At 34.6% G+C, this 461,373-nt stretch carries 372 protein-coding genes, 7 tRNA genes, 3 rRNA genes and 2 pseudogenes (2 of these 384 cut by a window edge); 177 read left to right on the top strand and 207 right to left on the bottom strand.

Annotated elements, in window-relative coordinates; translation table 11 throughout:
* Positions 1-1,270, top strand: the 3' portion of a protein-coding gene (hemN, locus tag XJ32_RS11240) for an oxygen-independent coproporphyrinogen III oxidase (RefSeq protein WP_077389850.1). It extends 110 nt beyond the left edge of the window; only the last 1,270 of its 1,380 coding nucleotides appear in the window; its start codon lies off the left edge, out of view; it ends in the stop codon at positions 1,268-1,270.
* A 7-nt stretch (positions 1,271-1,277) separates the two neighbouring features.
* On the opposite strand, the gene yaaA is transcribed toward hemN, so the two are convergent.
* The 4 genes from yaaA to XJ32_RS11220 all read right to left on the bottom strand — a co-directional run bounded on the left by yaaA (position 1,278) and on the right by XJ32_RS11220 (position 4,443).
* Entirely contained in the window at positions 1,278-2,123 is an 846-nt protein-coding gene (gene yaaA, locus XJ32_RS11235; protein WP_077389847.1) for a peroxide stress protein YaaA, read from the bottom strand.
* 120 nt (positions 2,124-2,243) lie between these two features.
* On the bottom strand, positions 2,244-2,474 hold the full coding sequence (locus XJ32_RS11230) for an HP1242/YdcH family protein (protein ID WP_077389845.1): 231 nt from the start codon (positions 2,472-2,474) through the stop codon (positions 2,244-2,246).
* Between the two features lie 66 nt (positions 2,475-2,540).
* Positions 2,541-3,038, bottom strand: a complete 498-nt coding sequence (locus XJ32_RS11225) for a DUF4149 domain-containing protein (protein ID WP_077389842.1) — start codon at positions 3,036-3,038, stop codon at positions 2,541-2,543.
* Positions 3,039-3,300: 262 nt separating this feature from the next.
* Positions 3,301-4,443, bottom strand: coding sequence for a toxic anion resistance protein (locus tag XJ32_RS11220; protein ID WP_077389839.1), 1,143 nt, complete (start codon positions 4,441-4,443; stop codon positions 3,301-3,303).
* Positions 4,444-4,594: 151 nt separating this feature from the next.
* Here XJ32_RS11220 and XJ32_RS11215 point away from each other — a divergent pair, with 151 nt between their 5' ends.
* Positions 4,595-5,305 carry a tetratricopeptide repeat protein gene (locus tag XJ32_RS11215; RefSeq protein WP_077389836.1) on the top strand — a complete coding sequence of 237 codons (711 nt, stop codon included), beginning with the start codon at positions 4,595-4,597 and terminating at the stop codon, positions 5,303-5,305.
* Between the two features lie 157 nt (positions 5,306-5,462).
* On the opposite strand, the gene XJ32_RS11210 is transcribed toward XJ32_RS11215, so the two are convergent.
* The 4 genes from XJ32_RS11210 to XJ32_RS11200 all read right to left on the bottom strand — a co-directional run bounded on the left by XJ32_RS11210 (position 5,463) and on the right by XJ32_RS11200 (position 8,845).
* On the bottom strand, positions 5,463-5,906 hold the full coding sequence (locus tag XJ32_RS11210) for a recombinase RecT (RefSeq protein ID WP_077389833.1): 444 nt from the start codon (positions 5,904-5,906) through the stop codon (positions 5,463-5,465).
* Positions 5,899-6,045 carry a hypothetical protein gene (locus XJ32_RS12110; protein ID WP_155761525.1) on the bottom strand — a complete coding sequence of 49 codons (147 nt, stop codon included), beginning with the start codon at positions 6,043-6,045 and terminating at the stop codon, positions 5,899-5,901. The genes XJ32_RS11210 and XJ32_RS12110 overlap by 8 nt, the downstream gene beginning before the upstream one ends.
* Before the next feature lie 373 nt (positions 6,046-6,418).
* Positions 6,419-7,213 (bottom strand): carbon-nitrogen hydrolase family protein, encoded by a 795-nt coding sequence (locus XJ32_RS11205; protein ID WP_077389830.1) that lies wholly within the window; start codon positions 7,211-7,213, stop codon positions 6,419-6,421.
* 99 nt (positions 7,214-7,312) lie between these two features.
* A complete protein-coding gene (locus XJ32_RS11200; protein WP_077389827.1) occupies positions 7,313-8,845 on the bottom strand; it encodes a YifB family Mg chelatase-like AAA ATPase in 1,533 nt (510 codons plus the stop codon).
* Positions 8,846-9,170: 325 nt separating this feature from the next.
* Here XJ32_RS11200 and XJ32_RS11195 point away from each other — a divergent pair.
* The 8 genes from XJ32_RS11195 (at position 9,171) to XJ32_RS11165 (ending at position 11,203) form a co-directional block, all read left to right on the top strand.
* Positions 9,171-9,255, top strand: a tRNA-Leu gene (locus XJ32_RS11195).
* Positions 9,256-9,316: 61 nt separating this feature from the next.
* Positions 9,317-9,391, top strand: a tRNA-Gly gene (locus XJ32_RS11190).
* 31 nt (positions 9,392-9,422) lie between these two features.
* Entirely contained in the window at positions 9,423-9,593 is a 171-nt protein-coding gene (locus XJ32_RS13475) for a hypothetical protein (protein ID WP_437339614.1), read from the top strand.
* A 5-nt stretch (positions 9,594-9,598) separates the two neighbouring features.
* The gene (locus tag XJ32_RS13470; RefSeq protein ID WP_437339613.1) at positions 9,599-9,733 is read left to right on the top strand and encodes a TRL domain-containing protein; all 135 of its coding nucleotides are present in this window, start codon (positions 9,599-9,601) and stop codon (positions 9,731-9,733) included.
* A gap of 69 nt (positions 9,734-9,802) precedes the next feature.
* Positions 9,803-9,888: transfer RNA gene (locus XJ32_RS11180), tRNA-Leu, on the top strand.
* Between the two features lie 22 nt (positions 9,889-9,910).
* A tRNA-Cys gene (locus tag XJ32_RS11175) sits at positions 9,911-9,985 on the top strand.
* Between the two features lie 30 nt (positions 9,986-10,015).
* A tRNA-Ser gene (locus XJ32_RS11170) sits at positions 10,016-10,103 on the top strand.
* A 236-nt stretch (positions 10,104-10,339) separates the two neighbouring features.
* Positions 10,340-11,203, top strand: coding sequence for a fumarylacetoacetate hydrolase family protein (locus XJ32_RS11165; protein WP_005219923.1), 864 nt, complete (start codon positions 10,340-10,342; stop codon positions 11,201-11,203).
* A 236-nt stretch (positions 11,204-11,439) separates the two neighbouring features.
* Here the strand turns inward: XJ32_RS11165 and leuD are convergent, their stop codons facing one another.
* Positions 11,440-11,931 (bottom strand): 3-isopropylmalate dehydratase small subunit, encoded by a 492-nt coding sequence (leuD, locus tag XJ32_RS11160; protein WP_077389824.1) that lies wholly within the window; start codon positions 11,929-11,931, stop codon positions 11,440-11,442.
* Positions 11,932-12,162: 231 nt separating this feature from the next.
* Between leuD and XJ32_RS11155 the strand changes: the two genes are divergently transcribed.
* From XJ32_RS11155 to XJ32_RS11145, 3 genes are all read left to right on the top strand, one after another.
* Positions 12,163-12,486 (top strand): ATP-dependent Clp protease adaptor ClpS, encoded by a 324-nt coding sequence (locus XJ32_RS11155; protein WP_004087200.1) that lies wholly within the window; start codon positions 12,163-12,165, stop codon positions 12,484-12,486.
* A gap of 8 nt (positions 12,487-12,494) precedes the next feature.
* On the top strand, positions 12,495-14,786 hold the full coding sequence (locus XJ32_RS11150; RefSeq protein WP_077389821.1) for an AAA family ATPase: 2,292 nt from the start codon (positions 12,495-12,497) through the stop codon (positions 14,784-14,786).
* Positions 14,787-14,901: 115 nt separating this feature from the next.
* Positions 14,902-16,338 (top strand): BspA family leucine-rich repeat surface protein, encoded by a 1,437-nt coding sequence (locus tag XJ32_RS11145; RefSeq protein WP_077389817.1) that lies wholly within the window; start codon positions 14,902-14,904, stop codon positions 16,336-16,338.
* A gap of 140 nt (positions 16,339-16,478) precedes the next feature.
* On the opposite strand, the gene XJ32_RS13290 is transcribed toward XJ32_RS11145, so the two are convergent.
* From XJ32_RS13290 to XJ32_RS11085, 15 genes are all read right to left on the bottom strand, one after another.
* The gene (locus XJ32_RS13290) at positions 16,479-16,610 is read right to left on the bottom strand and encodes a hypothetical protein (RefSeq protein ID WP_302475938.1); all 132 of its coding nucleotides are present in this window, start codon (positions 16,608-16,610) and stop codon (positions 16,479-16,481) included.
* Positions 16,597-16,776, bottom strand: a complete 180-nt coding sequence (locus XJ32_RS11140) for a hypothetical protein (RefSeq protein ID WP_077389814.1) — start codon at positions 16,774-16,776, stop codon at positions 16,597-16,599. The genes XJ32_RS13290 and XJ32_RS11140 overlap by 14 nt, the downstream gene beginning before the upstream one ends.
* Before the next feature lie 21 nt (positions 16,777-16,797).
* Complete coding sequence (locus tag XJ32_RS11135; protein ID WP_077389811.1) at positions 16,798-17,253, bottom strand: helix-turn-helix domain-containing protein; 456 nt, start codon at positions 17,251-17,253, stop codon at positions 16,798-16,800.
* 103 nt (positions 17,254-17,356) lie between these two features.
* Positions 17,357-19,324: a hypothetical protein gene (locus tag XJ32_RS11130; protein WP_077389808.1), complete on the bottom strand. Its 1,968-nt coding sequence runs from the start codon at positions 19,322-19,324 to the stop codon at positions 17,357-17,359.
* Positions 19,325-19,359: 35 nt separating this feature from the next.
* Complete coding sequence (locus XJ32_RS11125; protein ID WP_005219380.1) at positions 19,360-20,157, bottom strand: enoyl-ACP reductase; 798 nt, start codon at positions 20,155-20,157, stop codon at positions 19,360-19,362.
* Positions 20,154-21,050, bottom strand: coding sequence for a 4-hydroxy-tetrahydrodipicolinate synthase (gene dapA / locus XJ32_RS11120; protein ID WP_077389805.1), 897 nt, complete (start codon positions 21,048-21,050; stop codon positions 20,154-20,156). The genes XJ32_RS11125 and dapA overlap by 4 nt, the downstream gene beginning before the upstream one ends.
* Before the next feature lie 296 nt (positions 21,051-21,346).
* Positions 21,347-23,158: a Na/Pi cotransporter family protein gene (locus XJ32_RS11115; RefSeq protein WP_077389802.1), complete on the bottom strand. Its 1,812-nt coding sequence runs from the start codon at positions 23,156-23,158 to the stop codon at positions 21,347-21,349.
* 141 nt (positions 23,159-23,299) lie between these two features.
* Entirely contained in the window at positions 23,300-24,928 is a 1,629-nt protein-coding gene (locus tag XJ32_RS11110; RefSeq protein WP_077389799.1) for an McrC family protein, read from the bottom strand.
* 9 nt (positions 24,929-24,937) lie between these two features.
* Positions 24,938-27,073 carry an McrB family protein gene (locus XJ32_RS13085; RefSeq protein ID WP_254422386.1) on the bottom strand — a complete coding sequence of 712 codons (2,136 nt, stop codon included), beginning with the start codon at positions 27,071-27,073 and terminating at the stop codon, positions 24,938-24,940.
* A gap of 256 nt (positions 27,074-27,329) precedes the next feature.
* On the bottom strand, positions 27,330-27,458 hold the full coding sequence (locus tag XJ32_RS13285; protein ID WP_281650394.1) for a hypothetical protein: 129 nt from the start codon (positions 27,456-27,458) through the stop codon (positions 27,330-27,332).
* Between the two features lie 40 nt (positions 27,459-27,498).
* Entirely contained in the window at positions 27,499-27,576 is a 78-nt protein-coding gene (locus tag XJ32_RS13465; RefSeq protein WP_437339624.1) for a hypothetical protein, read from the bottom strand.
* 52 nt (positions 27,577-27,628) lie between these two features.
* The gene (locus XJ32_RS11100; RefSeq protein WP_077389796.1) at positions 27,629-30,175 is read right to left on the bottom strand and encodes a DEAD/DEAH box helicase family protein; all 2,547 of its coding nucleotides are present in this window, start codon (positions 30,173-30,175) and stop codon (positions 27,629-27,631) included.
* Positions 30,168-32,072, bottom strand: coding sequence for a site-specific DNA-methyltransferase (locus XJ32_RS11095; RefSeq protein WP_077389793.1), 1,905 nt, complete (start codon positions 32,070-32,072; stop codon positions 30,168-30,170). Before XJ32_RS11095 ends, XJ32_RS11100 begins: the two co-directional genes overlap by 8 nt.
* A gap of 539 nt (positions 32,073-32,611) precedes the next feature.
* Entirely contained in the window at positions 32,612-33,235 is a 624-nt protein-coding gene (gene serB / locus XJ32_RS11090) for a phosphoserine phosphatase SerB (RefSeq protein ID WP_077389790.1), read from the bottom strand.
* An 11-nt stretch (positions 33,236-33,246) separates the two neighbouring features.
* The gene (locus XJ32_RS11085) at positions 33,247-35,220 is read right to left on the bottom strand and encodes a M3 family oligoendopeptidase (RefSeq protein ID WP_155761524.1); all 1,974 of its coding nucleotides are present in this window, start codon (positions 35,218-35,220) and stop codon (positions 33,247-33,249) included.
* 81 nt (positions 35,221-35,301) lie between these two features.
* Between XJ32_RS11085 and XJ32_RS11080 the strand changes: the two genes are divergently transcribed.
* The 15 genes from XJ32_RS11080 to XJ32_RS11020 all read left to right on the top strand — a co-directional run bounded on the left by XJ32_RS11080 (position 35,302) and on the right by XJ32_RS11020 (position 44,811).
* Positions 35,302-36,882 carry a sensor histidine kinase gene (locus tag XJ32_RS11080; RefSeq protein WP_077389787.1) on the top strand — a complete coding sequence of 527 codons (1,581 nt, stop codon included), beginning with the start codon at positions 35,302-35,304 and terminating at the stop codon, positions 36,880-36,882.
* Positions 36,857-37,567 carry a response regulator gene (locus XJ32_RS11075; protein WP_004088607.1) on the top strand — a complete coding sequence of 237 codons (711 nt, stop codon included), beginning with the start codon at positions 36,857-36,859 and terminating at the stop codon, positions 37,565-37,567. Before XJ32_RS11080 ends, XJ32_RS11075 begins: the two co-directional genes overlap by 26 nt.
* A complete protein-coding gene (locus XJ32_RS11070) occupies positions 37,564-38,337 on the top strand; it encodes a hypothetical protein (protein WP_077389784.1) in 774 nt (257 codons plus the stop codon). Before XJ32_RS11075 ends, XJ32_RS11070 begins: the two co-directional genes overlap by 4 nt.
* Entirely contained in the window at positions 38,291-38,506 is a 216-nt protein-coding gene (locus XJ32_RS11065; RefSeq protein WP_077389781.1) for a hypothetical protein, read from the top strand. The genes XJ32_RS11070 and XJ32_RS11065 overlap by 47 nt, the downstream gene beginning before the upstream one ends.
* A gap of 612 nt (positions 38,507-39,118) precedes the next feature.
* Positions 39,119-39,274: a hypothetical protein gene (locus tag XJ32_RS12105; protein WP_155761523.1), complete on the top strand. Its 156-nt coding sequence runs from the start codon at positions 39,119-39,121 to the stop codon at positions 39,272-39,274.
* A 267-nt stretch (positions 39,275-39,541) separates the two neighbouring features.
* A complete protein-coding gene (locus tag XJ32_RS11060) occupies positions 39,542-39,964 on the top strand; it encodes a hypothetical protein (RefSeq protein ID WP_005219601.1) in 423 nt (140 codons plus the stop codon).
* 9 nt (positions 39,965-39,973) lie between these two features.
* Entirely contained in the window at positions 39,974-40,270 is a 297-nt protein-coding gene (locus tag XJ32_RS11055; RefSeq protein WP_077389778.1) for a YkgJ family cysteine cluster protein, read from the top strand.
* Positions 40,271-40,882: 612 nt separating this feature from the next.
* The gene (locus tag XJ32_RS12100) at positions 40,883-41,023 is read left to right on the top strand and encodes a hypothetical protein (protein ID WP_020996004.1); all 141 of its coding nucleotides are present in this window, start codon (positions 40,883-40,885) and stop codon (positions 41,021-41,023) included.
* 269 nt (positions 41,024-41,292) lie between these two features.
* Complete coding sequence (locus tag XJ32_RS11050) at positions 41,293-41,715, top strand: hypothetical protein (RefSeq protein WP_077389775.1); 423 nt, start codon at positions 41,293-41,295, stop codon at positions 41,713-41,715.
* Positions 41,705-41,995, top strand: a complete 291-nt coding sequence (locus XJ32_RS11045; protein WP_077389772.1) for a YkgJ family cysteine cluster protein — start codon at positions 41,705-41,707, stop codon at positions 41,993-41,995. The genes XJ32_RS11050 and XJ32_RS11045 overlap by 11 nt, the downstream gene beginning before the upstream one ends.
* Positions 41,996-42,055: 60 nt before the next feature.
* The gene (locus tag XJ32_RS11040; RefSeq protein ID WP_020996002.1) at positions 42,056-42,373 is read left to right on the top strand and encodes a hypothetical protein; all 318 of its coding nucleotides are present in this window, start codon (positions 42,056-42,058) and stop codon (positions 42,371-42,373) included.
* An 8-nt stretch (positions 42,374-42,381) separates the two neighbouring features.
* Positions 42,382-43,695 (top strand): ATP-binding protein, encoded by a 1,314-nt coding sequence (locus tag XJ32_RS11035; RefSeq protein ID WP_167620001.1) that lies wholly within the window; start codon positions 42,382-42,384, stop codon positions 43,693-43,695.
* On the top strand, positions 43,685-44,065 hold the full coding sequence (locus XJ32_RS11030; RefSeq protein ID WP_077389769.1) for a hypothetical protein: 381 nt from the start codon (positions 43,685-43,687) through the stop codon (positions 44,063-44,065). Before XJ32_RS11035 ends, XJ32_RS11030 begins: the two co-directional genes overlap by 11 nt.
* Before the next feature lie 10 nt (positions 44,066-44,075).
* Positions 44,076-44,429 (top strand): hypothetical protein, encoded by a 354-nt coding sequence (locus XJ32_RS11025; protein WP_254422385.1) that lies wholly within the window; start codon positions 44,076-44,078, stop codon positions 44,427-44,429.
* Positions 44,430-44,442: 13 nt separating this feature from the next.
* Positions 44,443-44,811 carry a hypothetical protein gene (locus XJ32_RS11020; RefSeq protein WP_077389767.1) on the top strand — a complete coding sequence of 123 codons (369 nt, stop codon included), beginning with the start codon at positions 44,443-44,445 and terminating at the stop codon, positions 44,809-44,811.
* Between the two features lie 180 nt (positions 44,812-44,991).
* Here the strand turns inward: XJ32_RS11020 and ruvC are convergent, their stop codons facing one another.
* From ruvC to fabG, 4 genes are all read right to left on the bottom strand, one after another.
* A complete protein-coding gene (gene ruvC, locus XJ32_RS11015) occupies positions 44,992-45,468 on the bottom strand; it encodes a crossover junction endodeoxyribonuclease RuvC (RefSeq protein ID WP_005219626.1) in 477 nt (158 codons plus the stop codon).
* Entirely contained in the window at positions 45,465-47,555 is a 2,091-nt protein-coding gene (locus tag XJ32_RS11010; RefSeq protein ID WP_254422384.1) for a hypothetical protein, read from the bottom strand. The genes ruvC and XJ32_RS11010 overlap by 4 nt, the downstream gene beginning before the upstream one ends.
* A gap of 24 nt (positions 47,556-47,579) precedes the next feature.
* Positions 47,580-48,458 carry a class 1 fructose-bisphosphatase gene (locus XJ32_RS11005; RefSeq protein WP_174566041.1) on the bottom strand — a complete coding sequence of 293 codons (879 nt, stop codon included), beginning with the start codon at positions 48,456-48,458 and terminating at the stop codon, positions 47,580-47,582.
* 142 nt (positions 48,459-48,600) lie between these two features.
* On the bottom strand, positions 48,601-49,344 hold the full coding sequence (gene fabG / locus XJ32_RS11000) for a 3-oxoacyl-ACP reductase FabG (protein ID WP_005219629.1): 744 nt from the start codon (positions 49,342-49,344) through the stop codon (positions 48,601-48,603).
* 183 nt (positions 49,345-49,527) lie between these two features.
* Here fabG and XJ32_RS10995 point away from each other — a divergent pair, with 183 nt between their 5' ends.
* A complete protein-coding gene (locus XJ32_RS10995; RefSeq protein WP_077389763.1) occupies positions 49,528-51,936 on the top strand; it encodes a tetratricopeptide repeat protein in 2,409 nt (802 codons plus the stop codon).
* A 309-nt stretch (positions 51,937-52,245) separates the two neighbouring features.
* On the opposite strand, the gene rsmG is transcribed toward XJ32_RS10995, so the two are convergent.
* The 13 genes from rsmG to XJ32_RS10935 form a co-directional block, all read right to left on the bottom strand.
* Positions 52,246-52,827, bottom strand: coding sequence for a 16S rRNA (guanine(527)-N(7))-methyltransferase RsmG (rsmG, locus tag XJ32_RS10990; protein ID WP_077389761.1), 582 nt, complete (start codon positions 52,825-52,827; stop codon positions 52,246-52,248).
* 20 nt (positions 52,828-52,847) lie between these two features.
* Entirely contained in the window at positions 52,848-54,047 is a 1,200-nt protein-coding gene (locus XJ32_RS10985; RefSeq protein WP_077389759.1) for a GDSL-type esterase/lipase family protein, read from the bottom strand.
* A gap of 1,938 nt (positions 54,048-55,985) precedes the next feature.
* Complete coding sequence (locus XJ32_RS10975; RefSeq protein ID WP_077389755.1) at positions 55,986-56,717, bottom strand: hypothetical protein; 732 nt, start codon at positions 56,715-56,717, stop codon at positions 55,986-55,988.
* A 653-nt stretch (positions 56,718-57,370) separates the two neighbouring features.
* The gene (locus tag XJ32_RS13080) at positions 57,371-57,787 is read right to left on the bottom strand and encodes a hypothetical protein (protein ID WP_254422383.1); all 417 of its coding nucleotides are present in this window, start codon (positions 57,785-57,787) and stop codon (positions 57,371-57,373) included.
* Between the two features lie 438 nt (positions 57,788-58,225).
* The gene (locus XJ32_RS13460) at positions 58,226-58,486 is read right to left on the bottom strand and encodes a bacteriophage T4 gp5 trimerization domain-containing protein (RefSeq protein WP_437339623.1); all 261 of its coding nucleotides are present in this window, start codon (positions 58,484-58,486) and stop codon (positions 58,226-58,228) included.
* Between the two features lie 117 nt (positions 58,487-58,603).
* Positions 58,604-58,936: a phage baseplate assembly protein V gene (locus tag XJ32_RS12095; RefSeq protein ID WP_155761522.1), complete on the bottom strand. Its 333-nt coding sequence runs from the start codon at positions 58,934-58,936 to the stop codon at positions 58,604-58,606.
* Between the two features lie 370 nt (positions 58,937-59,306).
* On the bottom strand, positions 59,307-59,453 hold the full coding sequence (locus XJ32_RS13075; RefSeq protein ID WP_254422382.1) for a hypothetical protein: 147 nt from the start codon (positions 59,451-59,453) through the stop codon (positions 59,307-59,309).
* A gap of 102 nt (positions 59,454-59,555) precedes the next feature.
* Positions 59,556-60,098 carry a T6SS effector amidase Tae4 family protein gene (locus XJ32_RS10955; protein WP_254422381.1) on the bottom strand — a complete coding sequence of 181 codons (543 nt, stop codon included), beginning with the start codon at positions 60,096-60,098 and terminating at the stop codon, positions 59,556-59,558.
* 43 nt (positions 60,099-60,141) lie between these two features.
* A complete protein-coding gene (locus XJ32_RS13070) occupies positions 60,142-60,867 on the bottom strand; it encodes a hypothetical protein (RefSeq protein WP_254422380.1) in 726 nt (241 codons plus the stop codon).
* Between the two features lie 169 nt (positions 60,868-61,036).
* Complete coding sequence (locus XJ32_RS10945) at positions 61,037-61,552, bottom strand: Hcp family type VI secretion system effector (protein ID WP_077389751.1); 516 nt, start codon at positions 61,550-61,552, stop codon at positions 61,037-61,039.
* Between the two features lie 603 nt (positions 61,553-62,155).
* Positions 62,156-62,383, bottom strand: coding sequence for a hypothetical protein (locus tag XJ32_RS13065; protein ID WP_254422540.1), 228 nt, complete (start codon positions 62,381-62,383; stop codon positions 62,156-62,158).
* Positions 62,353-62,514 (bottom strand): hypothetical protein, encoded by a 162-nt coding sequence (locus XJ32_RS13060; protein WP_254422379.1) that lies wholly within the window; start codon positions 62,512-62,514, stop codon positions 62,353-62,355. The genes XJ32_RS13065 and XJ32_RS13060 overlap by 31 nt, the downstream gene beginning before the upstream one ends.
* 519 nt (positions 62,515-63,033) lie before the next feature.
* Positions 63,034-64,503, bottom strand: a complete 1,470-nt coding sequence (locus XJ32_RS10935) for a hypothetical protein (RefSeq protein ID WP_004088111.1) — start codon at positions 64,501-64,503, stop codon at positions 63,034-63,036.
* A gap of 135 nt (positions 64,504-64,638) precedes the next feature.
* On the opposite strand from XJ32_RS10935, the gene XJ32_RS13370 reads away from it, so the two are divergent.
* The gene (locus XJ32_RS13370) at positions 64,639-69,270 is read left to right on the top strand and encodes a DNA translocase FtsK (protein WP_155761521.1); all 4,632 of its coding nucleotides are present in this window, start codon (positions 64,639-64,641) and stop codon (positions 69,268-69,270) included.
* 314 nt (positions 69,271-69,584) lie between these two features.
* Here XJ32_RS13370 and XJ32_RS13280 read toward each other — a convergent pair whose 3' ends face one another.
* The 3 genes from XJ32_RS13280 to XJ32_RS10920 form a co-directional block, all read right to left on the bottom strand.
* Positions 69,585-69,719, bottom strand: coding sequence for a hypothetical protein (locus tag XJ32_RS13280; protein ID WP_302475937.1), 135 nt, complete (start codon positions 69,717-69,719; stop codon positions 69,585-69,587).
* A 57-nt stretch (positions 69,720-69,776) separates the two neighbouring features.
* Complete coding sequence (locus tag XJ32_RS10925) at positions 69,777-71,069, bottom strand: M16 family metallopeptidase (RefSeq protein WP_077389747.1); 1,293 nt, start codon at positions 71,067-71,069, stop codon at positions 69,777-69,779.
* A 253-nt stretch (positions 71,070-71,322) separates the two neighbouring features.
* On the bottom strand, positions 71,323-71,859 hold the full coding sequence (locus XJ32_RS10920; RefSeq protein WP_005218284.1) for a 50S ribosomal protein L25/general stress protein Ctc: 537 nt from the start codon (positions 71,857-71,859) through the stop codon (positions 71,323-71,325).
* 221 nt (positions 71,860-72,080) lie between these two features.
* Here XJ32_RS10920 and XJ32_RS10915 point away from each other — a divergent pair, with 221 nt between their 5' ends.
* From XJ32_RS10915 to XJ32_RS10890, 6 genes are all read left to right on the top strand, one after another.
* The gene (locus XJ32_RS10915; RefSeq protein WP_004088916.1) at positions 72,081-72,833 is read left to right on the top strand and encodes a HugZ family heme oxygenase; all 753 of its coding nucleotides are present in this window, start codon (positions 72,081-72,083) and stop codon (positions 72,831-72,833) included.
* 77 nt (positions 72,834-72,910) lie between these two features.
* Complete coding sequence (locus XJ32_RS10910) at positions 72,911-73,579, top strand: acylneuraminate cytidylyltransferase family protein (RefSeq protein WP_077389745.1); 669 nt, start codon at positions 72,911-72,913, stop codon at positions 73,577-73,579.
* Positions 73,580-73,591: 12 nt separating this feature from the next.
* A complete protein-coding gene (locus tag XJ32_RS10905) occupies positions 73,592-75,436 on the top strand; it encodes a Rieske 2Fe-2S domain-containing protein (RefSeq protein WP_077389742.1) in 1,845 nt (614 codons plus the stop codon).
* A gap of 387 nt (positions 75,437-75,823) precedes the next feature.
* Complete coding sequence (locus XJ32_RS10900; RefSeq protein WP_005218282.1) at positions 75,824-76,165, top strand: DUF485 domain-containing protein; 342 nt, start codon at positions 75,824-75,826, stop codon at positions 76,163-76,165.
* Between the two features lie 457 nt (positions 76,166-76,622).
* Entirely contained in the window at positions 76,623-78,233 is a 1,611-nt protein-coding gene (locus XJ32_RS10895; protein WP_077390361.1) for a cation acetate symporter, read from the top strand.
* 179 nt (positions 78,234-78,412) lie between these two features.
* Positions 78,413-78,964: a flavin reductase family protein gene (locus XJ32_RS10890; protein ID WP_077389739.1), complete on the top strand. Its 552-nt coding sequence runs from the start codon at positions 78,413-78,415 to the stop codon at positions 78,962-78,964.
* Between the two features lie 271 nt (positions 78,965-79,235).
* Here the strand turns inward: XJ32_RS10890 and XJ32_RS10885 are convergent, their stop codons facing one another.
* Together XJ32_RS10885 and XJ32_RS10880 are read right to left on the bottom strand one after the other, a co-directional pair.
* Entirely contained in the window at positions 79,236-79,658 is a 423-nt protein-coding gene (locus XJ32_RS10885; protein ID WP_254422378.1) for a laccase domain-containing protein, read from the bottom strand.
* Positions 79,659-79,676: 18 nt separating this feature from the next.
* Entirely contained in the window at positions 79,677-80,522 is an 846-nt protein-coding gene (locus tag XJ32_RS10880) for a DUF815 domain-containing protein (RefSeq protein ID WP_077389737.1), read from the bottom strand.
* 399 nt (positions 80,523-80,921) lie between these two features.
* Here XJ32_RS10880 and XJ32_RS10875 point away from each other — a divergent pair, with 399 nt between their 5' ends.
* Together XJ32_RS10875 and XJ32_RS10870 are read left to right on the top strand one after the other, a co-directional pair.
* On the top strand, positions 80,922-86,876 hold the full coding sequence (locus XJ32_RS10875) for a S6 family peptidase (RefSeq protein ID WP_077389735.1): 5,955 nt from the start codon (positions 80,922-80,924) through the stop codon (positions 86,874-86,876).
* A gap of 191 nt (positions 86,877-87,067) precedes the next feature.
* Positions 87,068-87,589 carry a purine nucleoside phosphorylase YfiH/LACC1 family protein gene (locus XJ32_RS10870; RefSeq protein WP_254422377.1) on the top strand — a complete coding sequence of 174 codons (522 nt, stop codon included), beginning with the start codon at positions 87,068-87,070 and terminating at the stop codon, positions 87,587-87,589.
* Between the two features lie 135 nt (positions 87,590-87,724).
* Here the strand turns inward: XJ32_RS10870 and XJ32_RS10865 are convergent, their stop codons facing one another.
* From XJ32_RS10865 to XJ32_RS10855, 4 genes are all read right to left on the bottom strand, one after another.
* The gene (locus XJ32_RS10865; RefSeq protein ID WP_155761520.1) at positions 87,725-88,465 is read right to left on the bottom strand and encodes a class I SAM-dependent methyltransferase; all 741 of its coding nucleotides are present in this window, start codon (positions 88,463-88,465) and stop codon (positions 87,725-87,727) included.
* Entirely contained in the window at positions 88,423-88,557 is a 135-nt protein-coding gene (locus tag XJ32_RS13275; protein WP_267892852.1) for a hypothetical protein, read from the bottom strand. Before XJ32_RS13275 ends, XJ32_RS10865 begins: the two co-directional genes overlap by 43 nt.
* Entirely contained in the window at positions 88,550-90,247 is a 1,698-nt protein-coding gene (locus tag XJ32_RS10860) for an HAD hydrolase-like protein (protein ID WP_077389731.1), read from the bottom strand. The genes XJ32_RS13275 and XJ32_RS10860 overlap by 8 nt, the downstream gene beginning before the upstream one ends.
* 109 nt (positions 90,248-90,356) lie before the next feature.
* Positions 90,357-90,587 carry a hypothetical protein gene (locus tag XJ32_RS10855; protein WP_034580112.1) on the bottom strand — a complete coding sequence of 77 codons (231 nt, stop codon included), beginning with the start codon at positions 90,585-90,587 and terminating at the stop codon, positions 90,357-90,359.
* 334 nt (positions 90,588-90,921) lie between these two features.
* Between XJ32_RS10855 and XJ32_RS10850 the strand changes: the two genes are divergently transcribed.
* Both XJ32_RS10850 and XJ32_RS10845 read left to right on the top strand, forming a co-directional pair.
* Positions 90,922-92,133: an ABC transporter permease gene (locus XJ32_RS10850; RefSeq protein ID WP_077389729.1), complete on the top strand. Its 1,212-nt coding sequence runs from the start codon at positions 90,922-90,924 to the stop codon at positions 92,131-92,133.
* 67 nt (positions 92,134-92,200) lie between these two features.
* On the top strand, positions 92,201-92,908 hold the full coding sequence (locus tag XJ32_RS10845; protein WP_004084579.1) for an NlpC/P60 family protein: 708 nt from the start codon (positions 92,201-92,203) through the stop codon (positions 92,906-92,908).
* Positions 92,909-93,176: 268 nt separating this feature from the next.
* Here the strand turns inward: XJ32_RS10845 and XJ32_RS10840 are convergent, their stop codons facing one another.
* Together XJ32_RS10840 and ppsA are read right to left on the bottom strand one after the other, a co-directional pair.
* Positions 93,177-93,809 (bottom strand): UPF0323 family lipoprotein, encoded by a 633-nt coding sequence (locus tag XJ32_RS10840; protein ID WP_077389727.1) that lies wholly within the window; start codon positions 93,807-93,809, stop codon positions 93,177-93,179.
* 11 nt (positions 93,810-93,820) lie between these two features.
* Positions 93,821-96,238 (bottom strand): pyruvate, water dikinase, encoded by a 2,418-nt coding sequence (gene ppsA / locus XJ32_RS10835; protein WP_004084268.1) that lies wholly within the window; start codon positions 96,236-96,238, stop codon positions 93,821-93,823.
* 186 nt (positions 96,239-96,424) lie between these two features.
* On the opposite strand from ppsA, the gene purL reads away from it, so the two are divergent.
* From purL to XJ32_RS13270, 4 genes are all read left to right on the top strand, one after another.
* Positions 96,425-98,821, top strand: coding sequence for a phosphoribosylformylglycinamidine synthase subunit PurL (purL, locus tag XJ32_RS10830; RefSeq protein ID WP_077389725.1), 2,397 nt, complete (start codon positions 96,425-96,427; stop codon positions 98,819-98,821).
* Between the two features lie 159 nt (positions 98,822-98,980).
* Positions 98,981-99,649, top strand: a complete 669-nt coding sequence (locus tag XJ32_RS10825) for an amino acid ABC transporter permease (RefSeq protein ID WP_077389723.1) — start codon at positions 98,981-98,983, stop codon at positions 99,647-99,649.
* Between the two features lie 144 nt (positions 99,650-99,793).
* Entirely contained in the window at positions 99,794-100,276 is a 483-nt protein-coding gene (locus XJ32_RS12500) for a hypothetical protein (RefSeq protein ID WP_217332052.1), read from the top strand.
* On the top strand, positions 100,207-101,799 hold the full coding sequence (locus XJ32_RS13270; protein WP_302475936.1) for a methyl-accepting chemotaxis protein: 1,593 nt from the start codon (positions 100,207-100,209) through the stop codon (positions 101,797-101,799). Before XJ32_RS12500 ends, XJ32_RS13270 begins: the two co-directional genes overlap by 70 nt.
* Before the next feature lie 189 nt (positions 101,800-101,988).
* Here XJ32_RS13270 and XJ32_RS10815 read toward each other — a convergent pair whose 3' ends face one another.
* Positions 101,989-102,804 carry a putative sugar O-methyltransferase gene (locus XJ32_RS10815; RefSeq protein WP_233708427.1) on the bottom strand — a complete coding sequence of 272 codons (816 nt, stop codon included), beginning with the start codon at positions 102,802-102,804 and terminating at the stop codon, positions 101,989-101,991.
* 243 nt (positions 102,805-103,047) lie between these two features.
* On the opposite strand from XJ32_RS10815, the gene XJ32_RS10810 reads away from it, so the two are divergent.
* From XJ32_RS10810 to XJ32_RS10775, 9 genes are all read left to right on the top strand, one after another.
* Entirely contained in the window at positions 103,048-103,959 is a 912-nt protein-coding gene (locus XJ32_RS10810) for a pyrroline-5-carboxylate reductase dimerization domain-containing protein (RefSeq protein WP_077389721.1), read from the top strand.
* A 529-nt stretch (positions 103,960-104,488) separates the two neighbouring features.
* On the top strand, positions 104,489-104,929 hold the full coding sequence (locus XJ32_RS10805; RefSeq protein WP_077389719.1) for a globin domain-containing protein: 441 nt from the start codon (positions 104,489-104,491) through the stop codon (positions 104,927-104,929).
* A gap of 224 nt (positions 104,930-105,153) precedes the next feature.
* Positions 105,154-105,834: a hypothetical protein gene (locus XJ32_RS10800; RefSeq protein WP_077389717.1), complete on the top strand. Its 681-nt coding sequence runs from the start codon at positions 105,154-105,156 to the stop codon at positions 105,832-105,834.
* A gap of 17 nt (positions 105,835-105,851) precedes the next feature.
* Complete coding sequence (locus XJ32_RS10795) at positions 105,852-107,123, top strand: hypothetical protein (protein WP_034563946.1); 1,272 nt, start codon at positions 105,852-105,854, stop codon at positions 107,121-107,123.
* A 36-nt stretch (positions 107,124-107,159) separates the two neighbouring features.
* Entirely contained in the window at positions 107,160-107,435 is a 276-nt protein-coding gene (locus XJ32_RS13040) for a hypothetical protein (RefSeq protein WP_254422376.1), read from the top strand.
* Positions 107,411-109,054 carry a hypothetical protein gene (locus XJ32_RS10790; protein ID WP_254422375.1) on the top strand — a complete coding sequence of 548 codons (1,644 nt, stop codon included), beginning with the start codon at positions 107,411-107,413 and terminating at the stop codon, positions 109,052-109,054. Before XJ32_RS13040 ends, XJ32_RS10790 begins: the two co-directional genes overlap by 25 nt.
* Before the next feature lie 211 nt (positions 109,055-109,265).
* Complete coding sequence (locus tag XJ32_RS10785; RefSeq protein WP_077389714.1) at positions 109,266-109,706, top strand: globin domain-containing protein; 441 nt, start codon at positions 109,266-109,268, stop codon at positions 109,704-109,706.
* A gap of 148 nt (positions 109,707-109,854) precedes the next feature.
* A complete protein-coding gene (locus tag XJ32_RS10780; RefSeq protein WP_077389711.1) occupies positions 109,855-110,499 on the top strand; it encodes a pimeloyl-ACP methyl esterase BioG family protein in 645 nt (214 codons plus the stop codon).
* Positions 110,484-111,197 carry a methyltransferase domain-containing protein gene (locus XJ32_RS10775; protein WP_077389708.1) on the top strand — a complete coding sequence of 238 codons (714 nt, stop codon included), beginning with the start codon at positions 110,484-110,486 and terminating at the stop codon, positions 111,195-111,197. The genes XJ32_RS10780 and XJ32_RS10775 overlap by 16 nt, the downstream gene beginning before the upstream one ends.
* Here the strand turns inward: XJ32_RS10775 and XJ32_RS10770 are convergent.
* Entirely contained in the window at positions 111,194-112,072 is an 879-nt protein-coding gene (locus XJ32_RS10770) for a DMT family transporter (RefSeq protein ID WP_040462931.1), read from the bottom strand. The genes XJ32_RS10775 and XJ32_RS10770 overlap by 4 nt on opposite strands.
* Before the next feature lie 403 nt (positions 112,073-112,475).
* On the opposite strand from XJ32_RS10770, the gene XJ32_RS10765 reads away from it, so the two are divergent.
* The 7 genes from XJ32_RS10765 (at position 112,476) to XJ32_RS10735 (ending at position 121,207) form a co-directional block, all read left to right on the top strand.
* The gene (locus XJ32_RS10765) at positions 112,476-113,687 is read left to right on the top strand and encodes a succinyldiaminopimelate transaminase (RefSeq protein WP_077389705.1); all 1,212 of its coding nucleotides are present in this window, start codon (positions 112,476-112,478) and stop codon (positions 113,685-113,687) included.
* A gap of 2 nt (positions 113,688-113,689) precedes the next feature.
* Positions 113,690-114,322 (top strand): cyclic pyranopterin monophosphate synthase MoaC, encoded by a 633-nt coding sequence (locus XJ32_RS10760; RefSeq protein ID WP_077389702.1) that lies wholly within the window; start codon positions 113,690-113,692, stop codon positions 114,320-114,322.
* Between the two features lie 433 nt (positions 114,323-114,755).
* Complete coding sequence (gene glaH, locus XJ32_RS10755; protein WP_005219400.1) at positions 114,756-115,721, top strand: glutarate dioxygenase GlaH; 966 nt, start codon at positions 114,756-114,758, stop codon at positions 115,719-115,721.
* Positions 115,722-116,144: 423 nt separating this feature from the next.
* On the top strand, positions 116,145-117,344 hold the full coding sequence (lhgO, locus tag XJ32_RS10750; RefSeq protein ID WP_004084061.1) for an L-2-hydroxyglutarate oxidase: 1,200 nt from the start codon (positions 116,145-116,147) through the stop codon (positions 117,342-117,344).
* A gap of 292 nt (positions 117,345-117,636) precedes the next feature.
* Positions 117,637-118,884, top strand: coding sequence for a tyrosine--tRNA ligase (tyrS, locus tag XJ32_RS10745; RefSeq protein ID WP_077389699.1), 1,248 nt, complete (start codon positions 117,637-117,639; stop codon positions 118,882-118,884).
* Between the two features lie 9 nt (positions 118,885-118,893).
* Positions 118,894-119,985 carry a nitronate monooxygenase gene (locus XJ32_RS10740; protein ID WP_005218295.1) on the top strand — a complete coding sequence of 364 codons (1,092 nt, stop codon included), beginning with the start codon at positions 118,894-118,896 and terminating at the stop codon, positions 119,983-119,985.
* 10 nt (positions 119,986-119,995) lie between these two features.
* Entirely contained in the window at positions 119,996-121,207 is a 1,212-nt protein-coding gene (locus XJ32_RS10735) for an N-acetylmuramoyl-L-alanine amidase family protein (RefSeq protein ID WP_077389696.1), read from the top strand.
* 484 nt (positions 121,208-121,691) lie between these two features.
* On the opposite strand, the gene XJ32_RS10730 is transcribed toward XJ32_RS10735, so the two are convergent.
* Together XJ32_RS10730 and XJ32_RS10725 are read right to left on the bottom strand one after the other, a co-directional pair.
* The gene (locus XJ32_RS10730; protein ID WP_077389693.1) at positions 121,692-123,032 is read right to left on the bottom strand and encodes a hypothetical protein; all 1,341 of its coding nucleotides are present in this window, start codon (positions 123,030-123,032) and stop codon (positions 121,692-121,694) included.
* Between the two features lie 29 nt (positions 123,033-123,061).
* Complete coding sequence (locus XJ32_RS10725; RefSeq protein WP_077389690.1) at positions 123,062-123,559, bottom strand: hypothetical protein; 498 nt, start codon at positions 123,557-123,559, stop codon at positions 123,062-123,064.
* A gap of 336 nt (positions 123,560-123,895) precedes the next feature.
* Here XJ32_RS10725 and XJ32_RS10720 point away from each other — a divergent pair, with 336 nt between their 5' ends.
* Positions 123,896-125,047 carry a trans-sulfuration enzyme family protein gene (locus XJ32_RS10720; RefSeq protein WP_077389687.1) on the top strand — a complete coding sequence of 384 codons (1,152 nt, stop codon included), beginning with the start codon at positions 123,896-123,898 and terminating at the stop codon, positions 125,045-125,047.
* A 48-nt stretch (positions 125,048-125,095) separates the two neighbouring features.
* Here XJ32_RS10720 and XJ32_RS12085 read toward each other — a convergent pair whose 3' ends face one another.
* Positions 125,096-125,242 (bottom strand): hypothetical protein, encoded by a 147-nt coding sequence (locus XJ32_RS12085; protein WP_155761519.1) that lies wholly within the window; start codon positions 125,240-125,242, stop codon positions 125,096-125,098.
* 832 nt (positions 125,243-126,074) lie between these two features.
* Here XJ32_RS12085 and XJ32_RS10715 point away from each other — a divergent pair.
* On the top strand, positions 126,075-126,497 hold the full coding sequence (locus XJ32_RS10715) for a hypothetical protein (RefSeq protein WP_077389684.1): 423 nt from the start codon (positions 126,075-126,077) through the stop codon (positions 126,495-126,497).
* A gap of 9 nt (positions 126,498-126,506) precedes the next feature.
* Positions 126,507-126,632: pseudogene (locus XJ32_RS10710) on the top strand (YkgJ family cysteine cluster protein); the annotation flags it as partial.
* 82 nt (positions 126,633-126,714) lie between these two features.
* Here XJ32_RS10710 and lpoB read toward each other — a convergent pair.
* Both lpoB and XJ32_RS10700 read right to left on the bottom strand, forming a co-directional pair.
* A complete protein-coding gene (gene lpoB, locus XJ32_RS10705) occupies positions 126,715-127,323 on the bottom strand; it encodes a penicillin-binding protein activator LpoB (RefSeq protein ID WP_004087103.1) in 609 nt (202 codons plus the stop codon).
* Positions 127,324-128,808 (bottom strand): COG3014 family protein, encoded by a 1,485-nt coding sequence (locus XJ32_RS10700; RefSeq protein ID WP_077389681.1) that lies wholly within the window; start codon positions 128,806-128,808, stop codon positions 127,324-127,326. It lies immediately after the preceding gene.
* A gap of 89 nt (positions 128,809-128,897) precedes the next feature.
* On the opposite strand from XJ32_RS10700, the gene XJ32_RS10695 reads away from it, so the two are divergent.
* The 9 genes from XJ32_RS10695 (at position 128,898) to XJ32_RS10655 (ending at position 142,004) form a co-directional block, all read left to right on the top strand.
* Complete coding sequence (locus XJ32_RS10695) at positions 128,898-129,857, top strand: tetratricopeptide repeat protein (protein WP_077389678.1); 960 nt, start codon at positions 128,898-128,900, stop codon at positions 129,855-129,857.
* Positions 129,858-129,971: 114 nt separating this feature from the next.
* Positions 129,972-130,577 (top strand): MBL fold metallo-hydrolase, encoded by a 606-nt coding sequence (locus XJ32_RS10690; RefSeq protein WP_077389675.1) that lies wholly within the window; start codon positions 129,972-129,974, stop codon positions 130,575-130,577.
* 18 nt (positions 130,578-130,595) lie between these two features.
* A complete protein-coding gene (locus XJ32_RS10685; RefSeq protein ID WP_005218542.1) occupies positions 130,596-131,378 on the top strand; it encodes a HesA/MoeB/ThiF family protein in 783 nt (260 codons plus the stop codon).
* 90 nt (positions 131,379-131,468) lie between these two features.
* Positions 131,469-132,239, top strand: coding sequence for a flagellar motor stator protein MotA (motA, locus tag XJ32_RS10680; RefSeq protein WP_004087095.1), 771 nt, complete (start codon positions 131,469-131,471; stop codon positions 132,237-132,239).
* Between the two features lie 146 nt (positions 132,240-132,385).
* The gene (gene motB / locus XJ32_RS10675) at positions 132,386-133,153 is read left to right on the top strand and encodes a flagellar motor protein MotB (protein WP_005218539.1); all 768 of its coding nucleotides are present in this window, start codon (positions 132,386-132,388) and stop codon (positions 133,151-133,153) included.
* Positions 133,154-133,166: 13 nt separating this feature from the next.
* On the top strand, positions 133,167-133,913 hold the full coding sequence (gene tatB / locus XJ32_RS10670; RefSeq protein ID WP_077389672.1) for a Sec-independent protein translocase protein TatB: 747 nt from the start codon (positions 133,167-133,169) through the stop codon (positions 133,911-133,913).
* A gap of 95 nt (positions 133,914-134,008) precedes the next feature.
* Positions 134,009-134,809 (top strand): twin-arginine translocase subunit TatC, encoded by an 801-nt coding sequence (gene tatC, locus XJ32_RS10665; RefSeq protein WP_077389669.1) that lies wholly within the window; start codon positions 134,009-134,011, stop codon positions 134,807-134,809.
* A gap of 566 nt (positions 134,810-135,375) precedes the next feature.
* Entirely contained in the window at positions 135,376-139,440 is a 4,065-nt protein-coding gene (locus XJ32_RS10660; RefSeq protein WP_254422374.1) for an autotransporter outer membrane beta-barrel domain-containing protein, read from the top strand.
* Between the two features lie 389 nt (positions 139,441-139,829).
* Positions 139,830-142,004, top strand: a complete 2,175-nt coding sequence (locus XJ32_RS10655; RefSeq protein ID WP_254422373.1) for a TonB-dependent receptor domain-containing protein — start codon at positions 139,830-139,832, stop codon at positions 142,002-142,004.
* A 549-nt stretch (positions 142,005-142,553) separates the two neighbouring features.
* Here the strand turns inward: XJ32_RS10655 and XJ32_RS13035 are convergent.
* The 16 genes from XJ32_RS13035 to XJ32_RS10575 all read right to left on the bottom strand — a co-directional run bounded on the left by XJ32_RS13035 (position 142,554) and on the right by XJ32_RS10575 (position 158,450).
* Positions 142,554-142,703: an IceA2 protein gene (locus XJ32_RS13035; protein WP_254422372.1), complete on the bottom strand. Its 150-nt coding sequence runs from the start codon at positions 142,701-142,703 to the stop codon at positions 142,554-142,556.
* Between the two features lie 41 nt (positions 142,704-142,744).
* On the bottom strand, positions 142,745-144,157 hold the full coding sequence (locus XJ32_RS10645) for an acetyl-CoA carboxylase biotin carboxylase subunit (protein WP_034565353.1): 1,413 nt from the start codon (positions 144,155-144,157) through the stop codon (positions 142,745-142,747).
* Between the two features lie 9 nt (positions 144,158-144,166).
* Complete coding sequence (accB, locus tag XJ32_RS10640; RefSeq protein ID WP_077389663.1) at positions 144,167-144,637, bottom strand: acetyl-CoA carboxylase biotin carboxyl carrier protein; 471 nt, start codon at positions 144,635-144,637, stop codon at positions 144,167-144,169.
* Positions 144,638-144,713: 76 nt separating this feature from the next.
* Entirely contained in the window at positions 144,714-145,745 is a 1,032-nt protein-coding gene (locus XJ32_RS10635; protein ID WP_077389661.1) for an ABC transporter permease, read from the bottom strand.
* Positions 145,746-147,020: 1,275 nt separating this feature from the next.
* Positions 147,021-147,326: a LysE/ArgO family amino acid transporter gene (locus tag XJ32_RS10630; protein ID WP_254422371.1), complete on the bottom strand. Its 306-nt coding sequence runs from the start codon at positions 147,324-147,326 to the stop codon at positions 147,021-147,023.
* A gap of 134 nt (positions 147,327-147,460) precedes the next feature.
* A 5S ribosomal RNA gene (gene rrf / locus XJ32_RS10625) occupies positions 147,461-147,576 on the bottom strand.
* Between the two features lie 588 nt (positions 147,577-148,164).
* Positions 148,165-151,047, bottom strand: a 23S ribosomal RNA gene (locus tag XJ32_RS10620).
* Between the two features lie 179 nt (positions 151,048-151,226).
* Positions 151,227-151,841 (bottom strand): LysE/ArgO family amino acid transporter, encoded by a 615-nt coding sequence (locus XJ32_RS10615; protein ID WP_077389658.1) that lies wholly within the window; start codon positions 151,839-151,841, stop codon positions 151,227-151,229.
* Between the two features lie 3 nt (positions 151,842-151,844).
* On the bottom strand, positions 151,845-152,180 hold the full coding sequence (locus tag XJ32_RS10610) for an ACT domain-containing protein (protein ID WP_077389655.1): 336 nt from the start codon (positions 152,178-152,180) through the stop codon (positions 151,845-151,847).
* Entirely contained in the window at positions 152,177-152,998 is an 822-nt protein-coding gene (locus XJ32_RS10605) for a 2OG-Fe dioxygenase family protein (RefSeq protein WP_077389652.1), read from the bottom strand. The genes XJ32_RS10610 and XJ32_RS10605 overlap by 4 nt, the downstream gene beginning before the upstream one ends.
* 73 nt (positions 152,999-153,071) lie before the next feature.
* A tRNA-Ala gene (locus XJ32_RS10600) sits at positions 153,072-153,147 on the bottom strand.
* 90 nt (positions 153,148-153,237) lie between these two features.
* A tRNA-Ile gene (locus XJ32_RS10595) sits at positions 153,238-153,314 on the bottom strand.
* A gap of 244 nt (positions 153,315-153,558) precedes the next feature.
* Positions 153,559-155,236: ribosomal RNA gene (locus XJ32_RS10590) — 16S ribosomal RNA — on the bottom strand.
* A 1,271-nt stretch (positions 155,237-156,507) separates the two neighbouring features.
* Positions 156,508-156,693 (bottom strand): hypothetical protein, encoded by a 186-nt coding sequence (locus tag XJ32_RS10585; RefSeq protein WP_004088541.1) that lies wholly within the window; start codon positions 156,691-156,693, stop codon positions 156,508-156,510.
* A gap of 21 nt (positions 156,694-156,714) precedes the next feature.
* Positions 156,715-157,692, bottom strand: coding sequence for a tryptophan--tRNA ligase (gene trpS / locus XJ32_RS10580; protein WP_077389650.1), 978 nt, complete (start codon positions 157,690-157,692; stop codon positions 156,715-156,717).
* Between the two features lie 8 nt (positions 157,693-157,700).
* On the bottom strand, positions 157,701-158,450 hold the full coding sequence (locus tag XJ32_RS10575) for a hypothetical protein (RefSeq protein ID WP_077389647.1): 750 nt from the start codon (positions 158,448-158,450) through the stop codon (positions 157,701-157,703).
* Between the two features lie 184 nt (positions 158,451-158,634).
* Between XJ32_RS10575 and XJ32_RS10570 the strand changes: the two genes are divergently transcribed.
* The 9 genes from XJ32_RS10570 (at position 158,635) to XJ32_RS13450 (ending at position 166,942) form a co-directional block, all read left to right on the top strand.
* The gene (locus XJ32_RS10570) at positions 158,635-158,874 is read left to right on the top strand and encodes a hypothetical protein (protein WP_004088548.1); all 240 of its coding nucleotides are present in this window, start codon (positions 158,635-158,637) and stop codon (positions 158,872-158,874) included.
* Between the two features lie 344 nt (positions 158,875-159,218).
* Positions 159,219-159,926, top strand: a complete 708-nt coding sequence (locus tag XJ32_RS10565) for a TrmH family RNA methyltransferase (RefSeq protein WP_077389644.1) — start codon at positions 159,219-159,221, stop codon at positions 159,924-159,926.
* Complete coding sequence (locus tag XJ32_RS10560) at positions 159,919-161,034, top strand: helix-turn-helix domain-containing protein (RefSeq protein ID WP_077389642.1); 1,116 nt, start codon at positions 159,919-159,921, stop codon at positions 161,032-161,034. Before XJ32_RS10565 ends, XJ32_RS10560 begins: the two co-directional genes overlap by 8 nt.
* Positions 161,034-161,882, top strand: a complete 849-nt coding sequence (locus XJ32_RS10555) for a hypothetical protein (protein WP_020995530.1) — start codon at positions 161,034-161,036, stop codon at positions 161,880-161,882. The genes XJ32_RS10560 and XJ32_RS10555 overlap by 1 nt, the downstream gene beginning before the upstream one ends.
* A gap of 53 nt (positions 161,883-161,935) precedes the next feature.
* The gene (locus XJ32_RS10550) at positions 161,936-163,723 is read left to right on the top strand and encodes an ATP-binding cassette domain-containing protein (RefSeq protein ID WP_155761518.1); all 1,788 of its coding nucleotides are present in this window, start codon (positions 161,936-161,938) and stop codon (positions 163,721-163,723) included.
* 20 nt (positions 163,724-163,743) lie between these two features.
* Positions 163,744-164,361 carry an NYN domain-containing protein gene (locus XJ32_RS10545; RefSeq protein ID WP_077389639.1) on the top strand — a complete coding sequence of 206 codons (618 nt, stop codon included), beginning with the start codon at positions 163,744-163,746 and terminating at the stop codon, positions 164,359-164,361.
* Positions 164,362-164,485: 124 nt separating this feature from the next.
* Positions 164,486-165,046 (top strand): L,D-transpeptidase family protein, encoded by a 561-nt coding sequence (locus XJ32_RS10540; RefSeq protein WP_020995528.1) that lies wholly within the window; start codon positions 164,486-164,488, stop codon positions 165,044-165,046.
* A gap of 140 nt (positions 165,047-165,186) precedes the next feature.
* Positions 165,187-166,092 (top strand): cache domain-containing protein, encoded by a 906-nt coding sequence (locus tag XJ32_RS13455; RefSeq protein ID WP_254422370.1) that lies wholly within the window; start codon positions 165,187-165,189, stop codon positions 166,090-166,092.
* Between the two features lie 409 nt (positions 166,093-166,501).
* Positions 166,502-166,942, top strand: coding sequence for a methyl-accepting chemotaxis protein (locus tag XJ32_RS13450; RefSeq protein WP_411701578.1), 441 nt, complete (start codon positions 166,502-166,504; stop codon positions 166,940-166,942).
* On the opposite strand, the gene XJ32_RS10530 is transcribed toward XJ32_RS13450, so the two are convergent.
* The 4 genes from XJ32_RS10530 to XJ32_RS10515 all read right to left on the bottom strand — a co-directional run bounded on the left by XJ32_RS10530 (position 166,913) and on the right by XJ32_RS10515 (position 175,091).
* On the bottom strand, positions 166,913-167,413 hold the full coding sequence (locus XJ32_RS10530; protein WP_077389637.1) for a hypothetical protein: 501 nt from the start codon (positions 167,411-167,413) through the stop codon (positions 166,913-166,915). The genes XJ32_RS13450 and XJ32_RS10530 overlap by 30 nt on opposite strands.
* Positions 167,414-167,824: 411 nt before the next feature.
* Positions 167,825-172,747 carry a putative barnase/colicin E5 family endoribonuclease gene (locus tag XJ32_RS10525; protein ID WP_077389634.1) on the bottom strand — a complete coding sequence of 1,641 codons (4,923 nt, stop codon included), beginning with the start codon at positions 172,745-172,747 and terminating at the stop codon, positions 167,825-167,827.
* Positions 172,748-173,022: 275 nt separating this feature from the next.
* Positions 173,023-173,868 carry a phosphate ABC transporter permease subunit PstC gene (pstC, locus tag XJ32_RS10520; RefSeq protein ID WP_027338363.1) on the bottom strand — a complete coding sequence of 282 codons (846 nt, stop codon included), beginning with the start codon at positions 173,866-173,868 and terminating at the stop codon, positions 173,023-173,025.
* 395 nt (positions 173,869-174,263) lie between these two features.
* Positions 174,264-175,091 (bottom strand): substrate-binding domain-containing protein, encoded by an 828-nt coding sequence (locus XJ32_RS10515; RefSeq protein ID WP_040463431.1) that lies wholly within the window; start codon positions 175,089-175,091, stop codon positions 174,264-174,266.
* A gap of 475 nt (positions 175,092-175,566) precedes the next feature.
* Between XJ32_RS10515 and XJ32_RS10510 the strand changes: the two genes are divergently transcribed.
* The 4 genes from XJ32_RS10510 (at position 175,567) to XJ32_RS10495 (ending at position 181,670) form a co-directional block, all read left to right on the top strand.
* Positions 175,567-176,046 (top strand): hypothetical protein, encoded by a 480-nt coding sequence (locus XJ32_RS10510; protein ID WP_077389631.1) that lies wholly within the window; start codon positions 175,567-175,569, stop codon positions 176,044-176,046.
* Between the two features lie 190 nt (positions 176,047-176,236).
* Complete coding sequence (gene pyrG, locus XJ32_RS10505; RefSeq protein ID WP_077389628.1) at positions 176,237-177,847, top strand: glutamine hydrolyzing CTP synthase; 1,611 nt, start codon at positions 176,237-176,239, stop codon at positions 177,845-177,847.
* Positions 177,848-177,855: 8 nt separating this feature from the next.
* Positions 177,856-179,607, top strand: a complete 1,752-nt coding sequence (locus XJ32_RS10500; RefSeq protein ID WP_077389625.1) for a single-stranded-DNA-specific exonuclease RecJ — start codon at positions 177,856-177,858, stop codon at positions 179,605-179,607.
* A 47-nt stretch (positions 179,608-179,654) separates the two neighbouring features.
* On the top strand, positions 179,655-181,670 hold the full coding sequence (locus XJ32_RS10495; RefSeq protein ID WP_077389622.1) for a pseudouridine synthase: 2,016 nt from the start codon (positions 179,655-179,657) through the stop codon (positions 181,668-181,670).
* 42 nt (positions 181,671-181,712) lie between these two features.
* Here the strand turns inward: XJ32_RS10495 and XJ32_RS10490 are convergent, their stop codons facing one another.
* The 7 genes from XJ32_RS10490 to XJ32_RS10460 form a co-directional block, all read right to left on the bottom strand.
* Positions 181,713-182,321: a threonine/serine exporter family protein gene (locus XJ32_RS10490; protein WP_005219275.1), complete on the bottom strand. Its 609-nt coding sequence runs from the start codon at positions 182,319-182,321 to the stop codon at positions 181,713-181,715.
* On the bottom strand, positions 182,314-183,099 hold the full coding sequence (locus XJ32_RS10485; protein ID WP_077389620.1) for a threonine/serine exporter family protein: 786 nt from the start codon (positions 183,097-183,099) through the stop codon (positions 182,314-182,316). The genes XJ32_RS10490 and XJ32_RS10485 overlap by 8 nt, the downstream gene beginning before the upstream one ends.
* A 16-nt stretch (positions 183,100-183,115) precedes the next feature.
* Complete coding sequence (locus XJ32_RS10480) at positions 183,116-184,360, bottom strand: type 1 periplasmic-binding domain-containing protein (protein WP_254422369.1); 1,245 nt, start codon at positions 184,358-184,360, stop codon at positions 183,116-183,118.
* A gap of 34 nt (positions 184,361-184,394) precedes the next feature.
* A complete protein-coding gene (locus XJ32_RS10475; protein WP_077389617.1) occupies positions 184,395-185,306 on the bottom strand; it encodes a hypothetical protein in 912 nt (303 codons plus the stop codon).
* Between the two features lie 314 nt (positions 185,307-185,620).
* A complete protein-coding gene (locus XJ32_RS10470) occupies positions 185,621-186,307 on the bottom strand; it encodes an ABC transporter ATP-binding protein (RefSeq protein WP_077389614.1) in 687 nt (228 codons plus the stop codon).
* A gap of 83 nt (positions 186,308-186,390) precedes the next feature.
* Positions 186,391-187,989, bottom strand: a complete 1,599-nt coding sequence (locus XJ32_RS10465; protein WP_077389611.1) for a phospholipase D family protein — start codon at positions 187,987-187,989, stop codon at positions 186,391-186,393.
* 16 nt (positions 187,990-188,005) lie between these two features.
* Positions 188,006-189,529 (bottom strand): zinc-binding metallopeptidase family protein, encoded by a 1,524-nt coding sequence (locus XJ32_RS10460; RefSeq protein ID WP_077389605.1) that lies wholly within the window; start codon positions 189,527-189,529, stop codon positions 188,006-188,008.
* 145 nt (positions 189,530-189,674) lie between these two features.
* Between XJ32_RS10460 and aroQ (XJ32_RS10455) the strand changes: the two genes are divergently transcribed.
* Positions 189,675-190,175, top strand: coding sequence for a type II 3-dehydroquinate dehydratase (gene aroQ / locus XJ32_RS10455; protein ID WP_004088046.1), 501 nt, complete (start codon positions 189,675-189,677; stop codon positions 190,173-190,175).
* A 247-nt stretch (positions 190,176-190,422) separates the two neighbouring features.
* Here aroQ (XJ32_RS10455) and XJ32_RS10450 read toward each other — a convergent pair whose 3' ends face one another.
* The 3 genes from XJ32_RS10450 to XJ32_RS10440 all read right to left on the bottom strand — a co-directional run bounded on the left by XJ32_RS10450 (position 190,423) and on the right by XJ32_RS10440 (position 195,607).
* Positions 190,423-190,896 (bottom strand): peroxiredoxin, encoded by a 474-nt coding sequence (locus tag XJ32_RS10450; RefSeq protein ID WP_077390346.1) that lies wholly within the window; start codon positions 190,894-190,896, stop codon positions 190,423-190,425.
* Positions 190,897-190,930: 34 nt separating this feature from the next.
* Complete coding sequence (locus XJ32_RS10445; RefSeq protein WP_254422539.1) at positions 190,931-194,461, bottom strand: bifunctional proline dehydrogenase/L-glutamate gamma-semialdehyde dehydrogenase; 3,531 nt, start codon at positions 194,459-194,461, stop codon at positions 190,931-190,933.
* A 222-nt stretch (positions 194,462-194,683) separates the two neighbouring features.
* A complete protein-coding gene (locus XJ32_RS10440) occupies positions 194,684-195,607 on the bottom strand; it encodes a catalase family peroxidase (RefSeq protein WP_167620021.1) in 924 nt (307 codons plus the stop codon).
* A 286-nt stretch (positions 195,608-195,893) separates the two neighbouring features.
* On the opposite strand from XJ32_RS10440, the gene XJ32_RS10435 reads away from it, so the two are divergent.
* Positions 195,894-198,125, top strand: coding sequence for a TonB-dependent receptor domain-containing protein (locus XJ32_RS10435; RefSeq protein ID WP_077389599.1), 2,232 nt, complete (start codon positions 195,894-195,896; stop codon positions 198,123-198,125).
* Positions 198,126-198,256: 131 nt separating this feature from the next.
* On the opposite strand, the gene XJ32_RS10430 is transcribed toward XJ32_RS10435, so the two are convergent.
* The gene (locus XJ32_RS10430; RefSeq protein ID WP_077389596.1) at positions 198,257-200,443 is read right to left on the bottom strand and encodes an autotransporter outer membrane beta-barrel domain-containing protein; all 2,187 of its coding nucleotides are present in this window, start codon (positions 200,441-200,443) and stop codon (positions 198,257-198,259) included.
* Between the two features lie 1,456 nt (positions 200,444-201,899).
* Between XJ32_RS10430 and XJ32_RS10425 the strand changes: the two genes are divergently transcribed.
* The 7 genes from XJ32_RS10425 (at position 201,900) to XJ32_RS10405 (ending at position 209,206) form a co-directional block, all read left to right on the top strand.
* A complete protein-coding gene (locus XJ32_RS10425) occupies positions 201,900-203,405 on the top strand; it encodes an LPD3 domain-containing protein (protein ID WP_077389593.1) in 1,506 nt (501 codons plus the stop codon).
* Complete coding sequence (locus tag XJ32_RS10420) at positions 203,368-204,351, top strand: putative barnase/colicin E5 family endoribonuclease (protein WP_077389590.1); 984 nt, start codon at positions 203,368-203,370, stop codon at positions 204,349-204,351. Before XJ32_RS10425 ends, XJ32_RS10420 begins: the two co-directional genes overlap by 38 nt.
* Positions 204,326-206,665 (top strand): putative barnase/colicin E5 family endoribonuclease, encoded by a 2,340-nt coding sequence (locus tag XJ32_RS13020; RefSeq protein WP_077389587.1) that lies wholly within the window; start codon positions 204,326-204,328, stop codon positions 206,663-206,665. Before XJ32_RS10420 ends, XJ32_RS13020 begins: the two co-directional genes overlap by 26 nt.
* A 5-nt stretch (positions 206,666-206,670) precedes the next feature.
* Positions 206,671-207,099: a hypothetical protein gene (locus XJ32_RS10410; RefSeq protein WP_077387943.1), complete on the top strand. Its 429-nt coding sequence runs from the start codon at positions 206,671-206,673 to the stop codon at positions 207,097-207,099.
* 128 nt (positions 207,100-207,227) lie between these two features.
* Positions 207,228-207,404, top strand: coding sequence for a hypothetical protein (locus XJ32_RS12080; RefSeq protein ID WP_155761516.1), 177 nt, complete (start codon positions 207,228-207,230; stop codon positions 207,402-207,404).
* A gap of 137 nt (positions 207,405-207,541) precedes the next feature.
* On the top strand, positions 207,542-207,670 hold the full coding sequence (locus XJ32_RS13260; protein ID WP_302475935.1) for a hypothetical protein: 129 nt from the start codon (positions 207,542-207,544) through the stop codon (positions 207,668-207,670).
* A gap of 441 nt (positions 207,671-208,111) precedes the next feature.
* The gene (locus tag XJ32_RS10405) at positions 208,112-209,206 is read left to right on the top strand and encodes a tetratricopeptide repeat protein (protein WP_077389608.1); all 1,095 of its coding nucleotides are present in this window, start codon (positions 208,112-208,114) and stop codon (positions 209,204-209,206) included.
* Here the strand turns inward: XJ32_RS10405 and XJ32_RS10400 are convergent.
* Complete coding sequence (locus XJ32_RS10400; RefSeq protein ID WP_005217741.1) at positions 209,181-209,702, bottom strand: DUF1440 domain-containing protein; 522 nt, start codon at positions 209,700-209,702, stop codon at positions 209,181-209,183. The genes XJ32_RS10405 and XJ32_RS10400 overlap by 26 nt on opposite strands.
* Before the next feature lie 118 nt (positions 209,703-209,820).
* On the opposite strand from XJ32_RS10400, the gene sppA (XJ32_RS10395) reads away from it, so the two are divergent.
* Positions 209,821-210,705, top strand: a complete 885-nt coding sequence (gene sppA, locus XJ32_RS10395) for a signal peptide peptidase SppA (RefSeq protein WP_077389581.1) — start codon at positions 209,821-209,823, stop codon at positions 210,703-210,705.
* Between the two features lie 206 nt (positions 210,706-210,911).
* Positions 210,912-211,538 (top strand): dethiobiotin synthase, encoded by a 627-nt coding sequence (bioD, locus tag XJ32_RS10390; RefSeq protein WP_077389578.1) that lies wholly within the window; start codon positions 210,912-210,914, stop codon positions 211,536-211,538.
* A 36-nt stretch (positions 211,539-211,574) separates the two neighbouring features.
* Here bioD (XJ32_RS10390) and XJ32_RS10385 read toward each other — a convergent pair whose 3' ends face one another.
* Positions 211,575-213,098, bottom strand: coding sequence for a zinc-binding metallopeptidase family protein (locus XJ32_RS10385; protein WP_077389605.1), 1,524 nt, complete (start codon positions 213,096-213,098; stop codon positions 211,575-211,577).
* A gap of 145 nt (positions 213,099-213,243) precedes the next feature.
* On the opposite strand from XJ32_RS10385, the gene aroQ (XJ32_RS10380) reads away from it, so the two are divergent.
* Positions 213,244-213,744 carry a type II 3-dehydroquinate dehydratase gene (gene aroQ / locus XJ32_RS10380; RefSeq protein ID WP_004088046.1) on the top strand — a complete coding sequence of 167 codons (501 nt, stop codon included), beginning with the start codon at positions 213,244-213,246 and terminating at the stop codon, positions 213,742-213,744.
* 247 nt (positions 213,745-213,991) lie between these two features.
* Here the strand turns inward: aroQ (XJ32_RS10380) and XJ32_RS10375 are convergent, their stop codons facing one another.
* The 3 genes from XJ32_RS10375 to XJ32_RS10365 form a co-directional block, all read right to left on the bottom strand.
* Positions 213,992-214,465 (bottom strand): peroxiredoxin, encoded by a 474-nt coding sequence (locus tag XJ32_RS10375; protein ID WP_077390346.1) that lies wholly within the window; start codon positions 214,463-214,465, stop codon positions 213,992-213,994.
* A 34-nt stretch (positions 214,466-214,499) separates the two neighbouring features.
* Positions 214,500-218,030, bottom strand: coding sequence for a bifunctional proline dehydrogenase/L-glutamate gamma-semialdehyde dehydrogenase (locus XJ32_RS10370; RefSeq protein ID WP_254422539.1), 3,531 nt, complete (start codon positions 218,028-218,030; stop codon positions 214,500-214,502).
* A 222-nt stretch (positions 218,031-218,252) separates the two neighbouring features.
* Entirely contained in the window at positions 218,253-219,176 is a 924-nt protein-coding gene (locus XJ32_RS10365; RefSeq protein ID WP_167620021.1) for a catalase family peroxidase, read from the bottom strand.
* A gap of 286 nt (positions 219,177-219,462) precedes the next feature.
* On the opposite strand from XJ32_RS10365, the gene XJ32_RS10360 reads away from it, so the two are divergent.
* The gene (locus tag XJ32_RS10360) at positions 219,463-221,694 is read left to right on the top strand and encodes a TonB-dependent receptor domain-containing protein (protein WP_077389599.1); all 2,232 of its coding nucleotides are present in this window, start codon (positions 219,463-219,465) and stop codon (positions 221,692-221,694) included.
* Positions 221,695-221,825: 131 nt separating this feature from the next.
* On the opposite strand, the gene XJ32_RS10355 is transcribed toward XJ32_RS10360, so the two are convergent.
* On the bottom strand, positions 221,826-224,012 hold the full coding sequence (locus XJ32_RS10355) for an autotransporter outer membrane beta-barrel domain-containing protein (RefSeq protein ID WP_077389596.1): 2,187 nt from the start codon (positions 224,010-224,012) through the stop codon (positions 221,826-221,828).
* Positions 224,013-225,468: 1,456 nt separating this feature from the next.
* Here XJ32_RS10355 and XJ32_RS10350 point away from each other — a divergent pair.
* The 7 genes from XJ32_RS10350 to XJ32_RS10330 all read left to right on the top strand — a co-directional run bounded on the left by XJ32_RS10350 (position 225,469) and on the right by XJ32_RS10330 (position 232,745).
* Complete coding sequence (locus tag XJ32_RS10350) at positions 225,469-226,974, top strand: LPD3 domain-containing protein (protein ID WP_077389593.1); 1,506 nt, start codon at positions 225,469-225,471, stop codon at positions 226,972-226,974.
* Complete coding sequence (locus tag XJ32_RS10345) at positions 226,937-227,920, top strand: putative barnase/colicin E5 family endoribonuclease (protein WP_077389590.1); 984 nt, start codon at positions 226,937-226,939, stop codon at positions 227,918-227,920. Before XJ32_RS10350 ends, XJ32_RS10345 begins: the two co-directional genes overlap by 38 nt.
* Positions 227,895-230,234 (top strand): putative barnase/colicin E5 family endoribonuclease, encoded by a 2,340-nt coding sequence (locus XJ32_RS13015; protein WP_077389587.1) that lies wholly within the window; start codon positions 227,895-227,897, stop codon positions 230,232-230,234. The genes XJ32_RS10345 and XJ32_RS13015 overlap by 26 nt, the downstream gene beginning before the upstream one ends.
* A 5-nt stretch (positions 230,235-230,239) precedes the next feature.
* A complete protein-coding gene (locus XJ32_RS10335; protein WP_077387943.1) occupies positions 230,240-230,668 on the top strand; it encodes a hypothetical protein in 429 nt (142 codons plus the stop codon).
* A 128-nt stretch (positions 230,669-230,796) separates the two neighbouring features.
* A complete protein-coding gene (locus tag XJ32_RS12075) occupies positions 230,797-230,973 on the top strand; it encodes a hypothetical protein (RefSeq protein WP_155761516.1) in 177 nt (58 codons plus the stop codon).
* 137 nt (positions 230,974-231,110) lie between these two features.
* A complete protein-coding gene (locus tag XJ32_RS13255; protein WP_302475935.1) occupies positions 231,111-231,239 on the top strand; it encodes a hypothetical protein in 129 nt (42 codons plus the stop codon).
* Between the two features lie 441 nt (positions 231,240-231,680).
* Positions 231,681-232,745 (top strand): tetratricopeptide repeat protein, encoded by a 1,065-nt coding sequence (locus XJ32_RS10330; RefSeq protein ID WP_077389584.1) that lies wholly within the window; start codon positions 231,681-231,683, stop codon positions 232,743-232,745.
* Positions 232,746-232,748: 3 nt separating this feature from the next.
* On the opposite strand, the gene XJ32_RS10325 is transcribed toward XJ32_RS10330, so the two are convergent.
* Positions 232,749-233,270, bottom strand: a complete 522-nt coding sequence (locus tag XJ32_RS10325) for a DUF1440 domain-containing protein (RefSeq protein WP_005217741.1) — start codon at positions 233,268-233,270, stop codon at positions 232,749-232,751.
* 118 nt (positions 233,271-233,388) lie between these two features.
* Between XJ32_RS10325 and sppA (XJ32_RS10320) the strand changes: the two genes are divergently transcribed.
* The 4 genes from sppA (XJ32_RS10320) to XJ32_RS10305 all read left to right on the top strand — a co-directional run bounded on the left by sppA (XJ32_RS10320) (position 233,389) and on the right by XJ32_RS10305 (position 236,503).
* On the top strand, positions 233,389-234,273 hold the full coding sequence (sppA, locus tag XJ32_RS10320) for a signal peptide peptidase SppA (protein WP_077389581.1): 885 nt from the start codon (positions 233,389-233,391) through the stop codon (positions 234,271-234,273).
* A 206-nt stretch (positions 234,274-234,479) separates the two neighbouring features.
* Positions 234,480-235,106 carry a dethiobiotin synthase gene (bioD, locus tag XJ32_RS10315; RefSeq protein ID WP_077389578.1) on the top strand — a complete coding sequence of 209 codons (627 nt, stop codon included), beginning with the start codon at positions 234,480-234,482 and terminating at the stop codon, positions 235,104-235,106.
* A 104-nt stretch (positions 235,107-235,210) separates the two neighbouring features.
* Positions 235,211-235,921: a uroporphyrinogen-III synthase gene (locus XJ32_RS10310; protein ID WP_077389575.1), complete on the top strand. Its 711-nt coding sequence runs from the start codon at positions 235,211-235,213 to the stop codon at positions 235,919-235,921.
* Positions 235,922-235,936: 15 nt separating this feature from the next.
* Positions 235,937-236,503: an RDD family protein gene (locus XJ32_RS10305; RefSeq protein WP_077389572.1), complete on the top strand. Its 567-nt coding sequence runs from the start codon at positions 235,937-235,939 to the stop codon at positions 236,501-236,503.
* 276 nt (positions 236,504-236,779) lie between these two features.
* Here the strand turns inward: XJ32_RS10305 and XJ32_RS10300 are convergent, their stop codons facing one another.
* Positions 236,780-238,240, bottom strand: a complete 1,461-nt coding sequence (locus XJ32_RS10300) for a hypothetical protein (RefSeq protein ID WP_077389568.1) — start codon at positions 238,238-238,240, stop codon at positions 236,780-236,782.
* A 332-nt stretch (positions 238,241-238,572) separates the two neighbouring features.
* On the opposite strand from XJ32_RS10300, the gene XJ32_RS10295 reads away from it, so the two are divergent.
* Both XJ32_RS10295 and XJ32_RS10290 read left to right on the top strand, forming a co-directional pair.
* Complete coding sequence (locus XJ32_RS10295; protein WP_254422368.1) at positions 238,573-240,282, top strand: ATP-binding protein; 1,710 nt, start codon at positions 238,573-238,575, stop codon at positions 240,280-240,282.
* A gap of 11 nt (positions 240,283-240,293) precedes the next feature.
* A complete protein-coding gene (locus XJ32_RS10290) occupies positions 240,294-240,923 on the top strand; it encodes an META domain-containing protein (RefSeq protein WP_077389562.1) in 630 nt (209 codons plus the stop codon).
* Between the two features lie 623 nt (positions 240,924-241,546).
* Here the strand turns inward: XJ32_RS10290 and XJ32_RS10285 are convergent.
* From XJ32_RS10285 to mltG, 7 genes are all read right to left on the bottom strand, one after another.
* Complete coding sequence (locus XJ32_RS10285; protein WP_077389559.1) at positions 241,547-242,101, bottom strand: 2-oxoglutarate:acceptor oxidoreductase subunit OorC; 555 nt, start codon at positions 242,099-242,101, stop codon at positions 241,547-241,549.
* Positions 242,101-242,931, bottom strand: coding sequence for a 2-oxoglutarate ferredoxin oxidoreductase subunit beta (locus tag XJ32_RS10280; protein ID WP_077389556.1), 831 nt, complete (start codon positions 242,929-242,931; stop codon positions 242,101-242,103). The genes XJ32_RS10285 and XJ32_RS10280 overlap by 1 nt, the downstream gene beginning before the upstream one ends.
* Before the next feature lie 21 nt (positions 242,932-242,952).
* Positions 242,953-244,083 (bottom strand): 2-oxoglutarate synthase subunit alpha, encoded by a 1,131-nt coding sequence (locus tag XJ32_RS10275; RefSeq protein ID WP_077389553.1) that lies wholly within the window; start codon positions 244,081-244,083, stop codon positions 242,953-242,955.
* A complete protein-coding gene (locus XJ32_RS10270; protein ID WP_004087013.1) occupies positions 244,076-244,408 on the bottom strand; it encodes a 4Fe-4S dicluster domain-containing protein in 333 nt (110 codons plus the stop codon). Before XJ32_RS10270 ends, XJ32_RS10275 begins: the two co-directional genes overlap by 8 nt.
* A gap of 187 nt (positions 244,409-244,595) precedes the next feature.
* Positions 244,596-245,486, bottom strand: a complete 891-nt coding sequence (gene sucD / locus XJ32_RS10265) for a succinate--CoA ligase subunit alpha (RefSeq protein ID WP_004087015.1) — start codon at positions 245,484-245,486, stop codon at positions 244,596-244,598.
* 31 nt (positions 245,487-245,517) lie between these two features.
* Positions 245,518-246,681: an ADP-forming succinate--CoA ligase subunit beta gene (gene sucC, locus XJ32_RS10260; protein ID WP_005218453.1), complete on the bottom strand. Its 1,164-nt coding sequence runs from the start codon at positions 246,679-246,681 to the stop codon at positions 245,518-245,520.
* A gap of 173 nt (positions 246,682-246,854) precedes the next feature.
* The gene (gene mltG, locus XJ32_RS10255) at positions 246,855-247,649 is read right to left on the bottom strand and encodes an endolytic transglycosylase MltG (RefSeq protein ID WP_254422367.1); all 795 of its coding nucleotides are present in this window, start codon (positions 247,647-247,649) and stop codon (positions 246,855-246,857) included.
* Positions 247,650-247,776: 127 nt separating this feature from the next.
* Here mltG and XJ32_RS10250 point away from each other — a divergent pair, with 127 nt between their 5' ends.
* Positions 247,777-252,192 (top strand): YhdP family protein, encoded by a 4,416-nt coding sequence (locus XJ32_RS10250; protein ID WP_077389550.1) that lies wholly within the window; start codon positions 247,777-247,779, stop codon positions 252,190-252,192.
* A 171-nt stretch (positions 252,193-252,363) separates the two neighbouring features.
* On the opposite strand, the gene XJ32_RS10245 is transcribed toward XJ32_RS10250, so the two are convergent.
* The 5 genes from XJ32_RS10245 to XJ32_RS10225 all read right to left on the bottom strand — a co-directional run bounded on the left by XJ32_RS10245 (position 252,364) and on the right by XJ32_RS10225 (position 258,419).
* Complete coding sequence (locus XJ32_RS10245; RefSeq protein WP_077389546.1) at positions 252,364-253,176, bottom strand: spermine/spermidine synthase domain-containing protein; 813 nt, start codon at positions 253,174-253,176, stop codon at positions 252,364-252,366.
* A 120-nt stretch (positions 253,177-253,296) separates the two neighbouring features.
* Complete coding sequence (locus tag XJ32_RS10240) at positions 253,297-254,169, bottom strand: isochorismatase family protein (RefSeq protein WP_005218460.1); 873 nt, start codon at positions 254,167-254,169, stop codon at positions 253,297-253,299.
* Between the two features lie 156 nt (positions 254,170-254,325).
* A complete protein-coding gene (locus XJ32_RS10235; RefSeq protein WP_077389544.1) occupies positions 254,326-256,218 on the bottom strand; it encodes a mechanosensitive ion channel family protein in 1,893 nt (630 codons plus the stop codon).
* Between the two features lie 22 nt (positions 256,219-256,240).
* Entirely contained in the window at positions 256,241-257,230 is a 990-nt protein-coding gene (gene prmC, locus XJ32_RS10230) for a peptide chain release factor N(5)-glutamine methyltransferase (RefSeq protein ID WP_230455633.1), read from the bottom strand.
* A complete protein-coding gene (locus tag XJ32_RS10225) occupies positions 257,217-258,419 on the bottom strand; it encodes a M48 family metallopeptidase (protein ID WP_254422538.1) in 1,203 nt (400 codons plus the stop codon). The genes prmC and XJ32_RS10225 overlap by 14 nt, the downstream gene beginning before the upstream one ends.
* A gap of 316 nt (positions 258,420-258,735) precedes the next feature.
* On the opposite strand from XJ32_RS10225, the gene ileS reads away from it, so the two are divergent.
* The 4 genes from ileS (at position 258,736) to XJ32_RS10205 (ending at position 265,214) form a co-directional block, all read left to right on the top strand.
* Complete coding sequence (ileS, locus tag XJ32_RS10220) at positions 258,736-261,669, top strand: isoleucine--tRNA ligase (protein WP_077389538.1); 2,934 nt, start codon at positions 258,736-258,738, stop codon at positions 261,667-261,669.
* Positions 261,670-261,835: 166 nt separating this feature from the next.
* Positions 261,836-262,537, top strand: a complete 702-nt coding sequence (locus XJ32_RS10215) for a DedA family protein (RefSeq protein ID WP_004088026.1) — start codon at positions 261,836-261,838, stop codon at positions 262,535-262,537.
* Entirely contained in the window at positions 262,537-263,979 is a 1,443-nt protein-coding gene (locus XJ32_RS10210; RefSeq protein WP_077389535.1) for a leucyl aminopeptidase, read from the top strand. Before XJ32_RS10215 ends, XJ32_RS10210 begins: the two co-directional genes overlap by 1 nt.
* A 17-nt stretch (positions 263,980-263,996) precedes the next feature.
* Positions 263,997-265,214, top strand: a complete 1,218-nt coding sequence (locus XJ32_RS10205) for a hypothetical protein (protein WP_077389533.1) — start codon at positions 263,997-263,999, stop codon at positions 265,212-265,214.
* A gap of 42 nt (positions 265,215-265,256) precedes the next feature.
* Here the strand turns inward: XJ32_RS10205 and XJ32_RS10200 are convergent, their stop codons facing one another.
* From XJ32_RS10200 to XJ32_RS10190, 3 genes are all read right to left on the bottom strand, one after another.
* Positions 265,257-265,508 (bottom strand): S4 domain-containing protein, encoded by a 252-nt coding sequence (locus XJ32_RS10200; protein WP_005218393.1) that lies wholly within the window; start codon positions 265,506-265,508, stop codon positions 265,257-265,259.
* Positions 265,509-265,675: 167 nt separating this feature from the next.
* Positions 265,676-266,572 carry a hypothetical protein gene (locus XJ32_RS10195; protein WP_254422366.1) on the bottom strand — a complete coding sequence of 299 codons (897 nt, stop codon included), beginning with the start codon at positions 266,570-266,572 and terminating at the stop codon, positions 265,676-265,678.
* Between the two features lie 11 nt (positions 266,573-266,583).
* Positions 266,584-268,479 carry an extracellular solute-binding protein gene (locus XJ32_RS10190; RefSeq protein ID WP_254422365.1) on the bottom strand — a complete coding sequence of 632 codons (1,896 nt, stop codon included), beginning with the start codon at positions 268,477-268,479 and terminating at the stop codon, positions 266,584-266,586.
* Between the two features lie 206 nt (positions 268,480-268,685).
* Here XJ32_RS10190 and XJ32_RS10185 point away from each other — a divergent pair, with 206 nt between their 5' ends.
* Both XJ32_RS10185 and argJ read left to right on the top strand, forming a co-directional pair.
* Entirely contained in the window at positions 268,686-269,759 is a 1,074-nt protein-coding gene (locus tag XJ32_RS10185; protein ID WP_077389529.1) for a glycosyl transferase family 90, read from the top strand.
* Positions 269,760-269,892: 133 nt separating this feature from the next.
* On the top strand, positions 269,893-271,329 hold the full coding sequence (gene argJ, locus XJ32_RS10180; RefSeq protein WP_077389527.1) for a bifunctional ornithine acetyltransferase/N-acetylglutamate synthase: 1,437 nt from the start codon (positions 269,893-269,895) through the stop codon (positions 271,327-271,329).
* A 121-nt stretch (positions 271,330-271,450) separates the two neighbouring features.
* Here the strand turns inward: argJ and purU are convergent, their stop codons facing one another.
* Complete coding sequence (gene purU / locus XJ32_RS10175) at positions 271,451-272,284, bottom strand: formyltetrahydrofolate deformylase (RefSeq protein WP_077389525.1); 834 nt, start codon at positions 272,282-272,284, stop codon at positions 271,451-271,453.
* Between the two features lie 99 nt (positions 272,285-272,383).
* Here purU and XJ32_RS10170 point away from each other — a divergent pair, with 99 nt between their 5' ends.
* Together XJ32_RS10170 and XJ32_RS12345 are read left to right on the top strand one after the other, a co-directional pair.
* Positions 272,384-272,932 (top strand): LPP20 family lipoprotein, encoded by a 549-nt coding sequence (locus XJ32_RS10170; protein WP_005218510.1) that lies wholly within the window; start codon positions 272,384-272,386, stop codon positions 272,930-272,932.
* A 204-nt stretch (positions 272,933-273,136) separates the two neighbouring features.
* Positions 273,137-273,307: a hypothetical protein gene (locus XJ32_RS12345; RefSeq protein ID WP_167620000.1), complete on the top strand. Its 171-nt coding sequence runs from the start codon at positions 273,137-273,139 to the stop codon at positions 273,305-273,307.
* Between the two features lie 442 nt (positions 273,308-273,749).
* Here XJ32_RS12345 and XJ32_RS10165 read toward each other — a convergent pair whose 3' ends face one another.
* Entirely contained in the window at positions 273,750-274,436 is a 687-nt protein-coding gene (locus XJ32_RS10165; protein ID WP_077389523.1) for a hypothetical protein, read from the bottom strand.
* Between the two features lie 21 nt (positions 274,437-274,457).
* Entirely contained in the window at positions 274,458-275,240 is a 783-nt protein-coding gene (gene dapF / locus XJ32_RS10160) for a diaminopimelate epimerase (RefSeq protein WP_020995706.1), read from the bottom strand.
* A gap of 150 nt (positions 275,241-275,390) precedes the next feature.
* Between dapF and XJ32_RS10155 the strand changes: the two genes are divergently transcribed.
* From XJ32_RS10155 to tsaE, 3 genes are all read left to right on the top strand, one after another.
* The gene (locus XJ32_RS10155) at positions 275,391-278,300 is read left to right on the top strand and encodes a DNA polymerase III subunit gamma/tau (protein WP_254422364.1); all 2,910 of its coding nucleotides are present in this window, start codon (positions 275,391-275,393) and stop codon (positions 278,298-278,300) included.
* 75 nt (positions 278,301-278,375) lie between these two features.
* Complete coding sequence (locus XJ32_RS12065; protein WP_155761514.1) at positions 278,376-278,531, top strand: hypothetical protein; 156 nt, start codon at positions 278,376-278,378, stop codon at positions 278,529-278,531.
* 395 nt (positions 278,532-278,926) lie between these two features.
* On the top strand, positions 278,927-279,364 hold the full coding sequence (gene tsaE / locus XJ32_RS10145; RefSeq protein ID WP_077389519.1) for a tRNA (adenosine(37)-N6)-threonylcarbamoyltransferase complex ATPase subunit type 1 TsaE: 438 nt from the start codon (positions 278,927-278,929) through the stop codon (positions 279,362-279,364).
* A gap of 101 nt (positions 279,365-279,465) precedes the next feature.
* Here the strand turns inward: tsaE and XJ32_RS10140 are convergent, their stop codons facing one another.
* Positions 279,466-280,059: a phospholipase D-like domain-containing protein gene (locus tag XJ32_RS10140; protein ID WP_254422363.1), complete on the bottom strand. Its 594-nt coding sequence runs from the start codon at positions 280,057-280,059 to the stop codon at positions 279,466-279,468.
* 97 nt (positions 280,060-280,156) lie between these two features.
* On the opposite strand from XJ32_RS10140, the gene XJ32_RS10135 reads away from it, so the two are divergent.
* A complete protein-coding gene (locus XJ32_RS10135) occupies positions 280,157-283,960 on the top strand; it encodes a midas domain-containing protein (RefSeq protein ID WP_174566023.1) in 3,804 nt (1,267 codons plus the stop codon).
* Between the two features lie 101 nt (positions 283,961-284,061).
* The gene (locus XJ32_RS10130) at positions 284,062-285,480 is read left to right on the top strand and encodes a mannose-1-phosphate guanylyltransferase/mannose-6-phosphate isomerase (protein WP_077389517.1); all 1,419 of its coding nucleotides are present in this window, start codon (positions 284,062-284,064) and stop codon (positions 285,478-285,480) included.
* A 267-nt stretch (positions 285,481-285,747) separates the two neighbouring features.
* Here XJ32_RS10130 and XJ32_RS10125 read toward each other — a convergent pair whose 3' ends face one another.
* Complete coding sequence (locus tag XJ32_RS10125) at positions 285,748-287,013, bottom strand: hypothetical protein (protein ID WP_077389514.1); 1,266 nt, start codon at positions 287,011-287,013, stop codon at positions 285,748-285,750.
* A gap of 528 nt (positions 287,014-287,541) precedes the next feature.
* On the opposite strand from XJ32_RS10125, the gene XJ32_RS13010 reads away from it, so the two are divergent.
* The gene (locus XJ32_RS13010; RefSeq protein ID WP_254422362.1) at positions 287,542-287,685 is read left to right on the top strand and encodes a hypothetical protein; all 144 of its coding nucleotides are present in this window, start codon (positions 287,542-287,544) and stop codon (positions 287,683-287,685) included.
* A 137-nt stretch (positions 287,686-287,822) separates the two neighbouring features.
* The gene (locus tag XJ32_RS10120; protein WP_496349855.1) at positions 287,823-289,514 is read left to right on the top strand and encodes a methyl-accepting chemotaxis protein; all 1,692 of its coding nucleotides are present in this window, start codon (positions 287,823-287,825) and stop codon (positions 289,512-289,514) included.
* Positions 289,515-289,804: 290 nt separating this feature from the next.
* Here the strand turns inward: XJ32_RS10120 and XJ32_RS10115 are convergent, their stop codons facing one another.
* From XJ32_RS10115 to XJ32_RS10100, 4 genes are all read right to left on the bottom strand, one after another.
* Entirely contained in the window at positions 289,805-290,404 is a 600-nt protein-coding gene (locus XJ32_RS10115; RefSeq protein ID WP_077389511.1) for a hypothetical protein, read from the bottom strand.
* 485 nt (positions 290,405-290,889) lie between these two features.
* A complete protein-coding gene (gene groL, locus XJ32_RS10110; protein ID WP_077389507.1) occupies positions 290,890-292,533 on the bottom strand; it encodes a chaperonin GroEL in 1,644 nt (547 codons plus the stop codon).
* Positions 292,534-292,551: 18 nt separating this feature from the next.
* The gene (gene groES, locus XJ32_RS10105; protein WP_004086675.1) at positions 292,552-292,821 is read right to left on the bottom strand and encodes a co-chaperone GroES; all 270 of its coding nucleotides are present in this window, start codon (positions 292,819-292,821) and stop codon (positions 292,552-292,554) included.
* 139 nt (positions 292,822-292,960) lie between these two features.
* The gene (locus tag XJ32_RS10100; RefSeq protein WP_077389503.1) at positions 292,961-294,064 is read right to left on the bottom strand and encodes an MraY family glycosyltransferase; all 1,104 of its coding nucleotides are present in this window, start codon (positions 294,062-294,064) and stop codon (positions 292,961-292,963) included.
* Between the two features lie 554 nt (positions 294,065-294,618).
* Here XJ32_RS10100 and XJ32_RS10095 point away from each other — a divergent pair.
* Positions 294,619-296,571, top strand: coding sequence for a methyl-accepting chemotaxis protein (locus tag XJ32_RS10095; RefSeq protein ID WP_437339612.1), 1,953 nt, complete (start codon positions 294,619-294,621; stop codon positions 296,569-296,571).
* Positions 296,572-296,758: 187 nt separating this feature from the next.
* On the opposite strand, the gene XJ32_RS13250 is transcribed toward XJ32_RS10095, so the two are convergent.
* Positions 296,759-296,881: a hypothetical protein gene (locus XJ32_RS13250; RefSeq protein WP_302475934.1), complete on the bottom strand. Its 123-nt coding sequence runs from the start codon at positions 296,879-296,881 to the stop codon at positions 296,759-296,761.
* A gap of 268 nt (positions 296,882-297,149) precedes the next feature.
* Between XJ32_RS13250 and XJ32_RS10090 the strand changes: the two genes are divergently transcribed.
* On the top strand, positions 297,150-297,332 hold the full coding sequence (locus tag XJ32_RS10090; RefSeq protein ID WP_077389499.1) for a hypothetical protein: 183 nt from the start codon (positions 297,150-297,152) through the stop codon (positions 297,330-297,332).
* Positions 297,333-297,524: 192 nt separating this feature from the next.
* On the opposite strand, the gene fliI is transcribed toward XJ32_RS10090, so the two are convergent.
* Positions 297,525-298,892: a flagellar protein export ATPase FliI gene (fliI, locus tag XJ32_RS10085; protein WP_005219287.1), complete on the bottom strand. Its 1,368-nt coding sequence runs from the start codon at positions 298,890-298,892 to the stop codon at positions 297,525-297,527.
* 80 nt (positions 298,893-298,972) lie between these two features.
* Here fliI and tig point away from each other — a divergent pair, with 80 nt between their 5' ends.
* The 4 genes from tig (at position 298,973) to XJ32_RS10065 (ending at position 304,330) form a co-directional block, all read left to right on the top strand.
* A complete protein-coding gene (gene tig, locus XJ32_RS10080) occupies positions 298,973-300,265 on the top strand; it encodes a trigger factor (RefSeq protein ID WP_077389495.1) in 1,293 nt (430 codons plus the stop codon).
* A 438-nt stretch (positions 300,266-300,703) separates the two neighbouring features.
* Positions 300,704-302,821, top strand: a complete 2,118-nt coding sequence (locus XJ32_RS10075; protein ID WP_254422361.1) for a polyribonucleotide nucleotidyltransferase — start codon at positions 300,704-300,706, stop codon at positions 302,819-302,821.
* A 1-nt stretch (position 302,822) separates the two neighbouring features.
* On the top strand, positions 302,823-303,839 hold the full coding sequence (locus tag XJ32_RS10070; protein WP_077389490.1) for a 3'(2'),5'-bisphosphate nucleotidase CysQ family protein: 1,017 nt from the start codon (positions 302,823-302,825) through the stop codon (positions 303,837-303,839).
* Between the two features lie 20 nt (positions 303,840-303,859).
* Positions 303,860-304,330 carry a GNAT family N-acetyltransferase gene (locus XJ32_RS10065; protein WP_077389488.1) on the top strand — a complete coding sequence of 157 codons (471 nt, stop codon included), beginning with the start codon at positions 303,860-303,862 and terminating at the stop codon, positions 304,328-304,330.
* A gap of 134 nt (positions 304,331-304,464) precedes the next feature.
* Here XJ32_RS10065 and XJ32_RS10060 read toward each other — a convergent pair whose 3' ends face one another.
* From XJ32_RS10060 to purF, 21 genes and pseudogenes are all read right to left on the bottom strand, one after another.
* Complete coding sequence (locus tag XJ32_RS10060) at positions 304,465-304,893, bottom strand: toxin-antitoxin system YwqK family antitoxin (protein WP_077389486.1); 429 nt, start codon at positions 304,891-304,893, stop codon at positions 304,465-304,467.
* A gap of 313 nt (positions 304,894-305,206) precedes the next feature.
* Positions 305,207-305,821 (bottom strand): annotated as a pseudogene (locus XJ32_RS10055) (trimeric intracellular cation channel family protein); the annotation flags it as partial.
* An 18-nt stretch (positions 305,822-305,839) separates the two neighbouring features.
* Complete coding sequence (locus tag XJ32_RS10050; RefSeq protein WP_020995532.1) at positions 305,840-307,426, bottom strand: methyl-accepting chemotaxis protein; 1,587 nt, start codon at positions 307,424-307,426, stop codon at positions 305,840-305,842.
* Positions 307,427-307,447: 21 nt separating this feature from the next.
* Positions 307,448-307,921: a lipopolysaccharide transport periplasmic protein LptA gene (gene lptA / locus XJ32_RS10045; protein ID WP_005219230.1), complete on the bottom strand. Its 474-nt coding sequence runs from the start codon at positions 307,919-307,921 to the stop codon at positions 307,448-307,450.
* Positions 307,922-307,930: 9 nt separating this feature from the next.
* Positions 307,931-308,530 carry a hypothetical protein gene (locus XJ32_RS10040; RefSeq protein WP_077389482.1) on the bottom strand — a complete coding sequence of 200 codons (600 nt, stop codon included), beginning with the start codon at positions 308,528-308,530 and terminating at the stop codon, positions 307,931-307,933.
* A 53-nt stretch (positions 308,531-308,583) separates the two neighbouring features.
* Entirely contained in the window at positions 308,584-309,966 is a 1,383-nt protein-coding gene (locus tag XJ32_RS10035; RefSeq protein WP_077389480.1) for an S-adenosylmethionine:tRNA ribosyltransferase-isomerase, read from the bottom strand.
* A gap of 302 nt (positions 309,967-310,268) precedes the next feature.
* Positions 310,269-310,766: an adenylyl-sulfate kinase gene (locus tag XJ32_RS10030; protein WP_077389478.1), complete on the bottom strand. Its 498-nt coding sequence runs from the start codon at positions 310,764-310,766 to the stop codon at positions 310,269-310,271.
* Position 310,767: 1 nt separating this feature from the next.
* The gene (locus XJ32_RS10025; RefSeq protein ID WP_077389477.1) at positions 310,768-311,538 is read right to left on the bottom strand and encodes a phosphocholine cytidylyltransferase family protein; all 771 of its coding nucleotides are present in this window, start codon (positions 311,536-311,538) and stop codon (positions 310,768-310,770) included.
* Positions 311,535-312,356 (bottom strand): gamma-glutamyl-gamma-aminobutyrate hydrolase family protein, encoded by an 822-nt coding sequence (locus tag XJ32_RS10020; RefSeq protein WP_005217918.1) that lies wholly within the window; start codon positions 312,354-312,356, stop codon positions 311,535-311,537. Before XJ32_RS10020 ends, XJ32_RS10025 begins: the two co-directional genes overlap by 4 nt.
* A 26-nt stretch (positions 312,357-312,382) precedes the next feature.
* On the bottom strand, positions 312,383-315,406 hold the full coding sequence (locus tag XJ32_RS10015) for a PEP-utilizing enzyme (protein ID WP_077389475.1): 3,024 nt from the start codon (positions 315,404-315,406) through the stop codon (positions 312,383-312,385).
* A 27-nt stretch (positions 315,407-315,433) separates the two neighbouring features.
* A complete protein-coding gene (locus XJ32_RS10010) occupies positions 315,434-316,201 on the bottom strand; it encodes a class I SAM-dependent methyltransferase (protein ID WP_077389473.1) in 768 nt (255 codons plus the stop codon).
* Positions 316,202-316,258: 57 nt separating this feature from the next.
* Positions 316,259-317,113, bottom strand: a complete 855-nt coding sequence (locus tag XJ32_RS10005) for a class I SAM-dependent methyltransferase (protein WP_077389471.1) — start codon at positions 317,111-317,113, stop codon at positions 316,259-316,261.
* A 303-nt stretch (positions 317,114-317,416) separates the two neighbouring features.
* Positions 317,417-319,072, bottom strand: a complete 1,656-nt coding sequence (locus tag XJ32_RS10000; RefSeq protein WP_167619999.1) for a DUF2972 domain-containing protein — start codon at positions 319,070-319,072, stop codon at positions 317,417-317,419.
* Between the two features lie 231 nt (positions 319,073-319,303).
* Positions 319,304-320,980 (bottom strand): DUF2972 domain-containing protein, encoded by a 1,677-nt coding sequence (locus tag XJ32_RS09995; RefSeq protein ID WP_077389467.1) that lies wholly within the window; start codon positions 320,978-320,980, stop codon positions 319,304-319,306.
* A gap of 94 nt (positions 320,981-321,074) precedes the next feature.
* Positions 321,075-321,917 (bottom strand): NHL repeat-containing protein, encoded by an 843-nt coding sequence (locus XJ32_RS09990; RefSeq protein WP_077389465.1) that lies wholly within the window; start codon positions 321,915-321,917, stop codon positions 321,075-321,077.
* A gap of 86 nt (positions 321,918-322,003) precedes the next feature.
* Positions 322,004-323,863: a lytic transglycosylase domain-containing protein gene (locus XJ32_RS09985; RefSeq protein ID WP_077389463.1), complete on the bottom strand. Its 1,860-nt coding sequence runs from the start codon at positions 323,861-323,863 to the stop codon at positions 322,004-322,006.
* A 26-nt stretch (positions 323,864-323,889) separates the two neighbouring features.
* Positions 323,890-324,168 carry a YggT family protein gene (locus XJ32_RS09980; RefSeq protein WP_005218428.1) on the bottom strand — a complete coding sequence of 93 codons (279 nt, stop codon included), beginning with the start codon at positions 324,166-324,168 and terminating at the stop codon, positions 323,890-323,892.
* A gap of 1 nt (position 324,169) precedes the next feature.
* Positions 324,170-325,504: a glutamate--tRNA ligase gene (gene gltX, locus XJ32_RS09975; RefSeq protein WP_077389461.1), complete on the bottom strand. Its 1,335-nt coding sequence runs from the start codon at positions 325,502-325,504 to the stop codon at positions 324,170-324,172.
* 50 nt (positions 325,505-325,554) lie between these two features.
* On the bottom strand, positions 325,555-325,776 hold the full coding sequence (locus XJ32_RS09970) for a hypothetical protein (protein ID WP_174566022.1): 222 nt from the start codon (positions 325,774-325,776) through the stop codon (positions 325,555-325,557).
* A 347-nt stretch (positions 325,777-326,123) separates the two neighbouring features.
* Entirely contained in the window at positions 326,124-327,137 is a 1,014-nt protein-coding gene (gene mnmL, locus XJ32_RS09965; RefSeq protein WP_174566021.1) for a tRNA modification radical SAM protein MnmL/YtqA, read from the bottom strand.
* A 19-nt stretch (positions 327,138-327,156) separates the two neighbouring features.
* Positions 327,157-328,551: an amidophosphoribosyltransferase gene (gene purF / locus XJ32_RS09960; RefSeq protein ID WP_077389457.1), complete on the bottom strand. Its 1,395-nt coding sequence runs from the start codon at positions 328,549-328,551 to the stop codon at positions 327,157-327,159.
* A gap of 85 nt (positions 328,552-328,636) precedes the next feature.
* On the opposite strand from purF, the gene XJ32_RS09955 reads away from it, so the two are divergent.
* The 6 genes from XJ32_RS09955 to XJ32_RS09930 all read left to right on the top strand — a co-directional run bounded on the left by XJ32_RS09955 (position 328,637) and on the right by XJ32_RS09930 (position 335,115).
* The gene (locus XJ32_RS09955; RefSeq protein WP_254422360.1) at positions 328,637-329,152 is read left to right on the top strand and encodes a hypothetical protein; all 516 of its coding nucleotides are present in this window, start codon (positions 328,637-328,639) and stop codon (positions 329,150-329,152) included.
* Between the two features lie 200 nt (positions 329,153-329,352).
* Entirely contained in the window at positions 329,353-331,185 is a 1,833-nt protein-coding gene (locus XJ32_RS09950; RefSeq protein WP_077389453.1) for a tetratricopeptide repeat protein, read from the top strand.
* A 2-nt stretch (positions 331,186-331,187) separates the two neighbouring features.
* The gene (locus XJ32_RS09945; protein ID WP_077389451.1) at positions 331,188-331,958 is read left to right on the top strand and encodes a biotin--[acetyl-CoA-carboxylase] ligase; all 771 of its coding nucleotides are present in this window, start codon (positions 331,188-331,190) and stop codon (positions 331,956-331,958) included.
* A gap of 25 nt (positions 331,959-331,983) precedes the next feature.
* Complete coding sequence (locus tag XJ32_RS09940) at positions 331,984-332,775, top strand: ParA family protein (RefSeq protein ID WP_004088939.1); 792 nt, start codon at positions 331,984-331,986, stop codon at positions 332,773-332,775.
* A gap of 1 nt (position 332,776) precedes the next feature.
* Positions 332,777-333,634 (top strand): ParB/RepB/Spo0J family partition protein, encoded by an 858-nt coding sequence (locus XJ32_RS09935; RefSeq protein ID WP_077389449.1) that lies wholly within the window; start codon positions 332,777-332,779, stop codon positions 333,632-333,634.
* Positions 333,635-333,945: 311 nt separating this feature from the next.
* Positions 333,946-335,115 (top strand): pyridoxal phosphate-dependent aminotransferase, encoded by a 1,170-nt coding sequence (locus XJ32_RS09930; RefSeq protein ID WP_077389447.1) that lies wholly within the window; start codon positions 333,946-333,948, stop codon positions 335,113-335,115.
* Between the two features lie 471 nt (positions 335,116-335,586).
* Here XJ32_RS09930 and corA read toward each other — a convergent pair whose 3' ends face one another.
* From corA to topA, 19 genes are all read right to left on the bottom strand, one after another.
* Positions 335,587-336,558 carry a magnesium/cobalt transporter CorA gene (gene corA, locus XJ32_RS09925; RefSeq protein WP_077389445.1) on the bottom strand — a complete coding sequence of 324 codons (972 nt, stop codon included), beginning with the start codon at positions 336,556-336,558 and terminating at the stop codon, positions 335,587-335,589.
* Between the two features lie 437 nt (positions 336,559-336,995).
* Positions 336,996-338,666, bottom strand: a complete 1,671-nt coding sequence (locus XJ32_RS09920; RefSeq protein WP_077389443.1) for a hypothetical protein — start codon at positions 338,664-338,666, stop codon at positions 336,996-336,998.
* A 208-nt stretch (positions 338,667-338,874) separates the two neighbouring features.
* Positions 338,875-339,597, bottom strand: a complete 723-nt coding sequence (locus tag XJ32_RS09915; protein ID WP_077389441.1) for a carbonic anhydrase — start codon at positions 339,595-339,597, stop codon at positions 338,875-338,877.
* 86 nt (positions 339,598-339,683) lie between these two features.
* Positions 339,684-340,265, bottom strand: a complete 582-nt coding sequence (locus XJ32_RS09910) for a 4Fe-4S single cluster domain-containing protein (protein ID WP_005217955.1) — start codon at positions 340,263-340,265, stop codon at positions 339,684-339,686.
* Positions 340,266-340,276: 11 nt separating this feature from the next.
* Positions 340,277-341,173 (bottom strand): hypothetical protein, encoded by an 897-nt coding sequence (locus XJ32_RS09905; protein WP_077389439.1) that lies wholly within the window; start codon positions 341,171-341,173, stop codon positions 340,277-340,279.
* Between the two features lie 240 nt (positions 341,174-341,413).
* Positions 341,414-342,067 carry a hypothetical protein gene (locus XJ32_RS09900; protein WP_077389437.1) on the bottom strand — a complete coding sequence of 218 codons (654 nt, stop codon included), beginning with the start codon at positions 342,065-342,067 and terminating at the stop codon, positions 341,414-341,416.
* Positions 342,064-342,426 (bottom strand): hypothetical protein, encoded by a 363-nt coding sequence (locus XJ32_RS09895; protein WP_077389435.1) that lies wholly within the window; start codon positions 342,424-342,426, stop codon positions 342,064-342,066. Before XJ32_RS09895 ends, XJ32_RS09900 begins: the two co-directional genes overlap by 4 nt.
* Positions 342,427-342,436: 10 nt before the next feature.
* Positions 342,437-342,859, bottom strand: a complete 423-nt coding sequence (locus XJ32_RS09890) for a hypothetical protein (RefSeq protein ID WP_077389433.1) — start codon at positions 342,857-342,859, stop codon at positions 342,437-342,439.
* Complete coding sequence (locus XJ32_RS09885; RefSeq protein ID WP_005217976.1) at positions 342,856-343,059, bottom strand: DUF2997 domain-containing protein; 204 nt, start codon at positions 343,057-343,059, stop codon at positions 342,856-342,858. Before XJ32_RS09885 ends, XJ32_RS09890 begins: the two co-directional genes overlap by 4 nt.
* Before the next feature lie 11 nt (positions 343,060-343,070).
* On the bottom strand, positions 343,071-343,766 hold the full coding sequence (locus XJ32_RS09880) for a coiled-coil domain-containing protein (protein WP_077389431.1): 696 nt from the start codon (positions 343,764-343,766) through the stop codon (positions 343,071-343,073).
* Between the two features lie 2 nt (positions 343,767-343,768).
* Positions 343,769-345,760, bottom strand: coding sequence for a coiled-coil domain-containing protein (locus XJ32_RS09875; RefSeq protein ID WP_077389429.1), 1,992 nt, complete (start codon positions 345,758-345,760; stop codon positions 343,769-343,771).
* On the bottom strand, positions 345,757-347,331 hold the full coding sequence (locus XJ32_RS09870; protein WP_077389427.1) for a hypothetical protein: 1,575 nt from the start codon (positions 347,329-347,331) through the stop codon (positions 345,757-345,759). Before XJ32_RS09870 ends, XJ32_RS09875 begins: the two co-directional genes overlap by 4 nt.
* On the bottom strand, positions 347,328-351,164 hold the full coding sequence (locus tag XJ32_RS09865) for an AAA domain-containing protein (protein ID WP_077389425.1): 3,837 nt from the start codon (positions 351,162-351,164) through the stop codon (positions 347,328-347,330). The genes XJ32_RS09870 and XJ32_RS09865 overlap by 4 nt, the downstream gene beginning before the upstream one ends.
* Before the next feature lie 24 nt (positions 351,165-351,188).
* Positions 351,189-352,754, bottom strand: coding sequence for an AAA family ATPase (locus XJ32_RS09860; protein WP_077389423.1), 1,566 nt, complete (start codon positions 352,752-352,754; stop codon positions 351,189-351,191).
* 251 nt (positions 352,755-353,005) lie between these two features.
* Positions 353,006-354,133: a sensor histidine kinase gene (locus tag XJ32_RS09855; RefSeq protein WP_077389421.1), complete on the bottom strand. Its 1,128-nt coding sequence runs from the start codon at positions 354,131-354,133 to the stop codon at positions 353,006-353,008.
* A 21-nt stretch (positions 354,134-354,154) separates the two neighbouring features.
* Entirely contained in the window at positions 354,155-355,831 is a 1,677-nt protein-coding gene (locus XJ32_RS09850; RefSeq protein WP_254422359.1) for a DUF7488 domain-containing protein, read from the bottom strand.
* 10 nt (positions 355,832-355,841) lie between these two features.
* Positions 355,842-356,144, bottom strand: a complete 303-nt coding sequence (locus XJ32_RS09845; protein ID WP_004086704.1) for a YbaB/EbfC family nucleoid-associated protein — start codon at positions 356,142-356,144, stop codon at positions 355,842-355,844.
* Complete coding sequence (gene panD / locus XJ32_RS09840; protein ID WP_077390325.1) at positions 356,144-356,488, bottom strand: aspartate 1-decarboxylase; 345 nt, start codon at positions 356,486-356,488, stop codon at positions 356,144-356,146. Before panD ends, XJ32_RS09845 begins: the two co-directional genes overlap by 1 nt.
* A gap of 158 nt (positions 356,489-356,646) precedes the next feature.
* Positions 356,647-358,944 carry a type I DNA topoisomerase gene (gene topA, locus XJ32_RS09835; protein WP_254422358.1) on the bottom strand — a complete coding sequence of 766 codons (2,298 nt, stop codon included), beginning with the start codon at positions 358,942-358,944 and terminating at the stop codon, positions 356,647-356,649.
* A gap of 106 nt (positions 358,945-359,050) precedes the next feature.
* On the opposite strand from topA, the gene XJ32_RS09830 reads away from it, so the two are divergent.
* The 5 genes from XJ32_RS09830 to XJ32_RS09810 all read left to right on the top strand — a co-directional run bounded on the left by XJ32_RS09830 (position 359,051) and on the right by XJ32_RS09810 (position 364,972).
* Positions 359,051-360,190 carry an FtsW/RodA/SpoVE family cell cycle protein gene (locus tag XJ32_RS09830; protein WP_077389419.1) on the top strand — a complete coding sequence of 380 codons (1,140 nt, stop codon included), beginning with the start codon at positions 359,051-359,053 and terminating at the stop codon, positions 360,188-360,190.
* 350 nt (positions 360,191-360,540) lie between these two features.
* Positions 360,541-361,698, top strand: a complete 1,158-nt coding sequence (locus XJ32_RS09825) for an FtsW/RodA/SpoVE family cell cycle protein (RefSeq protein WP_077389417.1) — start codon at positions 360,541-360,543, stop codon at positions 361,696-361,698.
* A gap of 18 nt (positions 361,699-361,716) precedes the next feature.
* Positions 361,717-363,162 (top strand): exodeoxyribonuclease VII large subunit, encoded by a 1,446-nt coding sequence (xseA, locus tag XJ32_RS09820; protein ID WP_077389415.1) that lies wholly within the window; start codon positions 361,717-361,719, stop codon positions 363,160-363,162.
* Positions 363,163-363,350: 188 nt separating this feature from the next.
* Positions 363,351-364,232, top strand: a complete 882-nt coding sequence (locus XJ32_RS09815; protein WP_004087522.1) for a polyprenyl synthetase family protein — start codon at positions 363,351-363,353, stop codon at positions 364,230-364,232.
* Positions 364,233-364,258: 26 nt separating this feature from the next.
* Complete coding sequence (locus XJ32_RS09810) at positions 364,259-364,972, top strand: hypothetical protein (protein ID WP_077389413.1); 714 nt, start codon at positions 364,259-364,261, stop codon at positions 364,970-364,972.
* A 76-nt stretch (positions 364,973-365,048) separates the two neighbouring features.
* On the opposite strand, the gene XJ32_RS09805 is transcribed toward XJ32_RS09810, so the two are convergent.
* Positions 365,049-365,867, bottom strand: coding sequence for a TatD family hydrolase (locus tag XJ32_RS09805; protein ID WP_005218795.1), 819 nt, complete (start codon positions 365,865-365,867; stop codon positions 365,049-365,051).
* 130 nt (positions 365,868-365,997) lie between these two features.
* Here XJ32_RS09805 and def point away from each other — a divergent pair, with 130 nt between their 5' ends.
* From def to cysE, 5 genes are all read left to right on the top strand, one after another.
* Complete coding sequence (gene def, locus XJ32_RS09800) at positions 365,998-366,513, top strand: peptide deformylase (RefSeq protein WP_005218796.1); 516 nt, start codon at positions 365,998-366,000, stop codon at positions 366,511-366,513.
* 66 nt (positions 366,514-366,579) lie between these two features.
* Entirely contained in the window at positions 366,580-366,771 is a 192-nt protein-coding gene (gene rpmB, locus XJ32_RS09795; protein ID WP_004087777.1) for a 50S ribosomal protein L28, read from the top strand.
* A gap of 480 nt (positions 366,772-367,251) precedes the next feature.
* Positions 367,252-369,213, top strand: coding sequence for a penicillin-binding protein 1A (locus XJ32_RS09790; RefSeq protein WP_437339622.1), 1,962 nt, complete (start codon positions 367,252-367,254; stop codon positions 369,211-369,213).
* 456 nt (positions 369,214-369,669) lie between these two features.
* Positions 369,670-371,769 (top strand): hypothetical protein, encoded by a 2,100-nt coding sequence (locus tag XJ32_RS09785; protein WP_077389409.1) that lies wholly within the window; start codon positions 369,670-369,672, stop codon positions 371,767-371,769.
* Positions 371,770-371,807: 38 nt separating this feature from the next.
* Positions 371,808-372,638, top strand: coding sequence for a serine O-acetyltransferase (cysE, locus tag XJ32_RS09780; protein ID WP_077389407.1), 831 nt, complete (start codon positions 371,808-371,810; stop codon positions 372,636-372,638).
* Positions 372,639-372,796: 158 nt separating this feature from the next.
* Here the strand turns inward: cysE and XJ32_RS09775 are convergent, their stop codons facing one another.
* Entirely contained in the window at positions 372,797-373,390 is a 594-nt protein-coding gene (locus tag XJ32_RS09775) for a hypothetical protein (RefSeq protein WP_077389405.1), read from the bottom strand.
* 241 nt (positions 373,391-373,631) lie between these two features.
* Between XJ32_RS09775 and flgD the strand changes: the two genes are divergently transcribed.
* Both flgD and XJ32_RS12440 read left to right on the top strand, forming a co-directional pair.
* Entirely contained in the window at positions 373,632-375,155 is a 1,524-nt protein-coding gene (flgD, locus tag XJ32_RS13365) for a flagellar hook assembly protein FlgD (RefSeq protein ID WP_077389403.1), read from the top strand.
* A 309-nt stretch (positions 375,156-375,464) separates the two neighbouring features.
* Positions 375,465-380,702 carry a PBECR3 domain-containing polyvalent protein gene (locus tag XJ32_RS12440; RefSeq protein WP_155761513.1) on the top strand — a complete coding sequence of 1,746 codons (5,238 nt, stop codon included), beginning with the start codon at positions 375,465-375,467 and terminating at the stop codon, positions 380,700-380,702.
* 625 nt (positions 380,703-381,327) lie between these two features.
* On the opposite strand, the gene XJ32_RS09760 is transcribed toward XJ32_RS12440, so the two are convergent.
* On the bottom strand, positions 381,328-382,806 hold the full coding sequence (locus tag XJ32_RS09760) for a major outer membrane protein (protein ID WP_077389400.1): 1,479 nt from the start codon (positions 382,804-382,806) through the stop codon (positions 381,328-381,330).
* A gap of 183 nt (positions 382,807-382,989) precedes the next feature.
* Here XJ32_RS09760 and XJ32_RS09755 point away from each other — a divergent pair, with 183 nt between their 5' ends.
* Positions 382,990-383,826, top strand: a complete 837-nt coding sequence (locus XJ32_RS09755) for a hypothetical protein (protein WP_005219351.1) — start codon at positions 382,990-382,992, stop codon at positions 383,824-383,826.
* A gap of 258 nt (positions 383,827-384,084) precedes the next feature.
* On the opposite strand, the gene XJ32_RS09750 is transcribed toward XJ32_RS09755, so the two are convergent.
* Entirely contained in the window at positions 384,085-385,923 is a 1,839-nt protein-coding gene (locus XJ32_RS09750; RefSeq protein WP_077389398.1) for a hypothetical protein, read from the bottom strand.
* Between the two features lie 92 nt (positions 385,924-386,015).
* Between XJ32_RS09750 and murJ the strand changes: the two genes are divergently transcribed.
* The 3 genes from murJ to XJ32_RS09735 all read left to right on the top strand — a co-directional run bounded on the left by murJ (position 386,016) and on the right by XJ32_RS09735 (position 390,276).
* Positions 386,016-387,896: a murein biosynthesis integral membrane protein MurJ gene (gene murJ / locus XJ32_RS09745; RefSeq protein ID WP_077389395.1), complete on the top strand. Its 1,881-nt coding sequence runs from the start codon at positions 386,016-386,018 to the stop codon at positions 387,894-387,896.
* 14 nt (positions 387,897-387,910) lie between these two features.
* Positions 387,911-389,419 (top strand): cysteine--tRNA ligase, encoded by a 1,509-nt coding sequence (gene cysS / locus XJ32_RS09740; protein ID WP_077389393.1) that lies wholly within the window; start codon positions 387,911-387,913, stop codon positions 389,417-389,419.
* A gap of 143 nt (positions 389,420-389,562) precedes the next feature.
* Complete coding sequence (locus XJ32_RS09735) at positions 389,563-390,276, top strand: lysozyme inhibitor LprI family protein (protein WP_077389391.1); 714 nt, start codon at positions 389,563-389,565, stop codon at positions 390,274-390,276.
* Between the two features lie 414 nt (positions 390,277-390,690).
* Here the strand turns inward: XJ32_RS09735 and XJ32_RS09730 are convergent, their stop codons facing one another.
* Both XJ32_RS09730 and XJ32_RS09725 read right to left on the bottom strand, forming a co-directional pair.
* On the bottom strand, positions 390,691-392,637 hold the full coding sequence (locus XJ32_RS09730; protein ID WP_077389389.1) for a methyl-accepting chemotaxis protein: 1,947 nt from the start codon (positions 392,635-392,637) through the stop codon (positions 390,691-390,693).
* Positions 392,638-392,913: 276 nt separating this feature from the next.
* A complete protein-coding gene (locus tag XJ32_RS09725; RefSeq protein WP_254422357.1) occupies positions 392,914-393,540 on the bottom strand; it encodes an outer membrane beta-barrel protein in 627 nt (208 codons plus the stop codon).
* 219 nt (positions 393,541-393,759) lie between these two features.
* Here XJ32_RS09725 and XJ32_RS09720 point away from each other — a divergent pair, with 219 nt between their 5' ends.
* The 4 genes from XJ32_RS09720 to XJ32_RS09705 all read left to right on the top strand — a co-directional run bounded on the left by XJ32_RS09720 (position 393,760) and on the right by XJ32_RS09705 (position 398,344).
* Positions 393,760-394,137 (top strand): dihydroneopterin aldolase, encoded by a 378-nt coding sequence (locus XJ32_RS09720; RefSeq protein ID WP_004084979.1) that lies wholly within the window; start codon positions 393,760-393,762, stop codon positions 394,135-394,137.
* Positions 394,138-394,193: 56 nt separating this feature from the next.
* A complete protein-coding gene (locus tag XJ32_RS09715) occupies positions 394,194-395,294 on the top strand; it encodes an ABC transporter permease (RefSeq protein ID WP_077389387.1) in 1,101 nt (366 codons plus the stop codon).
* Between the two features lie 126 nt (positions 395,295-395,420).
* Positions 395,421-395,834, top strand: coding sequence for a hypothetical protein (locus XJ32_RS09710; RefSeq protein WP_077389385.1), 414 nt, complete (start codon positions 395,421-395,423; stop codon positions 395,832-395,834).
* Between the two features lie 11 nt (positions 395,835-395,845).
* Complete coding sequence (locus XJ32_RS09705) at positions 395,846-398,344, top strand: endonuclease MutS2 (RefSeq protein ID WP_077389383.1); 2,499 nt, start codon at positions 395,846-395,848, stop codon at positions 398,342-398,344.
* 232 nt (positions 398,345-398,576) lie between these two features.
* Here XJ32_RS09705 and XJ32_RS09700 read toward each other — a convergent pair whose 3' ends face one another.
* The 4 genes from XJ32_RS09700 to XJ32_RS09685 form a co-directional block, all read right to left on the bottom strand.
* Positions 398,577-399,059, bottom strand: a complete 483-nt coding sequence (locus XJ32_RS09700) for a KdsC family phosphatase (RefSeq protein WP_004085868.1) — start codon at positions 399,057-399,059, stop codon at positions 398,577-398,579.
* Positions 399,056-399,670: an imidazoleglycerol-phosphate dehydratase HisB gene (gene hisB, locus XJ32_RS09695; protein WP_077389381.1), complete on the bottom strand. Its 615-nt coding sequence runs from the start codon at positions 399,668-399,670 to the stop codon at positions 399,056-399,058. The genes XJ32_RS09700 and hisB overlap by 4 nt, the downstream gene beginning before the upstream one ends.
* A gap of 326 nt (positions 399,671-399,996) precedes the next feature.
* Positions 399,997-400,881 carry a menaquinone biosynthesis family protein gene (locus tag XJ32_RS09690; protein ID WP_077389379.1) on the bottom strand — a complete coding sequence of 295 codons (885 nt, stop codon included), beginning with the start codon at positions 400,879-400,881 and terminating at the stop codon, positions 399,997-399,999.
* 256 nt (positions 400,882-401,137) lie between these two features.
* Positions 401,138-402,538 (bottom strand): cation:dicarboxylate symporter family transporter, encoded by a 1,401-nt coding sequence (locus XJ32_RS09685; protein WP_077389377.1) that lies wholly within the window; start codon positions 402,536-402,538, stop codon positions 401,138-401,140.
* Between the two features lie 273 nt (positions 402,539-402,811).
* Here XJ32_RS09685 and XJ32_RS09680 point away from each other — a divergent pair, with 273 nt between their 5' ends.
* Complete coding sequence (locus XJ32_RS09680; RefSeq protein ID WP_081398672.1) at positions 402,812-404,269, top strand: tetraacyldisaccharide 4'-kinase; 1,458 nt, start codon at positions 402,812-402,814, stop codon at positions 404,267-404,269.
* Between the two features lie 122 nt (positions 404,270-404,391).
* Positions 404,392-404,664, top strand: a complete 273-nt coding sequence (locus tag XJ32_RS09675) for a hypothetical protein (RefSeq protein WP_077389375.1) — start codon at positions 404,392-404,394, stop codon at positions 404,662-404,664.
* Positions 404,665-404,978: 314 nt separating this feature from the next.
* Here the strand turns inward: XJ32_RS09675 and XJ32_RS09670 are convergent, their stop codons facing one another.
* From XJ32_RS09670 to XJ32_RS09660, 3 genes are all read right to left on the bottom strand, one after another.
* Entirely contained in the window at positions 404,979-405,647 is a 669-nt protein-coding gene (locus XJ32_RS09670) for a hypothetical protein (RefSeq protein WP_077389373.1), read from the bottom strand.
* A 54-nt stretch (positions 405,648-405,701) separates the two neighbouring features.
* Entirely contained in the window at positions 405,702-405,941 is a 240-nt protein-coding gene (locus XJ32_RS09665) for a DUF2443 family protein (protein ID WP_005217906.1), read from the bottom strand.
* A gap of 911 nt (positions 405,942-406,852) precedes the next feature.
* Positions 406,853-407,722: a DUF268 domain-containing protein gene (locus tag XJ32_RS09660; RefSeq protein ID WP_254422356.1), complete on the bottom strand. Its 870-nt coding sequence runs from the start codon at positions 407,720-407,722 to the stop codon at positions 406,853-406,855.
* A 205-nt stretch (positions 407,723-407,927) separates the two neighbouring features.
* Between XJ32_RS09660 and XJ32_RS09655 the strand changes: the two genes are divergently transcribed.
* Entirely contained in the window at positions 407,928-408,203 is a 276-nt protein-coding gene (locus XJ32_RS09655) for a hypothetical protein (RefSeq protein WP_077389370.1), read from the top strand.
* 553 nt (positions 408,204-408,756) lie between these two features.
* On the opposite strand, the gene XJ32_RS09650 is transcribed toward XJ32_RS09655, so the two are convergent.
* The 7 genes from XJ32_RS09650 to XJ32_RS09620 all read right to left on the bottom strand — a co-directional run bounded on the left by XJ32_RS09650 (position 408,757) and on the right by XJ32_RS09620 (position 415,203).
* A complete protein-coding gene (locus XJ32_RS09650; protein ID WP_005218586.1) occupies positions 408,757-409,296 on the bottom strand; it encodes a HyaD/HybD family hydrogenase maturation endopeptidase in 540 nt (179 codons plus the stop codon).
* Between the two features lie 15 nt (positions 409,297-409,311).
* The gene (gene cybH / locus XJ32_RS09645; protein ID WP_077389368.1) at positions 409,312-410,019 is read right to left on the bottom strand and encodes a Ni/Fe-hydrogenase, b-type cytochrome subunit; all 708 of its coding nucleotides are present in this window, start codon (positions 410,017-410,019) and stop codon (positions 409,312-409,314) included.
* A gap of 27 nt (positions 410,020-410,046) precedes the next feature.
* Positions 410,047-411,810: a nickel-dependent hydrogenase large subunit gene (locus tag XJ32_RS09640; protein ID WP_077389366.1), complete on the bottom strand. Its 1,764-nt coding sequence runs from the start codon at positions 411,808-411,810 to the stop codon at positions 410,047-410,049.
* Between the two features lie 49 nt (positions 411,811-411,859).
* Positions 411,860-413,137: a hydrogenase small subunit gene (locus XJ32_RS09635; protein ID WP_077389364.1), complete on the bottom strand. Its 1,278-nt coding sequence runs from the start codon at positions 413,135-413,137 to the stop codon at positions 411,860-411,862.
* Between the two features lie 181 nt (positions 413,138-413,318).
* Positions 413,319-414,089, bottom strand: a complete 771-nt coding sequence (locus tag XJ32_RS09630; RefSeq protein ID WP_077389362.1) for a tetratricopeptide repeat protein — start codon at positions 414,087-414,089, stop codon at positions 413,319-413,321.
* A complete protein-coding gene (locus tag XJ32_RS09625; RefSeq protein ID WP_004087134.1) occupies positions 414,052-414,249 on the bottom strand; it encodes a hypothetical protein in 198 nt (65 codons plus the stop codon). Before XJ32_RS09625 ends, XJ32_RS09630 begins: the two co-directional genes overlap by 38 nt.
* 18 nt (positions 414,250-414,267) lie before the next feature.
* Positions 414,268-415,203, bottom strand: a complete 936-nt coding sequence (locus XJ32_RS09620; RefSeq protein ID WP_020995700.1) for a hypothetical protein — start codon at positions 415,201-415,203, stop codon at positions 414,268-414,270.
* Positions 415,204-415,314: 111 nt separating this feature from the next.
* Between XJ32_RS09620 and XJ32_RS09615 the strand changes: the two genes are divergently transcribed.
* A complete protein-coding gene (locus XJ32_RS09615) occupies positions 415,315-415,815 on the top strand; it encodes a peptidylprolyl isomerase (RefSeq protein ID WP_005218572.1) in 501 nt (166 codons plus the stop codon).
* A 72-nt stretch (positions 415,816-415,887) separates the two neighbouring features.
* Here XJ32_RS09615 and XJ32_RS09610 read toward each other — a convergent pair whose 3' ends face one another.
* The 4 genes from XJ32_RS09610 to serS form a co-directional block, all read right to left on the bottom strand.
* A complete protein-coding gene (locus XJ32_RS09610; RefSeq protein WP_077389360.1) occupies positions 415,888-416,703 on the bottom strand; it encodes a beta/alpha barrel domain-containing protein in 816 nt (271 codons plus the stop codon).
* 260 nt (positions 416,704-416,963) lie between these two features.
* A complete protein-coding gene (locus XJ32_RS09605; protein ID WP_077389358.1) occupies positions 416,964-417,329 on the bottom strand; it encodes a methionine-R-sulfoxide reductase in 366 nt (121 codons plus the stop codon).
* A gap of 10 nt (positions 417,330-417,339) precedes the next feature.
* A complete protein-coding gene (locus XJ32_RS09600; RefSeq protein ID WP_254422355.1) occupies positions 417,340-419,895 on the bottom strand; it encodes a tetratricopeptide repeat protein in 2,556 nt (851 codons plus the stop codon).
* Between the two features lie 28 nt (positions 419,896-419,923).
* On the bottom strand, positions 419,924-421,219 hold the full coding sequence (gene serS / locus XJ32_RS09595) for a serine--tRNA ligase (RefSeq protein WP_077389356.1): 1,296 nt from the start codon (positions 421,217-421,219) through the stop codon (positions 419,924-419,926).
* A 138-nt stretch (positions 421,220-421,357) separates the two neighbouring features.
* Between serS and XJ32_RS09590 the strand changes: the two genes are divergently transcribed.
* Complete coding sequence (locus XJ32_RS09590) at positions 421,358-422,311, top strand: chemotaxis protein (RefSeq protein ID WP_005218562.1); 954 nt, start codon at positions 421,358-421,360, stop codon at positions 422,309-422,311.
* A 299-nt stretch (positions 422,312-422,610) separates the two neighbouring features.
* Positions 422,611-423,390 carry a MotE family protein gene (locus XJ32_RS09585; protein WP_034563875.1) on the top strand — a complete coding sequence of 260 codons (780 nt, stop codon included), beginning with the start codon at positions 422,611-422,613 and terminating at the stop codon, positions 423,388-423,390.
* Here the strand turns inward: XJ32_RS09585 and XJ32_RS09580 are convergent.
* From XJ32_RS09580 to pgp3, 4 genes are all read right to left on the bottom strand, one after another.
* On the bottom strand, positions 423,387-424,472 hold the full coding sequence (locus tag XJ32_RS09580; RefSeq protein ID WP_077389354.1) for a DegT/DnrJ/EryC1/StrS family aminotransferase: 1,086 nt from the start codon (positions 424,470-424,472) through the stop codon (positions 423,387-423,389). The two genes, XJ32_RS09585 and XJ32_RS09580, sit on opposite strands and share 4 nt — an antisense overlap.
* A gap of 12 nt (positions 424,473-424,484) precedes the next feature.
* A complete protein-coding gene (locus tag XJ32_RS09575; RefSeq protein WP_077389352.1) occupies positions 424,485-425,453 on the bottom strand; it encodes an alpha-1,2-fucosyltransferase in 969 nt (322 codons plus the stop codon).
* A 10-nt stretch (positions 425,454-425,463) separates the two neighbouring features.
* Positions 425,464-426,531: a glycosyltransferase family 2 protein gene (locus XJ32_RS09570; RefSeq protein ID WP_077389350.1), complete on the bottom strand. Its 1,068-nt coding sequence runs from the start codon at positions 426,529-426,531 to the stop codon at positions 425,464-425,466.
* A 173-nt stretch (positions 426,532-426,704) separates the two neighbouring features.
* Positions 426,705-427,856: a peptidoglycan metallopeptidase Pgp3 gene (gene pgp3, locus XJ32_RS13000; protein WP_254422354.1), complete on the bottom strand. Its 1,152-nt coding sequence runs from the start codon at positions 427,854-427,856 to the stop codon at positions 426,705-426,707.
* A 361-nt stretch (positions 427,857-428,217) separates the two neighbouring features.
* Between pgp3 and XJ32_RS09560 the strand changes: the two genes are divergently transcribed.
* The 3 genes from XJ32_RS09560 to XJ32_RS09550 all read left to right on the top strand — a co-directional run bounded on the left by XJ32_RS09560 (position 428,218) and on the right by XJ32_RS09550 (position 432,455).
* Complete coding sequence (locus XJ32_RS09560) at positions 428,218-429,927, top strand: cation:proton antiporter (RefSeq protein ID WP_077389348.1); 1,710 nt, start codon at positions 428,218-428,220, stop codon at positions 429,925-429,927.
* A 656-nt stretch (positions 429,928-430,583) separates the two neighbouring features.
* Positions 430,584-431,102, top strand: a complete 519-nt coding sequence (locus XJ32_RS09555) for a shikimate kinase (protein ID WP_077389346.1) — start codon at positions 430,584-430,586, stop codon at positions 431,100-431,102.
* Between the two features lie 12 nt (positions 431,103-431,114).
* Positions 431,115-432,455 carry a glycosyltransferase family 9 protein gene (locus XJ32_RS09550; protein WP_077389344.1) on the top strand — a complete coding sequence of 447 codons (1,341 nt, stop codon included), beginning with the start codon at positions 431,115-431,117 and terminating at the stop codon, positions 432,453-432,455.
* A gap of 37 nt (positions 432,456-432,492) precedes the next feature.
* Here XJ32_RS09550 and XJ32_RS09545 read toward each other — a convergent pair whose 3' ends face one another.
* From XJ32_RS09545 to XJ32_RS09535, 3 genes are all read right to left on the bottom strand, one after another.
* Positions 432,493-433,515 carry an SAM-dependent methyltransferase gene (locus tag XJ32_RS09545; protein ID WP_077389342.1) on the bottom strand — a complete coding sequence of 341 codons (1,023 nt, stop codon included), beginning with the start codon at positions 433,513-433,515 and terminating at the stop codon, positions 432,493-432,495.
* Between the two features lie 9 nt (positions 433,516-433,524).
* Positions 433,525-434,112 (bottom strand): HAD family hydrolase, encoded by a 588-nt coding sequence (locus XJ32_RS09540; RefSeq protein WP_077389340.1) that lies wholly within the window; start codon positions 434,110-434,112, stop codon positions 433,525-433,527.
* A 134-nt stretch (positions 434,113-434,246) separates the two neighbouring features.
* Positions 434,247-435,074 (bottom strand): prephenate dehydrogenase, encoded by an 828-nt coding sequence (locus tag XJ32_RS09535; protein ID WP_077389337.1) that lies wholly within the window; start codon positions 435,072-435,074, stop codon positions 434,247-434,249.
* A 154-nt stretch (positions 435,075-435,228) separates the two neighbouring features.
* Here XJ32_RS09535 and XJ32_RS09530 point away from each other — a divergent pair, with 154 nt between their 5' ends.
* Positions 435,229-436,623: an OmpP1/FadL family transporter gene (locus XJ32_RS09530; RefSeq protein ID WP_254422353.1), complete on the top strand. Its 1,395-nt coding sequence runs from the start codon at positions 435,229-435,231 to the stop codon at positions 436,621-436,623.
* Between the two features lie 8 nt (positions 436,624-436,631).
* Here the strand turns inward: XJ32_RS09530 and XJ32_RS09525 are convergent, their stop codons facing one another.
* From XJ32_RS09525 to XJ32_RS09510, 4 genes are all read right to left on the bottom strand, one after another.
* Positions 436,632-437,075, bottom strand: a complete 444-nt coding sequence (locus XJ32_RS09525; RefSeq protein ID WP_005218473.1) for a YqaA family protein — start codon at positions 437,073-437,075, stop codon at positions 436,632-436,634.
* 127 nt (positions 437,076-437,202) lie between these two features.
* Positions 437,203-437,721, bottom strand: a complete 519-nt coding sequence (locus XJ32_RS12995) for a hypothetical protein (protein WP_254422352.1) — start codon at positions 437,719-437,721, stop codon at positions 437,203-437,205.
* A gap of 131 nt (positions 437,722-437,852) precedes the next feature.
* Positions 437,853-438,302, bottom strand: coding sequence for a GNAT family N-acetyltransferase (locus tag XJ32_RS09515; RefSeq protein WP_077389335.1), 450 nt, complete (start codon positions 438,300-438,302; stop codon positions 437,853-437,855).
* Positions 438,303-438,352: 50 nt separating this feature from the next.
* A complete protein-coding gene (locus tag XJ32_RS09510; RefSeq protein ID WP_077389333.1) occupies positions 438,353-439,192 on the bottom strand; it encodes a radical SAM/SPASM domain-containing protein in 840 nt (279 codons plus the stop codon).
* Positions 439,193-440,508: 1,316 nt separating this feature from the next.
* On the opposite strand from XJ32_RS09510, the gene XJ32_RS12055 reads away from it, so the two are divergent.
* Complete coding sequence (locus XJ32_RS12055; protein ID WP_155243505.1) at positions 440,509-440,658, top strand: hypothetical protein; 150 nt, start codon at positions 440,509-440,511, stop codon at positions 440,656-440,658.
* Positions 440,659-440,747: 89 nt separating this feature from the next.
* On the opposite strand, the gene XJ32_RS12990 is transcribed toward XJ32_RS12055, so the two are convergent.
* From XJ32_RS12990 to XJ32_RS09485, 4 genes are all read right to left on the bottom strand, one after another.
* Positions 440,748-441,581 carry a hypothetical protein gene (locus XJ32_RS12990; protein WP_254422350.1) on the bottom strand — a complete coding sequence of 278 codons (834 nt, stop codon included), beginning with the start codon at positions 441,579-441,581 and terminating at the stop codon, positions 440,748-440,750.
* Positions 441,582-441,713: 132 nt separating this feature from the next.
* A complete protein-coding gene (locus tag XJ32_RS09495; protein ID WP_077389331.1) occupies positions 441,714-445,154 on the bottom strand; it encodes an LPD3 domain-containing protein in 3,441 nt (1,146 codons plus the stop codon).
* A gap of 79 nt (positions 445,155-445,233) precedes the next feature.
* Complete coding sequence (locus XJ32_RS09490; RefSeq protein WP_077389329.1) at positions 445,234-449,100, bottom strand: PBECR3 domain-containing polyvalent protein; 3,867 nt, start codon at positions 449,098-449,100, stop codon at positions 445,234-445,236.
* A 154-nt stretch (positions 449,101-449,254) separates the two neighbouring features.
* Positions 449,255-450,040, bottom strand: a complete 786-nt coding sequence (locus XJ32_RS09485; RefSeq protein WP_077389327.1) for a hypothetical protein — start codon at positions 450,038-450,040, stop codon at positions 449,255-449,257.
* A 13-nt stretch (positions 450,041-450,053) separates the two neighbouring features.
* Between XJ32_RS09485 and XJ32_RS09480 the strand changes: the two genes are divergently transcribed.
* Complete coding sequence (locus XJ32_RS09480; protein WP_077389325.1) at positions 450,054-451,283, top strand: DNA-methyltransferase; 1,230 nt, start codon at positions 450,054-450,056, stop codon at positions 451,281-451,283.
* A complete protein-coding gene (locus tag XJ32_RS09475; RefSeq protein WP_077389323.1) occupies positions 451,280-451,909 on the top strand; it encodes a hypothetical protein in 630 nt (209 codons plus the stop codon). The genes XJ32_RS09480 and XJ32_RS09475 overlap by 4 nt, the downstream gene beginning before the upstream one ends.
* Here XJ32_RS09475 and XJ32_RS09470 read toward each other — a convergent pair.
* Positions 451,832-453,034 carry a hypothetical protein gene (locus XJ32_RS09470; RefSeq protein ID WP_077389321.1) on the bottom strand — a complete coding sequence of 401 codons (1,203 nt, stop codon included), beginning with the start codon at positions 453,032-453,034 and terminating at the stop codon, positions 451,832-451,834. The two genes, XJ32_RS09475 and XJ32_RS09470, sit on opposite strands and share 78 nt — an antisense overlap.
* A 348-nt stretch (positions 453,035-453,382) precedes the next feature.
* Positions 453,383-453,511: a hypothetical protein gene (locus XJ32_RS13245; protein ID WP_302475933.1), complete on the bottom strand. Its 129-nt coding sequence runs from the start codon at positions 453,509-453,511 to the stop codon at positions 453,383-453,385.
* A gap of 763 nt (positions 453,512-454,274) precedes the next feature.
* On the opposite strand from XJ32_RS13245, the gene XJ32_RS09465 reads away from it, so the two are divergent.
* The 5 genes from XJ32_RS09465 to XJ32_RS09450 all read left to right on the top strand — a co-directional run bounded on the left by XJ32_RS09465 (position 454,275) and on the right by XJ32_RS09450 (position 460,121).
* On the top strand, positions 454,275-456,242 hold the full coding sequence (locus XJ32_RS09465; RefSeq protein WP_077389319.1) for a methyl-accepting chemotaxis protein: 1,968 nt from the start codon (positions 454,275-454,277) through the stop codon (positions 456,240-456,242).
* A 213-nt stretch (positions 456,243-456,455) separates the two neighbouring features.
* Positions 456,456-458,108 carry a DNA primase gene (gene dnaG, locus XJ32_RS09460; protein WP_077389317.1) on the top strand — a complete coding sequence of 551 codons (1,653 nt, stop codon included), beginning with the start codon at positions 456,456-456,458 and terminating at the stop codon, positions 458,106-458,108.
* 176 nt (positions 458,109-458,284) lie between these two features.
* A complete protein-coding gene (locus XJ32_RS09455) occupies positions 458,285-458,791 on the top strand; it encodes a hypothetical protein (RefSeq protein WP_077389315.1) in 507 nt (168 codons plus the stop codon).
* Between the two features lie 31 nt (positions 458,792-458,822).
* The gene (locus XJ32_RS12050; protein WP_155761512.1) at positions 458,823-458,993 is read left to right on the top strand and encodes a hypothetical protein; all 171 of its coding nucleotides are present in this window, start codon (positions 458,823-458,825) and stop codon (positions 458,991-458,993) included.
* Positions 458,994-459,086: 93 nt separating this feature from the next.
* Complete coding sequence (locus XJ32_RS09450; protein ID WP_077389313.1) at positions 459,087-460,121, top strand: radical SAM/SPASM domain-containing protein; 1,035 nt, start codon at positions 459,087-459,089, stop codon at positions 460,119-460,121.
* 153 nt (positions 460,122-460,274) lie between these two features.
* Here the strand turns inward: XJ32_RS09450 and XJ32_RS09445 are convergent, their stop codons facing one another.
* Positions 460,275-460,937 carry a GyrI-like domain-containing protein gene (locus tag XJ32_RS09445; RefSeq protein ID WP_077389311.1) on the bottom strand — a complete coding sequence of 221 codons (663 nt, stop codon included), beginning with the start codon at positions 460,935-460,937 and terminating at the stop codon, positions 460,275-460,277.
* A 173-nt stretch (positions 460,938-461,110) separates the two neighbouring features.
* A protein-coding gene (locus tag XJ32_RS09440; RefSeq protein ID WP_077389309.1) for a vWA domain-containing protein crosses the window boundary here: on the bottom strand, positions 461,111-461,373 show its 3' portion. It continues 139 nt past the right edge of the window; only the last 263 of its 402 coding nucleotides appear in the window; its start codon lies beyond the right edge, outside the window — the gene reads right to left on this strand; the stop codon is at positions 461,111-461,113.

Genomic DNA, 461,373 nt, shown 5'->3' with positions numbered 1-461,373 from the left:
TCTTTTAGAATCTTTTAATCGAGCAGATTCTAAATATAGAGACAAGGATTTATCACTTTATACGCATTTGCCATTTTGTAAAAGCGCGTGTTATTTTTGTGGTTGTAATGTGATATATACGAGCAAAGAGGATAAAAAAGAGCGTTATATAAAATACTTAGAAAAAGAGCTAGCTTTGCTTAAAGATTCTATGGATACAAAGAGAAAGGTGGCACAATTTCATTTTGGTGGTGGCACGCCGACATTTTTTGATGCAAAGCAGTTACAAACTATTACGCAAATGATAAGACATACTTTCCCAAATTTTAGTGAATCTTGTGAAATAAGCTGTGAGATAGACCCTCGCCATTTTAGTGAAGACCAAATGCGTGTGCTAAAGGATTGTGGCTTTAATCGCATAAGCTTTGGTGTGCAAGACTTTGATGACAAAGTGCAGCAGCATATTAATAGAATCCAGCCCTTTAGCCTTGTAGAAAGTAGCGTGGCGTTGGCTAGAAAATATGGTATAGATTCTATTAACTTTGACCTTATCTATGGTTTGCCCTATCAAAGTGAAAAAAGCTTTGCAAATACTTTAGAATCTGTTATAAAACTTAGCCCAGAAAGACTTGCAATATTTAACTACGCACATGTCCCATGGGTGAAAAAAACTATGCGTAAAATCGATGAGACAACTCTGCCAAGCCCAGAAGAGAAGCTAAAGATTCTGCAAAATACCATTGAATTTTTACATGCTAATGACTATGAAATGATAGGTATGGATCACTTTGCAAAAAAGAGTGATAGCCTATCTATCGCAAAAAATAAGGGGGAATTGCGTAGGAATTTTCAAGGTTACACAACAAAGGGCTTTTCACAGACTATTGGGATTGGGCTGACTTCTATTGGCGAAGGGGTGGATTACTATACGCAAAATTACAAAGACATGATGAGTTATGAAAATAGCCTTGATAACAACACTTTGCCTGTCGCACAAGGCATTCTTTTAAGCCCTGAAGATATATTGCGTAAAGAAGTGATTATGAGTTTAATGAATAATGCAAAGCTTGATTTTAAAGCGATTAATGAGAGTTTTGGTATCGATTGTATCACGCATTTTTCAAGTGAATTTGAATCTTTAAAACCTATGTGTGAGCTTGGGTTGCTTACAATAGATTCTAATAGCATTCAAGTGAGTGCAACGGGAAAAATGCTGATTAGAAATATTGCAATGGTTTTTGATACTTATCTTGTGAAAAATATCACAAAGCAGTTTAGTAAGACTATATAATCTCTCTTTAAGATAGAATCTCATAACACAGAGTAAAACAATTAGCCTTTTGCGTATAACTATGGAATCTAAAGTCTGTGTTATGTAGAGAGCAAAGATATTCAAAGTACTTTTCAAAAGATTCTAATGCAGATTGATTGCGCACAGCTTGTGCGATTGAGTGCAATATTTTTCCGCGATATAGCTTTGCATAATGACTTATGGTTTTTCCATTTTTTTGAAACTCAAAAAAGAAATGGGGTAACTTTGGCTTAAAAAGTTTCGTATAGATTCCAGCACGCAAATCAATCACATATTCTTTTGTTTGCATTGCTTTTTCTAAATGTAGGATAAATGGGGTATAAATGTCTTTTAATGTGAGAGACTTTGTCTTTGTGCCTTGCTTTAGTTTATAATAGGGGATCAAATCACTAGCCCTTATCACACCAAATAGATTGCTAAAAATAAGCACATTTTCTAAGATAAAATCTTTTTCATTCTGTGTTAATGTGCTAAAAGATAATCCTTGAAATGCTACGCCACTATAAAGCTCTATCGCCTTTAATAGTTTTTTAGAATGCAAGGCAGCATATAAATCAAAAATATTTTTATCATTAAATCCTTTTGCACCATACATAGATTCTAGCAAAGCCTTATCTCTATGTTCTAAAATCTTACATAAGTTTTCATAGTAGCATTGCATAATATTTGTTCTATGAGTATTTAATATCTCATTTTCCCATAAAGATTCTAAAAAAGCGGGTGGCATTATCTCTGGCATAGATACTTCTTTGAGAAAATCATCATTGTTTAGAATCTTATCTTTTTCTAGAATCTTATCTTCACTGGGACTAAATAAAATGATAAAGTTCATGTCTTTCCTTAGTGTTGTGTGAAAACTGATATTATATAAAAGCTTCAAAATTGCATGAGAGTTTGGAGTAAATCGGGGCGATAGCAGATTTTGCTATCTTATGGTTGTGTGTTGCGTATGCTAGGCTTTTGGATGGGCTTTTCTATGCTCAAGTATCATTGCATAAGCTTGGTCTTTCAAATGCAATTTTTGCTTTTTTAGCACTTCGACTTCTTGATTGCTTAGATGTTCTATACCATTTTCCGCATTTTGTATCTTTTGGTCTAAGTCATTATGCTCATTAAAAATCTTTTCAAAATGTGCGTTGTGCTGTTTGAGATATGTGATCTCTTCTCTGTATTCATGAAACATGACTTCTCCTTAAATTTAAATTCACATATTGTAGAATAAAATAATTAATAAGCTACAACATTAAAACTACTTTTTAGGGCTTTGTGGAACATAGTGTAGAAGATAAGCCCTCCATATAAGCAATACGCTTAAGCCAAACATTAAAGCTTTAAAAACCCATACGCTTTGTTCGTGCATACTCGCAAAATTTTCACTCAAAAGATTCTGTGTGTCTAAAATAAAAGGCGTATAATAATACACAAACAATGCGATAAGCACAATATTAAACACACCCAAAATAAGCCAAAAATTTGAATACAAAATATCAAGTTTTAGAATCTTAGCAAAGAAACTAAAGCCCTCATATAACGCCATAATAATCGCTAAAAACATCAAATACGCATTCAAACGCACAAATATTTTCCCCATAACAAGCCCACTATCCATCTCTGAAAATGTAGGGATAAACTTATTGATATTAAAAATAATCGGTGCAGCAAACGCCCCACAGGCAATAATACCGCCAACTCCAACACCAAGCAATAATAAATAAAAAGAATCAAATATCCGCATGTATCTTGTCATAGCATATCCTTAGAATAATAATGAGATTAATTATAGCATATTTATTGTTAGCCCGACTAAAATAGAATGGAAACTCTACCGGAAAGGCGACATGAGATATTATAGGACTTAAATACAAATAGCTTTAATCCTAGTCTTGATTCGGTAAAAACTACATATAAAGTATATAACTTTTATATTCCACACTCACACTTATGTAACCAAAACATAGCAAAATCGGATTTCCAAACGCCTATTTTCGCACGATTAATATAGAGCTAAACTACCCCATCACCTTTTTCTTTTTTTCGCTCATTTCATCAATGTATTGATTGTAGAGTTGAATGTTTTCTTGCATTTTTGGCAAGGCGTTGATTCTAAAGTTTTGTGTATCCTCCATTGCACTTAGCACATCATCAAATGCTTTTTTGAGTTTTTCCATATCAAGCATTGCATTTGCAGCACCCTGCTGTATAGCTACGCCTTGTTGTTTGAGATTTGCGGCATTTTGTGCGAGTAAATCACTTGTTGTTGCGTTAATATCATTGACTGCTTTTAGCACTCTTTGCTGCTGGTCTAGCCCTTGTGCGGTAATAATTGCGACATTTAGGGCATTAAGCGTTACGCTTTTTGTCCTATCTACGCTATTTGCAAGCTCTTTATTATTATTAATAAGTGTTTTAATGGCGATTTCACCTTGCGTATGGACTAGGATTTGTTGCTGAAAGTCTGTGATTTTTTGCTTCAATGGAAAAAGGATTTGATTTTGTATTTCTAGGCGTTTTTCTGGGCTAATCTCTTGTGAGGTAACCACCGCATAAATATCCTGCATAGAATCTTGTGTGCTTGTCTGCGTGATGGCTGTGCTAGATTCTGTATTTTGTGGAATTAGATTCTGTGCGAGTAGTTGTGTGTTTTGTGTAGCTATGTTTTGATTATTTGCCCCTTCAGCCAGTAAAGATTCTATATAGTTATTAGCTTCTAGGGCGAGTTGTAGTTGTGCTTTTATTTTTTCTGCAAGTTCTGCGTTTTTTGTTGCTTCAATCTCTAGGGCAACATTATCTCTTAAAAGGATTTGCTTACCTTCTTCAAGTTTTTTTATCAGCTCATCAAGCAGGGCTTGATTCTCTTGAAATTTATCAAAATATTTTTGCATAAAATTATTTTTACCAAATAATTTATCAAAAAATGAAAGTTTGAAATTACTTGGATTAATCTCATTTACCGCATTTTTCAACGCACTAAGTGCGTTATAGACAGGCTTATCTGTTGCTTCAAAATTCGCTAGATTTCCACGCACCATTTGACTTATTTGTATGCTTTCATTCTTTTCTTGTTCTGCGAATCTATCAACCATATCACGATTTATTGTATTGCCTTTGATTGCTGATTGTAAATCACTTAGAAGTGTATTTGTCTGTGCCATTATAGCCCCCTTTATCCTTTAAATAAAAAAATTATAGCAGAATTCAACCTATTTTCTATAACATGTGTGTTAAGGTTGTATTTTTAATAATTGCGATAGAATTTAAGCTATAATTGCATTCTTATATTCTACGATGGTGAAAGGGGAAAACATGCTATTTACATTAAAGACATTGCTACTTTCTAGTGCGATTTTAACACAAGATGACATGGCTTTACAAGCTAGGGTAAATACATTATTATCGCAAAATAGAGTGCAAACCTTACATGATGAAAAGCGTGATAAGGCAGCAAAACTTGTATCGCAAAGCTCGTATGCAAGTGTGATAGAACATAATGAAGATCTTGGATTGGAGTTATTGCGGGAAGCTTGTAATCTTGAATATGGTCGTGCATGCTGGTATTATGCCTATGAGACGCTGGAAGAGGCCGATATTTCACACGCACAAGCAGTGCTACAAAAGTCTTGTTTTAGCCCATCAGCAAATAAATATAATGGGGAATCTTGTACTTATCTTGGCATTATGGTATCGAATAATAAGGCGGATATAGTGGAGAGTGAGCAAGAGCTTTATAATCGTGCGTGTAATCTTGGCGATGGCTGGGGCTGTTATCGTTTAGCAAGGGATTTTGTCATTGATGAAGATATAGAAAAAGCAAAAGAGATTGAAGAAAAGGCTTTAAGCATTCTTTTGCAAGATTGCAGTAAGAGTGAAGCGACAAGTTGCTACTTTGCTGGTAGTATGTATGCAGAGAAAGGGAGCGAAGATGACATAGTTAAGGCGCATGAGTTTTATAAGAAGGGCTGTAATCTTGGCGATGGTGTTTCGTGTTATGAATTACAAATGAATAAACATGAATAAAGCTAGCATGTTTGCATATTCTGCTTGTTGGTGTAAAGGTAATTTCTTGGCGTTATACAAGCGTTTTCTATACTCTTTGCTTGGAGTGTGGTTAAAACTGCTAAATTTGTTGTCAAGGTTTTAATACGCTAATACGGCTTAGAAAATCATGTTTCATCTAAGCATATTTAGGGATTAATGTCATATTCTCATCAACACCTACTACATTATAGCTAAACTCATCGCAATCAAATACGCTATGTGCCTTTACGCTCAACTTGCTACGCTTTGCTAACTCTAACCAGCCTTTATAACCAATATCAATTCTAGCTTCTGTTACATAACCATTGCCTTGCCTTACACTGCGTGGCACAATATAAGCTTTACCTAAATTCTTATTTAGATTTAGCTTCAATCCTGCTATATCTAAACTCGCTTTTACTATGCTTTGCATACTACAAGCAGATAAATTAGAATCTAATGCAATATTTAATAAACTTGCTTTAAATTTATCCTTACTTGCTTCATTGCCACATAAAGCACATAAACGCTCCTGTATCTCTTTATTCTCAAGCAAAACCATAACTTCGTTTTTGCGTTGTTGTATCATGTTATTACTCATTGTTTTTTCCTTTCTCTAGCTTGTCTTTGAGTTCTTTAATCTCGTTACCTAACTTTTTAATTTCATATTTATTAAAAAAATATAAAACATTTTGCACCACCATAAAAACAAATATAAGTATTACGACACTATGTTCCATATTATCCCTTTTTATGATAAAATTGCATTGCCCCTCTCCTAAGGGGCTTTTTCTTTAGTATCCTAATAATACTTTTAAGCCTGTTAGTATAGTAGTTATTAGAGATACAACTTCAAAACACAAAACCAATAGCTTAAGATTTTTCTTAAGCTTCTTTCGTTTTTTCCGCTTCACATTTTTAATCCTTTTTAAGAACCCATAACAAGCTATCTCTAACTTGTTACAATGTAAATAAAGGATTATCAACTTCCCTCATCATGCCGTCTATTGCTTGCCTCCTTTTCAAGTTTTTCTAACCACAACAATTTTAAGCTAAAAGTATAATCTACAACAATATAAAAATATTTTGTTAAACCCAAACTATCACAATGGATTAACTTCTAAAACCCCATTCTTTTTTAAGTGCTTCTAAGGCAGCTTTGTCAATCTCTACACAAAGCATACCTTCTTCATTTAATAGAGAATCCATAATATCTTGCCCTAAACTCACAAAGCTATGTCCGTAAAAATCCCATGTTTGCCCATCGCTTGCATGATGTGTGCCTATGCGATTTGCCCTAAACACATAGCAGGAATTTGTAAAAGCATGTGTTGTGAGTAGATTCTGCCAACGCTTTTGTGAAGTAAAGGTGCTTGCACTTGCGACCAACACAACATCAACAGAATCTTTCTTAAACTCCATCCAAAACTCATCAAAATGCGCCTCAAAGCCAAATAAAACACCAAACTTTATACCATTTGCCATGAAAGTCATGGGTAACTTTGGCAGCTTTTTTGTATCATTAGAAAAAAAGTTTGCTTCATTCCAATGTGGATATTGTATCAGTCGCTGTTGTGTGTAGGTGGCAAAGCCATCTTGCGTGATTATTGCCATTTGCTTATAATAGCCCTTGTTTTTATGCTGTATAAAAGGCACGATGAATGTATGCCCATATTCTTTTGAAAATTGTATAAATATATCAAGTTTATTTTTATCTTTAAGGCAAGATTCTGGCTTCATTCCCCAATCTTGTGAAAAAAAGTTATCGACAACATATTCTCCAATAAGCACAATGCTGTGTTTTGGTATGCTTTTTATATATGTTGCTATCCGCTCTTTATTCTGTAAATCACCGAGTTGCAATATCGCAACAGATCCGCTAAAATCCTGTATATTTACATCTTTCATGTTTTACCCTTAGCTGACATTTCAAAAAATTTATACAAAAGGGTTAGTGTAACACAAAGCTAAGGATAATAGGCAAATATCACATATCACTAGAATCACTCACACCTTACGATAGCTTAGGGCTTCTAAAATATGCTCTTTTTGTATGTTATTAGAATCTTGCATATCAGCAAGGGTTCTAGCGACTTTTCTTATTTTTTGTTCGCCTCGATAGCTTAGATTAAACCTTGCTTTTGCTTGGTCTAAAAGATTCTTGCACTCTAGGCTAAGCGGGCAGTATTGCTCCACTTGCAAAGGCGATAGCTTACCATTAAAGATAATATTTCCTTTTGTATCCATTTGCCCTCGCTCAACTTGGCGTTTAAATACGCTAAAGACAATTTTTTGCATATCTTTAGATTCTATAACGCCAGTTTGTTTTGGTGTATCTATATGCTCTTGCATTTGTATATAAAGGTCTATTCTGTCTAAAAATGGCTCACTTAGATTATTTCGATAACTTCTAATTTCAGAATCCTTGCATCGACACTCTTTTGTGGGTGAGAGTAGATTCCCACACGGGCAGGGGTTCATCGCACCGATAAAGAGAAATGAAGTATCATATATCACCTTTGAATGCACCCTTGAGATAGCCAACTGATTATTCTCAAGTGGCTCTCGCAAAGATTCTAAAATATCCCTTTTGAAATAGGGCAATTCATCAAAAAATATAATGCCATTATGTGCTAGGGCGATCTCGCCCGGATTTACTTTAAGATGTGTTGCACTGCCTAGAATACTAGCTTTTGATGCGCTTTGATGGGGCGATCGAAAATTCCTTATAGGCTTATAACATAGTGTTTGCTCATTATATGCTTGTAGTTTTACACTCTCTATCATCTCTTTTAGACTAAGTGGTGGAAGAATGTATTGCATACGCTTTGCGATCATGCTTTTACCACAGCCCGGACTCCCCTCAAACAAGATATTATGGAATCCACACGCAGCAATCAATGCCGCTTTGACCGCTCTTTCCTGACTTTTCACATCAGCAAAATCTAGCTCAAAAGAAGTGTTATAATAAAATGGCATATCATTAATCTTAAAGGATTTAAACTCAAAATCACTACTTGTGTCTGCTTGTGCTATATTCCCCCTTAGAATCTCAAGTGCCTCTAATATATCACTAGCAAAATACATAGATAGATTTGGAATCTTGCTATAAAGCACCCTTGCCTCACTTGGTAGAATCACCTTTGCGTTTGGCTTTTGCAGGGAAATATCAAGTAGCATAGGATAGATTAAAGGCACATTTTTTATCACACCAGATAGCCCTAACTCACCAAAGGCAAACCATGAATCAAGCACAATACTCTCTTTACTCGCAGCTATCAAAAGTGCGATGGGTAAGTCAAAATGGCTGCCATTTTTTGGTAAATCTGAAGGTGAGAGATTGATGGTTAGCTTTAGCGGTGGAAAATCTATGGAGAGATTAGCAAGTGCGCTTGTAACGCGGTGTTGAGATTCCTTAATAGAGCTTGAAGCAAGCCCTGTGATATTAAAGGTAGGTAATCCACGCGTAAAAGTCGCCTCAACTTCAATGATTTTAGAATTTAGTCCATCTTGTGTCGCACAATATATTCTATTTACCATGTTTTTCTTACCACTATTTTTGAAACAATGTTTGGATTATAGCATAAGTCCTATGAAAAGAGAGATGATTTGTAACGCAAAGTCGTCTCAATAGTCTTTTATGTAAGACCGACACAGCTTATCAGCCCAATATGACTTTATGCTTAATCTTTCATATTATTTTCAGAGTCAAACATAAATTCGTGTTTTCTACGCATGATATATTTAAAAAATTTATACTCACACAAAAAGAAGTGTTAATCTTATTCCGCATTAAAATCAAATAATTACTAGAAATTTTATTTTATTTTAAGTTTATTGCGGTATAATCTCACTTTGTTTTTATGCGGAAGTGGCGAAATTGGCAGACGCACTAGACTTAGGATCTAGCGCCGCAAGGCATGGAGGTTCGATTCCTCTCTTCCGCACCATTTTACATTTTTTTGTAAAATATCGTTTTTTATGTTATAATTCTTCACTCTCATTTGTTTTGCGGGAATAGCTCAGTGGTAGAGCACAACCTTGCCAAGGTTGGGGCCGCGGGTTCGATCCCCGTTTCCCGCTCCATTTTTGTTGATTTTTTTGTAAGGATAAGATGATGAAAAAAGGGTTGTTAGTTGCTTCTTTATTAGCTGGTTCGTTGTTGATTAGTGGTTGTGCTGCACCATATCCTATGGGTTCTTTATATACAGGCGTAAAACAAGGTGTTGGTGGTGATAGTGCTAAGTATTCTAAAGAGGGCGCACAGCTACATGCACAAGCATTTTAAGTCTTGTGGCTTTGGGTGATTGTTCGGTAGAGGCTGCCGCTAAAGCTGGTGGTATCACTGATATCAAGCTTATAGATCAAGAGGCTAAAAATTATCTTGGTCTGTATGGTCAATACACCACTATCGTAAAGGGTAACTAATATACCCCATTATTATTTGAAAATATGACTAAAGAGTCTATGATGGTTTTTATCATCATAGACTTGTTTGCCCAGGTGGTGGAAATGGTAGACACAAGGGACTTAAAATCCCTCGGACCTAGTCCGTACCGGTTCAAGTCCGGTCTTGGGCACCACTTTTGTATGTATGAGATAATCGGCGACATAGCCAAGTGGTAAGGCATGAGCCTGCAAAGCTTTGATTCCTCGGTTCGAATCCGAGTGTCGCCTCCATAAAAAGTGTTTGCTAGGTTTTAGAATATGCGGGAGATGGCTGAGTGGTCGAAAGCGGCGGTCTTGAAAACCGTTGAGGGTCACACCTCCGGGGGTTCGAATCCCTCTCTCCCGGCCATTTTTTGTTAGATCTTAATAAAATCATTATAACTGCGATACTTTATGATTCTAGCTATCCTCTCTCCATTTTTTTCATGATTTAGCAGTTTTCTTGTAAATAATTAATAACAAATATTTGAATATATTGTGTCTGCATTCGCACACAAGAAATTCCAAAAAGACTTGACTATACAATAATACTACTCACTTATATGCTATCATTAAAAGTATGCAATGATCATAAAAGGATAAAGAATGGAATTACATGGTAAGCTTGTAAGATTCTTAGATAAAGGCATTGAATTTTTGGGAATCTTATGTGAGAATGATACAATGGTTATGCCACTTGATATAAGCAATAATATGAACGATTTTATCGTGCATTATGACAGCTTCAAGCAATATCTAAATAAGCCAAATCCACTCATACCACTTAGCGATATAACGCTACTCGCACCTATTAAAACGCCAATGCAAGATGTTATCTGTCTTGGCATTAATTACATGGAACACGCAGTAGAATCTATGCGTTTTAAGAATGAAGCATTCGATGGCAAACGCGAAGAGGCAGTCTATTTTAGCAAACGCATTAATGAATGCAACGCACCAAATGGTGATTTTTTCATCACAAATAATACAAGTCAGCTAGATTATGAAGTAGAACTTGTGGTAATCATCGGCAAGGATTGTCGCCATGCAACAAGAGAAAATGCACTCGATTTTGTATTTGGATACACGATAGGCAATGATATTTCCGCAAGGGATTTGCAACAAAAGCATAAGCAGTGGTATGCGGGTAAAAGTTTAGAGGGTGCATTTCCTATGGGTCCATGTATTGTTTTGCGTGATGATTTGGATATTACAAACCTTGATATTAAAAGTTATGTGAATGGTGAGTTGCGGCAAAATAGCAATACTTCTAAGCTAATTTTTGATGTACCACATGTCATTGCTGAATTATCCTCATATTTTACACTAAAGGCGGGTAGTATCATATCTATGGGGACTCCAAGTGGCGTTGGCATGGGATTTACACCACCTAAGTTTTTAAAAGCAGGCGATGAAGTCGTATGTGAAATACAAGGTATTGGGACTTTGAAAACAAATATTAAGAAATAGAGTTAAGATTTCATAAAAGCACCAAGAGAAAACGCTGTCTATACCACATGAATCTCAAATAAAATCATGTGATGTTTATTCTTGATGCTTGTTTTAACATGTTTCACAAATGATGGAAACAAATTAAAAGCATCAAATACCCAATCTCTTTTCAAAATTTTTCTAAGAAATTTTCTAAAGACGCTTCGTTTTGTGAGTCGTGAGGTTTTTATGCTTAGTAAAAATAAATACACAACCTACCTCTTATTTTTCGCTATCCAGTTCAAATACCCATTTGCATTGATAATCTCTTGTATAAAAGGCGGAAAGGGCGTTGTGCTAAAGCTTTTTTGGCTTTTAGATTCTATAATCTCACCTTTATCAAAGTCAATGCTTACCTTATCGCCATCTTGCAGGAAGTCTGCTATCTCTTCAGATTCAATAATCGCTAAGCCGATATTAATGGCATTGCGATAAAAGATTCTAGCAAAGCTTTTTGCGATAATGCAGCTTATCCCACTTGCCTTAATCGCAATAGGTGCGTGTTCCCTGCTACTCCCGCAGCCAAAGTTCCACCCACCAACCATAATATCGCCATTCTTTACCTTTTTCACAAAATCCTTATCAATATCTTCCATACAATGACTTGCAAGCTCCCTATGGTCTGCGGTGTTGAGATACCTTGCAGGAATAATCACATCAGTATCTACATTATCGCCATATTTATGGATAAATCCTTGTGCTTTCATCGCTTTTCCTTTTAATGTGCGTATGTTTCATGTTTTATATTCTTTACATTTCTAACATTTTATCCTAAAAATTCAAAAAAACATAAATTTATGTTTTATAATGTTATATAACTTGCATTTAATATCGCAATTTACGCTCAATATAATCATTTAAAATATAAAAATAATTGCAAAAACTAAGTGAATTTTTGATAAAATAAAGCTTCGTTGAATCAACAAGTGGAGTTTATAATGCCAGATAATAAATATGAATATTCAGATTCTGCTAATTTTGAAACATTGCATGAGGTAGAGATAGCCCAGCCTAGAATGCAAGAGATTATCCTGCTTAATGATGATTATACAAGCGTTGATTTTGTTATTACCTTGCTTATGCGTGTGTTTAATAAAAGTATGCTTGATGCACAGACTATTACGCAGTTTGTGCATAACACAGGCGAGGGAAGTTGTGGCGTATATCCCTATGATATTGCGGAGCTAAAGTTTAGCATGGCGACAAATTTTATACGAGATAGCGGTATGCCATTGCGACTTGTTTTGCGTGATGTTATGTAGGGGTTAAAATGGGTGAGCTAAATTCGACTTTATCAAACATTTTTCAAAAAACACTTCATTTTGTAGAAGATATGCGACACGATGTCTTAACGATTGAGCATGCTTTTTATGTCATGCTTGATAATCCTTTAGGTAGAGAACTCGTTGAGGCAACTGGGGCAAATACAAAGATTTTAATGGATTCTCTTAATGCGTATTTAGAAAAGCATATACCAAAGGGAAGAGCCCTAAAAGAATTAGAAGCACCACACCAAACACCAGCCTTTATGCGTGTATTTGATCACATGATTTCACATGCAAAAAACGCACAAAAGGCTAGTGTTGGAATTGGTGATTTTTTTGTGGCTCTTATGCAAGAAGAGGATTGCTATTGTGCGAGATTATTAAAAGCACAAGGCATTCAAATAGAAGATGTAATGCGTATTGTGGTAGATTTTGATGAGCATGTCTCTAGGGAAAAGGCAAAAGATTCTCAAAGTCAGCTTGAAAAATACGCAAAAAATCTTAATCAATTAGCCATTGAAGGCAAGATTGACCCGCTTATAGGCAGAGATTTAGAGATCAATCAAATCGCACAAGTGCTATGCCGTCGCAAGAAAAATAACCCTATGTTAATAGGTGAGGCTGGAGTTGGCAAAAGTGCCATTGTAGAGGGCTTAGCATTGCGTATCGTAGAGAGAAGTGTGCCTGCAAAATTGCTTAACAATGTAATCTATGCGGTTGATGTAAGCTCTGTTGTGGCAGGGACAAAGTATCGTGGCGAGTTTGAAACGCGTATTAAAAAGATTCTAGCTGAAGTGGAGAAAGATAAGAATATCATTATTTTCTTTGATGAGATTCACATGATTGTTGGTGCTGGGCAGTCAAATAGTGGTGGCATGGATTTTTCAAATCTTTTAAAGCCTATGCTTGCTAGTGGGAGACTGCGTTGTATTGGTGCGACTACAAGTCATGATTATAAAAACTCATTTGATAAAGATAAGGCATTAGCACGCCGCTTTACACAGATAAAAGTCGAAGAGCCAAGTGAAGATGAATGCCTATTAATCCTTGAGAAAATCGCACCGCTTTATGAAAAGTTTCATAATGTAACTTATGAAAATGAAGCGATAAAAGCCTGTGTGAGCCTATCAAGCAAGTATATCACAGAGAGACATTTGCCCGATAAAGCCATAGATTTAATGGATGAGGCTGGAGCAAAGGCACAATTAAATGAATTTTTACACAATAATGAGAGAAAAAGTGAGACTTTAGAGAAGCTAACAAAAACAAAGAAAACAAAAAAAGATTCCAAAACACAGCATAAGATCATCACCAAAGAACATATTGAATCTCTTATGGCTTCAATCACAAACATTCCAAAATCAACGATTAATGCCGATGAAAGTATGCTATTAAAGAATCTAGAATCAAAACTTAAAAAACGCATTTTTTCTCAAGATAAAGCGATTGAAAAAATTGTAGAAAAAATAAAGATTAATAAGGCTGGTTTGGGTGAATTGCACCGCCCAATTGCAAGCTTTCTCTTCACTGGTCCTTCTGGTGTTGGCAAGACTGAGTTAAGCAAGGAATTAGCAAAAATACTTGGCATTAAATTTGAGCGAATCGATATGAGTGAATACGCAGAATCTCATAGCATTAGTAAGCTAATTGGCTCGCCTGCAGGATATGTGGGCTATGAAGAAGGCGGGCTTTTAATCAATAAGATTCGCATAAATCCACATTGTGTATTATTGCTTGATGAGATTGAAAAGGCACATAGCGATGTGTATAATATTTTGTTGCAAATCATGGATTCTGCGACATTAACGGATAATCAAAACAATAAAGCTGACTTTAAAAATGTAATTTTGATTATGACAAGTAATGCAGGGAGTAAAGAGGGCAACTCTGTGGGCTTCCTTGATACAAGTGAGCATAGAGTTAGCATGGCGATTAAGGATACTTTTAGCCCAGAGTTTCGCAGTAGGCTTGATGCGATTATCCCCTTTATGCCACTTGGTGTGAATGAACTGCAAAAAATCGCACAAAAATATATCACTGATTTAAACGAAACACTGAAAGAAAAGCATATTACGCTAAAGCTTAGCACAAAAGCCGCACAATTTATAGCACAACAATCTATTGATAAGGCACTTGGGGCAAGGGAGATTAAAAAAACTATAGATTCTGCTATTAAGCTTCCTTTAAGCAATGCTATGCTATTTGGAGAACTGCGTAAAGGCGGAGTAGCCCATATTAATGTAAAAAATAATACCCTTGTGTTTGATATACAAAAACAAAGGCAAGAGATTATCTAAAAAAGATTCTTATACATGTAGTAAGTGGCGTGTATTAGGGAATCTAACCTATGGTTGTATAAGGCTGGAGAGTGGGTTGGTATGATTTTAGAATCTATGGTGTAAAGGAAATCTTATGCGTTCTATTTTGATTGCGACATTATTGTGTTACTATATTGCTATTTTAGGTTGTGTGAAAACTGCAACAACAGACATTAAAGAAGCCGATAGTAAAGCCACCCTAAATACAAAACAAGATTCCAAAACTCATTCAAAGTCAAACTCAAATGAAATGGATTCTAAAAATAGTATAAATAAAAATGACAAGAATACACAAAGCAATACAGAATCTAACGCAACACAAGACACAAGCACAAAATCTAAGCTAAAAGATACACGAGAAAAGCTAGATGCTAAATCAGATTCTAAACCAAAAACTACAAAAAATCTTTACTCACCACAAACAAAAAACGAGCTAAAAGCCCTTGTGGATAATAATACCATAAAGCTAGGCGACATTGATACAAGTGCGATTACAGACATGAGTGCGTTGTTTAAAAACTCGATGCGGAGAGATTTTAGCGGTATAGAATCTTGGAATGTCAAAAATGTTACCAATATGTATGCAATGTTTGATCATGCAAAGTATTTCAACCATGATATTTCTAAATGGAATGTAGAAAATGTTACAAATATGGACTTTATGTTTGCTGATGCCATGCGGTTTAATCAGGATATTTCACGATGGAATGTAGCTAAAGTTGAAAGTATGAATAATATGTTTGCAAGAGCTAAAGCTTTTAATCAGCCTTTAGAATCTTGGAATGTAGCAAATGTGCGTTATATGAATGCCATGTTTTTTGAAGCAGAAAGTTTTAACCAAAGTCTAAATAAATGGGATACAAGAAATGTTGAAAGTATGCGTGAGATGTTTTATGGTGCAAAGTCTTTTAATGGTGCTTTAGAATCTCTTAATGTGGCAAATGTCATCAATATGAATGCCATGTTTGCTTTTGCTACTTCTTTTAATCAAAATATTAACGCTTGGAATGTAAGCAAAGTAAAATATATGGAAAATATGTTTGAAAATGCGATAAGCTTTAATCAACCCCTAAATTCTTGGAATGTAGGTAGAGTGGAAAGTATGTTTGCTATGTTTAAAAATGCAAAAGAGTTTAATCAGCCCCTAGAATCATGGAGTGTATCAAAAGTGCGTGAAATGCGATCTATGTTTGAAGGGGCATTGAAATTTAATCAAAGCTTAAATACATGGAATGTAAGCCATGTAACAAGCATGAGTGCTATGTTTAAAAATGCAAAAGAGTTTAATCAGCCCTTAAATAAATGGAATCTTGCTGATGTGTGGAATACTAGCGAAATGTTTAGAAATGCAACTTCTTTTAATCAAGAGTTAAGATTCTGGAGTATGCACAATGTAAGATATATGGATAGAATGTTTGAGAGTGCTACAAGCTTTAATCAAGACTTAGATTACTGGGAGATGAATGCTAAAAGCAAAATAGATATGTTTAAAGATTCTGGTATGGAAAAGCTCCCTAAGTGGTATAAGTGATAACAGCAAATTTTGCATATAAAAAACATACACAAGTAAGCTAAAATTGACTTGAAGCACCATTTTATTGCTATTGTTATAGAAAGGGTGAATTTATAGATTTGAGATTAAACTCCGCCTAAGTTACAACTATAAAAAGTCTATATCCAGTCTAAAAGGATATTATTTGCACCAGCCTCTGTGATTAACTCTCTTAGTTTGGCAAGTCTTTCTTCCCCATCTTCAAAAAATCTAGCATGTGTTTCACAGGCGATATAGTCAATTTTTTTCAATAGTGATAGTTACCAATCCACCATGATGATCGCCCATATAGCTTGTATTTAGGACTAATTTCTCTAGCTTATCGCTTAAGTTATAATTAGAATTCATTTGACTAACGCCGATATTTTTAAAGTTTTTGATTACCAAAACTCTTTGCTGTGTTTCTTTCTTTGCCATAATATGCTCCTTATAATAAAATTAAAGTTTTAAACCAAGACTTTCATAAAGCTTTAAAAGTGGTTGTAAAAACGCCCTGCTTTCATCGCTCAATGTGTCTTTCTCTAAAAGTTCATAACATGAAATAAAATAGCCAAGTAAGTCATCAAAGCGATTAGATTCTAAAAGCAGGGTAATGAAGGCATCTTTTTGTGCGTTGCCTGTGATTGCTACCTTGTTCTGAAAATCTTTCTCTTTAAGTCTTAAGATATTTTGCGTGATATAGATAAACACATTTTTCGCGTTGATAAACTCATTTTGCGTAATATAGTTAAACAATGCGATATAACTAGAATCTAGATTTTCTAACGCATTTGTCTCATAAGATTCTATATGCTTATAGAGTGTAGGGCGTGATATATCTAGCATGTTTGCTAAATCTACAATCTTTATGCCTAACTCCCGCAGGCGATCTCTTAATGTGCTATTTTTATCCATATTATGTCCTTTATGTTTGAAATCTTAGCACGCTTTACATATATTGTCAATATAAATGTAAAATATTTTTACAAAAATAGTAAAAACTTTACATTATTAGCTATCAAGGTTTATTACAATCTGTTTGTATCCATGTAGATTCTATCTCGTTATAGTCTTGTTGTAGGCAAAAATTTAGGCTTTGCTTATCCAAGAGATTTTTGAAAAGTCGTTCATACATGAGTGGATATTGCTGCTTTTTGTGATAGAGAGAATCTATTTGCGTGCTATGTGTAAGGGCTTCATGCCTTAGATATTGAAAATACTCATATTTATGATAAAAAAGTGCTAAAAAATAGAATATAAATATACATAAAGTTGCAAATAAAAGCATTTTTAGGAATGAACGCATACTATAAAATGCCCTTGCATAAAAGTGAATATAAGCTGGTTTTGTGCGGATATACTCTAGTGCGAGTAGCCGCAAACATTCTTTCAAAGGCATGTCAAATAGGGTCGCAATGTCCTTAAAATCTAGCAATAAATCCGCCTTACCGCTAAAATCACAATAAAAAATCTCACCAAAATCCTCAATCAATGAGTAATAATTCTGCAAGGCTTCTGTGCGGTCTAGCACAATGCTTATGGTTAAAAAGCCCTGTGCGTAATGGCATAAGGCATGTTTGCTAGAATCTTGAAAAATGATGGTGTAGCGTTTTAAATGCGGGTAGAGTGTGAAAAGCGATGAAAACATTTCAAGTGGGTTTAAGCATAGAATCTTGCCTGAATACTTTAGGGCATAAGATTCTAGAACTTCGCTCTTTATCGCAAAAAGCTGAAAGTTAAAATGTGTTTTGTTTTGATTCTGTAAGAAATATTTGCATTCATGATTGTAGGGTATTAATCCATTGCTTTTTGCTTTTAGTGGCACGATGGAATCTAGCACATTTGGGCTTTTTAACTCGCTTTTTTCAATGTCAATATTGCTTGCTTCTAATGAGTTTAGCGGCAGGATTGTATAATACATTCGCATACTTTTCTTGCGGTGAAATGTATTTGCTAATGTGTGTGGCTTTGTGTGATTGCTATTTAATTGATCTAATGTGATATAGGGCTTTTTTAGGGCGTGGAGTAAGGGGGTTAGATTTGCTTGAGTTAGATTCTGTGTGGAATGGATTGTATCTTTTGTGTTGGGATTTTTATTTGTTGTTTGTGTGGAGTATAAATTTCGTGTTAAATCTGCTTGGGGCTGGGAGTTTAGGGCATGATTTTTGGAATCTAGGTTTTGTGCTACTTGTGCGGATACTGGACTTTGTGGCATAGATTTTATAGAATCTAGATTTTGTTTATTGTCATTTTGAGCGTTAAGCAAAAAATCTGTTTTAGATTCTATATTAGATGTTTCGCTACGCTCAACATAACAAGGTGGTTTAGAATCTAGATTCTGTGCTGAATTTGGGTGGGCTGCGGGGTTTAGGGCGTAATTTTTAGAATCTAGATTCCGTTGTAGCTCTATGCTAGATACTTCCCTTTCGCTTTGCTCAAGGTCAATATGACAAGCTGTCGTATTGAAATCTAGATTCTGTGTTGATTTACTTATGGAATCTTGCGATTTGCTGACACTAAGGCTAGGTTTTAGATTTTCCCTATTTTGCACCACTACACCCCGCACCCAACCATTTGGATTAAACTCTAAATTCTCTGTTGTTTGCGTGATAGTTGTATTCTGTAATGTGGAATGTATAGAATCTAAACTTTCATTATTATTTAAATTAGCACTAAATCTTAAGTCGTAATTGCTAGATTCTAACTTCTCATTATTATCCTTAGAATCACTTAAGCCTTCTAAACTCATGCTAGATTCTAGACCTGTTTCATTTTGTGCTACATAAGGCTGGATAGATTCTATAGTGTCTCTCTCCTTATTGTAGGCAGTATTACATGCAGATTTTTTATTTGGTGTAGAATTATTAGCATCTAAAGAAGTCTTTAAATGCGGATATAAGTCAATGTAAGTATAAGTAGCAATATGCGTATGCCAAAAATCCTTAAATGCCCTATACTTGCGTATAATTGCATTCAATACCTGCATTATGCACCCAAAATACACACTTTAAAACTTCAATCTTACACGAAAGTTGTGCCACCATCAATGACGATTGTCTGCCCTGTTAGCCAAGAGCTTTGCGTATTATCACAAAGGAAGAATGCAGCCCCCGCTAAGTCATTTGGCGTTCCCATTCTTTTTAATGGACTTTGTTCTTCAACCTTTGCTTTTACCTCATCATAGTCCGGAAAAGCTTTTAGTGCGTCTGTGTCAATAGGTCCGCCACTCACTGCATTTACGCGGATATTAAACTCGCCTAAATCTTGTGCGGCGTATTTTACCATTGTTTCTACTGCATTTTTAGAGTTGCCATGCCCTGCATAGTTTGGCATATAGACAAGATTCCCTGTGGAGCTAAGTGTTACAATATTTCCACCGCCTACTTTTTGCATACGCTTAACCGCCTCCTGTGCGCCAACGACAAAGGCTAACACGGTTGCTGTGTAAATATTATTTAACCCCTTAGGCTTTAAACGCATAAATGGTGCAAACCCACCAACAACACTTCGTCCATAAATAATAGCATTTGATATAAAGAAATCCACTCTATCAAAATCTTTATCAATCTGCTCAAATAGCCCTACATACTGCTCTGGCTCTAATACATTTAGCGGATAATATCTTGCTTTGATTTGATACTTAGATTCTAAATCTTGTGCGATTTTTTGCGCTTCCTCTTCATTCTTATTATAAGTAAAAGCTACATTTACACCTTCTCGTGCAAAGCGATAAAGAATAGCCTTGCCGATACCCCGAGTAGCACCACTTATAACTAGAGTCTTGCCTTTCATGTATTCACTTGTCAGTTGTTCTTTCATTTTTGCACCTCATAATGTTGTAAAGTTTTCTCAAGCAACGCTTTGCATTCCTTGCTTGGCTCACACAATGGCAGTCGATATTCTAAAGTAGGGATAAGCCCCTGCAAAAACATCGCCGCTTTGATAGGGATAGGATTGCTCTCAAAAAACAAAGCTTTATTTATACCATAAAGTTTATTAGAAATAGCTAAACTCTCATCATTTTTTTGCTCTATTGCAAAATGACAAAGGTTAGCAATATCTTGTGGGAAAATATTGCCCGTTACTGATACAACGCCACTTCCACCACTGCATAAAATCCCATAATTAAGTGCATCATCACCACTTAAAACATGGAATCTCTTCTGTGAATCAGCCTCTTGCATATTCATAAGCGAATACACTTTATCAAGCATACCGCTTGCTTCCTTAATTGCATATATATTTTTCACTGATTTAAAAAGCCTTATCGCTGTTTCTACCTCGATATTACAGCCTGTGCGTGATGGGACATTATAAAGCATAATAGGTATATTTACAGAATCTGCTATTGCCTTATAGTGCCTGTAAATGCCCTCTTGCGTGGGCTTATTGTAATATGGGGCAACTGATAATATAGCATCTGCCCCGCATTTCTCTGCAAATTGCGCTAACTCAATGGCTTCAGTCGTATTATTGCTCCCAGCCCCTGCTAATACCTTTATGCCTGTGCCTCTACATGTTTGCACGGCAATTTCTATACACTCTTTATGTTCGCTATGACTCATAGTCGCACTCTCGCCTGTCGTGCCTGCTGGCACACATGCGTCCATACCATATTTGATTTGTCGCTTGATAAGATACTCGTAAGTCTGCGTGTCTATTTTTCCATTCTTAAATGGGGTGATTAATGCACTCATCGCACCTAATGGCATATATTCCTCACTTTTCATAGGCAAATAGTCGTTATGATACCTAAAAAATGTTAGAGTTTTGTATATTTTTACTTTTTCTTTATTTTGTATTAGCTTGTGTAAAAGTGGAATTAAAAAAAATCGAATCCACATTGCTTTAAATGTGAGTTTAGAAGTAAATATATGAAATTTTATGAACAATAAAGCAAAATTGCAAAAAGATAGCAAAACATGGAATTAAGTGTAAGAAACCATAGTGATAAATCAAACTAGAGAATCTGCAAAAAATAAGCGTCTAAAGCAACACTTATTAGCCCCTAATCCTGCATGTTTGCTTTGCCAACTGCCTTGATATTTGACATGCCATAGATATGATTTGCCGCACTAATGAGTTCTTTTGCTATATTGTGAATAAATGATAAATCATTCAAAAGCGAAGTGCCATTAGCTGCGTTAATCGCATTTTCTTGTATCAGTTTTTCTACGACATTAAAGGCATCTTTATCCTGTTGTTTAAAAAACTTCTTTTGTTTTTTAAGGTCATCTTTTAGGGCTTCCAGACTTTCTTTTGGTGCGTGTTTAATCTCTTCAATCATACGCAAAAGCTGTCCTAACTCCAAACGCATATCATCATATTCTTTTTGCAATGCGGGGTTATTGCCTGTTGCATGTTTTTTCATGTTTGCTTGTAATAAACCGATATTTTTGGTTGCTTCTGCGATTTTCCTTGAGGCAATCTGTAATGCTACAATGCGTTCAACATATTGCGTTTCATTTGCAAAAGTTTGTAACTTTGTGGAAAAGTCCATAATCGCATTAAACAATACTTTAATTTGCGTATTATAAAGCTCAGTAACATTAAAGGTTTGTTTAAACCAATCTTTATTGTTCTTTATCTCATCAAACTCTTTTGTAGAGCGAATGTCTGCCCTAGAGAATCCTATCGTATGAGAAATAATCGCAAAAGCATTATCATAGAGATGCTTGACTTCATTATCAAGTGCTTCAAGCGCAGTATCTTTATATGGCAATATGCTATCATTAATAAATAAAGGCACACTTTCACCTGTATTGTGTCCTTTTAAAGTTTTAGTGAGAAAATTAGCAATCTTTGGTATAAATGCGATAAGCAATATCACACCAAAAAGGTTAAAAAGTGTATGAAATACAGCGAGTCTAAGAATAGAATCTTGCCCCAAACCAATAGCATCAGAAATCGCATTATTTATCATCACAAAGTAGTTAAAAAACACTGCGACAATAAACACGGTCGTAAAGTTAAAAATACAATTTGCAACCGCTAATCTTCTCCCCTCAATATTTGTGCTAAGTGAAGCTACAAGGGCAGTTACCACCCCACCAACACTTGTGCCAAGCACCGCAGCTAAAGCCTGCTCATAACCTATCTGCTGCTCAAAATATGCGGTAATAATGATCGCAAGTGTAGCATGTGAGCTTTGGATAATAGAAGTAATCAATGCGCCGATAAAAAGGAAGCCAAGCACTGCCTTATAGCCTTCAAGCTCATATTGAGATAAGTCCATAACATCTTTAAAGCCCTCAAAACCAGCCTTAATATAAAACACGCCCAAGAAAAAGAAGCCAAGCCCCGCTAGAATCTTGCCTACACCTTTATAAAGTAAATTCCCCTGAAAACTAAAAAGCAAACCACCAACAATAAGCGGCAGGGCAAGTGATGAAATGCTGATCGAAGATGCCCCAGCGATAAGCCATGAACCAGTCGTATTGCCAAGATTTGCCCCAAACATCACGCCAATACCCTGTATCAAAGTGATTAAAGAGGCACTCACAAATGAGATAGATAAAACTGACACAAGGCTTGATGACTGCATAAGCGTGGTAACAATCGTGCCAAATATTACGCTGCGAAGTGATGTCTTTGTGGAATTTGTAAGCGTCTTTTCCAAAAATCCACCAGAAAATGCCTTAAACCCATCGCCTAGAAAAAGCATACCAAAAAGCAAAATAGCAACCCCGGCACACAATTTCCCAAGCTGCTCATTCACTGACAACGCATAGATTACAATAATCACCATTATAGTTATAGAATATTGTCGTATTAAAGATTGAAACCTAGCCAACATAGCCACACCACCATAGTTTAACATTACACATAGTCATAAAGTTGTCATTATATCGAATTTTTTGTAATTATTGCTTGAATTTTTTATGAGTTTGCATTGTGTTTAGAATTTAAAGTTCGTTTTTTGTGATTGTTTGTTTATCTTGTGGAAATTATCGTTATCCCATCACAGCAACGGAGCAAAAGCAAGGGATATAGAAATGCTAGATTCTGGCATAGCATCTTTATTTTGATTAGAATCTAGCTTTATAAAATCTTTACTGGATTCTGCATTAGTTTCTAAACTTGCTTTAAAAATCCATTTTTTATCTTTCCATAACTTTTCTATGTCTTTTGTTTTATCACATTGTGGATATATAAGCACTACGCTAACTTTTTTAGATTCTAAGCGATACTTACTCGCATACGCCCACATTTGATAGAGATCGCTTTGTGAGATTCCATACTTTTTCTCATCAAGGCTAGAATCTGGGATTTTCCACTTGGTATCCACAATGATAATTCTATCCTTACCACGCATTACAATATCAGGCTTTAAGCAAAATATATTATTTTTATTCTCATCTTGTAGTAGATATTTTCTACTCTCTTGTGTTTTTACTTTAAAGTCTTTCGCACATTTTTTGAGCCAAAAACTCACAAAAGTTTCAAAAAGCTTCTCCATAGGAAATAAAAATGCGATCGCCTTATCACTTCCAACATAAGGGCTAAAAGCTTTTTGTCCCAAAAATACCTTGCACCATAATAAAATCACTTCATATTCTTTAGCCCTATTCATATTATTACATTGTATAAAATCAGATTCTACATTCTCGCTTGGGTTAATATCAGCAAAGATAAACCGCATAAAATCTAGCTTTGTTTGTGTGCTAGGGCTAAGATTTAGGCACGCTAGAATCTCAAGGCTTGATTTTATCAAGCGGTTTGGGGCTATATCTTGTGTGTATTCATCGCTACTTGTGAAAAATCTCTCTTTATGGATAAGGTTTTGCGTGATGTGTCCTTTAAACTCTAGCTTTCCTTTAAGGAATGCCCTATTTTGTGCTATACAAAGATAATCGCTTTTTAACCCGGCTTTTATGAGTCGCTCACATTCATCTAAAAACATACGCACAAAAATTTCTACAAGTGGGAGTTTAAGCGTATGAAGATTGGCAAAACTATTTTGCTTAAAAGGTGTGTCTTTAAGTGTAGCAAGGCAATTTAATAGAATCATTTTAGCTTCACAAACATTACAAAGCTTTTTACTTTCTTTGTTGTTAGGGGGATTTTCATTAGATTCTATCTTACTAGATTCCATATTGTTTGATTGTGAGTTATTTTGTGCAGATTCTCTATGAGTAATATTCTCACTCAAATACTCAAAAGCTTTTTTAATCCTTTCTTTTTCAAAGCGGATTTTACATTCGCATTTTTTAGAATCTTGTATTTTTTCACCATTAAAAGTCTTAGGCAAAATCTCTATACAAAAGCCACTTTTAGTTTGTATTGTGCCGACATAGTTTTTAGCTTTGAGTGCGTGCTTTGTTTTATAGGCTAGAAAGTCGCTGTGCTTTTCATCACTAGCAAAGTCTTTTAGCTCATTAAAAATCTTTTGTGCTTTTTGCTTGGAATCTTCTATCTTACAAGTTTCTAAAGTCTTGTTATATTGAGTGCGTAAGTGCGAAATATCTCTTTTAGATTCCATATTAGATATTTCGCTACGCTCAATATGACAACTTGTTGTAGAATCTAAAATCTTTTGTATATCTTCTACTCCAAAGCTTTGATATTCAGCGATATAAAGTGTAGGCACAGATTCGCCTTAGCTAGATTCTGTGTTATCTGGGCTTGGATTTTTCTTAGCATTATTATCATAGATTTTTTGGAAGTTCCACCACTTCCACTGACTAGAATCTGTGATTTTCCATACTCTTTTATCAATATCCACAAAATCATCACTTAAAGAAATTTCCATATCACGCATTGTTTTAGATTCTAGCATTCCATTATCATTTAGCACCGCATTTATCTTGGCATAATCATCATAAAAATACTCTTGTAAAAGCGGTAGAATCTTGTTTTTAAACACAGCTTTTAAATCATTAAGATTTTTTACATCTATAAAAAATGCGTGTCCTATTGTTCGCTCTCTATCAAGCAAAAATTCTATGCGGTTATTCATTGCTTTTAAAAGCTCTTTTAAGTCTATTTCTCCATCATCACAAGAGATTTTTTCTAGCTCACTAGGATTTGGCATCATCTCTATAAACTCAAACCGCCTACGCAGTGCGGTATCAAGCAATGCGATACTTCTATCAGCAGTATTCATCGTGCCGATAATGTAGAGATTATTTGGCACACTAAAAGGCTCTTGGCTATAGGGCAGCGTAACTTCAAGGGCTTCTTTTTTGCCTTTGCGTTTGCTAGGCTCAAGCAAGGTAATAAGCTCTCCTAAAATCTTAGAAATATTCCCACGATTGATTTCATCAATGATTAGGACATAAGGTTTTTTAATGCGTTCTAAGATCTGTATTGGTTTAATGCGTGTGAGTTCATAGGTGGTTTGCTGTGTAAGTGCTGTATTTCCATTTAAGGCATAAATGTCAATCCTATCATCTAAAGTATTAAGCCACCTTACTTTTCTAAAGCGTTTAAAATGATCTGTGCTGCGATTGCTTAATTTCACTCCTTCATCTCCTTTTACCTCACCCGATATGACACCAACTAAGCTAATTGTTTTATTATCATACAATACACACACTATGTCATTAACATTCATCGCAAAAAAATTCGGCACACTTGTTTTATCATCTATATTATCAAAACCTATTCGTATTACTCCGCTATCAAAACAATGTTTTTGTAGTTCCTCTGCTTCGCCCCTACTCTTTTCCCCAAGAGACATTTTCCACACTTTTGTTTTGTAGGTTATTTTTACCCCCTTAATTTGTGCTTCTTTGCACATACTCTTAAAGATTCCATCTCTAATCTCATATTCCATTTTTTCGCTTATTTGACTCTCATCATTTTCGCCACTAAGTCGCGGTCTAATCCCCTCTACAAAATCCTCATATCCATAGCTTTGATGAAAGGTTACAAAGCCAATTTGTCCTTGCTCCATAAACTTATCAAACAATGCCTTTTTCTTGTCTCGCTCACTCATTGTGCCTATATCAAATGGTAAGTCCTTAAGCTTCTCTAAAACTTTCTCATTAAGCTCAAACTTTTTCTCACTTTCATTCCATTCTACATAACCTAAAATCTCCAATGCCTTATCAATGGTATGATAAGTTTTCCCCGTCCCCGGCGGTCCATAAAGGATTTGATTGAGTGGGATAGATTCTGTTTGTTGGGCTTGTGGTTGCGATATATCATTACCACTTATTTGTGGATTGATAGCGATAAAATCATTTAGACTAAATGTGTTAAAATAATTCATTGCTTCTAAAAAATCATTTATAATTCTTTCCCAATCTAATGAATCAGCAGGATAAACATAAGAATATCTCTCCAATGCTCCACTTTGCTCCATATCATTCACCGCCCTACATCTTGCTACTTCAATCCCGCCATCATCTGGAAAGCCAAACTTCAAAACAAAATGTGGATCGTTCTCAAAGTATCCCTGATAGGCAATAAAAAGATAAACACCATTTCGCACTGAAAATTTTTCAGTATTAATAAAACCAGCCCTTACAATATCCTTACGCACAAATGCTATCCAGCTATGCGGATTTAAAAAACCTCCCATACTACCAATACCAACAGAATATGTGTAGCTTCCATTTAAAAAATCCAATAAATTTTTAATGTTTTGCGATGTTGTCCCCTTACTGCTAATTTTATCAAATCGTATCTTTATATCGCGTGTAAGGCACTCATCGACCTGCTTTTTTAGCTCTCTTAAAGCATTTTGAAACAATTCTCGCTCTTCTTTACTCCACTCAATTTTATCCACTTCACACCTCGATTTGTTAAACATAACTTAAATATTCTTACCCCTTAAAAGATATCACCATTATACTCAACATATTATAACTTTATATTTAAATTTTTAAACTCTTATATAGGCTTGCTTAGTTAAGTCTTCTATGTATTGCGTTTGCTTTTCCGTTGAAATGCTTTTTGTATCTTCACTTAGCCATAAAAGAGATTTTATTTTGTTATGAAGTGCAAGCTGCAACGCTATTTGAATGCTTAAGAAAGATTTGCTTTTACCACCCCATTACCACTAAAATCATTCCATTTTCACAAAGTGGCACAACATATTGGCATAAAAAGCTTTGCTCTTGAATTGCAACCTTACTCATTGGCTCTATTGAGTGTTGAATGTATTTAAACATGGAATCCTATCTACTTGCAATTTTATATTTTAATCAATCATTAATTAAATAATTTTATGCGAAAATATTCTGCCATTGTTAAATGTCCTTCACTTGCAAGTTTCTCTAATTCATTAATCTCATCTTGCGTGCAATAGAATGTATAGGTTTTATCGCGTTTATTGGCAATCTTATTTCTGCTTATTTAAAAACCCATCAAATTCATCAATAAATGTTTGATTTTTGCTTATATCTTTATTTATAAAAAATGGTAAAGATTCTAATGTCAATATTTGATTTGTATCTGTGTCAAGCTTTTTGCCCTTTAGCATTGCTAGAAAATCCTCTTTCCAACCATCTTTAGGGGCTAAATGCTCTCCCTTTGTCTCCATAAAACATTGAATACTTAAAAACTTATCATTCCTTTCACTCAATTTTTTGCCAAAGAAAATAAAATCAGGCTCAAAGCCCATTCCATAAGTTACTTCATTTACGCGATTATCATAAATTTTAAATTCTTTAAATCCCTCATTTCTTATAATAAACCATTGAGAAAACATCTTATCAATATCATCTTTTCTGCTCTCTATAAATTCCAAAAATTCTCTTTCTAGCTTACTATCATAGCAAAATGTCTTATGATATAGCCAAGTGAATCTAGAATCTTCAAAATTATCATCATTTTTAAAGATTATTCTATCGCCTATATTAAATTTATGAGACTGAAACTCACTTACTTCATATTCGTGCTTGATACTTTGCTTTAAGGATTTAAAATTTTCCAAAATATACTTTGCTATTTCAATATTATTTTCCATATTAAATGTTTGTTTCTTTGAAAAGCATACATATATTTTTTTTAAATAATTTTCTATAAAATCCCTTTTGCTTTTAAAGTCAAGATTCTTATTAATTTCTTTAAAACTAAGCCCTAACATATTCATTGCTTTAAGAAAATATTTAGTATCTATAATAGTTTCAAGTGTTGAAGAGTTTTGTAAATCATATTCTTCTTTCACAATCTCAAATTTCTCTTCACTTTCTTTTATAGAGTTTGAAAAAAGTGGAATTTGCAGTCCTTTTATTTTCTGCTCTATCTCAGCTCTTGTCATAGAGAAAAGTTGTAAATCCCCTCTTCTAATCCTTTTATTATTGGCATAATAAATTTTGTTATCATCAATAATAGGCTTTATCTTTTCATTGACAATTAAATCTACACGCCTTTTTTCTTCTTCAAATAACAAGCCTTGCTTATTCATACTTTCATTAAGGTTCTTAATAAATGCGACATCATTAATGGTATGATAGCTTAGTCTCTCTAATGCGTTTAGCTCATTATCTAAGTCGTTATCATATTTTCTTATATAAACAGAATCACTATCAAACTCAAATGAGTGGTCTTTAAAAGGATAATATCTAGCACCTCTTCCTATGAGTTGCACTTCCTTAGTCGTAATAGCCTTACTAGCTTTATTACTACCAAGTCTAACTATATCAAAAAGGTTTAGCACATCCCAACCCTCATTGAGTTTATCTACTGAAAAAATCACTCTTATTTCATTGCTTGTATCCTCCAAAGTATTTAATAATACTTGATTTTTTTCAAGCTCTTTTTCATCATTTGTATTTAATATATACAATGATTTAAAATTATTCTTTAAAAAGTTGATAATGCTATTTGCATACGACAAACCATATTCTTTTTTAAAAAATTCTAAGCTTTTATGTAAAAGCTCACTCTCTTTATCAATATTTTCATAAAAGCTACTTATTTGAGAAGCTTCTAAATTTTCTAAAAAATTTATAAAAAACTTTTGATTTTGCTTTGATTCATTTATAGATTCACTTTTATACATTATTACAGGTTTTAGTATGATATTATGCTTTTGTGCGAGTAGCTCTCTATAAAGACTTGTTAGCATACTGCCTAAGATTCTATACTCTAAAGTTTCATTGTTATATTTTGTTAGAAATATCCGTTTAGAATAGCCGTCTTTGCAAAACTCTTTTAAAGCATATTCATAAATTATTTTATTTGTATATTTTTCTAAAACATTAGCCTCTTGTGGTATTGTAGCACTAAATTCAAATAATAAATTTTCTTTATTGCTTTCATAAGCCTTTGTTATGATTGTCTCCCAACCCTCTTTATTTTCTTTTTCACTTTTACTTTTAGTATCGCTATTTAAATGATGTGCTTCATCAGCTAATAACACAATCTTTTTATCCACTAAATCACTAAAGCTTAAAGAATTTTCCCTTTCTGTTTTAAATAAAGAGAATAGAGCCTGTATGGTCGTAAAATGTATATTGATACATTCATTTTTACTTTCACTTAGATTATTAATAATATTAATCTCTACATTTTCAGAATCTATATTGATACTCTCTTTAAAAAGGTATTTACTTGAATATTTATCAGCAAAATTCGCCTTAGTTTTTTCCAATATAGAATTAGAATTTACAAAGAAAATAAAATCTCTATATCCCCTTTTATAGCAATCAAGTATTAAAGCAGCCATTATCAGCGTTTTCCCACTGCCTGTTGCCATATTAAACATTAAATGATTTTGTTTTATAGAATCTACATTAGCATAATAATATTTCAGTGCTTTTTCTTGGTAGATTCTTAGCTCTTTAGATAAATTTTCTTTGATATACAAAGGTATCTCTATATCTTCCAGCCCTCTTTTTCCAAACTCTTCTAGTAAGGTCTCATATAACTTTTTATTAAACATTATCATCACCATAAAATATTTTATTAAGTTCTATAACTTCGCTAGATATTGCATAATCCTTATCTTCTATATCCCCATATAGCACATAGTCCATATTAGAATCTAAAATGTCTAGCAAAACTTCTTTTTTCTCTTGTAAATCTAATTCTTTAAACTCTTTATCTTTTAAAATACTATCTAAATCTATACGATAATCCAAAAAAGCTTTAGATTCTAAATCTTTGTAAATAGAATCTAGCGTTTTTTCATCATTTATATTTTTTATTCTCTCTTTATATATTGCATTTAAAGGCATAAGCTCTGCATAAATAAAGCTCCCACCTCCTTGCCAATCTACCGCCTTACTAATTCCCCCTTGCTCTCCATTTATCACCTTTTTAAGCCGCTCTTTTGTGATAGATTCTATATACTCCATTTGCTCTATCCCTATAAATCGCCTTTTCATCTTATGGGCTACCGCTAAAGTCGTCCCGCTTCCAGCAAAAAAGTCCATTACTAAGTCGTTTTCTTGTGTGGATATTTCTATAATGCGTTTTAAAAACTTTTCACTTTTTGGATAGTTAAAAACTTTATCATTAAAAATTTCTTTAATTTCAAGTGAGCCTATTTCAGTTCTTGCAATATCACTTGTTATAACAGAATAAGGTAATTTGCCTTTATCATCTTGTCTATAATTTTTTTTATGCAAAACATATTCGTTATTAACCTTTCTAATAATAAGCTTATGTTTCTCGTTTAACATTTTTTCTTTACTCCAAGTCCAACGCCCTAAGACCCCTTTTGTTTGATATGGAATAATTTTAATTAAATTTTTAACATTTTTTGCTTCGCTATCAATGTAAATTTTATCTTTTATCTCATCATAATAAACAGGAAAATGTAGCGATGGCACATCTTCTTTTTTGCCACCTTGCCCACGCTTCCATAATCGTTCGCTATAATAAAATCCATATTTATCTTTTTCTTTATATTTTTCTTTTAATTCTTGCTCGGTATTTGCAATGTTAAATAAAGTTAAATTGCTTTTATTTTTGGCATATGCTAAACAATAGTTGTGTTGTTGTGCTACAAAAACGGAACTTTGTGTTCCTGCTGGTGCTACTATACAAGCAAAATTACAAACAAAATTCTCCCTCCCAAATATCTCATCACATAGCACTTTTAAATATGCCTGTTCGTTGTCATCGCATTGTATAAATATCACGCCATCATCTCTTAGAAAATCTCTTGCAATTTCAAGGCGATTTTTCATAAAGGTAAGCCAAGTGGAGTGATTGAAGTTGTCATTATAGTTAAAGCTATCGCTGGTTGTATTATAGGGCGGGTCAATGTATATGAGCTTTACTTTATTTGCAAACTTCTTTTTTAAAGAGTGTAGAGCTAAAAGGTTATTGCCTTTGATTAAGAGATTAGCATTGTTAAGATTTTCTTTTAAATCCCCTTGCCCTATAAACTCAAAATTTTGCAAAGCTTTTCTAGCAAACAACACATCTATTTCATCTTTTGCTAGAATCTCATTGAAAAATATCTCATTCTTTTTATCCTCATCTTTACTTTGTCCGCCTTTTATCACGCCATCTTTGTAAGCAAAGTTTAGCACGACTTCATTATTTGTTTTTAAAAAGCTTTTTGTTTTAAATCCTAGTCCTATTTTATTTGTATAACTTGTGAAGCTACCGCTTAAATTTCTAAGGTCTAAAAAGGTCAAAAAGTCATTAAGCTTAAAAATATAAGTGTTATTTCGCACAATAAAAAATCTATTCTTAAACTCATCTTTATATGTGCTTTGCTCTAAAAGATAACAAAACAATTTTTCATCATAGCTTTGTGCTAAATTTCTAATATGCTTTAAAGTTTCAAAGCGATTTTCTAAATCTTGTAATAATTCATTTTTCATAACTTCTCCTGCTTGTAGTGTTATTTATAGAATCTTGCTATCTATGTGTTTAGCCATATTTATATTTTAATAAAAGCATAAGTATAGCTAATATATCTTTAAACTATCTTTTATAGTCTTTTGTTTTGTGAATAGTATTTTAAATTATAGTGAAGTGTTTTAGCGTAAATAGTGATAAACAATGCTATAAGTAATCTAAAAAAATAGCTTAAAGGATAGGCAAAAAGAAATGGAAATTATGGAATATACATGGAATCAAATAATAGTGTGGATTAATGCTCTTGCTAATAGGTTTCACACTTCTTTTATAAACAATACAAAATCTTAAAAGAAGATGAAGAAAAAGAAAGCAGACGAAAATAAAAGCAAGTATAATCGCCTTTTTGGTTGCCATTCTTTACCATAGGTGAGTTTTATCCATGTCTTTTAAATGTGTGAATAACTTCACTAGGTGTTATGCTTCTTATGGTTTTTTGTAAGATTCTAAAAATTACAATTATGTAAAGATCGAGAATAACTAGATTGTAAAGTAGAATCATCTAGTCTATAATCTCTAGCACTTCTTTTAAATCTTTTGTGTCAATGCAATGTGTAGCACTCTTTTTTAATATATCTTTTGCACAGAATGCAATCTTTGTATCAGCATAGGCAAACATAGATAAGTCATTTGCACCATCACCGATAACCACGCAATCTTTAGAAGTTAAGCCTAAAACACCTTGCAAGTTCTGCAACATATTGCCCTTAGAATCTGCAAACATCATATCCCCGCCAACTCTTCCTGTAAGCTTAGAATCTTTATGGTGCAAGATATTGCTAAAAGTAGCATTTAGTCCCAAAATCGGCTTGAAATATTCTGTAACAATGCGAAATCCACCACTAAAGCAAACAACAATATGCCCCCTTTTTCTTAGCTCTTTTACGCATTCAATAGCCCCGCACATGAGATGAAAATCCTTTTCTACACTCTCTTGCACCAAACTTAAAGGCATATTCTCTAAAAGTGCCACTCGTTTTAACAGACTTTCAAAAAAGTCAAGTCTGCCCTCCATAGCCTCTCTAGTGATATAGGCAACAGCAGATTCTACCTTATATCGTTTCGCAAAAATGTCAATACTCTCGCCATCCATAAGCGTTGAATCAAAATCAAAAACAACAAGCATAATACTCCCTTTTATAATCTCGTGTTATTAAGTAAGTCTTCAAACTCACTTAAAAGATTCTTTACTTCATTCATACCGATTTCCCAAAATGCACTCTCATTGACATCAAATCCAAAGGTAAGGATTAAATCTCTTGGGCTTTTACTCCCACCTGCACTTAAGAAATCTATATAGGTTTGTATAAACTTTTCTTTATCTTCACTTCTTTTATAAAGTCCAAAAAGCGCTAAAACCAAAAGCTGTCCGTAAGAATAGGCATAGCAATAAAAGGGTGAGTGGATAAAATGCGGGATATAGCTCCACCATTTTGCGTATTTTTTTGTCAAATGCACGCTATCCCCAAACATTTTTTTATTTTCATCAAGCCAGATTCTATCAAAATCTTCACTTTTTAGCTCTCCCTCTCTTTCATGGATTGCCCTTTCAAAATTTGTCATTACAATTTGTCTAAAAAGAGTTGAAAAAATATCTTCTATCTTACCTGCATATATATCAAGCAAGTCTCTGCCTTTTAAGGTCTTTTTCATGCTATCAAATAAAAGCATTTCAGCAAATACTGAAGCAGTCTCTGCGGTTGTAAGCGGTGTGTCGTGATTGAGTGTGCCTTGAATCTTGCTTAGTTCCTGATGGATTGCATGTCCTAATTCATGTGCGATTGTGAAAGCATCGCGTCTATTGCCTGTGAAGTTTAGCATAACATAGGGGTGGGCGCTTGGCACACTTCCATGACTAAACGCCCCGCCTCTTTTTGCGGGTTTTGGGTGAGAATCTATCCAGCCATTAAAGATAGCTTCTTTTGCAATCTCATAGAATCTTGGGCTAAATTTATAAAAAGATTCTAATGTATCATACAAGGCGTCTTGAAACTCGACTTCCGCTTTTTTAGAGTTTTCCTTAGTAAGTCCTAATGGTGCATAGCGATCATAGTCTTTAAGCTTATGTCCTAAGAGTTGGGATTTTACACGATAGTATCCATGCACGAGATTCATATTCGCATTGACACAATCAATCATGCTATCAACGCTTTCTTGTGTCGTTTGATTGCTAATATGGCGGAAAGATTCTGGCTTTTCATAGCCTCTTAGATTCTGTGTTATAGCGACATCTTTACGCACCATATTTAAAATGTAAGTTAATAAATGCGAGTTTTTGCGCAAACCTTTTGTAAAGTTTTTTTGCGCGAGTTTTCTTAGCTTTCTATTCCTTACATGTAAGAATCCTAGTATCTCTTCTTCGCCTATCTCTTCATCATTTAATACACCTTTAAAACGCATATTTGCAAAACTCTCATCAAATAATCTTGAGAAAGCATCAACGCCAACAGGCGATACATTCAGCAATATTTGCTCTTCTTTTAAGCTTAGCTTATACTTTTTATTTGCTTCAATGGTTTGTAAGAAGAAGGCGTATTTTTCATTTGCTTTTATAAATTCATTCATTTTAGTAGAATCTAAGTCAGCAAACTCAAGCTCAAAAAACATAACCTTTGCATACATAGCATTGCATTTCATTTCATAATCAGCATATAATGCCCCGTATTTCTTACTATCTATGGCAAATTTTAAAAAGACATAGGTCATAATAGAGCCTAAGCCTTCACTAAGTGAATCATAAGTTTGCAATGCTTTAGAAAACTCTTCAGTCTTTAGTGTAGATAGCTTACCTGCATAGTTATCATTAAAATTTTGCAATTTTTTATCAAGCTCTTTTGCGAAAGATTCTAAAGATTCTTCATCTTTAAAAAGCGCATTTAAATCAAAATCAAGTGTTTTTGGTAAAGCCTTTTTTTCAACAATTTTTGCCTTTTTATCACTGATTTTAGAATCTTTAGGCTTAGAATCTTGCTTTTTATCTTTTGGGGATTTTAAGTCTTTTTTATCTCTACCTAACTCATTTGGTGCTACTTTTTCTTTTTTTAGAATCTCTTTTGTGCCTTTGTCCTTAGTTTCTATGCTTTCCTTATTATTCATGGAATCTTTTGCCATATCCATACCCTTTTAGTAAAATCTCATAATCTACATTATAATATGTTATAGTTTTGTTTTAGCTTAAAATAGGGTTGCAATATGCAAAGTCATAATCAATTTGGTATAGCAAATAATATGGGTAATAGCCGTTTGGGTTTTACCTTTTATGCGAAGTTTCTGCCTTTTGTTTTTTCTATCGGGCTTTTTACATTATTTCTTGTCGCATATTTATCGATTAAGGGGTTAAAAGATGATTTTGATGGGAGTGTGCCAGAGCCATTGAGTGAATTAAGCCTATTAAATGACTTTCAAAGTCAATATATGCTTGAAACAATTGATATACTACAAGATAATCCAAAAGGGACTAAAACCTATGCTACAAGCTTTTATCAATGGAGTCTTTATAAAAATCTCTCACAATCTTTAAATGAGCAAAGAGGTGTATTTAGCTTTTTAAGACATATTTATAAAACTACTTTTTTAACAAAACAAAATGAAATGATTCTAGCATATCAAAAGAAAAAGCAACAATTGGTGGAAGAAGTAGAAAAAACCATTACCCTTGAGGCAGCAAATATCCTAAAAGCAGATAGAGATCTCTTATACGAACATGCAAAAAAGGTAAATAGCATTAGTGCAAATATCATTAATACACAAGTTGCCCTGCATACACTTGAAAAAGAAATAACAGATCATTTTCACAATGCAACAATAGGGCTATTATGTATGATAACACTGCTTGTATTTATTATTGTTGTATGTATTGATATTGTTGTGATTGGTTTTATCCGCCGATTAAATCAGTATTTAGAAGAGCAGTTTAATAATGCAACGGCAGATTTACGCAAATTAAACGCACATTTGCAAAATGAAATCGCAAAAAAAGTAGAAGATATACGCAAAAAAGATATAGCCATATACGCACAATCAAAACTTGCAGCAATGGGAGAAATGGTGCAAAATATCGCACATCAATGGAGAAATCCGCTAAACTCGCTAGGCTTAGTCATGCAGGATATACAACAAAAATTTAATAGAAACTCTCTTACAAAAGAGATATTAAATAAGCATATAACAACCTCTCTAGCACTCGCAGATAATATGAGTAATACCATTGATATTTTTCACAATTTCTTCCGCTTAGATAATAGTTTTGAGCACTTTGATATAAAAGACGCAATTCATGAAGTAGTCGTTATTTATGAGCCATTATTACAAGCCTTAAACATACAGATACATATCGAATATGATACACAAGAAGAATATAGAATCTTTGGCAATAAACATGCGTTTATGCAGATTGTGCTTGTGCTACTTGGCAATATAAAAGATGTGTTTGCTGAAAGAAAGATAAAAAATCCATATTGCTTTATCACACTTGGAAAAAAAGATTCTATCCTGCGTTTAGATATATATGATAATGCGGGTGGGATTAATCCACATATTATTGATAGAATCTTTGATATTTATGTTACAACAAAAAAGATGGGAACAGGCATAGGACTCTATATGGCAAAAGAAATGCTAACAAAATATTTACAAGGCAATATCCATGCTAAAAACATCACCTTTAATTATAATGGCGAGTATTGTAAAGGGGCATTATTTGTGCTAGAATTGCAGCTTAATGACACGATGGAGGGAGAAGTCGACAATGAACGAGAGATTAAAAGAGATTGAGATTCTAAAACAGCTCACAATCCTTTATGCAGAAGATGACTATACAGCAAGGCAGACACTTGCTTCAATATTGGAGGATTATTTTGGCAATGTTATGGTTGCAAAAGATGGGTTAGAAGCATGGGAGATATTTCAGGCAAATCATATTGATATTGTTTTGACAGATATTGTCATGCCACGCTTTGATGGCATAAAGCTTATGCGTCAAATCCGATATAATGCGAAGAAAGATATACCTATCGTGCTTATTAGTGCTTTGACAGAGACGCATTACTTTCTTGAGGCAATTAAGCTTGGTTGCAATGGCTATTTATTAAAACCTATAAAAATAGACGAGCTGACAGATACGCTACATAATGCGGTATTGCCCTTTGCACAAAATAAAATTATTGAAATGCAAAATCAATTACTTCTAGCCCTAAATACACTTTTTGGTGGTAAAAAGGTAGAAATCGTGCAGTATCTCTTCACACATTGTGATAATGAACAAATCTTTTATGGCACACATGATGAGATTGCCGAACATTTAAATACGACACGACAAACTGTGGCACAATGCTTTAAAGATTTAACTCAAAAAGGCTTGCTACAAAAGATTCGAAACAAAGCCTATAAACTAGGACATATAGAAGATTTTACACATACAACCATATTAGAATCTAATTACGATGAGGAGCAAATATGAAGCTATCATATTTCTTTACACAATCTTTTAATCATCTAAGATTCTATAAAAGCTATTGCTTTCAGTTAAATGCTTTTTCAAATGCTTTTTATAGAGTCTTGAATAAAATCTCTCAAATACTTGCCCTACTCTTCATATTACTCTTAAGCACTTTTTCATCTATATATGCAAAGGATACTGAAAAAGGGCTTAAAAATTCACAAGAAAAAATTACAGAGGCAAATGGCTTAATAGGCATACCAGAAGATGATAGGAAAATAGAAGTATTTAATCACGATCTTTATATATTGCCCTATTTTCATGCACAAGTTGGCATGGGTGCGGCTAATACAGAAAAAATAGCACAAAAAAATAGCACAATTACAGAATCTACTATCCCGACATTTATGATTGGCGTAGGCTTTCAACAGCAATATTATATGTTAGGTGTAAATATAGGCTATAAAATACAGCTATCCTATGAAGTTGGCGTAAAATCTCTTGGTGAAAATACGATGGCATTTCGCAGTGGCGGGGCATTTTTCCAAATCCATGCGGGATACAAATATGTCTTACCGCATATAAATATTGGCTATGAAATGCTCTCTGTTGGCAATGATTTTCTCCCAAGCTCAAAGGAAGAAGTTATCTATGCGGATAAAGGCATGGCATTTGGTTATGGAGTAACATTCCTACTAAACCGCTATAATGCACTCGAACTTGGTATAAGACACTCAAAAATATATGGCAACAAACCCCGACTTCTCTTTAACTATGAGTTTAGATTCTAATAATATGTGCAGTATTTATGATTCTCGTCCTAGTATTTGCAGGGTGGATATAATGTTTGAAAAAGTGTATTTCAAGCATTATAGTAAGGAAGAGTTTTATAGGTTAAACATAGAAGCTTGTAAAACTTTGCAGGAAAAAGAGTCGGTAAAAGATGAGTTAAGATTGTAGAAATTTTGATTTATTTTTTACTAAGTTGTGTTTAAGAAAGGATAAATTATGGCATTACCATTATTAGCTGCTGCGGCTGCTACAACGATAAAGATTGGAATTGACATAATGATAAAAAAAGGTCGATAGATTTATCTTTTAACATAAAAAGGAGATGTTATGGCGTTACCAGTAATAGTTGCAGGAATAATTGCAAGTAAAGTGGCACAGATTGGCGTTGAAGCATTATTGAAAAAATAATGTTTCTTAGTGAAAATTGTTTATGTTTGAATATGAAAGGATAGACTATGGCATTACCAATGTTGGCTGCAGCAGCCATTTCAATGGTTGTAGGTAAAGCAGCAGAATCTGCAATAGATTCTATTTTGAATTAGGCAATAAGTTTATTAATAGTGATATAAGGAGAAAACATGGCATTACCATTGTTAGTAGCGGCACTTCCTATGGTAGCTGGTGCTGTGGCAGGAGCGGCTGCTCGAAGTGTTACTAAAAAAGTGCTTAAATAAAAGTATCTTTTATATAGCAAAGCTAAAGGTTTAGGGTTTTAGGTATGCAAATGATATTAAATAATATTGTTTGCATTATGATTGGTTTTTGATAAAGGAGAGTATTATGTTTGGAACAATTAAAGATGCGGTATGTGGTTTTACAAGTACTGGAAATGGAACCATAACGACAGACAATCCATTAGTAGAAGGTGCAATAGCTGGTGCTATAATACTTGGTGCTGCTGGGCTTTGCTGGAGAACTATCACGGGTGGAAAATAATCCCCCCCCCCCCCCATTTATATGTGAAATAAAGCTGGAATGCTAGATATTTCACTTGCTACAATTTCATAGCATTTATAAGGTTAATTTCACATTTTTAAACACTAATATAAACAATGCGGTTTTATTAGCCATATTTGTTATGCAGAAATTGTAAATATGGTTAAGCTATTTGGGCTTCTTATTTACCCTTGACTTGTTTTTTTTTTTTTGTAGAATGCAATCCCACAAGACTTGTTCTTGATAGATTATTTTAGGAGTTTTTGTATGTTTTTGAATCTACTTGAAAAAGATGAAAAAGTGGCGTTTTTAGAGATAGCACACCATCTTGCATGGAGTAATAATGACTTTTCTGATACGCAAAAAGCAGTAATTGCGACTTATTGCTTAGAAATGCAGATTGATGATATTAGCTATGATAAGAATTGTGAAGATAGCTTTAGTCTTGCAAAAACACTTGCAAAAGTAACAAAACCGCAAAGCCAACGCATTATGTTGCTAGAAGCTATGGCATTGGTATTTGCAGAGCATGTTGTGCATGTGGATAATATCCACCCAGAAGAAAAAAGAGTGATTGATGAGATGATAAAAGCCTTTAATCTTACAAAAAATCACGCATTAATCTATAGTGAATGGACTAAGGCTGTGTTGTCTCTCACTACGCAAGGCAGGGCGTTAATCGCTCTATAAGGTTATACTATGAAAGAGATTCATAATACAGGTTTTCCATGCACTAGTTGTGGTGCGTGTTGTAAAAATATAGCTGGTATCAAGGAGTTAGAATCTTATGATTTAGGCAATGGTGTATGCAGGTTTTTAGATTCTAATAATATGTGCAGTATTTATGATTCTCGTCCTAGTATTTGCAGGGTGGATATAATGTTTGAAAAAGTGTATTTCAAGCATTATAGTAAGGAAGAGTTTTACAGGCTAAATGTAGAAGCTTGTAAAACTTTGCAGGAAAAAGAGTCGGTAAAAGATGAGTTAAGATTGTAGAAATTTTGATTTATTTTTTACTAAGTTGTGTTTAAGAAAGGATAAATTATGGCATTACCATTATTAGCTGCTGCGGCTGCTACAACGATAAAGATTGGAATTGACATAATGATAAAAAAAGGTCGATAGATTTATCTTTTAACATAAAAAGGAGATGTTATGGCGTTACCAGTAATAGTTGCAGGAATAATTGCAAGTAAAGTGGCACAGATTGGCGTTGAAGCATTATTGAAAAAATAATGTTTCTTAGTGAAAATTGTTTATGTTTGAATATGAAAGGATAGACTATGGCATTACCAATGTTGGCTGCAGCAGCCATTTCAATGGTTGTAGGTAAAGCAGCAGAATCTGCAATAGATTCTATTTTGAATTAGGCAATAAGTTTATTAATAGTGATATAAGGAGAAAACATGGCATTACCATTGTTAGTAGCGGCACTTCCTATGGTAGCTGGTGCTGTGGCAGGAGCGGCTGCTCGAAGTGTTACTAAAAAAGTGCTTAAATAAAAGTATCTTTTATATAGCAAAGCTAAAGGTTTAGGATTTTAGGTATGCAAATGATATTAAATAATATTGTTTGCATTATGATTGGTTTTTAAGTAAGGAGAATGTTATGGTGGTTGGTTTGACAAAAGGAGAGGGTCCTTGGGGACCATTTGAAACAGATAATCCATTAGTAGAAGGTGCAATAGCTGGTGCTATAATAATTGGTGCTGCTGGGCTTTGCTGGAGAACTATCACGGGTGGAAAATAATCCCCCCCCCCCCCCCATTTATATGTGAAATAAAGCTGGAATGCTAGATATTTCACTTGCTACAATTTCATAGCATTTATAAGGTTAATTTCACATTTTTAAACACTAATATAAACAATGCGGTTTTATTAGCCATATTTGTTATGCAGAAATTGTAAATATGGTTAAGCTATTTGGGCTTCTTATTTACCCTTGACTTGTTTTTTTTTTTTTTGTAGAATGCAATCCCACAAGACTTGTTCTTGATAGATTATTTTAGGAGTTTTTGTATGTTTTTAAATCTACTTGAAAAAGATGAAAAAGTGGCATTTTTAGAGATAGCACACCATCTTGCATGGAGCAATAATGACTTTTCTGATACGCAAAAAGCAGTGATTGCGACTTATTGCTTAGAAATGCAGATTGATGATATTAGCTATGATAAGAATTGTGAAGATAGCTTTAGTCTTGCAAAAACACTTGCAAAAGTAACAAAACCGCAAAGCCAACGCATTATGTTGCTAGAGGCTATGGCATTGGTATTTGCAGAGCATGTTGTGCATGTGGATAATATCCACCCAGAAGAAAAAAGAGTGATTGATGAGATGATAAAAGCTTTCAATCTTACAAAAAATCACGCATTAATCTATAGCGAATGGACTAAAGCTGTGTTATCTCTCACTACGCAAGGCAGGGCGTTAATTGACTTGTAATTTTCCTTGCACGCAATGTGGGATATGTTGCAAAAATATCTCACACATCATGGAGTTACAAGCATTTGATTTAGGCAATGGGGTGTGTAAATACTTGGATTTAGATTCTAATATGTGTAAGATTTATGACAATAGACCAGAGATTTGCAATATAGAATCTATGTATGAAAAGCATTTCTATAGATTCTATACAAAAGAAGAATTTATACGACTAAATATAGAATCTTGTAATGCCATGCAAGAGCGTTTTGGGATAGAGGATAGGTTTAGGATTAAATAGTTCGCTATAGCTATACTTTAGGTTATAGCTTGTTTGTGAAATATTATTGAAAGGATGAATATGCCATTACCATTTTTAGCAGCTATACCAGCACTTATTGCCGCAGCTTCTACTACTACGCTTGTAGTAGGAGGTGCTGTTGCGGCAGTAGCTGTTGTGGCAACCATTGGTGCGTTTCTCAATGCAGTTAAAAAACTCATAAGAAAGTATGGTGGGAAAAAAGCTGTTGTTAATAAGATAAAGCGAAACCTAAACAACAAAGCCTACAACGATGTGGATATTGGTATTTATGATGATTATGACAACTATCTTGGAATAGCAGAGATTCAAGTTTCACGAGATGTAGATGTAAGACGCGGTGAAGTAATTTATTCTTAGGCTGATATATGAAGTGTGAAGTTATAATTATAGAAAATGACTTTTCTGGGCAAGTCGATAAAGTGCAGTTAGATAGCTTTTCTGCGGATATTAAGGCAGTGCTATTAAGAGAAGATTACGATTTTGTTGGGATTAAAGAGTTAGGCTTCTTTGTGCTATTTGATAGTAATGCAGATAATAAACTACATATCGACAGGCAAGGCTATAAGGCAAGTAAGGAAGAAGATGTTAGCATATCCCTTATGAAAAGTAGGCTAAATAATGTAATCAATAAATACATAGTAGATTCTAAATTTTTAGGCATAAATGCTAGATTCTATCTAGGTATAAACTGCACGCAGACTTTACACGATAGATTAAATGGCATAGATACAAAATCTAATCTAGCCACCATGAAGCAGCAGCAAGGTGAAGATAAAGCTAGTATAAATCTAAAGCTAGAAACTCCACGCTATAAAATGGGACAAATAGAGTTGGATAAAAAGACTAGAAAAAGCATTGAAGAAACCATTTTGCTTGTGCGAAAGCAGGGTTTAATCTATGATGAATGGGGCTTTAAAGAAGTAGATGGTATCGCAAAAACCATTATCAATTTTCATGGGAAGCCTGGGACTGGTAAAACAATGAGTGCGCATATTATCGCAGATGCACTGGATAAAAAGATTATAAATAGCAATTATGCAGATATAGAATCTAAATATGTAGGCGATGCACCTAAGAATCTAGTAGCAGCCTTTGACTTAGCACAAAAGCATGATGCCGTGCTATTTTTTGATGAAGCAGATAGCTTTTTAGGGAAGCGAATCTCAAATGTAACTCAAGGCTCAGAACAAGCTATGAATGCCCTAAGAAGCGAGCTTTTAAAACTTTTAGAAGATCGACCTGTGATAGTTATATTTGCGACAAACTTGCTTGATAACTACGATAAAGCATTTCATAGCAGGATTTTGCAGTCAGTTGAGTTTAAATTGCCAAATAAAAAGCAAAGGATAGCCATTATTAAAAAGCATATCCCTGCTAAACTTTATGAGAAAGGAGCAAAAGAGCTAGATGAAGATGAGTTAGAAAAATTGAGTGAAATTGCAGATGGATTTTCTGGGCGTGAGATTAAAAACTCTGTGTTAAATGGGCTTATTAAAGCGGCAAAAGAGGATACACTTCCTACTTTTTTACATTTTAAAAAGGCGTTTAAGAAGTATAAAGAAGAGTTTGATAAATCTCATGAGTCTGAAAACAAACGGAAAGAGTTAGGAAATCAAGTAAGAAAAAACCTAAAAAAAGGTAATTACAAAATGGTTAAGGAGAAAAAATATGGTAAATAATGCGATGATGGAGAAATTGTTGAAGTTTATCAAGGAAAATGACATTGACTTGTCGGCTTTAAATGAAATGCTTAATGCAGATACTTTTTTAATGGCTTACTATCATGAAGACAAAGAGCAAGAAAGCTACTCATTTATGGAAGCGATAAGTTGGATAAAGAAGTATTTTGATCCCAAATTACATACTTCTGCAAGTATTACAAAGGAGGTTAGGCAGGATGGAACTATAATTCTAAATTGTTGTTTGATAAACAAAGATGGCGAGGCATTGACAAGACCTAAAGATCGATTCTTAAGGGTAACAACAAGGAATATTTGCCAAGATTTAAAAGATAATTTTGGTGATAAAGATATGATTATCATTCAATAAGGAGACGACTATGTTTGATAGTATGATTAGTAATGTTGTTGAGTTTTTTAGGGCGGTGTGGGAGTTTGTCAAAAAGAAAACTGTAGAGATTGTAAATTTTGTTAAAAATATTGTTTCGTGGTTTAGAGACCCAAGCATATACAAAAAGTTACAAGAAAATAAAAAACTAATCGCAACCTCCATTAAACAGAATTTAGAAAATGGGCAATTCAATGTTATTAATTGTCTTTATGATACTGAGAAAGAGGATATTGTGGGTGATTATGATGTTAGCAATCAGTATGCAGATGGTATTGAGAGTAAAGGCTTAGATTCTGAAACTAAGAATAGTTTTGGCGATAAAGATATGATTATTCTTAAATAGTAAAGAGGTATGTATGGATAGTGTTGTATTAATAAGTGTCGTATTAGTTGTTGTAGTTGTCATAGTTGCTTTTATGTTTTTTAAGAATAGGAAAGATTGTCCTTTTGAAACTATAGAGCAAGATACTCTTACGATGAAAGAAGTTATAGAATTTTTTAAACAAGATGAGGTTTTAAAGATATTAAAGGAAAATAGAAAGTTGTTGGCTGTTGCTATACGAAAAAACTTACCTGACAATAAAATGCGACTTATTTTAACACTTTTTGACACAACCAAAGAGGATGTGATTGAATTTCCAAGCGCAAAAGCTTATATTGTAAAAACGCTAGATTCTGACTTAGAGCAAAATTTTGGTGATAAAGAAATGATTATATTAAAGTAGTCAATATAAAAATTATTGCAAGATGAAATTGCAATAATTATCGCTTTAAATCTAAAGAGATAAACACTCTTTTTAGATACACTAAGATTTGCAAGATTAAGATTCACAAAAATTCACATTTTATAAGCTAGATTATTTTCATATATTTTTAATTTTTGCTTTTAGTAAAAGTATTGAGTTTTATCTCCCATATCGTAATGCTTGTGCGTGAGTTAGGGCTACGGCTAGGGCATCGCTTATATCTAGTGGTTTAATATCGCATTGCAGTCGTAACAAAACTTTTACCATATAGGCGACTTGCTTTTTATCGGCTTTGCCATTACCTGTTAGAGACTTTTTAACTTGAAGTGGCGTGTATTCTGCAAAGTTACCTAAATCTTGCAGGATTTTTAGACTGATTGCCCCGCGAAATTGTGCGAGTTTAATCACGCTTTTTGGATTATACGCATAGAAAATATCCTCCATTGCTACCTCATCGATTTCATAATTCTTTAAGATAAGATCAATGCCCTCGATAAATTCTACAATCTGGCTTTGAAGCTCCCTTGTCTCAATCTTAATAATACCCGCATCAAGCAGACTAGCCTTGCCAGATTCTACACTAATCACACCATAGCCGCAATTCCTGCTGCCCGGATCAATCCCTAAAATAATCATAAGTCTAAATAATCCGTGCCGCCAATTTTAGCAAAGCTTACTTCCATATTCTTTGGGATAGCCTTTATAATCTTATCAAGGAAGCACTGCTTAAGCAGTAAATCCCCGCAAATAAAGACTTCTTGTATCCCATAATTTAGCATCATATCGCCCGCTAATGTGCCGATAAACTCCGCTAAAGAATCTATAACCCCATAGCATAATAGCTCATTTTCCACTCCAGCAAGCTGAAAGCTCATCACACTACGCAAGATTCTCGCATAATCTAGCACGATAGAATCGCCCATTCTAATAAGCTTATAATCAATGCGTGGTCCCCTATCTCTTACACAGCGATTCGCATACTCTAGCACACTCGATTCTATCCCTAGAATCTGTTCGATAAGGGTTGAAATATCAAGTAGGTTATTTGTTATTACGCTTTCTCTAGTCGCATTTGAAGGTATGATAAGATCAATTATGCCAAGCTTTTCTAGCTCGCTTTGTGCTAGATTCCATTGTGATACAATGTCTTTGTTTGCCTTTGTGAAGTTAGCAATCAATTTATCACCATTTTTATAGCTATGCAAAGTCTCTAAATGCGTGTATAAATCAGTGGAAAAAGAAATATCTAGAATCCGTTGCAGACTAGATTCTGTATCTTGTAGTTTCTCAATCAAAAATTCACTCTTATGTGTAGTAGATAAAAAGGGGATAAATCTAGCAGATTTTGCCTTATTGCTTTTTAATAGGGAAGAGAGATTTTTATGCGTTTGTAAATGACTTAAATAAATATGTTCTGCTACGCTATAAGTAGATTCTAACATTTTAGTTTTATCTGTATAGCTGTATGGATAGGCATCTTTGTAGCACAAAAGGGCTTTAGATTCTAAAGGATTTTTGTTTGAGTTTTGTTGATTAGAATCTTGTGTTATAGAATCTGATTCTATAAAATCTACTTGGGGCGTATAAAATAGATAGGATATTTCATGATTTTTTTGTAGATATGAAAGCAGTAAAAGCACTATAATATCACAAGATAATCCTGCAAATATCGTATTTGAGCCAAACTCTTTTGTGAAAACTTCTTTACATTGTATGCTTATAAATGGCTTTTCAAAACTTGCTAACATGCTTTTTTGTGCTTCACTCATACGCAAGTAGCTTTGAGCAGAATCTAATGTGCTAAAAAGAATGAATGGAATCTCTTTTTTGCTTTGTGCTGTATTTTTTAGCGAGAGTGTGAAAGAGATAGAGTTTCGCTGTAATGTAATCGCTGTATTATCTAAAAGTGTCTTAGCAAGTGATTCTATAAGTTCGTATTTTATGAAATGCTGTATTTCTGCGTTGCTTAATGTGTTTAATGTGCTTGTATTTATTATGTTTAGATTAAGTGATTCTAAATGTAAAAAGTCTGTAAGTTGTAGCGTATTTTTAGTGGTGCAATTTGGTGATTCTAGATTCCTAGATGTTTCGCTTTGCTCAACATGACAAGCATTAGAATCTAGATTTGTATTATTTTGTGTTCTAAAATCCGCACTCAACCCATAAGGAATAGATTCTAAATTCTCATAAATCAATGCGTGCATTTCATCTACATTTGGTATCAAAAGAGATGGGGTTTGTTTAGATTCTAAAGATTTGCAATCCTTAGTATGCGTTTTTGTAGTATGAGATTCTAAGTCATTTTTACTTGTTTGTATCATTATGCAATCTTTAGAATACAAGCCATTAAATTCATCTATACCAAGCTGTGTAATGTCTTTAAAAGTAAAGTCAAGCCCTAGTGGTAATTTGGAGCTAAGAGTGTCTGCTAGATTTAATATAGTATTAGAATCTGCTTGTATATAAATGTGAAATTTGCCTTTTTCATTATCGCTATAAAATAATTCTCTAATATTTTCACTCTTAAATTCACATAATAAGCGGATAAGAATGCCCTTTAATGCCTTGCTATATAAGCTATCTTGACGCACAAAGGTAAAGACGCATTGCAGTATTTGCGTATTGTCTAATGAATTTTGTGTGTCATATTTATGGATTTGGATCTGTTGTGATGGATCGCCGATAAATAGAATCTCTTCATTTTCTTCTTTTGTTTGCTGCATTACTTCCTCTAAAGATTATAAAAGTTATGATTTATAGACTTTTTGCACGATTTGCATTTCACTATTACTACCAAAAAAGCAAGGCGTGCTATCATGTATAGAATCTGTGTGTATATCAAGCAGCCTTTTACTACCATTACTCGCCATGCCACCAGCACACTCAAAGATATAAGCAAAAGGAAAGACTTCAAAAAGATTCCTAAGCTTTCCTTGTTTAGAATCTGTTGTAGCAGGATAGCTAAAAATGCCCCCGCCCTTACATAGAATCTGATGCAAGTCTGCTACCATGCCACCACTATATCGCAGTCTATACCCTTTGAGAAAAAAGCTTTCTACTAACTCTTTATGCTTTGGATACCAATGTTTTTGTGTGCCACCGGGCGAGTTTAGTTTGCCCTCATCTCTTAGCTTTAGATTCTGTATAAACTCCCATGTATGCTTTGTGTAGTCATACAAATAGTGCATACTTTTAGAATCTTTTGCTACAACCATTTCTAAACGCGGACCATAGAGAAAATAGAGTGAAGCTACAAGATTTTTCCCTTGAAATTCATTTGCATAGATTCCAAAAATACTGCCAATAGTGAGATTGCTATCCATAAGCGATGAGCCATCAAGCGGGTCGTAAGCGACAAGAAGCGATTGTGATTTATTCAGCGTATCATTATCATAGCCGTATTGATTCTGTTTTAAAAGGGTAGCTTCATCTCTCTCTTCACTAGCAAAGCCTTTAATATTTAGCTCCCCTAAAATATCGCCAAAAAGTTTGTCTGCAAGGATATCAACTTTTAGCTGATTATCACCGCTTGTATTCTCCGTATCGCTGTATTCGACATTTCTTTTTTGTAGTAGATTTGCAACTTGGACTGCACCTATTTGCAATGCTGCTATAATCTCATCGATCGCATAACTCATTGTATTCCTTTCACTAGCTTTTAAATCTGTAATATTAGCATGTTTATGTGTGTTTCATGTTTTTAGTTATGACTTAAAAATGCTAGATTTACAACGCTAGATTAGTAGGGAACGCTTACAAGATTCTAGACTACATATACAACCCACCATTTACTTTCAACACTTCGCCTGTGATATATGTGGCATAATCACTTAACAAAAACGCAACTGCATTTGCGATCTCTTCTGGTTTGCCAAGCCTTGAAAGCGGTATATTTTTTGCATATTCAGCTCTTACTTCTTCGCTTAGTCCAGCAGTCATATCTGTCTCAATAAAACCGGGTGTAACGACATTAAAGCGGACATTTCTAGAGCCAGATTCAAGTGCAAAGCTTTTAGTCATGGCTATCATACCGCCTTTACTTGCTGCATAGTTTGTCTGCCCGGGATTTCCTTTTTCTCCAACGATTGAAGCGATATTTACGACACTTCCATGTCTTTGCCTACTCATAATTTTTAATGCTTCTCTACAACCAATAAAGCAAGACTTCAAATTCGCATCAATCACACTTGAAAAGTCATCTATACTCATACGCAAAGCAAGTTTATCATTTGTAATACCCGCATTATTCACAAGATATGAAAGCTCCCCATCACTCTCTTTAATGAGATTTAAAGCCTTAATGAAAGCCTCTTCATCTGTCGCATCAAAGGCGATTACTGCTGCCTTTCCGCCTTTAGATTCTATCTCGTCTTTGAGTGCGTTTGCAATCTCTGGCTTACTACGATAGTTAATCCACACTTTCAAACCAAAACCCGCTAAAGTCCGTGCGATTTCTGCACCAATACCCTTACTTGCACCTGTGATTAAAACATTCTTACCGCTAAACTGCATTATATCTTTCCTTTAAAACAAAATATCTTTTTGCAAATTTTTACAAAAAAAGGATTATAGCATAGCAAAAAAAATAAAATACCCTTTATAAAATGCAAGAAAAAATAGTAGAAAACATAATGTTTTATCGTATAATTGCATACATTAAACCACATAAAAAGCGTAGAAATAAAGGATACTTACTTGCGACTCACACATTCTATTATTCTATTATTATGCTGTTTTATGCCGCTTTTTGGCTTAGATATGAAACTGAATTATGGCAAAGAAGATAAAGAGACTTTTGCGGTTTTAAACCTGCGTAATGAGCATCCATTCAGCTGTGAATCTAAGCTAAAAATAAATGGTGATGTAGAAAAGATTCTATGTAGAATAGTAGGTATCCCACAAAGTGGATTTAACCCCACAAAAAGCCCAATGCTAAGCTTTAGCTACACTATGGAAGCAAAAAAAGAAGATGATGAAAAAAGGGCTATGATTATAGAGATTACCCCAGCAAAAGGGGTAAAATTACAATTATTCTCTGTCTTTAGCGATTTAAAAACAGAGAATCCAATCCCTGTAACAAGGCAGACAGATTCTAAAAGCTATCAAATAGTAGCCTATTATAAAAAACTCCCATTTTTACGACCTGATGAGAATCTTGAAAAAAGAGATTCCATTAACTTCCCTGTATCTATACCAAAGACTGCAACGCCTACTATTAGTGAGCTTGATATAAATCGCAAACCGCTTGATTATATCGCAGGTAAAGACCTTGATGCGTTTTTAGAAATACGAGAACTTATGAATGCTAGAAAGTATCCAGAAGCCCTTGAGAAAATCGCAAAAGCATTGAAAATGTATCCAAATAGCCTTTTTGCAAAAGACATGGTGTATTATACAATCATTGCCCTAAGTCATTCTAAAAGTAAAGAATCTCAATCTTACTTAGCAGAAGCCGCAATCCCATGGATAAAAGCCTATGCAAGTGATGATAAGATTCCAGAGGTTATGTATCTCTTATCTAAAACTCTTTTAGCACAAAATAAGATGAAAGAAGCTTACTATTATCTTAATAGAACCATTGAAGAGTATCCAAAAACTCGCTATGCCGCACTCTCAAAAATGCAAATCGCAAATACGCTAAAATCTCCAAGCGATATAAAACGCGCACCACTCATTTATAGGGAAGCCTATCAAGAGGCACAAGACCTTGAAGCCGCAGGAGAGATAGCTGTATCATGGGCGAAATTTAGCTTAAGAGATGAAGATACAGAATATGCAAATGAGCTATTGCATAAGGTATATAGCGTATTTCCCGCATTTTTCCTTATCGACAAAGACGCTACAATGGAGCTTTTAGATGAGTTAGAGGAAGTAGAGCAATACACTATGGCAGCACCCATTGCTGCATATCTAAGTGGAAATGTGCCTTATAATAGCGAGTTACACGCAAAGCTTTTAAATAAATCTTCAGAGTTTTACACAAAAATCGGGGATTTTAATATGGCACACAAATTGCATTTAGACTTCCTGCATTATCACCCAAATGATAAATTAGCCCAAAAAGTGAAAGAAAGAGATGATTCTTTATTATTCCAAGTAACAGGCGATTATAAAACAAAGCTTGAGCGATATGACTATGTCCTTGCCAACTATCCAAATACAGAGAGTGCGAAAAAAGCCTTAGAATTAAAAGCAAAACTCTATCTTGAAAACAAAAAATATGAAGAGATACTGCAAATGCAATCTCTTTTGCCAAAAGATTCTGAAGTCGTCCAAGCCGCTATTGATAATCAAGTTGCAATCTTTTTGAAAGAGAATAATTGCGATGGTGTAGCAGGTGTGCTTAGTCGTGCAAGTAAAGTAAAACTTAGCACAAGCGAGAGTTTGCAAGCCTTTGAATGCCTTTATAATCAAACTGCATTTAAAAAGGCACATGATCTTTTCTCTGGATTATATAAGCATATACAAGATGGTGGAGAGCAGCTAAGATGGCTTTATTTAGAATCTAATACGCTTTTTGCACTTGGGCAGAATAAAGAGGCGATTAAAGCGGGGCGAGATGTTATGGATTTAGCCTTTGCTATGGGGCAAACGCAGTATTATGATATTAGCTTTAAAATGTTTCATGCCTTTTATAATGATGAGGCAACAAGGCATGAAGCGATAAATTTAAGTAAGAAAATGGATAAATGGTTTCCAACAGATAGAAGAATGCTAGAGGTGCATTTCACATTATTAAATGAAGCCGAACATAAAAAAGACCCCCTTGCCACAAGCACAGAGGCACGCATAATTATGGCTTTGCAGGATAAGATAAAAGAATATGATTACAGCCCTTATGTAAATTTTATTTATGTGAATACTTTGATGAATGAAAATAACTACACAGAAGCCCTAAAGCAGCTAGACCGCATTAAAGATTTCAAAATGACAACTGATGATAGACAGCAAAGATTCTATAAAATCGCTACGATTAACTATACGCTAAAATACATGGATAATAGCAAAAAAGCCCTTGATGCTTGTGTAGAGCTTGGCACAACTTCTGCTTGGGGGACTCTCTGCAATAACGCCCTTTCTTTGCATGATAATGGTTTTGAGTAGGCTTGTAAGTTTTGTTATGTTTAGTATAGTTAAACATTTATTGGTATAGATACAAATGGAATACTCACTTTTTTAAAGAATTAAAATGACAAATTTCTACAATCCATATTATTTAATATATTCCGCGATTCTCATGCCTAACTTAATATGAAAAGCTGTGTGTTAAGCCTGATCTCACATTAATTTCACGAAGCTAAGAATGTGGGTGAGATTGACTTAGAGATTCAATAAGGTATATAAAAACAACCATGCCTAAAGACTGAAATAAACATTAAAAGAAGTTTTACAATCATGAACAACAAAAGAATCTCAAACAAAACTTGCATAAATATACGCACGATTGGTATTTGTAAAGACTTGTGTTTGCATATCATCTAATAAATCTTTTTCATTTGCAGTATTTGTGCCTTTGTAAAGCAGATAATGTCCGCTAGATTCTAATAAATGTCTGCTATCACGCACTAAAGTATCACTTCTACACACCGCACGAGAGGTGATTAAATCCCCCTTTATATCCTTGATATTATATGAGTAATCTGCAATCACTTTGACATGTGATAAGCCCATGCTAATAATCGCATTTTCTAAAAATGATACTCTTTTCTTACGCGGCTCTAATAGATAAAACTTGCTATCAGTATAATAACACGCAAGAATCAAAGCAGGGAATCCAGCCCCACTCCCTATATCAATGCAAGTATGAAATGGCTTTAAAAATGATATAGGAAGTAAGCTATCTACTATTTGATGATATAGCTCTTTAGAATCTTTTATAGCGGTTAGATTATGAATCTTTGCCCATTGAAGCAAGATATTACTGAATCTTTCTAGCGGCTTTGCCATGTGTGGTTGTGATATAATGGCTTGTATATCATGGTTAATGTGCTGCATTATATTTCCTTATATTATGCCTAATTTGCTTTTATTGTATTGATTAAGGCTTGATAGATTCCATGTGCGATGAGTTTGTAGCCTTGCGGGGTTAAATGCACATCTTGTTTTGATAGATTAAGCTCGGTCCATGCGGGTTTTGTGCCATTTTTTTCAATAAATTCATCAATGTCAAATAGCATGATATTCTCTAGCTTTGCAACCTTTAGTATCGCCTCTTTTACCGGCATAAAGGTTTTTGCACTCTTATATCGCTTTTTTGAAGCATCAACAGGGAGTAATACAGGTGGTGGCGACATTAAAATAATAATTGCATTTGGATTATACCGCTTTAGCATAGATATAAATTCTCTATAATTTTCAATAAAGCGATCTTCTTTTAGCACATTATACATCGCATCATTTGATCCATAACAAAGCATGATAATGTCATAATCAAGCACTTGCAATTCTTTTTCTAGAATCTCTTTATTCCACTTTTTCCAAATATCAGAACGCACCCCATTAATCCCCAAATGCTCGATAATATTACTCTCTTTTTCCTTATAGATAAAATAACCCCCAAGTTTCACCTCTTTGCTTAAAGCATGAATAGTGATAGGAAATCTAAGCTTTAGCTCTGCAATCTCCCAAGTATCATTTTTATCTGCACGCAATATATGACTTTTAGAATCTGCATCTTCTATCCTTAATGCCTCTTTTGTGTCATTATTTTTAAATACAATTTGTGCGATAAAGTTATTATTCCAAGCACGGATTTGCTTTGGATTTATGCTAAGCTTGATGCTTGCTGGTAAAGATTCTGGATAGGCTATCACACCGCCCATAGGATAGTCTGTATAATCGCTAGGTTTTCTTGAATCTAGCACTAAAAAGCCATCATTTTGGTATTCTAAAAGCAAAGTTTGATGATATGAGGGCATAAGCGGATAGGTAAAACCTATGGCATTGATATTTCCCAATATATTTCGCAACTCATTTGTGATAAAATCACTTGCAACATGGGAATCTCCAAATACACGGATACGCAAGTCCTTACGCCTTTTCCATTTGTGTTTTAACTGCTTTAATAACACAGAATCTTCCATATAATTTTGCAATACTGCATGTTCCATGTATGGTTTATATTGTGGATTAAGCTCTAAAAAAGTAGGCGTTTGAGCATTTATAACACTAATTAGGGCAAGATATGCGATAAAACACATTGTATACTTTTTCATATTTGTCCTTTGTAATTTTTGTTGTTATAGTTTTAACTCGTTTTATATATTTTGTAGAAACTTAATCAAACTTATCGAATTCGTAATGATATCTATTTTTTTTAAATTTAGGAATTATAGAATCTATATGAAGAAGCAACAATATTTGTAGTAGCTATTTCAAAACAATCCTTTTTAATACTAATCTTTCCTAATTACTTAGATAGAGATACAAAATTTTATAAGCCTTTTCAAAACACACAAAAAGTTTCTAAGGAAACCTTATACAATTCATAATCAATACAATCCCCTTGAGACTACAAATCAAAAATGCTATGATTCTAAGACAGGCAATCCATTAAAAACACAACAATCTATATCTATAATCATGGATTCCAAAGAGTAGTGGTAAAAGGCACAATAAATTCTAAAGGTTCTCTAAAAATAGATAGAGTTAGTATGGGACAAGAAATAAGCATTGATAAACTAATCTTTATAGTGGGTAGGGATAATTATAAGTGAGAGTAACTTTGAGCTAAGTAAAACACAATATGCCGCAACAACCAACATTCAAACAAAACACAAAAAACCAAAGAATATAAATCTAGTAAGCTATACTTAGGATTTAACAAGATGCAGGGTAAGCTAAAATCTAATTATGAAGTAATAAAACTTGTAGTGCAAATTGGAATCAATGTTATAATTCTCACGCCACAGATAAACATTACTGATGCAAGATATAAACAATCACGCAATTTTCCTATGTGGTGTTTGATATAATGGATAGCAATATAGATGAATATATCGCCGATACAGGCATTCTCTTTTAACCACGAATACCGTATGCAAAGAGTAACCAAAATGTTGTTGCGATTGAATACCACATAAAATACCAAATCCACTACTTCTTGTGTCAAATATACAAATCTTTCCTATTAAACAATTCAAGGGAGATAAAGTTCAGTAATTTAATGCCACAATCAGCAACCAATAAGCCTATACTAAAATTGATAGCGACTAGAAATAAAAAACTTAAAAAGAATGCAATGGACTTTTATCCATAAACCGCCTTGTCATTAGAATCTAAAGCTAAAAGAATTTAAATCTATTCTCCCATTCATAATGTGTGGGATATAATTTTATATGTTTGTGCATAGCAAAACTTAATCTCATATCTACAATTTTATTATTTCTTTAGAATCTTAAGGGCTATACACAACAATATAAACCACAATATGTGCCACAAAAATACGAATTGCAAGAAAAATGCAAGTCTCATAGATCCATTTTTATATGCCACAAATGCCAATATAAGAAAGCCCAAGAGAATGATGGGTAATTTTATTATATTGAGCAATTATAAACTCAAAACTTGAAAAGCCAAAGCCACTAATGTGATAATTATCGACATCATAGGGATTTTAAATAAATAAAAATATAGTGTAAAAAGTAGAATTGCTATACACAAGGCTTTAAACTTTGTCAAACTGCTAAAAATAATTGCTACTACAAACCCGCAACACACTGCCAAAATATCATAAATTAGGGAGTAGTCTATATTAAACAAGATTCTAATAGGCATTAAAACAACCACAAAGCACAAGCCAATAATCATCGAAAAATAATTTTTTTTATAATATATCTTTCCAAGAGAATCCTTTGACAAGTTTTATATTGGATAGTTGGTAATTTTTATATCTTTCTTGCCTGACTTGTAAAATATTATCTATTACTATTGTTTGTTCTCTATCTTTAAAGTTTTGATTTTGATTAATAAATCAGCAACTCTCAGAGTTTTTATGAGAGTTGCTAGTATATTCTGCAAGTCATTATAAAGTTTGCAAACATTAACATTAAAGGTAATATTCTCTTCTCTTTTAATTGTGAAGCATTGTTTCTTTATGTCATAAAGTATTATATTGCTACTAGGGCTACAATAAGTCGATATTTCTTTGCAACTCATCTATTAATCTCTCCAATCCAACGCACAATATTGCCTTTATCATCTATTTCTACTTCTAAATCTTTGTATTTTTCGTAGAATCTAGGGGATAGAATCTCATTAAAATATTTTGTGCCTTTTTCTGTGCGGACTACCCAAATATTATATTGACTCCAATACTTTGGTATATCCCAAGAAGCATCACCTAAAATAAGACTATATCCATTCTCATCTATTGTTTCTGGTTCATCTAAATCCCTATTGAATCTATTTGCATAAAAGAAGTTATCTCTAAAGTGAATCCAAGCTTGATATTTATCCTCTTTGTAATATGAGAGATTGGTAGGATAATCTATCCGATCCCTATCATTATCACAATATGAGCCAAAGTCAATATATCCTGCCAGAAACAATTGCCCTATAATATTTATGTATTCACTTATATAGGTGGGTTTGGGGGTATTTGGAGAGAGAGTATCATCTAGGTGGTCGATGTGATGAGTCCATATAACTATCTCATCGCCCTCAATCCTTGAAGCCCAAAACATACTAAATATTAAAAACTCAAATAACTCCAAAATATCAGCTTTTGTAATATTGGGGATTTGTAAAAATATAAGCAAATCACTTTGGTCATAATTATACTTATCATACCCAAAATTTATAGCGAATTTTTCAAACCATTTATCATCATCGTAAAAAAATATTAAATAATTTTTTTTATCATAGATTACACATTTACTTTTCATTACAATCCTTTTTTTGATGTGGATTCTGCGTATATTTTTCTCTGTAGGTGCATGTATATCAATAGTTTCTCCACCACTTCTTGAATCCACCCTATAATTTATTTGCGTGCCATCATCTAATATTCTTTTATAAATCGACTTACCATGCCTTTTATCAGTTTTTAGCTCTAGCTCTCTAGCATTTTTGGTTAATCTCTCCCATAGCTTATTTAATTCTTTTTTTGGATTTTACAAGCCTTATCCTCGGATTAACTTCACCATTAGATTTTAAACCCATAGGCAACTTATCCACTTATCCCCGAAACCTCCTCTCTACTCAAAACCTTTGTTGCTAGAGTTTGGTAAGCCTATTGTAATACCTGCTGTGTTGAGGTTGTTACTATTGTGATTCATTGGTTATTCCTTAATAAAACAAATAAAAAACATATTAAGGTTCATAGAATGAGTATCAATGCTTTTAGATTCTAAGGCTATTTTACTCTTTTTTCTTATAAAATCCCATATCTCATAAATTTTCTCATCATCATTTAAGAAAAAAATTAAAAAATGTAAGCGATAAGTATTTTTTCGCCTATACCAACCTTTTGAATTAAAGGGGGCAATAAAGATTTCGTTGTGATTACATAAAACAAAGACTTCATATTCTCCTATACTTACTTCAACTTCTCCAAATTTAATTTTTTTTGGATTCCAAATAGCCTTCTACGCTCAAAGCCTATACCACTATTTGCAACATAAAAGCAAACCGTTCCAAATAAAGTATTATAAATATGATAAATGCTAAATCCAAAAAATATGCTCCACACAATCTCATCACCATTAGAATCTAATCTCACTTCATTTTTTTTGTTTTTAGAATCTCTTTTAGATTCTAGCCTTGTGGATTCTGTTTGTATTGTTTCATGCTTAGATTCTCTATCATTTTTTAGACTCTTACTAAAGCTTACATACCCTCTAGAATCTGTTGTTTGTGTATAGGTTTGTTTAGAATCTATATTAGTGAGTTGGATTTGTTTATTAGCTAGAGTCTTGGAGGCTTTGTAGTCTTTGAGTTGGAGGGAGAGATTCATTTTTTATTTCCATTTTTTGTATTGATATGCAATCTGCTTTCATCTAAGATCAGTTCATTGTATTTTATCTTAAGTCTTATAGAATTTCTATGTATCTCAATACTTGAAGAATCCCCAACACAAAGCATAATACTATTGCTAGCATTATAGCTCATATCCTGCTTACTTGTGACAAATAAGTCTTTAGTATTGATGATAAAATTCTCATCACTCCTTAAACCAAGTGATTGTTTTGTGAGATGGGGGCTAACTCATCATTGGCACTCACATGTGGATTCTGATTACTATGGACACTTAATGTTCTCCACCACCTCACTCCTATTTTCTTTTATATTCTTGCTAGAATCCCCCTGTATAGATTCTGTAAAACTCCCCACCACCTCCACACTCTTATCCCCTCCAATAGATTCGCTAGAATCTTTTCCTACTCTTAGCGTATTATCTACACCTACATTTAAGGTATGAGATAAGCCCTATTATTGTATCTTTAGATAAAGCTACATTTGCAAGGTATTCTGCACCAACTCGGACATCTTTTAAACCTAGTATTGCTTGTTTATGATATTTAGCAATAGATTCTGTATAGCTTCCTAAAACTAGAAAATCTTTATTATTTTGTATCCTTTGAGAGAAGTTATGCTTTATATATTCATTATAGTCTTTCTCTGCTCTTACATAGATTTCTTCGTTGTCTTTTATGTTGGAGAGAGTTATTTCATTTAATCTGGATTCTAATGGATTGTAATGAGAGTTTGTAGTCCCTGCTTCCTTTGTATTGCTTTGTAAGCCATTAAGAGTTCTTGCGATTAAACTTGTTTAATGAGAAGCTAAGGGCAAAGAAGACAAGGCAGAATTACTTTTATTATAGAGATTATCACTGATATAGGGCTTATCTATATCATTATTTAAGAAAAATATTATAACTTCATATCCAACTCTTGGTGTATGGTGGAATCCAGAACTTACATTTGCAATAGGATAGGCTACTTTAAGGAATGGAATGTAATAGCATCTTTTGTTATTGCTAGAATGTGTTTGTATAGCATTTGTGTTGGTGTTATCTTTATTTTGTTGTGTTTGGTTGGTTATTGTAATAGTATGTTCTTGATTGGTGTTTGTTTGATTTGTGCCATTGTTATTGCTACTCACAATATTGCTAACATTGCTAGCAACTTGATTGTTTTGTAAATAATTATTTCGCAGTATTTCACTCACATATCTCGCAGTATTTTTTGACTATGTGATATACTTTAAGTCGATACTCTTCTGACCAATATAAGCTCAAGCACCTATCAAAACGATAAGTATTCATAGGCTCTTTAAAAAAAGATTTATCATCAAAATATTTTTGTAAATCTAATTTGCCCAAAGCAACATCTTCGCGCAAAAATCCATATTGATTGGGTTTAAATAAATTTTCCTTATCATATTGCAAACAATATTGCAATCCCCATTTAGCTAGGATAGAAGTTTGCTCCCCATTCGTTATTGCGTTAGCTATAGCCAAGGAATCTGAAGCTTATATGAGTGTATGACTCATAACCAAATATTGTAAAATAAATTTTTTCACAGAAACTCCTTGTAGTAAATCCCAAAAATATAACTCTCGTATTATATATGTGGGGTGATTGAGAAAATCGACACTTACTCCTAGTGCTGTATCCACAAAATCGTTTCCATTCCACAAAGTTGTAGCCGCAATCCATCTGCGCCAATCATCGCCACAATGCCCTTTCTTTGAATAGATTGTAATTCTTCGAAAAAGTTTTCATTTTCTTTTTTTTGAATTCATACTTGTATAAAAATCTTCAGAACAACCACACTTAATCTTTTCTATAATTTGAGTGTAAGTGGATTTCTTCCAAGACAATTCTTTCCAATTTAATTTTAAAAGCTCAATAATATCAAAGACACCTAAATAAGAAGTTTGCTTATCTTTTCCTTGATAACCCCTTCCTATAACTTGCTTATCCATAGTATTTATGGGGTGGGTGCTATGATTAAGTGCATAGCTAATACGCAAAGCACAGGTATTTACATATGCTCTTTGATCGCTATTAAATAGCTCTTCTGCTTTCCCGCCCACTTGTTTTTCAGCAAATTCTATTGATACAAGCCACAAAGATTCATTCTTTGCAAATTCGTGTGCCAATTCATCACTTTTTCCTTGATTTTTAGCCCATTTATATAATTCATTATATAAATCCTTTTTGCGCTTTTCATAAATTTTAATGTCAAACTCACTTATTTCCTTATACTTCTTTTCTAGACAATCAAAACTTGGTCTTTGAATCTTAATACTTGCTTCCATATTGCCACATTTTACTCTGCAGACATTTGACATTCTGCCCTCCTTAGACTTTATTGAGAATATTTATAATGATAGCTTGATTATCTTGTATAGTTGCAGAAGTTTGAAAAGATTCCCCTTGAAACTCCAATGTCACATCTACAATCTCTCCATTCTCATATCCTTGCGTTATGATATGTAGGTTTATATCATCTGTATGTTTGGATATAGAATCTAGCTTTTGCTTATTTTCACCATAGGAATAATACATTTCTAAAATTTGTTTTTCTTGGATTTGCTTTGTTTGTTGGAAGTTTGTGTTGTTTTCTGTTGCATTATCTTGCATATTAGAATCTTTTGCATTGGCATTTGTGTTTGTTGCATTTATAGCAGTGCTAGATTCTGTATTAGCATTGTGTGGATTATTAGAATCTAGTGTTTGTTCTATTTCACATAATCCTTTTGCTTTAGGACTTTCTTGTAAGAATAAAGGAGAGCCTTTATCAGTTAGGACTTGATTAATATATTCTGTTAGAACAATCTTTTCTTTATTGACTTCAAGGAGAGTGGAAGTAATAGATTCTGGTATGCTTATTATGAGTTTTGTGCAAGGAGCAGATACACCTAAGATTTGATTTTGACAGCCTAGAATCTTAGCTTGTGCTAAATCTTGTAAAGTAATAGCACCTGCATTATTGATTGAGAGTAGATTGCTTATGCTAGATTGTAATAATACTTTACCCTTATGGATACATTCTAGTTTATCAGATTCTAAGAGTGGAATGGGCATAGGAGGTGTCCTTAAGATGAATACATTTTACCGCAAGGCATAAAACACTTAGCTCAATCGTGCAGATAAACACCGCACAGATTCAAGCTATCTTAAATTTTATCCAAAGGTAATTACAAGGTAGGCAAAACTAAAAGCAATCCCTCGCAAACACATAAAAACAATGGGGCTAGACCCTTGTCTCTCTCCAATCATCACTCCCACTTGTTCCAGCAGCAATATGCTCCCAAACCACTTTTCTATAATTGAGAGAAACTTTAAAAAGTTCTGTTTTGTCGTTATTGTCTTGGTCTTGCGCATTAGGCATTACAAGATTAATATCTGTAATGATGGCATCTTCTAATCTTGTTGTAAAGTAATGCTCCTGTCCTCCGCTTGTGGAAGTCCTAAACCAATGAACTTCCACAATCGGCAATCTTTCTCCATTTGTAAGAGCATTATAAAGGAGTGGAACAGCCTCATTTAATGAACAAGTAAAAGAAAATGGCTTATACACTCTTTGTCCGCTTGGCTGTCCGCTTTGTGGGTCTGTTGGGACGGTTACAATATGAGCGACTTCTTGAGCCATAATTTCATCTTCGTGTCCTAATTGGTAACGATTCCCTATACTTTCTGGTGTGGAAGCACCACTTGAAATAAGTCCTTGAGTAGAACCTTCAATCTTTATGTAAGCTGGCTGTGCTATGTGTATCCTTTGTGTGTGTCTCTGTTCCTATATTGGATACATATAACAAGCTACTGCTATTGTAATATTTTTTATAAAAAAGTCAAGATAAACTCTGCGGAGTGTAGATAAGTATTTAAAAAATTATTTTAATTTGTTTGAAAGTTGGCATTTTCATATTTACAGGGGGGGGGGGGAGGTGCGCTTTGTTAAAAATGCATTTTTTGATATGTTAGTAAAAGCAATGATAAATTGATAATTACCTATCTTGCCAAGATATTTTTTAAACAATACTTATTAGAATAAGTATTGTTTAAAAAAGTCATAAATAAGCTTATATTTTAATTCGGTCTTTTTTCGATATAATTTAAGTCGTTTGTGTCTATTCAGCTTACACACTATATTGCTGTATATTGCTATCTTTCTTAGAAAATGATTGAAACAGCTAAACGACATGAAAATATACTTAAACTATTACAGAGCAGAATACCCAATTCAATAAAAAGATGAAAATAAAGAAAAATTAAATGTGATGTATATATTAATGATAATCCATGTAAAAAGATGATGACATAAAATAACAAAAGTAAGGCAAAAAGTGGATACACAAGAAGTTATAAAATGCTAGAAATAAGCCCACAAAAAGGAGATGATAAGATTTTTATTGGTGCGGAAAATCTTAACGCTGAAGTGATTGCTTAGGCGATAGATAATAACAAGAAAACACCAACTTAACACATTGGACGAGACAAAGGCAAAACAATTGGTTTTAAAAACTTTACCATGTAAAATATGCGTTAAAGATCTATCTTGCCACTCTTTCATAAGCGCAGGTGTGCTAAACCAAAACAGCGGAAATTGAAAGATGATTTTTGTGGATCTTTGAGTAACGCCATTTCAGATTCTGCGTTTATCACGCCATCTTTATAAGTCTCGCTGAGATTATGAATCTTTACATTTGAGAGTGTTTTAGCAGATTCCAATAACGCCCTATTGACTTTAGAATCCTTCCAAAATGCGTGTGAAAAAGTAGTAGTGTTTGCATAATTTCCCTTTTTATTACAGCATAAAATTGCATTGTAGCATGTTGTTTTATAGTTGTTATTAAATTATATATTTTATATAATGTAGTGATATAAAATATGTGAAGAATATTCTATCATATTTTAGTTATACCAAATATAAGAATAAAATACATTATAACATGGGCTATAACATGTATTTAGTGATATAAGATATTATGAATATAGCATTTAGGTTTTTAATTCATATGGAGAAAAATACGCATTATTAAAATACTATTTGGATATTAATGAAGAATATAAACTCACAAAATATGCTTGATGATGCCAACATTTACCGGATATTATGAAACTATATTTTTATAAAAAAAGTTTGTATAAAAGCTAACAACCCACAATCGTAATTTCTAGATTATAACTTCTTGCCTTATTTTCGCCTAAAAAAGACTGGAATCTATCCTTCAAACTATTCTTAGAAACCTATTCTTTCATAGAAGCGATTTGTTCTTTTGTGATAAGTGAGATATTTGCCTCTTTATTATATTTAGATTCTTTAGTGTCAGCCAAAATGCGTTGCAAGGCGGTTTTATCCAACCCTGTTGTATCAATATAAATACCCTCAAACTTCTCTTTATTTACAGCGACAAAAAATTGTGAATCTTTTTTAGCAATCACGACATTATGATTTTTACTTTGACTCATAATGTCAATTTTTACATTGACTTCTACTTTTGGCTGATTTGTTAAAATAAGAAACTTTTTGACATAGTTTTTTTGATGGCTTGTGTAGTATTTATACATAGCCTGTTCGTTTGCTGCGGTAATTTTTCCTTTATCAAGCTTTTTAATCGTTTGTCCTAAGAATGTCATCATGCAATAAGGCTCATTAATGTCATGCTTGAAAAATACATTGCGTATAGAGACTGACTTCATGCCAAGTTCCCATATTTGATTATCAAGCTGTGTAGCGGTAACATTCAATGCTTCTTCTGTTTTTTCTCTTAGCATATTGATAGTTTTTCTAAACACGGCTTCAAATATCTTTAGATTTTTCTCTGCAAAGCTTTTGCATAGCCCCTCTAGATTCTCATGTGCTTTTGTAAGCGTTTTTGTCTCTTCATGCGCTTTATCGGAGTTTGCCCTCATTCTTGCGATTTTTTCTTTTATCTCGTTTTCATCGCCCTTTTTTGCTTCAAGTCGTTTATAAAGGATTTTTAGGTCATGTGCGGTTGTGCGGATTTTATTTTGAAGTTGCATAATGCGTTCTTTTATGCCATTTGCAGCACGCACTGCCCCTTTATAATTAAACTGATATTCAAGAAATGCTTCTTCAAAGATTCTCTCTGGATTAAGCTCGTTTTTTGTAAAAAAGTTATGAGAATATTCAAGTGTGCCAAGCCTTGAGTGATACTCTGCAAACATATCAATATTGAGTTTTCTATCCGAAAAGATAAGGTGATCTAATGCCTTATTTAAGAATCTTTTGCTAATTGAAAAATTAATAAGTGGCGTTAGCGTTGATAAATCAAGCTCTTTTAAAAACTCTACACTTCTAAGCTCTGTACCAAAAAATTCCTTGATACAATCTTGCACACTGCGATTGATTTCAATCTCTGTTAATTTCAAATAGTTTGTTTGTGCGAAAATCTTTTGCACTTCTTTTGCGCGCAATTCAGATTCTTTATTTTGCAACTCTTCATCAGTATTACTTTTCCAAAAGTCTATCTCTCTAATAAGCGCATCAGGCGGAAAAGATTGATATTTTGAAGCACGCGCATCGGTTACTTGAATGCCACCATCATTTGTTCTAAATTCCACATACATACCAACGGCTGGACGATTTCTGCCATCATGCCAACTATCTTTTTTTAGCTCAAAAATCTTTTTTGAAGCATTCATAATGACGCCTGAACCAGTCGTAGCGGTATAGCGCGTTATTTTTCCGTGCATCAAAACTCCTTATCAATCTAAAAATCGTAAATCATTTAAGACAAAAAATTGCTATAATTTTAACAGAAAAATTACATTTTGCAACAAGGATTTATCATAAAAAAAATCTATATATTCGTTTTCATTAGCTGTTGTGTGTTGTATTTATGGTTAGCAACTATCTTTGGTTATACCCCGCCTGATGCGGCTTTAAGCGGTGCTGCATTGACAAATAGTTTCTTTAAAATAGGTGGCTTTGGCAATAGTTTTGCAAACTTTAATCGCGGTATGTTTGGTTATCTTGCTTACATTTATTTGCCTTTGCTTTTATTGCCTATTTATAGATTCCATGATGATACAAGCTATTCTTTTCGCAAGATTCAGTTAAGCTTTGCATATTTACTGCTTTTTATCGGGCTATTACTCTTGCAATCGCTTGTATTTCACAGCGGTCAGTTTGGCAACTATTTGCAAGAGGTGCTAACGCCCTATATTGGTCTATTTGGGGTTGCGATACTTACATTTATTTGTATTAGCACTGCATTACTGCTTATTGCTGAACGCACAGCGACTTTTATTTTAGGCTATCTTGGCGGAAGTTTGCAAATGGCTTATTCTGCCACAAGTAATTTTGCAAAGAGAATGTTTCAGCAACTCAAATCAAAATATACTGATTTTAAATTAGATTCTATACAAAGGGAAAAGAGAAAGATAGTCAATCAAGAGTTAAGTGAGAAAGCCACGACGACAAAAAGTAAATATATAGATCGTGAGCCATTACTTGAGACTGCCCTTGATGAATATCCACGCACAAATACCAACAATGGTTACACAGATACAAATATGCAAAATCTAGCAAAAAATGAGAATCTAGCACATAACAAAAATAAGCACTCAAGCAACACACAAACAACAAACAAACAAGAAATACCACAAGATTCTAAAGAATTTAGCATTCAAGTAAAACCTAGCAATAACATAAATACGACACAAACACTCTCATATCAGCAATACGATGATAGCAATATCTCACCTATCACACACACACCACGCACACAAATGCGAAATAATGATGAAGAACTTTTAAAAAGATTCCAAAAAGCAAATCTCTATCCAAAGCAAAAGGACCAACAGGCATTTCATACAGACTCTCCAATGACTTTTAGACTAAAACAAGAAATGAGTGAAGCAAATCCACTTGAAAGCTTTGCAAAGACTCAATCTCCAAAAATACTACCCACAATAGATGATTGGCAAACCACAGATATGCCACCACGAGAGGTAAAGACTACAAATCTAATCAAACCAAAGACACAGGAAAGAGAGCAGCCAAAAACAGAGACTTTTAGCGTAAAAGAGGGCATTACAACACAAGATAATGCAACACCCACTACACCAAAAATCTTAGAATCTTTTAAGGAAGATAGCACAGCCCAAATACAGCCAAAAACCATCACGCAAGAATCCCCTACTATACGCATAAAAGAGCCAGAAATAAAGGATAGCACCAATACTCATTTAAACACGCCAAAGCCAGAAATAAATCCAAACCAACAGCACACCGAGCAAAAAAAAACGATAAAAATCCAAGCGATTAACACACCAAAAATAGAGCAAATGCCAACACAAGCAAACTACAAAACGCTTGACATGAGCTTCACACAGAAAGAATACAAAACTACAAATCCTAGTATTAATGAAAGCACAATAACGCTAAGTCAGCCTAATAGCACAGACTTTAACCAAACTACACAAGAGATTACAAATCTTAATCAAACACAAATTACAGAATCCAATCTCAATGTAGCACAGACTTTAGAGTCGCAACATATAGATTACACTTCACAGCAATATGATTTAAACACACAGACCTTACAACAAAACACATTAGATTCACAACCAAGTGAGCTAGTTTTACAACAAGATATATTAGAAACAAATAATCTACAAGATAGCCCTTTTATAACACCTTTAGAATCTACCCAAAACAATATAGACTATACAGAAACTACCACGATAATAATCCCGCCTTTGCTAGATTCCAATGAAGATTCTAGAAATGATTTTAGAGAGGAATTTCGGGAGGATTTTAATACACAAGATTTAGTTATACAAGATTCTATAAGCAAAGATTCTAGTATAAACAACTCACAGGATTCTATAATTATAGAATCTATCCCGCAAGAATCCACACATTCACTAGATTCTACAGAATCTAATCATACTTTACAAGATGATATAAGAGAAGAGATAAAAGAAATTTTTATTGAGCCATTAGAGTCGCTTGAAGCACACGCACAAAGCATCTCGCAATCTAGCCAAATAGATTCTAAACAGACTGATTTTATATCAACAGAATCTAATATGCTAAACTCCAACAAATTAGACACTATTCACATAGATTCTATACCAACAGAATCCAATGTATCAAACCTTAATCAAATAGAATCTAGCCATACAGATTCCATAGATTTGCTTAAGACAAACTCTAGCGTAGAATCTAAACAGGCAGAATCTATCCCACAAGATTCCATATTAATAGAAACTACTCAAATAGAATCTAATATCCAAACACAGCATACACAGGATTTTGAGATAAAAGAGATTACACAAGAGAATACAGAACATGTAGAAAATATAGAATCTAGCATTACAGATTCTAATCTCACAAAAGAGTTAAAAAATAAAGATTATTTACAACAAAGCACCATGCAGGATTTAGAGCAAAATCGCACAGGCAGCAAAATCGCACAGGAAATAACACCAGCACAACAAAACATTACAATCAATACATACACACCGCAAATGACACATTCACATTTTCCAACACACACAAACCCGACAAATTACTTCACAGGCATACCAACGCACTCTCAAGCACAACCTATGAATTATATCTTTGATAGCGCGACACATACACAAACAAGCACAATAAAGCCAAATGTAGAATCTAGCACAATAGAATCTAATAACCAACAATTTCATAACACAGAATCTAATCTAGCACAACCAAATAACACACAATCTAACGAAATAGAAAACAACACAACACAACACAATCTAGCACAATCAAACAATATAGAATCTACACATACAAACCCCACCACACAACCAATAAAAATAAAACTCTACGATGATACGCAAGCAAGTCGCACAATCACACATAAAGACATAATACAGAACAATATATCTACACAAACAAAAGACACAGCACATTCTTTTACAATCAAAGATTTAGTCCCACATATAGAATCTAAAACAACACAAATCACAGAATCAAACGATAATGAAAACAGGGAAGATATGATTATAAGGCAAATCGCACAGAAAAAAGAAGAGGCAAGACAGGAAAATAGCATTCTCATTGCAAATCACGACACAAATATAGCAAATCTCACACAAAGCACAAATCTACCGCCTTTCATACTCCCACCGCTAAAGCTACTCCAAGAGCCAATCGCCCAAGATAGCATACAAGATGTTGAGCTAGATTCTAAGATTGATAAAATGCTGCAAATCTTTAACGCACACAAAATCCGCGGTGATATTATCGCCACGCTTACAGGACCGGTTGTAACGACCTTTGAGTTTCGCCCAGAAACCCATGTAAAAGTCTCAAAAATCCTAAGCCACAAAAATGATTTAGCAAGGATTCTAAAAGCAAAAAGCATTAGAATCCAAGCCCCGATACCCGGCAAAGATGTCATCGGTATCCAAATCCCAAATAGCAAGGTAGAGACGATTTATCTGCGAGAGATTTTGCATTCACAAGCCTTTTTAGATTCTAAAGACCCACTTACTATTGCTTTAGGCAAGGACATTAGCGGCACGCCAATTGTAGCAAATCTAGCAAAACTGCCCCATTTACTTGTAGCAGGGACCACAGGTAGCGGTAAGTCAGTCGGGGTAAATGCGATTATCCTTTCACTTTTATATCGCAATGACCCAGATAATCTAAAGCTTATGATGATTGACCCAAAACAAGTAGAGTTTGCCCCTTATGAAGACTTACCACACCTAATCACACCTATCATAAACGCCCCAAATAAAGCCATAAAAGCCCTGCAAGTCGCAACGATTGAAATGGATAAACGCTATGAGCTATTCTCACAGATTAAAGTCAAAAATATCGCTTCATATAATGAAAAAGTAAGTATCAAAATGCCAAATTTTGTAATCATAATCGATGAGTTAGCAGACCTAATGATTACAGGTGGCAAGGAAGCAGAAGCCTTTATCGCAAGAATCGCACAGATGGGAAGGGCAGCTGGTATGCACTTAATCATTGCTACGCAAAGAAGTAGCGTAAATGTTATCACCGGACATATCAAGGCAAATCTTCCCTCACGCATTAGCTATCGCGTCGGTAGTCGCATTGATTCTAAAGTGATATTAGATGAAATGGGTGCTGAAGACTTGCTAGGCAATGGCGATGGGCTTTTCACAACAACAAATGGGCTAATGCGTATCCATGCCCCATGGGTGAGTGAACAAGAAGTAGAGCATATCGTAGATTTTATCAAGGCACAAAGAGAGCCACAATATGATGAAAGCTTTCTTAGTGAGACAAAGCCCGGGGCAGTTTCTGGTGATAAATTTAGCGGTGATGGCAGTTTGCTTGATAAGGCAAAAGAAGTTATGATGCAGGATAATAAAACCTCTATTAGCTATCTACAAAGAAAGCTAGGCATTGGTTATAATAAATCCGCATCACTTGTAGAAGCACTAGAAAAAGAGGGATTTCTCTCTCCACCAAACAGCAAAGGCGAGAGAAATATCTTAGTTTAAACTTGCTTGTATCTTAATTTTATTTGAATTGCAATTCTATTTCATTTTTATTTGAAGTTGAATTTTAATTTCATTAGCTTCTAAAGAAATTTTGAGAATAAATGCAATATGAATTTTTAGAGTCTAGCTAGGAAAATCCATAATTGTTTGTAGTGCAATCTCATATCATCGCATTTTGTAATTTTAGATTCTATGTGTTGTGTAAAATATACACAATATTATGCTTTTAATATAATCAGGTAAAATTAGTATTTAATATATTGCCTAACTTCAGTTTATTGTTTTATGATTTTGGTATTTTTAATGATTTAATCTTATTGTAAATACATGAAATCTATCTGGTTTCTATAAATCACGCAAAACGGCGTAACGACAGATACATAACCTTGCAAGGATTCTATCCAAATAAAAGTGGCATTAATAAACCCCATGCACACTCTACAATGCATATAAATTACCTATGGATTGGGTAAGAATTCTACTATTCACAACAGAGTAATCTTATCCTATTTTGTAATTACGGCAAAGCTTAGGTTTGCAATCTCTGCATGTGTACGGATAAATTCATTCAGAGTCTCTAAATCAAGCGAGGCGACTTTCTGTAAAAATTCCTCTCTATAATCTAGGGGCAAACCATTATAATAATTCATAAATTTTGCATTTAGTCTCTGCCCTAGCGTTTCTTCCTGCAATGGTTTATTGCCGAGTATAAACTGCTTTGCAGAATCTAGCTCTTTTTGGGTAACCCCTTTTGCGACAAAATCTTTTAGGATTTGCTGTGTTAGAGCAATCGCTTCATCTTGTTTATCAAGTGCTGTTTGCATATAACCTGCAAAATAAGTGCTAGTTCGCGTAATGTTTGGACGCATGTAAGCAGAGTATGCAAGTCCTCTTTTTACCCTGATTTCTTCCATTAAACGACTGCCAAAGCCAGAGCTACCGAGTATAAAACCAGCGACTTGTGCCTTATAGCCATCATCTTTTATACTTTGGATATTTAGAGGGCTTGCGAAGTAAATATAGGCTTGTTGTGTGTCTTTTTTGGCGGTTTTCATAGCGATCGTTTTAATTTTATATTGCGGTATGCTAACCTTTTTTCCTTGCGGTAAATGTGAGAACACTTTTTGAAGTTTTGCAAGGCTATTTTTTATGTCTAAATCGCCACCAATCACAATCACCATATTTTCAAGTGTGAGCGTTTTATCAAGGTAGTTTCTAATATCGCTTAGACTTACAGAATCTATTTCTTGTGTTGTGTTGCCAAGGGCTGGATAGGCTAAAGGCGTCTTTGCAAAAATACCTTTTTGAAGCAACAAAGTAGCCTGATAGTCAAAATCGCTGCTTTTACTCATAAGGGCTGCGTGAAGCTTTTTTTGCACATCTTGCAATGTGCTTTTTGTTAAGTTTGGATCTTTTATAAGATTTTCTAATTGTGTATAGGCAAAGTCTTCATATTCCTTTAAAAAATCAAGCGTAAAAGTCAAAGTTGCTTGACCTACACCAATGTCTAAATCAAGAGCCTTGCTTTCAAGCAGTTCTGCAAATTTCACATTGCCAAGCGTTTTTGTGCCACGATTTAACACAGCACTTGCTACTCTTGCTAAGGGCTTTTTAGGTGGATTAAACATATTTCCACCACCAATGAAAATCACTTCTACATGCCCAGTCGGTATAACACTTGATTGTTCGCTAATGACTGGAATCTTGATATTATTGATTGTGAGATGAGAAAGTGTATTTGCCTGCATTATTTGTGCTCCTAGAATAAGAAAAAATAACATTACAATGTTTTTTATCATGCTAAAACCTTGCATACTGAATCTTGTTTTAAAAATGCTAGAGATTATACACAAACTTTGTCAAATCTTAATATTATAAAGACATACAAGATTGTGTTTTAGATTCTAAAGCGATGACTAACAAATAAGTTAAAAAGAGATATAGCTGTGTTTGCACTTGCTTGTAGGTTGTAACCACATAAATGCAAACTACAATAGTAAAGAGAGAGCCTTACTATATGTAAGGTAAGAGCGTATATTAGATAAGATTCTATTACTTAGCTTTAATTACACCAACGATAGCAACTGATGGCTTCTCAATCACGCTAACACCAGCAATCTCTGGTAAATCACGCACAAGGATCGCATGTCCAACATCAAGACCACTCACATCAAGTGTATAATCATTTGGTAAAACCGCCGCATCACATTTTACTGCAACTCTTTTGCGCGAGAATACAAGCACACCTTTGTTTTTCAAGCCAATAGGTGAGCCTGTAACTTTCACTGGCACTTTATATTTTGCCACACAACCCTTTGTTGCAAACATCATATCTACATGTAAAATATCACTTGTTACTGGGTCTTTTTGATATTCTTGCACAACAACATCATATACATTGCCATCGATTTTCACAGGAAAAATAAGTGTTTGCTTCGCACGCATGTATTTGATAAAATCATTGCGTTTAAACGCACAATGTATATTTTCCTTGCCTTTACCATAGATATTAGCAACTAGATAACCATCTCGCTTCAATGCTTTCGCATTTGTTTTGCCAATACTATCTCTAAGTTTGCCTTCTAACATAAATGTCCTTTTTGATAAAATAAAGGCTGACATTCTAGCATTTAATGCTAAATTTGTAAAGCATAACACCATAAAATATAGTAAAATCTTAGAATCTGTTGAGCTAATATGCAACATTACACAGCATAGATTCTTTTATGCAATACAAAATAAAAATATTTATCATTTTTATTTATTCTTGTGTTACTATGTAAAAATATTTTAAATTTTAGGAGATTTACATGAGTGTTACAAGTATTATAGAGCATATGAATAATCATCATTCAGCGGAGTTGCAGGGCTTAGTAAAGCTTTATGGTGGCTTTGAGGCAAAGGTGGCAACACTAAGCGGGGTGAATGAAGATGGCATGAAAATACAAGCAGATGGCAAAGAAGTCTTTGCGCCATTTCCTGCGAAAACTGAAGAGAAAGACTATAAAGATGCTATTATTAAGCTTTGCATGGCAATCAGCAAAAAAGACGATCAGGTTGCAAGTGAGATAGAATCTTTTAAAGAAGAGTTTAATACGATTTTGCTTACTTCATTATCAAAGGATAATAAACCGCATATTAGCTACTCGCCGCTACTAAGATATGATGGAGAGTATTATTTATATGTGAGCGAAGTCGCAGCACATTGCCAAAATTTACGCACAAATCCTAATGCAGTCCAAGTCATGTTTATAGAAGATGAGAGTAAAACAAAAAGCATTTTAGCAAGAAAGCGTTTGACTTATGATGTAAGCGTGGAGTTTATGCCTAGAGATAGTCTATTTGATAAAGTGTATGATAGTTTTGAATCTCGAGTAGGAAAAGGTGGTGGTGTAGCCCAAGTCCGCTCGATGCAGGATTTTCATTTGGTAAAGATATGCTTCAAAGAAGGGCGCTTTGTAAAAGGCTTTGGTCAAGCATATAATATTGATTCTCATGGCAAGATAGGACATATCGGTGGTAATGGCGGTATGCCACATGCAATGCCGCATAAGCATAAGTAAGCCCCAAAAAGCATAATTGCTAAAATTTTGATATAATTAAGGCTTTATTAACATGTAAAAGTCCAAAAGGAAATAACATGAATCTAGCCTTAATCCCAGCGAGGGCTGGCTCTAAAAGCATTAAGAATAAAAATCTTGCAATGCTTTGTGAAAAACCCCTTCTTTACTATACAATAGAATCTGCAAAGAAAGCACAATGTATAGATAAGATTGTAGTGAGTAGTGATGGAGATTTGATACTTCAATATGCCTTATCTCAAGGAGTAGAAGTGCTAAATCGTCCAGAAGAAATAGCTAGAGATTCTACTACAAGTGATGAAGTTATATTACATGCAATAAAGCATTATAAAGACTTTGATAATATTATATTATTACAACCTACTTCGCCCTTAAGAGATTCTAATGATATTGATAAAGCATATAGAATCTTTAAGGAGAAAAATGCGAATGCACTTATTAGCGTTACACAAATTGATAATAAGATTCTAAAAGCCTTTATCGCAAAGGAAGATGGTAGTCTGCAAGGCATTCATAATAATACCTATCCATTTATACCCCGTCAAAGTCTGCCACAAACCTATCAAAGTAATGGGGCAATCTATATTGTGAAACGAGATTTATTTATAGAAAATCCTAGCTTTTTACCGCAAAATACGCATTATTATCTTATGAGTGAAGAACATAGCATTGACACTTTAGCGGATTTAGAATATGCAAATAAGATAATGCAAAATAAGACTTTATAATAAAGGAAAAACATGTATATAGCACATATTGATGAGCTAGATTCTGGCTTAAATGAAAGAGTGATTGAAGGACATAAATTTTTTATCTATAAAGATGGCAATGATATAAAAATATATGATTCGGTATGTCCGCATCAAGGAGCGACACTTCATTGTGATAATAAAGATTTAGTATATTGTAAGGTGCATAATTGGCGTTTTGATGCAAAAAGTGGAGAATCTCATAATATACAAAATGCAAATCTTTTCACACATAAAGCAAATATCGATAAATCTGGTAATATACATATTGATAATTATGTATTTGATACGAAACAACAAGCAATCACCCCCCCCCCCCCGCAAACCAATAAACTAGCAAATATCACAATAAATATGCACGCACATGCTTGTTTAGAGTTTATATATAATAACTTTAGCTTAGTGTGTGATCCCTGGATTGATGGATATGCGTTTTTTGGAGCATGGAGACATTATCCTAAGCCTTTAATTAAAGCAAAGGATATAAAGCCGAATGCTATATGGATTTCACATGAGCATAGCGATCATTTTCACGCACAAACGCTACTTTCTTTTGATAAAAAGATTCCCATATACATACCCGCTTTTGCGAATACTAGACTTGAGAAGAGACTAGAAGACTTAGGATTTTTACATATTTATAGCATTCCTTTTGGCAAACGCACAAAAATAAATGATGATTTTTATATTACAATCTATGAGCCTGCTTCTCTTTGGAATGACGCACAAGCCTTATTTGAAATTGGCGGTTTTAGAATCTTAAATATTAATGATGCGGGTATAAATCATAGAATCCACAGAGAGATTAAAAGCCTAGATTGCATTTGTGCGGCATTCTCTCCCGGGGCTTCTGGCTATCCTGCGACCTATACACACTTAGATAGAGAACAAAAGGTTGATATTTATGAAAAAAGTAGAGTTGCTACCCTTGATATGTTGGTAGAAGTGTGCAGACTTTATAAAGCAAGGTATTTTATCCCATTTGCTTCACATTTTATTCTAAATCACCCAAAGCATATTGAATATATGAAAATTGTGCGAAAAAATACTATTTATAATGTATTAGAAAGATTCAATAAGGAGGATACAGAAGTTATTGCCATGCTTGCTGGAGATTCCTTTAATGTAGGGGATAATAAGCTAATACAGCATGAAAGAAATAAGAATCTCTATCATACCGATACAATTACTAAATACATTGAAGATGATTTTGATGAAAAGCAGTTTTTAGAGTATTATCCAAATAAGAATGAATATGTATTTGATAAAAAAGTTGTGTTAGATTATTTTGTAAATCTTAATAAGATTCCAGAAATGACATTTTGTGAAGATTTAAGTGTGAGTGTATATCCAGATTCTAAGCTAGATTTAGCATTTTCCTTTATAGTTGAAAAAGGATGGCTACAAATACAAGATGAAGTTATAGAATCTCCAAATCTTACTATGAAGATTCCAAGTGAGATATTAATGTATATTTGTAAAAGTAATGAATCTTGGGACGAGGCAACCATTGGCTATTGGTGTGAATTTAGCAGAAATCCAGACATTTATCACACAGAATTTTGGAGAATCTTGCAAACACCTTATTATGTAAAGAAACCTATATATAGCCTGAAAAATACTTGCAATATGATTAATGAAAGCAGTAATATCGCAGAAGTTTTAGAGACATTGGGCGAGATTAGTGAGAAAATCTTTGCGCGTTATGGTCTATATTGCCTTACTTGTAATAAAGCGGCAATGGAGAATATAGAACAAGCCTGTCTAGCACATGGCATTGATACCTTGCGAATGCAGAGAATGATTAAAGAGCTTAATATACATGCGGCTATGTAACTTTATTGCCACCTTAAAAAAGTTGTAGTGCGACACATTCCTTTATATTTAAAGATTATCTATAATATAGCTTTTATTTTTTTATAGTATCTTTTAACATTGTAAAAAAGTTACATTTTTAGCTATATCTCCCATATCCCTTATTTTTGCAAAAAATAGCCATTTTTAGATAGTTTTTTGAAATATTATGTGTTAAAAAGTAACATAATTTTATGATTTAGGGCATTGTAGAATCCTTTTATTGCAAAATATAATTCCGTGTTTATTATAAAAAAAGTAATGTAGCAATTATTTTTGTAATTTTTTTGCTTTTTATGTTACATTATAAATACATTTACTTACATATCTGGTTGTGAAAGTAAATATTCTGTGATATAAGGAGTTAGCATGGGTAAGGCAGTCGCTTCAAAAGAGGAAGTGAGAGCGAGATTCTATAAATTTGTGTCATTTCGCAATAAGTTTTCGCTTTATCTTTCTTTGATTATTCTTGTTTGTTATTACGCATTTATTGCTAGTGTTGGATTTTTCCCAGAAATTCTTGGATACAGATTAGGTCCTAGTGCGATCAGTTTAGGCATTATCTTAGGTGTGTTTATTATTGTGTTATCGATTGTAAGCACAGGGATTTATACGCTGTTTGCGAATAAATATTTTGATAAAGAGCAAGCCGAAGTGCTAGAAGAGATGGATCGTGTAGGTTTGGTTAAGGAAATGCAAAATGAGAAATAGTTGTGTTATGGAGTTTGGATTTTGTGCTTTAGATTCTAGATTGTCGCCTTTATGGGTGCATTTTACAAGATTTTAGATTTTAGTGATTGTTATATTGCAATGAAATCTAAAGGATTAGATTCTAATAGCTTAAGATAGCAAAATACTAAAGTTTTAGAATCTAGCCTCATTTAGATAAGCATAGAATTTAGAGTGTAAGTGAAAAATTTAGATTCTATAACATTGTCATATTGAGCGTAGCGAAATATCTAGCATAGAATCTCAACAAGATATTTCGTGCTTACGCACTCAATATGACAAGAATAGATTCTAAGTTTCAATACAGAATCTAATCGCAATAAAAGCGATGAAAGACATACAGAATCTAGCTCTATAAAGCAAAGCAGCTTTTAATAAGGAGAAAGTTATGAGTAAAAAAGGCATTTTATTTGGAATCATATTTAGCTATGGTTTATTTATGCAGTGTGTAGCAGCAGGTATTGATGTAGGCAATGTGGAGAAAGCCCCGATAAACTACATTGCTATCAGCATGTTTGTAGCGTTTGTATTAGCAACGCTTGGCATTACTTATTATTCAAGTAAAAAATCACAATCAGCACAATCTTTCTATACCGCTGGTGGTAACATTACCGGTATGCAAAATGGCATCGCAATCGCTGGTGATTATATGAGTGCAGCAAGCTTTTTAGGTATTGTTGGACTTGTGTTTGTGAATGGCTTTGATGGACTGATTTATTCTATTGGATTCTTAGTTGGTTGGCCTATTGTGCTATTTCTAATCGCTGAAAAGTTTAGAAATCTTGGTGAATACACTTTTGCAGATATTATCGCCTATCGTTTAGAATCTAAAAAGGTGAGAACAATCTCAGCAATCTCTGCTTTAAGCGTTATCGTGTTCTACTTAATCGCTCAAATGGTAGGGGCTGGTGGGCTTATACAAGTGCTTTTTGGTCTGCCGTATAGCACGGCTGTAATATTAGTTGGAATCTTAATGATATGCTATGTTACCTTTGGGGGAATGCACGCTACAACATGGGTGCAAATCATTAAAGCATGTTTATTGCTTGGCGGTGCAAGTTTTATGGCTATTATGGTTTTGTATCTTACTGGCTTTAACTTGCAACATTATTTTGAAATGGCAATACAAAATCATGCAAAAGGTGAAGCCATAATGTCGCCCGGGACATTTCTACCTGATCCAGTATCTGCTATCTCTCTTGGTTTAGCATTAATGTTTGGGACTGCTGGATTACCACATATTCTTATGCGATTTTTCACGGTTAAAGACGCAAAAGAAGCAAGAAAGTCAGTCTTCTTTGCTACCGGACTTATAGGCTATTTTTATATACTTACCTTTCTTATTGGGTTTGGTGCTATTGCTTTATTAATCGGGAATCCAGAATTTATCGTTGATGGTAAATTCAGTGTTGCTGCAAACATGGAAGCCGTCGCATTGTCTAAAGTGCTAGGTGGTAATGTGCTTTATGGTTTCATTTCAGCGGTGGCATTTGCTACAATTTTGGCAGTTGTAGCGGGACTTGCTATTTCAGGGGCAAGTGCGATTAGCCACGATTTATTTGTAAATGTTATAAAAGATGGTAAATGCGATCCAAAGCTTGAAATGCGCGTTACAAAAGCTTCGACTATTGGACTTGGCGTGTTGGCTATACTGCTTGGGATTGTGTTTCAAGGGCAAAATGTAGCCTTTACCGTTGGACTTGCATTTGCTATTGCTGCAAGTGTGAATTTTCCTATTATCTTGCTTTGCATTTATTGGAAAAATCTCACAACAAATGGCGTGCTTTATGGTGGTTTAATCGGGCTTTTATCAGTGTTATTACTCGTGCTACTTAGCCCTAGCGTATGGGTTGATGTCTTGCATTTTGAAGAGGCAATTTTCCCATATAAACACCCTGCTATCTTTAGTATGCCTATCGCATTTTTATCAATCATTATTATCTCTAGGTTAGATTCTAGCGAGAGATCAATCATTGATAAGCAAGGCTTTAAAGCACAAGACTTTAGAGCTCAAACAGGCATTGGTATAAGTGAAGCTGTGGCGCATTAGAATCTGTTAGTCTAAATTTTACAACATAAGATTCTAAACCAAACTTACCTGTAAAGATTCTTTACTGACTAGCTATTTTCTCTCTCAAAATAGAGTTGCAAAATAGCTAGTTTTTTGCTACACTTGTGCGGAATTATCTCATAATCTACTTATCATAAACTCGCCATATAAGGATTATAATGTTGCTTGATATTTCCACCTCAACACCACTTGCAAACTATAAGATTCTAAGCAATTCTATCACACCACGACCCATTGCATGGATAAGCACAAAGAGTAATGCCGACATAATAAACCTTACACCATTTAGCTTTTTTGCACCACTTTGTGCTACACCTATGATATTTGGTATAAGCATTATGAATAAGAGTAATGGCGATATGAAGGATACCTTGCTGAATGCAAAACTCACAAAAAAGGCGACAATATGCACGGTGCAACCAGACTTCTTAGAATCAATGCAGCAAACAAGCACAGAATTGCCTTATAATATAAGTGAAGCATCAACCTATAAGATTCCAACAATAGAGATTGCAAAAGATTATCCCCCATGTGTTGAAGGTGTGAAAGTTGCATTTTTCTGTGATTTTAAGGATATTTTGCAGTTTAGCCAAACTTGTTCTACTTTGATTTTACAAGCACAAAAAGTTTTTATTGATGATGAATTATATAGCGAATCTCTAAACTTTTCCCTGCAAAATGTTGGTCGCTGTGGCAAGGGATTTATATAAAACTATATATTAAAATATTGCTTGTTGTAAATAAATATGCCTTAAACCCTTGTATCAATAACTGGGTGTTATAATAATGTAATAATTAAGGTTGCAACCGACTATCAAGCCTCTGCAACAGCATCTATGGAATACAGCTTCAAAAATTTAACTCCAGCCTGAATGGAACTTCAAAGCTTGATAGCGTGAAGAAAAACATCTGATTTTTTTTACCATCATTCCAAACAAATCAGTGTCATGTCTCACAATAAACAACCTTAGAATCTAAAAACTATAAATTGTCATATTGAGTGCGTAAGCACGAAATATCTTTTTTAGATTCTATATTAGATACCTTGCTTTGCTCAACATGATATTTTGTTACAGAATCTAATTTCTTGTTAAAATGCACCCCAAACCCTGCACCCACCCATAAAGGTGTAGATTCTAATATACCCCTATTTTCTCGTATAGTAAAGATAGTATTAGAATGGATTTGATTAAGATACAAAAGCGTTTTATTTTCATAGTATTTTTGCATGATATATGCTCGATTTTTCTTTACAGATTCTAAGTTATCACCGACATGATAGGCGAGATTGAGATTATTATATGGGGCATTACTTACGCCATGATAGCGATTTGTTAGCACAAAATGTAATCCTGTGTTGCAAAAAAGCTTACTATTTTGACTTGTAAAAAAATCTTTTTGCATACCTTCCCTTATATCTTATTAGTCATTCTTAGTCTTTATGAAATTTAGGATTCTAGCATGATTTAGGGCATAGTAGCTTTTTGCTGTGCGTGGATTTCTATTGCCAATTTTTGTAGCAAAGTTTAGAGAATCTTGCTTTATTTCTTGCATGATATATGTTATCATCTCTTGTGATAAATCGCTATTTTCTTCTCTTATTAAATGCTCTAGTATTTCTAAATACTCTTTTTGCCCATTGTCATAAAAGCCAATCTGCAATGGGAATCTATCGCTTAAAGCAAGGACTTCATGTATAGAATCTTGTGTATGCAGCATGTTTAAATCCGCCTTTTCTGGCATTAAATGCCGCAGATTTGAAGTAGCATATATGAGTATATTTTCTGCTTGTTGCTCCATAGAACCATCAAGTGTGCTTTTTAACCCATGATATGTGGAAGTATTTGCATTAAAAGTCAAGTCATCGCAAAACACAATGAATTTATATTCCCTAAGCAAACGCATACAATCAAATAAAAGCGGCAAAATCGCAATATCTTTACTCTCAACCTCAAGCACACGAAGATTTGGATATTTATTTGCGTATTCATAGCATACCGCTTTTACAATAGAGCTTTTACCACAGCCCCTTGCACCCCATAAAAGTGCATTTGCAGCAGGGCTATTTTCACAGAAATTTCTTGTATTATTTTCTAATAACTCATAATTTTCTCTCACGCCTATTAGCTTTTGTGCGTCTATCTTTGGCAATCTCTCTATCGCATGAAAATAGCAAAAACCATGTGAGTAGCGAAACACTGCGGCTTTATGTGTATTCCACTCTATGTCTGTGCTAAATAGATTCAATAAGTCATTAAAACCAAGCATATTATTCCTTTCGTATTAGTATAATCAAAATAATTGGTAATATACCTTACTCTATTAAACTTAAACATAAAAAGTTTTATACTACGCAAAGTATGTTAATCTTTTACTTTGAAATCTAGAAACTTAGATCTTCGCTACCTTTTTAAAGCAACTAGCAAAAGAGTCTGTTTTGTCATTTTAAGCATAGCGAAAAATTTTTGCTTAACTAAATTTCAAAACTTTTCGTCCTAAAATCTCAAAATAAAATAATAATCATTAACACAAAGTTTCATCGCAAAATAGGGCAAGATTCTGCAGAAAATCGTTTTTTTTTTTTTGTTAAACAAACATGGCACAAAACATGCTATCATCGCATAATTTTCATATTTATTTAACCAAAACTATATCAAAAGGACATATATGTTGCAGAAGAAAAAGTGGATCGCAGTAGCCCTTGCTGGTTATTTAGGCGTGATGACTAGTCTAAAAGCACAAGACATTCGTAACGAGCATTTTTTCTATCGTGATTTTTTGGATTTTGGACAAAATAAAGGCGTATTCGGTGCAGGGGCACAAAATGTGATATTGCATTCAAGTAAAACACCGGGTGTGTCCGTTGATTTCCAATCACCTATAATCGATCAATCCGCACGCAGTAATAATGGAAACTCTACTGCACTAGGGCGGAATTTTGCCATTACCGCTACGCATGTGAAACAAATAACTGATCCAAATACACTAAATGGAGAGGGACAACTCAAATGGGGAAATAGCTACTATGGTAGACCTAAGGAATATAGCAATAATGGACTTGATGTAAAATTCTTGCGTTTTAATAAGTATATTGTAGAGGGTGAAACTGAGTTGTTTGATGCTAAACTGCCAGAAACAAATGGAGGCAATAAGCTATCACCTGAAGAAGAAAAAAAGAATCTAGAAGCCTTAAAAAAAGCATTAGAAGATTATCAAAATAGCGATGGCACATATTATATTTTTCAAGCAGGACAAGGGCGTTTAAGCCTTAGAGATGGTGCTCACCAAGATGGAGAAGGCTTTGATAAAGCTGGTATTTTCGGTGGCACAGGACTTCGTGGAGGGAGCTTTGGAGCGATAAAATTTGATGAGATTATTTACGCACAATCAAAGGTAACGGGTGCTTGGGGGCTTAAAGCAGCACAACGCACGGATTTAACATGGTATAACGGCATAACCCCCGGTGATAGTGGCTCAGCATTTTATATCTACAATCAAAAAGAGAAAAAGTGGCAAGTTTTTGGCGTTACTTCATCGGCGGACTTATTGGGTGCTGGATATGCCGGTGTGGCAATAGCGACTAAAGCAGATTTTGAGAAGTTTAAAAAGGAACATGAACAGGCTTTGGATTTAGGGGGGAATTCATGGACTTATGAAAGCAATGGCTTTCAAAATGGACGATGGACGGGCAAACAAAACGATAAAGACATAGTCTTTAGTGGTGGTGGGAATCTTACAGCAAAGGAAAATATACGACTGGCAGATAGCGGAAATATCGGTGGCTTTGTATTTAAAGCAAAAGAGGGGCAAAGCGAAACCATATATAAAGTTACAAGCGGCAGTGCTAACGGCAATAGTCAAGCCAATGGCGGTATATTTGGCTTTGATGGTGCAGGGCTTGATATTGATGAAAAGGTAAAGGTAGAGTGGGAGCTAGGCTTTGTAAATGGTAAAACAGGGGTAAATGACTCTTTACATAAAGTCGGTAAAGGCACACTAGTCATTAAAACTAAATATACACAAACCCCAAGCGAGAATAAATACGGCTATTTACGCGTAGGCGACGGAAAAGTCATCTTTGATACTGATTCTCAAGCCTTTAATGGCGTATATCTCACAAGTGGGCGTGGGACTTTAGAGCTAGTAAAGGGCAAAGCACAAGCCTTTGGTGCGGAATATAAACCACCGAAACTGGATACAGATTTTCAAAACCATTTTGAATTAAAACAAGACACAACAGAAAATCTTGGAATCTACTTTGGCAATGGCGGTGGGAACTTAGACTTAAAGGGTAACACGCTAACACTAAATACTATCTCTAGTAACGACGCCTTTGCAAATATTATAAATACTGAAACGGGAGATACTAATAAAAGCAATATAGTCATAGAGGGTTACGGCTACGGCACAGATAAAAATAAAACACAAGAAAAAGCGGATACCATTATCCATGCAAGTTTTGGACAAAGCACAGATTCCAAAAAAGATAATTCAAGCAGTAACAATAATATAAACCTTATCTATAAAGGCGATGATAAACCATTAACAGATGAGAACAAAGCTGCACTAATCTTTGATGGGAATGTGAATGTCAAGGGGTTACAAGTAGATGATGGTAAAGTCGTGCTGCAAGGACACCCTACAACTCATGCATATATTAGAGAAGATATAATGGTGAGTCTCGGCAGCTCAAGCGTAAAACATAATCTTTTGGAACTTGTAAAAAAAGCAGAAGGCAGTCTGTTGCCTAGCTGGATGGACTTAAGTCGCCCTAGCACACTAGAGCAGCCCGACTGGGATCATAGAGTGTTTAAAATCGGCAAAGTCGATCTTAAAAACTCAAACCTTGATATAGGTAGAGAAGCAACACTTGAAGCAGACATTAAAGCAGACAATCAATCTACTATAAACTTTGGCGGAAATATAAAACACTATATTGATAAAAAGGACGGCGAAAACACCACCGGCAATGGCTTTGAGTATCAGCAACAAGTAGAGAAAAAAGAACTTTCAATAGAAAGTCAAAAAATTGCAAATCAAACAATCCACTTTAAAGGCAGTATTGAAGCGGACGGCACAAAGATAAACTCAAGCATTTATGACTTTAACGCTAAGCTTGATTTGAAAAATAAGGCAAGTTTAAAGGCAGACTTTTTAACACTTGATAGAGAAGCACATAAAACTGACGCAATCTTAAAAATTGATAAGGACAGCACCGCTGAAGTTAAGAATCTTATCTTTAAAGGTTTAAAAGGGAATGGCAATGACAACAATATTATTACTGGAAACAATGGCGGAACAAACGGCAATGGCAAACTAAGCGTTACAGAATCTCTAGGCTTTGAGAAATCTACTTTTAACTTAGATAATCTCTCTTCTTTGGGTAGCTTTGATAAAAAAACAAATTATGATCTTTTTGTAAAAGATAAATCAAATATTACCGGCACAAGCACAGATATTACCGGCAATGTCGGCGTAATGAATGAATCTAGCCTAACCCTAAAATCTATCACGCTAAAAGATATACAAAACGGCACAAAAGATATACAAGATTCCAATATTAAAAACTCTATCTTAGTAGAGGGTAAAAACTCAAAGCTTGAAGTAAGCGACAAAATCACTTCGCAAAACCAAGATAACACGCTAATCATTGTCGATGGATTCAAAGAGACAACAGGCGGTGGGACACGCGATATAGTGCAAGGCACAAGGCAAGAAGTTATACGCGAAGCGACTTTAAAAACCACGCAAGGCATTGAACTCACCGGCACAACTCAACGCGGACTAGATACGCAATGTAATGGTAAAAGCGGGGTAGATTGCTTTGCTGATGAATCTATGAATGGTAAGATTAGCAATATCGTGCTAACAACTGGGGGAAAAATAGATTCTAACCTAAAAGCGACAAATTTACAGCTGAATGTCAATGTAGATAAAGATTCTAGCTTTTTGGGGAATGGTAAGAAGTTAGAATCTAATAATTCAAGCGTGGCGTTAAACTTTGAGTTAGGCGGTAAAGAACAAGAGTTTAATATTGACGCTAAAGGAAAAAGCCATATCACGCTAACAGCCCACGCTAAAGAATCTCTCACAAAAGATTCTGAAGCTTTTGGCAAAGCTTTGCAAGATTCACAATATAAAGGTGCTATCACAGCAAGTGATGGCTCTAAAATAGATTCTAATCTTAGCAATATTACTGCAAGTGTGGATTTGAAAGGTGGAGCTAGTCTCAATATCGCAGAGGGTGGAATCTTAACACTGAAAGATAACTTTAATAGCATTAAATTAGATGGAGAAAATACAGCATTAAATGCTAATACAATCATTGCGGATAATTTAAGCAGCATAACATTTGATATAAAAGATACAGCGAAATTTAATGTTACAAATTTTGTATTTAAAAATGGGAGTGTAGAAGCTCAAAAATTCTACGGCGAAAATGTATGGCTACAAGATTCTGCAAATGTAACGCTTAAAGGCACAGATGGAATCAAGCATAATCTCTATATAGCTGATAACTCAACTTTTAAGACAGATTCTAATAATGCTTTGAAAATTGATAAAGGTGGTGATACTAAGATTCAAACCGAGATAGGCTCAAAGCTAGAGATTAAAAAGCTTGAAGCAACTAGTGGAAGTAATGTATATATTGCCCTTGATTTAGAAAAAGTAAATGAGAATCCTTTGACAAAGCAAGTTACACAAAGCACACAAAAAAACTTTGATATTGACGCAAAAGGTGGTAGCAATGTCTATGTCAATAGCTGGGATATGAATCGCGAGGGCTTTGGAAATAATGGTAATAATACAACAAGCCTTACAACTGACGCAGATTCTAGAATCCACTTTGGAATCTTAAAGCACGATATGGCAAAACAAAATCATATCACTTCGCCTATACAAGCAAATCTTTCTATCTCGCAAAGCTTGACTTTAGAGCATGTGGGCAAACCTACTCAAAACAATAAGCCTATATCAAATATGGCAAGTAATAGTGCGAACTCAAGAGATATTACAAGCGAAAATGCTACAAACCCTACAAATCAAGCATATTCAGAATCTGACCCTGCAAAACTTGCCGCACAAGCAGGCACAAATGATGATAGATTCCATGCGTTGAAATTGCAAGGTAATACTATGGGGCAAGACGGAGTGGTGCAAAATGATGGTAAAAATCTCACGCTAGATAATGGCACACGCATTGATGTAAAGCTAGATGAAAGCATAAAAGCACCAAATGGTAGCGGTAATGGCAATGGAGACTTTCAGCTCAATAAATACTACACACTTATTTCTGCTGGAAGCATTACGGATAATCGCACGGATAAGAGAATCTATTTTGAATTTGCGGAGAATAACACGCCGTTATATTGGGTTACTATCGTAGAAGATGGACAAGTAAAAGTGAAATTTACCAAAGAAGATCCTAGTAGCTACAATGAGTTAAAAAACTATATCAATGATGATAAATTGCTAGAGATTGTCATACAGCATAATCCTAAAAATGATTTCGTGCAAATGGCAGGTATGGCAAATCAACACCAAGAGTTAAATAGCTATCTTGCAGGTGTAAATCAAAATATGAATAACATGGCTACAAACAATGGCTCTGCGATGAGTAATAAAGTCCTATACGCAAATAATGAAGCGATAAATACAAGGGTTATGCAGGTAAAAGTCATGCAGCCTACCTTTTCAAAATATAAGCTAGTGATGAATACCGCACAAAACACACAGGCAAACGCAGAGGTAGCAAGTGATACAGAGCCTAGTGCCTTTGATGAAATACGCATGATTATAGAATCTATCGAAGAACAGAGAAAAAAGAATAATGCGTGGGTAAATGTCGGTGGCGGCTACTTTGGACAAAGTGGTGGGAATCTCGTGTTTTATGGCACAAACTTAGGCTATGATAGACTCTTTAGCTTTGGTAGTAATGACTACTTAATCGGTGCTATGGCTGGTATCGGTGGGTCAAACTATAGCCTTAGTGGTATCAAAGATACTTCGTTGTTTTATAATGTCGGATTCTATGTCAATACTGATATACAAGAAGTGCATGAAGTCCAAAGCAATATGAACTTTAGCTATATGGATAGCAATAAAACTATAGAATCTCAAAATAACATGCCAAGTGATAGCATGAGAGCTGGGACATTTGGCTGGTTGTGGAGCTCGTATTATAAGTATAAGTTTGACTTTGGGACACTTGGAGAGTTTAAGCAGGTGTTAAAGCCAGTGGGGCTTATTAATATCGGCTTTAATGGTATCGGTGCGTTTAGTGGCACGACTTATAAGCAAAAAGCATATAATGATTTTAATCTTGCGATTGGGGCTGGTGTGGAATATAGCATTGTAAAAGAGAATGCGATATATAGCGCACAAGTCATCGCAAAGCAAGGGGTGTATAGCTCTGGTGATCAAATCTTTGTAAGCCTTAGCAACGCACAAAACTTTATGGGCTATGATTTGCGTAATAATACGCTTGGCTTTCAGCTGAATTTCACTGGGTATAATAAGTTTGACTATGATTTATCCCTGCAGTATGGAATCTCTAGCCTATTTGATATACAAGGTAACTTTGGTGTTAAAGGTGATGTGAGATTGCAGTATAAGTTTTAGGGGGCTTATAGCTTCTATGTTTGAGGCTTGGGTTTTAGATTTTTTTGTGTTTCGGTGTTGATTAAAATCTAAAAAGATAATATAGGGGGGTTTATGTTAAAGGGGATTTTGGATATTAAAAAATATTTATAGGTTTTTTAGAATCTAGTCGGCATAGCCTTAATGAAACTACAAAGAAGCATGAAAGCACTTTGCTACCAAATCAATGCGATGAAATTCTTGTAGGTGATGGCGATGGAATTATTTGTGATAATCCAAACCTTGTGCTTATGAGTATGGTGGCAGATTGTAATCCGATTTTAGTCTATGCAAAATCACAGAATGTATTTGCAGTCTTGCATGCAGGTAGGCTTGGTGTGTGCTCTAAGATTCTCACACATGCACTTATGCTTTTTATGCGTGATTATGGGGTAAAGACACAGGATATTTGTATATTTATTGGTGCATCAATCCGCAAATGTTGCTATAAGATTGATAAAAATCTAGCATTGAAATTAATACAAGAGTTTGGGGAAAAATATGTGATATGTGAGAATAATTCCTATAAATTTGATATGATAGGACTTTTATGCGATGAGATAGAATCTTTTGATATTTCCTTATCGCAAGTAGAGATTTATCCAAACTGCTCTTGCTGTGATGAATCTTATTTTTCATATCGTAAAGAAAATGTAACAGGGCGTTTTGGACTTTTTGCAAATCTTTGTGATTAGGGTGTTAAATGTGATTTTGTGTATTTGCATATAAAGATCATTTTATTTCATGAAATATTTGACATATAAAGCTCATGTATTGATGCAGAGCTTTTAGTTGCACTAATATAATTTCTTGCTCTTGCTTTACTTTTATCACCCTTTTCTTTTATAGAACTTTTTCCATTTTCTTTTTATATAATGTTTTAGTTTTGATGTATTGTCCTTAGTATTATTATCTTCATATAGGTTTTTTATTATTGGGGCGTGTTCTTTCCAGCTTTGATACGATTCTTTATTTTTAAAAACAATCGCAGTGAGATTTGGTGTTAATATGAGATTTTCTAGCCCAAACTCATGTCTATATAATCTTGCCCATGGTGATTTCAGGGCTTGTGTTTCAAGACTTTCATTATGTGTAGGTTGTATGCAAAAGTCATGAAATCCAGCGTTATGTAAGAGAAAGCCTAGTGAATGTTCTGTATAGCTTATTGTATGTGTAAAATCATTGTAGCGAAAATATGTAGCAGTAGGTGCGAGTGCATTTGGCACTTGTATGACAAGCATACCATTGTCATGAAGCTGCTTAAAAATAAGTTGTAATAACTCAAGTTGCTTTTCTTTATTAATATGTTCTAACACATCAAATGCATAAACTGCATGATATGATGATGTATTGTTGGTTAAAAAAGTGGTAGCATCGCTTAAGAAAACATTTAATCCTTCCCTTTTTGCGATTTCATATTGACTTTTATCAATATCAATGCCAGTGAGATTTTTATAACCCCGCTCTTTTAAATGCAGCAAAAATCTCCCCATGCCACAACCAATCTCAAGTATATTTGAATCTAATCCTATGGGGGGGGGGGGTAGATACCTTGCGTTTGAAAAAGCCAACTTGCATAATCTATATCATTTTGTCTTGATTCTGCTGTATCTGAGTGCCAATGGCTGTAATACCAAGAATAATCAAATATGTTATTATTCATGTGAAGTTCTCCCAATGCTAAATTTTATAGTGCTGTATCCAATGAGTTGTATAGAAGTATTGAAACAGGGTGGAAAACGGGGTAAAATATGAAGCTCAATATTCTTTATCCCACGCATTTTTACATCAATAAGATCAAATGCGGTAAGCATGATGGATTGTTTCTTTGTTATCCAATCTGTTTGCAACAATCGCTTTTTTGTCTTTTTATATGATATGAGAAAATCTTTAAGCTCTATTTTTTGTGTAAAAAGCGGCGTGTAGTTGTCATGCGTGTTATCACAACAATGATAGATAGAATCCATATTTTCAATATCTTCATTCGTTGGATTTTCATAGAAATAATCAAGATACGCCGTTACAAGTTGTGCAGAAAAATATACATTTGTATTGCCGAATATATTGCGAATATCTTGTGCAAACAAAACTGCATGTTCAGAAATGTGGGGATATACACTCTGTCTTTTTAACTCATGTTTGTTTGGTTTGTCATCATAGATTGGTTGATAGTTAGAATCTATGCCTTTTATGGGTAGCTCTGGGCTTGTTAAAAGAAACTCTACAAAATCCCACCTTTGTGGATGATAGCTTGATAGATATTGTTGCGCGCTAAAGAATGAATGCGGTGGTAGTTTATTTCGTATATGTTCATATCCCCAATATAGCCAGTAGTTTGCGTATATATTCGGCGTATTTTCTTTGTTGCCACATAAAAATTTGAGGGTTTGTTGCAATAGATTCTGTGCTGAAAACTCGATTGTTGCTGTATCAACCATACCGATGGTAATCTTTGTGTTTAAGTTTTTAGAATCTATACTCATAGTCTCTAATATCTTTTGTAAATAGTTTGCATAAAGCCCAAACTCTTCTTGTGCCGCATTTTCAAAGATTTGCTGATTGTTTTTTAGAATCTCCAACGCACTACTATGGATATTTTGCTGCTTGAGATTTTGAATATCCTTATATTTATTTGCGAGAAAATTGAGAATAGCCAAGGCTTTATTTTCATCATTTTTATGTTGCAAAGTATAGATTAGGTTAAAAAATCGTGGGGCATATACATATTTTGTTTGTATATCTGTTTGCATTATATCAAATATTTTTTGTAGCGTATAGCCATCTCTAGCGACAAAAAGGATGTGTTTTATATCATGTTGCTTTGCTTTCATTGCAACAAACTGCATATAGGCATACCCTATTACCCCTGCATATTCATATCCTATATTTTCCCAATAATTTTCTTGTATGAGATTAAGGCATTTTTTCTGCCAATGCAACGCCTTTAGTCCTAATAAAATCGAAGCACCTAAATCTTTTGGAAAATGTGTATATAAGAGACTAGATCGCTTATCCTCATGTAAATATCTCTCCATTATCTTTTGATAGAAGAGGGTTTGGAAACCATGTTTTTGTGCTTGAATTATGTCTGAATGATAATTGTCGCCTATGTGTAGAATCTTGGATGGCTGCATGGATAAATCGCGTTTAATATAATCATAAAGTAAGCCACTTGTTTTTGTATATCCAATATCGCTTGACACATAAAGGTGTTTATAATCTATGAAACCATTTTTATGTAATAGCTTTGCAATAAATTGTTTTGGTAGATACATGTCGCTTGTTATAATAATTTGCATACCTAAAGATTTAACATACTGCCAAACCTCCAGCATTTCAGGATTTGGTTGCAATGTTTGTAATTCTAGTTCTAACTCTTTATCTTTTAAATCGTAAAATTTAGATTCTATGTTTTCATAAATTGAATCAAAAGTAATTTCGTTGCGTCCAGTCTGCTCTACATCATGACAATGGGGGGGGGGGGGTAATAGCTAATGTATCGCGTGCATACGCCTCTGCACATATTCTAGCCACAGTAAAGTTTGGTCTATTATAAAGATATTCTAAATGGAGAAATAAATCTGTGGGTCGTATATATGGACGCAAAAGCAATGTATCAAAAATATCAAACGATATAATCTCTACATTTTCACACATAGCTTTAACTTGTTGAAGTAAAAAATGATAAGCCACTTAAAATCCTTAAATTTTTTGGCATTCTACTTTATGTTTGTAAATATACATATGCACGAGGGATTAAAATTGACATTATTTTTGTATCACAATGAATTTTTCTTATATTTTAATCTGGGTATGGATTTCGTGTTGAATTTCAAAGCAAGATAATTTCCTTAAGTAAAAAGTTCGTGTAATTATTGTTGTAGTTTTTACATTTGAAGGGTGCTTATATTAAAAATAAACACAATGCAGTGATAAGCCATGTTTGCTAATGTTTATGTGCTGAAAAATTTCCATAAATATCCTATAATTAAACTTGAAATATAGGATTAAAAAATATGAGGTATGTATGATTTGGAATGCGATATTGCTTGCTTTTCAGCAGATTTCACGAAATTATTTAAGGGCATTTTTGACAATGCTAGGGATTATTATTGGCGTTGGTTCTGTGATTGTTATGATTTCTTTAGGGAATGGCACGACAAAAAAGGTGCAAATGCAAATCGCAAGTATGGGTAGCAACCTGCTTGTTATACACCCAGCTTTTAGGCTGAATACAGGCGGTGGCTCTCTTAGTAAGAAATTTACGCATAAAGAAGTTGAGATTCTAGAATCTAGACTAGCTTCATCGATAAAAAGTATCGCGCCCATTGCAAGCACGAGTGCTATCGCACAATATAAAGGCTTAAACACTAGGACTACAATTAGCGGTGTAACAAATAGCTATTTTGAAGTAGCGGATTGGCAAATAGGGCTTGGTCGCCTTTTTAATACTGAAGATTCTAGCTCCAATGTGTGTATTTTGGGGCAGAGTGCGCGTCTTGCTTTATTTAAAGATTCTAATCCGCTTGGGGAAAAAGTGCGTATTGGTAAAAGCATTTGCGAAGTAGTTGGTGTATTTAAGGCAAAAGGGCAAGGGGGTTTTGGCAATGATCAAGATGATTTTATCGCACTCCCCTTTAAGACTTATTTGCGTGATATATCGGGTGCCACAAGTAATTATAGTATCGATAGAATCATGGTTTCGATGAAAGATAATACAGATTCTAGCAGTCTTAGCAATGAGATTAGGCATATATTAAGAGAGCATAGAAATATTAAACAGGGGCAGATTGATACCTTTGATATTATGGATACAAAGCAGTTTGAAGAGAATATGACGGCTACTATGCGTATTTTATCTATATTTTTGAGTTCTGCTGCGGGCATTAGCTTAATTGTGGGGGGAATTGGGATTATGAATATTATGCTTGTGTCAGTAACGGAGCGGACAAAAGAGATTGGCACTCGCCTTGCTATTGGGGCATTAGAGAGAGATGTGTTGTTGCAATTTCTTATAGAATCTGTTGTAGTCAGCGCGCTCGGCGGTAGTATTGGGATCATTTTAGCCTTTTTTATCTCATGGGGTGTGGCAATAAAGATGGATATACCTTTTGTGTTTGATATGTGGGTGGCATTTGGTGCATTTTTATTTTCAGCTATTATTGGTGTGATTTTTGGATATTTACCAGCAAAAAGGGCATCAAAGCTTGATCCTATTGACGCCTTGCGTTATGAGTAGTATTTTATTTAGGGCTTTAGGCTATAATCTCTTATTTTTTCAAAGAAGGACATGAAAAAGGAAGGACATGAAAAAAATATCTTTTATCAGTGTAATAATGGCTTTTATGTGTGCTTTGCTACTTGCAAAAGAGCAAGTAAAACATGTGGCATATAGCATACAAGTTGGAAGTTTTAGTGAGTTAAAAAATGCTGGGAATCTTGCTGATTATCTTAATAAACAAGGGCTTGATGCGTTCTTTTTTAAAGAAAAAGGAATGTATAAAGTCCGCTTTGGCAACTATAAAGATTCTGAAACTGCAAGAAAAATCGCAAATACATACAAAAAAAAGTCTATTATTGATGACTTTTTTATCATTAGTCCCCAAAGCTATGCGATAAATCAGCATAAGCCAAAGACACATGATAAGGTGAGAAAAAATATCGCAAAAGATGCACATCAATATATAGGCGTGCCGTATAAATGGGGAGGGACGACTTCTAGCGGTTTTGATTGTAGTGGATTGGTTAGGGCAGTATATAGGCTAAATGGGCTGACGCTACCTAGAACTTCAATTGAGCAATATGGTAGCGGTAAGTTTGTAGCAAAAAATAATCTAAAGGTGGGAGATTTAGTATTTTTCACAAACAATGGGAAACAAGTCAATCATGTGGGAATTTACATTGGCAACAATCAATTTATCCACGCCCCCGGAAAAGGTAAAAAGGTAACAATAGCAAATCTCAACACGAATTATTGGGTAAAAGCATATCGCGGGGGTAGGACTTATTTGTAGGATATGATTTCTGGATTTGTATGATTTATGCAGAATTGTAGAAAATATTTAGTTCCTAAAATAAATCAAATATCTTTATTCATAAAGCTATTAAAGAGATTCTGCCCCGCTTTTTTGATTATCAAATCAAGGCCATACATTTATTTCACATATGAAACCACAACCTTAAAATCTAACAATTATTTTACAAAACAAACATTACCTATCTTCCCAATTAATACTCTAAAACATGGAAAAATATGAATGCTTAGAATTCAAAGTGTAGAATCTAAGAAGTTGCGGTTGGTTTATTAGTATTTGCGTTGCCGCCAAAGAAGCCGCCTTTTGCATTTTGTGGTGTTGCTTTTGTGGCTGTTGTATTGCTACTTGGGCTAGTAGTTCGCGGGGTGCTAGTTTGTGGTCTTTGATAGGCTGAAGGTGAGCTATATCCTCTTTGTGCGTTTGCTTTATAATTTGCATTATTAAAAAGTTTATTACCAATATAGCTTCCAATCAACGCACCAGCCGCACTCGCAAGGATAGCCCCGCCAATGCCAAGCCCACCGCCATCACCGCTTGTGAGCGTGCTTGTGCCATTATCAATCTTTTTTGCTTCTTCAGCGACAAGGGCATCAACTTCTTCTTTGCTTAAAATTCTCTTATTGCCTTGCATATCTTTTACAATAATTGTCGTATCGCCATCACTACTTGGTTGTTCATCAATAATCTTGTAGCTACCATCAGCTTCTTCTTGCAGGGTAACAGTAACGCCCTGCTTTTTGCTTACTTGCTGTGCTGTGTCGGCATTATTTGAACCACTATCACAACCAAGCAGTCCTGCGACTAGCACTGCACTCATACCACCCAAAATCGCTGCATCAGAGATTTTTCGTAAATAACTTTTTGGTTTTTGCTTTTCCATATATTGTCCCTTTATTTTTGCATTGTTTTTTCAAGTTTTTCTATGCGTTCCCAAGTTTTCACAACAGAATCTGGATTGAGTGAAATGGAGCTAATGCCTTGCTGCACTAAAAATTCGGCAACTTCTGGATAATCGCTTGGTGCTTGACCACAGATTCCACAATATTTGCCATGCTTTTTACATGCTTGTATTGCTTGTTTAAACATTTCTAGCATAGCAGGATTTCTCTCATCAAATATATGACTGACTAAATCGCCATCTCTATCCACGCCTAGTGTAAGCTGCGTTAAGTCATTCGACCCGATAGAATAGCCATCAAACATGCTTAAGAAGTCATCAGCTAAAATGATATTTACTGGTAATTCACACATAACATAGATTTCTAATCCGTTTTTGCCAGATTCTAAGCCATTTCTTCGCATAATCTCAAGCACTTTTTTGCCCTCTTCTGGTGTGCGTAAGAATGGGATCATAATCCGCATATTTGTAAGCCCCATATCATCACGCACCATTGCTAAGGCTTGACACTCCCATTCAAATGCGGTGCGATATTGTTCAGAGTAATATCTACTTGCACCACGATAGCCAAGCATTGGATTTTCTTCTTGTGGTTCGTAATGCTCCCCTGAAATCATACCGCGATATTCATTGCTTTTAAAGTCGCTTGTGCGGACAATCACTGGATTAGGATAAAAGGCTGCTGCGATCATACCCATGCCCTCAGCGATCTTTTTAATGAAAAAATCTTTAGGATTATCATAGCCATGTATGAGTTTTGATACCTCATCATGATTATGTATAGGTTTATCATTCTGTAAATCTAGCAGGGCTAAAGGGTGTGCTACAATCTGGTGTAAGATAATATGCTCCATACGCGCTAAGCCAACACCATGATTTGGAATCTGTGCAAAGCCAAATGCTTTAGCGGGATCGCCAACATTCATATAAATCTTTGTTTTTGTTTTGCCAAGATGATCAAGCGATATAGTCTCTATTTCATAGGGGTGTATCCCTGCATATACAAGTCCTTCTTCACCCTCACTACATGATGCTGTTACTTCCATACCTGTATAGAGCCTTTCTGTTGCACCATGTGCACCAACGATTGTTGGCACACCAATTTCACGCGCAACAATAGCTGCATGGCAAGTCCTACCACCACGATTTGTAATAACTGCTGCTGCTTTTTTCATTACTGGTTCCCAATCTGGATCGGTATTATCAGTTACTAGAATCTCGCCTTCTTTAAAGGTATTCATGTGCTCTATGTTGTTAATGATTCTTACTTTACCATTGCCAATTTTTGTGCCAATCGCCATACCTTTTAAAACGACTTCACGCTCTTCATCTGGATTTTTAAAGTGGAATTTCTCAATCTTAGCACCACTTTTTGTCTTTTGACTCTGCACTGTTTCTGGTCGTGCTTGCACGATGAAAATCTCGCCACTTTGTCCATCTTTTGCCCATTCCATATCCATAGGGCGATACTCACCTGCTTCTTTTGTGTAATGTTCTTCAATACTTATAGCATATTTTGCAAGTGTTAAAACATCTTCATCAGTGATTGAGAATGTTTCCATTTCCTGATGTGTTGTTTTTACATTCATTGTAGGCTTTTCGCTACCTGCTGGGGCATATACCATTTTTACATCTTTTGTGCCGAGTTTGCGTTTCAGTATAGGTCGCTTCCCTTCTTTTAATGTTGGTTTGAATACATAAAATTCATCTGGATTCACGGTCCCACCAACGACATTCTCCCCAAGCCCCCATGATGAAGTGATGAATACTGCATCTTTAAAGCCCGTCTCTGTATCAATACTAAACATAACACCTGCTGCACCTTTATCGGAACGCACCATTTTTTGCACACCAACACTTAAAGCAACTTTAAAATGATCAAAATTCTTACTCGCACGATAGCTTGTAGCTCTATGTGTAAAAAGTGAAGCAAAGCAGGATTTAATATAATGCACTAAATCTGTTTTCCCTTTAACGCTTAGATATGTATCTTGCTGCCCTGCAAAACTTGCATCAGGTAAGTCTTCAGCAGTAGCCGAACTGCGGACTGCAACATCTGCTTCTGCCATATTGTATTCTTGGCTTAACATATCATAAGCTTGAAAAATCTCATCTTTTAAATCTTGGGGTAATGGGGTGCTAAAAATAAGTTCTCGAATCTTACTGCAACGATTACGCAATACATCCATTTCTGTATAATCTATATCTTTTAAAAGATCCTTTATCTTATCCTCAATGCCACCACTTTTAAGCAAATACCAATACGCATCACTTGTGATTGCAAAGCCATCTGGGACTTTAATGCCAACGGGGACAAGCTCTTGAAACATCTCACCAATGCTTGCATTCTTACCACCTACAAGGGGAACATCTCTATTATTCAACTCTTTAAAGAATTTAATATACTTCATTGCTATGGACTCCATTTAATGTAAAAAGGTTATGCTTATTATTGTAGTCAAAAAAAAGTCAAAAAATGATTAAAAATTTTTTAAAAACCAAAAAAATATAATTTTGCATATCTATTTCCTTGCAAACTTTAGTTAAAATCCTTGTTTTATTTTGAGTAAATATTTGCACTTTCAAAAAGGGATAATATGGGCGAATGGAGTATTAAAAAGGAACAATTAGATTCTATCCTAAAAAAGCATAAACTAGATTCTAGTGATTATGAAAAAATTGTAGAAATTTTAGAGAGAGAGCCAAATCTCATTGAGCTTGGAATCTTTTCTGCAATGTGGAGTGAGCATTGCAGCTATAAATCAAGTAAGATTTATCTAAAAGGCTTTCCAACAGAGGCTAGCTGGGTGTTACAAGGTCCCGGAGAGAATGCAGGTGTTATTGATATAGGCGATAATCTAGCTGCTATCTTTAAGATAGAATCGCATAATCACCCAAGCTTTATTGAGCCAAATGCTGGAGCTGCAACTGGAGTGGGTGGAATCTTGCGTGATATTTTTACAATGGGGGCAAATCCTATAATAAATCTTAATAGCATTCGCTTTGGAGATATTTTAGATTCTAATATGAGAAAAAAGCATATCCATTTATTGCATGGTGTTGTAGAGGGTATCGGGCATTATGGTAACTGCATGGGGATACCAACTATTGGCGGTGAGACTAGCTTTGAATCTTGCTATAACGGCAACATTCTTGTCAATGCGTTTAGCTTAGGCATTGCAAAGCAAGATGAGATTTTCTATGGCAAAGCAAGTGGCGAGGGCAATCCTATTATGTATGTTGGGAGTAAGACAGGTAGAGATGGCTTAGGTGGGGCTGTGATGAGTAGTGATAGCTTTGATTCTGCTAGTAAGGCATTGCGACCAACGGTGCAAATTGGCGATCCATTTGTAGAAAAATCGCTTTTAGAAGCATGTCTTGAAGTCTTCCAAAAAGATTTAATCGTAGGCATTCAAGATATGGGTGCAGCAGGGCTTACAAGCTCAAGCTTTGAAATGGCAAGTAGAAGTGGTAGCGGTATGATAATGTGGCTTGATAAGATTCCTATGCGAGAGGGTGGCATGACCCCTTATGAGTTAATGCTATCAGAATCACAAGAGAGAATGCTTTTGTGTGCGAAAAAGGGGACAGAAAAGCAAATAAAAGATATTTTTGCAAAGTATGAATTAAGTGCAGAGATTGTCGGCGAAGTGCGTAATACAGGCAAAATGGAGCTTTTATGGCATGGAGAGTTATGTGCTACATTGCCTATTGCTCCCATTGTAGAAAATGCCCCTATGCTTAATCGAGCTATACAAAAGCCAAAATATCTAGAATCTTGTAAAAACCTAGATTTAAATATTACAAACCAAGCCTTACAAAAGCAGTTAAATACAGATAATATAAACACAATGCAATGCAGTAGCACTAATTTAAACACACTAACTAAAAGTATGCTAAAAAGCCTTGATATATGTGATAAATCATGGATTTATAATCAATATGATGATAGTATCAAAGCTAGCACGATTAAAGGGGCTGGTATGCTTGGCTCTAGTCTTGTAGCCTTGCATAACTACGATTCAAAAAAAGCTATTTCAGTAAGTGTAAAATGTAATGTAAGATACTGCTATCTAGACCCAAAAATAGGGGCTAAAATCGCAGTGGCACAAGCTGGAAGAGATGTCGCGCTAAGTGGGGCAAAGCCTTTAGCAATTACAGATTGTCTAAACTTTGGTAGCCCTGAAAATCCAGAGGTTATGTGGCAGTTTAGAGAATCTTGTGAGGGCATTAAAGAGGCTTGTAAAGCGTTACAAACACCTGTTGTAAGCGGTAATGTTTCACTTTATAATCAAACAAATGATGAAGCCATATATCCTACACCAAGCATTGTAAGCGTTGGGCTTTTAGAAGATTCTAATAAGGCTATTGGTAGCCATTTTGTAAGCAAAGATTCTTATATTTGTATGCTAGGTGTTATGGATAATTCATTGCAGCTTAGCGGCAGTATATTACAAAAAGTAATCGGTGCAAAAAATAGCGGTATATTGCATGATATAAACTTAGAATCTGAACTCAAACTTTGGGAGATTCTAAATCAAAGCATAGCAAACAAGTATATTTTGAGTGCTAAAGATATAGCACAAGGCGGACTTGCTATCACTCTATGCAAAATGGCAATTTTAGGGAAAACTAGCATTGAAGTCTTAACAGATAAGATACAAGAAGTTTTAGCGAAAGACTTTATAAATAATGAGAATCTTTTGCAAGATTCTAAAGACTATATGAAGTTAATCTCACAAAATAAACTCATGCTATTTAGTGAAAATCATACACAAGTTATCTGTGAAATAAAAGATATAGAATCTGTAAAAAATCTCTTCGACACAGCTAAACAAAAAGGGCTTTCATTGTGTGTAATTGGCAAGGTAGCAAATAAACACATAAACACAAAAGATATAACAAATAAAGATTCTATAAAAATACATGATATAAATCTATCCTTACAGGAAGCACACGATTTATATTATAAAAGCTTTGAAACATATCTATGATTCTTATATCTTTAGCTTATTTTGTTGTAAATTAGGGGTTTTAATCTCTAGTTATAGAAATGCAAACTAAAGATTCAATCAATTAAAAGTTACTTAACACTTTTACTATACACTACTTTACTTTAAAACAAATAATTACACTTTTGGAATCTACATATTATGAATCTTAATAATTTTTTAGATATAGACTTTATTATTAGCATATTGCCATTATTTTGGAAAGCATTATTGCTTACACTAGAAATCTCATGTTATGGAATCTTTGGGGCAATATTGCTTGGCTTTATCGCTTCACTTGTGCTTTACTATCAAATCCGTCCATTTGTGTGGATAACGCGTATATACATAGAGGTATCACGCAATACCCCGCTTATCATACACTTATTTTTTCTCTACTTTGGCTTGTCGTATTGGATTGAGATTCCAAACTTTTGGTGTGCGGTTATTGGTGTGATATTTCTAGGTGGTAGCTACATGGCAGAATCTTTTCGCTTAGGCTTAGAATCTGTGCGACATTCACAGATAGAATCTGCCTTGTCTCTGGGATTTAGTAAAATGCAGATTTTGCGTTATGTGATTTTCCCCCAAAGCATACCTTTAAGCATACCCTCAATTTGTGCGAATGTGCTATTTTTGATTAAAGAGACTTCTATCGTGGGAGTTATTGCCCTGCAGGATTTAATGTCTATCGCAAAAGAAGTGATTAGTAACTACGGGCAGACAAATGAAGCTCTTTTTCTGCTTATTGTTGCATATTTAATTGTGTTGTTGCCTTTAAGTTTTATATTCTCAAAGTTAGAGCATCATTACAGACGCAATATTCTATAATGCTGTATATCTTTATATAGCGTTTGAAATATTATTGTAATAAGCAAATAAAAATTACGAAAAATGTTATTAAATTGTGTTTTTAAGAAACATTATTATTTATTTTTTCTGCTACAATGCTACAAATTTTTACAAGGGAGCAGTATGCAGAGTATAAAGTCAAAAGTGTCGCTTATCGTTATGTTGTTAATGCTTATTGGGCTAGGTGTGCAGCAAACAATCAATATGATTTCAAGCAAGAATAATCTTTTGGAAAAAACCATAGAATCAGAGATAGATTATGTGCAAATGGCAAGTCTTGCTACTGATATGTTTAGTCAAGATAGAATAGACTCGCTAGAGCTTATGGCAAAGCACATTCTCTCACTCCCTGAAGAAAAGTTAGAATCCACAGAAGCACTGGTAAAAAATGTGGGACCACTTTTATTTGGATTTAAACTCGGTGGGGCTCATCTAGCCGCATATATAGGCGTGGCAGATGGCAGTATGATTGTAAGTGATATAGATCTGATGCAGCAAAAGTGCTTTTTAGAACCTATGGAAAAGGCACGGGTAAAGTGGAAAGCTATGATTCTAGGACAAGAGGTTGGTATAAGAGTGCACTGCAAAGTAATTCAGCGATTATGACGCCTGTGTATGAAGACTTTGTAAGCAAACTACCTACTTTTACTTTCTCTATCCCCTTAGTGAAAAATGGCAGAGTGTTAGGGGTGCTATCCATTGACACGCCGCTATCAAACTTACAAAGTCAGTTTGATAAAATGCCTGCTAGAATCTTTGGGCTTGATTCAGAACAAGCTGTATTTGTATCAACTGATAAGACCATGAGCCTATTAAACACAACAGAGGGACTTAAAAAATATTATCAATATGCTGTTGAAGCAGGGGATATGCAGCCATTTACCTATATTTCCTCAAGTGGAGTTGAGCGGCTTGGAGTATGTCGTCATGTCGATAAAAATAGTGTGCATTATTCCATTTGTGCGGGTGAAAATATGGATAAGGTTGTGGCTAATTCACGCAAGGGCTTAGAGATGAGAATCCTTGCATTAGTGATTATAGGGCTTATCATGATAGTAGTTATTTATGTTGTAATCCAGAAATTCTTAACACCTATTAGCACAATATCTGAAGGGTTACAAAATTTCTTTGCATATATTAATCATAAGAGCGATAACGCACCATTAATAAAAGTCAAATCAAAAGATGAGTTAGGCAAAATGGCACAAGAAATCAATGAAAATATTTTACTCATACATAAAGAGTTAGAAGAAGATAAGCGATTCATTGATGAAGCACTGCAGGTAGCAAATGAAGCTAAACATGGTAACTTTGCAAATCAAATCAGGGCAAACACTTCTTCACCGCAGTTTAATGAGCTAAAAAATATCTTTAATGATTTATTAAATATCCTTGATTTACATCTTACAAAGGTGTCCAATACGCTAAGCACTTATGCAAATAACGATTATACAATGCGTGCAAATGTTGATGGCTTAGAAGGAAAAATACTAGAAATGGCAACAAATATCAACCACTTAGGGACAAGCATAAGCACAATGCTTGGAGATTCTAGTGAGATTGCAAAACAGCTTGGCAGCAATGCAGACCAGCTATTTAGCATGGTGCAAAGTCTTATTTCAACCTCACAATCTCAAGTTACTTCCTTGCAAGAGAATACAAAATCTGTTGAGAACATCAACTCATCTATGCAGCACATTGAAGATTCTATGGGAGAGCTAACACGCGAGGCTGATGAGATAAAATCTGTAATTAATATCATTAAAGACATAGCCGATCAGACAAACCTACTTGCATTAAATGCTGCTATTGAAGCAGCAAGGGCAGGAGAGCATGGCAGGGGCTTTGCAGTCGTAGCCGATGAGGTGAGAAATCTAGCTGAACGCACAAATAAATCTTTAGGCGAGATAGAGCAAAATGCAAATGCACTCATACAATCAGTAAGCGATATGTCTCAATCCATTAAAGACCAAACACAAGGTATAGCACATATTAGAGATATTACAAATCAATTAGAATCTATTACGCAGGAAAATGCAGCTATTGCAAATCAAACCGATGCAATCGCACAAAACATGCAAAGCATAGTCCAAGATATTGTAGAAGATTCTAAAAAGCATAAGTTTTGATAATATAAAGTTTTTACAAAAAATCATAAAGAGAAATATGAGAGAGGCTAGCAAAATCTAATTTTGATATAAAGTCAAATGTAAAAATGCCCTTATGTGAGTTTTTTCATATTGAATCCATGCGGTTTAGAATCCCAATTTGTCTTTTGGGACTACTTACAGCATAAAAATTTTTTGCTATGGGATTTTTTACCAAGTTAGAATCTTGTTTAATGGATGGCTATTTGGAGTTTCATCTGTTATATGTATTTGCTTACCAAATAGGCTTTCATATTGCTCTAGCGGATAGTTAAAATCCTTTGGTGCAATATTATTAAATGTGATATATCCATGTTTCGCATTTTTGATAATTTTTTCAATATAGATATCTTGTATATTGCTTCTTAGCTCACTAAAAGCATAATTGCTTATAAAGAGATCGTAATCCCTTTTTTCTAAATCCTCCATACGCTTAAAATGTAGCTTGTTTTCCAATCCGCTAAAATGTGATAGGTATTTTTTACTAAGAGACAGAACAGAATCCAAATCCACAAATGTGTAACTTTTGACATCAAACATTGACATAATAATCCTTGCTTGTCCACCATAGCCTATGCCAATCTCACAAATATCCTTATTGCTTAAATCACCAAAAGATTCTATTAAATCCCCTAAGACTTTAATATAACGCAGAGTTGATGGAGACATATAGCCTATTTCCTTATAATAGCGAATGCTTGCCCCACCATACCAATCGTTTTGTCTAAATCCCTCAAAGTCTTTAGGTTCAAAACGCCTTGTTTTCAGGATATAATCAAGATATTTTTGTCCCATAATGTCATCAACATGTTCTAGTATTTGCATATATACTGGATTTGTCCTAAATGTTGCAAATACAGAATCATTAGTCGCTGCTCTTGCACAAAATGATGGATATTCATTGCTGATTGTATCTGCTAGACTTGTATTGTAATTATCTGCTTGACTAGCTTTTTTGGGTCTTAGCATTTTTTTAATAAGCTTCATATATGCCCTTTCCATAAAAGATTCTAAGTGCGATTTATACATATTTCGCAGTGTCGCAATCCTACAAAAAAAAAAAAACAAGTCAAGGCATTTTTTATCACTGCTATTTATTGAGATTCTATATCTTTGCATGAAGGCTTGACTTACACATAGAATCTAGTAAGGGCTTAAACATAATGTATCTTAAAGAAGCACACAAAAATATGTTATGATTTTATGTATTTTACGAGATAAAGGATAAAAATGGAGTTAGTCGTTGTAGGTTATGGCAATATGGCAAAGGCGATTTTAGGTGGGTTAATACGGCAGTCTAAAGAGATTCTAGGCATTACAAAAATCGTTATTACAGGTAGAGCACCACATAAAATAGAATCATGGCTTAAAGAGAGTATGCAGGCTTGTCGCAGTGAGTTTTTGCACGATGTTACCTATGAGGCTACCTGCAATATTGAGTGCGATGATAAGATGGTGTTACTCGCTTGTAAGCCGCATAATCTAGATTCCTTTATATTTCATGGGCGTGCTCATATTGTGTATAGCGTGCTAGCAGGTATTAATGCTAATATCTTACACAATTATATTCAGTCATACCACTACGCCCTTATTATGCCAAATGTCGGAGCGCATTATAATCTAAGTTCAAGTGCAGTATTATGGCAGCAAAATGGCGCAAAAAATCAAAGTATTAAAGAAGTAGGCAAAGTGCTAAATCTTATGATGGATAGTCATAACATGCAAGAAGCACATGAGAAAAATAACGCACACATTCAAACCCAAATCACGCAATTTGTATCAAGTTTTGGCAATTGTGAGTTTGTTGCAAATGAAGAAGAGTTATTTGCAAGTATCGCAACAAATGGCAGCAGTCCAGCCCTTTTAGCCCTTGTAGCACAAGGACTTATAAATGCAGGTGTCAAGCAAGGCTTAAAGCTAGAAACAAGTCAAAAACTCGTGCAAAAAACCTTTGAGGGCATGGCAGCATTACTCAAAGAAAAAAGCCCGCAGGAGATAAAAGATCTCGTTACAAGTCCGGGTGGGACAACAGCGGAAGCACTTCTTCATTGTGATGAAAATAGCGTGCAAGGCGTTATTACACGCGCATGTGTCAAAGCGGTAGAAAAGGCAAAGCATATAGCCTGCAAACAAGCTGACTAGAAAAGACAAATCTCAAAAATTACTATTTTAAGATTCTGTAAGCATATTTGCAGTCATTATGCCAAGTTGTTGCAAAGCGAAAAACTTTAATCCATGCTCGAAAACACAAGATCTTTTCTTGTCAATATGGATGAGTTTTATTTTATTACATTGGGTAATAGCGATTATCTCTAATTCTGCTAACCCTTTTTTACACTATAACTTAAAATATAGATCTTTTTATGTGCTTTTGAGATCACGATTACATTTAATATGCATTTGAATACAACAATTTCATAGTTAAGTATTCAGTACAGAATATTGCATAGATATACTTTCTTTAAACCTTACAGGGTCTTGCAAACTAAGTCGAACAATACTTAACAATACACAATGCAAATACATTAATGCTTTTTTGAGTAGAGGGGGATTTTTGTGAGTTGCTAGATTAAGATTGATTGCAATAAAGTAGCAAGTATTAACATATATCAATTTTTATTTTGAAACTATTGTTTATTATTACATCACATTTTATTATAAAGGATTTTTGATGTTAGATAAACAAACAATAGAGATTGTAAAAAGCACAATACCGGTTTTAAGAACACATGGTGAAACAATCACAAAGGAATTTTATAGAATCTTATTTGATGAATATCCACAAGTTAAAACTATGTTTGATATGACAAAGCAACAAAATGGTAAGCAGCCAAAGGCACTCGCCATGGCAATACTACATGCTGCAATGAATATTGAGAATCTAGATACAATTCATTCGCAAATAGAATCCATTGGCAAAACACATGTTAGATTAAATGTAAAGAAAGAGCATTACCCAATCGTTGGAGCATGTTTGATAAAAGCGATTGAAAATGTGTTGCAAGAAAATGCAACTAAAGAGATATTGCAGGCATGGGAGAAGGCATATCAAGAAATTGCAAATTATTATATACAAGTAGAAGAGAAAATGTATAATTCGCAAATAATCTAATTACATTTTAGATAATTTATTGCATTATTATGTTTAAAGGATCCATACTTACTCGCGAGGTAATTGTAACTTTATAGAGCATGAGATACGGAAAGTGGGTTGCAAATTTTATATTACTTTTATACTTTACATGTAAGATATTGTTTATCGTGTGTCATGCTGGGAATATTAACACAAATGTGATATAATCTGAGGCCATTTTGAGTGCAAAAAAGGGATTAATAATGAAAGTTAAAAAGCAATTTCTAATCGCAATGTCTATATGCATTATCTTATCAATACTCTATGTTGTGCTATATTCAGCACAAGGTAATACGACCGCATATCTGACAAAGATAAACATAAACAAGCATGAGACAATAGATCTTTATAATAGAGAGCATAAAGACACAAAGAAATTTGATGATTACCCTGCAAATGAAGATATTTTTCTTGATACCCAGATTGATAAATATGTATATAGTTTTGTTTTATCACCAAATAGTAAGATTTTTAGGAAAAATTTTATTTATAATATATATCCAGATTTCTATAACTTGCATGAAGATATAGAATATGCTTACATGAATACTCATGGCGATAAATATGGAAATCTAGTTAGCATACAAAAGATTGCAGAAGATAGTATAGGACCAGTTGCAATTATGCGTTCTATGAATGATGAAGTGTTGTCTTGGCTTCTTATAAGTTTTGTGGTTGTGGTTTTTTGTTTGTGTGGTTTGCCCATTTGCGTAAGTAAAACACAAGACTATATAAACAAGATTTATGTAAATAAGAATATATATAATCAGTATACAAAGATACAGGCATTTACCCCCCCCCCCCCGTATATCCATATCTATTTATTCTTTATGTTATATTGTTATCGCTTTTTCTTGTCGTTCAATACGGTATGGTGTCGCTAGATGGGGATAATTGGCTTATGAGCTCAGTATATGATAGCTTTTATATGCCTTATGACACAACAATTGGTTGGCAAAGAGGAAGACATTTTGCAGATCTTTTCATGTCTCTTAGTATGCGACCATTTGGAGAAATGCTTGTTGCTTTAGGTGTGAGTCCCATCCGTGCATTTAATATTTTTGCTTCATTTTTTACGCTTGTTTTTTATGGAATGTTTTTTATTGGCTCTTCTGTGTTTATTTGGCTGTGCAATGGTAAACAACAATTTAAAACTATTTTTATACTTGTTTCTCTAGTTTTTTTATTAATTATCAATGGCAGGTTTGATTATGTAACGACCGGGGCATATATTGGCAGTGCCGGTATAGCATTACTTGTATTTTTGCCTATTTTATATTTTTTTATGTATAAAAAAGTTTTTCTTTTAAGCAGCAATATTTACCTGCAAAGCGGTTTGCTATTTTTTCTAGTTTATATGGCGAGTTTTCAAACAGAACCATCAACGCTACCTATATTTGGTTTAACCTTGCTGTTATCATTTTATATGTATTGGAGACGCGATAATTTTGGAATCTCATGTTTTACATATTATCACATGGGGTTATTCTTGATATTAGTACCAACTGCATTTGTTTTAACAATGATTTCTGGCAGAGGGCAAACTCAAGTGGGTGTTATGGAAAAAACAACACTTTTTGGAAATATGATGCATGTTTTTAAGGAAATTAACGCATTCAGCATATTTGTAGTTAGTGTTGGGTTGTTGTATTTTATATACCTTGTGGTGTATTGCATAAAGCATGCAAAAATAACAGAGATTTTGTATCTCAAGATTGCCGCATTGTTTGTGGGATTATTGGGGGTTGTGGGATTTGCATGTATTAAAGTTCCTGGTGTGTGGTTTGAGGTTATGCTTATTGCACTCGTCTTAATTCTAACACTACTAGAGATTGCTAATGGTGATAATATTGTAAAAGCATGGTGTAGCAATTTTTTACTTGTTGGGTTTGTATTTTGTGCGATATTGCAAAATGTAAACATCTTCGAGCGCAACTTTATAAAATACTATAATCTCAACACACAAGATACACTTATTTCATTATTTCAACATGCAGAAACAAATAATTTAAAAGAAATTGTATTAACGCCGCAAGATGTTGAAACCATGTTGTTGTCATTTCAGAGATTAAGTGATGATGAAAGGGCGTGGCCAAATAGAGATATATCCGCATGGATGCAACGCTATTATGTTCGTACATATATTCCCATTAGAGTCAGCAATGAGAAATAGTCGTATTGGGTAAAATTTTATAGATAAGGAAAAATAATGCAACATACAAAGACAAATAAAATAAATGAGGATGTAGAATCCGCATTGGAATCATGGGACTTTGATAAAGTATATACTCTATATAAGGACAATATAACGCAAGATTCTAGTGAATTGAAGATGGATTTTTGTGTATTTCTACATGATATTGGGAAACTCGATGAACTATTGCAATTTATAAAAGCGGATTCTAAAAATAATAGCGACGCATTGCAATGTCCACAATTTTGGGATAACGCTAAATTAAATTGGGGGGGGGGGGTATTGCCCTAACACAAACACATATAGAAGTAGACACAGCAACATTATATGCAAATTTTCAATTAAAACAAAAAATAAATCCTAATTTTTTACTCAATAGATTTATTGCAGTTGATGCTTTAACTGCTGATATCGCATTTTGCATTATGCAAAATTGCATGAAAGACATAGGCAACAAAACAATGCGAAACTATTTTCTTAAAAATACATTGCAATATTTCTATAAAGCAGATATAGCAAAACAACAAGACTTTTTTACCCCAGTAAGCCCACCATCTTTTACAATATTTTTAAAGCTAATCAATGAAGAAAGAAGTATTGGTGCAGCACAATGTTATAGGGAGTATATAGGGCATTACAGAAATATATTACTTCAGCAGTGTAAAGACTTATCTCATCTTATTCCACAAATAACTGCTAAACCACACACGGAATATAAAAAGTTTGCAATTTGTTTATATGGAATCTTGCGTGGTGATTATATAGCCACACTTGAAGATATTATTACAAACCTTGCTATACCCTTAAATGCTGATGTGTTTTTATTTACTTGGGATATGCAACAAGTTTGGCCGGGATTATGTGGATGGACAAATTGGGTAATGCGTATGCTAGAGCCTACCCTACATGATGAAATTCCAGATGAAATTGCTTATCATTTAAATTTTCATGAATTTTTTCCAAATACATACAAAAAGCTCAATACGGAATACTTAGCAAAATTAGATAAAGGTGATTTAGAATCTTTGCAAAAAAAATACCCATGTTTTAAACATTGCGAAATTGTTAATCAAGATTCAACAGATTATGAAGGTAAAACAAGGGGTGGGGCATATCATTTTTACTATGGCATATATAGAATAATTGAGATGATGAAACAATATGAAGTAGCCCATAATATTACCTATGACTTTATTTTTACTCTAAGGAATGATGGGGACATAAAATATCATCAAAACGACAGAGAGGCGACTTTGCAAGAACTTCAAGAGTGTGAATCTAATGAGATTTTTGATACCCTGGATATTGGAGCGTCAAATATTTCAATCTATGGACCAAGAGATGTTATGCTGTCTCTTGCTTCGCTATATAACTTTTTAACCATTTTGCCAGATCGCATATTTCCAGATAAATGTTTTAATAACCATGTGGTAACCTTTGTTTATCTTACGATGTGTGGTGTAGTAAAAAATAGAGATTCTCATATTGAACAACAATATGCTAGAGGCAATAAATGTCAAATGGGTATGTCATTCCCTGATATACGACAAGAATTGCAACTTGATTTAAATGAGATTACACGATTAAAGATGTTTAATAACCATAAAATACAAAGTTTTACAGAAGCATTTGAAAAGATACGCGACAAGCATCCGTTTAAGGATGTAGAACGCTTTATAGCAAAAGAAGTCAATTTGCGAAAAAACGAGAGGTTAAAAAATATAGCTTGGAGGTGGTATGTGGCTGAAGAAGAAAACCGCTACATTCCCCCACAAGACTTAAAGCCTCTATTTAAGGTTATAAAATTCATGGGAAAATATTTTCCAAATGCAAAAGTGAGACGACAGGCTAGGCGTTTCACTGATTTTTTCAACTTTTTATACAAAAAAGTTTATGGAAAACATTTGTAATTGTGTAGTTTTGACATTATCTTGCCCCCTCCTTTTTTTCAAATAATATAGAATCTTGTGGCTTTTGCTCTAGATTGGCTTTATATAGATTCTATATTGTGCTTATTTTTATGACTTCTAAAAGATAATTTTATGATTATTAACATATATCAATTTTTATTTTGAAACTATTGTTTATTATTACATCACATTTTATTATAAAGGATTTTTGATGTTAGATAAACAAACAATAGAGATTGTAAAAAGCACAATACCGGTTTTAAGAACACATGGTGAAACAATCACAAAGGAATTTTATAGAATCTTATTTGATGAATATCCACAAGTTAAAACTATGTTTGATATGACAAAACAACAAAATGGTAAGCAGCCAAAGGCACTCGCCATGGCAATACTACATGCTGCAATGAATATTGAGAATCTAGACACAATTCATTCGCAAATAGAATCCATTGGCAAAACACATGTTAGATTAAATGTAAAGAAAGAGCATTACCCAATCGTTGGAGCATGTTTGATAAAAGCGATTGAAAATGTGTTGCAAGAAAATGCAACTAAAGAGATATTGCAGGCATGGGAGAAGGCATATCAAGAAATTGCAAATTATTATATACAAGTAGAAGAGAAAATGTATGCCTTAAAAACAGAGTAGCCATACCATGCAGGTCATTATTGATAAAATATGTTGCTACGCAATATATTTATTGTGGAGTAGAGTAATCATTTTTATCTAATAATCCAGTATAATACCCATTTGCATTGCGATAAAACTACAAAAGCAAAAGCATAAAGGCTATATCATGCAAACATACTGGCTACATAAAAATACAGATAGCAAGATTCTTATACTCTTTTTTGCGGGTTTTGCAAGTCATTACACGCATTACACGCATTTAGATTCTAAAGCTAATGTGCTTTTATTGCATGATTATACTGACTTTACATTCGATATAAATTTAGAGTTAGAGAAATATGATTCAATCTATCTTGTAGCCTATTCTATGGGGGTTAGCATAGCTGCCAGATTGCCTTTATCTCACATACCTTTATCTCGCAAAATCGCCCTTAGTGGCACAGAATCTGGCATAGATAAACTAAAAGGCATTAATCCCGCTATATTTCGCCATACGATAAAAAACCTTAATATAGACGACTTTAAAAGGGCTATTTTTGGAGAGAATCTAGACATGGCTAAAGATTTTCACTTCGCTTCTATCTCGCATTTAAAAGATGAATTGCAATGTATTTATGATTTTTGCATGACTACACCACACACACCACTTACATGGGATAGAATCTATATTGCAAAAAATGACACACTTTTTTTACCGCAAACCTGCCACAAAGCCTTTGAAAATAGCAAAAGTGCAATATGCGAGTTGGCATCATGGCATTATCCCTTTTTTGCCTTTGATACATGGGAGGGGCTATGTGCTATCAACTAGAGCGTTTCTTAAAAGCCCAGCAAAGCTATAAAGACAACACGCCCATTCAAGCCTATATGCGAGAATGCTTGCTAACCATGCTTTTGGATACACAGAGAAAAGATTTTCCACATATTTTTGAATTTGGTTGTGGGCAGTGTGAGCTTACCTATATGCTGACACAAAAGCTAGACTATAAGCAATATATTTGCAATGATATAAATGAATATAAAGACATAAAGCTACCGCAAAATACACAGAATCTTTGCTTTGATATGCGTAATATTGCACTCACAGAGATTTACTCACAAAAGTTTAATCTAATCACTTCAAACGCATGTTTGCAATGGTTACCTTTCGCTGAGACTATACAGAATCTAAAACATATGTTGCTTTCACAAGGCTTTCTACTGATTGGTACATTTGGTATTGATAACTTTAGGGAGATAAAAGAGATTACAGGCATAGGACTGCCTTATATAGAATCTTGCGTTATGAAAAAGCATTTAGAGAGTGATTTTGAGCTATTATCATGGCATGAAGAGCGTATTTCTCTGTCGTTTGAAAGCCCACTTGAAGTCTTTCGCCATATCAAAAAAGGCGGTGTAAATGCCCTGCAAACACGCTTTATCAAAAAATCATGGCTGACACAATATACAGATTTTTATAACAACACACTAACTTATCATATCATCTGCTTCCTTGCTAAAAGATGCTAACTTTTAAAGATTCTAAAATGCTTTGGATTGTAATAATTCATAAGATAGATAGTAAAAATAGATATGATTCCCCCGATAATTGTATGTGTTTGTGGCATCTCATCTAAAATCAGCCATGCAAATAAGAGTGCAGAAGGCGGTGTCAGCAGGGCATAAATCCCACCTTGTGTTACACCCAGCACATATAAGCCGCGATAATAAATCGTTGTTGAAAAAGTCGTGCAAAAAAGTGCAGCAATAAGGGCTAGAATCCAAAAATTCATACCCACTTCCCCCAAAGGTGCAAGACCATAGTATAAAAAACTAGGTAGCAAAAAAAGCGCTGTGCAAAGACTAGAATAAAAGCTTAGCGATATAGCAGATACATATTCTGTTGCATAACGAGAGCTAATAATTAGCATAGCCCATGCTAATGCTGCAAGTAGAAAAATGACATTAAAAGGCATAAATATTGCACGCCAGTTTTCAAATAAATTAATGAGAAAAACACCTGCTAAGATTCCAAAAAATAACGCCCATTTCTCCCTTTTAAGCAATGTCGTTTGCTTCATAAAGCTATACAAAAACGCCGCAATAATGATTGGCAAAACCTCCGCGATAACCCCCGCACTCCCCGCATCACCATACAATAGCCCCATATACATAAGATAGCTATAAGCAGTGTTAAATATGCCTGTAAGTAGCACAGGTATAAGAGCTATTTTTGGAATCTTAAAGGGGATTTTATAGATATACATAATCGGTAAAAAGCTAAGGCTTACGATAATAAAGCGGATGCATGAAGCTTGCTCGGGATTTAGCGTTTCACTCATAATCTTTGATAGGGGCCACACAAGTCCCCAACCCATCATAGCAAGTATCATAAGAATTTTCATAGAGATAACTCCAAAGCGTGACAGAAAGAGAATTTAGATTCTAAAATCGCAGTAAATAGTAATGCAGAAAAACTTAAATCATGCTTAAGAATCTAAGTTTTTAAATCGCATTTTTCTACATTGAAATAAACTTCTACAAAGTAGCTAGAGTGTGTTATTTTTTATTAAATTTTTATGTCTTACTAGAATGTATATGCATGGAAAGATACTTAATCTCACAAAACACATACAAAGCAGAAAAAACTTGTTGCTAACCCACGATATGAAATTCTTCGTAATTTGCAAGGTAGATAAAATTTCATTAGGTTTTGCGCTATACACACTTTTACATTATCCCTTATAATTTACATGATTTTTTGCTAGAATTATAGCAATACTTTGCATTCATAATTAAGGAGTAATTTTGACTTTCAATCCATATCCATTTGAGAAATTAAGAGCATTACTAGAAACTTGCGATACAAATGACAATAAAACTGAATCTTGCAAACTACATTCAAGCAGCGGTTTAAATTTAAGCATAGGTGAACCAGCGTTTCCATCGCCTGAAAAAGTCGTGAAAACCCTATGCGATAATGCCAACTTAATCCGCTATTATCCCACACTAGATTCTAAACTACCAGAAGTCCAGCGAGAGTTTTTTTATAAGCGATTTAATATCGCGTTGAAAGAAGATGAGTTAATCCCAACATTTGGGTCAAGAGAGGTGCTTTTTAATTTCACACATTTTATATTCACAAGTGATATATGTAAAAAGCAAAATACGCCAACACTAGCTTTCCCAAATCCATTCTATCAAATCTATGAAGGCGCGCAGATTGCAAATCATGCCGATGTGATTTATATGCCACTAAATGAGCAAAATGACTTTAAACCCAAACTTTTAGAATCTGATTTAAGAAAAGTTAGCATGGTTATCCTTAACTCGCCAAATAATCCAACAGGACAGATTCTAAATAGAGAAGAGCTTATGGAGTGGGCAAAACTCGCACTTGAATATGACTTTATTTTAGTAAATGATGAGTGTTATAGTGAGATTTACAAAGATAATGCCCCGCCTAGCTTACTTGAAGCATGCAAGGCTATTGGCAATACTTCGTTTAAAAATAGCTTTGTTATCAACTCTATCTCAAAGCGGCTTTCTGCGCCGGGTTTAAGAAGCGGCTTTATAGCTGGAGATTCTAATATCTTAAAAGATTATAAGGTGTTTCGCACCTATGTTGGTATCAGTATGCCTCTAACCTTACAAAAGGCAAGTATAATCGCATGGCAGGAAGATGAATACGCGCAAAGCATACGCAAAAAGTTTGCTAAGAATCTAGAGATAGCACAAGAGATTTTCCCAAATACTCATGTATATCCTTATACATTTTATTTGTGGCTATGTGTGGCAAATACAAGACATAAGATTCCAAAAGATTTTACTAGTGATATGCTTTTCACACAGGAGCTATATAAAAGAAGCGGACATAAGGTATTGCCCGGCTCGTTTCTTGGACGAGAGAAAAGCGGCATGGGATATGTGCGTATCGCCCTAACACATGAAGAAGATATAATGAGAAAAGCCCTATTAGATATAAAAGAATGCTATGAAGATTTCATAAAAAGAGATTAGCTATGAATACAATATCTATGGGATTAGCAAATATCGCAAGTAAGCCATGCAAGGAACAAATAAGCAATGCCGCAGGACTGCTTATCATATCGCCGCAAAGCTTTGCAAACTTTATGGCAGATTCTACACATACAAAGCATATCCACATAGCCATCGCTTCAGGCGTGGAAGCTGCAAAAAGGACTAGCGAGATTTTTACACTATGCTATCAAATCGCCCTGCAAAGCATAGATATTGAGATACAGCCAACAGATTCTATATTTACAGATTCACTGCAATATTATACAAATTTTCTCCCAAGCTTTAAGCCCAAACGCTTTTCTCTTAAAAAAGATAAAGAGACACAAAAAGCCCAACCAATACAAGATAACACAGAATCTAATATGCGTCTAAGATTTAATCAAGCAGTAATGAACTTTCAAGATAAGCAGATACGCATTGATAAACAACAAACAGAAGCGACTAAAGCACAGGGGCATTGTGGCTTTGAAATAAGAGTGTGCGTGAAAGCAAACGCACAAGTATCCCCAGACATAGAATCTATGTATGCCTTGCAAACTGCATTGCTTAGTCTTTTTGGAATCTTTAAGCATGATGAGATGGCAACTATTGCTCAAATGCGTTTAATGAGATAGGTTTTAGTAGAGATTTATACCAATTGTGTTTTATTTTAAGAGATATCTATTGATTATGTTTTTTGCAATTCTATTTTTACATAAAGTAACATTTGTATATTCTATTAGTTTATAATTGTAACTATTTTTCCATAATACAAAAGTGCTAAAAAGTGTATTTTATATACTTTTTATCGTAAAATAGGCTTTTTTCTGTGTAATTTTATAGAATCTCGCAATGTCCTATTTTTTCTTCTTATTATTTAGCTAATAATGATAATTTTATACTAAAACTTGTAAATATGTAACAATTTATAATTTTTACAAAATAAAAAAGTGTATATTATTATCAATTTAAGCTAAAATTAATGTTTAAAATGCAATTCTTACTTTCAAGGATTTAAATCCTCAAACACTCTTGCAATCGCAAGTATTTCAATTTTAGGAGAACGACATGGCAAGTATTTTTGAGAATAAGCAGTTTAAGGTAACACCTTCTAAATATTCACCAAAACTTTTGGAAATGGTTTTTACGAAAGAGGTTATTGCACAATTTTTGAAAGAAGTGGAGCAATATCCAGTGCAAGCACTTGAGTATAAATCTTTCTTGCGATTCAGAGTGGCGGAGATTCTTAATAAACTATGCGATAACAAATTGCAAAAAGTATTGCAAAACACGCTAAGCAATAGAGATCAAGGGGCATTGCTTGTGAATCCAGAGGGCATTAATGATGTAGCACAAGGCGATGATATGGTAAAAATTGCTACCGCATTCGTGCATTTAATAGGTCGCTCAAACTTTGATGACATGACAGGCAAATATTATGCTAGATGGGCTGTTGTTAATACTGATAATTCAGATAGCTATTTACGCCAACCACAAAAGCCACTTGAATTGCATAACGATGGCACTTATGTGAATCAAACCACAGATTATGTATTAATGTATAAAATTGATGAGCAAAATATGAAAGGTGGAGATTCTCAACTTTTACACCTTGATGATTGGGAAGATTTAGATAAATATTTCAATCATCATTTAGCAAAACGCGTTATTAAATGGTCTGCACCACCAAGTAAAAATGTAACAGAAGATGCTTATCATCCAGTATTTGAAGTCGATGCTGATGGTCGTCCCGTTATGCTTTTTATCGATCAATTTGCACAGCCAAAAGATTATGAAGAAGGCACTTGGCTTGCGGATATGGGAGATTCACTAGAAAATAGCAAGAATAAGCTATCATTCCCTGTGCCAGTGGGACAATTCCTACTTATCAACAATCTTTTCTGGCTACATGGTAGAGATAAGTTTGAGCGACATGAGAATTTGCGTAGAGAGCTTATGCGTCAAAGAGGCTATTTCTCATTCACTTCAAACCCTTTTAAAGCCTATCATGGATTAAAAAAAGCAGCTATATAATTGTTGCATTTTATAAAGTAAGCAAAGAAATTCATCAGTCAATGAGAGATTTTGTTTGCAAGACTTATTTCTATCTACATAAATATTGAATCAAAGTGTGCTGGACATGATTTTATTTTAAGTCTAGCATGTCTCTAGATCTAGTGTTTTGAAATCTGATAAAATCTTGTCATTTTTGGTATTTTGGTGGAAAATCTAAGATAGACATTTCAACTAAGTTTTAACATGACAAGAGATGAGATTCTATAAAACCATTTATAGTGGTTTTTAGGTTACAGATTCTTTTTTAATGATCTTTATTGTAGTGAGTAATTTGGGATTTCAATCTTTAACATACAATTTTAAGCTATAATGCAGAATCTTAAACTTATAGATTCTAAGTCAGAAAAATGTGTGTTACACATGCGTTGTAAAGGGAAAAATATGATATATGATTTTGTTATTGTTGGTGGTGGTATTATCGGTATGTCTGTCGCTATGCAGCTTATGGACGCATATCCGGGCATGAAAGTCGCGTTGCTTGAGAAAGAGGCAACTGCCGGGCAGCATCAAACTGGGCATAATAGTGGCGTTATCCATGCGGGTGTGTATTATACACCCGGGAGTTTGAAAGCGAAGTTTTGCTTTGAGGGAAATAAGGCAACAAAGGCTTTTTGCGATGAAAATGGGATTAAATACGACATTTGCGGTAAATTATTGGTAGCAACAACACCGCTTGAAATGGAGCGTATGAAGGCATTGTGGGAGCGCACAGAGGCAAATGGATTAGAGCGCACATGGCTAGATTCTAAAGAATTGCAAGAGAGAGAGCCAAATATCACTGGGCTTGGGGGTATTTTCTTCCCATCAAGCGGCATTGTAAGCTATGTGGAAGTAACGCAAGCTATGGCAAAACGCTTTCAAGAAAAAGGTGGAAGTATCTTTTATAGCACAGAGGTTGTGGGCTTAGTAGAACACTCGCAAGGCATGATAGTCCAAACCACAAAAGGACAATATGAAAGCCGCTATCTTGTTACTTGCTCTGGGCTTATGTCGGATAAACTTGTGAAAATGCTAGGTATTACACCGGATTTTGTTATTTGCCCTTTCCGTGGTGAATATTATCGTTTGCAAAGTCAGCATAATCAAATCGTAAAGCATCTCATCTATCCTATCCCTGATCCTAGTGTGCCTTTTCTTGGAGTGCATTTGACACGAATGATTGATGGGAGCGTAACGGTTGGTCCTAACGCTGTGCTTGCTTTTAAACGCGAGGGATACACAAAAACTGATATTTCTATCGATGATATTGCAGAGATGATAACACATTCTGGCATTAGAAAGGTGATATATAAGAATCTAAAAACCGGGCTTGTTGAAATGAAAAATTCATTCTGCAAAGGTGGCTATCTCAAACTCGTGCAAAAATACTGCCCAAAACTCACAAAAGAAGATTTAAGCCCATATCCTGCTGGTGTGCGTGCGCAAGCTGTGAGTAACTCTGGTGAATTAATCGAAGATTTTCTTTTTGTGAATACACCAAGGTCTGTGCATGTATGTAATGCCCCAAGCCCAGCTGCAACCTCTGCTATCCCAATAGGTGCACATATTTTAGAAAAAGTAAAAGAGATGCTTGAGGCATAAAGTTGATGACGCATGGTGCAACAAAAACCAGTTTCTCATGGTTGTCATGTTGAATGTAGTGAAACATCTAACGGGGATTTAAAAATTTTTGTCTAACATCTAAAAAATAATGACCTAGATTTTACAAAATACCTCGCTTGAGAGGATCTAAAGCCCACACGTTCGGACTTAAGCGATCTCTGCTCTCAACAAAAACTTAAAATAACATTAATGGTTTATAAAAATCTTTATAATTTCATAGTATCATTACCTATTTGAAAGATAAATTGCAACAAAAAAGGAATACAATAGTATGCAAGCAAATAATGCCAACTCTACGCTACAAGCAAAAGTGCAAGAAGCCATGCGAGAAATTGAACGGGGCTGTGTGGAGTTTATCGGTAAAGAGTATATAGAATCTTTAGTAACAAGATTCTATGAAAAGGGGGAAGAGTTTATTGTAAAGGCTGGTTTTGATCCCACTGCACCAGATTTACATTTAGGGCATTCTGTGTTATTGCAAAAGCTTGCGACTTTTCAAAACTATGGTGGTAGAGTAAAATTTTTAATCGGCGATTTCACTGCGACAATAGGCGATCCTTCAGGAAAAAGTGAGACAAGAAAACCGCTAACTTTTGAAGAAGTAGCACAAAATGCTAAGACTTATGAAGAACAAGTCTTTAAGATTCTAAACAAAGATAAGACAGATATTTGCTTTAATAGTAAATGGCTAGGTAGTCTTACAAGTGTCAATATCATGCAGCTAACCGCTCAATACTCTGTTGCAAGAATGATGGAGCGAGATGACTTTACAAAACGATTTAAAGAAAATCAGCCTATTTCTATTGTGGAGTTTATGTATCCTTTATTGCAAGGTTATGATTCTGTGGCACTAAATTGTGATATTGAGCTTGGTGGTAATGATCAAAAGTTTAATCTCTTAGTAGGCAGAGCATTGCAAAGGGCATATAATTGCGGTAAAGAACAAAGCGTGATGACTATGCCTTTACTTGAAGGGCTAGATGGCGTAAATAAAATGAGTAAAAGCCTTAAAAACTATATCGGCGTAACAGATTCCCCAAATGATATGTATGCCAAGATTCTAAGCATTGATGATACGCTTATGTGGCGTTATTATGAGCTTATTAGCACAAAAAGTTTAGCAGAGATAGCAAAGCTAAAAAGCGGTGTAGAGACAGGTGAGTTGCACCCAAAGGCTGTGAAAGAGGAGCTTTCTTTAGAAATTACTACGCGTTTTCATAATGAAAATCTAGCATTGCAGGCTAAAGAAGCCTTTAATGCGATATTTAGCAATAAAGAGATTCCAAAAGACATTGAAACAAAAGAGATACAAAAAGGCGAGTGGATATGCAAAGTGCTAGTAGAGCTAGGTTTCAGCCCATCTACTTCACAAGCAAGAAGAGATATTAAAGCTGGGGCTTTAAGTATAGATCAAGCAAAGCAAACAGATGAGAATTTTCACTTTTTACAAGAAGGCGAATTTATTATAAAACTCGGTAAAAGAAAATTTGCTAAAATTATTATTGTAAATAGCATATAAGGTAGGATAATGGGCAATTTATTTAAAAGCTTAACAATAGGAAAACACACGATAAAATATCCTATTTTTCAAGGTGGCATGGGTGTTGGCATTAGTTGGGACGAGTTAGCGGGCAATGTATCAAAGGAAGGTTGCTTGGGCATTATCTCTGCAGTTGGCACGGGCTATTATAAAAATATGGGTTTTGTAGATAAGATTTTATCAAGTAAGCCTTTTGAGGCGATTAACTTTTATAGTAAAAATGCGTTGAATGAAATCTTTAAAAATGCGCGTAAAATATGCGGTGATAAGCCTTTGGGTGCAAATATTTTACATGCAATTAATGACTATGGCAGAGTGGTAAAAGATGCGTGTGAAGCGGGGGCAAATGTGATTATCACAGGTGCAGGACTGCCTACAAACATGCCAGAATTTACAAGGAATTTTCCAGAAGTAGCATTAGTCCCAATCGTATCATCAGCAAAAGCCCTGCGTGTTATATGTAAGCGTTGGAGTGAGCGATATAAAAGAGTGCCAGATGCTGTGGTCGTAGAGGGACCTTTAAGTGGCGGTCATCAGGGCTTTAAATATGAGGATTGTTTTAAGCCAGAGTATCAGCTTGAAAACATTCTGCCACAAGTTGTTACAGAATCTATGCAGTGGGGGTCTATGCCAATTATTGCTGCAGGTGGTATTTGGGATAGAAATGATATTGATGCCATGCTTTCACTAGGGGCTAGTGGAGTGCAAATGGGGACAAGATTCTTAGGGACAAAAGAATGTGATGCAAAAGCTTATCAGCAAATCTTACCACATATTACTGAAGATGATATTGAACTTGTAAAATCGCCCGTTGGCTATCCAGCAAGAGCTTTAAAGATCGGTGTAATGCAGAGATTAAAAGAGGGAAATGCCCCAAAAGTGCAGTGCATTAGCAACTGCGTTAGCCCATGTCAAAGGGGCAAGGAAGCAAAAAAAGTGGGTTACTGCATAGCTGATAGCTTAGGCAAGGGACATTTAGGGAATCTTGAAGAGGGTTTATATTTCAGTGGTGCAAATGGCTATCGCGTAAAAGAGATTTTGAGCGTTAAAGCATTAGTTGATGAATTAACACAACGCTAAATGGATATGTATGCGTTGCATTGTGCTTTTTTTCTTGCTTATAAGCAGTTTGCAAGCCGACACACTGCGCGTTTTAAATACTATTCCTTTTGGTGCATCAAGCCTTAGGATAGATGCAAACAGAGCGTTCAAAAAAGATGAAATCAGCGTTCATAAGCTAAATGATACAAGCACTTTTATAGATATATACGGCATATATGTGCCAACAGGTAGAAAAGAGTATAACTTCCCAAATAACACTCAAATCACAATCGCACAAAACAACAAACAGCGACTTCGTGTGCTTATCACTCTCACCTCAAAAACTGAATTTGAATACAATACCAAAGGCAACCATCTCTATATTGCAATCAAAGAAAAAAATACAAAACGAAATGTAGTCCCAATCGCAAGTTCAAAAAAACCTGAAAAGCAACCAGAAAAAAAGCCCATACAACAAGCAAAACCCACAACACAAAAACCACAAGCACCAAAGTCCAAGCCAAAACCAGCTGCAAACACAAATCAGCCAAAGCCAATACTTGTTTCAAAAGCAACGCCAACGAGTAAAAATCGCAAAAAAATTATTATCCTAGACCCCGGTCATGGCGGTAAAGATTGTGGCACACAAGGCATTTCTAAAACTTGTGAAAAACATATTGTCTTAAGCGTAGCCAAACTCACCGCTCAAGAGCTTTCTAGAAGAGGCTATGTGGTCTATATGACAAGGAACACTGATATATTTATTGAGCTGCAAAGACGCACAGAAATGGCAAATGAGATACATGCGGATTTGTTTATATCTATTCACGCAAACTCTATACCAGCAGGTTCAAGTAGACAGCCAAAAGGCGTAGAAACCTATTTTCTATCAACTGCAAGGACAGAGAGGGCAATAAATGCCGCTGCTATTGAAAATCAAGGCATGGCGGAATATTCGCCAACAACCATTGCTTCATTCCTTACTTCACAAAGGATTATCGCTTCAAATAAGCTTGGTATGGATGTGCAAGCAGGTATCCTAAAGCAAATCCGCACAAAATATAATGAGAATCTTGATGGTGGTGTAAGGGAGGGACCATTTTGGGTGCTTGTAGGTGCTCTCATGCCCTCAATCCTTATTGAAATAGGCTATAACTCTCACCCAGTAGAATCAGAGCGATTAAAGGATACAAGCTATCAAACCCTAATCGCCAAAGGCATTGCAAATGGTGTTGATGGATACATAACAAAGAATCCGTAAATTACTATAATCTATTACTTAAGTGTTGCATTAATATTTTTAACACAAAATATTATTTTCTATCTAAATCTCATTGAAGTCTATCGTAGTTTTTTTGCAATCTATTCTTACCTACACAATACTTACACGATGCAGAATCTTAGTAATATTTAAAACCAAAAGCTGTAAAAAACACAGAGAAAGGACATAGGTATGGACTAAGAAGAAATTAAAATAGGTTAAATATATAGGCAATAAGGCTAATAAGATAGAAAGTTTAATCCTTCTGACTTACCTGTATCTCTAATACTTTGTTTTAAAGGCACAGGAGACTTAATGATGTGCCATGCAAAGTAGATCAGTAAGGTATCATATCGTATTCGTTTCATAAGTGTTTGGATGGATTACCATGTCGCCTTCTAGTGAAGGCGTTATGCCCAAAGTTGGGATTTTAAAGCCAAGATCAAATCTATGGTGATTGTTTGCAATAAGACTCAAACCAACATTAATTAGATAAGATAAAGCCATCTGCCTTAAGCATATCCTTTGTTGCACTTCTATTGTTGCTTGTATCAAGCAAATTTGAAAAGGTATTTGCGATATTTTGCATTATCTCTTTTTCATAAGGCTCCATTACAGAATCTACAAGCATACATTCTACAATATCATTTGTCAATTCATTGATAAAAGATCGTGCATCTTCACTATCAAGCACACTTACAATTTCTTGTAAGTATCGAATGTAGTTTGTCTCATCAAGCTTTACAAGGCGATCTTCTGCTAATATATTTTCAAAAAGCTCTGTTGCCCCAAGTTTTTCAGCTCTTTCATACATTTTTTCTTTTTGCAACTCAATCTGTTTTGAAGTATTTTGCGGATGGTTTAATAGCATTTTATATATGCTAAAAACTGCACGAAATTCTTCAATTATTAAAACCTCTTTCGTAACACCAACATTACCCTTTTGCACTTCATCAAGCAATTCTTTCTTTGCTGCTTGATCTACACGCGGCGTAATATACTCATTATTAACCTCTACAAATGCTATATATCTATTAATGATATCTTTATTTGTAGTTTTGTATTGTTGTTTTATTTTTTCACAATATTCACTCAAATAGGATTTCAACTCATTACGCATAGCTTTTTCTACGCTATCACGCCCAGTTTTTCTTCCAACTTGCACTAAATTTGCATTTAACATAACACTAGCATCAAAAATCTTTAAGAAATCCTCTATATCCTGCTGACTTCTTGAAGGCGAACATGCTAAGATTTGATATGCTTGAGCGATATATCTTTTTTCCTCATCATAAAGCACAAAGGGATTAAATGTCCTTACAGGGTTGATACGATATCTACCTTGCTGCTTTGTCTCTTTAAAATGCTCTTCCTTACCTTTATCTTTTGCAGAACCACTTATAAGTTTATATGCACTATATCCAAGTGCAATCCCACCTAGTGTAGCCCCAGCCACAAGTGTCACAGGTGCAGCAACTGTTGCAACGGTGGTAGTCGCAAACAAGCCAAAGATACCACCAGTGGTAGTAGCTACTGTGCTAGTCCCAAGTGTCGCTGCTGTCAAGCCGCCAGCAGCCCCACCAATAGCTGTTGAAGCAGCACCACCCACATATTCAAAAAATCCAGTAGTAGCCTCTGTGCCACAAAAAAGTGTATCAAACGCTTTATCTTGATAATACCCTATTTCATCACTAGAAGCATTGCCTATAATACCTATAATCTCACTAGCGTCCATTGTTGTCATAAGTGTCGCGTAGTTTTGATCCCATTGCTGTTGTGAATCGAGTGGTTCGAAACCCATAGTACCTATTTCTCTCTCTGCCATAGTATTCCTTTCAATGTTAAATATGTAGTTTAAAAATCATTCCTTAATGCCTGAAAAATCTCTACTATAAGCTTAAAAAACTCTTTTGTAGCATGTGTTGCACCTGAGATAACCTGCTGAAGAGTGCTATCTAGCTCTCTACCCCCTTTATTCACATAGTCAATATATCCACCGATAGCTGCACCAAGAAATGGGGATATAAGGGATAATATATCACCAATAAGTGGCATCATACCAAGAAATGAGCCAAACACTGCGCCGATGATAGTGCCTAATGTTAAGTTTGGGTTATCTTGTATAAATTGATAGATCTTTGCAAATACGATTCTACCGATATTAATCAGCTTACCTGCTATTATCTTTGTTTGCTGAAAAAGCGTTACCATTTTACGATCAAATTCTGCTTTCATGGATTCTGGTAGTTTTAAACCACTAGACATTTCATCAATTAAACCACGCGCATTGTCTTCATTAAAACGCGGATTATCAAATCTTTGTAATTCCTCAATCGCTACTGCTTTTGTCATAGCTTTGCTCCTTGTATTAATATTGCCAAAACAACTTTGCTACTTTACAAAAAAAAAAAAAGAAATCAAGGGTAAATGTATAATAAATATGAAAAGTTTAAAATGTGAGATTCTACATCTCAATCTTGTCATAGTTTCATGTTATGGATAATATTTAGAATTAATGTTTAAAATCAAAGCAGCATAAAGCAATATCAAGTTATCAAAAATAAATAATTTTTTGTTAGAATAACATTAGTTTCAGTATATGCGAACTATATTTTTATATAAGATATAAATTTTATAGTTTATTATATATAAAAATATAAATTTGAGAGTTTTATAAAAAGGATTTCTATGCAAAGCACACTTGATACCACACTAATCCACGGGGGACTTACCACAGACCCACGCACAGGGGCGGTAAATACGCCCATTTTCCAAACCTCCACTTACGCTCAAGATGAGCTAGGCAAACACAAAGGCTATGAATACTCTCGCACCAAAAATCCCACAAGAGATGGGATTGAAAGCCTTATAGCCGAATGTGAAGGCGGGAAATATGGCTTTGCCTTTGCTAGTGGTATGGCAGCCCTTGGCACGATTTTAAGCCTATTTAAAAGCGGAGATTCTATCATCATCTCACAAAATGTCTATGGTGGGACCTTTAGAATCTTAGATAAAGTCTTTACAAACTTTAATATCACTTACAAAATCGTGGATACAAGGGACTTAGATGCCCTAGATTCTGCCCTAACCCCTGAAGTCAAAGCTGTGCTGATTGAAAGCCCAGCAAACCCACTTCTAAGCGTTACGCCTTTGGCAAAAGTCGCTGAAATTTGCCGACAAAAAGGCGTGTTAAGTATCGTGGATAATACCTTTATGACGCCCTATTTGCAACAGCCTTTGAAGCTTGGCATTGACATTGTGGTGCATTCTGCGACAAAGTATCTTGGCGGACATAGCGATCTTGTAGCCGGGCTTGTAGTGGTGAATGATGAGAGTTTGGCTGAACGCATAGGATTCTTACAAAATAGCATAGGCGGTGTATTGGCTCCATTTGATAGCTTTCTACTTATCCGCGGTATGAAAACTTTGGGCTTACGAATGCAGCGACATTGTGAAAATGCCCTGTTTCTAGCAGAATCTTTAAGCGAACACAAGGCGGTGGAAAAGGTGTATTACCCCGGACTAAAAAGCGATAGTGAATATGAAGCCCAAATTTCTCAAGCGCGTGGTGGCGGGGGAATGCTAAGCTTTATATTAAAGCCAGAATATGATTATAGAATCTTTTTTAAATCCACGCGTATCATCGCGTTGGCTGAGAGTTTAGGGGGTGTGGAGAGCTTACTCTGCCACCCTGCGAGTATGACCCACGCCTCTATCCCCAAAGACTTGCGTGAATCTATGGGGATAGCTGAAAATCTTATCCGCCTATCCGTTGGCATTGAGTATGCTAAGGACTTGCTTGAAGATATACATCAAGCGATTGAAAAAAGTCGTGCGTAATCTTTAGCCTTATTGGGCTATTGTATATATTGGTCATTAGCACTTGGTCTAACTATTTATTTCACTCTCGCTTTTAGATTCTATGTAGAATCTACTTAGCACTCTTTTTTTTACTGCACTCTTTACATAATATTTGTCAGTTATCTCCCTTGTTTTTCCACCTTTGTTCCAAGGGATTATATGGTCGGTTTCCATTTGATTTATATTAAGCCTTCCATTTTCATGTGGGCGTTTTATGCATTTTATATCCCCATCGCTATTGGTACCGATTTCTTTTTGCTTCTCATATGTTGCCCTTTTTATGTTATTACCAAACGCCCTTAGACTTAATGCCTTTTATTACCACCTAACAGGTATGCATACACGCTTTTTTGTTTCTCATTTCATCATCTTGCATAATCTCTGTGATTGTAGATTTTAGTTCTCATTCCTTGCTGTATTCTTAACATGCTCTATCACACGCTTTGTTGCTAGATTACATATTATACATGTTGTCCCATGAAGTAAAATCTATGTGGCTTAAGTCTAATATTCATGATGTATATGCAAAAAAGAGTTAAGAACATTAAGACTATAATCAACAAAGTTGTTGGGGGGGGGGGCAAATATCCTTTAGAATGTGCAATACAATACTTTTTAAGCTATCTATCCCCTTTTTTTGTGCATGAAATCAAACTAGGATACTGGATTTACCCATTGCAAATTCATCGTAATTGATAGTATTCAAGTTGTATCCTAAGCCTTTAAACTAGCACAAATTGCTGATTTATTAGCCATTATCATGCGTGACAGAATGAATGATAGCAGCATAAAAGTCATCTCATACCATGTAACTCAAAATAAAAAGTTATCACAACATCTAATGCTATATTTTGTCATTTTATTTTTCTTTTCTACTTAATTTGTTATGCAGAAATTGTAAATATGGTTAAGCTATTTGGGCTTCTTATTTACCCTTGACTTGTTTTTTTTGTAGAATGCAATCCCACAAGACTTGTTCTTGATAGATTATTTTAGGAGTTTTTGTATGTTTTTGAATCTACTTGAAAAAGATGAAAAAGTGGCGTTTTTAGAGATAGCACACCATCTTGCATGGAGCAATAATGACTTTTCTAATACGCAAAAAGCAGTGATTGCGACTTATTGCTTAGAAATGCAGATTGATGATATTAGCTATGATAAGAATTGTGAAGATAGCTTTAGTCTTGCAAAAACACTTGCAAAAGTAACAAAACCGCAAAGCCAACGCATTATGTTGCTAGAGGCTATGGCATTGGTATTTGCAGAGCATGTTGTGCATGTGGATAATATCCACCCAGAAGAAAAAAGAGTGATTGATGAGATGATAAAAGCCTTTAATCTTACAAAAAATCACGCATTAATCTATAGCGAATGGACTAAGGCTGTGTTATCTCTCACTACGCAAGGCAGGGCGTTAATCGCTCTATAAGGTTATACTATGAAAGAGATTCATAATACAGGTTTTCCATGCACTAGTTGTGGTGCGTGTTGTAAAAATATAGCTGGTATCAAGGAGTTAGAATCTTATGATTTAGGCAATGGTGTATGCAGGTTTTTAGATTCCATAAATTTTGCACCCACACAAATGGTTGAAAATCTAGAATCTACTCAATAAGATTCTATTCCAACACAAAAAAATATAGAATCTACCACGAAACCTTGCTATTTGGAGCTACTTTTATAATATGTGTATTTTCGTCCCACTCCACCATGCCTGTTTTTATGTTTGTAAGTGTTAGAGTGAATGAATAATCTACTCTTTGTTTTTTGCCTACCTTTGTGTTTTTCTGCACGATAATGCCTGATAGTGAGAGATTTGGTGCGATGAGTGTGCCTTTCTCTGTTGTTGTGTATTGATTAAACTCATCATTATCCCTTAAATCCCTTGCATTATAAATCATATTATCAGTTTGCCCACCACTACCGCTAATTGCATTTGTAAGCTGAAATTTCCCACTTTTACGCATAGCTCTTGCTACCTTGCTTGTTAGTCCTCGCACATCTACTTGCTGCATAGTATCATTGACTACATCAGAGATAGCAAGGACTTGCTTTTTCTCTAAACTCAATACATATTCACTATTTAAAAGGCTTTGAACACTTTTATGCACCGCTGCTTCAATATCGTGATAATCTATACCTGCACTCGTATATTCTACTGAATCTTGCGTATCAACATAGCTTACCTTGCCACCGCAACCAACTATACTCAAAGCTACAACGCTTGTTACTACAACTTTTGTCCATTTATACATCTAATCTCCTTTAATAATAGTATGAGAGATTGTGCCACGATGCACACGCACATACATGATATTGTCTGTTAAGACACACAATCTATCTTCATTGCCATTTTCATAGTATTGCTTAAAAAGCTTGATTCTAGCGGAAATGTCTTTAGGCTTTGCTTTAATGAGTGAATCTAGCTCATTTTTACTTGCCATTCTCGCTAGTTTTGCATTGCATTCTTTTGTTATGGGAATCTCTAGCAACTTTTCATTATTACCATAAATTTTGACACTAGATTCTGCATTTGAGATTCTAGCAATCCATACGCTATTTGGCAAAATAAGACTTGAGCGTAAGTCAGCCGCAGTAGTCGCACTAAAAGCTAAAGTGCTTGCGAGTCCAATAATCGCACCATAATCCCCACCCACTGCATTAATGGTCTCTGTAATGCCAAACTTTAGCATTGCTCCAACTATCGCACGAGTGATTATTGATGGAAGCTGCTTTTCAAACTCACTTGCAAACAGATTGCTTGTATTGCTTAGAATCTCCGCATTTGTAGTATTGATTCTATAATCGCTGTATGTAGGCTTTCCATTAACAAAGTTTGGCAAAGCTAGATTTATTGCATTAATACCGCTACCGGTTACAAGTGGTTGTGAAATGATTAACCCTTCTTTTCGTGCCAATGTGCCATCTTCAATAATTATCCAAGTAAATTTTTGATAATCGCGTTTGCCTTTACGAGATTCTAGAATCTGCATATCCTTTGCTACAAATGGAATCTTACTGATACCATAAGATTCTTTTAGTAAATCAGTCGATTTAGCAAAATCTCTCTCAATCATAAAATATACGCCAGAAACATAAGGGATAAGCGGATTTATCATGTCTCTATATACTGCAAACTGCTCTAGATTTGTATATCGCGTTTTTAAAATGCTATCGATTTCAGAATCTCTTGTATTTGTTTCATAGAGTGTGCTTTGTGTTTTCTTATTTGCCTCTTCTACCACTTTATCATGTGCTTTTTTTATCTCTTTTGCATAATAATCTTTTGCCCTTCTTTGCCTATCATTCGCACGATTAAATTCAATCCTTGCTTGTGTATTATCCCCCAAGCTAGAGAATGCAAGGGCTTTGTAAAAGTTTAGCAATGCCCCCTCAAAAATCATGCCACGATAAGGCATAGCCATATCATTGCTTAAAGTCGCTCCAACATTTGCACCTATGTTTGATAATAGCCCTTTTGATTCATAAACTTTAAATTGTGTTTCTGCATTTTCTAAATCATTAATACTAAAATGTGCTCCAAAATATGAAAATGTGAGAAAGCCAGACTGCATTTTCCACAAAAGCCAGTCGTTTGATTTATCTTTTGTAGCTTTCTGTAATGTTTTATAGGTTTGTGTGTAGTGCTGTGTATCGTATTCTCTCTTAATTTGTGTGCTATATGGAGAACAAGCGGATAAAAAAAGCCCAATTAACACAAAAAAAATAAAATTTTTCAAAGTTTCCTCGATACTATTGCAAAGTTTTTCTCTAAAACCATGAAATACTAATATAATTTCATATAAAAATCAATTGTTTGGGAGTAAATATGATGAAAAAGTCCTTTATGGTATTTGCCATTATATCGCTTTTTGGAATCTTGCATATTGGAATATTGCATGCAAAAAGCTACTGGGGGCAAAGCAACTCTTATTATAAGCCAAATTTTTATGGACAAAACTCATACCAAAACTCATATTATGATGATCAATATAACGCACAAGCTGATTATGATTCTGCATATAATCTCTACAAAAGGGGCAATTTAGAAGCAGCCCTGCCTATCTTTGCAAGGCTGTGTGAGCAAGATAACTATATCGCATGTTTATCGGCTGGGATTGTGCAGGGAAAATTGCTTGATAGCCTAGATTCTGATAAAAGATTTTCTCGCTCGGAGCGAAAAAGAAAAAAGGCAGAGTATTATAACGCGATGATGGCATTCTATACAAAAGCATGTAATGGTGGCAATTATGATGCGTGTAATAACCTTGCATTCTACGAGCATAGCACAAAGGCAGAAAGAGAAAAAGAGAAGAAAGAAGAAGAAAATGCAAGGATAGAAAATAATAGGGCAATGGAGCTTTACGCAAAGTCATGTAAAGCTGGGAATAAGGAAGCATGTCAGAATCTAGGCGTTATATATAGTGGGAATCTTGAGGATAAAAACGGGCAAAGCACAAATCTAATGCAAGCACAAAATTATTATGGCAGAAGTTGTAATATGGGAGATAATGTAGCATGTTTTAATCTTGGTGTTTTGCGTTATAACTATGCAAAAACTACAAGCGATTACGCACAGGCGATTCATTATTTCAATCAAGCGTGTGGCGGCGATTATCCCGCAGCATGTCTTAATCTTGGGATAATCTATGAAAGGGGCGTTACACAAGATGTAAATGAAGATGTAGCAAATGCTATGCAATATTACACAAAAGCATGTTATTTGCAAAATGCTGATGCTTGCACCTACCTTGCAAAACTTGCAAATAAACGCAAGAAAATGCAGTAACATCTTGCAAGATTTTTATTAAGACTTAAAGAAGTTTGTGATAAAATAAGCCCTTTATTTATGATTTTTGTGAAGTTTAGTTAATTATAGAATCTTTTTGTAAAAGGTTATGGTATGAAGATTCAAAAATGTGCGTTTGGAGAATATCAAACAAATGCCTATATATTGCAATTTGATGATTTTGAGTTTGTAGTAGATCCCGGCTTTAATGCAACTGAATGGGTATTAAAAAACACAAAAAATCTACAAGCAATCCTTATCACACACGGGCATTTTGATCATATTTGGGATACCGCCAAGCTACAAGAGCAAACAAAGGCAAAAGTGTATTGCCCCATTCAAGATTCCTTTATGTTAGAATCTGATTGTTTTAACTTGGGATTAACACCATGCAGGGCGGATATATATATAGAAAATGATAAAGATTCTAAGAGTCTCAATATAAATGGCATTAATGTAACTTATTGGCATTTTCCCGGTCATACACCCGGTTGTAGTATTATAGAAGTGTGTGGGCATATTTTTAGCGGCGATTTTATCTTTCAAAGAAGTATTGGTCGATATGATTTTCCATATTCAAATAGCAATGATATGAGAGAATCTTTAGAAAGATTCTTGCAAATCAAAGAAGACTTACCTATACACCCCGGACATGGTGGAGACACTTCAGTATTTGCAGAATCTCGCAATATACCCGCATGGATAAAGTATATTGCATAAAGTTTAGAGTAGGATAGTATGGAAAAAGAAGAAGTATTAAAAGAGCGTTATCTAAGACATTTAATGCTTGAAGATGTCGGTGAAGAAGGGCAAAAAAAGCTTAGTAATGCAAAGGTATTAGTGATTGGTGCTGGTGGGTTAGGCTCACCTGTATGTTTGTATTTGGCAGCCGCTGGTATAGGTCGCATTGGCATATTAGATTATGATATTGTAGAAGTGAGTAATTTACAAAGGCAAATCATACATGCGACTTCAGATATAGGCAAAGCAAAGATTACATCAGCACAAATAAAGATGAAAAATCTCAATCCAAATATAAGAATTGACACTTATTTTGAAAAACTCACAACAAATAACGCCATGCCGATTATGCAAAATTATGACTTTATTGTTGATGCTACTGATAATTTCGCAGGTAAATTTCTTATCAACGATGCGTGTGTGTTGCTTAATAAGCCTTTTAGCCATGCAGGTGTTTTAAAATATCGTGGGCAAACTATGACGATTTTACCACATGAAAGCGCATGTTTTGCATGTGCTTTTGATGAGCCGCCCGCAAAAGAGCTAAATGCTATATTTCGTGCAGGACTTTTTGGCGTAGTTCCGGGCATTATTGGCTGCATACAAGCAAGTGAAGCGATTAAATATGTTCTAAATCTTGGTGAATTACTCACAAATACGCTATTAACCATGGATATTAAAACGATGAATTTTAGAAAAGTAGCAATTCATAAAAATGCTGATTGTCGCGTATGCTCTAAAGAAAATGGCATTAAAGAGTTAAAGGCTTATCATGAATGACAAAAAGAGAAATCAGTCGATAGACAAGAAACCACAAAGCATGGTATATAATTTGCTTAATTCAAATCTAATTGTGAAGAGAGGATAGGTATGGATTTAACGAGTATTTTAGGTATTATTTTGGCGATTACAAGCCTTTCTGTTGGGGATATACTAGAGGGCGGAAACCCTGTTCATCTAGTGCATTTAAGCTCTGTTATCATCGTGATTCCGACTGCGGCGATGTGTGCGATGACAGCCACACACGCACATGCGGTAAAAGCGGCATTTAAGGAATTAAAAATCGTTTTTGTGAATCCAAAGGTAAATATGAATAATACCATTAGGCAAATGGTAGAGTTTAGCTCAGAAGCGCGTAAAAATGGACTTCTAACACTTGAATCAAGAGTATCGCAACTAGAAGATGACTTCACACGAGAAGCAATGTCAATGATTATTGATGGACGCGAAGCAAAAGATGTGCGTGAAGATATGGAGATTCAAATCGAGCAGCTAGAGCATTACTATCATAGTGCGGCACACTATTGGATTCAGTTTGGTGAGACATGTCCTACGATGGGGCTTGTTGGTGCGGTGTGCGGTCTTATCCTTGCGCTTACGCTACTTGATAATCCGGCGGCTATGGCGGCTGGTATCGGTGGTGCATTTACGGCGACTGTTACAGGGATTATGGGTGCGTATGCGATCTTTGGTCCATTTGGTCAAAAAATGAAGGCAAAATCACATGATATCATCATCGAAAAAGTAATGATATTAGAAGCGGTTGTAGGCATTGCAAATGGAGATAACCCAAGAAACCTAGAAGCGAAACTTTTAGGATTTATCCCACCGGGTGAGCCAAAAATATCACAATTTGAATAGTATGTAATGCTACATACAATACAAAAAGATATATCGCAAAAGGCATGTTGAATATGTGGCTAGATTCTATAAAACTTTAGAATCTAAAAGCTATACATATTTAGTATGCAATAATTTCAATGTAATAGAATTTAAGGATATAAACAATGGCAAAGAAATGTAAATGTGAAGAATGTCCAGCGGGAGAGAAATGGGCTGTTCCTTATGCGGACTTCCTTTCACTGCTACTCGCACTTTTTATTGCGCTTTATGCGATTTCAGCGGCTAATACTTCAAGGGTAAAGGCAGTTACTGAAGCATTTATTACCATTTTTGACGCAACGCCTATGCCAGAACGCACTATGCCTGTAATGATTATCCCACCAGACCCCGGAACCGTTAGACAGGAAACAAAAGATACGCTAAAAAATACTTCTACAAACCTTAATGCACCAACAACGGTTGTAACTATCACGCAGTTATCAAACCTTATACAAGATGGTGGTTTGTTAGAGCAAATCGAGCAAGGAACGACTCTAAGACTTCCTTCAGACATTCTATTTGAGCCCGGCACTGCAGAGCTTGTGAATCAAGACAGAAAAACAGAGCTTGATCTACTTGCAACAGCGATTGCAAAAATGCCACCAGAAGTTACGATAAATATTAGGGGTTATACGGATAATTCAAGCCCGGCAGGCTATCGTAATAACTACGAGCTTGCAGCCGCTAGAGCATCAAATGTTATGGAATACCTAATGAGTAGGGGTGTCGATCCTGCTAGACTTTCTTTCACTTCCTATGGGCAGTATAATCCTATCGTGCCAAATACAAGTGAAGTCAATCGCCGTGCAAACAATCGCGTTGAAGTATTCTTTGCGACAACAAAAACTTCTGTCCATGAAGTGCAAGGCGTATTAGAAGATATGCAGCAATAGCAAAGGGGCATGCTTGCTAGGATTTGGAATCGGTGAAATTATCCTTATAGTGATAGTTGCCATTATTGTGCTAGGACCTGATAAGTTGCCAAATGCACTGATTGAAATGGCAAAATTTGTGCGTGTTGTAAAAAGGACCATGCAAGATGCAAAAGACACACTTGATAGAGAAGTAAATCTAGCAGAGATTAAAAAAGAGGCACAAGCCTATAAAGATAAGCTAGAACAAAGCGTAGATATTAGCAAAGAACTCAATGTAGATGACATACAAAAGGATATGCAAAAGGGCATAAATGATGTGCAGCATTTATTTAAAGACTACAATCCAAAGCCAATCCAGCTTGACACACAGACAAATAATACAGAATCTACAAGCACTAATAATGAAAATCTAACAACAAATCATGCAGATTCTATAAATAATCTAGATTCTAATCCACTTGGGTGGGATATGGAGTTTAGGACGCAACAAAATGGAGAGAATCTAGATTCTAAGATAACGCACCCTAAACCCTGCACCCACCCAGATTTGGTAGAGAATCTAGATTCTAAAAATTACAACCTAAATCCCGCCACCAAAGAAGCGAATAGAAATCTAGCTACAATAAACTATCATACTGAGCGTAGCGAAATATCTAGCATGGAATCTCAACAAGATTCTTCACCTTTTTCAAAAATTCAAAATGATAATAAGTTAGATTCTAATCCCGCACAAAGCACAGAAAAAACAGAATCTGCAAATAAGGCAAATCATGCTTAATTTTGTTCTAACTACAACCTATTATAGAATCTCATCTAAAATCACAAGCCATACAAAAAGATTCTATAAAATCATAAAACATTTGGGGTATAGATATGTTTGAGGAGTTGAGACCACATTTGCAAGACTTGAGAAAGCGACTTATGCTTTCTCTCTTAAGTGTTGTGATTTGCTTTGTAGCTTGTTTTAGTTTCCATGAAGAGATTTTTACATGGGTGCAAACGCCAATTTCACACGCTTTTAGCAGTGGTATCAAAGGCAAACTTATACAAGTAGCCCCAGCAGAATACCTTTTTGTAGCCATTAAAGTCAGCTTTTTTGCAGCATTTGTAATTTCTGTGCCGATTGTATTTTGGCAGTTATGGCTTTTTGTTGCACCGGGCTTATACAAGCACGAAAAAAAGCTTATTTTACCCTTTGTATTTTTTGGTAGTTTTATGTTTGGCTTGGGGCTATTTTTTTGTTATCAAGTCGTATTTCCACTTATCATTCGCTATGTGCTTGCCTTTGGTAATGAAGTCGTTGAAGCAAACATTGCAAGTGATGAATATCTATCATTTTTTATTCGCATTATGCTTGCTTTTGGTTTTGTGTTTGAATTGCCTGTTATGGCTTTTTTCTTAGGTAAAATTGGGCTTATCACAGATAATACGCTGAAGCGATCATTCCGCTACGCAGTTGTAGCTATCTTTGTAATCGCAGCGATTGTAACGCCCCCGGATGTCATTTCGCAGCTACTACTTGCCGTGCCTATGGTTGTGCTATATGGTGTTGCCATTATTATTCTTAAGTTTGTGAATCCAGAGAAAAAAGAAGAAGCCCTGCCACCAGATAACACAAAGCAAACTCGCAAAGATGAGATACAAGCACAGATAGAAGAGCAGTTAAAACCTTGATTGAATAGCTAGTTTTAAAACCCCTAGCTTAATCTAGTTTTTTAACTCCATTTATTCATACCAAATAAAACAAGATTTCTTTTTTAAGAATAAAATCCATTCATACTGAATCCACCTTGTCATGTTGAGCGATAGCGAAACATCTTTTCTTAACTCAAATACTTGTCATGTTGAGCAAAGCGAAACATCTAAGCATAGAATCTAGTATCATTTGTCATTTTGAGCGTAGCGAAAAATCTAATATAAAACCCATTTTTGTCATATTGAGACGAAGTCGAAATATCTTTTTTCAACTCAACATGACAAGATTCCAGAAACCGCACAACGCAATCTCTCAAATCACTACAACATATCAAAAAAGTGTAAAATCTATACAAAATCCACACAGATTCTATAAAACTCGTAACTTTTACCTACTTTTTATAAAATTTGCTTGAATTTGTTTTTTTTTTTTTGTTAGAATGGCTTCATTATTTTATTTGCAACTGCAAGTAATTAACTTTAGTAGAAGTGAGCTATATACTATGAGTGGGACAAATTGGGGGATTTTAAAAGGAAGGGCTTTTGTGCTAAGTGCTATTTTACTTAGTCAAATGTCATATGCTAATGGACATTGTAGTAGTTCTTACACTATAAACGATAATAGTACGACTTGTGATTATAACGGCATAAAAGTTGATAGTATTAGCTTCGAGGGTGCCGATACAATTTTTGGAGAACAAAATAGAAAACTTACAATAACCAACAATTCAGGACATGGTTATGTAAGTATTGGCTGGATAACAAATAATTGGAAGTTTTTTGGCAAAGGCTATTCAGCAGAGTTGGAAGTAAAAGGAGCACAAAATGTCTCTATAGATAAAATTCATCATAAAAACTACACAGGTGGGAGTTGGCTACATATAAAAGCCGATAATAAACTTACTATTAACGAAGTGTTCTTTAATGATGATGGGATAGATGGTTCACAAGGGCATATTGAAATACAAGCAAAAGAAGTAAATGTAACAAATCTCACAGGTAGAAAACAGCAGCACATTAACATAAAGGGAATGAATGGAAACGCGGATAAAATAGTAGTTGATAATCTCGCTTTTGCAGAAGACATTTGTATCACAGATAGTTGCGGTGGGACAATCACACTTGAAGGTAAAGATGTCGTAATCAAAAAGACTGCAGGGGGTAATGGAAGTGAAGGTGGTATTCGAGCAGGAAACTTTGTAACGGTAAAAGGTGATAATTTTTACGGCGGCAACATAGAAGCCATAGGTTTGCCAACGGCTGGGAGTAACTCCACACTTGATTTAAGTCAAGTAACTGGTAAAACCTTTATTGATAGTTTTTACATACGCACAGGCACATTAAAGGCGAATAATTTTCACATCAATAACCTTACCGTGTGGAAAAGCAATTCCCACTCTGTAATAGATACAAATATCGGTAAAAGCTTCATCAATAATCTCTCAATGGAAATAGGCACAAGTCATACTTCAGATGGAGCAGATATTAGATTCACTGGTGGGGGTGAGATTCTAAACTTTAACTTCATCGATGCGAGACCGACTTCATTTGTGCGTATGGGTGAGATTAAGCATGTCAATGTTAATGAAATGAAAATCAAAGAAGCTGAAGTTAATATTAAAAATGGAATCTTTAATACAATAGTTTCACAAAAAGGGCAAACTGCTATCACAAACGGCGCTTCAAAAATCACGGCTAACGCCCTAAATGTCAATGAGCTTTTACACTTAAAAGACTCAAGTAAGCATAGTGGTGTTATGAAAATTGAGCTAAATGGCAGTGAAGAGATAAAACAGGAATTTGACAAATACCTAAATGTTGGCATAGATTCTAAAGATTTAAAAAATATGAGTGGGAGTGAAATAGCTGAAATCATTAAAAAAGCCGAATCAAACGGCGGTGCAAACAATAATGGCACTAAAGCAGAAGACTACAAAAACGCAAGTGGCACATATATCACAACAAGTGATGGCAAACATTATCTAGTCTTACCAGATATTATGACAAATGAGAATATTCAAAATAGCACAGGGCAAGTTGCAAATGGTGGTAATATCTTAATAGAGCAAACCGAACTCACAAAAGGTGCATTAAATAACTATGGAAAGATTCTCATAGATGATGGCTTTGTAGATGGAAATAAACCGACACTCTATCTCACAGGTAATCTCAATAACTACAATACAATAGATATGGGAGCAAATGGACATATAGAAGTAACAGGAAACTTTAATAACAAAGGTAAAATCCTTTTTAGCATTCAAGCAAATCCAAATGATTCTAATAATGAAATAAAAAATGCAAGTATGAATATCAAAGGCAAAGCAACACTTGATATATCACCCGGAAGCACAGGGGCATTACAAGCAGATATAGCAGATTCTAAGACTTTAGCAAGTATAAGCAGTCAGCTTAATAACAAAGGCGACAAAGGTGTAGAATACAAATTAATCACAGCAGAATCCATAAGCTACACCTACACACAAGGGGATTATACGACTACTTTTGAAAAAGACAAAGATAAAACAACCATAAGCACAACACATAAAGACGGCAACAGCGGTTGCAAGAACAATAACTGCCAAACAGGAAGCAATGGCAATACAAAACAAGAAACCGACTTCACAACAAATGGCAAAGATAATCCATGGGATATGGATAAAGCCCAAACAGATTCTAATGGCAATGTAGTAGAAAATGGCATAGGCTCTACTGATAATGAAGGCAATCTCATACAAAAGCCAAGCCAGCAAGATAAACAAGAAGAATGCAAGAAAGATGGTTATTGCGGCTTTGGTAATGATAAGAATGCTACTGAAGCAGACAGAGGCTATGACTACGCACAGCAAAAGATGAAAAATAGCTTTTCACTCACTTATAAAGGTGGTAGCATAGATGGTAAATATATCGATATAGAAAAAGTGGTAACAGATAAAGAGATAGGCTTTAAAATCAATAAAGTAGATATTAATAACTTTATAGAAGGCAATACAGAAAAGCCTTTATGTAATGCAGAATCTAGCACATTTGATTGTGCCTTGTATATGGAAGCAGGTGGGAATAACTCATGGATAAATGCTATTAAAAAAGAGAGTGCAAATAGCTATGAGATTCTAAAAAATCTATTCTATGATGATAAATCTTCACTTGTGTTTTTAATAAACCTAGACCAAACTCTAGCTGCTTCAAGAAATCTAGATTATTTCCTAGAAGTAGGAAGGACTCTAGATACAGCAATAGATCATGTCTCAAACCTAGAGAATAAAGCATCAACACTTCATACACTTACACTATCAATGGAGAGTGCAAAGCTAAATCGTCTAGCAAGAGTAGCTAGCATTCATGGGAGTGCTAGTAGCTATATTGCTATGCAGAACTATCAAAAGAATTTAGAAGCAGCGTTGAGGGAAGCAGAGAAACTAAAACTAGCAAGTCTAGATTCTAATACAAACACAAGAATAGCAGCTATTAATAATATAGTAAGTGGTAATACAAATAGTAATGCAGTTTATAGAAGCAGTGTAGCTACTCTAGCAAGTAGCTCAAATCCTAAAGGGGCAACAGATATACAAACGGACATAGGGCATGGGGTGCAAAATAATACACAATATGCTATGCAAAACACACAAAATGCAAACAATGGAGTAACAGATATACAAAGTGATATAACAACTGATAACAATTCAAATGAAGTATGGTTTGATACCTTAGCAGATTTAATCATGAGATTTAATAATAGAGAAGAATATCCAAATCATGCTTGGGTTAATATGCTAGGGAATCTTAACTTCTCAAAAACAGGGACAGCCCAACTTTATGGCTTTAATGCAGGATATGATTATTTTGTAGATAAACTCCAAACTGCATTTGGTGCGTATGGTGGTTATGGCTATGGCACATTTAATGGAAATAATAATGGCTTTACTTCAAATAACTCAAATAATGTGTTTGCTGGAATCTATACAAGGACTTTCATTGAAAACCATGAGATAGATGTAACGCTTAATACTGCCTTTAGCTTTACAAACGAGAGACAAGGATCACAAATTCCTAACTTTGATTTACTTAATCTCTTTGGTGATGGATATGCTTATACTCTTTCTAATGTAGAGTTAAATGCAACTTATGGTTATGCCTTTTTAATGAAAAAGGGCTATATAGTAAAACCTTTTGCAGGATTATCGTATTATGTATTAGGCTCAACTAATTTTAAAAGAGATGATAATACGAAACCTATATTTGCTATGAATACAGATGATAATATAAGACAAACTATAAGTGTAAATATAGGCATAGATGGTCGTAAATACTTTGCAAATCAAAGCTATATCTTTATAGTCGCACAATTAAAACAAGATGCAATCATTTTACAAAATAATGTAGATTCTAGTGGGACTACAACTACAAGTATAGGCAATATAGGTGATTCTGTAAATAACTTTAATATGAGATATAAAGCTCAAGGCTATAAGTCTTATGTATTCCTTACAGGTGGTGGAGAATATAGCTTTGGTAGATGGTATTTAAATGGAAGTTTGAGCTTACAAAGCAGTGTATTTGATAAAAACTTTGGCTTAGGATTTAATATTGGTGGTAGGGTTGTGTTTTAAAGCTAGGATTGTTTTGCTTTAGAGACTAGACCTCTATTTGCACCCCTGCACCAACTCATAAAGGTCTAGAATCTAAGTTTTAGATTCTAGACTCCCATACTCCTTTAATCCTCTAATTTATTTCATGGCTTAGAATTAAGTTATAGAATCTAAGTGTGATGAAGTTACTCTTTTTAGATTCTGTTTATGATAATTAAAACCATTTATTAACCTATCATTTAAATTATTAAAACTTTTTTCGCTATAATTCTCCGCACATAATACTACTTAGCTTTATCCATTTCTCCAAAGCAAAGTGATATTTCAATGTAAAGCATACACAACATATAAAGCTTATTGTAATTTTTATATATTGCTTGTATAAATATTATTTCAAGTTAAGGATAAACATGTTACAAACACGCAAGATACTTGCGGGTGTGGCGATATGTTGTGTAGCTCAAACCTTAAGCTATGCACTAGATTCTAACACACCGCAAGAAGACAATACAGAATCTTACAAGCTAAACGCCGTTACTACGACAAGTAAGCTAAAAGGCTATGAAACAAGCACAAAGACTTTCATCACTGCTGATGATTTGGAAAAGACACAAGCCCTAAATCTTAGAGACATTTTCAAAAAAGATCCTAGCATTGCTGTGGGTGGTGGTGCGAATATGGGACAAAAGATTTATGTGCGAGGGTTTGAGAGCTTTATGATGAGAGTAACGCTTGATGGGGCGGCACAAAATGGCAATGCCTTTCATCATCAAGGCAATGTTATGGTTGATCCATCGTTGTTAAAAAGAGTGGTGGTAAGCAAGGGCGTAAGCGATGCGAGTAGCGGACCGGGTGGGCTTGCTGGGTCTATTGCCTTTGAGACAAAAGATGCGAGTGATTTTTTAAAAGCTGGGGAGAAGTTTGGTGCTGAAATTGGCACAGGCTTTTTTACAAACTTAGGCTATAAGGCAAATCTTAATGTATATAGTCGGCTTTTTAGTGATGTAGGCATTTTGGCAAGTATAAATCATCAAAATGTGCTAAATTATCGCGATGCAAAGCATACTTATAAAAACTTTCTCACGATGAATAACCCCGTGCTAGGCAGTAACTCAATGCAAACGAATGTGCTTTTAAAAGTTGGGGGACAAGTAGATTCTAATCAAAGGTTTTCGGTTGGTTATAGTGTGATAAATGATGATGCGACTCGCCCGTTTCGATCAAATGTCGGCGATGTGGCAGGGGAGCATTTTGCAGATCATTTATTTCGACATAAGAATCAAAATCAAAGCTTTACTGCAAACTATGAATACAAACCAGAGCATGGCGGCACTTCTATAAAACTTGCCGCATATCACAATGCAAAGAATGTGAATCTCACACCACTTTTTACAGAAGATCACAATCATGGTAGTGGTGGCGGGACTGGCGGACATGATCATGATGAAAGTTCATCTCGTGCTATCGTGCTTGATAACTATGGTGCAAATGCAAGACTAAGCAATCAGCTAAATGAAGATCATTTGTTTGAATATGGCTTTGACTTTCAAGGTATGAGTGTGCGTGATGATAATATGCAAGATAGTGAAAAAAATCAAACTAATTTAAAACATAATAGAGGCAGGGAAGAGGCATATATCTATGGTGGATTTGTGCAGGATAGCTGGCAGATTCTAGACAATCTTACTTGGGGTTATGGTAGCAGGGCGGATTTTTACTACTATTTTGATAAGAATAAACAGGATCATTTCACGGGCGGGGTAAGCCCTAGCACCGTGCTTACTTATAGTGTGATTGATGGGTTTGATATCAGTGCAAAGTATGCTTTCAGCACAAGAGGGGCAATGCCCGGCGATGCGACACTTTTGCGTGATACAAAAGTGGAGATAAGCCCAAATCTCAAATCAGAATACTCAAATCATGGTGAAATCACACTTGATTATGTAAATGACTTTATGAGTTTTAAATTTGCAGTGTATGCAGGAAATATTCTAAACTTTATTAATAGCTATGCAAAAGGTGCAACAGGGGGTGGCACAAGACAAGGGGTAAGAGAGAATCTAAACTTTCCACTTATTAATTACGGCTTTGAGATTGGCTCGGCGTTTTATTATGATAGATTCACACTTGATTTAGGTGTAGCTAGAAATTGGCTTACTGCTGGAGGTGAGGGCAAGGGGGCATTACTTGCTGATACTTACGAGCTTGGGGCGACTTGGGGTTATACCTTTATGGTTGGATTGCGATATGATGCGGATATGTTTGATATAGCTTGGGTTACTCGATGTGCGACAGGCTTTAAGAAAGGCACAATAGGCTATAATATCTATCAAAAGCAGTTTGAAGACATTGGTAAAGATGGGTATAGTGTGTCAGATTTATATGTGAATTACTATCCGCTTGGCAAAGACAAGCTTACTTTGCGATTTAGCATTTTAAATGTTTTTAACGCTTATTATATGGATCCTACTTCGCCACTAAAAGTTGAAGCAGATAATAGTGCAAATGAAGCTATTAATAAAATCCGCACGGCTTTATATGAACCCGGCACAGACTATCGCTTTGAAGTGAGATATAGGTTTTAACGGAACTGATTTTTAATATTTTAGCAGGATTTAGATTTCTTAGCATTTTGACAAGTCAGGGCGAGTTTTTGGAATTACAACACTCTATCCAATAGTAGCCCACAACTTAATATGTGTCATAAATATCTCTTGTGTTTTATCTAAATCAAAAAGACATGGGATGGCAAAGGATTGTGAGAAATTGGTTATTTAATATAAGGTTCATCACAGAAAGTTAAACTACATTTGAATATAGACTCATAAACTTCACTTTAAGTTATGCCTACACCTTATGCAACATAATCATAACTCACATGAAAAGCAAATGCAACACGAAAAAACATTAAATCCCAACTACCAAAACTGAACCTATCACATAGATAAATCATTTGCTCACAAAAGATTCCAAAATATATTTGTTAGGTTAATAACTCTTGACATAAGAGCCACTAGAAGATTTATATTTCTTTTACTTTGCCATTAACAAGTCTTATAGCAATGCTACCACCGCCCACATTTACACCTACAGCATCTCTATCGGGGTATGTCCTTTTATAAGATCCACTTATACTATACTGCTTGACTACATTTTTTCTCTACACATGCCACCCACTCATCATCACAATCACATGCAATTACATTTGACCCGACCGATCTTTTATAAGATCCACCATCATATATTTTTGCTTTGCCTTGTTCGACTTTTACGATATATGCCATTTCCAACTCCCTATTCGTTACTAATCATTACAGAATGGAATCTAGCCAAGTTTATATTCCGTCTCTAAGTATTTTGTATAGATTCTGGAATCTTCAAAGTCTTTATTATCCATCATCTTTATGTGGAATGGAATAGTCGTTTTAATCCCTGCGATTTTAAACTCTTTTAGGGCGCGTTTCATGCGTTTTATAGCTTCTTGTCGTGTCGCACCCCACACAATGAGTTTGCCAATCATAGAATCATAAAACATAGGCACGACATAGCCACCATAAGCATGTGTATCAAGCCTTACATTCGCACCACCCGGGGCAATCCACTCTGTGATTTTACCCGGGCATGGATAAAACTTCTCTGGATCTTCTGCTGTGATTCTGCACTCTATGCTATGCCCTTTAAATGTAATAGAATCTTGACTAGGTAGCTTCTCGCCTTCTGCTATGCGTATCATCCACTCTACCAAATCAAGTCCGCTTACCATCTCACTCACGGTGTGTTCGACTTGCAAACGCGTATTCATCTCCATAAAGTAAAAATCTTTATTATTAGAATCTAGTAGAAATTCAAAAGTCCCTGCACCTACATATTTAATATGCTTGGCGGCTTTAATGGCGGTATCAAGCAAATTCTTCCTTACCTCATCACTTAAGACAACTGCAGGAGTCTCTTCAATCAATTTTTGCTGTCGTCTCTGCATAGAGCAATCTCTCTCGCCAATATGCACGACATTGCCATGCTTATCAGCTAGAATCTGCACTTCAATATGCTTTGGCTTATTGATAAACTTTTCCATATAAATTGTGCCATCGCCAAATGCACTTAATGCCTCGCTTTCAGCAGCTAAATATAGATTCTTTAAAAGCCCTTTATCAGGCACGACACGCATACCCCTGCCACCACCACCTGCTGCGGCTTTGAGTATGACAGGATAGCCGATTTTATCCGCTACCTCTAAGGCTTCTTTATAGCTTTTTAATGCCCCATCACTCCCTACAATCACAGGCACACCTGCTTCTTTCATGCAGTCTTTTGCCTTTGATTTATCACTCATTATCATCATTACTTCTTTGCTAGGACCGATAAACTCAATATTATGATGTTCGCAAATCTCAACAAAGTTTTGATTCTCACTCAAAAAGCCATATCCGGGAAATATCGCATCTGCTTCAAATAAATCCGCTGCACTCATAATCGCTGGGATATTGAGATAGCTTTCACTGCTTTTTTCCCCACCAATACACACTTTCGCATCGGCTACTTCAAGATAATGTGTATCTTTATCAGCGATAGAGTGTATCGCAATAGCTTGTTTTCCCATCTCTTGAATCGTGCGTATAGCACGCAGGGCAATCTCACCACGATTTGCGATAAGAATGCGTTGCAATTTCTTTTTTACAACGCCACTATTTTCATTTGTGTCTTGCTGCTTACTCTCTGTTGTCTTTGCATTACCCATAAGATACCCCTAGATTCTCTCAACCATAACAAGCTTTGTGCCATACTCAACAGGCTGTGCGTCATTTACCTCTATCTCTACGATCTTGCAGTCAAACTCTGCTTCAATCTCATTCATAATCTTCATCGCCTCAACAATGCCTATTGTCTGTCCTTTTTTGATCGTATCACCCACACTTACATAAGGTGCTGCACCCGGGCTTGGTGAGCGGTAAAATGTGCCTACCATAGGAGAAGTGATAAAATCAGCATTATTTGCATTTGCAGGTTTTGGACTAGATTCTATTGTTTGTGTTGCAGGTGCAACTTCTATCTTTTGTGCGGGTGTGGCTTGTGCTACTTGCTGGATAACTTTGTCTGCTTTTAGCTTTTTACCTTCTTTATTTAGTTTTAGCAGAAAGTTTTCTTGCTCCAAGCGAAGTGAAGCAAGATCTGAATCATTAAAGAGCTGGATGAGTTCCTTTATCTCGGATAATTTCATATGAAATCCTTCAAATGTAAAATAATAATCGTTTATGATAACATAAACTTGTAAAGTTTTTGAGAATCTCTATATTTTAATGCTTACTCTCACTAAAAGCTACCCTTACCCCCTCTCCAATAAATACAAGCAAAGATAGCACAATAGACATAACAAGAAATCCAGCTATACCCAAATGTGGTGCTTGTATATTATTTTTACCTTGATTGAGTAGCTCCCCTAAACTTGCACTCCCAAGTGGCATACCAAAGCCTAAAAAATCAAGCGTAGCAAGTGTCGTAATACTACCGATAGTAATAAAAGGCAAATAAGTAATAGTCGCAATTAAAGCATTAGGCAGAATATGCACAAACATAATATGTAAATCACTAAAGCCCAAAACCTTTGAAGCCTTAACATAATCCTGTGTCCTTGCCCTTAAAAACTCCGCACGCACCACACCCACAATACTAGTCCAGCTAAAAAGCAGCACAATACCCAAAATAATCCAAAATGTCGGCAGTATAAAGCTTGATACAATAATAATCACAAATAGTGTCGGCATACCACTCCAAATCTCTAAAGCCCTCTGCCCAAATAAATCAATAAGCCCACCATAATAGCCCTGCATACCACCGATAAGAACGCCAATACACACGCTACACACACTCAAAATTATCCCAAAAAGCAGTGAAGTGCGTAAGCCATATAATAATCTCGCACAAACATCTCTGCCTTGATCATCAGTCCCTAAAATATGCTCCCTGTTTGGTGGTGTAGGCGGTATGCCTTTTAGATCCCAGTCGATACTATCAGCAGCATATTCTATCAAAGGATAAAGTATCAAATCATTTGCAAAAAGATTCCTAACATATGGGTCTTTATAATCTGGTGTCGTATAAAAATCCCCGCCAAATTCAACTTCACTATAATCTATAAAAATAGGAAAATAAAACGAATTGTTTTTATAAATAAGTAAGGGCTTATCATTTGCTAAAAATGGTGCGAATAAACTCATAATAAAGATAAAAATAAAACAAAAAAGCGAGAATCTAGCCATTTTATGTGCGTAAAATGAACGCCAACGCATAAAAAGTAATGATGGTGTTTTGCTGTTGCTGTATTGCATAATATGCCTTTTGTGGTGAATAATGTAGAAGTATATTATATAATGAAATATAAATAAAGATTTTCAGGAATAAAAGTTTTTTGGATATTAGAGTTTGAATTCATAAAGAATTCGTATTTCTAAAATAATACGGAATAATTTTTAATATGGGTTTTAAACTTTATGTGTGCCTGGCGTTACAAAATTAACTCCAAAACCCTAACCCTAAACACTAAGCAAATTTGAGATTAAATACTTGGTAAAGCAGTTATTGAATCATAGTCATGAATATTCGTGTTATATTAACATTTATGAAATATATTTTAATTGATGTATTAAAGTTGTGGAAAAAACGCTTATCTAAAAAAACCTTAACCTTCTCGTATTGCATGAATAAGTTTGCAAGTTCGTCTCTTTTTTCCTGTAAAACACCCTTGCATTATAACTTAAAATAGCAATTGCATTTAACATTTCATGTAGAGTATTGCATAAACATAATCACTCTTTTACCTTACAAAGCATTACAAAATCATTAAAAACTTGATACAAACTCAATAAAACTTTATACGGCATTACCAACAAGTAAAAGCTTAAAAGACGCATTCTAAACACAAAGGGTATTAAAATATTTAAAAATATGATTGGCTTTACATACTGGAGCCAAACATAACACACACCTGCAGTCTTATCATTAAACAAAGCCATAATGTTTATATTACATAGGGCTAAGTAAATCCAAACACGTCACAACGCAATCAAAGCACACATAAATACTTACATACGCACATATACATACGACAAAAAATCATAAGACTTAAGTATTGGTTAGCATTGCTTGCTCTCCGTTCTCTATATTTGTTGCCCCGGTTCCTTGAACCCGCCATTATCCTAATTGCTATCATGTTTGTATTTATATGTAAATTCTATTTTCATTTGATTTAAGAATTAGAATTCCTTTTCATATCTTTTAATAGCATTTCATAATCATGTATTGCCTGTTTATCATTAGGATTAATTTATGACATTATTAAGCCTTGTTCAATTAGCAATTAAAGTGCCTCATCGGATATTATTTTCTCTTATATAGCGTTGAACTTGTCTTATAGTTCACCATGCTTTGTGGTATTATCGGTCTCATTAGCCATTCTAACAAAAGCCAATGAGACATTAAATCATTTTTAACCCGTTTTAAATCCCCACTTCACTATCAATACCACTTGACAAAGCGTATAATTTTATATTAAAGCAAATATACCATTAAAGGCTAATAATATCGTCTTTTTAAGTGATAGGGGATTAGAGGTTGAGAGTTGTAAAGTGTAATCTTGAAAAAATGCGGATTTTAAAGAAATAAAGCCATAATACACAACAAATAAAATCCCAGCAGATGCGATGCAAGTTTAAAACTTTATTTTTCGCTAAAAACTCCCCTACCCCAAAAATCCCAAGTCCCATTAGAATCACATCGCAGATAAAGCAGATTCCACTCACCACAAAAACATAATTACGAGTTACGCCCTGCTTAATAATAAAAGCGTTTTGTGCCCCAATAGCAACAATAAGCGAAAGAGATAAAAGAAAACCTTTTAGGAAAATCTCCATAAACCTACCCTATTAATTCTATCATCTTATTACAAATACATTGAAAGGCAAACACAACAACAAAAAAATCCAAAAAGAAAGAAAATAAAAAAGTAGCTAAAAAATAATTATAAGAAGAATTTAAAATTTCCCTATCCCTGCATCGACCTACATTCCCACACCTGAAAGGTGCAGTATCATCGGCGAAGAGAAGCTTAACTGCCAGGTTCGGAATGGAGCTGGGTGTTGCCTTCTCTCTATAGACACAAGGAAAAGGGAAATAAAGACAAATTGATTAATAAGCTAAAGCTCTACAATTTAAAAAAGTAAAGCTTGATAGCCCTAAAAACTTACACAAGCTCCAAGCTCTATGCCATGTTTGTTTTTATGTTTGAATCTGTCTTAAACCTATCTTTTTAAATTAAGCTCATTACAATCAAACTTCATAGAAACAAACAAAAAAGAGATGAATACTAAACTCTCAAGCTAGAATCTCAACCCACACCGACTAAGATTCTACAACCAAGCATTTAAAAGCATTTTCTACATAGCTTAAAACTCTTAAAGAAACTTTTCTTTTGTCCTTATTTCCATTTTCCTTATAGGGTAAATGGTGTTAATAGCCACACAAGTGATTTTACACTGCTTACACTACCGCATTTTCTAACATAATTGCATTAGCATAAAAAAACATTTTGCTAGCACAACCACTAAGAATCTATTCAATACATAAAGTCTCAATGTTATTCTTTTGTATTTAGTAACTCACTATATCAATTACGCTTCTTACTTCTCTCTTATTAAAGCAGATTCTGTAAAAGCTTTTAGAATCTTGCACTCAATAAGGCAGTAATCCTTATATAAAAAGCCAAACGGTCTATTAGTAGTAGTCAGCTGAACATATTACTATGCTTACACACCTACCCTATCAAGCAGCTAGTCTTGCTGCGACCTTCAGGGAAAGTTAATCTTGGAGTTGGCTTCCCGCTTAGATGCTTTCAGCGGTTATCACATCCACGCGTAGCTACAGAGCGATGCTCTTGGCAGAACAACTCTTACACCAGTGGCGTGTCCATCCCGGTCCTCTCGTACTAGGGACAGCTCTCCTCAACTTTCCTACGCCCACGGCAGATAGGGACCGAACTGTCTCACGACGTTCTGAACCCAGCTCGCGTACCGCTTTAAATGGCGAACAGCCATACCCTTGGGACCTGCTCCAGCCCCAGGATGCGATGAGCCGACATCGAGGTGCCAAACCTCCCCGTCGATGTGAGCTCTTGGGGGAGATCAGCCTGTTATCCCCGGGGTACCTTTTATCCTTTGAGCGATGACCCTTCCACACAGAATCACCGGATCACTATGACCGACTTTCGTCTCTGCTCGACTTGTTTGTCTTACAGTCAGGCTGGCTTATGCCATTACACTCTACTTGCGATTTCCAACCGCAATGAGCCAACCTTTGCAAGCCTCCGTTACTTTTTAGGAGGCGACCGCCCCAGTCAAACTACCCACCAGGCATTGTCCTGCTAGAGGATAACTCTAGCCAGTTAGCAGACAGAAACATTAAGGGTGGTATCTCAAGGATGGCTCCATCTCCACCAGAGTGAAGACTTCAAAGCCTCCCACCTATCCTGCGCATAATGCTCCCATCGGCAGTGCCAAGCTGTAGTAAAGGTCCACGGGGTCTTGCCGTCTTGCCGCGGGTAGGAGGAATTTTCACCTCCACTACAATTTCACTGAATCCCTGGTTGAGACAGCTCCCATCTCGTTACGCCATTCATGCAGGTCGGTATTTAACCGACAAGGAATTTCGCTACCTTAGGACCGTTATAGTTACGGCCGCCGTTTACTCGGGCTTCAATTCAACGCTTCGACTTGCGTCTAACGAATCCTCTTAACCTTCGAGCACCGGGCAGGCGTCACACCTTATACTTCCTCTTACGAGTTTGCAAAGTGCTGTGTTTTTGGTAAACAGTCGGGAGGGACTCTTTGCTGAGACCTAATTACTTAGGCACACCTTATCGCGAACTTACGGTGCTAGTTTGCAGAGTTCCTTAACCAGAGTTCTTTCACGCGCCTTAGAATACTCATCTCATCTACCTGTGTCGGTTTGCGGTACGGGCAACATTAGCTAAACTTAGAGGCTTTTCTTGGCACGACGGCGTCAGTAGCACTCATCTTGATCCGAAGATCGCAACAAGCTATTCAAGTTTCGAATACAAGAGCGGATTTACCTATCTCTCAATCTACGCTTTTAAATTAGCACTTCCATCAGCTAACGCTACTTAGCCCTATGCGTCCCCCCATCGCACACTAATGTTGGTATGGGAATATTAACCCATTTTCCATCGACTACCCATTTCTGACTTGTCTTAGGACCCGACTAACCCTACGATGACGAGCATCGCGTAGGAAACCTTAGACTTTCGGCGAAGTGGATTCTCACCACTTTTATCGCTACTCATTCCTGCATGCTCACTTCGCATCGCTCCAGCACTCCTTACCGGTATGCCTTCAACGCTGATACGAACGCTCTTCTACCACTGTGCATCAGCACAATCTACAACTTCGGTGTCTATCTTAGCCCCGTTATATTTTCTGCGCAAAATCACTAGACCAGTGAGCTGTTACGCTTTCTTTAAAGGATGGCTGCTTCTAAGCCAACCTCCTGGTTGTCTGAGTAACTTCACATCATTTTCCACTTAGAATAGAACTTTGGGACCTTAGTTGGTAGTCTGGGTTGTTCCCCTTTTGACGATTGATTTTATCACCCACCGCCTGACTCCCAAGATACGGTAATAGGTATTTGCAGTTTGACAGGGGTTGGTACCGCGGTGAGCAGCCCTAGCCCAATCAGAGCTCTACCCCCTATTACTATCACTTGAGGCTATACCTAAATATATTTCGAAGAGAACCAGCTATCACCAAGTTTGTTTGGCCTTTCACCCCTATCCACAGCTCATCCCAACCCGTTTCAATGGGTACGAGTTCAGTCCTCCACGAGCTATTACACTCGCTTCAACTTGGCCATGGATAGATCACTTGGCTTCGGGTCTGCAGCATCTGACTAAACGCCCTTTCAGACTCGCTTTCGCTACGGCTTCGCGTGTGCTTAACCTTGCCAGATACCACAACTCGCAGGATCATTATGCAAAAGGCAGTCCGTCACCCTGATAAATCATAGGGCTCCGAATGATTGTAGGCAGATGGTTTCAGGTTCTATTTCACTCCGCTCACTGCGGTTCTTTTCACCTTTCCCTCACGGTACTTGTTCGCTATCGGTGTGATAGTAGTATTTAGGGTTGGAGAGTGGTCTCCCCGGCTTCAGCCCGGATTTCACGTGTCCTGGCCTACTCTGGATCCTGCTACCTATGAATAATATTTCGCATACGGGACTATCACCCTCTATGATGTGTTTTTCCAAACACTTCTGCTACATTATTCAAGTGGATATTGCAGTCCTCAACCCCAGTAGCAAGCTACTGGTTTGCCCTTTTCCCCGTTCGCTCGCCGCTACTAGGAGAATCTCGTTTGATTTCTTTTCCTCTAGCTACTGAGATGTTTCACTTCGCTAGGTTCGCTCCATTAAAGGTAATACATATCTCTATGTATTGGGTTGCCCCATTCGGAAATCTATGGATCAAAGCTTCTTAGCAGCTCCCCATAGCTTATCGCAGCTTAGTACGTCCTTCATCGCCTCTATCACCCAAGGCATCCACCATCTGCCCTTAAAAGCTTTTTACTTCCAAGGATACTGCCTTATTGAATGCAAGAGTTTTTTATCAAACTCTGCCCCAATAAGACAAGTATGTCGCGTAATTGTAGTTAATTACTATTTAGGCTATTAACAATAAAATTTCAAATAAACATCATTCTGTCTTGTAATTAATAGAATGGAGACGAAATTATATAATAATAAACTTAAAATAAGCTTAAAATATAAGAAATTAATGACAAAAATATAAAAAACATGATTAAAGCAACAAACACATCAATTACTCTAGCCATTTTCACAAGCAATGAGCTTAATTTTAAAGCACTATATCCCAAAGAAAAAAACCACAAACAAGATGCGCCAAGCGACCCACACGCAAAAATCATCTTTTCTTCAACATTAAACATCAAAGCAGAAGCACCTACTACAAAAACAGTATCCAAATACACATGGGGATTCAAAAGCGTAACCATCAAGGTTAACATAACAGCTTTTTTAAGTGATGTAGGATTAGATTGAGAAAAATTAACAACAGATTCTTTAGAAAAAGCGGATTTCAAAGCAACAATTCCATAATAAAAAACAAACATGCTTCCAAAAATCGCAATACATAAATTTAGAATGCGATTTTTTGCCAAAAATTCTCCCACTCCAAAGATTCCCACAAACATTAAAATCACATCGCATAAAAAACAAGTCAAACACACTGCAAAAATATGATTTTTAAGCATAGCCTGCTTTATGATAAAAATATTTTGAGCGCCAATAGCAACAATCAAAGAAAGAGATAGCAAAAAACCTTTAAAAAAAATAATCTCCATAAATTAAACCTTTAGTATATTCTTTGCGTTTTCATAGTCTAATTCATTAACAAAAATATAATCTCTGCTAAAAGCAGATATCACCAATACGCTAATATTGTTTTCCTTTAAGGGCTTTAAGACTTCAAACAAGACTCCACTTTGAGAAAAATCAAATATATTATCTATATAAAACGCCCTAAATTTTAATTTATCTGTATTATGTTCTGAAGCAAACTCAATTAAACTTAAACAATCAAATTCATTAACGATACAAAAAATATTATTGTTCAAATTAATTTTAAGATTCTTATCCACTCTTTTGATAATAAAAGTCTCATTGCAAAGCTTTAAATTCATTGCAGAACCTTTACATCAAAACCTATGCTGGAACGATAAGCCATCTCATTTAAATCAATTTGTGAAATTTCTGTGACTTCGTGCCATAAATCTGTATTTAAATCAGCCTGCAAGATTCCCTGACCATCTTTTAATGTGCATTCAAAAAGCTTATTTTTCTTATCCCCACCATATATAATGCTTTTTGCACCTTTAACATTCTTTCTCTCCACAACAAAAGCAGACATTATAAAATCCATGCCATCCTGATGCACACCTTCCGGAGAATTAGTAGCAATATTAGCATTTTCACAAAAAATAAAAGTATGATGAACAATGAGCTGAAAATTACTAAAACCAGTAAAAGATCTAATTTTATTTAAAACAAAAAATATAATCTTTCTTAAATCATCATCAAACAAGGCATCAGGCAACTCCTTAAACACTCTATCCATTTTTCTATAGTCAAAAGAGTCATCGTCCACAAGAGCTAAACTTTGCGCAAAAACGCCAGAATCAACCCTTTCAATCCTATTCTTATCTAAGGTTACAAGATACTTTGAAATTAAACGCTTTCTATATGACTTAAAATTGATAACATTTGTAAGGATATGATTTTCTAAATTAAGACTAGAAAAATCAAAATATATATCATTATAAATATCATCACTTGGTATTTCCACAAATTGCTTAATATAATCTATTCGATTTCTATGCAACAAATACAAATCATCTTGATATTCCGCATAATAATTTAAGAATTTATTCTGCATAGCCTTTAAATTTAAGCACATACCAATAGAATCTACAACAGAAATAGGACAAGGCAAATAAAGCATAACTAAGTCTCCACGCACTCACTAAAAAATAATTTTATCTTTAGAGTGCTTTAAATTTAATACTAAAAACACATGGTGGAGAATAGCGGGATCGAACCGCTGACCTCCTGCGTGCAAAGCAGGCGCTCTCCCAGCTGAGCTAATTCCCCCTAACGATGATAGTAAAACTAGAATCTAGTTTCCATATTCAACTTTAGTTATTTTCTAACACTCTACAAAGCATTAAAAAGAATAATTTATGGTGGGCTTAGGAGGACTTGAACCTCCGACCTCACCCTTATCAGGGGTGCGCTCTAACCACCTGAGCTATAAGCCCTTTACTAAAGAGAAAGCTAGTTAAAAGCAATAGCAAAATATGACATAAATTCGATTTCAATATTTAATATTTATAAAATACGCAAATAATCTCTGAAAACTAAGCAAGATGCAATATCATAGCCAAACTATCACTACCACATAGCATACAACTATAAAAAGACATAATTTATAGACTATATAGCAACTATATCTAAACAACTTCATAATGATTAAGATAAACAAATATCTTAACATATCTCTAGAAAGGAGGTGATCCAACCGCAGGTTCACCTACGGTTACCTTGTTACGACTTCACCCCAGTCGCTGCATCCGCCGTGGGCGGTAACCAATTTAGTATCCCGACTTAAGGCGAATACAACTCCCATGGTGTGACGGGCGGTGAGTACAAGACCCGGGAACGTATTCACCGTGACATGGCTGATTCACGATTACTAGCGATTCCAGCTTCATGTAGTCGAGTTGCAGACTACAATCCGAACTGAGAGACATTTTAGAGATTTGCTCCACCTCGCGGTATTGCATCTTTTTGTATGTCCCATTGTAGCACGTGTGTAGCCCTAGGCGTAAGGGCCATGATGACTTAACGTCGTCCTCACCTTCCTCCTCCTTACGAAGGCAGTCTCCTTAGAGTGCTCAGCCGAACTGCTAGCAACTAAGGACGAGGGTTGCGCTCGTTGCGGGACTTAACCCAACATCTCACGACACGAGCTGACGACAGCCGTGCAGCACCTGTTTTCAAGCTCTGGCAAGCCAGCACTCCACTATCTCTAGCGGATTCTATCAATGTCAAGCCTAGGTAAGGTTCTTCGCGTATACTCGAATTAAACCACATGCTCCACCGCTTGTGCGGGTCCCCGTCTATTCCTTTGAGTTTTAATCTTGCGACCGTACTCCCCAGGCGGAATGCTTAATGCGTTAGCTGCATTACTGCCCTGACAAGCAGGGCAACAACTAGCATTCATCGTTTAGGGCGTGGACTACCAGGGTATCTAATCCTGTTTGCTCCCCACGCTTTCGCGCATCAGCGTCAGTAATGTTCCAGCAGGTCGCCTTCGCAATGAGTATTCCTCTTGATCTCTACGGATTTTACCCCTACACCAAGAATTCCACCTACCTCTCCCATACTCTAGATGGTCAGTTTCAAATGCAGTTCTGTAGTTAAGCTACAGGATTTCACATCTGACTTGACCACCCGCCTACGCGCTCTTTACGCCCAGTGATTCCGAGTAACGCTTGCACCCTCCGTATTACCGCGGCTGCTGGCACGGAGTTAGCCGGTGCTTATTCGTAAGATACCGTCATAATCTTCTCTTACAAAAGGAGTTTACAATCCTAAAACCTTCATCCTCCACGCGGCGTTGCTGCTTCAGGGTTTCCCCCATTGAGCAATATTCCCTACTGCTGCCTCCCGTAGGAGTCTGGACCGTGTCTCAGTTCCAGTGTGTCCGATCACCCTCTCAGGCCGGATACCCGTCATAGCCTTGGTGAGCCATTACCTCACCAACAAGCTGATAGGACATAGGCTGATCCTTTAGCGAAGGCTTTCAATAAAAAATTCGTCTTTGGACGATAAATCGATGGGTTCGCAATTTGCTTGTGCGACAGACACTAAGTCTAGTCTCCGCACAAATTGCTTCACAACATCAATTTCTCATTCCAAATACTAGAATTTTGTGCCAACAACACAAAGCACTAAAAAGAGAAATTCTTTATTGAAAGCCCCTTTCCCCCGTAGGGAGTATCCAGTATTAATCACCGTTTCCAGTGGCTATCCCAGACTAAAGGGCACATAACCTATGCATTACTCACCCGTGCGCCACTAATCCACTTCTAGCAAGCTAGAAGCTTCATCGTTCGACTTGCATGTATTAGGCACGCCGCCAGCGTTCACTCTGAGCCAGGATCAAACTCTCCATAAGAATTATGGAAGTTTGTATCTATCAAAATTAATTAATAGTAGCAAACTCTCCATAAATAATGAAAACCCAACAAAATACACAATAAACATATAGCTTAAAATATATCAGTTAGAATCTTCACAAATAATCTCAATATCAAACAACATTTCATATTTAACATAAGTTACATACAAAATGCCATAACATTAAAGATTATTATTTAAAGAATTTGTCCTAATCTCTAAAATGTTTCACAAAGACTAAAACTTACTATGCCCTGCCCTACTCTCTTACAAAGACTAAAGCAAAACATAATAAATCAGTTATAGTCGAGTTGTATAGATTAACAATTTAAAGACTTGGTTGTTAAAATAAAATTGAAGCATTTAAAACATAGTAAAAAGCAATATTCAAATTTCATAATAATTTTACAAAACTAAGATATTAACTTTAAACAATCTAGCTACAATATCACAATCAAATCTTGCTTAGTTGTCAAAGATCATTGCTTTAAAAATATCAAAATTTCCAAAGTCAAATAACGCAAGTATTAACAAAAACACAAAAAAGTAAAACAAAATATAAAAACTCTAAAATCTAAAAGGATAAAAAGAGTTTGATAAAAATATTACTGATTTTAATGAAAAAATGCTATAATATTCGGTATATTTACATCTTGTAAATCTTTAATTTGCTTTCTGCAAACTTGAGAAACAGAATTATATGCTAATAAAGCTTAAATAAAGCTTAAATTTAAAAAAGTTTTTGATTTTTTTTGAGTTTGTTTTTTAGGGGGGATTTTTTAAGGCAATTCTAATGACTATCATGTAAATTAAAATTACATTGTATTAGATATTAGGTGATAGTAACGACACTTATTTCCAACAATAAATGCAACAAGACTCTTTTGCCATTCTCAATCAAATGAAAGATTATTCAAGCCTACATAAAATTTTCATTAATACTGAATTCATACCGCTTGTAGTTGCATATTCAAGATAATTAACAAACACTCATTATTAATTTATCTTATTAAGAGTAATATTTCTCGCAACACGATTTTCTTTCGATGATTGAAAAATATAGAATCAAATCTCATATTTAATACTACTCACAAAATAATGAAGAATCAATATGAAACCTATACATAATGCTATATATGAAGACATAGAAATCGCTAAGTTTGAAAAAACTTGTGTAGAAATTGTGTGGATTAGATCATGGAAAGTATGAACTATTTTCTAGCCACACTCCAAACGAATAAAAGCTTTTGTGAAACAACAAACTAAAGATTAAGCATCCTGAAAATCACGCAAGGTTTCAAGATTTAATCGCATCTCTTCAATCATATTGTTGATTGTTTCTGAGTTTTTCGCGCTCTTAGATTCCAGCTTTTCAAAGTGGCTTTCAAGCTCATCTAATGAATCTTGAATCTGCTCTATAATCGTAGAAATATCTTCCTTTACAATGTCATCCATCGCTGTCTCCTTAAAATAAAATTAAATTAAACCCACTAAAGACTTTGCCCTATCATAAGTGCTTTGGGCTAGGTCTCTAATGTATGTTTCATCACGCGTGATTATATCATTAATATAAGTTTTTTCCTGCATGAATTGATGATATTTTTGCTGTATTGGCTCTAATTCTGCAAAAATGGCTTCAGCAAGTGCAATCTTAAACTCGCCATAGCCCTTAAAACTATTTTCAATCTCATTGCGACTTTTACCTGTGATACATTCATAAATACACAAGAGATTATAAAGCCCTGCCCTTTCTTTATCAAACACAATCTCATTAAAGCTATCTGTGGTGGCTTTTTTGACTTTTTTTATAATGCTATCTTTAGAATCAAGCAGATTTATCACACTATATTCACCTTTATTTGACTTACTCATCTTTACACTTGGGTCATCAAGCGACATGATTCTAGCACCAACCTCTGCGATTAAGGGCTCTGGCACTTTAAAGCATTCTCCATAGCGTTCATTAAATCTCATGGCAACATTTCTTGTAAGCTCTAAATGCTGCTTTTGGTCTTCTCCAACTGGCACAAAATCGCTTTGATACAATAAAATATCAGCCGCCATCAACGCTGGATAATTAAAAAGTCCGACATTTATATTTTGCGGATTTTTCTGTGATTTATCTTTAAATTGAGTCATGCGACTCATCTCGCCCATACCGATATTGCAATCTAGAATCCACGCAAGCGCACCATGATAGTCAATTCTACTTTGCACAAAAAGCTTTGTATTCTCGCTTGTAAGCCCACACGCAAGCAGCATAGCAAAAAGTTCTATAGTATTTTGCTGCAAAACCTTTGGGTCTTGGTGTATCGTTATAGCATGAGTATTTACAACACAATAGATATTTTCATATTCTGCTTGATTTTTTACCCATTGCTTGATGGCACCAAGATAGTTACCTAAATGCAGACTGCCTGTTGGCTGGATACCTGAAAATGCTTTTTTTTTCATATTCGTTATTATGCCCTTTTGTTAGCTACTCTCTGTAAAATATGGTTTCGACCTTTTAATATATAGCAGATTCCAAACTGCGATAAATATTTGCTTATTAATTTTGAGTTTGTTATTCTATCATTTTCTGCGATAAATACCACAAACTTTTGCGATTTTTTCTCTATTTTCTCTAAATCGATAGCATGAATATCCCATAGATTCCTTAAGGTTGTGAGTTTTTCAAATTGTGTAAAAACTCTACATTCCTTGTTATTATGAGAATCTAATCTCATTATATCGTCTGTTATGTGAAATCCAAGTTGTTTATACAGCGTAGTATGATATTTTAGCTTATCCTTTTTATATGAATGAATACATGCTTTTTTAAACAGATTCCATAATGTGTAAATATTGATATGAGAAAATTCTCTGGCAAAAGATTCAAAGCTTACATGGGTTATGATTTGTGTGTTGTTTTTAGAATCTAGATTCTCTACATTTCGTTTAAAAGATGTAATCAAATCAGAATCGAAACCTGCGATATTTAACACAGAATCACTAGAAATATGATGTGTATAAAGTAGCGGTGATAAGAGAATCACTCTGCCAACCCTTTGTTTATTGACAATCCTTTGCATAGCATATTGTAAAGCAGACAATGCCCCAGAGCTAAAACCTATAATGTCATAATGATTTGGCACATAACCAAAATCATATAAAAGCGACTCAAATAAAGCATAATCACCATACAAACCAAAACTACTAAAATATCGCATAGCATTCTCATAAATTTATAAAATCAAAACCAAATTGTATATATTTTCTGACAAGTTCTTTATAACAATACAAAATGAGTTATAACTCATACTTTAAGCATATTGACACATTGAGAGTAAAAATTTATTAGAATCTGCTATAATTTAGCCCATTTAGTTGAAATTAAAACAATAAGGAATGATTATGCTGATTTTAGACAAAAATTTTCAAGTAGTTGGTGGGATTGGTGTATGTTGCTCTGAAAGGGGTGATGATGTGCTTATTAAATGCACGAAACATGTAAGAAACTCTGGCATTACATCGCAAGTGATCTATCTAAAAGCAGAAACTCCAAGTGATAGAAAATGGCTTTGCGGTAATAGTGAAAAATTCTATTATAATGGCGTAAGTATCACAGAGATAGATGAAGATGACTTTATCTAAACTCTAGTTTGCAATGAGTTAGATGAAACTTTTATCTCTTTTATTGAAGTAAATTGTAAGATTTAATCTGCGTATAGTTTGCCTTTTTACACACAATGCCTATTTGTTCTTTATTTACAAATTTTTAGGATATATTGTCTCTGGTGTATGGACATGGGCAATTCTACAAAGTTATATCATTACAAATACTTCTAGTCAAAGATTGAATAAAGGATTCTAAACGGCTAATAACATATATCATCAAAAATCTTTATTTATAAATATTTATTTCGATAAGCTAGAGTAAAACTCTAGCTTTTTTATGGTAGCATTACAGAAAAAATTAGTAGCTGTGGATTCTAGTAATGATTATTTTTGGGAAGCAATGTTTTGAATATGTGATACATCATGCACCTACGCATATTCAAGAGATTTATTTAGCAAAAGACATAGAAAAGCCTTTGTTTGCTAAACTAAAAAGGCTAAATGTGCCAATCCTTAGGATAGATAATAAAAAAGCACAAAGTCTTGCACGGGGGAAAAATCATCAAGGTGTATTTGCAAAAATCAAGCCCATTGAGCAAACTCCATTTAAAGCCTTGCTTGATTTCTCAAGCCTAGTTGTATTATGCGGCATGAGTGATATTGGAAATATTGGGGCTATTGTGAGAACCGCTTATGCACTTGGCGTTGGCGGGATTGTAATCAGCGATAGAGACACTTTAAACACGCAAGCATTAGAGGGGATTTTTAGATCAAGCAGTGGGGCATTACTCAATATGCCCTTTTCTTTTCATAAATCAAGCCTTAGTGTTGCCAATGAAGCAAAAATGAAGCAATTTACACTCATTGGAGCAGGTAAAAATAATAAAAATATTTTAGAATCTACACCCAACAAATGGGCTATTTTTATCGGCAGGGAAGATACAGGGCTGCCACAAAAGCTACTTAATAAGCTTGATTACACCTTGCATATTGCTATGTGTAATGGCTTTGATTCTCTAAATGCAAGCGTTGCAGCAGGAATACTCATTGATAGAATCCAACACATAAAAAAGGAATATTATGGCTGATTTTGACAAACTAAAACAAATGGATACAGAAGAAATTCATCGCAAAACAAGGATTACGCTAGTAAGACTACATGATATTTTGGATAAAAAATTTGATAATATTGATCCAACTAGAGCACATGGCTTTATAAAGATTCTAGAGCGTGAATTGCAACTTGACTTAAGCGAATGGGTAAAGGAATATGATGAATATAAGCAAATAAATACTCAAAAAGATCCTAATGTTTTAGAATCTGATACCATGCAAACAGAAAAACTACAATCAGATTCTACTAACACAAAAATAAGTAGCCCGCAAGTTTCCAAACAAGATTCTTCTAGACAAGATTTTGGAAATAAAGATTCTAAACTAGAAAATACAGATAAAGAGAATCCTATAAACACACAGCAAGTAAAACTTCCAAAATCAAAACAACAAACAACAAACAATAAGCAGCAACTAAGCAGCATGAATATAGAAATCAGCATGCCAAAGCAACAAGTATCCTATAAAACGCTGATTATTGCAGTATCTAGCGTTAGCGTTGTGCTACTTGTGGCTTTTGGAATCTACTTTGTGGGTTCTAATAATACGCAGGCAAGTCATGTAGCAGAACAAAACAACACACAAAAAAGGATTGTTGAAAAAGATATAAAACAAGCCTATCCTACAATCTCTCTTTATGACGCATTAAATGATAATGAAGAAAAAAGAGAGCAAATAGCCACAAAAAACAATGAAGCAAAAAATATAGACCAAACACAAGGAAAAGATTCTAAACAACAAGACATAAAAGAAGATTCTAAAATAGCCCAACAAGAAGTAAAACAAGAGAGCAAAAATACAAAAGAAATAACCCTTACAATCACACCGAAGCAAGATGTATGGTTTGCATGGGTGGATACTATCACAAAAGTGCGTGGAGAAAAATACACAAAGAAAACACCTATTACCCTTACGATTAAAAATCCTACGATATTTCATTTTGGCTATGCAGTCTTAAGCATAGAAGCAAATGGACAAACCTTTGAATACAATCAAAGAGGGGTAACCTACATGTTATATGATAAAGAAAGCGGCATGAAACTCATCACACAAAAAGAATACAAAGCATTAGGGGGCAAATAATGAATATATTTAGAATCTGTATAACCGCATTGCTACTTTGTAATATGCTTATCGCAAGTGAATTACAACAAAAAGTGCAAAAACTAATGACAAAAAATAGCTATCAAGCAAATGAGAAATTTATAAAAAAAATCTTTGCTAATGAAAAGGCATTCTATCAAGGCGGTAATCTTAATGTAGTTAAGGTGCTTAGTGCATTAAAAAGCAATGGCTTACTCTCTCTCAAACTCACAAAGCCTAGCAATGTATCTGTTACCTTCCGCCTTAACGCACAAAAGCAGACTGATAGAGAGCCTAGCTTTACTTTCCTTGCGTATAGTGCAAGTAATATTTTAAGCAGTATTGGCTACTCATATTTTTATGTAACCGAAGCAACAAAAGAAGATGAAAAAATAAAACTCACATACACGCTCAATGCAGAATCTAGTGTCGATCCAATCGTTATGGCTACAAATCTAACTAAGCGAGGTTATGCAATCATTGATGTCAATCGCTACTCCGCTACACACTGGATATATGATATAAGCTTATTAAACTCAAATATCGCAGCAGCAAAAGTCCTTGCAAAAGGCACAAATACGCTTACACAAATTAATGGCAAATACTGGCTTACAGCCATAACCACAGGCACAATCCAAATCACACCAAAAGACAACACAGAAGCATGGTATCCAAAAATCCTTATTTTTGACAACGCTATGAATCCACTTGATGTGATTATGCTTACAGATTCTAAAACAACATATAAGATAGACTTGCCACAATCAGCAAGACACATTCTTATCACAGATAACTATAATGCGACAATATTGCGTAATGGGATAGAGGTTAATCATGTGCCAAAATGATGGCTTACAAACCTTATATACCTTTAGAATTTTATGATTTTTAGGATTTAGTGATGAATAGAGAAGGTGTATTAGCAGATACAACAAAAGATTTACTTTTATCTATCAAAGGTTTATGTGCTTCATTTAGCACAAGCACAAAAGATTCTAAATCTCATAAAACCCATATAGAATCTAATAGACACGCAATGTGGGATACAGATAATAAAAATCTAGATTCCAAAAATTACACCTCAAATCCCCTAACCCACCCAGATTTGACACAGAATCTAGAATCTACACGCAATCACTTTTGCTTACAAAATATCAATATAGAAATAAAGCAAGGGCAGATTCTAGGACTTGCGGGTGAGAGTGGAAGTGGTAAAAGCCTGCTTGCAAGAATTATAATGGGACTTGAACCAAATATCAACATACACAAAGGTGAGATAAGATTCTGTAATTATGATTTATTGCAATTACAAAAAGAGAGAAAATCTAAAACCATAACAACGCAAAATCTCTCAATGCAAAATATTTTGGGCAAAGAAATCTCATACATACCACAAGACCCGCTAAGCTCACTCAACCCACTCCATAAAGTATATAAACAGATTGAAGAAACGCTTATCATACATAATCTTATGAGAGATTCTAAACAAAGAAAAGCACATATAGAATCTATTTGCAATGAAGTTGGGCTTGATTGCAGCTTACTTACTCGCTATCCACATGAGCTAAGTGGCGGTCAAAGACAAAGGGTGGCAATCTCTCTAGCCCTTGTTGCAAATCCAAAGCTAATCATCTGTGATGAGCCTACAACCGCCCTTGATATGTCGCTAAGTATGCAGGTGATAAACTTGCTGAAACAAATTGCAAAAAAACACCGCGTTGCAATGCTTTTTATCACACATGATTTAGGCATTTTACGCGCTCTTTGTGATACCTATATCATTATGCAAAACGGACACATTATAGAAACTCTCACGCTTCATTCTACGCCAAAACACAGCTACACGCAAAAGCTTTTTCAAGCAAACTTTCTTGAAACAAAACAATACAACACCACACAAACACCAACTATAATGCAGCTAAAAGATTTTAGCGTAGGCGTTAAAAAAAGTAAATACTTTCGCAAAAAACTATCTATAATTACAAAAAATGTTAATCTCACCTTGCAAGAAGGTAAAACTTTGGGTATTATAGGGGAAAGCGGTAGTGGTAAAAGTTCCTTAGCAAAAGGTATATTACATCTCATGGATACACAAGGCATAGATTCATATTTTAATCAGACTTTATCTTACAATGGAAAAGTTGATAAAAGGTATTTAAAAGAAATGCGAAAAAACATGCAAGTCGTTTTTCAAGATTCTATGAGTTCTCTTAATCCAAGATTTCGTGTAAAAGATTTAGTGAGCGAGGGGCTAAAATTGCAAAAAAAGAGTGATGAATCTATTATGCAAGAGATTGAAAAAATCTTTAATGTGCTAGATTTGGATAGAAGTTTGCTTACTCGTTATCCAAGTGAGCTAAGTGGTGGTCAAAGGCAAAGAGTAGCTATTGCGCGTTCTATGGTGCTAAATCCAAAGATTCTAATCCTTGATGAGCCTACAAGCGCACTTGACAAATTCGTGCAGAAAAATACGCTAAAACTCTTGCATGATGTGCAAAAAGCTTATAATGTGAGCTATATACTCATCACGCATGATTTAGGCGTTGTTGCAAATTTATGCGATAATGTAGCAGTCATATTTCAAGGTAAAATTGTCGAATATGGACATACACAAGCTATAATGTCAAATCCAAAACATGACTACACAAAAAAGATGGTATCTATATACCAAGATTTTTATATCGCTTAAATCTATTTGAAGGAGATAGTATGGCAAAGAATTTAGCATTGTTTATTGATTGTGATAGACTCGAAGCGGCGTTTATGACACTTATTTTTGATTATTTGCAAAATGAGGGTTACAATATTTGTGTAAAACGCGCATATATCACAAAAGACAATCTTGACTTATGGTATAGTCAGCTTGATAGGCATTATTTTAGAATCTCAATAGGCAATAGTCAAGCAAACAATAATATGCGTTTAAGTGTAGATGTGTCAAAAGCACTTTATTCTGGCAACTACGATAGCATTGCAATCGCGTCAAACTATCGTGAGTTTGGCGTTTTAGCAAGTGAAGTGAGAACAAAGGGATTAGAAGCTTTATGCTTTTATCAGTTTTCAAAAGGTAATGAAGCATTTTTGAAACGAGCCTATAATATCATCTACAACCTAGAGCCAAAAAATGTGAGTGAGCAAAGTAGCGAAATGACCTCAACAGGTGATATGCTTGATATATTCGCATCAGCACTTGAGGGCTTAGACACTCAAACACTTGGAGAAAAAATAGGCGATCAAACCACTTCAGCAAAAACCACTACAAGAAAACCTAGAGCTACCAAAAGCACAAAGGCTACAAGCACAAAAGCAACCGCAAAGAAGAAGTAATTACAAAATAAAATAACCATAATGTGCTTAGTGTATATAAAGGAACGACTTTATATACAAAGTGTTTTTATGTAAGACAAGGCATGTATTAGGCAGATAGATTTGGCATTTTTAGAGTGAAGCAATGAAACAAAGTCTTACCAAAGCTATTATAGTAATTTTGCTACTTTTTTGTATCCTAACCTTACTTTATCAAATAAGCATTGCGACAGAAAGGGGACAAGAATATCCCATAGACTTAAGCTTAAAAGGTAGGGTAGCAAAGATTGTCGTGCATAAACAAAAAAGAATATTAGAACTCTACGATGATAAAAATAAGCTATTAAAAAGTTATCCGCATATCGCATTGGGTAAAAATCCGCAAGGACACAAAGAGTTTGAAGGTGATAGTAAAACGCCTGAGGGCTTGTATTATATTGATTCTAAAAACCCAAAATCACGCTATTTTCTCAATCTTGGCATTAGTTATCCAAATAAGCTAGATATTGCCAATGCTAAAAAACACAATAAAAATGCGGGTGGCGATATCAAGATTCACGGATTACCAAATGGCATGAATATTGCGAAAGAACTTTTTAAACAATATGGCGATTGGACTGATGGCTGCATAGCCCTTGATAATGCAAGCATGAAAGAATTATATGAAGTGATTAGTATCAACACACCCATTTATATATTACCTTGAAGATAAAAACAGCAAAATATACCCACCTAGTTTTTCTTAACTTTTCAAAGTCTTTTAAAAGTTGTAATAATCCCACTCTTTGAATTATTTTGTATTTTTATGATAATATATAATATTAGAAACTTACAAAAGGGATTATAATGAAGTTTTATAAGAATCTCTCACTTAAATCAAAATTCCTAAGCCTTGTTATCGGCTTTTTTATAGCATTTGTCATATTTTTAGTGCTGACAATACTAGGGGAAGCAAAGTCCTCCAAAGCTACACAAGAACAAATCGTCGCAATGTTACAGCAAGAGATTGAAGCAAAAATCAAGCTTAGCACAGATTCTATGGCGAGTGCGCTTGGTGAGATTGTCAAGGGATTGAGTGAAAAGGAGCAGATACAAATCATTTCTAAAGCCATTAGCAAGATGTATTTTGAAGATGATAAATCAAGCTATTATTTTGTGTATAAAGAAGGGGTTGCTTTAGCATATCCGCATCAAACAGACATTATAGGCAAGTCTTTGTGGGATACAAAGGACATTAATGGCACTTATTTCATAAGGGATCTTTTTGAGAGTGCAAAAGATGATAGCAAAAGGGGTAAATTTGTCTATTATGTTTTCCCTAAGCCCCTGCCAGATGGAAAGTTTGTTGATGCACAAAAAGTATCTTACGCACAGCTTATCCCCAACACCGCAAATATTTGGATTGCAACAGGTGTGTATATCGACACGCTAGACACCTATACACACGCCACTTCACAGGGGATTTTGAGTAATATCTCTCAAACGATATACAGCAATATCGCCATTTCAATGGTAGCATTTTTGCTTATCTTTTTCCCATCAATGTGGCTCTTTTACAGCACACATTTGCGTGGAATCTTAAACTTACAGCACAATGTCTTTGCCTTTTTTGCCTATCTCAACCACGAGAGTAAAACAATGGATTCTATCCCACTAGATTCTAAAGATGAGATCGGGCGTATGGCAAAGGCGATTGATGAGAATGTCAAACGCACACAAGATGGGTTGAGACAAGATTCCAACCTTGTGTGATGTACTAGATGTCGTAGCAGAAGCAAAGGAAGGGCGATTTGGCTCTGTGATAGAAAATACAAGCCTAAATCCGCAAATCAATGAGCTAAAAGATGCGATAAATCAAATGTCGCACACGCTTTTAAACCTTGTCGGCGAGAATCTCAAAAATACAGCTCGTGTATTTGACGCCTATAAAAACAATGACTTTACCGACAGGATAGAAAATCCCAGAGGGCTTGAAAATGCCGTAAATAGCTTGGGGGATTCTATGGTGAGTATGCTTTCAGTCTCTAAAAACTATGCCAACGAACTTGAAGTAAAATCTAAAGAGTTAGAATCTTCTGTCCTTGAGCTTACAGAGAGTGCTAACACTCAAAGTGCATCACTTGCACAAACTGCCACTCTCACAGAAGAGATTGCCCAATCTATGCAAAATGTGAGTGATCGCACAAATGAAGTCATCGCACAAAGTGAAGATATTAAAAATGTCATCGGTATCATACGCGATATTGCAGATCAAACAAATCTTTTGGCTTTGAATGCCGCTATTGAAGCCGCAAGGGCAGGAGAACACGGCAGAGGGTTTGCGGTTGTTGCTGATGAGGTGAGAAAGCTTGCCGAACGCACACAAAGAAGTTTGGGTGAAATTGAAGCAAATACAAATCTTTTGGTGCAGAGTATCAACGATATGGCAGAATCTATTAAAGAACAAGCTGAAGGTGTCAATCAAATCAATGATACTATCTCGCAACTTGAAGACATCACGCAGCAAAATGTAAAAATTGCCAATCATTCACGCGATATAAGCACCGCACTAGATAATGTGGCAGTAAAAATTTTAGATGATGTGAATAGTAAGAAGTTTTAAGGTAGCTATTAGAGTCTCGTTGTGCTGACATAAAAAAACATTTTTTTTGGAGTTTTGCAAAAAAAAGACTGGTCCTATAAATGATTCTGCTTTTATTAAATCTTTTAATTCGTCTTTATATCTATTTTGCATAAGTCTGTATATTTCTAGTTTTATAGCTACCCATATTAAAATGCTTATGTTAAAGGGTGTTGTGCCAAGTAAGATAATGGCTACAAGTTGCAAGGTTTGATATTCTTGCAGGGCATCACTTTTAAACATAGCAGAAACGCTTAAAATAACAACTAAGCTAACGAAAAATTGCATTAAAGCGCAAAAGCTTAAAAATCGCCACTTCACACCCTTTTCATCAACAAAAAACTCTACACCCCGACTCATATATTCCATAGCATAGAATATACTTATGCTTAAGAATGGGAGTATAAAGAATTGATAATAATCATAAATAATATTTCCAATTGTTTTTAGCATTTTGCTTTTTATCCTTATGGTTTATTGTTGAGTCTCTCACTTGTCATGTTGAGGCAAAGCCGAAACATCTTTACTTGTAAATAAAAAGGATTTTACCCGCCTTGCAAAACTTGCGAGATGTTTCGTGCTTTGCACTCAACATGACAAACGCAACATGACAAGAGAAAGCAACGAGGCAAGGCTTTTTTATACTATCTTAGAGTTAATCCCATTACGCATATGCTAATAATGGGGGCTTATGCTTTATTGCGTAAAACTGCTTAAAACATAAGCGATACTTTTTATTATATTTACTTTTTTAATTGAAATATAGGGGCTTGTTTTATTTGGGAATTTGTGGTAGAATCTAACTTAAGGGCTTTACAATAGGCGTGGGGAAGTTTTCTTGCATATCTCCCACATTTAGTGAGTTTAGCTCCCCCTTGCTTGTGCTTCTTTGGTATGCGGTTGTGCGTTAATGCTTGGGATTAATTCTTCTAATTCTAATGAATAAATTCTATTCCCATGTTCGATACTTTCTTTTAAAGTCATTTTTGCTTGTGCTTGTTTGTTATTTATTATTATTTCTGCAAAAAATCTGTGCATAGCCATCACATCGTTACTTTGTTTTTTATCTGCATAGCTTTCCTTTTTTGTAGCATTTTCAAAAAGCGTTTTTAAATCTTGTGCTACTTTAAAATGCTCGTCTCTACTGAATCCATTCGCTACACTTTTATCTATCGCTTTTTTACTTGCGATTTTGTTTAAACCTGTGGTGGATATTTGTGCGGTTATACCTGTAGCTTTATTTACAATCTCTTTGTTTAGATATGGGCTTAACGCCTCTTTTAAATCTGTTCTTAAAGTTGCTATATGTTTTGCTTCTTGTGTGTTATATATTAAGTTCAAATCTTGCCCTTGCATTTTTACTTTAGATTCTAGCATATTTGCGGATTCTTTTATATTGTTATTTTTAACTATTTCTTGTGAGGTTTGTGGTATAATGTTGTTGTCGGTTGCGTTAAAAGTCTGTAACGCATTAAGGCTTTCATCAGCAGAAATAGTTTTGTTAGCACCGATTTTTTCTAATATATCAGGGCTTAGATTATTTGCTTCATAACTTGTGATTATCCATTGATTTTCGCCTTTTTTATCCCAACCTTTACTTAATCCTACTAAAAATACTTTGTTATCTTTTTGTAAATAAAGCGTATTTACGCCATTTTCAGTAAGTAGTTTGCCATTTTGTATAATCTCATTTATAGCGTTTATAAGTCCAGCTTCGCCCTTACCGAATGCTTCAAAATCCCCTGCGTTTAAATGCTTCTCAATAATCTTAACAAGTCCATAGCCTTTTGCATGTTGTCCGCTACCTTCAACTTCTCCCCAAACTAAATCAATATCCCCCAATTCTTTACGATGAAATGCTCCTGCAACTTGTCCTTTATACTCGCCTTTAGCCCCGCTTTCTTTATGTGCTTGTGCTTCACTTATGAGTTTTGCAATAGCAGATTCCCCGCTGTGATAATGTTCTGCGTAATTTGTGCCAAATTCTTTTATAGGTTTAATGTTTAAAGTTTGTTCTATATATGCTCTGTTCTCTTTAAAATATTGTATAGAATTTATGTCATCTTTATATTCTTCCCTAAATCTTAAGGATTTAATCGCTTCTCTTAATTCATCATTATTAAAGGCAGCTTGTGGGATTTTATCTTTTATCCACATAACTAAGTTTTGCATTCTAGCTATTACTGGAAATGGTATATCGCTATTTTTACTATTGCTTTTACTCCATAAATCGCCTTGAATATTTTCTAACTCATCTTTACTCTTACCCTCTAAGCTTTTAATAAAAGATTCTTCATCAAATGCTTGTAGTTGTTTGTCTTCTAATTCCTCTTGTTGTTTTTGTAATTGGCTAAATCTTGCTTCTGCTTCTAGTCTTTCATTTACAAGCTTGTCTAGTGCCTTGTTTCTCTCTTTTAAAGGTGCGTTTTCTTTGACTAATTGTAAATAGTTGTCTAAAGATTCTTTATTAAAACCATCATATAAATAGCTTTGTTTTTCCTTATCGGTTTCTAAATACATTTTTGTTGTATATCCGCCTTTTTTTCCTATCTTTGCATGATGGCTGCTTACTATGTCTATGTATCCTTGTTCTATGTTTTTTTGCCTTGTTGCAATATCTTTTCTAATCTCTGTTCTTATGCTCTGTATCTCTTTATTATGTTTTTGTAGTAATTTCTTTGTTTCTGCTACACTTTTTCCGCTTGCCTTTGCTTGTTTGATTATTTCTTGTGTTGTTTGTGGTATAATGTTGGTAGCATTTGCTGAAGTAGTCTTTTCAGCTTCACTTTGTGAGCTAGGCAAGTCCGTCCTGCGTCTAGCAATGCTTTCATCTCTTTCTAAGGCTGTTAATACCCAGTTTTGTTTTTGTCCCTCAAAATCTTTTCTAATGCTTATAAAAAAGTCGCCATTATCTAGCTTATATCTATTTTCAGTTTCCTTTACAATGGGCAAATCTTGTATCAATTTATCCAATTTATCTAACACTTCAGGGTGATACTCTACAATTTTTGATAATCCCCAGCCATCACTTTTGCCCGTGCCTTTCTCTCCCCACGCTAAAGTTATATCCCCAATGTCATCTCTATGAAATGCCCCTGCAACTTGTCCTTTATACTCGCCCTTAGCTCCGCTTTCTTTATGTGCTTGTGCTTCATTTATGAGTTTTTGTATAGCAGTCTCGCCGCTGTGATAATGTTCTGCATAGTTTGTGCCAAATTCTTTTATGGGTTTAATGTTTAGCTGTTTTTCTATCAACTCTCTTGCTAATGGTACATCTTTTATCTCTCTATCTAGTAACTCTTCCCCTCGCATTAACCTAAATATAGTGAAAAGCCTATCTTGTAAAACTCTGTTAGCTTTTCCTTCTTTCTCTAAAAGTTTTTCTACTGATAATAATTCGCCTAAAAGTTCTCGTTGTTTTATATCTGTCTGTTCTAAAAATTTTCCAAAAAACCCAGTTTTTGTGAATGTCAGTTTGTTAGCAAATCCAAATTCAGGCTGCTTCATAAATGCAAGGTATCTGCCTAATTTATGGAAATTATCAATGCTAACATCTGCCTTGTTTGCAATATCAATAGAGTCAATATCCTTTTTAAGTATGGCAATGATTTCATTTACTTTAGAATCCCGTTGCTCACTCATCTCAAAGTGAGTATCCCAATATTTTTTATCTACAGAATCAATTTCTTTCGCCATCTTTTCAAAAACAGGATTATTTACAATATCCATATATTCTTTAGCAAAAGAGACATATTCATTTATGCTTACATTTTTATCTTTTAAGGCTTTTAGATTCTGTGTTGTAGCTTCCTTATAGTCTTGTTGAGTAAAATTTGGATATTTAGCTAGAAAGGCTTTTTCATCTAAAGTAAAGAAATCATATTGCGTGTTGTATCGCTCTAAAAACTCGTTTTTAAAGCGTTTAAAATAGATATGTGTATTTATATCTCTTTCATTGTAAAACTCTTTCATTATTGGATATTTATCAAATAAAGGACTTACTATTTTTTCATATTTCTCTGTCTCTTGCTTTTCTAAAGTGTTGCGTATTAAGTTGGCTTCATTTGTAAATGTATCAATCTCTGCTTGTTTATTTTCTAATTGCTTTAAACTTTTTAGCATTTCTGCATAATCGTTAGAATCTAAATCGTTTTTTATGCGTTCTGTTAGCTTTTGTGGTATAATGTCGGTATCGGTTTTAGCAATAGTCGGTAAGTTTTGTCCGCCTTGTCCATTTAGTGAGTTAAAACCGCCCTTGTTAGCTTCTATATCTGTCGGGCGTGTAGAAGTGTTGAAGCGAGGGGTTAATTCTAACTCTACACTATATATTCTATTTTTATTTTTATCTAGGCTTTCTTTTGTCGTTATCAGTGCATTAGATTCTTTAAAAGGTGCGTTTAATCTGTGAATGATTACGCCCGGGTTATTCTCTCTGTGGCTGTGTGCGATTGCTTCTTTAGAGATGCTAAAAAGCCTTTCTATATCCGCCACCGCTTCTAAGTGTTCTTGCTTACTAAATCCGTTTTCTACGCTTTTTGTTATGGCTTTATCGCTTATCATTTTATCGATTGAAGCGTTATTTAAATAGGCTTGTAAGCCCTGCGTATTTCTCAAAGGTTTGTCTAAAATCGGCTTTAAAATTTGCGACAAGTATTCTTTTATCTCGCCTCTTTTTGCTGTATTTAAGTTGATTTTAGGTAACACTTTTATTTTTTCATCTACGCCTTTTTCTATTGTTTCACTAGCTTTCGCAACTTCTGGCTTATACTCTAACAACAATTGCTTCTGTGCTTGTGCTTCTTTTATCTCTGCTATATCTGCATATTGGTCTCTGTATGATTCTAGTGTTGCGTTTTCGTTTTTGTCTCTTTGCATTAACTCATCATAAGTTTTTGGCTGTGCTAGCTGCAATTCTTGTTTTTCTATGGCTGTGATGTTGTTTTTATCTGTTGTTATGAAATAGGTTTCATTATTTGCCTCTGCTTTTATTATGCTTTTATTTGGCGTGTGGATTGGGTTATTGTGTGTGAGTTGTTGGGCTAGTTGTTTTAATAACTCTGTGTTTTGCTTTATCTCTTGTGTGGCAACAACTAGATTATTTAATATATCTTGTTGAATGTTTTCTTTATTTGCTTCAAATTGGCTTATTTTTTGTGTGAGTTCTTCATTATACTTTGCTTGTCTCTCCATGTTTTGAATGAGTGGATTACTTGCAATGGCTTCTATCTCGCTTGTATCTTTTGGGGTTAATATCTGTGTATTACCTCTTATTTGGCTCTGTAATTCTTTATCACTTAAAGGTGTGTTTGCCTTGTATTCAAATCTTGGTTTATTCTCTTTATCTTTTATGGGTTTAAAGCCTTTGTCTAAATCTGCTTTATTTAGCACTTTAAGCGTTTCTAGTGTGATTTCACTTGGGTATTTTAAATCTTTTATAGCACTTTGCAAGGCTTTTGTTATGGCTGCATTATCGCCTATGTAAGGGATAAAGGCAAAAAGCTTTTTAAATAATCTATTGGTTAAAAAGACTTTTATTCTGCCCTCTAGTGTTGTGGCTAATGCACCGCTGCCTACTTGGTTTTCTAATGCTTTTGCTTTGCTTATTTCTTGGGCGAATTGATAGCTTTTAGCATAGCTTTTAAAAGTATCGAGTATAGGATAGATTTCAGGGTGCAGTGTAAGCTTTTCTAGATTCTCAATATCGCTTAAAATCTTAGTAAAATCAATTGGGAATGTATCATCATTTAGCTTTACATTTCTGTCTAATGCCCTAAGTATTGTTAGCATTTGTGTGTGTTTTTGCGGGATTAGATTCTATATTTACAATTACGAAGAAAGCTTTTGGTAAATAAGCTGTATTTAGAACCACAACTTAAGTTTAGCGATGTCTAAAAAATCTCTTTTATATTCTTATCTGTTTAAAGGGTTTGTAAAATTTCTCAAAATGAATTTAATATTGCTTTCTAAAAGCAAGCATGTATGTTAAACCCCAATATGACATATTAGAAAGCTTATTTATTCCACACTTAAGCAAAAATAGATAGAGTAAATAAGCAAAGATTCTAAATCTTCTCTTTTTTAATAAGATTGAAACATACATTTATCAGCAAGATAAATACAAATAACACGACAGCATTTGCGATTAATACTTCTCTATGTAAGCCTTCTGCATAGCTCATCTCAAGCACGATATTTGTCGTTAATGTCCTTACACCATCAAGCACACTACTTGGAAGCTGCACCTGATTCCCAGCAACCATAATAACAGCCATAGCCTCGCCAATAGCCCTACCAACGCCAAGTATAACTGATGCTAGAATGCCTGATTTAGCCGCAGGTAAAACCGCAAAAAACACACTTCTTTCACTACTAGCTCCAAGCGCTAACGCCCCTTCATAATAGCTTGTTGGCACAGAATCTATCGCAGCCTTTGATACAAGAATGATCGTAGGCAATATCATAATGGTAAGAATGAAAGACGCCGCCAATACACTTTTGCCCGGTATGCCATCAAATATACCAGCAAGTAGCGGCACAATAATCACTAAACCAAAGAATCCATACACAACAGATGGGATAGCCCCAAGCAACTCAACCGCCATGATGAGATACTTCTTTGGACCTTTTGGACAAAACTGCGATAAATACACAGCGCTAAAAATCCCAAGTGGAACGCCAAAAAGGATAGCAAGAGCGGTTACACACAGGCTGCCTATAATCATAGGGAAGATTCCAAAAAATTCCTGTTCTGGATACCAATCTAGCCCGAATATAAAATCCATAAAGCCAATCTGCTTCATCGTAGGGATTGCATTTGCAAACAAGAAAAAGCAAATCGCACAAACTGCAAAAATAGATCCCATCGCACAAAGTGCAAATAAAGTGTGAAAAAATCTTTCTTTAAACATTTATTTCCTTTAGAATCTTTATAATAGAGCTTAGCGTTGTATTTAGATTCTTAAAACAAAACTTTGTTGCAATAAGTGTTGTTGTAAGAATCTTTACTCTCTGTGATGAATTCTTTGCTTACTTAACTTAAGGATAGATTCTTGTCATATTGAGTCATAGCTGAAATATCTCTTTTAAATTATACAATGTGAAACATTTCACTACATTCAACATGACAATTTGTTTTAGATTACAGATTCTAATCCCTTATTGGTGGTTGCATGGCGTAGAGATAAAATAGCAAAACTCTAAATCTTTTTTGCTATTTTAAATGTCAATCAAAATCTCTCTTAGAATCTAAGCTAGATTCTAAAACAACCCAAATCCTACACCACAACTCATGAGATTAATCTCATTATTTCACTTGATCCCAAGTCGTCATTTCACCTGTGAAAATCTTATACACGCTATCTTTTGTGATATTTGTGATAGGATTTGCTTTATTCACAATAATAGCTAAACCATCAATCGCTAATACACGCACACTAATGCCCTTTTTCAACTCCGCTTCTTTTACCTCACGAGATACCATACCAATATCTGCAATGCCCTCTACCACAACATTTACACCTGTTGTAGAATCTGATTGCTGAATCTCAATCACTACATTTGGATTGACACTTTTATAAGATTCTACAAGCTTTTCCATAAGTGGTGTGATAGAGCTAGAACCAGCTATTACAAGCTTTCCTTTAGGTTTTTTACTCACAAATTTTTTAGTTTTTGTCGCAATGTAGCCAGACTTTTCAATAATTGCTTTCGCATTAATGCTATATGCTAAAAAGTCTTCAATGAGTGGATTGCTTTTCTTGATTACCACATTAAATGGACGAGAGATTTTATAACTCTTATTATTAATGTTTTCAACACTTGGCATAACACCTTCAACACTTATTGCCTTCACAGTGTCATTCAGTGAGCCAAGCGATATGTAACCAATAGCATTTTTAGAGTTTGCCACCGTTGTCATCATGACACCCGTTGAGTTTGTAACCTCTGCTTTCGTTGTGGTAGCATCGATTTTCTTACCTTTTAATTCTTTTTGAATCCCAAAGATTTCAGTAAAAGCACCACGAGTTCCAGATCCCATTTCCCTTGAAATAGGGTAAATATTCTCTGCTGCCATAGCTATATTTGCACCAAGAGTTAAGCCTGCCACAAGCCCTAATATACACTTTTTCATCATAAAAAATCCTTTCAAATAAAATGTGCTGCAAGTATAGATATAGCTTGTAAAGTTGCAAAATAAAGAATGTAAATTTTTAGTAAAATTGATTTGTGATTATCTTGGTAATTGCATACATAATTTTCTCACATGGTTGAATGTGGTGTGGCGAATATACTCACATTCACATGTAAATACATGCAAGTCCTTATATTTTCTTGTGTAAATCCCACATAAACATAAATTCTCACTTCTTGCTATCTTGCACACTCTTAAAGATATGGGGTTTGAAGTCTAAATTTCACCTTTAACCCTATACATCCATATCATCTAAATGGTTTAAGAATCTGTTATATCAAATTGATGAAATTAATTTCTAGTAATATCCATCAATTACACACAAAAATATTACAATATACATTGCAATATTTGAAATAGTAGCAACACATCATCACCCCATTTTTAATTTATAATCACGCTTGAAAGGAAATAAATGGATTCAATAAGCTTTAAATTTCAACGCATACAAATTGATCCGCAAGATTATGATGATGAACTACTTGCTGAATATACGCATGAGCTTATTTTGCAACCCTACATTAATAATCAATATTTTCATTTTGAAAACAATGAGTATTATTTAAATATTTCTCGTTTAGAGTATTCCTTGCAAGAGAGTTGTAAATGTCCAATTTTTGTGTGTGGTTGCGGCGATGAAGGGTGTGCTGGGATAGTCAATACACCTAAAATTATCGTTTTAGATTCTGTAATTGTGTGGGAAATTTATGAGCCTAAAGAGTTTAGCTTTACTTTTGATAGAATACAAATTTTAACCGCTATTAAAGATTTGAAAGATTCAATGTTGCAGCATTGTAGCCTTGAGGAATGGCAAAAAACTATGCATTTGGGAAGAGAAGATGCGGATTATTTCTTACGCAAAAGCCCTATACACATATATAAAGAAATAAAATAAGCTTTTATCACACATATTCACAAGCCTAAACTAAGCAAAGACTATGATCGCAATAAATATCAAATCTCATACAAACACAAAAAACCAAAACGACAACTTAAGAGAAATGATGGGGCATTGCACTTTTTACATACTTTTATTTTATAATTGCATTTGAAAAATAGACTCGAAAAAAATAAAAAGGTGTTATATGGATACAAAATATATCTTTGTTACAGGTGGTGTTTTAAGCTCTCTTGGGAAAGGCATATCATCATCATCTATTGGGACTTTACTGAAACATGCTGGGTTTTCTGTATCCATTTTAAAGATTGATCCCTACATTAATGTGGATCCGGGGACTATGAGTCCGCTTGAGCATGGTGAAGTGTTTGTTACCCTTGATGGGGCAGAGACAGATTTAGATATAGGACATTATGAAAGATTCTTAAATACAAGCTTTTCAAGGAATAATAATTTTACAACAGGGCAAATCTATCTATCAGTAATCGAAAAAGAGAGAAAGGGCGAGTATCTAGGCAAAACTATACAGATTGTGCCACATATTACAGATGAGATTAAAAGTCGTATAAAGCGTGCTGGTGTTGGCTTTGATGTGCTTATTGTAGAGCTTGGTGGCACGGTGGGCGATATTGAGGGTATGCCCTATTTAGAAGCCATGCGACAATTAAAACATGAAAAAGGCGCACATAATGTATTAAGCATACATGTTACACTTGTGCCCTACATTAAAGCTGCTGATGAGCTAAAGACAAAGCCAACGCAACATAGCGTGCAGGAATTGCGTAGGATAGGCATTAGCCCACAAATAATTATCGCAAGGTCTGAAGTCCCATTATCAAAAGACACAAAGCAAAAAATAGCTCTTGCATGTGATGTTGATACGGATAGTGTGATTAGTGCTGAAGATGCACAAAGCATTTATAAATGCCCTATAAACTTTATGAGTGAGGGGATATTAGCCCCATTATCACGCATTTTACAATTACAGATTACACCAGATATGAGAGAGTGGGATTTACTTGTAAAAAAGATTCTATCCCCTACAAAGCAGATTACAATAGGTTTTGTAGGTAAATATCTCTCCCTTAAAGAATCTTATAAATCACTCTTAGAAGCCCTAACTCATGCGGGGGCAAATCTAGATACAAAAGTTGAAATTGTATTTTTAGATTCTGAACATATTGAAGAGTCTAAATTAGAGAATCTAGATGGCATATTAGTCCCCGGTGGCTTTGGTGAAAGGGGTATTGAAGGTAAAATATTTGCTATTAAATATGCTAGAGAGAAGAATATACCTTTTCTTGGTATCTGTCTTGGCATGCAGCTTGCCTTAATTGAGTTTGCAAGGAATGTATTAAAACTAGAAGATTCTAACTCCACAGAGTTTGATAAAGAATGCAAGAATCCTATTATCTACATGATTGAAGACTTTTTAGACACAGAGGGTAATAAGCAGGTAAGGACGCATAACTCCCCGCTTGGTGGCACAATGCGACTTGGCGAATATGAATGCTATCTAAAACCAAATACAAAGATTTCTTCTGCCTATAATAACTTAAAAGTTGTGCGAGAGAGACATAGACACAGATATGAGGCAAATCCAAAGTATAGATCTTTATTTGAAGAGAATGGCTTAATCATTAGTGGTGAGTGTAATGGGCTTATTGAGACAATAGAGATTGCAAAGCATAACTTTTTTGTTGGCGTGCAGTTTCACCCTGAATTTACCTCAAGATTACAGAATCCTAATGCCATTATCCTTGCATTCGTGCAGCAAGCCCTAAAGTATCACAAATAAGGTGTAATATGCCTAGTGATTCTGCTATAAACACGCAGCATGACTTTAATGCGATCAAAAAAGGCTTACAAACCTTTAGTCATATTAATGAGATAGAATCTATTTTAAAACAAAGATTCAAAGACTTTTGCTTTCATACATTAAAAGATATACCGCACCCAAAAGAACTTCATAATAATATGGAAGCAAGTCTTTTTGTATGTCAAAGCATATTAAAGAATGAAAAGATTGTAATCGTTGGAGATTATGATACTGATGGGATTTGTGCGACTTCTATTATGCTTGATTTTTTTAATGAGCTTTCATACAATAATGTAGCCTTTGCTATGCCTAATCGCTTTATACATGGCTATGGCTTTAGTGTGAAGCTGTTTCATGAGATTCTAAAAGACCATAGCGATGTAAAAGTGATTATAACCGTTGATAATGGTGTGAGTAGCTTTCAAGCAGCAGAGCTATGCAGAGAGCATAATATAGGATTGATAATCACAGATCATCATACACTTGAAGTAGATAGCAATAAAGACCAAAAGATTCCATATTGTAACTTTATGATTAATCCGCAACAAGCAATATGTAACTTCCCTTATAGTGAGATTTGTGGAAGCTTAGTGGCGTGGTATTTTTGCTGTGCGATAAAGATTAGTATGCTAAATCTTTGTAGTGATTCTAACACTAAGAATAATCAAACAAAAAAGCTTTTAAATTGCTATGAAAAGAATCTAAAAAATATAAGAATGGAATCTTTTCTACTGCTTGTAGGTATCGCAACAATCGCTGATGTCATGCCGCTAAATGCGATAAATCACACGATTTGTAAATACGCCTTAAAGCACATTCCACATAGTAAGAGATATGCCTTTCAAGCCCTTATGGAGAATCTAAAAAGTAGTATTGACTCTCAAGTGCTAGGCTTTAGAATCATTCCGCTTTTAAATGCGGCAGGTAGGATTAGCGATGGTAAAATCGCCCTATCTTTCCTGCGCTCAACTTCATTATCAAATGCTAGATTCTATCTCAAGCAGTTAAAAGACCTAAACACACAAAGAAAACTTTTACAAGATGAGGTAACTAATAAAGCCTTTCAATCCATTAGCCAAATACCTCAAAATGAGAATATGCTATGTGCGGTGGGTGAAGACTGGCATGAAGGTGTGCTAGGGATTGTAGCGGGTAAAATGGCTGATGAGTTTCAAAAGCCCTGCTTTGTTTTAACAAATACAAATGGCGTATGTAAGGGCAGTGGTAGAAGTGCTGGTGATGTAGATCTCATCTCTAGCATGCAAAAAATAGGACATTTAATGCAGCGATATGGGGGACATGTGGGAGCTGTGGGGCTGGAATTAAAAGATTATAATCTAGAATCTTTTATAAAATCTTTCAAGCCAATTTCTCATAATATAGAGAAAAAAGAGAATGTTTTAGGTATATTAAACTCACATTTAATTAATTATGAGCTTTTTTCATGTATCACAAGTTTTGAGCCTTTTGGAAATGGGAATCCACTGCCAAAATTTCTCTGTGAAATGGAGATACTTGAGTGTAAGAAAACCGGGCAAGGCTTTCGTGAATTTCACTTTAAACGGACAGAAAATAGCAGTATTAAAGGCATGTTTTTTAATCAAAAGTATGCAGATTATAACTTTACTATCGGTTCTATATTATGTTTTCGTGCAACAATAGCCCTTGATTCTCAAAGCTTTTATACTACGCAAAATAGGCAAATCATGCTTATAATCGATAGAGTTTATACAGAATAGAATCTATTATTTTAATCTATGCGAAATATTTATAAGGGATAGAATCTGTGGGCTTTAAGACAATCTCACTTCAAGTAGCAGAACGCATAAAAGCTACACATTTCTTACTTCAAAATGGATATAGCAAAAAGGACACACAAAAGCTACTTGATAAAAACCGCATAAAACAAGATTCTAGAATCATTCATAAAAAAGACTTTTTAGAAAAAGGATATGTAGAGATTCTAAGCTTTATGCCAGATGATATTAATCTTATACCATTCTTTGCTTGTGTGCCGCCAAATCATGCGATTTTACAGCAAGATATTCCTAATTTAGAGATAAAAATCTCACAAAATCCCCCTTATTTTTGTGTGTTTAATAAGCCTTCAAAACTTCTCACTCACCCTAAAAACCTAGCAGATTCTAAAAGCATACTTGACTCTTTGCGGTATTATTTTGGCAAACATGCTAATCCCTGCCATAGACTTGATTATGAAACAAGCGGGCTTTTAGTGTGTTCTATCGATAAGCAAAGTGAAGTCATGCTAAAAAATCTTTTTTTACAAAAGGGCGTAGAAAAAAGCTATATGGCTATTTTGCATGGCGAAGTTAAAGAATCTTTACTTATAGAATCAGAGATTATTTTTCCAAAAGATTTTGGGAATCTTTGCATTAAAGGTAGTGTAAAAAATTTAAAAGTAAAAGCGATTAAAGAAGATGAAATAAAAGTTATCACAAAAGATTCTATACAACAAGACCAAAGCAGGGCTACTACCATACTCACACCACTTCATGTATTTCATAACTTTAATGAAGTTTCAAGCTATCTTTATAAATCTAGCAATCCGTTTTTTTCACATAAAGCACTTTTTTCACTTGCACCGCAGGAAAATTTAGCTGATATTTCTAGGGGTTTTATACAAGATTCCATGCTTTTTACAGAGTGTGATTATGATAAAAAAATTAAGCAAGATTCTATGGCTAGAAAAAGTGATGATTTTACCTTGCAATATAGCGATTTTTTTAATGAAAAGAAGTTGTTGCAATGTTATGAATCTTTTCTTAATGTGTGGGGTGCGGGGTTTAGGGCACAAAATAATATTTTAGATTCTCATACTTGTCATACTGAGTCTTTAGGCGAAGTATCTAAAAAGCTAGATTCCACAACCGCTTTTCATACTGACTTTAAGCAAAGCAAAAAAGAAATATCTAAAAACTTAGAATCTAAACAAAACGAAAAATTTACACTTGTAAAACTTTTTCCCTTAAGTGGCAAAACACATCAGCTCCGCATTCACACTTCAAGTTTGCAGCATAAAATCTTAGGTGATACCCTTTATGGCTTATGCCCTGTTGTCGCAAGTTTATTCCTTGATTTACAAAGCAAGAAGTTGAGGGCAAATATAGAATCTTATCTCTTTGAAACTCTCACAAAAAAGCATTCTAGCAGTATTCAAAAATATGTTTATGCTATCCATTATTTAAGGCGAGATAAAAATATAGCACAAACAATGCTTTATAATGCAATGCTAAATTTTAGTGTAGTTTGTAAGACTATAGAAGCTAAAACAGCTTGTCATGTTGAGCAAAGCGAAACATCTAATATGGAATCTAAACAAAGATTAAATTCTAAAATAGATTTAAATACAGATTCTAAAAACATTCAAGTTGCAGAATCTAAATATTTCGTTCTACCATTTTGTAAGTTTCTATCTCTATCACTTAGTAAGTTTCTAATCTCTTGCTTTTTTTCTCAAAAATATAATAAAACAAATCGGGCGAGTTTTCTCTCATGTTTCCTGCATGATGATATAGAATTTATATCGCAATGCTTGCACCCTAAACCCTACTATCGCTCAAATGAGATAGATTCTAAACTCTCTCAACCACATAGCAAAACACAAGATTTTAATAAAGATTTTGAATCTTTCTTCTTTACATTTCTGCTTTTTTATTATGCCCTGCCCTCACATCAAGAAAAGATTCTAAAAGATATAAGGCTTCATTATTGCAGCACAGATAGGCTATTACTACATGCTTCTAGTCTTAGCTTTTTGGAAGAGTGCTTTATATGTGAATAAGCAATAAAAACACAGATACAATATGAGTATAACAAGAGATTACTATGGCTTTTGCTTTCTAGTCTTACGCAATTCGCGTAATACCTGATAGATTGGAGTCTTTTTAGTCCCCCTTGTCATTGTAAAGTTTTGCTCATGGAAAATAATAAATATCACTAATACACCAGCAACAAGGGAAAGTGAGACAGATAGCATTGTCGTAATATTATTAAAAAATGCGAGTAAATAAGTAAGCTGTTCTGGCTTATCGGCATGTTGCGTAAAAGTGAGAAGTGATAAAATACTTCTATATCCATAGCTACCCGGAAACATAGGCAAAAGTGCGGGAAATACAATAACTTCTACGGGGACTTTTGTATATTTTGCAAGCAATACAACGACAAACCCCATGCAAACTGCCGCACAAAAAGTAGCACCAGCAAGGCTAAAAATAGGGCTTTGCAAAAGAATGGAGCGGATAAAATAGCCAAATCCAGCAACAATAATGATTCCAAAAAATACCTTTTTGGGCGGATGAAGTGCATAGGCAAAGCCAAATCCAGCAACCATAGCAAATAGCATTTTATAAAATATATGTGGCAGAGTGTTTGTATTAAAAAAATCAGTATATAAAAACTCTTGTAATTGTGGATATAACTCTAAATTAAACATCAAACACACTCACATGGGCGATACTCAAGGTTAAATACGCACCAACTGCAATACAAGTCAGTAAAATAATCATATTCACACCGCGACTTAATGCCATTAAAGTGTATTCATGCAAGACATCTGCTAGGGCATTAATGATTTGTATGCCGGGTATTAGATATACAATGCTTAAACCAATGGCAATTCCGGGCGTTTTTGTAATCCCAAAATGCACGCCAATATAGGCGACAAACGAAGAGATAAAAGATACTAATACATAGATTCCGCGTATATCAACCTGTAAATTTGTTAGTATATGCTTGCTTGCAAATCCAGCAAATGTCCCCATAAATACGCATATCAATGCACCAATATCACCTTCAAATAACTTGCAAAATGCCGCATTCGCAAGGCTTGCAAAAAAGAGTGTAGCAAAAAAGCCATTATGCTTATTTTGCATAATATGCTCAAATCTTATACGCGCTTCTTTGAGCGTGATTTTACTATCATGTATTTGCCAGCTTAATGCGCTAAGCTCTGATATGATTCTAAAATTTGTATTCATAGGAGGGTTTGAGCTGACTTGTGTGCGGCGATATTCATAATTATCTTTTTGTGCGATACTAAGATTAATGTATTTAAGCCAAATAATCATAGATACATCATATCCATAACTCTCACCAATACGCTCTGTGCAACGAGACACACGCGAGGTATAAGCACCACTTGATAATAATGCAGCAGCATATTTTGCTAAAAATATGCTTAACTCTTCTATATCTTCGCCGTTTTTATTCATAGTCTATTTACTCACTTTATTTTAACTTTACAGGGATAAAATGGGAATCTTTAACGCCATAGAATCTATTATGATATATCACTTGATTGCCTTGCAAACTTTCCGAGAAAAAACGCTGATTTGCTTTACTGCCTTGTGTTAAGAATATGTCAAGAGACAAAGCCGTTGCATAATTTACCCAGTCATATTGTAAGTCAGCAGATAGAATCTCATTAAATAGCAATAAACGCGTATGTATAGGGCTTATTGCACTCACGACAAAAAGCTTTTTAGCATCTTCCTTTGGCATTAAAGTAAGAAGTGATGGGTTATAATTAATCTGTGTGGAAAGAAAGACAGAGGGCATAGCTCGTGCGTTACCCATTTGAGGGATAATTAAGCCGCTTTTTATCACAGAGGTATTTAGCATAACCATAGAGTTTCTAATACCTTGACGATATTTTGCGATGATAGGGGCAAAATTAGTAGATTTTTTGGAATCTATTATTTCTTGTCTTACATTGCCAGCACGCGATTGCACGATTGCCCCAATCATTTTTCCAATCATGCCATCATCATTAAAGCTTATAATCGCATTCTTTTTTTGCTCAGCAAGTGTTACCATCATATTTACTTGACTTTCATAGTCAATACCACCAAAATATACATTTTTATTCGGTGCAAACTTCATAGCTTGTTTTTCATTAATGGTAGGGATAAAAAGCGGGGTTGTGATATTTACATTTTGCAGTAGATTCTCTAAGCCTTTTGGTGTGAGAATGCCAACTATAAGATCAAACTCTTCTTCATGTATTTTATTATAACCCGCGACAAGGTTTTTTATCTCTTCATTTTGTGTATCAAAGACTTTAAAGGAAAAGTTATCGCCATGTGCGATGAGATAAGCAAGGATTGCATCAGCACTTGCTACAGAATATCTACCGACATTTTTTTGCGGAATCATTAAGGCAACCTTAAGCCCATTACTAGAATCAAATAAAGGAATAAAAGCATTAATGCCAAGCTCTTCTACAACAGCCTTGTATCTCTCATTTAAAGATTTATCTTTTGTGGAGCGATAATGTGAAGCAAAACTAAAGAATTGCTCACTTTCATAGAGTTTATTTAAACATGATTTAGAACATTTTTTTATCTCAATATCTACAATTTCTTGTTCAGGGACTGGCAAGGGGGACATAATATGCTCTTTTGCTACTGCTAAATGCGTTACAAATATAACAAGGCATAATGCTATTTTTTGTATGATTTTGCTATGTAACATTCCTATCCTTAAATACAAATAATGAAGCAATATTTTAGCATGAAATTGCATAAATTGCATTTCTTAGCAATACAAAATTAATAAAGGCATCTTTTTTTAACTTTGGTTTCATAAGCATTTGCATAATATCTGGCACACATACACAAAGCACTTTTTTGCCCTGTGCTGTATGATATTCAAGTAACTTACCACTTGCCTCTTGCAATGAAATCTCAAAGAAATCAAAGCATATATGCTCACCAAAAAATACCGCATAACTCATATTTTCAAGTTGAGCTTTGAGATAATTGCTACAAATGCGTCTTTGTGTGGCAAGGGGCTGTGTGCGGATTTGCATACTTATTTGCTGATTATCACCAACCTCAGCACATTTAAAAAGCGGAAAAAGAAATACACTTTCTTTATGAAGTAAAAAGACTTTTTCTATAATGTCAAAAAGCATTTCATTACTTCTATTTAACTCAAGATTCTCTAATAAAGCATAGCTATCTTTTGGAGCTTCCCTAAGATGCAAGGAATCTGTGATAAAGGCAATATTTGGAAATGCTTTTGTGTGATTTTGTATGGTTTTAGTGGCAATAGAATCTTTATTTGTAGTCTCTTTTGCATTGTTAGAGAGCGTATCAATAGGATAATCTCTTTTTGTAGGTAAAATAGCACATAATCGTTCAGAATCTTTTACAGATTTAGAGAGAGAGCAAAGATTGCATTGTATAACTTTTTGTGCGATTTGTTGCATGTTTTGCTGTGTGTTTGTATGATTTGAAGTAGTTGCTTCATAGCTATTATATTGCTGATTTGCTTGTGTGGCAAGAGTGATTTTTTGCTTGTGTGTATTAGAATCTTGTTTTGCTAAATCCACAAAATTATCACCAAGCATTGCATGTCTATACAACATATCCAATGCCTTCACATGCTTATATAAAATCGCCATATCATCTTGCATAACACAATCCAAATTTTAATAAATTTTACACACAACTTTGAGAGAAGATTCTAATAAAAATATATGCTGTTTTAATAAATATATTTCATTCGATATCAATATTTGCCGATATGTGTCCTATCGTGGTTGCAACTTTCAAGGTTTAATGGAATCTTTAACTAACATTAAGAATTATAAAGGATTTAAGTTCTATATTACTTTCTTATTTTGAGTGTTAAACAAAAGATTTTTTAGAATCTTTAGGTTGTCTGTCTTACTACACTCAATATGATAAGTTATTTTAGATTCTAATGATTAAATTGTATAAAGCCTGTTTATTGAAAAATCACTTCATCATGGATATTTCCATCTAAAAAGTGAATTGCTCTGTGTGTGTATTGTGCCATGTCTGGCTCGTGCGTTACCATAAGGATTGTAATATTCATATCGCGATTTAGTCGTATTAGAATCTCCATAACTTCATTACTTCTTTTTGTATCAAGATTACCTGTTGGCTCATCAGCGAGTAAAAATAAAGGCTTCATAACGATTGCACGCGCTATGGCTACACGCTGACACTGCCCACCGCTAAGCTCTCCGCTACTATGATGCGACCAGTCCGCAAGTCCCACCATATCAAGTGCTTCAAGTGCGATTTTTTGCCGCTCTCTTTTGTGCATACCGCGATATATGAGCGGTAACTCCACATTCTCAAGCGCAGAAGTCCTTGATAAAAGATTAAAACCTTGAAAGATAAATCCCATATAATGCCGCCGCAATAATGCCCTTTGTGTCCGTGTCAGCGTAAAAACATCAACACCATTGAAATAATACTTGCCCGTTGTAGCAATATCAAGGCAGCCAAGTATATTCGCCATTGTGGATTTACCTGACCCAGAAGGACCCATGAGGGCTACAAACTCACCTTTTTTAATCTCTAAATTCACACCATGTAGGGCTTGAAAAGTATTTTTACCCTTGCCATAAGTCTTTGTTATAGAATCTAGCTGTATGAAACTCACAATTTTCCTTTACAAAATCTTTTATAAAATCTAAATTCTTGTCAAAATGCACCCACCCAAATGAATTAGATTCTAAAATTCTATCATAAAAGCTTTTCTGGCATAATCTTTGCCAATGTTTTATAGAATCTAAGCCATACGCTTGTATTTGGTGAGACGGAGAATTTTTGCACACCATTTTCATCTTTTAGCTCCCAATGGCATTTTTGCGTATTTGTATCACATACGATTTTATAGGAATCTTGCATTTGAGATTCTGTAATCTTATGTAGTTGGTCTGCTAACTCTTTGTTTTTAAAAAATACAATGCTTTCAGTATTTAGCATAGCTGATCTATAATCAAGATTAAAGCTACCCACAGCAATGGTGTGAGAATCTATAATCATGTATTTTGAGTGAAGGCTTACTTTACCTTTTGATGAATGATAGAATTTTACCTTATCCTTTAGCCTTGCCTTTTTAGATTCTAAGTTTGGATACTCATAGACTTGCACGCCCATCAAAGCAAGTTTATCTCTATAATTTTCCCAATGTGAATACACAGGTATCACATCAACAGAGGCAAGTGAGTTTGTAAGAATCTTAATGGTAATCCCCCTATTTTGTATAAAATCACGCCATATATCCATAGCCGCGACACCCGGAACAAGATATGATGAAGAGATGACAATAGATTCTTTTGCATGGCTAAGATTATAAGATAGGGCTTCAAGGATAGGTGTTGTAAAGGGACCATTGCCTTTATCAATCTTTTCTGGTGAGTCTGCTAGGAATGTGCCCTCACCCCAAGTCATGTTAAATTCTTTATTTTTATATTTTGCTTTAAACACTTCCATATCGCTTAGGTATTCTTCCCAATCAGCTTTACCTACATTATATTGTTTGGCTTGTTCTTCTGGGCTTTTTGCTTTTTTGCGATATTTTTCTAATTTTCTCTTACTTGGGAAGAGATTTACAGGGATACTTCTTTTGTAATTCCAAAATTCTTCAAAGTTTAGTTTCGCATCTTTTGCGATATTGCCGATAAATAATAAGTCTGTATCGGTAAAATTCACACTTGCATTTTCAAAATATTCATCAGCAATGTTTCTACCACCCATGATTAATGCGGTATCATCAAAGATAAAAAGCTTATTATGCATGCGTTTATTAATGCGACTGAAGTTAAATATCGCCTCAAATGCATGCATAGGACCAAAGCGAAAAAAGTATGGATTAAAGATTCTCACTTCAATGTTTTCATGATTATCAAGCATCATTAAGTCATAAAAGTCTGATGAGATTCCATTATCATCGATTAAGATTCTAATCTTTACACCGCGATTTGCCGCCTCATAAAGCTCTCTTGCAAGTAGCCTTGAAGTGAGTTCATTTTTATAGATATAGGTTTGAATGTCAATGGTTTTTGTAGCCATCTGCACGAAACCTAGTCTATGTAAAAGCGCACTTGAGCCATCAGCAATGATTAATGCGCCATCTTTTTTTTGCTCTAACTCTTCTTTGTATGGCTCTGCAATAGGGCTTTTAAAGCTATTATAATGGGGGGTATAATGTGTTTTGACACTATGATTCATAGAAGTTAGCGGCGAACACGCACTAAAGATAAGTAGGACCAAGATACACAACAAAAGCGCACCAAGCAGTGATAAACTCACGCTTAGCATTGTAGTAAAGTCTGGCATTGTTTTTCCCATATACTTATATCGTTTCCATAAAATCTTGCAAGATCGCTACTATAACCCCAGCACTCTCAATCCATACTTCTTCATTGATAGAATGTGGTGCGTTGATTGATGGACCAATGCTTAAGGCAATGATATCAGATAGCCCCAAATCTTTAAATCTTTTGAGTAAGATTCCACACTCAAGCCCTGCGTGTAACTCTACTATTTTTGGCGTTATGTTGAATGGCTCTGTGTGTTTTTGCATACTCATACACATTGCTTTTAGAATCTCTTTTAGACTGCATGAATCTTTCATCTCTTCTGTTTCACATAAAGTTTTATTTATGCTACTAGATGCTATGCTTTTATCCTGCTTTTCCCATGGGGCATAATATTCACTCATTTTTATTTGCAGACTCTCTTTTTTTTGCTTTGGCTGCTCTTTTTCTAGAATCTTTTTTAGTTGAGTTAAGTTATCTTGCAATAAATCATTTGTATTAGCACGACCCATGAAAGCAAGAGATAGATTCCCATTTGCAAATGAGATATGTGAGAGACTACGAGAGTTTTGCACCGCATTTTCTATACTATCAAGCACACCTATATTTAAACTTAAAAGTAGATTGTATAGAATCTTAAACTCTATGCCATTTGGCGTTTGTAAAAAGACTTCATTTGTTTTATCAAGCATTTCATTATGCTCTTCTTTTAGCTCTTCAAATACAAAAAATTCATTTGATTCTATACTTAGTTTTTGCTTACTTGCGATGATTAGCTTTGAGTGCATAGGGATTGAGTTGCGTTTCTCACCACCTTTCCAGTTAATCACATATAAGGAATCCTTTTCACTCTCATTTAAGGCTGTATTTAAAAAATATGTGCTTTGCAGGATTGCATTTTGATAGTTTGGCAAAGGATTATTAATATCTAATCCACTATGACCACCGGCAAAATTCCTTGAAGATAGGACATAATAATGATAATTTAGCGGAATCTCTTGTGTGATAAATTCACTTTGATAATTTAGGTCAAAGCCGCCCGCACAGCTTATAGTAATCTCACCTAAGACTTCAGAATCAAGATTAAGCAATATCTTAGATTGAATAGGAATCTCTAGCCCTTTTGCCCCTATCATGCCTACCTCTTCATCATTTGTGAAAAGAAACTCTGCGTGAATACCCTGCTGCATGAAATACATCATAATCGCCATACCCATGCCATTATCAGCACCAAGACTAGAATCTTGAGCTTTTAGCCAAGTTTGCTCGATATTGTTGTATCTTCTCTTTGTTTGCAAAAGATTTAACGCTAGATTTTGTGCTGCAAGTCCAACGCACACCATATCATAATGACATTGAAAACATACTCTAGATTCTGTATTTTCTTTATATGCAAGTATATTGCCAACAGAATCTTTTTTTATTGCATAGCCATTTGATTTGGCAAAAGATTCTAAAAATGCTGCCATCTCGTTTGTATTAAAGCTACCATGCGGGATTGTCGTTAATTGATAGAAAATATTTAGTATTGCCTGTGTGAAAGAGCTTATTGCAGACATTATGCTATCCTTAAAGTTCAATATTTATTCATAACAAGACTACATTATAACCTTGAAAATTATATTTTTGATAAATCTTTTTGTTTAATAAAAGCCCTTTAAATTTTGATAGAATCTTGCCTTTACTTTGTAATAAGGAGCATACATGAAAATATTAGTCATTCAAGGACCAAATCTAAACATGTTAGGACACAGAGACCCAAGACTATATGGGACTATGACGCTAGAACAAATCCATAATAATATGAGTGCGTTTGCTGCGACACAAAAGGGTGCAAATGGTGAGTCTTTAGAGCTTGAGTTTTTTCAAAGCAATTTTGAAGGGGAGATAATTGATAAATTGCAAGAATGCGTTGGTGGTGAATATGATGGCGTGATTATGAATCCGGGTGGTTTAACGCACACTTCTATTTGCGTAGCCGATGCAATCGTAGCATCTGGTGTGCCTGTGATTGAAGCACATTTAAGCAATATCCATGCAAGAGAGCCTGAACGCAGAGTAAGTGTAACTGGTGCGGTGAGTGTGGGCATTATCTCTGGCTTTGGACCACTAAGCTATCATTTAGCACTCATTGCTATTATGAATGTGATAAATGAACTCAATATGCTAAAACAAAGTCAGCAACAAGCACAACAGCAATCTTAGTGTATTAAAAACATTAGCACTAGAGTAAATAAAGTTATTTTTGTCAAAACCTAAGATAGCTTTATATCGCCTTAAATAGCATATAGCTTAATTTGTCGCATAAAGCCCTTAATTGCTATATACTTAAAAGCTTAAAGGGCTTTGAATATTATCTCTTCAGTGCTATTAAAATCTTATGTCTTTATATTCTCTTTCAATTTAAATTCATTACACATAAAAGATAGAAAAATGGTAACAAATACAGAATCTATTTATTTTTATCTAAATTTGTAAGGTATGTAAGGATTGTTTGTGCGTGTCCTTTTGCTTTGACATTATAAAAAGATTCTATAATTTTTCCTTTTTGTATGATAAAAGTGCTACGATAGATCCCCTGCACTTCTTTACCATACATTATCTTCTTACCATAGGCATGATATTTCATCGCTACACTTTTATCACTATCGCTTAAAAGCACGACATTTAAATCCTTGCTTTGTATAAACTTTTTATGTGTTGCGGGTTTATCTGGGCTAATGCCTATAATAATGGCATTATGCTTTTCAAAAGATTCTTGCAATGCGCTAAACTCTTGTGCCTCTGTGGTGCAGCCACTCGTATTATCCTTTGGATAAAAATATAAAATGATTGTATAATCTAGCAAATCCTCTAAAGCAATCACCACATTATCTTCATTTGGTAAGCTAAATAATGGGGCTGTATCTCCTGCTTTTAACTGCATTTTTTCACTCATCTTTTTCCCTTATATATAGAATCTATTTATTACCTTGCAATGCTCTTCTACCAAGATTCCCATATCTATGGAATGCAATACTTGCGGCACGCTCTGTATGATAGTATAAAAGCTCAAAATATCCATTCGCATAGGGCTTATGATATGCGATTAACTTTCCTTTCGCCCTGCCCTGCCCTATTAGCTCTTTATATACAAGATTTTCATTATCCGGCGATTCAAGATAGCGGATAAGCTCATACTCCCCTGCACTCTCAATAAACTGCTCTAGGCTTTGATACTCAATAGCGATATTTTTTAGCTGCAATGTTTTTATATGTTCTAGCACAAAACCTAAAGATTCACTCATTTCTGTGGCTTTAAGGCTTATAGTAAGCTTAGCACTAATTAATTGAGTGCTAGCAATAACGCTTAAAATATCACTTAGAGAATCTTCTTTTCTAACACGATAAATGACTGATTTTACCGGCACATAGTAAAAGAGATTGTCTTCTCCCCTTATATGCACGAAATCCCTTTTTTGTAAAAACTCATTTTCATGGAAATACGCATAGCTTTTTGCAGTTTGTAAAAACGCCTTTAATTCATTTTTAATACTTTCATCTTGCGTAATATTAATAAGATATTGCATACTATCAATAAAGCTATGCCCCATATGTAAATTTGTGTTTAAATCTGTGTTTTCTTGTGTGCTATTATTAGGGATAATATCTACAAATTGTGCCACATAGTTATAACTTCCAGCCTTTCTGCCAAAGCCAACTGCTGACTTTTTAATCCCACCAAATGGCTGCCGCAGGACAATCGCCCCTGTCGTAGATTTATTAATATAAAGATTCCCTGCTTCAATGTGCTTTAGATAATAATCCCATTCCCTTTCATCAAGAGATTCAAAACCGCTTGTTAAACCATATCCAGTAGAGTTTGCGATATCTATGGCATGCTCTAAATCTTTCGCACATATAACTGATAAAATCGGCGTGAAAAATTCACTCTTATGTGAATAGCTACCCTCTTTTACACCATATTTAATACATGGTCTCATCGCATAGGGATTTTCATCTTCAAAACTTGGGGCTAATACCCACTCTTCACCTTGCTCTAACTCTAAGCCCTGCTTTACTTTCTCATCAATAGTGCTGCTTAGATACCCTAACTTATTCTTAAAGTCAAATGGATTCCCAACATGAAGGCTATTTGCCGCATCAATCAATGTGCGTTTAAACTGCTCATCTTTATACACTTCCTCTTCAAGTATGAGTAAAGAAGTAGCACTGCATTTCTGCCCAGAGTTAGAAAAAGCTGAATGGATAATGTTTTTTACCGCTTGGTCTCTATCTGCCATTTTGCTTACAATAGTCGCATTTTTACCGCCTGTTTCAGCACTTAAAAATAGTGTTGGATTCTCTTTTAAAATCTCATAAGCCGTATCTTCCCCGCCTGTTAAAATCGCAAAATCCGCTTCTTTTAATAGAATCTCATTTACATCCTTGCCACTTGCAGGTAAGAATACAAGATAATCTTTCGGTAGTCCCGCATCATAAAAGCACTGCGTTAATATACTGCCTGTAACAGCAGAAATATTAGATGGCTTATAAATCACCCTATTCCCACTAGCAAGACTAGCGGCAATGCCACCAACAGAAATAGCAACGGGGAAATTCCACGGCGTAATCACTACGCCAACACCCTTTGGCTTTAGCATAAAATCTTTATGTGTTTCTAGCAATTTATACATGCTATGCGGATAGAATCTAAGAAAATCTATCGCCTCACTTACCTCAGCGTCTGTTTCTGCAAAGGTTTTACCCACTTCAAGGGCTGCTATACCGATTAAATCATTACGCCTTTCTGCTACAATCTCTGCAGTTTTCAACAAAATCTCGCCAAGCTTTTCATAGCTTAGTATATTTTGTGCTTGTTTTACATACGCCATAGCCGCTTTTAAACTATCTTTATTTGCTAAATACACATTAGCAATGACTTTATCGCCGCCTTTTTGCTTAATCTCTCTTTTATTATCTTTTGGAGTTTTATCGCCAATTATTGGTGTAACCTCAATAGATTCTGTATTTAGCCACTTTGTCTTAATCGCCTCCGCCCATTCTCTATTTGGTTTCAATATAAAGTCAGTATCAGGCTCGTTAAAGAAAGAAGCAAGATTTGCTTTTTGTGTAAATGGGGCTTTAAGTCTATTTTGCTGCCTATAACTTGTCTCTTGCACACTTTTTATACCCTCGATTGATTGTAAAAAGATTTGTTCCTGCTGTTTCCACGCAATAGAATCAATCTCTAAATCAAAGGCATAACGCATAAAGTTATCTTTACCTGTATTTTCATCAAGTCGCCTTACAAGATATGCAATAGCATTATTAAAATGCGCATCATCGCATACCGGGGCGTATAAAATAAGCTTATTTCTTGAAGCTACCTCAAAACTTGCTTTTAAATTCATACCCTCAAGCATTTCAAAAGTAAAGCTATCTTGCGCCCCTGCCCTATTTATCCTTGTCATCGCATAAGCGATTTGAAAGATATTATGCGATGCGATACCTATATCAATGTATTTAAAATTAGAATCTTGCAGGATATAATCAAGCATTTTATTATAGTTAGAATCTGTATCAACCTTTTGTCTAAATGTCGGCAACTCCCAACCCTTTACACTTGCAATAGTCTCTTCAGCCTCCATATTCGCTCCTTTTACAATGCGAATCTTAATCGGGGGCTTACCGCTCTCTACTCTCGCTTTAGAAAAGGCTACTAAAGTTTTTAAATACTCATAAGAATCTGGTAAATACGCTTGTAATACAATCCCAGCTTTAATATCAAACTTCGCAAGAGATTCCATAAAGGCTGCCACCGTGAGTTCCAAGTCCTTAAACTCTTCCATATCAAGATTAATAAACTTTGAGATACCTGCCTTTTGCTTTTCTTCTGCAATGCCATAGAGTTTATCAAGCCTTGCTACTATCTCACGCTTTGAGTATTCAAAATCTAGGATATTGATTTGAGAAAAAATAGTTGTAATTTTGATAGAGATATAATTAATGTAGTTTGAGTTTAGAGCGTCTTCATACTTTTGCAAACGATAGTTTGACTCTAGATTCCCAAGCACCTCTTCACCGATTAGATTCACATTTAAGCCAATGTTTTCACTAGCCCTTTTATCTGCATGTTTTTTCAGGGCAATAGGCGAGGCATCTAGCACCATAGCTTTTGTATCTTTTTTTAGATTCTTTATGAAAAAAGGCACACTCACACACGGCATACTTTTACCCATACCCAAAAATAGTTGCAATAATACCTTTTCAAACGAAGAGAAAAAATCAGCAATCCCATATTTTTGCAAAGTATGCGAGATGAGTTCGTGTGCCATTTCATTATCTTTTGAGCGAAAACTTCTATCAAGCAACTCAATAAGCATAACCTTACTGCTTGGATTTTCAAGCATTTTCATCATCTTTTTACGGAATCTTTTTTCTTTACAACTTAAATCACTATTGATTTTGTGCTGCAATGTCTTTGCTAAGGACAAACTTGCCTCAATTATCTCTTTATTATCAACGGATTGCATAATATCTCCTTTCAAACTAAGCATAAACGCATATTGTAACCCAAAGTTATGCAATAAAGAGTAAAAAATATAAAAATTTATATTTTATTTATAGGGCTTTTAGTTTATTTACTATGCAACACCCAATCATATACAAACCTGCAGTCTCTAACTTCACAATCACACATAAACTTTTATTGATGTGTGATTTTTGTATTTTTATTGTCTTCTACCAAAAGTGATCGAATATACATCATTGCGTGTTTCAAATAGCGGGTCTTTTGGAGCTTCTACACCATTAGGCAATACATTTGGCATAAACACATCGCCATTACATACATCACCATTATATTGTTTTACAAGCAATGTGCCAACCTCAATTTCCTTGTGCTTACCACTCCAAAGGGCTGTAGTATCATCGGTTTTATCCTTTGGATTTGCTAGGACTAGAATCATCTTATAAGCAATCGGGGCTTTTTTGCTCTTTTCTTTAAAATCAGATTCTAAAAAGTCATTGCTAACTTTTTGCAGCTCGTTTTCTTTGAGATAGGCTACGCCATTTGCTGGGACAAATTTAAATCTTGCCGGAATGAGTTTATTCTTACTATCCTTAAAATAAAAAGTGTGAATGCTGTGATACATTGTATTTGCCACACTGCCTGTTATACCGATATTTTTCATATATTCTTCAAAGTTTTTGTATGATGCGACCTCGCTTGTTCTCTTAGCGATATAGGCAGTATCCACCTTGCCATCTTTTGGGATTCTCATCGCAAAAAACTCGCCAAATTCCTGTGGATTTTTTGCAAAGTTAATCTCAGTATTTAGCATAACAATTTCCCATTCATCTTTTTGCCCTTGAATTTTCAAAGCCATGCCTCTAGGCTTTGATTTATCGCTTGCCACTCTGCTTCCACCACCAAGTGAATATCGCACTTCTGTCTTAATGCTTTTTTCTTTTAACAATGGTATATTTAGCGTTTTTGTAATGTTATTTGCTGGGATAAACTCTCCATTCGCACAAAAGCCTTTTGTATGATTAATCTTTTTATGTGGATCTTTAGAATCTCCATTCAACGCATAAAACACATCAGCAATACCTTCCGCATCGTATTGCTTTGCATCATTTCCATAAACACACATTGTGCTAACAAGCAGAGTGCTAACAAAGAATTTTGAGATGATAAACTTAGTAGCATTTTTCATATAAAACATTGACATTCCTTAATATTAAAATAAAACTCTAAAATCTTACAATGTTTTTATATTAAATCTGTAAATCTGGTGTTATTATGTTTGTATTACTTACGACATAATAAGCTATAAATAATAATAATTCCTATATATTTTAAAATAAAATAATACAATTGATTATTAATTTATAAATTATTATGATACAATATGATATTTTTAAACACAAGGATATTTAATGCTAACAAAATCTATGCAAAATCGTGTTATCTCGAAGCGTATTTCACACTATTCTCTACTCTCTTTGGTGTTATCTGGCTTTATGCTCGCAGATACACAAGACGACAAAATACAATCAACCACAAACACAGAAGCAAAAAACTATAAACTACAACAAGTCGTAACGACTGCTCGTGGCACAGAACAACTACTAAAAGATGCTCCCGCTTCTATCACCGTGATTAGCAGAGAAGAGTTAGAGAATAAGCCTCATAGGGATTTAGCGGAAGCTATTGCTGATATTCCGGGCATTGATGTCAATACAGAGTTAGGAAAAACAGGTGGATTAAAGATTTCTATCCGCGGTATGCCAGCAAACTATACTTTGATTCTAATCGATGGCAAACGCACAAGTGTCGCAGGGGATATTAATACGACAAATGCGGGTTGGAGTCAGGCTGATACGAGCTTTATGCCACCTTTGAGTGCGATTGAGAGGATTGAGGTTATCCGTGGTCCTATGAGTACGCTTTATGGGAGTGATGCGATTGGCGGTGTGATTAATATCATTACAAAAAAGAGTTTTGATAAATACGCTGTGAATATCGGGCTAGAAACAACGCAAAATGAAGACAGACAATATGGCTCTGGCTACATGCTAAATCTCTTTGGTGTCGCACCTATTATTAAGGATAAACTTGGGCTGCAGCTAAGGGCTCGTTACTACTTTAGAGAACCCTCCGATGTAAAATATCAATATACAATTACACAAAATAAGCCGAATAATAGCGCAGGCTCACCAACATTCCCAAATGTAGGCGATATAGTAACCGATAGCGCAGGCTTTATCGGTAATCCCACTATGGCACATATCTATGATATTGGTGGCAGACTTTTATGGAATCTAGATTCTAATAATCATATTTATTTTGATACAAGTTATGCGAGTCAATGGTATGATAATAGCAAAGAGCAGTTAGGGCAACACACAAGCACAGCGAACGCCTATATTGTAAGTAGAAACAACAATATCATCGCACATAAAGGCAACTATGGCACATGGAGTATAGAAAATTCTTTGCAGTTTAATCAAAGTAATAACGATGGACGCATGACAAATACAAAGCCCAATAATCCACGACAAATAGCTGGTAAAGATGTGATTCTAGAATCAAAAGGCTTTATCGACCTGCCTTATGAAAACTATCTAAGCGTTGGGGCGCAATACTGGTTTTCATGGATGCAGGATATGGTAGCAAAGCCTAGTCAGTTTTCACAGCACACTCTCGCCCTTTTTGCAGAAAATGAATGGGAAGCCTTTGATGGATTTCGTTTTACTTTAGGGCTAAGGGAAGATTATAACTCACGCTTTGGTTTTAACACTTCGCCAAAGGCATATTTGGTTTATGAGGCAATCCCTGATTGGCTAACGCTTAAAGGTGGCGTAAGTATGGGGTATAAAGCACCATATCTTAATCAGCTCATAGATGGACAATATGGTTTTGGCGCACAAGGGCAACTCGCATTTTTAGGGAATCCAAACCTAAAACCTGAAACAAGTTTAAGCTTTGAGCTAACCGCTCTTACAGATAATGACTATTTTGAATCTGGAATCACCTATTTTTATAGTCTCTTTTGGGATAAGATTAGCTCGGAGACTTTAGCTAGTCAAGCAAATGCAAGTATATGTGGTAGTGCGGAATTCACTAGAGGTTGCTCTCGTGCGATCAATGTCGATAAATCCTATATACAAGGTGTAGAACTCTATGCGGGGATAAAGCCACTTTATGGGGTGAATTTTGATGTGAGTTATACTTTTACAAGCAGTGAGCAACTAACAGGCAATCTCAAAGGTGCACCACTCACAGACACGCTAGACCATAGATTTAACGCAAAGCTTGGCTATACATGGGAAGATTTACATGTATATTTACGGAGTGAAGTGCAAGGTAATCGCTTTAGAGGTTTGAGACCGGGCACAGATGCAGCACAACAGCAAGTGCTAGGGGCATATTATAAACCTTTTATGCTTTTACATTTAGGGGCTACTTATAGAATTAATGAGAAATTTAAAGTAAATTTTGCTATCTATAACCTTTTAGATAAAAACTTCGCAGATTATAGACAATATGGTTGGGAGACTAGCGGTGGTGGCGGAAATAACTACACCGGCAATGCACTAGTTGGTAATATGTATAACTACATTGCCGAAGGCAGAAGATATTGGTTTAGTGTAAATATGGATTTTTAGATTCTATTATGATTGTAGCATGAGTTAAAATGATACCTACAATTATTGCAAGTGTTTAACCCTGTAGCTTAATGGTTAGCTTAGTAGCAGATAGCAATCTCACACAATAATAATAAAGTCTAAAGGCAAAGTTAAAACTCATATCCAAAGTTTGCTTGCACACCAAAGATATGACTACTACTCATATCTGCCTTATAAAAAGCATTAAGACTTGTTTTCATATTGCTATTTATCTGCCAGTTTGCACCCATTTGCATGTTAAATGTATGAAGTGATGATAGTGTGTCAAAGGTGAGATTTTGCTGATTTAATATAACACTTGTGCTTTTTTGTGCATGATAGAGTATCGGTTCGTATGCTAAGTTTATAAAAAATGTGCTTACTTGATTGAGATTATATGCTAGATTTAGCCCTAAAATCATGCTTGTGATATGGTTTGTATAGCCATTACTCTGTATCTCTAGAGCTTTGTTATTTTGATATGGGCTTTGTGTGATTATGCTTTGTCTAAGCCCTGCAACTGGGGCTATGGAGAAGCTTTGAAAAATAAATGGATAGCTTATATTTACATTTGCGTTGAGATTATACGCGTTAAAATCGCTATTAAAAGCTGTGTTTGTGCTAGAAAACTGCAACATATCTCTTGTTGCAAAAAAGCCAAATGTCCCATGCAAGCCTATATCGATATTGATTTTTTCTAATAAGATTCTATCCATGAGAGAAAAACTTAATGCATGGCTTTGAAATGTGCCCTTATAAGTTTCAAAATGCTGATTCATCGAGCCATATCCATAGGCAAAATGTGTTGCAAGTAAATGGGAGTATAAACTTGTGTTATAACTAGCCTTAACGCCACTCATCACACCGCCCATACTCTCACTCATAATACCGCCACCAAATGCCCCTATACTAAAGCCTTGTGTATGAGAAAAATCTGCACCATGAGTTTGCATAGAATCTAAAATCGCTAAAGGTGCATTAATAAATGAGTTTGCCACGCCATTTACAGAATCTCTAGCGACATTTCTTAAAAGAGAGCTGCCACCATAGGTATAGATTCCATTCATCTGCTTATCAAGTGCGTTTATCATGCTTTTTTCATTATCTGTAAGCGTGTGCTGAAAATCTTGTATCTTTGCGGAATCTGCCTTGATTTCTAAAGCACCATTTACAACATTTGCACCGATAAATTCATTTGCCCCACCCCTAAAGATAATATCAAACTTCGTATCGCCACTTACTTGCCCTGTAATAAGACTATGGCTGCCCATAGCCACACCGGCAGTATCAACGACTACTTTACCATTATTTGTAAGATTGCCTTCTAGCTGCCCCATTTGTCCCTTATATGCACCAAAGATTAATGTGCTATTTGCATCATTTGTCATGCCACCATCAACCTTAATCTTTCCGCCATAGATTTGCACACTAGAATTTTGTGTCCTACTTCCCTCTACCCCTTGCTGATTTATAAGCTTTCCTGTAATGTGTATAGTGCCACCATAATTGATGAGATCCCCGCCACCAGGGCTTGGCGCGTCATTCTGCCAAAAGCTACCAGCTATCGTGTCTGCTGTTGGCTTACCACCATTATTAAAATCTCCATTAACTTTTACATTGCCTTCAGTATTACTAAAGCGTGAAGTTGCAAGGTCTATGCCGTTTGTGCTTTGTCCAACATTCCATACAACTCCATTTAGCTCTAATGTGCCACTATTTTTTACCACATTCTGTATTCTTATTGTGCTAGATTCCACTTTCAAAGTCGCACCACTATGGATAGTGGTTTTAGAATCTATGATAAAAAAGTCCATATTGGTTGCATTCAATAAAGCACCACTATGTAAAGTCAAATCAGCATTGCGTGAAAATATAACTTTTGATGATGGACCAAACTCGCTTGCATTAATTTTTTTGCCTTTTTGCAGTGTAAGTTCTAAAGTCGCATTAGCCCCTAAGGTTAAACCTTTTTGTATTGATAGGGTATGAAAGTCATTTAAACTAAGTTTTGAGTTACTCCCTACACTAAGATTCCCAACATAGAAAATAGACAGAGTTTGCGTTGTGCCTTGTGGCATAGCGGCATTTATGGTAAGGCTTGAGGTGCCGTTATTGGTAGAATAGGAAAAATCATAGGCATTTGGATTAAACGCGCTTGGCAAACCAACATAGCAGTATTGATTCCCACATGTTGCGGTGAGATTATGACTTGCGTTCTCCCCATTTTGCAACACAATAGAGCTGGGTAAATGCCCCGTGTAGTCTGCGTGCAAGGCATGGCAAGACAATAAGACTAATATAACGACTTCCTTTTTCATGCGAGAGATTCTAATCTATGAGCATTTACAGATGATTATGATAATAAGATGTTTTTAAAAAAGTTTGCTAAAGATTACCAATAGAAACATTGTTTAAAACTTTGTGTATCTTATTTTCCTATACATTCATGTGTGAATAAAAATAGTATTGTTAAAGTTGCTGATTAAATATCGTTGTGTCTAGACTTGTTGCCATTAACATGATAAACACTAGAAACTCAAATTGGTTTCTTATTATATTGAGCCTTTATGGTGAAAGCAAAACATATTTATTTTTAAGTTATTTTGCAATCCAGATTCTGTAGCTTTTCTATACTGTACTTCAAGTATAAAATTTTTGAAACCACACATCATAAATCCATGAAATCAAATCAATGTCGCGATAAATAAAACGCATAAAACACTAAGTAAAGCCAAACACGCATAAACCAATCAAAGCATACACAACTAAAACCTTAATGTTTCGTCGTTATCAGTAGGTTTAAAAATTAAATCTTTACTATTAGCTAGGTGTGTTATTTGATTTATTTGCTTGTATCATTTCTACATACTTTAACTTTTTTAACACACAAAAACACACTTAATCACAAATACAAAACACACCAACACATAAAAGTCTTATATAATAGGGACACATACTTTGTATTTTGCAAAAGATTCATTGGTGTTTGTGAAAACACGCGTAAGCATTAATGTTATTATATATGTAATGCGTATGCTAGTATTTATGTATGCTTTGATTGTCTTATGCCTTATATGTTTGGCTCTTAGTGTGGCATACATGCAAAACAATAATAACCTTACATGCAAACACTTCTAAACATACTTTGATAAGGTAAAAATAATAAACACTATTTTATAAGGAATGATAAACATGTAATATACAATATTACACGATATAAAAAGGATTATAATAGGCTTTGAAAATAGCATAAATAAGGTTTAACAATAAAGCTAAAGCTAATAACAAAATAAACAAGTAAACAATGAAATTAGCTTATTTGACAACTTTACATATGATAGCAATATTAATGATATTAATGTTTAATGTTATGCATGAAATAAATAATATAAATACAACAAATACCACATATCAAACAAATAAATTTAATAATACAAGTAAAGTATTAGCTTATTCAATACCACATAAGACATAAAAGCAAATAAAGATTTATTAGTAAGTGATAGACTTGCGAGGGCCTACATCTCTACTTAAGACAAAACGAGCAAGGCATATCTAACACTGCCTTTAACTTCTCAAGCTATAAAGAATTTTATATTTCATAATCTTTATAAAGAGTTTCTAAATACTACAAAAGCATTAAATAAGCCTTTAGCACAGCTAGACTTTAAACCTTTAAGTAATGAGATAAAAGCACTGCCATATAAAGCTAATGCTAACCTAAAAGCACATTTAAGAGATATTAATGCTAAGACTAATGACTTTTTAGATTCTATGCAGGAGTTTAAAAACACTACAAAAGAGATAAAGCTATTACCATATAATAAGCCTAGTGAAAATAAAGCAGTGGAAGTGGATAGGTTTAGGAATGTGTTAGATTCTAAGCCTTTGCAAGAATTACAAAGCTTAAGAAATAATTTATCCGCTATTCTTACCCCAATTCTCAATAAAGACATTACAAATATATCAAGCGGCATTACAGCCCAAGTGTCAAAAACAAGTATTAAGAAAATGGGAAGCGATAAGGCAGTTAATAAAAGTATAGAAAATGGCTTTAGTTTGCAACAACATTTTAAAGCTAGTGCAGATATAGAAAACCTTTATAAGAATGCCACAAAAAAAGCAACAACAAAAGATTTAAAGAATGGCGACCCTGCAATACAAATACACACTTTTATTTCACAAGTAAATGATAATGCTAATGCAAAGATTTTAGTTAAAGAAAGTTTAGATAAAGATTCAAGGCGAATTTATACTTTGGAATTAGAGAGTTTAGAATCAACTAAACCTTTAGCCCAAGTGCCGAATGGAGATTTAGCCGACCATTTAACTAAGTCTAAACAAAAGAGCGACACTTCTCTTACGCCCTTAGAAAATGTTAGTGAGATTATACCACAAACAGCACCAAAAGAACAAATTAATAATACACTCGATGATACTGCTGATACTCTTTTTTGGATATGGAGTGATTTTGCAAATGAATTAGATACATTAAGCAAAAAAGCTTACTATGATATTGACTTTAAGAACATACAAAATTTAGCGAGTGGATTAAGGCTTTATGGCGATTATGATGATGTGTTAAATGATATTAAAGCAGATATATTTCAAAGATATATAAATAATGACACAATGGGAAAATATCATATACTTACCCCTCACCCAAATAGTAAAAAACCTAAAGAATTTTTAGAAAAACTAAACATAAGATTTACTGATAAGAAAATAGAAAAAGAAGTAAAAAGTCTGTTTAAACAAGCCACAGAAAAAGAGGCAGAACTTCTCAACAAGGCAAATAAAGACTTACAAGAATTATTTCAGCAAAGAGATATGCCAACACAAAAAGAGTTAAGCAAAGAATCTAAAAGCACACAAGAACCTGTAACACAAAAAGAAACAACAAGGGCAAGTGGTGAAAAAAGCAGTAATGAATCTTTAACACAGGCAAAAGAATACACAAATCTAATAGATGATTTCTTATATCAATATGACCTTAAAGACGACCTATGGTTTATGAAACATGCAAAACTTGAATACAGCGATAATGGAGAAGAAGTTTATGCAGCACTTAAACACCTTAATGAAGTTAGAGATAATGTATCAATCAAATATGATGATTATGTAGCTGCAACAGAACAAGTCAAAAACTCTCTCAATCGTGCTGCTTTAGACATTATTGATGATTTTAAAGCTTGTGATGAAGCACTTGAAGCAATAGAAAAAATACAAACTAAATTGCTTGATGACTATCCATTCACACAATCACAAAAGCATAGATAAGCCAAAAGAGAAAACACAAATCGAAACACTAGCTAATATGCCACACCACCCTGATGATATTAAGCAAATTGAAAATCTTCAAGCAGAAAGGCAAAGTCTATATGATGAATTAGCCGAGATATTTGATAGAGGTGAGAGACAATATTTTTTAAATGGTGTTGGCACATGGTATCACACAGAAGAAGATGCGCTAAAAAGATTCAATGAAATAAAGCAGGATTTAAGAGAGGGCAAAGGAATACGAGATGTCTCAAGTAACACTTTTAATAAAAATGAATATGTTACGAAAGTGAGACAAGCTGATGTTTTAAACATAGAGATAGACTACTTACAAATACCAAGAGGCTTAAGGGAAAAATATCCTAAAGTTGATAAATGGCTTATGGGCGTTTTGGATAATTATACGAGAAAACCTGAAGTATTTAAAGAAAGATTTGGTGATGTAGAAAGTTTTTTTGAAGATGCCGCTAGTTCAAGTATAGAAAAAGCATTAAATCTTTATCCTGTTAATATGATTGGGGGTATTGGAAAGAAAATGGGATATGACTATGCAGTTAAAGACAAAACATTCAAAAAAAGACTTGGAGAATTAGAATATCACAGAGAGCAAATAGAAGCACTTTTAGATATAACACCAATAGCAGAGTTTGGAAAAAACTATGCGGAGTTTTACAGAAAAGGACAAGAAGCTATTCAAAAGCTTATGGCAGAAAAAGAAGGACAAGTGGCAGGGGCATTTTATCGTAAAGAATTAGGCGATATTAATTTAGTTTGGGGACAAGTTAAAGGAAAAGGTAAAAATACAAAGGGCTATGGACTTGCTAAGATTATTGAGAAGCACGGCGATGAGTTTGAGGACATAGCAAAAGAGCTAGATAAGATTATACAAGATGGGGAAGTAGTAAAGCGACAAGGCAGAGATGAAGCCTATAACAATAGAATATAACGGATTTAAAGTTGGTATAAATAAAGGATTTAATAAACAAGGGGAAAATAAGTGGATAGTAACTGCGTTTGATGATAATATAGAGAAAACCGCTAAGACAGCACCCGCTAACGATTCTACTAAAGGGGCGAGTCTCCCTTTAAACTCAAAGGACATTATACCACAAACCCCACAAGAAATAGTTAAACAAGCAAGAAAAAGCGGCAAAAGTGTAGCAGAGACAAAAGAATTACTACAACAACACAAAGATATAGAATCTAAACGCAAAGAAACACAAAAACTAATCACACAAGAAAAGAAAGCAAAAGAAAAGCTGCACAAAGAAATAGGCATATTTGAGAAAGAAAAGCAAAACGCATTAGAAAAACTAGAATCCATTAAAACACAAATAAATGAGCTAGAAAAGAAAGATTTATCAAGCAAACAAGCACAAAAGCAAATGGATAAACTACAAACTAATCTTAGCTTTTTTGCAAATGAGATAGAAAAGACAAGAAATCTAATCAAACAAAGAAAAGATAAACTAGCTACCACACAAGAAGTCTATATACCGGAAAATCATACATTTAGCTATGATGGTAGAGAATTTAACACAAGAGAACATTTCTCTATTCTAAAGCAAAGAAGTCTAAATAACCAAGATGATGACTTTAATGGCTTTGATACTCTTATGCGTGAAGCAATAGAGAATGCACTCAACATTAAACCCATAAAAGAATTTGGCACAAATTATGCCGAGCATTATCATAGTGGGGAATCTGCTATACAAAAACTCATAAATGAAGCACAAGCACATAAAGAAAGCGGAGCTAAAGGTGAGTATAAAGGACAAGTCGCAGGGGCATTTCATCGTAAAGAATTAGGGGATATTGATTTAGTTTGGGGAGAAGTTGAAGGCAGCGGACAACATGCAAAAGGCTATGGACTTGTTAAGATTATTGAGAAGCATGGCGATGAGTTTTCAAGTTTTAGCGGAAATACAGAAGAACAAAAACTTATAAATGGTATAAATGAGATTATACAAAATGGCAAATTGCTTACCGAAAATGGCGTAAATACGCTTTACTTACAAAAAGATAACAAAGTATTTTTAGTAGGATTAAGTAAAGGTTGGCATAATAAAGGCGATAATCAATGGGTAATAACAAGTTATGAAGCTAAAAATTTACATGCGGATATATTAGAAAAAATCGGTGCTAACAAAACTATTTCTGCTGATGAAAGCCTTAATGCGTTACAGACTTTTAACGCAACCGACAACAACATTATACCACAACAAACACTAGAATCTACTATGCAAAAGTTTAATTACGATGAGAAAAAGGCAAAAGATTTACTAGAGTGGCATAAAGATTCTAGTCCTTTAACAAAAGATGAAAATGGAATACCTAAAGTGTTTTATCATGGCACAAGAGAAAGCATAGGCAATAAAGAAATACTCACCCCAAAACATACAGATGATACAGGAACAAACTATCCTGCTAGATTTTTCTCTAGCTCTCATAATGTTGCCCTAAGCTATACAAAAGAATTACCAAATAGTGATAATGGAATCTATAAAGTATTCTTAAATGCTAAAAATCCTTTAGTCATAGACTTTCAAGGTAAAGACTTTGTAGATAGAAGTGAATTAGCAGATAAGATTTATAAAGGGGAACAATATTTTGATTTAGCTATAAGAAAAGCACTAGATGAAGCTAAAGAGAGTGGAAAGCCATTTGATAGTGTTATTTATAAGAATGTGCGTGATGAGAGATATGGCAGAAGTAAAGAAATAAGTGATACCATAGCTATATTTAATCCTAACCAAATAAAGCATATTGACAATAAAGGAAGCTATACAGATACAAAAGGCAATATTACAAAGACTAAACCAAAGAATAAAGAATCTACACATAAATATTTTAATGAAAACAGCCCTAATATCATGTATGCTAATCCGCAACATTTAGGAGCTGGAGTCTTAAGTGGCAGTGCAGCAGGAATTGAGACTGATGAGAATGGGAATCTCACCTTTAGCCCTGAAAAATTTGCGTTGGGATTGCTAGGTGGAGCGATAGGAAGCAAGGCGGTAAGCAAGATTTATAAGAATAAATCCGCACAAAGATACGCTACACTAGCTATTAAAAGCATACAACAAGACTACAAATCTTTGAGTGAGAATAATCCAGCTATGTTTGCTAAAATAATGCAAAAGTTTAATCCTAGAGATTTTTTAAAAGGCAAAAAGGAAATAAATAGCTTGAGTAATGAAATATTTAACAAAGAGTTAGCAAAAGCCATAGAATCTGCCTTGCAAAATGGTAAAAAGTAGAGACAATGCCGCAAGCAGAGTTTAGAAACTTTGATGAGTTTAAGGGGCAATTTGAAATGGTTAAAGGTAATATAGGCTTTATTAAAACGCCATATAAAGATGTAAAAGTGTCTATCTCTTATGCGTGGAAACATTTTAGAGAGAACACTTACAATACAAACAGAGACAATATAAAAGGTGGCTTCTTTAAAACCTTTAAAGACCCTTTATTTATCGTAGAACAAGCACGAGAAGGACAAAGTAGCCCTAGTGTGTATTTCTATAAGCCATTTTTTGATAATGATAAAAAGCTAATAAATCTGTTTGGAATAGGGATAGATTCTGTTGGAAATATAGATTTTAAGACATACTACTTTGACAAAAAAGAAAATCGATTAAAAGAAATGTTAATGAGCGATAAGATTAAAATTGTATATATGCAAGAAAACCCTTGAGCCCCACCTCTCTCTCACAATCTACCCTATGAGAGCGTGTTTAGCTACATGTCCTCTAGTAGTATTGAGTTAAAACATATAGCAAGGCTTAAAGATACTCGAATTATACCACAAAAAAAGGATTTAAAATGATACAAACAAAAAATCTCACTTTAAAGAAATTCCAAGAGAATTTCGACTTTATAGAAGCTAAGATGAAAGATAGTCAAATATATAAAGATGCCTTAGATAGTTTTGTAAAGTATATGCCAAATGCTCCCATACAGCAAGTTTTACAAGATTTAAGCAAGAAAAAGATGGAGTAAAAGCAAGCTATGGATATATTCAAATTCCTTATACGCAAAACAAAGAAGTTAATGACTTTATCAATAAAAGCTGTGAATGTATTCATATAGGTGGAGAAGAGCCTTATGATGAACAACGGATAAGCGAACTTGAAAAAATGGCACAAGGTTGTGATGATATTCCTACAATGCGTTCAATTTTGCAGACAAAATACAAAGGCGATATAAATCTTTTAAAGCTTCTGCAAAGAGAGGCACAGAACTATAAAGAAGCATTTGGTGAGTAGAATTGTTTATGCTCAACAATCTTTTCAAATAAACAATACCATAATGTCTCGTCTTATAAAAGATTTTAAAGAATATAAGCAATATGAGCTGGGTTTTAATAAAATTATTTATTTCTAATCTTCAAATAAAAGTAGGCAAAGAATACAAACTCTCATCATAATCTAATCAAATTTATCTTAAATAAAACAACTTTCTAACATACAAAGATAGTGAAGAAATCTATATACAAGCACATAAAACTATATAGGATCTATTAACAGCAATCTCTCTCAGGCTATACAAAATAAGAAAAACTGCAAACTTAAAACTAAACTATTGCCCTCTAAATTACCCCGATAATCCACCTGAATGTTTGAGCATCTAGTTTTCTAAACACACAAACACCATCTTAAAAACATTCTAAGCTATAATACAAAAATTAGATTCCAATAAGGCATAACATGATTGAAATATTAAATGCGTATAGAAACCCGATATTTGGCATACTTGCGTTGCTATTTATGGTAGCATTTGTATTTTTTTTAGATTCTTTAAAGCGGACTAGAGCGCATAAGCGAAAGCAAGATTTAATCGATAATTTAGGTAAGCAGTTTGATAGTATTGGTTTGCAGCAAAATATCGATGAGTTTATCGCTCATGCTAAAAATGCTACGCAAACACTCATATTAATCGCACAGACTTACGCAAAAGCAGGGGATTATGAACAAGCTATTGCCATTTATAAAACCTTGAGTGAAAAGCCACTTGAGATGCACGAAAAGCTAGAGATTCTAGAGTTACTCGGTGATAGTTATTATAGGGCTGGTTTTTTGGAGAGAAGTAAAAATATCTTTTTGGAAATTTTGCGTTATTATCCGCATAATATCCGTATTCTTGAATACTATATGCGAACCTGTGAGAATCTAAAACATTATGATGAAGCCATAGAAGCATTAAATAGCTTAGAAGAGATTGTGAGCGCAAATGCTGATTCTAAATTCTCCATGAAAAAAATATGGCATACTAAAAATTATCTAAAAGTTATGCAGCTATGCAGTAGTCATCATATTTCTCTAGCAGACCAGCAAGAAAAGCTACTCATGTTTTATGAAAAAGACCCTACGCTAAGAAATATTATCCTGCGGCATTTTCGGCTTTATAATGTCGGGCTATTTTGGCAAAAGATTCTATTATTACAAGATATTATGCCCTATATTGATATTTTATGGCATTTTCAAAAACATGAAGTGCCTTTTGATTTTATTGCGAATAGAAGTGATTTAATGGCAATTTATCATGCAAAAGGCTTTGTGAGTGGATACCAAAAAAGTGAAGATTTTACGCTTGAAGTATTGCAACTTTTATTATTATACTCACATATAAAGGCAGATATTAGCTTTACTTATAGTTGCAATTCATGCAATACGCAAACGCCTTTCTACACCTATCGCTGCAGTGCTTGTGCAGAAATCGCTACGATAAATCCCATCGCTATTCCCGCGCAAACACCCCCCCCCCCCCATTTAGCCACTAGAATGGATCTCTTTCGTGTGTGATTCTATTACGCAAATCCCTTCTTGTAAGCTCGATAATCCATATCCAAAGTAAAGATTCTATAAAGCTGCATACATAATAGCTAAACATAGAATCTACTCTTACAAATCCGCACAAAGGCAGAAATAAAACATACACACATAGCCACAACATAATGCCATAAAAGATTCCATGTGCAAATTTTAGCTTTTGCCAAAATTCCGCAAATAAAATATAAAACAAACTAAAAAAAATCGAAAATAAAAACTGCCATACAAGATAGACTACACTCCACTCGTAGCCATCACTAAACACATATTTCAAACTAAGTAGATTCAAATCAATACATAATAACTGCAATATATACTCTGCGTTAGAATCTAAGGGCATTTGTAAAGATAGGGGGAATAGCACCTCCCAGCCAATCCTCACAACACTCCCAATACTCCCTACAATCACGCCGATAAAAAGGCTTATCCATACGCGATATATCTTACTAAGATTTGTATAAACCTGCATACTATTCCTTGCATATCTACTTTTTGCAATTATACACAAATACTTCAAGTAGCACCCAACAAAGCCATTATTGAAAATAGAGTATAATACTAGCCCTATATTTACGCAAAGGATTATTATGCAAATATTTCATGTGTTATGGAAGGGCATTAAGGGTATTTTTGATTTTATTAATACTTATTTTAAGGTTGTGGTATTACTTCTTATTGTGCTTTTTTTAGCCACTCTTGCAAGTGATGAAGAGATAGAATCTAAACCAAATCTAGCAAAACTTTATCTAAACTTCCCTATTTATGAGAGTGAAAGCTTTGCCGCACAAATAGAAGCTATTAAGAAAAATGATGATATTAAAGGGGTTTTACTGCTTATAGATTCACCGGGTGGGGCTGTGGGAGCGAGTATTGAAATAGCAGATATGATAAAAGAGCTGAATGAAAAAATACCCGTTGTTGCTTATACGCAATCGCTTATGGCAAGTGGTAGCTATTATGCAGGAATGTATGCACATAGCATTTATGCAAATCGTGGTGCATTAGTGGGGTCTATCGGTGTCATCTTTAGTGCGCCAAACTTTGAAGAAGCAATGGATAAAATAGGCATAAAAATGCAAGGGGTTAGTGCTGGTGAATATAAAGAGATAGGCTCAATCACGCGTAAATGGAAAAACACAGAAAAAGAGTTTATAAACAATCTCACACAAGAGCAATACAAAATGTTTTATAGTGATGTGATCGCCGCAAGGGGTGAAAGACTGAAGGCTAAAAATCATCTAGATTTTGCTGAAGGCAAGATCTTTAGTGCAAGTAATGCCCTAAAACTTGGTTTAATAGATGGTGTAAATAGTATGAGTGAAGTAGAAAAAATATTACAGAATCTAAGTGGAGTAGAAGAGATTGTATGGCTAAAAAAAGATAAAATGGAAGTATTGCTTGATAAACTTACAGATAGCATAGCGACAAAAGCACAAAGCATTTTTATGCCAAAATTTATGTGGGGTGTGTAGGACAGCAATATGATGTGTTGTAATCGCAATTTCAATTGAAATAAGGACTTTTTATATGTAAGTAGTGTATGCTTAAAAATCGCGATCTATTCTTAATATATAAAGGTTTTTTACATTTTATGCTTAGACATGGCAATCTGTTTATATGATTTAGAGAATATTTGCTACACTCCCATGTGAGAATACTTCAAAGTTAAAGGGATAGTATGCAAATTTATATAAGCGGAATACATACTGATGTTGGTAAAACACATGTGAGTGCTGCTTTTTGTGCGAGTTTTAACTACGCATATTTTAAGCTTATACAAGCGGGCACACCAAGAGATTGTGAAGTCGTGCAGCGTTTTAGCCCTAATACAGAAGTTTTGGGTGAGGGTATTTGTCTTAAAACACCGGCTTCACCACATATTGCTAAATTACATGAGAATGTGCAATATAAGGGCTTAGATATTGCATTACCAACAAGGGATAATGTGGTAATTGAGCTTGCAGGTGGCTTATTTTCCCCGCTTGATGAGTATAGCTGTATGTTAGATTATATGCAAAGCTACAAGCGACCAACGATTTTAGTTGGTAAATATTATCTTGGGGCAATAAATCATATTATATTGAGCATTAATACCTTGAAACAGCGTGATATAGAGATTCTCTGCCTTGTTATGAATGGTGTTATTGACTTGAATGTTGATAAGTTTATTTATGAATATACAGGCATTAATATCATACATTTAGATACATTTGATACTACGGACTTCACACAAAGGATTCTAAACTTTAAACATGCTATGCAGCCTTATCTTGTAGAGAATGGTTTGCTAACAAATGGCTTTTAAGAATGTGTAAATTCTCTCCATTTTTATCAATTATACTTATATCGTTTCCATAAAATCTTGCAAGATCGCTACTATAACCCCAGCACTCTCAATCCATACTTCTTCATTGATAGAATGTGGTGCGTTGATTGATGGACCAATGCTTAAGGCAATGATATCAGATAGCCCCAAATCTTTAAATCTTTTGAGTAAGATTCCACACTCAAGCCCTGCGTGTAACTCTACTATTTTTGGCGTTATGTTGAATGGCTCTGTGTGTTTTTGCATACTCATACACATTGCTTTTAGAATCTCTTTTAGACTGCATGAATCTTTCATCTCTTCTGTTTCACATAAAGTTTTATTTATGCTACTAGATGCTATGCTTTTATCCTGCTTTTCCCATGGGGCATAATATTCACTCATTTTTATTTGCAGACTCTCTTTTTTTTGCTTTGGCTGCTCTTTTTCTAGAATCTTTTTTAGTTGAGTTAAGTTATCTTGCAATAAATCATTTGTATTAGCACGACCCATGAAAGCAAGAGATAGATTCCCATTTGCAAATGAGATATGTGAGAGACTACGAGAGTTTTGCACCGCATTTTCTATACTATCAAGCACACCTATATTTAAACTTAAAAGTAGATTGTATAGAATCTTAAACTCTATGCCATTTGGCGTTTGTAAAAAGACTTCATTTGTTTTATCAAGCATTTCATTATGCTCTTCTTTTAGCTCTTCAAATACAAAAAATTCATTTGATTCTATACTTAGTTTTTGCTTACTTGCGATGATTAGCTTTGAGTGCATAGGGATTGAGTTGCGTTTCTCACCACCTTTCCAGTTAATCACATATAAGGAATCCTTTTCACTCTCATTTAAGGCTGTATTTAAAAAATATGTGCTTTGCAGGATTGCATTTTGATAGTTTGGCAAAGGATTATTAATATCTAATCCACTATGACCACCGGCAAAATTCCTTGAAGATAGGACATAATAATGATAATTTAGCGGAATCTCTTGTGTGATAAATTCACTTTGATAATTTAGGTCAAAGCCGCCCGCACAGCTTATAGTAATCTCACCTAAGACTTCAGAATCAAGATTAAGCAATATCTTAGATTGAATAGGAATCTCTAGCCCTTTTGCCCCTATCATGCCTACCTCTTCATCATTTGTGAAAAGAAACTCTGCGTGAATACCCTGCTGCATGAAATACATCATAATCGCCATACCCATGCCATTATCAGCACCAAGACTAGAATCTTGAGCTTTTAGCCAAGTTTGCTCGATATTGTTGTATCTTCTCTTTGTTTGCAAAAGATTTAACGCTAGATTTTGTGCTGCAAGTCCAACGCACACCATATCATAATGACATTGAAAACATACTCTAGATTCTGTATTTTCTTTATATGCAAGTATATTGCCAACAGAATCTTTTTTTATTGCATAGCCATTTGATTTGGCAAAAGATTCTAAAAATGCTGCCATCTCGTTTGTATTAAAGCTACCATGCGGGATTGTCGTTAATTGATAGAAAATATTTAGTATTGCCTGTGTGAAAGAGCTTATTGCAGACATTATGCTATCCTTAAAGTTCAATATTTATTCATAACAAGACTACATTATAACCTTGAAAATTATATTTTTGATAAATCTTTTTGTTTAATAAAAGCCCTTTAAATTTTGATAGAATCTTGCCTTTACTTTGTAATAAGGAGCATACATGAAAATATTAGTCATTCAAGGACCAAATCTAAACATGTTAGGACACAGAGACCCAAGACTATATGGGACTATGACGCTAGAACAAATCCATAATAATATGAGTGCGTTTGCTGCGACACAAAAGGGTGCAAATGGTGAGTCTTTAGAGCTTGAGTTTTTTCAAAGCAATTTTGAAGGGGAGATAATTGATAAATTGCAAGAATGCGTTGGTGGTGAATATGATGGCGTGATTATGAATCCGGGTGGTTTAACGCACACTTCTATTTGCGTAGCCGATGCAATCGTAGCATCTGGTGTGCCTGTGATTGAAGCACATTTAAGCAATATCCATGCAAGAGAGCCTGAACGCAGAGTAAGTGTAACTGGTGCGGTGAGTGTGGGCATTATCTCTGGCTTTGGACCACTAAGCTATCATTTAGCACTCATTGCTATTATGAATGTGATAAATGAACTCAATATGCTAAAACAAAGTCAGCAACAAGCACAACAGCAATCTTAGTGTATTAAAAACATTAGCACTAGAGTAAATAAAGTTATTTTTGTCAAAACCTAAGATAGCTTTATATCGCCTTAAATAGCATATAGCTTAATTTGTCGCATAAAGCCCTTAATTGCTATATACTTAAAAGCTTAAAGGGCTTTGAATATTATCTCTTCAGTGCTATTAAAATCTTATGTCTTTATATTCTCTTTCAATTTAAATTCATTACACATAAAAGATAGAAAAATGGTAACAAATACAGAATCTATTTATTTTTATCTAAATTTGTAAGGTATGTAAGGATTGTTTGTGCGTGTCCTTTTGCTTTGACATTATAAAAAGATTCTATAATTTTTCCTTTTTGTATGATAAAAGTGCTACGATAGATCCCCTGCACTTCTTTACCATACATTATCTTCTTACCATAGGCATGATATTTCATCGCTACACTTTTATCACTATCGCTTAAAAGCACGACATTTAAATCCTTGCTTTGTATAAACTTTTTATGTGTTGCGGGTTTATCTGGGCTAATGCCTATAATAATGGCATTATGCTTTTCAAAAGATTCTTGCAATGCGCTAAACTCTTGTGCCTCTGTGGTGCAGCCACTCGTATTATCCTTTGGATAAAAATATAAAATGATTGTATAATCTAGCAAATCCTCTAAAGCAATCACCACATTATCTTCATTTGGTAAGCTAAATAATGGGGCTGTATCTCCTGCTTTTAACTGCATTTTTTCACTCATCTTTTTCCCTTATATATAGAATCTATTTATTACCTTGCAATGCTCTTCTACCAAGATTCCCATATCTATGGAATGCAATACTTGCGGCACGCTCTGTATGATAGTATAAAAGCTCAAAATATCCATTCGCATAGGGCTTATGATATGCGATTAACTTTCCTTTCGCCCTGCCCTGCCCTATTAGCTCTTTATATACAAGATTTTCATTATCCGGCGATTCAAGATAGCGGATAAGCTCATACTCCCCTGCACTCTCAATAAACTGCTCTAGGCTTTGATACTCAATAGCGATATTTTTTAGCTGCAATGTTTTTATATGTTCTAGCACAAAACCTAAAGATTCACTCATTTCTGTGGCTTTAAGGCTTATAGTAAGCTTAGCACTAATTAATTGAGTGCTAGCAATAACGCTTAAAATATCACTTAGAGAATCTTCTTTTCTAACACGATAAATGACTGATTTTACCGGCACATAGTAAAAGAGATTGTCTTCTCCCCTTATATGCACGAAATCCCTTTTTTGTAAAAACTCATTTTCATGGAAATACGCATAGCTTTTTGCAGTTTGTAAAAACGCCTTTAATTCATTTTTAATACTTTCATCTTGCGTAATATTAATAAGATATTGCATACTATCAATAAAGCTATGCCCCATATGTAAATTTGTGTTTAAATCTGTGTTTTCTTGTGTGCTATTATTAGGGATAATATCTACAAATTGTGCCACATAGTTATAACTTCCAGCCTTTCTGCCAAAGCCAACTGCTGACTTTTTAATCCCACCAAATGGCTGCCGCAGGACAATCGCCCCTGTCGTAGATTTATTAATATAAAGATTCCCTGCTTCAATGTGCTTTAGATAATAATCCCATTCCCTTTCATCAAGAGATTCAAAACCGCTTGTTAAACCATATCCAGTAGAGTTTGCGATATCTATGGCATGCTCTAAATCTTTCGCACATATAACTGATAAAATCGGCGTGAAAAATTCACTCTTATGTGAATAGCTACCCTCTTTTACACCATATTTAATACATGGTCTCATCGCATAGGGATTTTCATCTTCAAAACTTGGGGCTAATACCCACTCTTCACCTTGCTCTAACTCTAAGCCCTGCTTTACTTTCTCATCAATAGTGCTGCTTAGATACCCTAACTTATTCTTAAAGTCAAATGGATTCCCAACATGAAGGCTATTTGCCGCATCAATCAATGTGCGTTTAAACTGCTCATCTTTATACACTTCCTCTTCAAGTATGAGTAAAGAAGTAGCACTGCATTTCTGCCCAGAGTTAGAAAAAGCTGAATGGATAATGTTTTTTACCGCTTGGTCTCTATCTGCCATTTTGCTTACAATAGTCGCATTTTTACCGCCTGTTTCAGCACTTAAAAATAGTGTTGGATTCTCTTTTAAAATCTCATAAGCCGTATCTTCCCCGCCTGTTAAAATCGCAAAATCCGCTTCTTTTAATAGAATCTCATTTACATCCTTGCCACTTGCAGGTAAGAATACAAGATAATCTTTCGGTAGTCCCGCATCATAAAAGCACTGCGTTAATATACTGCCTGTAACAGCAGAAATATTAGATGGCTTATAAATCACCCTATTCCCACTAGCAAGACTAGCGGCAATGCCACCAACAGAAATAGCAACGGGGAAATTCCACGGCGTAATCACTACGCCAACACCCTTTGGCTTTAGCATAAAATCTTTATGTGTTTCTAGCAATTTATACATGCTATGCGGATAGAATCTAAGAAAATCTATCGCCTCACTTACCTCAGCGTCTGTTTCTGCAAAGGTTTTACCCACTTCAAGGGCTGCTATACCGATTAAATCATTACGCCTTTCTGCTACAATCTCTGCAGTTTTCAACAAAATCTCGCCAAGCTTTTCATAGCTTAGTATATTTTGTGCTTGTTTTACATACGCCATAGCCGCTTTTAAACTATCTTTATTTGCTAAATACACATTAGCAATGACTTTATCGCCGCCTTTTTGCTTAATCTCTCTTTTATTATCTTTTGGAGTTTTATCGCCAATTATTGGTGTAACCTCAATAGATTCTGTATTTAGCCACTTTGTCTTAATCGCCTCCGCCCATTCTCTATTTGGTTTCAATATAAAGTCAGTATCAGGCTCGTTAAAGAAAGAAGCAAGATTTGCTTTTTGTGTAAATGGGGCTTTAAGTCTATTTTGCTGCCTATAACTTGTCTCTTGCACACTTTTTATACCCTCGATTGATTGTAAAAAGATTTGTTCCTGCTGTTTCCACGCAATAGAATCAATCTCTAAATCAAAGGCATAACGCATAAAGTTATCTTTACCTGTATTTTCATCAAGTCGCCTTACAAGATATGCAATAGCATTATTAAAATGCGCATCATCGCATACCGGGGCGTATAAAATAAGCTTATTTCTTGAAGCTACCTCAAAACTTGCTTTTAAATTCATACCCTCAAGCATTTCAAAAGTAAAGCTATCTTGCGCCCCTGCCCTATTTATCCTTGTCATCGCATAAGCGATTTGAAAGATATTATGCGATGCGATACCTATATCAATGTATTTAAAATTAGAATCTTGCAGGATATAATCAAGCATTTTATTATAGTTAGAATCTGTATCAACCTTTTGTCTAAATGTCGGCAACTCCCAACCCTTTACACTTGCAATAGTCTCTTCAGCCTCCATATTCGCTCCTTTTACAATGCGAATCTTAATCGGGGGCTTACCGCTCTCTACTCTCGCTTTAGAAAAGGCTACTAAAGTTTTTAAATACTCATAAGAATCTGGTAAATACGCTTGTAATACAATCCCAGCTTTAATATCAAACTTCGCAAGAGATTCCATAAAGGCTGCCACCGTGAGTTCCAAGTCCTTAAACTCTTCCATATCAAGATTAATAAACTTTGAGATACCTGCCTTTTGCTTTTCTTCTGCAATGCCATAGAGTTTATCAAGCCTTGCTACTATCTCACGCTTTGAGTATTCAAAATCTAGGATATTGATTTGAGAAAAAATAGTTGTAATTTTGATAGAGATATAATTAATGTAGTTTGAGTTTAGAGCGTCTTCATACTTTTGCAAACGATAGTTTGACTCTAGATTCCCAAGCACCTCTTCACCGATTAGATTCACATTTAAGCCAATGTTTTCACTAGCCCTTTTATCTGCATGTTTTTTCAGGGCAATAGGCGAGGCATCTAGCACCATAGCTTTTGTATCTTTTTTTAGATTCTTTATGAAAAAAGGCACACTCACACACGGCATACTTTTACCCATACCCAAAAATAGTTGCAATAATACCTTTTCAAACGAAGAGAAAAAATCAGCAATCCCATATTTTTGCAAAGTATGCGAGATGAGTTCGTGTGCCATTTCATTATCTTTTGAGCGAAAACTTCTATCAAGCAACTCAATAAGCATAACCTTACTGCTTGGATTTTCAAGCATTTTCATCATCTTTTTACGGAATCTTTTTTCTTTACAACTTAAATCACTATTGATTTTGTGCTGCAATGTCTTTGCTAAGGACAAACTTGCCTCAATTATCTCTTTATTATCAACGGATTGCATAATATCTCCTTTCAAACTAAGCATAAACGCATATTGTAACCCAAAGTTATGCAATAAAGAGTAAAAAATATAAAAATTTATATTTTATTTATAGGGCTTTTAGTTTATTTACTATGCAACACCCAATCATATACAAACCTGCAGTCTCTAACTTCACAATCACACATAAACTTTTATTGATGTGTGATTTTTGTATTTTTATTGTCTTCTACCAAAAGTGATCGAATATACATCATTGCGTGTTTCAAATAGCGGGTCTTTTGGAGCTTCTACACCATTAGGCAATACATTTGGCATAAACACATCGCCATTACATACATCACCATTATATTGTTTTACAAGCAATGTGCCAACCTCAATTTCCTTGTGCTTACCACTCCAAAGGGCTGTAGTATCATCGGTTTTATCCTTTGGATTTGCTAGGACTAGAATCATCTTATAAGCAATCGGGGCTTTTTTGCTCTTTTCTTTAAAATCAGATTCTAAAAAGTCATTGCTAACTTTTTGCAGCTCGTTTTCTTTGAGATAGGCTACGCCATTTGCTGGGACAAATTTAAATCTTGCCGGAATGAGTTTATTCTTACTATCCTTAAAATAAAAAGTGTGAATGCTGTGATACATTGTATTTGCCACACTGCCTGTTATACCGATATTTTTCATATATTCTTCAAAGTTTTTGTATGATGCGACCTCGCTTGTTCTCTTAGCGATATAGGCAGTATCCACCTTGCCATCTTTTGGGATTCTCATCGCAAAAAACTCGCCAAATTCCTGTGGATTTTTTGCAAAGTTAATCTCAGTATTTAGCATAACAATTTCCCATTCATCTTTTTGCCCTTGAATTTTCAAAGCCATGCCTCTAGGCTTTGATTTATCGCTTGCCACTCTGCTTCCACCACCAAGTGAATATCGCACTTCTGTCTTAATGCTTTTTTCTTTTAACAATGGTATATTTAGCGTTTTTGTAATGTTATTTGCTGGGATAAACTCTCCATTCGCACAAAAGCCTTTTGTATGATTAATCTTTTTATGTGGATCTTTAGAATCTCCATTCAACGCATAAAACACATCAGCAATACCTTCCGCATCGTATTGCTTTGCATCATTTCCATAAACACACATTGTGCTAACAAGCAGAGTGCTAACAAAGAATTTTGAGATGATAAACTTAGTAGCATTTTTCATATAAAACATTGACATTCCTTAATATTAAAATAAAACTCTAAAATCTTACAATGTTTTTATATTAAATCTGTAAATCTGGTGTTATTATGTTTGTATTACTTACGACATAATAAGCTATAAATAATAATAATTCCTATATATTTTAAAATAAAATAATACAATTGATTATTAATTTATAAATTATTATGATACAATATGATATTTTTAAACACAAGGATATTTAATGCTAACAAAATCTATGCAAAATCGTGTTATCTCGAAGCGTATTTCACACTATTCTCTACTCTCTTTGGTGTTATCTGGCTTTATGCTCGCAGATACACAAGACGACAAAATACAATCAACCACAAACACAGAAGCAAAAAACTATAAACTACAACAAGTCGTAACGACTGCTCGTGGCACAGAACAACTACTAAAAGATGCTCCCGCTTCTATCACCGTGATTAGCAGAGAAGAGTTAGAGAATAAGCCTCATAGGGATTTAGCGGAAGCTATTGCTGATATTCCGGGCATTGATGTCAATACAGAGTTAGGAAAAACAGGTGGATTAAAGATTTCTATCCGCGGTATGCCAGCAAACTATACTTTGATTCTAATCGATGGCAAACGCACAAGTGTCGCAGGGGATATTAATACGACAAATGCGGGTTGGAGTCAGGCTGATACGAGCTTTATGCCACCTTTGAGTGCGATTGAGAGGATTGAGGTTATCCGTGGTCCTATGAGTACGCTTTATGGGAGTGATGCGATTGGCGGTGTGATTAATATCATTACAAAAAAGAGTTTTGATAAATACGCTGTGAATATCGGGCTAGAAACAACGCAAAATGAAGACAGACAATATGGCTCTGGCTACATGCTAAATCTCTTTGGTGTCGCACCTATTATTAAGGATAAACTTGGGCTGCAGCTAAGGGCTCGTTACTACTTTAGAGAACCCTCCGATGTAAAATATCAATATACAATTACACAAAATAAGCCGAATAATAGCGCAGGCTCACCAACATTCCCAAATGTAGGCGATATAGTAACCGATAGCGCAGGCTTTATCGGTAATCCCACTATGGCACATATCTATGATATTGGTGGCAGACTTTTATGGAATCTAGATTCTAATAATCATATTTATTTTGATACAAGTTATGCGAGTCAATGGTATGATAATAGCAAAGAGCAGTTAGGGCAACACACAAGCACAGCGAACGCCTATATTGTAAGTAGAAACAACAATATCATCGCACATAAAGGCAACTATGGCACATGGAGTATAGAAAATTCTTTGCAGTTTAATCAAAGTAATAACGATGGACGCATGACAAATACAAAGCCCAATAATCCACGACAAATAGCTGGTAAAGATGTGATTCTAGAATCAAAAGGCTTTATCGACCTGCCTTATGAAAACTATCTAAGCGTTGGGGCGCAATACTGGTTTTCATGGATGCAGGATATGGTAGCAAAGCCTAGTCAGTTTTCACAGCACACTCTCGCCCTTTTTGCAGAAAATGAATGGGAAGCCTTTGATGGATTTCGTTTTACTTTAGGGCTAAGGGAAGATTATAACTCACGCTTTGGTTTTAACACTTCGCCAAAGGCATATTTGGTTTATGAGGCAATCCCTGATTGGCTAACGCTTAAAGGTGGCGTAAGTATGGGGTATAAAGCACCATATCTTAATCAGCTCATAGATGGACAATATGGTTTTGGCGCACAAGGGCAACTCGCATTTTTAGGGAATCCAAACCTAAAACCTGAAACAAGTTTAAGCTTTGAGCTAACCGCTCTTACAGATAATGACTATTTTGAATCTGGAATCACCTATTTTTATAGTCTCTTTTGGGATAAGATTAGCTCGGAGACTTTAGCTAGTCAAGCAAATGCAAGTATATGTGGTAGTGCGGAATTCACTAGAGGTTGCTCTCGTGCGATCAATGTCGATAAATCCTATATACAAGGTGTAGAACTCTATGCGGGGATAAAGCCACTTTATGGGGTGAATTTTGATGTGAGTTATACTTTTACAAGCAGTGAGCAACTAACAGGCAATCTCAAAGGTGCACCACTCACAGACACGCTAGACCATAGATTTAACGCAAAGCTTGGCTATACATGGGAAGATTTACATGTATATTTACGGAGTGAAGTGCAAGGTAATCGCTTTAGAGGTTTGAGACCGGGCACAGATGCAGCACAACAGCAAGTGCTAGGGGCATATTATAAACCTTTTATGCTTTTACATTTAGGGGCTACTTATAGAATTAATGAGAAATTTAAAGTAAATTTTGCTATCTATAACCTTTTAGATAAAAACTTCGCAGATTATAGACAATATGGTTGGGAGACTAGCGGTGGTGGCGGAAATAACTACACCGGCAATGCACTAGTTGGTAATATGTATAACTACATTGCCGAAGGCAGAAGATATTGGTTTAGTGTAAATATGGATTTTTAGATTCTATTATGATTGTAGCATGAGTTAAAATGATACCTACAATTATTGCAAGTGTTTAACCCTGTAGCTTAATGGTTAGCTTAGTAGCAGATAGCAATCTCACACAATAATAATAAAGTCTAAAGGCAAAGTTAAAACTCATATCCAAAGTTTGCTTGCACACCAAAGATATGACTACTACTCATATCTGCCTTATAAAAAGCATTAAGACTTGTTTTCATATTGCTATTTATCTGCCAGTTTGCACCCATTTGCATGTTAAATGTATGAAGTGATGATAGTGTGTCAAAGGTGAGATTTTGCTGATTTAATATAACACTTGTGCTTTTTTGTGCATGATAGAGTATCGGTTCGTATGCTAAGTTTATAAAAAATGTGCTTACTTGATTGAGATTATATGCTAGATTTAGCCCTAAAATCATGCTTGTGATATGGTTTGTATAGCCATTACTCTGTATCTCTAGAGCTTTGTTATTTTGATATGGGCTTTGTGTGATTATGCTTTGTCTAAGCCCTGCAACTGGGGCTATGGAGAAGCTTTGAAAAATAAATGGATAGCTTATATTTACATTTGCGTTGAGATTATACGCGTTAAAATCGCTATTAAAAGCTGTGTTTGTGCTAGAAAACTGCAACATATCTCTTGTTGCAAAAAAGCCAAATGTCCCATGCAAGCCTATATCGATATTGATTTTTTCTAATAAGATTCTATCCATGAGAGAAAAACTTAATGCATGGCTTTGAAATGTGCCCTTATAAGTTTCAAAATGCTGATTCATCGAGCCATATCCATAGGCAAAATGTGTTGCAAGTAAATGGGAGTATAAACTTGTGTTATAACTAGCCTTAACGCCACTCATCACACCGCCCATACTCTCACTCATAATACCGCCACCAAATGCCCCTATACTAAAGCCTTGTGTATGAGAAAAATCTGCACCATGAGTTTGCATAGAATCTAAAATCGCTAAAGGTGCATTAATAAATGAGTTTGCCACGCCATTTACAGAATCTCTAGCGACATTTCTTAAAAGAGAGCTGCCACCATAGGTATAGATTCCATTCATCTGCTTATCAAGTGCGTTTATCATGCTTTTTTCATTATCTGTAAGCGTGTGCTGAAAATCTTGTATCTTTGCGGAATCTGCCTTGATTTCTAAAGCACCATTTACAACATTTGCACCGATAAATTCATTTGCCCCACCCCTAAAGATAATATCAAACTTCGTATCGCCACTTACTTGCCCTGTAATAAGACTATGGCTGCCCATAGCCACACCGGCAGTATCAACGACTACTTTACCATTATTTGTAAGATTGCCTTCTAGCTGCCCCATTTGTCCCTTATATGCACCAAAGATTAATGTGCTATTTGCATCATTTGTCATGCCACCATCAACCTTAATCTTTCCGCCATAGATTTGCACACTAGAATTTTGTGTCCTACTTCCCTCTACCCCTTGCTGATTTATAAGCTTTCCTGTAATGTGTATAGTGCCACCATAATTGATGAGATCCCCGCCACCAGGGCTTGGCGCGTCATTCTGCCAAAAGCTACCAGCTATCGTGTCTGCTGTTGGCTTACCACCATTATTAAAATCTCCATTAACTTTTACATTGCCTTCAGTATTACTAAAGCGTGAAGTTGCAAGGTCTATGCCGTTTGTGCTTTGTCCAACATTCCATACAACTCCATTTAGCTCTAATGTGCCACTATTTTTTACCACATTCTGTATTCTTATTGTGCTAGATTCCACTTTCAAAGTCGCACCACTATGGATAGTGGTTTTAGAATCTATGATAAAAAAGTCCATATTGGTTGCATTCAATAAAGCACCACTATGTAAAGTCAAATCAGCATTGCGTGAAAATATAACTTTTGATGATGGACCAAACTCGCTTGCATTAATTTTTTTGCCTTTTTGCAGTGTAAGTTCTAAAGTCGCATTAGCCCCTAAGGTTAAACCTTTTTGTATTGATAGGGTATGAAAGTCATTTAAACTAAGTTTTGAGTTACTCCCTACACTAAGATTCCCAACATAGAAAATAGACAGAGTTTGCGTTGTGCCTTGTGGCATAGCGGCATTTATGGTAAGGCTTGAGGTGCCGTTATTGGTAGAATAGGAAAAATCATAGGCATTTGGATTAAACGCGCTTGGCAAACCAACATAGCAGTATTGATTCCCACATGTTGCGGTGAGATTATGACTTGCGTTCTCCCCATTTTGCAACACAATAGAGCTGGGTAAATGCCCCGTGTAGTCTGCGTGCAAGGCATGGCAAGACAATAAGACTAATATAACGACTTCCTTTTTCATGCGAGAGATTCTAATCTATGAGCATTTACAGATGATTATGATAATAAGATGTTTTTAAAAAAGTTTGCTAAAGATTACCAATAGAAACATTGTTTAAAACTTTGTGTATCTTATTTTCCTATACATTCATGTGTGAATAAAAATAGTATTGTTAAAGTTGCTGATTAAATATCGTTGTGTCTAGACTTGTTGCCATTAACATGATAAACACTAGAAACTCAAATTGGTTTCTTATTATATTGAGCCTTTATGGTGAAAGCAAAACATATTTATTTTTAAGTTATTTTGCAATCCAGATTCTGTAGCTTTTCTATACTGTACTTCAAGTATAAAATTTTTGAAACCACACATCATAAATCCATGAAATCAAATCAATGTCGCGATAAATAAAACGCATAAAACACTAAGTAAAGCCAAACACGCATAAACCAATCAAAGCATACACAACTAAAACCTTAATGTTTCGTCGTTATCAGTAGGTTTAAAAATTAAATCTTTACTATTAGCTAGGTGTGTTATTTGATTTATTTGCTTGTATCATTTCTACATACTTTAACTTTTTTAACACACAAAAACACACTTAATCACAAATACAAAACACACCAACACATAAAAGTCTTATATAATAGGGACACATACTTTGTATTTTGCAAAAGATTCATTGGTGTTTGTGAAAACACGCGTAAGCATTAATGTTATTATATATGTAATGCGTATGCTAGTATTTATGTATGCTTTGATTGTCTTATGCCTTATATGTTTGGCTCTTAGTGTGGCATACATGCAAAACAATAATAACCTTACATGCAAACACTTCTAAACATACTTTGATAAGGTAAAAATAATAAACACTATTTTATAAGGAATGATAAACATGTAATATACAATATTACACGATATAAAAAGGATTATAATAGGCTTTGAAAATAGCATAAATAAGGTTTAACAATAAAGCTAAAGCTAATAACAAAATAAACAAGTAAACAATGAAATTAGCTTATTTGACAACTTTACATATGATAGCAATATTAATGATATTAATGTTTAATGTTATGCATGAAATAAATAATATAAATACAACAAATACCACATATCAAACAAATAAATTTAATAATACAAGTAAAGTATTAGCTTATTCAATACCACATAAGACATAAAAGCAAATAAAGATTTATTAGTAAGTGATAGACTTGCGAGGGCCTACATCTCTACTTAAGACAAAACGAGCAAGGCATATCTAACACTGCCTTTAACTTCTCAAGCTATAAAGAATTTTATATTTCATAATCTTTATAAAGAGTTTCTAAATACTACAAAAGCATTAAATAAGCCTTTAGCACAGCTAGACTTTAAACCTTTAAGTAATGAGATAAAAGCACTGCCATATAAAGCTAATGCTAACCTAAAAGCACATTTAAGAGATATTAATGCTAAGACTAATGACTTTTTAGATTCTATGCAGGAGTTTAAAAACACTACAAAAGAGATAAAGCTATTACCATATAATAAGCCTAGTGAAAATAAAGCAGTGGAAGTGGATAGGTTTAGGAATGTGTTAGATTCTAAGCCTTTGCAAGAATTACAAAGCTTAAGAAATAATTTATCCGCTATTCTTACCCCAATTCTCAATAAAGACATTACAAATATATCAAGCGGCATTACAGCCCAAGTGTCAAAAACAAGTATTAAGAAAATGGGAAGCGATAAGGCAGTTAATAAAAGTATAGAAAATGGCTTTAGTTTGCAACAACATTTTAAAGCTAGTGCAGATATAGAAAACCTTTATAAGAATGCCACAAAAAAAGCAACAACAAAAGATTTAAAGAATGGCGACCCTGCAATACAAATACACACTTTTATTTCACAAGTAAATGATAATGCTAATGCAAAGATTTTAGTTAAAGAAAGTTTAGATAAAGATTCAAGGCGAATTTATACTTTGGAATTAGAGAGTTTAGAATCAACTAAACCTTTAGCCCAAGTGCCGAATGGAGATTTAGCCGACCATTTAACTAAGTCTAAACAAAAGAGCGACACTTCTCTTACGCCCTTAGAAAATGTTAGTGAGATTATACCACAAACAGCACCAAAAGAACAAATTAATAATACACTCGATGATACTGCTGATACTCTTTTTTGGATATGGAGTGATTTTGCAAATGAATTAGATACATTAAGCAAAAAAGCTTACTATGATATTGACTTTAAGAACATACAAAATTTAGCGAGTGGATTAAGGCTTTATGGCGATTATGATGATGTGTTAAATGATATTAAAGCAGATATATTTCAAAGATATATAAATAATGACACAATGGGAAAATATCATATACTTACCCCTCACCCAAATAGTAAAAAACCTAAAGAATTTTTAGAAAAACTAAACATAAGATTTACTGATAAGAAAATAGAAAAAGAAGTAAAAAGTCTGTTTAAACAAGCCACAGAAAAAGAGGCAGAACTTCTCAACAAGGCAAATAAAGACTTACAAGAATTATTTCAGCAAAGAGATATGCCAACACAAAAAGAGTTAAGCAAAGAATCTAAAAGCACACAAGAACCTGTAACACAAAAAGAAACAACAAGGGCAAGTGGTGAAAAAAGCAGTAATGAATCTTTAACACAGGCAAAAGAATACACAAATCTAATAGATGATTTCTTATATCAATATGACCTTAAAGACGACCTATGGTTTATGAAACATGCAAAACTTGAATACAGCGATAATGGAGAAGAAGTTTATGCAGCACTTAAACACCTTAATGAAGTTAGAGATAATGTATCAATCAAATATGATGATTATGTAGCTGCAACAGAACAAGTCAAAAACTCTCTCAATCGTGCTGCTTTAGACATTATTGATGATTTTAAAGCTTGTGATGAAGCACTTGAAGCAATAGAAAAAATACAAACTAAATTGCTTGATGACTATCCATTCACACAATCACAAAAGCATAGATAAGCCAAAAGAGAAAACACAAATCGAAACACTAGCTAATATGCCACACCACCCTGATGATATTAAGCAAATTGAAAATCTTCAAGCAGAAAGGCAAAGTCTATATGATGAATTAGCCGAGATATTTGATAGAGGTGAGAGACAATATTTTTTAAATGGTGTTGGCACATGGTATCACACAGAAGAAGATGCGCTAAAAAGATTCAATGAAATAAAGCAGGATTTAAGAGAGGGCAAAGGAATACGAGATGTCTCAAGTAACACTTTTAATAAAAATGAATATGTTACGAAAGTGAGACAAGCTGATGTTTTAAACATAGAGATAGACTACTTACAAATACCAAGAGGCTTAAGGGAAAAATATCCTAAAGTTGATAAATGGCTTATGGGCGTTTTGGATAATTATACGAGAAAACCTGAAGTATTTAAAGAAAGATTTGGTGATGTAGAAAGTTTTTTTGAAGATGCCGCTAGTTCAAGTATAGAAAAAGCATTAAATCTTTATCCTGTTAATATGATTGGGGGTATTGGAAAGAAAATGGGATATGACTATGCAGTTAAAGACAAAACATTCAAAAAAAGACTTGGAGAATTAGAATATCACAGAGAGCAAATAGAAGCACTTTTAGATATAACACCAATAGCAGAGTTTGGAAAAAACTATGCGGAGTTTTACAGAAAAGGACAAGAAGCTATTCAAAAGCTTATGGCAGAAAAAGAAGGACAAGTGGCAGGGGCATTTTATCGTAAAGAATTAGGCGATATTAATTTAGTTTGGGGACAAGTTAAAGGAAAAGGTAAAAATACAAAGGGCTATGGACTTGCTAAGATTATTGAGAAGCACGGCGATGAGTTTGAGGACATAGCAAAAGAGCTAGATAAGATTATACAAGATGGGGAAGTAGTAAAGCGACAAGGCAGAGATGAAGCCTATAACAATAGAATATAACGGATTTAAAGTTGGTATAAATAAAGGATTTAATAAACAAGGGGAAAATAAGTGGATAGTAACTGCGTTTGATGATAATATAGAGAAAACCGCTAAGACAGCACCCGCTAACGATTCTACTAAAGGGGCGAGTCTCCCTTTAAACTCAAAGGACATTATACCACAAACCCCACAAGAAATAGTTAAACAAGCAAGAAAAAGCGGCAAAAGTGTAGCAGAGACAAAAGAATTACTACAACAACACAAAGATATAGAATCTAAACGCAAAGAAACACAAAAACTAATCACACAAGAAAAGAAAGCAAAAGAAAAGCTGCACAAAGAAATAGGCATATTTGAGAAAGAAAAGCAAAACGCATTAGAAAAACTAGAATCCATTAAAACACAAATAAATGAGCTAGAAAAGAAAGATTTATCAAGCAAACAAGCACAAAAGCAAATGGATAAACTACAAACTAATCTTAGCTTTTTTGCAAATGAGATAGAAAAGACAAGAAATCTAATCAAACAAAGAAAAGATAAACTAGCTACCACACAAGAAGTCTATATACCGGAAAATCATACATTTAGCTATGATGGTAGAGAATTTAACACAAGAGAACATTTCTCTATTCTAAAGCAAAGAAGTCTAAATAACCAAGATGATGACTTTAATGGCTTTGATACTCTTATGCGTGAAGCAATAGAGAATGCACTCAACATTAAACCCATAAAAGAATTTGGCACAAATTATGCCGAGCATTATCATAGTGGGGAATCTGCTATACAAAAACTCATAAATGAAGCACAAGCACATAAAGAAAGCGGAGCTAAAGGTGAGTATAAAGGACAAGTCGCAGGGGCATTTCATCGTAAAGAATTAGGGGATATTGATTTAGTTTGGGGAGAAGTTGAAGGCAGCGGACAACATGCAAAAGGCTATGGACTTGTTAAGATTATTGAGAAGCATGGCGATGAGTTTTCAAGTTTTAGCGGAAATACAGAAGAACAAAAACTTATAAATGGTATAAATGAGATTATACAAAATGGCAAATTGCTTACCGAAAATGGCGTAAATACGCTTTACTTACAAAAAGATAACAAAGTATTTTTAGTAGGATTAAGTAAAGGTTGGCATAATAAAGGCGATAATCAATGGGTAATAACAAGTTATGAAGCTAAAAATTTACATGCGGATATATTAGAAAAAATCGGTGCTAACAAAACTATTTCTGCTGATGAAAGCCTTAATGCGTTACAGACTTTTAACGCAACCGACAACAACATTATACCACAACAAACACTAGAATCTACTATGCAAAAGTTTAATTACGATGAGAAAAAGGCAAAAGATTTACTAGAGTGGCATAAAGATTCTAGTCCTTTAACAAAAGATGAAAATGGAATACCTAAAGTGTTTTATCATGGCACAAGAGAAAGCATAGGCAATAAAGAAATACTCACCCCAAAACATACAGATGATACAGGAACAAACTATCCTGCTAGATTTTTCTCTAGCTCTCATAATGTTGCCCTAAGCTATACAAAAGAATTACCAAATAGTGATAATGGAATCTATAAAGTATTCTTAAATGCTAAAAATCCTTTAGTCATAGACTTTCAAGGTAAAGACTTTGTAGATAGAAGTGAATTAGCAGATAAGATTTATAAAGGGGAACAATATTTTGATTTAGCTATAAGAAAAGCACTAGATGAAGCTAAAGAGAGTGGAAAGCCATTTGATAGTGTTATTTATAAGAATGTGCGTGATGAGAGATATGGCAGAAGTAAAGAAATAAGTGATACCATAGCTATATTTAATCCTAACCAAATAAAGCATATTGACAATAAAGGAAGCTATACAGATACAAAAGGCAATATTACAAAGACTAAACCAAAGAATAAAGAATCTACACATAAATATTTTAATGAAAACAGCCCTAATATCATGTATGCTAATCCGCAACATTTAGGAGCTGGAGTCTTAAGTGGCAGTGCAGCAGGAATTGAGACTGATGAGAATGGGAATCTCACCTTTAGCCCTGAAAAATTTGCGTTGGGATTGCTAGGTGGAGCGATAGGAAGCAAGGCGGTAAGCAAGATTTATAAGAATAAATCCGCACAAAGATACGCTACACTAGCTATTAAAAGCATACAACAAGACTACAAATCTTTGAGTGAGAATAATCCAGCTATGTTTGCTAAAATAATGCAAAAGTTTAATCCTAGAGATTTTTTAAAAGGCAAAAAGGAAATAAATAGCTTGAGTAATGAAATATTTAACAAAGAGTTAGCAAAAGCCATAGAATCTGCCTTGCAAAATGGTAAAAAGTAGAGACAATGCCGCAAGCAGAGTTTAGAAACTTTGATGAGTTTAAGGGGCAATTTGAAATGGTTAAAGGTAATATAGGCTTTATTAAAACGCCATATAAAGATGTAAAAGTGTCTATCTCTTATGCGTGGAAACATTTTAGAGAGAACACTTACAATACAAACAGAGACAATATAAAAGGTGGCTTCTTTAAAACCTTTAAAGACCCTTTATTTATCGTAGAACAAGCACGAGAAGGACAAAGTAGCCCTAGTGTGTATTTCTATAAGCCATTTTTTGATAATGATAAAAAGCTAATAAATCTGTTTGGAATAGGGATAGATTCTGTTGGAAATATAGATTTTAAGACATACTACTTTGACAAAAAAGAAAATCGATTAAAAGAAATGTTAATGAGCGATAAGATTAAAATTGTATATATGCAAGAAAACCCTTGAGCCCCACCTCTCTCTCACAATCTACCCTATGAGAGCGTGTTTAGCTACATGTCCTCTAGTAGTATTGAGTTAAAACATATAGCAAGGCTTAAAGATACTCGAATTATACCACAAAAAAAGGATTTAAAATGATACAAACAAAAAATCTCACTTTAAAGAAATTCCAAGAGAATTTCGACTTTATAGAAGCTAAGATGAAAGATAGTCAAATATATAAAGATGCCTTAGATAGTTTTGTAAAGTATATGCCAAATGCTCCCATACAGCAAGTTTTACAAGATTTAAGCAAGAAAAAGATGGAGTAAAAGCAAGCTATGGATATATTCAAATTCCTTATACGCAAAACAAAGAAGTTAATGACTTTATCAATAAAAGCTGTGAATGTATTCATATAGGTGGAGAAGAGCCTTATGATGAACAACGGATAAGCGAACTTGAAAAAATGGCACAAGGTTGTGATGATATTCCTACAATGCGTTCAATTTTGCAGACAAAATACAAAGGCGATATAAATCTTTTAAAGCTTCTGCAAAGAGAGGCACAGAACTATAAAGAAGCATTTGGTGAGTAGAATTGTTTATGCTCAACAATCTTTTCAAATAAACAATACCATAATGTCTCGTCTTATAAAAGATTTTAAAGAATATAAGCAATATGAGCTGGGTTTTAATAAAATTATTTATTTCTAATCTTCAAATAAAAGTAGGCAAAGAATACAAACTCTCATCATAATCTAATCAAATTTATCTTAAATAAAACAACTTTCTAACATACAAAGATAGTGAAGAAATCTATATACAAGCACATAAAACTATATAGGATCTATTAACAGCAATCTCTCTCAGGCTATACAAAATAAGAAAAACTGCAAACTTAAAACTAAACTATTGCCCTCTAAATTACCCCGATAATCCACCTGAATGTTTGAGCATCTAGTTTTCTAAACACACAAACACCATCTTAAAAACATTCTAAGCTATAATACAAAAATTAGATTCCAATAAGGCATAACATGATTGAAATATTAAATGCGTATAGAAACCCGATATTTGGCATACTTGCGTTGCTATTTATGGTAGCATTTGTATTTTTTTTAGATTCTTTAAAGCGGACTAGAGCGCATAAGCGAAAGCAAGATTTAATCGATAATTTAGGTAAGCAGTTTGATAGTATTGGTTTGCAGCAAAATATCGATGAGTTTATCGCTCATGCTAAAAATGCTACGCAAACACTCATATTAATCGCACAGACTTACGCAAAAGCAGGGGATTATGAACAAGCTATTGCCATTTATAAAACCTTGAGTGAAAAGCCACTTGAGATGCACGAAAAGCTAGAGATTCTAGAGTTACTCGGTGATAGTTATTATAGGGCTGGTTTTTTGGAGAGAAGTAAAAATATCTTTTTGGAAATTTTGCGTTATTATCCGCATAATATCCGTATTCTTGAATACTATATGCGAACCTGTGAGAATCTAAAACATTATGATGAAGCCATAGAAGCATTAAATAGCTTAGAAGAGATTGTGAGCGCAAATGCTGATTCTAAATTCTCCATGAAAAAAATATGGCATACTAAAAATTATCTAAAAGTTATGCAGCTATGCAGTAGTCATCATATTTCTCTAGCAGACCAGCAAGAAAAGCTACTCATGTTTTATGAAAAAGACCCTACGCTAAGAAATATTATCCTGCGGCATTTTCGGCTTTATAATGTCGGGCTATTTTGGCAAAAGATTCTATTATTACAAGATATTATGCCCTATATTGATATTTTATGGCATTTTCAAAAACATGAAGTGCCTTTTGATTTTATTGCGAATAGAAGTGATTTAATGGCAATTTATCATGCAAAAGGCTTTGTGAGTGGATACCAAAAAAGTGAAGATTTTACGCTTGAAGTATTGCAACTTTTATTATTATACTCACATATAAAGGCAGATATTAGCTTTACTTATAGTTGCAATTCATGCAATACGCAAACGCCTTTCTACACCTATCGCTGCAGTGCTTGTGCAGAAATCGCTACGATAAATCCCATCGCTATTCCCGCGCAAACACCCCCCCCCCCCATTTAGCCACTAGAATGGATCTCTTTCGTGTGTGATTCTATTACGCAAATCCCTTCTTGTAAGCTCGATAATCCATATCCAAAGTAAAGATTCTATAAAGCTGCATACATAATAGCTAAACATAGAATCTACTCTTACAAATCCGCACAAAGGCAGAAATAAAACATACACACATAGCCACAACATAATGCCATAAAAGATTCCATGTGCAAATTTTAGCTTTTGCCAAAATTCCGCAAATAAAATATAAAACAAACTAAAAAAAATCGAAAATAAAAACTGCCATACAAGATAGACTACACTCCACTCGTAGCCATCACTAAACACATATTTCAAACTAAGTAGATTCAAATCAATACATAATAACTGCAATATATACTCTGCGTTAGAATCTAAGGGCATTTGTAAAGATAGGGGGAATAGCACCTCCCAGCCAATCCTCACAACACTCCCAATACTCCCTACAATCACGCCGATAAAAAGGCTTATCCATACGCGATATATCTTACTAAGATTTGTATAAACCTGCATACTATTCCTTGCATATCTACTTTTTGCAATTATACACAAATACTTCAAGTAGCACCCAACAAAGCCATTATTGAAAATAGAGTATAATACTAGCCCTATATTTACGCAAAGGATTATTATGCAAATATTTCATGTGTTATGGAAGGGCATTAAGGGTATTTTTGATTTTATTAATACTTATTTTAAGGTTGTGGTATTACTTCTTATTGTGCTTTTTTTAGCCACTCTTGCAAGTGATGAAGAGATAGAATCTAAACCAAATCTAGCAAAACTTTATCTAAACTTCCCTATTTATGAGAGTGAAAGCTTTGCCGCACAAATAGAAGCTATTAAGAAAAATGATGATATTAAAGGGGTTTTACTGCTTATAGATTCACCGGGTGGGGCTGTGGGAGCGAGTATTGAAATAGCAGATATGATAAAAGAGCTGAATGAAAAAATACCCGTTGTTGCTTATACGCAATCGCTTATGGCAAGTGGTAGCTATTATGCAGGAATGTATGCACATAGCATTTATGCAAATCGTGGTGCATTAGTGGGGTCTATCGGTGTCATCTTTAGTGCGCCAAACTTTGAAGAAGCAATGGATAAAATAGGCATAAAAATGCAAGGGGTTAGTGCTGGTGAATATAAAGAGATAGGCTCAATCACGCGTAAATGGAAAAACACAGAAAAAGAGTTTATAAACAATCTCACACAAGAGCAATACAAAATGTTTTATAGTGATGTGATCGCCGCAAGGGGTGAAAGACTGAAGGCTAAAAATCATCTAGATTTTGCTGAAGGCAAGATCTTTAGTGCAAGTAATGCCCTAAAACTTGGTTTAATAGATGGTGTAAATAGTATGAGTGAAGTAGAAAAAATATTACAGAATCTAAGTGGAGTAGAAGAGATTGTATGGCTAAAAAAAGATAAAATGGAAGTATTGCTTGATAAACTTACAGATAGCATAGCGACAAAAGCACAAAGCATTTTTATGCCAAAATTTATGTGGGGTGTGTAGGACAGCAATATGATGTGTTGTAATCGCAATTTCAATTGAAATAAGGACTTTTTATATGTAAGTAGTGTATGCTTAAAAATCGCGATCTATTCTTAATATATAAAGGTTTTTTACATTTTATGCTTAGACATGGCAATCTGTTTATATGATTTAGAGAATATTTGCTACACTCCCATGTGAGAATACTTCAAAGTTAAAGGGATAGTATGCAAATTTATATAAGCGGAATACATACTGATGTTGGTAAAACACATGTGAGTGCTGCTTTTTGTGCGAGTTTTAACTACGCATATTTTAAGCTTATACAAGCGGGCACACCAAGAGATTGTGAAGTCGTGCAGCGTTTTAGCCCTAATACAGAAGTTTTGGGTGAGGGTATTTGTCTTAAAACACCGGCTTCACCACATATTGCTAAATTACATGAGAATGTGCAATATAAGGGCTTAGATATTGCATTACCAACAAGGGATAATGTGGTAATTGAGCTTGCAGGTGGCTTATTTTCCCCGCTTGATGAGTATAGCTGTATGTTAGATTATATGCAAAGCTACAAGCGACCAACGATTTTAGTTGGTAAATATTATCTTGGGGCAATAAATCATATTATATTGAGCATTAATACCTTGAAACAGCGTGATATAGAGATTCTCTGCCTTGTTATGAATGGTGTTATTGACTTGAATGTTGATAAGTTTATTTATGAATATACAGGCATTAATATCATACATTTAGATACATTTGATACTACGGACTTCACACAAAGGATTCTAAACTTTAAACATGCTATGCAGCCTTATCTTGTAGAGAATGGTTTGCTAACAAATGGCTTTTAAGAATGTGTAAATTCTCTCCATTTTTATCAATATGTGATAAGAATTTATTGCAACTTTACAAAATATCTCCGATATTTAAGAAAATTGCATAACTTAGGATAGAGATGATTTATATTCTTAAAACTGATACAGAGATACCAGACATAGATAAAAGGCTATTAAACAATGTGTCTATATTAAACCTTCTAAATGTTAGAATCTTGCCTTTTAGCATAACCAAGAAAGATTTAGAATCTATTGACTATATTTTGCTGACTTCAAAAAATGCGATCAAGGCGATAACTCAACATGAATATGCGGCTTTGTTTTTAGAAAAAAGTGCCATTGTGATTGGCAAACGCACGAAAGAAGCATGGATTAAAGCTGGAGGTAATGTGCTATTTTGCCCGGAAAAAGCCTGTGATAGTATAACCCTTGCAAACTTGGCTTCAAGCTATGTGAAAGATAAACATATCCTTTATTTATGCGGCAAAGATAAAGCAAGCGATATGGCTAGTCTATTAGAAAATCAATGTAAAATAACTACAATAAATGTTTATGAAAGTTATGAAAATACTAATATGAAAAAATGTATGTTTGATGATGAGAGTATATTTATCTTTGGCTCTCCTAAACATTATAAGACATTTTTGGGGCATTATGTATGGAATCCAACATGGTTTGCAATCTCACTTGGCGATACGACTTATGCAAGCTTTGCAGATGATATAAGAAAGCTGAATGCAAAGGGTGATTTTATCAAGGCATTGAAAGTCGCACAGGCTATGCGTAATGACACGCCTATGCAAGATAATGCGGACTTAAAAGATTCTTAACTAAAGATTTATATAATGAAGAAAGCAAGAAAAAAGCATACAAATAAATTCCTTGATGGAAGTCAATCGCGTGAAAAAAATAAGATAAATGCTACAAAATTACACAATATTCACAACAAAACTTCAAAATACAACTTTTTATCCGCTCGTCTCAAAGCCTTTATCACTGATATGTTTTTACTCAATATGCCTATACTCTACATTACCACATATATATTTTTGCAAGGCAAAGAGGATTTTTTACAGAATCAAATCGCAATTTTTTTATGTGAAGGATTATATTGCTTTTTACTCTTTTTGTTCTTTGCGATAAAGGGGCAAACCCCCGGTTTTCGCTATGCAGAGATTATGCTGTGTTCTGATTCTAGTGTGAGTGATAAAGATTTTGATGGAGAAAATGGGACAGAAAAGCCGCCAAAGGCATGGCAGGCATTTGTATTTATTGTTGTATGGCTCATTGAGCTTTGTTTCTTTTTATGGATATTTGCTTTTATGCGTAAGGACAAAAAGACACTGCATGAGATAGTATCAAAAACTCATATTATATATAAACCAAATCCTGCAAGAAAAACTATGCAATAAAATCTTTTTTTAGCTTCTATGTTAGATATTCTGTAATAATAGAGTATCGTATTCACATTTAGATTCTATTTAGATTGACAAAATAATTGCGTTTATTCTAAGCAAATAAGAGTTACAGAAGTAAATAAAACAAAGCAAAGTAAGGCTTTAGCTAAAGCAAAATTTCATCTAATGTTATAAAGCAACTTTTGCAAGATTTTATACACAAGTAACCTTGCGTATAAAACAAACAAAATCGCAATAAATCGCTTATACTTTATAATTTTTAGCTATGTATTAAAATACATAATTCACTTGGAATCTAAATCGTCCAAATTGTGGGTCTCCAAACGCATAACCATAAGCTGCAAGCATATTGATACTATCTGTAAATTTATAGGTAGCACTCAATGCAACATCAAGGAAGTGTGCGGCTTTGATATGATTGCTAGCCTCATATAAGTTACCTGAAACATTGTTGAGATTTGTGCCAGTTGTAGAACCTTTCTTTAAATAAAAGAAATGCGAGGCATCAACATAAGCTACATCAAGGGCTGCACCAAACTTTTTATAACCGATTTCAGCTTTTAGGTAAGGCACAATGATAGAAGAGTTTTTAAAGCCACCTACGCCTAAGATTCCAAAGCCATTTGCCTCAGCCCTAGAGTAGCTATTCCACAAATGTCCACCAAGCTTTAATCCGCCTGTATTATCAATAAGTGTGCCAAAGCCATCGCCAAAGCTACCAGCAAGACCTGCTGATGCACCAAAGAAGCCTGTAACTTTTTCTGCTCCATCTTCTTCATCACTTGCTTGTGTAAAATTGTATCTGTAATCAACGCGGATATTATACATACCACGATTTTTGGCATACCAGTCCTGATTATTAGATACACTATTTCCACCAAATAGTCCTATAAGACTTTTTGAGCCACCATAAATATATGGTCTATCAGCCATTGAAGTATATGACACCTGCCCTGTAAGTGTTAAGCTTTGATTTCCAAAATTTGCAGTATAAGCAATATCGCCAAACACCATAGCATTTACCCATCGATGAATCCCGCCATACCAAAGATTATAGGATAATCCTGTCTCTTTTGTAAAATCAGCACCGCTTTTTATATATGCCATAAACATATTATTGCCGATACCAGCCCCCTTAGCATCAATGCCCGGTAAAGATATATAAATGTCATCACCCATCCAGCTATCCCACCATTGAAAACCAAAATTCATAGCACTCAAATCGTTATTTTCCGCAAAAACGCCAAGTGCTCTATCTAAATTATTATCATTAAAAGGTGTCCCCGGACTTCTTTGCCCCAGTCTTACAATCGTTTTTGTATTTAGCGTTTCTTTACCATCAAGGGTAACATAGAAATCTCCAATATTAAATCTATCCACAAGAGAATCTATGGTTTGCCCTCTAGAGCCACCTATATCATTATCCGCCGTGTTGCTATCGGGAGTGCTAGAACCTTTTGAGAAAAAGAGACCAGCCGATGCACTCACACCATAAATAGCGCCCGAAGTAATCGTAGGCTTAAAGCGAAATTGATACCTTACACCCTCCCCATCTCTTCCATCAACAGCATGCACACGACCAAATGCAAAACCATCAATACTTGCGTTATTAATCACATCAGATAGCTTTGCTGCCTCTAGGCTAGTAAGGCTACTTGCTGCTAACAGACTACCTGCTACCACAATGCTACTTGAGCGGCGGCTGAAGAATTTGCTTCCTTGATTTTTCATATAAATCCTTTAAAGTGAGATTAGCTTATATTTCATAGCTTTTTGGACCTTACAAAAAAAATGCTGAAAAGGCAATAAAATAACGAGAAAATGTAGAAAAAATATCAAAATGTAAATATGACTATTTGGTAATGTATATTTTAGAAACATTAATATTGTGAGTTGGCAAAAGTTTTGAGTAATAATATTTTTAAACAATTTTTAATTGTGATACTCTTAAGGTATGCATATTTAGCATTATGACTTACAAAATAATCTCGTATTAGTTATTTTAGATATAAACATGATAGAATCTAAGCGAAAAAATAGCGATGAGATAGAAAAGGTTGTTTGTGCAATTTTTAATTGATTTTTGTTCTGTAGATTCCATAGAAAAAAGCTTAGTTTTTCCGCTGCTTAATTGCTCTAAACATGAGGCTTCAATCCTGCGTGAAATAGTGGCTTTGTATATGCGTGGGGAAAATGAGATTGACATTCAAACATTTTTGGAGCAGAAATATTATGCAAAAGGCTTTGAGATATTGCCATATTTAAAGGAAATTTCACATTTAATAAAGCTTGGTTGGTTAGCCACACAGGATAGATTCTCACAAGAAAGGTGTGAGAGTGTGCTAGAGTTGCGTAATGCAGTCATTAGTGTCAGTCCTAATCTTTTAAAGCTTTTAGAGCATGGGCGTTTGTTTAATAGCGATATTAAAGATACTATTTATAATAACTCACTTGAATATCTGCAAGATGAGTGGAAGAGACTACATCTTATGCGTCAATACAACAGGATTCAATCTGTGCTTAATACGAACTTATCGCAATCTTGTGATAACTATATCAACAATACATTAGCAAATATCATTAATACAAATGCGACAAAAAATACAAAGAAAATAAAAATACAGCAATACTTTAAAAAACATCATTTAAATTACCATGAAAAGCTGATTTTTATCTCTCTCACACAAGCCCAATATAATGGTGAATTTGGGCTATCATTAAAAGAGATTGTCTCACTTGGCAAAAATGAAGAAGAAAAGATCATTTTGCAAAACTTACTTGCAAGTAATGCAAAGCTGCTTAAAAGTGGCATTATCACTTGTTTTGAATCTTTTGGGGATTTTTCATTTATGGAGCAAGAGTTTTGCATACCGCAGCATATTTTTAATAATCTTATGTGTGATAAATCTAGTCAAAATGCAAACCTTGAAGATGAGGTCGCAAAGAGTGAGATATTTGACATTATTACGCCAAAAAAGGGCTTAGATTCTGTAATCTTGCAGGATAGTGTAAGAGAGTATTTTGATATTTTATTGCAACATTTAAATCCTAAAGTGCATAAACTCTTGCATAAATGGGAGATTAAAGAACATGCTGATATAGATTCTAAAATCCTATTATATGGGGCTAGTGGCACGGGGAAAACTTCTAGTGCGTATGGACTTGCCAAGGACTTAGGACAGAAGATTCTCTATCTTGATTGCTCCAAAGTGCTATCAATGTATGTTGGCGAGAGTGAAAAAAATGTGCGTAGAATCTTTGATGAATATCATGCTATAACTATGGCAACAAAAGAAAAGCCTATTTTATTGCTTGATGAAGCAGATCAGTTGCTAGGATCACGCAATGATATAGCAGGTAGCACGAGTCGCATGTATCATCAAATGCAAAATATATTCTTAGAGCAGATTGAGAAATTTTGTGGAATCTTGATTGCTACTACAAATCTTGTTGATAGTCTTGATTCTGCATTTTCAAGAAGATTTCATTATAAGATTTGCTTTAATATGCCAGATATTGCAATGCGTGAGAAAATTTGGTTATTACATTTCCCAAAACATGCGGATTTTAAAGATAAAAAAGAGAGAATTGCAAAGGAATTAAGCAAATTTAATCTTAGTGGTGGGCAGATAAAAATTATCACATCAAATACTTGCTATAAAGTCGCAACAAGAAAAGATTTGTCATTTAGTTTAGATGATTTTATAGCAGAGGTAGAAAAAGAGCAAAATGGTGCTTTTGGTGATTCTAAAAAAATGGGCTTTAAACAATAATAAGGGATTCTATGCAAAAAATTATAAAAACGATATATTTTTTTATTCTATTGTTCATTGCGTGTAGCATTAGCGGTTGCTTTTTGTTTGGAATGAAGGGCATTTTTGAAGGGAGTAATTATCAGATTGTAAAGCTTGAAATTGATAATAAGGTTGTCCTAAGTCCGCAAGAGCTTGCCTATCAAGCAAGAGAACAAATACAAAGCAATCCAAATGCACACTTTACGAATACATATGATTCTACTACGCAAAGGCGATCAAGTAGGATTGATGATTTAAATGCAAGTTTTGAGCAATTGCGACAAAGAAATCAAGACGATGAAAATGATGATGAAAGCACACCTGCTACAACACTTGCAAATATAGCATTAGTGGCAACCTTTAATCTTGATCGCTCACAGGATATGTTGTATGGAAAGGCTGGTTGCAATGACTACACAGCAAAGTTTTTTTGGCAAGATAGCACAAAAATCGTTATTTCTGGGGCAGCAAGCACAAGAAAGCCCTGTAGCCCAAAAGAAGTAGCAAACTTTCAAAATACACTCATACGCAACCTTGATGGAATCTATGTAGTAACAAAACTAAAAAATAGAAAAGGCTATGTGCTAAACAATGGGCGAATGAGAATTTATATAAAATAGCTGATTTGGGTCATATTGGATAACGAATCTTATTGTATGCATATTTATTTTTGTGTTTTGTGTCTCACATGAAATTTGCAAATAAGTGCGATATTGCATCTACAAAACGAAATTACATGGTTTTCTATCTGTTTGTCAATTAGAAGCTTGTGGATTCTGTATGCTTTATTTGTGATACTCTAAGGGCATAGCTTTAAGAAATTTATGTTTCTAGTCTGTTGATATGGGGTCTCAATGTGTAGATAACATGAAATATAACAGGGTAATATCCCCTATATATTCTAGAATCTGAGATAAGATTGTCTTATTCATAGATTGCCAAAAAATGGGGGGTTGCCCTTTCATTCATTTCTCATCAATGTAAAAAAAGATCAATTGCTTTGTAATCTGTCTTTGCGATAATGATCCCTATCTGCTTTATTCCTAGAGTATCTAGCCTACGGAAAGGCTGTAAAATACTGCCTTCAAATTTTTAAAAACTTAATATAAAAGCATTGTGTCGCAAGTGGAGTAACAAAGGAATTCAAGCTCCTATGCGATATAGAATCTCGGTTTCTAAGCCTTTTGTTCTAAGCCTTAAAAACAAAAAGATTCCATGATGAATAGTAGCTAATTTATGCTCGTTACTTATTTAAACATTCAAGCGCATATTTTTTGCCGAGTTCATAAGCCTTTTTATTGACATCTGCGACTTTTGCAGGCACTTTGCTAAGCATGGTTTCAATTACTAGCTCTTCTGGGACACAATTTGTAAAAGTAACGGTTGCAGCTAGTGCTACAACACTTTGTGTTACTACATTGCCTACTTCTTCTTTTGCGATTGTAATGATTGGAATCTCATAGATTCTAAATCTTTTTCTATCTTCATCAGTGGGCTTTACAAGGTTTGGCTCTAACACTACAATGCCCTGCTCTTTTATACCAGACTTATAAATATCATAACTCATCTGTGCAACAGATAGCATAAAATCGATATTACCATCCATTGCATAAGGATAGAGAATCTCTTCACTATCAAGTAAAATATCAACCTTTGTAGGACCGCCTCTCACTTGGCTTGTATAAGTAGAAGCTTTGACACCATAACCACCGCCTCTAATCTTAGCTTCCGCTAGAATCTCACCTGCTAAAAGGACACCCTGCCCACCAACGCCTGTAAATCGTAATTGATGTTCCATTAATGTCCTCCTTTTTTAGCGGTTACTTTTGCTTTATATGCAGCATAAGCTTCACAATACTCTTCTGTTTCTGTATCATGCTTTAAAATGCCTGTTGGGAATTTCCCTTTCTTTTCCTCTTGGCTTAACTCATCATATTTGCGTTTTGGTAAGATTCTAGAATCAAGCCATTTAAGCATATCAGTAGCCTCTATCATTTTATTTTTTCTACCAAGATTCACATGGCAGTTTGAGTTAATATCAAAGAGACTAAAGCCTTTGTGTTTAAAGCCCTCAATTAGCACTTTTTCAAGCTTTTTAGGGTCTAAAATACTCTCTCTTGCTACAAAAGTCGCCCCTGCTGCCGCACCCAACTCGCAAATATCAAATTGATTATCAATGTTGCCTCCGGGTGCTGTAACAGTCCAAAAGCCTTTTGGCGTTGTCGGCGAAGTCTGTGAGTTTGTCAAGCCATAGATAAAGTTATTCACAATAATGTGATTAATATCGATATTTCTGCGACATGCGTGTATAGTGTGATTCCCACCGATTGCTAAGCTATCGCCATCGCCACTTACTACGATTACATGCTTATCTGGATTTGCAAGCTTTATACCTGTCGCATAGGCTAGAGTTCTGCCATGTGTTGTATGCACTGTGTTGCAATTCACATAAGAACTCATACGACCACTACAGCCAATCCCACTCACTAAACACACATCGTCCATATTCCAGCCCACTGCATCAATAGCGCGTATAATACTTTTCAAAATCACGCCATCGCCACAGCCCCAACACCAAAGTGTTGGCATTTTTTCTACGCGTAAATATTCATCATAATTAAAAGCCATATTTCTTCCTTTATCGCTAATCTACTTCATAGAACGCAATTTTTCAATCACTTCATTTGGTGCAATAGTTCGCCCATTTGCACGACCCATAAATTCTACTCTTCTCCCAAGTATGCGTTCGACTTCCTCTCTATATTGCCCTTTATTTAACTCTACCATGAGAATTTTTTTGAATCTCTCGCCTATTTTCTTAAGCTCTTTTTCCGGGCTAGGCCAGATTGTGATGGGGCGGAATAAACCAGCTTTAATCTCATTGGTTTGACGCAACTCATGCAAGGCTTCTTTAATACCCAAAGTAGCACTACCATAAGATATGATCGCAATATCTGCATCTTCTAGATAAAGCTCTTCATTATTGCTTAGATAGTCCGCCCTGCTTTCTACTTTGTTGAATAATCTATCAATAAGGGCTTGTCCTTCAGCAGCATTCTCTGTTGGGAATCCAATCGCACCATGATGCAAACCTGTGATATGATAGCGATAGCCTTTAAAGAAAGGATTTAGCACCGCAGGCTCATCTGGTCCTACTCCATAAGGTTTATAATCTTTTGGATCGCCACTAAACTGCTTTCTTACCTTATTGTTTTTTTGCACTTCTTCTAATGTTGGAATCTGTGTTTTACCATACATGTGTCCTAAAGTCTCATCAAGTAGTAAGAATACAGGTTGCATAAACTCTTCTGCGAGATTAAACGCACGCACACTTTGCGTATAGGCTTCTTCTAAAGTCCCGGGAGCTAATGCAATGGATTTATAATCGCCATGTGTTGGGTGCTTTGCAAAGGCAACATCACCCTGCCCTACCCTTGTTGGCATACCAGTAGATGGACCAAGTCTCATAACATTTACAATAACGAGTGGAATCTCTGCCATATAACCTAAACCGATTTGCTCAGCTTTAAGAGAAATGCCCGGACCAGAGCTTCCAGTCATAGCTTTTACACCACTCATAGACGCACCGAGTGCTACAGAGATCCCACTGATTTCATCTTCCATTTGGATAAAATTACCACCATGATGGGGCAGTAAATGTGCCATTTCGTGCATAACATCAGAGCTTGGTGTGATTGGATAGCCACCATAAAATTTACAACCAGCATCAATTGCACCCATTGCAACAAGCTCATTTCCACCTGTAATTACCTCACGCATTGTTTGCACCCTCCTCAATCGCCATAAATCTATTTGCTTTTATTTTCTCTGCTCTCTCTTGTGCAGCCTTATCTGTTTTTGCAAATTTAAATTGCTTTCTATCGGCAACAGTGATAGCAAAATCTGGACAATGCAACTCACACTCCATACAACCAATACAGCTTTGTGGATACATAACTTTTACAATCTTGCCTAACACTTTATGTGCATCAAGCTGCATGGCTAATACACCGGCAGGACATCGCGATACGCAAATATCACAAGCTTTGCAGCGTTTTTCATTGACCCACACAGGTGTGTTTTCAGGCATTAAAACATCTGACATATTTAGGTTCTCCTTATTAATATTTTGAACTTTTGGGTTAGTTTAAAACTTTGACTAGATTCTATATCTATGGATTCTATATAGAATCTAAGATTAAATTTGTGTTAATCTATAAAATCATATAGCATATTGATAGCTACAAGCTATTTTTGTTCGCAGCATAAAAACATAGCAATATATAATTTTACTATTTAATACCTTTATCAGCTAAAAGCTTTTTCATTGTTTCGCCAATAACTGCTGGGCTTTCTGCTACCATAACACCTGCTGCACGCAATGCTTCTTGCTTTTCTGCGGCTGTGCCTTTACCACCGCTTACAATCGCACCTGCATGTCCCATTCTCTTACCTTTTGGTGCTGTAGCCCCAGAGATAAATGCTACTACTGGCTTTTTAATCTGCTCTTTAATTAAAGCTGCAGCATCAATCTCTAAGCTACCGCCAATCTCGCCTACCATAACAATCGCTTTTGTTTCAGGGTCTGCTTCAAACATAGGTAATATTTGTTTATAGCTTAAACCAATGATAGGGTCGCCACCAATACCTACTGCAGTTGAGATTCCTAAACCTTGTGTTACAAGCTGATTAGCACTCTCATAAGTTAGCGTCCCACTTTTTGAGATAAGCCCAATATTCGTGCTAGATTTTTTGAAAATATAGCCCGGCATAATACCGATTTTACACTCATCACTTGTGATAATACCCGGACAATTTGGTCCTATCATATCCATGCCTTGCTTTTTCGCATACATTTTTGCAAACATAATATCTTTTGTAGGCGCACCTTCTGTAATTACAACTGCGAGTTTAATGCCCCCTGCTGCTGCCTCAATAATCGCATCAGCAACAAATGCTGGTGGCACAAATATCATGCTCACAGTAGCCCCAGTCTTAGCTACGGCTTCTTTAACGGTGTTAAATACAGGTTTGCCTAAATGTTCGCTGCCACCCTTATTTGGTGTAACACCGCCTACAATCTGTGTGCCATAAGCCATACACTGCTCACTATGGAAGCTCCCTTCCTTTCCTGTAAAACCTTGAACGATTACCTTTGTGTTTTTATTTACGAGAATACTCATCTTTCTATCCTTATATGATTTTAACTTTTGCTTACTTTGCTGCTGCAACTACTTTTTGTGCGCCATCTTTCAAGTTCTCTGCTGCGATTAGATTCTTAATACCAGCACCTTTTAGAATCTCTTTTGCCTTTTCTGCATTTGTGCCATCAAGTCGCACAACAACAGGCACTTCCACGCTTGTAAGCTTTGTAGCCTCAATGATTCCATTTGCAACTCTATCGCATTGCACGATACCACCAAAAATATTCACAAAAATAGCTTTTACATTCTTGTCTTTTAAGATAATCTCAAAGCCTTTTGCAACCGTTGTGGGATTTGCACCGCCGCCTACATCAAGGAAGTTTGCAGGTTGTCCGCCCTCATACTTAATAATATCCATAGTAGCCATTGCAAGTCCAGCTCCATTTACCATACAGCCTACATTGCCCTCTAGTTTTACATAGCTAAGATTGCTTTCACTTGCTTCGATTTCACTAGGCTCTTCTTCTGTGAAATCTCGCATAGCTACAATATCACTATGTCGATACAATGCGTTATTATCAAATCCAAGTTTTGCATCAAGTGCTAAAAAGCTACCATCACCTGTAAGAATCATAGGGTTAATTTCAACTTGCTCTGCATCTTCATTAATAAATACTTCATAAAGTGCTTTTGCAAACTTACTAAATGGTTTTTGCTGCTCTTTTGTAAGTCCTAAACCAAGTGCCAATTCAAGTGCATGAAAAGATCTAAAACCTATGGTAGGATCAACTGCTACCTTGATAATCTTTTCTGGACTTCTCTCTGCAACTTCTTCAATCTCCATGCCACCTTCTGTGGAAGCAATGAAAATTGGCATTTCAAGCCCTCTATCAAGCACAACGGCAATATAAAATTCTTTCTTAATATCTAAGCCCTCTTCGATATATACACGCCCCACTTTTTTACCTGATGGTCCTGTTTGGTGTGTTACCAAAGTCATACCAAGCATAGAATCTGTAAGCGTTGCCACTTCATCTAAACTTTTTGCAAGTTTTACACCACCTGCCTTACCGCGTCCGCCTGCGTGTATTTGTGCTTTCACAACCCATACGCTACCGCCTAGCTCGTTCGCAATAGCCTTTGCTTCATAGCCATTATTAGCCACTCTACCGCGTGGTGTTGCTACACCATATTTTCTTAAAACCTGTTTTCCTTGATACTCATGTATATTCATGTTATGCTCCTATTTTTCACGAAGGAATTACAAAGTGAAACACAGGATAGCACATCAAAGTGTTTTGTGTAGTGCTAGGCTTGTTGCGTTTCGCTTTGGTTAGCAAATTTTCTTACAAATTCACTTAAAAAAAGTTAAAATGTGATAAAAATTCACAAAATTTACTCAAAGTGTTAATTTTTTACCTTTTTTATATTTTTGAGATGTTCTCCATAGGTTGCGCTAAAGTCGTGTGTGCCGTTTTTATTACGCATAAAATAGAGATAATCTGTCTTTGCTGGTTTTATTGCCGCTTTAATTGCATCAATGCTTACACTACCGCTTGGTGTATGTGGTATCCCGCTATATTTGTAGGTGTTAAACTCACTTAAATCATTGCGTATCCTATCTGGTGTAATGCGAGTATGAGAGTATTTGCCATAGTTGAGAGAGCCATCCATTTGCAAGGGCATATTTTTTGCAATGCGATTATCTATAACGCTTGAGACAATTGGCATTTCAGCAACATTTGCTGCTTCTTTTTGTATGATGGACGCTTTTGCTACTATTTGAAACCATTGCTTTTCATTATAATAGCCTACAAGATCATTTGCTAGGCTTTTATGCTTTTCAAGCGATTGATTGATGAGTGTTTGCATGATAAATTCGGGATTAGCATGATAGGGCAGACTATAGGTATTTGCTAGTATTACTCCATCGCTATAAGGGGCATATTTATTATAAAGAGATTCTAACTCATCGATATTAAAGTCAAAAGTCTTTGCGATTTGCCTTAAAAAAAAGTAGTTTGTCTCACCCGGTATTAAAGTAACATTTTTCATAGGGGCTTTTGAGGTAGCAAGGGCATTTAGAAATTTCCCTTTGCTTAAAGTCGTTTGTGGTAATTCTATCCAGCCGCTTTGTGGTCTGCCAATAAGTCGCAAAAAATACGCATCAATCAAGCTTACATTATAACCTTTAGTCTGCAAATGTGTTATAATTCCTTTCGTTGAACCCTTTGGAATAAAAATGATTTTCTCTGAATGCAAGGGGATTGAAAGATAAAAACATATACCAAGCAACAATATTAAACACAATTCAAAGAGTATATTGATAATGCCAGATAAAGAAAATAATGAAAACTTAGCTTGTAATTTAGAAGCAAGCCAAAAAATAAATGATTTAGAGTTAGAAGATTCTAAAGTATTCGATGATGGGGGTGTAGCTACTGCCCCACTACTCCAAGTCAATAAGGTAAATGGCGGTGATGAAAGCATAGGCTTAGATTCTAAAGAAAGAGATTTAGAATCTAATGTTTCCCTATCAAGTGAAAACACATTGCGTTTAGATAAAGAGTATAAAGACTTAGAATCTCGTGATTTAGATTCTAGTATATCGGATTCTACTATATTAGATTCTGTTAGTTTGGATTCTAATGATTTAGATTCCAAAGCAAAAGCCCTATTCCTAGAAGAGAATCTAAACGCACATAAATCGCTTGAAAATGATTTAAACTTGCAAGAAATAAGCCTTGCTTTGCAACAGAGATTAAACACACAAGATACAATGCACTTCAACCACATACACACACCTTATATAGATTTTTCAAGTAACAATCATACACTAAAACAAATAAGACCTTCATTAAAGCAGCCTAGTAGTAATGAAAATATAGCACACTCTAATAACAAAGATTCTATACAAACACAAGATTGCAATAATCTAAACATTGCAAACAATATTCCAAGTCAAAAAGAAAATCCTAGCCAAACAGAATCTAGCACAAAACCTGCAATATATACGCTAGATGACACCCCACATGACACCATAGAAAAAAAGGATACCAAAAAGCACAAGAAGAAGGCAAAGAAAAAAGGCAATCCACTATTAAGACTTATTATATTTTTTGTAGTGATTCTTAGCGTTACGATTATAGGCTATAAGATTCTAGCAAATGGAATCTCGTTTCAAAACCTAAAGTTTGGCAATATAGCTATACGCAATGCTTTTTTGCAACTACAAAATAAGTTAATACTAGAAATAGATTCCATTGATTTAAGCACACTTAGCAACAACGAAAATAAAGATAATACACAAGAAACAAGACCTTTTAATGAGATTTTGCAAAACACAATACAATACACACAAAGGACACTTTATATACTAAGCTATTTTGAAAGACTAAATATAAAAGAGCTTGTATTGCCAAATAATCACAAATGGAGTATTGACTACACAGATACAAATTACCGCGTACAAGGTGCTTTATTTGACGCAGATTTCGCTATCAATAATAATCACAATAATATACATTTAGACATTAATAAGTTTCAGTTAAAGACGCTGCCCTTGCATTTTGAAGGAAATCTTAATTTTTCTGTGCCAAAGAAGCAATTATCCTTTAACCTAGAGGCAATAAAAGATGATGATAATAATGAAAAAATCATGCTTTCAGGCGACACAAATTTTAATGAAATCAATGTAAATGCAAAAAGCAGCCCACTCAATAATCTAGCCATTATAAAACCATTTATAGATAATATACAAAATCCAAAGCTAAAGAAAACCTTGCAAGACTGGCTATTTAACAATATTAAATACGATAATTTGCATTTAAGCAATCTAGCTATGCGTATTAACCTAGATGATATAGGCAATACTTTACTACATAACACACAAGCAGAAATCATTGTAGAAAAGCCAGAAGTTACTCTAGCAAAAGGGGTAAAGCCAATCCTTGCAGAACAAGCGGTAATAACTTTTAAGGATACTGATTTAAAGATTACGCCAATAAATGCTACATTTGCAGGTATGAATCTAGCTCAATCAGAAGTGCTTATAGCAAATATGCCTCATAGTGATGTGATTATTGAATTGCATGGAAAAAATGTGCGATTTGATTCTAATCTTGCAAAACTTTTAGAGCATTATGGTGTTGTGCTGCCTATTATGCAGCAATCCCTCGCACAAAACACGAAAAAATCAAAACAGACAAAAACCAAAACAGAATCAAAAAATACTAAAAAAACATTAGATAGTGCGATAAATACCACAGAAGATGCTGTAACAAAAGCATTGCAAACTAAGCAAACATTAAATACAGAGCAAACAAACACAAATGAGAATCTCTATGAAAAGATTCTAGAGTTAAACCCACAAACAACACTCACAAATGAACTTTTACATAACCCAAACCTAACTAAATCAAGCACTAAAGAAACCACAAGTATGCACCTGCAAATTGCAATACGACATAATAAAAAGATTCCAACGCACCCATTATTCTCACTGCAAGGCATTATCCAAGCTCAAAATACAAGCCTAAAATTATATGATATTCCACTACAAGCCAATAATCTTAACATTGCCCTTGATATTACACCGCAACAAAAGCTTGTGTATATCAATGGCGAAAGGGTAAAATGGCAAAGGCTTATAGACGCAAATGTCAATGTCTTGCTTGATATAAATAAGCAAAATATACAAGCAAACACCTATATACATAAAGCCATATTAAATACGCATAATTTGCAGGATTTAAGGTTAGCACCAAATAAGCCGACCATACATTTACCCAGCCCAAATAATGAGAATCTTAAGGCAAATAACAATGATTCTAAAATGGCCCTATACACTAAGAATCTATACGACATAAAAAAACAAAAAAAGATAAATCGCCCTACCCCACAAGAAGACCCTAAAGATTCCATACAAAACAATATCGCACAAAATAGCGGAATCTATCTTGAAGAAAGTATGCCTTATAGTAATACTCAAAAGATTCTAAAATATTTTGATGATTATTCAATACAGCAAACAAACATGCAAACACCAAATAATAGCATAAGTAGCGACTCGCATAAACTACTAGAAGATGCAAGAAAACAGCAATTACAAAATAAAGAGCTATCACCAGAAGTGATTAAATCTCTGCCTAAACAAAATATAAAAGATGATGGAGAGAGGGCAAAAGAAGATGACAAGGTATTGAAAGATTTAAAAAACAATCCTGTATGGAATGACCTAAAAATCCGCAGTAAAAAGACCCAGCCTTTCAAGCAACTAAGCACAAAAGAACTCACAGAGTTAGCAAAACAAGCCATAAAAAAAGAAAAAGATTCATTCATGCTAGACCAAGACTTTTTAAATATAAAAAATGCAAATATTCATTTGAATCTATCTTTTGCGAATAATAAAATTGTCCTTGATGTCCCAGCTTTAAGTCTGCATTTAGAAAGTGGTAAAAACTTACAACTAAATATTGCAAAAATTGAAAATATCTTGCAGTTCTCCCCATTAGCCCAATACTATGGCATAACGCATGGGGATTTCAACTTGCAAACTACACCTTATCCAAAAACAAAGCAAGAAAGTTTTAAACGCATAGATTTTACACTCAATCTCACAAAGCTAAAACACCCTTTATACACTATCAAGCATGAACGCGTTACAGATTTGAATCTAAAAGGGCATTTGCAAGATAACTCTATCGTTGTGCTTGTAAATGATGATATTGACTTTAAAAGTCAAGATTCTCTTAGTATGTTACGCATGAAGGGCTATCGCATTGACATTGATGAAGCAATGCAATCAAAGATTCCATTCTTCATAGATTTATTTAAAGATAAGCAAAAAGACGCCCTGCCCTACTCTGAAGCAGCGATTTTGCAAGAGTTAAAATTGATTGCAATTAAGAATAAATTAAGAAAGCAAATGAATATAAAGCCAACAGATTTTAATATCATTGGGCAGGATTTGCAATTTAGCTTTTTGGGCTATACCGCACCATTTGATTCTGTAAATATCCGCTTTATTGATAATCGTATCGTAGTCGATGGACAATATGGCAAGGGTATTTTAAATGCTTCGCTTATTAAAGATAATGTATATGTAAAGGCAAAAAATTTTAGTGGAGATTTTATCAATATTATTCTAGCTTCTGCAAAAGGTGGTAAAAAAATGCTAAATGGTGGGGCATTTAGCCTTGATGGAATCTATCGCGGTGGAATCTTAAATGCTTCACTAGAGCTTCAAAATACCGCATTAATCGATTTTAAATCAGTCCAAAATATTTTCGCCCTAATCGATACAGTGCCATCTCTCTTTATGTTTAAAGACCCGCATATCTCTGCAAAAGGCTATCAGGTAAATTATGGTAAGGTGATTTTTGCGATTAATAGCGATTATATCGGCTTACAAAATGTATTTTTACTTGGTAGCTCTATGGATATAAATGGACAAGGCATTATCGATATTGATACACAAGAAATGAATGTGAATCTTAATATTTCTACGATTAAAAATCTTAGTAAATTTATCAATAAGATTCCAATCATAGGCTATTTGATATTAGGACGCGAGGGGCAAATCAGCACAAACCTTATTCTAAGTGGCAAATACTCTGACCCAAAGGTTAATATCACACTTGCTGCTGACATTATCAAAGCCCCATTTAATATTTTAAGACGCGTTTTCCCGGTTGAAATGCTAGTGAATAGCTCAAAAGATGAAGAAGAGATGATTTTGTATTAATGATACATGAGAACAATAAAGTGGTTGCTTCATACTCTAAGGTTTTGCTTATTACTAGGCGTAACAATACTTTTAGAATCTAATATCACAATACAATCTTATAAAGAGCAAGGTAATTAGAAAACTTGCGATCTCATAGCCACCACGCCACAAATACTCAAGATTCTATATCTAATTTTTCACATAAGGTGCGATGATATGCTGTAAAAAGGTGGGGAGTCTAAAGACACTAGTATGCAGGTTTGCATTATAGCATTGTAAATTATCTAGCATATCGCTTTTTTGTAGTTGTAAATCGGCTAAAGGGTGTGCGTAGTTACTTAAAAACGCATAGAAACTAGGGGTGAGTGTAGGTAGCATAAAAGGCATCATCACATGTCCAAAATTCATGCCAAAGGCTAATGTATCAAGAGCTAAGCTTGGTTCTAGATAGCAATTAGCAAGGTCAAAAATGCAAATAAACTTTTCACTTGCCATCTTTTTTAGTGCCTCAAACTCATATAGTTTTGGGCTAGAAGCATGGATAATAATATCATAGCCAGCTTGCTTAATATCCATAAATCGCTCATAAAAAGCAATATTTACATTCTCTTGTATTTCCTTAAACTTAGGGATAAAGCCACTTAATGTATAAAGGGCTTCCATATCACCTACCACCATATCTACGCTCATATCATGCTGTGCAAAATGATTAGCAATCGCTGCATTCAATGTGCCACAGATGAGAACTCTTTTTGGATTTGTAGCTACACAATAGGGAATATAGGCAAGCATTTCACTTTCAATAAAGTTATAACGCTGCGTCATTACTGCTTGTCGTGTTACTTCTTTTTTATCATTTTTAAAACTAATAAGTGCAATCTGTTGCAATGCCTCAGTATTAAACAACTCAATATCAATTGTCTTACCCTTATAGTCTGCAAATTTATTTGTAATAGCATATTGATTCTGAAAGTTTCTTGTAACTTCACTTGTCATCCACATAAAAAACCTTTATTTGTAAATGGTCGCATTATAAAGCAAAAATAGTCAATTCATGATACTTTATCTCTGTATTCCTACGATTTTCTCTATCATCATAAGGATTTTTTGATAAGACTTTATCTACATATTCTGCAATCTTTGCACGATATCTGGTGTAAAGAAAAGTTCATTTGCAATAAAGCGGAAGTTAATAAGCCCTGCTAAATAACCATCACCCTCAGGCAACTTCGCTCCAGCAGTAGCATCACGCACAACACCTACTTCAAAGCCCTCCGCAAGTAAATCACGCAAATGGGAATCAAGATGCACATTTGCATCCATACCGCATAAAATCACTTGCTTAATCCCACTGATACGCAATTGAGTGGTTAAATCACTCCCTTTTAATCCAAAATCCTTTCTAGGTGTTGTAAGGATTGTTTTATTATCAAGTATAAAGGGTTTATATTCAGGCAAGAAATCTGCTCCGCTTTGTTCAATATCATTTGCATTCAAACCTTTGCCATTACCATAGGCAAGCTTTGTCCCACGAGAAAAGTTTTTCATAGGTGTTTTTGGCAAAGTTTTTAAATCTTGACTATTCCATACCACATAGGACACAAATGTAGGCAAACGCAGGGCTTTTGCCACTCTAAAAAGCATACCGATATTCTCAATAGTATTATTTTCTTTAATACTAGCACCATATAAGCTCCAGCCCACACCTTTTGGGCTAAGAAAATCAATCTGCGGATTCACAACCACAAGCCCAACGGAATCTTTTTGTAGCTTCATCTGTGTTTTTGGAAGTAGCATTTTGTCACTATCTACATAGAGTGGATTAATATTTATATAGTTCTGTTTGCGTGTTTGCTCCTGTGCTTCATCAATTGTTTCGGCATGAAGCTTTGTGCCAACTAGCACACTTGCACCCAAAGCACCTATCTTTGCAATCCTTGCGATACTCTCTCTGCGATGAAAGTCTATTTTATCTTGCTCTATTGTCTTTTGCATAATAAAACCCCTATATTTGAGAATAGATTCTTTTATATCGAACATTTTATAAGTTTATTGAATCTGTTAGATTCTATAAAGTTTTGCGATTTAATTTTATGCTACCTATGCAATATTTATTTTGCTGTTTTGTTGAGATTATTTCGCGTATTATTTTCACTTTGGCAATGTCTCGACATAGACGCTTTGACTAGGAAAAGCAAAACTAAGGTTGCATTCCTGCACGATTGCCATGATTTTAAAGATTATATCTTCTCTTACTTCAAAATAATCTTTTTTTGAAACACTTTGTGTGAAGCATTCTACTAAAATATTTATTGAACTATCAGCAAGGGCTTCCACACAGACAAAAAGTCCGCTTTTATAGCCTAAGAAATCATCAAGGGAAATAATGTCTTTTCTTAGAGTCATGAGTTGTGTTTCTTCTTGATTATAGATTGGCGTTGTTACTACTTCTGGGTGGTCTAAAAGCATTTGTCTAATACTTGCTACACATTTTTTCAGCTTTGCTTCATCTGCATCATAAGTAACGCCTACACTCATTTTTATTCTTCTACCAGCTTTTCTGCGACTCCAATTGCGTATAATCTTCCCTGCTAATTCTGCATTTGGGACAAAAAGCAGGGCATTATCTGCGGTGCGAACGGTAGTTCTTCTTAGTCCTATTTCAACCACAACACCATCAACACCATTGCACTCAATCCAATCGCCTTGAGAGAAAGAATTATCAAATAAGAGCATAATGGAGGCAAAGAAGTTTGCAAGTATATCTTTTACTGCGAGAGCAACGGCTAATCCCCCTAAACCAAGCGAAGCAATAATAGCAGATACATTAAAGCCTAAATATTTTAGGATAAGCAAACATGCGATAATAATAATAACCGCATACAAGGCTTTTAATATAAGATTTATAATCTCTCGTCTAAACTCATTATTTCGTTTCTGCAGAATCTTTGTTAATAGCACCGTGCCATAGCTTTTCACTAAAGCTACCATAAACCATGCAACATTTACTATATACAAGATATTAAACCACGCTTCAATCTTTTCTGGCTGTAAATGCGGATAATACAGCACGCCGATACAAACACGCAAACTCCATGCAAGTAGAAACAATGAGATAGGTTGCAATAGATTTTTTTGAATAGCAGCATGCAAGTCTTTATCTTGATTTGTAAGATGGATAGCAAGGTCCATAAGATAGACGACAATCTTTGTGATAAGTTTGCGATATGCCCACAGGATAACAAAACATAAAAGCGATAAAACTATCTTAATAAAAACCAAATTCCCATGATTAACATTCATAAAGTTTGAGAGAAACTGCAGTGTCCATCGCATACAAGCATGTAGTATCGTATTTTGTGGCACAAGCTCATCTGCATGCCATTCTAAATACGAAACAATCTCAATGGCACTTGCGAGTGTGTTTCTGTATTTTTCTATTTGTAGTTTGAGATTTTTTTGCTGTTTTGTAGGGATTTCAGCTGATATATCAAAGGTTGTTGGCATGGCATTTAATGCTTGGAGTGTTGGCTGTATAATATCTACTACTTTTTGTTTTTGTGAAAAAAAGTCAATTTGCTTTCGCAAATTTTTAAAAAGCGTAGCTAAATGAGATTCTATAATAAGATTGTTTTTGGCAATTTCTTCTTTTAGAATCAAAGCTGCATCATGCTGGATTTTAGCATCATTTAGCTGCATGTCAATTCTCATTTGCATTTGTTTATTTTCATCTATATCAAAGCCTAAGCTTTGTTTTGTATTCCTAATATTAGCGATAAAGTTTTGGAGCAAAAGATTTTTTTGTGCGATTAATTCCTCTTTTTGCTTAAAATCATAACTCCCCTGTAATGTGTGAATCTGCCATGAAATATCTGTGATATGCTGAAACAATAGGGCTAAACTCTCAAAATGCAGGGGCAGAGATTCTGTATTAAGTTTTTCTTGCTTATTTGTATCTTTGCTTGTTATATCTTTTGCAAAGACAAGCACACAAATACTACAAAGCATTAAGAATGCACTGAGATAATAATGTAATTTTTTCATTATAGAATCCTGATTTAGAAAATTAGGGCATAAGCCTTGCGATAAAGCCTCTATCAAAACCCGCATAATCTTTATAAAAAGTTGGCTTATAACCCACATTTAAAAGTATCTCTTGCATACTCTCTTTTTGGTCATAGCCCATTTCACATATAAGAAATTGTATTTGCTTCTCTCTTGCTTGGAGGATAAGTTTTTTTAGAATCTCATCGCCTTTTTCACCACCAAAAAGCGCAATATGCGGCTCACATAGCACTTCTTGATTGAGTGGATAGCTATTTGCGATATAGGGCGGATTAGCAACTAAAAGTGTGATTGGTTTTCGCATGATAAGATAAGGTGAAGAAAGCAAGTCAGATTCTACAAAATCACAGCGATTTTCTAAACCAAGATTCTGTATATTATGCTTGGCAATATTTAATGCTTCCTTGCTAATATCAGTAGCGATCGCACAAGTCTCTTTTGCATGTGTAAGGATCGCTGCACTAATCGCACCGCTACCGACACCCACTTCTACAAAATGCGTAATATTATGTGCTTTGATAATCTCTAGGGCATGTTCGACTAAAAGCTCTGTTTCATGGCGAGGGATTAGCACCTTATTATCCACATAGAGTTCTAGATCATAAAAACTTGCTTTATTTGTAAGATACTCAAGCGGCACACCATTTTTACGCATAGCAAGTATTTTAAAATAGCGTTGCTTATCAAAGTCTGTAATCTCTTTTTTTGCGTTCGTATGCAACTCTACACGAGTCATATTTAAGATATGTCCTAATAGGATTTCAGCCTCATAACGCGGACTTACGATATGAAACTCTGGTGCTTTTATATCAAGTGATTGACGCACTCTATTACTCTCTTTTGGAGAATCTTTTGGTAATTTTTCATTCTCAAATGAGTTAATATCAGCGAGTAAAAATTGTGTTTCATATACAAGTTTTTTAAACTCTTCAAGATTCATATCTTTTAAAAATGCAATCGCAATACGCAATAATAAATCAATTTCCATCATGCAATCCCCCAAGTGCCTTAAGTCGCTCTAAAAGCGGTGGATGAGAATAGTAAAAAAATATATATGCCGGATGTGAATATGGAAAAGCCTTATTTTCATTTACAAGACGCACTAAAGCTTCACTAAGCGCCTTTTTACTTACGCAAGACGCACCAAAAGCATCAGCTCTATATTCTGCCTTTCTGCTAAAATAGCTTTGTATCGGCATAAATAAAAATGATAATACTGGAAAAAGCAATATAGCTAGTATAAGAATGCTACTATCTGTAAAAGGTAGTCCTAAATACAAACATAAAGGTTCAAAAAATAAACCCATAATAGCAAACATAGCAAATAAAATAGAACCACTTATTATGATATTTTGTGTTATATCGCCATGCTTAAAATGTCCAAGCTCATGTCCCAAAATCGCAATCAATCCATCTTCACTAATCTTATCTAGCAGTGTATCAAATAGCACCACTCGCTTCATACTGCCTAAACCGCCAAAATACGCATTCAGCCTACCATCTCTCCTACTTGCATCAATGACAAAAATCCCACTGCTATGGAATCCTGCATGTTCCATAAGTGTGGTAATCCTTTGACGAAGCAATTCATTATCTAAAGGTGTAAATTTATTAAACATTGGAGCAATAAGCGTGGGATAAACTAGCTGTATAAATACAAGAAATGCAAATACAACACAAAAGCCAACAAGCCACCAAGAACTAAGAGATTCCATAATCCATAGCAACAAGGCAAAAATGATACCAAGCAAAATCCCACTCACTACAAACATTTTTATGCCATCAAGCACAAAACCTTTTACACTTTGTTTATTAAAGCCATAATGAGAATCTATACGCTTTTGAGCGATACTAAAAGGTATATGAATAAGGGCGTGTAAGCCAAGAAAAGATAGAATCACAAGTAGATTTGCACCAAAACCACTTATAGGCAGCATATTATAAAATTGCGTAAGATAGGTAACGCCAAAGAATAGCCAAAAAACTAATGCAATAAAACTAAAAATATGCTCTATTAACGCAACCCTGCAACGAGTGATAGCATAACTTGCAGCAATGCTATAATCATGTGCGTTAAGAATAACTGGCTTCTTTGTGGCATAAGTTTGTATATAACGCATTTGCAAAATATTTAAAACTATCGCGGGAGTAACAAACAATAGCAAATACGCCAAAATCACAAGATACAATGCAATCTCCTTTTTGCAATAAAATCCCTTTTAACGCTAAAAAACCTTTAGTGTATTATAAATTTTTAAATATCACGCTAATACAATGCCCCATAAGTTATAATATTAATACTTTTTATACCATAATTCTCGTTTAGAATCTAAAAAATCTTATATATCGATTTCTCTTGGCCTGACCTAGATAACATATAATAAGATTATTATTAAGTATCAAAACAGAAAAATCTCACAAACAAAAGCAAATATTAAAGAATCCTTTGTGAAAATTTGTTAAAATTCAAAATTTTATAAACGCAAAAGGAATGTTATGGACCAAGCACAAAAAGACTACAAAGATACACTGATATTGCCAAAGACAGATTTTCCAATGAAAGGTAATCTTCCGCAAAAAGAGCCAGAGAGATATAAGAAATGGCAGGAATACGCATACAGCACAATGAGTAAAGCAAGAACAAGCTCGACAAGAACAAGCTTGAATAAAGTGAAGCAAAGTCAAACAAATCAGGGCGAAATCAATCCAAATGAAATTAATCCAAACAAAGCGAATCAAAACGAAACAAACACCACAAATAAGAATAAATCAAGCACAAATAACACATTTACACTCCATGATGGACCGCCTTATGCAAATGGGCATTTACATGTAGGACATGCTCTAAATAAGATTCTAAAAGACTTCATTATCAAATATCACTATTTTCAAGGTAAACAAGTGTTTTATACGCCCGGTTGGGATTGTCATGGTTTGCCAATAGAGCAGCAAGTAAGCAATGCTTATGAAGCAGAAAAAAAGATTCCAACCAAACTTGAGATTAGAGAAGCATGTAGAAAACACGCGGAAAAATTTGTGGAAATACAGAAAAATGAGTTTTTATCATTTGGTATTGTAGGCGATTTTGATAATCCTTATAAGACTATGAAATATAAGTTTGAAGCTGATATTTACCGCGCTCTTGTGCAAGTGGCAAAAGCTGGATTATTAACACAAAGAAGTAAGCCTATATTTTGGAGCTGGGCGGCAAAAAGTGCCTTAGCAGAAGCAGAAGTTGAGTATAAAGACAAGAGATCAGATTCTATATTTGTAGCATTTTCTCTGCAAACAAGCACTCTAAAAGCCCTAAATTTAGAATCTTTTAGTACAAAAGTAACCCCATATATGCTTATATGGACGACTACGCCTTGGACTCTTCCTAGCAATGTAGCCATTGCGCTAAATCCTAATGAATCTTATGTGCTAGTGAGTAATGGTGCAATAGTAGCTAAAAAACTTTATGAAAAATTGAAAGAAAGAGGGGTTATAGAAGGTGAGATTCTTACAACAATAGAATCTAAAAATTTTGAAAAACACTATGCTACAAACCCTTTAAATAATAGAGATTCTATGTTGATTCTAGCAGAGTATGTAAGCATGGAGGATGGCAGTGGAGCGGTGCATAATGCCCCCGGACATGGTGAAGATGACTACTTTACATGCTTAAAATATGACCTGCCTGTTATTATGCCTGTTGATGATTCTGGCTGTTTTGATGAGAGTATTATCACGCTAGGACTTTTTGAAAAAGAAGTGATAGATGAGTTTGTAGGCTCTCATATTTTTAAAGCACAAAAAAGAATACTAGAGATTCTAAAAGATAAAAATGCCCTGCTTCATCATGAAGAGATAGTGCATTCATACCCGCATTGTTGGCGGACAAATAAGCCAATTATTTTCCGTGCTACAAAGCAGTGGTTTATTCTCATGGATAAGCCTTACTATAATGGAAAGACACTGAGACAAGTCGCCTTGCAAGAGATTGAAAACACAAGATTCTATCCAAAAAATGGGATAAATCGCATAAAAAGCATGGTGGAAAATCGCCCCGATTGGTGTATCTCAAGGCAGCGAGATTGGGGTGTGCCTATCGCATTTTTCATAGATAAAGAAAGTGGTGAGCCTATGTTTGAAGAGATTCTAACAAGTCATATAGAATCTTTATTTGAATCTCATGGCTGCGATGTATGGTGGGAGAGAGAAATCATTGATTTACTGCCCGATTCTTATAAAGATAAGGCAAATTTATATGAAAAAAACATGCACATTTTAGATGTATGGTTTGATAGCGGTAGCACTTGGTTTGCCGTGCTAGATAGTAAGGATTATAATAGCGGACACGCCCCTGCTGATGTATATTTGGAGGGGAGCGATCAGCATAGAGGCTGGTTTCAAAGCTCTCTCTTACTAGGTTGTGCGATAAATCATAAAGCCCCCTTTAAAAATATCATTACACATGGTTTTACCATTGATGAAAAAAGTGAGAAAATGAGTAAGTCAAAGGGTAATGTCCTTGCCCCAAGTAAGATTATTAGCGAAAGTGGAAGTGAGATTTTGCGACTTTGGGTAGCCCTGTCAGATTATCAAAATGATGTGAAAATATCGCAAAATATCCTAAAACAAGCGAGTGAAAACTATCTTAAATTGCGAAATACTATCCGCTTTCTACTTGCAAATACACAAGGGCTAACAAAGCTTAGCTCTAGTGAGAATTTTAGCATCATTGATGAATGGGTATTGCATGAAGCAAAGCAGGTATTAAATGAAGTAGATACTTTATTTAGTGAATATGAGTTTTCAAAAGGATTCCAAGTTTTAAATGGCTTTATCACGGCAACTTTAAGCGGAATCTATTTAGATATTTGTAAGGATAGCTTGTATTGTGATACGATAGATTCTAACAAACGCCTTGCAATCCAAAGTGTGTTTGCAATATTGGCAAATAATATCTTGCATTTACTTGCACCATTTTTAACTTACACTATTGATGAAGCACTTGATTATGCACCTTTTGTGATTAAAGGTGAGGCAAAAAATGTGTTTGAGTTAGAGAAATTTGCTATACCAAACTTTAGTTTTAGTGAAGAAAAACAAGAAAAAATCAAGCTATGTTTAGCCCTAAGAAGCCTATTTAACGAACAAGTTGATAAACTCAAAAAAGAAAAAGTGCTAAAATCAAGCCTAGAGTTAAGCCTATCCCTACCAAAAGAATGCGAAAATAGCAAGGATTTAATCGCAGATTTTCTAATGGTGAGTGAATGCGTATGTGAAAAAACTAATAGCGACATACTCTTTAGCATTAACTTCGATAATAAAACCTATCATGTCTATAAAGCTACAAAAGAGAAATGCCCTAGATGTTGGCAGTTTAAAAAAGATTCTAACATGGAAGTATGCGGTCGTTGCGATGAGGTGCTATCGTTGTTGTAAAATAAGTAGTATCATGGAGTAAAAAAGAGTGGTTATTTTTGTAAAAATTAGATTCTGTTGATTGTCATATACGATATTTTGAGAAAGACAAAATATCTTTATTTAAGTTTATTATAAAATTTAAATTTTTTTTATAAAATCACATATCTAAAAAAGGCAGGTTTATATGGAGAAAATAAAACAGAATCTAAAAAGCATTATTGTAGGTAGCATTGTTATCATCATAGCAATTTCGCTTTTTTTGTATGTGAAGAATTCAAATTTTTCATTTGAAGAAAGCATTAAATCTTTGTGGGAAAATCATGTGCAAGATTGGGGCTATGTGATTTTGTTTTGTTGGAGTATTTTGGAGGGAGAATGGGGGCTTTTACTCGCAGGGATTGCAGCACATCAAGGGCATTTAGATGTGTATTGGTGTATCTTTATCGCGGGGCTTGGAGGCTTTACAGGAGATCAAATCTATTTTTACATAGGTAGGCTAAGAAAAGAGTATGTGCATAAGAAATTTCGCAGTCAAAGGCGTAAATTTGCCCTTGCAAGTAGGCTTATGCAAAAATATGGCTGGCCCATTATTTTCGTGCAAAGATACATGTATGGTTTAAGGACAATCATTCCTATAAGCATTGGTTTGACACGATATTCTGCCCTAAAGTTTGCTTTAATAAATCTTATATCAGCGTGGGCTTGGGCAGCTATCACAATCGTTCCAGCGTGGTATTTTGGTGCGGAAATACTTGATATTATCACAAGTGTTTTTGCAAAAATCAAAGAGAATCTATTATTATTTGCTATTTTATTAGCTATAATTGTAGGCTTTATTGCCACATTTATATGGTGGAGAAAAAAACACACTAAGGAAAAACGCTAATGCAATACAATTCTAAAGTCAATCTAGTCATAAGCAAAGAGGAAAAAGGCGCTAAGATTCTATTTGTTGATAAGACAATGTTAGAAGATTCTAAAAATAGCAAAAAAATCCCTGATTTCACGCTATTAAAAGAGCGTGGTTATAAGGGTAGTGGTGTATTTTTTGCTCAAAGCAGCAAGATTCTATATATAGGTTTAGAAAATAAAGAGACAGAAAGCTATGCAAATGCGATAAGCACAGCATATAAATCTATGAAAAATCTTAAGTTAGATGAAGTGAGTTTGTCTTTTAGAGGCTTAGATGAGAGTGTGCAAATTGCCATTTTGCAAGGCTTTTTACTTGGTAGTTATGAATTCAGTGGCTATAAGCATAAAAGAGATGATGAAGCGGATTCTAAGATTACAATCCATTGTATCGGCTTAAAAGAGAGTCTTTTAGAGCAAGTAAGTATTATATGTGCTAATGTGAATTTTGTGCGTAATGTGGTAAATACGCCACCAAATATCGCAAACTCAATATTTCTATCTGAACTCGCTCAAAATGAGACTATAAAACTAGCAAAAAAATATAAAAATGCCGAAATAAATGCAACTTTGCGTAGTAATTCATACATGGAAGAACAAAAAATGGGGGCATTTCTAGCGGTAAATCAAGCCTCAAACTATCCTGCATATCTAGCTCACCTAAGCTACAAGCCTAAAAAGCCAAAGAAAAAGGTTGTTATCGTAGGTAAAGGGCTAGTGTATGATACAGGTGGATTGAGCCTAAAACCTGCTGACTACATGACGACAATGAAAGCTGATAAAGGCGGGGCATGTGCGGTGCTTGGTGCGTTTTTAGCGGCGGTGCAGCTAGGACTTGATGTCGAATTACACGCAATTATGGGGATAACAGATAATGCTATCGGTAAAAATGCCTATCGACCCGATGATGTGCTAATCTCAAGGGAGAAAAAGAGTATTGAGGTGAAAAACACTGATGCGGAAGGCAGATTAGTATTGGCTGATTGTTTGAGCTATGCACAAGATTTAGATGCGGATATTATCATTGACTTTGCGACACTTACAGGTGCGTGTGTGGTGGCACTTGGGGAATATACAAGTGGCGTTATGGGCTTTAATGAGAAGTTAAAACAGCAATTTGTAGAATCTGCCTTGAAATCCGGTGAATTGGCTCATACATTGCCCTTTAACACGCATTTAAAAAAGCTTATAGAATCTAAAATAGCTGATGTAAGCAATACTTCAAGCTCTCGCTATGGCGGGGCTATTACTGCGGGATTATTCTTGGCTGAATTTATTAGAGAAGAATATAAGGATAAGTGGCTACATATCGATATCGCAGGTCCTGCGTATGTAGAGAAAGAATGGGGTGTAAATCCTTATGGTGCAAGTGGCATTGGTGTGCGATCTTGCGTTGAGTTTTTACAAACGATTGTTTAACTTTGCAAGGATTATGTATGAATAAAATTGCATTTGTTATCCCATTACATCCAAAGCATTATAGCCTTGCACACACTTTTATGCAGAGCTTCATGCTGTGTAATATTAACAAACAAGCTGATTTGTGCTTTGTGTTTAGCTCTAAAGAAGATTCTAAAAGCTTTGATGTTTTTCTAAATAGAGATAATAATGTTAAAAATGTTGCTATGGGGGGGGGGGGGGGTAATTGCCCTTATGATAGCATAGTATTATCACCAAACATAAAAGTTGATATTACAATAGACACAAATGCACTGGGCATTGTGAATGTAAAGAAATTTTATGCTTTGATTGAATTAAAAGATAAATATGATTACATTGTGATTTTAGATTCTGAATGCGTGATTATTAAAGAAGTGGATGTTTTTGCCTTATGCGAAAAATTTTATACCGATAAGATTCTATATGGCAATGAAACATTGCCCAATTCTACATTTTTCAATGTGAATAATATCTACAATATATCAAGGCGATATTTTTTAGCCCATAAAGATTTTGATAAACTTGATAGTAACCTATATTTATGGTTTAATCAGCTTTGTATTTATAAATGCGAATATTTAAATGAATTTTTCCAAGTTACACAGATTCCAAAGTATCTATACATGCAAACATTTTGGGATTTTGACTACTATATTTTTATGTATTATCTTATTTTGTATAAAGGCTTTGCGGTCCATAATATGGAGGTCGTAGCACCGGCTGGTGCATTAGAATGCGAATATTTCCATCCTAAAAATAATAGCAAAAAAATATACACGCTGGAAGTTATGGTATGCCATCAAGCACTTTATGAATATCTCAATAGGGAATATATCTTTGTTATACATCATTTAGACCGCATAAGTAGTGAAACTTTTTATGCCTCTTTAGATGAGATTGAAAACTCACTGCCTTATCGCTTAGGCATGCTTTATGAGACTTGTTGTAAGAAAAGGTTAAATTATTTTAGCTATCTAAAATTAGCATGCAAAAGCCTTACACTTTATAAAGCACAACGGCCGGAAAATAAAAAAGTGGGTGGCGTAATAGATTATGACACGCACACTAAGATTCAGAATATAAAGCAAAGTGATATATATAAAAGAGGTTTATCCTTAGAATCTCTCTGTAAAAAATACACAGAAAAGCAATGCAGTAATTTAAGGGCATGTATTCGCATGGCATATAAATTGCTAAAACAAAGATTTCAATAAGAGAATCCAATATATTTGCAAGTTCTATAAACTTAGCATGTTTTAAGAATCTAACTCCAAAACATACTCATGTTTCATGCTTTTTGGTATAGTTTTTAATGTTGGGATTTGTAAGACTTTATATTGATGTGTTGATTCCAAAAACTTTAAGGTAATAATGTCATTTACTTTGACTTCTTTTGAGCTTTTTGATACCACACCATTTACAAGCACAACACCATTAGCACACATATCTTGGGCTATTGCTCTTCGTTTTGTAAGATTGACTGCATTTAAGAATTTATCTAATCGCATATTTTTCCTTATATTTACTATTAAAAATTTAGCTTCCTGTCATTTTAAGCCATAGACTAAAAATCTCTTACAGAATCTAAACTTTGAGTTGTTTTGTTGCACTTAGCATGACAAATTGTTTTAAAATCTAGATTCTATACACTTGCAAATGAAATAGATTCTAAAACTTAGAATCTATAAGTTGCTCCCACTTGACCCCCAGCATTTAAGGCATGATAACTTGAAGTATAAGTAACCAAAGCCATAGCATTAAAGCTTAAATGCTGTGTTGCAAAGTAGTCAATACTAGCATTTACATTAAATCTCAAAGCATTTGTGCCTAAAAAAAGCGGTGTAGATTGTGGTAAGAGAGTAAAGACCCCAGCATTATTTTTTGAAAAAAGATTTGATAAAGCTATATTAATAGAACCCAGCATATAATCCCCCCTATAAAAAGTCTTTAAGCCAATATCAACAAGCCCTGCGACACTCACTTCATACACACTGCTAAAAGGCGTAATAAGAGAAAAGCTAATAAATGGGCGAAATACATATTGATCATAGAAAAAATCAATACCAAAAAAGCCTTGAAATAGCATGTTATTTACTTGACTACTTAAAGCCCCAAAGCCTATATCAATGCCAAATACCCCATGTGCTACGACATTTTGTATAGGCAAAGGCACAGAAGTATTAGCCCCTAGATTTGAGCCAAAAAAGAAAGAGCTATTTTGTGTGGCTTGTGTCGTAAGCAAAGCATTCCCAAAAGCAATATTAGCAAATGAATCTAGCTGAATCTTTTTCCATGCAAAAGGATGTCGATACTGCGTATTTAAGCCATTATACATTAAAGTTTGTGTATCGCTTAAGCCAAGTGTGCCTGTGTAGGCTAGACTAGCTTTTTTATATGTATTTGTAAAAAGCGGATTGTGTTCCCTATACACATCTTCTTTAAAAATATGCGTTTGTTTAGAATCCTTATCTGCCTCTTCATTTGATTCTTCCTTATAGATTCCCTGTATATTTGCGGCAAATACTGATTGCATACATATACATAAACATACGCTTATAAATTTTAATCTCATATTACCCTCCATTACTCTATCCACCAATAATGATATATGCTAAAAGGTGAAGCATAAGGTGGAAAAATATCTGGCATTCTTATGTCATGCCTTAAAGCGATACGAAAGCTAGGGCTATAATAATGCGGCACAACATAGAATCCCCATAGTAAGATTCTATCCATCACATGTAAAATCGCTATGCGTTTATTATAGTCTGTCGTTTGATTAAGCAAAATAATAAGCTTATCAATCGCCTTATTTTTCACACCAGAAAAATTCCTTGAGCCTTCCATATCCGCACTCATTGACGAAAAGAAAAAGTCTTGTTCATTTCCCGGAAAAAGGCTTTGTGGTATCAAGCCCACAATTATATCATAATCAAATTGTTTTACTCTATTTTCATATTGAGCTGAGTCTGTTAATCGTATATCAAGGCTAATGCCAAGTATTGCTAGATTTTTCTTAAAAGGCAGCACCATGCGTTCAAATAAAGGTGAGTTTAGTAAAAGCGTGAGTTTCACTGGCTTATTATTAGAATCTAGCAGCCTATTTTCTACTACTTTATATCCTGCTTCTTTTAAAAGCTTTTGTGCGTATATGAGATTTGCTCTTTTTGAATGTGGTGCTTTTGTGCTTGGATTCTTATAGACTTCATGTAGTAAGCGAGGATTTATAGAATCTTTATAGTCTTTTGTTATTTCAAACTCTCTTGTGCTTTTATTATAGTTTAAGATTCCAAGTGATTGTAATATCTCTATTTCATCTTTAGAATCTCTTAAGAGACCATTTGAAGCATATATTGAGTTTTCATAATAGCTTTGTGTGCGTTTATATTGTGAGTAAAATAGATATTCATTGCTCCATTCAAAATCAAAGCATTGAAGTATCGCTTCCCTTACTCTTATATCATTTAAATGCGTTCTTCTTGCGTTAAGATAAAAGCCCTGCATACCCGCTGGTAAGCCATGTGTTAAAGTGATCTTTTTAAATCTTCCTGCATTAAGGCTACTTCCTTCATAGTCATTTGCCCATGCTTTTGCCTGTGGCTCAAAGCGATAGTCATAATTCCCCGCTAGAAATGCACGCAAAGCGACATTTGCGTCTTTGTAATATTCAATTGTGATTCTATCAAAGTTATATGCCCCAACATTTATCATTAAATCTTTCGCCCAATAATTCTTATTTCGTTTATAAGTAATGTATTTATTTATCTCAAAAGATTCTATTATGTAGGGACCACTGCCAAGCGGTATGCGTAAGGGCTTTTTGCCATATAGATTCTCATTATTTTGTAAATAGAAGTGTTTTGGGATAATGTGTAGTTGCGTAAGAATAAAGGGTAATTCTTTATTTTCATTATGTTTAAAGATAAATTCAATAATATTTTCACTCACCACAACCGCTTCTTTCACATCAGCATAATAGCGAGATTGAGTGGGATCGCCTTTTTGCATAAGCATATCAAAGCTAAATTTTACATCACCAGCACTCACCTTGCTATCATCGCTGAATCTTGCCTTTGGGTTTATCATAAATCTCACGCCACTATTATCATTTGCAATGCTTACTTTTTCTGCTATAAGTGGATATATCGCATAAGGCTCATCATAGCTTTGTGCCATTAAAGTATCATAGACTAAATCAAGTGAATCTGCCTTACTCCCCTTCAATACAAATAAATCTAGGCTATCAAAGCCACCAAGCCCCATAGTCTTAAAATCCCCACCCTTTTTTGCTTGTGGATTGGCATAGGGTAAAAATTTCGCATTTTCATGCTTTGGTATCATATCCATAGCAATAGCACTATGCCATGTGGTATAAAGATCAGAGCGACTTTTCGCATAAACGCATACACTAAAAAGCATAATAAAAGAGAGAATAAATATAGAAAATCTAGCATATCGCATAAAAATATTTTGTAGCATTTTTTACCTGATAATTTTTGTTTTGAATATAAGTGTTTATTATAATGTTTTTCTGTGTATAACTTTATATATGAGAGTAAATAATATGATTGTGGTATGGAATCTTTTGCCTATAATCTTTTGTATTTGGCAATATCGCATATCATCTTCATAACTTTTCTATTATAATACTCCGCTAGTTTTAAAAGCAAATGAAAGGGTATTTATTGCAGACAAGGGGTTCGCGTTTTATCTATAATCTCAAAGGTATTATACGCATGATAATACCACGCATAATAACGCAAAAGCAGCTTGAGACAAAGATACAAAAATTACTAAGAATCTATGAGAAAAACCTAGAAGACATAAGTAATCGCATAAATTATTACAATAAACTCAATAAGCCTTTTCATATACCATTAACAAAAGATAAATTACCGCAAATAAGCCCACTAGACCTAGATTTACCGCCTTATCCTAGTCGATTAGCAAACTTGCAGCAACTTGTGCCGAATATAGATATATTGAAAAATAATACTTATAAAGCCGGATCGGTGTATTATTATGATTCGTATGAATGGACGAGATATTTTAAGGATAATTTAGCATGGGCATATATGTTTTATGATGTGAGTGAGCTTTTAAGCTTTCCTGCGATTTGCAAGTCTCGTCCAATTATTTCTTGTAATAACAATTCAGTATTAATGCAGCTTGAAAAATATCGTCATTTTCATTTCATAAACGACCCAATAAGATTTGAGGATAAAAAGGATATATTGCTATTTCGTGGTGCTGTATATCAAGACCATAGAATCCGCTTTTTTGAAAAGCATTTTACTAATCCAAATTGCGATATTGGACATGTTGGACGAGCAGATTCTAATCCAGAATGGCTAAAAAATAAGCTCTCAATACAAGAGCATTTGCCCTATAAATTTCTACTAAGCCTTGAGGGCTATGATGTAGCAAGTAATCTCAAATGGGTGCTAAGCTCAAACTCACTCTGCATTATGCCAGAGCCAGAGATAGAAACTTGGTTTATGGAAGATAAGCTAGAAAAAGGTGTGCATTTTGCAGCTATTAAGCGTGATTATAGTGATGTAGATTCCGTGCTTGACTACTACAAAACACATACAAATGAAGCAAAGGAAATCATACAAAACGCACATGAATTTTGTGCTAGATTCTATGATAAAAGGCTTCAAGGCTTACTTAATCTCTTAGTATTACGCAAATATTTCTATCTCTCAGGACAGATTGATATAAGCCCATTAGAACAAACATTATTTAAACTTGATTAGATATTATGGTAAAAAATTGCTAAGTGTGAAATTTTTACACATAGAATCTATATCATAGGTGCGAGTGTTAGAAATATGGTATCTTTACCAGTTTTTTCGCTAAAATCATTGCAGATTCTAAAAAAGGGATAGCATGGCGACACAAATAAAACTTAAGGCAAAAAGAAGCACAAAACTTCCAAAAGGATTCAAACTCTCTGGCGTAAAGGCAAATATAAAATATAAAAATAGGCTAGACCTAGCCCTTATCTACTCACAAGAGCCTTGCCAAAGCGCTGGTGTATGGACGAAAAATAGCGTGCAGGCGGCTTGTATCACTCACAATAAAGCAAAGATACAAAATCATATCCATGCTGTTATGATAAATTCTGGTTGTGCGAATGCTTGCACAGGAAAGCAAGGTGAAGAAAATTGCGATAAAAGTGCGGAAGCCCTAGCAAAAGTGTTGCGTATAGATTCTAAGCATATTTTACTTGCTTCCACAGGCGTTATTGGAGCGCAATTGCCCATGCCTAGAATCTTGAAAGCTATCCCAAAGTTAGTAGCACAAAAAAATAGCAATAAAGATTCCATAAAATTAGCAAGTAAAGCCATTATGACAACAGATACTTTCCCAAAGACTTTTGGCATAACTTGTAAGTTACAAAGCCCAAATGATTTAGATTCTAAAAATACGGAATCTGGCAAGGAAAAAGTCGCTCGCAATGAAAAAACTAGCGATTCCAAAAATATTGTCATTAACACAGAATCTAAAGAAAATGCTAAAGATTCTGTAAGCGTAGAAAATAAGTTAGATTCTAAAACACAAGAAAAAGAGACATGCGATAAAAAGGCAAAAGTAGAAAAGAAAAACAACAAGTTTAGAATCTTTGGCATGGCAAAAGGTTCTGGCATGATTCACCCAAATATGGCGACCATGCTAGGCTTTATTTTGACCGATATAGCGATATCTAAAGAGTTATTGCAAGAAGCATTAAGTGAGATTAATACGCAAACTTTCAATCAAATAAGCGTTGATGGCGACACTTCAACAAATGATATGGTTGTTGTGTTAGCAAATGGTGCTGCAAAGAATGAAATTATCACAAGTAAAAGCACAGACTATGAGATATTCAAAAAAGCGTTAAAAAAAGTATGTGTCAATCTTGCCAAACAAATCGCTAAAGATGGCGAGGGTGCTACGCATTTGCTTGAAGTATCCATTAAAAACGCACAGAGTTTACAACAAGCACAAACCCTAAGCAAAGCTATCATTGGCTCAAATCTTGTTAAAACTGCAATCTTTGGTAAAGATGCAAACTGGGGACGAATTATATGTGCTATGGGGTATAGTAATGCGAGTTTTGATGCGAGTAAATTTAATCTTATTTTTGCAAGTAAAAAAGGGAAAATTGCAATCGTAAAAAATGGCGTAGGAACAGCATTTAATGAAAGTAAAGCAAAAAGTATTTTGAGTGCAGATGTCGTGCGTATTTTAATTGATTTGCAAGATGGCACACATAGCGCAAAAGCTTGGGGTTGTGACTTAAGCTATGATTATATAAAGATTAATGCGGACTATCGCTCGTAGATTCAAATTTTGCGGCTGACTGCACGCCTGTTTTGGGGGTGTAAGAAGTTTGTTTGGGATATACTTTAATCTCTTACAAGAATTCAGTAGCATTTAGAGAAATCTACGCCCAAATTTTACATTAAAAAATAATCGTGCGGTTGTTATGCAAAAAGATTCTATCTTCAAGAGCTAATTTTAACGCACGGGCTAAAACCACCTTTTCTACATCTCGTCCTGCTTTTTGCATGTCTTGCCATGTGTAGCTGTGGTCAATTTGTATGGTATCTTGCGAGATTATAGGTCCTTCATCAAGTTGATTATTTACAAAATGGGCGGTTGCACCTATGATTTTTACACCGCGTTCATAGGCTTGTTTGTAGGGATTTGCACCGATAAATGCGGGCAAAAATGAATGATGAATGTTAATAATTTGATTTGGAAAGCTCTCTACAAAACTAGGCGATAAAATACGCATATATTTTGCTAGTATTAAAAAATCTGGATTTAAAGTCCTGCAAAGCTCAATAACCTTTTTCTCATGCTCTTGCCTTGAGATACCCTCCGATTCTATATGATAGTATGGAATTTCAAACTTTTCTACAAGATTTTCTAAACTCGCATGATTGCTAATAACTGCTAAAATATTTGCGTCTAAATCACCGCTATTATGCCGTATGAGTAAATCACCTAAGCAATGATTCTCTTTTGTCGCAAAAATCACTATCGACTTCTTATCCTGTGTGGAAAGTCTCACTTCTGCATCACTAGGTAATGCCGCACACACTTCAGCAAGAAGCATTTTGGAATCTAGCTCACCGCTAATCTCTGTCCGCATAAAAAAAGTGTTGTGTATCTTATCTACAAATTCATTGTTTTGTTCTATGTTTAGCTGATGGAGTAAAAGAATCGAACTGATTTTAAATACTAAACCTTTAGTATCTTGGCATTTTATAAGCAATGTGTGCTGTTTCATAACTCTTTAGAATCCTTAAAATTAAATTTGTGTAAAATAAAGTCGCTATTTTATCATTTTTGTTGTAAAATAAAGCCTAATTTTTTTAAGGAGAGATATATGAAAATAGTATCAGTTACTAGTAAAGGATTATGTGCTTTGGCTTTGGCTGCTTTTTTGGTGGCTTGTGGTGGCGATAAACAAGGGCAAGTTACTTCAAATAGTAATGAACCTGCATGGGTGAATAGTATGTCGGCTGCAAAGGAAAAGGCTGGATCAGTAGTAGTGGGAATTGGATCTGCAAAAATTTTAGATGGGAATCTAAACTATGCGGTCAATCAAGCAGCAATGCAAGCGCGTGCTGAAATTGCACAACAAGTTAGTGCAAAGATTCAACAAGCAATTGAAAGTTTGGAGCAAAATGATGGTATGAAAATATCAGCCAATAGTCAGCAAGTAGCAAGACAAAAGGTAGAAGCCGATCTGAAGAAAACAGAAATAGCTGAAAAATGGACTGATAAACAAGCAACACCACCTATGCTATATGTCCTTGTAAAAATGGATGAAAAGATGTTTGAGCAAACGCTAAAAGGTGTTGGACAAGTTCTAAATGTTGATGCAGACCAAGCAAGAAAGCTTTCTGAAACAGTGCAAGAATTGTTGGAGTAGTTTTATACAATCTCGTCTTTTGTATCTTTATATCCGCTGGTATGGATTTATACTGGCTGGTTGAGTGTCATGGAATCTACTTGCAAGTTTTTTGAAATTCCTACTTGTAGGTTTGACATATTTTTTTTTTTGATACATCTTTATGCAATTCTCAACGCATAATTTGTTATCATACTGCATTATTTTAAGAAACGGAGATTTTATATGTATCATGTAGTTTTTTGTGCTAATGACAATTATATTAAATATCTTGCCCCTTTATGTTATAGCATTGTAAAAAATGCAGCAAATAATACTCAATATGATAAGGGTGAGAGTATAAATGTTACCGAAAATATTACTATGGGGGGGGGGGGGGCAATACCCGCATTATAGAATCTTAAGGCCATTCTATCGCACATATATACAAATCAAACGCGCCTTATTTAAACTTAGCTATAAGCCACCACGCGTAGTGTATAAGTAAAGTCGTATATAAAGACTTTTTAATAAGCTAAGAATTGTGTAGGTGAGATTTAAGTTTTAAAATCTATCTTACTTGGATGTGTGTAGGGCATGGAGTGCAAAAAATGAAATTTAGATTTTAGCCGTTATTGATACATAACAACCAATTCTATAATTAGATTGCCTATTGTTATATTTGGCACTAAAACAACATTGTCTATCCAAGTTGTGGATATAAAAATCAATAATCATGCAAGCAATACAATATTCACTCCATATACATACTCAAAACCCCAAATCTTTAACCCCGCTTTTTAGTAACATTTCACTCAGTCTTGGTTACTATGAGAGACTTTATATTAATATGACATAACTATTTATGATTTATATCATCGCATTCTTGTAATGTCGTTGTGTTTTTGGAATCTTTTGTTTGTAATGATTTGAGTAGCGATTTATTGCCCGATTGGCATGAGGCATCTTGTATGACTAGGGTATCGCCTTTTATTTGCACTTTTTGTGATTGTGTTGTTTTATTTTGTGTGGGGTTTGTGTGGGTTTTATTATCTGCGATTGTGTTGGCATTTGCTGTATATATGCTACATATAAGGCTAAATAAAAATATAGATAAGATTCTATATATGGATTTATAGAGATAGTGTAGAGATAGTGTTGCTTTAAAATCTATATTTATATGTGAATAGGTTGAGTTTAGTTTCTTAGATATTTTACTTTTTTTATTGTAAAAATTAAGGGATTTTTTGTGGGTATTTTCTACAATAATTTTATGTGTAGGATCAAGCAAAAGATTCTGTTTAGAATCTATTTTAAAGTCTAGATTCCATAGCTTTGTGGATAAAGCTTTATGTTTATTTAAATGTAACATAGACTCTACACTAGACATTTCGCTACGCTCAATATGACAAAGATTAGAATCTACTTTCGACATACCGCCTTGCTTAATAAAACATGCTGTTTTAGAATCTACATTAAACACTCGCTTGTCTTCATAAATATCAGCAAAAACACTAGTATCTTTACTATCTACATTCTCTTTCATTAATAATTCCTTTGACACAAATTACAAAACACAATCACACACTTTTGTTACAAGTCCAGAGAAATAGATTAAGCCGTTATTATAAGATACTTGCAGTTTCTCTTTGCTTGGTGGTATAAGCGTATAGGTTTTGCTAAAATCTCTTAGGCTGACATATACCGCACATGCACCTGTGCCACAGGCTTGTGTAATATTTTCTACCCCCCTTTCAAAGGTTACATAATAGATTTTATCATTCTCTCTTATAGCAATATTTACATTTGCATCATACTTATGTCTTAAATGTGAGAGAAACTCTAAGTCATTGCTAAGCAAATTAAACTCTTTCATAGAAGTAGCAAAATACACTAAATGCGGGATACGCATGATAATATGCTCAAACTCATAGACACTCCCCTTTTTATTCTCAACGATATTGCCTTGCAGGACATATTCGCCAAGATTGCTTTGCACATACGCATGTTTTGAATCTATAATTTCTTTAATACTTGTATCTATGATCCCCGCTCCACTTAGAAAACTATGATTTTGCGTAGCAAGTTTATTATGAAAAGCATATAGGCTTACAGCTCTACTTGCATTTCCACACATACCAGCAAAACTGCCATCAGCATTGTAAAACTCCCATTTATATGCGATATTAGAATCTTTACTCTCATAAGGCAAAACTACAACCATGCCATCAGCCCCAATACCATAGAATCTATTGCAAAGCTCCACTGCCATTTTCGCACGATTCTGCTCTAAAAAGCTATGAAATATCAAAAAGTCATTACCACTCGCACAATATTTGCTTATAATCATATCCAATCCTTTAAGCCACAAACCACAAGAAACCCGCCTATTATACCCAAAATCCTTAACTTTTGTAATAAAGTGTAAGGCTTTATCGCAACATTAAGCTATTTTGTTATAATTTCACTCTTTAACTTGTAGAATAAATAGGGGATTTTAATGGATAATACAACTACACATACAACTGATGAAAATATGCCACCATGGGATATAAACAGAGTCTCACCAAATCCCATTGACCATAAACTTGTATTTACAAAGCCACTTGATATTTTCTCAATGACACAAAATAACACGCATTCACCCCAAACACAGCCTATAATGCAGCAAAAAACACAGACCAACCAAACCACCACACAAAATCATATATTAATCCCACAGCCAAAAGATTCCAAAAACGAGATTCTAGCACAAAGCAATGTAGCACAGACTGAAAGCACAGAGGCAATAGCCCTTGCCCTAAAATACAGACCAAAAACCTTTGCTGAGCTCGTAGGGCAGGAAAGTGTCGCAAGGACATTGTGTCTAGCCCTAGATAGTAAGAAAATCGCTAATGCGTATCTATTTAGCGGCTTAAGAGGGAGTGGTAAGACCTCATCAGCTAGAATCTTAGCGAGATCCCTGCAGTGTGAAAGGGGCATTACCTCTAGTCCTTGCGGGACTTGTGCGAATTGTATCGCCGCATTAAAAGGCGCTCATTTAGACATTACAGAGCTTGATGGTGCAAGTAATAGAAAGATTGATGATATGAGAGATTTAATCGAGCAGACCAAATACAAGCCTACAATGGGACGATTTAAAATCTTTATCATAGATGAAGTCCATATGCTAACAAAAGAGGCGTTTAACTCACTTTTAAAAACGCTAGAAGAGCCACCAAACTATGTGAAATTTATCCTAGCGACCACAGATCCGCTAAAAGTCCCAGCGACGATACTAAGCCGCACACAACATTTTCGCTTTAAAAAGATTCCAACAACAGCATTAAAAAATCACCTAGCACATATCCTGCAAAAAGAAAATGTAAGTAGCGATGAAGCAAGCCTAGATATGCTGATACGAAATGGACATGGAAGCCTTAGAGATACCCTAACCTTGCTAGACCAAGCCATTGTCTTTTGTCAAAATAGCCTTAATACGCAGAAGTTAGCAGATATGCTAGGCGCACTAGACCCAAGTGCCTTTGACACGCTTTTTCAAGCCCTTTTAAGAAAGGATATGCAGGAGTGTATAAAGTTTGCTAAATCGCTGGAGGGCTATGAGATTGAGATGATATTAGATGAGTTAAGCCTTTATATTAAGAATAAAATGCTAGAAGAGATACCACAAATACCACCCGTTTTAGGCATGCGTTATGCAAATATTATTAATGATTCTAAGGCTATGTTGCAGCTTGATTGCGATAGTGATTTTTGTCTGTTATTAACCATTCTAAAAATGCTTGAAGCCCAGAAAATACGAGAGGTAGCAAACGCACTAAAACAGCTAGAAAGTATGCAAACCCCAGCTCAAAACGCACAAATCACGCAATTATCAAATGACTATACAGCCACACAAAATAGTATGGAATCTAAGAATGCTATGCAGGTGGATTCTATAAATCCCATTAAAGATTCTATAAATCCTACAAACACTAAAGATTATATAAATAAAGATTCCTTACCACAAACACAAACAAGTGTAACTTCTAATCTCACAATAGAATCTAGCAATAAAGATTCTATAACACATATTAATACCGCACAAGATTCCATAAATCTTATGCAGTCTAATGATTCTATTAAAAATTCCATAGATTCTATAAATGCGACAATTCCTACAAACTCCAAAGATTCTATAAGTCATGTAAATTCTAATTCCCCAAATTCTACTTCTTTGGATTCTACACAACCTATAGAAGCGAGAGAATCTAAAGATTCCATAACAGATTCTATAACTAAAAATACAACCCAAACCGAAGTATCTCATCAAACAACACAGAATCTACAAACTACACAAATTCAACAAAACACACAGAATCTAACACAAGATTTTAATGCTTTTATAGAATCTAAAACCAATACACAAGAATCTAGCAATAAAGATTCTAATCTCTCTTTAAATACTCATAACCTAGTGCATTCTAATACTTTAAATAATTCTAATCTATCAATAGATTCTAATAGCTTAACAGAAACTAGCAAAGCCTATATTAATCAGCAAATAGACCCCAGCACAATGGAAACTAATATAAAAACCCCACAAAATGAAACTATAAATACAATACAAGAAAACAACACACAAGCAGAGTTAATAAAAGATTCTATAAATAAAGATTCCATGCCACAAACACAAATGAGTGTAAATCCTAATTTCACAACAGAATCTAGCAATAACGATTCTATAACACATCTTAACACCGCACAAGATTCTAACATTCAAACAGAATCTAAGCAAGATGCTAATAGCTCGCTAGAATCTAACCCCACACAGCAAAGCCAAATAGATTCTACAAACACACAACAAGAAGCACATAAACAACCCTTTAGCCTTACAAAAAATGACCCACTTTTTACAGCACTTATAACAAAGCTATATGAAAGGGATTATAATATAGGCAGTCTTTTTGAGAATAAAATCGCATTTGACAAACTCACAAATAATATATTGCATCTTATCTTTTACACCACAGAGGAAGAGACAGGCACATTGAGACAAGCATATAGCGGCATTATGCAGGTTATGAAAGAAGTCTATGGAGATTCTATAAAAATGCAGGTTGCAAAGCAAAGCCCACAAGATTTAGCACAACTTATGCAAAGCACAACCACAAGAGCCACTCAAATAACACATAACAAACCACAAACTAAACAGAATCTAAACGAAATAACAGATAATAATCCCACCCATACACAACAAGCAGAACCACAGAATCTAAACACAGAAACAAATAATAATCAAGCAATGAGCACAGACCCAGCCATGCAGTTTATCGCACAAAATAGCGATATGCTAAAAAGTATGCAAAATGAACTCGGCATAAAAGATATGAAAGTCATATCATTGCCTGTATCAACGACACTGCAATAAGTAATGCAAGGGCAATGCAGTTTAAAACGCATTATACCAACCAAGCAATATGGAGATAGAATTATGGAATTCTTAATGTCGATATTTTTTATTCTTATTTTGCTATTTCTAGGCTTTGTAATATTTTGGTGGATAGGATTATTTGTCCCAGATGATAAAGATATGGGAGTCTTAAAAAAGATTGTTTATACGATATTTGGAATCTTAGTTTTTATTTTATCTCACCTATAACTTTTACGAATATTGCGATACTGCTTTGTAGTTGCATTATTGTCATATTAATAATGAAATATATTGCCCCTATGCTATATGTCAAAACTATTCTTTTTATCAAAAAATATAGAAAAAATATAGTTGAGATTCTCTGCTCCTTATTGCTCGTTGCCTTGATAGGTTGCTTAGTAAATGGAAAGATACAATAATCACAAATTTGGAGGATATGAATGGAAACTTTAATGCAAATACTTTTTATCCCTGTTTTGTTGTTGGTGGTTGTGGTAGCATTTTTTGTCATCAAATAGCCACTTTGGGTAGTGATTAAAAAGGTATATTCACAATAAGGTTTTGGTTTGTATTGCCGATAATATTGTCGCTTTAAATTAAAAAAATCTTTAAATAGGAACAACATGCAAAGCATTTTTCACAGCACAAATACAAAGGATAATCTAAGCACAATTATAGATTTTATCAAGTTATTACAAAAAGAAAACAGCTACACTAAAAAGCCTATAAACATTATCCTTTTAAAAGGGGAAGTTGGTATGGGGAAAAGTCATCTCGTGCATGAGTATTGCAAACACAAGGGCATTTTAAGTAGCTCCCCTACCTTTGCCTTTTTGCATGAGTATAATAACGAAATATTTCACTATGATTTATATTTGAAAAATGATGAATACGCCATGATGAGACTTTATGAATCTTTAGCAAATAAAGGCTTACATTTCATAGAATGGGGCAGTGAAACCCTATATCTACAACTACAAAATATGGGCTTTTCTTGCATACTCTTAGAGATACTCCCTACTGATAACACCAACACAAGAGACTATAACTTTTTGATATGAAATTTAGAAGCTATAAATAAATGCTTACAAACAAACATAGATTCTATAAGTTAGATTCTACACAATAAAATCTCCACCAAGCAACACTAAGAAATAAAATATTAATAACTCATAAATGGTGTGCAGGCTTTAAGCATTTTATTATAATAACCTTGTGATTTTTGGATAATCTCTTTAGAATCTGTAAAATATAATGATTCATAGTTGTTTTCAAATGCATTTTTACTCCAGTTTGCACTACCAAATCCCACTAAAGCCCCATCGATAATAATCATTTTATGGTGCATAATGCCTTTATATTTGCCATTTTTTGCGGGGTTTCCTTCTAGCAAACAAGTATGGATATTTGCAAATTTCTCAAGGTAGCCAATGGTGCTATTATTGACACTTTTTTGCCCCATATCATAGATAATATTTATTTTTACACCCTTACTACTTGCATCACGCAGGGCTTTTGCTATCTCTCTATTTGTAAAACTATAAATGGCAATATCAATGCTTTTATTTGCTTGTTTAATCACTCTAAGCAATTCGCCCAATGCCTCTTGTTGTTCGTAGGGCATGAGATAGATTTTCTCCATCGCTGATAATGGCATAAAAGCACACATTACACTTAAGCATACTATTACAACCTTTTTCTTCATTTTATTGAATCCCATGTTTCTTGTCGGTAAAAAGTGTGTATTTTCTTGCATTTAAATCCTTACTATATAAAAATAAAACAATTTTGTATTATAATGCTAAATTTATCAGTTTTTGTCATAATCATCATTAATTTTCAAGAGAGCGTATATGAAAGTCTTACTCATCAATCAGAATCCAGTTATTAAAAAGCTTGTTGGCATGGCAAGTAAAAAGCTAAACCTTGAGGTTGAAAATGTAGCACGCATTGCTAATGATTTTAGACCAAAAGATTATATATGTATCATTGTAGATGATGAGAATGTAGGCAAAAATCTTGAGCGACTAACCGCCCTGCAAGACCAAGTGAAAGTCTGCTTACTTTTTGCGCGTAAAACACAGATTAAAAAACATGAATTTAATATTGCGATACAAAAACCCTTTCTCCCCACAGATATTTTAGAAATACTCAATGACTGCATACCAAAAGAGGGCGAGATAAAAGAAGCAGATGATGAAATATCAAATGATGGGCTAGAAGAATATGATAATGTAAAGTCCATTAATGAAATTGATATGGACTTAAAATCAGCAGAAATCACTCCGCCAGATGGCATAAATATAGACACAGCAAAACTTCAAGCAGAAGCGGAAGAGATTGCGGGTGAAGATACAGATTCTATGCTTGATTTTAATCCAGATTCACTTGATTTTTCAGATCTTCAAGCCGCTGGTGAAGTAACGAGTGAAGAAGAAGTTGCAGATTCTACAGATGATGAAAACACAGAAGAAGAAAGCGATACTGCCAACAAAGAAGATTCTATTAAAGAGAGTGAAGAAGAGCCAGAACACAGAGTTGGCTCAATATTTGATAGCGATTTAAGCGATTTGAAACCAAGCAGTGATAATCCACTTGATTTAGCAAACTTTGATCTTGATTCTATTGTAGATTCTTCAGCCCTAAAGGCTGCTAGTTTAGGTATCCCAGCACAGATAGAAGAGGAAGCAAAAGAAGCAGCAGATAGTCTTGGCGATGATGAAGATGATTTGTTTTTAAGCGATGATGAAAGGGATTTATTGCAGCCTAGCCCTAAGAAATTCATGCAGGCAAAAAAAGAGGAAGAAGAGCTTAAGGCAAAAGAGCAAGAAAATAATGCAGATGATACAGCAGATACACAATCCTTAGAAAATGAAAGTTTAGATGATATATTAGATGATGAGAGTTTAAAAAATGTAAGTGATGATAATATAAGCGAGAATTCCGGCACAACAGATATAGAAGCGGACGCAGACACAGAATCAGCAAGTAGTGATTTAGACAATATTGATTTAGAATCTTTAGCCTTGCAAAGCGATACAACGCAAGAAAAAGATGATAGTATAGAATCTGGGGCTAATACCGCAGAAAAAAGCACAGATAATCTTACAACAATAGATAAAAAAGAGTTAGATGATATGGGGCTAATGGATATGGATTTAGATACACAAGCCCCTAAATCAACACCCAAACCAAGTGTAGAACATGATATAGATTCCATTGATTTAAGCGGACTTGATGAGACGCTAAGCAAACAAGCCACACAAGACACCACAACCACAAATACACTCGATGATGCCTTTGATGAATTGAGTGCTGCCCTAAATAGTGCTTTTGATAATATGATATTAAGTGGAGAATCTAGCGATAAAACAAACGATTCTAAAATAGAGCATGATTCTAATTTACAAGATTTAGAAAACATAGATTCTACAACACAAACAAAAGATTTAGATTCTAAAGAAACAGAGAATATACAACCTGATGATTTAGACTTGCAAATAGATGAAACTACAAACACAGATAACAGCACAGAATCTAGTCTAGATTCTAATCCTAAAGAAATAGACAATCTGGCACAAGATGAGAGTTTAGAAACCAAAGAAGCTGATGAACTATTACTTGACTCACTTGATTTAGATTCTATGGACATAACGCACGACATGGAATCTAAATCACTAGATACCGAAAATAAAGAAGATGATATTAACTCTTTATTGCAATTAGATGATGAACTCAATTTGCAATCACAAGAGAGCAAAGAAGTAGAAACAAACGATATGCAACAGCTAGATAGTGATTTATTAAATGCTTTAGAAACAGATGATTCTATATCTAGTAAATCTAGCGTAAGCGATGAATTACCAAATGATTTAATAGGTGATCTCAATATAGACACAGATTTAACACCAGCAAAGACAGAAGAAAGCATTGAAGATACACTCAACATGCAAGAAGACCAAAGTAAGAATGCAAATGCAAACACTCTAGATGATGCGTTTGATGATCTCACAGAAGCCCTTGATGACGCATTTGATAGTGCAATAAATGCAGAAGAAAGTAAAGATTCTAAAGAAGCAGAGAATATGAGTCTTGATGATTTAGACTTGCAAATAAATGAAACTGCAAATGAGACTGAAAACACAGATGGTAGTATAGAATCTAGTCTTAATTCTAATCTTTTAGATATAGATTTAGACAACAAAGCCAAAGATGATGAAAGTTTAGAATCTCTTTTAGATTCTGATTCTGAAACAGCAAACACAGACAATCTAGCGCAAAATGAGAGTTTAGAATCTCTTATTGATGATTCTAGTGAGTTGCTAGAATCTAAAACACAAGATAGTGAAAATATGGATTCTAATGATTGTCATGTTGAGCAAAGCGAAACATCTAAAAATCTAGAATCTAAAGAAGCTGATGAACTATTGCTTGACTCACTTGATTTAGATTCTATGGACATAACGGACGACATGGAATCTCAATCACTAGATACCGAAAATAAAGAAGATGATATTAACTCTTTATTGCAATTAGATGATGATCTCAATTTGCAATCACAAGAGAGTAAAGAAGTAGAAATAAATGATATGCAACAGCTAGATAGTGATTTATTAGATGGGCTAGATTCCAATGATTCTCCAATTAGCACCCCAGATTTAGAATCTAATACATTAGATGATTTAAATGGGGATTTAGACAAAGATTTAAGCATAGAAATAGATGACACAAAAGCACCAGATTCTAACCAAATAGATATGGATTTAGAAGCAATGCTTAATATCGATGAAGAGCTAGGCACACAGAATCCAGATAGCAAACCACAAGTATTACAAGAAGACACTTTGGCAGAAGTGAATGAAGCCTTAGAAGCCTTAAATGATGAAGTGGCTTTAAATGATAATACAGATTTATCTCAAGCAGATGATATAAAAGATGAATTGCTAGATCCAGAGAATAAAGACAGCATGGATTTAGATAATACAGATGACTTACTCACAGATTTTTTAAACGATAGTGATTCTAGTGAGCTAGATTTGCAAAAAGACTCAACCCATGAAGACTTATTGCATACACAAGATGGCATAGACACAGATTCTAATGTGCTTGATGATATGTTGGCAGAGCTAGATTCCAAAAATTCAACTGATACTTTAGAATCCAGCGATATTGCTTCTAATAATAACTCAACAAAGTCTCTAGAAACTAACCCCGATACACTCTATGTCGCCCTACCTTCCAATGAAGAAGCACTTGAAAATCTCACAGAAACAGAGTTAGCAGAAGCACTAGGCGAGATTACAGATTTAGATATTGTGCGTATTGATCCAAATGATATCAATCCAAATCAACTCAATCAAAATAAGCTTGATGAAACACAGGATACACCAGCCATTAACACAGAATCTAGCATAACAGATACACAAGAAATAAAATCTAGTCTTAATGAAACGCAACTAGATGATACAATGCCATTAAATAATGAAGCACCGCTAGACACTCTCAGCACAACAGATACTATCAATAAAGACAATGTAAAAGAGCTTGATGCGAATTCTCTTATCGATTTTTTCAAAAATACACCAAAAGAAAAATTACATGAAATTCTTGATGGTTCTGAAATCAACTTTAGCATTCATTTTGGTAAGGATAAATAGAGGTTGTGAGTCTATAAGATATGTAATATTGCTTGGTGTTTGCTAAACACTCTAAGCTAGATTCTAGAATAATAAAGCGATAATCTAGAAAAAGGAAAAATATGGTTATTTCAATCTTATGTGGTGGTAGTGGGACGCGTCTTTGGCCCCTTTCAAGGAAGCTTATGCCAAAGCAATTTGCAAAACTAATTGGCGAAGATTCCCTTTTTAAGATGACGCTAGAGAGAAATGCTAAGCTTTTAAGCGTAAATGATAGTTGGCAGGTTATCACAAATGATAAGCATTATTTTCTAGCCCTTGATATAGCAAAATCGCTCAATATAGACATAGATATGTTTATCCTAGAAACCTTGAGTAAAAATACCGCAGCAGCCCTGACACTAGGGGCAATGCTTGTGGCAAAACAAAATCCAAATGAGATTATCCTAACACTTCCAAGTGATCATATTATCCATGATGATAATGCGTATAAGGCTTGTGTAGATATGGCATGTCAGTTTGCAGAAAAGGGTAATATTGTAACATTTGGCATTACCCCAGATAGACCACACACAGGATATGGCTACATTCAAGTTGAAAATGACGAGACAAAAGAGGCTTATAAAGTTATAGCATTTCATGAAAAACCAGATGAAAAACAAGCAAAAATCTACCTAGAAAAAGGTGGGTATTACTGGAATAGTGGCATGTTTTGCTATCAAGCAAAAACACTTTTAGATGAGATGAAGGGTCATGCAAAAGAGATTTATGAATGTTGTAGTATTTTATTAGAATCTTCTTTACGCGATAAAAAGGGCGAATTTGTGCGGCTTGATAGGAAACTAAGTGAGGATTTACTCGATGAAAGCATTGATTATGCTTTGATGGAAAAGACTGATAAACTTTATATGATTCCAAGTCGTTTTACATGGAATGATGTTGGAAGTTTTGAGTCTTTATGTGAAGAGTTACCAAAAGATTCTAATAATAATGCGATGAATGAGCAAAGCATTGCCCTTCATTCTTGCAATAATCTCATTATATCTAATAAAATGGTAGCAACATTGGGGATAGATGATTGCGTTATCATCGATACGCAAGATGCGCTTTTAGTAGCGAAAAAAGGCTATACGCAAGATGTAAAAAAGATTGTAGCTAAGCTAGATTCTATAAAAAGTCCATTAGTTGAGATACACAATAAAGCTTTTAGACCATGGGGTAGTTACACTGTGCTTCAAGAAAGTCCTACATACAAGTTAAAAAGCATTGTGGTAAAACCAAAGCATAGACTAAGTTTGCAAAAGCACTATCACAGGAATGAACACTGGATTGTTGTAAGTGGGAGTGCATTAGTCCAAATTGAAGATAAAGAAATCTTTCTATCACCAAATCAATCCACATATATCCCTATGGGACACGCACACAGGCTAACAAACCCGGGGACAATTGATCTTGTTATGATAGAAGTGCAAGTGGGAGAATATTTAGGCGAAGATGATATTGTAAGACTTAGTGATGATTATGCAAGGGATGACTGCTAGGTGTGGTAGTTTTATAAAAACTAGTTGTGATGTATAAGCATATTTCGCATTTTTGTGTAGATATCTACTATTTTTTAGTGCATGTGATAAGAAAAGTAGGTTCGTAAAATGCATACTAATCTCTATGTTACAAGCATTAGCTACCAATACCTTATTTTGCTACAAGTTTCCGAGATCTATTGCATGTTAATCCATGCTGTTAGAATCTTTTTTATGTAGTTTCTTAATAATAGTAAGGTTTAAGCATACATTGCAAAACTTCTTTAATCAAGGCAAATCACTCACAATAAGCTGTGATTTATGGATATAGCCTATCTTTGCTTCCGTGATTGTTTGTGTCTTTGGCGAAAGGCTTGGTGGGAAGTAAAGCACCTTTATCCATTCTTGTCCCATAACTTCTTTATAACCACTAAATTCAGCCCTTTCAAAGCCAAGCTGCCTTTGCCACTCACTCACGCCTTTAATTTCCCATAGCGACATATTGAGATTAAGCAGTAAAATTGCATCACTTTTAGCGGTAGGGATTTGCTCTAGAATCTTACCATTTGGCTTTTCACGCAGATTCACATACTTATCTGTGCTATTAATAGTAAGCCTATACATATTAAATTCTTTATCTATTTTTTTAGCATAGGTTTTTCTATCATTTGGGTTATCTTGTAGCTTTTTTCCCACTTTGATATTTGTGATGGTTATATCTTTCCCAGCCGCACACGCTGAAAAAACCCAAGGCATAACACCTGCAATCTCTACTTCCACTTCATAGCTCACACTCCCACCAAGCCCATCTCTATACCACTTTGGAACAAGCGGGGCAAACTTGTCATAATATTTGCGCTCATCTAAAACAATATGCCCACCATTGATAAACTCTAGCCTAGAATCTTGCGTCTTAAAAGTGCTAAAATATGCGGGATTATCACACGCACTCACTTCATTAGATGGCAAAGAAAAGTCAGCATTAAGAGTGAGTGTGCCTTTTGCCTTTATAGGCTTTTTGAAAGTAAAAGCACACTCACCACCACCTGCATCACCATAGGCACAATTTCTTATCTCTTGCCCTTCTTCGTCTATTTTTGTGGCAAATGCGGCATTATGCTTAAAAAAGAGAAAAGATTCATAAGCCTTTTTGGTAAAAATCTGCTTAGAATCATTAAACCAGAATGCTAACTCATTATACAAGTAATATTCAGGCTTCATCTCCTCAATGTCATTGCCTAAAGGAATGCCGTATTCTGCAAACAAATCCCCAAATTCTTTAGCAAGAAATGGGGAAAGTTTAGAGAAATAAACACTCTCAAACTCCCTATTACTCCCGCCATTATACACGCCATCTATCCCATCTACAAGGGCAAATCTAGTGAGTGTTCTATACTCATTAAAGTTTAAATCCCTTTGCTTAGATATGGATTTTAGCTGTGTGAGATAGGCTTTTAGCTCTGTAAAATCCCCTTGCTTTATGCGATTTACATCAAGCTCCTTTGCAAATAAAAACGCACTTAACAAACATAGAAAAACTATAATCTTTTGCATATTAGCCTCTTTAAATTATATAAAAAACTTTTATAATAGTAGCATAGATTCTAAAGAGTTGCTTTACTAAAAAAACACCCTAGAATATTAAATGCTGTATTATCTAAAATCTTATGAGATTGAGTTTTAATGCAATGGTTTGCATAGAAATTAGTTTATAAGTCAAATAGATGGGCTATATGGTTGTAGGGGGGGGGGGGGTATAATGTTTAGAATCTAAACTGCACATCTCTAGAATCTTCGGTGCTAGAGCTGATCCTTAAGGCATGTTTTCAAATATCTGTTGGGAATCTTAATGCATAAAATACACCGCCGTATTAATTTTTAAAATTACCGCAACATTACATTGGGATTAACATTATTCTCTGCTACATACCATAATTCCAATACAATAGAATATATTGTTTGATAGCTACTTGGTTGCTTTTTATTGATTTAAGCCAACATTTATATTTAATTTTATATTGCTTTGTTTTTGATTTTTTTGTTACAATGTTTTCATAATTACAAACCATAGAAGGATTATATATGAAGTTAAGCGTTACACAAAAATTGCAATTATCAACAATAGCTATGCTTATTGCTATACTTGGTATATTTGGGGTGTATAAATGGCTTGATTCAAAAGCAAATTTTATGAAACCTCCAATACGCAAAAAGAAATTCTATTAAAAGCAGTTTTACTCTACATAGATGACTATATACAAGAAAAAAGCGATAAATTAGCGAGTGTTGCCACAACGCTAGAGCAGAATCCAAAGTTTTTAAATCGCGATGAAATCTATGATTTTTTAAATAAAACCGCGAGAATGTCTAGCTTTGATGCATTTTATATCGCTTATGTGAGTGATGGTGAAGCGATTATGAGTAGAAAAGATGAGCAATATAGCTTTCCTAAGATTCTCATGGGGAGTGATGGTGGCAAATATGATGCAAATACTAGAGATTGGTTTAAAAATGCGCTATCTCTAGGAAAAGCTGGAGTTTCTACGCCGTATGTGGATTTTGTAACAGGGGAATTGGCTATTACATTTTTTGCACCTATACGAGTAAATGGTAAGATTGTAGCAGAGATTGTAGGGGATTTATATCTATCCCAATTTTCTAAAGATGTGCAGTCTCTTAAGACATCGCCGACAGGACGCACATTAATATTTGAAGATCTATTTTATGTTACACCCGGAAAATATATTATGGATGATTCTGGGAAACCTTTTGTTGCGACATTGAAAGAAGGGATTGCAAAGCATGGGATAAGCCCATTTCGCTACATCTCTCTTTTAGACAATGAAGAAAGATTAGCAGCATGTGGTAAAACTCAAATAGGCTGGAATACTTGTATCACCAACTCGACAAAAGACTATGATGAAGCACTGAAAAACATAGCTATTGATACATTATTGTGGTCGCTAGGCTTTATCATAATCGCATTAGCTATTATGACTTTTATTATCCGTTATATATTAAGTCCTTTGGATATTATAAGGAAGAATTTAAGGCAGTTTTTTGAGTATCTGCAATATAAGATTCAAACCTACACGCCGACACATATAAAAAGTAATGATGAGTTTGGTCAAATGTCAAGCGAAATAAATGAAAATGTGGAATTTATTACAAAATTACATAAGCAAGAGAAATTATTGCAAGATGGTTTTCATGAAGTAATACAGGAGGTTAAAGAAGGTAAGTTTGGCAAACAGCTTATAATAGATTCTAAAAATCCTAATATGATTTCCTTGCGTAATTCTATAAATGAAATGAGTGCGGCGTTATGCGAGACGATCACTATGGATTTATCACGCATTCTCAGTGTATTTAAGGAAGCAAATGAGGGTAATTTCAAAAATCAAATCATAGATCCTATCGGCATGGAAGTTAGTGTCAATATGCTTATTCTAAATATCTCAAAAATGTTACAAACTTCTCAAAAATTAGCAAATACGCTAAATACGCAAAGCGATTTATTGAATACTTCAGTGATACGATTGCAAGAAAGCACACAGAATCAAGCAAGTGCATTGCATCAAACTGCAAGTGCTATTGAAGAGATTACAAGCTCTATGGCAAGTGTTAGTGCGCGTAGTGATGAAGTGATAAGTCAAAGTGAAGATATTAAAAATATCGTTGTTGTGATTAAAGAAATTGCTGAGCAAACAAACTTACTTGCATTAAACGCAGCGATTGAAGCAGCAAGGGCTGGAGAGCATGGCAGAGGCTTTGCAGTCGTAGCCGATGAGGTGAGAAAGTTAGCAGAGAGAACGCAAAAATCACTTAGTGAGATAGAATCTAATGCCAATGTTCTCACACAATCAATACACGATATGACAAACTCTATTGAAGAGCAATCTTGCGGTATGAATCAGATTAACGAACAAGTTTCACAGCTTGAGATTCTCACAAAAGATAATCTTCAAGTCAGCAACGAAGCACAAGAGATTAGCCATAATGTCGCAAATCTTGCAACAGAGATTCTAGAAGATGTGAATAAAAAGAGTTTTTAAAATGTTTTGTTGTGTGTGATCTTTTGCAGGAAAACTATATGAAAGATTTGGTATCATTAAGCAATGGTATTATTGCAGTATGCTTGTGATTCTTTCGTTTTCACTTAAAAAATGATATAGGTTAGATAATTTCTATTTATTATTGCAAGTGCAGAGCCTAGATTTACTCATGTAAGCATTGGGCAAAAAAAATATTTTAGAGTCCGAAGCTAAAATATTTTGCTATGCTAAACATAAAAAATGCAAGATTCTATAATGCGAAAATGTTAAGACTTCATAGCCAATAAACCTTAGAGAAAAGTCCAAACAAAGTTTAAGCTATGGATTGTCCCTAAAACTAAATCATTAGACTTGCCATAGATATTTGCACGATAGGTAATATCGGTATTGACTAAAAGTGGACTTATTTTTAATAAGCCTAAGCCTACTTCAATATATGCTCCATTTGCTTTGAGATTATGCGTCTGGCTAAAATTTGCTCCAGCACCAATTATAATTGAGCCTATGCCTGTAAGCCCTTCTGGGTGGATATATAGCACTCCGCCCACAGAGTGAGTGGGAGCATAAGTGTCCATATAAAGATATTTAAGCCTTACACCAAATCCTATTTCATAATCAGTAAAAGGAATGGATACAGAAGGCTTTAAACCAAATTCATCATTTACAAAGAAATTCCACCCTACACTTGCACCAATGATTCCACCAAATCTATCTTTTGCTACTTTATTTGAATCTATCTTGTTTAAATCTGTGCTAAAGCCATAATGAAATGAAGCTATTTGCAACATATTTCCTATTAAACATCTAAAATCTCCTATCATACAGCCAACTCCAGCCTTTAAGCTCCCACATATCATAATGCTAAATATAAAGATTCTTAATAGTCTCATTTTTTACCCCTTAAAAACGATTTGCTTACAAGGTGTTCGTAAGCAAAGTTTATTATATTAAGATTCTTGTCATTTTGAAATTCAAGCGAAAAATCTTTTTTGGATTCTAAATTTTTAGATACTCGCCTAAAGGCTTAGTTATGATAATTACTATATTAGGATTCTAAAACAACGGCATTTTAACATAAGATTTCAGCTATAAAGGGTTTTATAATGATGTTGTTATTCTGCAAGTTTATATTTCATAAAAATAGAAATCAATCATATTAAAAGGCATATTTGCTTCAATACCGCAGTTATAAAAAATATAGATTCTAAAGTTTTGTTTGCATGATTTATGAGGGTGCGTGTTAATCGTTTGCAAGTGTATTTAATTGTTTAAACAAAATTTATTTGTAGCTTGTTGTTTAAACTCTTATTCAAGCTATATAGTTTGTTCTATATAGCCTTTAAATAAAGAGTATTTGAGTAAATAAAGGGCTTTATTACATCATGCCGCCCATACCACCCATTCCGCCCATATCAGGCATAGCTGGGGCTGGTTTGTCTTCTTTAATATCAGTGATAGCTGCTTCTGTTGTTAAAAGTAGGCTAGAGATAGAAACCGCATTTTGAAGCGCTACACGAGTAACTTTCAATGGGTCGATAATACCTTCTTTAAACATGCTATCTACATATACGCCTTTGCTTGCATCAAAGCCATAGATACCGCCACTACCCTCTACTTCCTGCACTTTATTGACTATTACGCCAGCATCAAAACCTGCATTTGTAGCAATTTGTGCTAGAGGTGCTTTAATAGCGCGTTTGATAATATCATAGCCAATAGCTTCATCACCGCTAAGTTTTAAATTCACTTTCTTAGCCGCATGAATAAGAGCTACACCACCACCAGCAACAATGCCTTCTTCAACCGCAGCTTTTGTTGCAGATAGTGCGTCATCCACTCTATCTTTTTTCTCTTTCATCTCTACTTCGCTTGGCGCACCAACTTTGATAACTGCTACACCGCCAGAGAGTTTTGCAAGTCTTTCTTGCAATTTCTCTTTGTCATAATCGCTTGTTGTAGATTCTATTTGAGTGCGGATTTGTGCTACTCTTTCTTCTACTGCTTTTTTCTTGCCTTTGCCATCAACGATTGTTGTATTGTCTTTATCAAGCACGATTCTTGCTGCTTGTCCTAAATGACTCATGTCAATGCTTTCAAGCATAAGTCCTACTTCCTCGCTAATCACATCGCCACCTGTAAGGATAGCAATATCTCTTAGCATTTCTTTTCTTCTATCACCAAAGCCCGGGGCCTTTACAGCGGCTACATTTAACACACCGCGAAGTTTATTGACTACAAGCGTAGTTAGGGCTTCACCCTCTAAATCCTCTGCGATAATGAGTAAAGGGCGACCACTTTTCATTGTAGCTTCTAAGATAGGCAGAATATCTTTCATTGAAGTGATTTTTTTATCAGTGATTAGGATATATGGATTCTCAAGTTCTGCACTCATTTTATCCGCATTTGTAACAAAATAAGGGCTTAGATATCCTCTATCAAACTGCATACCTTCAACTACGCTTAATTCATCATTAATACCTTTTGCTTCTTCAACGGTTATAACGCCATCTTTGCCGACTTTCTCCATAGCATCGGCGATAAGCTTACCTATGTTTTCATCAGAGTTTGCAGAGATTGTTGCTACTTGCGTAATTTCCTGTTTGCCGCCAACTTTTTTGCTAATTTTTTTAAGCTCATGAATGATTGCTTCACTAGCTTTATCCATACCTCTTTTTACTTCAACAGGATTAGCCCCAGCTGTAATATTTCTTAAACCTTCTTTAAAAATGCTATGTGCTAAAACGGTCGCTGTTGTAGTGCCATCACCTGCTGCATCAGCAGTTTTACTTGCCACTTCTTTTACAAGCTGTGCTCCCATATTTGCAAGTGTGTCTTTAAGCTCAATTTCTTTTGCCACACTTACACCATCTTTTGTGATTGTAGGCGCACCATAGCTTTTTTGAATCAGAACATTGCGCCCTTTTGGACCCATTGTAACTTTTACTGCGTTGCTTAATGCACTTACACCTTCATAGATTTTATTTCTTGCTTCATCGCTAAATTTAATATCTTTTGCCATAGTTGCTCCTTATTTCTATTATTTTAAAACGCCAAGAATGTCTTCAGATTCTAATACGATAAAATCTTTATTATCGATTTTAACCTCATTGCCCTTATATTTGCCAAATAGGACTTTATCGCCCTTTTTGACTTCACCATCTTTCTCAACTTCTTTGCTTACTTCTTTGATAACACCAATACTTGGTTTTTCAGTCGCATTATCAGGAATTATAAGTCCAGAAGCTGTCTTTTTTTCCTCTTCAATTCTTTCAACCAATACTCTTTTTCCTAGTGGTTTAAAAGCCATTGTCATTCTCCTTATACAAAAAGTTCATAATTAGCACTTAAAAATTTTAAGTGATAGAATCATACTCATTTTTTGGTTAATAAGTCAAGATTTTATAGTGATATATTAAATAATATTTAGTGTATTATACTAAATATTATTAAGCTTTATTGTATAAATTAGCACTCTTTCTCCATAAAATAGCAAAGCAAAGCACATAAAATAGGCAAAAACAAGCACTAGCAAGTAAAATCATAAGAGTATCCGTATAATAATATGTTACAACAATAACAAAACATGCAAAAAAAGTGTTAATGATAAGTGCCGCTGCGTTTCCAACATATCTTTGTAATATATGGTGTAAATGTAAATCATGTCGTTGCCACACGATATCAACTAATATAGCTATATTTTGTTTTCTAGTAGAACACAACTGCATAATGAGACTTGCAAATACACTTGATAGTATAGAGCATATAGGATAAAGCATTAAAGCCATGCAGTACCACATATTGATTCCATAATATAGCACACATAAAAGCAGTAATGCCCCAATGCAAAATCCAAGCAAAAATGCTCCACTATCACCTAAAAACATCTTGCCAAATGGATAGTTAAAAAGCAAAAAAACAAATAAGATTCCAAGCAATACGCTCGCAGCAAAACCAATAAAATTACTCTGTGTTTGATACGCAATATAACATAAAGCACACAATACAATCATGCTATATAATGCCGCATTGCCATGTATGCCATCTATTGTATTCATGCCATTTGTAGTCAAAAAAAGTGCTATATAACATGGCAGCAATAGAAAAATTAAACTATAATCGTGATTCATATCTAGTGAATAAAAGAGTAAATGAAGCACACAGAATCCACATATTTGTATGCAAAACACGAGCCATAGAATCATTTTGCCATAAATGTCTTTTATAATGCCACTGCAAAGCACAATAGAACATGCAATATAAAAATGAAGTCCAGCATATTCGTAAAAATCGCCAACATTTGTGCTTGATATATGATTGCCATGAGAATTAAAAGGTATTTCAATCCCACCCAAAACTACAACTACATAAGCAACAAAAATGCTAATGCCACCACAAAGCGGCGTAGTTTTTGCGTGAAGTTTAAAGCTTTTTATATCGGGTTTATCCTGCATAACATTCATGGTTTGTGCGAGAATGTATGAAATACCCATAGTGATACAACCGCAAAATATCCCAAGATTTGCAAAATATAAAAGCGTAGAAAACTCCATAAACTTACTCCAAATATGTCTTTATATATGTAGGGATAAATATAACAAATCTTATAGGTATATTAAAAGCTAGGCTAGTTAAAGATTTATGCTAGCAAGAATTATAAAGAATAACTATAAATCTTTCAATCCCATTTAAACACATAGATATTCTAGGATTCTCATGTTGAAGTTGCAAAACATCTAATTATAGATCCATGAAAGATATTTTGCCTTATTTCAAAAGATATGGCATTAATAGATTCTAGATTCCGCACGAAAGTAGATATTCAAAATTAGTATGATTATATACTTCAAGCTGAATTGCGATAATCATTAGAACTTTAAAAAGATCATAAACCCATAGGAATATTCCAAAAAAGTATAAAAATGTAACACTAAAGAATAACAATATATTCAAATATAAACTTTTTTAATGAGATAAACATAATTTTAATTATTTATGTGTAATAATCTCTGCTTATGTCAAATTCACTTTACATTAAATTAACATTCACTACACAAGGCAGTGTAGAATGTAGTATGAAATTTTTCACTATCTTGTAGAATGTAGCATGAGATTCTTAAATAAGGGAGAACCTATGAAACAGATGAGCATTAAGACAAAAGTTGCACTCGTTGCAGTAGCGGTTATTATGCTTGGCATTATTACTTTAAGCATAATTACTATGGCTATGCAAAAAAGCAAGTCTATGGAAAATGCGATATTATCACAAGCGAATGAATTGCGTATTGTAGATTTGATCTTGCAAGATTCTAATCAAAAGTATTCTACCGCTCTAGAAGGTCTGGCAAATTCTATTAAGTCTTTACCATCAAGCATGTTTGAAGACGAAGATGTTGCTATAAGAGCGGTTGGTGCTTTCTTGCAAACACATAGGCATTCAACAGGTGCATTAAACTCTTATGTAGGTTTTCCTAGTGGAGCTATTGTAGAATCTGAAGAGGGGACTGATAAGCAGGGTTTGCCATACAGAATGCGTGGGGGCAAATATACAAATGATTACAATGCCACACAGCGTCCTTGGTATATCGGGGCAGTTGCGAAAAATGGTCTTTATCAAACTGAAGTATATGAAGATTCTGTAACCGGTAAGCCAAATATGAGCTATGCCTATCCGGTTGTAAAAAATGGTAAGGTTGTAGCAGTCGTTGGTGTCGATATTTTATTATCTACTTTGCAGGATTACTTTACCTTTTTGCGTGAGAAAAACGATAGCACCATCTTTGTGCTTGATGATAAAAATATCCCATATCTTGCGACTGATACAGAAATCATTATGAAGAAGAATGCGATATTTGATGAAGTGGCACAATGGTCTGCAAAGACAGGTGATTTTGAGGCATTTGAGATTAAAGATAAGGGCATTACAAGACTTGCGCAATGTAAAACTTCGCATGATAAAACATTTTCACTATATACTTTGTGTAGTTTTGAAACACTTGATGATATAGAAGCACCTATCAAAAGGCAGGGATATGTGCAAGTGGGCATAGGGATACTTTTTGCATTACTTGCGAGTGCAGTCATTTTTGGACTTGTTAGCTTTTTCTTACGCCCTATCGATAAGATTCAAAAAGGTTTGATTAACTTTTTTGCATTTTTGAATCACGAGAGTAAAAATACACAAACCATTGATATTTCTTCCACCGATGAGTTGGGCGTAATGGCAAAAGCGATCAATGAGAATATTGAAAAAACAAAGCTAGGACTAGACCAAGATTCCAAAGCCGTAGCCCAGTCAGTGGAAACAGCAAGGATTATAGAATCTGGTGATTTCACAGCGCGTATTACAGAAACACCGCATAATCCACAGCTTAATGAATTAAAAAATGTGTTAAACCACATGCTAGATGATTTAGAGAAGAAAATTGGTAGCGATGCAAATGAAATCACAAGAGTATTTGACAGCTTTACTCAACTTGACTTTACAACAGAGGTGAAAAATGCAAGTGGTAGAGTAGAAGTCGTTACAAACACTTTGGGCGAAGAGATTCGAAAAATGTTGCATACAAGTCAAAAGTTTGCAAAAGATTTAGAATCTAAGTCAAAAGAGCTAGAAGAATCAGTGCAAACACTCTCACAAAGCTCAAATCATCAGGCAAGCTCTTTGCAGCAAACCGCCGCTGCAGTAGAGCAAATCACAAGTTCAATGCAAAGCGTAAGCAGCAGAACAGGCGAAGTTATCACGCAAAGCGAAGATATTAAAAATGTAATAAGCATTATTAGAGATATAGCCGATCAAACAAACTTACTTGCACTAAATGCAGCAATAGAAGCAGCAAGAGCAGGAGAACATGGTAGGGGCTTTGCAGTCGTTGCTGATGAGGTAAGAAAACTAGCAGAGAGAACGCAGAAATCTTTGGGTGAAATTGAAGCAAATACAAACATACTCGTTCAAAGCATAAATGATATGGCAGAATCTATAAAAGAACAAGCACAAGGTATCAGCCAAATCAATGAAACCATAATGCAATTAGAAAAAGCATTACACAACAAAATGTAAGCATTGCAAATCATTCACAAGAGATAAGCTTTGCAGTAGATTCTGTTGCTATGCAGATTCTAGAAGATGTGAATAAGAAGAGGTTTTAAATGATTGTAAATGTAAGAGGATAGGTTAGTCAAGGGATTAAAAAGGATTTAGCAAGGCTGGAGTTAAGACTCCAATAAGTTTTTTAAGTAATGAATAACTATAGCATCAAAAAATCACTTGTAAAATCCTCTGCAAAAGCTTTATCCATGGTTGCACTAGATTCTAGATGTAAGCCTTTTACTTTGCAAATTGCAACAAGCAAAATATTCCCATTTGTCATTTTGAACCTTTGAAATAAAAGGGTAAAAGCTTCATGAAGTTGTAATTTTTGTTTTATGGATAAAACTATTGTAGATATTATAGAACTAAACAACCCTGTCTTTCATGCCTTTATTTGCTATTTTTCTCATTTGCACTACATTTTCTTTATACTTTGATGGTCATCATGGTTTTATTATAAAAAAGGCTTCATACCCTTGATTTGTTTTTTTTTTTTTGTAGAATTCAGTTGCGCCGCATGTGCGTATATTTTATTATAAAGGATAATCATGGGATTTTGGGATAAGGCTAAGGGCTTTATGGATTCGGCTGCTGATGCGATGGAAAGTCAAGTGAGAAAGCAGGCTGCTAAAATGAGTGATTCTCAGTTGTTGGATCGCTATAATAATGCCGAGAGTGATAGGGTTAGAGCAATACTTGAAGCGGAGCTTAGAAAAAGAGGATTATTATAAGATAATCTGCTAAGTCTAAGTCTCTTACCACAGCATTAAAGCTTGAATCAACACAGCTTTAATAAAAACTACAATGCAAATCTATCTTATAGTTAGAATCATGATAGATTTGCAGCCAAACCCTACATTCTGTATAGCCTTAAACATTAAATTAGTTAAGTTTTACTCTAGTTTCTAAACCAAAACAAAATTTTACTGCATACCACCACTATTTGCTATCTCTATCATTTGCGTAATGCTTTCTTCATAACTTGATTGTATATTTTCATCTTGTCCTAGAAACTCTTCCATTAATGCTTTTTTATCAATCGCTTCATCAAGCTCGACATCATTGCCTTTATGATAGCTACCAATGCGGATTAGCACTTCATTTTCTTTCAAAAGAGCTTGCATACGGCGAAATTTCCTTGCTGCATTTTTATGCTCTTGTGAGATAATATCGTGCATAACCCTTGATGATGAATTTAAGATATTAATAGGCGGATAGATTCCAAAATCTGTTAGATTCCTATCAAGCATAATATGCCCGTCCAAAATACTTCTGCTTTGGTCAGCAATAGGATCATTTAAGTCATCGCCCTCCATAAGCACGGTAAAAAATGCGGTAATGCTACCTTTACCCTCTTCCTTACCAGCACGCTCCATTAACTGCGGCAAAAGCGTTAAAACTGAAGGCGGATAGCCCTTACTTGTTGGTGGCTCTCCTAAAGCTAGTCCTATCTCTCTTTGAGCCATTGCAAAACGCGTTACAGAATCCATGATAAATAGCACATCATGCCCTTTATCCTTAAAAAACTCCGCTATTGCCATAGCTGAAAATGCCCCATATTTTCGCATAAGCGGCGAGTCATCACTCGTTGCTACGACAAGCACGGTATTTTCAAGATTCCCACCTAAGTTTTTCTCAATAAATTCAGGCACTTCTCTGCCCCGCTCCCCGATTAGTGCGACAACCTTTATTTGCGCGGCACTCCCTTTTACAATCATACCCATGAGTGTTGATTTACCCACACCAGACCCAGCAAAGATTCCCATTTTCTGCCCTTTACCGCAAGTAAGTAAAGAATCTATGCTTTTTACCCCCACGCTAAAGACTTCATCTATAAGCCCCCTCTTTAACGCAGAAATAGGTGCGTTAATAATAGGGGTACAAGCACTCGCATATAACGCCCCAAGACTATCAAGTGGCACACCTAAAGGATTTATCACTCGCCCTAAAAGCTCATCGCCCACAGGGATATTTAAACCCTCTTTTGCAATCATTACTCTATCACCACTTTTAAAGCCTTCTGTAAAGCTGAAAGGACTAATGCTAAAGACTTCCTTATGCGTAGCGATTACAATGCCCTCTGTGCGTGTATCATTACCGCGGATAAGCCATACGACATCGCCCACACTCGGCGATAAACCCACCGCTTTTATGATATTTGTCTCCACAGAGATAATCTCACCAAAATTTGGCGAAAGATTCGTTGTAAGGCTTAGTTTTTGTTTTAGATTCTCAATAGAAGCAATTTTAATAGTTTGTTGTTTTGCGTTGTTATCATGTGTTTTAGACATTTTTGCTCCTTAAAAGATTTACAAACAATAAAAATTTGGTTACAATACGAAATTATACTTAAAAACCCTTAAGGATAGTTATGAATACAGAAAGAATTAATGAAGCAAATGCAAAAGCAAGTGGAAAAATCGCTATTGAAACGATTAATAAGCACATTGAAACACTTGCAAGCAAGTATGCAAAGACTATGAAGCTAGATGGCTTTAGAAAAGGTAAAGTCCCAGTGCGTATTGTAAAAGAGCGATATAAAGATAGTCTGCTTGAAGAATCTCGTCAGCAAAGCATTAATGAGTTTTTTGCGAATGCTATTAAGGCATTAAATATCACCGAAAAAGATGTGATAGGGCAGCCGCTTATCTCAAAGTTTGAAGAAAGTGAAAGCGGTATTGATATTGAGCTTAAAATTGGCATTACACCGACATTTAGCGTTGATGATGCAATCTCTTGTATGCCAAAATTTAAACCTGAAAAAATCACTGACAAGCAAGTAGATGAGCGATTAGAGCAACTCGCAAAAAATCGTGCTCCAGTCGTGCCATCAAAAGCTAAAAAGCTAAAAAGCGGACATATAGCGCATATTGATTTTGAAGGGTTTTTAGATGGCAAGGCATTTGATGGTGGCAAGGCAGAAAAGTTTGATTTAACAATTGGTTCCAATCAGTTTATCCCCGGCTTTGAAGATGCTTTGATTGGCATGAGTGTGGGTGAAGAAAAGATGATTGATGTAACTTTCCCAGAGAATTATCAAGCCCCAAATCTTGCAGGAAAAGCCGTGCAATTTAAGGTAAAACTACATGCTATCAAGCAAAAAGATGAAGTAACTATTGATGATGCCTTTGCAAAGGCTATTCTAGGTGATAAAGAAGAGAATACTCTTGCAACACTAAAAGATCAAATCAAAAAAGATTTAGAGAGAGAATCTAAAATGAATCTTTATAATGAAAAGCTAAAAGAAGAAGCCCTAGAAAATATCGCAAAGAAATTCACATTTGATTTACCAGAAAATATTTTAGAACAAGAAATGAATGTATTGCTTAATAATGAAATATCTAGCATGAAGCAAGAAGAAATTGAAGCTTTAAGGGGTAATGAAGATAAGGTAAAAGAGCTAAGAGAAGCACAAAGACCAAAGGCTGAGATGAGTGTAAAAGTTACTTTTGTCGTGGATAAACTCGCAAAGCAAGAGAAAATCAGCGTAGATGATAATGAAGTATTTCAAACGCTTTATTATGAATCCATGATGAGCGGACAAAATCCACAAGAAGTAATCGAGCATTATCGCAAGAACAACCTTCTACCAGCAGTAAAAATGGCAATCATCGAAGACAGAGTTATCACGCACTTGCTTGATAAGCATAATGGGATTAAGTAATATTTCTCATAACCTCTTCCCCTGTTTTTCTCAATACACATTGAAATAATTGAAGATAACATCATTCTGGCTTTAATGTGAAGTTAGAGTGGTTTTTTAATGCCTTATTTTATTCCCTTTTTTATATTCTCGTTTATGAAATATGCAAGATTTTACAACATGTTTTTATGTGTGATGTTTTTCTTGTTTTATTTTATTCATATATTGGCGTAATAAATTACATTAAGAATAGTTTGAATGGGCTAAATTCTAATAGATGAGCTTGAAATATTATATTTGATAATCAATACTAAAATCAAGCGTTACAATTTTACAATTCATGTAAATATATGAAAATTCCTTTTAAACTCAATTCAAAAAAAGCTAAACATCCTATCTACACAAATATTTGTTACAATTATCTTATTTTTGCCATATTTATTTTTTACAAGGATAGCTATGAAAATCATTGAGATTACTAACACCCAAACAGAGACATATATACTTGATAAATATGCGACACTTGCGGATAGGTCGGTTATGCTAAAGGTTGGTGGTAGCGTATTGTTATGCAGTGTTTGTGTAGATTATGAGAATCCAAGTAGTGAAGACTTCTTACCCCTTAGCGTCCAATATGTTGAGAAAATGTATGCTATCGGTAAAATCCCGCAAGGCTTCCTTAAAAAAGAGGGCAAACCAAGTGATAATGAGATTCTAATCTCGCGTTTAATCGATAGAAGTCTTCGCCCACTTTTCCCAAAAGACTATCCCTATCCTGTGCAAATCACAATACTTGTAATGAGCTATGATAATAAGATTGATATATGTCAAAAAGCTATGAATCTAGCAAGTATTTGTCTGTATCTCTCAAGCATTCCGCTAACACAAAAAGGGATTCTAAATGGCATAAGGGTTATGCGGCGTGATGATGAGTTTAGTCTTTGTGATGATTTAAATGATCTTTTAGAATCTAAACTAGATTTATTTGTAAGCTGCATAAATAATAATGTTAGCATGATAGAAATGCAAAGCTTAAAAACAACTACACAAAATAAAGATTCTATAATAGAAAATGCAAATGAAATTAGCAAAGATGACTTACTCAAAGCGATAAACCTAGCAAAAAAACATATAGAAACTATGTCAATGCTGTATATGAAGCATTTTGAGCCTTTTGTGTTAGAAAAAAGAGAATATGAGGGTAGCAATAAGCTGGATTTAGCCTTGAAAGAAAGCTTAGAAAAAGAATACACAGATTCTATAAAAGAGTGTCTATGCAGCATGTCAAAGACAGAGCGACACACACAGCTTATAGCCCTTATTAAAGAGATTTCACAGACACACAATCTTGAGCGTGAAATTGTAGCAAAGCATGTATTTGCTATCAAAAAAGAGATTATGCGAAGCATGATTCTAAACGAGGGTAAAAGGGCTGATGGCAGAGCTTTGAGAGAAATACGAGAGATAAGTATAGAATCTAATCTTTTGCCTAAGACACATGGCAGCGCTTGTTTCACACGGGGGCAGACACAAGCCCTTGTTACCTGCACTCTAGGCAGTCAAAATGACGCACAAACACAAGAGGGCATTCTAACTCAGGGCAAAAGTAAGATTATATTCCATTATAACTTCCCCCCATTTAGTGTCGGCGAAGCCTATCCTATTGGGGCAAGTTCAAGACGAGAGTTAGGACATGGCAATCTTGCACTAAAGGCAATAGAATCTAATGTAGCAAATACGCCACATACTATCCGCCTTGTATCAGAGATATTGCAGTCAAATGGCTCAAGCTCTATGGCGAGTGTATGCGGGGCTAGCCTTGCTTTGCTTGGTGCGGATATAAAAATGCACAATATGGTAGCAGGTATTGCAATGGGGCTAATCTATGAGAGTGAAGAGAGATTTGCGATACTAAGCGATATTATGGGCTTAGAAGACTTTGATGGCGACATGGATTTTAAGATTGCTGGGAATGAAAAAGGCTTTAGTGCCTTGCAGCTTGATATAAAGATACATGGACTTAGTGAATCTATACTAAACCAAAGCCTAGAGCAAGCAAGGGAAGGGATACTACATATTCTCTCACTCATGCGAAATGTAGAGATTAAGCCAAACTATGAGTTACTCCCGCAAAAAGAGAGCTTTTGTGTGCCACACACAAGCATTGGGGAGATAATCGGGCAGGGTGGGCGGACTATACGCGATATTATCTCTCGCTTTCAAGTTAGTATCAACATCGATAAAGATGAAGGTATCGTGCATATTAGTGCAAATAATAAAGATTCCATGCAGAATGCAAAAAATTTCATACTTGATCTTTTACGCAAAAAAGAGAAAAAAGAGTTGCCCTATAAAGTTGGAGAATGTATTGAGGGTGTAGTGAGTAAGCAAGTAGAATCTGGCTTTCTAGTGGATTTAGCACAAGGTGGTAATGGAATCTTAAGGACTATTTCCATGCAAGAAGAGTTGCAAATAGGTCAAGCTTTATCTGTTAGGATTCTAAGTTGTAGTTATGGTAAGACTGAGTTAGAGATTATAGACAAAAAAGAAGAGAATGCAGAAAATTTAGGGGTTTAATATGCAAGTAGAGAGTTTTGAAAATCTAGCTTATAAAACCCTTTGCATAGCTATTGAGGCTGGAAAAATCATTATGAAATTCCATGGTGATACTACACATATACAAAAGGCAGATAAAAGCCCTTTAACACAAGCAGATTTAGAATCTAATGCTTATATTACACAGCATTTACAAGCAATAAGCCCATATAAGGTATGTTCTGAAGAAGCAGTTTTAGAGTATAATGAAAGAAAGGATTTAGAGTATTTTTGGCTTATTGACCCGCTTGATGGCACAAAGGATTTTATAAGCGGCAATGGCAACTTTACAATAAATATTGCTTTATTGCATAAAAATGAAGTCGCACTTGGTGTCGTATATGCCCCTTGCCTTTATGAAGCCTATATTGGCTTAAAAGGCTTTGGTAGCTTTTCATATAATATTTATGATTTTAAAAACTTTGCGTGTATGAATCTTGAGAAAAAATCTCGTATTGAATGGCTTAAAACGCATAAGATTCTACTTGCAAAAGAGTATGTAAAAAAGATTTATGGAGATAATTTAGAGTTTTTAAGTGGCGTAGATTCTCATATTAAACAAGAGATTCGAAAAAATATTGATGAGTATATAGAATCTAGCCATGCTTCTAAAAGTGCAGAGAGTTTTGAGAAAATAGATTCTATACCCCTAGCTAATCAAAAAAGGCTTCTTGCTTGCGACTCTATCCACCATAGCACAAAGGCGACAGGAGAGTTCCTACAAAGATATAATGCCCTTGTGTTAAAGAGAGGCTCATCACTTAAGATTTGTGCGTTAGCAAGTGGTATTGCTGATATTTATCCGCGTATGAATGGCACGAGTGAATGGGATACTGCCGCAAGTGAGATTATTTTACTAGAATCAGGTGGGATTACGCTTGATTTACAGACAAAAAAGCCCTTGTGTTATAATAAGGAAAATATCCGCAATAATCATTTTGTAGCGTTTGCAAAATCACATAAAAATGGTGATATTTATAGGGATATTATTGAATCTTGATAGTAAATAAAGGCGAGTGTATGCAAGAAATATCTATTTGCTCCCTAAAAGATAATCCAAGTTTGCTAGAGAAAGCACAAATTTTTCTGCTAAAAGCATGGGCAGATGAGAAATCAGAAAACTTTTATAAAGAAGTTTTGCAATGTTGTGTTAAAACAAGCGATTTTATCCCACATTTTCTTTTTGCAATAGATAAAGACAGAAAGATTATTGGTTGTGTTGGTATAGCATTGCAAGATTTTGTCTCATGTGCAAATCTTTATCCATTTTTAGTGGCATTATATGTGGAAGAAACCTATCGCAACAATGGTATTGCAAGCATGCTTATTGGGAAAGCAAAAAGAGATTGCAAAAATGCAGGTTTTAGCAATCTATATCTTTGCAGTGATTTATGTGGTTTTTATGAGAAGTTTGGCTTTGTGCTTCATAGCATGGCTTATGATGTTTTTGGCTTTAATAACCGCATTTATCATTGTGTTTTAGAATCTTAATCTTCAACATTTTGAGCCCATAGCCAAACATTTAGCATGGAGTCCGAAAAGTTTTTCACCTACAGATCCCCAAACAACAACAAGAAACAAGTTTCTAGCGGATAGAAGCTAGAATGAGTGCTTAGCATTATATGTTATTCACATACATTCTCGCAACCTGTATATTCCATATTTATACTTTCAACAGCACCTTGTGACAAAGTCTTGCCGTTCGTGCATTTAGCAGAAACAAATTTACCATTAGAATACTTTATAGTAGCAACTAAATTATCACCTATAAGAAACTTTGCTTCACCTTCTTTTTTATCATTCACATAAGGTGTTTTCATTACATATATCGGCTGACAATTTTCATCATGCTCAACAACCACACCATTCAACTTTCCGTTTTTATAGGGAGTGTTTGTATAGGATTCTTCACCCTCAATCATCTCTATACACCCACTCATTTTATCCTGTTTGGTCTCACATACTTTTAGCTCTTCACCATACGCAATACTTGCTATACATAATGTAGCTATACTACCAACTAAAGCCTTTTTAATCAGTCCAAGAGATTTCATCTGCTGCCTTTCAATTTGAAATATGATTCTTACATAGAATCTGTGGTGGTTTTACAAAAAAATCAAGTTTTTTTAGGACATTTATCGTAAAAGTAGAATAAATATAATTGATTCATTATAGATTCTGTATTTTAGTGTTATTTTAAAATAGTTTTATAGAATCTAGACTTTAGCTTCTTTGCCTAGTTAAACCAAATGCTATTTATTCTCTTTTTTTAGAATCTTTTGTATTCTTAGATTCTGTAAAATCTTTAGAATCTAGAGAATCTTTTTTATAAGATTGTCTTGTGTCTTTTTGCTTATCATGTGGCAATTTTGTCTCATCAAATGAAAAGACTGGCAAGCTAAGCTCATAATGCAAAGCAATCACACGAAATGAAAAACCAAAAATTAGCGTAATAATAACGGCAATATCATTAGGAATAGGTGTGTAAAAATAAAGGCAATAATACAGCATACATGCGACAATAGATACACTTGCATAGAGTTCTTTTTGAAAGACAAGTGGTATTTTATTACACAAAATATCGCGTAAGATTCCACCAGAAATGCCCGTTACAACCCCAGCGATGACACAAATCACAAAGCCAAAGCCATGCTCTGCTGCCTTATCTACGCCGATAATGCTAAAGGCGATTAAGCCTACTGCATCAAGCAATAAGAAAAGGCGACTAAGGTTAGCAAAAAAGTATGGGATACGAGTTGTAAGCATGCTAAAAAAGCATAGCATGATGACATATTCAGGGTGTTTTACCCAAGTCATAGGGTGCATATTGAGTAAAATATCGCGTATCGTCCCACCGCCAATAGCCGTTACTAAGGATATAAGCAAAACGCCAAAGAGATCCATTTTATACCTACCAGCTGCTAATGCCCCTGTGATAGATTCTGAAACGATTGCTATAATATAGAGTATTTGCAATATCATGTGTTATTCTCTTAACTTTTAAGTCTTAAACTTTGAGATAGAATCTTCTAGCAATTGTGCTTTTTGTGTCATTTCATTTACGACATCGTGGATATTATGCCCTACTGCTTGCGTGCTTTCACTATGCGACATCATATCATTCATCATGGTGTTTAAATCGCTTGTGCTTTGCACGATGGCATTATTTATCTCTTTTAGTTTCAATGAATTGTCTTTTGTGATTTTTAGCTTATCTTTTGTATCGTTTGCATGTATGATTAAAGGCTCTGTGGTATCTGTGATAGTTCGCATAGAATCTGCTACTGCAATGATTGTATGCTGCATGTCGTTTATACTTTGTGTTACAAGATTTACATTACTGCTAATCTCACCGAGTGATTTTCTCGTGCGTTCTGCTAGTTGCTTTACCTCATCTGCTACGACAGCAAAGCTTCTGCCATGCTCTCCAGCCCTTGCTGCCTCTATTGCTGCATTCAATGCTAATACATTTGTTTGATCGGAAATATCATTAATGATAGATATAACTTCTCTAATGTGGTTCGCATGTGTGGTTAAGTCATCGACATGGGCTACAACGCTTTCTTGATTTCTCGCTAGTTCTGTAATGAGATTTATAGAATCTTGAAGTTTTGTAGTGAATTCCACTAAAGTCGCTTCTGTATCATCAATATCATGGATTGTATGGCTTGTGGTTTGCTCCACAATATCTAGCTGTTTGCCTACTTCATGTGTAAGGATATTGACTTTATCTACAAGCACAAATTGCTTATCCGCATTTTTTGACAAAGTTTCAGCGATTTCTGAAAGCATAAGGCATGTTGTAGTATTCTCTTCACTCACACCTTTGCTGAGTGATATAGTATTTTGTATCGTTTCTATAAAGCGATTTACATAGGTTGAGGTAATGCCCACTTCATCTTGACTTTTAATGGCGATTCGCTTTGTCAAATCACCGCTTCCACCTTCTGTTAGATCCTTTGCCATATCTCTTAGATTATTCAGCGGTTTTACCAACTCTCTCTCAAAAAAGACATATAATCCAACAAGGGCAAAAATCCCAGCACCAACCATTGTAAGAAGCAAGTAGGTCTGTGTTTCATCGATTTGGTCATACATACTACCTAAAGATATATTAAGATCTAAGACGCCAAGCACATCGCCTTGTTTTACATTTGCATGGCACTCAAGGCAGCTTTCATTGGCAATAAGGGGCTTTTTAAGAGTAAAGCTACCCTTATGTGTGCCACTATCAAGATATTGCTCCTTTGTGCTAAATATCTTTTCTATATCAGCGGGAATGCTTTTAGAATCTCTTTCTCCCCATATTTCATCAATGCTTTTTGCCCGATATATTGAGATAGATTCTATCCCTTCAATCTTACTTGCTTCTTCAATACCTGCATCCATAACTTCTCGCACACCGATATTCATACCCATGCGTATAGTTTGAAATACAGAATCTCCAATCATCTGTGCGATTTCTTTCCCCTCTTTTGCTGCCATTTTATTAAAACCATTTGCAATGGTTAAATAAAGCCCACCAAAACCACATACAATAAAAATAAAAAGAGTAAAAAGCACTTTAGAGCGAAAAGTCTTTAGCATAATATCTCCCACTTACTAATTTTATTCATCATCTTTATCAAGCGTAAAGGTAACTCTTGCTGGGGCTTTCTTTTTGCCTACAATATTGGCATAATCCCCACTACCAGATAGCACTATCTCATCGCCTTTTAATACATTTGGCTTACCTATCTCTTCTACAAAGGCATTATCATACAGCCTGTATTCATTTTGCTTTACTTGATATACAAGTCTATTTGATTTACCTTTTAGCTCTCTTTTATCTGTTGTGATAATGCTAAATCTTACATTACCTATGGCTTCATATTTTAAAGGCTTTCTTGCCTTATCCGTATAGACTATGACTTTATCAGCAAAGAGTCTATCACTCCCTTTTTTAATATCTACATTACCTGTAATAGTCGTTACATTCCCAACGCTTTGAAAGTTCTGTGCCACAATGTCAATCACATCGGGTTTTGCTGCATACATAAGATTTAACGCAAAAATACATAGAATCATATAGTATCTTTTCATTTCTATCCCTTATCTTATAAGTGTTGTTTTAATATTTTTTGCTTTGATAACATCTGTTTCTTTATCATAGAATATGTTTTCCCCATTTGTTGTCATATCTGTATCTTCTATGAAAAATTTCCCTTTTCCTATGAATACTTCGGTTAGCGTATTATATACACCTTTTTCTGAAAAAAACTTTCTATCTGGACTTTTTGTATAATTGATTCCATTTACAAAGTCATATTCTTCACCTTTATGCCAGACTTCCTGTCCCTCTAGTGTCTCTGTGCTTAAATCCTCATTAAAGCGACTGCCAAAAAAGTCAATATATACTTCCTTATCTTTATATTGCATACCCCTACTTGCTTTTACAATCATATCGACATGCTCTGCATTAAAGCGATGCAGGGTAAAGTCAAACATCTCAAGCTTTGGAATCTCTTCTGCATAATCATATTGAACACCTTTTTGCTTAAAAAGTAGCAAGGAAGCAAAGCTAAACAATAAAAGGGCAATAAAAAATACAAGAATATAATCTATATTATGTAAAAATATCTTAAACTTTATATATTTCTTGAGTATGAAAATACGCCATTTTGTAAGCTCTTTGCCCCGCATAAAAGCCATATTCTAACCTTTGTAAATATCTTAAAATTCTAATAAGCAAATATTATACACAATTAAATAATAAGCATACCATCGCCATAGGAATAGAATCTGTATTTATGTGCTATTGCTTCTTCATAGATTCTAAGTGTTTCTTTTCTACCGATAATGCTACTTACAAGCATTAATAGACTTGATTTTGGTAAATGAAAGTTTGTAAGCAAAGCTTTTACTTTTTTAGGTGGATTAAATGGGTTTAGAAATATCGCATTCTCGCCTATAATATCATTTTCTATCTGTGCCACATTCTCTCTTATAAGCCATTCTACACTACGCATAGCAGTCGTGCCAACACATAGAATCTTTTTAGATTCTAGAATCTTTTGTGCTTCTTTTTTTGCGATTATGCAAGATTCTGTGTGTATTTTATGATTTAATATATTCTCACAAGTTATAGGTTTAAAAGTGCCTGCCCCAACATGCAGGGTTACAAACGCATGATTATAGTTTTCTTTTAAATATTTAAACATAGATTCTGAAAAATGCAAACTTGCAGTGGGTGCTGCTACTGAACCTTCATTTCTAGCAAAAATGCTTTGATAATCTTTAGAATCTTTTTCTATGCTTTCTCGTTTCATATAGGGTGGTAAGGGGATATTGCCACATGTTTGCAACAGGGATAAAACTTTTTCTTGTGATAGAATGTTTTGTTTTAATTGTTTTAATGCTAGGAGTTTTTGTAGATTTAAGGCGTTGTTTAAAACTTTACTACTATTTTGAGTGGAATCTTTATTGTTATTGTGGTTTTTGTTGTTTTGTGTTGAGTGATTTTTTAGATTTTCATTGTTATTTTGAGTTAAAGTCTTGTTTAGAGTGAAATCATTATGTAAAGTAGAATTATTTAGGGCTAAATTATTTTGCATATTTAAATCATTATGTAATGCTAGATTATTTGTTGTAGTGAAATTGTTTTGTAAATTACTCTTTAAACTAAACTCATCATTTAGTGTAAAAAAGGAAACGACTTTATATCCATCATCTTTTATATCTACTACTTGTATAAATACATTTGTATTGTTATATTGCAATGTAAAAATATCATGCAATTTTGCCTTACCTTTTATTTGGACTAAATGAAGATTATTGGAAAGGTGTTTATGATAGAATATTTCTCTTTTTGTTGGGAGTATTAAGTCGTTTAGAATCTGTGTTTTATGAAGAGATTCTAAAGAGAGTTTATTTGCAAAAAGTCTTGCATTTATCACCCTTGTATCATTTAACACAATGAGATAATCTTTTGGGATATAGTTAAATAATTCATAAAATGTCGTATGTGTTATTTTACCATTATGATAGATTAAGAGCTTAGCATTTTCTTTTGGTTTGATAGGCTCTGTTGCAATCAAATCATTTGGTAATGTAAAATCATAACTTGATAAATCTAAATCTTTTGACATGGGATTATCCTATTGATTTCTTATTTCGTTATTCTACATTCTAAATACGATTTTATAGTGTAATTTGTGTAAAAGATGATATCTCCCCTTAATTTGTTGAAATGGTAAGTGTTTAGAATATTGGATCATCATATTCTTAAAATCTAAAGTTTAATATTTTCTGCTGGATAATCTTTTTCTTACATCTGATAAAGAGAGATGACATGAATTTGTAGATTAAACTAATATTGCACAAGCAATCAATGTAAGATTGCTTACATATGCTTAATAACTCACAAATGATCTACCCAAAAGTTTTACACTCAAAACCCTTGTGTCTTTTCTATTATCTCATCTATTGCTTTTTTGCTATCAAAATCATCATAAAAGACTAAATCACTTTGTGTTGGGGCAACTAAGCCTTGCATAAACGCCATATTATCGACACCATCTTTATAATAGCCCTTACTATCTCTTAACCGCAAAATATCTACATTAACATTGAGATATACTTCAAGATAGTTAGTAAAATTCTCTCTATTAAACTTCCTTATAGATTCAAACATAGATATTGTAGCTAACACCACGATAAAGCCTTGTTCTACTAGCATTTTTGCTGTGCGGACATAATACATTGACATCTTTTCCCTGCCATCTTTACTATAATCTGTATTGCCTACACATTCACGCAAACTATCACCATCAAGAAAAATCGCCTTTGTATTATAAACTTCATTGATTTTTTGTATCAGTGCTTTTGCTAATGTGCTTTTCCCGCTGCCACTAAGTCCAGTAATAAATATTAGTCCGCTTTTTGTCATGCTAACCCCTTATAAAATCAATATCTAAATCGCTTTTAAAATCAATCTCGCACCAGTTCCCAAAAGTCTCTACCATATAGGCATTATGATAGGTGTCAATGAGTAGCTGCAAAAAGCTTGTCATATACATGTTGTTAAAATCTTTAGAATCATATTCTGCATTCCTATCAAGATTCTCATAACACTCTATAACTTTTGCTAGAAAGCTATGTGAGATTCTAAAAAGTCCAATGTATTGCCCTTCTATCTCGCTATAATCCTTTGGCTTTTTGCCTAATTCAATGATCTTTTCACCACAAAGCCTCAAAGTCTCTGCATCACTTAATGGATCTTCAAATCTCAAACTCCAAAGCTTACGCCATGCTTTATCTACAACGATACCTAAGTCATAATCACATATCATAAGCTTTTTTACAATATCGCTAAAATACACAATATCTGCGTAAGATACGAGTAAATCCTGCCTTTTCTCTACACATTCAAGTAAAAATTCCTTCGCACAAAAGAGCGTTGTAACCATATTTGTGTTTGCGTAGTTTTCATTTTTATAGAATCTTATATTTGTTAAACTTTTAGATTCTATATATTTTTGCAATACATCAAATTTATATCCACCAATAATGCAAACCTCTTCTATCCCCGCCTCAAACATTGCATTTAAAGCATAATCGATAATGCGTTTATCCTTGTAGCACACCATACATTTTGGCACATCTTGCGTAAGGGGCATTAGCCTTTGTCCAAATCCTGCTGCTAGAATGATTGCTTTCATTTTATATCCTTATTATTAGAGTTTGCATAAAGTGTATTTTTCCATTTTTGAAACACTTCGCTATTTTCCATACCCCTCTCTCTTTCTATGTGCCACATAATCCCAAAAATATTGTGAGATTTATGCTTAAAAGATTCAATGCTGTAATCTTTTGTATCACTGCTGATTGCTAAGGCTATAAGCCCATCGCCTAATTCTGTAATAGCATAATTATGAAATGAGTTTGTGATAAATCTTTGTGTAGTTTCTAGATTCTCTCTTAAATCTGGGTGGGCTGCGGGGTTTAGGGCGTAATTTACAAAATCTAGATTCTTTGTCTTGTTTTCTAAAACTTGCAACCCGCCTACTTTAATAGTAGATTCTAAATTCTCATTATCTTGCACCCCTACGCCCTGCACCCGCCCAAATGGTTGAGATTCTAAATTCTGTGTAACTTCATGCAACCCTACATGATTTTTACAAGGGGTAATCTGTGAGTTAAAATAATAAGCGATCATTTGTGCTCCACGACAGACCCCAAGCAAAGGGATAGAATCTTTTATGCATAAATCTATAAGATTTGTCTCAAAAATATCTCTTTCTTTATTCAAAGGCGTCTCATTACAAACGCTTAAATCATTCCCACCACTAAGTATAACCCCCGCAATATCAGGCAAATAAGGGGCAATATCTTGCTTATAACTTAAAGGCAACATAAGAAAATCATGCAATTGTATCGCAAAAAACTGCCCCCAATCTATTGCTAAAGATTCTCTTATTTCATTATATTCTTTCATGCTATAAAGTCGCTGTGAAATCGCTATATATCTTTTTTTCATGCTTTACCTTAATTTATGGCATGGATTTATAAACAAATAATCTGTTCGCTTTGACAATCAATCATTATCCTTTCAGCTTTGCAATACTTTTGATACTGCTCTTCGCCTACGCCAATAACTGCTGGCATGTTTTGCTCTGAAGCCCTTATTGCCATGTGAGAGTTTGCCCCACCATAGCAAGTGATAAATCCAGCAATATTTTTTGTAAAAAGATAGTCAAAGCCCGGATCTGCTGCATAAATCAAAACGATTTTACCCTCTAAGTTAGAATCTGTATGCAGGGCTTTTAGTGCGGTGATTGACTTTTGTGTGATAAAGTTTGGCATGACCTGTTGTGTCTGAAAGGCAAAAATTTGCTCTTTTGTAGTGATTAAAGGTGGCAATTTAATCGCTAGTGTAAGATTATATTCTTCCTTATGACGAGAGATAGAATCTAAAAGCTTTTGCTTTGGACTTTTTGAATACAGACTAGCATAAAGCGATAAAATATCATGTATATCAAGATGTGCCATATCCTCTTTTGAAATGCCATAATGCTCCCCTAATTCGCCGATTAAAACAAGTGTATAAGATAAAAGCTTGCTAAACTCAAACTTCGCATACTCCCTTCCCTCAATCGCAATTTTTAGAAAATGGAAAAATTCAGTAGAATCTATCTTTAAGCCATGCTCTTTTAAGATTCTATCTAGCTTTTCTAGTCTATCTGTGCTTAGAGAAAATGGTGTATGTTGTGCTATCTCATGCAATTTATCAAGGTTAAAATACCGCTCAAAATCCTCATCATAACGCGGACTTAAAATATCATAACTTCCTGCACGCAAATGTCCAAATTTCTCTAAAAATGCTGCTTTATTTTCTGCATTTAGATTCATACTGCTTTCTGCTAGTTGCTTACTTATCGTATTTAGTGTATGTAAAAAAGCATTCTTTTCATCTTCGCTTAAAAAGCCAATGCTAACTAAAGAATTTAACATTAAAACTGCTACAAAACCAGCCCTAGCAATACCTGCAAATGGCAGCGTCCCAAGCCTTTTGCATTCCTGCAAACTCCAATAGATTTTATCGATTAGGGAATAATCAGAGTTTTTAATCTTAGTAAAGGAATCTTGCAATTTTGCTACTTTTTCTAAATCTTTTGTGTAATAGCCATTTTTTGTGTTAATAATTTGATTTGTAAGCTCTAATAAAGCAAACTCTAGTCTTTTTATCTCATTGCTATTAAAGCCATGATTAAGAAGTGTTGTAAGGCTATTTGGCGTATTAAAATCATAACATGAAAAGACTATTTCAAACTCCACTTTATCGTGGAATTGTGGATTAGAATCTAGTCTTTGCAAGTAGTAATTGGCAAGTTTTGAAGCAATGCGTGAATCTAAATCTTTTGGTATAAATGAGTTAAAAGACGCCCTTACATCAATATAGGGGATACCCAAAAAAGAGTGCATAAGTGGGTGTGAATGCAAGGCTTTATAGCCATAATTATCTCTTTGATACGCCCAAATATTATCTGTTACAATCTCTTTATAAAGGCTAAGGGCTAATCGCTTAGGACGCAATCCAATGATTTCTGCTGGATTCCAATCAGGCATAACGCCAAAAATAGCCCTATCACCCAACACATTTGGTGTCTTTTTAAGGAAACTTGTAAGCCTTTTTTGAAGTCTTGTTAGGGCATCTTGTGGTAATGCGTTAAAGAGATTGATATTTGATTTTACTAAAGGTCGCACTTGCAAAAGATAGAGTGTTTCATTATCATTTAATTTATTTTTAGAATCTTTGGTGCATTCTTGCGTAGAATCTTTTTGTTTTATGCTGTCTTGCTTTAAATCAAGTCGATTAGAAGTCTCTTTTATATCTTGTGAAAAAGGCTTTGCAAAAGCAAACTCAATGTCAATGAAGTTATATTGCAAGAGAGATTCTAACTCTTGCATAAGAGAGATGATTTGCTTGAATCTTTTGTTGTTAGATTCTAGATTCTTGTTTGACTGCGTTGTCTCTTTGCCACTTTTGCAGGAGTTTGATATTGCAACTGCGTCATTATCGTCTAGATAACTCCTTGTTGCAATATCTACACAACCTGCAAAATTGCCTAAAGATACTTCCGCAGAACCACCTTTTGTGCATTTTGTAGAATCTAGATTCCGTAAAAATTCGCCCTTGTCTATACAATTTGAACGATTAGCTGAATTAGAGGGATAGTCATTATCGCTTAGATAACTCCCACCCTCTAATTCAGCCAAAGCCTCCAAAGCCATAGAGCAACTGCTAGAATTTGCGGTTTTGTTTATGTGCTCTGTTGGTGTAGATTCTATATTCCCAGCCGCTTGGGTGGGTGCAGGGTGCAAGGGTGCAAAATTTATAGAATCCAGATTCTTGTCATATTGAGTCTTTGAAAAAGGCGAAATATCCTTATTTGAATCTATTTTATCATTTAAGCTTTGATGAGATTTTATATTAGATGTTTCGCTGCACTCAACATGACAAGATTTAGATTCTAAACCCCAAGTATTTGTATCTAAAGACATGCCATCTTGGGTAAAATCAGGCATATCTCTATACTGAAAATAGCTTATTTTCTCCTTACTGCTTCCATCAGTAATACTGCTGCTTGAGCCGCTACTATCACATTCTATACAATAGTATGGACTAAAATTGTCTTTATCTACACTAAAGCCAACGCCACATAGGCTAATGTGTTGCAAATATGGCTGGATTAGAATCTCATCGTTACTATTTGGCATAGAATCTGCTACTTTTTGTAATGCTTCAATAATAGCTTTCTTATCATGTGCCACAATATCTGCGATACTAAGGAATGCTCCAGCATTTGAAGTATGTTTAGAATCTTCGCTTAGTGAAGAACTGCGGATAATAAGTCTTTGTATGCCCTCACTCTTGCAAAAAGATTCTATCAGATTTAGGGCTTCTTCTAAATGCGTCTTTACTGCCTCTTTTGTGAGTATTAAAAGCGGTAAAATCTCTGCATTCTTTAGCCTGTTTTGTAGCATATAAAGATTCTTTGCCTTACTTTGAAACTCTAATTTTTGCATATTATTCCTTACATTAATTCTTTAAGCCTACACTTTTCTAGCACTCCAGCACCTTGTCGTATATTTTATGCTAAACTCACTTGGCAGGGCTTCACGCATGGCATTGCTGATATTCTCAAACAAAGCATTGCCCTCGCTTGTCTCTAAATCCCAATAAGGATTTTTCACACTTTTCCATGCGTTGATATAGTTATCTATGCTTTGATGAAAGTAGAAATCTTCCTCTAGATAGATAATATTGTCAAATAAATCTTTTCTAGATTCTATAATCTCTCTTTGGTCCTGCCGTCTCACACCTCTATCATAGTTTGGCACAAATTTCACAATCACGCTTTCTGCCTTCTCTTGTATAGGATCAGCCAAATCTCTATGATTCCACATACATGAAAAATAGCAATTTGGCTTTAAGAGTCTGTGTGCTTCTTGCATGGCAAAGTTTCTATCCATCACATTAAAGCTACTCCCAAAGGTTACATAATCAAACTCGCCACTTTGCAAAGTAGAATCTATACCAGTTGCCCTAACCCAAGTAATATTTTTACCCTGCGTTCTCTCTATCCCAATCTCACGCATTGCATCATTTGGCTCAACTGCTACAACTTCTAAGCCTCTCTCTAAAAGCATAATACTCAAGTTACCACTACCCGCACCAATATCTGCTACTTTCGCCTTTGCCCTACCCTCTTTTGCTAAAGAAGTGAGCATATCAATGCTTTTTGGTGCATAATTTGGTCTATAACTATAAAATTTCGCATGTTTTGTATAATCCCATACTTGTTCTACTATTTTTTTCATCGTTTTTATCCTTACTTATCTATGCACAAAGCAAGACAAATAAGGATAACAAACGACTTATGCCTTACGCACACTCCACGCACGAATCTTATAAGGTATTGCAATCTCATCTAGATTTGCAATCTTAGATTCAATCATGCTAAGAATTTGTTGCCATCTTTTTTGTCCTGCTTGTGCCTGAATATCATTTACAGAATGCCACGCACCCAAATACCTTTCTTTACTCATTACTTCTAGGTAGTCGCATTCCATAAAAAAGCAGTCCTTGAAATGCCCTGTTGAAACAAGGATTTCTTCCCATTTTTTCACATTTTGTGTCCCACTACTCACACGAGTAAGCTCTGGAACAATATTCTTAATTTCTGTTTCAATCTCATGGAATATCGAGCCTTCTGCTATATGACGCGGATTCCATATTGCTGTAAAATAGGCTGCCTTGTTTTGTGTAGAGGAATTTTGATAAGGTTTGCCCCCCCCCCCCCCATTGTCAGCGTTATTAGCCACATTATGGTAATAATTATCATCTAAGATTCTAGCAAACTCTGGCAGGGATTTTTTAGGATCAGTCCAGTGAAATGAACTCGCCATAATCACCCAATCAGCACTACTAGATTCTATACCAGTGTCTTCACCACTACCCTTACACCATGAGATATTAGAATCTTTTGTATAGTTTTTTCCTTCTTCTCTCATAGAGTCATTTGGCTCAACCGCTCTTATATTCATGCCAAAGTCATCAGCTAGAATCTTTGTAAGTTTGCCCGTGCCAGCACCAACTTCTACTACTCTTAGCTTATCTAAAGGCTTATTAGTGTCATTTACACATTTTATAAGCTTGTCTAAAAGCATCACGCTATATGCGGGACGATTGTGATAGTGCTTTGCCACTTCTGTAAAATCACCTTGTTTCATACCTATCCTTTTTATTAAATTTATTTGCTTGAATGCAAAACTTTAAGAATCTTAAAATGAGTTTAGATTCTTTGCTTTACTTATATGCCTATATTTCACATTAATAGCCATTCTTGTTTTGATTTATTGCGACCAAACCTCTCAGGTTTAAGCACCAAAAAAGATATTTTGCTGCACAAGTCATAACAAGTAACAAAATCTAGTTTCCAAAAACAACATAAATAAAACAAAAAATCTACTCTTCCATGATGAAAGTCTATATGTTAATGCGACAAAACTCCCATCATCTCATGGCAATTATTCTCACATATCTCCCTCCTCTACGCACATTCTCTCAAACTCTTGGTAGTATTTCCACGAGGCGACAATATCTGGTCTATGTGCTTTTATATGGATAAGTTCTCTATCTAACATAGCTTTAAATTTCCTCCGTAAATCCCTATCACCTCTAAAGATTTCCAACACATCATTTTCATGTTTTTTATTCCGTTGTATATAGTCAGTTCGCTTTTTAAGTTCATCTAGGAATCTAAGCATATAGGCTTTAACTTTATCCAATGTTTCTTTGTCATCTTGCAAGGCTTTTAAATCATCTTCACTCATGCTAAAAGCAACTTGGTCTAGTAATGGGTGGGGTGTGTCAAAGAGAATGTGATTTATCATGACTGAATCTGATTTTATATTATGCTGGACACTGATGTGGACTTTGACTTTCTTGCTGTTTTGTGTCTCCATTGCGAAAGTAAGTGGTAGTATGTAGAAGAAATTACCAAATCGAATATCTACATAATCTTCCCTATTTTGCTCTTTGGGTAATGAAAAATCAAACTTTTTGGCGAGTTTTGTCATAGTGTCAAATGCCTTTTCTGGCATAATTTCTTGCATGTCAAGGTAGGTTATATTTGCATTTTTTGGCAATACTGCAATATTTGAGTAATATGCAAAAGAGCACAATCCTATAATATGCTTTAAAGAATCGTTGTGTATAAAGGCGTGATTGCTAACAAGTTTTCCCTCTGTATTAAAAAAGCCCATGCTATCCACAACCTTGTAAAAATCATCATTTATATCAAATTCAATAATGTGGTCATAATTTCTTCCATGCTTAAACCAACCATGATTTATTGCAGTTTTTATCCTTGATATGGGGTCTCGCACGAGAATAAGAAACCAATCATTATTTTTTAAAGCATAAAGTACTCGTCGTAAATCTTTTTCTTCTCTCTGCCATAGATGATTAATATATAGGCAGATATCTTGTTGTTTGCAATAATGTTTAAAAATTTTTTTATATTCCATTTCGCTCACACTGCTATGCGTCAAAAAGTCCGACATAGCAGCCCCACCTGATAAACCATAGCGAATAAAAACAAATTTGTATGGTGTTTTGGGTGGCAAACGCAATTCTAATGCAAGATTGTAGTCTATTGTAGAGTAGTCTATGGTGTCTGGTTGCAATAACGGTGGATATAATTGTATGCGTTGTGGCAATACACTCATGGCATTATCACCATCTGTGTTGATATTCTTTTGTGTGTGGGTATTGTATAGGGTAGTAATCTGTAGATTAGGATCCGACAAACAAGGGTGATATTCAGCAATACAATGGGGGGGGGGGGGGGTAAATTCGTCTATTCCAGAATCTTTCTGTGGAGACATCATAGTCGCACCTATTGTATTTTTTCTAAGATTTTCTAAATTCTCAATGCTACCATATTGACTTTTAAATGTTTCAGACTCTAGCCATTCGATATGCTTTTTAAGATTTTTCATAAAAAATAATGGACTAATAACAATTATATTTCTATAATTTTCTTCAAAATGCTTGTATGCCAATTTGAAAGTTTTATATTGAGATTTGTTTAAAAATTTCTTAGGGTAAATCTCCAACAATAACTGAAACTTATTGCTAGAGCGTTTTAGTCTTTTTTCAACTTTTTTCTCTAGAAAAGACAGCATATACCGTTTTACACCGACTCTTTTGATTGCACCAATTTGTTTTTTGGCATAGTGGCATATAAAAAATGCAATCCCCCTATGTCTCAAAACCCTTATGTTTCTAGACTTTTTTAAACTCATCAACAACCTCGAAACTATGCAAACAATAAAACCGCACAGCAATAAAAATAAAACACTGATTTTATCCAACAAAAATTAACAATCATAATTCTCATATACACAAACACACCATTACTGCTCTTTTATGCATATCTCCTCAAACTCCTGGTAATATTTCCATGAAGAAAAAATGTCTCTACAATAAGTCTTAAAATATTCTGCTTCCATTTTCATTAATTCTTGCAGTTGTTCTCTATGGGGGCCTGTTTTTTGCAGGTATAATAGAATGTCGGTTTCACTCACAAGCTGACTTTTATTACGCTCCACACTTACCTCTAGCATATCTATGTATTCTGCAATATAAAGCCTTACTTTTTCGTAAGATTCATAATCTTCCATTAATTTTGCAAATTCATCTTTATTTATCATAAATACTATCTCCATAGAATCTATAACGACTTCCTTGGCAAATATCTCTTGAGAAATATTGATTTTAGACTCCTTAAAAGGTAGATTTAACGAGAATCGATACGGCATAATCTCTATTGTGGCCAGAACATCTATAAGTTGTATCCTTAGAGAAATTGGTAAAACATATAACCCACCACGAAACATATTTGCTCTTTGAGTAAAGAGTTTTTCATCTGTTGGTGCTTTGGGTAAGCAAAAAATTTCATATAATCTTTGAAATGTCTTAAAAGCATTTTCTGCATTCAAATCATTGGTGCTTAGAATGTATAGATTCTTAATATATGGCTTTACATAAGAGAAAAAGTCATAGAATCCAGTGTATGAATGAAGCATATGTGTGTTTAAGCACTTTGTGTTTGGCAAACCCTGAGAATCTTTGTAGTAATATCTTAAGTCTGGAAACATTTTCTCTTTTGGTGTGTTTGGTGTTGGATTTCTCATTGCATGCGTGATTATATCTGCCATTGTATCGTTATCTAAATGATTTAACCCTGATTTTAGCCTACTTATCACATCACCTGCGATATATATAAAGTCTCGCTTTTGTGTTAAATGAATGTATTTTGTATGTTCGATATATCTGTTGTGAATACACAGGATATTATATTGGTTTGGTTTTGAGACCAGCATATTAAAATCAAGCATGTATTTTTCTTTTGCGTGATACCAGAATGGCTCTAAATTCACCCCACAATGTTCTAAAAATGACATAAATGCTTCACTGCCACTCCCACCATTGCAAACCCATACAAATTTATAGTTGCTAGGCAATGGCAAGTTTAGTTCCCACGCCATCTCCGCTCCGATATGTTTATAGTCTATTGTTTTTGGGTTAAGTAGCGGTGGATACGGGTTTATTACAGTACCCATATCTATGTTATGTTGAATTGAATTTATGTTTGGAGTTGGACTCAAATGATTGCTAGTTTGCGGTGAATACCCGTTAATACAAATGGGGGGGGGGGGGGTAAATTCGTCTATCCTAGAATCTTTCTGTGGAGACATCATAGTCGCACCTATTGTATTTTTGCTAATATTCTCTAAATTTTCAATACTACCATATTGATTTTTAAATGTATCAGATTCTAACCATGCGATATGCTTTTTAAGATTTTTCATAAAAAATAATGGACTAATAACAATTATATTTCTATAATTTTCTTCAAAATGCTTGTATGCCAATTTGAAAGTTTTATATTGAGATTTGCTTAAAACAAGTTTTGGATAGATTTGCAATAGATAACCAACAACACAGCTATTGCATGTTGTGTGCCATAAAAAAGTAGCTATGCCATTCTCTTTTATAAACCTTATTCTTTTAGATTCTCTTAAACCCATATATACTCCAAATAAAAAGAATTTCTATTATAACACACATAGTATCAAGAAAGCATAAAAAACATTGCACGAAACATCACAGCAAAACAAACTTTCACTCTGGTATAATCTTTTGGACTTTATTATTCAGTGTATCTGGTATCCATAAGGCTTGTTTATCAAGCAAAAATTTTGCTGGTGCTTGTAAATCCTCATCGATATCAATGGTATAGACTTTGGCGTTAGTAGAGATTTTATATAGCTTCGTTGCGTTTTTATGTCCTTCTGTAGCCACTATGATACCGCCATGATTAGTGAGTGCGATGCCACATGTTTTTTCAGCAAACTCATGGACTACACTCACTTCTTTCGTCTCAAGGTCTATGCGTAAAATGCGACTTTTTTTCTGATCTTTATCAAAAGTGCTTGCATAAAGAGCTTTTTTATCTAATGCTATGTTTTGCAATGATCCTAGCGTATTATCAATCGCAACAAAGGTATAATAACTCTTCTTTTTGAGATCTACAAGCAGGACTAACCCCGTCTCACCATCAGCCACAAGTAATGAGTTAGAATCTCTAATTGCAATATCATTTAGCATATTAGCACCGCTAATAGGGAGATTTAACACTTGTCTTTTTGTCGCAAGGTTAAACCCTTTTAGCATATTCATATCTACGACATAGAGAATATTATCAAGTATTGTCATGCTTTTTGGGATATTTAGGTTTGCGATAAATTGCAAGTCAATGATTTTCCCAGTCTTATCAAGCTTACTGATAAAGCCACTACCACTTTTTGTGAGATTAGGATTATCACCCATATTGCTTACAAATACACTGAGATTTGTCATAGCGATAGCTTGTGGGGTGTTAAAACCCTCAATGCTTACAATGCGATTGCCTTGTGCTTGCAGCATTAAAAAACATAAACAGAAAAATGCAGATATTTTTTTCATAAAATAACCTTTGTGATAAATGGATTCTACATTATAGTCTAGAATATATGGATTCTATAGATTCTAGGTTTTAATACAATAAAGTTTTATCTCGTAATACTTGGATTTTCATAAAGCAAGGTTTCAGATAATATTTTTTCAAGATTTAATTCCTTGCCAAAAAGTTTTTCATAGATAATAAAATTCGCTAATACTCTCATACCATAATACCTTGTCTCTTCTAGTGGGATAAGCTCCATGCTAAGCCATGGCTCATATTCTCTATTCTTTAAAAATAGCTCATTTTTCTTTAAAGTCCTGCGTAAAAATCCCGGTCCGCCATTATACGCATAGGCAACAAAAAGCGGGTGTTTATACTCTCTTTGCAATTGCTTTATAAAATGTCTGCCCATCTCTAGTGAAGTCTTTGGGTCAAAGAGATCATTATATTCTATATCGGTTCGTCCCATTTCCTTTGCAAATGGCTTGACATTAGCTGGCATAATCTGCATAATGCCTAGTGCAAAAGATCGTGAAATAAGCGTTGGGATAAAGTAGCTTTCTTGCCTTGCGATTGAAAATACCAAGCTTTGTTCTTCTTTTGAGTTCCATTTAACTAAGCCCTCATAAGGCGTAATGTAGTAATTTGTCGCATGTTTGTCAATCTTTTGCATGAGATAGGCAAGTTGTGGCATAGTATCTTTGTATGAAAAATATGGGATCACTTTTGCAAGTTTTATGGGATCGCTTGTGTGTAGCATGGTGTTTGTGATATTCTGCCATACATAAGGATCTTTAATATCAAATGGCGGATTATCAAACGCAAGGGAAGGAAGTTTTGTAATAATAGTATATTTTGGTTCTTTATTTAGCTTTTGTGCGGCATAAATGCTAAAGATATTTACATGTTTGCTTTGCAATAACTCTTCTAAATACTTTTTATCTTTACTCACAAGATATTGCCAAAATACTGCTCTATCAATGAAAAATGCGATATTGGATTTCTGCTTTGCTCTTTTAAAGTAGTTCATTGCCTTATCTTTTGAACCAAATCGCAATTCATTAATACCAAGTAAAAAAAGCGTATTATGTGGGGCTTGTGTTATATCACTCTCTAAAAGCATTTTTTTGAGATTACTAACATTAGAATCTAGGGCAATAGAATTTAAAATATAATAGAATCCTTGTGTATTATAGGCACTTAATCTATTTAAATCTTTGTTTGGGTCTTTACTTTTTATCTTAGATTTTTCATCAGCACTCAACGCATGATATACCATGCTAAACACGATTGCATTGTCATTAAAAAGACTGCTTGTGCGATCTTGTGTGGCTAGAATCTTAATCGCCCTTGTAGTATCTGGGTTTGTTTTTGCAAGACGGCTGATAACCGCGTCTCTCTCTTTAGCCCCCAAAGTCTTAAAGGCTGCCATTCTATTACGCACAGAGATTGCAAGACATGCGTTATCTTCTTTTAATGCGGCTTGTATCTGCATATTTTGACATGTAATATCTCGTGGCATTTTCTCTGTTTTACCAAGACTTTTTAGTGTTTTACGCAAGTATGGATTCTTTGCGTTTAGTAGCTGATAGGCTTCATTAATCTGTGCTGCATTGAGTTTGTTTTCATTGAGATATTGCCAAATGTAGAAATCTCGCACAATGCCCTTTGGTTTGCCTTTAATATAATAGTTAAAAAACTCTTGCCCTTTGAGATGATTGCCCTTGTGTGTTGGTGTGTTTGAATGGGCTATTGCCTGTGTTTTATGTGTCGTATTTGCAGTTGCTACTTGTGCGACTTTAGTAGGTGTTTGCACGCTAGATTCTATTGTGTGATTTACTTTATTATAATCTGTTTTATTTGCTTCATATGGTTTATATGTCTTTGTTTCCTGTTTGCCAAAGTCTATAATGCTATCTGCATAACTTGTAGAAAATATAAAAAAAAGTAAAGAGAAATATCGCATAAAGCCCCTTTGTTTTTATAAAATAATTAATGAAAAGCAAGTAAGAATCTAACAAGCGTTAGGTTAATAAACTGCAATACAAGAATGATTATTAAAGGTGCAAGTTCTAAACCATTAAATTCCGTTTTTACAAATCGCTTTACAAATGAATATGCTGGATATGTCAGTCTATTTAAAATATCCATGAGTTGGCTATACGGATCAGCACGCGCAAGGTGTAATATCGCACTGATAAAAATCACCCAGCAGTATAGTGTAATCACCCATGAAAGTATATTTCCAATCGCATTTAATACTAAACCCATATTATTTCCTTACAATATCGCGTATAAATGGCTTTAAAACATGATAGAGTTTATCAAGCTCTATGCCGTGTTCCTGTCCGCTTAGAATCATTCTCAAAGGTTTAAAAAGAGATTTTCCTTTATATCCGCTTTGAGTTGCAATAAAGTCTTTAAACTCATTATAATCATAGCCCTGAATCTTATCTAGATTCTCTCTTATTACCTTAAGAATGCTATCAAATTCATTATGAAACTCCACTAGATTCTCCCGCTTTTTATCTATTGCTAAAAATATAGAATCTATATGTTCTTTTAATGCTATTTGTGTGCCTACTTCATTGAGATAAAGGGTAATTAAGTCATCAAAACTTTGTGGAGAATTTAGGCGCATAGAATCTAAATTTGAAAAAAGCGGATAAAAGCTAGAAATCTCTCTTTCTCGCATAATATCTCTGCTAATTTGTGCCATTTTTTTATAATCAAATTGCGCCGGGTTACTCGCAACATTCTCAAGACAGAAATGCTCTATACAAGATTCTAAACTAAACAATTCGCCAAGTTTATTCTCTAGCTTTGTATTCCCTAGTAAAATGAGATAGTTTGCAATAGCCCTTGCCTCTAGCCCTTGAGATAGAAGCCATTCTACACTTGAAGCTTTATCTCTTTTTGACATTTTTTTATGCTCTTCATTAAGAATGATAGGTAAATGTGCGTATTTTACATTTTCGCTAAACCCTAATGCTCTTTTAATGAGTATTTGCTTTGGCGTATTGCTGATATGATCTTCCCCCCTTATAATGTAGCTCATCTCTTTATCATCAATGCTACACGCAAAGTTGTAGGTAGGAATGCCATTTCTCATAATCACAAAGCTATCAATTTCATTGGCATTAAAAGAAATCTCGCCCTTTATAGAATCTATGAAGCTAACCGCCTCATTTGCCCTTAGTCGTATAATCGGGCTTGTGCTTTTTGCCCCTTTTTCAAGCTCTGCCCATTCATCTTTGTATCTAAATGCAATCTTTTGTGCCTTTGCCTCTTCTCTTTTATCTTCTAAAAACTCTTTAGAGCAATAGCAATAAAACGCCTTCCCTTCTTTTATTAACTTTAATGCTAAATCTCTATGCAATGCAAAATTATCACTTTGATAAATCACAGATGAAAATTCTAATCCAAAAGTTTGCAAAAGTGCTAAAATCTCTTTGTCTTTTCCCTTTATATTTCTTTCTAAATCTGTGTCTTCAATCCTAATAATAAAGGGTTGTTTTAGCTTTTTTGCCATGATATAGTTAAAAATAGCAGCGCGTAAATTACCAATATGCATATCGCCTGTTGGCGATGGGGCGAAACGAAGCATACTTTTCCTTTTTAATAGCTTTTAAATAAATGGGTAATTCTACCTTGATTTTATAAAGTTAAATAAATAGAATCCAATGTGTTTAAGAAAAACACTTTTGCTAATACAACCTCTTTTACATAAGATTCCATATATTCTTTATCTTTTAGTGCTGCAATAGCTGCTACTTGTGAGAGATGAGTAATATTTTTTGCATTATGAAGTAAATTTAATGCAGCAATGTTTTGTGCAGAACTCAAGCAATAGCCTATTAAGCAAAGCAATAATCTCACACGAATTCCATAAAAGATATTTTGCTTGTGGCTGACACAAACAAAACTCTTGCCTACACTTGCAGGTATGATAAGAAATTGTAATTTGGCTTTTAATGCATAACATATTTTAGTATCCCATAAAACCTATTTTTAGCAATTGGGTTAATAAACGAATATAAGTATAAGGCGTAATTTTTTTATGGACACAACAAGATTTTGTTCTAGTGCTTAGCATTATCTTATAAAATATTATGTCATCAAAGTTTAAAAATTTACAAATAAATGCAAAATTAGAAGTATAGATATATAAAAACTTTGACACAATAGACTCAATAAACATCGCATAAATACAAAGCAACAAAAACTTAGTAATCTATCCCCTCTTTTTTTAGTCTATCGCGTAAATAACGCATTTGGATATTTTTATCAAAGCACCATTTTGGTGCGATTAAGCTCTCATCATGCGCTCCAGCACTAACTCTTTGTATCACAATATTTGGCGGGATAAGTTTGAGTGATTTTGCTATTGCCTCGCCATAGTCTTCTAGGCTAATTGGTGTATATTCGCCCTTTTTATACATGCGCGCTAAGGCTGTGCCCTCCACAACATAGAGTGGGTGGATTTTTAGAGAATCTACGCCATAACTTAGAATGGTTTGTAATGAGTGTATCATCATATCCACGCTTTCATTAGGTAAGCCATAGATTAAATGCGCACAGACTTTTATCCCCCTTTTTCTTGTCTCTTTAAAAAGAGATTCTACACCCTCCATAGTATGCCCTCTGTTTGTAAGCTTTAGTGTCTCTTCATAGATAGATTGGATTCCATACTCAAGCCATATTTCCTTACCCTCTTTTACAAACTCCCCTAAAAAATCAAGCAGTTTAGAATCTACGCAATCAACCCTTGTGCCTATGCTCATGCCTACAACATCAGGCAACTTCAATGCCTTTGTATAAAGGGCTTTGAGTGTGTCAAATGGTGCATAAGTGTTTGTAAAACTTTGAAAATACACCATGTATTTTTTTATGCCATATTTATTTTTATGAAAGTTCGCATGATAGTGGAATTGCGTCTCAAGCTCCCTTAATTGTGTAGGCAACAACGGATTTTCTGTCAATGAAAAGTTCATTTTTAATTTAGTAATATCTTTTATGTTTTGTTCTTGTGTAGATTCTGTATTGTTAGAATCTATATTGGAATTCTGCTTTTTTTTCATTACAAGCGATGGTGAAAAAGTCTCATTTTTACAATAAATGCAGCCACCTTTTGCGACCTTGCCATCAATATTAGGACAAGTAAAGCCGCTTAAAGATATTGGAATCTTTCTTACTTTTTCACCAAATCGCTGTTTAAAATATCGCCCAACTGTTAGCATTATCTTCACCCATGCCCCTTTATTTTGATTCTACATCATGTAAATAGTTACCATCAAAACATGCTTGACAATAGCTATAATTATGCGGTTCTACCGCAGTTTTCAAGCCTTCTAAAGAGAGATACCCAAGATAGTCAGCACCAATAAATTTTTTTACCTCATCATTGCTTTTATTCGCAGATATAAGCTCACTTTTACTCGGCGTATCCACACCATAATAGCATGGCGAAATAGTCGATGGTGCAGAAATGAGTAGATACACTTCTTTTGCACCAGCTTGTTTTAATAATCGCACGATAGCCTTACTTGTCGTGCCTCTCACAAGCGAATCATCTATCACTATAACCCTTTTATTCTCGATCACTTCTCTAATAGGATTAAGCTTTAATCGCACTTTTAGCTCTCTTAGCTCTTGTGTTGGCTCAATAAAGGTTCTACCTACATAATGATTTCTAATTAATCCCAACTCAAATGCGATTTTACTTTGCTCGCTATATCCAATAGCAGCGGCAAGACCACTATCTGGCACAGGCATAACGATATCTGCATCAATCTTATGCTCTAGTGCTAATTGTTTGCCTAGATTCTTTCTTACCATATACACACTTTTACCAAAGACGACACTATCAGGGCGGGCAAAATAGATATATTCAAAAACGCATGGTTTTAGAATCTCTTCAAAGACTTTTATGCTTATAATCTTTGTTTCATTATTGCGATTTTTCTCAAATACGACTAATTCCCCCGGCTCAATATCTCGCACAAAACTCGCCCCAACAAGATCAAACGCACAAGTCTCACTTGCTACAATATAGCCTTTTGAGCCATCTTTATTGGTTATCTCCCCTAAGCTTAATGGACGAAGACCAAATCTATCTCTTACTGCAAACATTTTAGAGCGACTTAGAATCACAAGTGAGAACGCCCCCTCAATCTCACGTAAAGATTCCATAATACGCGGGGTTAAATGCTTTTTTGTGCTTCTTGCGATTAAATGGATGATGACTTCTGTATCTAAATTACTTTGGAATATTGCACCTTGCTGTGTGAGTGATTGGCGAATGTTTTTTGCATTTGTGAGATTTCCATTATGCACGAGAGCAATCTCACCTAAGCCATAACGCGCAAAAATAGGCTGACAATCGCCATTAGAATCTGCCCCAGCAGTTGCATAGCGATTATGTCCTACCGCATTCATGCCTTTTAGCTTTTCTAAGATTGATTTGCTAAAAACCTTTGTTACAAGTCCTTGCCCTTTTTGAGTAGTGATATTTTTGCCATTGCTTATTGCTATACCGCTTGCCTCCTGCCCTCTGTGCTGCATTGCAAAAAGGGCGTAATATGCCATGAAGGCTGCTTCATCGCAGTTAAATGCACCAACAACAGCACATTCCTCATTCCAGTGTTTATCCATACAAAAGCCTTGGGTTAAAATGATAAATAGGGATTGTATCATAATGTTTTTAAGCTACAATAACAAAAATTTAAAAAGGCTTTGTATGCACCGCATATTGTTGTTACTTTTTTTCAGTCTTTTTGTGTTGTATGCGAATGAAAATACACAAAGAAAATACAATCAAAACAAAACTTGGAAAAACATAGATGCAAGCGAAGTGTTAGAAAAAAATACAAAAAAGCTAGAAGCCTATTATAAACAAGTCGATAAGCAATCAAATGAGCGAAACTTTGTCCGCTTTAATGGCAAAAAGATTGTCTCACACACCGCTTTTAGCAAGATGAATCTAGGGCAAATGCACGGCTATCATACCTATGTGATTCTATCTATGTTTTATATAGAGTGGATAAGTCAGCATAATGACTTAGATGGTGTGAGTGTGGGGGGAATCTTAGCTGATGAGTTTGGCGATAAAAAAGCAAAAGTAAGGTATTTTAAATTCGCTCAAAGATACTATTCTGCACTGCATGAAATCGGCAAAGGCGGCAAGGTATTTTCCTATTGTGCTGCACCTTATCTTACAAGCTGCATTCTCATAGGTATTGATGAAGCGTGGTAGATATATGCTTGATAACTTGGTTTAACATCAAACAAAAGTATCGCAAAGCTACAATACAAAAGCTTAATATTGTGCTTAGTTTCATCAAACATGAGTCGTTTTTCATATCATTGTGTTATTTATGTAGAATAACAAAAGATTGATTATTTTGGTATTAAATTTGATTGTTTGCGATTATTTAGATTATTTTAGGGTTTTATATGAATATAGAGACTATTCGTCAGTTATTTAATAATAAGCAGTGGCAAACCTGCATTGAAGCATGTTTAAAGCTGATTATGCAGCAACGCACAAATATTGAAGCATGGAGTTTATGTGCGTTTTGTTATAACAATATAGGGCAGCTGCAAGAAGCGATTAAATGCCTTGAAGACGCACTAAAGATAGCAAAAAAGCATCATAAAGAGCATGTCTTTACACTCTCACTCAATCTTGCGGAATTTTATAGAAGAAATAATATGACGCTACAAGCCATAGCACTTTTACAGAATCTTCTGCCAAAAGATGATGAGAATTTGCATTTTAATCTCGCAAAATGCTATGGTGATTTACAAGATTATGAGAGATCTATTCAACATTACATGATAGCTATTAAGATTAATCCAAAAGATATACATGCTATCTTTAATCTAGCCAATCAGCAAGCCGCCATAGGTAGCTTTAAACTCGCATTGAAATACTACTCACTCGCCTATGAAAGCGGTATGGGCGATGCGGGTATAAATCTAGCACAAATCTATACAAATTTAGATGATTTGGAATCTGCTATCACACTTTATAGAGAGTTAGAGCCACATTACACACAAGATTCTAATTTCTATTTTAACTACGCAAATGCACTTCGTTATAACGATGAGGTAGAGTTAGCAAAAGAGGCATATAGCAGGGCGATTAGCCTAAATCCAGATATAAGATATGTGATAAATCTCTCACATTTATATTTAAGCTTAAATGAGTTTCAAACAGGCTTTGCACTCTATGAACACAGAAGAGTTATGCTGCCAAAGACTATGGATAGGCATTTTCTTGATTTTTCTTTTCAGGATTCTAAAAGTATATTAGATTTCTTGCAAGATAAGAGAGTAGCACTTTACCACGAGCAAGGCTTTGGAGATAGCATTATGTTTGCAAGATTTATACCACTTCTTTCATGTAAAGAAAAGATAATTTTTGCTCCAAAAGAGCTTTGTAAAATCTTTAGCTGCTTTAATGTGTGCTGCAGTGAAAAAGTGCATGATGATTATGATATAGCTCTCCCCCTGCCAAGCCTTGCCTTTTTATTTGCCAATGAAAAGAGTGTAAAAGTGGGCTTAGAATCTTTTAGAAATACCTTATTATCCTTTCTTATAAAATCTCAAATAAAAGATTCTAATGGCTTAAAAGATTCTATGCTAAGTGATACTTTTATACACACAAATATGACAGAATCTCAAATATCTATAAAAAAGGTTTTAGAATCGTATCAGCATTACGCACAAAAAGAAGAGCTAAAAGATGATGTATTCCTAAGCACAAAGGCACAAGCGAAAAATCACTTTATAACAAATACGCATAATGCAATAGAGACAAAAAAGCAAATAAAGATCGCCCTAAACTTTAGCTCAAATCCAAACTTTCAAAACGCAAGAGAAAAGTCCATATACGCACAAAAGCTTTTAGAATCCTTGCCGCATAAAAACTTCACATATTATAGTTTGCAGTATGAAGGCATTGATTCTGGTCTTGCGAAAGAATTTAGTGTCATCGATATGTCAAAAGAGATTAAAGACTTTTATGATAGTGCTAGGATTTTATTAAATATGGATTTTGTGATTAGCATAGATTCTGCATTAGCGCATTTAAGTGCTACTTTAGGTATTCCTACGGCTGTATTATTATATAAGCGGCATGACTGGAGATGGGGGAGATTTTGCAAACATGATTCTACTATTTGGTATGATAGCACAAAGCTATTTATACAAGAAGATTTACATGAATGGCGTGGTGTCTTAGAAAAACTTAATGCGTTTTTAAAGCAGACATTTAAAGAGTAGATATGCGTTTTGTTTGGACACAGGAATTGCCCTCCACGCAAGTATGGCTAAGTGATTATATCCGCAAGAATGATTTGGAATCTATTTGCATAGTAGCAACAAAAGAGCAGACAAATGGTATCGGCAGTCGTGCAAACACATGGGATAAAGTATCATGTGGATTATATCTATCATGTGCTTTGCCTATTGCTTTATTACCAAAGGATTTGCCAAGGCAGTCTAGCTCAATTTATTTTGGACAAATTTTGCTTGAGTTATTTAGAGAATTTCATAATGATTTGTGGTTAAAATGGCCCAATGATTTTTATTTACAAGATGAGAAAATCGGGGGTTTAATGACGCAGTATATAAAGGGCTTTGTTATATTTGGCATTGGGCTAAATATCTTTAGCGAAGAGAAATCTTCTTTATTAACAGGCAAAATGCAAAATAATTTATCTCAAAAAGATTCTATAGAATCCATAAGCATAGAGATTTTATCTCAAATAATCAAAAAAATATTGCATTTTTTAAGCTTTAACATTGTAGAATTTGCTTTACAAAAAAATATAGATACAACATTGCATGGCATTACTTGCAATGCTTTTTTACAAAATAACATGACATGGTATGAAGTCTTTAGTCGATATAAACAAAGTTTTTCTAAAAATCATCGTTTTTATACACATATCAATGATGATGGAATTACTCATAAAGTATCATTGCAAGATGCGTTATTACAAAATGATGGCAGCATAGTGTTGCATGATAAGATTCTATATAGTTTGCGTTAAATATTACAAGAAATAAGGAGATTGCATGGGCGAAGTCATTGGCATTGCAAATCAAAAAGGTGGCGTTGGAAAGACAACTACTGCTGTGAATCTTTCCGCATCTTTAGCATTATGTAATAAAAAAGTTTTGCTTATTGACTTTGACCCACAGGCAAATGCTACGCTAAGCTATGGGATAAAACGCAATAGTATAGAATCTACAATGTATCATGTAATGTCTGGGCAGACTTCTATACAAGATATTATCCAAAGCACAATGCTAAAGCACCTATTTATCGCTCCAACTGACCAAAATCTAGTCGGTATAGAATCTGAGTTTTACGCAAAAAAGAAAAGTCAAGGGGAAACACTTCTTAGGCAATATATAGAATCTATTCGCATGGATTATGACTTTATTATTATAGATTCTCCACCTGCATTAGGACCGCTTACGATTAATGTTTTAACAGCGGCAAATTCTCTCATTGTGCCTGTGCAATGTGAGTTTTTAGCCCTTGATGGATTAGCCCAACTTATGAATACTGTCAAGGTGATAAAGCAGTCTATTAATACAAGTTTAGCAATAAGAGGCTTTTTACCTACCATGTATAACTCAAGGACAAATCTATCAAAGCAAGTTTTAGATGATTTATTAAATCATGTGAAGACTAAATTCTTTGATGATAAAGAAGGTTATGTAGTCATACCGCATAATGTAAAACTTGCAGAAGCCCCAAGTTATGGAAAACCCATTGCATTATATGATAGCAAGTCAGCTGGTAATGAAGCTTATATGCGTCTTGCAAAAGCTTTATTAAAGAAGCAAAAAAGGAAATAGCATGGCAAAAAGAGCGTTAGGTAGTGGGCTTAATAATCTATTTGGTGATATTAATGCTGTGTATGAGAAAAATTATGTAGATTCAGATACTAACATGCAGATGATTAAATGCGATGATATTGTGCCAAATCCCATGCAGCCGCGTAAAATCTTTAATGATGAGAGTTTGAGGGAACTTGCGGATTCTATAGAAGAGCATGGACTTTTACAACCCATAGTCGTGCGTGAAAATGAAAATGGTGGATACATACTTATTGCTGGGGAAAGAAGACTTCGTGCTACAAAATTACTGCAAAAAGAGCATATACAAGCCATAGTCATTAGCACAGAAGATTACAAAATGCGTGAATTGGCATTGATAGAAAATGTGCAAAGAGAGGATTTAAATCCTATTGATTTAGCCCTTTGCTATCAAGCACTTTTAAAAGAATATGATCTCACACAAGAAAAACTCGCACAAAAGATTCACAAATCTCGCACGCAAATCACAAATACACTGCGTTTGCTTGAATTAAGCGATAAAACAAGAGAATTACTCCAAGATGGCAAAATAACGCAAGGACATGCAAAAATGCTGATTGGCTTAACTCCAAATGACGAAGAGATGGCATTGCAAAGCATATTAGGACAAAAACTCAATGTAAGAGAAACAGAAAATCTTGCAAAAAACCTTAAATCAAAGACAAGTAAATTAGAGAATAATAAAGATTCTACAGAATCTCTCTATGCGGAATCTCTGCAAAATCTACAAGAGATTCTAAAAACCTATAATATTGAAAGCACTATAAAAAAGAATAGTATTATTTTGCAATGTGATGAAAAAAGCAAACTTGATATTATTTTACAGAAGTTGCAATAATATTGTTCTTACTCTAAACGCACATTTTCTTGCTTAGGCTTTGTGTGTCTTTAGAGCCTTGCTTGCTATACTTCATATTATCATGCCCTAGATTCTATTTTGTTATTCTTGATTTTGTTACTCTTGCGTCGTTATTTTGTGCAATATACTTTTCATTATAATCATTTCTAGGTTTCTCATATTTTCAAATTCATAAAAAAGCTTATTTAAAATACTACATTTTTTCTTTTTTTATTGCATTTTCTGTGAAAATAGTGTATTATTGCAGACATGGAAACTGCATATATAACATATTTTAAGGAGTTAATCTTATGAAAAGTGTTGAACAAACAATGAATAGACGCGATGTGCTGAAGGCTGGAACGATTGCTAGTGCGTTGGCTTTAGGTGGTTTTTTGTCGCCGTTGCAGGCTGCTGGCACATCTTTTAAGTTGCCTACTAGAGATAAGCCATTATTGCTAAATAGCAATGAGAGTGCGTACGGTTTTTCAAGTCTTGTTAAAAAAGCATTGGACAAAAAGGCAGCAGATTTATCTCTCTATCCTTTCAAAGCTGAAGAGGAATTGCGTTCTAGTATTGCAAGATTTTATCAAGTAAAAGAAGACAATATATGTGTGAGTAATGGTTCTTCGGCTGCATTACAAGCTGCGATTTATGCTGTTAGTAATTTGGCTAACGAACTTAATATGCCATTTAGAATCATAAATCCTAATCCCACTTTTGAATTCCCTGCTGTTTATGCAAAACCACTAGGCATTGAAGTTGTGAATTTTGATTTAGATTCTAAATTTAACATGAATATTGATGCTATGAAAAAGAGTGAGCGAGAGTTTGATGGTATTTCTCTTGTTTATCTTTGCAATCCAAATAATCCAACAGGAAACATTGTATCTGCAAACGATCTGTATTCTTGGGTAAGAAATGCAAAACAAAGCACGATTTTCCTTATCGATGAGGCGTATGCAGAGTATGTGATTGACCCTGCATTTAAAAGTGGTATTGATATCCTAAAAGATGGTGCAAAAAATATTATTGTAACACGCACATTTTCAAAGATATATGGTCTTGCAGGATTGCGTGTAGGATATACAGTTACAACACCAGAGTTGCAAAGAAGAATTAAAGATTTCTTGCAACTTGCAGGTATTAATGTGTGCGGTGCAGTTGCATCTACTGCGGCACTTGCTGATTTCAACTTTAGACAATATTGTGTAAATTCAAATGTGAAATCAAGACAAATTGTAACAAAAACCCTTGATTCTCTGGGCTTACGCTATGCACCTTCACATGCTAACTTTATTTTCCATGAAATCACAGGTAGCTATGATGATTTTGCAAAAAATATGAGAAATCAAAATATCCTTGTTGGACGACAATTTGCCAAGTTTGATAACTTCTGTCGAGTTACATTAGGAACTCCACAGCAAGCTGAATATTATGTAAAAGTATTAAAAACTTTTAGACAGAAACGCTATATCTAATACCATTAAGATTTTGTAGCGATTTATAGGGCTTTAAATTTCACCATTGAAGCCTTTTCTGCCAATCTGTTATATCTATACAGATAAAATCTGGAATCTGTATATTTTCGCTTGAGCCCATTGAATCTCAAATAGGCAAAGTATTTATTTTTCTGTTATTCCATATCTTGTTTAGTATCGCGTGTCTTATTAATTCTCGAATTTTTTATATTGTATAATCTGCCTTGTGTAGTGAGTTATCTATATTTCAACCTTTTCGCATAAACTCAAATTTACATTATATGATCTTAAGAAATAAAAAATAGCGAATACAGAAGATCTAAAATGAAATACATATTATTTTTTTCCACAAGCATCAAAAATAGAAGCAAGAGCTACAAAAAAGATTCTCATGTAAATTCACCTTGCTATTTACTTTAAGCAAAGTTTTTAGATAAAAGACTTTAGCCATTAATTGCTATGTAATAAATCTTACAACCACCCTTTTTTCTTAAATGCAATAAGTGGTAGTATGGTGGAAATAATCATCACAAGCACTGCAAGTGGATAGCCATAATCCCATTTAAGCTCTGGCATAATCTCAAAGTTCATGCCATAAATCGTCCCAATAAGAGTTGGTGGCATCATAGCAACAGTGGCAACGGTAAATAGTTTAATGATTTTATTCTGCTCGATATTAATCTGACTTGCTAGAATTGTTTGGATATTATCAAGGACATTGAGTTGCGATACATTAAATTCAACAAGCGAGTTTAAATCCTTTAAAACAATGGTAAGATTGCGTTTAATATCGCTATCAATTTTATCACTTTTAATGAGTGAAGTAATAGCACGCCGTTTATCAAATAGTGAATCTCGCACACGCATATTGAGTTCTTGCAAACTCGAAATGCCTTTTAGCATTTTGTCATAAGTGTATTCATTCTTTTCTTCCAAGACATTAATGCGTAGCTTTCTTGCCTCTTTATCAATCCACTCTAGTATATCAGCATCTTTTTCTACACGAATTTCAAACATTTTATCAAGCACATCATAGCCATCTTCAAAGTTTTTTGGACTTGCAAGAATGCGTGTTTGCATCTCTTCAAAAATCTTAAAATCATTGAATCTAATCGTAAATAAAATATTTTTAGTCGTCATAAAAGTAATTGTTTCATTAATCAGGCTAAATTCCTTGTTTTCTGTCTGCATACGCACGAGAAAATGCGTGTTAATAGTAATTGTGAGATTATCTTCCCAATATCTTGCGCTAAGCTCGATTTCTTCACGCTCTTCTTGCGTTGGAATATCAAGGTTATATTGCTTTGTAATGTAGTTCATCTCATCATTTGTTGGGTGAAGTAAATCAACCCACAAAATATTACTAGGGAGAAGATTATCTTCAATATTAAATTGTAACTTTTTGACAAGCCCATTATTCGTCTTAGTATAAATATTAAGCATGACTATTCCTTACGCTTTTTTGAATCCTTGGTTTTACATATCCGCTAAACATTGTTACAGAAACTACGCATTATAACATATTATTGCATGATGTGTGATTTCCCAAAAAAGCTTGTAGTATATAATTGTAATAAATAAGATATGAACACGAAGATTATATGTTTTTTTTGTAGCTATATTTTTATAGTAGCAACCAACCTCGATTGTTTTTTTTGTAAGCGTGGGAAAAAGAATTACTTATACTAGCACTAAGCTGAATTTTCTTTAAACATGTGCGTGTTCTTTTATAATGTTTGGAATGATAAATAGTTTTCTTCTATAATCTTTAGGGGACTGCAGGGTATTGAAATGCAAATAAGAAGCAAACCTCAATTATACCCTGTAATCCATGTATCCAAAAATCCAGATTCCAAATTTAACTTCAATGCATTTCTCCCCTAGCGTGTTTGTGTGGATTGCTTTGCATGCTCTTCATATTTTTTTACTTGAGAGTCAAAGGCTTTTATCATATTGGGTAGATTTTTCTGAATCTTATATAATGCAGCTAAATGTATTTTTAGTGGATTTGCCCAGATTGGATTTGGCTTTGATACTGCATCAATTTGCTTTCTACACGCATCAACAGCTTTGTTGAGATTGACGGGTAGTGTCCTTAGTTGCGTAAGATATTCCCTACCTTCCTTTATCCTTACATCCATATTACCTTTGCGGTTTGTAAGCTTTTGGTTTAATTTATCTTGGGCTTCTTTTAAGTCAAGTTCTTTTGCTTTTACTTCTTGTAGCTTTTCTTCTAGAATCTCTTTTGTCTGCTTAAGTTTATCTTCGAGCGTATTTTTTGCATCTTGAAGTTGTGCTTCAAGATTTAGTCTAATTTCTTTAAATTGATCTTCTTTTGCTTGCACTTCAGCAATTTGAGATTCTAATCCCTCTCTTCTGTCTGTCGTCTTTGCGTCCTTATATTTACTCTCCAAAATCTCTCTTTGCTCTCTAAACTCGCTCTCTTTGGCATTTGCGATTTTTAGCCGCTCATCAAGAGCATCTTTTACGGATTTAAATGCGGATCTTTTAAGCTGCACTTGTGCGAGTTGCGTCTCTTTTAGTTCCATTTCTTTTAATTGTGCGTCTTTTAGGATATTCTCTTTCGTTGCCACTTCCTGCATATCCTTTGCTATATCATCGCTTGTTTCTTCACATACAAGGTTTTGAAACTGCGTATAAAAGCTATCTAGTCGCACAAATATCTCATTTGCTGGGATACTTGGCGATGAAGAGTAAGGCACATACACCATGTATTCAAGATTTGGTATCAAAAACGCATACTGCTCGTAGCTTTTAAAGAAAGTCTCTTTACATGTCTTTTCATACTCTTCATCATGGAATACAAAGGTTGGTAGCTCATCATTTGATAAACTCGCACAAATCGTTGTCTCAAGATAACGCACACCATCAGACCAATCTCGCAAACAATAATAAAACATACCAAAGTCAATGGGCGTAATCTCTTTTCTATTATTAATAATAAGATTTACTGCAAGTAAGTGTAAAAAGTCTTTGAATCTTTTATCAGAGATATTTGAAAGCTGTTTGACTAGATTTTGTTCTGCATCATCTAGCATTGCAATATCACCTGCAAGTTCGCCTGTGGGGTTTGCATGAGAGGCAAGAGATTCTATAAAATTGATTGCTTTTGCCCTGTTTTCCTCGTCCCAAAACTGCGTAAAATTATAATCTTGGAAAAACTTCTTTAGCTTATTTGCTTCTGGGGCTAACTGCTTTAGCTTTTCTATTACATTTGTGTTTTTTGGTGCGAAAAGATAATCATAGAGATGCTCTGTATTATTATGATTGCCTAAGCAACAATAGGCGGTATATTTGCTTAATTTATCCTTATTTTTTGAGAGATTTGAACCTGCGGTAATCTTTGCTTTAATGGGCGTTTCCCCAAACAACGCTTCAAAACGCATTTGTATATCTTTAGCATCATCATGTCCATAAAGCAAAAGTGGCTTATTACTCAAGGTGCATAAAAGTGCTAGTCTCACTTCTTCATCTCGCCCATATAAGCCTTGATTGAGAATAATTTCTAGTTTTTCAATAACATCTTTCACAACTACTCCTCAATGCGAAATTCTAGATTCTGTAACTACACAATCACATGTCAAAAACTTAAAAATACTTGAAAATATAGCAAAAATGCACTTATAAATTACTGAATCCAATAGAATCTAAAACCTTAAAACCATACCTTATAACACAACTATAAAAGCATAAAAATATCTATGTTGTTTAAAGTAGGGCATATAGAATAGCCATAAATCAAGGCGCAGATAGAATCACCCTATCATGTAATGGCTGCACATTCCTTGCATTATCTTTAAGGATTGCATGCATTGCGTCAATTTGGGCTTGTGAGGCTTCAACACTCTCTTTTAATACTATCCACTGCACTCCCTCGTTGCAAGGCGGTGTTGTGAGACTCCCGCTAAAAGCATAGTAGCCATGATTCTTAGGTAAGAGCTGTGAGATATATATCATATCCATTTGATGGGCTTTATCTATATCAATGGGAGCATAAGATAAGACATTATTTAACATTATATTATTTTGTCCTTTTCTAAATAGCACGGCAAGAACTAGATAATTATTCTTTTCATCTTTATGCACCATGTGCATTTCCATAGGGTAGGATTTCCCCTCGATTTGCGTTTCTGAAGGTGTGTGAAAATGGAGTTGGACTAGATTATATTTTCTATTTTGATAGACTAAGCCACCCGCCTCATTAAAATGCAGGGCGATAGTGTGTCCATTATTTATAATATCCTTTGAGTTTGTGCCATAAAGCAGGTGTAACTCATTTTTAGATTCCGTTGTTTTTTTACTCTCAATATTAACTGATGATTGCTTTAAGCCCGAACTACACAGCTTAAATTTAGGATCAAGCTTCGCCCACATATCTGGTCCATTATGCTTATCATAACCCCAATGAGCCGCATATACACTTCCTATACTAAAAACCAACGATAAACAAATCTTTTTCATAACTTCCCTTTAATAAATTAGCAGAAATCTGCATACAGATTCTCAAAAAATAGTCGTAATTTTACAATAAAATAATGGATTTATATTTACAAGTTTTGCGTAATAATAGAATCTGTTGGCTCAATATAGCCCACAATATCAAGCCCTCCAAAGTTATCAATATCAATTTCAATATAATTGCCATCTTTAATAAGGCTTTCATTATATCTATTGCTTAAAAAATCTATGACTTGATTACTAGAGCCGCGCAAATGTAGGTTTAAATCTCGCAAAGATTCTATATATCTACCATAAATTAGCACATCTATAAGGCTAAATATGGAATTTTTTTTCATTTGTATTAGTTCATCTTTTTCATAACCGCTATATACGATAATGCCTAAATCTAGCGATTTTATCAACGATACAAGTTTATATAACTCATCATATTGATAGAAAGGCTCACCGCCTAATATTGTAACGGCTTGTATCGGCAATGTTTTGGAATCTTTTTGCTCTTTAATGTTATTAAAGATAGATTCTATATCCATAGTAAAGCCGCCTTTACTATCCCAAGTGTGTGTATTCCAACAGCCTTTGCAGTGGATGGGACAGCCTTGTGTCCATATCACAAAGCTTGGCTCAAAGCCATAGATTTGCGAGTATTCTTTTATGCTTGAGAGTTGCATAATTTGCCTTTTTATAAAAATGGGTTTCTTTGATGTGGTTGTATATCTTTGTTAGATTCTTTGCTTAGCTTTTCATCTGTATTTTGTGCTTGTGTGTTACTTTGAGTTTGGTTAGGTTGCGGTGTGGTTGGTTTAGCGTGATTAGCCCTTAGTGTATTAGAACCTATTGTATTTTGTATAGAATCCATACAATCTTTTAGACTATTGATCCAACGCATATATACCCGCTTCCTTGTCCGTATATTATCACCATATTTACTTGAGTCTATTTTCATTGTATTATCTTGCTTGTTAGAATCATTATCGTCATTATCAAGACCATAATCATTTGCATATTTATCTATGCGATCAATAAGACTTGTAATGCCACGCCCTATAACGCTGTTGGTATCTGTGCTTCCATTAACATTATCTATAATAGATTGCAGTGTGCTATGAAGTGTTTCATATATGGTTTGGACTTGTGTTAGGACCGCTTTTTCATCTTTTGTGTAGCGAGAAATATCTATGCTTTTAGACATAATCTCATCAAGCTCATCTAACTTTTGATTAATCCTAGCATTCATAGCACTGCATTGAGAAAAGCTATCACTTACACTCTGCATAAACTGCTTATCTACTACAATCTCTGGGTCAAAAACACTGCATTGCGTAGCATCATCAAGCGTTTTTGTAGTATTGCCAAGTAGTGATGGGTCTATTGTATCAGCGATATTGTAGGCAAGGTCAAGCCATGGATTTAGATTTGCAAAGTTTTTTATATCATCACTGCTATATATAATGGGATTTTTTACTGCGATTTTTAGCTCTTTTAGCATATGCTCTATATCTTGCATGGTGCGTAAAATGATATTTGGAATGATTGCGTTTTCATTACTTATTAAATTAAAGCTTGTTGTCATTGCCATTTTTTACCTTTCAAAATAAATCGCAAATATACCACATTTATAATCTAAAATCTAGCAGTACTGAAGATATTTGTCATACTAAGCCTTTGTGGAAAGTATCTAAAGATATAGAATCTAAGCTAGAATTTTTGCTTTTTTTCAAAGGCTTAAAATGACAAGATTCTAAAGTCTTGTTAAAATGTACCAAAATCTACGCACACCCATAAAGATATGGTAGGGTTTCTAAATGCTACTAGCTTTTTACACTCTGCCTAGGAATGGATTATCGGCGTATCGTTTGCCATCATCTTGTTTTATGGTTTCTGGGATAGGCTCTCGTAAGTCTGTACCATCTAGTAATTCTTCTATTTGCTTTATTGCGTTTTTAGCGGTTGTTATGCTTCGCATATAGGCTCGTTTTTTTACTCTTGTTGTTTCGCCTTCATCAATATTTATGGATATGAATATATTATGTAGTATCTCTTGTATGGATTTTATCTTATTGATTAGGGCTTTATCTGTTTGTGAATAGGTATCAAAATCTATGCTTTTTGATAGGATTCTATCTAATTTATCTAGCTTTTTGTTGAGATATGTTTCTAGATTGCTAAATTGTTTGAAAAGGGTTTGTATATCACTTGATATATCTTTTGTAGTTTCAGAATCTAGCCCTATTGCTAAATCTATTAGGGGTTGTAAGTCGCTTGTCTTTGCGGTTTGATTAATCTCTTTTAGCATGGAGATTATCTCTTGTATTGTCTCTGTAAGCGTTTTAGGAAACATGGCGTTATTATCACTATTTCCAAAGATTCTAAAGGTGGTGTTTGTGTTTGTTGCGGAATTGGTCGCTATATGTGGTAGTGAATTATCTGGGTTATATACAACGAGTGCATTTTGTTTTTCTGTGCTATTCATTTGCTGTTCCTTTCTATCGTTAAGTTCTGCTTTATGTTTTGCGTTATATTCTTGTATATATTGGGTAAAGGTTTGAATCTTCTTTTGTCTGGCCTTATACTCATAATAGGTTGTTGGACTGAACTTGGCAATGATTCTGCTGTTTCATCTGTTACAAAGTTTGCTATATCTAACATTCTTTTAGTCCATACCACCCCTTCTGCATTTGCAAGCAGCTCTGCTGCCTTAAAATGTGGTATATTCTGCTTAGTAGCAAATTTATTAAGCAGGTCATATCTTCTTTGCATTGTTTCCGAGCCACTTAGATTCTCTGTTAGAAATACTTTAATTTCTTGGTTTTGTATCTCAAAAAACGCCATAAATCACCCCTTACCCATATCGCACACATACAAGCTGGATTTTATCGCCTTTTTTTACTTCTTTGACTTTGTAGCCTTGCTTTTTTGCTTTTTCAATGATTTGGGCTTTTTGTGCTTCTTTAAAGGCTTCTAGTCGTTCTCTCTCTTTCCTTGCTTCTTCCTCTAATCTCTCTCTTTCCAAACACTCTAGCTTTGCTTTATAGATTCTTAGATATGCTTTATTTACAGATTCTACAAAGTTTCTTTCATCGATATGGTCGCTGTAATAATCTACGCTAAAATGCGTGTCTTTTTGTATGTAGGTTATGCCACAACCTATTTGCACAGAGATTCTGTTGCCTTGGTCTTGATATTGGCAATTGCTTGCTTTTAGGGCTTCTATTAGGCATTCTTTATCTATGATTGGTGTCCTTGTTATAACTCTTCTACTCATTTTTTACTCCTTAGTGTAGCAGATTGTGTTTGTGAGACTTTTTGATAATATTCATCTGTCTTTTTGTCGCTTTCTATATCCATGTCTTCGCTAAGCAGGGCTTCTATCTCGCCCATACAAGCCTCGCCTTTTATGCCTTCGCTCTTTAGGTCTAGGCTGCCATCTTCATTGATTGTTACGATGATTTTCTCTTCTTTCATATTTGTCCTTTCTATTGTGATTTATCGTGTTTTACACTTAAACTTGCCTTAAGCCTTTGTGCTTCTTCTGTCGCACTCTCTACTTCATCCCATTGACTAATCTCTAAAAGTCGCTCATGTTTGTCCTCCTTTAATACGCCTGTGGTTGGGCGGTTTTCCTTTGGTATTACCATGTGTATCTCTTGCTGTGTTCGGCTTTGTGTTTTATCCATAAAGGCTAGAGATGATTTAGATTCTTTAGAATCTTTTTTATTGTAGCTAAATTTTTCGTATTTAGTCTTTAATTCATCTTTTAGGTTTTTAAGTTTATTTTCATCTTTTTGTAAATTTTGTTTTTCTGTGTCTATGTATTTATCTAGGGCTTCTTTGTCTTTCTTTTCTTTGTTATAATTGCTTTTTTTAGAATCTAGGGTTTGCGTGGTTTCATCTAGATTGTCTTGTGCTGCTTTTACGCTCTGTTGTTTTATCTGCATTTGCCCTTTTATAGATTCCATTTGTTGCTTATTGTCAATAAGAATCCTATCTATTTCATGGATTTCATCTTTTATGATTTTATTTTCAGATTCTAAATCTTGTTGTTGTTTTTCCAACTTTGCCCTAGATTCTAAGATGTCTTTTAGCTGTTGTTCTAAAGATGTGCTACTTGCGTCTATTTGCTGTTTATTTTGTATTGCGTTTTTCTGTTGATTGTTCTTTTTTTTAGCCATAACTACTCCTTGTCGCTGGATTTTTCTTTTTCATGCTGATTTTGTTTTAGGTTCTCTAACTCTTTATTTTTTGCTTCAAGAATCTTTTGCTGCAATTCATTTGCTTTTTGTTGCAACTCTTTTAACCTATCTTTTGTTGCATTTATGGTTTTTTCATTATTGTTAGATTTATTTTCTTTGTCCGCTTTTTCTTTTTGTTTTTTTCTGCAATACTCTTCTTTTTCTTGATTGTTTTTAGATAGCTTTTGTTGCTCTTGTTTTAATGTATCTAAATGTGCTTTTGCCTTATCTTTTTCATTCTCTAGATTCTGTATTTCTTTCTGCATGGAATCTAGCTTTTCTTTTTTGTCTTTACATTCTTTTTCTTTTGTATTTAGGTCTTGTTGCTTTGTGCGGCAGTGTTGCTGTAATTCCTCTATTTCGTTTTCTAGTTTGTTTTTTCTTGTCTGCCATTCATTGTGCTCTTTTGCTTCATCAAGCTTTAGGTCTATCTCGCCACTATTTTCATTAATAGTTTTTATATGCTTTTCTAGTTCTTGTATGTAGCTTTGTGTAGAATCTATATTGAGAGTTTCAAGTGTGGCTTTCTCTTTTATCTCATTTAGCTTTGCGGTTAGGTCTTTTAGATTTGTATTCTTACCTAAGAAGAATCTTTTAAAAAAATTTTTTGCTTCGCTTAAAAGGGCTTGAAATGCGTTTAGCTCATCTTGCTTTTTATAGATAGATTCTATATTATTTAATGCTTTGCTTATTGTATCGTGCAGGGCTTTATGTGTGTTTTCCCATTCATTGTATAAATGTGCTTGTTTAAAATGTGCTGGTGTGTAAAAGGGGATAGTATCAAAGCTGTATGTAATCTTGCAGGTATGTGGGTATTTATCCTGCCATATTTGCTTGTAGTCTAGCTCTTGTGTCTCAAACTCATCTTTATCCAAAAAGCTAGTGCATTGTATAGAATCTTTGTGTGTTGTATGTGCTTCTATCTTTGCAGTTTTGCCATCTAAATAATGTATGGTTTTATCTATGAGTTCTTTTAGGGCTACTTCGTGCTTGAAAGATTTTGTTTTATTTTTAATTAGATTTTGTAGCATGGCTTTAAATATCTGTGTTTGTTTTCCTGTAACCCTTATGCTATAAAGCAGTGTGTTATTATTGCTTAGAAAAATATCATTATTTATGCTATCAAAGCCTACTGGGCATTCAATAAAGTTCGTTTCTTTATCTTGTAGTAGCATTTCATCGCTTAATGTATGAAAATCTTGTAAGAAAAATTTACACTCTTCAAAATCTTGCAATAAATCTATAAGCGGTGAATTTGTCTGTAGTTGTATTAGGGCTACGCTTTTTCTTTGTGATATAGAATCTCTTATAAACTCTGTATCAAAACCATTTTGAAAAGGGGGTATAAAATCTTTTTGATTCATCTCTTTTATTTCTTCTTCTTTTCCTGCGATAAATTCTTTTTTCGCGTCTTTCCAAAAGCAAGTGATAAAATAATGCCAAAAATCATTACATTGATTAGAATCTAACTCTAAAAACAGCTGATTAGATTCTATATCAAAATCCTTTGTGCTAAAAAAGCCTTGAATGTTTTTATCTTTTTGTATTAGCACAAAGCTACCTGCAAGATTATCCCCTAAACGCACAAGGCTGTGATGTGATAGCTCTTGTAGTGTATTTTGGTCTTTTGTGTAGATATAGATTCTATTGTTTTTTGCAATTTCTGGGATAAGCTTTATAATCTCAGGATCTAAAAATGAAGTGTAAAGGCAGATTATAGAATCTTGTGCGGTTTGCAAAGTCTCTAGCATAGAATTTTTTATTGCCTGCATAGTTCCTAGAATCTGCGTTGTCTCTTTGGTGCTTTGTGTAGATTCTAAACTTTGCGATGTTTCACTGCGTTCAACATGACAACTATTAGAATCTACCCATACATTTTCTATAACACTATCCCCATAATCTTTTGTGATTTCTTTATGTGCGATGCTTATCATTGTTTTACTCCCATAAAGTCTTGTATAATCTCTTTTAATTTGTTATCAAATATAGAAAAATTATCTATATTGCTAATAACACAACCTTCTGCTCTCCCTTTTGTATCTAGTGTTATATCTTGTGCTTTTATTTCATCAAAGCGTAAAAAGTCGCTTTGTGTTATATTCCAAATCTCTATTTCATTATTAACCTTTAGAATCATATATCTATCGTGTGGGATAGGATCGAAAGGTCGTGCGTTTAATTGTCTTGCGGTTAGAGATTCTATATTTCTTTCATCTGTGATTATTAGATATTGCTGTGTGTTAAAGCCCTGTGCTATTAACTCTGCCTTTTTATATTGATACACATCGGTAAAATATCTATCAATATAAATAAATGCTTGTATCTCTCTATTTTGTGTGATTTTATCTATAAAATCAGCATAGCTTAACTCTTCATCATAGTTGAGCGTAATTGTCTTTATGATATTTGGCAATAAATCTCTTTTTGGTAGTAAATCATTTATTGCATTATAATGCCAATAGGCTGTTTTATCCTTTTCTTGTTTGAGTGAAGATTCTAGTTTGCTTATATATTCTTTTTTATCACTGCTTTTTAAAAACTCATTTAAGCCTTTATGGTTGATATAAGATTCTAGCTTAGAATCTAGGTCATCTTGTGTGAGATAGGACTCGCTTAAATCTTTTAATAAACAACAATTTAGCATATATTTTGCATCGCTTTCTTCTTTTGGGGATAATGCTAGATTGCTAAATGTAAAATTCTCTTTTTTAAAACTTGCTGTTAATGTGCGTATATCTTTTATAACTTGTTCCTCCAAAAAATCGTTTAATTCATCTGTATTAATTCTATAAACTAAATTGTCTCTATCCCAATTTGGTCCTAGTGCTTGTTCGTATTTTTGTATAAAGGTTTTTGTGTCTAAAAACTTTTCGCTAAAATCTTCATTTTCTTCAATATCCACACCATCTAAACATTCTGTATCCCTAAGGATTTCGCCATTTTGATTAATCTCGTGGAATCTTATATATGTGATTATCTCTTGTCTCCGCTGCATTTGCACACTTGCTAAATGGAATCTTATATATGTGATTATCTCTTCTCCCCGCTGCATTTGCACACTTGCTAATTTGGTTAGAATCTTTATACTATCAGTTACCTTATTTTCATCATCTAGCAATACACGCGACTTTTTACCAAAATCTATTGTTTCTAATTCTTGCTCACTTTCATCTATTTCAGCCCTTTTTGCCTTAAAGATTCTGTTATCAAAAATGCTATCATTATAACTAAAGTTTATTTTATATTTACCGCATTCTTTTATATATCGCTTCTTTGTTTTTATTAGCTTTTTGCCTTCTTTTGTAAGGCTATTATTAGAATCTAAAAAGCCAAGTTTTTGCATTTCTTCTTTTGCTCTTGTTTGTAGTGGCTCTTTTAAAAGTGCTTCATTTTTCTGTAAAGATTCTAAAAATTCTGCCATATCGCTTGCGTTATGCAGCACTTCAATATCTAAAAACGCAAAGCCACTTTGTAGCTTTATAGTATGCATTAATTCTATTTTCATTTATTCCCCTTATGTAATGCTTTATGGTGCAATGCAAATTGTTTTAGCATATTATCTTTGCATTGACTGAAATAATCATATTTTCCTAATATCACAAGCTGAAATTTTGCCCTTGTAATACCGACATTTAGTCGGTTTGGATTATCTAAAAAGCCGATTTTATCTGTATTTACCATTGAGAGAAACACAATGTCAGCTTCTTGCCCTTGAAACTTATCTACGGTGCAAAGTCTCATTTGTATCTCTGTGCCATTCCACTCTCTCGTAAAATCTGTGCTTTTATGCTTTAATCCTGTGTATTCTTGCAGTTTAGATTCTAAGATTCTAGTTTGTCCCTTATAAAAACTTAGCACAGCAACACTCCAGGTTTCATTTAGTGGGTGTGGATTGTTAGTAGCAAAATCTATAAATGCTCTAAGCTCTTTTATAAGAAACTCTGCTTCTTTTTCGTTTCTACCTCTATAACTCTTGCTATCTACATTTATCCATACGCTTCGCTTTTTATATCTTGTGTAGCTCCATTCTCGATTAAGATTGCTTAAATCTTTCAAGGCATTTGCTTCTTTATAGAATTGCTCTCGTGGAAAGCGTGAAATATCTTCGTGCATTCTACCTTGTGTGCTTAATATACTATGTCTCTGTTTTAGCTCATCTTGTGTAAAGCCGCTGCGAATGGCTGAATCTTCTCTTTCACTTCGCCTATCGCTTACACCTTTAATAAGTGATTCTAGAATTGAGGGTAGGGAAATATTTGCTATACTTGAGATTTTATTGCGGATAAGGTTTCTATCTTTATGACTTTTTGGGAGTAACTCATCAATTGTTTTTGTATATGATTGATTTTTATTTTTAGCCTTATTGGAATCTGAAAAAGTCCTTAGTTCAAACTCTCTACTAAGCCGCCAAGCAATCTCACTAGCAAAGCTTCTCTCTTGTCTATAATCCTTAATTGCTTTAAGAAAAGATTCTGTATTTTTAGCATTATTATCAAACATTAAAGTTGTATTTTTATGTTTTGCTTTGTATTGATACAATAAAGCGAGATTATCAAAGTCTATAAAATCACTTGGGATAAGGTGCTTTAAAGGATTATGTAGTGAATCCTTTTTTACTAGATCCTCATCATAAAAAATCCAATGTTTATTAAGGTTATCAAAATATGAAGTTGCTTGTAAATCTTTAATATACCCAACTTTTAATCTATTATTTAGCACACCAAAATTATCTCTTTTTTCATCTGTCCTTATCTCAATCTCTTGTTCTAGAATCCATAAAATCTCACTTGATACTCCCATTGCAATTTTTATATTAAAGCCATTTTCTTTATAGATTTTTGATAATAAATAAAGCAAAAAACAAGCTTGTTGATAGCTAGATTCTAAAAAGTCAAAGCCTTTGTTTATTTTATTATATCTCAAAGCAAGATTGCTAATATTATCCTCTAACTCATCTCTATCTACAAAGGGGCTAAGCTGTCTTGTATCACCTACTATAATCCACTTTTTCGCATACATTGCTGGGACTAGAAACTCTTGAAAAGTCGTCTTTGAAGACTCATCAATGATTAAATAATCAAAATCAGGCATTATAGGCTTTATAGTCTTTTTATTGCGTTTTTTACTATCCTCTTCTTCATCTTGAATCTTAAAGGCTGGATATTGTAAGATTCCAATCGTTGTGCCACATACTAGATTGGCACATTGCATAAAGAATTTTAAGCCAATTTTTCCTTGTTTATTTTCATCATTAGAATCTTTTTCTAAATCATTATAAACGCTATATTTTTCAAGCAGTGAATCTTCATAATTTCTAGCAAAATCACCTAGTCTAAATTCTTTTACCTCTTCGCTCAAAGCCCCCTCACTTCCTACTCTTATGGGAAAAATATTTAGCTTTTCTATAAGTTCTCTTTCTTTTAATCTCTCTAGCACATTATCTATTGCAACATGTGTTGAACCACAAAGCAATACCCTTTTATTTTGCTTTATAATCTGTGCGATAAGCTCTAAAATTGTAGTCGTTTTACCACTGCCCGGAGGTCCCTCTAGCAAGGCAAAGTCTTTTGTATTTAAGGCTTGTTGTATGAAATTTCGCTGAATGTTAGCACCCTCTCTATTCTCATCTGTTAGCACTTCCCATTCTGTAATATCTATTATCTTAGAATCTTTTGTTAGCCAACTTATTTTATCCTTTGTCCTTGAAGCAAAAAGCTTTAAAAGCGTATGACTTTGAGCTAGTGGCATTTTTATAAGATTTTGTATAGCATTTCTTTGACATTTTAGCCGATATGGATTTGGCTTTGTCTCGAGTATAGAGTATTGTCGTGGGAGTATTGCTCTATTTTTATATAATAACTCAATGATAAACTCATCTCTATTTATAATCTTTACTCGGCACTCTTGTGGCTCTTTATGTCCATCTAAACATGCCATTACTTGAATGTCAGAATCTAAAAAGAAACGCAAAGGTGATTCTATCTCATCTTCATCTTCTCTCTCATCATCATTTCTTAATAGCCTGATATTAAAGCCTTCGTTTTTTACCTTTTTTAGAGTATAGGATATGCCAAATTTATCATATAAGATTGTTTTATCATCTAGCTTTTTTATATCTTTTATGAATACTTGTTTAGAATCTTGCTTTTCTATATCTATCTTATTTCCACTTTTATCACATAGAGATTGAAAATCGCAATAGCTTTTTGCAAGATGTTTTTCTATTGGATTGCAAAGTTGGCTTTTTATCTCATTTTTACAATATATAATTTTATGAGTTTTGTTATCTTGCAATACTTTATGATTATCTTGAATGTAGTTTATCTCTAGTGTAGCAGGTAGCAAATAGCCATCTTTTTGTATTATATTTGCCTTATTTATATCACTTTTTAGCAAAATCACATTATCTTGCAAGCTTTTAATCTCTACTTGCTTAGAATCTAAATCTAATTTTCCATTATTAAGCCATTGCTTCAGTGTTTTAATCTCTAAATCATCACCACTCCAAGATACTTTTTTAATGCTAAAATCTTTTAGCTTTTGTTTTGTGTCATTATCTAGTGATAAAGAGTCTAAGTGGATAAAGCCTGTGTCTAGATTCTGTAAAAATTCGCCCTTGTCTATACAATTTGAACGATTGTTAGAGGGATAGTCATTATCACTTAGATAACTCCTACCATCACAATTCAGCCAAAGCCCGTCCAAAGCCATAGAGCAACCGCTAGAATTTGTGGTTTTGTTTGCGTGGCTTGTTGGTGTAGTTTCTAGATTCTTGTCATTTTGAGCCTTTGAAAAAGGCGAAAAATCTTTGCTAGATTCTATACTAGATATTTCGCTACGCTCAACATGACAATTTTTAGAATCTAGCAATTCTTCTGTTTTGGTAAGCTGTGGGCTTTGAGATACAAAATCTTTAGAAACTTCATCAGCAATTTCACAAAATCTACATAATATCTCATAATCTTGTGCTATGTCGCCATCTTTTAGGCTTATTTTTATTTTTTTCCCATTTTCCAAAGTGATAAAAAGTTTTTCATCGTAATCTCTAGTTTGTGGGAGATTCCCTACAAATAGAATAGAATCTAGCTGTTTATAAAATTCATCTTTTAAGCTTATTTGACCTAAGGGCTTATATTTATAAAAATATCCATTAATCTCTAAAGTCGCATTAAACTCTGTTTCTACTCTCTCCCATTTAGCCCTTACTTTTTTCTTTTCTAGCGATTTAATGGCAGTATCTATATATTGCTTAAAGGGCAATATCTCTTTTTCTATGCACTCTCTTTTTCTATTTGCCTCATCTGCGTTTTGTGAAAAGGCATGATAATAATGCTGCATACAACCCCTTTAGCATTAAAATAATTACATAAATGGATTAGCGGTTATCTCTTGTCTTAATTGTGGGACATCTTTATCGTTTTTCAACTCACCATCAAACTCTTCACTAGAAGCATAAACAGCCCTAGCCTTAGCCCATTTACGCATAGAAGTAATACTCTCACTCATAGTTTTTGATAGCGGATAAGTTTTTTCAGCAGAATCTATTATATAGCTATCATCTACTTCTTTTGCATCATTAAAAGCAGCAAAGAGAGCATCTTTTATGCATTCCTCAATCTCAGCACCAGAAAAACCCATACAAGCTTTTGATAGAGCATCTAAGTCAAAATCACTTGGATTTCTTTTTAATCGCTTTAAATGTATGCTTATAATTGCTTTTCTTGCATTAAAGCTAGGCAAATCCACAAAGAAAATTTCATCAATCCTACCTTTACGCAAGAGTTCAGGTGGGAGTTTGCTAATATCATTTGCAGTTGCTACGACAAATACAGGCTTACTCTTATCCTGCATCCACGATAAAAAAGTGCCAAGCACCCTTGAAGTCGTGCCGCCATCAGTAGAGCCAGAGCTAGACAAGCCAGAAAAGCCCTTTTCAATCTCATCAATCCATAAAATTGAAGGTGCAATAGCTTCTGTAATCTGTAATGCTTTTCGTATATTACTCTCACTCTCACCTACAATACCGCCAAAGATTCTCCCCATATCAAGCTTTATAATAGGAAACTTCCATTCGCTTCCTATCGCCTTAGCACTCAAACTCTTACCAGTCCCAGGAATCCCTAAAAGCAGCACTCCCTTTGGAATCTCAAGTCCATATTCCTTTGCCTCTTTATGAAACGCCCTACCTCTTTTTGTAAGCCAATTTTTAAGCTCGTCTAAACCACCAACATCACTAAGCCCCTCTTTATGATGATAGTATTCTAAAAATCCGCTATTTTTTATAATATGCTCTTTTTCACTAACAATTAGTTTAATCTCATCTTCTCCAAGCTTACCTTTAGTGCGTTTAATAGCTCTCATAAAGACCTTTCTAGCCTCCATAATGGTAAGCCCTAAGGCAGATTCTATAAGTCTATCTTTTAGATTTTCATCTAGTTCTTGCGATCCATATTTAGCATCTTCAATACATTGTCGAAAGATTACCTCTAAATCAGCCTTATTTGATAAATCAAGCGTGATAATATGCACATCTTTATCTAGTTCTTGTGGGATTTTTTGAAATGGTTGTGATAATATAATTGTCCTATCTTTTGGTCCCCTTGCGATATTTCTAAAGATTCTGATGTTTTGTGGATTCTCATCAAGCAATGGATAAAAATCTTCTAAGATTACAATACTATTACTTGCTTCATTGCTTTGAAACCACTCTAAAACTTCACTTGCCTCTTTTTCATCAAAAGATCCAAATATTTTATTTTCATTATCAAAGCGAGACAGACCCTGAGCGATATTCCATTTATATAAGGTTTTCCCAGCTTTATGTGCTACCTTTGCTGATATAGCATCAATTCTCTCCCATTCAAAACTCACTATTTGAATAATATTTACAGAATCTAATATCTCAAAAACTTCATCTTCATGCTGCATGTTGATCCCTTCTTTAATTAAGTAGTAAAAATAAAGTCGCCATTATAACAAAAAAAAGGGGGGGGGGGGGGAACTTTTCAATAAGAATTCTAAAGTATAATTTCTATTTTTGTGTTAGTTGCAAGGATTAACCTAACATATCATTATCATTTTTAGTAAAGTGATAGAATTTAACATATTTATTTATCTACTAATTGAAAAGTATATTTATGCTACTTATGAGTGTTGTTGCACACATTAAGTACTATATATCACTCACCACTGCAAAGTGGGGTAAGTGGCACTCGTATTTCAAAAAATTTACCCTCTGTATTATTCGCACAAAGTTCGCCATCGTGTGCCAAAGCGATTTGTCTGCTTAGGGCTAGTCCTAGTCCATGTCCTTTTAGCTTTGTTGTTTTAAAGGCTTCAAAAAGTGAAGTAATATCTTCAATCTCTTTTCCATTATCATAAATTCTACACAGAATCATATCACAATCCCTAAAAAAGCAAATGCGGATTTTACCACTCTCACACTCGCCCTCTTCAATCGCATCAATGGCATTGCAAAGCATGTTATGCAGGGCAATTTCATAAAGAGAAAAATCTACATAAAAGGCATCGTTATAATCAATTTCAAACGCAACTTCAATTTCCTTTGTATAGCCATATTCGCTTATGACTTGCTCTAAACTCTGTTTAAAATCAGCAAAAAAGTGCTGCTGTTTATTTGCCTGCACGCCTTTTGAAAAAAGCAAGGTGCTTTTAATGATTCGCTCAACTCGCCAAATGGATTTTTTCATTTCATCTACAATTTCCATGCTTTTTTCATCTACTCGTTTGCTTAATACCCCTGCAAGTAGAGAGAGTGAGCCGATTGGATTGCGGATTTCATGTGCTAGATGTGCGCTGACTTGTCCCATGCTAGCAAGCCTTTCTTGCCTTTTTTGTTCTGTGATATTTGTGGCGGTTATGATTTGTTTATGTGAGATTTTTGAGCTTTGCATAAGATAGACATTATTATCAATCTTTACTTCAAATTCACTGCTAAAATTAAGATCAATATCAAGTAAGCCTTTGAGATTACTTGCCTTTTTATTTTGATAAAACAGACTGCCATTTTCATTGAAGACAATTACTGCTTGTGGAATCATCTCTAAAACAGATTCTATTAATACCTTAAAATCTTTAAATTCCTTTTCAATCTTATAGCTTTGTAGAATAAGCTCATGCAAGAGATTAAGCAAAGACTGCGTATCCCCTAAGCCCAAAGTGCTTTGCAGTGCAGCATTATCATAGGCTACATCTTCTAGCATAATGCTATTTTTTGTGAGATGTTCTTGCTTGTAGGCTTCTTTTTTTTTCGCATTATGTTTGTTTTTTTTATGCACTTTTTTCATATATAACCCCTTGTTTTAAGACTATTCAAGTGGCACTCTAAATTGAAATCCTTGCCTATCAACAAGGAAATTCATCTGCCCACCATACTCCACAAGGGCTTCATACTCTTTTATTCTCTCTTTTTTAGGCTTATTTGTGCTTTTACCTCCAGAGTTATACATATCATATATTGTTCTCATGCTTTGCGTGTCAGAATCTCGCAAGATTCCATCGCCACTGAATGAATGCAAATCGCCCTTTTTACTCGTTCTCTCCCCTGTGATATTTGTGCCAATAGCTATATCGCTACTTGCAAAGTTACGGATATTATCTGCCATTTTGTAGTAAAAGTCATTGTGTCGCTCTTTTTTTACTTCTTTACTTTGGAATTGCTCTAATATATCTGCATTTCTTCTTTTTGTGGCTTCTTTCTCTGCATCATAGGCGATTTTTTGCTCTAAGAAATCCACTTGATTATCCTGTATCCTTGTGAAAAGCTCTCGCAATAAATGATTTCTCTCTGTGGTATTACGCGGTTTAAAATGTCGCATATCAATGTCGTTTATAAAAAGGATTCTATCGCCTTTTTTTAGCTTTGAAAAAGGACCTTTATTTGGGACTTTTTGCACGATTAAATCATTTGAAATAACGAGATTAAATCTCTCTAAAAAGCTATCTGCAAGTAGCATTCCCCCATATCTCTTCTTTGCTTTTACCTTTATGTTCTTTACATTTTCGCCGCGTTTAATCTTTATTTGTGCGACTTCATCGGGCATAAGATTTGAAATGATTAGCTCTAATTCTCCCCAATCTTTTGGTGCAATATCATTAATTGAGATTAAAATATCACCCCTTTTAAAAGGATTTGATGGAAAGAATGGGTCTGAAAACTGCACTACAAAAGTCGCATTTTCAGCACTAGCTACATCAAAACGCACACCAATATCGCCATGATAGGGTTGCTGTTGATTAAGGAATCTATCAATATAAGACTTTTCTATAAAGCCATTACCACCTACGCTTAAGCCATAGATTTTATAGCATATATTGCTTATTACGCCATTTTTTTGCGTTGGAGCAGAAAACTCGGCGTATTTTAGAAATCCGGCTTGGTGCGTCTGGAATCTGCCCGGCTTTGCCCCATTAATACCTGCGCTTGCTAACTCTCTGCTTAAAGCATAATCATCAATGGCAGATAACTCATAAGCATATTTAGAATCTACTCTGCCACTCACTTGAAATAAGCCTGTGAAAGGATCATATTTTACAAGGTTTTTTAACTGCGGACGAGTTGGATTATAGCCGATAATCTCACCACTTTTAAGCTTTATGGCATATAAGCCTTTGCCTAGATTAAGACTTGCTTGTTTATAGTAAGCGGCACAATGGGCGTAATCTATCTTTTCTTCAGTTTTACTTTTGCCATACAAATCGATTACTTCTAGCTCATTGCTCTCTAAGATTCCATTCTTTTCTCGCACTTGCACTTCTTTAGTATTTACGATATTTTCATCTGGTGTGCTAACTTGAGATGGGGTTTTGGGCTTACTTAGGCTATTAAACTCGCTTTCAAGCACATTTGCATAAAGACTTGTGCTAACACAAAGGCTAAAAACGCTTGAAGCAAAAAGTGTTTTTATCAAAAAGCCTTGCTTTGTTTTTGATACAGAATCTCGCTGAAGACTATTTGCATTGGGTAAAAATCTAAAAGATTGCATAAGCACTCCTTTAAAATTTAAAAGGATTCATATTTTTTATTTGCTCAAATACATCATCTTGTCTAGACTCTTGCATTTGCTTATAACCTTCATTAATAGCACTAATAAGTAGAATCTGCAATGACTGCTTATCTTGCAGTAATTCATCATCAATCTCAATGTCAATGAGTTCTCCAGCTCCATTAAACTGCACATTAATAAGCCCACCACCGCTTTTTGATTCTATAATCTTTTCTTTTGCTTTCGCATCCATTTCTTTTAACTGCTCTTGCACACTACCAAGCATATTTTGCAAATCTTTAGGGTCAAACATTAATGCTCCTCTACAATACGATTTTTAGAATCTACTAGCACAACTTGTGGTTTAAAATCTTTTGCATACTTCATTTTCATACTAGCATACGCGATAATTATCACAATATCACCTTTTTGCACCTTGCGTGCCGCTGCACCATTAAGGCATATAGTGCCACTTTTTGCCTTTGCTCTTATCGCATAAGTGCTAAATCTTTCTCCATTATTGACATTTACAATATCAACTTTCATACCTTCAATGATACCGCTAGATTCCATAATGCTTTCATCTATGCTAATAGAACCCACATAATTAAGATTTGCATCAGTAACGACTGCCCTGTGAATCTTTGCATACATCATTTCGACATAGCAGCCTTTTTTAATTTTATCTAGTTTGATCTTATCTTGTAATAGATTCTTATCTTCTCTTTTCTCTTTTGCCATCTCTATCCCTAAGTTTATGCTTATAATATGGAATCTTTTGTGTAAATAATCTTGCTATTGTAACACATTTTATTTTAAGTTACCACATTTTTACATTCAACACATACTTTTGTATTCTCTTTTGTCTTATGCCAGCATAGCATACCACCGCATTTATCGCATTTTTCATTTGTTGGTTCTGCATTTGTGATAAATTTACATTTTGGATAGTTTCCACAGCCATAAAAGATTCCGCGTTTAGACTTTCTCTCTAGTAGCTTTCCGCCACATTTAGGACATGCTACACTTAATTCTTTTGGCTTTTCAAGCGGTTGTGCGTTTTTACACTCTGGATAGCCACTGCATGCTAGAAATTTACCCCTTTTACTCATCTTTACTACCATAGGACGACCGCATTTCTCACATATCTCATCGCTTGTTTCTACTTCTTGCTTTTCTTTTTTTATGAATTTACATTGTGGATAGTTAGAGCATGATACAAACTCCCCATATCGTCCATTGCGTATAACAAGCTCGTTGCCACACTCTGGGCATAACTCACCTGTTGGCTTCATCATTTTTTGAGATTCTATGTCTGTTTTACCTTTTGTGATTTTCTCAATAAAAGGTTCATAAAATTCCCATAAAACCTCTTCCCATTCTAGTTTATTTTCCGCAATATCATCAAGCTTAGATTCTAAAGCTGCACTAAAACCGCTATCAACGATTTCTTCAAAATTTGCTTCAAGCATAGCAATTACATTAAATGCAATATCTTGGACTATAAGCTGCTTTTTCTCTAACTCTACATATTTTCTATCTATTAAGATTCTAATCGTTGGAGCATAAGTGCTTGGACGACCTATACCTAAACTCTCAAGCGTTTTAATAAGCCCTGCTTCTGAATAATGCGGTGGTGGCTCTGTTGTCTTTTGTATGCTTTGAATGTCTTTAAAATCTATTGCTTGACCCTCTTTAAATTGCGGTAATAATTTATCTTTATCCGCATTGCCTAAGATTTTATAGAATCCATCAAAGACCAATCTTCTGCCTGTAATCTTAAACTCGCTCAATTCTCCTATAACACTCACACTAAGGCTTTCAAAAATGGCATCTTTCATTTGTGAGGCTATAAAGCGATTAAAAATAAGTGTATAAAGCTTTAACTCATCATTGCTAAGATAGCCTGCTGCAATCTGTGGTGTGAAAGAGAGATTTGTAGGGCGTATCGCTTCATGTGCTTCTTGTGCGCCTTTTTGTGTCGCGGTATAGATTTTTGCCTTACTTGGTAGATAGTCTTTTCCCATATTTGTGTTAATAAACTCTCTAGCATTATCTAGGGCTTCTTTTGCGATATTTAAGCTATCTGTTCGCATATAGGTTATAACCCCAGCTAGTCCATCTTTTGTCTTTACACCCTCATATAATTTTTGTGCGATACTCATCGTTTTTGTAGGGGAGAATCCAAGTAGATTTGAGCTTGTTTGCTGCAGGGTTGAAGTCATAAAAGGTGGTGGAGACTTTGTAACTCTCTCTTTTTGCTGGATAGTTTCTACGCGAAATTTTTCTTTTTGCAATATTGCTAATATCTCTTCTACTTCTTTTTTATCTTGCAATACTAGCTTTTCAATCTTTTTATCTTTAAAGCGGGCTAAATCAAAGACTAGCCTTTCTTCTTCTTTTGCTTTAGAATCTGCTACAAAGTAGGCTTCAATAAGAAAATAATCCTGTGGATTAAAAGCCCTTATCTCTTTTTCTCTATCTACTAGAATCTTTAATGCACTAGATTGAACTCTCCCTGCACTCAAACCCCTGCCAATCTTTTGTGATAATAAGCCACTAAGCTTAAAGCCTACAATCCTATCTAAAAGCCTTCTTGCCTGTTGTGCATTCACTCTATCCATATCTATTAGTCGAGGATTATCTAAAGAATGTGTAATAGCTGATTTTGTAATCTCATGAAATACAATGCGTGGGAATTGCGATATATCCCCATTTAATGCCTCTACAATGTGATAGCCAATAGCCTCACCCTCTCTATCCTCATCGGTTGCGATATAGGTAACTTCTGCACTCTTGTGTAAATCCTGCATTTCTTTTACTAATAACGCATGATCCTTTGAAATATCATAGGTTGGTATGAAATGCTTGTCTTTAATCGTTATTCCAAAGCGGTGTTGCGGTAAATCTCTAATATGCCCTTTTGAAGCAATCACTTCATAATCTTTACCTAAGAAAGTCTTAATTGTTCTTGCTTTTGCGGGAGATTCTACTATGATTAGATTTTTAGAGCCACTTGATTTTTTACTAGTTGCTGTTTTGCTAGTTGCTTTTTTATTGCTTGTTTTTGTATTTTCTTTTGTAGTCGTTTTCTTTGCTTTAGCGGTAGCCATAAATACACTTGCCTTTATCTTGGTTGTGAAAATAACTTGCAATTCTAGCATATATTTCAAATATTTTTTATTATAATACGAAAAAGATTCTGTTCAAGGAAAAAACTTGCTATTTGGCTCACGCATTACAACTCATTTTGATTATGTCTTAATTCTTTTAATTTTGCCACTTGTTTTTACAAGTTTGTATCTCTTAAGTGAGACTTCACAAACACTTCTCATACGACAATCAAGCTATGCGTTTTTGGGAATCTTTATATTTTTATTTATCTTTTTTATCCCTTTTCGCTATCTATATAAAGGTGTCGTTGTATTTTATATTATTTGTATCTTGCTTTTACTTGCTGTGGAAGTCATAGGGACTACAAAGCTTGGGGCGCAAAGATGGATAAATATCGGTGGATTCTCACTTCAACCAAGTGAGCCTGTAAAGATTGCTGTTGTGCTATTTTTAGCACATTATGTGCAAAAAAACCCGCCACCACAAGAAGGATATGGCTGGATTGAGTTTTTAAAAATTAGCGTATTTATCCTTATCCCTTTTTTTCTTATATTAATTGAACCAGATTTAGGGAGTGCTATCATTGTGCTTGTTATGGGCTATGGTATGCTTTTTATTATTGGAGTACATAAGAAAGTATGGCTTACTTGCATTATTGCTGGTTTGCTTTTCTCACCTATTGCGTTTAAGTTTGTATTAAAGCCTTATCAAGTAGATAGAATCATGAAACTTGTAAGTGGTAATACAAGCTCTCAAGTGCAGCAAAGCCTTATTGCTGTTGGTAGTGGTGGTTTAACTGGAAGAAATTATGAGGACGCAACACAGGCAAATTTGAAATTTTTACCCGTTGCTACAAGTGATTTTATATTCGCACATTTTGCGGAGCGTTTTGGCTTTCTTGGATCATGTGCCTTAATTGCTTTGTATTTATTTATAGTGCTGCATTTACTTTCTTTTTGTTTTTTAGATTCACAAGATTATTTTTTAAAGGTTATTGCAAGCTGTCTTGCTATGCTATTTTTTGTCTATACTTCTGTAAATATTGCTATGACTATTGAGCTAGCCCCAGTCGTTGGGATACCACTGCCACTATTTAGCTATGGTGGAAGTAGCTTTATTACCTTTGTGATACTCATTGCTATGTTTGAGAATGCTACAACTTTTCGCTTTAGCTTCAGCAATTTTAAAGAAACTACACCATTTGGTAACTTCATGCGTATTCCTAAGAGACGAGCAAGGCTTTAAGTTATCAAAGTTTGTTGTTGTGTTTGATAATTGAATTTTACTTTCTCGTTTGGTTGCATAATTTTAGCCGGTTCATTATAGATAGGCTAGATTTCGATATGATTAGGCGTATCTAAGTCAGTAGAATTTGGTTTATGATAATCCCTATATTAAACTTGGACACTTGGGATATGATTTCAAAGAGATATTTTCACTTCACATTTAATTTGGCAGATAAACTTTCAATCTTCTATTTCATGTTACTTTTATTTTATAGTAACCTGTCTCATAAACTTATAAACTTAAAAATTTATTAGTTTTTGATATAATAACCGCTTTATTTTTAGAATCACTTTTGCAAGGTTTTTAGTTTGGCAGATACTCGTCTCTTTTTTCTTGTTACTGCATTGCTTGGGATAGCTATATGTATGAGCTATTCTCTCTCATCTTATGCGGTATTATATTATGGCTATGGGCAGTTTCATTTTCTCTATCGTGAGCTTTTTGCAAGTTGTCTTGGCGTTATGCTTATGTGGGGTTTATCTTATTTTAATGTAGAAAAACATTTGCTTGGCTTCGGGTTGGTGCTACTCATTTCATCGTTTATAGTCATTATTGTATTACCATTTTTGCCTGATAGCTATGCTACAAGTGCGGGTGGGGCGAAGCGGTGGCTGCGTTTGCCAAATATTTCACTTGCACCTTTAGAGTTTTTTAAAATCGGCTATATTATCTTTGTTGCGTGGAGCTTTAGTCGCAAGTTTAATAATCCAAGATCTTTGCCATTTTTGGAGCAACTTGGGATCTTGATACCTCACTTATTCCTGTTTATGTGTGTTGCAGCTCTCATTTCTACATTGCAAAATGATTTGGGGCAAATTATCTTATTATCCCTTGTGTTTATTGTTATGCTGATTTGTGCTGGTGGGAGATTCTCACTTTTTACACTAGCGCTTGGCGTTGTGTCTGTCATGGGGACAATCCTTATTGTAACAAGTCCGCATAGGATAAAAAGAGTGCGTGAATGGTGGATAAATATCGAAACGCTTATCCGCTCGTATGCCCCAAACTTTTCATTACTTAGCGATGGTGTTGATGCTGGTGGGCAGGTGCAGAATGCGACTTATGCCTTTTATAATGGTGGGCATTTTGGCGTGGGTATTGGTGAGAGTATTGTAAAGCTTGGCTTTTTGGGTGAAGTGCATACGGATATGATACTTGCTGGGATTAGCGAAGAGCTTGGGCTATTTGGGCTTTTAGTATGCGTTTTGTTAGTATTTATGATTGTTTTTAGAATCTTTAAAATCGCATTTCGTTTGCAAAAAAGCTTTTATTCACTCTTTTGTGTTGGTATAGCAGCCCTTATTGGTATTAGCTTTCTTATTAACGCCTTTGGTGAAACAGGTATTATACCTATTAAAGGCATGGCAGTGCCATTTCTAAGCTATGGGGGGAGTAGTTTGCTTGCCTTATGTATTGGCATTGGCTTGGTGTTGGCATTATCAACAAAAGTAGATTTAGGCAAATAGATTCTATAAGGATATAATATGCAGGCACAACCACACATTCCCTTAGTTTTACAAGTCAGTCAGCTAACTATGCAAATAAAGTCATTGCTTGAGAGCGATTTTAGCTATGTTGAGGTGGAAGGTGAGGTAAGTGGCTTTACGCACCATAATAGCGGACATATCTATTTTAATCTAAAAGATGAAAATGCGACAATTGCTTGCACCTTTTTCCGCCATAATGCACGAAATAATCCCATTAAATTGCAAAATGGCGATAAAATTATCGCTAAAGGCAACATTAGCGTATTCCCACCGCGTGGGACTTATAATCTCAACATTGTAAAATGTGTGCATAGTGGTATAGGCGATTTAAAAGCACAATATGAAGCCCTAAAAAAGAGATTAGAAGAGCGAAATTATTTTTGTAAAAACAAACCATTACCACGATTTCCCAAAAGAATAATCCTGCTTACAAGTCAAACAAGTGCCGCCCTGCAAGATATGATAAAAGTAGCAAGCAAGCGTTATTGTCTATGTGAATTTATCCTTATTGATACATTGACACAAGGGCGTGAGGCAAAGCACTCTATCGCTAAAAATCTTGCCTATGCGGATAGGCTTGGTGCGGATATTTTAGTGCTTGCAAGGGGTGGTGGAAGTATTGAAGATTTATGGAGCTTTAATGAAATGGAGGTGCTAGAGGCAATCTTTGCATGTAAAACACCTGTGGTATCTGCAATTGGGCATGAGATAGACTATCTTTTAAGCGATTATGTTGCTGATGTGAGAGCCCCGACACCAAGTGCTGCTATGGAGATGATTCTATGCGATAAGGATAATCTCATCACGCAGTTATGCGATATGGAATCTATGCTAACACATACAATGCAAACACATATTACGCAAAAAAAATCGATATTAAATCATCTAGCACAAAGCCTTGAGATTCTAAATCCATTACAAAAGATAGCACAATATAAACTGCTACTGCAAACACTCACACAAAACCTGCAAGATTCTATAAAATGGTTCTACACACAAAAAAAACATGCCCTATTGCAGCAACAAGAGCGACTAGACCTTGCAAAACCCACACAAAAACTACTCATAATGAAAACAGAGATACAATCTCTAAGCAAAAAGCTTCATGGCGAGTTTTCATATATTATCGAGCAAAAAATAAATCAAACAAAGCAAATAGAGCTTGAGTTAAAAAACACCATGCTTCAAATGATGACAAGAAAAAGGGCAATGCTAAACTTTAACCTTCATGATTCTATGCAGAATGCCCTGCGACAAAAAAGACTTATGCTAAATAATCTAATTGATATGTTACACGCCCTAGACCCTAGCAAAAAAGCACAATATGGATTTGCACAAATTTTAAAGGATAATAAATTGATACAGGTAAGTGAGCTGCAAGAAAATGATGTTATTGAAATCATAGATTCTAGTGGGATAAGAAACGCACGCATTTTGGGCTAGAGGGTTTAAACTCGAAGCTAAGTTTTTTATCTAGGCGATACTAAAATGGATTTAATATAGGTTTGCATGTTTTATTTTCTAATATGCAAAAAAAATAAATCAAACACCTCATTCACATGGCTTAACAGAATCCATATCCAAAACCTACGCTTTCATGCTAAAATTACAAAAAATTTAAAGGTGTCAATATGTCATTTTTTAAACAAACTTGCAATGAGTTTGAGTCTTATCTGCATGATAATCAACCAGAAATATCAGGCTTTCATCCGCATTTTGAAAAGGCATTTTGGGAGATGGTCCTAAATGGAGGCAAAAGATTCCGCCCTAATTTACTGCTTAGTGTTGTGTGTGCGGAGGCAAAAGAACAAGCAAAAAATGCGTTTGATGTGTGCCTTAGCATTGAGTGTTTGCATACCTACTCACTCATACATGATGACCTGCCTGCTATGGATAATGCGGCGTTGCGGCGAAATCACCCCACGCTTCATTGCAAATACGATGAGGTGAGTGCTATCCTTATAGGTGATGGGCTTAATACTTATAGCTTTTATTTGCTTGCAAACGCACATTTTGCCCCAAGCGTTGTTGCAGAGCTTATCTCATGCTTGGCTGAAAATGGCGGTATTGGCGGTATGGTGCTGGGTCAAGCCCTTGATTGTTATTTCGAGCATACGACCCTGCCGCTTGATAAATTGCAATTCATACATACACATAAAACTGCTAAACTCATCGCTGCAAGTCTAAAGATGGGGGCAATTATTGCGAATTTATCGCTTGATATGCAAAAATTTCTCTATGATTTTGGGCTAGTTTTGGGACTTTATTTTCAAATACGAGATGACATTATAGATTCTATACAAGATGAAAGCATATCAGGCAAAACCGCAAATAATGATACCAATAAGAATAGCTATGTGAATCTTATGGGGCTAAATGGGGCAAAAAACGCCTTGAAAGAACATGGCGATTTATTGCAAAAAGATTTAGAAAAGTTGCAAACATTAGGCTATGATAGATTGTATGCAAATTTAAATGAGCTTTTAGAATCTTATCTAAAGCCGCTTGATTAAAACTTAGCCATAAAAAAGGGCGTGAAATGCATGAGCAATTTAAACAAAATATCGCAAAAATCGATGCACTTGCTATAAACTTTTATGAAAAAGATGTAATCCGTAGCGCATACTATAATCATTTAAATAACATTCCCATAGCAAACCACGCTTTGTCGCTATTAAAGCAGCATGGCATTACTTTTTTTAATGGTGAAATGCGTATTAATAATGATAGAGAAGAGCGTAAAAAGCTGTATAAAAGGCGGGAAAATAGGACAATAAATATTAACACTAGCAATACTTATCAAAATAGCTTTTTAGATAAAAATAAGCCAAACGCTAATGTTTTAGAAAAAATGTTAGCAGAAGCAGAAGTAACGCATAATGAAACTAAAAAGTTAATTGAAGATTGCATAAGGCTTACAAATGAGTGTTTTACTAAAGGCGAGAGATCATATAGCATGACATTAAATATGATTGAAACGCTAGATTCACACACGCAGACAAGTATGCAGGCATTATCTAACTTCGTGCAACCTTTTTTGAATCTTTTCACAGGATTACAACCACAAGCCCAGAAAGAAATCCTAGAAAACAGTAATGTTCTTATAGCAAAAATAGCACAAGCAAAGGATACAAGTGCTGCTTTATGTATCAAGCTATCCACAATAAAAGCCCATAAAGACATGCCAAAAGAAAAAGATTTTATACAATACTTAGAAAACACGATAGATAAATTTGATAAATATGTGGAATGAAATGCTGTGTAGCATTGAGCTTGGATTCTAGAGTTTGCTTTTGATTAATGCTAGATTAAAGGTGCTTTCTGTATGGCTAGATTCCAAACAGCATTTTCGCATTACTTGTAGTTTGTCTTATAATCTCATTGGTGGTGGTATTTAGGACTTCACTAAGCTTTTCTGCGATATGTATGAGAAAGCTTGACTCATTTCTTTTTCCTCTGTGTGGTGTGGGGGCAAGATATGGGGCATCAGTTTCTAACACTATTTTTGATAGTGGAATCTTTGGCGTTACAGAAAGCAGGTCATGTGCATTTTTAAAAGTGATAATGCCCCCTATCCCATAGTAAAAAGATTCTCTAAAATTAAGCAACTCTTCACATGCGTTGTAACAATGAAACACACCGCGAATCTTATCGCCCCTTTGTATATAATGCGTTAGAATCTTAGCGACCTCCTTGCTTGCTTCATAACTATCTTTAGAATCTCTTACATGCAAGATTAAGGGCAAATTATATTTTATCGCCCATTCTATTTGTGTATGAAAAACTTGTATTTGCATATCGATTGCGTTTGTATCATCTTTTTCAATGTGATAAAAGTCAAGTCCGCATTCCCCAATGGCTTTGCATTTTGGCGAATTTATGGAATCTTGCAAGGATTCTAGCACATGATTATTTAAGGTTTTACTTGTGGTGTCTAGATACATTTCATCAGCGTGGCAGGGGTGGATTCCCACTGCATAATAGATATTTTCATGCGTATTTGCAATGCTTTGTGCGTCCTTTAGCGTATGAAAGGAGGCAGCGGGTATTATAAAAGATTCTATATTATTTATTTTTGCTCTCTCTAGCACTTGGGCTAAATCATTGCTAAAATCTTTAGAATCAAGATGGATATGCGTATCAATCATAATTACTCCAGTTGTAAAAATAAAGCGATATTATAGCTACCAAAAGTTACATATTGAATCTATTTTTACATTTACTTGTAAGCTATTTTTGGATAAAATGTTGTTTTTAGTTTGCATTTGGAGTATTTTTATGGTTTTAGAAGTCATTCATTATCCAAATAAAATATTACGCACGATTTCAAAAGAAGTTCAAGTTTTTGATAACGCATTGCATGAATTTTTAGATTCTATGTATGAGACTATGATGGAGCATAATGGCGTGGGATTAGCCGCGATACAAGTAGCAAAGCCCCTGCGGGTGCTAATTATTAATATACCAAGAGAAGAGGATAATACGCAGTATAAAGAGGATTTGCTTGAGATTATTAATCCTGTTATTTTACATGCTGAAGGTGAAATTCTATGGAATGAGGGCTGTTTATCTGTGCCCGGATTCTATGAAGAAGTCAGTCGTTTTAGTCAAATAAAAGTCAAATATCAAGATAGATTTGGTGTTACGCATGAAAATATATTTAATGACTTTATGGCAGTTGCCTTGCAGCATGAAATGGATCATTTAAATGGAATCTTATTTGTAGATAAACTACCTTTACTAAAACGAAAGAAATTTGAAAAAGAGTTAAAAAAGAGTAAGAAAAGCGCATAATTTAAGCCGTATATAAGTCTTTATAAGATACAATCAAAGCCTTATTTTTAATAACAAGGATATTTTATGGCACGAAGATGTGATATTACTGGAAAAGGCGTTATGGTTGGTTGCAATGTGAGCCATGCGAATAATAAGACTAAAAAAAGAAGTCTCCCAAACCTTAGAAGTATGCGTTTGAAGCTTGAAGATGGCACTTCTATCCGCATTAAAGTTGCAGCTTCAACATTGCGAACTTTAAAGAAAAAGAGTAAATAATTTCTATTGTTAGGTTTTTACATTGTAAGCAATTTTTAGACATGCAACAAGAGTTTATGAGTATGTTTAAGAATCTCTTTATATTACTTTAGATTCTAGGCAGTTAGCTTTTACTTTGACTTCTGTTTGGCAATAAATGGAGTTTGTAGAGAAAGTTTATTTAGATTCTAAGATAAAGATAGACAACGTATTGTCTTTAGTATATATTGGACCTTTTTAGCTATGGCGATGATTCTAAATAGCATGCTTAGAATGTAAGAATATGCTAGGATTTTTTACATGATAGCAAGTAATGTAAAAATATTTTCATTATGTTTTTTGCCGTCGGAATGGTATTTTAGAATCTAAAAATATTTGGGATTAGGGATAATGGCAGCAGCACAGCTTGATGACATATATGAAACGCCGAAAAAAACTAAGGGTGTTTTTAGAGTTTTTAGCATATTTTTTTATGTTTTTCTCGCATTATCTGCGGTTATAATGTGTGTAGTGGGCTATTATGGATACCAGCTTTACAAAGAGTTATCGCCACAAGTACATGCGATGATTGACTATCATCCAAATGAAGTTACGCAAGTATTTGATTCTAAAGGTCGTTTAGTCGCTAATCTCTTTGATGAAGAGTATAGATTCTATGTGAAATATGATGAGATACCCGGTCGCATTATAGAAGCATTACTAGCGGTTGAAGATACTATGTTTTTTGAGCATGATGGTGTGAATTTTGATGCGATTATGCGTGCTGTTTTTAAAAATGTGGTAAATATGCGCTACATGGAGGGGGGCAGCACACTCACTCAGCAGCTTGTTAAAAATATGCTTTTAACAAGCGATAGAACGCTAGATAGAAAGCTAAAAGAGTTTTTGCTATCTATTCGTGCCGAGCAGGTATTAACTAAGGAAGAGATATTAGAAAGATATCTTAATTATATCTTTTTAGGGCATGGATACTATGGTATAAAGACTGCGGCACTTGGCTATTTTAAAAAGAGTCTTAATGAGCTAACGCTAAAAGAGATTGCAATGCTTGTTGGCTTACCAAAATCTCCAGTAAAATATGATCCGACAAAGCATTTAAAGAACTCACTTAATCGTGCAAATGCCATACTCAAGCGTATGTATGAGCTTGGTTGGATCTCACAAGCTGAATTTCATCAAGCAGTAAAAGAAGTCCCAAAAGTATATAATCAAACACTAACGCAGAATAAAGCCCCCTATGTAGTTGATGAAGCGTTGCGTGAGTTGGCTGATATTAAGGATTTAAAATCGGGTGGATACAAGATCTATCTAACCATCGATCTTGACTATCAAGAGGCTGCACGAGAAGCCCTGCTCAAAGGATATGAAAATATTCAATACAGAATCATAGAGCGAGAGCAGAATGTAAGAAGCTGGCAAAAAAAACCAAAACTAACAGATTCTGACATAGATGAGCTAAAGGAACAAAGTGCCACAACGCTAAATGGAGCAATTGTCGTTACAAATCCACACACAGGCGAAGTTTTAGCAATGGTTGGCGGCATAAATCATAATAAAAGTTCATTCAATCGTGCCACCCAAACAAATAGGCAGTTTGGTAGCACCATGAAGCCTTTTGTATATCAACTTGCGTTTGATAAAGGTTATTCACCTGCTGAGATTGTCATCGATTCTCCAAAAAGGTTTGGCGGTGGCTCTAAGCTATGGCAACCAAATAATGACACGCGTAAATTTTTAGGACCTGTTACTATGCAGACTGCACTTGAAAAGTCATTAAATATCCCTGTCATTGATACCGCGTTAAAGATTACCGAAAATGCGTTATATGCAGGATTAGAATCTTTTGGTTTTGAAAACTTTCCAAAGGATTTAACCGTTGTGCTTGGAAGCCTTTCGTTATCGCCCATGAAAGCTGCTATGCAATATAGTCTTTTTTCAAATGGAGGCACGATTGTAAAGCCTTATGTAGTCGCAAAGATTATAGATCCGCAAGGAAAAGAGATTTTGTTTCAAACCACGCAGCAGAGTGTTACTACACCACAACAAGCATTTTTAATTACATCGATTTTGCGAAACACCGTGCAAAAAGACACGGGTTATCGTGCTAAAGTAAATGGCTTACAAATTGCAGGAAAAACTGGAACTTCAAATCAATCTAGAGATGTATGGTTTTGCGGCTATACGCCCGATTTGCAAGCAATAGTGTGGTATGGTAGAGATGATAATATGCCAATTGGCGGTGGTGCGTATGGGGGAAATATTTCTGCACCAGTTTTTGCTGACTTTATGCAAAAAGCCTTAGAGATTAATCCGGGTATGCAAAGAAATTTTAGAACACCAAGTGGCGTGTATCAACAAAGAATTGGCGATGAAATCATCTACTATACAGATACTTCACGCATTAATTATGAGCAAATAGAACAACAAGAGCGTCTAAAAGAAGCGGATAATATTATATTTTAGGATCTGACATCAGAGAGTATTATTACACAATAAAATAGGTTGCCAATATCAAGGGGCTAGATCTTACATGCCAAAATCTTATAGGTTTCTTTTAGATTTGTTAGTATTATGATGTAGTTTTAAGTATGGCATAGCTGTGCTTTTTACCATCTCTTGTAAAAATATCTTTTGTGCCGTTTAGAATCTTTTCATCGCTTTAATTATTTCTTTTTCCCTTTTTATGTTGTTTTTTGCTAAATCCATCTCCACCTTTAAGCAATGATCTAGCCACATTATATTCCATAAATGATAATTCTCTTGCATCGCCTTTTATGTTGAATTTATTTAAGTCGTTGCATATACTTTATGTGAGCGTGTAATTTTAGTTGCTATATATCCAAATCACACAAGGAAATAGAACGCATTATATACACACTCTCATAGACATGCTATAATAAAAATAAAAATGGATTCTATATGATAACGCGTATTTTGATCGATAAATCACCTGCATTTTCACATATAAAGCTAGATTTGCATAAAGGCTTTAATGTTATAAGCGGGGTAAGTGGTAGCGGGAAGTCTGTGTTTTTACATGCAATGCTTAGTGCCTTTGGGTTGAAAGAATCTCATGCAGCATTAGTTGAGATAAATCTTACATTGCGATTGAAAGAGCTTGGCATTTGTTTGGAAGACTTTGGTATAGCAGGAGATCTTGACACAGATGATTTTGATATAAAAGATTCTAATGTTAAAGATTCTGTAATACAGGCAGACTCTAAGCAACAAGAAGATTCTAATAAGCAAGCAGAATCTAAAACAAACAAAGATTCTAAAATGCAACAAGTCTCTAGCACAAATGAAGACTCTGCGTTACAAACAGATATTAATGTGCAAATAGATTCTAATGTGAAAGACTTAGTAGCACAGACAGAATCTAAAACACAACGAGATGCTACTGCAAATAAAGATTTATCATCACAAGCAGATTCCAATCAGCAAAGAGTTTCGGCAATACAGGCAGACAATGATATACAAACAGATTCTGCCATACAAACAGAATCTAAAACAAATAAAAACCCTAACAAACAAAAAGATTCTAAAATAAGCAACAATTCTAAGATAAGCAAAGAATCCGCAACACAACAAGATTCTATACTACAAACAGACATTCACATGCAAATAGATTCTAACAAGCAACAAGCTTCAACAACACAAGCAAACAAAGATTCCACCAAGCAAAAAACCCCCAGCAATAATCTCGTTATCTCCGTCCTAAAAAAGCAAAATACAAGATATTTTATCAATAATCAAGCGATTTCTAAAAAGAAATTAAGCGAGATAGCACACCATTTTATAAAATACATAAGCATTAAAGATGGCAATGAGCTAGAAAACGACTATATGCTTCACATACTAGATTCTATCACCATGCAAAAAGATTCTACATTTAATGAGATTTTGCAAGAATATAATCAAACCTTTATCGAGCATAAGCAATGCAAGATAAAATTGCAAGAATTAGAAGAAATGCAAAGAAATATTGAAAACCTAAAAGATTTCGCACAATTTGAGATTGATAAAATCACAAAGGCACAGCCCCAAATTGGCGAGTATGAAAAGCTTATGAGTGATAAAAAGCTATTAAGCAAAAAAGAAAAGGTTATGGAGACTTGCAATAAGGCTTTGCTTGAGCTTGATAGCCTAGATTCTATATATAAAGCTTTTGAATTGCTAAATATTGATAATGCGAGTTTTCTCTCTCATATAATGGAGGCAAGAGGGCATATAGAAAATGGCTTAGATGAGTTTAATAGCCTTGATATAGATATAGAATCTTTACTTGAGAGGATAAGCCTATTAGCAGATATTATCCGCAGATATGGCAGTGAAGAAGACGCACTGAAACACCTTGCCATGCAGCAGCAAAAATTGCAAGAGTATGAAAGCATTGAGTTTGATAAAACAAAGATTGAAGAAAAGTTTTTAAACCTTACAAAAAGATTAGAGAATCTTGCAAATACCCTGCATGAAAAGCGAAGAGATTGTTTGCCTATATTTGTAGAAAAGCTAAATTACTATGCAAAAGAGTTGAGATTAGAATCTGTAAGCATAGACCAAAATAGGATTGAATGCTATCAGTATGGACTAGATTCCCTGCAAATCTATCTTGCTTCAAAGCAAAAAAGTGTTTTATCATCTGGCGAGTATAATCGTATGCGACTTGCTATGCTTTGTGTAGCGGCAAGTTACAATACATATAGCGAGGGGATATTAATCCTTGATGAGATTGATGCAAATCTAAGCGGGGAAGAAAGCGAGGGCGTGGCAAAACTCTTGCAATTTTTATCAAAGCATTATCAAGTCTTTGCTATCTCTCATCAGCCCTTTATGCCTTTATTATGTGATAGGCATTATCTTGTGAGTAAAGAGAGTGAAAGCACAAGCACGATAAAGCTTTTAAATAAAAAAGAGCGTATAAAAGAAGTAGCGCGCATGATAAGTGGCTCAAAGCTAGATAAACACGCCCTAAGCTATGCAGAAAAGCTTTTGCAACAGCAGCAAAACTCATACTAAGTTGCTACAATAATGGCTTTATAATAAGGACAAATTTAATGACTAACACGACACAAAATTTAGTTGATTCAAATAACAACATTATATACAAAGAGTTTCCGCCTTTATGGGAGCAGATTAAAGAAGACTTTCACACACCGCAGAAAAAAGACCCAGCTTTCAATCATTTTTTAGAGCTTTTTTTAAATTATCCCGGGCTAATTGCAATCGTGCATTATAGAATCGCACATAGATTCCATAAAAAAGGATTCAAGCTAATAGCTCGTCTCATCATGGGCTGGACGCAGTTTCTAACAAATATTGACATTCATCCCGCAGCTTATATTGGCAGAAGAGTGTTTATTGATCATGGCATTGGCGTAGTGATTGGTGAGACCGCACAAATTGGCAATGATGTAACGATCTATCAAGGTGTTAGTCTTGGCGGTGTGAGTTTAGAGAGGACAAAGCGACACCCTACAATCTTGCATAATGCAATCATTGGAGCAGGGGCAAAAGTGCTAGGTGATATTGTGATTGGCGAACATGCAAAGATTGGCTCAAACTCTGTTGTAATCAAAGATGTGCCAGATAAAAGCACTGCCGTTGGCATTCCTGCTAGAGTGATTAATAAGGAAGAAAAAAGTGAGAAAAATGAGAAGCCAACAAGGACAAAGCTGCCAGATATAGACCAAAGCATGTTTGAATACATGCTATGCAGGATTAAGATTCTAGAAGATATTCTTACAAATATGCCAGATGATAATACAAAGTGCAAGGACTTTTTACGCAAAAGAAGCGAAGAGTTAAGCACAAAGGAAAAAGAGCTAGGAAAAGCGTATGAAGACTTTTTACAAGCATTAAACAAAAGGGATAAGACAAATTCTTAAATTTAGATTCTAAAGCTTGTCATTTTAAGCATTAGTGCGAAATATCTTTTTTAGAATCTAAGTTATAGAATCTAGGCTTAAAATATTTTGCTATGCTAAACATAAAAAATGCAAGATTCTATAATGCTAAAATGTTAAGACTTCATAGCCAATAAACCTTAGAGAAAAGTCCAAACAAAGTTTAAGCTATGGATTGTCCCTAAAACTAAATCATTAGACTTGCCATAGATATTTGCACGATAGGTAATATCGGTATTGACTAAAAGTGGACTTATTTTTAATAAGCCTAAGCCTACTTCAATATATGCTCCATTTGCTTTGAGATTATGCGTCTGGCTAAAATTTGCTCCAGCACCAATTATAATTGAGCCTATGCCTGTAAGCCCTTCTGGGTGGATATATAGCACTCCGCCCACAGAGTGAGTGGGAGCATAAGTGTCCATATAAAGATATTTAAGCCTTGCTCCAAATCCTACTTCATAATCAGTAAAAGGAATGGATACAGAAGGCTTTAAACCAAATTCATCATTTACAAAGAAATTCCACCCTACACTTGCACCAATGATTCCGCCAAATCTATCTTTAGTTACTTTATTTGAATCTATTGTGTTTAAATCTGTGCTAAAGCCATAGTGAAAGGAAGCTATTTGTAGCCAATTTGCAGTGAAATGTAAAAATCCAGCAAACATGTTTTCAGCCTTTAAGCCCCCGCATATCATAATGCTAAGTAGAAAGATTCTTAATAGTCTCATTTTTTACCCCTTTAATAAACTTTACTTGTAAGTAATTTATAAGCGAGGTTTATTATATTATTATATTTAAGATTCTTATCATGTTTAGTGCAGACAAATATCTAAAACTTAGAATCTAAATTAGACGATTAATCGCAAATAAATCAAATAACTTGTTATATAACAACACATATAGTCACAATGGAATAAAAATTGCTAAATCATTGCGTATTTAAGGATATTGCATAACAAAGGATAGAATATGGCAATCGATTTAGGCGAAGTAACAGGCTCAACAGCCGCAAGAGAAAAGAAAAAAGAAAGCGCACAAATTGCAAATGGATTAGACAAAGATGCGTTTATGAAACTCTTTTTGGAGCAATTAAAGAATCAAGACCCAACTTCCCCTATGGAAACTGATAAAATCATCACGCAAACCGCACAATTAACACAAGTGGAAATGCAAGAAGAAAATAAAAAGACTATGAAAGAAGTCGCTCAAGCCATGAAGGCTTCACAAGAGACAAATAAGGCTTTACAAGAATTTCAAAAAGATATGAAAAAATCGCTTGAAATGCTTAATATGGGTATGGAGGAAAACACTCATGCCACAACACAAGGCGCAAAGGCAAATACGCTTAATGCAGTTTCTATGATAGGTAAAATCGCAGAAACAGACATTATGGGCTTAAATGTTTTAGGCGGTGGTGAAAATCATTTTAGTCTGTATTTTGATAATAAGATTAATGCGTCTCAAGGTAGTCCAGTGATTGAGATTCTAAATCCAAACAATGAAGTTGTCCGCACGATTTCTCTCACTAATAAAGACGGACAGCAGGGCTATATTGACTTTAATTGGGACGGAAAAGATTCTAAAGGGAATCTTGTAGAACCCGGAAGCTATCAAGTCAAAGCACACTATAATCTAAACCCAGAAACAAAGCAATATGATGAAACGCGTATAGGCAGGGGTGAGGTCCAAAGTATTATTTATGATAAAGGCACACCACTTATGCGATTAGGTGATAATATTGTGCCTGTGCAAAATGCCCTAGAGTTTTATCCAAAAGGCGATAGTGCGACACATAAAACAATAGAATCTATCAAAGCAGATGCAAATAAAGCAAGAAAGGCGTATGAAGATGACTTAAGTACAGAATCTCTAAGTCAAAAATATGAAAAAATCATTAATGACAGAGAAGCAAAACTTGCCGCTGAAATAGAGGCAAACAAAGATGAAGAGACTTTGCAAGCTGAAGCAGAAGAAGCAAAAAGAATCGCAAAAGCAAAAGAGATGAAAAAATATGAAAAAATGCTTGATGCGGCAGATAAAGGCAGACAGCTTGATAAAGAAGAGCTAGATAAACTCTCTGTGAAACCAGAATCTAAGAGTGCAGAATCTGCAGTGAAAGAAACAACAACGAATGCGACAAATACAAATAACGCAAACGCAATAAATGAGAATAACCCGCTTGCATCAATGCTGCAGCAAACAGCACAAAACGAGCAGATTCCAAACATGCCACAACAAGCTAACCCGTTTAACATGGCAAATGAAATGCAAGCAGAAAGTATGAATGATCCATTTAACGCGATACCACAACAAAATGCAAATTTTCAAAATGAAAACTTAATGGGAAATAGCCCCATGAATAATAATATAATGAATAATAGCATGGGTGCAAATATGGATAACATAGGCAATATAGGTAACACCCCTATGCCACAACAAGCTAATCCATTTAATATGCAAACACAAGAACCAAGCTTTGTAACACAGGGATAATGCTGTTATAATCACAGAATCTATGAGGCTTAATTCTCTATGTAATCCGCTAAAAGCACTAAAGAGACAACGCAGAAATTAGACTCTATTTCAGCAATCTATTAAAGATATGCTGGACGACATAGACAAACAAGAAAAAGCCAACCATAAAACAAGCACAGATGAGTTTTTAAATGGATTTAGCCATATACAATCAATAAAGATGGGCAGCCCACAAAAGAGTTTATAAAAGTTTTTCAAGCCGAAAAGAGAAATAAATTTTATGTATTAATAACAGCTAGAGATAATGAAAACTTTCTTTTAACAGGAATGCCAACAACTAAATTAAGAGAAGTAAGAAAAAGAATAAACAATGCGGAAGCTATAGAAGCACGAGATTCAGGCGTGGTTTCGTCCGCACAAAGTCCTATTGATAATACGCCAACTCCAGCAAACAATCCTACCCAAAAAACATTAACGCGTCAAGAAGCAGACGAACTTTTTTCAAACTTTCAACAAGCAAATAAAAACTACGCACAAATAAAAGAGTCTTTAAATGACAAATTTGCCAAAGCCCTAACCAAAGGCATGAATAAAAAAGACTTAGATTCAAGACTTACCATAGAGCAATGGAAACAAAGAGTGCTAGACACACAATGGGGTGATAGCATAAAAGGGCTAGAGAACACAATATTTAAAAACTTTAATCCAAGAATGCAAAAACACACACAAATGCTAACAATACTTAGGGCATTAGACAGAAATGTAAAGCTAAATGATGATACATTCCCAATTGATTTTACTAAGATTTTAAGCGATATTGAGAATCTAGAAAAGCTTACACTGCACCCTGAAATCTATCCTATACTCGATACTTTTAAAAGCTATGCTAAAAGCTATCAATTCGCCCAAGAAATAAGCAAAGCAAAAGCATTAGAAAACCAAGTAGGCAGCGGTGCATTAGCCACAACACTAGAGGGCAGAATAAAAGTCTTTTTAACCAATAGATTATTTAAAAAGCTTTTTGCCTTTATCCCTTACATAGGCGATAATGCAGCCATAACAAAAGCCTTGCAAAGTGCTATAAAAGATTTAAAATACCCAAGTGAAATCACACTAGAAACGCTTAAAGTGCTAAATAAAGCAGATTTAGACAAAGGCTTTAAACCCATAAAAGATAAAGAGAATAAACCAAGATTTGAATACAAGGCAAACACACCTTTAAGTGATAAAGAATTACAGAGCCAAATAAGAGGTAATACACAGATATTAACCCCAAAAGATACAAGCGAGATAGAAGCCATTGCAAGTAATCCACTCATTCAAAACATGGAGAGACAAGCAAAGTATAATGAAGAACTCACACAAAAAATAAGCCAATTTGAAGCAAATAAAGAAAACATTCAACAAGATATATTAAATAATCTAGTTGTTGCCACACAAGAGATAAAGCAAAACACAGAGTTATTAAAACAACTAGCCCAACAACTCACACACAATAACCCAATCCACACGCCAAATAAAAGCATAATAAAAGCAGAGGCAAATAATGAAACCTATTTCATAACAACAGATAAAAACAACATCACAGCCATAGAAAAACAAGAATTGCAGCTAGCACAGCCAAAAACTTATGATGAGTTAATGCAAAGAGACAAAAACGAAAACGCAACACTAGAATCATACAGAGACCAATATGCAGATATAGCAGAGATAAAAGAAGCACAAGCACAGAAGCAATTGTTGTTAGAGTATAAGCCAGAAGTTGCGAAAGCAGATGGTAGCATAATTGGCGATAATTTTATATTAAAAGAGAATGACATAAGTCCTTTATCGCAAGTTTCTATTAATACCAATATGGAGCAATGGATAAAAAATGCTGCTGATATTTCTGCAACTTCAATTCATGCAGATTTAACAAAATTAGCACAAAAACACCCCGAAATGTTTAAAAAGCCAAGTGAAGCGTTTAAATTATTCTTACAAATTAAAAATAATCCTACGCATTTTTTAGAGAACAACAGAGAAGATGTAGCACTCATTGCAAAAATGATAAATGATAAGAAAATTGGCAAAATGGGAGTTAAAAAAGATGATGGCGAAGTCGTGCATTTAACAAATAGGGATATTAGACCAAAAGACAATAAGGCTAATCCGCATAAAACTCTAGCGGTGGAGCCGCCAACTCACTACCACACTTCCGCAAAAGCAGAACAAGGCGATGGTGCAAAAGCACATTCACTAGAGCAAACCAATGATAGCATAAAGCAAGAAATAAGTAAAGACACACCACAAACAAAACCATACGAAGTAAATGAGAATGGCAGAAAATACATAGAAATCCCAGATGATGAACTAGCAGATTTTGAAAAGCCTATCAAAGAAGCCTTATTACTTGAGCCAAGACAACAAGAGCTATTAAAAAAAATCAATGCAGATTCCAAAGATATAGACAGCTATGCAGAATTTATGACAAATGAAAGAAAGATTATGAAAGGACATGAATTTACCTTTAATCAACAGCAAGAGGGATTAGCAGATAGATTTTTAAACATGGCAAATTCACTAGAAAACCCAAGAGATAGAAACCACTATGCAGAAAATATACTGGCAAATATGAAACATGATATAGAAGAGGTATATAAAAGCAATGCTACAGAGTTTCTAGCAAGGGAAGCAGAAAAGCCATTTTATAAGCAAATGGATAAAATACGAAAGGAAACAGGCGAGATAGTAGAAGCATTAAATAAAGAAAGAGACAGACTGCACGCAGAAAAAGAGACACAATTAAAAACACAACAAGAAACAGAGAAAGCCGCAGAGATTGAGAAAATTGCAAACTATGATTTAGAAACAGCATATAAAGAAAAAGCACATTTAGAAAAGATTATGCAAAGTAATCGCAATGATTACAGCCCTTATAGTTTTAGCCCCGCACATAATAGTGAATTTTTAGATAAGTTGGATTTAGTAGAACAAAGAATAAGGGATTTAAAAAATCAATTACCAAATAAAACCCCACAAGAAAATAAACCAAGCAAAGTAGAAGCCCTAAAAGATTTTATAGATAATGCAAGATTTCAAGTCGATTATGCAATAAAAGCTAAAGGGACAGATACAGCCTTGAAGCTTATACAACAAATGATAAAGGATACAAATAACACTTATGAAGCCAAGTTTTTATATCGTTTGAAAAATGAAATATCTAGTGTTAAGGAAGCACCAAAAGACATTCACTTTACAGACAAAAAAGGTAAAGAACACACGCTTACACAAGAAGTGCAAGAGCAGTGGCTTGAAACATTTAACCTTAAAAGCTTAGATGAGAGTTACACGCCAAAGCATAACGATGAGATTAGAGAAGCTCTAGGTGGCAAAGAAATAAAACTACAACTAGGAAGCCTTAAAAAGCTAGTATCACAAGGCAGAGAAAAATACATACCGCAGATTAAAGAAGTGCTAGATTTACCTGAAGCGATTATGCGTGATGATATGGGGGAATATCTCTTTATTAAGCATTTAAAAAATGATGATTATTTCGTAAATGTTAGTTTTGATAATGGGGAATATTTAGTAAGTATTAGTAACGGAATTAAAGAAACGAGAAACCTTAATAATAAACTAGAAAAAGGCGGTAGTTTTATTTATCAATCTCCAAACTTCAATTCTATCTCGCAAAAGCTTTTACAGACCTCGCAATATTCAGCCAACAAGATTGACACCGACATTATACCACAACAAACACTAGAATCTACCATGCAAAAGTTTAATTACGATGAGAAAAAGGCAAAAGATTTACTAGAATGGCATAAAGATTCTAGCCCTTTAACAAAAGATGAAAATGGACTGCCTAAAGTGTTTTATCATGGCACAACACTAAGCAGTATGAAAAGATTGCATAATAAAGAACTTAAAAAACCTTTTGAAGTCTTTAATACTAAAGATAATTCAGTTTCTAATTTTAGCATAGGCAATTGGTTTTCCAATGATAAAAACCTTGCTAAAAACTATGCAGATGATGATGAAGGAAACTTTATATATGAAGTATTTTTAAATATCAAAAAGCCCTTTATTATGGAAAAAGAGCTTACACAAGAAAAAATAAAAGAGATTGATAAAATTTTTAAATTCACTAAAAAAGATAAAGAAAGGGGATTAAGGGCAATAGAAAATCTAAAACAAGCAAAAGCAGAGTTAAAAGAAAGCGGCTTTGAGTTTTTGCAATATGACAGAGAAAGCGTTAAGATAAGGCATATAGAAAGTGGTAAAGAGTTTAGCACACCGCTTTATAATCTAAAAAAGGAAAATTTGCATGAGAGCATAAGAGCTTACGAGGCAGATTTAAAACATAATCCTAATTTAGATGAGAGTTTGCAAGAGTTAAAAGAGCTTGATTCTCTCTTAAAAAAAGATTCGCCCACATTATATGAAGCTGGGTTTGAAAAAGAATTTTTTAAAAATGAAACCGAGCTTTATATCCTAGCCGCTGCAAGAGAGAATGAGAAATTACAGGAAGTAGTGGGCGGACACTATGGTGTATATGGCGGTTATGGAAGAATGTATCAAACAGCTAGAATCTATCCATTGCAACAATTTTATAAAAAAGCAGGATATGATGGCATATTGTTTAATGATAGAGAAATAGTAGCATTTGATTCTAACCAAATAAAGCATATTGACAATAAAGGAAGTTATACAGATACAAAAGGCAATATCACTAAGACTAAACCAAAAAATAAAGAATCTACACATAAATATTTTAATGAAAATAGCCCTAATATTATGTATTCTAATCCACAACATTTAGGAGCTGGAGTCTTAAGTGGCAGTGTAGCAGGAATTGAAACTGATGAGAATGGAAACATTGTAGGATTTAATCCTGCTAAGTTTGCCGCTGGATTCTTAGGTGGGGCGGTAGGAAGTAAGGCGGTAATGAGTGGAAAATACGCTATAATGCGTAGAATGGAAGCAAGAAAAAATGATAAAAATTTGATTAAAGTACTTGAAAATATAGATTCTAGTGTTAAATATGGTAGCAAAATGAATCTTATCGGTAAAGAAAACTTAAATGCTGACACTCTAGCCTATGCACTAGCTAAAAATAAACGCTTTGCGATAAATCAACTTGATGAGAATACCGCAAAAGTTCTAGGCTTTAAATATCCCCAAGATGTCCGCAGAAGCATAGACCCAAGCGATGTAATCCACACGCTTAATCGGCACGGAATAGATTCCAATCTAGTTAAACTTAGCGGACAAAAGCCTGTTACACTTGATGATATTGCGAAATATCAAGATTATGCGGATAATGCAACGCATAAAGGCGTAAGCAAGGGCAAAAGACAAGAAAGTGTTAGCGTAAGTGCAAATCAGTTAGATAGCGAATTTTATGTCATTATAGAACAGATAAGAAAAGGGCAAAACGAATTAGGTTTTAAAACGATGTATTTTGAGCGTGGAATCTTAGATGATGAGAAGTTTAATAAATTGTTAAAAAAAATAAAGAGCATTGAACACTTAAGGTATAAACCCGCAAGTCGCCTTAGTTATGAGCTAAGATTTGCTTAGATAAGATTCTATCAACACCCACTCAAATCATACCACAAAATCCCAAATAAAACAAGCCCCTATATTTCAATTAAAAAAGTAAATACAATAAAAGGTGTCGCTTATGTTTTAAGCAGTTTTACGCAATAAAGCATAAGCCCCATTATTAGCATATGCGTAGTGGGATTATGCTTTAAGGAAAACAAGATTTTGCATTCAAGCTTTATCCTGTGAAAATATTTGAATGATTTCATGCTTTTTATGACTAATCCCTACTATAAGGAACCATTAAGATTATCAACAATCAAAAGCTGGTTTTATTTTTCATGTTTATTTTCATTTTTTTTGCAAGTATAAACAAAAGTTTCGCTCGTGCGATTGATGGCGGTAAATATATTTTACATAAGGTTTTACTTGCAGTCTAACAAGATAGTCTTGGCTTGGTGGGATACAAACCCCTCTAGCTTAAGCTATTTTAGGTGTAAACAATAAAATAGCTTTATTCGAGAGTGGCAAAGAAATATATAAGTTGTAAAAAAAGTAAAAAAAATGAATTATTCATAAAACTTATTATCTAGCAATATGAAAAATCACACAACACACTAAGTGTTGCACAAAAAAGAGTATATGAAAAAGGAGAAAATGTCTAGAAAGTATATTTTAATTCTGTTCTAGTCTTAAAGAAATCTATATCACCTGCCAATGTCGCTGCTAGGAAAGAAAGTTCTAGCTTATCAAAAAACTTATAGGTAATATGTGGTGTAATCTCTACAAAACTTGCATTTTTGATAAATTTCTTATCAAGTGCATTAGGTGTATGGTCTATTGCGGAATTATGAGGAGAAACTTTAAGCATAGGCATATAAGTATTACCAAATACATACGCTACATCAAGTCCCACTTTTAATGGAATCTTAAAGCCATATTCAGCTGCTATATAGGCGACATTGATACTTGAGTTTTTAAAGCTACCAGACCCTAGCATACCTAAGCCCTCATAGGTTGCTGTAAGGTTGCCATTCCATATTTTTCCTGCGGTATCAATGCCACCCTTATAGTCTAAAAGTGTGCCATAGCCATCGCCAAAGCTTCCTAGATATCCAGCTTTTAGAGAGAATTTATCAATAGCAAGTTTTGCTTGAATATTATAAAGTCCGCGAAATTTTGCTGCATTTGCCAATTCCGTATCAAATACTCTATCTATGCTTTTTCCATCTAATCCAAGATAAAGATGGGGCTTACCATTTAATGCCGCCATGCTTGTTTGTGCAAGGATTGAAAGCTTCATAGAATCACCCAGCTTCATGCCATACTTTGCCTCACCATAAAGCAAAAAGTCCATAAAACCATAGATATTTCCTGCATAGACATTAAAATCTAAAGCCTTATTCATCACATTACCACCCATACCAAGCAATGTGAGATTATTACCTATGCCAACACCTGCGGCTGAAGTATGATCGTTGCTTGATAATCTTGTGCGGATATTATATCCTACATGATCGCCACTCCAGCTATCATAGAATGAAGCGTGGTATTTAATGCTACCACCATCTATTTTTTGCTTTGCATTAGCCACAAAGCCTGTGCCTAAATCCACTTTATTATCACTCAGTGGAGAAGAGATATTCATCTTTCCTGCATCAATCTTTGTGCTAAAAGAACCTATATCAAATTCTTTACTTGCAAATATTTGTGAGATATTGAATCTATCTGAAAAGTTATTTGTAAATGCAGTCCCACGACCACCTTGCACAGCACCATTTGTGTTGCTTCCTACATCTGGTGTGCTTGATCCTTGAGAGAAGAAAAGACCGGCAGTCGCACTAAAGCCATATATCTTACCACTTGTTACATCAAGCTTTATTCTATACTGCTGACTTTGCCCATTTTGTCCAATATTATCAAATCCATTAATAGTAAAGAATCTCGCAAAGCCAAAGCCACTAACTTTTGCATTTGTTACTAAATCTTTTAGTTTATTCTCTTTTTTTGCAGGTGCTACTGCTACTTCTTGTGGGGCAGAATCTTGTGCTACTTGTTCGCTATTTTGTGTTTGTGTCTCTGCAAACGCCACTTGGAATAATGCTCCTGCAAGCACTACTGAAAAAACTTTCTTCATCATGATCTCCTAATCGTTGAAATGTTTGCGGTATTGTAAAAACCCTTTGTAAAAGCAAAAGTTCGTCTATGTAAAATGTGTATCAAATCTCATTTTTATATTCGTTTTAGAATCTAAATAATACAAATAGCTAAAACTTGAAATATAGCTTTTATAATTAAGGTATTTTGTATAGAAAGGATTTATATGCGTTGGGTTAAATTTATCGGCGTTGCGTGCATTGTGCTGTGTTTATTTGCGGGTGGCATTGCCTTTGATATTTTTGTGGTGCAGAAATTTACACATAAAAATGTGGTAGAAGCAACACAAAATAATCACATAGAAATCTCACAATCTATTGAAACTTCAAAGGACATTAAGCCAGATTTATTGCAAATGGAGCTTAGCATAGTAGAAAGCAAGATTCTAAAAAATACCCCCACACTTACAGAATCACAAAGAGAGCATATCACAAAAAAGCTAGATTCCATAATCACTCTAGCCCAAGCAAACAAGGATATTTGTAAATATAGCCCTTATACTTTTGGACCAACTGAAACCTATGATGACAAAAATGAAATGAAGGCTGGATATAGCATCTCTTTCAACATAAAATGCAAAATGAAAGAAGAAACTTATAAGCAATATGAAGAGTTTGTATCGCAAATAAAAAAGGTTGTATATCAAGATGAATGGCTAGATTTTAGAAATCATGCGTTTAAATTTGTTTTGTCGGATTCACTCCAAGAGACACAGAAAATTGCACTAAGAGAGCAAATCATAAAACAAGCAAATATGCTAAAAGATGAATACAGCAAGAATCTCAATGCAAAATGCAATATTGCAAATATGTCATTTCTAAACATTTCACTCTATGACAATCCAATGTATGCGGTGGATAGAAAAATACTAGGTCATAATGCAAATGATTTTACAAGTCAAGGCAATGTGGATTCTAAAATCAATATAAAAAGTCTTATGGAATCTTTTGTTGTTCCATTAAAACTTAGCATGAATGTAAAATTTACATGCAATGTGCTTTAGCTATAGTTGGGATATGTGGTAAAACGAGTGCATATTACATCCTATCTTAGGATTGTGTTGGGATAGATTCTGTATTGAATTTTTCATATTTTTTTGCAACAAGTAATGTGCGGTTATGCTAACTAAAAAAATGGGGGATGGGATTAGATTCTATATAATTAGAAAATTAATAAGCTAATAAGGTTTAAGTGTCAAGCAAAAAGGAGTTAAAATTTAAATGCATTTGAATTCTTACAAGTAAAGGCTATAACATTCCTTTTACTGCCCAATCTTCTCCATTGTGCCATCATCATTAATGGCGACTTCAAACATTTCAGAATCTTGAGGAAAAATTTTGTTCGTTGCTGGTGGGAAATGTCGTGTTAAAATGATTTGATTGCTATCTTTCCAGCTTGATTCTGTCGTGAGTTTTGCAATGCCTAGCATTTTTTCTATCATTTTGCCTTTTTGTGTGTTTTCGGTGCGTAGCTTTTGTAGCTGTGTTGCCATATCTTTTTGCTCTTTTATTTGTCGCAATAAAAGCACATAGAATCCTAGCGTTTTCTTCGTCTCTGCATCAAGCTCAAAGCCTTCCTTCTTACTTCTGTCAATAACAGGTTTTAGATTATCAATGATAGGTTTTAGCTTTTGTGTTTTATCTGCTAATGCCCTGCAAAACGCTACGCGTGCGTTAATATCATCTTTTAGAAGTGAGTCTAGATGAATGATACTTGAGAGTTTTTCTCTATTCTCAAAATTAGCAAAAATATCAAAGCTGATTTGATTTTCATTGCCATTAATCGCTTTTAGATGAAGTTTCTCACAAAATTTAATATGCGTATTAGAATGCAGGTTAGATACCACAATGCTATCGCCTACAATCTTTGCACCTTGTGCATCAAGCACATTAATGCTTCCACCATAGACCTTGCCACTCTCTAGCTTATCAATATCAGCTTCTTTTGCATATAAGATTCCCTTATGGATATTGATACTTGCTTCATCGGCATACATAACTGCACTTTGATGGGTTTGCCCATTAATTGTCAGTTTTTTTGCTTTAATGATGACTTTTTCGCCAACCGTGCCTTTGATATTTACCACTTCAGCTTCAATAATCGCACCATTTTGCACCGCATCTTTTGTCTTATCTGGGCAGTCAATATCTACTTCTGCCATCTTTTCAACACCGCCCAAAATACTATTTGTGCGACCAACTTGCTGAAAAGTGCCTATATCAATAAGCCTTAATCCAGTCTCTGCAAACTCTACAATACCATGTCCATCTGCTTCGTATTTAACAACTTGACCTTCTTCTACTTTTCTTATGCCATTACCAGCTTCAGGCGGGGCTTTATACCTAAATGTCCCGCTTTCAAACTCTTTAGAATCTCCCTTGCCATCTTCATGTTTTGGTGTATTTAAATGCAAATTTTTCATATCTATAAATTCACCTTGCAAGTTTCTGCCAGAAGTAGGTATGGAATCTTTTAAGAAAAAGCCGATAGGATCGCCCTCTGCAACCGCATAAAGTGCGTTTGGCATGGGACTTTTATAATTTTCTCTACACCATTTCTCTTCTAAAAGATTTGTAAAGCCTTGTTTTTTAATATCTGCTTTTGAGCGTAAGAATATAAATCTTTTCTCTTCCATAATCGTGCATGGTGGCGTAAAATTTTCACTTATAATCTTATCCACACGCATTTTTATCTGCTCTACGCTTGTAATAATAATGTCTTTTTGTATAAGAAATGCGGTGATATAGTCAGCGAGTTGAGCCTTATATTGCTCCCTATCATCGACAAAAAAGCCTTCCTTTAAGATTAAAACAGCTTCTAAATGGCGATAACTAAAAGCAAAATTTAACTTTGAAAAATCATATTCTTTTGGTGTGATTTCAATATCAAATGTTTGATAGATTTCATCACTTGTTTGATTATAGGTTTCTTTAAAAAAGGTTGGGGCTAAAACTTTATCATCTTTTTTTAACATTGTATGTGTATGTGCAACATGAAAATTACAATCATTAAAACTCAATTCAGAATCAGCACAAAACTGCGTAAGCTCTCTAACCCAATCACGCACACCTTTGAGTTTCTTTTTCGCAAAAAAAGTCATTGCCTTAACCTTAAAATCAAATTTTGTTTGTTACAATAGTTATCCCAAAAAATATTGCATATTCTACTATATTTTTGTAAAGAGTATAAAAAATGTTAGAAAAACATTCAAGCGAAAACATTAAAACGATAGATAATAACAAACAATTAAATAGAAAACAAAACAAGCTTAAACGATTTTTTCTTACCAATGCTTCTGGAATCTTGTGTTCTCGTGTATTTGGATTTTTGCGTGATGCCATTCAAGCAGCAGTGCTTGGAACAAGCATTTATAGCGATATTTTCTTTATTGCCTTTAAGTTTCCAAATATGTTTCGGCGTGTTGTGAGTGAGGGGGCTTTTGTGCAAAGCTTTTTGCCATTTTTTCTTAGTGCGAAGAAAAAGGGGGCATTTAGTGTGAGTATTTTTTGGATTTTTCTTTTTTTCATTCTCATTTTAAGCATGCTTGTTATGTGGTTTGCCCCTTTTATTACAAAGATTCTAGCATTAGGTTATGATGAAGAGAGAATTAATCTTGCTATGCCGCTTGTGCGTATCCACTTTTGGTATCTTATATTAATCTTTATTGTAACTTATCTAAGCACACTACTGCAATATAAAAATATCTTTTGGGTCAATGCCTATAATACCGCACTTTTAAATATTGCTATGATTGTGGCTATGCTGCCTTATCAGTTTCAAACGAGCTTAACTGAAAAAGAGCTTTTTGAAGCAGTGTATATATTAAGCTATGCAGTCCTTATTGGCGGTGTGTGTCAAATACTCATTCATTTTTATCCGCTTTATAGGGCGGGATTATGGAGATTGCAATATATTGGTATGCTTTCACTCAAAAAGTGGTATAGAGATTCTAATATGACTATAAGTTTTAGGGGGATAAGATTTGGGAGTAAAGATTCTATTGCTTGTCATGTTGAGCGTAGCGAAATATCTCATATAGAATCTAATTCCGCCTTAAATACCGCAAACAATCTAGATTCTAAACAGAAACTAGAATCTAAAAAAAGCATAGATAAAAATTCTGCGGAAGTATCTTTGAGTGATTTTGTGGGTTGTGCAGATATTGAAACAAGGAGTTACCTAAAGGGTAATGACGCAGTTTCAATATCAAACTCCCGCAAAATCACCAAAGAGACAACGCAAGACTCAAGATTCTATACAAAAGCAAAACATAATGTCTTACGCTTACTTGCTGACATTAAAGCCTTTTTTAAAGCCTTTTTCCCCGCTATGCTTGGGGCTTCTACCGCACAAATTATTGCTATTATTGACTCTAGTCTTATCACACTTTTGCCAAATTCAGATGGGGGTGTCAGCACACTAAACTTTGCAAATAGAATCTTTCAGCTACCTTTAGCCATCTTTGCTATTGCTATCTCTAGTGCATTATTCCCAACCATTGCAAAGGCGATTGAGCGAAAAGATGAAAAGATAGCTTTGCAGAATCTAAAAACAGCTTTTTGGTTTCTACTCATAACGCTTTCTATTTGCACGCTTGGTGGCATTATGTTAAGTAATGAAATCGTATGGCTTTTGTTTGAGCGAAAAAACTTTGTAAGAGAAGATACCCTGCAAGTTGCATGGGCGTTTATCGGCTATATGGCAGGACTCTTAGCCTTTGGCTTAACGCGGATTTTCTCCCTCTGGCTGTATGCGAAAAAGCAACAAGCAAAAGCGGCAAAATACTCTGTCATCGCACTTGCAGTTGGCACGCTGCTTTCTGGAATCTTTATTTTTTTCATGCGATATTTTAGTATTACAGATGGCATACTTTGGGAATTGCGTTATTTTATAGTCGCACTGGCTGGGAGTATCGGTGGTGTTGTGCTTTTTGTTTTCAATATAAAAGCATTTGGGATTCACAATTTTTTAGCTATAATCTCGCATAAAAAATACGCCTTTTACCTACTTTTAGCACTTGGCGTAACATTTAGTATATTACAAATTTTCAAGCAATTTTTTCACATTACATAACACTAAGGAAGACAATGAAAGTTTATGATTCAAAACATAGGGATAAAATAGATCTTGTTCCGCTTAACTCAAATGAAATACGCATGTATATATGCGGTCCGACGGTCTATGATGACGCACATTTAGGACATGCTAGAAGTGCTATTAGCTTTGATTTACTCGCAAGATTCTTAGAGACAAAGGGCTATAAAGTCATAGTCGCTAAAAACTTCACAGATATTGATGATAAGCTGATTAATAAATCCTTTCAAACTAAAACTCCACTCAATGAACTAGCAAAGCACTATATAGACAAATACCTGCAAGATATGGAATCTTTAAATGTGAGAAGAGCCCACTTTGAGCCTCGTGCAACAGAGTTTTTAGAATCTATGTCAAATTTTATAGAATCCTTATTGCAAAAAGATATAGCCTATCGTTTGCCTAATGGAGATATTTGCCTTGAAGTGAGTAAAGATAAGAGTTATGGCACATTAAGTAAGCATTTAGATGATACAGATTCTGTGCATAGAGTTGAGATAGAAGAGGGCAAGAGGGATCAAAGAGACTTTGTATTATGGAAAGCATACAAGGGAGAAAATGATATAGGCTATGAAAGCATACTAGGCAAAGGCAGACCCGGCTGGCATATTGAATGTTCTGCTATGATTGATTCTGTATTAGCACATAAAGATAAAGAATTTTGCATTGATATACATGCTGGTGGGCAGGATTTATTCTTCCCACATCATGAGAATGAAGCCTCACAAACTCGCTGTTTGCATAATAAGGAACTTGCGAAATATTGGCTACATAATGGCTTTGTTACCATTAATGGTGAGAAAATGAGTAAGAGTCTAGGAAATAGCTTTTTTATAAAAGACGCATTAAAGGTATATCATGGCGAAATACTGCGTAACTATCTCATAGGCACACATTACAGAAGCCCACTGCATTTTAATGAAGAAGATTTATTGCAATCAAAAAAAAGGCTTGATAAATTATACCGACTTAAAAAAAGGCTTGATTATGAAAAAGATTCTATACCTAAATTTTTACCATTTTCTAATGACATAGAATCTAGAGATTCTATAAAAGCAAATGAATGGGAAGAGTTTTTTAAGCCTTATATGAGTGAGATTCTAAAACAAGCTACAAAAGATTTTAGTGAAAAGTTTTTAGAATCTCTTAGCGATGATTTAAATATCTCACTTGCTTTGAGTGTGATTGAAGAGTTTATAAAAGAGGCAAACGATCACCTTGATACACAACCAAAAGATAAAGCCTACAAGATAAAAGCAAAGGCAAATCTAGCATTAATCGACTTTGTGCTAGGACTTGGGACTTTAAGTTATAGCGAATATTTTCAGCTTGGTGTAAGCGATGAAGAAAAGCTAAAGATTGAAACTCTCATAAAAGAGCGACTAGAAGCAAAGGCAGCAAAAGACTTTGTAAAAGCAGATTCTATTCGAGAGACTTTGGAGGGTATGGGTATAAGCATCATGGATAAAAGCAAAGAGCATACAGAATGGGAGAAGTTTTAGGTTTTGTTTTTCTAAATTAAGTATTCCGTGAAAAATTCACAAATATTTTTGAGTTTTCATGCAAAATCACACATATCAGTTTTAATCGTAATGTTTATATAACAGAATCTCTGTTTGCAAAATAAACAAATCAAGGTGGCATTATGAATATTTTTACAAGGTTATTTAAAGTTAGCACAACAGGAACAAAAATCAAGATTTTAGCGTTTGCAATATTTGCAAATATAGCTTTTGCTAATGAGAGCTTGCAAAAGTTGTTTAAGGAATATAATGTAAGCAAAGACAAGCAAGAGTATATCAACAAAGAATGCAATAAGGAAGTCTTTAAAGATAATTTCAAGGATTTAAGTAAGATAGAGCAAATCTATAAATTTGAAGTAGCACGGATTGATTGTGAAGTGAATAACTTAGGCGAAGTGCTAGGCTCAACACAAGGCATTTTAGCTTCACTTAATTATGGCTATGATGAGTATGACAAGCTTTTAAACAAATACTACAAACTCTACCGCGCTGAAGTAAAAAAGCAAAACAAAACCACACCAACAGGGGCTTTCTCCCACGAGCCCAATATTCAAAATATAAAAAAGGGGCAAAAAGGGCAAGACACACTGCTAGAAGAGCAAAGAGCGTGGCTCAAACTCCGCGATAGCTATGAGGCATACATACGGAAACATCACGCACATATCTATGATATAAATGGCGGTGGCACGATATATAGTATTCACACAAGTAATGCTCGGTTAGGATTCTTAAAAATGCGTGTAAATGAGCTATTTTCACGCTATTTGATGATGATAACAGATGGTGGCGTAGAATTTGATAGTATATTTGGGAGCAATGTAGATGGGGATATATAGGCGTTAAGTTGTAGCTAAATATAACAAAGATTTTATTTTGATAAAAAATAAGAAGCCTAAAATCTCATTGTTAAATCTTTTAATCCTATTGCAGATTTATTCCACTTTGTAGAGATTTACTTAAAAATTGATATAGGCTTTATAAATAAGATTCAATAAGATCATAGAATTTTGTTTGTAAAAAAATATGTATAAGCAATAAAATCTAATCTTAATCTCACCTTTGATAGATTTTGTAAGAATTTGATACTACTTCTTATGCGGTGGCTATAGTCATTTTGTAAGTTTTATGGCATTGATTTTACAAACAACTCTTAACATTTCTACAAACTTAAATTTCTTAGAATCTAGTCTTAATACAAAGATTCTAAACACAAAATTTATCCCACAAAAATGACATTGCAAAACAAAGCCCTAAAACTTCTTCATATTTGCATCTTGTAAAATATCTTGTGCGATATGCTCTACACCTAGGCTAATCTCTTGCGTCTTATGTGCGGTTTGGGTGTTGTGATTTGTTATCTCTTCTAGCTCAACAATGCTTTCATTGATATGCTCAATACCCTCCATTTGCACCTTAATTGCCTCGCCCATATCATTGATACTTTGCACAAGCAAATTCACACTTGCCCCTATCTCGCCAAGGCTTTTTTGTGTGCGTTCAGCCAAGTTTCTCACTTCATCAGCTACGACTGCAAAGCCCCGCCCGTGCTCCCCTGCCCTTGCCGCTTCAATCGCCGCATTCAAAGCAAGTAAGTTAGTCTGGTCGGCAATCTCTGCGATAAATCCTAGAATCTTTTTAATATCATCGCCCTGCTGCACCACTTCTTGCGCCTTACTATCAACACCCTGCATAGATTCTGTAATCTCTCTTACCGCATTTGCCGTCTCTTCTAGCGACTTACTTTGCTTCTGTGTGCTTTCACTCATCGCCATTACAGAATCTTCTAGCTCTTTTGCCTTAAGATTTAGCGATTTTGCAAAATCAAGGCTAGTAAAAAGCATTTTGCGTATCTCTTCGCCCAAATGCCCCACACCTTCATTCATCGCTTGAAGTTCGCCTTGCAGATTCTGTGCTGACCCACTCTCTTGCTTTTGAAAGTCATTGTCTGCATATCGCTTCAAAATCACAAGCACACGCGAGACATTCTCATCAAGGGAAGTTAGCATTTCATTAAACAGCACGCCAAGTTGCGTTAGCTGCGGATTATTCGCATTTGTCTGTATCTGCAAATGCAAATGCCCCTGCTTGATATTCTCAACCGCTTGGAAAAATTCCTGCAAACTCTTTGTATCCTTTAAGAGATTATGCTGGATTGTCTCTACATTTTCATTGATCGCTTCTGCCATTTCTTGAAACTCATCGCCACTGCGGAGTTTCAAAGGATTCACACTTTTTTGCTTGTGATTTAAAAAGTCAAAAAACTCTAGCAAACTCTTTTTAATGCGTCTAATGGGCTTTAGCAAATACGCCAAAATCACATACAATGCCACCACAAGAATAAAGGCAAAAATGCCTAGCATAATGAAAATAGGTTTGTTGTTTTGACTAAGCTTATCGGCAATGCGAGATTCTGGGATAATGGAGCAAAGCAGCCATTGCGTTTGAGATTCTACCTTACAAGTTGCGATATTAGAATCTAGTTTAAAAGTCGGTGTGTCCGCATTAAAGCTACTTTTTATCGCTTGAGCCAACTCATCACTTTGCAAAATCTTACTCTCATCATTATGGCTAACATAATTGCCATTTTTGTCTATGATGATAATCTCCTGTTCGTTTGTATTCTCATCTTGTGCGTGGATATAGGCATTGAGCGATTTTAGGGCAATATCGCTACTAGCCACACCGATGAATTTGCCATTTTCAATCAGCGGAGAGGCAAAGCCAAAAACTGGAATCTTATATGAGTTTTGTATCCACGGCTCACTTAGCACCTCATCTTTGAGTGAATTTTTGGGGATTTGATACCAACTTTGTGTGCGGGGGTCATAGCCATCTTGTGGGTATTGGTGTTTGCCATTGCCCCATAGCATTCTCCCGCTAGATTCTATACCGATATAAGTAAGATTAAAATCCCCTGATTCTTGGATAAGGCGGAGATTTTGTGTCATTTGAGATTCATTTAAGCCACTTGCAAGGGCTTCTTTTGCAAGTTTATTAATAAGGCGTTTTTTCTCATCAATATAGACATCTATGAGATTTTCTAGTTGCGTTACTTGCTTTTCTTGCGTCTCATACTCAATGAGTGTAATGGTTTTTTGTGCGTTAAAATACACAAACCACGCCAAAATGCTAAAACTCACAAGCACCATTAAAGTCGTGCTGATAGATACCTTTGCGTTGATTCCTAGTTTCGTCATTGAGTAGCCTTTTATATTGTGATAAACAAGTAAGCGTAAATATCATACACAAAAAAACAAAAAGTTGTCTTTTTTATAGCATAAAAGCATTGTAAATATGTATTTTGTGTATTTTATGCACTATAATATTGTATATTGCAATGCAGGTTTATTATGCCATTTTATTGTTTGATAAGGAAAGCTTGCGTTGATAATCTAACAAAAACAACAACGCAATAATTAAGTAAGGATAAATGCCATGACAATATGGCAGTAAAGCAGAGTTTGATGATAATCTTAGAATCTATACATATAACGCGCAACAAATGAGAAAGTCTCTTTTGAATAATATTCGTTTTTATCGCCATCACTATAAAGATATGTGCCAGTATGTGCTTCTATAAATGGAATCTTGCCAAGCAACTCTATCACATGCTCATTTTGAGTCCAACGCACACCAATATTTAATGCCATATCAAACGCTAGTGAGTTTTGATTACTAGAGCTACCCCACCAATACCATGAGTTTAGCCAATACACACCACCCACTTGCAAACCAGCTATAACGCCTAGATTCCCATCAGCAACATTTGTAATGTTGTATATCACATCGGCACCAACGCCAAATTGCATAACATAGAAATTAGCCCCACTAAAGAGTGCATAACCACGCGCACCTAAACTATTACTAAACCAATACTCATAACCACCAAGCACACCATACGCTGCAGTTGTATAGCTATATCTATAAGTGTTCCTGTTACTTGTCCAATGATACTCATTTTTCTGTTGCAAAAGCGAAGTCCCAGCCTGCAAACCAACAAAACCACCACTTTTTTCCTCTTTTAATCCATCGGCATAAGCCATACTAGAAATAAGTGCCAATGATAAAACACTTGTCTTTATACTCTTTTTAAATCTCATGATTTCTCCTTAAAATTTGTAATGAAGTTGGCATTCTACAAAAAAAAAAAAACAAATCAAGGGTAAATGAGAGAATGCGAAAAGATGTAAAAGTATTAGGTTTTAATTAAAGAACACAGCTATTGTTTATTTATAAAAGTTTTAAGTTAAACGCAGTTTCTAAAAATTAACATTGATTCTATATATTAAAAACATTTTGAATAAGGACATATACAAATTATGAAAATGTGTATTTTGATTAAGGATTTAAGCTTTGAGGCAATCATTGGAATCTTACCTGAAGAAAGACAAAAACCACAAAAGATAAATATATCAGCAAAGATAAAGTATCGCTACAAAGATTCTAAAGATTATTTAGATTATGCGAGGGTAGCAAATACAATAATAGAATGTGTGCAAACAAAGCAATATGGCTTACTTGAGGAAGCATTAAACGATATTGCCGCTACTTGTTTTAAGACATTTAAAAAGATTAAAACGCTTACACTATACATAGAAAAGCCAGATATTTTGCAGCATTGCAAGGTAGGAATGAGAGCGAAATTTCGCCGAAAAAATAATGGATTCACTTTCATGTTTGCGATTTCAAGAGATTAAGTCATATATTAAAATCCATAGTGTATAATGTGTGATTTTAAGGACTTGAGGGAGATATGAAATATTTAAATCTGATAAAGCAATATCGCATGTTTTGCATTGTATGGCTTGTGTTGCCGCCATTTTTAGGCATACTTGCATATAGCATTTTCTTTCATAGCATACCCACAGATTTACCTATTGGCGTTGTTGATAATGATAAAAGCTCACTTAGTCGTGATTTGCAATTCTATATAGAATCCGCACCGGCTACACAGATTGCAAAGCAATATAACTCGCTACATGAAGCAAAACTCGATCTCAATCAAGGAAAGATTTATGGAATCGTTGTGATTCCAAATAATTTTCAAGCACACATTAGAAAAGGTGTAGGGGTAAATATTGGCATTTATTATAATGCACAATTTGTGCTTATCGGCAAGGCAATAAATAGTGCGATGCTACAAGCCCTAACGACTTTTAATGCAATAAGCTCTGTTGGTAAGAATCTTGCAAAAGATGCAAATATGAATATCGCAAAAGCAAAGGCTATGCCTATTATCCCAAAGATTGAAGCCCTCTTTAATCCACGCAATGATTACGCACAATTTCTGCTTACGATTATGTTGCCTTGTATGTGGCAGATTCTAGTGGCGGTTGGTATGCTAAATCTCATTAATACTACGCCAAAAAGTATAAAATCTCTGCTATTAAAATTTGCGTTAAACATTGGTGTAGCACTCTTTTGGGGTATTATTATGCTTGCTGTTTTTGGGGCTTTGGGCTATCCTAGAGAGGGGAATATGTATATCGTCCTGCTTGGATTAGGGGTATTTGCTGGGGCAATATCTAGCATTGTCATATGCTTTCAATCAATCCTTAAACACACTTCCAAAACAATCAGTGTAATAGCCGCTTATACCGCTCCATCTCTTGCATTTGCAGGTATTACCTATCCACAAAATAGCATGGAAGTCTTTGCGTCATTTTGGAGTCAAATATTGCCTATTTCATATTTTATGAAGCTGTATTTGCAACAAGCAAATTATGGTATTGATAGCGCGTATAGTCTGGATCTTATCGCACAAATGTTGCCATTTTGGCTTTTTTTGATTATAGGTGTTGGTGTGTATTATTTAAGGATTGGTGCAATAAATAGGGGTGTAGTTAGAATCTAAATAGGATTAAATATTAGAATCTAGACAGATTCTAAGTGTTTTTAGATTTACACCCAAATCAAAAGTCATTTTATTTTTAATGCTATAATTTCGCCTTTACTAAGCTAAGTCAAATTAGGGGTTTTTGTGCAAAATGCATTTGATTTCATTGTGATTATTATTAGCGTATTGTTTAGCTTTGTGCTGTTTTGTGTAGTTTTATATCAAATAGAAAGCGTAAAAAAGGGGGTTAAATATAGCATTGCAATCATAGCGTTTTGTTGTGCTTGCGGTGTGATTAGCCATGCACAAAAGCAAAGCATTATACAAGCAAAAACTATAGAATTTAAACAAGCTTTTTACAACAATGAAACACTTGTTTGTATGCAGGACAACACAGAAGTGCATGTGCATAAATCAAACTTTGTGTATTTTGAGGAATTAGGCACATTTTCTGGCAAAGATTCCACAAAAGACCCAAATGTGAAAGGTTTAAATGTGCCTATTCTCTCATGCACGCAGCATGTAACGACCTATGATTCTGACTTCATTAACGACTAAAAGAAGCAAATATGAGTAAAAAGAAAAAACAAACAGAAATTAAGCCTAAAGCCCTCACAAAAGCCACTATACAGAATCTCCAAAATACAACAGATTCTAATGTATTAAAGATTCTTAAGCAAAATTTCACAAAGCTTGGCTTACAAGGCTTTTTAGACACTTTTAGTGCTTATTTCTCAAGGCAGATAAATACAAATAAAGCCCTTATAAATGAAAACGAGATTCTATTAAAAGATGATAAAACGCTCTCTCATATACTCCATATCCCCTCACATGAAAAGCTAAAGGCATTGATACAAGCCCTTGATACTTATAGCAATATAGAATCTTTAAAGTTACCAAAAGTTGGTTTGCTTAATAATGAGATTCTAAGTCTCGCAAAAGGCGGGGTATTGCGACTTTATGATATTTTTCAATGTTTATGTATGATAAAGTTTTTCTATGATTTTGCAAAAAGAGATGATATAGACAATGAGTATTTAAAAGAATATATCAATAAGTTTGTTTTCCCAAGTGAGATTACTTCTTTGTTAGCATTTTTTGTATTTACTTCTAAGCAAAATAGCACATCACCACAAAGCTATTTAAATAAAGAAGCAGATAGTGAGCTAAACACCCTATATAAAGCCCTTGAGAATAAGCATAAAGAAAAGCAAGAAAGGCTATATAGCATTCTACATACAAGCAATTTGCAAGAATATCTGGTCGATAAGCAAATCCACTTTTTTGAAGATAATGCAACGCTTTTAGTGCGTGCTGGCTATGCAAATGTCTTACATGCACGAGTGATTGGTCGCTCAATGCATGGCTTTTTCTACATTGTGCCTTTGAGTTTAGAATCTATAGAATCTCACATTCACATTTTACAGGACAAGATAGAAGAGCGGCTTTTATATCTAGCAAAGGAATACAGCAAGATTCTAAGCAAACATATACATTTTTTGCGTTTCATTAATACTGAATATGACTTTATGGATAGGGCGTTAGCAAGGCTGCATTTTGCAAAGGATTTTAACTATTCTTTTGTATTTGCAGACAATAAAAACACTTCAATCACCCTGCATGAATACGCACATCCAAGCCTAAAAAATCCTATCCCTTTAAATGTATCTATGCCTACAAATCTTTTAATGATTACAGGTGTGAATGCTGGGGGTAAGACTATGCTTTTAAAAAGCATTTTAAGTGCCTTATGGTGTGCAAAGCTTTATATCCCCATGCGTATAAATGCGGCTAAATCACAACTCCCCTTTATGAAAAATATCCACATTATCGCTCAAGATCCACAAGATTCTCATAATGATATTTCTACATTTTCAGGTCGCATACAAGAAATTAGTGCATTATTATCACAAAAGGATATGATACTAGGCATTGATGAGATTGAGATAGGCACAGATTCTAGCGAGGCGGCTAGTCTTTACAAAGTGATTTTAGAAAAGTTTTTAGCAAATAGCACAAAGCTAATCGTTACCACGCATCATAAGCATTTAGCCGCTTTGATGGCGGATAATATCCATACAAGACTGCTTGCAGCCACTTATGACTACAAAAGGGCATGTCCTACTTTTAGCTTTATAGAGGGCATAGGTAAGAGCTACGCCCTAGAGTGTGCAAAGCAGTATGGAATCCCACAAGAAATAATCGATGAAGCCAAAAAAGTGCATGGCGATGAAGCAAACAAGCTAGAAAGATTAATTGAAGAATCACATACGCAAATCACCAAAAATAAGCAAGATTCACTAAAACTTCAAGCCCTAATAAAAGAGCAAGATTCTAAAATACAAGAGCTAGAACACACAAAAAGTAAGCTAAAAGCAAGGTTTGAAGAACAAAGCCTAACATTAAAAAGACACTATAACGAAGCTATAAAAGAAATAAAAATGTTAGCCAAGCAATCAAGCGGGAATCTAAAAGCATTGCAGAATCTAAAAGAGCTTGATACTAACACCTTGCAAGGCGCACAAGAGATTGTGAAAAATATCCATAAACTTCTCAATAAAGCACATAAAAATGAAGCAAAAAGCCCAAAGATAAACATAGAATCCACGCAAAAATATAGCCTAAATGATATAGTGCAATATCAAAATAAAATAGCAAAAATCATCGCACAACATAAAGATTCTTATAGCATAGAGTTACAAAATGGAGTGCGACTAAAAGGTGTAAAAGGCATAGAGCTAAAGCCACTAAGCTCAAAGCAAATAAAACAAGATTCTAATATTTTATACAATCAGGGCTATAAACTAGAGGCAGATATTAGAGCTACAACAAGGCTTGATTTGCATGGCTATACAAAAGAAGAAGCACAAATGCTGTTAGAAGATTTTCTAAATCATGCCATTATGGCAAGATTTAGCGAAGTGCTTGTGGTACATGGCTTAGGCAATGGAATCTTAAAAAGAATGGTAGAAAACTTCCTAGATTCTTGTGATTATATAAGGGGATATACACAAGCCCCACCAAACATGGGCGGCTTAGGTGCTAAGATTGTGTATCTGAATGGATAGATGGGATTATATTAAATATTCGTTATCTTACACCAACATGCCTACACGGATTCGGTGTAAGATAACGACCAAACAGCCTTGAAGCGTTTAATAAAAGCAAACAAAGCAATCCTTCACTGAGCGACATGATACTAGAATCTAAAACATTTTATACTTATAAAAAGGTTTTATGGGTAGCATAATCTCGCAAAGATATAATGCAATAAAAAACCACGCAATATCATATTGCAACCTAATCCCTTATACTCGCTAACATATCAATCATTTCTCGCACTGCACCTTCACCGCCTTTTGCATGTGTAACAAAAGAGGCACGCATTTTATTAACATCACTTGCATCAGCTGGAGCAAAGCTATAACGACAAAACGCATACATATTCAAATCATTCACATCATCGCCGATACACGCCACATTATCAGGCAAAATCTTATATTTTTTGCAAATCTCTTTCAAACACGCAAGTTTATCCTCAACTCCCAAATGCACCTCATGTATGCCAAGCTCCTTTGCCCTATGCTGCGTCAAAATGCACTGCCTACCGCTAATAACACTCACAAATCCACCGCCCTTAATCCACTCGCTAATACCCATGCCATCTTTTACATTAAAGCTTTTTGTCTCAACAATCACGCCATTTACATGTAATAGCCCAATCTGCCCATTTGTCAAAGTGCCATCGACATCTAAAACTATCATTTTTATCATATCACTCATAAACACCCCTTTGTGCTTGGAATCTGTATAGAAGCATTTTTTGTTATCGCTCGTCTTAAGCTCACCGCAAATGCCTTAAAAGCGGCTTCTATAATGTGGTGCAAATTTTTTCCTCGCTGCAAAACTATATGTGTGCTTATCCCAGCCTGCATGACAAACGCACGGAAAAATTCTTCTACCAACTCCACATCAAATTCCCCCACTTTACCATAGAATCCATTCTGTGCGGCTTGCATATCAAAGAGTAAAAATGCACGATTGCTAATATCAATATCACACGATACACAAGCTTCATCCATCACAACAGCCGCATTTCCAAATCGTTCGATATTTTGCACAGGAAATATAGCTTTATGCAATGCCCCTCCAAGCACAATACCACAATCCTCCACGCTATGGTGCATATCAACTTCTAGATCACCCTTGCATATGAGTTTTAAATCAATAAGTGAATGTTTTGAAAACGCCTCAAGCATGTGATTAAAAAAGCCAATGCCTGTTTGTATATCGCTTGTGCCACTCCCATAGATATTAAGTGTTAAATTAATCTGTGTTTCTTTTGTGTTTCTCTCTAGTGTTATTTGCTCTTTTTTTTGTGTGCTTTCACTCATATCGTATCCAAAACTTTAAAAATAGCTAAAAATTGCATTGTAGCATATTTTTATTGAGATGGGATATTTATGGCATAAAAGCGGATATATAAGCATAATTTCTTGTTTTTTTGCAATGTAAATAAAATTTCACTCATGCCAACATAATAAAAAAGATGTTTTTTAGAATCAATAGCTAGATATTTCATTGCAATACAGCAACCATTAGAAACTAGATTCCGTAAAATCATCTCTGTGTCAACAGATAACTCTCGCTTTAACGAAGTAAAAATCAACAACAGATTGGTTACATTTATTAAAACCTAGATTTCACACACTTTGTAACTTTAACCATACCGCACTTGTGTGTATTCTTTTGGGATAAGGTATTTTTCAAGTTTGATTAGATTTTTACAGATTCCGTGATTATAGCCTATTTCATATAATCTTTCTAATGCTTGTGTCTGTTTTGTGCTTAAAGTATGTGAGTTTTCATTTGCATAGAGTTGCAAATATATATCAAGCTCTTTAGCATTAATTCTTACAAGGTTATTTTCAAGCAGCATTTTTGTTAAAATATCTTTGTGTTTTAGCCCTATTTGTATCGCACGGGTTAAAACTTCTTCTAGCATAATCGCACGATTTAGCGGTATGGACCTACGCAGAGCCATGCCACCAAGTGGCAATGGCAAATCATCTTTGCATAAATCCTGCCATATATCCCAAATGTAGCTTTCTACTTCAAGTTCATTTGAGAAATTAAGGATTGATTCATGGATTAACACCCCGGCATCTACCTCGCCAGATAGCACACTTTGCTCAATTTCTAAAAAGTTTTTATATACAACGCGTGCATTTGGATAATGGATTCTAAAAAGCATGGCATTTGTAGTATGCTCTCCGCTTAGGGCTACTTTAAAATTGCGTTTTAGTTTCGCATTTTTGCGTTTTACCATCTTTGGTCCATAGCCCTCACCAAAGCTCATGCCTGTGCGTAATAGCGCATATTCATTGCAAATATGCGGATAAAGTGAAAATGATATGGCACTAATATCATATAAACCTTGCAAACATGCAACATTAAGAGTTTCAATATCAAGCGCACTATTAATGAGTTTATAGGGCGTATCTACCCAGCCAAAAGCAATCGCATAATACATAAAAATATCATCAGCATCGGGGCTATGTGCGATTGTATAGGCATGGTTTGCTGTATGTGGTAAGGTCTGCATAGTATTCCTTCTAGTTTCATGCGTGTAATTATAGTCTATTTTATGCTGGTTTTAATAATGCTATAAATCTAGATTCCAAAAAAAACATAGGCAAAAATTCTACAGAAATATCTTGCGATGGTTTTCTAAAGAATCTTTGCGTTGTGAGTTATCAAAGTAAAGCCAAAAAAGTTTATTAAATATAAACGACCAAGCCGATGTCGTATTCCTGCAAAGTTGTGCAAGAAACAACGCAGCAAAAGAGTTTCAGAATCTATTACAACACCCTAAACTCTTCAGGGTGATCGAGTGCATAGCGGAATTTCTCCATATCTACTCTTTTATCCCAAATGCTTACAATCATACATGCAACAGCATTACCGCATAGATTCCCAACACTACGCATTTCACTCAAAAATTTATCAATGCCAAGTATAGCGGCAACGGTTACTGCGGGGATCAAATGCGAACCATCTGTGGTCGTTAATGCTGAAAGTGTCCCTGCAAGCACGATAAAGCCACTACCCGTAACGCCCACTGCACCTTTAGAAGATACCATTAAAATGATGATTAGCGTAATGGTCTGCTCCAGTGTCAATGGAATATCAAAGGCTTGTCCTAAGAAAATGACTGCAAGGCTTAGATAGATATTTGTCGCATCAAGATTAAAGCTATATCCAGTTGGAATCACTAAGCCTACTGAAGCCTTTTGTATCCCTGCCTTTTCAAGCTTACGCATAAGCGGTGCTAGAGCGGTTTCACTACTTGAGGTCGCAAATACAACAAGCACTTCGCGGTAGATAAATCGCATGAATTTAAAGATATTCACACGCGCCATTGCCGCGATAATCCCTAGCACACCAAAGATAAACACAATTACAGCGAGTGCCATAGTTACAAGTAATAATGCCATACCACTAATTGAGCTAAAGCCAAACTTTGCAATCAAAAATGCCATCGCACCAAATGTCGCCAATGGGCTATACCAAATCAAAATTGTAAGCACTTTGAAAAATGTCTCTTGCATACTTTCAAAATACTTTAGGGCTGCTTCTTTAAAATTCTTACTTGTAAAAGATAGCGCAATGGCGATTAAAACCGCCATAACAAGCACTTGCAATGTTTTACCTTCCACAAATGGCGTGATGGGGTCATGCGGTATTGCACTCATTAGGATATTATAGAGTTCTCCACCTGCACTTTGCTGCTCTTTAGCACCCGCTTCTATATAGCTTTGCACGCTTGCTGCATCAAGACTTGCAATATCAAGGTGCATGCCATGCCCGGGCTTAATAATCTCACCAAAAAAGACACCGATAATAAGGGCAAATGTGCTGACGACTTCAAAATAAATAACGGTTTTAAAGCCAAGTGAGCCAAGTGTCTTAAGGTCTTCTAGTCGTATAATCCCAGTAATGATTGTAAGGAATATAATGGGACCCATGAGTAATTTTAGCCCTTTTATAAAGGGGTCAATGGTGTATTCCTTAGAATGCACTGAAAAATCATAGAAAAATTGAGTGAAAACAGAGGGGTTGTCTGGACTATGAAAGCTTCCTATTGTCCCAAAAAGCACACCTAAAAACAAGCCTATAAATACCCAGAATACTAAACTTTTTGCAAGTTTTTTATTTAAAGGCTGTTTCTTTTTGTAGATTTGTGTATTGTTATTTACCATTTAGACCACCCTTTACATGTTTTTTGCATTATTTTATAAAACCACAAAATACAGATAAAGTAAATAAAAATTATCAGCTTCTAAGCATAAATGTGTAAATAAGTGTAAAATTGTAACATATTTAATTTGTTGAAATATGCGTGATGTCAATTTATGGAATCTTATTTCTTTTATCATAAAGTCATGACAAAGAGACATAACAAATACACAAAGATTCTATAAAATTTGTCTTTTGTAAAAGTGCTACAATTGGTCAAAATTAAGGGGAAGTTTATGCAAATGGATATTAAACATGATGGGGAAAGCATGAAATCTAGCGAAGAGAGAGATTCTAAAGATTCTATAAAATCTAAGAATATGAAATCTAGCAAGGAAGTAAAACAAATAGAAACTAAATCAGCACCAACAAATATCAAAAAAGATTCTATAGATTCTAATATCACAATAAAATCGAGTTTGAAAATAGAATTCAATGAAGCGAGGTTAGAGAAAGATTCTAAAGATTCTGTGAAGTCTAATATGAATACAGAATCTTTGGTAAATACAAATACAGAATGCAATACGAAACAGAGCAAAACTACAGAATCTAGCACAAACAAAATGGGCTTTATAGAATCTTATTTCTTCTATCCAAGTTTTTGGCATAAGATTCTAGCTTTTGCCTTGCTGCCATTTTCATGTATATATGCCCTTATTACGCTGTATAAAAAGTGCTTTACAAAAAAAAGAATATTTGATATAAAGATTCTAAGCATAGGCAATCTTGTGAGTGGTGGGAGTGGTAAAACGCCTTTTTGCATTGCATTAACAAACTATCTACAAATAAAAGGATACACAGATATTTATGTGGTATTGCGGGGCTATAAGCGAAAATCTAAAGGCTTAATACAAGTAAGCAGTAATGGAGAGATATTAGTCAATGTAGCACAAAGTGGCGATGAAGCCATGCTTATTGCCATGCAAACAAAAGCTAGTGTGATAGTGAGTGAAAGCCGCATAAAAGCACTAGAATACATACAAACAAAAGATTCTAAACATAGCATAGTGATACTAGATGATGCGTATAGGTTTAATTTTAATAAATTTGATATTTTATTAGAGCCAAAGCTAAAGCCTTATTTTCCCTTTGTGTTGCCGAGTGGATATTACCGCTTTCCAGAATCTTTTTATAAAAAATGTGATTTACATTTAAAAGAAGATAGAGATTATAAACGAAGTGTGAGTATATCGCATGTAAAAGATTTTAAACAAGATTCTAAAGGCAATTTAGCACAAGAGTATAAAAACGACTTCATACAAGATTCCAAACATGAATTAGCACAAGATTTTAAGCACAATTTTACAAAGGATTCCATACAAGATTCTAAAAACGATACCACAACAGATTTTAACAATAACATAGCAACAGATTCCATAAACACCATAGCACAAGACTCTCATGCAGAATCTACATATATCCTAGCTACTGCAATAGCAAATCCTAGTCGCCTAAAGCCCTATTTACCAGAAAATATTGTATATGAATACTACTTAGCTGACCATGCGGAGTTTGACTTTAATATTTTAAAGACACTTTTAGAAAAATATCATGCAACACATATTTTAATGACACAAAAAGATTATGTAAAATGTCTAGATTTTAATCTACCTTTTGCTCTGCTTATGCTTGATATAAAGATAGAATCTAGTGCTTTAAAAAGTATAGAATCTTTTTTTGCAAAGCAAGGCTAGAATCTAAAATCATATATTTTAGTGTGGAGTTAAAGGGTAACATTATAAAAAATATTATAAAATGGGATTTTTGGTTTGTTGCACCTGATACTTATTATAGATCGATATTTTAAGGGGTTTTTATGAGAATAGTATTATTATCCAGTATCTTTGTGTTTAGTTGCTTATATGCAAAATGCGATTGTCTTTGTGTAAATGGCAATGTAGAAGCAATATGCAGTAATACCTATGAAGTTCGTCCTGTATGCACACCCAGAGTATGCCCTATCCCTCCACCGAGTCTAGAACCTTTAGAATCTCCACAACTTCCACCTTTAGGCACAACTTCATGCCATCAAGCACAAGTATATAATGAATCTACAAGGCAATATGAGTGGCAGAGAGTTTGTGAATGATTGCTATGATGTTGCTTAATGCCTATATTTATGGACGAAACGCATAGTATAGTCAATATATATATTTAATATTAGGGTGAGATGGTTGAGAGGTTTTTTTGAGCATAAATCATAAATACTTCATATTTGCAAATTAAGATAGGGGTACTTAATTATTATGCATACATAAGGATTAGCTAATGTAAAATAGATTCTAATCCTGTATTTTACCCATGAATACATCAATAAGACCTTATGGAATCTATCACATAAAAGTTATCATCAGACAATAATAGCCTTGCAGATTTTACTAGACATAATATTGGTGCATTAAACTACAAAAAAGCATATCCAGTTTTTGGCTCAATAAATATCATCATATTGCCCACAAGAATCCTTTGTAAGCTATTTGGTGTATGTAGTCTCTGTCCGCATAATACTTTGCTAAATTCATCAAAATAAAAGCGAAAAGTATCTCTTTCTTGACAAGTAGTAGGGGGTTGCAGTGTTAAAGTTTGCAATCTTGTGCTTTCATGCAGTCTAAAGTCAAAAAGTGCATTATCCTTGCAAAATCCTGTGATATTTGTGTTGTTATAACCGCTCAAACATTGTGTCGTGCCAATATGCAATGCGACAATATCGCCTGCAAGGGGACGCTTATCAAAGTCAGTCGTATTTGCAAAACGCGGCGTATCCCTGTAAATTGACAGACTATTTTTTGTATAAATCCCACTTGTATGAAATTGCAGTTGCCAATAAAAAGGTGCATTATTTTGCAACAATCGTTTAGAATCTACACGAGCAAACGAATAAATATCACCAAATCCTATGTAGCCTAATTTTGAGTGATCGATTAAAGATAACATTCTTGTATGTTTTATCGCATAAAGCGTAGTGAGAGCTGCCCTTGTATTATTTGGCAGAGAAAAAGAATAGGCAAACCAAGCACTTGAAGCAAGTATGCTTACAATAAGCAGTGAATATAGAATCTCTATGAGCTTCATAATAATCCGCTATCCCATTATTTTGAAATTAAGAACTTTAGAAAAATATAATAATTAATACACGAACCATTCTTTTTTCAATTTATTCAATACATCAATTTCTTTTTTTAGTGCCATAACTTGTTCATCAACTGCTGCAAACAAACTCATATTTAAATGCTCTGGCATATCCAAACTACCGCGTTTAATCATAATGTAATCCTCAAGGCTAATCTTTGCCATATTTAATGCGATCGTAATCTCATCTTGAATATTTTCAATGTTTTTTATGATTTGATTAATGCGTTCAAACATATTTTCCCCTTTAAGAAACTTTGCATTATTGTAACAAGTTTTTGTCAAATAAATATTGCATATAAGCACTATGAAAATATATCATAATTAATATTGTGTTATTCATTCGGTATGATAGGGATATGGTAAAAGTTAATTGTTTTTAACTGCCGAGTTAGAGTTATAGTTTCTAAAAAATCGCATTGTTTCAAACTTATACGGAAAGCTAGATTTCATGAGATATGAAAGCAGCGGGCTAAATTTCTAAAATTATGTTTACATTCTCCTCTAAAGTCATCGCAGGTATCATGTATTTCGCATAGCATTACAGTGGTGTTTGTGAAAGACAGGTTGTTGTTTTCATAGGATGTTTTGAAATCTCACTCTAAAGATTACTTCATTGTTTAATGTGATGTTTAAACTCACAATTCTTTTTTTACATCATTGTAATAACTGCTAAAATAAATAGCTTATAGCCATAGCAAGTTGTAAGGCTATCAATCTTTATAATTTTTCTAATTTTAGCGGTATTGCCTTGCCTTATTTATGGTATTATCGGTCTTGCCTATGTCGAATGGTTTTATACATGAAAGATTGCTTGTGTTTTTCCATACAATCCGCAACATTTTGTACGCTTTGACTTGGATTTCATAACGATTATTTACATTGTTCAACTAAATCAAGCCTATTTGCTACAAAAGTTAGTAACATCGTAATCTTTAAGGCTCTGAATGGATGTTAAAATCTGGTTTCTATGCCCTGTATCTATCAATGCTGTATTTAGATTCTACAAATCTATGATACAGCATTTCTTCTTTAAATGAAAGTCATAGGTAAATACAAGCGGGTATTAAGCATTAACATTCCATTCAATAAGATACTCTTAGAACCTGTGGTGTATCATTAAGAATATTTGCTATATTTTAGCTGAATTATTTTTTAATAAATTCAAACAATCCTGTATTCCCATTATTTTGATATTCTGGTATGGAATCAAGACTGCTTTGATAAATCTCTAAATGATCTTTTTGCCATTTCATACATTCTACAACATCAAGTGTGCTAATATAGCCCATTTCAAGTATCTGCATTTCATCTAATACATCAATAATGGTTTGTGGTCGATACACCCTGTGTGCGTTAAAACACACTTTATCAATCTGCCCCACAGGCACACTAAAATATAGCTTGCCACCGGGTTTTAATACCCTTTGAAAAGCCCTCAAAGCCTTTTCCCAAGCATCTGGTTCGATAGGATCACCATATCGCCCTAATCCAAAATGCTCCACACTACACAATGCAGAAATTGATTCTAAGGAGTTATCAGCAATATTTTCTAAGAGTGTAGCGTTGGCTTGAATATATGAAATGCCACCTTTTTGATTCAAAAAGTTTGTGTCAAAGTTATTGTCCATCGGTCTAATGTCAATGAGAGTGATTTTCTGTCCTTGTGCAAGCAAATGCGCGATAAAACCAACCACAGACGAGCCAACATCATAGTGCATACTCGGCTTATTTTCTAACACTTTTCGTGCTCCCCAAATATCTTGGATAAAATATGATGAATCCCCTATATCACCATTTTTAGCATACTTGTCATGTCGGCAAATATAATCATGTTTCGGATCGAGTATAAAGCGAGAATCTTTATTTAGTTGGGTGTATAGCTGTTTGTCTTGAGTGATTTCCTCATCGCTCATAAAGGGGTGGTTACCCCCCCCCCCCCATTCTTTGTCAATCATTCTGCGGAAGGGTCGTAATATCTCGCGTTTTATCCTTTGTGGAATTGTTTTTCGTTTCATATGAGAATCTCCAAATTAAATTTGTGCTATTGTAGTAAAATTGTCTAAATGATGATAGTCTAAGTATAAAATATTTCTTGGATTGCCTATTTTCCAAGCATGTTGAAATTCTCATTTTGATAAAACCATAAAATAAAAAATATTTTAAAATTTCTTAGAATCTATGCTATAATGTGTCTCACATTTTTATTCTAGGAGTTTCATTATGAAAAAGTTTTTAGCAATGGCAGTTATCACAGGTTTAGCAACATTATTTGTTGCATGCGATGACAAAAAGGAAGAAAAAGCACCTGCACAAGCACCAGCTGCACAAGAAGAAGCAAAACCAGCGGAAGCACCAGCTGCTACTGATAATGCAACAGAAGCACAGGGCGAGTCTAAAGAAGCTGTAGAAGCTACTAACACAGAAGAAGCAAAACCAGCGGAAGCACCAGCTGCTACTGATAATGCAACAGAAGCACAGGATAAAGCTTCTAAGTAATCTTTCCCATTTTTTAACATGATATTAGTGCGGCATAGAATAGTATGCTGCATTTCTCAACACACACTATTTTCTTATCTCTCTCTCTTAATACATTTTTATGTTTGTTCTTAGCGTGATTTACATAACCTAGATTGTATTCTATTTTGAGTATTTCGCAATATATGCTTGTAATTACGAAATGTATTGTATGCTTATTTCTGTTTTATTGGTAGAAGCTATGCTTGTTGTGGGTGAGATTTAGATGAAGTCTGCTTTCTAACAATGGTCTAGAATTAATATGGTATCTATATTTTTAATATATTTTTAATTAAATACAAAAATTTCACTTTCAACTATTATGAAACCTTATGAAGTATTAGGGGAGTTTAAAGTAAGAAAATAGGGATATTTTTTAACAAGTTACTTTAAATATTGCTATCAAAGCATATAAAAATTCAAGCATAGCGTAAAAATATAAAGTGGGATATAAAAATATTGAGACACAATTGCGAGTTATGAAATTAAAATCACCAACAATTTCTCAAACTAGCATACAATGGGATTTATTTTCTTAAAAACCTTTATATGAATTATTAGCTATCTCTTGCAATGGTATATTCTTAGTTTTGCTAATATGAAAGCCTAAATTTTCCAAGTATGAAATAGCGTTTTGCTCCATAGTTAATGCACCCCTTAAAAGAGATTCGCTAAGACTAAAGGCAGTGTCTTCACCAATTACTTCCGGCACAATACCAATGACATGCACTTGCGGTAAATCACCCATCATTTTTGTTAAATGAAGTGTTTGCAGCATCTCAACTTCATGGGCACTACCAGCCCAAGTAATACATGATGGAATCTTGTCAAAACTAAAGCTATATACATCACCAATTTGTGCATTTTCAACGCTCACACAATCAAGTAATAATACATGATCGTATTCCACAATGAGTGGAATCAGCATATTTGCTAATGTGCCACCATCAACAAATGTGATAGTATGCTCTTTGCTATCAAAAGTGTAATTCACTTTTAAATAGTTACATAAATGAACGCCAATACCCTCATCTCCAAAGAGAATATTGCCAATGCCAAGCACTAAAACATTCAAAACAAAAATCTCTCTTTATACTCTTTGTTCTTCTGAATAGCGAATACCGCTCACCATTGCATCAGCACCGCCGTTTGGATAACGCACAGAATTCCAAATTACAAGATAAATATGCACTGGCACAAATACAATAAATACCCATGTAGCAATATGGTGTATCGCTCTAACATTTGCTAATCCACCACATACAGAATCTACCCAGCTAAAACATGCACCCATAATGCCACCCAAACCATCATGATAGACATTTGCATAAAGATTCACACCTGTCAAACAAATAATTAAGGTTACTAATCCTAATACAAAGTATGTAGTAAATTGCAAAGGATTGTATGCACCTTTAATGTGCGGATGCTTTGCAATAAAAAGATATGCCCCAATAGTCTTCGCCCAAACAAGTGGATTTAGTAATTGCCAAAACGATGTGCGTTCTGGCTTACTTGATGGTGCAAAAAAGAATAGATACACTCGAAAAATAGAAGCCGCAATCAATACAAATCCAGCTATACAATGAAAAGCTCTGTTGTATGCTTGTAAGAAAATAACTGGCTCACCACTTGCATCAGGTTGTAAGAAAGGATATGCAATATAAAATCCACTTGCTACCAAAAAAACAATCATAAATGCACGCACCCAATGTAAGAATCTAGTCATTGCACCAAATTCTAAATGCTGTTGGATTTCTTTTGCAATACCCGTATCAATCTCTGTTCGTGTTACCATAAAAGCTCCTTAATCCAACTATGCTTTTTAGAATCTTGCAAATGCCGGTTCTACTTTATATTCCCCAAGATCATTACCTTTTGTATCCATTACATGCACAGCACAAGCAATACATGGGTCAAATGAGTGGATATGTCGTATAATCTCTAAAGGCTGTGTTGAGTCTGCAATCTTTGTCCCAATAAGACTCATCTCATAAGGTCCTTTTTGTCCTTTAGAATCTCTTGGTCCTGCATTCCATGTCGAAGGCACAACTGCTTGATAATTTGCTACTTTGCCCTCTTCAATACGCACCCAATGGCTCAACATTCCTCTTGGCACATTACCGATATAGCAACCCTTATAAGACTTGCTATTATCAATAATATAAGGCGCACAAGTCGTAGTATCTACTTTAAGATTCCTTACTAATTCATCAAATGCTTTTAGTCCCTCATCTGCTAATACTTTTGCTTCTAGCCCTCTAGCTGCTGTGCGACCTAGCGTGCTGAATAAATGACTTGTGCTTAAGCCAGTGCGTTTTAAAAACGCATCTACCGCGTTATGCAAGGCTTCATTTTTACCTTTTGCATAGCCTACAATAACCGCTGCTAATGGTCCAACTTCCATAGGCTTACCATCATATCTTGGCGATTTAATCCATGAATATTTAGAATCTGTTTGTAAAAGTTTTGTGCGTTCATTCTTACCACTTAAACCTATACTTTCACCATCTTTAAAGCCGGTGTAATCCGGTGTTGTTTGTCCATCATAAGGGTGAAGTGCATCTGTTGGCCTGATTGGCTCTCCATTGCTATGCTTGCCTTCATATTTATACCAAGAGTTTGTTACTTCCTCTGCGATTAAGTCAAGATTCACATCATGCACTTTGCTTAAATCACCATCAAGCACATAACCGCTATCAAGCAGGTATTCATTATGTCCCACCTGCATTTCTTGGAAACTTAAGAAATTCTTTAGATTACAACCTGCTAAAACACTTGCCTCAGTTGAATACGCCATTCCCGCCATAATTAAATCTGGATAATAAGCGCGATTGATAAAGTCTGCTACCATTTCATACTTTGCTTTATATTCAGCAAGTCTTGATGGATCTAAAATATCCATAATGGAAGTAACACCTCCAACGGTTAAGCTTTGTGGGTGCGGTTGTTTTGCACCAAAGATAGCCATCATTTTTGCCGCTTCTCTTTGAATTTCAAGTAGTTTTAGATAATGTGATAATACAATAAGGTTTTGTTCTGGACTTAGATGATAGGTTTTATGCCCCCAATATCCATTTGCAAAAGGTCCAAGGGAGCCTTTAGCTGCAAAATCTTTTACCCTTTTTTGCACCATTCTTAATTCATCTTCACCTGCTGAAATTGGAGAATCTGTATATTCAAATGCAAGTTTCGCAGCCTTAGCAGGATCGGCACTTAAAGCACTGATAATATCGCACCAATCAAGCCCATGCAATGTATAAAAATGCACGATATGATCGTGGAAAAATAAGGCTAGATTCATAAGTGTGCGAACAAGCTTTGCATTATATGGAATCTCAATGCCTAAAGCATTCTCAACCGCAGTAATACCTGCCTTATAGTGAGAATAGGTGCAAACACCACAGATTCTTCCTGCAATAAAACCCGCATCTCGCGGATCTCTACCTTTAATAATAGTCTCTAAACCACGCCATAGCGTAGAGCTAGAAAATGCGTCTGTAATCACATTATTATCATCAACAATAACTTCAATCCGCAAATGCCCTTCAATTCTAGTGATAGGATCAACAACAACTCTTTTTGACATATTCTTTCCTTTCGGTGATATTTATAAGATTCTATGATTACAAAACAACTTACTTTGGCTTGATAGCACCAGATAGCATTGCATGTGCGGCAATACCAATAGCTGTTGCACCCAAAATTACCATACCAACCCTATCTGCTGTGTGATCAGCACCAGCACCTCTAAAGGCTGTTTGATAGCGATTCCCAAGCGGCACTTCAAATGGCGACATCGTATCCCAAAAATGCGGCTCACTACAGCCTATACAACCATGTCCTGCACCAATAGGCCAATTTGTATGTGAGTTAAATCGTAATTTTGAGCAGTTATTGAAAGTATAAGGACCTTTACAGCCAACCTTATACAAGCAGTAACCATTCTTTGCATTTTCATCGCCAAAATGCTGCACAAACTCACCTGCATCAAAGCGACCCCTTCTCTCACATAAATCATGGATTCTATGTCCATAAGCCCATTTTGGTCTATGGAATGCATCAAGTGCCATATCGCCAAAGAGAATGTGCTGCATAAGTGTGCCTACAATATTTTTTTCATTCGGCGGACAACCCGGAACATTAATAACTTTTTTGTCAATAATATCGCTTAAAGGATGTGCATTTGTAGGATTTGGTGCAGCCGCTTGCACTCCACCAAAGCTAGAGCATGTTCCAATGGCAAAAATTGCTGCTGCATGTTTTGCTACATGCCTGCATTCTTCAGCACCAGTCCTGCCAGATGCACCAATGGTAAGGAAATATTCAGTATCTTTTGGAATCCCACCTTCTACCATCATAACATAGCGACCATCATATTTTTTTACCGCATCTTCTAAACTTTTTTCCGCTTGATACCCAGATGCCGCCATGATAGTCTCATGGTATTCCATGCTTACATAATCAAAAATGATAGAATCAATACCCGGATCTTCACTTCTTAATAAACTTTCACTGCAACCTGTGCATTCTGCCATGTGTAACCATATAATAGGCACCCTATCAGCAAGCTCTGCGGCACGAGCTGTAAGAGGTGCAAAAGTAGCAGGCAGCCCAATTGATGCAGTAACAACTGCTGCCCATTTCATAAAATCCCTTCTTTGAATACCTTTTTCTTGTAAGACTTCTTTTAAATCTTTACCGCTTTTTTCTTCTCTTAATGAAGGGAGTTTCGCCAACTTATCTAGTCGTTTTTTAACCTTTTTAAAAAGCGATTGTTTTGTATGGAATGTGAGATTATCACCTTTTGGGTTTTGACTATAATCTAATGCGATATTTGCGGTGTCGTGTGGCATGGAATCTGAGAGCATAGTATCAGTATGCAACATTCCCTGCGTAGTTTCATGTTTGCTCATCATTGTATCCTTAATGAAAAGTTTTGGGAGTTATAGTGTCGTTATTTTACAATAAAATACATATTTTCTTAGATTATGTGCGTATTTATTCTAAAATCAATACATTTATGTAACTGAATGTAACTAAAACTTTGAAAGGCTGTGTTCTGTGTGTATCAATCTGCTTGCATTATGAATAGTTTTATTGCTTTTGTTTAGAATCTAGCCTAACATACAAACCGCGTTTTTTTTGCAATGGTGGTAATGTAATGCCAGAATCTTTTAATAATTTCACATTTTTACAAGATTCCATCATGCCATAATCACATGCGATATGAAAAAAATATAGTGCATTTGCAAAATCTTTTTTATAGTTAGCATAGACTACGGCAAGATTAAAACAAGCTTGTGGATACTGCATAGAACACGCTCTAGTAAAAGATTGTAAAGCCGCATGTCCGCCCACATTAGATGATGATCGCATAGACTGCAATACGCCCATATTATAGCAACCTATCACATCAGCATTATTACAAGCAGTGTTATATGCAATTTCTGCTTCATCTATATTGCCACTTATTTGATAAAGTAATCCAAGTAGAGAACAACCCAGCTTTTCACTCGATTGACAAGACTTTTGTAGATAGGGTATTGCTTCCCTATCACTTCCATTTGCACTTAGCGTAGCACCTATGATATGACATACATGTATTTCACATTCATTCACGCTTGGCACACCTTGCTTAAGCAATAGCGAACATGAATCTTTTATCCCATTAGAGCATTGCTGCAATAAAGGCATAATATCTTGTTGCACCCTTTGTATATTATTAGCTTTATGTGGCATATACGGGTTTGCAAATGCAACAAATACATTGCAAAAAAATACCACCAAATACCGATACAGCACAGAATCTACCTTTATATACTTAAACTTATTGCGATAGGCACTCATGGCAATAGCATTTACCATTCTTTTTTTTCATATCTACTTGTGTGATATATACGCCACATTTTACACATTGCATGAGATTTATTTCTTTATTTTTACTTGATTTTTTATTGTTCTGCTGCATGTTAAGTAGCACAAGAACAAGCACTGCAATGACAACAATAAGCAATAAATACAGCACAATCTCCCCCTTGAAATACTATTTTATCGCAGTATTATTTTTCACACATGCACGCGTTAGATCGCTAGCAGGCAACAATCTTCTTTTTGCTACATCGCAGACAAAATCTCTTACTTCATCACTTGATACAACCACATTTCGCCTTTTTTTAGACTCATTCATACTATATAAAAATCCTACAAAATGCCCACCTGAATTAAAAAGTGGTAGTCCATGTATGGCACTATGCTTTTGGATATTTGCGATACTTGCAGATTTGTAAAATAGGGCATTATTCTCTGTTACAAATGGAAATAATACATTATCCTTACGGCTAAGCACTGTGTTTTTTAGCATTCCCTTATAAATTGGAGTGAAATGATGTAAATTAATTCTTTGATGATAAAAGCTTTCTTCGCGAGTGTTACAATAAATATCTGTGTAGTTTTCAGCCCTAAGCAATGAAAGCTTAGAATCTGTTGCACGCAAACGAAGCATGGCAAAGCACATAAGCGATTTACTAGAATCATCTTGCATTTTTGCCATAACACTGCGTAAATACGCCCCATCTTCATTCATCAAATCCGCAGCAGCAAGGATATATCCATCTTTTAGTAAGATTCCATACCCCTGCTTTTGCACGCCATTGTCAAATAATGCAGTAAGTAAAGCAATAGAATATAAAAAGCTCCCTTTTCTAGCCCCAAGTGTAGGCATAGCCCCACTTGCAAGGAAGCCGCCTTGATAGCCTTGTGTGCCTTGCTTGTTCTGTGTGGCTTTATTTGAATTGCTACTTTTATTCCCACCTTTATTTTGACCGCCTGATTGTGGAATCTGTGTCGTGCCACCATCTATGCAGCCATACAAATCATTGCAATCTCCAAATCCATCAGCATAAAGCGGCGAAACTAACACGCAACAAGACAATACAAAAAACAACATAAAAGACTTAACATGTGAAAAAAGAAGCGACATATCTACTCCAAATTTACTTTTAATCCTAAATTATAACATTAAATCTTGAAATTTACCGGCAAAGTTGCTAGAATCTCAACTTTTGAATCACTGAAATTTAAGGATTTTACAATGGGATTAAAAGAATATAAACTTTTGGCAGACGAGTTACAAACATTGCAATATGCTATCGTTGAAACAAATAAGGGTGTTATGTATATAAAGCTTTTTCCAGAACATGCACCACAAGCAGTAAGCAACTTTGCTACACTTGCTAATAGTGGCTTTTATGATGATTTGAATTTTCATCGCGTAATAGCTGGTTTTATGGCTCAAGGTGGCTGTCCAAAGGGCGATGGCACAGGTGGTCCGGGCTATACTATAAAGTGTGAGCTTGAAAATAACCCAACAAAGCATAATCGTGGCACTTTATCTATGGCTCACGCGGGGAGAAATACAGGTGGCAGTCAGTTTTTTATCTGTTTTGCGCCACAACCGCATTTAGATGGCGAACACACCGCATTTGGTCGTATCCCAGTAAATGAAAAGGCAAGCTATGAAGTTTTAGATTCTCTAAAACAAGGAGATATTATTAAGAGTATCCGCGTAGTTGCTGAAATGCCAGAGGCTTAAACTCTCTTAAATCGCATAAAAGATTCTATCTATTTTTGCTTTTATAGAATCTTGCGAAATAGATATGCTTCATTATTGACTTGCAATAAGAATATCAACAAGATTCTCTATTCCGATATTCCTATCTACAAATGTAATACTCTCTTTGGGTAATGCCTCTATAGTCTCATTTGTCGCATAAAAGCAATGAAGAAGATTCTCAATTTGCTGAAATATCTCTAAATCATTTGTATCCATAACACGCAAAATAGGGATAATCCCAAGATTATATGCAAAGGCTATGAGTTTATTTATATGTGTTTGTATGCTATGTGTGAGAGAATGATTTTTTATAGAATCTGCGTTTAGGGCTATTTCAGAAGCAATATCATCAATATTAGAATCTAGTAGCATAGGATTAGATTCCAAAGCATGTAAAATCTCACAATATATTTGTAAATGCTTGATATTGAGTATAATCATATCTGCTCCACTAATAGTAGATTCTAGAATCTGATATTCATCAATAAATACACTTTCATGGACAACAAAAGCAGGGGATAATCGCCTTATTGCGCTTAAATAGTCCATACTATCCGCACTCTCATTATTTGCAAGTTTATCCAAATCGCTAAATATCACGCAAAGAATCTCTTTATCAAACTCTACGCTATGGTCTAAACGGCTTGTTTGTATGAGTTTAGATAGCTTTTCTGTGTTGGTATATAGGGCTTTTTTGGGTGTATTTGTCTTTAACTTTTCATAGAGATAAGTTTTGTCTGATAAACGCGGCAAAAAGCAAGTATATGCAAGAGAGCGACCAAGCATATCCTTTGGCATGATTTGTTTTTTATTTGATAAATACTGCATAATATACAGCATTTGCTGACAAGAAATATCTTGTTTCATATTTTTCCCTTAAGGTTTTATACAAAAGTTTAGAATCTAGTTTTATGATTTTTGCATAATTTTAGAAAGTTTAAGATTCTAAAATACGGCTTCTATATCACTTGCACTCACCCATTTGAATTGGATTCTAAAGATTTATAAAAATATTTAATGTGTTATTTTTTTATTTTTTAGAGCTTTGCTAGATTCTAAAGCCCTTTTTTACACCCCAGCCTTACCACCTATTCAAAGAGCGGATTCTAAAAAATCTTAGTTTTTTGTTATTTAACACTCTCTTTTGGTATAAATATAAGCGATACAGAATTAACACAATGGCGTGTGTTTTTAGCGGTGAAGCCCTCGCCTCTAAAAACATGTCCTAAATGTGAGTTGCAATGATTGCATACAATCTCTGTTCGCACTCCATCTCTATCTAGCACTTCTTTTACATTATTTTCAATACTAGAATCAAAGCTAGGCCAACCACAATGTCCGCTAAATTTTGAATCTGAAGTAAATAAAGGCATTTCACACATTTTGCATACATAGATTCCATCTTCAAAAAAGTCATTATATTCCCCGCTAAATGGGGCTTCTGTGCCTTTCTCTAAAAGCACATATTTTTCAAACTCACTTAATGTTTTCATATTTAGCCCTTTATTTTGGGGTATTCACCTTTGAATCATCAATGGTAAAATCAATAAACTCTGATTTAAATCCATGATTTGCGATACTATTATAATGCTGTGCTGCTGCATTATAATTCTCTGCTTCTTGATACAGCACACCTAAAGCATAGCGACTTTCATAATTCACACTAGAATCCATTTTTGATAATTGTAATAAAAGACTTGCGGCATTCTTGTGTCCAGCCCCAATTGCTGCCACAGCACCCAAATAACGCGTATAGCTATCATCTTCTTTTAAACCATTAATAAGCCTATCATAAATCGCATAGCTTTCTTCAAAGTTTTGCTGATAGATATTTAAAAGTCCTAAGGCTTGTAGTAAGCCATTTGGATTTTTTGTCTGTGTGCTTAGCTTGTAGTTTAATAGCTTTTTTTCTCGCTCGAGATTCCCAGTTATAAAGCCTACATAGATATATAGCTCTCGTGCTAGATTCGGTCCATAGAAAACATTGTCTAGATTCATATTATCTTCTCTAAAGAGATACTGCATATTAAGCGATGAATTCTTCACATTTGTGCCATAGTTTCTTGCTAAATCAAGCAAGATATTTGACACAATATCATTTGATTGATAGTATTTTAGCCGCTCAAAACCAGCGACAATATTTTTTGTATCCCTCATGTGTATCGCACTGATTGACTGAAAGGCTAGTGCCATTGCCCTTTTTTCATTCGCTTCAGGTATATATACGCCCATATCAGTTGGGTTATTTACCCATTCTTTGATTTTACTAAATAATACGAGTTGCTCTTTTGGCATTTTGCTATCTGCTATGCTTTGCCCTAGATTCACATTCAAAGTGCTTATATCCTTGTAGACAAGCTTACCTGTAACCATAGCAAAAGCACCTGCTTGCACATCTGTCATATCAAGGTGATAGGCACGCAAAAAGTGCTTATAAGCATTAGCAAAGTCGCCAACTTGTGCGTAAATTAGCCCCGCATTATAGTGTAATACAGCATGATTTGGATTCTCATCGACATCATGTTTAATCATTGCTAAAGCCCCGCGTAAGTCGTTTTCATTAATCTTACGCAAAGATTGAGCTATGCTTGTATTAATATTTGAGATAGTAGCACCTTTTATTAATATCGCATGGCTTTCTTCGAGATTCCCTAAATTGATTTTAGAATCTAGCACACCATCTGAAATAATGCTTAATGCTTCATTCACATTAAACACACGATAAGGGGCATAATAGAATAGAATCTTACTTGTCAAAAGGTTTGAATGCTCAAAAGTCCTATTCCAAAACTCTTCTTGGGCTAACTGCACATTGAAAACATTTGGAGCAACTCTAGCTTGTATAGGATAGGGGTTTACAATACCGTTTTCTTTTTTCTCGCCACCAAACTCATCAATAATTCTTGCTGCTTCGATAAAATCACCTAGCTTCAAGTTGATAAGCTGCATAGTCATTTTCGCATGCCAATCATTTGGATATTGTATGAGATAGTTATGCACATGAGCCCTTGCCGCATTAAGACTACCCTGTCTTGCTAATAGCTGCCCTAGTGCAAGTTCATCTTGCTTTTCTGCGACTGCTTTTAGGTTATTATAGGCTTGGACATTGTCGTTAAAAAGGGTATAAAGCTTTGCCGCTAGTCTCTTGCTATCTTTGTCAAAATGCGTATTTGTATCGTGATTAAGCGGTGATAGTGCCTCAAAATACTGCCCTTGATAGTATTGATTGAGTGCATAGGAATAGGCGTATGGCGGGAGATTGCTGATTTGATTCGCATAGGTATTTGCGATATTGATATAATATTGATATTTATCCATATCGCCTAATCTAAATGCACTTACTGCCGCATTAATCGCACTTAATGCTACATCTTCACCTGCTGAAATAGCCTTATCATAATATTCAATACTTTTTTGATAATCTTGTGATTTAGCGTTAATTACGCCTAAATTGTAGTTTGCAATAGCCTTTGCGTAAGTAGCAATTTGATTAAATAACATTAGGGCTTCTTGTTTATCGCCTGTTTTATAGAGCATATCTGCTTTTTGAATCATATTTTCAAGATTCTTATTATCTACAACTGGGGGCTTTGTCGTAACTTCTGGAATGCTTGGCAAGACAACGCCACCTTGACTTTCAGCATTACTTCCTTCTTGTATATTAGCCCCACCACTACCGCCGCCTTGATTATTCGCACCACCTTGCTGTGTGCTTTGAGTAGCACTCTGCTCTGTTTCAGAATCTTGCTTTGGTTTAAAAGCACTTACAAGTAGCATAACAAGCAATAGCACAAAAAGTAGTAACAATACTACAAGCAAAATGCGTCTAGTCTTTACCCCTAGCTTTTCATCAATGTTGCGTATAAGCGGAATATCTTTAGCATTGTCTCTAGCAAAGTTTTCTAATGGCGTGAAAAATGCCATAATGCCACTTGGTTTTTTCTTCTTTTCTTCAGGTTTAGATTCTGTATTCTCATCAGTGTTATTAGAATCTTTTACTTCATCTGTTGCTAGATCTTCTGCTGCTATATCTTCTGGTTTTTTTTGCTCTTCTGCCATTCCCTAATCCCCAAATAAACTATAGAATCTAAAGATACTTTTCTAATACTTTAGGTATTTGAATGCTACCATCAGCTTGTTGAAAATTCTCCATAATAGCAACAAGAGTCCTGCCTACTGCTAAGCTTGAGCCATTTAGCGTATGTGTGAGTGTATTTTTACCTGCCCTCTTGTATCGTATCTTAGCCCTACGCGCTTGAAAATCCGCACAATTTGACACAGAGCTAATCTCACGATAGCAATTCTGCCCGGGTAGCCATACCTCTAAATCAATAGTATTTGTCGCAGAAAAGCCTATATCGCCACTGCAAAGCTGCACTAGCCTATGTGGTAACTCTAAAGATTCTAAAAGTTTTGATACATTATCTACCATTCTTTGCTGCATAGATTCACTTTGTTCTGGTGTGGTGATTGCCACAAGCTCGACTTTATCAAACTGATGCTGCCTTATAATGCCACGCGTATCCCTTCCTGCACTGCCTGCCTCTTTTCTAAAGCAAGGTGTATATGCTGTCATCATAATGGGTAGCTCGTTTTCAGCCAGAATCATATCTTGATAAAGATTTGTGAGAGAAATCTCTGAAGTAGAAATAAGATAGAGATTATGCCCCTTATTAGAATCTTCGCTTTCATTTATATCATCATTCATAGATTCTATATGAAACATATCATCAGCAAATTTTGGAAGCTGTCCGGTCCCAAACATAGCTCTTTCATTTACAATGACTGGCACACTGCATACTTCAAAACCATTTTTGTAATTAAAATCAAGCATATAAGATATTAAAGCATGATTTAGCCTCGCAGCCTCTCCACGCAACACAGAAAAACGACTTTTAGCAAGTTTTACCCCCGCTTCAAAGTCAATCCATTTATTTTTCTCTGCAAGCTCCCAATGCTCTTTTGGTGTGAAATCAAACTTTTTTGGCTCTAAAACATGCCTAATCACAACATTATCGTTTTCATCTGTGCCTATGGGCGTATTCTTATCTAAAAGGTTTGGAATCTTAAGTAAAATCTCTTGCAATGCTACTTCTGCTTTGGCTACCTTTGCAACCTCTTCTTGCACTTTTCTTTTTAGCGTATCAAGGTTTTCTTTATGACTTTGCAAAAGATTAGAATCTGCTTTTTTTCGCATGAGTTCGCCATATTCTTTTGAGAGTTTGTTTTGTTCTGCCTGCATAGATTCTGCTATGTTTTTTTGTTGCTTTAACTTATTTGCATTCTCTTTCAATACATCAAGCATGGCTTTTTCTACATTCCTATTGGCAAGATTCTGTGCTACATAGTCAAAATCTTGTAATAAAAGTTTAACATCAATCATTGAGAAATACCTTTTAGCAACTATGAATATTTATGTATAAAAGAAGCAATTATAACAAAATAATGATATAAAATGTATTGATAAAAGATTTTTTTTGTTAAAATAACAGCAATAAAATAAAAGTTTAGGAGCTTTGTTTTGATAAGCAATATTGATAAAACGACTTCACTCCATTTAAATAATGAAGCACAATTTCTCTGTTTTACCCTAGAAGATACTGAAAATGAGCAGGACATTCAGCTTTATGCGATGAATGTTTTTAAGATACGCGAAATAATCTATTATGATGGGGAATTAACAGAGACTGCGGGGGAAAATGAGGGCATAGTGCTTGGATTCCTAACTGTTAGAGGGGAGAGCATACCGCTTGTTGATATGCGTAGATGGCTTTACTTTAACGCACAAGACCCAAAGCGAGACTTAAAAGAATACTCTATCCAAAGTCAAAAAAATCTTGTGATTTTGTGTAATTTTTCACAATGCACAGTTGGACTTAGAATCCTAAGTGTAAAACGCATTATCCAGCGAAGCTGGGATTCTGTAATTGTAGGTAGTGAATATGGCTTTGATGGGAATAATAAGATTACTGCTACTACAAAATTTGATGATGGTGCGGTAGTGCAAATCATGGATGTTGAACGCATGGTAGTAGATGCTTTCCCATCAGTAGAAATGTCGCATGAATTGCAACTTGAAGGATTAAAGGCAATTGAGAGTGATAAGGTTGTATTGTTAGCAGAAGATTCTAAACCTGCACAAAAATCACTTCAAATCATTATGGAGAAACTACAACTTCGCTATTTTACCTTTCCAAATGGCAAAGCATTGCTTGAGTATCTCTACACACCGGGTGTTGCTAAAACCGTTGGGGCAGTCATTACTGACCTTGAAATGCCACTCATTTCAGGCTTTGAAGTCTTAAAGCATATACGAGAACATGAAGATACAAAGACTATGCCTGTAATTGTGAATTCATCAATGAGTAATGATTCTAATATTGAAAAAGCACAAAGCCTAAAAGCAAACGCTTTTATCACAAAATCAAACCCCGCAGAGATAGAAGACGCCCTGCGTGAAGCCCTTGAAATCTAGATTGACTATAATTTGAGATAGAAGCATTATGTGTAAAATCTAGATTCTAAAATCTATTTGTCGTTTTTAGCAAAGCAAAATTTCTCAAAGTTAGTATTTGTAAAATGTTGCACTTTTTAAGGTTTAAAATGATAATCATAATAGAATCAGAAAGGTTTCAAGTAATGCTTAAAAAGCTTTGCATTCATATATTTATATTTTTGTGAGTGTTTTAGGATGCTTAGAGTATAAATTTATAGAATCTAGCTTTGCATTATTGTATAATATTACGCAAGATTCTGTTACATAAGGATATGGTAGTGAAAAAGGTTTTTTTAGGAAGTCTTATTGTTGGTTGTTTATGTGTAAGTGCGTTTGCCGATGACGAGACAGAAAAAAAAGCAGTCAAAACGCAATCTTTAACAACTAGTGCGAGTTTTGATCCAGAGGCAGCACAACAGCTAGCAAAACAATGTGATGCAATCTTTGAGGCAAGAAAGCAAGAGCTTGCAACAAGTCTATTGCAGCTACAACAGCAACAAAGCACTTTGCAGATTCTAACCACAGAAAACACAAAGCTATTGAAAGAAAAAGAAGAGCAGATGAAGCTAAAAGAGAGTGCGTTAAAGAAAATGTATGCTGATATGCGAGATGAAGAAGCAAAAAAATCAGCAGAAAGTGAAGCAAAACTCAATGAAGCAAAAAAGCTATTAGCACAGAATGAAGAGATTCTAAAGCAAATCACAGGCACAAAGGACACAAAATTAGCTGAAAGCTATGCGAAAATGAAAGATAGCAAAGCCGCACCGATTTTAGCAGCTATGCCAGAAGATGATGCGGTTATGATTCTATTGAGCCTAAAACCGAATCAAATGGGAAGCATTCTAGCACAAATGCAACCAGATAAAGCCGCAGAACTTACAAAACTTATAAAATATTTCCCTAGTAAAAAGCCAGTCCCACCAAATGCACCACCACCAGCCACACCAGATGGAATCAATGTAGAAGATAATATGCCACAAAACGCTAGAGAGGCAAACACAAATCAGCAAAATAACGCAGTGCCACAAAGCTTTGATGGCAATATGAGGGTGTATTAGAATCCATTTATTACAGATACAGCCCTTTCTGCTTGTTCCTTGCTCATAACCGGGCTAATCGGCAAAGACAACACTTCCCTATGAATCTTTTCAGTAATGGGTAAAGAGAGATGATTGTATTCTTTATAGGCTTCTTGCTTATGCGGTGGGATAGGATAGTGGATAATTGTCTCAATCCCATTGTCCTTTAAATACGCTTGGAATCTCTCCCGCTCTTCGCACCGCACGACAAATAAATGCCACGCGTGTCCCTCTTCACTCACGCATTCCGGTAAAATAATCTTTTTATTTGTGATATTTTCGCGATAAAGCTTCGCCACTGCCCTGCGAAATTCATTATCAGAATCTAAATGCTTTAGCTTTATCTCCAAAAGTGCTGCTTGAAGCTCATCAAGGCGAGAGTTTAGCCCTTTGTAGAGATTAACATATTTTTTATGTGAGCCATAATTCCCCAATGCCCTAACTTTTTCCGCTACATCTTTATGCTTTGTGGTTACTGCTCCACCATCGCCTAATGCCCCTAGATTCTTCCCCGGGAAAAATGAGAATCCAGCCACATCGCCAAGTGTGCCAACCCTTTTGCCTTGATATATCGCACCGTGGGCTTGTGCGCAATCCTCTATGATAGCAAGATTATACTTTTGTGCCAACTCCCACACCTTTTGCATTTCCACGACTTGCCCATACAAATGCACGACTAAAATCGCCTTTGTGTTGGGCGTGATAGCAGATTCTATTTTCTCCACATCAATGTTATAAGTTTGCAGACTTGGCTCAACAAAGATAGGCTTACACCCATTATCAGAGATAGCCAAAATTGAGGCGATATAGGTATTTGCTGGGACGATTATCTCATCATTTTCCCCTAAGCCTAGCGCCTTTATGCCTAGCCTAAGTGCATCTAGTCCATTACCACAGCCTATGCAATGCTCTATCCCGCAATATTCAGCAAACGCCTTTTCAAAAGCCCTGCTTTTTTCTCCTAAAATATACCAGCCAGATTCTAGAACTTGCTTCATCGCCAATTCTAGCTCATTTTTAAAACGCGAATTAATTGCCCCTACATCAAGAAATGGGATCATTGTATAACTCCTTTACGCAATAGTTTGCTTCTCAAGCGATTGTAGAGATAGAGAAAAAGTTTGTATCGCAATGTGAGATTTTGACAATGGGGGGGGGGGGGTGATTACATTATTACACGGCTGCGTAATTTGTAGTTTTGCACCCCAATTTACAAGCATTACATTTTCCATTTCAAAAAATACATTGCGAACGCGTGGGGCAATAAGCAGTGGATTATGTGGAGATAGAATCTTAGCATACGCTCCCAAGCTCCCGTGAGATGCGACAATCATCTTGCAACGACTAAGCAGGTATAAATCCAAATAGCCTTGCTCTGGCGTATTAATATCACATATTTTAAATTGTTTATCCTTTAAAAGTGGTGCAATATGTTCTCTCACCCACGCTACATCATCGCTAAAGAGATAAAATGCACTTACCGAATCCATTTGTGAAACAAGCTTGATAACCCTTTCAAAATAAGTAAGGCTAGTAGGCTCTCCATAGACAATATGATTCTGCGATAAATCACCTCTTCTAATGTGAATGCCACAGGATTGTGTATTTAGAATCTCTTGTAAAAGTGTGAAAAATGGCGTGTCTTTTTGCTCTACTTCTTTAGGGCTAAAATATCCTGCAAAGTGTTTTGCAAAATATATGTCATAATGTCTGCCTAAATAACCACCGACATATAATGGAGGCTTGTGGGTAATGACTTTTTCATCATCAATAAAATACAATTTATTATAGCGTTTTACTTCATCTTCAGTTGCGATTTTCATCTCTAGTTGTGGAAATGCTTTTGGCATATCAAAGGTTAAATCATAGATTCTATCATAGCCATTTGTTGTATTATAAAAGCCTTTGCCAGAAGTCTCAAACCAGCTTAAATCATATTTGACTTGATAATCTTTTTCCTCAAAGGCTTTGCCTAATGCGACAAAACCTATTTGACTTGCTATGCCGCCATCTACTCTAATAATTATGAGATTATCTTTCATTGCACTTCCTTTACCAAATAAGCCATATAATCACGCCACATAACACAATATTCATATATAGCAATATCTTAAAAAGTTTCTTGTATTTGCGATATTTTGCCAAAGTCTTATCTGTTGTATAATGAGCTAAGTCTAAATAGGTCTTAAAATCAAAGTCATACATATCTTTCAAGCGTTTTGCACTCTCTTTTGTGCTATAAGATTCCATAATCTTATGGTAACCCCACACTTGCCTTGTTTCAATAGGCGACAACAAAGCCATTCTGCCTAAGAAATACTCTATCATATCTTCTTGCGGATTAATACCGAGTTTAGCTATTTCTTTTGCAAAGATTTTTTGAAGCAAATCTATATCTTTCATTGCTAAAAAAGTATCCATTAGCTGCTCAATCTCCATATTTTCTCGTTTTATGGCTTTATCAGTTCTAGCACTCACATTACTTGTCTTTGGATCAAAACGATACATTACTAAAATGTCATCAAGGATTTTTATTTCCCCATTTAAAAGTATCTTAATGTGCATTTGCGTATCCTGCTGATTACACATCGCAATATCTAGAGGATACAAAATCTCCTTAAAATCAGTTGTTTTCAGTGCCATTCCGGGTGAAGTGAGGTAATTCCCCCGCATAAAGAGATCATAGAGATGTTCTGCTCTCGTTTTATTTTCAGATTCTCCAAATCTTTCTTTATCTTTCACCCCATTTTCATCAATTTTAATAAGGCTAGGATATATCGCTTTTATGCTTGGATTCTCGCTAAATGCCTCATAAATCACTTCTAGCGCATTAGGTGTAAGCATATCATCACTCGCACAAAATACAAGATATTCGCCACTAGCATTTTCAAATGCTGTGTTTATTCCTGCGTTTATACCTTGATTATATGGGTGCTGTATAAGCTTTATTCTAGGATCTTTAAACTTTAGAATCTCATTTACATTATTATCGCTAGAACAATCATCTACAATAATAAGCTCAAAATCTTCTAAAGTTTGTTTCAAAACAGATTCTATAAAAAATCCCACAAATTTTTCGTGATTGAAACTTGGGGTGAGAATGGAAATTTTAGGATTCAAACTTTTCCTTTAATTTTTTAGTAAAACTCGTATCATACCATAAACAACGCAAAATGGATTAATAAGTATAACATTAAACATCGGTGCAAATTCATATTAAATAAAATTTAGCTCAATATAACGAAAGATTTCATTAATCTAAAATTTTAAGCGATAAATACAACCAACAAATATTAAAACAACGCATTCACCTTATTTATAAAATCAATAGGATCAACTTGCACTCCATTTACAAGCATACCAAAATGCAAATGCGCCCCACTCACTCTGCCTGTATCGCCACTTAAAGCCACCACTTGCCCTTTTTGCACCTTCTCACCAAGCTTCACCTTAATATCACTGCAATGATAATACATGCTAAAAACCCCCTCACCATGATCGATGACGACTGACTTACCTGCTAAAAAACGATCCTTTGCTATCACTACAATACCATCATTACTAGCCTGTATCGGTGTGCCAATTGCCGCACGAAAATCTGTGCCACCATGAAAGCTTTTTATCTCATTATTAAATACTCTCGCAGAGCCAAAAGGACTTGTAATCACGCTGTTTAAAGGCAACATAAAAGGCTTACTCCAATAGCGCTTCTTTGTATATGTGCGATAGATCGCATTTGCCTCAGCAAATTCCTTTGCAATGCGATCACTCGCAGTTTTATTTGGCTTTGTCTTCGTCGTATCTGTGATTGTGATTTTTTCTCTCTTATATGCACCTTGCACGATTTTAATGGAAAAGTCATTATTTAATCTTAGATTCTCTAAAGCTGAGCGATAGTTAATCGCTACAAATGCAATCTTTTTATTAGAATCCTTTGGGTGCAAAACCCATGGGAAAACCTTATTATTTATGCGTATAACTTGTGGATTTTTCTCACTACTCACTGCAATAAAAGTTGCACCATTAGCAATCTCTATTGTGTGAGAATTATTTTGTTTTGTTTTTTTAGTGGGCGTGTTTTCTGCGAGTTTTATTTCCTTAGATTCTGTGTTTGTTTGCAATAGACTTGTTTCAAACATACTCTTATATTCTTGCGGCAAATCTTCTTGCTGCATATCCTTTGGCGGATTTACAGAATCCTGTGTTATAGGACTTCTATCAATTGGGGCTCTAAAGCCCTTTTCATCTTTGGGGTTAAACCCTTTTTGTTGAATATCAAAAAGTCGTAAATCAGAATCTACTTCACCATCACTAAAATCATTTTGAATAGCTCTCTTTTGCGATTTATTTGAATCTGGTAAAAAAAGTATAGAATCTGCATACGACATACTAACACAAAACATTACACCACAAGAAAAAGTAAAAACACATTTTGACAAATTCATAAACCACTCTCTAAAAATCTAAGATAAAGCAAACCATTATAGCATTTATATTTTAAAAATTCTGAACTATTATAAAGTTGTCTGCTGGAATAATATTGTGTTATTTTAAATTCTATTAAGCTAGTATATTTGATATTTTTTTGTTATAATCTTAAGCATATCTGTATGTATTTTAGAGAAGAACTCAATATTATTTAATATGAAAATCTTTACAGACTTGCTTAAAAAGTATGCTATGCACTTTATGTAGGAGTTGAATATTCTTGTATGTAGAGATTTTGATATAAAAACAGGTTATATTAAGGTTTATTAAACGAGGTGTCCTATCGATTTATATCTTGTTATACTTTGCGTTTTGGCAATGGCGGTTATTTCAGGTATTGTGCTAAGTTGGCTTAAGATTCCAACCATTATTGGCTATATTCTTACAGGTGTGCTAACGACTTATATCTTTGGCTTTCAGCTTGAAGATTCTGGTGAGTTGAATGATATAGCTGAATTTGGGGTTGTGTTTTTGATGTTTATGATAGGGCTTGATTTTAGTTTTAAAAGCCTTACTTCAATGAAGCAAGAAGTGCTAGTCTTTGGCGGCTTACAGATTGGAATCTCGATTGCCTTTTTCTATGTTGTATGTTTTTATTTTTTGGGTTTTAACTTTTCTACCTCTATCATTATTTCAAGTGCGGTAAGCCTTAGCTCAACGGCAATTGTGCTGAAGTTTTTAAATGAAAGCGCTCAAACAAAAACGCCTTATGGCATGGCTTCAGTTGGAATCTTAATCTTTCAAGATATTGCAGTTATCCCAATTTTACTTATGATTAAGCTTTTAAGCGATAAAGATTCTCATCTTTCTGCCCTGCTTTTAACGACACTGATTTCTGCGATTATCGTGCTTATAGTGCTATTTTTGCCCGGACGCATTATGGCAAAACTATTCCTTCGCTTTTCAGCAAATATGAAAACAGATGAAATCTTTGTGGGTGCAGTCTTTCTAATCGTTTTAGGTGCGGCATACATAAGTAAATCTTTTGGCTTTTCTTTGGCGCTTGGGGCATTTTTGGCAGGTATGATTATCTCAAACACGCCGTATAAATATCAAGTCTCTTCAGTCCTTACACACTTTAGAGATATACTTTTGGGTGTATTTTTTATCACCGTTGGTATGCAAGTAGATATTATCTTCTTGCTTGAATATTTTGTTGTTATTCTTATCTTAGTAGCACTTATGATGGGTGCAAAAGCCTTACTCATGTATTTATTCTTATTCTTATTTAGGGGACAGAGGATAGGATTAAGGATTGCATTGTCTCTAGCACAAATTGGGGAGTTTTCATTTGCGATTTTCCTTTTAGCAAGTCAGCATAAGATATTAGACTTGCATCTTGATGGTGGAATTTTAGGGATTTTATTTGGCGAAGAGTTTTTTGCAAGTATTACCCCAGATAAAATCTATCAGTTTCTAACGCTTATGGTGATTTTTTCAATGATTGCTACACCTTTTATCTTAGATAGACTAGATAAGGTTACAAACTTTTTCTTGCGTTATCTTACGCCTGTAAGCAGTTTTTTTGCACGCAGAAAAGCAGAATCCTATGACGATACAAAGGCGGATCATACAAACCACGCGACAGACCTTGAAAAACATGTTGTGGTGTGTGGTTATGGCGAGCTTGGCAAAAAAATTTTAGAGTATTTTAAGGGTTGTGATGTGCAATACATTGCTGTGGATAAAAATTATAACAAGGTAGAAGAGGCAATAAAGAAAGGTGAGCCTGTAATTTATGGCGATATTACAAGTAGGCAGATTCTAGAGCAGCTTGGCGTTACTAAGTGTTCTGCGGTAATCATTGCCATAGACTCTATCGATAGTGCGCAAAGAGCCCATCAAGACATTCATGCCTTATCGCCTTATTGTAAGATTATCCTTAAGACAAAAAGTTCTAAGTTTGCTTCAGAGATTCAATCTCAAGGTGTGTATGCGGTAGTCCATGAGCGTAGGGAGATAGCAAAGATTCTAAGCGATCTAGCCCTGCAAGCAGTAGATGAGAATAAGCAGCAAGCAGATAAATAGGATTTTGGGTTCTAGTCTTATTTTCCCAAGATTATTAAATTTTGAAAATAGGAGTTTTGCAATTCATTTTAGATGATTCCGCATGAAACTCCTTTTGATCTACTTATATTTTGCCTTGATTCTGCATTCCTTACTTTTATAGGAATATTTGCACTTTTTTTACGCTTTGTTGTATCTTACTTTTATAATAAAATATGTTGCAATAAGAAATACTTATGCGAAAAACTCAAAAAAAACTAGAGAGTAAGTCTAAATATATTGTTTGCAGACACGCGAAAATTAAGAAAAGCAAGAAACGAGATATTAAGTCCATTCGCCCTCCAAAAAAACTAATGCGACAATATATTAACACGCAAAAGCCTTAGTTTCTAGGGTCAATGAGAGTGAAGTTGATTATTTTATTAAATTGTTTAGAATAAGGACAATCAACAACAACATGAACATATATAAGTCGTCGCAGTTACAAAAAAAACATTAAAGCATTGTTTGTTTAAAAATAAACTCAATTATTTAACACTTAAAATGATCAATATATCTGTCAGATATCTCAAGCAATCAATTCCAGTTTAGTCTGCATATAACCCCAAATATTTGTTATAATACTCAATTAAAACCACCACGAAAAACGCTTTAACAAAACAAAAGAGAGACAAGCAATGGATAACATCATCTTAATAGGCTTTATGGGTAGCGGTAAAAGCACCATAGCAAAGCTACTTGCAACAGCCCTAAATATGCCCTTTATAGATAGTGATACATATATAGCGAAGAAAGAAAAAAGCAGTATTAAAGATATTTTTACATATAAAGGCGAGGCATATTTCCGCCATTTAGAATCTCTTTTTATAGAATCTTTTTCCACACAAAAAGGGTATATTATCGCAACAGGTGGTGGTATGCCAATCTTTAATAATGTAAGAGGGCTTGGTGTATGTTTCTATTTGCAAAGCGATTTTGATACAATCACACAACGCATTTTAAAAGAAAAAGAAGCCACAAAAGAAAATACGCGACCTCTATTTGATGACATATCTACAGCCAAAGCTCTCTATAATGAACGCATGAAAATATATGAAAACTCATGCGATTACATTATAGATTCTAGACAAGATACACAAGCAATAGTTGATAGAATCATATCTCTACTACACACAAAACCTATACACCCACAATAGAAAGGCATATTCATGCTAACACTAAATATAAATAACCCTTATCATTTTCTACTCGTTCATTGCAATGAGTATAAAAATGGTGCAAGTCTTATACTCTCCCTGCATTGCATAAATGCCCTTGCAAATGAGTTTCCAAACTCTAAAATTAGCTTTCTTTTGCACTCAAGTATGCAAGACTTTTTTCAAAATAATCCACATATACACAAGATTTTTTGCATTGACACAGACCCAAATCTAGCAAAATCCTTAAAAAATGCAAAGATTAATATTTCACTTTCACTTGTAGCTGATAAAAAAAGCACAATAGCATTATTTCGTGCTGGGATTAAAGCTAGAATAGGTGTATTTTCACACTTTTATTCACTTCTTTTTAACTATAAAATTAAGCAAAAACGCACATTAAATAACAAACATGAAGCTGAATATAACTTTGATTTACTGCGATTTCTGCAATGCAAACAATTCATATATCCAAAGCTATATCTCAAACTAAGCGATATAGCCACCGCCCAAGAGATTATCGCACAGAAGTTTGACACAGATCTAGACACTAGCTATATTACAATCTGTCCAAGTTATGGATTGCAAGAGCTAGGCTGGAAGAGTAGGCATTTCTTCACCATTGCAAATGCTATTGCTAAGTTTCATAATGTATTGATACTAGCCCCAATTGATGAAATGCAGGGTTATCAAGCTATGCTTCCACAATTCCCAAATCTCTCACAAAAAAATCTTTTTTCTAACACAGCACAAGATAGTACGACAAAAACAAATACTATCACACAAATCCTAGCCCTAATCCACCTAAGTAGCCTTTTTATCGCTAATAATAACACGCTTTTACACGCTGCTGCCGCACTTGATACTAGCACCTTTTCAATATTCCCATATAAAAATACGATAAATCCACACCGATATGCCCCCATCAGTCAAAATAAAAAGCATGTGATTTGCACGCCTTTTGGTCTATTTAACCCAAAAGATTCTCATGAGTATAGCGACTATGGATTGAATATGGATAGCATTACACCTGATATTGTATTAGCCATATTGCAGGCAAAATTCTTCTTAGATGAGCGGATTTTATTGCAGAATCTAAACACGCCAATATCACAAGCAGATACAGAATCTAATACAGACATTATACAAGATTCTAACAATCTACAAAACTCAAAAATTACACAAGATTCTATAAATACAAAAGATTCTAAATATGCGAGTAATTCTGCTAACTTACAAGATTCTAAAAATTTGCAAGATTCTAAAACCACACAACCAAACCAAAGATTAGATATTACAGAATCTAGCCTTACATACACAAGACAAGCAAGTATTATTGATGAGAGAGGGTAATACCTATTAAATTAAAGTAGAGTGCAAGAACTAGAATCTACACCCCACATACCAAAGCTTTAAAGCGTTCGCCCATGGCATTTGGAGCGATTAAGCCCTGCAAACTTGCTTTTTGTTTGCTTAGCTGGATTGTGCTAAAATGTGTAGAAAAACTTTCAAAAATATCTAATATCTCACAAGATTCAATCAAAAATTTTGACTGCGTAACATTACATAAAACTTTAGCACTATTATCTTCGAATATCTTTTTTAACAGGCTAAAATCTATGTCATAAGTAATATCACTTTTGCCTATAAACTGGGCTAATCTATCATTTTGCAATTCTTCATAGAGATTATAAACCTTGTGCTGCATATACATTCGTATATTCATTTCTCGTGCTAAAAAATCGCCATAATCAAATGTGAGAAATATCCATTTACATGGCAAATTGCAGAGATTTTGTATAAAAGATTCCCAAATAAGCGGGATTTCAGCACTTTTTATATCATACTTTTCTCTAAACTCACATATCTCGCTAGTTGGCTTCTCCCATGTAAAGTTTTTACCATCAAAATACAGCATTTTATCGTTATAGAAAATATCGCAAGGCATGCTATCAAACAATTCATTAGATATGAAAAATACATTGTTTGGTTGCGTATCTTTTAGCATTTGCAAGTTATTATAAATATGTAGTTGCTTATTAAATCTTGCAGTAATCCTTGCTTGAAAAGTCGCCTTCTGTTGTGTATGTAAGCAAACTAGTGGCTCTATCACGCAAAAGCTAGTTTGTATGAAAACCACATCGCTAAATGCCTTTAAAAACTCTGCAATATCAGCGATTAAATCGCCATTATTACTCCCTATCTCTACAATGTGAAGTGGCAGAGTAAGCCTTTTTTCATCAAGCATTCTCAAAATATAGCGGCTAATCGCCCCGCCAAAAAACTTTGACACACTCACAGAAGTGTAAAAATCCCCCGCTTTTCCCACATGATTTTGCGTGTAATAGCCTGTATTTGGATTATAGAGCCACTCTTGCATAATCTCACTAAATGCTAACTTATTAGAAGTCATCATAAGCCCTTAATGAAACACACGAAAAAATGCGAGATTTGGACTTGCTAGGGCTAACATTTCCCTATCTCCCCTAGTATCGCCATAGACATAGATTCTTTCATATTGTGTAAGGTTATAGCTCTCTTTAATGCGTCTCTCTTTCTCTGGTCCATAGCAGTTTGGCTGGGCGAAATTGCCTGTAATCTTGCCATCTTTTACCTCCATTGTAGTGGCAAGCAAGTGAATATCAAAAGCTTTACATAAAGGACGCAGATACTCTTCAAAGCTAGCAGATACAAGCACTACGACATGATTATTCGCTTTATGCCAACGCATTTTTTGCAGGGCAGAATCTTTACAAAAAGATTCTAAATCGCTCACAAAGTCAGTGCAATATTTATCTAATTTATCTTTTTCCATGCCCTTAAAACAAGATTTAAGCACTCTCTCTTTTGCCCTGCTATTATCTATTAAGCCAAGCTTATAGCCTATCAAAGTAGGCAAATTTTCTAACATTTTTATATAGAATCTTTTTCCTAATACAAAACGCAAAAATAGCTGAAAAGAATCCCCGCGCGTTATAGTCCCATCAAAATCAAAAAATGCTATATCCAAAAGTAATCCCTTTATTTGTGAAATTAAATATAAAGATAAGAAATATTACAAAACAAAACAAGTAGTATAGCAAAATTGTTTTTAGAATTATGGGTGAAAGGCATTTTAGATTCTAAACTATGTTTTAAAAAAAACTATAAGAAATTATGCAATTCATTTGCCTTTTTCATCCATGCTATGAGTTTATCCCATTCTTCTTTTGCGACATACTCTTTTGCTTCAGTAAAATGCTTTTCAAAATCTGTGAGTGAATGTAATAGATGGGCTTTATTATGTTTAAAAATATCTTTCCAAGTGATAGGCGAACTATTTGCAAGACGCGACATGCTGCGGAATCCACCGCCGATTAAAGCAAGAATATTTTCTGGTTTTTCTTGTGCTAATACCGTGTTTGCAAGGGCAAAGCTTAAGATATGCGGCAAATGTGAGATATAGGCGATATGCTCATCATGACTTGCAGAATCCATTTTAATGATTTGCATACCAAGATTCACAAAAATCTCTTTTGCAAAGGCGATTTGAAACGCACCACTTTTGTCTATATCTGTGAGGATTAGAATCTTATTTTTAAAAAGATCTTTTTGTGCTGCCTTTGGACCGCTATGCTCTGTGCCACTCATAGGGTGTGCGCCGACATAATTTTTACGTATTTTAGATTCTATAAGCTCATGTATAGCGTGTTTTGTGCTGCCTAAATCAATGATAGTTTGCGTTGGAGTGAGATCTTTAAAATCATTTACAATCGGTGCTACAAAATCAAGTGGCACAGCGATAAATATCACATCACATTGTGAGATCTCTTCCATACTCGCACACTCATCAACAAGCCCTAGAGATAATGCCTGCTGCTCGTGCAATGCTGCCTTATCATACCCCAAAATGCGTTTAAACATCTTTGTTTCTCTTAAAGCTAATCCTAAAGACCCACCTATAAGCCCTAAACCGATAATGCCTGCTTGCATACTTTTCCTTATCTAAAATCTCAAAACAGAAAGGATATTTTGCCATAATTTCTAGGAAATATGCTTATTTCGACAGCAGCGCTTTACAAAAAAAAAAAACGATGTTATAATTTCTGGTTCTTTTTAAGGAAAATATTAAAATTTGGAGGAATGTATGTTAAGACATAAAAGAGTAGTGGGCGTTATTTGTGGGTTGGCTTTGAGTATAGAATCTATGCAGGCTTCTGGCTTTCGCTTGACAGAGCAAAGCTTGAATGGCACGGCACTTAATTCAGCGTTTATCGCTGGGGCTTATGGAGCAGATTCTACCTACTATAATCCTGCAAATATGAGTTTAGGTAGGGATAGTGATAAACATGAAATAGAGATTGATGGAACACTTCTTTTTATACCACCATTTCGCTTTAGCACAGGTGATAGAAGCGTATATGAATGTGCCTCACAAAATATATGTAATAAATCAGTAGAAGGCAAGGCATTAACGACAATACAGCCGATTCCAAAGTTTTTCTATAAATCAAGGGCTTATGAAGTTGCTTCAAACTTAAAAACAAACTTTGGACTTTCTTTTACCACGCCTTCTGGTTTGTCTATGAACTGGGATGGTATAGGAGGTGGCTTCCTAGATGATGTAAGTATTGCCATGATGGAGTTAAACCCTGTTGTGTCTCTTGCGTGGAAAGATTTTATTTCATTTGGTGTTGGCTTTCGTGCAATCTATTCATTTGGAAGTTTTAATAATACTTTATATGTGCCTTATAATGCTGTCGGTGGTGCTTTTAAGGGAACTACAAAGGTAGAACAAACCTCTAATGCTAAAGGCTTTGGCTTTGGGTATAATCTTGCTTTAAGTATAAAGCCATTTGCCACTTCAAGTATAGAATCTTTAAAAAGTCTTACACTATCTAGCACTTATAGAAGTAAAGTCAGTATTGATATGAGCGGGAGTTTATCAGCCCTAGCACATGTAAGTCAGTCTGGTGCAAATATGGGAACTGTGAATATGGATGCTGGTCTTATGCTGAATGCTGATATGCCACACATACTGAATGTAGGTATATTACAAGATTTTGGTCGATCTAGGGTAGAATTTGTCTATGAGCGGACATTTTGGGGAAGTGCTAGAATCTTTGATTTTCAATATGCAAATCAAAGATTCTATAATTTAACTGGTGCTTTAGCCGCTTTGGGTGTCGATTATGTTGCAGGTATGATGAACTCTGCCGACTACTCCGCCGTTGCCTATGGAAATGGCTGGAAAGATTCTAATGCGTATCGTTTGGGATATACATATTTTGGGGAATCTTATAAGATTATGGGAAGTATCGCCTATGATGAGACACCCGCCCCACAAGGTAAGTTTGGCATACCTGATGCAAATGCGTATATGTTTGGCTTAGGCTTTAGGAAAAGATTCTTAGATGATAGGCTAGATTTAGGTTTGGCTTATTCACTTGCACTAAAAGATAATAGAAAAAGCTTTATAGTCTCTCATGATGGTTTTGGGCAGTTGCATTTGCTTACCATCGGTGCCAAGTATTTGTGGTAGTCTAGACACTAGGTAATACCCCATTGAATATAAAGATATATTAAGATAGCATAGCGACTTATTTTACCAAGTGTGATAAAAAGCCAAGTTGCTATTTGATTATATTTATACAACCCAAGAAGTAGCACTAAAATATCCCCAATAAATGGCAGGAATGCAAAAAATGCGTAAAGATAGCCATATTTTTGCACATAGGGTCGATAAGATTCTATTCTTTTATAAGATTTTGGGAAAAACTTTCGCACAGCGGAATCGCCACCAAAATAGGCAATATAATAGGTGCTTAAACTCCCAAGTATATTGCCTATACTAGCGACAATTAGCACAATATAGGGATTAAAATCAAATGCAATAAAACCGATAACAAACGCTTCAGACCCAAGTGGCCAAAGAGAGCTGGATATAAAGCAAACAAGCAATAACCCAAATAAACCATAATCATAAAAATTCATACACGCTCCTGCTTTAATCTTAGTAATCGTTATTTCTTGTTTTTTGTTGCGTGATAAATAAATCTGTAAAATACATGCCATGTTTATTTTAATATTTTTTTTAGAATCTTTTTATAGAAGTTTGAATTTATTTGCAATCCTTGCAATATTTTTGTATCGCGTCCCTATATCTCTTTTGATATTCCTTTGGGAAATTAGTATCATCTAAATAGATTTTATCTAAGATTCTAGCTATCTCTTGCATAAGTTCTTTGCTATCATAGAGATTAAGACACGCGTTTGTATAGTCTGGATTCTCACCTTTTATGTCTTGCTTTTTATAAGTCCTACTAAATCTTAGATTTGTTATATCCAATGCTCCATTATTTGCGTTTAATATTATTGTTTTAGTAAAAACTACAAGCTCATCTAACAAACTAGGTGGTATTGCATACCATACATCAGGATTATTATGGGAGATTACATGACCATCAACAAAATCGTTTTGTGGATTAAATTCCTGCAAACACACAAATAACGCATGTCTTTTGAGTTTTACAATCAAACTATCTACACTATCCCAAGTATCAAGTAACTCCATAGGCAGTGGCTCTGTCGCACGAGAAACACTAAATAATAATAGTAATACTAGAAATATCTTTTTCATTGTCTAATCCTTAAAAGTAACATTTTGTTAGCACCATATTTTTATTTAGATATAAGTTTTACACACTTTCTTAATATAACTTAATCATAAGAATGATTTTAATGCAATGCAGCATTCAATCTAAACTACCCTTAACCCTCATTCAAGATTCGAGTATTTGCAGAATCTAAAATATATTCATAGAGATTCAAAGTATCTTTAAGCGACCAATTAATCTCATGCCAAAAAAGATTCCCAAGAGAGTTATTCTTAAAAGCTACAAGATTAATATGTGTCGCACCCTCTTCTTTTAGCCGCTCTTTCACAAATGCCACCATGCCTTTGCCGATTTGCTTATGGCGATATTCCTTTTGCACGCACACATGATAGAGATATGCACACCGCCCATCATAGCCGCATAATATGCTACCTACAATCTTATTATCACAGATAGCTACTACATTTGTATTTGGATTTTTTGTAAGAAATTTTTGCATACCTTCATAGGAATCATCAATAGTGCGGATATAAAATCCTTCAATGCTTTTCCACAACTTTAACACTAAATCATAATCCTGTATTGTCATAACTCGCAGTTCCATAGCACACTTTCTTCACTTAAAAATAAGCGTGAATTATAACACAAAATACTCTAAACACCACGAAAAGTGCAATTTTTACATAATGGTGCTAAATCCTTATGCGTCCTTAGTGAATCTTGTATATTTTTCATATCTTTGGAATATAGAATCTCACTAAAATCCTGTGTGTTAAAATCACCAAGTGGCATTTTTGCACTTGCATCAATACAGCATGGGACAACCTTGCCATTTGCAAGTATTGCAAGCTGCTTTATCGCCCCAAAGCAATAAGGCGTATTTGGATAAATCTGCATATTTGCAATCTTAGAATCTTTTTGCAAAGCAGTCCATGTAAAAGATTTATGAAATCGCAAGAAAAAATTCTTAGCTAAACGAAGTCGCCTTTTTTCTGTCTGTAAAATCGCATTTGGGAATCTTTGCAAAAAATATGTGTAGTCATACTTCCCAAAAAGTCGCAGATTGATATAAAGATTTGGGGCGTGTGTTTTTGCATACTCATAAAAGGCAAGGATTGTATCAAAATATTTTTCTATCTCTTTTCTTAAATGCTTATTATCAAACAGGGCATCAAGAGAAAAGCTAACTTGATGTATGTGCTTTTGTGTCAATATAGAAAAATGCTCTTTGTTTAAAAACGCACCACTACTCACAATATCAAACCTTACTTTATAATACGCCCCAATATCAATGTATGCAGATAGATTATCCACACAGAGCGGATCGCCTAATACATGCAGACTTACAAGCCTTGTGTGATTTGTAATCTGTGATATGATTTTTTCAAATAAAGCTAGCGGCATAACTCCCCTTAGTGCCTTTTTTGGTGTGCAAAAAGAGCAAGAAAGCTTACAAATATCAGTAATTTCAACATAAATTTTATGGAATTTCATATATTTACCTACTTCAACATATCTTTGCAATAAAGAAGATTGAAATTATACTATTGTGAATGTTGGATAAAGAGAGTGTTTTAAAAGGTATGAAAGAGAGGTGGTAAAAACTAATGTGAATCTTAGAGTTAACTCATGAGACATATATATAATGCTGGAGTAACTAGAGATAAATCTGTGATAAATTGTCATTCTACAATTTAAGCAAAAAAGATCTTTTACATACATTCTAAACTCCGCCCCAAAATTCTAACCGACATTTTTTCATTGTCAAGTCGCTTTATTTACTCTAAGTTGAAATAAAAAAGGTGGGCTTGGCAAATATCCCCCCCCCCCCCTCCAAATTCCCAAAAAACCGATATTTTCTCTAGTTATATAAGTTTATAAGAGTTAGCTAGAAAAAAAATTTAAAAATTATATGCTTGTGTGTAATATTGTAACTTATATAAAGTGAGTTAGCATAAGTGGGTAATTGCTTTTTAATGTAAGAGTAAAAATTCCCCTTGTGTCTTGTGTTGCTTATGATTATAGCGTGTCAATAGCCTTTATAATCTAGCTTAAATAAAGCTTTATTTAAAACTTAAAAATAACTTAAAATTTCATTGTTGGAATCACAATTCTATCCAAAGTCCGCAAAATAGGGCATAAAATGTATATGTGTGTCAAAATTTGTGCCATGAGTGTATTTTTTGTGTCATTTATGTGTGATAGAAAATCTTAAAGAGTGAGATAAGTTGCAGAGAGATTGAAATATTTTTAAATATTTAAAGCTTTTGTAGCTTGTGTGATTGGCTCTTGTAAAATTGCCTTGCTTTGATTGGCTTTTGTGTGAATGCAAAGGCTAGTGTGATTTATGTTTGCATGATTTAGGGTTTTTGTGTGTTATTTGTGTAATTTTGGCTGATATTCCACTGAAATAAGGCTCTAAAACTAAGCTACACTAGGCTACATTGTGGCTAGTTTTGCTTTTTTGATAGAAATTACACTTAAAACTACCATTAAACTTACATAAATGACTTACATTTTCTTGCAATTTTGTTAAATTCTCGCCCTGTTTGCTTCATTTCATAGTGTTTTTGTCAAAGAAACTCACAAACAATCTTTTTTATATGTTCTCTCTTATATATATTACTATCAACAAACATGTAAGATATAAAAATCTCGCAAAATGTGGCGTGTGAATTGTAGGGCTTTGAAAATGCAAAAATTGCAATTTTGGCTTTCAAATGTGGCGTGAATAAAACACTCAAACACAAAGACACAGAAACATTGATAAACAACAAAAAAGCATAAATTTAGATTTTTGGCTTTAAAATGTGGCGTGTGGGCTTAGAAAGGGTCGCACTGGCTTAAATACAGATTTTAAACTAAAAAATGCAGAATCTAGCACACAAAAACATATAAAACAAGATTCTACAACACGTTTAAACACTAGCAAAAAACACTTAGCACACCAAAATCTCTAAGTCTCTAAAGTATTCTTTCATCACAAACTTATCTTGACTCTTATCATTAACATAATCTTTATTCTCAACTTCTACTAAAGCTTTTAATCTTACATTATATGAGCCTTCTTTATTGAAAGATTTGAGTATATTATCTTTTTGGCTACTCTTAACATTTGATTGCTAACCTTGCCATCACCAAAATCCCATTCAACTTCTACTAACTCAATAGAAGTAACAATATGAAATCCTATCACTTCATCAATAGCTATCACGCTTTTAGTGGCATATATCTCTAGTATAGTAGTATCAAAGTCTGTATTGTAGTCAGGTATTTGCACCTTTTTCCACTCATCTGTGTAATCACTGATTGGAGCTTCACCTATTGCTTTGAGTGCATTCACCGTAGTTTGCTGCATATCATAGCTTTTGAGTAAGTCTGGTTTATTTGCATTTGATAATACATTTTGATAACTTACCATACAATTAGCTTTGTTTATCTGTGCGTTATCATTGGCACTTTTATGTAATACTTCTGCCTTGATTTTATCTTGCAGGGCTTGGGCTTGAAGTTGTGCTGTTTGCATTTTACTTGCTTGTATCTTAAAAAAGCTTTCTTTCACTTGATTGGATAGCATTGCTACTTCTTTTTTCTTACCTAGTATGCCTAAAGCACTTTGATTTTGTGCGTCTCTTGTAGCCACTTCGTTTTGGTCTATGGTTAATGCAGTTTGGACTGCACTTTGAAATACGCCTAAAAATGTTTTAGCCATAAAATCGCTATAAGCTAAAGCTTTTTGGTCGTCTGTAAAGGCATAGCTTGGCATATATTTTACAAAGCTATCTAAGGCGTCTTTATATATTTGACTATCTTTCATCTTAGCTTCTATAAAATCAAAATTCTCTTGGAATTTCTTTAAAGTGAGATTTTTTGTTTGTATCATTTTAAATCCTTTTTTTGTGGTATAATAACGCATGGTTTGTCTCGTGGCTTAACATTAAAAAAATCTGTCTAGGCTCTTGCGGCTGGGCGGTAGGCTTCACCTACTCACGCATTATAGGTTGCGGATTTCCTGCTAAGACAAACCACTCTCCATATACACTAACTCATTATATTTTATCATTTGATTCAATCTATTTTTAGTGGCATTATAACTTGTTGCATATTCTAGTGTCCCATCTGTTTTTACTGCTATACTTGTAATATGATATTCTTTCTCATTGCTTATAAAAGGTTTGTAATAATAAAGTGTTCCTGCTTCATCTTTTGTTACAAACTTTGGCTGTAATAAAGTAGGCATAAAGGTAGCATTAATTGCTTGTCTATTTTCTTTTTTGTTTCCTTGTCGTCCTCGTTTAAAGTAGTGATTAAACGCCCTTAAAACATTTACTTTCACTTCCCCTGCTGGTGTTTGCACGACTGCATTTTTAGAATCTAGTCGCTTTGTCTTATCATTCTTAAAAATCATATCTTTAAATCCTTTCAAATTTAATGTTTGCGGCAGGGCTTCTGCATTATCCATTAACGCCTTATAATCTATCCTGCCATTAGAATCTAAAAAGCTAGATTCTAGCTCTTTGCTCTCCAAGCCAACATTCCTAACCCCTAGCTTCTCATACTCTTGGCTAAAGTTATCTTTATAGTTTTCTATAATATTTTTGACATTCTCTCTTAGTTTATCATAGGCATTACTTTTCTTAAGTCCTATCATTTCTGCTGTGCTAACAAAAAGCTGGATAATATTATCAATAATCTTTTCAAAGACATTTGCCCTTTTAAGCTTACTAGCAAACTTAGGGTTAGATAGCTCTGCTATCATCTCGTGTGAGTTTTTTAATCCATAATCCCCTGTCTTTTCTCTAGCATTCCACGATTTAAATCCTAGCTCATCTTTTTTCTCTACAATCTGCTTATAGATTGATTCTATATTATCAATAGCTTGTATTTGTTCTTTATTTAAGAGATGTGTTGCACCTTTTTCTTTAGCATACATTGCCCTACTTGTTACACTATGTATAAGCTCGTGCAATAATGTCTCGCTTTTATCCGCTTGTGAAATGCTATGCTTTACCCTTGCACTATTTTCTTTTAAGAAGTATGTGCCACTCTTATTTTTTGTGTTACCTCCTACTTGATAGGGGTCTCTTATGGCATTCCTTACTTCTACACCTAGCTTTTGTGCGACAGGTAAGATAGATTCAAAGAGTTCTATTTGTTCTTGTGTAGGTTTTGCTCTATAAAACAAGTCTTTTGTCTTTTGTAATCCCTCTTGCGTGTTTAAATCATAAGTCAAAGATAAAGATTTAAGATACTCTTGTTCTTCTTTGAGTAGAGATTTTTCTAATCGTGCTAGATTCTTTTCAAGCCTCATCTTATTAGATTCATTTTTGATAAATTCTAAATCCCACTTGAGCTTACTCATATCGCTTTTATTCTTTTTGATAATATCCATTAATGGCTTTTGCTCTAGGTGTGTATATTTCCATTCTAAGAATTGTTTTGCTCTTTCATCTTGCGGTGCGGCTTTAGTGATATAGACACCCTTATCTTTAGAATCTATTGGATTATACACTATAATACTTGTATCAGTTTCAAATTTCTTATTTGTCGCTATATAATCCAATGCTTCTTGTATCTCAAGGCTTGTATAATCTTTGTTTTTTACAATATCTTGTAATTCTTTATATTGTTTCAAAAGCACTTCATTTTGTTTTTCTAGCTCCCTTGTTACAATTGCTACTTTTTGCGTATTATCCGCCGCTTTTAGCTCATCTTTTAATGTTTGGGCTGTTTGTTTTTGTAGGTATTCTTTACTCCTTTGTGCTTTTATAGAATCTTGTGGTATAATGTCGCTAGCATTTGCTGAAGCAGTCTTTTCAGCTTCACTTTGTGAGCTAGGCAAGTCCGTCCTGCGTCTAGCAATGCTTTCATCTCTTTCTAAGGCTGTTAATACCCAGTTTTGTTTTTGTCCCTCAAAATCTTTTCTAATGCTTATAAAAAAGTCGCCATTATCTAGCTTATATCTATTTTCAGTTTCCTTTACAATGGGCAAATCTTGTATCAATTTATCCAATTTATCTAACACTTCAGGGTGATACTCTACAATTTTTGATAATCCCCAGCCATCACTTTTGCCCGTGCCTTTCTCTCCCCACGCTAAAGTTATATCCCCAATGTCATCTCTATGAAATGCCCCTGCAACTTGTCCTTTATACTCACCTTTAGCTCCGCTTTCTTTATGTGCTTGTGCTTCATTTATGAGTTTTTGTATAGCAGTCTCGCCGCTGTGATAATGTTCTGCATAGTTTGTGCCAAATTCTCTTATAGGTTTAATGTTTAAAGTTTGTTCTATATATGCTCTGTTCTCTTTAAAATATTGTATAGAATTTATATCATCTTTATATTCTTTTTGTAATCTTAAGGATTTAATCGCTTCTCTTAATTCATCATTATTAAAGGCAGCTTGTGGGATTTTATCTTTTATCCACATAACTAAGTTTGACATTCTAGCTATTACTGGAAATGGTATATCGTTATTTTTATCCTCGCTTTTATTCCATAAATCGCCTTGAATATTTTCTAACTCATCTTTACTCTTACCCTCTAAGCTTTTAATAAAAGATTCTTCATCAAATGCTTGTAGTTGTTTTTCCTCTAATTCCTCTTGTTGTTTTTGTAATTGGCTAAATCTTGCTTCTGCTTCTAGTCTTTCATTTACAAGCTTGTCTAGTGCTTTGTTTCTCTCTTTTAAAGGTGCGTTTTCTTTGACTAATTGTAAATAGTTGTCTAAAGATTCTTTATTAAAACCATCATATAAATAGCTTTGTTTTTCCTTATCGGTTTCTAAATACATTTTTGTTGTATATCCGCCTTTTTTTCCTATCTTTGCATGATGGCTGCTTACTATGTCTATGTATCCTTGCTCTATGTTTTTTTGCCTTGTTGCAATATCTTTTCTAATCTCTGTTCTTATGTTCTGTATCTCTTTATTATGTTTTTGTAGTAATTCCTTTGTCTCTGCTACACTTTTGCCGCTTTTTCTTGCTTGTTTGATTATTTCTTGCGGGGTTTGTGGTATAATGGTAGCAGGTGTTTCAGTGGGCGTTACAATAGCCTTGCGGATTGTATTCCTAGACATTGTTTCACTTCCTTGAGGCTCGGGCAGGGTGGGCTTTAACTCAAGGGATTCTAATTCTAGCGTATAAATCTTATTCCCTTCGTATTGACCGCTTAAAGTCTCTTTTAGTGTTATATGTGCGTTCGCATTATCTAATTTTGTGTTATATCTATGAATAAGGACATTATCGCTTTCACCCTTAAAATCTTTATGTGTTTCCCTAAGTATTGCCCCTTGATACAAGTTTTCTATATCTTGCACGGCTTTAAAATGTTCTTGTGGAGTAAAGCCATTATCCACACTTTTTTGTATTGCTTTATCACTTGTCATTTTGGCAATATTTTTGCGTGAAATTTGTGCTATCCTGCCATCATTTTGATTAGTAATATTTTTTCCCACTAATGAGTTTAAAATCTCTTTTGTTTGTTCTCGTAAAATGTATGTATTTTCTTTATTAGATTCAGTAGCAATAATATCGCTAGTTTCCCCCCTTTAGTGCAGCAATTTCTCTCTCTAGCTCTTGCCTATCCTTTGCATATCTAGCCTTATCATAGTTTCCTGATGTTTTAAGATAGGCTTCACTCTCATTAAGATTGTCTAGTTGTTTTTGTAGTCCTTGCAGTTTATATGCTTTATACTTTGTAGGATTATTTGCTATATCTAGCACAGATTCTAACGCTTCTTTTTGAAAAGGGCTTAGGTGTTGTGTGTTGATACCTTGTTTTAATAGATAGAGTAGTCTATCATTTTCTAATATATGATTTAGTATTATCTCTTTTGTTTCTTGACTAGTTCTTTGACTTAATTGTGTTGCATCAGCAGTTAGATTTGTCAAAGGCTCTTTTTGTTTAAATTTTTGTGTTTGTAGTATATAAACTTCTACTCCATCTTTTGTTGTAGCTTTATTTATGCTTTTTATAGGGTCTTGTATTTCATTGAAATAATCAATATATACGCCTTTCTTAGTTTTGCTTTGTGCTAGTTTTTTGGCTTGTTCTAGTGTTTTATTGCCATTTAAGAGTAGAAAGTCTTTAGATACATTTTCTAAGAGTTCTAAATCCTGTATGTTAAATAATCTATGTTTTCCATCATATTTCTTATGATAGACTTTGCCTAGATTAAATCCATTGAAATCGAGTAATTCTAAATCATCATGGTGGTTACTTATAACATAGTAGCCATCTTTCTTATATGTGTCTTTATTGAATATAGGTCTGTATTCATTGAGAGTATCTAATACTTCTAATTCCCCTGTTTTTGTATTATCTCTTACATGCCCTGTTGGTTTAAAGGCTTTATCGTGTATATTAAATTCTTTTTTGAAGTTTGCTATTGTTTGTGTTGTAGAATCTTGTATTTCTTTTGGTTTTTGACTTTTTTCTACTTTTGTGGTAGGATTAGGTTCAAGGTTAGATTGTAGCGGATTCCCCTGTTCTATGTTTAGCTTAGAAATAGCATTTTGCTTTACCGCTTCATCTGCATTTTGCGGATATGGGGTAGCCTTGACATTTTTTAACAACACTTCTTTATTATAGTTTCCTTTTGTTTTCCACATGGTTTTAAAAATGAGCTTGTCTTGTCCTTTAAGTGCTTCTTCTATGGCAATATGGTGTCCATTGATTTGCTTTGCATAAATTATGCTTTTATCTGTAAAGAATTTCTCGTCATAGTCTTGTGTGATTTTTGGATAATTTTGTTCTATATCATTTCTATTTATTGCGATATTTCCCCTACTTGCTTCTTTGTGGATATCCCCATGAGATTTTAGGGCATGTGCTATTTCATTTTCCCTTAACTCTCTTACAATGGGTTTCTTGTTTTTAAATGAAAAATGTTCTTGCAATTCTTGCTGCTCTGCTTCTGTTACTTGATAGATTCTATTTTGAGAGTTATTTTTGTCTATTAGCTCTTGTGTCTCTCTTACATTCTTGCCACTTTGTTTTACTTGTTTAACTATCTCTTGTGTGCTTTTAGATTCTATATCCTTTATCTTTTGCATACCTTTTTTATTTTTATGATGTGAAAAAATATCATGTAAAAGTTCTTTTTCGAATGTATTAAAATATTTTGCATTCATTCCAGCAACAATATCAAAGATTTTAGTTTGATTTTCTCCTACATTTTCTATAATGCTTTGTTTATATGTTTGTAGGTCTATGTCTTTAAATTTATTAATATCTACTTCAGTAGCACTTAAAGGCTCATAATACTTAATATTGCCATCTTTATGCAAGGTTTTAAGCACTTCTACTTCTTTATTGTCCTTTGTTTTTACCTTGATTGTTTCTAATACTTTAGGGTGATTATGCCACCTTGAGAAAAATATATCTTTGTCTAATTCGTTTGCTTCTTTAATCTTATTTAATTGTTCCCCACTAAGCTTTGCATAATGCTTTAATTCGTTTGGTAAGGCATTATGAATAAATTGTTGCCATTGTGTATTGTCTTGTGTGCTTTTAGATTCTATATCTTTACTTATTTCTTGTTTTGTGGTAGGATTAGGTTTAGGATTTATGCCACTACTATGGTTAGCGGGGTATTCAATCTGCAAGTCAGAGGGCTTAGTAGTAGTTCCGCCCGATTCTAATATATCAGACGCACCAGCAACTTTCTCGCCCTTAAATCCTTTATCATATAAAACTTTTGATTTCTTAATTTCATTTTCAATATTAGGTAATTCTCGCCTTACATGACTACTAAACACCCATTCACCATCATAATTTTTAGCTACACTCATAAAATAGCGATTTTTATCAGAATCTACAAATTCTTTTATAAACAAAATCCCCCTGCCATTATCTAATACTTTATTAGGTGTTTCTAAGACTTCCTTAATCTTTGGCATAATGTCTAGTCTGCCTTTATTTATAAGTTTAACAAGACTGCCAAATCTAAGCTCAATATCCTTGCCTTGTAATACAGAATCTAAAGCTTGTTTTACTTCAGGTGTAAAGCTTGGGATATAGGCTTCATCAAGGCTTTTTAGATTAAAGGTGTTTTTCCAAGTGTCTGCTATATCTTTTGGTATCTCGTGCGTTTTACCATAGCTATCTGTGAATGTTTCAATATTTTTAGACTGCATTTCCCCCAACACATTCCTAAACCTATCCACTTCCACTGCTTTATTTTCACTAGGCTTATTATATGGCAGCAGCTTTATCTCTTTTGTAGTGTTTTTAATCTCTTGCATAGAATCTAAAAAGTCATTAGTCTTAGCATTAATATCTCTTAAATGTGCTTTTAGGTTAGCATTAGCTTTATATGGCAGTGCTTTTATCTCATTGCTTAAAGGTTTAAAGTCTAGCTGTGCTAAAGGCTTATTTAATGCTTTTGTGGCACTCATAAACTCTTTATAGAGATTATGAAATATAAAATTCTTTATAGCTTGAGAAGTTAAAGGCAGGGCATTGCCTTTAGAATCTACAATAATGCTAAAAGGCATACTCATAAAGTCTTTAAAGCTTTTGTCTAGCTTTTGCAAGGCGTGTAGTGTCTCTTTATACTCTAATAGCTTTGTTTCATTATATGCTAGTAGTTTAGTGTCTTGTGGTGTGTTATAAGGGATTAAAGCATTATTTGCCTGTGTGTTGTTATAAGGGATTAAGCCTTGTGTATCTTGTTTCATTAAGTTTGTAGCAAAGCTTGGTTTCGTTTGTGTTTGTGTTGGGACTAAAAGATTACTAAAAGCATGGATTTCTTTTTTAGTCTCTGCATGAGTATTTAAAGGTATTAAAGCTTTATTACTTGTGCTTAATTCACTCTCTATATCTTTTATAGCTTCTTTGGTAAAGCTAATATCATCTTGTATTTGATGTAATACCCTTTGTGTTTGTGCTATAAGAGTGCTATTTGTCTTTAAGATATTGTTATCATCAAAGGCTTTAAAGCTTTGCAAGTCTTTCTCTAGCAGTTCTCTTTTTTGTAATAAATGATTATATTGTGAATAGGCATTCTCTAGTGTCTTTTGAGTAGGTTTATCTAGCTGTATTTCCCCACTCTCTATTTTTCTTTGAAACTCTTGCATACCGAGTTTATCAAACTCTACTTCCATTTTATAAGTTGCTTCATTGTCAAAGTCATCTATTTGTCTAGTAGGCATGAAGTTAGGATTAGATTCTATAACTTCTCTTTGTATAGTCTCTATATCTTTTCTAGCTTCACTCAAAGCATTATCTATAACTTCTTTTCTCTCTTGTAATTCTTGTTTATTGGCTGTGATTGCAATTTGAGTTTCTTGTGCGTCTTTTATGGTGTAGAAACTTGCTATATCATCTTTGTCAAATTGTGTTTTCCAGTATTCTAACTCTTTTAATACCTTGCTTGTTTCTTTATCCTCTTTTGGCAAGTTCTTAGAGATAGAATCTATGCTGACATATATAAAGTCTTTTGTATCTCTTTAAATTAAATGCGTTGTCTTGCGGACACTTTTAAGGGAATCTTCGCTCAAGGCTTGGTCATGTATGCTTAATACACTCCCTTCGCCTTTCACTCGATAACCCTTAAAATTGCCTTGCAATACTTCCGCATAGAATCTTTACCTTTCTATAAAGGCTTAGTTGGTCTTCTAAGCTTTGATGTGCTAGATTTTCACTTAAAGCCCCTGCAAATCTAGCCATTATCTTATGCACGAAGTTATAGAATAATAAAAGCGTTCTACCAAATAATCCATTAGCACTGCTTATTAATACATTTGCAGGTTTGCTTCCTACACTTCGCTGTATTGCTTGTAAAAACTCATTATCGCCATTATATAGCCTTTGTGCTTGTTTGAGATTTGAGACTAGATTCTTTAAGCCTTCATCTGTAATGCTATGTTCTATCTTCTCTAAATCTTGTATTAATTCCTGCCATTTAACCGCCCTAAATTGTCCATTCCCATTGGCTATATTTCTTTGTATGAGTTCTTTTATAGCTTGGGCTTGTAAGTTTGTATCAGTATTATTTGCAATGCGATTAAAGACTTTGTTATTAAAGCCTTCTTCTCTTTGAGCTTGTTTGAGTATAGCTTTATTAAAGTTATCTTCGCTTAAGTCTTTCTCTCTCTTTTTAGTCTTTACACTATCTTTATAAAAATCACTTTCTTTAAACTTCGCATAATCTGCATACTCTTTGTTTATATCTTTATAATTCTTTAAAAGCTTTGCTGTATTAATGCCGCTTTGCTGTGCTATATCTTGCAAGGCATTCTCTACTGCTGAATCTATCTCTTTATTAATGGCTTGTAATATATTACAAAGCGATATTAAGCAAATTTTTAACCATTTTTTGTAGAATATAATAAACACAAAAAGGCAAACTTTGACACAAATACTACGCAAACATAATGATATGGTATCAAATGATAGCTACTTGCATACTATCTTGCAAAAATCACAGAAGTATTTGGAGCAAACTTTTAGTGAAAGTGAGCTTATGGAATTTCACGCAAGAATTAAGCCGCTATATGCCCTAAAAGATACAAAAGAGATTGTAAGGGCTTTTGAGAAAAACTATTATGATTTTGTCAAAGAGTGCTATCAATCACGCTATAAACACGATGCAAACCTAGAATCTTTTTTGCAAAATAAAGACTCTAAAAAGATTTTGTGGGGCGATTGTCTGCAAGGCTTAAAGCAGATGAAAAGTGAATCGGTGGGGGCAATGGTAACAAGTCCGCCTTATTATAATGCTAGGGCTTACGCACAATGGAGCGATTTAAATGCGTATATGAGCGATATGGAGGCGATTTTAAGAGAGTGTTATAGGGTGCTTGATAATCACCGCGTATTTGTCTTTAATGTGGGCGATATTTTTGATAACGATAACCTTTTCACGCGTTCTACTTGGGGTAAGAGACGGCTGCCTTTGGGGGCGTATTTTATAATGCTTTTTGAAAAGGTGGGCTTTAGTTTTGTAGATGATATTATTTGGGATAAAGGGCAAGTGCAAAGCCAAAGGCATAAAAATGGCGATAAGCCCTATCCCTACTATCAATACCCTATGAATTGCTATGAGCATATTTTAATCTTTCATAAGCACAGAAGTGATGAGACGCGTTACCCTTGCCCTGTGTGTGGCTGTTTGCAGGTTAATGGCAATGCTTACACAGAAAAGGGGCTTAGAAGCTGGGAGTGTAAGAATCTTCATTGCTTTGAGCGAAGCAAGGCAAATCGTGGGAAGCGATTTAGTGCAAAAACTTATTTCACGCAAAATGAAGCGTTTAATCGTGGCAATGAGATAGATAAGGACTTCATTTATGCGTGGCGTAGGGACATAAAGGCAATAAATCCTGTGATAAAGATAAATTCTAAAGGGCAAAATACGCTGGGACATACCGCACCTTTTCCAAAAGAGATTCCAGAATTTGCGATAAAAATGTTTAGCTACAAGGGAGAGCGAGTATTGGACCCATTTATGGGGCTTGGCACAAGTGTGAAAGTAGCCGATGAGCTAGGCAGAATTGGCGTAGGCATAGAGCGAGATATGAGCTTAAAAGAGAGTGTGTATAAATTTTTAGGTAAGAAAAATTTAGGGGAGTATGAGCTATGAATACACAATTAGACGAAGAAAAGAAAAAGCAAGTCATAGGGCTTTATGGCGAAATGCAGTTAGCGATGAAGCTACATAGCTTAGGGTGGCAAGTGCATAGGGGCTATATTGATGAGGGGATTGACTTTGTGATTTCAAAATATTATTGCAAAGTGTGCGAGAAATTTAGCAATCAGCTTATAAGGCAAGAATCTTGGCAGGGGCAAAAAGCAAAATGTGTAACAAATCTATGCGAATTTTGCAAAGAGAGTAAGCTAGATATTGTTACAAAATATTTGCAGGTTAAAACTAGTGAGGGAAAGCCTAGTAAAAAGCCAAATGCACGAGAATTTAGCTTCCACCCTAAAATCCGCTATGACATAGATAATTGCGTATTTTATGTGTGGATAGCTGTCTTTGCAGATGATGAAAACTTAGAGCAGTCCATTATCCATTATTATATTTTTCACTCAAGCGATGTAGGCAGATTTGATGATATGAGTTTGCCTACCTATCAAATCACGGATAATCAAAAGACAACCTTGCGTATCAATAAACAAGGACAGATTCTAAATAATGGCAAAAAATATAGTTATGACTGCTTTAAAGAATTTCATAATGATTTTGAAATATTGGAAAAATTTTAAAGTAATTATCTTGCATAATGCGAAGAACAAAGAAGTCCCAGCATGTATGCCTTTTTCATATTGTTCCCTTGAATTTACTTGTGAGCCTGTATCATATTTGCCATGCAAAGCCCAATCTGTCGTGCCATTAAGTATGCTTTTATCCTGTCTTTTTGCGTCATTTACCATTTGCATGTGAGTTAAATTGTATTCAGCAATGCTTCCATATTTACCTGTATTTTTACTCTCTTTATCATCAACAGAATCTAGCCCACTCTCTTTATTCTCACTTCCTTTAAACTCTGTCTTAATACCTACATTACCGCCCTTATTATAAAACTCTGCCAAACTTGCATAATCTTTAATGCCATTATCTTTTAATATGCCATATTGCATATATTGGTCTAAAATATCTTTATATGCTTTAGAGTTTTCACCATGTATCTTTTTAGCAGTTTCTAGGGCTGCTACTGCATTATCTATTATGTTATATCTTTGAAAGACTTCATCATCTATATTTGCATTATTATCGAAATTTTCTAATAGCCTTAATTTTGCTGCCATAGCTAGTTTATGATTGCTAAACTCATGCGGTTTGCCTAAAAATGCAGTCGTATTTCTTGTATATGCAGATTGATTAAAGTTTGTTGCATACTTTGTAGATTCTATCTCTCTTTGTAGTCTGCTTTTTTTAGGTGGTGTTTGTATTTGTGGAATCTGTGCTTGTTGTGGCATTTCACTTTGTGGTTTGAAATCTTTATCACTACTTAGGGCTATTTGAGTATTAAAGGGCTTTTGTGTAGTCTGTGTGTTATTAGTGCTCATATCATTTTGTGGCAGTGGCTTTGCTATGTTTTGTGTGGATAAGACATTGCTATCAAAGCCGATATTTTTTTGTGTGTTGCTATGTTGTGGATTTTGTGTATTTTTTGTGGAATCTGCCATATTTTGTGGGATTTTTCCTTGTGGTAATTTTGGTGGTAATTGCAATGCTTGTGTTGTTTGTGTATTCTGTGTGCTTAGATTAGGATTAATGGTAGTATCTTGTGATTGTTTTAAAAGGTTTGTAGTCTTTAAGCTTTCAAGTGTATTGTTAATGAGTTTATTATCATTTTCTGCTTGTGTTGGTGTGAGTATGTATCCCATGCAATGCCTTTTTTAAGTATTTGCATGAGAATAGCAAAGCTTATAAATTAAGTATATGTCGGTTATATGTGTTTATTTCATACCACTTACAACAAAGCCATAAGGCTTTGCCTTGCATTTGCAAGTATTCTAAGGTTATTTATTATAAGCTTATTTCAGCAAAGCTAACATTAAGCTTAAAAAGATATAATAAACCCAAGAATTGTAAGCAGCAATTCGAGCTTCATTAAAACTCCTTTTTACAAGGCTGTTTAAATTTACCCGAAAGGTTGCAGCCTTTTGGGTAGCAACCTCAATGTAATTATATCTACTATTTGCTTAACTTCTTTTGAATTCTTAATATCTATTCTAGCTTGTCATGTTGAGCGATAGCGTTACATCTCTACTTACATAAAAGCTAGATTTTTCGACTTTTTCAAAGTCTCGTGCAATCCGCAAGGATTTTACCCATACTTGCAAAAATAACAAAGTAAGCAAACAAAACCAAATTCCAATATTTGCGTATTTGCTTTTAAAGCTTTATGTGAAAAAATAGCTAGGAGTTACCTAGAGGTCAATGACTAGCTATTTTTTTATATAATCTTTTTGAAATGAAATGCCAAAGATGAATTTCACTATAAAGACACACTATTAAGGCATAGGGTCTCCAAGCCTTGTCCTTGTTATAACCCCTTGTGCTTCTTTAATCCATACTTCTAAATTATCTGCATATTGCACCACAATAAGAAAATGTGAGTCAATAGATTTTTTAAAAACAATAATGTAAAAATATTCTACATTATTATTTTTTCATAATTAAAATATTAACTATAAAAAATGTTCTTATTATTATAGTAATTATGTGCAGGGAGTTATGAAAGCTGCAGGAATAACAAAATTTTATAGTTAAAATAACTAGACTATGACAAAAAAATATGTGTGATTTGTATTTTTTTAATGTATAATTTCTGCCATTTAAAAATAAGGAAAGCTTTATAAGCTGGTTATTAATGCGTATTTATAAAAGATTTATGTTTATATAAATATAACTTATTGTAATACTCATTAAAATATTACATTATGTTGCTAAAAGAAGCATGGTTTTGTGTTTCAAAGAAATATTTGTGGTATTTTCGTAACACTTAACTTTGAATATTTTTAGTAATATGTTTATTTAGTTTTCATATTTTTAATGTTTGATTTTTGCCTAATGTTAGGCTAACACAAAGTAGTTGATGGAAAAATTAAGGAGTTAGATTCTATGTCAAGGAAAATGTCATTAAGTATCGTTATTGTGCTTGTGTTGTGTTTTACCTTTTTTGGTGTAGTGGAGTATGTAAAGCAACGCAATATGTTTATTGGGAATAGTATTGCTGAAAATAATAATCGCGTAAAAGTCATGACAACTTATGTTGATATCCTTATGAAAAGACAATTTGATTTTGCAGAAAAAGTAGCAAAGGATCTCTCGCGTAATCACGAACAATTCTTCACAAGAAGTAGTTTGCCTGCATATTTACATAGCATAGCTATGGTGTCTGGTGTATTGCAGGTTTATGTGTCTTGGAGTAATGATGGATTCACATATACCGCGGCAAAGGCTGAAGAATACAAAGTAAGGACCATGAAATATAGCGATGGTAGGGTATATGATGCAAGGGAGCGTCCATGGTTTCAGCAAGCATTGCAAACACAATCGGTAGGCAATACAGAGTCATATAAAGATGTAGCAACGGGAAATGGCGTTATTACCATATTTGCACCCATTAAGATAGATAATAATGTCGTTGGGGCGGTTGGCGTTGATGTAGATTTAGTTGAGTTTGCTGCAGATATACGCGCAATAAAAACGGATAAAAGAGAAGTTTCTATCTTTAGAGATGTTTTCTATGTGCATCCAAATCAAAGCTTTGTTATGGCAGAGGGTAATCCAGATGCAAAGCATTCACTCTCTGTTGGAAAAGCTGCTGCTAAAAGTGGAGCGCCATTTGACTTTCACCGCATGGGAGAGAGTGATAAGAAGCATGGAATCTGTCAGCAGTCTTCACTGGATTGGTCTGTATGTATTGTGAGTAGTGAGAACGAATATAAACCGCATTTAATTGGATTATTTTTATCAAATGTTGTGTGGTTTGTGGGTATTATTATCGTTGCTGGGGCAGTTGTCGTCTTGGTTGTGCGTAGAAATTTGCAGCCATTAAATGTTATAGAATCTGATTTAAGTGCATTCTTTAAATTCCTAAGCTATCAAAGCAAAACACCACCAAAGACAACGCTTATAAAAAATAAAGATGAGTTTGGCAAAATGTCGCATAGAATCAATAAAGAAATTGAAGAAATTGTCGCATTAAGACATGATGAACAAAGTCTTTTACAAAGTATAAATGATCTTATTGCAGAAGCAAAAGATGGTAGGTTTGGATCTCAAATTGATATTGTAAGTAATAATCCAAACTTGCAAGGCGTTGTTGATGCACTTAATACAATGAGCGGTATTTTAAAGAAAAATATTTGTGCAGATATTGCGCGTATTAATATTGTGCTTGATGCAGTTTCTAAGGAAGACTATTCGCAACAGATTAATGAGCCAGTTGGTATTGAAACAGGTATTAATATCGCAATAGCACAATTTGCAAATATGCTAAAAATGAATGCGGGACTAATTGACAAACTTGCAAGTTATAGCAAAAGCTTAGATGATAATACGCGAAACCTACATAAAAGCAGTATGCAGCAAGCACAAGGTGTAGAGGATACAGCTGGTTCGATCGCACATATTACAGAATCTATTGGCAATATTAATGAGCAAAGTAAATCTATCATTAAGCAAAGTGAAGATATTAAAAGTGTGATTGGCATTATTAGAGATATTGCCGATCAAACCAACCTTTTAGCATTGAATGCAGCGATTGAAGCAGCAAGGGCAGGAGAGCATGGCAGAGGCTTTGCAGTTGTAGCTGATGAAGTGAGAAAACTCGCAGAGAGAACGCAAAAAAGTTTGGGTGAGATAGAAGCAAACACTACGATATTAACGCAGGGTATTATGGATATTTCAAGCCTTATTTCTGAGCAAAACGATAAGATATTGCATATCAATGATAATATTTCTGCAATATCAGAGGCAACACAAGAAAACGCTGATATAGCTGATAGCACACATGAAGTCGGCGCTAAGATTTATGAGATTGTAGAGAGTGTAAGCACGCAATTGGCAAGTAAGAAGTTTTAGTGATACGGATTTATGCTAGATTGATTAATCTAACATCTCTAATATATCTTAAGAACTCTTTAAGATATATCGCCTTAAAAGATAGCCAAAGCCATAAATAAATCATTGAAAAAATAAATTTTTTATCTCACTACATTATACTTATGCTACATATGGGTTATCTCACCCAAAACTAGCTACAATATCATTTTAGAAACATTAAAGAAGGATAAAATGGCAAGATTCACAGAAGCAAGTTTAGCCCATTTATATGAATCAATTGATATTGTAGATGTTATCACACAATACATTGATGTGCGAAAAGTTGGTGCAAACTTTATGGCATTATGCCCTTTCCATGATGATAAGACACCTAGCATGTCAATCAGTGCGATAAAGGGCTTATATCATTGCCATGCGTGTGGTGCAAGTGGAAATGCAATCCGCTTTGTCATGGAGTATGAGCGATTATCTTTCCATGATGCCGCACAAAAGATTGCCGCCCTTTTTAATGTGGCATTGGCGTATGAGAAAGGCTATGCTGAAACAAAAAAAAGTAATCTTTTGCCCTCTCTTGCCCTATTTTATCACAACAAGCTTTTCAAGCATAATGATATGTTGCAGTATCTTTTTTCACGCGCTATTAATGAAGATTCTATCAATGAGTTTGAGATAGGGTATAGTGGCAATAGTTATGATACCTTGCGTTTTCTTGATGAGCAAAAGCTAAGTCGCAAGGAAGCGGTTGAATATGGTGTTTTAACGCAAGGCAATGACAGAGATTATGCGCGTTTTGCAAATCGCATTATTTTCCCTATACATTCAAGCACAGGCGTTGTTGTGGGTTTTGGTGGCAGGACTTTGAGTGCTGATAAAAATGTGGCAAAATATCTTAATTCCCCACAAAGCAAGGTGTTTAATAAATCAAAGATTCTATATGGCTATCATTTAGCAAAGCAGATGATTTATAAGCAAAAAAGCATTATTGTATGTGAAGGCTATCTTGATGTGATTATGCTACATCAAGCAGGATTTAAGAATGCGGTAGCCACACTTGGGACAGCCTTAAACGAGGGACATTTATATCTATTAAATAAGGATAATCCGCGAATATACATGTGTTATGATGGTGATAATGCAGGGATTAATGCTGCATTTAAAGCAGCAAAATTTCTCTCACAAAATAGTAAAGATGGCGGGGTTATTTTGCTGCAAGATGGGCTAGACCCAGCAGATATGATCGCACAAAATAAAATCGAGCTTTTTAAAGATGCCCTCAACAATGCAATGCCTTTTGTGGAATTTGTGCTAAGGCATATCATTAAAGATTTTGATATAAATAATCCCATGCAAAAGCAAAATGCACTAAAAGCTTGCAAGGAATATTTGCATACCCTTACACCCTTTTTGCAAGATGAGTATAAGCAAAAATGTGCGTCATTATTACAGATTAGTCCCATTTATTTAGATACAAAAAGTCAAAAGACAAATCATGTAGAAATGCCAAAAGATAGCACAAATAATTTTGCTGAAGAAAGCATTTTATATAATATGCTAGAACATAAAGAGCATTTCTACTTTGCAATCAACTTTTTAACAAAAGAGCATTTCCAAACATATCGCCATGAATTTCAACTCATTTGTAATCAGGATTATGATAACGACAGAATCTATGCCTTGCGATTTAAAACTAAAGCAAAGATTCTAAATGATGAAGAGTTTAAAGAACAATTGCGTATATTCTTACTCCAATACGCACAAGATATGCTACCAAAAATTGCTATTTCACCCATTGAATCTAGTCTAAAATTCCAGCAAATAAAAGCCCTGCATGAAAATATCGCAAAGCTAAAAAGGGGAGAGCTTGTGTCGGTTGGTATGGTGTAGCCATGAAGTAAATTCCAATATTATGTTTTACAATCACACAATGTTCAACATAAACAATAAGAAACCATGTGCCTGGTTAAATAAAAGTAAAACATGCTTGACTTTGTTTTTTTTTTTTTGTAGAATACGCTCTCCAAAGTAAAAGGTTTTTTAAATTCAAGTTAAAGGTTTGTTATATGTATTGCAAAATAGTAAAGGTTGGCATACAGATAGGGTGTAGTATAGGTGTTTGCATGAGTTTATCAGGTTGTTTTGAGAAGCCAAAGCCAAATATACCTGAATTTCAACCAAAAGCATTGAGCGAAAATGCACGAGGGATAACTATGGCAAGCTCTAAGGCATATCATTGCAAGATTGTTGGTGAGATGGAAGGGCATGATGAGGTGAGAGGAAAGGTAAGCAATGTTACAAGAGAGAGGATACGACAGGGTGCGATTAATGATTTGAAAAACGAATTGACTTATGCTATTAAAGATGGGCAGAAAGTAATGATTCACATTTCAAAAGAGCAAATGAAATGCCGAGCATATCCAGTAGATAAAAAAGGCAAGGTTATCCCAAAATCACATCTTAAAGAAATGGATTGCACAGATTGGGAAGATGTCCCAGAAGATAGGGGGCAAATCATTTCTTACAAAGTGTATGCTGATCTCTATGATTGTGGAGATAAGCAAATTCACTAAACAAAATAGGTGTATTTAATAATGCGGTTGTATGGAACTTTATGGTTTCATAGCCCTTGCGTATTGTTGGATACGCATTAACTCACGACTACCCTTTATTTCTATAATATTCTCACTTTTCTTATTTTTGATTCTATATTATCCATTTATGTTTAGGGCATTTGATTTTACTTTTTTTGATATCGGTATTGCGTATTTATAGGCAAAGTAATATTGCTTTATATAAAAATATTTATTAACTATTTGTTTTTTTTTTTTTGTAAATTGCGGCTTACTTTAAATGAAGGGATAAGCCATGCTGAATAAAGCTGTAAAATCTGTTTATAAAAATATGCCAGCTACTTTTAAAAGAAAGCTTCATAGAGCCATAAGAAGTGAAGGGAATCTATACAACACACAGAATCTAATAGATTCTACCGCTCTATTAAGCACACCAATCACAGACAAAGAATTGCAAAAAAAGATTCTAAAAAAGTATCTGCAGATTGTAGAAATAGAAATCGCAAGTTTTTGTAATCGCACTTGCTATTTTTGCCCAAACTCACATATTGACAGAAAAAGTAAAAGTATAGAGCTAGATGAAGCTGTATTTCTAAAACTTATTAATAATTTAAGTGAAATTGACTACAATCAATGGCTAAATTTTCATAGATTCAATGAGCCTTTAGCAAATAAAGAACTGATTTTAAAGCGTGTGAGACAAGCAAGGGAGAGACTGCCAAAAGCAAGCTTCCGCATTTTTACAAACGGCGATTATGTCTCAAAAGAATATTTTGAAGAATTAAGAGATGCTGGGGTAACACACATATTAATGTCATATTACCCTACAAATAAGGATTATGATAGAGAAAAAGTTATAAAAGCGATGGAGAAAATGCAACAAAAGCTAGGTTTAGAATCTAAACTTATGTGGAATACTTTAGAAGAATATTGCGTGAGTTTTATCATGGAGGGTTTAGAGATACTTTATCGCTCATGGAATCCAAATATTACAGGACAAAGTAGGGGTGGCTCGCTGGATTTTATGAAACAAAAACGCAATATTCAATCTGGCTGTTTTCAGTCTGCAATGAGTTTTTATGTAGATTACAATGGGCTTGTGATGCCTTGCTGTCATACACGAAGTGATGAAGAAACGCATAAGCCTTTTATTTTGGGTGATTGCAATAAAAATGATATGTTTGAGATATTTTTCTCATCTACATATACAAATCTTCGTAGTGAGCTTTTTGCCAATACCGCTACAACCTGCAATAAGAATATACAAAAGATTTGCCAAGATTGCACAGATAGACGCCGAGAATTATTTTATGAAATTTCAAACTATTGATGGCATATATACTATTTTTTACGATACAAATAGCCCATACTTCATTAAATATGGTGCTTTATGTTTAGCGCGTTTAGAATCTAAGTCATGCCAAAAAGGCATTAAAATTTGTGGATATTAAATAGTGCGAGAACCTTGTAATATCAATTGTTATTAAACTTGTATTTTTCTTACAGGAATACGCAAAATTGTCTTTAACTTATGGGGTGGTGTCTTATTTGGATTATTGAGATATATCTCGTGGTGTAGGCGTGTAAAATCACCCTGCACACTACCAATGTCATTTTGCAAGGCATTACACATCATAAAATCTTTTATTTTCGCAAGACTTTGCGGCTCATCATCATATGAACCTATGTGAAGCATTTGCACACACAAGCCTTCTTCGAAATGGATAAGACTTGCCTTTGTGGAATCTATACCTTTTTTCGCCGCAACTTCTTGTGTGGCGTATTCAAAAATCTCTTGGCTTACAAAATCTGGTTGAGCTATCATTGCTTGCCATTTGAAATGTTCTTTGCTTTCACCATTCTCTCTGCCCCACCACAAGCCTTCAAGCGGTGGCACGACATATTCCACATAGTTTTTTAAAGCCTTTATCTTTTTGCTCATCTTAATCGTATAGGAGAGAGCATATAAACACTGCAACGCTGATTGATATGCACCATCTGCTTCGTTGGGATTTCCACAGCCCTGCACACTTATGAAAGAAAATCTAGGCACAGAAACAAGCTGTGGAGTCGGTTTAGGTGCGTAACAATCTTTAAAAACCTTTTTAAAATCAAATTTTTCCTGTGCAGCTTTTTTTGTTGGCATTACTTACCTCATATTTGTATTGTGTAGATTCTAACCTAAAGAATCTAGAATCTATCCTCCATTGCATACAAAACTTGAGCTTTTTGTGTTCATGTATTATACGCCCAATGTGTATCAAAAAATGTTGTCTCACCTGATTGCCATCTATATCTAAAAGATAGAATCTATTGCCTTTATGCCTTTGGTTTTGCCTTTGTAGCTAGAAAAAGCGTTATAGCCTTTGCTAGATACTCTCTATTTCCGCTCATACTGCCACTTGTATCCACACAGATTATCATCGCTCCTTCATTTTTTGCCATTTTATAATGCTCTTTTTGTATGGTTTCATAGCCTTGCTTTTCAAAGCAAAAAAGGCGGTTTTGAATGTATTTGAGATTAAAGAGCAATTCTAGATTCTCATCTTTTAGCATAGCTAATTCCTGTGGTAAAAGATTTG

The sequence above is a fragment of the Helicobacter bilis genome (assembly GCF_001999985.1).
Taxonomy (GTDB): domain Bacteria; phylum Campylobacterota; class Campylobacteria; order Campylobacterales; family Helicobacteraceae; genus Helicobacter_A; species Helicobacter_A rappini.
This window is presented reverse-complemented; position numbering and strand designations above follow the sequence as displayed.

Excerpts from the sequence above, each read along its gene's own strand:
- yaaA (WP_077389847.1), bottom strand. The coding sequence starts at position 2,123 with ATGAACTTTATCATTTTATTTAGTCCCAGTGAAGATAAGATTCTAGAA.
- XJ32_RS11230 (WP_077389845.1), bottom strand. The coding sequence starts at position 2,474 with ATGTTTCATGAATACAGAGAAGAGATCACATATCTCAAACAGCACAAC.
- XJ32_RS11225 (WP_077389842.1), bottom strand. The coding sequence starts at position 3,038 with ATGACAAGATACATGCGGATATTTGATTCTTTTTATTTATTATTGCTT.
- XJ32_RS11220 (WP_077389839.1), bottom strand. The coding sequence starts at position 4,443 with ATGGCACAGACAAATACACTTCTAAGTGATTTACAATCAGCAATCAAA.
- XJ32_RS11215 (WP_077389836.1), top strand. The coding sequence starts at position 4,595 with ATGCTATTTACATTAAAGACATTGCTACTTTCTAGTGCGATTTTAACA.
- XJ32_RS11210 (WP_077389833.1), bottom strand. The coding sequence starts at position 5,906 with ATGAGTAATAACATGATACAACAACGCAAAAACGAAGTTATGGTTTTG.
- XJ32_RS12110 (WP_155761525.1), bottom strand. The coding sequence starts at position 6,045 with ATGGAACATAGTGTCGTAATACTTATATTTGTTTTTATGGTGGTGCAA.
- XJ32_RS11205 (WP_077389830.1), bottom strand. The coding sequence starts at position 7,213 with ATGAAAGATGTAAATATACAGGATTTTAGCGGATCTGTTGCGATATTG.
- XJ32_RS11200 (WP_077389827.1), bottom strand. The coding sequence starts at position 8,845 with ATGGTAAATAGAATATATTGTGCGACACAAGATGGACTAAATTCTAAA.
- XJ32_RS13475 (WP_437339614.1), top strand. The coding sequence starts at position 9,423 with ATGAAAAAAGGGTTGTTAGTTGCTTCTTTATTAGCTGGTTCGTTGTTG.
- XJ32_RS11165 (WP_005219923.1), top strand. The coding sequence starts at position 10,340 with ATGGAATTACATGGTAAGCTTGTAAGATTCTTAGATAAAGGCATTGAA.
- leuD (WP_077389824.1), bottom strand. The coding sequence starts at position 11,931 with ATGAAAGCACAAGGATTTATCCATAAATATGGCGATAATGTAGATACT.
- XJ32_RS11155 (WP_004087200.1), top strand. The coding sequence starts at position 12,163 with ATGCCAGATAATAAATATGAATATTCAGATTCTGCTAATTTTGAAACA.
- XJ32_RS11150 (WP_077389821.1), top strand. The coding sequence starts at position 12,495 with ATGGGTGAGCTAAATTCGACTTTATCAAACATTTTTCAAAAAACACTT.
- XJ32_RS11145 (WP_077389817.1), top strand. The coding sequence starts at position 14,902 with ATGCGTTCTATTTTGATTGCGACATTATTGTGTTACTATATTGCTATT.
- XJ32_RS11140 (WP_077389814.1), bottom strand. The coding sequence starts at position 16,776 with ATGGCAAAGAAAGAAACACAGCAAAGAGTTTTGGTAATCAAAAACTTT.
- XJ32_RS11135 (WP_077389811.1), bottom strand. The coding sequence starts at position 17,253 with ATGGATAAAAATAGCACATTAAGAGATCGCCTGCGGGAGTTAGGCATA.
- XJ32_RS11130 (WP_077389808.1), bottom strand. The coding sequence starts at position 19,324 with ATGCAGGTATTGAATGCAATTATACGCAAGTATAGGGCATTTAAGGAT.
- XJ32_RS11125 (WP_005219380.1), bottom strand. The coding sequence starts at position 20,157 with ATGAAAGAACAACTGACAAGTGAATACATGAAAGGCAAGACTCTAGTT.
- dapA (WP_077389805.1), bottom strand. The coding sequence starts at position 21,050 with ATGCCATTAGGTGCGATGAGTGCATTAATCACCCCATTTAAGAATGGA.
- XJ32_RS11115 (WP_077389802.1), bottom strand. The coding sequence starts at position 23,158 with ATGTTAAACTATGGTGGTGTGGCTATGTTGGCTAGGTTTCAATCTTTA.
- XJ32_RS13285 (WP_281650394.1), bottom strand. The coding sequence starts at position 27,458 with ATGTTTAAATACATTCAACACTCAATAGAGCCAATGAGTAAGGTTGCA.
- XJ32_RS11100 (WP_077389796.1), bottom strand. The coding sequence starts at position 30,175 with ATGTTTAATAAAAAGTTATATGAGACCTTACTAGAAGAGTTTGGAAAA.
- XJ32_RS11095 (WP_077389793.1), bottom strand. The coding sequence starts at position 32,072 with ATGAAAAATGAATTATTACAAGATTTAGAAAATCGCTTTGAAACTTTA.
- serB (WP_077389790.1), bottom strand. The coding sequence starts at position 33,235 with ATGCTTGTTGTTTTTGATTTTGATTCAACGCTTATGGATGGCGAGAGT.
- XJ32_RS11085 (WP_155761524.1), bottom strand. The coding sequence starts at position 35,220 with ATGGCAAAAGATTCCATGAATAATAAGGAAAGCATAGAAACTAAGGAC.
- XJ32_RS11080 (WP_077389787.1), top strand. The coding sequence starts at position 35,302 with ATGCAAAGTCATAATCAATTTGGTATAGCAAATAATATGGGTAATAGC.
- XJ32_RS11075 (WP_004088607.1), top strand. The coding sequence starts at position 36,857 with ATGAACGAGAGATTAAAAGAGATTGAGATTCTAAAACAGCTCACAATC.
- XJ32_RS11070 (WP_077389784.1), top strand. The coding sequence starts at position 37,564 with ATGAAGCTATCATATTTCTTTACACAATCTTTTAATCATCTAAGATTC.
- XJ32_RS11065 (WP_077389781.1), top strand. The coding sequence starts at position 38,291 with ATGGCAACAAACCCCGACTTCTCTTTAACTATGAGTTTAGATTCTAAT.
- XJ32_RS12105 (WP_155761523.1), top strand. The coding sequence starts at position 39,119 with ATGTTTGGAACAATTAAAGATGCGGTATGTGGTTTTACAAGTACTGGA.
- XJ32_RS11060 (WP_005219601.1), top strand. The coding sequence starts at position 39,542 with ATGTTTTTGAATCTACTTGAAAAAGATGAAAAAGTGGCGTTTTTAGAG.
- XJ32_RS11055 (WP_077389778.1), top strand. The coding sequence starts at position 39,974 with ATGAAAGAGATTCATAATACAGGTTTTCCATGCACTAGTTGTGGTGCG.
- XJ32_RS12100 (WP_020996004.1), top strand. The coding sequence starts at position 40,883 with ATGGTGGTTGGTTTGACAAAAGGAGAGGGTCCTTGGGGACCATTTGAA.
- XJ32_RS11050 (WP_077389775.1), top strand. The coding sequence starts at position 41,293 with ATGTTTTTAAATCTACTTGAAAAAGATGAAAAAGTGGCATTTTTAGAG.
- XJ32_RS11040 (WP_020996002.1), top strand. The coding sequence starts at position 42,056 with ATGCCATTACCATTTTTAGCAGCTATACCAGCACTTATTGCCGCAGCT.
- XJ32_RS11035 (WP_167620001.1), top strand. The coding sequence starts at position 42,382 with ATGAAGTGTGAAGTTATAATTATAGAAAATGACTTTTCTGGGCAAGTC.
- XJ32_RS11030 (WP_077389769.1), top strand. The coding sequence starts at position 43,685 with ATGGTAAATAATGCGATGATGGAGAAATTGTTGAAGTTTATCAAGGAA.
- XJ32_RS11025 (WP_254422385.1), top strand. The coding sequence starts at position 44,076 with ATGTTTGATAGTATGATTAGTAATGTTGTTGAGTTTTTTAGGGCGGTG.
- XJ32_RS11020 (WP_077389767.1), top strand. The coding sequence starts at position 44,443 with ATGGATAGTGTTGTATTAATAAGTGTCGTATTAGTTGTTGTAGTTGTC.
- ruvC (WP_005219626.1), bottom strand. The coding sequence starts at position 45,468 with ATGATTATTTTAGGGATTGATCCGGGCAGCAGGAATTGCGGCTATGGT.
- XJ32_RS11010 (WP_254422384.1), bottom strand. The coding sequence starts at position 47,555 with ATGCAGCAAACAAAAGAAGAAAATGAAGAGATTCTATTTATCGGCGAT.
- fabG (WP_005219629.1), bottom strand. The coding sequence starts at position 49,344 with ATGCAGTTTAGCGGTAAGAATGTTTTAATCACAGGTGCAAGTAAGGGT.
- rsmG (WP_077389761.1), bottom strand. The coding sequence starts at position 52,827 with ATGCAGCACATTAACCATGATATACAAGCCATTATATCACAACCACAC.
- XJ32_RS10985 (WP_077389759.1), bottom strand. The coding sequence starts at position 54,047 with ATGAAAAAGTATACAATGTGTTTTATCGCATATCTTGCCCTAATTAGT.
- XJ32_RS10975 (WP_077389755.1), bottom strand. The coding sequence starts at position 56,717 with ATGAAAAGTAAATGTGTAATCTATGATAAAAAAAATTATTTAATATTT.
- XJ32_RS13080 (WP_254422383.1), bottom strand. The coding sequence starts at position 57,787 with ATGAATCTCTCCCTCCAACTCAAAGACTACAAAGCCTCCAAGACTCTA.
- XJ32_RS10955 (WP_254422381.1), bottom strand. The coding sequence starts at position 60,098 with ATGGAAGCAAGTATTAAGATTCAAAGACCAAGTTTTGATTGTCTAGAA.
- XJ32_RS13070 (WP_254422380.1), bottom strand. The coding sequence starts at position 60,867 with ATGCCCATTCCACTCTTAGAATCTGATAAACTAGAATGTATCCATAAG.
- XJ32_RS10935 (WP_004088111.1), bottom strand. The coding sequence starts at position 64,503 with ATGCACGGAAAAATAACGCGCTATACCGCTACGACTGGTTCAGGCGTC.
- XJ32_RS13280 (WP_302475937.1), bottom strand. The coding sequence starts at position 69,719 with ATGCATTGTAGAGTGTGCATGGGGTTTATTAATGCCACTTTTATTTGG.
- XJ32_RS10925 (WP_077389747.1), bottom strand. The coding sequence starts at position 71,069 with ATGATAAAAAACATTGTAATGTTATTTTTTCTTATTCTAGGAGCACAA.
- XJ32_RS10920 (WP_005218284.1), bottom strand. The coding sequence starts at position 71,859 with ATGTTAGAAGGCAAACTTAGAGATAGTATTGGCAAAACAAATGCGAAA.
- XJ32_RS10915 (WP_004088916.1), top strand. The coding sequence starts at position 72,081 with ATGAGTGTTACAAGTATTATAGAGCATATGAATAATCATCATTCAGCG.
- XJ32_RS10910 (WP_077389745.1), top strand. The coding sequence starts at position 72,911 with ATGAATCTAGCCTTAATCCCAGCGAGGGCTGGCTCTAAAAGCATTAAG.
- XJ32_RS10905 (WP_077389742.1), top strand. The coding sequence starts at position 73,592 with ATGTATATAGCACATATTGATGAGCTAGATTCTGGCTTAAATGAAAGA.
- XJ32_RS10900 (WP_005218282.1), top strand. The coding sequence starts at position 75,824 with ATGGGTAAGGCAGTCGCTTCAAAAGAGGAAGTGAGAGCGAGATTCTAT.
- XJ32_RS10895 (WP_077390361.1), top strand. The coding sequence starts at position 76,623 with ATGCAGTGTGTAGCAGCAGGTATTGATGTAGGCAATGTGGAGAAAGCC.
- XJ32_RS10890 (WP_077389739.1), top strand. The coding sequence starts at position 78,413 with ATGTTGCTTGATATTTCCACCTCAACACCACTTGCAAACTATAAGATT.
- XJ32_RS10885 (WP_254422378.1), bottom strand. The coding sequence starts at position 79,658 with ATGCAAAAAGATTTTTTTACAAGTCAAAATAGTAAGCTTTTTTGCAAC.
- XJ32_RS10880 (WP_077389737.1), bottom strand. The coding sequence starts at position 80,522 with ATGCTTGGTTTTAATGACTTATTGAATCTATTTAGCACAGACATAGAG.
- XJ32_RS10875 (WP_077389735.1), top strand. The coding sequence starts at position 80,922 with ATGTTGCAGAAGAAAAAGTGGATCGCAGTAGCCCTTGCTGGTTATTTA.
- XJ32_RS13275 (WP_267892852.1), bottom strand. The coding sequence starts at position 88,557 with ATGAATAATAACATATTTGATTATTCTTGGTATTACAGCCATTGGCAC.
- XJ32_RS10850 (WP_077389729.1), top strand. The coding sequence starts at position 90,922 with ATGATTTGGAATGCGATATTGCTTGCTTTTCAGCAGATTTCACGAAAT.
- XJ32_RS10845 (WP_004084579.1), top strand. The coding sequence starts at position 92,201 with ATGAAAAAAATATCTTTTATCAGTGTAATAATGGCTTTTATGTGTGCT.
- XJ32_RS10840 (WP_077389727.1), bottom strand. The coding sequence starts at position 93,809 with ATGGAAAAGCAAAAACCAAAAAGTTATTTACGAAAAATCTCTGATGCA.
- ppsA (WP_004084268.1), bottom strand. The coding sequence starts at position 96,238 with ATGAAGTATATTAAATTCTTTAAAGAGTTGAATAATAGAGATGTTCCC.
- purL (WP_077389725.1), top strand. The coding sequence starts at position 96,425 with ATGGGCGAATGGAGTATTAAAAAGGAACAATTAGATTCTATCCTAAAA.
- XJ32_RS10825 (WP_077389723.1), top strand. The coding sequence starts at position 98,981 with ATGAATCTTAATAATTTTTTAGATATAGACTTTATTATTAGCATATTG.
- XJ32_RS12500 (WP_217332052.1), top strand. The coding sequence starts at position 99,794 with ATGCAGAGTATAAAGTCAAAAGTGTCGCTTATCGTTATGTTGTTAATG.
- XJ32_RS10815 (WP_233708427.1), bottom strand. The coding sequence starts at position 102,804 with ATGAAGCTTATTAAAAAAATGCTAAGACCCAAAAAAGCTAGTCAAGCA.
- XJ32_RS10810 (WP_077389721.1), top strand. The coding sequence starts at position 103,048 with ATGGAGTTAGTCGTTGTAGGTTATGGCAATATGGCAAAGGCGATTTTA.
- XJ32_RS10805 (WP_077389719.1), top strand. The coding sequence starts at position 104,489 with ATGTTAGATAAACAAACAATAGAGATTGTAAAAAGCACAATACCGGTT.
- XJ32_RS10800 (WP_077389717.1), top strand. The coding sequence starts at position 105,154 with ATGAAAGTTAAAAAGCAATTTCTAATCGCAATGTCTATATGCATTATC.
- XJ32_RS10795 (WP_034563946.1), top strand. The coding sequence starts at position 105,852 with ATGAGCTCAGTATATGATAGCTTTTATATGCCTTATGACACAACAATT.
- XJ32_RS13040 (WP_254422376.1), top strand. The coding sequence starts at position 107,160 with ATGCAACATACAAAGACAAATAAAATAAATGAGGATGTAGAATCCGCA.
- XJ32_RS10785 (WP_077389714.1), top strand. The coding sequence starts at position 109,266 with ATGTTAGATAAACAAACAATAGAGATTGTAAAAAGCACAATACCGGTT.
- XJ32_RS10780 (WP_077389711.1), top strand. The coding sequence starts at position 109,855 with ATGCAAACATACTGGCTACATAAAAATACAGATAGCAAGATTCTTATA.
- XJ32_RS10775 (WP_077389708.1), top strand. The coding sequence starts at position 110,484 with ATGTGCTATCAACTAGAGCGTTTCTTAAAAGCCCAGCAAAGCTATAAA.
- XJ32_RS10770 (WP_040462931.1), bottom strand. The coding sequence starts at position 112,072 with ATGAAAATTCTTATGATACTTGCTATGATGGGTTGGGGACTTGTGTGG.
- XJ32_RS10760 (WP_077389702.1), top strand. The coding sequence starts at position 113,690 with ATGAATACAATATCTATGGGATTAGCAAATATCGCAAGTAAGCCATGC.
- glaH (WP_005219400.1), top strand. The coding sequence starts at position 114,756 with ATGGCAAGTATTTTTGAGAATAAGCAGTTTAAGGTAACACCTTCTAAA.
- lhgO (WP_004084061.1), top strand. The coding sequence starts at position 116,145 with ATGATATATGATTTTGTTATTGTTGGTGGTGGTATTATCGGTATGTCT.
- tyrS (WP_077389699.1), top strand. The coding sequence starts at position 117,637 with ATGCAAGCAAATAATGCCAACTCTACGCTACAAGCAAAAGTGCAAGAA.
- XJ32_RS10740 (WP_005218295.1), top strand. The coding sequence starts at position 118,894 with ATGGGCAATTTATTTAAAAGCTTAACAATAGGAAAACACACGATAAAA.
- XJ32_RS10735 (WP_077389696.1), top strand. The coding sequence starts at position 119,996 with ATGCGTTGCATTGTGCTTTTTTTCTTGCTTATAAGCAGTTTGCAAGCC.
- XJ32_RS10730 (WP_077389693.1), bottom strand. The coding sequence starts at position 123,032 with ATGGCAGAGAGAGAAATAGGTACTATGGGTTTCGAACCACTCGATTCA.
- XJ32_RS10725 (WP_077389690.1), bottom strand. The coding sequence starts at position 123,559 with ATGACAAAAGCAGTAGCGATTGAGGAATTACAAAGATTTGATAATCCG.
- XJ32_RS10720 (WP_077389687.1), top strand. The coding sequence starts at position 123,896 with ATGCAAAGCACACTTGATACCACACTAATCCACGGGGGACTTACCACA.
- XJ32_RS12085 (WP_155761519.1), bottom strand. The coding sequence starts at position 125,242 with ATGGAAACCGACCATATAATCCCTTGGAACAAAGGTGGAAAAACAAGG.
- XJ32_RS10715 (WP_077389684.1), top strand. The coding sequence starts at position 126,075 with ATGTTTTTGAATCTACTTGAAAAAGATGAAAAAGTGGCGTTTTTAGAG.
- lpoB (WP_004087103.1), bottom strand. The coding sequence starts at position 127,323 with ATGTATAAATGGACAAAAGTTGTAGTAACAAGCGTTGTAGCTTTGAGT.
- XJ32_RS10695 (WP_077389678.1), top strand. The coding sequence starts at position 128,898 with ATGATGAAAAAGTCCTTTATGGTATTTGCCATTATATCGCTTTTTGGA.
- XJ32_RS10690 (WP_077389675.1), top strand. The coding sequence starts at position 129,972 with ATGAAGATTCAAAAATGTGCGTTTGGAGAATATCAAACAAATGCCTAT.
- XJ32_RS10685 (WP_005218542.1), top strand. The coding sequence starts at position 130,596 with ATGGAAAAAGAAGAAGTATTAAAAGAGCGTTATCTAAGACATTTAATG.
- motA (WP_004087095.1), top strand. The coding sequence starts at position 131,469 with ATGGATTTAACGAGTATTTTAGGTATTATTTTGGCGATTACAAGCCTT.
- motB (WP_005218539.1), top strand. The coding sequence starts at position 132,386 with ATGGCAAAGAAATGTAAATGTGAAGAATGTCCAGCGGGAGAGAAATGG.
- tatC (WP_077389669.1), top strand. The coding sequence starts at position 134,009 with ATGTTTGAGGAGTTGAGACCACATTTGCAAGACTTGAGAAAGCGACTT.
- XJ32_RS10655 (WP_254422373.1), top strand. The coding sequence starts at position 139,830 with ATGTTACAAACACGCAAGATACTTGCGGGTGTGGCGATATGTTGTGTA.
- XJ32_RS13035 (WP_254422372.1), bottom strand. The coding sequence starts at position 142,703 with ATGGCATATATCGTAAAAGTCGAACAAGGCAAAGCAAAAATATATGAT.
- XJ32_RS10645 (WP_034565353.1), bottom strand. The coding sequence starts at position 144,157 with ATGGGTAATGCAAAGACAACAGAGAGTAAGCAGCAAGACACAAATGAA.
- accB (WP_077389663.1), bottom strand. The coding sequence starts at position 144,637 with ATGAAATTATCCGAGATAAAGGAACTCATCCAGCTCTTTAATGATTCA.
- XJ32_RS10635 (WP_077389661.1), bottom strand. The coding sequence starts at position 145,745 with ATGCAATACAGCAACAGCAAAACACCATCATTACTTTTTATGCGTTGG.
- XJ32_RS10630 (WP_254422371.1), bottom strand. The coding sequence starts at position 147,326 with ATGGAGATTTTCCTAAAAGGTTTTCTTTTATCTCTTTCGCTTATTGTT.
- XJ32_RS10615 (WP_077389658.1), bottom strand. The coding sequence starts at position 151,841 with ATGGAGATTATTTTTTTTAAAGGTTTTTTGCTATCTCTTTCTTTGATT.
- XJ32_RS10610 (WP_077389655.1), bottom strand. The coding sequence starts at position 152,180 with ATGAATTTAAAGCTTTGCAATGAGACTTTTATTATCAAAAGAGTGGAT.
- XJ32_RS10605 (WP_077389652.1), bottom strand. The coding sequence starts at position 152,998 with ATGCTTTATTTGCCTTGTCCTATTTCTGTTGTAGATTCTATTGGTATG.
- XJ32_RS10585 (WP_004088541.1), bottom strand. The coding sequence starts at position 156,693 with ATGGATGACATTGTAAAGGAAGATATTTCTACGATTATAGAGCAGATT.
- trpS (WP_077389650.1), bottom strand. The coding sequence starts at position 157,692 with ATGAAAAAAAAAGCATTTTCAGGTATCCAGCCAACAGGCAGTCTGCAT.
- XJ32_RS10575 (WP_077389647.1), bottom strand. The coding sequence starts at position 158,450 with ATGCGATATTTTAGTAGTTTTGGTTTGTATGGTGATTATGCTTTATTT.
- XJ32_RS10570 (WP_004088548.1), top strand. The coding sequence starts at position 158,635 with ATGCTGATTTTAGACAAAAATTTTCAAGTAGTTGGTGGGATTGGTGTA.
- XJ32_RS10565 (WP_077389644.1), top strand. The coding sequence starts at position 159,219 with ATGATTATTTTTGGGAAGCAATGTTTTGAATATGTGATACATCATGCA.
- XJ32_RS10560 (WP_077389642.1), top strand. The coding sequence starts at position 159,919 with ATGGCTGATTTTGACAAACTAAAACAAATGGATACAGAAGAAATTCAT.
- XJ32_RS10555 (WP_020995530.1), top strand. The coding sequence starts at position 161,034 with ATGAATATATTTAGAATCTGTATAACCGCATTGCTACTTTGTAATATG.
- XJ32_RS10550 (WP_155761518.1), top strand. The coding sequence starts at position 161,936 with ATGAATAGAGAAGGTGTATTAGCAGATACAACAAAAGATTTACTTTTA.
- XJ32_RS10545 (WP_077389639.1), top strand. The coding sequence starts at position 163,744 with ATGGCAAAGAATTTAGCATTGTTTATTGATTGTGATAGACTCGAAGCG.
- XJ32_RS10540 (WP_020995528.1), top strand. The coding sequence starts at position 164,486 with ATGAAACAAAGTCTTACCAAAGCTATTATAGTAATTTTGCTACTTTTT.
- XJ32_RS13455 (WP_254422370.1), top strand. The coding sequence starts at position 165,187 with ATGAAGTTTTATAAGAATCTCTCACTTAAATCAAAATTCCTAAGCCTT.
- XJ32_RS13450 (WP_411701578.1), top strand. The coding sequence starts at position 166,502 with ATGCAAAATGTGAGTGATCGCACAAATGAAGTCATCGCACAAAGTGAA.
- XJ32_RS10530 (WP_077389637.1), bottom strand. The coding sequence starts at position 167,413 with ATGCTAAAAACAATTGGAAATATTATTTATGATTATTATCAATTCTTT.
- XJ32_RS10525 (WP_077389634.1), bottom strand. The coding sequence starts at position 172,747 with ATGCTAACAATACTTAGGGCATTAGACAGAAATGTAAAGCTAAATGAT.
- pstC (WP_027338363.1), bottom strand. The coding sequence starts at position 173,868 with ATGTTTAAAGAAAGATTTTTTCACACTTTATTTGCACTTTGTGCGATG.
- XJ32_RS10515 (WP_040463431.1), bottom strand. The coding sequence starts at position 175,091 with ATGAAAAAGTGTATATTAGGGCTTGTGGCAGGCTTAACTCTTGGTGCA.
- XJ32_RS10510 (WP_077389631.1), top strand. The coding sequence starts at position 175,567 with ATGGATTCAATAAGCTTTAAATTTCAACGCATACAAATTGATCCGCAA.
- pyrG (WP_077389628.1), top strand. The coding sequence starts at position 176,237 with ATGGATACAAAATATATCTTTGTTACAGGTGGTGTTTTAAGCTCTCTT.
- XJ32_RS10500 (WP_077389625.1), top strand. The coding sequence starts at position 177,856 with ATGCCTAGTGATTCTGCTATAAACACGCAGCATGACTTTAATGCGATC.
- XJ32_RS10490 (WP_005219275.1), bottom strand. The coding sequence starts at position 182,321 with ATGTTTAATTTAGAGTTATATCCACAATTACAAGAGTTTTTATATACT.
- XJ32_RS10485 (WP_077389620.1), bottom strand. The coding sequence starts at position 183,099 with ATGAATAAAAACGGCGAAGATATAGAAGAGTTAAGCATATTTTTAGCA.
- XJ32_RS10480 (WP_254422369.1), bottom strand. The coding sequence starts at position 184,360 with ATGTTACATAGCAAAATCATACAAAAAATAGCATTATGCCTTGTTATA.
- XJ32_RS10475 (WP_077389617.1), bottom strand. The coding sequence starts at position 185,306 with ATGCAAGATGATATGGCGATTTTATATAAGCATGTGAAGGCATTGGAT.
- XJ32_RS10465 (WP_077389611.1), bottom strand. The coding sequence starts at position 187,989 with ATGCCAGACTTTACTACAATGCTAAGCGTGAGTTTATCACTGCTTGGT.
- XJ32_RS10460 (WP_077389605.1), bottom strand. The coding sequence starts at position 189,529 with ATGTCTGCAATAAGCTCTTTCACACAGGCAATACTAAATATTTTCTAT.
- aroQ (WP_004088046.1), top strand. The coding sequence starts at position 189,675 with ATGAAAATATTAGTCATTCAAGGACCAAATCTAAACATGTTAGGACAC.
- XJ32_RS10450 (WP_077390346.1), bottom strand. The coding sequence starts at position 190,896 with ATGCAGTTAAAAGCAGGAGATACAGCCCCATTATTTAGCTTACCAAAT.
- XJ32_RS10440 (WP_167620021.1), bottom strand. The coding sequence starts at position 195,607 with ATGTGTGTTTATGGAAATGATGCAAAGCAATACGATGCGGAAGGTATT.
- XJ32_RS10435 (WP_077389599.1), top strand. The coding sequence starts at position 195,894 with ATGCTAACAAAATCTATGCAAAATCGTGTTATCTCGAAGCGTATTTCA.
- XJ32_RS10430 (WP_077389596.1), bottom strand. The coding sequence starts at position 200,443 with ATGAAAAAGGAAGTCGTTATATTAGTCTTATTGTCTTGCCATGCCTTG.
- XJ32_RS10425 (WP_077389593.1), top strand. The coding sequence starts at position 201,900 with ATGCAGGAGTTTAAAAACACTACAAAAGAGATAAAGCTATTACCATAT.
- XJ32_RS10420 (WP_077389590.1), top strand. The coding sequence starts at position 203,368 with ATGACTATCCATTCACACAATCACAAAAGCATAGATAAGCCAAAAGAG.
- XJ32_RS13020 (WP_077389587.1), top strand. The coding sequence starts at position 204,326 with ATGAAGCCTATAACAATAGAATATAACGGATTTAAAGTTGGTATAAAT.
- XJ32_RS10410 (WP_077387943.1), top strand. The coding sequence starts at position 206,671 with ATGCCGCAAGCAGAGTTTAGAAACTTTGATGAGTTTAAGGGGCAATTT.
- XJ32_RS12080 (WP_155761516.1), top strand. The coding sequence starts at position 207,228 with ATGATACAAACAAAAAATCTCACTTTAAAGAAATTCCAAGAGAATTTC.
- XJ32_RS13260 (WP_302475935.1), top strand. The coding sequence starts at position 207,542 with ATGGCACAAGGTTGTGATGATATTCCTACAATGCGTTCAATTTTGCAG.
- XJ32_RS10405 (WP_077389608.1), top strand. The coding sequence starts at position 208,112 with ATGATTGAAATATTAAATGCGTATAGAAACCCGATATTTGGCATACTT.
- XJ32_RS10400 (WP_005217741.1), bottom strand. The coding sequence starts at position 209,702 with ATGCAGGTTTATACAAATCTTAGTAAGATATATCGCGTATGGATAAGC.
- sppA (WP_077389581.1), top strand. The coding sequence starts at position 209,821 with ATGCAAATATTTCATGTGTTATGGAAGGGCATTAAGGGTATTTTTGAT.
- bioD (WP_077389578.1), top strand. The coding sequence starts at position 210,912 with ATGCAAATTTATATAAGCGGAATACATACTGATGTTGGTAAAACACAT.
- XJ32_RS10385 (WP_077389605.1), bottom strand. The coding sequence starts at position 213,098 with ATGTCTGCAATAAGCTCTTTCACACAGGCAATACTAAATATTTTCTAT.
- aroQ (WP_004088046.1), top strand. The coding sequence starts at position 213,244 with ATGAAAATATTAGTCATTCAAGGACCAAATCTAAACATGTTAGGACAC.
- XJ32_RS10375 (WP_077390346.1), bottom strand. The coding sequence starts at position 214,465 with ATGCAGTTAAAAGCAGGAGATACAGCCCCATTATTTAGCTTACCAAAT.
- XJ32_RS10365 (WP_167620021.1), bottom strand. The coding sequence starts at position 219,176 with ATGTGTGTTTATGGAAATGATGCAAAGCAATACGATGCGGAAGGTATT.
- XJ32_RS10360 (WP_077389599.1), top strand. The coding sequence starts at position 219,463 with ATGCTAACAAAATCTATGCAAAATCGTGTTATCTCGAAGCGTATTTCA.
- XJ32_RS10355 (WP_077389596.1), bottom strand. The coding sequence starts at position 224,012 with ATGAAAAAGGAAGTCGTTATATTAGTCTTATTGTCTTGCCATGCCTTG.
- XJ32_RS10350 (WP_077389593.1), top strand. The coding sequence starts at position 225,469 with ATGCAGGAGTTTAAAAACACTACAAAAGAGATAAAGCTATTACCATAT.
- XJ32_RS10345 (WP_077389590.1), top strand. The coding sequence starts at position 226,937 with ATGACTATCCATTCACACAATCACAAAAGCATAGATAAGCCAAAAGAG.
- XJ32_RS13015 (WP_077389587.1), top strand. The coding sequence starts at position 227,895 with ATGAAGCCTATAACAATAGAATATAACGGATTTAAAGTTGGTATAAAT.
- XJ32_RS10335 (WP_077387943.1), top strand. The coding sequence starts at position 230,240 with ATGCCGCAAGCAGAGTTTAGAAACTTTGATGAGTTTAAGGGGCAATTT.
- XJ32_RS12075 (WP_155761516.1), top strand. The coding sequence starts at position 230,797 with ATGATACAAACAAAAAATCTCACTTTAAAGAAATTCCAAGAGAATTTC.
- XJ32_RS13255 (WP_302475935.1), top strand. The coding sequence starts at position 231,111 with ATGGCACAAGGTTGTGATGATATTCCTACAATGCGTTCAATTTTGCAG.
- XJ32_RS10330 (WP_077389584.1), top strand. The coding sequence starts at position 231,681 with ATGATTGAAATATTAAATGCGTATAGAAACCCGATATTTGGCATACTT.
- XJ32_RS10325 (WP_005217741.1), bottom strand. The coding sequence starts at position 233,270 with ATGCAGGTTTATACAAATCTTAGTAAGATATATCGCGTATGGATAAGC.
- sppA (WP_077389581.1), top strand. The coding sequence starts at position 233,389 with ATGCAAATATTTCATGTGTTATGGAAGGGCATTAAGGGTATTTTTGAT.
- bioD (WP_077389578.1), top strand. The coding sequence starts at position 234,480 with ATGCAAATTTATATAAGCGGAATACATACTGATGTTGGTAAAACACAT.
- XJ32_RS10310 (WP_077389575.1), top strand. The coding sequence starts at position 235,211 with ATGATTTATATTCTTAAAACTGATACAGAGATACCAGACATAGATAAA.
- XJ32_RS10305 (WP_077389572.1), top strand. The coding sequence starts at position 235,937 with ATGAAGAAAGCAAGAAAAAAGCATACAAATAAATTCCTTGATGGAAGT.
- XJ32_RS10300 (WP_077389568.1), bottom strand. The coding sequence starts at position 238,240 with ATGAAAAATCAAGGAAGCAAATTCTTCAGCCGCCGCTCAAGTAGCATT.
- XJ32_RS10290 (WP_077389562.1), top strand. The coding sequence starts at position 240,294 with ATGCAAAAAATTATAAAAACGATATATTTTTTTATTCTATTGTTCATT.
- XJ32_RS10285 (WP_077389559.1), bottom strand. The coding sequence starts at position 242,101 with ATGGAACATCAATTACGATTTACAGGCGTTGGTGGGCAGGGTGTCCTT.
- XJ32_RS10280 (WP_077389556.1), bottom strand. The coding sequence starts at position 242,931 with ATGGCTTTTAATTATGATGAATATTTACGCGTAGAAAAAATGCCAACA.
- XJ32_RS10275 (WP_077389553.1), bottom strand. The coding sequence starts at position 244,083 with ATGCGTGAGGTAATTACAGGTGGAAATGAGCTTGTTGCAATGGGTGCA.
- XJ32_RS10270 (WP_004087013.1), bottom strand. The coding sequence starts at position 244,408 with ATGTCAGATGTTTTAATGCCTGAAAACACACCTGTGTGGGTCAATGAA.
- sucD (WP_004087015.1), bottom strand. The coding sequence starts at position 245,486 with ATGAGTATTCTCGTAAATAAAAACACAAAGGTAATCGTTCAAGGTTTT.
- sucC (WP_005218453.1), bottom strand. The coding sequence starts at position 246,681 with ATGAATATACATGAGTATCAAGGAAAACAGGTTTTAAGAAAATATGGT.
- XJ32_RS10250 (WP_077389550.1), top strand. The coding sequence starts at position 247,777 with ATGCCAGATAAAGAAAATAATGAAAACTTAGCTTGTAATTTAGAAGCA.
- XJ32_RS10245 (WP_077389546.1), bottom strand. The coding sequence starts at position 253,176 with ATGTGGATGACAAGTGAAGTTACAAGAAACTTTCAGAATCAATATGCT.
- XJ32_RS10240 (WP_005218460.1), bottom strand. The coding sequence starts at position 254,169 with ATGCAAAAGACAATAGAGCAAGATAAAATAGACTTTCATCGCAGAGAG.
- XJ32_RS10235 (WP_077389544.1), bottom strand. The coding sequence starts at position 256,218 with ATGAAAAAATTACATTATTATCTCAGTGCATTCTTAATGCTTTGTAGT.
- prmC (WP_230455633.1), bottom strand. The coding sequence starts at position 257,230 with ATGATGGAAATTGATTTATTATTGCGTATTGCGATTGCATTTTTAAAA.
- ileS (WP_077389538.1), top strand. The coding sequence starts at position 258,736 with ATGGACCAAGCACAAAAAGACTACAAAGATACACTGATATTGCCAAAG.
- XJ32_RS10215 (WP_004088026.1), top strand. The coding sequence starts at position 261,836 with ATGGAGAAAATAAAACAGAATCTAAAAAGCATTATTGTAGGTAGCATT.
- XJ32_RS10210 (WP_077389535.1), top strand. The coding sequence starts at position 262,537 with ATGCAATACAATTCTAAAGTCAATCTAGTCATAAGCAAAGAGGAAAAA.
- XJ32_RS10205 (WP_077389533.1), top strand. The coding sequence starts at position 263,997 with ATGAATAAAATTGCATTTGTTATCCCATTACATCCAAAGCATTATAGC.
- XJ32_RS10200 (WP_005218393.1), bottom strand. The coding sequence starts at position 265,508 with ATGCGATTAGATAAATTCTTAAATGCAGTCAATCTTACAAAACGAAGA.
- XJ32_RS10195 (WP_254422366.1), bottom strand. The coding sequence starts at position 266,572 with ATGAGATTAAAATTTATAAGCGTATGTTTATGTATATGTATGCAATCA.
- XJ32_RS10190 (WP_254422365.1), bottom strand. The coding sequence starts at position 268,479 with ATGCTACAAAATATTTTTATGCGATATGCTAGATTTTCTATATTTATT.
- argJ (WP_077389527.1), top strand. The coding sequence starts at position 269,893 with ATGGCGACACAAATAAAACTTAAGGCAAAAAGAAGCACAAAACTTCCA.
- purU (WP_077389525.1), bottom strand. The coding sequence starts at position 272,284 with ATGAAACAGCACACATTGCTTATAAAATGCCAAGATACTAAAGGTTTA.
- XJ32_RS10170 (WP_005218510.1), top strand. The coding sequence starts at position 272,384 with ATGAAAATAGTATCAGTTACTAGTAAAGGATTATGTGCTTTGGCTTTG.
- XJ32_RS12345 (WP_167620000.1), top strand. The coding sequence starts at position 273,137 with ATGTATCATGTAGTTTTTTGTGCTAATGACAATTATATTAAATATCTT.
- XJ32_RS10165 (WP_077389523.1), bottom strand. The coding sequence starts at position 274,436 with ATGAAAGAGAATGTAGATAGTAAAGATACTAGTGTTTTTGCTGATATT.
- dapF (WP_020995706.1), bottom strand. The coding sequence starts at position 275,240 with ATGATTATAAGCAAATATTGTGCGAGTGGTAATGACTTTTTGATATTT.
- XJ32_RS10155 (WP_254422364.1), top strand. The coding sequence starts at position 275,391 with ATGGATAATACAACTACACATACAACTGATGAAAATATGCCACCATGG.
- XJ32_RS12065 (WP_155761514.1), top strand. The coding sequence starts at position 278,376 with ATGTCGATATTTTTTATTCTTATTTTGCTATTTCTAGGCTTTGTAATA.
- tsaE (WP_077389519.1), top strand. The coding sequence starts at position 278,927 with ATGCAAAGCATTTTTCACAGCACAAATACAAAGGATAATCTAAGCACA.
- XJ32_RS10140 (WP_254422363.1), bottom strand. The coding sequence starts at position 280,059 with ATGCAAGAAAATACACACTTTTTACCGACAAGAAACATGGGATTCAAT.
- XJ32_RS10135 (WP_174566023.1), top strand. The coding sequence starts at position 280,157 with ATGAAAGTCTTACTCATCAATCAGAATCCAGTTATTAAAAAGCTTGTT.
- XJ32_RS10130 (WP_077389517.1), top strand. The coding sequence starts at position 284,062 with ATGGTTATTTCAATCTTATGTGGTGGTAGTGGGACGCGTCTTTGGCCC.
- XJ32_RS10125 (WP_077389514.1), bottom strand. The coding sequence starts at position 287,013 with ATGCAAAAGATTATAGTTTTTCTATGTTTGTTAAGTGCGTTTTTATTT.
- XJ32_RS13010 (WP_254422362.1), top strand. The coding sequence starts at position 287,542 with ATGAAGTTAAGCGTTACACAAAAATTGCAATTATCAACAATAGCTATG.
- XJ32_RS10120 (WP_496349855.1), top strand. The coding sequence starts at position 287,823 with ATGTCTAGCTTTGATGCATTTTATATCGCTTATGTGAGTGATGGTGAA.
- XJ32_RS10115 (WP_077389511.1), bottom strand. The coding sequence starts at position 290,404 with ATGAGACTATTAAGAATCTTTATATTTAGCATTATGATATGTGGGAGC.
- groL (WP_077389507.1), bottom strand. The coding sequence starts at position 292,533 with ATGGCAAAAGATATTAAATTTAGCGATGAAGCAAGAAATAAAATCTAT.
- groES (WP_004086675.1), bottom strand. The coding sequence starts at position 292,821 with ATGGCTTTTAAACCACTAGGAAAAAGAGTATTGGTTGAAAGAATTGAA.
- XJ32_RS10100 (WP_077389503.1), bottom strand. The coding sequence starts at position 294,064 with ATGGAGTTTTCTACGCTTTTATATTTTGCAAATCTTGGGATATTTTGC.
- XJ32_RS10095 (WP_437339612.1), top strand. The coding sequence starts at position 294,619 with ATGAGATTCTTAAATAAGGGAGAACCTATGAAACAGATGAGCATTAAG.
- XJ32_RS13250 (WP_302475934.1), bottom strand. The coding sequence starts at position 296,881 with ATGACAAATGGGAATATTTTGCTTGTTGCAATTTGCAAAGTAAAAGGC.
- XJ32_RS10090 (WP_077389499.1), top strand. The coding sequence starts at position 297,150 with ATGGGATTTTGGGATAAGGCTAAGGGCTTTATGGATTCGGCTGCTGAT.
- fliI (WP_005219287.1), bottom strand. The coding sequence starts at position 298,892 with ATGTCTAAAACACATGATAACAACGCAAAACAACAAACTATTAAAATT.
- tig (WP_077389495.1), top strand. The coding sequence starts at position 298,973 with ATGAATACAGAAAGAATTAATGAAGCAAATGCAAAAGCAAGTGGAAAA.
- XJ32_RS10075 (WP_254422361.1), top strand. The coding sequence starts at position 300,704 with ATGAAAATCATTGAGATTACTAACACCCAAACAGAGACATATATACTT.
- XJ32_RS10070 (WP_077389490.1), top strand. The coding sequence starts at position 302,823 with ATGCAAGTAGAGAGTTTTGAAAATCTAGCTTATAAAACCCTTTGCATA.
- XJ32_RS10065 (WP_077389488.1), top strand. The coding sequence starts at position 303,860 with ATGCAAGAAATATCTATTTGCTCCCTAAAAGATAATCCAAGTTTGCTA.
- XJ32_RS10060 (WP_077389486.1), bottom strand. The coding sequence starts at position 304,893 with ATGAAATCTCTTGGACTGATTAAAAAGGCTTTAGTTGGTAGTATAGCT.
- XJ32_RS10050 (WP_020995532.1), bottom strand. The coding sequence starts at position 307,426 with ATGCTAAAGACTTTTCGCTCTAAAGTGCTTTTTACTCTTTTTATTTTT.
- lptA (WP_005219230.1), bottom strand. The coding sequence starts at position 307,921 with ATGAAAAGATACTATATGATTCTATGTATTTTTGCGTTAAATCTTATG.
- XJ32_RS10040 (WP_077389482.1), bottom strand. The coding sequence starts at position 308,530 with ATGGCTTTTATGCGGGGCAAAGAGCTTACAAAATGGCGTATTTTCATA.
- XJ32_RS10035 (WP_077389480.1), bottom strand. The coding sequence starts at position 309,966 with ATGTCAAAAGATTTAGATTTATCAAGTTATGATTTTACATTACCAAAT.
- XJ32_RS10030 (WP_077389478.1), bottom strand. The coding sequence starts at position 310,766 with ATGACAAAAAGCGGACTAATATTTATTACTGGACTTAGTGGCAGCGGG.
- XJ32_RS10025 (WP_077389477.1), bottom strand. The coding sequence starts at position 311,538 with ATGAAAGCAATCATTCTAGCAGCAGGATTTGGACAAAGGCTAATGCCC.
- XJ32_RS10020 (WP_005217918.1), bottom strand. The coding sequence starts at position 312,356 with ATGAAAAAAAGATATATAGCGATTTCACAGCGACTTTATAGCATGAAA.
- XJ32_RS10015 (WP_077389475.1), bottom strand. The coding sequence starts at position 315,406 with ATGCAAAAATTAGAGTTTCAAAGTAAGGCAAAGAATCTTTATATGCTA.
- XJ32_RS10010 (WP_077389473.1), bottom strand. The coding sequence starts at position 316,201 with ATGAAAAAAATAGTAGAACAAGTATGGGATTATACAAAACATGCGAAA.
- XJ32_RS10005 (WP_077389471.1), bottom strand. The coding sequence starts at position 317,113 with ATGAAACAAGGTGATTTTACAGAAGTGGCAAAGCACTATCACAATCGT.
- XJ32_RS10000 (WP_167619999.1), bottom strand. The coding sequence starts at position 319,072 with ATGCTGTCTTTTCTAGAGAAAAAAGTTGAAAAAAGACTAAAACGCTCT.
- XJ32_RS09995 (WP_077389467.1), bottom strand. The coding sequence starts at position 320,980 with ATGGGTTTAAGAGAATCTAAAAGAATAAGGTTTATAAAAGAGAATGGC.
- XJ32_RS09990 (WP_077389465.1), bottom strand. The coding sequence starts at position 321,917 with ATGAAAAAAATATCTGCATTTTTCTGTTTATGTTTTTTAATGCTGCAA.
- XJ32_RS09985 (WP_077389463.1), bottom strand. The coding sequence starts at position 323,863 with ATGCGATATTTCTCTTTACTTTTTTTTATATTTTCTACAAGTTATGCA.
- XJ32_RS09980 (WP_005218428.1), bottom strand. The coding sequence starts at position 324,168 with ATGGGTTTAGTATTAAATGCGATTGGAAATATACTTTCATGGGTGATT.
- gltX (WP_077389461.1), bottom strand. The coding sequence starts at position 325,504 with ATGCTTCGTTTCGCCCCATCGCCAACAGGCGATATGCATATTGGTAAT.
- mnmL (WP_174566021.1), bottom strand. The coding sequence starts at position 327,137 with ATGCTAACAGTTGGGCGATATTTTAAACAGCGATTTGGTGAAAAAGTA.
- purF (WP_077389457.1), bottom strand. The coding sequence starts at position 328,551 with ATGGATAAACACTGGAATGAGGAATGTGCTGTTGTTGGTGCATTTAAC.
- XJ32_RS09955 (WP_254422360.1), top strand. The coding sequence starts at position 328,637 with ATGCACCGCATATTGTTGTTACTTTTTTTCAGTCTTTTTGTGTTGTAT.
- XJ32_RS09950 (WP_077389453.1), top strand. The coding sequence starts at position 329,353 with ATGAATATAGAGACTATTCGTCAGTTATTTAATAATAAGCAGTGGCAA.
- XJ32_RS09945 (WP_077389451.1), top strand. The coding sequence starts at position 331,188 with ATGCGTTTTGTTTGGACACAGGAATTGCCCTCCACGCAAGTATGGCTA.
- XJ32_RS09940 (WP_004088939.1), top strand. The coding sequence starts at position 331,984 with ATGGGCGAAGTCATTGGCATTGCAAATCAAAAAGGTGGCGTTGGAAAG.
- XJ32_RS09935 (WP_077389449.1), top strand. The coding sequence starts at position 332,777 with ATGGCAAAAAGAGCGTTAGGTAGTGGGCTTAATAATCTATTTGGTGAT.
- XJ32_RS09930 (WP_077389447.1), top strand. The coding sequence starts at position 333,946 with ATGAAAAGTGTTGAACAAACAATGAATAGACGCGATGTGCTGAAGGCT.
- corA (WP_077389445.1), bottom strand. The coding sequence starts at position 336,558 with ATGCTTAATATTTATACTAAGACGAATAATGGGCTTGTCAAAAAGTTA.
- XJ32_RS09915 (WP_077389441.1), bottom strand. The coding sequence starts at position 339,597 with ATGAAAAAGATTTGTTTATCGTTGGTTTTTAGTATAGGAAGTGTATAT.
- XJ32_RS09910 (WP_005217955.1), bottom strand. The coding sequence starts at position 340,265 with ATGCAACTCTCAAGCATAAAAGAATACTCGCAAATCTATGGCTTTGAG.
- XJ32_RS09905 (WP_077389439.1), bottom strand. The coding sequence starts at position 341,173 with ATGGCAATGACAACAAGCTTTAATTTAATAAGTAATGAAAACGCAATC.
- XJ32_RS09900 (WP_077389437.1), bottom strand. The coding sequence starts at position 342,067 with ATGAATAGCACAGAAAAACAAAATGCACTCGTTGTATATAACCCAGAT.
- XJ32_RS09895 (WP_077389435.1), bottom strand. The coding sequence starts at position 342,426 with ATGGCGTTTTTTGAGATACAAAACCAAGAAATTAAAGTATTTCTAACA.
- XJ32_RS09890 (WP_077389433.1), bottom strand. The coding sequence starts at position 342,859 with ATGAGTAGAAGAGTTATAACAAGGACACCAATCATAGATAAAGAATGC.
- XJ32_RS09885 (WP_005217976.1), bottom strand. The coding sequence starts at position 343,059 with ATGAAAGAAGAGAAAATCATCGTAACAATCAATGAAGATGGCAGCCTA.
- XJ32_RS09880 (WP_077389431.1), bottom strand. The coding sequence starts at position 343,766 with ATGGCTAAAAAAAAGAACAATCAACAGAAAAACGCAATACAAAATAAA.
- XJ32_RS09875 (WP_077389429.1), bottom strand. The coding sequence starts at position 345,760 with ATGATAAGCATCGCACATAAAGAAATCACAAAAGATTATGGGGATAGT.
- XJ32_RS09870 (WP_077389427.1), bottom strand. The coding sequence starts at position 347,331 with ATGAAAATAGAATTAATGCATACTATAAAGCTACAAAGTGGCTTTGCG.
- XJ32_RS09865 (WP_077389425.1), bottom strand. The coding sequence starts at position 351,164 with ATGCAGCATTATTATCATGCCTTTTCACAAAACGCAGATGAGGCAAAT.
- XJ32_RS09860 (WP_077389423.1), bottom strand. The coding sequence starts at position 352,754 with ATGCAGCATGAAGATGAAGTTTTTGAGATATTAGATTCTGTAAATATT.
- XJ32_RS09855 (WP_077389421.1), bottom strand. The coding sequence starts at position 354,133 with ATGAAAAAAGTGCATAAAAAAAACAAACATAATGCGAAAAAAAAAGAA.
- XJ32_RS09850 (WP_254422359.1), bottom strand. The coding sequence starts at position 355,831 with ATGCAATCTTTTAGATTTTTACCCAATGCAAATAGTCTTCAGCGAGAT.
- XJ32_RS09845 (WP_004086704.1), bottom strand. The coding sequence starts at position 356,144 with ATGTTTGACCCTAAAGATTTGCAAAATATGCTTGGTAGTGTGCAAGAG.
- panD (WP_077390325.1), bottom strand. The coding sequence starts at position 356,488 with ATGATGTATGCAAAGATTCACAGGGCAGTCGTTACTGATGCAAATCTT.
- topA (WP_254422358.1), bottom strand. The coding sequence starts at position 358,944 with ATGGCTACCGCTAAAGCAAAGAAAACGACTACAAAAGAAAATACAAAA.
- xseA (WP_077389415.1), top strand. The coding sequence starts at position 361,717 with ATGCAGGCACAACCACACATTCCCTTAGTTTTACAAGTCAGTCAGCTA.
- XJ32_RS09815 (WP_004087522.1), top strand. The coding sequence starts at position 363,351 with ATGTCATTTTTTAAACAAACTTGCAATGAGTTTGAGTCTTATCTGCAT.
- XJ32_RS09810 (WP_077389413.1), top strand. The coding sequence starts at position 364,259 with ATGCATGAGCAATTTAAACAAAATATCGCAAAAATCGATGCACTTGCT.
- XJ32_RS09805 (WP_005218795.1), bottom strand. The coding sequence starts at position 365,867 with ATGATTGATACGCATATCCATCTTGATTCTAAAGATTTTAGCAATGAT.
- def (WP_005218796.1), top strand. The coding sequence starts at position 365,998 with ATGGTTTTAGAAGTCATTCATTATCCAAATAAAATATTACGCACGATT.
- rpmB (WP_004087777.1), top strand. The coding sequence starts at position 366,580 with ATGGCACGAAGATGTGATATTACTGGAAAAGGCGTTATGGTTGGTTGC.
- XJ32_RS09790 (WP_437339622.1), top strand. The coding sequence starts at position 367,252 with ATGTGTGTAGTGGGCTATTATGGATACCAGCTTTACAAAGAGTTATCG.
- XJ32_RS09785 (WP_077389409.1), top strand. The coding sequence starts at position 369,670 with ATGATAACGCGTATTTTGATCGATAAATCACCTGCATTTTCACATATA.
- cysE (WP_077389407.1), top strand. The coding sequence starts at position 371,808 with ATGACTAACACGACACAAAATTTAGTTGATTCAAATAACAACATTATA.
- XJ32_RS09775 (WP_077389405.1), bottom strand. The coding sequence starts at position 373,390 with ATGAGACTATTAAGAATCTTTCTACTTAGCATTATGATATGCGGGGGC.
- flgD (WP_077389403.1), top strand. The coding sequence starts at position 373,632 with ATGGCAATCGATTTAGGCGAAGTAACAGGCTCAACAGCCGCAAGAGAA.
- XJ32_RS12440 (WP_155761513.1), top strand. The coding sequence starts at position 375,465 with ATGCCAACAACTAAATTAAGAGAAGTAAGAAAAAGAATAAACAATGCG.
- XJ32_RS09760 (WP_077389400.1), bottom strand. The coding sequence starts at position 382,806 with ATGATGAAGAAAGTTTTTTCAGTAGTGCTTGCAGGAGCATTATTCCAA.
- XJ32_RS09755 (WP_005219351.1), top strand. The coding sequence starts at position 382,990 with ATGCGTTGGGTTAAATTTATCGGCGTTGCGTGCATTGTGCTGTGTTTA.
- XJ32_RS09750 (WP_077389398.1), bottom strand. The coding sequence starts at position 385,923 with ATGACTTTTTTTGCGAAAAAGAAACTCAAAGGTGTGCGTGATTGGGTT.
- murJ (WP_077389395.1), top strand. The coding sequence starts at position 386,016 with ATGTTAGAAAAACATTCAAGCGAAAACATTAAAACGATAGATAATAAC.
- cysS (WP_077389393.1), top strand. The coding sequence starts at position 387,911 with ATGAAAGTTTATGATTCAAAACATAGGGATAAAATAGATCTTGTTCCG.
- XJ32_RS09735 (WP_077389391.1), top strand. The coding sequence starts at position 389,563 with ATGAATATTTTTACAAGGTTATTTAAAGTTAGCACAACAGGAACAAAA.
- XJ32_RS09730 (WP_077389389.1), bottom strand. The coding sequence starts at position 392,637 with ATGACGAAACTAGGAATCAACGCAAAGGTATCTATCAGCACGACTTTA.
- XJ32_RS09725 (WP_254422357.1), bottom strand. The coding sequence starts at position 393,540 with ATGAGATTTAAAAAGAGTATAAAGACAAGTGTTTTATCATTGGCACTT.
- XJ32_RS09720 (WP_004084979.1), top strand. The coding sequence starts at position 393,760 with ATGAAAATGTGTATTTTGATTAAGGATTTAAGCTTTGAGGCAATCATT.
- XJ32_RS09715 (WP_077389387.1), top strand. The coding sequence starts at position 394,194 with ATGAAATATTTAAATCTGATAAAGCAATATCGCATGTTTTGCATTGTA.
- XJ32_RS09705 (WP_077389383.1), top strand. The coding sequence starts at position 395,846 with ATGAGTAAAAAGAAAAAACAAACAGAAATTAAGCCTAAAGCCCTCACA.
- XJ32_RS09700 (WP_004085868.1), bottom strand. The coding sequence starts at position 399,059 with ATGAGTGATATGATAAAAATGATAGTTTTAGATGTCGATGGCACTTTG.
- hisB (WP_077389381.1), bottom strand. The coding sequence starts at position 399,670 with ATGAGTGAAAGCACACAAAAAAAAGAGCAAATAACACTAGAGAGAAAC.
- XJ32_RS09690 (WP_077389379.1), bottom strand. The coding sequence starts at position 400,881 with ATGCAGACCTTACCACATACAGCAAACCATGCCTATACAATCGCACAT.
- XJ32_RS09685 (WP_077389377.1), bottom strand. The coding sequence starts at position 402,538 with ATGGTAAATAACAATACACAAATCTACAAAAAGAAACAGCCTTTAAAT.
- XJ32_RS09680 (WP_081398672.1), top strand. The coding sequence starts at position 402,812 with ATGCAAATGGATATTAAACATGATGGGGAAAGCATGAAATCTAGCGAA.
- XJ32_RS09675 (WP_077389375.1), top strand. The coding sequence starts at position 404,392 with ATGAGAATAGTATTATTATCCAGTATCTTTGTGTTTAGTTGCTTATAT.
- XJ32_RS09670 (WP_077389373.1), bottom strand. The coding sequence starts at position 405,647 with ATGAAGCTCATAGAGATTCTATATTCACTGCTTATTGTAAGCATACTT.
- XJ32_RS09665 (WP_005217906.1), bottom strand. The coding sequence starts at position 405,941 with ATGTTTGAACGCATTAATCAAATCATAAAAAACATTGAAAATATTCAA.
- XJ32_RS09660 (WP_254422356.1), bottom strand. The coding sequence starts at position 407,722 with ATGAAACGAAAAACAATTCCACAAAGGATAAAACGCGAGATATTACGA.
- XJ32_RS09655 (WP_077389370.1), top strand. The coding sequence starts at position 407,928 with ATGAAAAAGTTTTTAGCAATGGCAGTTATCACAGGTTTAGCAACATTA.
- cybH (WP_077389368.1), bottom strand. The coding sequence starts at position 410,019 with ATGGTAACACGAACAGAGATTGATACGGGTATTGCAAAAGAAATCCAA.
- XJ32_RS09640 (WP_077389366.1), bottom strand. The coding sequence starts at position 411,810 with ATGTCAAAAAGAGTTGTTGTTGATCCTATCACTAGAATTGAAGGGCAT.
- XJ32_RS09635 (WP_077389364.1), bottom strand. The coding sequence starts at position 413,137 with ATGAGCAAACATGAAACTACGCAGGGAATGTTGCATACTGATACTATG.
- XJ32_RS09630 (WP_077389362.1), bottom strand. The coding sequence starts at position 414,089 with ATGGTAAATGCTATTGCCATGAGTGCCTATCGCAATAAGTTTAAGTAT.
- XJ32_RS09620 (WP_020995700.1), bottom strand. The coding sequence starts at position 415,203 with ATGTCGCTTCTTTTTTCACATGTTAAGTCTTTTATGTTGTTTTTTGTA.
- XJ32_RS09615 (WP_005218572.1), top strand. The coding sequence starts at position 415,315 with ATGGGATTAAAAGAATATAAACTTTTGGCAGACGAGTTACAAACATTG.
- XJ32_RS09610 (WP_077389360.1), bottom strand. The coding sequence starts at position 416,703 with ATGAAACAAGATATTTCTTGTCAGCAAATGCTGTATATTATGCAGTAT.
- XJ32_RS09605 (WP_077389358.1), bottom strand. The coding sequence starts at position 417,329 with ATGAAAACATTAAGTGAGTTTGAAAAATATGTGCTTTTAGAGAAAGGC.
- XJ32_RS09600 (WP_254422355.1), bottom strand. The coding sequence starts at position 419,895 with ATGGCAGAAGAGCAAAAAAAACCAGAAGATATAGCAGCAGAAGATCTA.
- serS (WP_077389356.1), bottom strand. The coding sequence starts at position 421,219 with ATGATTGATGTTAAACTTTTATTACAAGATTTTGACTATGTAGCACAG.
- XJ32_RS09580 (WP_077389354.1), bottom strand. The coding sequence starts at position 424,472 with ATGATCCCATTTCTTGATGTAGGGGCAATTAATTCGCGTTTTAAAAAT.
- XJ32_RS09575 (WP_077389352.1), bottom strand. The coding sequence starts at position 425,453 with ATGAAAGATAATCTCATAATTATTAGAGTAGATGGCGGCATAGCAAGT.
- pgp3 (WP_254422354.1), bottom strand. The coding sequence starts at position 427,856 with ATGAATTTGTCAAAATGTGTTTTTACTTTTTCTTGTGGTGTAATGTTT.
- XJ32_RS09560 (WP_077389348.1), top strand. The coding sequence starts at position 428,218 with ATGGCGGTTATTTCAGGTATTGTGCTAAGTTGGCTTAAGATTCCAACC.
- XJ32_RS09555 (WP_077389346.1), top strand. The coding sequence starts at position 430,584 with ATGGATAACATCATCTTAATAGGCTTTATGGGTAGCGGTAAAAGCACC.
- XJ32_RS09550 (WP_077389344.1), top strand. The coding sequence starts at position 431,115 with ATGCTAACACTAAATATAAATAACCCTTATCATTTTCTACTCGTTCAT.
- XJ32_RS09545 (WP_077389342.1), bottom strand. The coding sequence starts at position 433,515 with ATGACTTCTAATAAGTTAGCATTTAGTGAGATTATGCAAGAGTGGCTC.
- XJ32_RS09535 (WP_077389337.1), bottom strand. The coding sequence starts at position 435,074 with ATGCAAGCAGGCATTATCGGTTTAGGGCTTATAGGTGGGTCTTTAGGA.
- XJ32_RS09530 (WP_254422353.1), top strand. The coding sequence starts at position 435,229 with ATGTTAAGACATAAAAGAGTAGTGGGCGTTATTTGTGGGTTGGCTTTG.
- XJ32_RS09525 (WP_005218473.1), bottom strand. The coding sequence starts at position 437,075 with ATGAATTTTTATGATTATGGTTTATTTGGGTTATTGCTTGTTTGCTTT.
- XJ32_RS12995 (WP_254422352.1), bottom strand. The coding sequence starts at position 437,721 with ATGAAAAAGATATTTCTAGTATTACTATTATTATTTAGTGTTTCTCGT.
- XJ32_RS09515 (WP_077389335.1), bottom strand. The coding sequence starts at position 438,302 with ATGGAACTGCGAGTTATGACAATACAGGATTATGATTTAGTGTTAAAG.
- XJ32_RS09510 (WP_077389333.1), bottom strand. The coding sequence starts at position 439,192 with ATGAAATTCCATAAAATTTATGTTGAAATTACTGATATTTGTAAGCTT.
- XJ32_RS12990 (WP_254422350.1), bottom strand. The coding sequence starts at position 441,581 with ATGATACAAACAAAAAATCTCACTTTAAAGAAATTCCAAGAGAATTTT.
- XJ32_RS09475 (WP_077389323.1), top strand. The coding sequence starts at position 451,280 with ATGAATACACAATTAGACGAAGAAAAGAAAAAGCAAGTCATAGGGCTT.
- XJ32_RS09470 (WP_077389321.1), bottom strand. The coding sequence starts at position 453,034 with ATGGGATACATACTCACACCAACACAAGCAGAAAATGATAATAAACTC.
- XJ32_RS09465 (WP_077389319.1), top strand. The coding sequence starts at position 454,275 with ATGTCAAGGAAAATGTCATTAAGTATCGTTATTGTGCTTGTGTTGTGT.
- dnaG (WP_077389317.1), top strand. The coding sequence starts at position 456,456 with ATGGCAAGATTCACAGAAGCAAGTTTAGCCCATTTATATGAATCAATT.
- XJ32_RS09455 (WP_077389315.1), top strand. The coding sequence starts at position 458,285 with ATGTATTGCAAAATAGTAAAGGTTGGCATACAGATAGGGTGTAGTATA.
- XJ32_RS12050 (WP_155761512.1), top strand. The coding sequence starts at position 458,823 with ATGGAACTTTATGGTTTCATAGCCCTTGCGTATTGTTGGATACGCATT.
- XJ32_RS09450 (WP_077389313.1), top strand. The coding sequence starts at position 459,087 with ATGCTGAATAAAGCTGTAAAATCTGTTTATAAAAATATGCCAGCTACT.
- XJ32_RS09445 (WP_077389311.1), bottom strand. The coding sequence starts at position 460,937 with ATGCCAACAAAAAAAGCTGCACAGGAAAAATTTGATTTTAAAAAGGTT.